Origin of the sequence: Paraburkholderia sediminicola (assembly GCF_046030555.1) — a bacterium.
GTDB classification, from domain to species: domain Bacteria; phylum Pseudomonadota; class Gammaproteobacteria; order Burkholderiales; family Burkholderiaceae; genus Paraburkholderia; species Paraburkholderia sediminicola_E.
Genome location: NZ_JAQQCH010000003.1, coordinates 57672 through 397795 on the forward strand (window position 1 = coordinate 57672; position 340124 = coordinate 397795).

General features: G+C 61.2%; 290 protein-coding genes, 1 tRNA gene and 4 pseudogenes. 106 read left to right on the forward strand and 189 right to left on the reverse strand.

Going from position 1 to position 340124, the window contains the following annotated elements:
* Positions 1-62: 62 nt before the first annotated feature.
* From PQQ52_RS06015 to PQQ52_RS06025, 3 genes are all read right to left on the reverse strand, one after another.
* A complete protein-coding gene (locus tag PQQ52_RS06015) occupies positions 63-524 on the reverse strand; it encodes a (2Fe-2S)-binding protein (protein WP_408207861.1) in 462 nt (153 codons plus the stop codon).
* 25 nt (positions 525-549) lie between these two features.
* Entirely contained in the window at positions 550-2820 is a 2271-nt protein-coding gene (locus PQQ52_RS06020) for a xanthine dehydrogenase family protein molybdopterin-binding subunit (RefSeq protein WP_408207864.1), read from the reverse strand.
* Positions 2821-3217: 397 nt separating this feature from the next.
* Positions 3218-4105: a LysR family transcriptional regulator gene (locus PQQ52_RS06025; RefSeq protein WP_408207867.1), complete on the reverse strand. Its 888-nt coding sequence runs from the start codon at positions 4103-4105 to the stop codon at positions 3218-3220.
* Between the two features lie 100 nt (positions 4106-4205).
* Between PQQ52_RS06025 and PQQ52_RS06030 the strand changes: the two genes are divergently transcribed.
* Positions 4206-5627, forward strand: a complete 1422-nt coding sequence (locus PQQ52_RS06030) for an aldehyde dehydrogenase family protein (RefSeq protein ID WP_408207870.1) — start codon at positions 4206-4208, stop codon at positions 5625-5627.
* Positions 5628-5700: 73 nt separating this feature from the next.
* Here PQQ52_RS06030 and PQQ52_RS06035 read toward each other — a convergent pair whose 3' ends face one another.
* The 4 genes from PQQ52_RS06035 to xylA form a co-directional block, all read right to left on the reverse strand.
* Complete coding sequence (locus PQQ52_RS06035) at positions 5701-6900, reverse strand: sugar ABC transporter permease (protein WP_408207873.1); 1200 nt, start codon at positions 6898-6900, stop codon at positions 5701-5703.
* The gene (gene xylG, locus PQQ52_RS06040; protein ID WP_408207876.1) at positions 6897-8465 is read right to left on the reverse strand and encodes a D-xylose ABC transporter ATP-binding protein; all 1569 of its coding nucleotides are present in this window, start codon (positions 8463-8465) and stop codon (positions 6897-6899) included. The genes PQQ52_RS06035 and xylG overlap by 4 nt, the downstream gene beginning before the upstream one ends.
* 88 nt (positions 8466-8553) lie before the next feature.
* On the reverse strand, positions 8554-9582 hold the full coding sequence (xylF, locus tag PQQ52_RS06045) for a D-xylose ABC transporter substrate-binding protein (RefSeq protein ID WP_408207879.1): 1029 nt from the start codon (positions 9580-9582) through the stop codon (positions 8554-8556).
* A 175-nt stretch (positions 9583-9757) separates the two neighbouring features.
* Positions 9758-11080: a xylose isomerase gene (gene xylA / locus PQQ52_RS06050; RefSeq protein WP_408207881.1), complete on the reverse strand. Its 1323-nt coding sequence runs from the start codon at positions 11078-11080 to the stop codon at positions 9758-9760.
* Positions 11081-11352: 272 nt separating this feature from the next.
* Here xylA and PQQ52_RS06055 point away from each other — a divergent pair, with 272 nt between their 5' ends.
* From PQQ52_RS06055 to PQQ52_RS06075, 5 genes are all read left to right on the forward strand, one after another.
* The gene (locus tag PQQ52_RS06055) at positions 11353-12570 is read left to right on the forward strand and encodes a XylR family transcriptional regulator (RefSeq protein ID WP_408207884.1); all 1218 of its coding nucleotides are present in this window, start codon (positions 11353-11355) and stop codon (positions 12568-12570) included.
* Positions 12571-12603: 33 nt separating this feature from the next.
* Positions 12604-13689, forward strand: a complete 1086-nt coding sequence (locus tag PQQ52_RS06060) for an aldose epimerase family protein (RefSeq protein ID WP_408207886.1) — start codon at positions 12604-12606, stop codon at positions 13687-13689.
* Between the two features lie 172 nt (positions 13690-13861).
* The gene (locus PQQ52_RS06065) at positions 13862-14170 is read left to right on the forward strand and encodes a DUF4148 domain-containing protein (RefSeq protein WP_408207889.1); all 309 of its coding nucleotides are present in this window, start codon (positions 13862-13864) and stop codon (positions 14168-14170) included.
* 793 nt (positions 14171-14963) lie between these two features.
* A complete protein-coding gene (locus PQQ52_RS06070) occupies positions 14964-16040 on the forward strand; it encodes a polyamine ABC transporter substrate-binding protein (RefSeq protein ID WP_408208611.1) in 1077 nt (358 codons plus the stop codon).
* 135 nt (positions 16041-16175) lie between these two features.
* On the forward strand, positions 16176-16538 hold the full coding sequence (locus PQQ52_RS06075; RefSeq protein WP_408207892.1) for a cupin domain-containing protein: 363 nt from the start codon (positions 16176-16178) through the stop codon (positions 16536-16538).
* A gap of 163 nt (positions 16539-16701) precedes the next feature.
* On the opposite strand, the gene PQQ52_RS06080 is transcribed toward PQQ52_RS06075, so the two are convergent.
* Entirely contained in the window at positions 16702-17205 is a 504-nt protein-coding gene (locus PQQ52_RS06080; protein WP_408207895.1) for a DinB family protein, read from the reverse strand.
* 148 nt (positions 17206-17353) lie between these two features.
* On the opposite strand from PQQ52_RS06080, the gene PQQ52_RS06085 reads away from it, so the two are divergent.
* A complete protein-coding gene (locus tag PQQ52_RS06085) occupies positions 17354-17947 on the forward strand; it encodes a TetR/AcrR family transcriptional regulator (RefSeq protein ID WP_408207897.1) in 594 nt (197 codons plus the stop codon).
* A 54-nt stretch (positions 17948-18001) separates the two neighbouring features.
* On the opposite strand, the gene PQQ52_RS06090 is transcribed toward PQQ52_RS06085, so the two are convergent.
* Genes PQQ52_RS06090 through PQQ52_RS06130 form a run of 9 tightly spaced genes read right to left on the reverse strand, consistent with a single transcriptional unit; the run spans position 18002 to position 26319 of the window.
* Positions 18002-18355 carry a RidA family protein gene (locus tag PQQ52_RS06090; RefSeq protein ID WP_408207899.1) on the reverse strand — a complete coding sequence of 118 codons (354 nt, stop codon included), beginning with the start codon at positions 18353-18355 and terminating at the stop codon, positions 18002-18004.
* A 37-nt stretch (positions 18356-18392) separates the two neighbouring features.
* Positions 18393-19538, reverse strand: coding sequence for an NAD(P)/FAD-dependent oxidoreductase (locus tag PQQ52_RS06095; protein WP_408207902.1), 1146 nt, complete (start codon positions 19536-19538; stop codon positions 18393-18395).
* Between the two features lie 5 nt (positions 19539-19543).
* Positions 19544-20992, reverse strand: a complete 1449-nt coding sequence (locus PQQ52_RS06100; RefSeq protein ID WP_408207905.1) for an FAD/NAD(P)-dependent oxidoreductase — start codon at positions 20990-20992, stop codon at positions 19544-19546.
* Positions 20982-21359, reverse strand: coding sequence for a (2Fe-2S)-binding protein (locus PQQ52_RS06105; protein ID WP_408207908.1), 378 nt, complete (start codon positions 21357-21359; stop codon positions 20982-20984). Before PQQ52_RS06105 ends, PQQ52_RS06100 begins: the two co-directional genes overlap by 11 nt.
* Positions 21349-22479, reverse strand: coding sequence for an NAD(P)/FAD-dependent oxidoreductase (locus PQQ52_RS06110; RefSeq protein ID WP_408207910.1), 1131 nt, complete (start codon positions 22477-22479; stop codon positions 21349-21351). The genes PQQ52_RS06105 and PQQ52_RS06110 overlap by 11 nt, the downstream gene beginning before the upstream one ends.
* A 5-nt stretch (positions 22480-22484) precedes the next feature.
* Positions 22485-23279: an ABC transporter permease gene (locus PQQ52_RS06115; RefSeq protein ID WP_408207913.1), complete on the reverse strand. Its 795-nt coding sequence runs from the start codon at positions 23277-23279 to the stop codon at positions 22485-22487.
* A 4-nt stretch (positions 23280-23283) separates the two neighbouring features.
* Positions 23284-24204: an ABC transporter permease gene (locus tag PQQ52_RS06120; RefSeq protein WP_408207916.1), complete on the reverse strand. Its 921-nt coding sequence runs from the start codon at positions 24202-24204 to the stop codon at positions 23284-23286.
* Positions 24197-25267 (reverse strand): ABC transporter ATP-binding protein, encoded by a 1071-nt coding sequence (locus PQQ52_RS06125; RefSeq protein WP_408207918.1) that lies wholly within the window; start codon positions 25265-25267, stop codon positions 24197-24199. The genes PQQ52_RS06120 and PQQ52_RS06125 overlap by 8 nt, the downstream gene beginning before the upstream one ends.
* An 11-nt stretch (positions 25268-25278) precedes the next feature.
* Positions 25279-26319 carry an ABC transporter substrate-binding protein gene (locus tag PQQ52_RS06130; protein WP_408207921.1) on the reverse strand — a complete coding sequence of 347 codons (1041 nt, stop codon included), beginning with the start codon at positions 26317-26319 and terminating at the stop codon, positions 25279-25281.
* A gap of 191 nt (positions 26320-26510) precedes the next feature.
* On the opposite strand from PQQ52_RS06130, the gene PQQ52_RS06135 reads away from it, so the two are divergent.
* Positions 26511-27416 carry a LysR substrate-binding domain-containing protein gene (locus tag PQQ52_RS06135; RefSeq protein ID WP_408207924.1) on the forward strand — a complete coding sequence of 302 codons (906 nt, stop codon included), beginning with the start codon at positions 26511-26513 and terminating at the stop codon, positions 27414-27416.
* An 86-nt stretch (positions 27417-27502) separates the two neighbouring features.
* Here PQQ52_RS06135 and PQQ52_RS06140 read toward each other — a convergent pair whose 3' ends face one another.
* The 7 genes from PQQ52_RS06140 to psrA form a co-directional block, all read right to left on the reverse strand.
* A complete protein-coding gene (locus PQQ52_RS06140) occupies positions 27503-27934 on the reverse strand; it encodes a DUF1801 domain-containing protein (RefSeq protein WP_408208614.1) in 432 nt (143 codons plus the stop codon).
* Between the two features lie 180 nt (positions 27935-28114).
* Entirely contained in the window at positions 28115-29854 is a 1740-nt protein-coding gene (locus PQQ52_RS06145; RefSeq protein ID WP_408207926.1) for an NPCBM/NEW2 domain-containing protein, read from the reverse strand.
* 224 nt (positions 29855-30078) lie between these two features.
* A complete protein-coding gene (locus PQQ52_RS06150) occupies positions 30079-30765 on the reverse strand; it encodes an MgtC/SapB family protein (protein ID WP_408207929.1) in 687 nt (228 codons plus the stop codon).
* A gap of 16 nt (positions 30766-30781) precedes the next feature.
* The gene (gene phnY, locus PQQ52_RS06155; protein WP_408207931.1) at positions 30782-32233 is read right to left on the reverse strand and encodes a phosphonoacetaldehyde dehydrogenase; all 1452 of its coding nucleotides are present in this window, start codon (positions 32231-32233) and stop codon (positions 30782-30784) included.
* A complete protein-coding gene (gene phnA, locus PQQ52_RS06160) occupies positions 32230-33525 on the reverse strand; it encodes a phosphonoacetate hydrolase (protein ID WP_408207934.1) in 1296 nt (431 codons plus the stop codon). Before phnA ends, phnY begins: the two co-directional genes overlap by 4 nt.
* Positions 33526-33551: 26 nt before the next feature.
* Positions 33552-34856 (reverse strand): MFS transporter, encoded by a 1305-nt coding sequence (locus PQQ52_RS06165; RefSeq protein ID WP_408207937.1) that lies wholly within the window; start codon positions 34854-34856, stop codon positions 33552-33554.
* 179 nt (positions 34857-35035) lie between these two features.
* Positions 35036-36127 carry an iron-containing alcohol dehydrogenase PsrA gene (gene psrA / locus PQQ52_RS06170; RefSeq protein ID WP_408207940.1) on the reverse strand — a complete coding sequence of 364 codons (1092 nt, stop codon included), beginning with the start codon at positions 36125-36127 and terminating at the stop codon, positions 35036-35038.
* Between the two features lie 116 nt (positions 36128-36243).
* Here psrA and PQQ52_RS06175 point away from each other — a divergent pair, with 116 nt between their 5' ends.
* Positions 36244-37122, forward strand: coding sequence for a LysR substrate-binding domain-containing protein (locus tag PQQ52_RS06175; protein ID WP_408207942.1), 879 nt, complete (start codon positions 36244-36246; stop codon positions 37120-37122).
* Between the two features lie 78 nt (positions 37123-37200).
* On the opposite strand, the gene PQQ52_RS06180 is transcribed toward PQQ52_RS06175, so the two are convergent.
* Positions 37201-37635 carry a hypothetical protein gene (locus PQQ52_RS06180; protein ID WP_408207944.1) on the reverse strand — a complete coding sequence of 145 codons (435 nt, stop codon included), beginning with the start codon at positions 37633-37635 and terminating at the stop codon, positions 37201-37203.
* A 121-nt stretch (positions 37636-37756) separates the two neighbouring features.
* Positions 37757-38794: an MDR family NADP-dependent oxidoreductase gene (locus tag PQQ52_RS06185; protein ID WP_408207947.1), complete on the reverse strand. Its 1038-nt coding sequence runs from the start codon at positions 38792-38794 to the stop codon at positions 37757-37759.
* A gap of 178 nt (positions 38795-38972) precedes the next feature.
* Between PQQ52_RS06185 and PQQ52_RS06190 the strand changes: the two genes are divergently transcribed.
* On the forward strand, positions 38973-39509 hold the full coding sequence (locus PQQ52_RS06190; RefSeq protein WP_408207950.1) for a TetR/AcrR family transcriptional regulator: 537 nt from the start codon (positions 38973-38975) through the stop codon (positions 39507-39509).
* Between the two features lie 122 nt (positions 39510-39631).
* A complete protein-coding gene (locus PQQ52_RS06195) occupies positions 39632-40078 on the forward strand; it encodes a VOC family protein (RefSeq protein WP_408207953.1) in 447 nt (148 codons plus the stop codon).
* Between the two features lie 187 nt (positions 40079-40265).
* Here the strand turns inward: PQQ52_RS06195 and PQQ52_RS06200 are convergent, their stop codons facing one another.
* A complete protein-coding gene (locus PQQ52_RS06200) occupies positions 40266-40931 on the reverse strand; it encodes a glutathione S-transferase family protein (RefSeq protein ID WP_408207955.1) in 666 nt (221 codons plus the stop codon).
* Positions 40932-41286: 355 nt separating this feature from the next.
* Here PQQ52_RS06200 and PQQ52_RS06205 point away from each other — a divergent pair, with 355 nt between their 5' ends.
* The 3 genes from PQQ52_RS06205 to PQQ52_RS06215 are packed head-to-tail and all read left to right on the forward strand — an operon-like array spanning position 41287 to position 42458.
* Positions 41287-41829: a LysR substrate-binding domain-containing protein gene (locus PQQ52_RS06205; protein WP_408208617.1), complete on the forward strand. Its 543-nt coding sequence runs from the start codon at positions 41287-41289 to the stop codon at positions 41827-41829.
* Complete coding sequence (locus tag PQQ52_RS06210; protein ID WP_408208620.1) at positions 41829-42080, forward strand: hypothetical protein; 252 nt, start codon at positions 41829-41831, stop codon at positions 42078-42080. Before PQQ52_RS06205 ends, PQQ52_RS06210 begins: the two co-directional genes overlap by 1 nt.
* A 21-nt stretch (positions 42081-42101) precedes the next feature.
* Positions 42102-42458 (forward strand): cupin domain-containing protein, encoded by a 357-nt coding sequence (locus PQQ52_RS06215; protein ID WP_408207958.1) that lies wholly within the window; start codon positions 42102-42104, stop codon positions 42456-42458.
* 96 nt (positions 42459-42554) lie between these two features.
* On the opposite strand, the gene PQQ52_RS06220 is transcribed toward PQQ52_RS06215, so the two are convergent.
* Entirely contained in the window at positions 42555-43469 is a 915-nt protein-coding gene (locus PQQ52_RS06220) for a LysR family transcriptional regulator (protein WP_408207961.1), read from the reverse strand.
* A 178-nt stretch (positions 43470-43647) separates the two neighbouring features.
* Here PQQ52_RS06220 and PQQ52_RS06225 point away from each other — a divergent pair, with 178 nt between their 5' ends.
* The 3 genes from PQQ52_RS06225 (at position 43648) to PQQ52_RS06235 (ending at position 46443) form a co-directional block, all read left to right on the forward strand.
* Positions 43648-45000 (forward strand): nucleobase:cation symporter-2 family protein, encoded by a 1353-nt coding sequence (locus PQQ52_RS06225; RefSeq protein ID WP_408207963.1) that lies wholly within the window; start codon positions 43648-43650, stop codon positions 44998-45000.
* Between the two features lie 43 nt (positions 45001-45043).
* The gene (locus PQQ52_RS06230; protein ID WP_408207966.1) at positions 45044-45553 is read left to right on the forward strand and encodes a nucleoside deaminase; all 510 of its coding nucleotides are present in this window, start codon (positions 45044-45046) and stop codon (positions 45551-45553) included.
* Positions 45554-45693: 140 nt separating this feature from the next.
* On the forward strand, positions 45694-46443 hold the full coding sequence (locus PQQ52_RS06235) for a nicotinamidase (RefSeq protein ID WP_408208623.1): 750 nt from the start codon (positions 45694-45696) through the stop codon (positions 46441-46443).
* Between the two features lie 282 nt (positions 46444-46725).
* Here PQQ52_RS06235 and PQQ52_RS06240 read toward each other — a convergent pair whose 3' ends face one another.
* Together PQQ52_RS06240 and PQQ52_RS06245 are read right to left on the reverse strand one after the other, a co-directional pair.
* On the reverse strand, positions 46726-47175 hold the full coding sequence (locus tag PQQ52_RS06240) for an ester cyclase (RefSeq protein WP_408207969.1): 450 nt from the start codon (positions 47173-47175) through the stop codon (positions 46726-46728).
* Positions 47176-48090: 915 nt separating this feature from the next.
* The gene (locus tag PQQ52_RS06245; protein ID WP_408207972.1) at positions 48091-49008 is read right to left on the reverse strand and encodes a LysR family transcriptional regulator; all 918 of its coding nucleotides are present in this window, start codon (positions 49006-49008) and stop codon (positions 48091-48093) included.
* A 158-nt stretch (positions 49009-49166) separates the two neighbouring features.
* Between PQQ52_RS06245 and PQQ52_RS06250 the strand changes: the two genes are divergently transcribed.
* The 4 genes and pseudogenes from PQQ52_RS06250 to PQQ52_RS06265 form a co-directional block, all read left to right on the forward strand.
* On the forward strand, positions 49167-50414 hold the full coding sequence (locus PQQ52_RS06250) for a metal-dependent hydrolase family protein (RefSeq protein WP_408207975.1): 1248 nt from the start codon (positions 49167-49169) through the stop codon (positions 50412-50414).
* A 65-nt stretch (positions 50415-50479) separates the two neighbouring features.
* Positions 50480-50749: pseudogene (locus tag PQQ52_RS06255) on the forward strand (MFS transporter); the annotation flags it as partial.
* Positions 50742-51338, forward strand: coding sequence for an MFS transporter (locus tag PQQ52_RS06260; RefSeq protein ID WP_408207978.1), 597 nt, complete (start codon positions 50742-50744; stop codon positions 51336-51338). The pseudogene PQQ52_RS06255 and the gene PQQ52_RS06260, both read left to right, overlap by 8 nt.
* A gap of 134 nt (positions 51339-51472) precedes the next feature.
* Positions 51473-51670, forward strand: a pseudogene (locus PQQ52_RS06265) (SH3 domain-containing protein); the annotation flags it as partial.
* A 248-nt stretch (positions 51671-51918) separates the two neighbouring features.
* Here the strand turns inward: PQQ52_RS06265 and PQQ52_RS06270 are convergent.
* The 3 genes from PQQ52_RS06270 to PQQ52_RS06280 form a co-directional block, all read right to left on the reverse strand.
* On the reverse strand, positions 51919-52452 hold the full coding sequence (locus PQQ52_RS06270; RefSeq protein ID WP_408208626.1) for a DNA-3-methyladenine glycosylase I: 534 nt from the start codon (positions 52450-52452) through the stop codon (positions 51919-51921).
* A 308-nt stretch (positions 52453-52760) separates the two neighbouring features.
* Positions 52761-53396, reverse strand: a complete 636-nt coding sequence (locus tag PQQ52_RS06275; protein WP_408207980.1) for a 2OG-Fe(II) oxygenase — start codon at positions 53394-53396, stop codon at positions 52761-52763.
* A gap of 246 nt (positions 53397-53642) precedes the next feature.
* Complete coding sequence (locus PQQ52_RS06280) at positions 53643-54389, reverse strand: 4Fe-4S domain-containing protein (RefSeq protein WP_408207982.1); 747 nt, start codon at positions 54387-54389, stop codon at positions 53643-53645.
* 336 nt (positions 54390-54725) lie between these two features.
* Here PQQ52_RS06280 and PQQ52_RS06285 point away from each other — a divergent pair, with 336 nt between their 5' ends.
* Positions 54726-55358 (forward strand): helix-turn-helix domain-containing protein, encoded by a 633-nt coding sequence (locus PQQ52_RS06285; RefSeq protein ID WP_408207985.1) that lies wholly within the window; start codon positions 54726-54728, stop codon positions 55356-55358.
* A gap of 96 nt (positions 55359-55454) precedes the next feature.
* On the opposite strand, the gene PQQ52_RS06290 is transcribed toward PQQ52_RS06285, so the two are convergent.
* The 4 genes from PQQ52_RS06290 to pcaQ form a co-directional block, all read right to left on the reverse strand.
* A complete protein-coding gene (locus PQQ52_RS06290) occupies positions 55455-58472 on the reverse strand; it encodes an FAD-binding and (Fe-S)-binding domain-containing protein (RefSeq protein WP_408207988.1) in 3018 nt (1005 codons plus the stop codon).
* Between the two features lie 52 nt (positions 58473-58524).
* Positions 58525-59562 carry a DUF1338 domain-containing protein gene (locus PQQ52_RS06295; protein WP_408207990.1) on the reverse strand — a complete coding sequence of 346 codons (1038 nt, stop codon included), beginning with the start codon at positions 59560-59562 and terminating at the stop codon, positions 58525-58527.
* Between the two features lie 347 nt (positions 59563-59909).
* Positions 59910-61031, reverse strand: coding sequence for a 4-hydroxyphenylpyruvate dioxygenase family protein (locus PQQ52_RS06300; RefSeq protein ID WP_408207993.1), 1122 nt, complete (start codon positions 61029-61031; stop codon positions 59910-59912).
* A 282-nt stretch (positions 61032-61313) separates the two neighbouring features.
* Entirely contained in the window at positions 61314-62309 is a 996-nt protein-coding gene (gene pcaQ, locus PQQ52_RS06305; protein WP_408207996.1) for a pca operon transcription factor PcaQ, read from the reverse strand.
* Positions 62310-62416: 107 nt separating this feature from the next.
* On the opposite strand from pcaQ, the gene pcaH reads away from it, so the two are divergent.
* Positions 62417-63121, forward strand: a complete 705-nt coding sequence (pcaH, locus tag PQQ52_RS06310) for a protocatechuate 3,4-dioxygenase subunit beta (protein ID WP_408207999.1) — start codon at positions 62417-62419, stop codon at positions 63119-63121.
* 3 nt (positions 63122-63124) lie between these two features.
* Positions 63125-63712 (forward strand): protocatechuate 3,4-dioxygenase subunit alpha, encoded by a 588-nt coding sequence (gene pcaG / locus PQQ52_RS06315; protein WP_408208002.1) that lies wholly within the window; start codon positions 63125-63127, stop codon positions 63710-63712.
* 139 nt (positions 63713-63851) lie between these two features.
* Here pcaG and PQQ52_RS06320 read toward each other — a convergent pair whose 3' ends face one another.
* Together PQQ52_RS06320 and PQQ52_RS06325 are read right to left on the reverse strand one after the other, a co-directional pair.
* On the reverse strand, positions 63852-65057 hold the full coding sequence (locus PQQ52_RS06320; RefSeq protein ID WP_408208005.1) for a serine hydrolase: 1206 nt from the start codon (positions 65055-65057) through the stop codon (positions 63852-63854).
* A gap of 2 nt (positions 65058-65059) precedes the next feature.
* Positions 65060-65323 (reverse strand): H-NS family nucleoid-associated regulatory protein, encoded by a 264-nt coding sequence (locus PQQ52_RS06325; protein WP_408208008.1) that lies wholly within the window; start codon positions 65321-65323, stop codon positions 65060-65062.
* A 472-nt stretch (positions 65324-65795) separates the two neighbouring features.
* Between PQQ52_RS06325 and PQQ52_RS06330 the strand changes: the two genes are divergently transcribed.
* The 3 genes from PQQ52_RS06330 (at position 65796) to PQQ52_RS06340 (ending at position 67443) form a co-directional block, all read left to right on the forward strand.
* On the forward strand, positions 65796-66431 hold the full coding sequence (locus PQQ52_RS06330; protein ID WP_408208011.1) for a LysE family translocator: 636 nt from the start codon (positions 65796-65798) through the stop codon (positions 66429-66431).
* Between the two features lie 295 nt (positions 66432-66726).
* Complete coding sequence (locus PQQ52_RS06335) at positions 66727-66930, forward strand: cold-shock protein (protein WP_175049792.1); 204 nt, start codon at positions 66727-66729, stop codon at positions 66928-66930.
* A gap of 288 nt (positions 66931-67218) precedes the next feature.
* Positions 67219-67443: a hypothetical protein gene (locus PQQ52_RS06340; RefSeq protein ID WP_179739291.1), complete on the forward strand. Its 225-nt coding sequence runs from the start codon at positions 67219-67221 to the stop codon at positions 67441-67443.
* 94 nt (positions 67444-67537) lie between these two features.
* On the opposite strand, the gene PQQ52_RS06345 is transcribed toward PQQ52_RS06340, so the two are convergent.
* Entirely contained in the window at positions 67538-69169 is a 1632-nt protein-coding gene (locus PQQ52_RS06345) for an acyl-CoA synthetase (RefSeq protein ID WP_408208015.1), read from the reverse strand.
* Positions 69170-69530: 361 nt separating this feature from the next.
* On the opposite strand from PQQ52_RS06345, the gene PQQ52_RS06350 reads away from it, so the two are divergent.
* Positions 69531-71090, forward strand: a complete 1560-nt coding sequence (locus PQQ52_RS06350) for a methyl-accepting chemotaxis protein (protein ID WP_408208018.1) — start codon at positions 69531-69533, stop codon at positions 71088-71090.
* A 162-nt stretch (positions 71091-71252) separates the two neighbouring features.
* On the opposite strand, the gene PQQ52_RS06355 is transcribed toward PQQ52_RS06350, so the two are convergent.
* Positions 71253-71606 (reverse strand): transposase, encoded by a 354-nt coding sequence (locus PQQ52_RS06355; RefSeq protein WP_408208021.1) that lies wholly within the window; start codon positions 71604-71606, stop codon positions 71253-71255.
* Between the two features lie 293 nt (positions 71607-71899).
* Positions 71900-73063 carry a porin gene (locus PQQ52_RS06360; RefSeq protein ID WP_408208024.1) on the reverse strand — a complete coding sequence of 388 codons (1164 nt, stop codon included), beginning with the start codon at positions 73061-73063 and terminating at the stop codon, positions 71900-71902.
* A 1101-nt stretch (positions 73064-74164) separates the two neighbouring features.
* Between PQQ52_RS06360 and PQQ52_RS06365 the strand changes: the two genes are divergently transcribed.
* Positions 74165-74317: a hypothetical protein gene (locus PQQ52_RS06365; RefSeq protein WP_408208027.1), complete on the forward strand. Its 153-nt coding sequence runs from the start codon at positions 74165-74167 to the stop codon at positions 74315-74317.
* 121 nt (positions 74318-74438) lie between these two features.
* On the opposite strand, the gene PQQ52_RS06370 is transcribed toward PQQ52_RS06365, so the two are convergent.
* The 6 genes and pseudogenes from PQQ52_RS06370 to PQQ52_RS06395 form a co-directional block, all read right to left on the reverse strand.
* Positions 74439-74526: transfer RNA gene (locus PQQ52_RS06370), tRNA-Ile, on the reverse strand.
* A 153-nt stretch (positions 74527-74679) separates the two neighbouring features.
* Complete coding sequence (gene rpoD / locus PQQ52_RS06375; RefSeq protein ID WP_408208030.1) at positions 74680-77070, reverse strand: RNA polymerase sigma factor RpoD; 2391 nt, start codon at positions 77068-77070, stop codon at positions 74680-74682.
* A 93-nt stretch (positions 77071-77163) separates the two neighbouring features.
* The gene (dnaG, locus tag PQQ52_RS06380; RefSeq protein WP_408208033.1) at positions 77164-79032 is read right to left on the reverse strand and encodes a DNA primase; all 1869 of its coding nucleotides are present in this window, start codon (positions 79030-79032) and stop codon (positions 77164-77166) included.
* A 76-nt stretch (positions 79033-79108) separates the two neighbouring features.
* A complete protein-coding gene (locus PQQ52_RS06385; protein WP_408208036.1) occupies positions 79109-79555 on the reverse strand; it encodes a GatB/YqeY domain-containing protein in 447 nt (148 codons plus the stop codon).
* 249 nt (positions 79556-79804) lie between these two features.
* Positions 79805-80017, reverse strand: a pseudogene (rpsU, locus tag PQQ52_RS06390) (30S ribosomal protein S21).
* A gap of 68 nt (positions 80018-80085) precedes the next feature.
* The gene (locus PQQ52_RS06395) at positions 80086-81303 is read right to left on the reverse strand and encodes a BaiN/RdsA family NAD(P)/FAD-dependent oxidoreductase (RefSeq protein WP_408208038.1); all 1218 of its coding nucleotides are present in this window, start codon (positions 81301-81303) and stop codon (positions 80086-80088) included.
* A 121-nt stretch (positions 81304-81424) separates the two neighbouring features.
* Here PQQ52_RS06395 and tsaD point away from each other — a divergent pair, with 121 nt between their 5' ends.
* Entirely contained in the window at positions 81425-82453 is a 1029-nt protein-coding gene (gene tsaD / locus PQQ52_RS06400; RefSeq protein WP_408208040.1) for a tRNA (adenosine(37)-N6)-threonylcarbamoyltransferase complex transferase subunit TsaD, read from the forward strand.
* A 118-nt stretch (positions 82454-82571) separates the two neighbouring features.
* Here tsaD and folE2 read toward each other — a convergent pair whose 3' ends face one another.
* The 4 genes from folE2 to PQQ52_RS06420 all read right to left on the reverse strand — a co-directional run bounded on the left by folE2 (position 82572) and on the right by PQQ52_RS06420 (position 86850).
* Positions 82572-83378, reverse strand: coding sequence for a GTP cyclohydrolase FolE2 (gene folE2 / locus PQQ52_RS06405; protein WP_408208043.1), 807 nt, complete (start codon positions 83376-83378; stop codon positions 82572-82574).
* Between the two features lie 292 nt (positions 83379-83670).
* A complete protein-coding gene (gene dxs, locus PQQ52_RS06410; RefSeq protein ID WP_408208045.1) occupies positions 83671-85578 on the reverse strand; it encodes a 1-deoxy-D-xylulose-5-phosphate synthase in 1908 nt (635 codons plus the stop codon).
* A gap of 85 nt (positions 85579-85663) precedes the next feature.
* A complete protein-coding gene (locus tag PQQ52_RS06415) occupies positions 85664-86545 on the reverse strand; it encodes a polyprenyl synthetase family protein (RefSeq protein ID WP_408208048.1) in 882 nt (293 codons plus the stop codon).
* Complete coding sequence (locus PQQ52_RS06420) at positions 86542-86850, reverse strand: exodeoxyribonuclease VII small subunit (protein ID WP_179739329.1); 309 nt, start codon at positions 86848-86850, stop codon at positions 86542-86544. Before PQQ52_RS06420 ends, PQQ52_RS06415 begins: the two co-directional genes overlap by 4 nt.
* 286 nt (positions 86851-87136) lie before the next feature.
* Here PQQ52_RS06420 and PQQ52_RS06425 point away from each other — a divergent pair, with 286 nt between their 5' ends.
* The gene (locus PQQ52_RS06425) at positions 87137-88243 is read left to right on the forward strand and encodes an aromatic ring-hydroxylating oxygenase subunit alpha (RefSeq protein ID WP_408208050.1); all 1107 of its coding nucleotides are present in this window, start codon (positions 87137-87139) and stop codon (positions 88241-88243) included.
* Positions 88244-88460: 217 nt separating this feature from the next.
* Positions 88461-89330, forward strand: a complete 870-nt coding sequence (locus tag PQQ52_RS06430) for a sulfurtransferase (RefSeq protein WP_408208053.1) — start codon at positions 88461-88463, stop codon at positions 89328-89330.
* A gap of 155 nt (positions 89331-89485) precedes the next feature.
* Here PQQ52_RS06430 and PQQ52_RS06435 read toward each other — a convergent pair whose 3' ends face one another.
* The 3 genes from PQQ52_RS06435 to polA form a co-directional block, all read right to left on the reverse strand.
* Positions 89486-90358, reverse strand: coding sequence for a dienelactone hydrolase family protein (locus PQQ52_RS06435; protein WP_408208056.1), 873 nt, complete (start codon positions 90356-90358; stop codon positions 89486-89488).
* Positions 90359-90447: 89 nt separating this feature from the next.
* Positions 90448-91797, reverse strand: a complete 1350-nt coding sequence (locus tag PQQ52_RS06440; RefSeq protein WP_408208059.1) for an NAD(P)/FAD-dependent oxidoreductase — start codon at positions 91795-91797, stop codon at positions 90448-90450.
* Positions 91798-91974: 177 nt separating this feature from the next.
* Positions 91975-94716 (reverse strand): DNA polymerase I, encoded by a 2742-nt coding sequence (gene polA, locus PQQ52_RS06445; RefSeq protein WP_408208061.1) that lies wholly within the window; start codon positions 94714-94716, stop codon positions 91975-91977.
* A gap of 1 nt (position 94717) precedes the next feature.
* Between polA and PQQ52_RS06450 the strand changes: the two genes are divergently transcribed.
* On the forward strand, positions 94718-95461 hold the full coding sequence (locus PQQ52_RS06450; RefSeq protein WP_028196168.1) for an LOG family protein: 744 nt from the start codon (positions 94718-94720) through the stop codon (positions 95459-95461).
* A 90-nt stretch (positions 95462-95551) separates the two neighbouring features.
* Here PQQ52_RS06450 and PQQ52_RS06455 read toward each other — a convergent pair whose 3' ends face one another.
* Positions 95552-96469 (reverse strand): transcriptional regulator GcvA, encoded by a 918-nt coding sequence (locus PQQ52_RS06455; RefSeq protein ID WP_408208064.1) that lies wholly within the window; start codon positions 96467-96469, stop codon positions 95552-95554.
* A gap of 97 nt (positions 96470-96566) precedes the next feature.
* Here PQQ52_RS06455 and PQQ52_RS06460 point away from each other — a divergent pair, with 97 nt between their 5' ends.
* The 3 genes from PQQ52_RS06460 (at position 96567) to PQQ52_RS06470 (ending at position 98474) form a co-directional block, all read left to right on the forward strand.
* Positions 96567-97136: a chromate transporter gene (locus tag PQQ52_RS06460; RefSeq protein WP_408208067.1), complete on the forward strand. Its 570-nt coding sequence runs from the start codon at positions 96567-96569 to the stop codon at positions 97134-97136.
* Positions 97133-97663: a chromate transporter gene (locus tag PQQ52_RS06465; RefSeq protein WP_408208070.1), complete on the forward strand. Its 531-nt coding sequence runs from the start codon at positions 97133-97135 to the stop codon at positions 97661-97663. The genes PQQ52_RS06460 and PQQ52_RS06465 overlap by 4 nt, the downstream gene beginning before the upstream one ends.
* 352 nt (positions 97664-98015) lie before the next feature.
* A complete protein-coding gene (locus tag PQQ52_RS06470) occupies positions 98016-98474 on the forward strand; it encodes a hypothetical protein (RefSeq protein ID WP_408208073.1) in 459 nt (152 codons plus the stop codon).
* Positions 98475-98583: 109 nt separating this feature from the next.
* On the opposite strand, the gene PQQ52_RS06475 is transcribed toward PQQ52_RS06470, so the two are convergent.
* Together PQQ52_RS06475 and PQQ52_RS06480 are read right to left on the reverse strand one after the other, a co-directional pair.
* Positions 98584-99012: a hypothetical protein gene (locus PQQ52_RS06475; protein WP_408208076.1), complete on the reverse strand. Its 429-nt coding sequence runs from the start codon at positions 99010-99012 to the stop codon at positions 98584-98586.
* A complete protein-coding gene (locus PQQ52_RS06480; protein ID WP_408208079.1) occupies positions 98988-99743 on the reverse strand; it encodes a hypothetical protein in 756 nt (251 codons plus the stop codon). Before PQQ52_RS06480 ends, PQQ52_RS06475 begins: the two co-directional genes overlap by 25 nt.
* A 1047-nt stretch (positions 99744-100790) precedes the next feature.
* Here PQQ52_RS06480 and PQQ52_RS06485 point away from each other — a divergent pair.
* Positions 100791-100919 carry a hypothetical protein gene (locus PQQ52_RS06485; protein ID WP_408208082.1) on the forward strand — a complete coding sequence of 43 codons (129 nt, stop codon included), beginning with the start codon at positions 100791-100793 and terminating at the stop codon, positions 100917-100919.
* A 132-nt stretch (positions 100920-101051) separates the two neighbouring features.
* On the opposite strand, the gene PQQ52_RS06490 is transcribed toward PQQ52_RS06485, so the two are convergent.
* Positions 101052-102578 (reverse strand): AMP nucleosidase, encoded by a 1527-nt coding sequence (locus PQQ52_RS06490; protein WP_408208629.1) that lies wholly within the window; start codon positions 102576-102578, stop codon positions 101052-101054.
* Between the two features lie 200 nt (positions 102579-102778).
* On the opposite strand from PQQ52_RS06490, the gene PQQ52_RS06495 reads away from it, so the two are divergent.
* The 6 genes from PQQ52_RS06495 to PQQ52_RS06520 all read left to right on the forward strand — a co-directional run bounded on the left by PQQ52_RS06495 (position 102779) and on the right by PQQ52_RS06520 (position 108172).
* Positions 102779-103174, forward strand: coding sequence for a hypothetical protein (locus PQQ52_RS06495; RefSeq protein WP_408208085.1), 396 nt, complete (start codon positions 102779-102781; stop codon positions 103172-103174).
* Between the two features lie 298 nt (positions 103175-103472).
* Positions 103473-104468, forward strand: a complete 996-nt coding sequence (locus tag PQQ52_RS06500; RefSeq protein ID WP_408208088.1) for a homoserine kinase — start codon at positions 103473-103475, stop codon at positions 104466-104468.
* Positions 104459-105265, forward strand: coding sequence for a BPSS1780 family membrane protein (locus tag PQQ52_RS06505; RefSeq protein ID WP_408208090.1), 807 nt, complete (start codon positions 104459-104461; stop codon positions 105263-105265). The genes PQQ52_RS06500 and PQQ52_RS06505 overlap by 10 nt, the downstream gene beginning before the upstream one ends.
* A 94-nt stretch (positions 105266-105359) precedes the next feature.
* Positions 105360-105812: a MarR family winged helix-turn-helix transcriptional regulator gene (locus PQQ52_RS06510; RefSeq protein WP_408208093.1), complete on the forward strand. Its 453-nt coding sequence runs from the start codon at positions 105360-105362 to the stop codon at positions 105810-105812.
* 173 nt (positions 105813-105985) lie between these two features.
* Positions 105986-106405: an organic hydroperoxide resistance protein gene (locus tag PQQ52_RS06515; RefSeq protein WP_201077894.1), complete on the forward strand. Its 420-nt coding sequence runs from the start codon at positions 105986-105988 to the stop codon at positions 106403-106405.
* A gap of 267 nt (positions 106406-106672) precedes the next feature.
* Positions 106673-108172 carry a cryptochrome/photolyase family protein gene (locus PQQ52_RS06520; protein ID WP_408208097.1) on the forward strand — a complete coding sequence of 500 codons (1500 nt, stop codon included), beginning with the start codon at positions 106673-106675 and terminating at the stop codon, positions 108170-108172.
* A gap of 304 nt (positions 108173-108476) precedes the next feature.
* On the opposite strand, the gene PQQ52_RS06525 is transcribed toward PQQ52_RS06520, so the two are convergent.
* Both PQQ52_RS06525 and PQQ52_RS06530 read right to left on the reverse strand, forming a co-directional pair.
* A complete protein-coding gene (locus PQQ52_RS06525) occupies positions 108477-108653 on the reverse strand; it encodes a DUF3563 family protein (protein WP_408208100.1) in 177 nt (58 codons plus the stop codon).
* 107 nt (positions 108654-108760) lie between these two features.
* A complete protein-coding gene (locus PQQ52_RS06530) occupies positions 108761-109954 on the reverse strand; it encodes an extracellular catalytic domain type 1 short-chain-length polyhydroxyalkanoate depolymerase (RefSeq protein WP_408208103.1) in 1194 nt (397 codons plus the stop codon).
* A gap of 357 nt (positions 109955-110311) precedes the next feature.
* On the opposite strand from PQQ52_RS06530, the gene PQQ52_RS06535 reads away from it, so the two are divergent.
* From PQQ52_RS06535 to PQQ52_RS06550, 4 genes are all read left to right on the forward strand, one after another.
* Positions 110312-111013: a phosphatase PAP2 family protein gene (locus PQQ52_RS06535; protein ID WP_408208106.1), complete on the forward strand. Its 702-nt coding sequence runs from the start codon at positions 110312-110314 to the stop codon at positions 111011-111013.
* 165 nt (positions 111014-111178) lie between these two features.
* The gene (gene modA, locus PQQ52_RS06540) at positions 111179-111952 is read left to right on the forward strand and encodes a molybdate ABC transporter substrate-binding protein (RefSeq protein ID WP_408208109.1); all 774 of its coding nucleotides are present in this window, start codon (positions 111179-111181) and stop codon (positions 111950-111952) included.
* Between the two features lie 18 nt (positions 111953-111970).
* A complete protein-coding gene (gene modB / locus PQQ52_RS06545) occupies positions 111971-112645 on the forward strand; it encodes a molybdate ABC transporter permease subunit (RefSeq protein WP_408208112.1) in 675 nt (224 codons plus the stop codon).
* Position 112646: 1 nt separating this feature from the next.
* Positions 112647-113348, forward strand: coding sequence for a sulfate/molybdate ABC transporter ATP-binding protein (locus tag PQQ52_RS06550; RefSeq protein ID WP_408208115.1), 702 nt, complete (start codon positions 112647-112649; stop codon positions 113346-113348).
* A gap of 149 nt (positions 113349-113497) precedes the next feature.
* Here PQQ52_RS06550 and PQQ52_RS06555 read toward each other — a convergent pair whose 3' ends face one another.
* Positions 113498-114343 carry a TOBE domain-containing protein gene (locus tag PQQ52_RS06555; RefSeq protein WP_408208118.1) on the reverse strand — a complete coding sequence of 282 codons (846 nt, stop codon included), beginning with the start codon at positions 114341-114343 and terminating at the stop codon, positions 113498-113500.
* A gap of 93 nt (positions 114344-114436) precedes the next feature.
* Positions 114437-114820 carry a tautomerase family protein gene (locus tag PQQ52_RS06560; RefSeq protein ID WP_408208121.1) on the reverse strand — a complete coding sequence of 128 codons (384 nt, stop codon included), beginning with the start codon at positions 114818-114820 and terminating at the stop codon, positions 114437-114439.
* A 100-nt stretch (positions 114821-114920) separates the two neighbouring features.
* Between PQQ52_RS06560 and PQQ52_RS06565 the strand changes: the two genes are divergently transcribed.
* A complete protein-coding gene (locus PQQ52_RS06565) occupies positions 114921-115772 on the forward strand; it encodes a LysR family transcriptional regulator (protein ID WP_408208124.1) in 852 nt (283 codons plus the stop codon).
* A gap of 100 nt (positions 115773-115872) precedes the next feature.
* Here the strand turns inward: PQQ52_RS06565 and PQQ52_RS06570 are convergent, their stop codons facing one another.
* The gene (locus PQQ52_RS06570; RefSeq protein WP_408208127.1) at positions 115873-116481 is read right to left on the reverse strand and encodes a hypothetical protein; all 609 of its coding nucleotides are present in this window, start codon (positions 116479-116481) and stop codon (positions 115873-115875) included.
* A 112-nt stretch (positions 116482-116593) separates the two neighbouring features.
* On the opposite strand from PQQ52_RS06570, the gene PQQ52_RS06575 reads away from it, so the two are divergent.
* Positions 116594-117031, forward strand: coding sequence for an MbcA/ParS/Xre antitoxin family protein (locus tag PQQ52_RS06575; protein WP_408208129.1), 438 nt, complete (start codon positions 116594-116596; stop codon positions 117029-117031).
* Positions 117028-117729: an RES family NAD+ phosphorylase gene (locus PQQ52_RS06580; protein WP_408208131.1), complete on the forward strand. Its 702-nt coding sequence runs from the start codon at positions 117028-117030 to the stop codon at positions 117727-117729. The genes PQQ52_RS06575 and PQQ52_RS06580 overlap by 4 nt, the downstream gene beginning before the upstream one ends.
* Before the next feature lie 7 nt (positions 117730-117736).
* On the opposite strand, the gene PQQ52_RS06585 is transcribed toward PQQ52_RS06580, so the two are convergent.
* The 4 genes from PQQ52_RS06585 to PQQ52_RS06600 all read right to left on the reverse strand — a co-directional run bounded on the left by PQQ52_RS06585 (position 117737) and on the right by PQQ52_RS06600 (position 122442).
* On the reverse strand, positions 117737-118474 hold the full coding sequence (locus tag PQQ52_RS06585; RefSeq protein WP_408208133.1) for a metallophosphoesterase: 738 nt from the start codon (positions 118472-118474) through the stop codon (positions 117737-117739).
* Positions 118475-118622: 148 nt separating this feature from the next.
* Positions 118623-120050, reverse strand: a complete 1428-nt coding sequence (locus PQQ52_RS06590; RefSeq protein ID WP_408208136.1) for a c-type cytochrome — start codon at positions 120048-120050, stop codon at positions 118623-118625.
* 20 nt (positions 120051-120070) lie between these two features.
* Complete coding sequence (locus tag PQQ52_RS06595; RefSeq protein ID WP_408208139.1) at positions 120071-121672, reverse strand: GMC family oxidoreductase; 1602 nt, start codon at positions 121670-121672, stop codon at positions 120071-120073.
* Between the two features lie 110 nt (positions 121673-121782).
* Positions 121783-122442: a sugar dehydrogenase complex small subunit gene (locus PQQ52_RS06600; RefSeq protein ID WP_408208142.1), complete on the reverse strand. Its 660-nt coding sequence runs from the start codon at positions 122440-122442 to the stop codon at positions 121783-121785.
* A 364-nt stretch (positions 122443-122806) separates the two neighbouring features.
* Here PQQ52_RS06600 and PQQ52_RS06605 point away from each other — a divergent pair, with 364 nt between their 5' ends.
* The 8 genes from PQQ52_RS06605 (at position 122807) to treY (ending at position 142369) form a co-directional block, all read left to right on the forward strand.
* The gene (locus PQQ52_RS06605; RefSeq protein WP_408208145.1) at positions 122807-123469 is read left to right on the forward strand and encodes a DUF1345 domain-containing protein; all 663 of its coding nucleotides are present in this window, start codon (positions 122807-122809) and stop codon (positions 123467-123469) included.
* Positions 123470-123935: 466 nt separating this feature from the next.
* Positions 123936-127379 carry a maltotransferase domain-containing protein gene (locus PQQ52_RS06610; protein WP_408208148.1) on the forward strand — a complete coding sequence of 1148 codons (3444 nt, stop codon included), beginning with the start codon at positions 123936-123938 and terminating at the stop codon, positions 127377-127379.
* Positions 127376-130840 carry a maltose alpha-D-glucosyltransferase gene (gene treS / locus PQQ52_RS06615; protein WP_408208150.1) on the forward strand — a complete coding sequence of 1155 codons (3465 nt, stop codon included), beginning with the start codon at positions 127376-127378 and terminating at the stop codon, positions 130838-130840. The genes PQQ52_RS06610 and treS overlap by 4 nt, the downstream gene beginning before the upstream one ends.
* Complete coding sequence (gene glgB / locus PQQ52_RS06620) at positions 130833-133043, forward strand: 1,4-alpha-glucan branching protein GlgB (protein ID WP_408208153.1); 2211 nt, start codon at positions 130833-130835, stop codon at positions 133041-133043. Before treS ends, glgB begins: the two co-directional genes overlap by 8 nt.
* Before the next feature lie 98 nt (positions 133044-133141).
* Positions 133142-135361 carry a glycogen debranching protein GlgX gene (gene glgX, locus PQQ52_RS06625; protein ID WP_408208156.1) on the forward strand — a complete coding sequence of 740 codons (2220 nt, stop codon included), beginning with the start codon at positions 133142-133144 and terminating at the stop codon, positions 135359-135361.
* Between the two features lie 29 nt (positions 135362-135390).
* Positions 135391-137310 (forward strand): malto-oligosyltrehalose trehalohydrolase, encoded by a 1920-nt coding sequence (gene treZ / locus PQQ52_RS06630; protein WP_408208158.1) that lies wholly within the window; start codon positions 135391-135393, stop codon positions 137308-137310.
* A complete protein-coding gene (gene malQ, locus PQQ52_RS06635) occupies positions 137307-139511 on the forward strand; it encodes a 4-alpha-glucanotransferase (RefSeq protein ID WP_408208161.1) in 2205 nt (734 codons plus the stop codon). The genes treZ and malQ overlap by 4 nt, the downstream gene beginning before the upstream one ends.
* Positions 139508-142369: a malto-oligosyltrehalose synthase gene (treY, locus tag PQQ52_RS06640; RefSeq protein ID WP_408208164.1), complete on the forward strand. Its 2862-nt coding sequence runs from the start codon at positions 139508-139510 to the stop codon at positions 142367-142369. The genes malQ and treY overlap by 4 nt, the downstream gene beginning before the upstream one ends.
* An 86-nt stretch (positions 142370-142455) precedes the next feature.
* On the opposite strand, the gene PQQ52_RS06645 is transcribed toward treY, so the two are convergent.
* Positions 142456-142905 (reverse strand): nuclear transport factor 2 family protein, encoded by a 450-nt coding sequence (locus tag PQQ52_RS06645; protein WP_408208166.1) that lies wholly within the window; start codon positions 142903-142905, stop codon positions 142456-142458.
* 57 nt (positions 142906-142962) lie between these two features.
* Between PQQ52_RS06645 and PQQ52_RS06650 the strand changes: the two genes are divergently transcribed.
* Together PQQ52_RS06650 and PQQ52_RS06655 are read left to right on the forward strand one after the other, a co-directional pair.
* Positions 142963-143697, forward strand: a complete 735-nt coding sequence (locus PQQ52_RS06650) for a TetR/AcrR family transcriptional regulator (RefSeq protein WP_408208169.1) — start codon at positions 142963-142965, stop codon at positions 143695-143697.
* Positions 143698-143718: 21 nt separating this feature from the next.
* Positions 143719-145188: a dipeptidase gene (locus PQQ52_RS06655; protein ID WP_408208172.1), complete on the forward strand. Its 1470-nt coding sequence runs from the start codon at positions 143719-143721 to the stop codon at positions 145186-145188.
* Between the two features lie 12 nt (positions 145189-145200).
* On the opposite strand, the gene PQQ52_RS06660 is transcribed toward PQQ52_RS06655, so the two are convergent.
* From PQQ52_RS06660 to PQQ52_RS06670, 3 genes are all read right to left on the reverse strand, one after another.
* Positions 145201-145923 carry a sulfite exporter TauE/SafE family protein gene (locus PQQ52_RS06660; protein ID WP_408208175.1) on the reverse strand — a complete coding sequence of 241 codons (723 nt, stop codon included), beginning with the start codon at positions 145921-145923 and terminating at the stop codon, positions 145201-145203.
* A gap of 80 nt (positions 145924-146003) precedes the next feature.
* Entirely contained in the window at positions 146004-147347 is a 1344-nt protein-coding gene (locus tag PQQ52_RS06665; protein WP_408208178.1) for a hemolysin family protein, read from the reverse strand.
* A 91-nt stretch (positions 147348-147438) separates the two neighbouring features.
* Entirely contained in the window at positions 147439-148245 is an 807-nt protein-coding gene (locus tag PQQ52_RS06670) for a sensor histidine kinase (protein ID WP_408208181.1), read from the reverse strand.
* A gap of 188 nt (positions 148246-148433) precedes the next feature.
* Here PQQ52_RS06670 and PQQ52_RS06675 point away from each other — a divergent pair, with 188 nt between their 5' ends.
* Complete coding sequence (locus tag PQQ52_RS06675) at positions 148434-148775, forward strand: FKBP-type peptidyl-prolyl cis-trans isomerase (RefSeq protein ID WP_408208184.1); 342 nt, start codon at positions 148434-148436, stop codon at positions 148773-148775.
* 31 nt (positions 148776-148806) lie between these two features.
* Positions 148807-149586: an AraC family transcriptional regulator gene (locus tag PQQ52_RS06680; RefSeq protein ID WP_408208187.1), complete on the forward strand. Its 780-nt coding sequence runs from the start codon at positions 148807-148809 to the stop codon at positions 149584-149586.
* 73 nt (positions 149587-149659) lie between these two features.
* Here PQQ52_RS06680 and PQQ52_RS06685 read toward each other — a convergent pair whose 3' ends face one another.
* From PQQ52_RS06685 to PQQ52_RS06770, 18 genes are all read right to left on the reverse strand, one after another.
* The gene (locus PQQ52_RS06685; RefSeq protein ID WP_408208190.1) at positions 149660-150850 is read right to left on the reverse strand and encodes an O-succinylhomoserine sulfhydrylase; all 1191 of its coding nucleotides are present in this window, start codon (positions 150848-150850) and stop codon (positions 149660-149662) included.
* A 305-nt stretch (positions 150851-151155) separates the two neighbouring features.
* Complete coding sequence (gene purF / locus PQQ52_RS06690) at positions 151156-152703, reverse strand: amidophosphoribosyltransferase (protein WP_408208193.1); 1548 nt, start codon at positions 152701-152703, stop codon at positions 151156-151158.
* A 146-nt stretch (positions 152704-152849) separates the two neighbouring features.
* Complete coding sequence (locus PQQ52_RS06695) at positions 152850-153344, reverse strand: CvpA family protein (RefSeq protein WP_408208196.1); 495 nt, start codon at positions 153342-153344, stop codon at positions 152850-152852.
* A 7-nt stretch (positions 153345-153351) separates the two neighbouring features.
* Positions 153352-154248 (reverse strand): SPOR domain-containing protein, encoded by an 897-nt coding sequence (locus tag PQQ52_RS06700; RefSeq protein ID WP_408208199.1) that lies wholly within the window; start codon positions 154246-154248, stop codon positions 153352-153354.
* 29 nt (positions 154249-154277) lie between these two features.
* Positions 154278-155588: a bifunctional tetrahydrofolate synthase/dihydrofolate synthase gene (gene folC / locus PQQ52_RS06705; protein WP_408208632.1), complete on the reverse strand. Its 1311-nt coding sequence runs from the start codon at positions 155586-155588 to the stop codon at positions 154278-154280.
* 163 nt (positions 155589-155751) lie between these two features.
* The gene (accD, locus tag PQQ52_RS06710; RefSeq protein WP_074289018.1) at positions 155752-156624 is read right to left on the reverse strand and encodes an acetyl-CoA carboxylase, carboxyltransferase subunit beta; all 873 of its coding nucleotides are present in this window, start codon (positions 156622-156624) and stop codon (positions 155752-155754) included.
* An 82-nt stretch (positions 156625-156706) separates the two neighbouring features.
* Positions 156707-157519, reverse strand: coding sequence for a tryptophan synthase subunit alpha (gene trpA / locus PQQ52_RS06715; protein WP_408208202.1), 813 nt, complete (start codon positions 157517-157519; stop codon positions 156707-156709).
* Positions 157520-157552: 33 nt separating this feature from the next.
* The gene (locus PQQ52_RS06720; RefSeq protein ID WP_408208205.1) at positions 157553-158470 is read right to left on the reverse strand and encodes a DNA-methyltransferase; all 918 of its coding nucleotides are present in this window, start codon (positions 158468-158470) and stop codon (positions 157553-157555) included.
* An 11-nt stretch (positions 158471-158481) separates the two neighbouring features.
* Positions 158482-159675: a tryptophan synthase subunit beta gene (trpB, locus tag PQQ52_RS06725; RefSeq protein ID WP_408208208.1), complete on the reverse strand. Its 1194-nt coding sequence runs from the start codon at positions 159673-159675 to the stop codon at positions 158482-158484.
* 60 nt (positions 159676-159735) lie between these two features.
* On the reverse strand, positions 159736-160449 hold the full coding sequence (locus tag PQQ52_RS06730; RefSeq protein WP_408208211.1) for a phosphoribosylanthranilate isomerase: 714 nt from the start codon (positions 160447-160449) through the stop codon (positions 159736-159738).
* Positions 160446-161258: a tRNA pseudouridine(38-40) synthase TruA gene (truA, locus tag PQQ52_RS06735; RefSeq protein ID WP_408208214.1), complete on the reverse strand. Its 813-nt coding sequence runs from the start codon at positions 161256-161258 to the stop codon at positions 160446-160448. Before truA ends, PQQ52_RS06730 begins: the two co-directional genes overlap by 4 nt.
* Positions 161255-163735, reverse strand: a complete 2481-nt coding sequence (locus tag PQQ52_RS06740; RefSeq protein ID WP_408208217.1) for a motility hub landmark protein FimV — start codon at positions 163733-163735, stop codon at positions 161255-161257. Before PQQ52_RS06740 ends, truA begins: the two co-directional genes overlap by 4 nt.
* A 139-nt stretch (positions 163736-163874) precedes the next feature.
* Positions 163875-164996, reverse strand: a complete 1122-nt coding sequence (gene asd, locus PQQ52_RS06745) for an aspartate-semialdehyde dehydrogenase (protein WP_408208220.1) — start codon at positions 164994-164996, stop codon at positions 163875-163877.
* Positions 164997-165345: 349 nt separating this feature from the next.
* Positions 165346-166413, reverse strand: coding sequence for a 3-isopropylmalate dehydrogenase (gene leuB / locus PQQ52_RS06750; RefSeq protein ID WP_408208223.1), 1068 nt, complete (start codon positions 166411-166413; stop codon positions 165346-165348).
* A gap of 25 nt (positions 166414-166438) precedes the next feature.
* Entirely contained in the window at positions 166439-167092 is a 654-nt protein-coding gene (leuD, locus tag PQQ52_RS06755) for a 3-isopropylmalate dehydratase small subunit (RefSeq protein WP_325045392.1), read from the reverse strand.
* Positions 167093-167178: 86 nt separating this feature from the next.
* On the reverse strand, positions 167179-167337 hold the full coding sequence (locus PQQ52_RS06760) for an entericidin A/B family lipoprotein (RefSeq protein ID WP_134963612.1): 159 nt from the start codon (positions 167335-167337) through the stop codon (positions 167179-167181).
* Positions 167338-167342: 5 nt separating this feature from the next.
* Entirely contained in the window at positions 167343-168752 is a 1410-nt protein-coding gene (gene leuC / locus PQQ52_RS06765; protein ID WP_408208227.1) for a 3-isopropylmalate dehydratase large subunit, read from the reverse strand.
* A gap of 255 nt (positions 168753-169007) precedes the next feature.
* Positions 169008-170258 (reverse strand): DUF1479 domain-containing protein, encoded by a 1251-nt coding sequence (locus tag PQQ52_RS06770; RefSeq protein ID WP_408208230.1) that lies wholly within the window; start codon positions 170256-170258, stop codon positions 169008-169010.
* Between the two features lie 186 nt (positions 170259-170444).
* Between PQQ52_RS06770 and PQQ52_RS06775 the strand changes: the two genes are divergently transcribed.
* A complete protein-coding gene (locus tag PQQ52_RS06775; RefSeq protein WP_408208233.1) occupies positions 170445-171518 on the forward strand; it encodes a helix-turn-helix domain-containing protein in 1074 nt (357 codons plus the stop codon).
* Positions 171519-171601: 83 nt separating this feature from the next.
* Here the strand turns inward: PQQ52_RS06775 and gltA are convergent, their stop codons facing one another.
* From gltA to PQQ52_RS06810, 7 genes are all read right to left on the reverse strand, one after another.
* On the reverse strand, positions 171602-172903 hold the full coding sequence (gene gltA, locus PQQ52_RS06780) for a citrate synthase (RefSeq protein WP_325045389.1): 1302 nt from the start codon (positions 172901-172903) through the stop codon (positions 171602-171604).
* 84 nt (positions 172904-172987) lie between these two features.
* A complete protein-coding gene (locus PQQ52_RS06785; protein ID WP_408208236.1) occupies positions 172988-173266 on the reverse strand; it encodes an FAD assembly factor SdhE in 279 nt (92 codons plus the stop codon).
* A gap of 83 nt (positions 173267-173349) precedes the next feature.
* Entirely contained in the window at positions 173350-174054 is a 705-nt protein-coding gene (locus PQQ52_RS06790) for a succinate dehydrogenase iron-sulfur subunit (RefSeq protein ID WP_007178777.1), read from the reverse strand.
* A 24-nt stretch (positions 174055-174078) separates the two neighbouring features.
* Positions 174079-175854: a succinate dehydrogenase flavoprotein subunit gene (sdhA, locus tag PQQ52_RS06795; protein WP_408208239.1), complete on the reverse strand. Its 1776-nt coding sequence runs from the start codon at positions 175852-175854 to the stop codon at positions 174079-174081.
* A gap of 4 nt (positions 175855-175858) precedes the next feature.
* Positions 175859-176227 carry a succinate dehydrogenase, hydrophobic membrane anchor protein gene (sdhD, locus tag PQQ52_RS06800; RefSeq protein WP_054034791.1) on the reverse strand — a complete coding sequence of 123 codons (369 nt, stop codon included), beginning with the start codon at positions 176225-176227 and terminating at the stop codon, positions 175859-175861.
* Between the two features lie 4 nt (positions 176228-176231).
* Positions 176232-176648: a succinate dehydrogenase, cytochrome b556 subunit gene (gene sdhC / locus PQQ52_RS06805; protein WP_408208241.1), complete on the reverse strand. Its 417-nt coding sequence runs from the start codon at positions 176646-176648 to the stop codon at positions 176232-176234.
* A gap of 157 nt (positions 176649-176805) precedes the next feature.
* Positions 176806-177606: a GntR family transcriptional regulator gene (locus PQQ52_RS06810; protein ID WP_408208244.1), complete on the reverse strand. Its 801-nt coding sequence runs from the start codon at positions 177604-177606 to the stop codon at positions 176806-176808.
* 505 nt (positions 177607-178111) lie between these two features.
* On the opposite strand from PQQ52_RS06810, the gene PQQ52_RS06815 reads away from it, so the two are divergent.
* From PQQ52_RS06815 to acnA, 6 genes are all read left to right on the forward strand, one after another.
* Positions 178112-179095, forward strand: coding sequence for a malate dehydrogenase (locus PQQ52_RS06815; protein WP_064271074.1), 984 nt, complete (start codon positions 178112-178114; stop codon positions 179093-179095).
* A 227-nt stretch (positions 179096-179322) separates the two neighbouring features.
* A complete protein-coding gene (locus PQQ52_RS06820; protein WP_408208247.1) occupies positions 179323-180339 on the forward strand; it encodes an HpcH/HpaI aldolase/citrate lyase family protein in 1017 nt (338 codons plus the stop codon).
* Positions 180340-180499: 160 nt separating this feature from the next.
* On the forward strand, positions 180500-181687 hold the full coding sequence (prpC, locus tag PQQ52_RS06825) for a bifunctional 2-methylcitrate synthase/citrate synthase (RefSeq protein WP_408208250.1): 1188 nt from the start codon (positions 180500-180502) through the stop codon (positions 181685-181687).
* Positions 181688-181792: 105 nt separating this feature from the next.
* Positions 181793-182299 (forward strand): hypothetical protein, encoded by a 507-nt coding sequence (locus PQQ52_RS06830; protein ID WP_408208253.1) that lies wholly within the window; start codon positions 181793-181795, stop codon positions 182297-182299.
* A 29-nt stretch (positions 182300-182328) separates the two neighbouring features.
* Complete coding sequence (locus tag PQQ52_RS06835; protein WP_408208256.1) at positions 182329-183780, forward strand: bifunctional 2-methylcitrate dehydratase/aconitate hydratase; 1452 nt, start codon at positions 182329-182331, stop codon at positions 183778-183780.
* Between the two features lie 45 nt (positions 183781-183825).
* A complete protein-coding gene (gene acnA / locus PQQ52_RS06840) occupies positions 183826-186543 on the forward strand; it encodes an aconitate hydratase AcnA (protein ID WP_408208259.1) in 2718 nt (905 codons plus the stop codon).
* Positions 186544-186645: 102 nt separating this feature from the next.
* Here acnA and PQQ52_RS06845 read toward each other — a convergent pair whose 3' ends face one another.
* The 9 genes from PQQ52_RS06845 to PQQ52_RS06885 all read right to left on the reverse strand — a co-directional run bounded on the left by PQQ52_RS06845 (position 186646) and on the right by PQQ52_RS06885 (position 196280).
* Entirely contained in the window at positions 186646-187662 is a 1017-nt protein-coding gene (locus PQQ52_RS06845) for a hypothetical protein (RefSeq protein WP_408208262.1), read from the reverse strand.
* A complete protein-coding gene (locus tag PQQ52_RS06850; protein ID WP_408208264.1) occupies positions 187659-188663 on the reverse strand; it encodes a sensor histidine kinase in 1005 nt (334 codons plus the stop codon). Before PQQ52_RS06850 ends, PQQ52_RS06845 begins: the two co-directional genes overlap by 4 nt.
* 376 nt (positions 188664-189039) lie before the next feature.
* Positions 189040-189378: a hypothetical protein gene (locus PQQ52_RS06855; RefSeq protein WP_408208267.1), complete on the reverse strand. Its 339-nt coding sequence runs from the start codon at positions 189376-189378 to the stop codon at positions 189040-189042.
* A 12-nt stretch (positions 189379-189390) separates the two neighbouring features.
* Positions 189391-190026, reverse strand: a complete 636-nt coding sequence (locus PQQ52_RS06860; protein ID WP_408208270.1) for a response regulator — start codon at positions 190024-190026, stop codon at positions 189391-189393.
* 305 nt (positions 190027-190331) lie between these two features.
* Positions 190332-191393, reverse strand: a complete 1062-nt coding sequence (locus PQQ52_RS06865; protein ID WP_408208273.1) for an OmpA family protein — start codon at positions 191391-191393, stop codon at positions 190332-190334.
* Between the two features lie 259 nt (positions 191394-191652).
* Positions 191653-192492, reverse strand: coding sequence for an ABC transporter permease (locus PQQ52_RS06870; RefSeq protein WP_408208276.1), 840 nt, complete (start codon positions 192490-192492; stop codon positions 191653-191655).
* A gap of 24 nt (positions 192493-192516) precedes the next feature.
* Positions 192517-193785, reverse strand: a complete 1269-nt coding sequence (locus PQQ52_RS06875; RefSeq protein ID WP_408208635.1) for an ABC transporter permease — start codon at positions 193783-193785, stop codon at positions 192517-192519.
* A 219-nt stretch (positions 193786-194004) separates the two neighbouring features.
* The gene (locus PQQ52_RS06880; RefSeq protein ID WP_408208279.1) at positions 194005-195054 is read right to left on the reverse strand and encodes an ABC transporter substrate-binding protein; all 1050 of its coding nucleotides are present in this window, start codon (positions 195052-195054) and stop codon (positions 194005-194007) included.
* A 128-nt stretch (positions 195055-195182) separates the two neighbouring features.
* Complete coding sequence (locus PQQ52_RS06885; protein WP_408208282.1) at positions 195183-196280, reverse strand: ABC transporter ATP-binding protein; 1098 nt, start codon at positions 196278-196280, stop codon at positions 195183-195185.
* 129 nt (positions 196281-196409) lie between these two features.
* Between PQQ52_RS06885 and pdxR the strand changes: the two genes are divergently transcribed.
* Complete coding sequence (pdxR, locus tag PQQ52_RS06890; RefSeq protein WP_408208285.1) at positions 196410-197963, forward strand: MocR-like pyridoxine biosynthesis transcription factor PdxR; 1554 nt, start codon at positions 196410-196412, stop codon at positions 197961-197963.
* Between the two features lie 15 nt (positions 197964-197978).
* Here pdxR and PQQ52_RS06895 read toward each other — a convergent pair whose 3' ends face one another.
* Both PQQ52_RS06895 and PQQ52_RS06900 read right to left on the reverse strand, forming a co-directional pair.
* The gene (locus tag PQQ52_RS06895) at positions 197979-201785 is read right to left on the reverse strand and encodes a DUF748 domain-containing protein (protein ID WP_408208288.1); all 3807 of its coding nucleotides are present in this window, start codon (positions 201783-201785) and stop codon (positions 197979-197981) included.
* A 252-nt stretch (positions 201786-202037) separates the two neighbouring features.
* Positions 202038-203459 (reverse strand): DUF1254 domain-containing protein, encoded by a 1422-nt coding sequence (locus PQQ52_RS06900; protein ID WP_408208291.1) that lies wholly within the window; start codon positions 203457-203459, stop codon positions 202038-202040.
* A 293-nt stretch (positions 203460-203752) separates the two neighbouring features.
* Between PQQ52_RS06900 and PQQ52_RS06905 the strand changes: the two genes are divergently transcribed.
* The 3 genes from PQQ52_RS06905 to PQQ52_RS06915 all read left to right on the forward strand — a co-directional run bounded on the left by PQQ52_RS06905 (position 203753) and on the right by PQQ52_RS06915 (position 209296).
* Complete coding sequence (locus PQQ52_RS06905; protein WP_408208294.1) at positions 203753-204448, forward strand: FMN-binding negative transcriptional regulator; 696 nt, start codon at positions 203753-203755, stop codon at positions 204446-204448.
* 285 nt (positions 204449-204733) lie between these two features.
* The gene (locus PQQ52_RS06910) at positions 204734-207157 is read left to right on the forward strand and encodes a heavy metal translocating P-type ATPase (RefSeq protein ID WP_408208297.1); all 2424 of its coding nucleotides are present in this window, start codon (positions 204734-204736) and stop codon (positions 207155-207157) included.
* A gap of 165 nt (positions 207158-207322) precedes the next feature.
* A complete protein-coding gene (locus PQQ52_RS06915; RefSeq protein WP_408208300.1) occupies positions 207323-209296 on the forward strand; it encodes a methyl-accepting chemotaxis protein in 1974 nt (657 codons plus the stop codon).
* Between the two features lie 82 nt (positions 209297-209378).
* On the opposite strand, the gene PQQ52_RS06920 is transcribed toward PQQ52_RS06915, so the two are convergent.
* A complete protein-coding gene (locus tag PQQ52_RS06920; RefSeq protein WP_408208303.1) occupies positions 209379-210032 on the reverse strand; it encodes a glutathione S-transferase family protein in 654 nt (217 codons plus the stop codon).
* A 219-nt stretch (positions 210033-210251) separates the two neighbouring features.
* On the opposite strand from PQQ52_RS06920, the gene PQQ52_RS06925 reads away from it, so the two are divergent.
* Positions 210252-211718 carry a polyhydroxyalkanoate depolymerase gene (locus tag PQQ52_RS06925; protein WP_408208306.1) on the forward strand — a complete coding sequence of 489 codons (1467 nt, stop codon included), beginning with the start codon at positions 210252-210254 and terminating at the stop codon, positions 211716-211718.
* Between the two features lie 53 nt (positions 211719-211771).
* Here PQQ52_RS06925 and PQQ52_RS06930 read toward each other — a convergent pair whose 3' ends face one another.
* The 8 genes from PQQ52_RS06930 to PQQ52_RS06965 form a co-directional block, all read right to left on the reverse strand.
* Positions 211772-212206, reverse strand: coding sequence for a cupin domain-containing protein (locus PQQ52_RS06930; protein WP_074289073.1), 435 nt, complete (start codon positions 212204-212206; stop codon positions 211772-211774).
* 171 nt (positions 212207-212377) lie between these two features.
* Positions 212378-212989, reverse strand: a complete 612-nt coding sequence (locus PQQ52_RS06935; protein WP_408208309.1) for a flavin reductase family protein — start codon at positions 212987-212989, stop codon at positions 212378-212380.
* Positions 212990-213138: 149 nt separating this feature from the next.
* A complete protein-coding gene (locus tag PQQ52_RS06940) occupies positions 213139-214092 on the reverse strand; it encodes a 3-hydroxyacyl-CoA dehydrogenase family protein (protein WP_408208311.1) in 954 nt (317 codons plus the stop codon).
* 109 nt (positions 214093-214201) lie between these two features.
* Positions 214202-214504, reverse strand: a complete 303-nt coding sequence (locus PQQ52_RS06945; protein WP_408208314.1) for a hypothetical protein — start codon at positions 214502-214504, stop codon at positions 214202-214204.
* A 433-nt stretch (positions 214505-214937) separates the two neighbouring features.
* A complete protein-coding gene (locus tag PQQ52_RS06950) occupies positions 214938-215096 on the reverse strand; it encodes a hypothetical protein (protein ID WP_408208317.1) in 159 nt (52 codons plus the stop codon).
* Between the two features lie 191 nt (positions 215097-215287).
* Positions 215288-215596: a hypothetical protein gene (locus PQQ52_RS06955; RefSeq protein WP_408208319.1), complete on the reverse strand. Its 309-nt coding sequence runs from the start codon at positions 215594-215596 to the stop codon at positions 215288-215290.
* 249 nt (positions 215597-215845) lie between these two features.
* The gene (locus PQQ52_RS06960; protein ID WP_408208322.1) at positions 215846-217237 is read right to left on the reverse strand and encodes a hypothetical protein; all 1392 of its coding nucleotides are present in this window, start codon (positions 217235-217237) and stop codon (positions 215846-215848) included.
* Positions 217238-217369: 132 nt separating this feature from the next.
* Positions 217370-218056, reverse strand: a complete 687-nt coding sequence (locus tag PQQ52_RS06965; RefSeq protein ID WP_408208324.1) for an MgtC/SapB family protein — start codon at positions 218054-218056, stop codon at positions 217370-217372.
* Between the two features lie 267 nt (positions 218057-218323).
* On the opposite strand from PQQ52_RS06965, the gene PQQ52_RS06970 reads away from it, so the two are divergent.
* A complete protein-coding gene (locus tag PQQ52_RS06970) occupies positions 218324-219433 on the forward strand; it encodes an AGE family epimerase/isomerase (protein ID WP_408208327.1) in 1110 nt (369 codons plus the stop codon).
* Positions 219434-219486: 53 nt separating this feature from the next.
* Here the strand turns inward: PQQ52_RS06970 and PQQ52_RS06975 are convergent, their stop codons facing one another.
* Entirely contained in the window at positions 219487-219762 is a 276-nt protein-coding gene (locus tag PQQ52_RS06975; protein ID WP_408208329.1) for a hypothetical protein, read from the reverse strand.
* A gap of 218 nt (positions 219763-219980) precedes the next feature.
* Here PQQ52_RS06975 and PQQ52_RS06980 point away from each other — a divergent pair, with 218 nt between their 5' ends.
* Positions 219981-220184: a cold-shock protein gene (locus PQQ52_RS06980; protein ID WP_007178724.1), complete on the forward strand. Its 204-nt coding sequence runs from the start codon at positions 219981-219983 to the stop codon at positions 220182-220184.
* Positions 220185-220296: 112 nt separating this feature from the next.
* Here the strand turns inward: PQQ52_RS06980 and PQQ52_RS06985 are convergent, their stop codons facing one another.
* On the reverse strand, positions 220297-221919 hold the full coding sequence (locus tag PQQ52_RS06985; protein WP_408208332.1) for a methyl-accepting chemotaxis protein: 1623 nt from the start codon (positions 221917-221919) through the stop codon (positions 220297-220299).
* Between the two features lie 268 nt (positions 221920-222187).
* Here PQQ52_RS06985 and PQQ52_RS06990 point away from each other — a divergent pair, with 268 nt between their 5' ends.
* A complete protein-coding gene (locus PQQ52_RS06990) occupies positions 222188-222622 on the forward strand; it encodes a PaaI family thioesterase (RefSeq protein ID WP_408208335.1) in 435 nt (144 codons plus the stop codon).
* A gap of 175 nt (positions 222623-222797) precedes the next feature.
* Here the strand turns inward: PQQ52_RS06990 and PQQ52_RS06995 are convergent, their stop codons facing one another.
* From PQQ52_RS06995 to PQQ52_RS07035, 9 genes are all read right to left on the reverse strand, one after another.
* Positions 222798-223646 (reverse strand): ureidoglycolate lyase, encoded by an 849-nt coding sequence (locus PQQ52_RS06995; protein WP_408208337.1) that lies wholly within the window; start codon positions 223644-223646, stop codon positions 222798-222800.
* A gap of 62 nt (positions 223647-223708) precedes the next feature.
* Positions 223709-224452, reverse strand: coding sequence for an SDR family oxidoreductase (locus tag PQQ52_RS07000; protein WP_408208340.1), 744 nt, complete (start codon positions 224450-224452; stop codon positions 223709-223711).
* A gap of 54 nt (positions 224453-224506) precedes the next feature.
* Positions 224507-225337, reverse strand: a complete 831-nt coding sequence (locus PQQ52_RS07005; RefSeq protein ID WP_408208343.1) for an amidohydrolase family protein — start codon at positions 225335-225337, stop codon at positions 224507-224509.
* A 7-nt stretch (positions 225338-225344) separates the two neighbouring features.
* Entirely contained in the window at positions 225345-226385 is a 1041-nt protein-coding gene (locus PQQ52_RS07010; RefSeq protein WP_408208345.1) for an aldo/keto reductase, read from the reverse strand.
* A gap of 394 nt (positions 226386-226779) precedes the next feature.
* Positions 226780-228090 (reverse strand): UxaA family hydrolase, encoded by a 1311-nt coding sequence (locus PQQ52_RS07015; protein WP_408208348.1) that lies wholly within the window; start codon positions 228088-228090, stop codon positions 226780-226782.
* Between the two features lie 42 nt (positions 228091-228132).
* Complete coding sequence (locus tag PQQ52_RS07020) at positions 228133-228468, reverse strand: UxaA family hydrolase (RefSeq protein WP_408208350.1); 336 nt, start codon at positions 228466-228468, stop codon at positions 228133-228135.
* 25 nt (positions 228469-228493) lie between these two features.
* Positions 228494-229552 carry an ABC transporter permease gene (locus PQQ52_RS07025; protein ID WP_408208353.1) on the reverse strand — a complete coding sequence of 353 codons (1059 nt, stop codon included), beginning with the start codon at positions 229550-229552 and terminating at the stop codon, positions 228494-228496.
* On the reverse strand, positions 229542-231062 hold the full coding sequence (locus tag PQQ52_RS07030; RefSeq protein WP_408208355.1) for a sugar ABC transporter ATP-binding protein: 1521 nt from the start codon (positions 231060-231062) through the stop codon (positions 229542-229544). Before PQQ52_RS07030 ends, PQQ52_RS07025 begins: the two co-directional genes overlap by 11 nt.
* Positions 231059-232108 carry a sugar ABC transporter substrate-binding protein gene (locus PQQ52_RS07035; RefSeq protein ID WP_408208358.1) on the reverse strand — a complete coding sequence of 350 codons (1050 nt, stop codon included), beginning with the start codon at positions 232106-232108 and terminating at the stop codon, positions 231059-231061. Before PQQ52_RS07035 ends, PQQ52_RS07030 begins: the two co-directional genes overlap by 4 nt.
* Positions 232109-232422: 314 nt before the next feature.
* On the opposite strand from PQQ52_RS07035, the gene PQQ52_RS07040 reads away from it, so the two are divergent.
* On the forward strand, positions 232423-233211 hold the full coding sequence (locus tag PQQ52_RS07040; RefSeq protein ID WP_408208360.1) for an IclR family transcriptional regulator: 789 nt from the start codon (positions 232423-232425) through the stop codon (positions 233209-233211).
* Between the two features lie 76 nt (positions 233212-233287).
* Positions 233288-233833 (forward strand): hypothetical protein, encoded by a 546-nt coding sequence (locus tag PQQ52_RS07045; protein WP_408208363.1) that lies wholly within the window; start codon positions 233288-233290, stop codon positions 233831-233833.
* A 111-nt stretch (positions 233834-233944) separates the two neighbouring features.
* On the opposite strand, the gene PQQ52_RS07050 is transcribed toward PQQ52_RS07045, so the two are convergent.
* A complete protein-coding gene (locus PQQ52_RS07050) occupies positions 233945-236332 on the reverse strand; it encodes a bifunctional acetate--CoA ligase family protein/GNAT family N-acetyltransferase (protein WP_408208366.1) in 2388 nt (795 codons plus the stop codon).
* Between the two features lie 363 nt (positions 236333-236695).
* On the opposite strand from PQQ52_RS07050, the gene PQQ52_RS07055 reads away from it, so the two are divergent.
* Together PQQ52_RS07055 and PQQ52_RS07060 are read left to right on the forward strand one after the other, a co-directional pair.
* Positions 236696-237565, forward strand: coding sequence for a LysR family transcriptional regulator (locus PQQ52_RS07055; protein ID WP_408208368.1), 870 nt, complete (start codon positions 236696-236698; stop codon positions 237563-237565).
* A gap of 412 nt (positions 237566-237977) precedes the next feature.
* Positions 237978-239048, forward strand: coding sequence for a fimbrial protein (locus PQQ52_RS07060; RefSeq protein WP_408208371.1), 1071 nt, complete (start codon positions 237978-237980; stop codon positions 239046-239048).
* 127 nt (positions 239049-239175) lie between these two features.
* Here PQQ52_RS07060 and PQQ52_RS07065 read toward each other — a convergent pair whose 3' ends face one another.
* From PQQ52_RS07065 to PQQ52_RS07130, 14 genes are all read right to left on the reverse strand, one after another.
* The gene (locus PQQ52_RS07065; protein ID WP_408208374.1) at positions 239176-240777 is read right to left on the reverse strand and encodes a peptide chain release factor 3; all 1602 of its coding nucleotides are present in this window, start codon (positions 240775-240777) and stop codon (positions 239176-239178) included.
* A 319-nt stretch (positions 240778-241096) separates the two neighbouring features.
* The gene (locus PQQ52_RS07070) at positions 241097-241879 is read right to left on the reverse strand and encodes a fimbrial protein (protein WP_408208377.1); all 783 of its coding nucleotides are present in this window, start codon (positions 241877-241879) and stop codon (positions 241097-241099) included.
* A 339-nt stretch (positions 241880-242218) separates the two neighbouring features.
* Positions 242219-244930 (reverse strand): fimbria/pilus outer membrane usher protein, encoded by a 2712-nt coding sequence (locus PQQ52_RS07075; protein WP_408208380.1) that lies wholly within the window; start codon positions 244928-244930, stop codon positions 242219-242221.
* Between the two features lie 131 nt (positions 244931-245061).
* A complete protein-coding gene (locus PQQ52_RS07080) occupies positions 245062-245781 on the reverse strand; it encodes a fimbria/pilus periplasmic chaperone (RefSeq protein ID WP_408208383.1) in 720 nt (239 codons plus the stop codon).
* Positions 245782-245882: 101 nt separating this feature from the next.
* Positions 245883-246449: a fimbrial protein gene (locus tag PQQ52_RS07085; protein ID WP_408208386.1), complete on the reverse strand. Its 567-nt coding sequence runs from the start codon at positions 246447-246449 to the stop codon at positions 245883-245885.
* 385 nt (positions 246450-246834) lie between these two features.
* Positions 246835-248223 (reverse strand): MFS transporter, encoded by a 1389-nt coding sequence (locus PQQ52_RS07090; RefSeq protein ID WP_408208389.1) that lies wholly within the window; start codon positions 248221-248223, stop codon positions 246835-246837.
* A 156-nt stretch (positions 248224-248379) separates the two neighbouring features.
* Complete coding sequence (locus PQQ52_RS07095) at positions 248380-249819, reverse strand: NAD-dependent succinate-semialdehyde dehydrogenase (protein ID WP_408208392.1); 1440 nt, start codon at positions 249817-249819, stop codon at positions 248380-248382.
* Entirely contained in the window at positions 249816-250853 is a 1038-nt protein-coding gene (locus tag PQQ52_RS07100; RefSeq protein WP_408208394.1) for an aldo/keto reductase, read from the reverse strand. The genes PQQ52_RS07095 and PQQ52_RS07100 overlap by 4 nt, the downstream gene beginning before the upstream one ends.
* Before the next feature lie 82 nt (positions 250854-250935).
* Positions 250936-251460 (reverse strand): formaldehyde-activating enzyme, encoded by a 525-nt coding sequence (fae, locus tag PQQ52_RS07105; RefSeq protein WP_408208397.1) that lies wholly within the window; start codon positions 251458-251460, stop codon positions 250936-250938.
* Between the two features lie 650 nt (positions 251461-252110).
* On the reverse strand, positions 252111-252401 hold the full coding sequence (locus tag PQQ52_RS07110; RefSeq protein ID WP_408208400.1) for an H-NS histone family protein: 291 nt from the start codon (positions 252399-252401) through the stop codon (positions 252111-252113).
* 298 nt (positions 252402-252699) lie between these two features.
* Entirely contained in the window at positions 252700-253899 is a 1200-nt protein-coding gene (locus PQQ52_RS07115) for a serine hydrolase domain-containing protein (protein ID WP_408208403.1), read from the reverse strand.
* A gap of 96 nt (positions 253900-253995) precedes the next feature.
* Positions 253996-254199, reverse strand: a complete 204-nt coding sequence (locus PQQ52_RS07120; protein ID WP_325042680.1) for a hypothetical protein — start codon at positions 254197-254199, stop codon at positions 253996-253998.
* A gap of 495 nt (positions 254200-254694) precedes the next feature.
* A complete protein-coding gene (locus PQQ52_RS07125) occupies positions 254695-254955 on the reverse strand; it encodes a hypothetical protein (protein WP_408208406.1) in 261 nt (86 codons plus the stop codon).
* A gap of 87 nt (positions 254956-255042) precedes the next feature.
* Positions 255043-256515 (reverse strand): sigma-54 interaction domain-containing protein, encoded by a 1473-nt coding sequence (locus tag PQQ52_RS07130; protein ID WP_408208409.1) that lies wholly within the window; start codon positions 256513-256515, stop codon positions 255043-255045.
* A 313-nt stretch (positions 256516-256828) separates the two neighbouring features.
* Here PQQ52_RS07130 and PQQ52_RS07135 point away from each other — a divergent pair, with 313 nt between their 5' ends.
* The 3 genes from PQQ52_RS07135 (at position 256829) to PQQ52_RS07145 (ending at position 259930) form a co-directional block, all read left to right on the forward strand.
* A complete protein-coding gene (locus PQQ52_RS07135) occupies positions 256829-258229 on the forward strand; it encodes a GntP family permease (protein ID WP_408208412.1) in 1401 nt (466 codons plus the stop codon).
* 228 nt (positions 258230-258457) lie between these two features.
* Positions 258458-259408, forward strand: a complete 951-nt coding sequence (locus PQQ52_RS07140; protein WP_408208415.1) for an alpha/beta hydrolase family protein — start codon at positions 258458-258460, stop codon at positions 259406-259408.
* Positions 259409-259528: 120 nt separating this feature from the next.
* Complete coding sequence (locus PQQ52_RS07145) at positions 259529-259930, forward strand: RidA family protein (RefSeq protein ID WP_408208418.1); 402 nt, start codon at positions 259529-259531, stop codon at positions 259928-259930.
* A 237-nt stretch (positions 259931-260167) separates the two neighbouring features.
* On the opposite strand, the gene PQQ52_RS07150 is transcribed toward PQQ52_RS07145, so the two are convergent.
* The gene (locus tag PQQ52_RS07150) at positions 260168-263509 is read right to left on the reverse strand and encodes an ATP-binding protein (protein WP_408208421.1); all 3342 of its coding nucleotides are present in this window, start codon (positions 263507-263509) and stop codon (positions 260168-260170) included.
* A gap of 295 nt (positions 263510-263804) precedes the next feature.
* On the opposite strand from PQQ52_RS07150, the gene PQQ52_RS07155 reads away from it, so the two are divergent.
* From PQQ52_RS07155 to PQQ52_RS07180, 6 genes are all read left to right on the forward strand, one after another.
* Positions 263805-265517 (forward strand): methyl-accepting chemotaxis protein, encoded by a 1713-nt coding sequence (locus tag PQQ52_RS07155; RefSeq protein WP_408208423.1) that lies wholly within the window; start codon positions 263805-263807, stop codon positions 265515-265517.
* 474 nt (positions 265518-265991) lie between these two features.
* Positions 265992-266243, forward strand: coding sequence for a hypothetical protein (locus PQQ52_RS07160; RefSeq protein ID WP_408208426.1), 252 nt, complete (start codon positions 265992-265994; stop codon positions 266241-266243).
* Positions 266244-266581: 338 nt separating this feature from the next.
* Positions 266582-267574, forward strand: a complete 993-nt coding sequence (locus tag PQQ52_RS07165) for a DedA family protein/thiosulfate sulfurtransferase GlpE (protein ID WP_408208429.1) — start codon at positions 266582-266584, stop codon at positions 267572-267574.
* A gap of 93 nt (positions 267575-267667) precedes the next feature.
* Positions 267668-269377: an FAD-dependent oxidoreductase gene (locus PQQ52_RS07170; RefSeq protein WP_408208432.1), complete on the forward strand. Its 1710-nt coding sequence runs from the start codon at positions 267668-267670 to the stop codon at positions 269375-269377.
* A 317-nt stretch (positions 269378-269694) separates the two neighbouring features.
* Entirely contained in the window at positions 269695-269976 is a 282-nt protein-coding gene (locus tag PQQ52_RS07175) for a hypothetical protein (RefSeq protein WP_408208435.1), read from the forward strand.
* 204 nt (positions 269977-270180) lie between these two features.
* On the forward strand, positions 270181-271404 hold the full coding sequence (locus tag PQQ52_RS07180) for a winged helix-turn-helix domain-containing protein (RefSeq protein WP_408208438.1): 1224 nt from the start codon (positions 270181-270183) through the stop codon (positions 271402-271404).
* A 22-nt stretch (positions 271405-271426) separates the two neighbouring features.
* Here the strand turns inward: PQQ52_RS07180 and PQQ52_RS07185 are convergent, their stop codons facing one another.
* The 3 genes from PQQ52_RS07185 to PQQ52_RS07195 form a co-directional block, all read right to left on the reverse strand.
* A complete protein-coding gene (locus tag PQQ52_RS07185) occupies positions 271427-272026 on the reverse strand; it encodes a LysE family translocator (protein ID WP_408208441.1) in 600 nt (199 codons plus the stop codon).
* Positions 272027-272142: 116 nt separating this feature from the next.
* Positions 272143-272400, reverse strand: coding sequence for a hypothetical protein (locus tag PQQ52_RS07190; RefSeq protein WP_325044137.1), 258 nt, complete (start codon positions 272398-272400; stop codon positions 272143-272145).
* Between the two features lie 331 nt (positions 272401-272731).
* Positions 272732-273397: a helix-turn-helix transcriptional regulator gene (locus PQQ52_RS07195; protein ID WP_408208444.1), complete on the reverse strand. Its 666-nt coding sequence runs from the start codon at positions 273395-273397 to the stop codon at positions 272732-272734.
* 86 nt (positions 273398-273483) lie between these two features.
* Between PQQ52_RS07195 and PQQ52_RS07200 the strand changes: the two genes are divergently transcribed.
* The gene (locus PQQ52_RS07200) at positions 273484-274911 is read left to right on the forward strand and encodes an MFS transporter (protein WP_408208447.1); all 1428 of its coding nucleotides are present in this window, start codon (positions 273484-273486) and stop codon (positions 274909-274911) included.
* Positions 274908-275900, forward strand: a complete 993-nt coding sequence (locus PQQ52_RS07205) for a LysR family transcriptional regulator (protein WP_408208450.1) — start codon at positions 274908-274910, stop codon at positions 275898-275900. The genes PQQ52_RS07200 and PQQ52_RS07205 overlap by 4 nt, the downstream gene beginning before the upstream one ends.
* 51 nt (positions 275901-275951) lie before the next feature.
* Here the strand turns inward: PQQ52_RS07205 and PQQ52_RS07210 are convergent, their stop codons facing one another.
* Positions 275952-276821 carry a LysR family transcriptional regulator gene (locus tag PQQ52_RS07210; protein WP_408208638.1) on the reverse strand — a complete coding sequence of 290 codons (870 nt, stop codon included), beginning with the start codon at positions 276819-276821 and terminating at the stop codon, positions 275952-275954.
* Between the two features lie 128 nt (positions 276822-276949).
* On the opposite strand from PQQ52_RS07210, the gene PQQ52_RS07215 reads away from it, so the two are divergent.
* A complete protein-coding gene (locus PQQ52_RS07215) occupies positions 276950-278380 on the forward strand; it encodes an MFS transporter (protein ID WP_408208453.1) in 1431 nt (476 codons plus the stop codon).
* A 105-nt stretch (positions 278381-278485) separates the two neighbouring features.
* Here PQQ52_RS07215 and PQQ52_RS07220 read toward each other — a convergent pair whose 3' ends face one another.
* The 8 genes from PQQ52_RS07220 to PQQ52_RS07255 all read right to left on the reverse strand — a co-directional run bounded on the left by PQQ52_RS07220 (position 278486) and on the right by PQQ52_RS07255 (position 286435).
* The gene (locus tag PQQ52_RS07220; protein WP_408208456.1) at positions 278486-279688 is read right to left on the reverse strand and encodes an osmoprotectant ABC transporter ATP-binding protein OsmV; all 1203 of its coding nucleotides are present in this window, start codon (positions 279686-279688) and stop codon (positions 278486-278488) included.
* Positions 279685-280338: an ABC transporter permease gene (locus PQQ52_RS07225; RefSeq protein ID WP_408208459.1), complete on the reverse strand. Its 654-nt coding sequence runs from the start codon at positions 280336-280338 to the stop codon at positions 279685-279687. The genes PQQ52_RS07220 and PQQ52_RS07225 overlap by 4 nt, the downstream gene beginning before the upstream one ends.
* A gap of 14 nt (positions 280339-280352) precedes the next feature.
* A complete protein-coding gene (locus PQQ52_RS07230; RefSeq protein ID WP_408208462.1) occupies positions 280353-281249 on the reverse strand; it encodes a glycine betaine ABC transporter substrate-binding protein in 897 nt (298 codons plus the stop codon).
* Entirely contained in the window at positions 281246-281962 is a 717-nt protein-coding gene (locus PQQ52_RS07235; protein WP_408208465.1) for an ABC transporter permease, read from the reverse strand. Before PQQ52_RS07235 ends, PQQ52_RS07230 begins: the two co-directional genes overlap by 4 nt.
* A gap of 710 nt (positions 281963-282672) precedes the next feature.
* Positions 282673-282828, reverse strand: coding sequence for a hypothetical protein (locus tag PQQ52_RS07240; RefSeq protein ID WP_408208468.1), 156 nt, complete (start codon positions 282826-282828; stop codon positions 282673-282675).
* 116 nt (positions 282829-282944) lie between these two features.
* Positions 282945-283745 carry a methylmalonyl-CoA decarboxylase gene (scpB, locus tag PQQ52_RS07245; RefSeq protein WP_408208471.1) on the reverse strand — a complete coding sequence of 267 codons (801 nt, stop codon included), beginning with the start codon at positions 283743-283745 and terminating at the stop codon, positions 282945-282947.
* Between the two features lie 40 nt (positions 283746-283785).
* A complete protein-coding gene (locus tag PQQ52_RS07250; protein WP_408208474.1) occupies positions 283786-285045 on the reverse strand; it encodes a CaiB/BaiF CoA transferase family protein in 1260 nt (419 codons plus the stop codon).
* A 61-nt stretch (positions 285046-285106) separates the two neighbouring features.
* Positions 285107-286435 carry an MFS transporter gene (locus PQQ52_RS07255; RefSeq protein ID WP_408208476.1) on the reverse strand — a complete coding sequence of 443 codons (1329 nt, stop codon included), beginning with the start codon at positions 286433-286435 and terminating at the stop codon, positions 285107-285109.
* A gap of 175 nt (positions 286436-286610) precedes the next feature.
* On the opposite strand from PQQ52_RS07255, the gene PQQ52_RS07260 reads away from it, so the two are divergent.
* On the forward strand, positions 286611-287528 hold the full coding sequence (locus PQQ52_RS07260; protein ID WP_408208479.1) for a LysR substrate-binding domain-containing protein: 918 nt from the start codon (positions 286611-286613) through the stop codon (positions 287526-287528).
* 100 nt (positions 287529-287628) lie between these two features.
* On the opposite strand, the gene PQQ52_RS07265 is transcribed toward PQQ52_RS07260, so the two are convergent.
* A complete protein-coding gene (locus PQQ52_RS07265; RefSeq protein ID WP_408208481.1) occupies positions 287629-288528 on the reverse strand; it encodes a DMT family transporter in 900 nt (299 codons plus the stop codon).
* A gap of 159 nt (positions 288529-288687) precedes the next feature.
* Here PQQ52_RS07265 and PQQ52_RS07270 point away from each other — a divergent pair, with 159 nt between their 5' ends.
* Entirely contained in the window at positions 288688-289608 is a 921-nt protein-coding gene (locus PQQ52_RS07270; protein WP_408208484.1) for an AraC family transcriptional regulator, read from the forward strand.
* 84 nt (positions 289609-289692) lie between these two features.
* Here PQQ52_RS07270 and PQQ52_RS07275 read toward each other — a convergent pair whose 3' ends face one another.
* From PQQ52_RS07275 to PQQ52_RS07290, 4 genes are all read right to left on the reverse strand, one after another.
* The gene (locus PQQ52_RS07275) at positions 289693-292713 is read right to left on the reverse strand and encodes an FAD-binding and (Fe-S)-binding domain-containing protein (RefSeq protein WP_408208487.1); all 3021 of its coding nucleotides are present in this window, start codon (positions 292711-292713) and stop codon (positions 289693-289695) included.
* Between the two features lie 24 nt (positions 292714-292737).
* Entirely contained in the window at positions 292738-293487 is a 750-nt protein-coding gene (locus PQQ52_RS07280) for a 2-keto-4-pentenoate hydratase (RefSeq protein WP_408208489.1), read from the reverse strand.
* 39 nt (positions 293488-293526) lie between these two features.
* Positions 293527-294813: an MFS transporter gene (locus PQQ52_RS07285; RefSeq protein ID WP_408208492.1), complete on the reverse strand. Its 1287-nt coding sequence runs from the start codon at positions 294811-294813 to the stop codon at positions 293527-293529.
* Between the two features lie 252 nt (positions 294814-295065).
* A complete protein-coding gene (locus tag PQQ52_RS07290; RefSeq protein ID WP_408208495.1) occupies positions 295066-296286 on the reverse strand; it encodes a pyridoxal-phosphate-dependent aminotransferase family protein in 1221 nt (406 codons plus the stop codon).
* 161 nt (positions 296287-296447) lie between these two features.
* Here PQQ52_RS07290 and PQQ52_RS07295 point away from each other — a divergent pair, with 161 nt between their 5' ends.
* Positions 296448-297173, forward strand: a complete 726-nt coding sequence (locus PQQ52_RS07295) for a GntR family transcriptional regulator (protein ID WP_408208498.1) — start codon at positions 296448-296450, stop codon at positions 297171-297173.
* Between the two features lie 540 nt (positions 297174-297713).
* Here PQQ52_RS07295 and PQQ52_RS07300 read toward each other — a convergent pair.
* The 4 genes from PQQ52_RS07300 to PQQ52_RS07315 form a co-directional block, all read right to left on the reverse strand.
* A complete protein-coding gene (locus tag PQQ52_RS07300; RefSeq protein WP_408208501.1) occupies positions 297714-298229 on the reverse strand; it encodes a hypothetical protein in 516 nt (171 codons plus the stop codon).
* A gap of 157 nt (positions 298230-298386) precedes the next feature.
* Positions 298387-298938 (reverse strand): hypothetical protein, encoded by a 552-nt coding sequence (locus PQQ52_RS07305; RefSeq protein ID WP_408208504.1) that lies wholly within the window; start codon positions 298936-298938, stop codon positions 298387-298389.
* 830 nt (positions 298939-299768) lie between these two features.
* Positions 299769-300221 (reverse strand): hypothetical protein, encoded by a 453-nt coding sequence (locus PQQ52_RS07310; protein WP_408208507.1) that lies wholly within the window; start codon positions 300219-300221, stop codon positions 299769-299771.
* 15 nt (positions 300222-300236) lie between these two features.
* Positions 300237-302672: a DUF6531 domain-containing protein gene (locus PQQ52_RS07315; protein ID WP_408208510.1), complete on the reverse strand. Its 2436-nt coding sequence runs from the start codon at positions 302670-302672 to the stop codon at positions 300237-300239.
* Between the two features lie 473 nt (positions 302673-303145).
* On the opposite strand from PQQ52_RS07315, the gene PQQ52_RS07320 reads away from it, so the two are divergent.
* Positions 303146-304732 (forward strand): Na+/H+ antiporter, encoded by a 1587-nt coding sequence (locus PQQ52_RS07320; RefSeq protein WP_408208513.1) that lies wholly within the window; start codon positions 303146-303148, stop codon positions 304730-304732.
* A gap of 54 nt (positions 304733-304786) precedes the next feature.
* On the opposite strand, the gene PQQ52_RS07325 is transcribed toward PQQ52_RS07320, so the two are convergent.
* Both PQQ52_RS07325 and PQQ52_RS07330 read right to left on the reverse strand, forming a co-directional pair.
* Positions 304787-305080: a hypothetical protein gene (locus tag PQQ52_RS07325; RefSeq protein WP_408208515.1), complete on the reverse strand. Its 294-nt coding sequence runs from the start codon at positions 305078-305080 to the stop codon at positions 304787-304789.
* Positions 305081-305346: 266 nt separating this feature from the next.
* Positions 305347-305985, reverse strand: coding sequence for an HD domain-containing protein (locus PQQ52_RS07330; protein WP_408208518.1), 639 nt, complete (start codon positions 305983-305985; stop codon positions 305347-305349).
* 252 nt (positions 305986-306237) lie between these two features.
* Between PQQ52_RS07330 and PQQ52_RS07335 the strand changes: the two genes are divergently transcribed.
* Both PQQ52_RS07335 and PQQ52_RS07340 read left to right on the forward strand, forming a co-directional pair.
* Entirely contained in the window at positions 306238-307200 is a 963-nt protein-coding gene (locus PQQ52_RS07335) for a GlxA family transcriptional regulator (RefSeq protein WP_408208521.1), read from the forward strand.
* Positions 307201-307344: 144 nt separating this feature from the next.
* On the forward strand, positions 307345-308103 hold the full coding sequence (locus PQQ52_RS07340; protein ID WP_408208524.1) for an SDR family oxidoreductase: 759 nt from the start codon (positions 307345-307347) through the stop codon (positions 308101-308103).
* 54 nt (positions 308104-308157) lie between these two features.
* Here the strand turns inward: PQQ52_RS07340 and PQQ52_RS07345 are convergent, their stop codons facing one another.
* The 6 genes from PQQ52_RS07345 to PQQ52_RS07370 form a co-directional block, all read right to left on the reverse strand.
* Entirely contained in the window at positions 308158-308904 is a 747-nt protein-coding gene (locus tag PQQ52_RS07345; RefSeq protein WP_408208526.1) for a winged helix-turn-helix domain-containing protein, read from the reverse strand.
* A gap of 539 nt (positions 308905-309443) precedes the next feature.
* Positions 309444-310757, reverse strand: a complete 1314-nt coding sequence (locus tag PQQ52_RS07350; RefSeq protein WP_408208529.1) for an MFS transporter — start codon at positions 310755-310757, stop codon at positions 309444-309446.
* 31 nt (positions 310758-310788) lie between these two features.
* On the reverse strand, positions 310789-311700 hold the full coding sequence (locus PQQ52_RS07355) for an NAD(P)-dependent oxidoreductase (RefSeq protein WP_408208532.1): 912 nt from the start codon (positions 311698-311700) through the stop codon (positions 310789-310791).
* Positions 311697-313424, reverse strand: coding sequence for a dihydroxy-acid dehydratase (gene ilvD / locus PQQ52_RS07360; protein ID WP_408208535.1), 1728 nt, complete (start codon positions 313422-313424; stop codon positions 311697-311699). The genes PQQ52_RS07355 and ilvD overlap by 4 nt, the downstream gene beginning before the upstream one ends.
* Before the next feature lie 34 nt (positions 313425-313458).
* The gene (locus tag PQQ52_RS07365) at positions 313459-314238 is read right to left on the reverse strand and encodes an SDR family NAD(P)-dependent oxidoreductase (protein ID WP_408208538.1); all 780 of its coding nucleotides are present in this window, start codon (positions 314236-314238) and stop codon (positions 313459-313461) included.
* Positions 314239-314248: 10 nt separating this feature from the next.
* The gene (locus tag PQQ52_RS07370) at positions 314249-315586 is read right to left on the reverse strand and encodes an MFS transporter (RefSeq protein WP_408208541.1); all 1338 of its coding nucleotides are present in this window, start codon (positions 315584-315586) and stop codon (positions 314249-314251) included.
* Positions 315587-315824: 238 nt separating this feature from the next.
* Between PQQ52_RS07370 and PQQ52_RS07375 the strand changes: the two genes are divergently transcribed.
* Positions 315825-316790 (forward strand): LysR family transcriptional regulator, encoded by a 966-nt coding sequence (locus tag PQQ52_RS07375; RefSeq protein ID WP_408208544.1) that lies wholly within the window; start codon positions 315825-315827, stop codon positions 316788-316790.
* A gap of 122 nt (positions 316791-316912) precedes the next feature.
* Here the strand turns inward: PQQ52_RS07375 and PQQ52_RS07380 are convergent, their stop codons facing one another.
* The 8 genes and pseudogenes from PQQ52_RS07380 to PQQ52_RS07415 all read right to left on the reverse strand — a co-directional run.
* On the reverse strand, positions 316913-318079 hold the full coding sequence (locus PQQ52_RS07380) for a porin (RefSeq protein WP_408208547.1): 1167 nt from the start codon (positions 318077-318079) through the stop codon (positions 316913-316915).
* Positions 318080-318262: 183 nt separating this feature from the next.
* A complete protein-coding gene (locus tag PQQ52_RS07385) occupies positions 318263-319129 on the reverse strand; it encodes a class II glutamine amidotransferase (RefSeq protein WP_408208641.1) in 867 nt (288 codons plus the stop codon).
* A gap of 241 nt (positions 319130-319370) precedes the next feature.
* A complete protein-coding gene (locus PQQ52_RS07390; protein ID WP_028196001.1) occupies positions 319371-319736 on the reverse strand; it encodes a response regulator in 366 nt (121 codons plus the stop codon).
* Positions 319737-319756: 20 nt separating this feature from the next.
* The gene (locus PQQ52_RS07395) at positions 319757-320296 is read right to left on the reverse strand and encodes a hypothetical protein (protein ID WP_408208550.1); all 540 of its coding nucleotides are present in this window, start codon (positions 320294-320296) and stop codon (positions 319757-319759) included.
* Entirely contained in the window at positions 320293-321027 is a 735-nt protein-coding gene (locus PQQ52_RS07400) for a methyl-accepting chemotaxis protein (RefSeq protein ID WP_408208553.1), read from the reverse strand. The genes PQQ52_RS07395 and PQQ52_RS07400 overlap by 4 nt, the downstream gene beginning before the upstream one ends.
* Before the next feature lie 55 nt (positions 321028-321082).
* Entirely contained in the window at positions 321083-323473 is a 2391-nt protein-coding gene (locus PQQ52_RS07405) for a HAMP domain-containing protein (RefSeq protein WP_408208556.1), read from the reverse strand.
* Between the two features lie 331 nt (positions 323474-323804).
* Complete coding sequence (locus PQQ52_RS07410) at positions 323805-324500, reverse strand: DNA alkylation repair protein (protein ID WP_408208559.1); 696 nt, start codon at positions 324498-324500, stop codon at positions 323805-323807.
* Positions 324501-324737: 237 nt separating this feature from the next.
* Positions 324738-324995 (reverse strand): annotated as a pseudogene (locus tag PQQ52_RS07415) (TolC family protein); the annotation flags it as partial.
* 276 nt (positions 324996-325271) lie between these two features.
* Between PQQ52_RS07415 and PQQ52_RS07420 the strand changes: the two are divergent.
* Positions 325272-325637 carry a hypothetical protein gene (locus PQQ52_RS07420; protein WP_408208562.1) on the forward strand — a complete coding sequence of 122 codons (366 nt, stop codon included), beginning with the start codon at positions 325272-325274 and terminating at the stop codon, positions 325635-325637.
* Here PQQ52_RS07420 and PQQ52_RS07425 read toward each other — a convergent pair.
* The 3 genes from PQQ52_RS07425 to PQQ52_RS07435 all read right to left on the reverse strand — a co-directional run bounded on the left by PQQ52_RS07425 (position 325603) and on the right by PQQ52_RS07435 (position 327539).
* Positions 325603-326121, reverse strand: coding sequence for a hypothetical protein (locus PQQ52_RS07425; RefSeq protein WP_408208565.1), 519 nt, complete (start codon positions 326119-326121; stop codon positions 325603-325605). The genes PQQ52_RS07420 and PQQ52_RS07425 overlap by 35 nt on opposite strands.
* Before the next feature lie 223 nt (positions 326122-326344).
* The gene (locus tag PQQ52_RS07430) at positions 326345-326824 is read right to left on the reverse strand and encodes a nuclear transport factor 2 family protein (RefSeq protein WP_408208568.1); all 480 of its coding nucleotides are present in this window, start codon (positions 326822-326824) and stop codon (positions 326345-326347) included.
* 13 nt (positions 326825-326837) lie between these two features.
* The gene (locus PQQ52_RS07435; RefSeq protein ID WP_408208571.1) at positions 326838-327539 is read right to left on the reverse strand and encodes a TetR/AcrR family transcriptional regulator; all 702 of its coding nucleotides are present in this window, start codon (positions 327537-327539) and stop codon (positions 326838-326840) included.
* 107 nt (positions 327540-327646) lie between these two features.
* On the opposite strand from PQQ52_RS07435, the gene PQQ52_RS07440 reads away from it, so the two are divergent.
* Complete coding sequence (locus tag PQQ52_RS07440; protein ID WP_408208574.1) at positions 327647-328297, forward strand: YceI family protein; 651 nt, start codon at positions 327647-327649, stop codon at positions 328295-328297.
* Between the two features lie 56 nt (positions 328298-328353).
* Here the strand turns inward: PQQ52_RS07440 and tdh are convergent, their stop codons facing one another.
* Positions 328354-329385 carry an L-threonine 3-dehydrogenase gene (gene tdh, locus PQQ52_RS07445; protein ID WP_028195988.1) on the reverse strand — a complete coding sequence of 344 codons (1032 nt, stop codon included), beginning with the start codon at positions 329383-329385 and terminating at the stop codon, positions 328354-328356.
* 13 nt (positions 329386-329398) lie between these two features.
* The gene (locus PQQ52_RS07450) at positions 329399-330598 is read right to left on the reverse strand and encodes a glycine C-acetyltransferase (protein ID WP_408208578.1); all 1200 of its coding nucleotides are present in this window, start codon (positions 330596-330598) and stop codon (positions 329399-329401) included.
* A gap of 178 nt (positions 330599-330776) precedes the next feature.
* Between PQQ52_RS07450 and PQQ52_RS07455 the strand changes: the two genes are divergently transcribed.
* The 3 genes from PQQ52_RS07455 to PQQ52_RS07465 all read left to right on the forward strand — a co-directional run bounded on the left by PQQ52_RS07455 (position 330777) and on the right by PQQ52_RS07465 (position 333058).
* Complete coding sequence (locus tag PQQ52_RS07455) at positions 330777-331403, forward strand: helix-turn-helix domain-containing protein (RefSeq protein ID WP_408208581.1); 627 nt, start codon at positions 330777-330779, stop codon at positions 331401-331403.
* Between the two features lie 125 nt (positions 331404-331528).
* A complete protein-coding gene (locus PQQ52_RS07460) occupies positions 331529-331927 on the forward strand; it encodes a DUF2471 family protein (protein ID WP_408208584.1) in 399 nt (132 codons plus the stop codon).
* A 63-nt stretch (positions 331928-331990) separates the two neighbouring features.
* Entirely contained in the window at positions 331991-333058 is a 1068-nt protein-coding gene (locus PQQ52_RS07465; protein WP_408208587.1) for a tyrosine-type recombinase/integrase, read from the forward strand.
* An 88-nt stretch (positions 333059-333146) separates the two neighbouring features.
* On the opposite strand, the gene PQQ52_RS07470 is transcribed toward PQQ52_RS07465, so the two are convergent.
* Entirely contained in the window at positions 333147-334352 is a 1206-nt protein-coding gene (locus PQQ52_RS07470) for a DNA-binding protein (protein ID WP_408208590.1), read from the reverse strand.
* 1977 nt (positions 334353-336329) lie between these two features.
* Between PQQ52_RS07470 and PQQ52_RS07475 the strand changes: the two genes are divergently transcribed.
* On the forward strand, positions 336330-337679 hold the full coding sequence (locus PQQ52_RS07475) for a replication initiation protein (RefSeq protein WP_408208593.1): 1350 nt from the start codon (positions 336330-336332) through the stop codon (positions 337677-337679).
* A gap of 82 nt (positions 337680-337761) precedes the next feature.
* On the opposite strand, the gene PQQ52_RS07480 is transcribed toward PQQ52_RS07475, so the two are convergent.
* Together PQQ52_RS07480 and parA are read right to left on the reverse strand one after the other, a co-directional pair.
* Positions 337762-338817 (reverse strand): ParB/RepB/Spo0J family partition protein, encoded by a 1056-nt coding sequence (locus tag PQQ52_RS07480; protein WP_408208596.1) that lies wholly within the window; start codon positions 338815-338817, stop codon positions 337762-337764.
* A gap of 24 nt (positions 338818-338841) precedes the next feature.
* A complete protein-coding gene (parA, locus tag PQQ52_RS07485; protein ID WP_408208599.1) occupies positions 338842-339504 on the reverse strand; it encodes a ParA family partition ATPase in 663 nt (220 codons plus the stop codon).
* Positions 339505-340124: the final 620 nt, after the last annotated feature.

Below are 340124 nucleotides of genomic sequence, written 5' to 3' on the forward strand. Positions count from 1 at the left end.
AGTTCGCGACTGGCTCGTGATTGGCGGAACTCAAGCGCCCTGCGCCTGCGGTCTGGTCGGCCTTAAGCGGGCCGCCGTTTCGCGGCCGCCTGGTGAATCGCGGCCCGCACCCTCGGATACGTGCCGCAACGGCACACGATGCCGGACATCGCCGCGTCGATGTCGGCATCGGTGGGATTGGGCTTCTGCTTGAGCAGCGCGCAAGCGGCCATCAACTGCGCGCTCTGGCAATAGCCGCACTGCACCACGTCGAGATCGATCCACGCCGCTTTTAGCGCTTGCGCTTCGGCACCCTGCACGCCTTCAATGGTCGTGATCTTCTGCGAGTGCAAGCTCGACATAGGCGTCTGGCAGGCAAGGCCCGCCTTACCGTCCAGATGGATCGTGCACGCGCCGCAAATGCCCACGCCGCAGCCGAACTTGGTGCCGGTCATGCCGAGGTCGCAGCGCAGCACCCAAAGAAGCGGCATGTCCGGTTCGGCTTCCACCGCCACCGCCCGGCCGTTGATGTTCAGCGATCCCATGCTTTTCTCCGTCAATCCATGCGTTTCACGCGAGCCTCAACGGCAACGCGCGTAAGCGCTGGCCAGTCAGCGCGAACACCGCGTTGGCCACCGCCGGCGCGACCGGTGGCACGCCCAGTTCACCGACGCCCTGCGGGTGCATCTGACTCGGCATGATGTCGGTTTCGATCACCGGACAATCGTTCATCCGCACGACGGGGAAATCGACGAAGTTCTTCTGCGTCACCTGCCCACCGTTGATGGTGATTTCGTCCTGCAAAGCTGTCGAAAGGCCAAAGACGATGCCGCTCTCCATCTGTTGACGAATCAGGTTTGGATTCACCGGCAGTCCACAGTCGATCACGCAGACCACGCGATGCACGCGAATCTGTTTATTCGCGCCGACGGATACCTCTGCCACCTGCGCGACGACACTGCCGAACGCTTCGTGCAGCGCAACGCCGCGTGCCCGCCTGGTGCCGTCGGCGGCATGCGTCAGTGGATGTCCCCAATCCGATAAGGCTGCAACGCGCCTCAACACCGCCAGATGGCGCGGATGCTGCGCAAGCAGTGACGCGCGAAACGCAATCGGATCCTGACCGGTGGCGACGGCGAGTTCGTCGGTAAAACCCTCGGTGAAAAACGCCTGATGCGAATGGCCAACCGATCGCCAGAATCCAACCGGCACCGGCAATTCAACGATCTTGTGCGCCACGCGTGCGGTGGGCCATTCGTAGGGCTGATCGAACGCGCCCTCGCACGTGGTCTTGTCGATGGGAATGCGCGGCGCGCCGTAATAACGCGCGAGGGCTTCCGGCACGATCGCCTGACTCGCGGACGTGGCATGCCACGCGACCAGCTTGCCGTCTTTGTCGAAACCGGCTTTCAGTCGCGACACGCACGCCGGACGATAGAAATCGTGAGTGAAATCCTGGGCGCGCGACCAGATTGTTTGCACCGGATGGCCGCCGCCCTCACGCGCAATCGCTGCGGCTTGCGCGATGAAATCAAGTTCGAGACGGCGCCCGAAAGCACCGCCGAGCAGTTGCGTTTGCACATCGACCTTGTCGGCGTCGATGTTCAGCACTTTCGCGACGTGCTGCCGCGCGAGGCCCGGCATTTGCGTCGAGACCCAAACGGTGGCCGCGCCGTCCGCGACCTGCACCGTGCAATTTACCGGTTCGACCGCGCCATGCGCGAGGTACGGCGCGCGGTACTCGGCGGTGACGGTTCGCGCCGCGCTGCTCAATGCGGCGTCGACGTCGCCGCGATGGTAGTAGGCGTGGCCGTCGCTGTCGTCCAATGCTTGCGCGAGGCGGGTGTCCACGTCCGTGCTCGACAACGTGGTGGCGGGACCGTCATTCCAGACCACGTTGATAGCGCTGACCGCATTCATCGCGCGAAATGCATTGTCCGCGATGACCGCGACACCGCCGCTACCACCAGCGTACGGCACCAACGCGAAGGCCTTGATGAAACCCGGCATCTTCGTCGCAGGCGAAGCGTCGAAATGCGCCACTGTGCCGCCCAGCGTGGGGCACATCACCACGCTCGCGTAGATGAGACCGTCGGGTAGCGCGTCAATGCCGAAGCGCGCCGTGCCGTTGATTTTCGATGCGGCTTCGATGCGTCGCACCGGCTTGCCGATCAGTTTGAAGTCCGCAGGATCTTTCAGCGCGACTTTGCGCGGCAGCGGTTGCTGCGCGGCCATCGTGGACAGTTCGCCGAAGCTCGCCTTGTGACCTGAAGCGTGCAGTACGTAGCCGCCTTCCGTACGGCATTCGCTGGGTCGCACCTTCCATTGCTCGGCTGCCGCGCCGATCAACATCGCGCGCGCCGAGGCGCCGGCTTCACGCATTGGCGTCCATAGATCGTTCATGCTCGATGAACCGCCCGTCATCATCGTGCCGGCCTCGCGCACCAGCTTGCGGGTCATCCAGACCGTGGCACGTTTGACCGTGCTGTCGTCGTCCGGACGAAACGGCAGATCGTCGACGATGTTCTGCACGCTGTTGTATATCTTGTCGATCGGCGAGTTTTCGACACGAACTTGCGACCAGTCGGCGTCGAGTTCTTCGGCCAGCAGCATCGCAAGGCCCGTGTGGATGCCCTGCCCCATTTCCGCTTTGCACATCATGATCGTGACGCTGTTGTCCGCGGCGATTTTGACCCAGCCGTTGAGTGCCACCTGATTGCCTTCAGCCGGCAGCGGCGTGGAGGGGGTCAAGCGCTGACCCGGCGGTAGCACCGACCAGCCGACCATTAGCGCACCGAGCGCGCCGGCGCCGCCTAGCAGGAAGGTTCTGCGCTTTAACATCGTATGGCTCGATCAGCTTGCACGGTGGCGGGGACGCTGTGAAAGCGCGGGCTGGCGCGGGAGTTTGTTTCGTCGGAACAGTAGTAAGACGGGAGAGTGGGTGGGGGACTGAAAGCTAAAGAGTTTCAGCCGAGCTACACAGTGCTGGCAGATGCCCTTCGAGGAAAGGGCGCATGCAAGCCGTGTGTCAGTTCATTAAATGTTATTCGTCGCGTGGTGGCACGCTGCAGCGCAACTGGCTTGAACGGCGGAAAAATGCGAGAGTTGGCGGATTTTTACTAACTGCGCGAGTCGCTGATTACTTCACGAGCATCGGGACTTTAGAGCTTGAACGCGGTCTTGTCCGTCAAGGCCGCACGGTTGCCACGATGTGCCTGGGTGCTGACCGCACCTGAACTCACCCGTTCTCCCGAATCATCTCAATCAACGCCCGCAGCCCCGCCGGCACATGACGTCGCCCCGGATAGTAAAGACATAACCCGTCGAACGCCGGCGTCCAGTCTTCCAGCACACGCTGCAGCGTGCCCGCTTCCAGATCTGCCGCCACGTTCCACTCAGTCATATACGCCAGTCCGAAGCCCTCGCGGGCCGCCTCCATGATGAGCAACGGCTCATCGAGCGTCAGCATGCCCTGCACATCCACGCTGGTTGCCTCGCCGCGTCGCGCGAACTCCCAGTGATAAATACGCCCGCTCGGCATGCGCATCCGGATACAACGGTGTGCACGCAGATCGTCCGGCGTGCGCGGTTTCGGATGTTCGGCGAAATAGGCCGGACTCCCAACGACTGCAAAACGCTGCGGCTGGTTGAACGGCACAGCGATCATGTCCTGCGGCACGGTCTCAGCCAAACGAATGCCTGCGTCGAAGCCCTCAACCACAATGTCGATCACGCGCCCCTCGGTGACGAGATCCAGCTTCATCTCCGGATACCGCCGCAGGTATTCCAGCAGCAAAGGCATCGCTTGCCGCGCCGCGCCCGCCGATGTGTTGATCCGCAGCGTGCCGGCAGGTGTGTCGCGATAGCTGCCGGCCTGCTCGATGGCCACACGAATGGTCGACAACGCTGGCGCCACGCTGTCGACGAATTGCGCCCCCGCTTCGGACAACGACACGCTACGTGTCGTTCGATTGAAAAGCCGCACGCCAATGCGCGCCTCCAACGCTGCAATCGCATGGCTGAGCGCCGACGTCGACACGCCAAGCTCCGTCGCCGCAGCGCGGAAGCTGCGATGGCGCGCCACCGCAAGCACGCCTTCCAGTTCGCTCAAACCGGGCGTCTTCATTATCCCATCCTGCTCAACGAATCATCCTTGATTATATGGCTAGTCGACTTAATCCATTGAGCCTATCTTTGAGGCAACAACTTCACAGGTAGGAGCTTTCATGCAGCACATCGACAAGGTTTATATCGACGGCGCGTTCGTCACGCCGCACGGCGAGGAGTGGTTCGATCTTCACAACCCGGCTAAGGAAACGGTGATCGGCAAGGTGCGTCTGGCCGACGCGGAAGACGCTCGCCACGCGATCGCGGCCGCCAAACGCGCCTTCCCGGCGTTTTCCCGCACCAGCAAGGAAGAGCGGATCGCGCTGCTCAATCGTATGCACGCCGCGGTTCAAGCAAGAGAAGACGACCTCTTCGAAGCGATCGTCGAGGAATACGGTGCGCCGACGTCACGCGCGCGCTGGATGGCGAAATACCCAGCGGATGTGCTGGCGGAAGTCGTCAAGGTTTTGCGGAGCTACGAGTTCACGCGACGCGCCGGCACCGCCGACGTCGTCATGCAGCCGCTCGGCGTCGCCGGACTGATTACACCGTGGAACAGCAATGGTGGCTTCATCTGCGGGAAGCTGGCGGCGGCAATCGCAGCGGGCTGCACGGCCGTCATCAAACCGAGCGAGATGAGTGCGATCCAGACACTCATCGTCACCGAGGCGTTGCACGAGGCTGGCCTGCCTGCAGGCGTGTTCAATATCGTCACAGGCCGGGGCGACACGGTGGGGGCGGAAATCAGCGCGCATCCGGACGTGGCGAAGATTTCCTTCACCGGATCGACGGCTGTCGGCAAGACGATTCTGCGCACCGGCGCGGAGACATTGAAACGCGTCACGTTAGAGTTGGGTGGCAAGTCGCCGGTAGTCATACTCGACGACGCCGATTTCGCGGAAGCGGTGCCCTTGGCGCTCCAGGCAGGGTTCATGAACAGCGGTCAGGCGTGTATCGCCGGTACGCGGATTCTTGTGCCGCAAAGCCGCCTGGCGGAGTTCGAGGAACGCGTGATTTCTGAAGTCGCTCGCACGCAAGCGGGTGATCCGCGTGATCCCGCTACGCAGATCGGCCCGATGGTCAGTCATAAGCAGTGGGAGCGCGTGCAGCGCTACATCGGCATCGGTATCGGCGAAGGCGCGCGATTGATCGCAGGCGGCGCAGGCCGACCGGAAGGACTGGAGCGCGGCTGGTTCGTTCGGCCCACCGTATTTAGCGGCGTCAGCAACGACATGACGATTGCCCGCGAGGAAATTTTTGGACCGGTGCTGTCGATCATTCCGTATCGCGATACTGAGGAAGCGATCGCGATCGCCAATGACACGAGCTACGGGCTGCAAGCCTACGTACTCTCAGCCGATGCGGTGCAGGCTCGCGCAGTCGCCGGTCGCATCGACGCAGGGCGTGTACTGATCAACACGTTGGCACACGAACCGGCCGCACCGTTCGGCGGCTTCAAGCAATCGGGTATCGGGCGGGAATATGGGACGTTCGGGCTGGAAGCGTTCATGGAGCCGAAGTCGATTCTCGGCGTGAACTGACAACGGGTCTTCGAGAGCGTTTGATTGCTCAGCAGGCGGGCGTCAGCATTTGCATGCCGCACCGCCTGCTGTTTCACCGCCGGTTCGACCCCGACACGACATCGATCCACACAGCCAGCACAAGAATGCTGCCCTTCACGATCATTTGCCAATACGCGTCGACGTCGAGCATCGACATGCCATTATCGAGACTCGCCATCACCAGTGCGCCGATTAGCGCACCATAGACGGTACCTGAACCACCGCGCATCGATGTCCCGCCGATAAAGCACGCAGCAATCGCGTCGAGTTCACCCATCGATCCCGCCGACGGCGAGCCGGCTGCGAGCCTCGCTGTATTGACGATCCCGGCGAACGCGCACATCAGTCCCATCAGCGCGAAGATAGCCAGTTTCACGCGGTTGGTATTCACACCGGAGAGCCGCGTCGCTTCCAGGTTAGAACCTACTGCATAGATGCGCCGCCCAAAAACGGTCTGTGTCGCGATCCACGTGAAAATGCCTAGCAGTGCGAGCAGCAGCAGAACCGGTACCGGAATCCCGCCATAGCGGTCGAGCGTGGCGACAAACGCGGCCAGAATCGCGCCCGCTCCGACCACCTTCACGACGTCCTGCCAGATCGGCACCACCCTCAGCTTATAACGCTCGCGGTTGCTTCGTTGTCGCACCGTCAGAAAGGCCAGTACGACAAACAGGACCACGGCAAGCGTATCGCCCGCGAAGCGCGGCAGATACCCCTGGCCCACGAACACGAAACCGTCCGAGACCGGCGCAATCGTCGAACCGCCGGTGACACCGAGCAGAATGCCGCGATACGCAAGCATGCCGCCCAGACCGACAATGAACGAAGGCACACGCCGGTACGTCGACCACCATCCGTTGAACATGCCAACGAGTACGCCGAGCAACATCACCACGGGCACGGTGACACCGATCGGCCAGTGCCGGTTCACGTCGAGAATCGCCGCCACGCCGCCGAGCAAACCCAGCAACGAGCCGACTGACAAATCGATTTCACCGGCGATGATGACAAACACCATGCCGCACGCGAGCATGCCGGTAATCGACATCTGCCGCAGCAGGTTCGACAGATTGCGCGGCGTCACAAACGCGCCGTGCGTCAGAAAGGAAAAGAAAATCCAGATCACGGCCACGGCGATCAGCAACGCGAGAATCTTGTAGCGCGCGAACAACTGCTGAATTCGCTGCGGGCCACCGAATGCGCCTCGTGGCACGGCGCCGTCGGCGGATCGGGAAGTGACGTCGGGAGTCATGCGGCACTCGCTGCGGTTGGTGCGGTCGGGTTGAGGGATCGCTGCACGGGACGGATTGCAGCGCTGAGAATGTCCTCTTGTGTGAGGCCGTCGTTGACGAAATCGCCGCGCAGTTCACCTTCGCCGATGACCAGCACGCGATCGCTGATGCCGAGTACCTCGGGCAATTCGGACGACACCATCACGATCGACATACCGCGCTGTGCCAGTTGAAAAATCAGTTTGTAGATTTCGAATTTCGCGCCGACGTCCACCCCTCGAGTCGGCTCGTCGAGGATCAGCACCTTGGGATCGGTCAGCAGCATGCGCGTCAGCACGGCCTTCTGCTGATTGCCACCCGAGAGGCTCGCAATCGAGAGCATCGGATGCGCAGCGCGCACTGAAAGCCGCTTCATCTCCGTATGAATGGCGTCGAGTTCTGCGGCAGAATCGATCCGGCCACCTTTCGCGAAGCGTTGCAACACGGCCAGCGTGATGTTGTGACCGACGCTCAGGCCCGGCACGATGCCGTGGCGCTTGCGGTCTTCCGGCACCATGCCAATGCCGGCGCGAATCGCATCGACAGGCGCGCGGATTTTCAGCGGCTTGCCTTCCATCAGCACGGTTGCCTCGCTCACCCCGGGATACGCCCCGAAAATCGCCTGCATCAGCTCGGTGCGCCCAGCGCCGACCAAACCGGCAACACCGAGAATCTCACCGCGTCGCAATGCGAACGACACATCGTTCACCCGCTTGCGGCGCGGATTGGTGACATCGAAACAGGTCACGTGACGCGCTTCGAAGATCACTTCGCCGATCGGATGTGGTTCACGCGGAAACAGGTTCTTGATCTCGCGGCCCACCATCAAGGAGATGATGCGGTCGGTCGTCAGCGCGCGCATGGGCTCGGTCGCCACATGACGACCGTCGCGAATCACGCTAATCGTGTCGCACACGGCGGCTACTTCGTCGAGCTTGTGCGAGATGTACACGCAGGCAACACCCCGCCGCTTCAGATCGCGCACGATGTCCAGCAGGATGTGTATCTCTGTTGCGGTCAGCGACGACGACGGTTCATCGAGGATCAACAGTTTCGCGCGCTTATTCAGCGCCTTCGCGATCTCGATCAGCTGCTGGTGACCGCCGCCGTAGTTCATCACCGGTTGCGCCGAGTTGATGCCGCTTATGCCGAGTTCGCGCAGCAGTTCATCGGCGCGTTGGTACATGGCGGCGTAGTTCATCCGGCCGCCGGGCAGTGTGATTTCGTTGCCGAGAAAGATATTCTCCGCGACCGAAAGCTCCGGCACCAGCATCAACTCCTGGTGGATGATGATGATGCCCGCGCGCTCCGTGTCCCTTATGCTCGCAGCCTTCATCGGTTCGCCTTCCCAGCTGATTTCGCCGTCCCATGTACCGTAGGGATAGACGCCGGACAGCACTTTCATCAGCGTCGATTTGCCCGCGCCGTTCTCGCCGCACAAGCCCACGCACTCGCCTGGCGCCACCGTCAGGTCGATGCCGTCGAGCGCCTTCACGCCGGAAAACGCTTTGACGATGCCGCGCATCGTCAGCAATGGTTGCGTCATTCGCTATGCCTCGCTGCAAGGTGCGAAGTGAAGCCGATGTGCCTGATGCATATCAGGCACATCGGCATTTACCGCGCACACGTTACGCTCATTGGCTCGCGAGCTGGGCCTGGGTATAGAAACCGTCCTTGACGACCACGTCGACATTGCTCTTGGTGAGCAGCGTGGGTTGCAGGAGCACCGTGTCGACCTTCTTCTTGCCGTTGTCGTACTGCGCATTAAAGGCCGGCTTCTCGCCCTTCGCTAGCGCAACAGAAAGTTTCGCCGCTTCGCCTGCGATCAGTTTCAGCGGTTTGTACACGGTCATGGTCTGCGTGCCGGCGATCACGCGTTTCACTGCGGCCAGATCGGCGTCCTGTCCCGACACCGGCACCTTGCCCGCCATGTGCTGTGCGGCAAGCGCCTGAATCGCGCCGCCCGCGGTGCCATCGTTCGAGGCGACGATCGCGTCGATCTTGTTGTTGTTCGCCGTGAGCGCATCTTCAACGATACGCAGCGCCGTCGATGCGCTCCACTCCGGTACCCACTGCTGACCGACGACCTTGATATCGCCCTTGTCCATTGCGGGCTTCAACACTTTTAGCTGGCCTTCACGCAGCATCTTCGCGTTGTTGTCGGTCGGCGCGCCACCGAGCAGGAAATAGTTACCCTTCGGCTGAGCGTTGTAGACACCTTGCGCTTGCAGTTCCCCGACCTTCTCGTTGTCGAACGAGATATAGGCATCGACATCGGCGTCGAGAATCAGCCGGTCATACGAGACGACCTTGATGCCCGCTTTCTTGGCTTCGGCGACCACATTGCCGAGTGTCTTCGAATTGAACGGTACGATCACGATCACGTCCACGCCGCGCGAGATCAGGTTTTCGATTTGTGCAATCTGTCGCTCTTCGCTCGCGTCGGCGGATTGCACCGATACTTTGGCGCCGAGCTTTTCTGCTGCTGCGACGAAATAGTCACGATCGCGCGACCAGCGTTCCACACGCAGATCGTCAATACAGAACCCGATTTCCGGGTGGTCCTTGCTTGCGTGCGCGAGCGGCGCCGCAAGCGACAGGCTGGCGAGTACCGCTCCACACACGAACGAACTCAGCACAGTACGACGCGTTGAAAATTTCATGTCTCACTCCTTGTTCTGATAGCCGGAATACCGGTTTGGACGGTCTGTGCTGCGAGCCACAGATCCGGACAAGCGACGACCCAAAGCTTTTTCTGATTCGCGCGGTCAGCGTGGCCGCGGGATTTTTTATGGTTTGCTGCCCGCCTTTCCGCAGGCTTTACTTCGCGGTGCTCCTTTAGCGCCCGCTATAAATCGCCTGATTCACGACGTTTTCCAGTTGCTCCTGCCGGCCGCTCGTGTGCTGCGGATTCAGGCTGCGCGCCATTGCGTCCGTGGCCAGCGTCGAAAGCGAATAGTCGCCTGCCAGAATCTTGCGGCCGAACTCCGACTCCCAGCCCGCGTAGCGCTGACGTTTGAACTGTTCGAGCCGGTCATTCTCGATCAGCGTGGCGGCACGTTCGACGGCGAGCGCCAGATTGTCGATTGCACCGATGTGGCCAAAGAACAGATCTTCCGCGTCGACGCTCTGCCGCCGTACTTTTGCGTCGAAGTTCATACCGCCGGTGGTGAAGCCGCCATGCTTGAGAATTTCGTAGAAGGCCAGCGTCAGTTCTTCGACGCTGTTCGGGAACTGATCCGTATCCCAGCCGTTTTGCTGATCGCCGCGATTCGCGTCGACGCTGCCGAAAATACCCAACGCGTAGGCCGTAGCGATCTCGTGATGAAACGAATGGCCGGCAAGCGTTGCGTGATTGGCCTCGATATTGACGCGAATCTCCTTCTCCAGCCCGTGCTGCAGCAGGAAACCGTGGACGGTCGCCACGTCGTAGTCGTACTGATGCTTGGTCGGCTCCTGTGGCTTCGGTTCGATCAGTAATGCGCCTTTGAAGCCGGACTTGTGCTTGTGTTCGACGACCATATGCAGGAAACGCGCGAGCTGGCCGCGTTCACGAACGAGATCGGTATTGAGCAACGTGTCATAGCCCTCGCGGCCGCCCCACAGCACGTAGTTGTCGCCGCCGAGCCGTTGTGTCGCATCGAGTGCATGACGAACCTGCGTGGCAGCAAAGGCGAAAATCTCCGGATCGGGACTGGTCGCCGCGCCGCCCGCATAACGCGGATGCGAGAATAGATTGGTGGTGCCCCACAGCAATTTGACACCCGTGTCGTCCTGCTTGCGCGCCAGATAGTCGACGATGCGCGTGAAGTTCTCGCTGTATTCCCTCAGGCTGTCGCCTTCCGGCGCGACGTCGGTATCATGGAACGTGTAGTACGGGGTGCCGAGCTTCGAGAAGAACTCGAACGCCGCATCCGCCTTTTGCTGCGCCCGCTCCATCGCATTGCCGGCTTGCTGCCATGGGCGCCTGAACGTACCTTGACCGAAAATATCCACGCCCGGCCACACGAACGTATGCCAGTAGCACACCGCGATGCGCAGATGTTCTTCGAGTGTCTTGCCGAGCACGCGTTTGCTCTTGTCGTAATGGCGATACGCAAGCGGGTTATCCGATTGCGGGCCTTCGTAACGTATCTCGGGAATGTGTTCGAAGTAGGACATCAGCGTCTCCTTTTTATGCTGCACTGCAACCCGTGCGACATCGCCGCGCCGGTCGACAAGGTGACGCCATGCTGCCGCTTGCCCGATACATCGGCAATTGCGAAATTGCGCAGCGTGCTTGATGTTTCTTACCGCCCATGCGTTTGTTTCACACGCGCGCGAGGTTCGCGGCCTAGAATAACCAGACGCTTAAAAACGGTGCTGCCTGCGAAGCGCACCCAACAGGAGACGATGGCGTTGCGCGTCCAACGATCCGTACAACGCCCATTGACATGACCCGTCCGCAAATACCCCAGACGACCCACCGGATCGCGCTGCTGTTCAACGCGAACAAGGTCTACGACCGCGAGATCATTACCGGCGTCGGCAATTACCTGCTGTCGACGCGCGTGGCCTGGGATCTCTTTCTCGAAGAGGATTTCCGCTGCCGGTTGACCGGTATCGAGCGATTCGACGGCGACGGCATCATCGCGGATTTCGACGATCCCGCTGTGGGCGAAGCGCTGCGCGATTGCCCATTGCCGGTCGTGGCGGTCGGTTCATCGTTCGAAGATCCGGCACACTACCCCCCGGACTTACCCTATATCGCAACCGATAACGCCAAACTCGTTTCGCTCGCCTACACGCATCTGATTGGCGCGGGGCTTGAGCACTTCGCGTTGTATAGCCTTCCGCAAGCGCAAGAAAATCGCTGGGCGCAGCAACGTGAGCTGGCGTTCGCTCATCTGCGCAGCGCGGACGGACACAGCGCCGAGCAGATCGACACCGAGATCTATCGCGGCCTGTCGACCAACGCACCTTCATGGAATCAGGCAACCGAGCAACTCACTGCGTGGCTGAGCCAATTGCCGAAGCCAGTCGGTATCATCGCCGTGACCGACGCCCGCGCGCGGCACCTGCTGCAAGCCTGTTTGATCGCGGGTATCCCGGTACCTGAAGAAGTAGCGATCATCGGCATCGACAACGACCCGCTCACGCGTACGTTGACCCGTATTCCGCTTTCCTCCGTGATTCAAGGTACGGAGGAAATGGGCCGCACCGCGGCTCACTTGCTACATCAGATGCTGCACGGCGCGCGTTTTCCGGGGCGGCGCATTCTCGTGCCACCGGTCGGCATCAATGTGCTCGAATCGACGAAGCATCAGCCGCTGGCGAGTCCGTATGTGATGCGTGCACGGCACTTCATCCGCCAGTATGCGTGTCAGGGCATTCGCACCGAACAGGTTGCCGATTACGTGGGCGTGTCGCGTTCTTCGCTCGAAGAGTACTTCCGACGCGAACGACAGTGCACAGTGCATCAGGAAATCCTGCGCCACAAACTCGATGTCGCGAAAGCGCTGCTTGCGAGGCGCGATGCGTCGAGCGCGGAGGTGGCGATCCGTTGTGGCTTCACGTCGCTGCAATACATGTACGCGGTGTTTCGCCGCGAACTCGGCTGTACACCGCGCGAATACCAGGACCGCGTGAATTCGGCGGCAGCGCCAGGCTGAACATGCCTTTCATCTTCCATTTCTACCAACGACATGATCAGCATCGCACCTCTTTCTTCTGAACCATGGGGCACACTGCCCGGCGGCGATCGTGTGCGGCTCTTCACGCTGCGCAATGCGCACGGCATGAAAGTCGCCATCAGCGACCTGGGCGCGACGCTGGTCTCGTGGTATGCACCCGATCGCGCGGGTCGTCTCGGCGACATTCTGCTCGGCCACGACACACCCGCCGAATATGCTGCGGCCACAACCTACATGGGCGGACTGATCGGCCGATGGGCAAACCGCATTGCCGATGCGCGCTTCACGCTCGACGGCATCGAGTACACACTCGATCGGAACGAAGGCGCGAATCTGCTGCATGGCGGCACGCAGGGTTTTCACCGCGCGCTGTGGGACGTGAGTGAAGACAACGGCGCGCTGGTCATGCGTCTGGAGTCGCCTGAAGGCGACGCCGGCTTTCCGGGCAACGTAACGGTGCAAGTGCGCTACACGCTCGACGACGACGGCACCTTGACGATCGCCTATGAAGCCATCACGGACGCCGCGACGCCGCTCAACCTGACGAGCCATCCTTATTTCAATCTGACCGGCCGGCGGGGTGCGGACATTCGCGGACATGTGTTGTCGATCGATGCTGATCAGTTCTTCGAAGTCGATGTGTCGATGATTCCTTGCGAGCTTGCCGAAGTAGCAGGCAATGCGTTCGACTTCCGGCAGAGCGCGCCGATCGGCGCGCGGCTCGATTGGCCACATGCACAGCTTGCGAGGGCCGGTGGTTTCGATCACTGCTATGTGCTGCGTGACACAGTTGACGCCGCGACGGCCGACCGTGCGCCGCAGGTACGTCCGGTTGCATGCGCATATGACCCCGGTAGCGGGCGCGAATTAACCGTGTCGACCGATCAGCACGGCTTACAGTTTTATACCGGCAATTCGCTGAATGGCGACACGGGACGCGGCGGTATCGCCTACCAGCCGCACGCCGGACTTTGTCTCGAAGCAGGCGGCTTTCCGAACGAAGTCAATATGGCCGCGCAGGAGCAGGTCATCGTACGGCCGGGCGATGCATACTGGCAGGTGACGGCGTATCGAGTGGGCGTACGTTCTGGAGTCTGAAACAATTTTTCATATCTTACGAAGATCATTACATAACGCCGACTTATCGTTTGCTGCAAGACTGAATTACCCGTTTAGGGGTTTGCCCTAGATCACCCGCTTCCTAGAATCCCTCTATAGGTCGCCGAACACCTGTTGCGGCGCCATAAAACAATTCTCGGAGGGAAACATCATGAAATCACTGATCAAAGCAGCCGCACTGGTGGTTGTTATCGCAGCCCCGGTGGCTTCGTTCGCGCAGTCGGAGCAACCGCTCACCCGCGCGGAGGTCAGGGCGCAACTGGTTCAGATTGAACAGGCTGGCTATAACCCCGCCGTTGCAACCGACTCGACCTACCCCGCGGACATTCAGGCAGCCGAAGCACGCATAGCGGCACAGCATGACACCGGCTATGGTTCTTCGGCAAACGGGTCGTCACAAACCGGCACTAACGCACCCGCTGCGACGCCGGTTCAACCCGCGCCGATGGACGGTCAGTAAAACGCTACCGTTGTCTGCCATCGCGTAGTTCGATGCGAGTCATGCTTGTTGAAGCATGCGCTCGCATGAACGCGTTTCACTGTGCACGACTATGACGGCGCAATGTCAGAAAATCCTTTGACGAAAATAATGGCTCATATATCCTAGGGCGGCAGTTCGGTGGTTCTCGCAGCGCAGTCGATCTGCCTCAGCGAGGACTTCTACTCAACGTCGCTTCGGGTTCCATCGTGAAAGTCCGTGGTCCATTGGTGAGATATCAGCCTGGTCGGGAAAGAACATTCCTGTCCGGCTGTTCGATCGCTCATCAGGGGAGCAACTGCGCTTCGCCATCCCGCCCCCTGTCCATCGATACCGTGTTGTCGCGTCGCTCCGTCCGCCGGCACAACGTCATTGCAGCGCCCGCAGCCATTGGCGTGCGAACTGACGAAATCGCGTCGCTTCTGCCTTAGTCCCCTTCTCTTTTCGCGAGCAAGTGTTGCACGCAATGGACCGTTCTTTTAGCGGTCGAATGCCTGCAATGCGTTTGCCTGTCCGCGCGTTGCAAGTTGTCTTGCCAGCGTTGGCCGGCTTATAGCGCTCGTCTATCTACGTCCCTTTTAACTCTGCTGTGCGCTTGCGCCGCGGCAGGCGGCGTCACGTCCCTTTCTCGTTCGCATTCGTGCGGCATATAAGGACGTGCGGGTCGTCACGCTCGTGCATCTGTGCCTGCGCTGCGGCGAAAACTGAAGATCGAAATCAAGGAGATAGTCGAATGAAGATTCGTCATGCCAAGCTTCTCTCGCTCACCGGTACGATGCTGTGCTCGCTGACCGCCTTGACCGCAGTGAACGCTGCACGTGCAGCGGACACGACGATCAACGTCTACAACTGGTCGGACTACATTGCCAAAGACACAATTGCCGGCTTCGAAAAGCAATCCGGCATCACGGTGAAATACGACAGCTACGATAGCGATGACACGTTGCAGGCCAAACTGCTTGCCGGCAGCTCGGGGTATGACATCGTGGTGCCCACATCGAGTTATATGGCACGCCAGATCGAAGCCGGGGTGTATCAGAAGATCGACAAATCGAAAATGCCGAACCTCGCGAATCTCGATCCTGGTTTGATGAAGCTGATTGCCGATGCGGACCCCGGCAATCAATACGGCGTGCCGTGGGCGTGGGGCACGGATGGTGTCGGCTATAACGTTCAGGCTGTGAAGAAAGCGCTGGGCCCCGATGCGCCACTTGATAGCTGGTCTCTCGTGTTCGACCCGGCGAATCTTTCGAAGCTGAAAAGTTGCGGCGTGTCTTTCCTCGACGCGGCGGCGGACGTTTTCCCGGCTGCGCTTCAGTACATGCACAAGGACCCGAACAGCACGAACCCTGGCGACTACCAGGCAGCGTATGAAATGCTGAAGAAAGTGCGACCATTTATCACGCAGTTCAATTCTTCCGGCTATATCAACGATCTGGCGAACAACGATATCTGCGTGGCGTTAGGCTATTCGGGTGACGTCGGGATCGCACGGCGACGCGCATCGGAAGCTAAGCGCTCGTACGAAGTGCGGTTCTCGAACATCAAGGATGCGGGCCTCATTTGGATGGATGTGATGGCAATTCCGAAAGATGCCCCGCATCCGGAAGCGGCGATGAAGTGGATGAACTACATCGAAGATCCGAAGGTGAGTGCGGCGATTACCAACGAAGTTTTCTATCCGACTGCGAATCGGGTCGCGCGACAGTTTGTGACCCCGGCTATTGAGCAGGATGCGAATGTGTATCCGCCCGAGGCTGTGCTGAACAAAATGACACTGATGCGGCCGCAACCTGCGCCGATCATGCGGCTTGAGAACCGGCTGTGGGCGCAGTTGAAGTCGGGGACCTGAATTCGGTTTAGCTGCTGTGGTCTTATGGTCTGCTGCTGGTAGGTGCCTCCTTTTGAGCGTGGCGCATGCAGTGGGTGTGTGCGCTACGCCCTTTTTGAAGCCTTGTTTTTTAACTCTGTTTGCATTTGAACCATTATGAGCATTTTGAACATCGTAGATTTTGCACAACCTGCCAAGGAAAGTGTTGAGTACATGCCGAAGGCAGAAGCGGTTCTTGCCGGCGATCCTTTGCAAGCGGTTCACACGCATTTTGCCAGTCCGTGCGGGCAGCTTGCGGCGGGGATTTGGGAGGGCGCTTGCGGTCAATGGACAGTGAACTTCACCGAGAATGAGTATTGCGAGATTCTTGAGGGCGTGTCCGTGATTCGCGATGCAGATGGGACGGGCAAGACTGTGCGAGCGGGTGACCGGTTTTTAATTCCGGCGGGATTTAAGGGAACGTGGGAAGTGGTTGAGCCGTGTAAGAAGGTGTTTGTTTCGGTTGAGTTTAAGGGGTAGGTTGTTGCGGCGGCGGAATGAGGCCAGGCATCCTCGATCCGCACGTGCAGGTCGTCGGGCAGCACGACAGAACGTCGACCTGAAGCTGCCACTGATCTTAGAGGGGGAGCAGCTCCTCCCGCTGCTTCAGTTCGGCCTGTACCGTGCGCCCGGGCTCATCTGATCAACGGCTGCGCGCGGGCTCCACTTCGTGAAGGAAGCCAGTAAAGGTGTCACGTGGTGACGACCCAGTGAGTTGGGTAAGAATTTGCCCGATTTCACCGCGATGGTATCCGCCGTGTGCAATCACGTGTCCGAGCATTTCCTCGCGCGACATCCGCCCCGCTGTCCCATCCGTGAAGGAAAATGCGATCGCTTCCGTGAGATCGGCATCGCGCAGGTGCGTAACATACTGGATATACCAGCGATCCATGTCTCTGATGGCATTGGACAGATCTTCCAGGTTCGGTACGTCGTCGGAATCGGTCCGACGATAGGCGTGCTTCTCGCACTGAAGATTGGCACCGAAAATGCGATCGACAATCTGGGCATGATTGAAGATGCCAACTGCCGTGCGGTACCCGGCCTCGGACGATAATTTGTCAAGTCGACTCAGCCCGGCAATGAGACCTTGATCCGCCCATGCCTTATATTCGAACAGGGAAACCAGAAGCGTTTGCGCACTCATGTGGATTCTCGTAGAGGGATGGATTGAGCTCTCTGTATTATGCGAGCTGATATTCGCATTCTGACCCGGAGACACAATTTTGAATACTCGCGTTTCCCGACAGCCCGGGATCATGCGGAAACCCCCGCGGCAGCAACGTTCCCGCGTAATGGTAGACACCATTATTGATGCGGCTATTCGCGTTCTGGAGACCCGAGGCTGGGCGGATTTCACGACGAACGAAGTGGCCGCGGTTGCCGGCATCAGCGTTGGATCGCTCTATCAATACTTCGCTGACAAGCTCGCGCTCGCCGAGATGATTCGTCAGCGCCATCTCGGCTTCGTACTTGATGCGCTATCCATATCGGGGGAAGGGAGCGAGCCGGGGACGCTCCATGAACGTGTCGTTTGCCTGATTGAGGGTGTCATTGCTGTGCACTCGGTCAATCATGTGTTGCACCGCATTCTGCTCGATGAAGTCCCACTGTCCGCACGCTCGAATTACGACGACTTTGAAAGGGAATATCAGCGTCGTTATCGCGCCGTCATCGAATCAAGCTCAAGGACGCGCGATAAGGCGCGCGACGACATGGCCGGGCGAGTGCTCGCTGCCGCTGTCGAAGGCGTGGTTCACGCCGCTGCCCGAAGCGGGGAGCTTGATTCGCCCATACTCAAGGTGGAGCTGACCAACTTGGTCTGCGCTTATTTACGCAATCGACCAGGCGAAGCGTTCGCTAGCAAAACGCCGTTGCAATCAGATTAGAAAGCGCGCGACCACTCCCCCTGGCGCGCGCGCATGGAATTCATGCCTATACGTTTACAGCGCCGCGGTCACGATCACTTCGACGCGGATATCCGGCGAAGCCAACGCAGCTTCGCACGTCGCACGCGCCGGCGTCGCATCGGCCGGCACCCAGGCTTCCCACGCGGCATTCATCGGGCCGAAGTCGCGAGCTATATCGGCCACCCAGATCTGCACGGACAACAGACGCGTTTTATCGGTACCCGCGGTTTTCAGATGCCCGTCCAGCTTGCTCAGAATCTCCTCGGTTTGTGCCTTCGCGTCACCGTCGCGCGAGGTCGCGGTCAGGCCGGCAACGTACACCGTGCCGTTGTGAATCACGATGCGCGAGAGGCGCGGATTGGTTTCGAAACGTTGAATATCGCTCATTGTCTGTTTCTTGCGTTGGTTGAAAAAATGAAGAGACCTAATGCGTCTCGAACTGGGCATGCGCCGCTGCCTTGAAGCGGCCAATCCGGAATGCGTCGATGTCGTGCGTGCTACGTCCATCGCACACCAGCTCGGCTACCACGCTGCCGACAATCGGTCCAAGCTCGAACCCATGCGCGGAGAAACCAAACGCGTGCACGAGACCGTCATGGGTGCTGCTGCGGGAAATCACCGGAATACCGTCGGGCATAAAACCTTCGATACCGGCCCATGCACGGTTGACCACGACATGCTCCAAATGCGGAAACAGATCGGCGACCGTACGTGCGCTTTTGCCCAACTGCGGAAAATCGAGTGCGCATTGCCGTGCGCTCATATCAGCGGTGCATTCGAGCGCACCGCCGATCACCACCGTGCCATTGGTGAACTGTTTGAACGACAGCGGGCGTCCCGTTGCGCCAAGCACCGGTTTGACGAAAGGCGGCACGGCCTGCGTCACCATCAGCATCAAGCCGCGCGGCTCGACCTGCACCGGTTCGCCCGCTTGCCGTGCGAATTCGCCGGCCCACGCGCCTGCTGCGTTGACGACGTGCGCCGCGCGCCACCGTCCGCTTGCGGCTTCGATATCCCATTGTCCATCGCGGCGCATGATGCTGCGGACCGCGCATTGCTCATGAATCGCGACGCCCGCTTGTTGCGCCGCGAGCCGGAATGCCGTGACCGCCCGAAACGGCAACGCGTGGCCGTCGTGCTCGACCCAGACACCGCCCACGACGTGACGCGCAAGACTCGGTACGAGGTCCCGAACGGTATCGGCATCGACCATGACTTCATGCGTAAAACCGAGTGTTTGCAAATGCGCGACGCGTGCACGGCACGCCGAAAGTTCCGTCTCGCTCTCGGCCACTTTTAGCTGGCCGGACGGCACGAAACCGGCATCGTCGCCGATCAGTTCGGCTAATCTGAACCACAGGTCACGCGAAGCCAGCGACAGCGCAATTTCGGCGTCGTGACGTCCGAGCGTACGCACACCACCGGCATTGACACCCGAAGCATGGCGGCCGCACACGTCGCTCTCCAGCACGACCACGCTGGCGCCGCGCCGTGCCAGATGCAGTGCGCTCGACAAACCTTGCAAGCCGCCGCCGATCACCACGACATCGGCGCCTGCGGCTCCGATCATGCTGGTCATCGTGCAGCGGTGTCGTGGGCTTCGGTGGACGTGGCAGCCGGTTGCGCAGCACCCTGCAGCGCCGCGTCATGCGCGGCCGCGAGTTCGGCGAGCGTGACGGGCTTGATCGGCGGACGCACGCGGTAGTAACCGACCTCGGCAGGCGACACGCCCCGTGCATCGGCGATCACCTCAGTGACGGTCAATCCGCAAAGGCGGCCCTGACACGGACCCATGCCGCAGCGGCCGAACGATTTCGCCTGATTCGGGCCAAGGCAGCCGAGCTTCACGACGCTGCGCAATTGTCCTGCCGTCACCTCCTCGCAGCGGCAAATGGTGACCTCATCCGCCGGGATACGATTGGCATCTTTCGGCCGGTAGAGCGCATCGAGAAACGGACGGATGTGCAGCGTCTCACGCAATGCCCGCTTCACCGGCGCGGCCAATGAGTCACGCATTGCGCGGTCGATGCGGCCGCTCCGATGCACGACCTCCAGCGCCGCGAGCCGGCCCTGCTCCGCCGCAGCCTGCGCGCCGCCAATGCCGCGGCTGTCGCCCGCGACGTAGATGCCGGGCACGTCGAGTTCGCCCCATGCGTCGGTAATGGGTATCCAGCACAGTTGCGCATCGTCCCACTTATGTTGCGCGCGCAACGACCAGCTGATCTGCGTATTCGGCACGACGCCCTGATGCAGCAACACGACCTCGGCGGGAATCCGCTGCGCCTTGCCGTCGACGGTGAAGCGGACCGCAGCGAGTGCATCCGTGCCTTCGAGCGCAAGGTTCGTCGCGCCCTGATAAAACGGCACGCCGGCGCGTTTCAACGCGCGCATCAGCTTCAACCCCTTCGCGAGTTGCCGCCAACCTTTTAACGCGCCGCCCAGATGGGCGAGCGCGCGGCGATAGTCAGCGCTCGTGGTCGTATCGACGATGGCGCGGATTGGCACGCCCGCGCGCAGATACTGCCAGCCGAGCAGATACAGCAGCGGTCCGCAGCCCGCCAGCACGACGGGTTGCGACGGCACGACTTCGGCGCTCTTCAGCAGAATCTGCGCGGCGCCGGCCGTCAGCACACCCGGCAGTGTCCAGCCCGGAATTGGAAACGGCCGCTCCATCGCACCACTGCAGAGAATGATCGAGCCGGCTTGCAGTGACTTCACCACGCCGTCCTGCACGTAATCGATGCTGCGTTCAGCCGTCACCTGCCATACCGAAGCGCCGCGTTCGTGCTTCGCACCGCTGGCGGCGAAGGCACGTGCCAGTTCACTGCCGACGGCATAGTCCGGACCAAGAATGTTTAGCCGCCGCGCATTGGTCTGCGTGATCGCGCGATAGATTTGGCCGCCGGGCGCGGCCTGCTCATCGAGCACGGTCACGCTCAAACCGCGTTGCGCGGCGACGGTTGCGGCCGCCATGCCCGCCGGCCCCGCGCCGACGATCACCAGATCGACGTCATTAGCGTTCATCGCGCGTGCCTCCTGCCAACGTAATGAAGTCGTTCAGTTCGCGCATGCCGAGTTGCGAACGAATCGTCATGCCTTCGGCCACCGGCACGAGACAGCTCTGCCGGTTCGCCACGCCGTCGATTTCGACGAGGCATTCGAAGCACACACCCATCATGCAATACGGCGCCCGAGCCGCGCCGCTCACCGGCGTCGTACGAAAACGCTCGACGCCTGCCGCGAGCAAGGCCGCGGCAACGCTCACGCCCTGCGGTACACGGAGCGCCTTTCCGTCGAACGAGATGGCGACCGTGCGGCTTGTGCCGGCCGTGCCGGTTGTGCCGCCGCTGGCCTCCGCGGGCAGCACCTTGAAAAGACTGTCAGTGACCATGTGTGAATACCTTGTCGGTCTGCGAGAAGCGCTCGCCGGAGAAATGTTCGATGCCGGCTGGCGCGAGGTCTTTCGCAATCCACGGCGCGACGCGCAGGACATGTGCGGCAGCCAACGTGACGCCGCTATGGCAGCTCACGACGTACGCGCCGGGACAAGTGGCCGATTGCTGATAGATCGGAAAGCCGTCGGGGCTCATCACGCGCAAAGCGCCCCAGGCGCGCACCAGCTTCACTTCGCCCAGCGCGGGGAAGCTGCGCACGCCGCGCCATGCGATGTGGCTCACGACGTCGGCGGTCACACCGTCGTTAAAGCCGACGTCTTCCATCGAATCGCCGATCTGCACAGTGCCTTCGTCGGTCTGCCGCACATAGGTCGTCGGGAAATCGAGGAAATGCGCAACGCGCTCGGCGATCAGTACCTGTCCGCGATTCGGCGCAACCGGCGCATGAATGCCGACCTGCTCCGCCAGCGTCCGATTGCCGAGCCCCGCGGCCAGCACCACACGTCCCGCATGAAAACGCCGCCCACCTGTATCGACGACAAAACCGCTGCCATCGCGTTCGATACGTTGCACGCGGACGCCAGGCGTCATCTTCACGCCCCGCTTGCTGCACGCGGTATGCAGCGCGCGCAGCAACTTGAGCGGATTCGTGTGGCCGTCCATCGGCGAATAACTCGCGCCGATCACCTGAGGGCCGATCGCGGGCAAGCGGCGTTTCAATTCGGCGTAGTCGATCATGTCGAACGGATAGTCGCCGTTCAGATCGTCGCGGATTGCTTGCAGACGCGCGGCGCGTTCCTGCCACTCCGTTTCGCTGAAGCAGAAATGGAAGCCGCCGGGTTGCTGCAATTGCACGTCGATATCGGTTTCGTTGAGCAGGAATTCGCGGAGCATCGGCCAGCGGGTCGCCGAACCGCGTGTCCATGTCGCGTACGGCGACATGCCATAGCCCTTGCCCTGCACCCACACGAGACCGAAGTTGCCGCGCGAAGCACGGAATGCGTCGTCGCCTTCGTCGAGCACGCCGACCTTCAGCCCCTCGCGGGCGAGTCCATAGGCAACGGCCGTACCCACCAGGCCACCACCGATCACCAGTACATCGGAAGAGTTCGTCATCTGTTTCAGTTTTTGCCGATCAGCACGCGATCGAGGCCAACAATGCGGTCCATCACCACCATCAGAATCGCGGTGCCGACGATCAGCACGGTCGACACCGAAGCGACGAGCGGATCGATGGTTTGCGCGATCTGGTTGTACATCGCCACCGGCAGCGTCGTGGTGCCGGGAGTCGCAACGAATACAGTCATCGTCAATTCGTCGAAGCTCTGGATAAAGGCGAGCATCCAGCCTGCCGCAACGCCGGGGAGGATCATCGGCAGAATCACGCGAAGAAAGGTGGTGAAGCGTTTCGCGCCGAGCGAGAGCGCCGCGCGTTCCGCGTCACGATCGAGGCCCGTGGCCGCAGCCAGGGTCAAACGCAGGGCGTACGGGAAGATCACCGTGACGTGCGTGAGCGTCAGCCAGAAGAACGAGCCGGACATGCCCGCCGTGGTGAAGAAGCGCAGGAACGCCACACCAAGCACCACGTTCGGAATCATCAGCGGCGACAGGAAGAATGCCGACAGCGCACCGCGTCCGCGGAAACGATAGCGCGTCAGGGCCAGCGCACTCGGCACTGCGAACAACACCGCGATGGTTGCCGAAGCGAGGCCGAGGCGCAGCGAGAGCCAGAACGCGTCGATGATGTCCGGCGCGTCGGCGATCGCGCGGAACCAGCGCAGCGACAGCCCCGTCGTGGGCATCGAAATGTAGCCCTTGTCGGTGAACGACACGGCGATCACCACCAGCAGCGGCGCAACGATGAAAAGTACGAAGAGCGTGTGATAACACAGCGCAAGCCAGTTGTTTTTGCGCATGACGTCAGCCCTCGAAAACCGCGCGGAAGCGGCGCTCGATCCAACGGTTGCAGCCCAGAATGATGACGATATTCGCAATCAGCAACAGCACCGCGATGGTCGCGCCGAGCGGCCAGTTCAGCGTGTTGAGGAATTCGTCGTAGGCCGCGGTGGCGGCGACCTTCAGACGGCGGCCGCCCAGCAGCGCCGGCGTGGCGAACGCGGACGCCGCCAGCGCGAACACGATGATCGAGCCGGACAGCACGCCCGGCAGCAACTGCGGCAACACCACCCGGCGAAACACCGCGAACGGTTGCGCACCCAGCGAACGCGCGGCATTTTCGATTTGCAGATCGAGCTTTTGCAGCGTGGCCCACACGGCGATCACCATGAACGGCACCAGCACGTGCGTGAGGCCGATGATCACGCCGGTCATGGTGAAGACCAGCTTGATCGGTTCGCTCGTAATGCCGAGCGTTTGCAACGCGTCGTTGAGCAGGCCGTTATTGCCCAGCAGAATCGCCCAGCCGAGCGTGCGCACTACCACTGAAATCAGCAGCGGACCCAGAATCACAATCAGGAAAATCGAGCGCCACGGGCTTTTCATCCGCGCGAGAATGATGGTCTCCGGCACGCCGAGCAACACGCATAGCAGTGTCACCGCGAGCGCCATGCCACCCGTGCGCAGAAAAATTTCATGGTAGTAGCCGTCGCTCAATACTTCCAAGTAGTTCGACAGTGTGAAGGCCGGCAACACGCCTCGGGTACCGTCGAACGCGTGGAAGGACAGCACGGCCGTCAGCAGCAGCGGCACGAGCAGGAGTCCGCAGAACAGCAGCAGCGCGGGACCGGCGAGCAGCCAGGGCGCGGCGTTGGCGCGCTCCGCGTTCAACCGCGGCGCAGCCTGAACCGCCGCCGGGAGTGGGGACTGCGAGGAATCAGCCATGCGTGGTCTCCGCGAGAATACGCACGGCGTCGTCGGACCAGGACACGCCCACCGTTTCGCCTTCGCGCGGCGGCGTGGTGCCGAGATTCGGCAAGCTCGCGCGCACCGTGCCGAGCGGCGTCTCGATCTGCAGCATCCAGTGGTTGCCGAGGAACAGACAGGTCGTCACGCGGCCTTGCAGCGCCGCATCGGCTGCCGACGAATCGGTCAGCGTCACGCGTTCGGGCCGCACATACAACTGCACGTCGCCTTCGAAGCGGCGACCGCCATGCGGCACCTTCATCACGCTGGCGCCGACCCGCACCACGGCGCAACGGTCGTTCATCTGCTCGACAGTGCCGCGCAATGCGTTCGTCTTGCCGAGGAAACCGGAAGCGAACACCGACTCCGGCTTTTCGTATGCATCGAACGGCGAGCCGGTTTGCACAATGCGGCCGCCATGCATCACCGCGATGCGGTCGCTCATCGTCATGGCTTCGACCTGATCGTGCGTGACGAGGATCGTCGTAATACCGAGCTTCTTCTGGATCGCACGCAGTTCCACGTGCATGTCTTCGCGCAGCTTCGCGTCGAGATTCGACATCGGTTCGTCCAGCAACAGCACTTGCGGACGGATCGCCAGCGCGCGGGCAATCGCGACGCGCTGCCGCTGTCCGCCCGACAGTTCACGCGGATAGCGCTTGTCGAGGCCGGTGAGCCGCACCATCTCGAGCACTTCGGCAACACGCGTGGCACGTTCGCCGCGCGTCACATTGCGCATGTCGAGACCGAAGCCGACGTTGTTGCCAACCGTCATGTGCGGAAACAGCGCGTAGCTCTGGAACACGATGCCCATGCCGCGCTTCTCCGGCCGCTCACGCGTAATATCGGCGCCGTTCAGGAGAATACGGCCACGGGTCGGGTCGACGAATCCCGCGACCATCTGCAGCGTCGTGGTCTTGCCGCAGCCCGATGGACCGAGCAGCGAGACGAATTCGCCGCGTTCGATCGACAGGCTGATACTGTCCACCGCGTTGAATTCGCCGTAGGCCTTGCCGAGGCCATCCAGAGTGAGGAAGCTCATGGTGTTATGCCTTACCGTTCGACGGTACGATTCCAGCGATTGGTCCAGTCAGAACGCTTCTCGTTGACGTAAGTCCAGTCGGTTTTCACCAGCCGGCCGATCTGCTCCGGCGTGTACGGCACGGTCGCGGCAACTTGCGGCGTGAGCTTCGTGTTCTTGTTGACGGGACCCCAGCCCTGCCCTTCGGCGAGCCATGCCTGCACCTGAGGCGTCAGCAGAAACTGGATGAACTGCTGCGAGAGGGCGGCGACATCGCTATGGATGACCGGACACACCGCGGTGAACATCGCGGGGGAGCCCTCTTTCGGATAGACGAATTCGACCGGGAAGCCGGTGGCCTTCAGCGACGCGACGCGGCCGCTACCCCATACGGCCAGGGTAATGTCGCCGTTCTGGAACATCTCCGTCATCTTGCCCGGCGACGGTTCCCATGCCAGGACGTTCGGGCCGACTTCCTTTGCCAGCGCTGTCATGCCCGGATCGATGTTGTGATCGCTGCCTTTGCGCAGGCGCGCGTAGGTGAGCAGGGTTTGCAGGCCGTAGGTGTTGTTGATCGGCGGAATCGCGATCTTCTGGCGCAGACGTTTGTCAGTTAGCGCTTCCCACGAATCCGGCTTCGGCAGACCGGCCTTCCTGAACGCTTCCGTGTTGTAGACGAGACCGGTAGCCACTACACCCACCGACGTCGCATTCGCGTTCATCTTGCCGATGTCGTACAGGTCCTTATAGACCGGTGCATCCTGTAGCTTGTCGCAGAAGCCGAACTGCGTGGCCTGATACATCGGGCCGTCGTCCAGCAGGACGACATCGAGTTCCTCTTTCGACTTTTGCGCCTGCAGCTTGGCGAGCGTGTCGGTCGAGTTGCCGGGCACGTAGACGATCTTGACGTCGTGATTGGCTTCGAACGCCGGGATGATTTTTTTCTGAAACAGATCCTGGGTGGAACCGCCGTATGAGCCGAGATACAGCGTCGGCGTCGCCAACGCGGGCAATGCGCAACCGGCGACCAGTCCACCGACTGCACCCAGCACCCACCTCAAACGTGTAGCCATCTTTTTCTCCTCAGCGGCGCCCGTAGCACGCCAACTCCATCAGGGATATCACCAGGTTATCGTCATGCCGTGTCGCGAATACGCGACGAATCCAGCAGTGGACTTAGCTTATTGAGAAAAAAAAGGCGCGTGAAATCGAATTTTTTCTGTGTCGTATAACATTCACTTATACATTTTGAGCGGTAGCCCTCATGAAGATCCGGCAGCTGGAAGCGTTCAATGCAGTCATGGTGTGCCGAACCGTCACGCGCGCAGCGGAGATGCTGCATGTGTCGCAACCCGCCGTGACACGGCTCGTCAGCGATCTGGAGGAAAGCACCGGCTTTGCGCTGTTCGATCGCACACACGGACGTTTGCAGCCGACGCCGGAGGCGTTTGCGTTGCATGAGGAGGTGCAGCGTTCGTTGGTCGGCGTGGAACGGATCGAGCGCGCCGCGCAGGAGATTCGCGCGTCGCAGCGCGGCATGCTGCAGATCGCGAGTGCGCCGGCGCTGGCGCTATCGTTTCTGCCACGCGCGATTGCCGGGTTCAGCGCGATACATACGGGTGTGGAAATATCACTCGCCTCGCATGCGTCGCGCACGGTGCTCGACATGGTGGTCGAACATCGCTGCGACGTCGGCTTTGTGATTCTGGCGTTGAGCATGCCGACTGCACACGGCGAACTATTAATGTCGACGCGTATGGTCTGCGCACTGCCAGCAGCCCACCCACTCGCCGCAAAAACCACCCTGGTGCCGGAAGATTTGCGCAACGAGCCATTCGTGTCTCACTGGCGCGGTTTGCAATCGCGCTACGAGATCGATGCGTTGTTCGCCTCGCATGGTGTCGAGCGCAAGCTGATGGTGGAGACGCAGACGTCCGCGGGCATCTGCGCCTTTGTCTCCGCGGGTATGGGAATCGCGATTGTCGATCCGGTCGCGGCGCTTGAGTATCGCGGCACGGATATCGTCTTCCGGCGCTTCGAGCCGGTGATCGGCACGGACTTCTCCGTGCTGTTGCCATCGCAACGGCCGCCTTCGTTGCTGGTGAAGAAGTTCGTGGCGCATGTGCGGGCGTTCGCGCACGCACAGTTGCCGAAGGATGCAATGCTGTAGCGGCTTGGCTCGCGGCGCATCAAGCGGCCAGTTACACCGCTTGATACGCGGTTATAGCTGCTCGCATGGTGGTTGGTGCGGGAACTTCATGCCTTTTGGCTTTTGGGTGCTTTCGCGGCGACTTTCGCTCGCGTACTCGCAGACGCATTCTTCTTTAAATTTTTCTGGTTGTAGTCAATCGCCGCACGGACGAGATTTTTCAGAGCACGCTCGTTAACCTTGTCACCCTCGAAAAAATCGATCGCTCGTCTCGCGTTGCCTTCGAGCCCGGCATTGAAGAGTTTGTCAGGATCCGCGAGGCCCGCGCCGTGGGCAAAGGTCAGCTTCACTTTCCCCTTGTGGGCATTGGCGACCGCGATCATTCCGTCGCGAGACCACACCGGGCTGCCCATCCACTTCCACTCCTCGATGATCTCCGGGTCGGCCTCAAGGATGCTCTTGCGGACGCTGGCGAACGTTTTGCCACGCCAGTCTGTGATTCCCGCGATCATCTGGTCGATACGCTCCGATGGATTCATTGGTTCTTTTTGCATTGAATTCCGGTCTCGTTTTATGCGATCACAATTGAATCATGTAGCGACTACATGATTGGATGAGATGCAAAGCAGGGGGTCTTCGACAGCATGACCATTGTAATCGCTAGTATTCCCTGAAATGAAGACACGGTTTCAGTCGCGTACCATGCGCAGCAAAAAGTCTCACGAACAGACAAGCGATGGATTCGCCCAATCCGCAATGTCATTCGTCACGCCATCCTGTCCATCGGTCACAACCAGCCGTAGCGTATTACGTCCAGCAATACTGACCTGCACCGTCTTGATTGGCGTCGTGCTGGTAACGATCCCGCTATCGTAGAGTTCGATGTTATCGGCCCACACCTGATAATCGACCGATCCGGCGCCTTGAGCGGCCGCATCGAGTCCTATGTCGCTCTGAAACGTCGAGCAGTGTCCGTTCAAACGGTAGACAAGTTGTGCCGGCGCGTTGACCGTCATGCCATCGATATAGTTCTTGCCATGCACAACAATCGCTCCGGCCGCGGAGGCGCCAGTCGGCAATGGCGAGCCGCCCGGAAAGACTTTGACCCCGACCGTGCCTGACTGGACCGCTGACCAGATCCAGCTCTGGACCGCGAGTGCGCCGTTGGCCGCAACCGGGTCAGTGCCTGTCAGCTTGACCAGGACAACACCTGTTGGCGGTACTGTCTGGGTCAGGCTTTGCGCCACCGTCCCCAGATTCGCACCGGTCACGAGGTTGGTTGCCTGCACTGAACCACCGAGCCCAAGATTCGAAAAGTTAACGGTGATCGGCGCCGCCGTCGTGCCTCGATTGAGCAGTGCGACCGCACGCGTGCCTATTGTCGACAACGGTTTGGTCCATACCTGCAGCGAGCCGGAACTGTCGGCCGTGTCCAGCACAGCCTGCAACGCAAGCGCGTCCTGATTGACCGAAATCACTGCTGTATTCGTGAGCAATGCTTGGGTCGCGGCGCTTTGGCTGCGTACGTCGTTGCCAGCATTCAATCCGCTCGACATCATCGCCCACATGACGAAGTGGGCTGTGTCCTGGTCCGCAGTCATGCCGTTGCCAACTTCCAGCATGTCCATGTCATTGAAATAGCCGGGCACGGCCCATGCTGCGTCCGCCGCACTGGTGTCGATAATCGACGTGACCGAAGTGAACTTGGCGGAGATGTCTTGCGAGATGCGGGACATGTCCGCATAGGCAGGGACGTAAAGCGTTCCGTCAGACGCGAAGTTGGTCGGTAGAGTCGGATTGGCGCTATACGGGTTGATACTCAGGAACATGGGACGCCCTGTCGCCGCGATTCCCGCGCGCATCGCGGGGAATGCGGTAAGGCTGCCGCCACAGTAGTCCAGCTTGACGTAATCGACGCCCCAATTAGCGAACGTCTGGGCATCGACGCTTTCATGACCGAGGCTGCCCGCGCCGACGCCAGGCGGATACGAAGGCGGCCGCGTGCCGTGCGCGATACCGGCGCAGGTGTTAGTGCCACCGGAGGTGTAAAGGCCGAATTTCAGGCCCTTGCTGTGCACGTAAGCCGCGAGTGCCTGCATGCCGTCGGGAAACGTCGTGGCGTTCGGGTATAGCTGGCCAGTAGTTGGGTTTCGCCCACCGACCCAGCAATCGTCAACCGTCACGTACTGATAGCCGGCCGCCGCCATGCCGTTCGAGGCGATCGCATCGGCCACCGATTTGATAATGGCTTCGGTGTCCTTGCAGGCGAAGGTATTCCACGAATTCCAGCCCATTGGCGGCGTTATGAAGCGGACCTGCGTCAGCGCGATACCGGGGTCAGGTTGGCCACCGGAAACCGCGCCCTGGCTGTTCGTGCTGCCTCCACAACTGGCGAGGCAGGAACATAAAGCAGCGAGGAGAAGAATCAGGGGGGCCCTGAACGCAGATAGCGGACGCATGATCGTGCCTCCTTCCGAAGCGCTCTGGCGCATTCGCACATCGTGGGGAGCGCGCGCCCCCAACTTATGCGGAAAGCGTAGACCTCGACGACCGGGCACGCAAACTCTGAGAAGGAGCGCCACATACCAGGACATGAGGTTCGCTACGTGGCCAACACCTGATCGCTGCGTAAGCATCGGGCCGCCCGCTGCGCGCTCCTGTCTCCGCAATGGGCCACTTCCCGTCAATGCACTTCAATCTCCTCGACCTCACGCACGCCGATCAACTCGCAGAGCATGTTGCGATAGGCAACAAACTCGTCGGTTGACATTCGCGACAGCGAAATCGTGATCTGTTCATGCTGCTCGTTGTCATCGTCGGCGCTTACGCTGATCTGTCTGATACGCGGCCCGTCGTCACCGAACACGCGGCACAGCACCGGCAGCGTGATCGCCCCTCGATCGACCAGGAGCCGTAGCTCCCGACGCAGTCGCCCCTTCGTACGCAATTGGCGTGCGACAGGTTTGACCCACGTGAGTGTCGTCAAAATGATCGCCGTTGCGGCCAGCGCCAGCACGTAAAGTCCACCACCTGCCGCGAGGCCGATGCCCGCGACGGCCCAGACACTCGCCGCTGTTGTCAGCCCTCGCACTACCTCACCGCGCAGCAGGATTGCGCCAGCGCCGAGAAACCCGATTCCCGACACGACTTGTGCCGCTACACGCGATGGATCGAGCGCGACATTCGGCATCGAGCGGGTGTCCTCGAAACCGAACGCCGAGACGATCATCACTAGCGAGGACGCCACGCACACCAACATATGCGTGCGCAGCCCGGCCGGAAATGCAAACCGCTCCCGTTCGAAACCGATGACACCGCCCAGCATCGCGGCAAACAGTAATCTCGAGATTAGTTCGATGTTGCCTGGCATCGCGCTCTCCCCGGCTTCAGCCCCATGGCAACGTAAAAGTCTTCACGTTCGTGAAGCTCTTCATCGCTTCCTGGACGCCCTCCTTATGGCCCAGCCCCGAATCTTTTATGCCGCCAAACGGCGTCAACTCGATGCGGTAGCCAGGCACCTCCCAAACGTTGACCGTGCCCACATTGAGCTCATTCGCGAACCGCGTGACATTCTCGAGACTGTCCGTGCAGACGCCCGAAGACAGACCATACGCTGTGCCGTTGGCGATCCGGATGGCGTCGTCGAGATCGTTGAATGCAATGATCGGCGAGACCGGACCGAACGTCTCCTGCGCAACGAGTTCCATCGCGGGCGTGACGCGATCCAGCACTGTCGGCGGAAAGAGCGCGCCTTGGCGCTCGTTGCCGACCAACAGGCGTGCACCCTGCGCGACGGCCTGATTCACCCGCGCTTCGAACAGTGCGGCGGCCGCTTCGTCGATAACCGTCCCCATGTCGTTATTGGCATCACTCGGGTCTCCGCACTTCCACGCCCGGGTCTTCTCGACCACCAGTTCGGTGAAGCGATCAGCCACCGTCCGTTGCACCAGAATCCGTTTGATCGCTGTGCAGCGTTGCCCGGAGTTTTTGTACGAACCGAGCACTGCAAGATCAGAAGCGCGGTCGAGATCGGCGTCGTCCATCACGATCAGCGGATCGTTGCCGCCAAGCTCGAGCACCACGCGCCGATAGCCGGCCCGCTCGGCGATGTATTTGCCGATGGCAACGCCGCCCGTGAACGTCACCAGCGCGACGTTCGAGTTCGTGATCAGCTCGTCGGCAATCTCTGCCGGATCGCCTGTCACGACCTGCAGCATCGGCGGCGGCAACCCGGCTTCATATAGCAGATCCGCCAGGTAGTACGCGGATAGCGGCACCTTTTCGGACGGCTTCAACACGGTGCGGTTGTTGGTGGCGATTGCCGGCGCGATCTTGTGCGCCACCTGGTTCATCGGGTGATTGAACGGTGTGATCGCCGTAATGACACCGAGAAGCGGTTCACGCTGCGTGATCACGCGGCGCTTCTTTCCGTGGGGCGTGAGGTCGCACGAGAACACCTGCCCGTCGTCACGCAACGCCTCGTTCGCGGAGAAATTGAACACATCGGCCACGCGCCCGATCTCATAGCGCGAGTCTTTCAGGCACAGACCCGATTCGAGCGTAATGAGCGCGGCCGCTTCTTCAGTCCGGCTACGCAGCAGTTCCGCAGCGCGGTTGAGGATCGATGCGCGCTCGAAGCGCGACAGCGTCGGCCGGTATCGGAGTGCGACCTCGTAGGCGAGGCGCACGTCGCCGACCGACGCCTTCGGCACGGTGCCCACCACGTCCCCGGTGTAGGGATTGGTTACTTCGATCACGCGGTCGCGCGTCAGCTTTTTACCGTCGATGCGCAGCGCCTCTTCGCGGAACTGCGGCGGTTTCAGATCGATAGGGTTCATGCGTGCTGCTCCGGACGCGATGCAACGGCAGGTTGTTCCTGAAGTTCGTTCAACGCGATATCGAATACGTCGAAATTCCTCAAAGTCCGGCCTTCGAGCGACCCGGCAAGCGCGCGGTTGAACAGCAAGGGCACGGTCTGCTCCGACAAGCCGCCGTGCGAGCGCAACGGCACGGTCAGCCCCGAAAGATCGTGCGCCGCGGCGCTGCTGCCGAGCACATAGGATTTGTCACTGATGACGACGAGATCGCCCACACGGTCGGGTGGTAATTCGAAGCGTGCGCACGCTTCTTCGCGGGTCAACACCGCCTCGATATGCGGCAATCCGGCCAGCCGCCTACGCAACTCAACGCCGTCGTCATTGGCCGGCAGATACACCGTCGCGTACGAGCCGAGCGCTCCGTGGTGGCGGACATACGGATCCGTGATCGGCAGGATCACGCGCACACCGCCCTCTTCGACGCCGCGCCCGAGCCAGTCATCGAGCAGGTCCTGCAGATAGATGATGTTCGGCTCGCCCGTCTTCGGGTCGTGTTTGGCGTTCATCCCGTGATCCGCGGTGATGCCAATTACGGCTCCCAGTTCGTGCAGGCGCAACAGATACCGGTCCATCATCGCGTAAAACGCGTTCGCGCCGTCGGTGCCCGGAGCAAACTTGTGCTGGACGTAGTCGGTCGTCGACAGATACATCAGATCCACGCGATCGTTTTCGAGCAGCCACACGCCGGTCGCGAAGACGAATTCGGAGAGGTCCGCGCTGTACACCTCGGGCAGCGGCTTGCCGACGCGCTCCAGCACCTGATCGATGCCATTCGCCTCGACGGTGGCCTCGTTCGCCTTTTCCGCGGACAAGCAGATCCCGCGTAGACCGTGACCAAGCAGCGCACGCAACTTGTCTTTCGCGGTGACCACAGCGACGCGGGAGCCCGCTTCTGCGGCGGCGGCCAGCAGGGTGCCGGCCCGCAAATAGCGCGGATCGTTCATCAGCACTTCGCGGCCACGGCCTTCGTCGGCATCACGATCGTAGAAATAGTTACCGCAGATGCCGTGCACGGCCGGCGGTGCGCCGCACACGATCGAGAGGTTATTCGGGTTGGTGAAAGATGGCATCACGCATTTCGCGTGCAGCGCCGTGCCGTTTTCGAGCAGCTCGCGCAGGAACGGCGTGGCGCCCGCTTCTGCCGCCCGGTTCAGATAGTCGTATTCGCAACCGTCGACACAGACGATCACCGTCGGCCGATGCGGCAAGCGATAGCTTCGGCCATTGACGGCTATGGTTGAAACTGGATTCATATCATGCTCCCCTGGAGGTCAGATGTTCAGAACGTGCGCCGGATGAAGTACGTACAAACCGAGCTGAGCAACCCAACACACGCGATATAGAGGGCAATCCACCACGGCTGCAAATTGCCGTAGTGCAGCAGCGCCGTTGCGACGAGCGGTGTGATCGAGCTGGAGACAATGCCCGATACCTGGTACACGATGGAGATGCCGCTATAGCGCACCCGCGTATCGAACAGTTCGCAAAACATCGCGGCTTCGGGCCCGTAGACGAACGCGTAGATCACACCGAGCACGATCACGATGGTGGCGGTCACGGCAGCGAGACTGGTCGAGTAATGAAAGACCGCAAAGGCCGGCCACGCGCTCAGGCCGCAGGCCAGCGCACCCCAGCCGAACACCTTGCGGCGGCCAATCCGGTCCGACAGGCGCGACGCGACCGGAATCATGAACATCAGCACCAGTGCGGCAAGCGTCACGGCCACGAGGATCGCCGACTTCGCATAGTGATGGATGCCGATCAGGTAGCTCAGCGCGAACACCGCATACACGTTGAAAATCACACCGTCGATATAGCGCGCACCCCAACCCAGGAACACGTTCTTGCGGTAATCGGTGAATACCTCGCGCGCCGGTACTTTCGCGACCGCATGCGTGTCGCGAATCTTCGTGAACGCGGGCGTCTCGACGATGCGCAACCGGATAAACATGCCCACGGCAACGAGCAGGATGCTGGCCATGAAGGCGGCCCGCCAGCCCCACTGCAGGAATGCCTCGGGCGTCAACCAGGTCGTCAGTGCAGCTACCGCGCCGCTGCTCAGGCACAGACCGATTGCGAGTCCGATCTGCGGATATGACGCGTACAGGCCGCGGTGTTTGCGAGGCGCATACTCGAACGCCATCAGCACCGCACCGCCCCACTCGCCGCCCAGCCCAATACCCTGCAGCAGCCGCAACAAGAGCAAACAGGCCGGCGCCCAGATGCCGATCGACGCATAAGTCGGCAGTATCCCGATCAGGAACGTGGACACGCCCATGATGGAAAGCGTGAGCACCAGCAATGGCTTGCGTCCGAACCGGTCGCCGAAATGGCCGAAGATCACACCACCGAGCGGCCGGGTGACAAAGCCGACCGCATACACCGTATAGGCCAGCATGGTGGAAACGAAAGCGTTCCCCGTCGGAAAGAAAAGCTTGTCGAATACGAGTCCGGTGATCGTGCCGTAGAGGAAAAAGTCATACCATTCGACCGTCGTGCCGATCAGACTGGCGAGGGCAACCGACTTCACAGACCTGGCGTCGACGTTGACTGCCGTGCCTCCTGCAATATCCACTGCTTCCATTGCTTGTCTCCTGATAGTTGCCGGGCCCGTGACGTCGTGTGACGTCCGCTGCCTCGGCACTTGCCGTTCATGCGGCTTTTGTTGTGCTGCAAGATACGCCGGTGCGAACCGGATGCTTCTTTTCCTCCTCTATCACCATCGCGTGGTGCTGATCCCCTTGGCGCGCTGCTGCGAAAACTTCAGGCCGCTGCGGCGATGAAATTGCGTCCGCGCGGCCCACTGAGTGCGTGCGCAATCATCCTGTCCGACTCCTCAACACTGACGCCGTAACTCGAGAACGATGTTTGCACACCCAACGCTTCGAGGAAATCGGTCAGATAGTCCCGCGCATCGGCCAGTGGGCACGGAAAGACTTTCGCGAGCACGGCGTCGCGCGCAGCGCTTTTTCCAAGCGCGAGATCCAGCACCATGGGCAGCGTGAACGAACATGCGATGCCATGCGGCAGACCGTGATGGATCGTCATTTCATACGAAATGGAATGGGCCAGTGCGGTCTTCGTATTGGAGAACGCAAGCCCGGCTTTGAGCGCTGCGAGCGAAGCCTGTTCGCGTAGCTTCCGGTCCTGCAGATTCCCGACGAGCGCCGGCAACGTGGCTAGCATGTCGCGCGCAGCAGACACGGCGAATTCATCGGAAATCGGGTTCGAATTGACGTTCCAAATGGCTTCGAGCGCGTGCGAAAGCGCATCGAGACCGCTCTGCACCGTGACCGAGTGCGGCAGCGACAGCGTGAGATCCGGATCGACGATCGCGGCCTCCGGCCACGTCTGCGGGAGCTGCAGCGAATACTTGCGCTGCTTGATCGTGCGGTCCCAGATCGTCGCCCACGGTGTCACTTCGCTGCCGGTGCCTGCGGTAGTCGGCACCGTGATCAGCGACTTCACACGCGGCGGTGTGAACGGCTTGCCCGTATCGAGCAAGGCCAGTAGTTCGTCAAACTCATTGCTTTGTGTTCCGACCATCAGCGCTTTCGCCGTGTCGAGCACACTGCCGCCGCCGATCGCGACCACGACCGGGCAATCCTCGTGCTTTCGCCAGAAATCGCGATACATCCCGGCGAGGTGGGTGACGTCCGGGTTCGGCTGTACGTCGTCGATTACCGCGACCACGCTGTCGCCGCACAACTCGCTCACACGCTGCACGAGACCGATCTGCGCCGCCTCCGCGAACGTGACGACAACGGCGCGGCGGCCATTGAGAATCTCAGGTAGCCGAGCGATACAGCCGGGACCGAAATTCACCTCTACAGGATTCCAAAAGACACCGTTCATCGTCTCCCCTCGTTTTGTGGACTGTCGTTACGGATGAATTATGGGAAATATCGATGTATAGTAAAAATACAAATATTTCTGTCGATGTATTCAACCAATCTATGCGACTGACTCAATTGCGCTCGTTTTACGCCGTCGGCAAGCACGGCAGTGTCACGGCCGCCGCGCGGGCGCTGCACGTCAGTCAGCCGACTGTCACAACGCAGGTGCGGGATCTGGAGGAAAGCTACGGGGTGGAGCTGTTTCACCGCCGCGGCCGTCGGATCATCCTGACCGCAGCCGGGGAAACCCTGTTCGCCATTGCCCAGCGGATGTTCGGCAACGAACAGGAGGCAATCGACTTTCTGAAGGAATCGGCGGGCCTCAGTACCGGAATCATCCACGTGGGCGCGGTCGGGCCACTACATGCAATGGAAATCGTCGCGGCGTTTCATCTTCGCTACCCGGGATTGCGCGTATCGATCCGGCTCGGCAACTCAGAGGAAACCGTACGCGGCCTGTTGTCGTATGAAACGGACGTCGCCGTGCTGGCGCAATACGGCGCCAACCCTTTGCTTCACTACGTGCCCTATCGTCAGCACCCACTGGTCATCATCGTGCCAGCGAAGCATCGGCTGGCGCGCCGGCGCAGCGTCCGTCTGGAAGAACTTCGTGACGAGCCCATGATCATGCGCGAGCCGGGCTCCACCACCCGCAAGGCGCTGGAAGACGCACTACGCCAGCACGACATCGAGCCAAACTTTGCGCTGGAGGTGGGTAGCCGGGAGGCCGTGCGCGAAGCGGTCATATTTGGGCTCGGAATAGCGGCGGTGTCGGAACGCGAGCATGTCGACGACTCCCGACTGCGCAAGCTGACGATCCAGGGCGAGCAGGTGTTGACTCACGCGCATGTCGCCTGCCTCGCCGAGCGCAAGGCCGCGCGGCTCGTGCAGGCTTTCCTGGATGTGGTCAATCAGGTGTTGATCGAAAAAGACGCTGAGGCTGCCGCGAGCTAGAAGCGTACTGGCAGCGTGGCGTTCGGGCCCGAATGTGCACGGCGCTTTGCAATGCGGTTGGGTCCCTTAAGGTCTCCGCTATCTGGAAAGGTTGTAGCTTGAGATAACACCTTTTCTGAAATGAATACTAAGCCCTGCATATTTTTGCGTTGGCGCGACTGCATCGATTGCGCGACTCTTCGTGTCCAAAGCATTTTCGTAAGTCGACACTGTTCCAAGGGAAATATGATTTGCCAGGAGACCCAGCGCCTGACGCATACCTTTGTTTTCAACGTCTGAGGGTCGATAGTTCCAGCTTTCGCCGCCGTCTGAATCGACACTTGGACTGGGTGGCTCGCCATAAATCTGACGAACCTCCGCTGTCGTAGTTTTACCGACGATGAGATGCTCTTTCACGAATTGAGGATCGAACTTCGACATATCGGGGCCCGCCGTGGCGCCTCGGGGAGCAAGGCTGCTGCACGCTGAGAGGATCGCAGCGACGCTGACAATGGTTATTATCTTTTTCATCATTCCCTCATCACCTTATTGATTGTTTTCTGTAGGGGACACGACTCTGGAGTCTGGCGCACTCAATACGGCGCACTACGTCCGCCAATTTCCGCGCTGCCGGGAGGGTGAAACGATCGCGCGCTCAAGCGTGAGGCTTCACGACCACCGCCCCAAAATATTCCCCCTTGATCACTCGCTCCAGGGCCTGAGGCGCACATTCGAGTCCTACGATGATTTCGTGCGGAAAACGAATGCTGCCGGCTCCTAGCCACTCGGCGAATCGATTGATCCACTCAGCATGCACGTGAGGATCATCGTCCGCGCTGTAACCGCGCAACGTAATCTTCTTCCGAAGAAGCTGGATCGAATCCAACTCGACCGGCGCGGTTCGGCCGGAGCCGTGAGTCGCCAATTGCCCCGACAACGCGCCGAGAATCACGACACGGGCGCCGACACGTGCGTTGGAAATGGCTGCCTGCAACTGTTCGCCTCCGACGTTATCGATGACGACATCGATGCCTTGGGGCGCGACTTCGGCAAGTTGCTCGACCATCCGTATGGCACCGCGGAACACCCCTGCGTCATACCCCAACTCGGACACAAGGCGGGCTGCCTTTTCTTCGGAGCTGGTACTGCCGATCACGCGGTGCGCACCGAGCAATCGCGCGATCTGTCCGGCCATTGAACCGATCGCGCCCGCAGCACTGGAAACGAATACCGTGTCGCCAGCCCGGATCTGCACACCGCGCGTGAGCGCTGCATAAGCCGTCCATCCATGCCCCAGGTACCCGATCGGGTCCGGCAATCCAGGCTCTACCGGCCGGCATTGTGCGATGGGCACGGTCGCGTATTCGCGCCAGCCCCGGAAATGCAGAACCAGATCACCAGGCGAGAACCCGCTGCCTGCGGGCGCTGAAACGACTTCGCCCAGCGCTTCTCCTGCGAGGGTCTCGCCCTCGCGCAGGGCCGAAAACGGTACGCCTTCCACATCCTCGGCTCCATTGCTGATCATCATGCGAAGTGAAGCCGATACGAGGAAGTAGCGATTGCGGACCAGCACCTCGCCGTCCACGGGTATCGGCAACGGAACCGAAACGATCTCGACGTTGCCGGCGCTGGGCAGGCCCTCGGGTCTGACCTTCAATCGAACTTCGCGACAGGTGTCAGGTATGGCGGTCATCTGGGCGTCCTCGCGAGATGGGCGTGCAATTCATTGTCAAGTGCGTCGAATAATGTGAGCATGGGGCTCATATTCACTTGAGGGCAGTGATTTGGCTACTCGCATTCCCACGCGCGCGTTAACGATGCGCAAAGCCCCACGGCAAGCGCGTTCGCGCGCTACGGTCGAGGCGATTCTTATGGCAGGCGCTCAGGTTTTGGGGCGCCGGGGCTGGGCTCGATTCACAACGAATGAGGTCGCTGAAGTCGCCGGCGTGAGCATTGGCTCTTTGTACCAATACTTTCCAAACAAGGACGTGTTGGTGGAGGCGATCATGGGCCGCCACTTCGACGAAATTCTCGCGGTATTACGCGGAATCGGCGACGAGACGATGACTCTCGCACGGCGAGTCGAGCAACTGGTCGACGGCATGATCGGCGTCCATAGCATCAATCCGGCGCTCCATCACGTGCTGCTCGAGGAGGCACCCTACGTCGAAGGTTTGAGCTCCGCTCACGACACGTTCGAGACGGAGTATCTCGGATGCTATACGGCGATGGTTGTGTCAACGGGGAAACGACGCGGGCGGGAATCCGTCGCAATGGCTGCGCAAGTTCTTGCGTCTGCCGTTGCGGGTGTGATTCATGATGCAGCGTACAGAGGGACGTTGAGAAAGCCGATCCTGAAGCGGGAGCTTGTGGGGATGGTTAGCGCGTATATGCTCGGGTCGCCCTAGACACGCTGTGCGTAGCCGTGTTGGTCCTGGCTTGCGAAGCCTTGACTCGCACATGCGTAGGCGGCGAACCAGCAACGCAGACGAAAGATGTATGCGCTTCAGCCAGGCGCCAAGGAGACATCATGACAGTGAAGCGTATGGACAACGTCGGCATCGTGGTTGAAGACATCGATGCCGCCATTGAGTTTTTTGTCGAACTTGGCCTTGAGCTCGAGGGACGCGCCCCAATCGAAGGCCACTGGGCAGATGGCGTCACTGGATTGCACGGCATGCGCGTCGAAATTGCCATGATGCGTACGCCGGACGGTCACAGCCGGCTTGAGCTGTCCCGATTCCTTGCGCCGCCTGTGGTCGCCGATCATCGTCGCACCCCGGTGAACGCACTTGGTTACCTACGCGTCATGTTTGCCGTGGAGGACATCGACGATACGCTCGCCCGTCTCGGTAACCGCGGCGCGGAACTCGTCGGACAAGTGGTCCAGTACGAAAACACGTATCGGCTCTGCTATATCCGTGGCCCCGAAGGAATCCTTATCGGGCTCGCTCAAGAGCTCGGGCATGGCGCCTAACCCGTCCATCGAGCGGCGGCCAGCACCAGACAGCAGAGGGTCAGAACGGCCTTCTTGATAGCCGGCGTTCAAGTTCGCAGGGATCGACGTGCGGTGGAAATGCGTGTCCACGGTGCAATAGACGCGAAGTATCCGCGCAGGCCGTGTCGAACCCCAATGACGGCGTTGAGCCCAGAGTTGACCTTCATCAGCCGGTCGTTGGCTTGCCCGTGAAAACCGCCAATTGAGCGTCGAATGCGCGCTTGTAGGCGGGCCGCGCTTCGCCGCGGGCGACATAGGCGGAGAGGTTCGGATATTCGTCCAGCAGACCCGATGCTTTCAACCTGAGTAGCACTGCCACCATCATCAGGTCGCCCGCGCTGAACGCGCCATCGAGCCAGTCGGCGTTGCCAAGGCGACCGGAAAGCTCGCCCAGCCGGTCACGGATGCGATCCTCGACGATAGGCAAGCGCTGCTCGTACCAGGTCTTGTCGCGCTCCAGGAACCTGGTGGTTTGGAGATCGAGGATCGGCGGCTCAACCGTGTTGAGCGCGGCAAACATCCATGTGATCGCGCGTGCCCGGGCATTCGCATCGTCAGGTAGCAGGCCTCCATGGCGCTCCGCGATATGGAACACGATCGCGCCCGACTCGAACAGGGCAAGACCGCCTTCTTCATAGGTCGGAATCTGCCCAAAAGGATGAAGCGCTCGATGCGCGGGTTCCTTCATTGCCCCGAACGAAACAAAACGAACCTCGTAAGCTTGGCCCGCCTCTTCAAGCGCCCAGCGAACCCGCATGTCACGCGCCAGTCCCTTGCCGCGATCGGGCGACCGTTCAAAGGCAGTGATAACGGGGGTCAGTGGAGGGGTCATGGTGATTTCTCCTTTGCTGGATGTCTCGTTGAGTGCCCGATACGCAGGCTGATCGCTTACCTACTCGACGTTCGAGGCAGGGCTGAATCGACATTCCTGCGCCGGCGAACGACAGCAGGTGTTCACAGGGTTTCCGGTTCGAGCAAAGCGGCTAGCGCTGTTTGAGTCTGCCAGACGTGCGATTTTCCAGTACAGACCACTCACGCACCGTGATGACCGCGTCGGCGAAAGCTTGGGGTGCTTGCTGTGCCTGACCGAACCGGGCGATGGGCTCCTTCGCTAACAGATCGGGCTCTGGGCAGTGACGGAAAATTGCCGATTACGCTGTTTTACGCAATACTAGACCGAACAACTGATCACGGACCAGAGTTCGCCACGAGGGCGCCTTCGGGTAAGCGGTTCGATCCTGCATGGAAAAACATTCCTCGTGCCGCTCCTCGGCGACTTCATTCAAAGGCATCCCGGCATACTCGTTGACATCAATCTGACCGACGCCGTCGTGGACATTGCCGCAGGCCAGGCCGACGTTGCTTTGCGGTTAGGGCCGCTTCCCGACAGTCCCTTGACGGCACGCAAACTGGCCGAGACACACAAGGTTATCGTCGCTTCGCCAGATTATCTGGCCCGCCGCGGGACACCGCTGATACCGGAGGACCTGCTCAACCATGACTGCGTCAACTTCAACTTTAAACGCGCTGCGTCTGGTTGGCCGTTTCGCAAAGATGGCAACGATTATTCGTTGATGGTCAAAGGCCGCGTAGAGACCAACAATGGAGACACCCAGGGTCAACTCGCCGCAGAAGGAGTCGCTTTCAGCCCATCACAGCGGTCGCCATCAATGGGATGGATATCCTCACGGCGACCGCTGCTCATATCTTTATTGGAAAAATCAAGTTGATGAAGAAGACGAGAATTTCGATCGTTGTGTTCGTACTGGCCGTTCTCAGCCCGCTGGCGCATGCGAGCCTGGCTACTGGTGCCCACGAGTTCAAGAGCGATGTCAAGACGGCAGGCAAGAAGACCGGGCATGCTGTGCGCGACGCCGCACACGCGGTCGGCCACGGTACGAAGAAGGCCGGTCATGCCGTTGCCGGGGCAACAAAACACGGCTATCACGCGACGAAAAAGTTCGTGACAGGGCACGGATAAGGGTCGCTTCGCGGCAACGACATGATGCAACCGATCGATGTTGGTGCGATCGCTGGTGGCACGCTTCGAGGCTACTCGAATCAGATTCTGACCAGTGTGAACGACCACGATGTTCATTTGAGCATCATGGACGGGCCATATTTCTGGCACCTGCATCCCGATTCGGACGAAACATTCCTGGTCATCGAAGGCGCGCTCACCGTAGATTTCGACGATGGATCGATCGATCTCATGTCCGGCCAGTTGCTCACTGTGCCTGCAGGCATGCGTCATCGCACGCGGCCGCACGGCGCACGGTCCGTTAATCTAACGGTTGAAAAGGCTAATGCGACCACCGTCAAGTGCGAAGCACCCCAGAATTGGCCAGGAGCGTTCTGAGTGAAACGACGAAGAACGTTGTCCATCGTGAGTGGCGAAATATGTCCGTCTCCGCATAAAAGAACGCCAACGCGCCCCCCTGGTGGGCGATGCCGGCTACAGCGTGGTTGAGTTACCGTTCCGGTCGAGTTCATGCACCTTGTGCGACTGCAGCCGTTGCTTCAGCCACGCACCCGCTTTACCGAGCACGCGCGTCTTCGACCAGATAAGGTCGACGCCGACCAGCCAGTCTGTGTGCGGATAGGCGGCGAGTTGCAGCTCGACTAATTCTCCCTCGTCCAATTCGCGGCGGATTAACTGCCGGGGCAGCGTCGTCCAACCCAACCCCGCCCGCGTCATTTCCAGCAGCGCAAGATAGTTCTCCGCCTGCCAGCAGCGCGCTGAATCCAGATATTCGGTACTCGGCAATGTGTTGTTGTGTGCGCTGAACACGAGGCGCCGATGCGAACGTAGTTCCGCGAAGCTCACACTTTTCTGCTGGGCGAGGGGATGATCGCGGCGCGCAACATGCGCAAGAATGAGCTTGCCCATTTGCGAGAAACCCAGGTCGCGCGGATAGGCGGGCTGCGCGAATGCAATGCCAAGGTCCACTTCGCCTTTCAGCAGTAATTCGCTCACGTCACCTTGGAAGGGGTGGCGGATGTCGAGATCGACGTCAGCGAACTGGGTGGCGAAATCCATGATGGCTGGCATCAGTATGTTGTACGGCACTTCGATCGCCAGCGTGAGCCCTGGCTCGACCAGTTCGCCCAGATTGTTCGCATGCGACTCCAGGTCAAGGCAGCGTTCGAGCACCAACTCCGCCTCGTTGAGCAACTTGCGCCCCGCTGGCGTGAGCACGGGCAGCTTGCTGCCGCGGTCAAATAGCGTAAGCCCCCAGTCGACCTCGAGATTGGCAATCGCGATGCTTATGGTCGATTGCGTTTTGCCGAGACTACGCGCGGCAGCAGAAAAGGAACCCGTCTTCACGACGCGGGCGAACATTTCGAGCTGGTCGAGGGAATAACGCATCTGAGCTTTCCGGGTTTTTGATCTATTGAGAAAATCGATGGATGTTCACTTGGTGGCACTCCTGACGTGATGGATTATGGCGTACCGCCTGGCACATAGCCACACGCCAGGCCGTAGGGCTTACACGAAGCGCTGCCAGTAGATGGCGCTGTGGCAAGACACGAATCCAGGAGACAACATGAGCAACCAGAGTCCGACTCATCCGGTCGACGAGATACTTCCGCTTCGGCAGCTTGCCAGTTATGGGCTACAGCATGTGCTGGTGATGTATGCCGGCGCGGTTGCCGTGCCACTCATCCTCGGCAGTGCGCTGGGCTTGACGCAGCAACAGATGGTCACACTCATCAATGCCAATTTGCTGACATCGGGAATCGCCACGCTAATTCAGACAATCGGGTTCTGGAAGTTCGGCGCGCGGTTGCCGCTGATCCAGGGCTGCTCGTTCATCGCAATCGCGCCGATGATCATGATTGGCAAGCAGTATGGACTCACCTACGTGTTCGGCTCGGTGATCGCCGCGGGCGCGCTTACCATTCTGATCGCGCCTGTGTTCAGCCGCCTGTTGCGCTTCTTCCCCCCGGTGGTAATCGGCAGCCTGATAACGATCATCGGCGTGTCGTTGATGCCCGCCGCCGCAATCTGGCTCGGCGGCGGCGATCCGGGCGCGAGCAGTTTCGGCTCCGTCGCGAACCTGCTGCTCGGCTTTGCGACCGTGTGCGTCACCCTGTTCGTCTATGCGCGCTTCACTGGCTTCATCGGCAATCTCTCCGTGCTCGTGGGGCTCGTAGTCGGCACGATCATCGCGGTCGCATGCGGGATGACAAGCTTCGCGCACGTCGGCGACGCAGCATGGTTCGAGGTAAGTGCCCCGTTCGCGTTCGGCATGCCGGGTTTCGCGCTAACGCCCATTCTCGTGATGTCGCTCGCGATGCTCGTCATCATGGCGGAGACGACCGGCAACGTACTCGCGATCGGCACGATCATCGGGCGCCCATCGTCGCAGAGCACACTCGGCAACGCGTTTCGTGCCGACGGACTTTCGACGATGGTCGGTGGTGTCTTCAACAGCTTCCCGTACAACGCGTTCACGCAGAACACCGGCCTGATCGCACTCTCAAACGTGAAGAGCCGTTATGTAGTCGCGTCCGCGGGCGTCATCATGATCCTGATGGGGTTGTTTCCGAAGCTCGGCGCGTTGATCGCTTCGGTGCCGCGTCCGGTATTAGGCGGGTGCGCAATCGTCATGTTCGGCATGACCACCGTCGCGGGTATTCAGGAACTCTCGCGCGTGAAGTTCGATGGCACGCGCAACGCGATCATCGTCGCGGTGTCGGTCAGCGTCGGCGTGCTGCCGATGTCGTTTCCAGCCATCTTCGGTCACGTTAGTGGTCCCGCGAAGCTCATTCTCGATAGCGGAATTTTCCTGGGCGCGATTACCGCCATCGCACTCAACATCGTCCTCAACCGCGAAAAGCACGCTGCTGACACGCGGGATATCTCGCCCGTTCTACCCGATGGCACAGGCTTGTAAGCACATTAACTACACAACACTCAACAGAAGAGGAACAGACGAAATGACCGTAGACATTGCAATCGAACCGTCAGAACTGGGCGAGCGCGACATGGCGCTGCTGCGTGCGGCGATAGAGCTGGCGGACGAGTCGAGGCGCAACGGACGCCATCCATTCGCTGCCATCGTGGCCGACGAACACGGCAACCTGGTGGCGTCGGCGGGCAACAACTCGATGCCTCCCGAGGGGGACCCGACGCAGCATGCCGAGCTCGTCGCCGCAGCGAAGGCGGCACGCCTGCTGACGCCGGCACAGCTCGCTAAATGCACGCTCTATACGAGCGCTGAACCGTGCTGTATGTGCGCCGGCGCGATCTATTGGTGCAACATCGGCCGAGTCGTGTATGCGCTCTCGGAGCATCGGCTACTTGGATTGACTGGGGATCACGCAGAGAATCCGACATTCTCGTTGCCATGCCGTGAAGTGTTCGTCCGAGGACAGCGGCACGTAGAGGTAGTCGGCCCGTTGCTCGAGGACGAAGCTGCAGGTTCGCATCTCGGCTTCTGGTCGTAGGCGTGCGGCATGGGGGAGGTGGCAGACGAATGGATCAGGTTGCGCAAGGTGGCTTTTGACGAGACAGGTGCATCAAGATGAAGTCTGGAATAAATTTGGCGCCTCTATGATTGTCGTTTCAACCGAAAAGGGGATTCGCCATGGGAGAAAACCATCGTAGGGCACTGATCAAGTCGGCCGCCGCACTCGGTCTGGCCCATCTTTGCGGCCTTGGAAGCCTGAGCGCTTTGGCAGCGTCGGCTGCGTCAGGCAAACACATCAAGCCCGGCAGCAAATCCGCATTGATCGTCGTGGACGTGCAAAATTGTTTCATCGATGGCGGAACGCTGCCGGTGAAAGGCGGCGCCGAGGTCGTGCCACTCATTAACGAGTTGGCTAGCAAGTTCGAGAACATTGTCATTACCCAGGACTGGCACACGGCGGGACACGCGTCGTTCGCCAGCGCCCATCCCGGTAAGAAGCCGTTCGAGACGGTGCAGTTGTCGTACGGCACACAGGTCTTGTGGCCGGACCATTGCGTGCAAGGCACCGACGACGCCGCGCTCGACAAGGACCTCAAGCTGCCGACTGCACAAGTAATCATACGCAAGGGTTTTCACAAGGACATGGATAGCTATTCCGCATTTGAGGAAGCTGATCACAAGACAGAAACCGGCCTCTCGGGATACCTGAAGCAGCGGCGTATCGACACTGTGTTTGTGACCGGACTGGCGACTGACTTCTGCGTTGCATGGACAGCAATGGACGCCCGCAAGGCGGGGTTCGAGGCTTACGTCATCGAAGACGCAACGCGTCCGATTGACCTCAACGGCTCACTTGCGACTGCGCGAAAAAACATGGATCGCGTGGGCGTAAAGCGGATTCAGTCAAAGGATATCTTGTCGACGTGAGTGGACGACTCAGATCACTGCCCAGGATATCGCACAACCTTGGAAGCTAAGGTTGTGCCTGGGGTGTCCGACGTGCCCAAGAATATTTCAATATTTCGCTGCCAGGCTGTGCGCGGCCGTGAAGCGACGGTCGACGCTGTCGCCTCGAATGACTGTTCCTGGTCCAGGGTTGACCGTCGTGGTTGGCATCTAGCGCTACAACGGGCCGGGGTGTACCCGGCCCGTTGTAGCGCTAGATGCGCGTGGCGTTGCCCAAACATATCGGACGCAGCGTGCCTTTGATCAGGCTGTTTTTATGAGGCCGAGTTGCTGCAGAGCGGTCACGCCGTCGTCCAGGCCGATTTCTTCAACGATCCTGCCATCTTTTAGCTGGAGGACAGTCGTGCCAGTGAAGCGCATTTTCTGTCCGGTCGCACCCGGCAACGATCCAATGAGGAAATCGCTGAATGCCGGACCGGTGTGTGTGCCGCCACCTTCCCAACGACCGACTACATAGTCCCCCTCGGCGATGAGATCAGCGGCGCCCCAGAAGTTGAGATCCGGGAAAGCTTCGCGGAAATCGGTCATGAATGCCTTGATGTCCTTGCGGCCACGGCGCGGCTCGTGCAGCGAGTAGCGCAGAAGCATGTCAGGAGCGGCAAGCTCGTCGACAATGTCGAGGTTGCAGGTCTTGCCCCAGAAATCGGTGAACCAGCGGCCCACGATGGCCTTGTTGTCATCTTCCTTCGACATGGTGAATTCCTCATTGACTGTGGGTTGAAAGAGAGATGCACGATCGCCCCTCTCTGCCTGAACAATATTGGCGCGAGCAGTCAGCGGCCCCCCGTTTCTTGCTGAATACTAGAAGAATCGCCGTGCGGCTTGTGGTAACTATGGTCACTATGTCGTGCCGTTCGTAGGCAACCGCTTCAGCGGTCAATGGCGACAAAGCCGCATAACTATGTGTGTTAAGCGTGGCTCTACGTTTATCGCAATTGAACAGCAAGAAACGGAGTGCCTGTCCCGATCTGCTGCGTTAGCTTGAGCGTTCGATCCCGCACTAGCCGGGGTCGGCGGACGACGCGCGGCGCGTCCGAACCACAATTACCTCGCAGGCGCCCGAGATGCCAATTCTTTCATCGTCATCGCGCTCGCCTGTCTTTCATCGACTGGAGTTCGACCATGTTGCCATTTCTCTCGCTTCACGCTCTTGCAGCACAACGCGGCGACGGACTGCGCCCTGAACTTCTCGCCTTGTTCGAACGCCATGCCAGATTGGAGACTGGCCTGGCTGCCATCATCGAGCCTGCCGAAACAGCACTCCCTTGCCAAGCGGTAGACGTAGTTCCCAAAGTCCCTGTGCCGCTGTGCGGGGCCGATGAGTCTTCGGCGGAGGTCCCATGCCGCTGCGAAAGCGGACAGCGGGAAACGAGTTCTGAGTGACTCAAACGGGTCCAGCTTGTGTGAAAACGCGACGCTGACGCATTGACGATTGCACACGATCACCGACACGCGCCGACGGCCTCTCTGAGTCCGTCCAACGGTTACTGGTTTTCTTGAGTGTTATGTGAGAGAACGACCGCATCGCGAAAACATCGGGGCGCCCGCATCCCAAACGATCCGCCGACGACTCGGTATATCGTCCTTTGCTTCAACGGTTTGTGGCCTCTATTCTGTCTCGGACGTCGCGCCGGAAACGCCAAACAGGTCAATGATTTGCTGCTTCAGCCAACGATGGGCTCGGTCCTGTTCGCTTCGTTTGTGCCACAGCAGCTTAACTTGCCGCTGCGGCGCCGGAAGCGGAACAGGCAGGACGCAAAGCTCGTCGCGGTACGGGGTCTCCTGCGCGATGTCGACTGGAAGGACCGCAATAAAGTCGGTGGTGGTCAAAATACGCGGCGCGAGCAGGTAATGGTTGATGCTGACCTTCAGATTCCGCGCCAGTCCCTGCGATGACAAAAAGTCGTCATAAGACGGCTGGGTTTTTCCCGCAAGGCTGACGTCAAGATGTGCGGCGCTCAGAAACTGCTCCAACGTCATAACTCCCTGCGTGAGTGGGTGCCCTCGCCGCAGGACGCATCCGTATTCAAGGGTCCACAGGACACGCGTCTCGAGTGGGGTTGGTTTTTGTGATTCGTCAACGTAGACGCTGATCGCAAAATCGACCTCTCCCCGCTCGAGGGCCGGCGGCAAGTTAACAATCGTGTTCGGCATGCAATTCAAGGTGATGCCGGGCGCTTGCTGTTCGTGCAGACGCAGAAGTACCGGCAGTACTTTGTCGGCGACGTAATCCGAGCACATCAACGTAAATGTGGCCGCGGAATCAAGCGGTTCGAAACCGGATGGTTCTAGCGCGCTCCTGATCGCATTGAGGGGATCACGCAACGATTCCCAAAGCTCCAGCGCTTTCGGAGTTGGACGAATGCCCGATGAAGTCTTTTCGAAAACCGGATCCTCGAGGGCGTCACGCAGCCGGGACAATGCGTTACTTACTGCGGGCTGCGTGATATTGAGTTTCGCCGCAGCCCGCGTGACGTTGCCTTCCGACATCAGCACATCGAATACCTTCAGCAGATTCAGATCCATTCGACGATAGTTCACAGCGCTTATATCGCTTATCACGCGAATCAATTGGAGGACATTTTTCGACTTGGCCAGAATCGCCTCTGGTGGTCGTAGACCGGCATGGGAGTTCATGTACGTCAATGGTCGGCCCGCTAATCATAGCTTCTGAAGGCGCGGAAATGGAACGAATACTGCTTGAAAACTGTGCATTGCTTGATCCTCGCTGCGACGAACTAAAGCAAGGATTCAACGTGTTCGTTGAGGCAGGGGTCATTCGGGAAGTTTCCGATCGACCCCTTAGGATAAACACCGACATTGCTATCGACGTCGCCGGCAAGACCTTGATGCCTGGTCTGATCGACCTTCACGTGCATGTCACCGCCAGTCACTTCAATGTACCGGCGCAGGTGAGCATGCCCAACGTATTCGTAACGTTGCGAACCGTCCCCATCTTGCGAGGAATGCTGCAGCGGGGCTTCACCTCCGTACGTGATGCAGCTGGAGCCGAATTCGCCCTTGCTGACGCGGTCGAAAGCGGCCTGGTCGAAGGGCCACGGCTGTTCGTCTCGGGTCATGCCCTGAGCCAGACGGGCGGCCACGGCGATATGCGTATGCGCTCCGACTTTCTTTCTTCTTCCGACCTCTGCGCGTACGGCTTCCGTGTTGGAAGCTTTACGCGGATAGTCGACGGCGTTGATGCAGTGCGTAAGGCGGTCCGGGAAGAGCTTCAGATGGGTGCCCATCAGATCAAGATCATGGCCTCAGGCGGAGTCGCATCGCCGACCGACCCCGTCGACGCCTTGGGATATTCACTCGATGAGATCCGCGCTGCGGTCGACGAGGCAACCGCGCGCCATACGTATGTAATGGCGCACGCTTACACGCCCAAAGCGATCAAGCGGGCAGTGGAATGTGGTGTTCGCACGATCGAACACGGAAACCTCGTCGATCGGGAAGCCGCGGTGGTCATGCGCGAGCACGGAGCATATGCCGTACCGACATTGGTGACGTACGAAGCCCTGATCGGCGAAGGAGCCAGTCTTGGTTTGTTGCCGCAAAGCGTCGAAAAGGCAAGGTACGTCCGGAACGCCGGGATCGAATCACTGCAGATCTGGAAGGACGCCGGCGTGAAGATCGGTTTTGGAACGGACCTTCTTGGTGAATCGCATCGTTTGCAATCTGATGAATTCAGAATTCGCGCCGAAGTTCTATCGCCCGGCGAAATCATCGCCAGTGCAACAACGACCGCAGCCGAAATTCTGAACATGGAGGGATGGCTGGGAGTCATTGCGGAAGGTGCGATCGCCGACATGCTTGTCGTCGACGGCAATCCGCTGCGCGATCTGAATTGCCTCCTCGGACAGGGGGAACAGCTTGAGCTCATCATGAAAGGCGGGAAGCTGTACAAGAACCGTCTTGATAAATGAACAGAGACACGGACAGGAAGACCGAAAATCACGAAAACGGAGATTGCATGCACATAACCCCACCGATGGCCGACGGCCACAATCAGGTAGCGACGAAACCTCATGCGCTGGCCCCCACTTCGGGCGTCATAACTGCAGTTGTTCTAGGTAACGGCCTTGAGTTTTTTGACTTCACCGTCTACAGCTTCTTTGCCAGCATCATCGGCAAGCTGTATTTCCCCTCTCATGTTCCATTGATCTCGCTTCTGGCCGCAGTGGGAACCTTCGGCATTGGTTTCCTGCTTCGCCCGCTCGGGGCCATCGTCCTCGGAGGTTATGCAGACCGGCATGGTCAAGGATCACCTGCGGACCATTCTTGCGGTATCAAGCGTGGCTGCCGTGGGTACGTCAGCTACCTACGTCCTGATGTACTACATGCCCACCTACGCAACACGCTCGTTGGGCTTTCCTATGTCCACGGCGCTTCTCTCAAGCTGCCTCGCAGGTCTAATGATGCTGGTTCCCTGTCCGATCGCAGGCGTAATCTGTGATCGGATCGGCCGCAAGAGAGCGATCGCTATCGGCGTGCTCGCGATGGCCGTGCTTATCTACCCATCGTTCATGCTGCTCAGAGCCTTTCCGCGCATTGAAGTCTTGCTCGGCGTCATGTCCGTGTTGGTTTGTATCTATGTCATCTTTGCTGTGCCGCAGATCACGTTGATGGCCGAGCAGTTCCCGAAATCCGTGCGGGCGAGTGGTATGTCGATCGTGTACGCGATCGCGGTGGCCATCTTCGGTGGCTTCTCCCAACTCTTCGTCACACTGCTGATTGCCTGGACAGAAAGCGCTCTGGCGCCGGCCGGTTATTTGCTCGTCCTTTCATTGATTAGCCTGCTAGCGCTCTTCTTCATTACGGAACAGCCGGTTCAATCAGACGTCGTGTGAAAGCTCGGAGAAATTTGGTCTGATCGCCAGACGGCAACGGTAGCCCTGGTTCACCGGTGCGGTCACATCAGCCCCAGGGAGGAATCGTGCAAAAGAAAATCGTCATTCGAGCCATCGCGGGAGGCGTTTGCCTGATGGCGCTGTCCGGCGCGGCGTTCGCTCAATCGCTGGCGTATACGAATCAGCCCGTGGACGTTTATGCGGGTCCGTCCGGGGATTATCCGGTGGCTGCGCAGGTGCCGCCGGGCGCGCAGCTTACGGTGTACGGCTGCGTCTCCGATTACAGCTGGTGCGACGTCGAAGCGTCCGGACTGCGCGGCTGGGTCTACGGCGGATATCTCGACTATCCGTACCAGGGTACCGAGGTGCCGATCATGACTTACGGCGTGCAGATCGGGCTGCCGATCGTGGCGTTCTCATTCGGAACTTACTGGGATCACTACTATCGCGGCCAGCCTTGGTATCACGACCGGGTTGTGGGTCGACATGAGTCCCACGCGCCGGCAGAGTTCGACGAACAGAAGGAGACATCTGCCCGCCGTCGACAATTTCCGTCTGCCCGGCAGCAAGCTTTTGCCGGTCACCTGGACTGCCAGACCCCGGAGCTCCCACGACGGTGGCTGTCCAGCAAATGCGTGTCGATAATCCCTACTGCTTCCATAAGCGCATGCATCGTCGTAGGACCGACGAACGAAAAACCCTTTTTACGAAGTGCCTTGCTCAGTGCGGCCGACTCCTCGGAGACTGTGGGAACTTCTTCAATCGTTCGGGGACAAGGCGTGCTCGCCGGCTGAAATGACCAGATCAACCTGGCGAGGCCTCCGTCCTGGCGCAGTTCGATCGTCGCGATTGCGTTTTTTATCGTCGCCAGAATCTTGGCGCGATTGCGTATGATGCCGGAATCGGCTAGAAGACGCTGCACGTGCTGCTCGTCGAACCGCGCGACTGTGTCGGGGTCGAAGTTGCAGAATGCGGCACGAAATGCGTCTCTCTTCCTGAGAATCGTCGCCCACGACAAGCCTGACTGGAACGCCTCCAGCGAAAGCCTTTCAAACAATCCTCTTTCGTCTCGTACCGGCATGCCCCATTCAGTGTCGTAGTAGGCACGCAGCATTACATCAACCGCTGCCCATGGAGGCCGGGCCAGACCGTCATCGCCGATAACAACACTTCGCGCAGGCGCTGGCGAATTGTTCACCTCGTTCCGTGCGTTCCTCTGAGCCGATTTCGCCGTTGCGCCCAATTCAATTCTCCATTCCCCAGGTTCCACCGCGTATCTTAGCTTTAGCCGCAAGATTCGAATCGAAACCCTTCACGCCGGCACCTTCGTGACCGTGCATCTGGATATCACGATCCGGCGGGACGGCAAACTCCGGGTTGCGTAGGGCTTGGCCGGGTGCGAACGCATGCAAGCCAGCGAGATCACGCGCGGCGTCTGAACCATCCGGTGAGCGACAGGCGGTCGCGCGTCGCGGGCAATACTTCGTGCAACATATCGGCGGATAGAAACACCGCGATCCGGCTGCCAACCGGAGCGATGTCCCGCATGTCCAGGCCCTCTGGATGCAGTCGCAATGCACCGCCATGCTCAGGCAGCCAGTCTGCATTCAGATAGACGACGATCGACACCGTGCGGCTGTCGTCGTGGCGAAACTGATCGCGGTGTTGGAGATACGAAGCACCTGGCGTGTAGAACGCGAAATGGCTTTCGTATTCTTCGAGCCCCAGAAAAAGCCTGTGATTCAATGCGATCCGCAGCGCTTCCATGATCGCGAGGTACCGGTCGCAGGCTTCGGATTGACCCGCTTCCAGCCACTGTATCTGGTCGCCGCGGATGTTGGGTTGGAGCGAACGCGCCGCGCCCTGGCTGACGCGGGCCAGTGTGAGCATCCCCGCTGCTGCAAGCGTCGTACATTCCAGCGCCAGCGCGAGCGTCAGATCCGGCGGAAAAAAATTATCCTGTTCCGACCAGCCATGGAGATGAAGGTCATCCCCGATTCGTCGATGCCCTTCATCGCCGGGCGCATCGGAGTGCGCCGGTGAGTATGATCGGTTCACTGCCTGTTCCTTCGAACGAAGGTGCTGGTTGGGAATTCGAACTGTTGGTTAGTCAACCGCAATCACGATCGATTCCTCGTGCGCCGACTTGCCGTGCGACTTCATTCGACCTACGGATGAATCTGACGTTGCGTCCACTGAAGCTTGAGTTCAAGCGCTGTGAGCCAGTCCAGTTCCGTGCGGCCGGCTGTGCTGTAAGTACTGCGATGCCAACGGGGCGCCGCCTCCGGTTAGAACGGCACGCCACTATACCGTATGGCGACGAGAGGACGAGGAGCGAAGTTGGGTGGACCAGTCATACCAGCAGGCGTCTCGAAAGGCATGCAGAGCGTGCCTGCGGAAATCCCAGCACAGTGAGTCTCCAGAAAAAAGGGCGTGGCCGATGAGGAACATGACGCTTCCTCGTGTATGTCCCGCCATCGGAATGACCCGAACGCCCGGCAACATTTCATGCGCCAGATCACCCGTGATTACATCAGTGACGAACGGAGCGCCATCGGCATCGTTTGCATGCATCCAGACGCGGGCGCCGAAGCGCTTCGCATAGATGGCCGCGTCCGCGACATCGTCGCGGTGGGTCAGCAGGATATGATCCAATCCCCCGGCTTCCGCGATCCAGCGCTCAAGGTGGCCGGACCAGCGCGGCGCGTCGATCATCAGACGCAGGCCGCCCGCAAGCGTGACGTAGCTGTGAGCGCCGTACGAAGAGCGGGCGTTATACCCGAGCCGCCACACACCGGGAGCCAAGGCTTGCGGGAAGAGGCCTGTCGGCATCTTCAAACCTTTTGGCGGGCGAACGGCGGCCGCCGGACAGATGAGGACACCTCGCCACGCATCTTCTGTTTCTTGCTCACTGGCGGGCTGGTGAGCAAACGCCGAAGCGCGGTTTCGCTCGATGAACAGATTGGGAGCGGCCGTTCGAACCGCGCCGCAGTTAAAGCAAGCTGCGCTTACATGCCAATGATCGTCGACATCACCGTTGTCCTCCGCCATAGCGCGCTCCCGGCTGATATTGGGTAGACGGTTCAAAGATAGCATCTTTGCGCGATTGAGCATTGAGGTGCGTTTAGCTTGCCCTCGCGACGACGCGAGCCGTCGCCGAATGTCCATCTTTTGGCGAGCAAAAGGCAAAAGTCGCCCCAAAGCCGACTAAGTCCGCAGCCGAACGAGATTAAGACAGAGCGCATCAATCTCGTAGCGCCATGTTTCCGATGAGAAAGGCCACCCGATGGTCGCGTGAACCGACCGCTACCTAGGCCCGTCCTCCTCAAATGTTATTATCGGAAACACGACCGCCTCCCAAGGCGCGCATTCAAGCCGTTGGACCCCATGGACACGCACCTCACCAAACCCGCCGACCAATCGACAACCGACCTCGGCCGCCGCGTCCGCGGCGCCCGCCAGGCGCAGGATTTGACGCTCGAAACCGCGAGCCGCCTCTGCGGCGTCTCCCGCTCGACGCTGTCAAAAGTCGAAAACGGCCTGATGTCCCCCACCTTCGACGTCCTGCAGAAAATCGTCCTCGGTCTGAAGATTGAGATCGGCGAGCTGTTCGGTTCGACACCTAAAGTCAGCGCTAGCGGTCGCCGCGCACTGACCCGCAAAGACGAAGGCCAGCGCCACGCCTATCGCGGCTATCAGATGGAGTTACTCGCCACGGATCTGGCGCACAAAGCGATGTTGCCGTTCCGCATTCGCATCTCGGCGCACACGCTGGACGCGTTCGATGACTGGGGCCGCCACGAAGGCGAAGAGTTCCTGTACGTAATCAGCGGCAGCGTGTGCCTGTATTCGGAGTTGTACGCGCCGACGCATCTGAATGCTGGCGACAGTCTGTACTTCGACAGCCGCACCGGCCACGCCGCGGTCTCCACCAGCGATGAAGACGCCGAAGTATTGTGGATGGCGACCAGCGTCGACGTCCCCCAAGCACCGGCCACCGCCGAACCGACAAAAAAATAGCCAAGGCGCGCGGACCGCGCCACAACACATTTCAACGGCAAAAGCGAAAACCGATGCCGATGGCAGCGCTAACGCGCCTGCCATCGATACCGCGTTTTAAGAACGCGCCGCCAACGCTCGCTGCGCCAGTTGCGCGATATGCATCGTGTGTTGCCCAGTCCCCTGCTCGATCTGCTCACGGCAACTGAAACCGTTGGTCAGCACTATCGTTTCCGCGTTCGCAGCGGTGGCAGCACGCACAGCAGGAAACAGCGTGTCCTCACCAATCTTCTGCGAGAGCGCGTGATGCTCTTCGTTAAAGCCGAACGATCCCGCCATTCCGCAGCATCCCGTATCGAGCAATGTCCACTTCACGCCGAGCTTGTTCAACAGAGCGGTATCGCCCTCCATGCCAAACAACGCCTTCTGATGACAATGTCCGTGCACGATCACATCCGCGGCAAGCGTCGGCCAATCGAACGGCTGACGCGCGACGAAATCGGAAAACAGAAAGGTCTGCGCCGACAGCTGTTTCGCTAAAGCATGACCGGGAAGCTGCTTCAGCAACTCGTCCTTGAACACCGATAAGCAACCGGGTTCGAGTCCAACCAGTGGCACACCAGCAGCAATGTCGTCCCCGAGGTCATCGAGAATCGTGGTCAGCAACTCACGTGCGCGGTCGAGCAAACCGAAGTCATACAGCGGACGTCCGCAACACAAACGGTTCTTCGGCAGCACAACGTGCCAGCCCATTTGCGTCAGCACATCGGCAGCGGCCCGCGCGATCTCGGGCGTGAAGTGATCGTTGAAAGTATCGACCCACAGGATGACTTTCCCGACCTCTTCGCCAGAACCAGCAGCACGCGCAGCTTGAGGTGAGCGTCGCGCACTCTGCCGATACGTCTGCGCGGCAAACTTTGGCAATTCACGCGCCTGCGCGACGCCGGCAACCCACTTCCCAACCGAAGCCAAGCCGGGAGCCGACGTCATAAAATTCGTCAGTCTCGGAAACCTTGCCGCCCACGGCGCCCATTCTCCGATCCCCCCCATGAACAACGCCTGACGTGGCCGACGATTCGTCTCGTAGTAATGCGAAAGAAATTCCGCCTTGTATGAAGCCATATCCGTATGCGTCGGGCAATCGGACTTGCAACCCTTGCACGCGAGGCAAGTATCGAGCGCTTCCTTCACTTCGCGGCTTTGCCAGCCGTCCGCGATCACGTCGCCTTGCAGCATTTCCCAGAACAGATGCGCGCGGCCACGCGTCGAATATTTCTCTTCACGTGTCGCGCGATAGCTCGGGCACATCGTGCCGCCTTCGAGCGAGCGGCACTTGCCCATGCCGATGCATCGTTCGATCTCGCGCTGAAAACCGTCGCCTTCCTGGCTCGCGAACGTGAGTTTGGTTTGCAGGGTCACCGGTTTGTATGCCAGGCCCATGCGCAGATTTTCATCGGCGCGATACGCATGCACAACCTTGCCGGGATTTAACCGATTGGCCGGATCCCAGATCGCCTTGAACCGCTCCATGGCCTGCATCAGTTCAGGGCCATACATGATCGGCAGAAATTCAGCTTTGGCCTGGCCGTCGCCGTGTTCGCCGGAAAGCGAGCCGCCGAATTCGACCACCAGTTCCGCCGCTTCGCGCAGAAACTTGCGCCACGTCGCGACGCCTTCCACGCTGCGCAGATCGAAGGTAATACGTGCGTGCACGCAGCCGTCGCCGAAATGGCCGTACAGGCTGGTCTCGTAGCCGTAACGATCCACCAGCGCCTGAAACGCGCGCAGATAATCGCCGAGGCGCATTGGATCAACCGCCGCGTCTTCCCAGCCGACCATCGGATCAGGCGTACCCGCCTCCACCGACAACGCCACCGCCGACGCCCCCGTCTCGCGGATCGACCACACCTTCGCCTGCAACGCGCGATCTTCGACGAGTATCGCCGACACGTTTGGCCCTGCTTCACCCGACAAAAAATACGCCGCAGCGGTTTCCGCCTGGCGCACGGCGTCGTCTTGCGTATCCGCGCCGAATTCGAGCACGACCCAGGCATCGCCTTCGGGCAGCAAAGCGATCTCGTCCTTCTTCAAACCGCGCGCCTGCAAGCCGCGGATGATCGCGCGATCGAGTCCCTCGATCGCGATCGGCCCGCAGCGCATGAAATGCGGCACGGCGTCCGCAGCGATATAGATGTCCGTGAAGCCGACCACGACGATCACGCGTTTCGCTGGACTCTTCACGAGGCGCACTTTCGCCTGTAGGGTTACCGCGCAAGTGCCCTCGGTGCCGACCAGCGCACGCGCGACATTGAAGCCGTTTTCCGGCAGCAGTTGATCGAGATTGAAGCCCGACACGCGCCGCTTGATCTGCGGGAATTTCGCGCGAATCTGATCGGCGTAGGTGTCGCGCAGTTGCTTGAGTGCGGCGTAAATTTCGCCCTGGCGGCCACCCGCTGCGATGATTCGTTCAAGTTCGTCGTCAGATGTCGGCCCAACCCAGAAGCGCGCGCCATCGAAGGTCGCGACTTCCAGCGCTTCGACGTTTTCAACCGTCTTGCCGGCCATCACCGAATGCGCGCCGCACGAGTTGTTGGCGATCATGCCGCCGAGCGTGCAGCGGCTGTGCGTCGCGGGATCAGGGGCGAAAGTGAGGCCGTGCTCTTCGGCCGCGTTGCGCAAGGTATCGCAGACCACGCCCGGCTCGACGATCGCAACGGCCGCCACAGGATCGACCGACACGACGCGGTTCACATACTTGCTCGCGTCGGCCACCACCGCTACGTTCACGCATTGGCCATTCTGCGAGGTGCCGCCGCCGCGCGGGAGAAACGGTACGTCATTGCGGCGGCACGCAGCGAGTGTTTCGACCAGATCGTCGACGTCCGACGGCACGACCACGGCGAGCGGGACTTGCCGATAGTTCGACGCATCCGCCGCATACAGCGCTTTCGAGCCCTGATCGAAACGTACTTCACCGCGCACATGGCGGCGCAAATCTGCTTCGAGCGCGTGCATAACGGCAGCGGTACTCGAAAATGGCGTGGCGATGCGAGGCTCTCTCGACGTGCTATCCGCCGCGTCGCTCAACGAGGCATTCACGTCCGCGCCCTGCTCTTCATCCAATGACGTTCCCACTGCGTCCCTCACGTCTCGTGTCCAACGCCCGCGTGACGGCCTGCTCTACACATCACGCAGCCTGGCTCGCGGTCATCTTGAAGATGCCCTGTGCGTTGCCTGCGTCGAAACGCAGGTCCGTTTCCCAACGGCGTGCATCCTGATCGAAAGTCCGCTTGCGCGTGATGAACTCGTAGAACGAGCCCGGCACGTCGCGCGTCACGGTGCTGCCATCGGCCGCACGGAATTCGCGCCGCACGACATCCGCGCGATACGCGGTCTGAAACACGCGGCCCGAACGCGAACGCTCCACTTCCGGCTTCATCGGACGACCCTTCGCCTTTTCGTCGTCGGCAAGTTTGAATACGTCTGCGACGCGATCGGTGGCGTGATTGAAGGCGTTGCCTTCGGTCGCGATCCACGCCATTTCCGCCGATTCCTTCAACAATACTTCGTAATCGGCTTCACGTGGCGTCTCGTGCTGACGTGCGAACGCGCCGACGATCACCGGCAACAATGCATGAGCCGCCTCGAGCGGCAACACGCCGTCACGTTCGAGCTCCCACAACCGGCCAACGGCTTGAGGCGTCAACGGATCGCGCGAGTCGCCGATCACGTTCGACACCGCCTGCTGGAATTCCGCCGAGAAACGCTCCGGATGTAATTCGCTGAGGAAGAACTGAGCGATCTCGTCGGGGGCGTCGTCGTGGGCCCACGCGCGGCCGGTCATGCCGAGACGGTCAAGCGGATAACGACCGTTGATGCTGAAGCCAAGCGGACGCAGGATGCGCGCGAAAGCCGCTTCGCCCGGTGGCAACACGCCGCTCTCTGCCCAGCGCACCGTGCGCAACGCGCCGTGGTCGAAGTAGACACTGCCGCCGGCGGCGATCGTCTCTTCCGTGTATTGGCGGCCATTCACCGAGCGCGCCAGAAGGCCTTCGAATAGCGCCATGTTCAGCGCCTGGGCCAGTTCGGCACGCGTGACGGTGCCGTCTTCCCATTCGTTGAGGATCTGCGGATGGTTCAGCGTGGCGAAGAGCCTCGCGGTTTTCTCGGCGCCAAGCAGTTTCAGCAGGAGTTGTTCGACATTCGCATTTTTGGTGTTTCGCATATTGATTCCCGGCGGAGTGCGGTGAGCGCGCGTTCGCGTGTTTGAAGGTGGCCTGCCGCCCTGGCTTCAAGACGCAAGCGCGATATCGTTGGATGCACGATTATTCAAACCCACGGCACTGCCGTAAAGCGAGATTAAATCTCTACTTGATGCGTTTTTGGAATTAACATGCGGAAGTTCAAGATCCCCGGGATGGGTGCGCTGCCCGCTTTCGAAGCCGCGGCGCACGGGCTTTCGCGAGTGACTGTCGGGAGAAGTGGCGGCATACAGTGTGGTGAATTCCTGATTTGGCCGGCGATCCCGATATCGCCTGGTTCAGAGGCAAGCGGTGAGCGCTAAGCGCCAGCTTACTCACGCGCCTGCGCCAATGCGCTCAAATTGCCTTCACCAAAGCCGTGATGCCCTTGCCGCTGCACGATCTCAAAGAATATCTCGCCAGCGCCACGTCGCACAAAGGTCTGAAAGAACAGCAGTGGCACACCGTCGGCGCCGATCTCGCCATCCGCCAGAACATGCGTGCGCTTGAGCCGTTCGACATCGAGCCCATGACCCGGCAAGCGCGCATCGAGTTGCGCGTAATAACGCGGCGGCGGCTCGACAAATTCCACGCCGTTCGCCAATAGCTGCTCGACGCACGCAAAGATGTCGTCAGTGGCGAGCGCGATGTGCTGCACGCCTTCGCCCGGATGATCCGGCAGATACTCGTGCATCAGATTCGTACGGCGCGTGCCTTCTTCATACAAAGGCACGCGGATCGCGCCGCACGGCGACACCATCACGCGCGATTCCGCTGACACATGCCAGTTCGCGTGCAGCTCGTGAATCTCACGGAAGTTGAGCAGGTCGCGATAGAAGTCGAGCCATTCCTGCATGCGGCCCTCGCCGACCGTTTGCGTCAGATGATCGATCGCGACGAGGCCGGTGCCCACATGATTCAGATCGGCTTGCGCGGTATCGATCTCGATCGGACGGAAGTCGATGTCGAAGATCGAAATGTCGCCAAGCCCACCGCGTTGACCACCACGGCCGCGCCAACGGTCGACGAAATAGATGTGCGAGTCGCCAATACCCTGGATCGCCGGGATCAGCAGTTCGCCCGCACCGAGGCGTTCGCCTTCGAACGCCCATGCGCCGAGTTCGATTGCGCGATCGAAGGCGCGCTGCGCGTTGGCCACGCGAATGCCGATTGCGCAAATGCCCGCGCCGTATTCCTCGGCGTAGCGCTCGGCGAACGAGTCCGGCTCGGCGTTGAGCAGGAAATGCATCTCGCCCTGGCGATACAGCGTGACGTCTTTGCTGATATGACGCGCAATCGCTTTGAAGCCGAGTTTCGTGAAGGTCTCACCGAGCGCCTTCGGCTCACGCGAGGCGAACTCCACGAATTCGAGCCCGGCGGTGCCGAGCGGATTGTGCTCAGGCGTCGACACGGCGCGCAGCGCGGCGTCTGGAGTGGGCAAGTCGCTGGGCATGGCAATCTCCTTGTGCAGTCTTTCGTGCGCTATCGCGAGTGTTCGTGACGTTTCTGCTGTTTGGTGCAAGCCGTCAATCGTCCGCAGTGTGACACCGCATGCGTGGTGTGCCGCAGCAATGCGGCCCGCGACGACCTTTGCACCGTGTTTGTACACCGGGTAGCAGGGCGTTCGCAACCTTCATTTTGTACTGGATGGTTCACGCGTAGTGAATCGGGTCACAGCGTGCGGCTCTCCCGTCTTTGCATCTCGTCCCGCTCCTGCGTCGCTGCGTAGCATGCGTCAGGTTTTGGGCGTGCTGCCGCGGCTGCGTTTCAACGCGCGTTTGGCCGCCGGCTTGCCAGTAGCCGCCGCCATGCGCTGCTGCGCGACCTCACGCACGGCATCGATAAACGCCCGGCCCACCGGCGATGGCTGCGTGTCCGAGCGCCGGATCAGCCCCACGGGCTCGCCGGTGCCCGCGAACGGCAAGGGCAAACGCACCAGCATGCCGTGCGCCAGTTCATATTCGACAGCACTCAGCGGCACGAACCACACTGCATCGTTCTCCAGCGTCAACGCTCGCCCCGTCGACACCGACAGCACTTCGACAAACCCTGACAACGGCGGCACGCCCCACGCACTCAACAGACTCTCAGCCGATTGTCGGATCAGCGTGCCGAACGGCGGCAGCACCACCGGGAAATCCTCCAGCGACGTGGCAGGCAGGCCCGCCCCCAGCGCCAGCGGATGCCCGGCGCGCACCACGGCAATCAACGGCTCGCTGAAAAGCTGCTCGAAACTCAGCCCGACCATCCGTTCCGGGTCCGCCAGACGCCCGATCGCGAATTCGATCGTGCCGGCCTTCAGACGTTCGAGCAATTCGGGGTTGGCACCGGTGGCAAGGCGCACGATCACGCGCGGCCAAAGCGGGGCGAACAGTTTCAGCACCGGCGGCACCAGCGCGGCCGCGACGGTCGGCAGAATACCGATTTCCAGCGTGGCCGCCGCGCCTTCCGCGTGCGCCAGCAAATCGACACCCTGTCGCAACGCACTGACGCAGGCGCTCGCGTGCGGCATGAAGAGTTGCCCCTCGCGAGTCGGCACAGCGCCGTGGCGGCCGCGCTCGAACAGCTTCACGCCGAGAATCGCCTCCAGTTCAGCAACCGTCTTGGAGACCGCGGGCTGCGTAATGGACAGGCTTTCGGCGGCCCGCTGCACGCCGCCGAACTGGGCGACAGCCAGAAAGCACTGGAGATGACGGAATTTGACGCGGCTGTCCGCGAGGCTGCGTTGCATAACGGCAGGTTATACGAAATGGGCGAAAACGTCATTTTGCATAACCTCACAGGTTAGATAAAGTCGCGTCATAAAGCCGTATCCCACAATTCTCGACGGAGACACTGATGGACGAGTCCTTTCTCACCGCGCGCGACTTCGCGTCCCACCCCGCCTACGTCTATCCCGGCTACGGTTCCTCGGTAAAACGCGGCCCGACGCGTCCGTTGATTCCGCTGAAGGAAAAGCTGCGCGATCAGCGCGTGCCGGTCTACGGCACCGAAGATCTCGGCGCGCTCGATCACGATCTGACGCGCAATGCGGTGCGCAATGGCGAGCCGCTCGGCGAGCGCATCATCGTGACGGGCCGTGTGCTCGATGAAGGCGGCCGCCCGGTGCGCAATACGCTGGTTGAAATCTGGCAAGCGAATGCTGCAGGCCGCTATGTGCACAAGGCCGATCAGCACGACGCGCCGCTCGACCCGAACTTCCTCGGCGCGGGCCGGTGTATTACTGACAACGAAGGCCGCTACCGCTTTCTGACCATCAAACCGGGCGCTTATCCCTGGGGCAATCACCCGAACGCATGGCGTCCGAACCATATCCATTTTTCGCTGTTCGGCGACCATTTCGGCTCGCGTCTCGTCACGCAGATGTACTTCCCCGGCGATCCGCTGCTAGCCTTCGACCCGATTTTCCAGGGAACGCCTGAGCACGCCCGCGACCGCCTGGTTGCGAACTTCTCGCTCGATACGACGCAAGAGGCCTACGCGCTTGGCTACGACTTCGACATCGTGCTGCGCGGTCGCAACGAAACCCCGATGGAGCGCTAAGCCATGACGACCCTCAAGCAAACGCCTTCGCAAACGGTTGGACCGTATTTCGCCTACGGTCTGTGCCCGCAGCAATACGACTTCGATTTCAAAAGCCTCTTCACGCCGATTCTGGCCGACCGCGAAGCAGCGGGCGAACACATCACGATCGTCGGCCAGTTGTTCGACGGCGACGGCAACGTGATCGGCGATGCCATGCTGGAAATGTCGCAAGTGGACGCGCAAGGCCACTATCCGGAATCACGCGAGGAAATCCTGAAGACGGGTTTCCGTGGCTTCGCCCGTGTCGGTACGGGGACGGATCCGCAGAAGCGCTTTGTGGTTGAAACGGTGAAACCCGGCCGCGCAAGCCCGGACGAAGCGCCGCATCTGAATGTGATCGTGACAATGCGCGGCATGCTGCTGCACACCTTCACACGCGTTTATTTCGAAGACGAAGCCGAGGCTAACGCTCGGGATGCCGTGCTGGCAGCGGTTCCGGCGGACCGGCGAGGCACGCTGATCGCGCGTCGGGAGCCGAATACAGCCAACGTGTACCGGTTCGATATCTTCATGCAGGGTGACAAGGAAACGGTGTTTTTCGACCTGTAACGCGGAGTTTCTATACTTTCACATAGCTTTCACCTACACTGAAGATGATCCGTCTAGCGACTGGATCGCGAAACTCCGAGTAGTTAAGCCCGCCCCGCGCGGGCTTTTTTTTGTTTTTGCGTCTACCCGGCAACGCCGTTCACTTCAGGGAACACCGCAGCCAGCGGCTAATTCTCACCACGTCGGCGATATGGTCCCGCGCCCCTGGCGCGCCTAATACGACGATATCGACCGGCCTGCCATGCACCAGCATGCGCACGACAACACAATGCCCGGCTTCGTTAATGAAGCCCGTCTTCTGGAGGACGATCGACCGATCGCCTCCTCTCACCAGCGCATTCGAATTGTGATAACTCAGCCGCGCCCGTCCGCCGCCCGGCGCGACAACCTGCGCAGCGTCGGTCGAATAAGCCTTGATCAACGGATATCGGCTGGCAGCCGCAACCAGCAACGACAAATCGCGCGCCGTCGAAACATTTCGCGGCGACAACCCCGTGCCGTTGACGAACGACGTATGCCGCATCCCGAGCGCGCGTGCTTTCGCATTCATCGCTGCAACAAAACCCGGCCGGCCGCCCGCGTAATCGCGGCTGAGTGCCGCCGCAGCGCGATTCTCAGATGACATCAACGCAATGTGCAACATGTCATGACGCGACAACCTCGACCCGACACTCAACCGGGAACCGGTGAACTTGTCGAAGTCCTGATCCTGAACAGCGACATTGAGCGGCGCATTCAGGGCATGTTTGGTATCGAGCGACACCACTGCGGTCATCAGTTTGGAGATCGAAGCAATCGGCATGACCCGGTCAGCCTGCTTTTCGGTGAGCACGGTGCGCGTTCGCTCGTCGACGACATAGACGCCTCTGGCGCGGAGCAATGCACGCGATTTAGGCGTATAGCCGCAGCGTGCCAATAGACGACGCGATGAATGCAATGATGAACGGGACGCCGCTGTGTGCCCACGACGCTCCGCGGCCAATTCCGCGGGACGCCTCGCGCCGCGCGGCTCACGCGCATTGCGCGCAGCCTGCCGGCGATGCTTTGTAGAGAGCTTGCTGACATGCATCGGCCGCTCTGCAGTCGTCGCCTGCTTCCGCTTGTGCGCGATACGGCGGCGTGCCTTGCCGACGGTTTGCTTTTTCGCTTTGCCCGGGGTTTTCGCTTTCGCTTTGGACGTATGCCTGGTGGACGGCGTAACGTGCCGGCTCACGCGAGCGGATGAGTGGCGCGCAGGCTCATGGGCTGCACCGAACGACCAGCCGATATTCAGCCACACCAAACCGAACAACACGATGTAGCGGAGCCACGCAGGAAAACGATTGGCAAAGGAAACTGAAGTCACACTTAACAACGGAAATGGTCGATGTTTTGTCCTGCGTAGATCGCGCGCGCGAGCCAATCCGGCTTATCGCCATGACCGTCCCACGTATTGCCGAAGGCATCGCGATACATCACAGCCCGGATCGCGGATTTGTCGGCTTCGATCGCTTCGGCGAGCGTTTCCATCGTAATGCCGTAGTCGTCCATACGTCGGCGGATCCACACGATCAGGCGCTCACGCGCATTCCCGTCGAGGTCGAACAACCGTTGTTCTTCTCGCTCTTTCATAACGTACCGGTTTCGCGGCTGCTAATGCTCGCGGTCGAAAACAAAGGCTTCGCTAAACAACGCGAAGCCTATGCGTGAATCAGATGGCTTGAGTGCAAATCGAACTCACGACGCCTCTCCCGATGCATGACAGCTGGCATCTGGAATTCATGTCCAATAAATCCTGAATTGAGGGGAATTCGACGGCAAACGGCTCGGATCGCGCCGTGATCGGCCTCGGTGTTCCAAGGCTGCTTCAGCGTATGGAAAGTAATTCTAGCATCCAATTTCCGCTGCTTGCATCAACTGATTGTCTACCTGCGACGACGAACTTTCCTGGTCATCCCGATTGCGTTCGGCACGGACCTAATCGATTCTTGCTGCTGCTTGCCGGTTCTTATTGGTTCTATTCGCGCTGATAGAAAAACAGAATCTCGCCATCCTCATGCTATGTTTCAGGGAGTCACATCGCCGCCTTAGGAGACACACAAAAATGCCCGCATCGACCGCCATCTTCACCATCCTGGCCGCACTGCTACTCGGTGCCATGAGCCCAGGACCCAGCTTCGTCATTGTCGCCCGCAATGCGATCGGGCTCTCCCGTCGCGACGGCCTCGCGACGGCCGCAGGCATGGGAATAGGCGGCGTGTTCTTCAGCGGCATCGCCCTGCTCGGTCTGTACACCTTGCTGGCAACGGTAGAGTGGCTGTACGTCGGCTTGAAAGTGGCCGGTGGCCTTTATCTGATCTACCTTGCGTCCAAGATCTGGCGCGGTGCGGCCAAACCGCTGGCATTCGATGCCACGCAAGCCGCCACCGCCAATGTGCGTAAATCCTTCTGGGTCGGGTTGAGCACACAACTCAGCAATCCGAAAACAGCGGTCTACTACGGCAGTATCTTCGCGGCGTTGCTACCGCAACATCCGCCGCTGTGGTGCTACTTTGCATTGCCCCCTGCGATTTTCGCCATTGAAGCCGGTTGGTACACCGTGGTCGCGCTGTGCTTTTCGAGCAAACGGCCGCGCGAAATCTATTTGCAGTGGAAGGCCTGGATCGATCGCGTCGCCGCAAGCGCCGTTGCCGCGCTCGGACTGCGCCTGATCCTGACGGCACATAAAGTGGGTATCTGAAGAAGCTGGAATCCCGCTCGAACGGCTTGTCGTGTTGCGCGACGCGACGAGCCGGCAACAAGGGCCACATCGTCACACGTCCAAGCTGAGCAACGCAGGCTTGACCAAACAGTTACAAGATAAGTGTTGACGCTTACATACCCCGGCGGTTACTGTTGCGTCCGAAGTTCAAGAAGTTCGATTGCTGTTCATCAATGTCTCGCTCCTCAGCGGTATTCGTTGTCCTCTCCCTCCTTGACCCTTCACGCGCTCCTCAACAGAGCAAATTTTTCTATTTTTTCCTCAAGGATTCTTCATGGATACCGGTACCGTTAAGTGGTTCAACGACAGCAAAGGCTTTGGCTTCATCACCCCGGACAAGGGCGGCGACGACCTGTTCGCGCACTTCTCTGAAATCACTGGCGACGGCTTCAAGACGCTGGCTGAAAATCAGAAGGTGAGCTTCGAAACGAAGCAAGGCCCGAAGGGTCTGCAAGCGGCTAACATCAAGCCGATGTAAGTTTGAAGGGCTCGGTGTCCGGCAACGGACATCGGGCTGCAGCGACATCCTCGCGGAGCTTTGTCTCCCACAGTTGGCGCGATCGCTTTTAGCTGCATGTGTTGTTCAGCAGCTAGCCCTAAGCGCCAAACGCCTCGTTGCACCTCATTCTCTCCTCCGGCTTTAACGCCCTTTTTAGCTTTCCGACTGCGTTTGGATTCGGCTCCAATGGCTTGAATCAGCTCGTCCGCGTGACCCGCACAACGGCTCGCACGGCAGGCGCGCACTCGAACATTATTAAAATATAAAATGCAAAACAAACATATTCATCATTACAACGGCTATGCCGTCAAACCCTCGGCGCATCGCTTGCCCGACGGTAGCTTTTCATCCAACCTGTTGCTCGAACGCGCTGACAGCGCGCGTACCGAAGGGCGCTACCAGTTCTATTCGCTCGACTACTTCACGAACGAAGAACAGGCACTGCAGCACTCGGCACGCTGGGCACGCCACTGGGTCGACACGCGCGGTTAAGCACTCGTCGAACCTGATGCGCGCGGGGACCCCGCGCTTGCATCGTTCAGCACCCCATAGCGCGCCATGAGGCGCGCTAGACACCGCGCGCGGTCTATTCGGTTCCTCCCGCCTTGATCCGCGCGCGCAGTTCGAACTTCTGAATTTTCCCCGTCGACGTCTTCGGCAATTCGCCGAAGCGCACCGCTTTTGGCAACTTGTATCCCGCAAGAAACAGCCGGCAGTGCGCGATGATCTCTTCTGCGCTCACCTGAGCACCCTCCTTGAGTTCGACGAAGGCGCACGGTACCTCACCCCACTTTGGGTCGTCCATCGCCACCACGGCGGCAACCGACACCGCAGGGTGACGGTACAACGTGTCTTCGACCTCGATGCTCGAAATGTTTTCGCCGCCCGAAATGATGATGTCCTTGCTCCGATCGCGGATGCGGATATAGCCGTCAGGCATCCGCACGCCGAGGTCTCCAGTGTGGAACCAGCCGCCGCGAAAGGTCGCTTCTGTGGCGCGCTCGTTCTTCAAATACCCTTTCATACAGACATTCCCGCGGAACATGATCTCGCCGAGCGTTTCGCCGTCGTCAGGGACTGGCGCGAGCGTGTCCGGGTCGAGCACGGCGATCGCTGCCTGCAGGTGGTAACGCACACCTTGTCGCGCGTTCATTTCTGCGCGTGCGGTGTCGTCGAGCGTTTCCCATTCCTCCTGTTTTGCACAGACGGCGGCCGGGCCGTAGGTCTCGGTCAGTCCGTATACGTGCGTCAGATCGAAGCCGATCTCCTTCATCTTGGCGATCACCGCCGGCGCGGGCGCCGCGCCCGCCACCATCGTCGACACGCGATGCGTGATGCCCTCGCGCCACTCGGCGGGCGCATTCGCGAGCGCACTTTGCACGATCGGCGCGCCGCAATAATGCGTGATGCCTTCGCGGCGAATCAGTTCGAACACCGTCTTCGCATCGAATTTGCGTAGACAGACGTTGACGCCGGCACGCGCGGCGACAGTCCACGGGAAACACCAGCCGTTGCAGTGAAAAAGCGGCAAGGTCCATAGGTAGACCGCATGCTTGGGCATGTCCCATTCGAGGATATTGCTGAGCGCATTCAGATAGGCACCGCGATGGTGGTAGACCACGCCCTTCGGGTCGCCGGTCGTGCCGGAGGTGTAGTTCAGCGCGATAGCGTCCCACTCGTCAGCAGGCAAGGTCCAGGCGAATTCGGGGTCGCCGGTTTGCAGGAACGCTTCGTAGTCGGTTGCGCGGACGAACTTGTCGGCGTCGGCGGGCATCGCATCGGCCACGCTGATCACGCGTAACTCCGGGAATTCCAGCGCCGCGCGGTGCGCCAACTCGCTGTACTCCGTGTCGACGATCAACACCTTCGCCTCGCCATGGCGCAACATGAAAAGCAGCGACGACACGTCGAGCCGCGTATTCAGCGTATTGAGCACGGCCCCGGCCATCGGCACGCCAAAATGCGCCTCTATCATCGGAGGAATATTCGGCAGTAGCGCGGCAACCGTGTCGCCCCGCTCGATACCGGCCTGCCGCAACGCGCTGGCCAGACGCCGCGCGCGCTCGTAGGTCTCGCGCCAGTTGCGGCGAGTCTCACCATGGACGACCGCCAGCCGCTCACCGTAGACTTCCGCTGCGCGTACGATGAAATCGATGGGCGTCAGCGGGACATAATTGGCCTCGCGCCGCTGAAGGCCTTCTTCGAACCTATGCTTCATCGCCTTGTCTCCTGAGGCGCTACTCGCGCCGTCGCTTTTTCTGATTAATGAGCTAGCCTGGCAATTGTGATGGTGAACTGTCTGTCATTCAAATGACAGCGTGGCGCGCCCTGACTCTTCCCAAACCTGTTGCCGCCTGTCCACGGCTCCCCGTGATTTTCTACGGGTTTGATTCCACTTTCCCCGATTTTCCTCGATGTTTCCTGCTTTTCGTCGGTCGCCTCAAGCCGGACATTCGAGTTCCAGGCAGGAATTCCGGACGCCCGAATAAAGAATCCGCGGCAACAGCCGTTATGCCGACTATGCAACGCAGATTGCAGATCCTCCCTATTCCGAGTTCAACGTATTGTCGAAACCGATAATGAACCGTCTGACACTGAAACAGAAATTGTGGGTGCCGATACTGCTCTGCTGGGCGGCGCTCCTGATCGTCACCGTCGTGAACGCGTTTGATGCGAGAAACGCCCAAATGGCCGCACGGCGCGCGGATCTGGCCGACGTCACCGACATGGCCGTATCGATCGTCGCGGACTACGCGAAGCAGGCCGACACAGGCAAGCTTTCGGTCGACGAGGCCAAACAGCAGGCTATCGCCCGCGTCACCGCGCAACGTTATGGCACATCGGGCTACGTGACGATCGTGCGCAGCGATTCGGTGATGGTTGCCCATCCAATCAGCCCCAAGCTGAACGGCAAGGACATGAGCAGCTTCCGCGACGCCAAAGGCAATGCGCTGTACCACGACATCGCGAAGGCGGGCGGCTCGGCGGGCGGCGCAGGCTATCTGCGCTACTGGTGGCCGAAACCCGGTGAAACAGCGCCGAGCGAAAAAATCGGCTATGTGAAACGCTTCGGCCCGTGGAACTGGGACTTTATCGCCGGCGCCTATATGGACGACATCCAGGCGCAGTTCTACGCAACCCTCGAACGCTCGGCCGGCATGCTGGTGCTATTGGTCGTGCTGGTGTCGTTCGTGGCCTCGCGCGTGGTGCGCAACGTATCGCGTTCGATCGGCGGAGAGCCCTCCACGGCGGCGGCGATTGCGATGCAGATCGCGCGCGGTGATCTCGCCACGCGCATCGACCTGCGTCGCGACGACAACTCGAGCCTGCTGTTCTCGCTGTGCGAGATGCGTAACCAACTCGCTGCGACCGTCGCGCGGATCAAGACGTCCGCCGAGACAATCACGGTCGCGTCAAAAGAGATTGCCGCGGGCAACCTGGATCTGTCGAGCCGCACCGAAGAACAGGCGGCTTCGTTGGAGCAAACCGCCGCCAGCATGGACGAGCTCACCAAGACCGTCACGCAGAACGCCGACAACGCGGCGACCGCGTCGGACCTCGCGGCGGATGCTTCGAATATCGCTGCGCGCGGCGGCCAGGTTGTCAACGACGTCGTCGAGAAAATGGCCGGCATCACCGATAGTTCGCACAAGATCGGCGAGATCATCAGCGTGATCGAAGGCATCGCGTTCCAGACCAATATCCTGGCGCTGAACGCAGCGGTGGAGGCGGCGCGCGCCGGTGAAGAAGGCCGTGGCTTCGCGGTCGTCGCGGGCGAAGTGCGCAATCTCGCGCAGCGCAGTGCAACGGCGGCCAAAGAGATCAAGGTGCTGATCAATCAGTCTGTCGCACAGGTCGGCGAAGGCTCCGTGCTGGCAGGCAAGGCCGGCAGCACGATCGGCGAGGTGGTCGACGCCGTGCGCCGCGTGACGGCGATCATGAATGAGATCTCGGCGGCCTCGAAAGAGCAGAGCTCGGGCATCGGCGAAGTCAATCTCGCGATCCGGCAGATGGACGACGTGACGCAGCGCAATGCCGCGCTAGTCGAGCAGGCCGCGGCTGCGGCCGGTTCACTCGATGAGCAGACCGAACGGCTGCGAAATGCGATTGCAGTGTTCAAGGTCGAACAACCTGCGTGATTGAGCAGCGCACCTGCGCTGCTGACAGCCCAACGGGTTAAAAAAGGCCGACTTTGAACGGCCCTCCAAAAGTTGGACACCGATCCAATCTTTGGAGGGCAGTTCACATCTGGTCACCGATGACAGCCCTTTTCTTGCCATGTCGAGACAGTCCTGAGCCTGCTATGCAGTGCGCGGGTCGCTCCTGCGAGTAACAGGCCGCGCCAGCATGGCGTCGGTATCGAACAGCGTGAAAGCGATGTTAGCCAGCACACCCGAATTCTTCCAGCGCAGATAGTAGCGATGCGCAGTCTGATAAGGCGCATAGCGGTCAGGCATCGCGTGCCACGGTTTGCCCGTGTGCAGCACCCAGAGCACGCTGTTCACCACGCAACGGATGTCGATGCTGGGACGGCCGCGCCGAGGTCCATGGTCTTTCATTTCAGGCAGGAGCGGCACGATGCGATGCCATTGCTCGTCGGTAAGATCCTGAATGGCTGGCGAGCGAGCCAGTGGGTTTGAAGCGGGAGTATTCATGCAGTAGGAACGCGCACCTGCAGCACACGTGCTAGCGTCGCCGCGAAAAATAGTGTCTATAACTCAACCGTTTCAGACTACCCCAAGCTCGCTTTCGCGAAAGTCAATTATTGTCAGGCTCGTGTGCGCAATTGTCAGAAATCGCAATACGTTTCTGCGCTGATGGGTTTTTGCACCAATGGATTAGTGCGCGATGAAGACGGCGGTCTACTATCCGCGCGCCCATAAAAAAAGGTGCCGCGAACGGCACCTTTTTTGCAACAACATCTACTACAACTAGCTGCTGCTGAAGCTTAGAAGCGGTGACGCAGACCGATCGTAGCAGCCGTCTGGTTCTTCGACGACGACGGCAGTTGCGAATTGTCGCCGCTGTAAATCGAAGCCACACCGCCGTCGCCCATTGCGTGCTGGTACACGGCTTGAGCGTAGACGTCCGTACGACGCGACAGCGAGTAGTCAGCTTGCAGGCCGATCTGATGGTAACGGGTCTTCATGTCGTTACCGTCAGCATTGACACCGTAGCCCTTTGCGTCGGTGAACGTGTAAGCAACGCCCAGACCCAGAGCCGGCGTCAGGTTGTACTTGGCATTGACTTCGTAGTTGTTCGAATGGCCTTGACGTTGGCCCACTGCGGCACCAACGAGGTTGTCCACACGCGACTGCGTAAATGCCGCACCGACAGTAGCCGGGCCGAACGAATACGAAGCAGCTGCGCCGAACTCACGTTGACGGAAGTTGCCGGTCATGACGCCGGACGTGTTCGCCAGGACGCCATCCGAAGAACCGCTAGCGTTTGCAGCCGGGTTGTTCTGCTGTGCGTAGGCAGCGCCCAAACGCAGACCTTGGAACTGGTATGCAGCACCAACGCTATATTCGCGGTTGTTTGCGAATGCACCAGCCTGGTTCGAGAAGCCGTACGTGCCGCCGAACGTGAAGCCAGCGTAGTTAGCGCTCGAGTACTTGACCGAGTTGTTGACCGACAAGCCGCCGTTCGTGCTCAGGTTGTCGTTGTTGAACGGGTGCGCGAAGTACGTACCGCCCCAGCTGCCCGTTGCGGTCAGCGGTGCCAGGTAGTCTTGTGCTGCGTCGTATTGACGACCCAAGGTGACCGTACCGTATTGCGCGCTCGACAGACCGACAAATGCTTGACGGTTGAACATGCCGTTGTTGTTAGCGAACTTGCCGTTGTTGATGTTGAAGCCGCTTTCCAACGTGAAGATTGCCTTCAGACCGCCGCCCAGATCTTCCGAACCGCGCAGACCGAACATGCTTTGGTTGATGCCGCCGCTACCAGCTGCCCACTTTGCGTTGCCGTGACCGACGCCGTTGGCGGGGGCGACATTGCTGGTGTACGTCAGGCCCGCGTCCAGCAGACCATACAGGGTCACGCTGCTTTGTGCGTGAGCGACGGAAGCGAACGATGCGGCAACCGCAACAACGATGAGACTCTTTTTCATGCGTGGGACTCCAGTTCGATAAATTTACGCGGGGAGCGGAACCTGCCTCAGCAGCGCAACCATCACTCGCTGCCACCCTGTTTGCCGAACCGTTTCCGGATCAGCTGGGCACCCTTTAAACGAAGCGTGAGTGTAGGGGGACACCCTAGTAGCGGCGTCGGCAATTTACGCAACAGGATTTTTCAGAATCCGCAACAATCAAATCGGGATCGGCATTAAGTCCTTGTTTTTCAGGCATTTATCGCGAAATCAGGACTACAGCACGCCAGCTCTAGACAGAAGTTATTTGCAACATCTCAATATTAAAGTTGTGCGTATGCAACAGCATTTAATATGCGTGACGTAATCGGGTCGGAACGTTTGAAAAGTGAGAGACGTCTGATTGCCCGAAAATCAGACGATTGCAATAGGGCTCAATTCGACGCGACGTAACTTTATTTAAGAAAAGCGGGAACTTAATTGAATTAATACGGTCGTCGATTTAGCGACAGCTAAATACGCTGTGCCCAGCGAATCTCTGCATTAGCTGTGAATTAAAGATGGCGACGAACTGCCGCATGGCTCTATCAAAAGAACACGGCATCCAGGGCTAGATGCGATGGCTTGGCCCGATGCCACCCCTCTCTTTTGAGATCGTGGCCGCAGCCCCGTGCTCCCGGTCGGCACACTTCACGTCGTGGCGAACAACACGGCCTGAATGAACGGCCAACAAAAAACCGCCGTCAGGCGGTTTATGAATTCTGGCTGCAGCCTTGCCGGCAGAGCGCTTGTTCTGCGGAAACCGCCCTGCGGAGGAAGTGAAGCCTTCAGCACGGGCGTTGCCCGGAGGTGAACTGCGGCGCCGACCGCCGCGTGACAAAGACCCGTGCTGAAAGCGGACGGCATACATCGAACAGCCTTCCGTATTCATTTAACGGCACAGCCGTGCGTTTTTTTACACGGAGTTTCCCTACTTCCTGGTCGCTGCCCCTATGGCTCGTCGCGGGAGCGGCGAAGAGCCGGGAGCCGGGAGCCGGCAACACTGTACGCCGCACTACCAGGAACGTGCGTCACTGGCCATAATCCAGATACGCTTGAACGGCAGAAGAAGACGACTAGATCGTGAGGGATTATGTCGCGATGCTGAAAGAAGCGAATCGCGATATTGCCGTGGCGGAAATGCGATTGCTTAATACACGCTTGAACCAGAGAGAAGGATTTGAAGCATCGCTTAAGCCGCTAAAGGTGGCGACCAAAGCCGTTCCAGCAAACTGAACCAGAATCAGCCCAATCAGATTAATGGCGCAATGGAAGTGACATATTGCCGCACCTGATATCGGATTCTCACCACAAAACAAAAAGGGTTCCGAAAACTCGGAACCCTTCTTCACAACTATGGTGGGCCGGGTCGGAGTCGAACCGACGGTGTCCTTTCGGAGGCGGATTATGAGTCCGCTGCCTGCAACCAGCACGGCGTCCGGCCCAAGAAAAAGACCCGGTCATGAAGGCCGGGCCAATTCGTTGATTGGCCGACATACTACACGAAAAAGGGGCCTTCGCAACCGCTTCGCCCAAGCGAAACAGCCGGGAGGCCCCTTCAAACCGCTACATCGTTTCGCACGACCCGCGAGCTTGGGTCAATTCCCTTCGAGGAACGACTTCAGCTTGTCCGAACGGCTCGGATGACGCAGCTTGCGCAGCGCCTTCGCCTCGATCTGACGGATCCGTTCACGCGTCACGTCGAACTGCTTACCGACTTCTTCGAGCGTGTGATCGGTGCTCATCTCGATACCGAAACGCATGCGCAGCACCTTCGCTTCGCGCGGCGTCAACGAGTCGAGCACGTCCTTCACGACATCGCGCATGCTGGCGTGCAAAGCAGCGTCGGCCGGCGCAACCGTGTTCGTATCTTCGATGAAATCGCCCAGATGTGAATCGTCGTCGTCACCGATCGGCGTTTCCATCGAGATCGGCTCCTTCGCGATCTTCATGATCTTGCGGATCTTGTCTTCCGGCATTTCCATCTTCTCGGCCAGCGTTGCCGGATCCGGCTCGAGACCGGTTTCCTGCAAGATCTGACGCGAGATGCGGTTCATCTTGTTGATCGTCTCGATCATGTGAACCGGAATCCGGATCGTACGCGCCTGGTCGGCAATCGAACGCGTGATGGCCTGACGGATCCACCACGTTGCATACGTGGAGAACTTGTAGCCACGACGATATTCGAACTTGTCCACCGCCTTCATCAGGCCGATGTTGCCTTCCTGAATCAGGTCGAGGAACTGCAGGCCACGGTTCGTGTACTTCTTCGCAATCGAAATCACGAGACGCAAGTTCGCCTCGGTCATTTCGCGCTTTGCCTGACGCGCCTTCAGTTCGCCGGCCGCCATCTGACGGTTGGTTTCCTTCAGGTCCTTCAGCGGCAGCACAACGCGCGCCTGCAAATCGAGCAGGCGCTGCTGCTGTTCCTGAATGGCCGGAATATTACGCGTGAGGATCGCGCTATACCCGTGACCTTCGGCGACGATCTTGTCGGCCCACTCGAGATCCGTTTCGCTACCCGGGAAACGCGCAATGAATTCCGCACGCGGCATGCCGCACTTGTCGACCACGGTATGCAGGATCTGGCGCTCGACCTGACGCACTTCGTCAACCTGGGCGCGCAGCGTGTCGCACAGACGCTCGACGGTACGCGCGGTAAAGCGGATCGTCATCAGTTCGTTCTGGATCGTTTCCTGCGCCTTCAGATACGACTTGGATTTGTAGCCTTCCTTCTCGAACGCGCGACGCATCTTGTCGAACCATTCGCTGATCATGGCGAACTTTTCGAGGGACGCACGCTTGAGCGCTTCCATCTGCGCCGCGTTGGCCGTGGCTTGCGCCGTGCCGTCGTCTTCTTCCTCGTCTTCCGTGTCCTCTTCCTCGGCTTCTTCGTCTTCGCTCTCGATCGCTTCCGCTTCCTGCGCCGAGAAGCCGTCCGCATCTTCCGCGTTGGCGTCGATCAGGCCGTCGACCAGTTCGTCGATACGGATTTCCTCGTTCGCGACGCGCTCAGCCATCGCCAGAATGTCGGCGATCGTGGTCGGGCACGCGGAGATAGCCATCACCATGTGCTTAAGGCCGTCTTCGATCCGCTTCGCGATTTCGATTTCGCCTTCGCGCGTGAGCAGTTCGACCGTACCCATTTCACGCATGTACATGCGGACCGGGTCGGTGGTGCGGCCGAATTCGGAGTCGACGGTGGAGAGCGCGACTTCCGCTTCCTCTTCCACTTCGTCGTCCGACGAAGCGGCGGGTGCGTTGTCGTTCAACAGCAGCGTTTCAGCGTCCGGCGCCTGCTCGTACACAGCCACGCCCATGTCATTGAACGTGCTGATGATGCCTTCGATTGCCTCGGTTTCGGTGAAGTTGTCCGGAAGGTGGTCGTTGATTTCCGCGTACGTGAGGAAGCCGCGCTCCTTGCCGAGCTTGATCAGCGCGCGCAGTTTGGAGCGGCGCTCTTCGAGTTCCTCGACGGTGCCCGGCTGCGACGACGCGAACGCGTCTTTCAGCAGCGCTTTTTCCTTTGCACGACGATCGCGAGCCTTGACCTTTTCCACCTTGGCGGGAACGGCCGCAGGGGTTTCTTCGCTTCGGGTTGCGTCGTCATCGACGGGTGTTTCGTTCAGCTTTTTCGTCATGGAGTTCGTCGTACCGGCTGTAGTCTCGACTCGCGGCTGTTGGACAACAGCCGGTTGAACCGTGGATACTGGAGTCTCACGCTCTGCCGCATCGTCCTGCGCGGCAGGCGCTTCCCTTGCGCTTCTGACACCCGGCCGTTTTGTGGCCGGTGGTGGTACAGCTTTCGCCGCCCTGACCAGCTCCGCTCGCGCAGCGGAAGTGGTCGAGGATTTCTTCCCGGCAGCAGGTGTGACGCTCACGGCAGACGTTTTTCTGGGGGAAGAAGCTAACTTGGCCTCGGTGACCTTTCTGGTCGGCTCGTTCGAACCTGTGCCTGTTGCTTTTTTTCCGCCTGGTGTCTTTGCCATCGCAATCGCCTTTTCGCCTTTGCTAGGAAAACCATTGAAGAAACAAACCGCTGGAAACCTTTTATTATAGCACTCAGGTTTCTGCCATCTCGCTTACAGCCCGAGCTGGCGCTTCATCTCAGCCCGCTTCTGATTCAGGCCTGTCAGCTCCGCAAATTCCTCCGGCGTGTGCCGGGTTTGCCGCGAAAGCTGCTCGAGACGATCGCAGTAAGCGTCGTATCGCATCTTCAGAATCGCCGCTTTCAGTTCCTCTCCGACGATCCGTTCCTGCTCGCGCCGCTCCTCGATGACGGTCGCATCCTCCGGGTCCTTCAGCAGCAAATCCCGGACGTTTTCATCATAGTCTAGAATTTTGCGAAAGATTTCCTCGAAAGTTGGGGCATTTGCGCCGTTTCGCAATAGGTCGGACAGCAACTGAAACTCCGCCGAATCGCCCAGCGCACGCGCATGCGTCGTCACTTCTTCGAACAGCTCGCCGTGCCGCGTGACGCTCAGAAGCGCCTGTTCGGCTTCCTCGTCGAGTACCGCCACCGTCCGCGGATACATCACCAGATTGCGCAGCGTTTTTTCTTCGATCCCGGTCACACTGCGCCGGTCTTTGCGGGCCGGTGCCGAACGGGCGGCCGCGGCAATCCGGGCGTCGACTTCGCATAAAGCGGCCACTTCGTCGAACGGCACATCGAGCCGGTCGGCGAACATATGCATGATCTGCGCGCGCAGCGCATTGGCCGGCAGCTGCTGCAGCAGCGGCTTCGCGTCGAACAGCGCGCGGGCACGGCCTTCCGGCTGGTCCAGCTCCTTGCCGGTCAGCACTTCATTCAGCATGAACTGCGACAGCGGCATGGCACGCTCGACCTGCTCGGCGAACGCCTCGGTGCCGAATTCGCGCACATAGCTGTCCGGATCGTGCTCGGACGGCAGAAACAGGAACCGGATGGTCCGGTTGTCCGCCGCGTGAGGCAGGCAGGCATCCAGCGCGCGGCGCGCGGCGCGGCGCCCAGCCGAATCGCCGTCGAAACTGAAGATGACCGTATCGGTCTGACGCATCAGTTTCTGCACATGAATCGGCGTGCAAGCCGTGCCGAGCGTGGCCACTGCGTTCTGGAACCCCAATTGGGCCAAGGCGACCACGTCCATGTAGCCTTCGACCACCAGCACGTAATGCTGTTCACGAATCGCCAGACGTGCCTCGAACAGCCCATACAGCTCGCTGCCTTTGTTAAATAGAGGCGTTTCCGGCGAATTCAAATATTTCGGCTCGCCGCTGTCCAGCACGCGGCCGCCGAAGCCAATCACCTGCCCTTTCACATTGCGGATCGGGAACATGATCCGCTCACGAAAGCGGTCGTATCGGCGGTTCTGACCTTGCGCATCCGCCTTTTCGCTGACAATCACAAGGCCCGATTCGACCAGTGCGTCGTCCCGATAGTTGGGGAATGCCGGTTCGAGGTTCTGCCAGCCGTCCGGTGCGTAGCCAAGCCCGAAGCGGGCAGCGATCTCGCCGGTCAGGCCACGTTTCTTCAGATACTGAATCGCGACCGGCGCGCCGCGCAGCTGTTTTCGGTAAAAATCGCACGCGGTCTGCATGACATCGGACAGCGCCGTGGTAACCGCCTTGGACGCAGCCGGCGAATACCCACCGGAACCACTGCCGCCATATCCCGACGAAGGCTCGTTCGGCACAGTCAGACCGACCGATTGCGCGAGTTCGTTGACCGCCTCTGGAAACGTGGAGCCGACGTGCTCCATCAGGAAGCCGATAGCCGTCCCATGCGCGCCACAGCCGAAGCAGTGATAGAACTGTTTAGTCGGACTAACCGTAAACGAAGGGCTCTTCTCGTTGTGAAACGGGCACAGCCCCATGAAGTTCGCGCCGCCCTTTTTCAACTGCACGTACCGGCCGACCACGTCGACGATATCGACGCGGTTGAGCAGATCCTGCAGGAATGACGGTGGAATCACAGAATGACGCTACCTAAAAAGCTCAAGGCTGCGCGCGCCGTCGAACAACGGCGCGCGCAGACCGGAAATACGGAAATTACTTCGCGAGCGCGGCTTTGACTTGCGCCGAGACAGCGGTCATGTCGGCGCGGCCGGCCAGTTTCGGCTTGAGCACGCCCATCACCTTGCCCATGTCCTGCGGGCCGGCAGCCCCCGTTTGCGCAACCGCGGCCTGAACTTCGGCAACGATCTCCGCCTCGGACATCTGCGCCGGCATATAGGCCAACAGGATAGCCAGTTCGGCCTTTTCCTTGTCGGCGAGATCCGTGCGGCCAGCGGCTTCGAACTGGCTGATCGAGTCTTTGCGCTGCTTGATCATCTTGTCGATGACGACGGTGATCGCCGTGTCGTCAAGGGTGACGCGCTCGTCGACTTCGCGTTGCTTGACCGCGGCGAGCAGCAAGCGGATCGTGCCGAGACGCTCGGTCTCACGCGCCCGCATGGCAGCTTTCATATCGTCGTTGATCTGGTCCTTGAGACTCATCACTCACCTGAACGTGTTGAAGATTTAAAAACCGGCCGGCTAACCGTGCCAATACGCTGCACCAAGGCGCCGAATCCAACACAAACGCCCGCTTGGGACTGCTTCCTCAAGCGGGTTGGCGCAATGTGCGTAGTGGATGCGACCCTGCCGGCTGGCCCGAAGGGCCGTATTTTCCGTGACAGCACCTGCTGTGCCCTCACCGGTTGGATGTCGCCGCTCCGTTCGACGGGAACCGCGGCAACGCCAGAATCAGTAGAACTTCTTTGGCAGCATCTGGCTACGCAGACGCTTGAAATGACGCTTAACCGCAGCCGCCCTCTTGCTTGCGCTCAGCCGTAGGCTTTTCGTAAAACTCACAGGCGCGCAGTTCCGTCAGCGACCCGTTTTTCTCCATCGTGCGCTTGAAGCGCCGCATGGCAACACTTCAAACGGCTCGTTGTCTTTTACGAGGATGGTCGTCATTTTTCAATAACGGAACTTTGTAAAGGTTCAGGAGTATAGCAGAGCTTTCTCACAAAGCTAATGCGCCGTCAAGCCCCTAGAACGTACTCCGCGGCGGCCTGGCCGGCCGCCACGCCGGACGCCCACGCCCATTGGAAGTTGTAGCCGCCGAGCCAGCCGGTCACGTCGACCGCTTCGCCGATAAAGTACAAACCCGGCATGCGGGCGCTCATCATCGTCGCCGACGACAGGTCGCGCGTGTCGATCCCGCCGCGCGTGACTTCAGCCTTGCGATAGCCTTCGGTGCCGTTTGGAGTGAGCGTCCAGCGCGACAAGGCCTCACCGACGCGGCGCAGCGTCTTGTCCGGCAGGTCGGCCACGCGCGCTTCGGCGGGAATCTGGTGGGTTTCCAGCCAGACATGGGCGAGCCGTTGTGGCACCCATTCCGAGAGCAGATTGGCGATCTGGCGCTTCGTGCCGGTTTTGGCTTCCAGCAAGGCGGTCGTGGCGTCCTGCTCGGGCAGCAGATTGATGTGAATCGGCTCGCCGGGTTGCCAGTAGCTCGAAATCTGCAAAACCCCCGGGCCGGACAGGCCGCGGTGCGTGAGCAGCAGGTCTTCGTTGAACTCGGTGCCGGTCTTTTTGTTGCCGGTCGCCAGTTGCACCTCGAGCGACACGCCGGAGAGCGCCGAAAACGGCTCCCAGTCGGCCGGGGCAAAGGTCAACGGCACCAGTGCGGGACGGGTGTCGATCAGCTTGTGGCCGAACTGCTTGGCCAGACGGTAGGCGAAATCGGTGGCACCGATCTTGGGAATCGACAGGCCACCGGTCGCCACCACGAGCGCGCGGGCCGTGATCGGGCCCGAATGAGTGTCCAGCGTGAACCGTCCTTCGGCATCGTTGCGGACCTGTTCGACCGCGAGCGGCGTGCGCCACGCAATCCCGCCAGCGTCGCATTCGTTCTTCAGCACATTGATGACCGCGTCGCTCGACTGATCGCAGAACAGCTGCCCCTTGTGCTTCTCGTGCCATGTCACGTGATGGCGCTTGAGCAGCGCCATGAAGTCACGCGGCGTATAGCGCGCGAGCGCCGAGCGGCAAAAGTTGGGGTTGGCCGACAGGTAATTAGCCGGACCGACGTACAGATTCGTGAAGTTGCACCGGCCGCCGCCGGAAATGCGGATTTTCTCCGCGAGGCGCTGCGAGTGGTCGATCAGCACCACCCGACGGCCGAGTTGCCCGGCCACTGCCGCGCACATCATGCCGGCCGCGCCTGCGCCGATCACTGCGATATCGAAGGATTCCATGGGGCCGCATTGTACCTGCGCGCCTGCGGCGCCCTGCCCACGCTGCTATACTTTCAGGCTTGCCTTTTCACTTTTGGGCGCCGGGGTGTCTTCGCTCACGCGCCTGCTCAAGCGACCCATCATGCTCGTTCTCGGCATCGAAAGCTCCTGCGACGAAACCGGTCTTGCGCTCTACGACACAGAGCGCGGCCTGCTCGCGCACGCGCTGCATTCGCAAATTGCGATGCACCGGGAGTACGGCGGCGTGGTGCCTGAGTTGGCGTCGCGCGACCATATCAGGCGCGCGCTGCCGCTGCTCGAAGAGGTGATGGAACGCGCCGGCACGGTGCGCGGCGACATCGACGCGATCGCCTATACGCAGGGCCCTGGCCTCGCGGGCGCGCTGCTGGTCGGCGCGAGCGTCGCCAATTCGCTGGCCATGGCGTGGGACAAACCGACCATCGGCATCCACCATCTCGAAGGACACTTGCTGTCGCCGCTGCTGGTGGACGAGCCGCCGCCATTTCCGTTCGTGGCGCTCCTGGTGTCGGGCGGTCATACGCAGTTGATGCGCGTGACGGACGTGGGGGTCTACGAGACACTGGGCGAAACACTGGATGACGCTGCCGGCGAAGCCTTCGACAAAACCGCCAAGCTGCTAGGCCTCGGCTATCCGGGCGGCCCGGAAGTGTCGCGGATGGCCGAGTTCGGCACGCCCGGCGCTGTGGTCCTGCCGCGCCCTATGCTGCATTCCGGCGACCTCGATTTCAGCTTCAGTGGGCTCAAGACCGCTGTCCTCACGCACGCCAAGAAGCTCGGCGGCGCGAATATCTGCGAGCAGGCGAAAGCCGACCTGGCGCGCGGCTTCGTCGACGCTGCCGTAGACGTCCTGGCGGCAAAATCGCTGGCCGCGCTCAAACGCACGAAACTGAATCGACTGGTGGTCGCCGGCGGCGTGGGCGCGAACCGGCAACTACGCGAGGCGCTTTCCGCTGCAGCGAAGAAACGCAATTTCTTTGTGCACTATCCGGATTTGTCGCTGTGTACGGACAACGGCGCGATGATCGCGTTGGCCGGCGCCCTGAGGCTGCAACGCTGGCCCGATCAATCGGGTAAAGACTACGCGTTCACAGTGAAGCCGCGCTGGGACCTGACTTCACTCGCACGCTGAACCCGCGACGAGCCCGCGATGCCCGTCGCATGCCGCGCGACACGATGGCAACCCCATAGAAAAAGCCGCTTGGAAAGCGGCTTTTTCTATCTGCGGCAAGCACGAAACTAACGCGTGATCACGCCGCCCGCTTATCCCGCTCGATCACGGCATAGGCGCTGTGATTGTGAATCGATTCGAAGTTCTCAGCTTCGAGCACGTAGGCGACGATCCGCTCGTCCGCGTTCAGACGCTGCGCGACATCGCGCACCAGGTCCTCGACGAACTTCGGATTTTCGTAGGCACGTTCGGTGACGAACTTCTCGTCCGGACGCTTGAGCAAGCCCCACAGTTCGCACGAGGCTTCTTCTTCCGCGATACGTACCAGCTCTTCCACCGCCACGTCGCCCGCCAGCTCCGCGTTGATCGTGACGTGTGAGCGCTGGTTGTGCGCGCCGTACTGCGAAATCTTCTTCGAACACGGGCACAGGCTCGTGACCGGCACCAGCACCTTAAGGAACAGACGCGTCGCGCCATTGCGGGTCTCGCCCGTCAACGTCACTTCGTAGTCGAGCAGACTTTGCACGCCCGACACCGGCGCGGTCTTATTCACGAAGTAAGGGAACGACACTTCGATGCGACCCGCCTTTGCCTCGAGCTTTTCAAGCATCGCGGCGAGCATGGTGCGGAACGTGGCGGCCTCGAGCGGCGCCTTGTTCTCTTCAAGCAGCGCGACGAAGCGCGACATGTGCGTGCCCTTCTGATCGGCGGGCAGATGCACGTCGAGATTCCACGTGCCGACCGTCGGCTGCACCTCACCGCCTTGCGTGCGCACCGTCAATGGATGACGCACTGCCTTGACGCCGACTCGTTGAATCGGAATCTGACGCGTATCCGGCGTGCTCTGCACGTCGGGCATCACAAAGGCGGGGTTCATCTGGTTCATATTCTTGTCCTTTCAAGAAAACGCCGGGCCGCCCCAGGTTTTCCACTGCGCGGGAAGTCCCCCTTCCCGAAGGAAGTCTCTTTGGGGGATGGGGGGATTGCCCCTCGGGGGATGTCGCGAAGCGACAGGTTTGGGGGTTCTCAGCGGCCGTGCGGATCAGGGCGCACAACAGCGAACGCCGGCCCTTGCCGGCGTTGGATGATGGACCCGAAGGTTCATCGATTCAAGTTGGAGATCGCTATGGCCGCCATAGCCGCGACATGGCGCACGGCAGGACGGCTCAGCGATACAACTAGGCGACGCGCTTCACTGAGGTTTGACCGGCAACCGCGCCGCTGGAAAGAAAGCGTTCGCGAATCGACTTGGCGATGCCTGCACCATCAAGACCGCAAGCAGCGAGCAGCTTGGCCGGATCTCCATGATCGATGAAGCGATCCGGGAGGCCCAATTGTAGTACGGGCCGCATAACCCCACTCTCAAGCAGGGCTTCGACGCAAGCCGAACCCGCGCCGCCCATCACGCAGCCTTCTTCGATCGTGACAATGGCGTCGTGCGTTTCGGCCAGCTGACGGACCAGCTCGGCGTCCAACGGCTTCACGAAGCGCATGTTCGCCACCGTGGCGTCCAGTTGCTCAGCAGCAGCCAGCGACGGTGCAACCATCGTGCCGAAGGCCAGAATCGCAATCCGCTTGCCGGCCGGTTGCGACGTTTCGCGACGGATCTCGCCCTTGCCGAGCGGCAGTGCCGTCATTTGCTTGACGGTCGCCACGCCCGTGCCGGCGCCGCGCGGATAGCGCACTGCCGTCGGGTTCGGCTGCTGCAATGCGGTGTACAGCATCTGACGGCATTCGTTTTCGTCCGATGCAGCCATCACCGTCATGTTCGGGATGCAGCGCAGGAACGCCAGATCGTAAGCGCCCGCGTGCGTTGCGCCGTCCGCACCGACCAGACCCGCGCGGTCGATGGCGAACACCACCGGCAGGTTTTGCAGTGCGACATCGTGGATCAGCTGATCATAAGCACGTTGCAGGAAGGTCGAGTAGATTGCGACCACCGGCTTCATACCGTCCGCAGCCAGGCCGCCGGCAAACGTCACCGCGTGCTGCTCGGCGATACCGACGTCGAAGTACCGATCCGGGAAGCGCTTCTCGAACTCGACCATGCCCGAGCCTTCACGCATGGCCGGCGTGATACCGATCACGCGCGCGTCCAGCTCGGCTGCGTCGCACAGCCATTCGCCGAACACCTGCGTGTAGGTTTTCTTCGACGGCGTGGTGGCGGGCTTGATGCCTTCAGCCGGATTGAACTTGCCCGGGCCGTGATACAGCACCGGATCGGCTTCAGCCAGCTTGTAGCCCTGGCCCTTCTTCGTGACGACGTGCAGGAATTGCGGACCGCGCAGTTCCTTGATGTTCTGCAGCGTCGGGATCAGTGAGTCGAGGTCGTGACCGTCGATCGGGCCGATGTAGTTGAAACCGAACTCTTCGAACAGCGTGGCCGGTACGATCATGCCCTTCGCGTGCTCTTCGAGCTTGCGCGCCAGATCAAGCATAGGCGGCGCGACGCGCAGCACACGTTCAACGCCCGCACGCGCGGCAGCGTAGAAACGGCCCGACATCAGGCGCGCCAGATGGCGATTCAGCGCGCCGACCGGCGGCGAAATCGACATGTCGTTGTCGTTGAGGATGACCAGCAGCGGCACGTCGTCTTCGACGCCGGCGTTGTTCATCGCCTCGAATGCCATGCCGGCCGTCATCGCGCCGTCGCCGATCACGGCGATGCCCGTGCGGTTCTCGCCCTGCAACTTGCTGGCGACGGCCATGCCGAGCGCGGCCGAGATCGAGGTACTGGAGTGCGCGGTGCCGAAGGTGTCGTATTCCGACTCGTCGCGCTTCGGAAAGCCCGAGATGCCGCCCAACTGACGCAGCGTGTGCATCTTGTCGCGGCGGCCCGTCAGGATCTTGTGCGGATAGGTTTGATGGCCGACGTCCCACACGATCCGGTCACGTGGCGTGTCGAACACATAGTGCAGAGCAATGGTCAACTCGACCGTGCCGAGATTGGACGAAAGATGGCCGCCCGTCTGCGATACGCTGTCGAGCACGAAGGCACGCAACTCGTCTGCAAGCGGTTGCAATTGGCGGCGATCGAGGCGGCGCAAGGCCGCCGGGTCGTCGATGGTTTTCAGCAAGTCGTACATCGTCGTTCCATTGTAGGAAAACTTACGCGCCCGCACTTCATACATGCACCCCGTAGCAAAGGTGCGCGGCGGCGGGCTTTCGCGTTCAGCTAACCCGGTTCACCACCAGGTCGGCCAATTCGGCCAGACGCTGCGCGCGCGCACCGAACGGCGCAATCGCAGCGTGGGCGTCGCTACGCAGTTGCGCTGCGAGCGCCCGCGACGCATCTAGCCCAATAATCGACACGTAGGTCGGCTTGCCGTCCTTCGCGTCTTTGCCTGCCGTCTTGCCAAGCGTCGCGGAATCGGTCGTGACGTCGAGAATGTCGTCGACAACCTGAAATGCGAGGCCGACAGCGGCCGCATACGCGTCGAGCGAACGCATCGCGTCCGCATTCGGCGTTTCGCCCGCCAGCGCGCCCATGCGTACAGCAGCACGCAACAAGGCGCCGGTTTTCATCCGGTGCATGGTTTCCAGTTGTGCGCGCGTCAGCGTATGTCCGACGCTCGCGAGATCAATGGCCTGGCCGCCGCACATACCGATCGAGCCGCTCGCCAATGCCAATTCACGCACGAGCGATGCCTGCTGCGCTGGCGCCAGCACGTCCGACGTCAGTGCGATGAACGCCTGCGCCTGCAGCGCGTCGCCGACCAGCAGCGCCGTGGCTTCGTCATATTTGACGTGTACCGTGGGTTTGCCGCGACGCAGTGCGTCGTCGTCCATGCAGGGCATGTCGTCGTGCACGAGCGAGTACACGTGGATCATTTCCAGCGCCGCCGCTGCCGCATCGAGGCATTCGGCGCGCGCGCCGGTCAACTCGCCGGCCGCGTGGCACAGCAGCGGGCGCACTCGCTTGCCGCCGCCCAGCACCGCATAGCGCATGGCTTCATGCAGTTGGGCCGGCTCGGTCGCTTCCGTAGGCAGATAGTGTTCTAGTGCCGATTCGACGCGCTCGAGCACCGAGCGTGTCCATTGTTCGAATGTCATAGGTCGTCCCCGCTTTCAGTAGCGGCTGTGCCTGCGCTATTCATAGGCAGCGGTTTCAGCGTCTCGCCATCGAGCACGCGCACCTGCTGCTCGACCTTCTCGAGTTGCTGCTGGCAAAACGCTACGAGAGCCGCACCGCGCCGGTAGGCACCGAGCGACTCCTCGAGGCTGAGATTGCCGCTTTCCATACGCGCAACCAGCCCTTCCAGTTCGGCCTGAGCAGCCTCGTAGTTCTCGGGCAACGGCGTGGTATCGACGCCTTCAGCAGGCGCGGCAGCAGTATCTTTCGACGCGGTCTTCGCCATGAATAGTCGCAAAATTAAAACAAGTCGGACATTCTACGGCAAAAGCGACATTTCCGATCTTATCGCCAGCCTGCGCCCCGCCTTTGCCCTCCGTACCTGCCTCCCAGTCTCGCAGAAAAAAATCGATTGGTCTGCGGCGAAAACCGTGAACTTCCTTGACATTTTTGACCCAAATCAGGTACTTAAGCGCCCCAAGAAAGGGGAAACGGGTATAATCGCGGGCTCCCTAAATCGAATCTTCGATGGTTGGGTTGTTCACTGCTTTCACGTCTTCACGGGAGTGGGAATGTCCAATCTGAGCAATGCATTGCAGTTGCGGTCTGTCCACAGCCAGCTGCCAGTCACGGCTTACTTTGACGAAGCGCTTCTAACGCGCGAAATCGACACCCTTTTCAAGAAAGGTCCTCGCTACATCGGCCACGATCTCATGGTGCCCGAAGCGGGGAATTATTTTGCTTTGCCCAGCGAGAGCGAAGGGCGTGTGCTCGTCCGTAACCAGCAGTCGCAAGTCGAACTGCTGTCGAACGTGTGCCGCCACCGGCAAGCCATCATGCTCAACGGCCGCGGCCAGACGGAGAACATCGTCTGCCCCCTGCATCGCTGGACGTACGATCTGAACGGCCAGCTCCTCGGTGCACCCCATTTTGCGGATAACCCCTGCCTGAATCTCGGGGCTACGCCGCTTCAGAACTGGCAAGGCCTGCTGTTCGAAACGCAGGGGCGCGATGTCGCGCGCGATCTGGCACGACTTGGCACCAAGCAACATTTCGATTTTTCGGGCTTCATGTTCGATCACGTCGAAGTGCACGAGTGCAATTACAACTGGAAGACCTTTATCGAGGTCTATCTCGAGGACTACCACGTCGCACCGTTCCATCCGGGCCTCGGCAGCTTCGTCAATTGCGACGATCTGACGTGGGAGTTCGGCGAGTGGTACAGCGTGCAGACGGTCGGGGTTCACAAGGATCTGGAGCAGCCGGGCAGCCCGACCTACCGTAAGTGGCACGACGAAGTTCTACGCTTTCGTGGCGGCAATCCGCCCGACTTCGGCGCGATCTGGATGGTGTACTACCCCGGCATCATGATCGAGTGGTATCCGCACGTGCTGGTCGTGTCGTGGTTGATTCCGCGCGGTCCGCAGAAAACCACCAATGTGGTGGAGTTCTATTACCCTGAGGAAATCGCGCTATTCGAACGCGAGTTTGTCGAAGCCGAGCGCGCCGCCTATATGGAAACGGCCCGCGAAGACGACGAAATCGCCGAGCGCATGGACGCAGGCCGTCGCGCGCTGATGGAACGTGGCGAATCGCAGGTGGGCCCGTATCAGAGCCCGATGGAAGACGGCATGCAGCATTTCCACGAATTCTTACGGCGCGAACTCGGCGCAATCTGATCCGCGCGCGATCCGTATTGACCGGTATTTGAGCCGGTCCTTGCGCAAGCCGCATCAAAGCATGGAAAGACGGGCTTCGGCCCGTCTTTTTTTGTTTAGACTATCAGTATCGTTCGGTCATTTGCTAATGCGCCAAGCCGCCGGGCAAACGCCGCAATCGCCCGCTTCGCAACCATCTTGCATGGGACCGGAGTAAGCGTTAGGGACAGGAGACGTCATGCCGCACACTCACTACACCACACTCATCTCTGCGACAAACCTCGCGGAACGGCTAGCCGCCGCGCCGGGCAGCGTGTTCGTCGTCGATTGCCGTTTCGATCTGGCCGACACCGAAGCAGGCGAAAAAGCCTATCTGGCCGGACATTTGCCGGGCGCGCACTATCTGAACCTCGACCGCGATCTGTCAGGGCCGAAGAACGGCAACAATGGCCGCCATCCGCTACCGGATCGCGCGCGGCTGGTCGAAACACTGGAGTCCCGCGGGCTCAAGCAAGGTCAGCAGGTGGTCGCTTATGACGCGCAAGGTGGCATGTACGCCGCGCGCGCATGGTGGCTGCTACGTTGGCTCGGCCACGACGCGGTTGCGCTGCTCGACGGTGGACTGCAGGCCTGGCAGGCCGCCGGTCACCCGTTGACGCAAGACGCGCCGGCACAGAACACCGGTGACTTCAAAGCGGGCGCGCCGCTCTCTGTGACCGTCGACGCGCAGACCGTCGAGCGCAATCTCGGCACGAAAGAACGCGTCGTGGTCGATGCGCGCGCGAACGATCGGTATCGCGGTGAGAACGAAACGCTGGATCGCGTCGGTGGCCATATTCCTGGCGCGCTCAATCGGTTCTTCAAGGACAACCTCACCGCCGACGGCCGCTACAAACCGGCACACACGCTACGTGAAGAATTCCATGCGTTGCTGGGCGACACGCCGCCGGAACATGTCGTGCTGCAATGCGGCTCGGGCGTAACGGCGTGTGTCAACGCGCTCGCAATGGAGATCGCCGGCATGCATGGCGCGGCGCTATATGCCGGATCCTGGAGTGAATGGAGTTCTGACCCGAAACGGCCAGTTGCAACGGGCCCGAATCCTTAATCGACGCATCAGGCGGACCGATTAACAAAAAGGCCGTGGCCGCTGCTTGGCGGTTACGGCCTTTTTCACTAGCTAAGCCAGGCACATCGGCGCACCCTTACGCTGCATTAGCACGCGGTATCGAATGCGCCCGGCCACGCGAAGAGCACGTGCCCTCAGGCGACGCCATGCTGCTTGAACCACACCAGCGCCCGGCGCCAGCCATCCTCAGCATCAGCCTTTTTATAGCTCGGCCGATAGTCCGCGAAAAACGCGTGGCCTGCATCGTCATATACGACGAATTGCGAGCCGCGTCCCACCTCCGGACCCTGCGCGATAGCCTGCTTCATCTGCTCGAGCGTGTCTTGCGGGATGCTTTGGTCCTGGCGGCCGTATAGACCCAGCACCGGCGCATGCAACTGCGCCACTTCATCGAGCGGATTGGCCGGGGTCATCGCGGTTTTCTGGCCCGTTACGCGCCCATACCAGGCCACGCCTGCCTTCAGCCGGGGATTGTGCTCGGCATACAACCACGCAATCCGCCCGCCCCAGCAGAAACCGTTTACACCCAGCCGGTTCAAATCGCCGCCATGGTCGCCGGCCCATGCAACGGTTGCGTCGAGATCGCCCATAACCTGGTCGTCCGGCACCTTGCTGACCAGTTGTTCATTGAGCTGCTGCATGCTGGTGTACACGGTCGGATCGCCCTGCCGTTCGTACAGATTCGGCGCGATCGCGAGATAACCCTGCTTGGCAAAGCGGCGGCACACGTCGGCGATATGCTCGTGCACACCGAAAATCTCGTGCACGACGATGATCACCGGCAGGTGCGTCTTACCCTTTGGCTGCGCGCGATACGCCGGCACGAGCGTGTCGCCCGAACGCACGGCAACCTCGCCGGCTTCGAGTCCGTCGCTATCGGTATGGATGGTTTGCGCCGACACTGGCAGAACGGCGGCAGCGAAACCGGTGCCGAGCGCGGCCTTGATGAAAGTACGCCGATTGAAGGGAACGTGCGGGACCAGGCTGTCGATGTCGGGGTTCAGCATGCGGCGCTCCTCGGGTGAAGGTTGGAGGCAACAGGATACGCTTCGTCCGCGTCCTGTTGCACGTGCACCTTCTCAAGCGCGGTCAGCCTTCAGTGCAGCTTGACCCGCGGCAGCGTGGTGCGCCGCAACCAGTGCGCGAAGGTGTCGAGCACCATCCGCGCGTAGCCGTGCAGCGCCGCGATATGCAGCCGGTACAGCGACATGTACATGAAGCGCGCGAACAGCCCTTCGATCAGCATATTGCCGCCGATCACACCGCCCATCAGATTGCCCACTGCGCTGAAGTGGCCGAGCGACACCAGCGAGCCGAAGTCGCGGTAGGTAAATTCCGGCAGCGGCTTGTTGTCGAGCCGCGCCGCGAGCGCCTTCATCAGGAAGCTCGCCTGCTGGTGAGCCGCTTGCGCGCGCGGCGGCACGTTGCGCTCGTTGCCCGGCCATGGGCAAGCCGCGCAATCGCCAAGCGCAAACACGTTGTCGTCGATTTCGGTTTGCAGCGTGCGGCGCACGATGAGTTGTCCCAGACGGTTGACCGGCAGGCCGTCCAACTGACTCAGGATGGCGGGCGCCTTGATGCCCGCCGCCCACACCGTCAGATCGGCGCGCACGGTTTTACCGCTGGCCGTGCGAATCATGCCGGGCGCGACCTCCGCCACGGTCTCGCCGGTCATCAGCTTCACGCCGAGCTTGGTAAGCAATTCGGCGGTGGCCGTCGACACGCGCTCCTGCAAGGCCGGCAAAATACGCGGCCCCGCCTCGATCAGCACGATACCGACGTCGTGCCGCGGGTCGAGCTTATGCAAGCCGTACGCCGACAACACCTGGGCCGTATTGCGCAATTCAGCCGAGAGTTCGACGCCGGTCGCCCCGCCGCCGACGATCGCCACCTGGATGCGCGGCTCAGAGGACGGCGACGTGCCCGATCCCGATTCGACAGGTTCATGCACCTGATGCTCCGCGCGCATGCAGGCCGCGATCAGGCGTTTGCGGAAGCGCTCGGCCTGGCTGACCGTATCGAGCGCGAGCGAAAACTCAGGCGCGCCCTTCACGCCGAAGAACGCCGTGGTGCTGCCGATCGCGATAATCAGCGTGTCATATTCGAGGTCGCGTACGGGCAGCAATTCGGCGCCATCGTCGTCGAGCACCGTGCCCAGTGTGAGACGCTTGTTCGCACGGTCCAGACCGGTCAACTCGCCTTGCTGAAACTCAAAGCCATGCCAGCGCGCTTGCGCCGCATATTCGAGCTCCTGGGTGAACGGGTCCATGCTGCCGGCCGCCACTTCATGCAGCAGCGGCTTCCAGATATGGGTTGGATTACGGTCGACGAGCGTCACTTGCGCGCGCAGACCGCCCTTGTTCTTGTGGGGTGAATAGCGGTCACCGAGGCGTGTCGCCAGTTCCAGTCCCCCCGCGCCCCCGCCAACCACGATAAATCGATGCATTGAGCTCTCCGTATTTGCCGATGGGTTGTGCGTCGCGACGGCACGCATGAAACATGAAGCGCGCGCCGTCTGTCCTGGCGATTGTCCGCGAGCGGCACGGGTTGTCACAAGTCATCAATACGCATATGTGACATGCGCACGACGTTATCGCCGATCAAGCGCCCCGTCACATGCACGTCAATGCGCTTCTTCCCAGTTCAGGCCAGCGCCCACTTCGGCGACCAGCGGCACTTTCAGCGCGGCGACACCGCACATCAGTTCCGGCAAGCGCTTACGTACGTCCGACAATTCCGCGTCCGGCACTTCGAGAATCAGTTCGTCGTGCACCTGCATGATCATGCGCGTACCGATCTTCGACTCTTCGATCCACTTCTGCACCGCGATCATCGACAGCTTGATCAGGTCGGCAGCCGTGCCTTGCATTGGCGCGTTAATGGCCGCGCGTTCTGCTGCCTGACGGCGCGGACCATTGCCGCCGTTGATCTCCGGCAGCCACAGGCGGCGGCCAAACGCCGTTTCCACGTAACCCTTGGCCTTCGCGCTCAAACGCGTTTCGTCCATATACCGTGCGACGCCCGGATAACGCGCGAAGTAGCGGTCGATATACAGCTTGGCCGCGTCGCGCGTAATGCCGAGGTTCGCGGCGAGCCCGAACGCGCTCATGCCGTAGATCAGGCCGAAGTTGATGACCTTCGCCACCCGCCGCTGATCGTTCGACACTTCGAGCGGCGTCACGCTGAAAATTTCCGCCGCGGTGGCACGGTGAATGTCTTCGCCTTGCGAGAACGCTCGCAACAGGGATTCGTCGCCGGAAATGTGCGCCATGATGCGCAATTCGATCTGCGAATAGTCGGCGGAGACGAGCTTGTGGCCCGGCGGTGCGATAAACGCCTCGCGAATGCGGCGGCCTTCACCCGTGCGCACAGGGATGTTCTGCAAGTTCGGATCGTTCGACGCCAGTCGCCCCGTAACCGCCACGGCCTGCGCATAGTTCGTATGCACACGACCGGTTTGGGCGTTGACCATGCGCGGCAGCTTGTCCGTGTAGGTCGATTTCAGCTTCGACAAACCGCGGTGTTCGAGCAGGATCTTCGGCAACGGATAGTCTTCGGCGAGCTTTTGCAGCACTTCTTCGTCGGTGGACGGCGCGCCGCTCGGCGTCTTCTTGACCACCGGCAATTCGAGCTTCTCGAAGAAAATCTGTCCGATCTGCTTTGGCGAACCCAGATTGAATTCACCGCCGGCCAGCACGTACGCTTCGCTTTCCAGTTGAATCAGACGCGTGGCGATTTCGCTGCTTTGCGCGCGCAGCTTCTCGGCGTCAATCAGCACGCCGGTGCGCTCCATCTTGCGCAAGACGCGCGAGGTCGGCACTTCGATGTCGCGATACACGTAATCGAGCGTCTTCTCGGCGGCCACTTGCGGATACAACGCCTGGTGCAGACGCAAGGTGATGTCGGCGTCTTCTGCCGCGTATTCGGCTGCCGTTTCCAGCGCGACTTCATCGAAACCGATCTGCGACGCACCCTTGCCTGCCACCTCTTCGTACTTGATCGTCTTGATGCCGAGATGGCGCAGCGCGAGGCTGTCCATGTCGTGCGTGCGATGCGATTCGAGCACGTACGATTCCAGCAGCGTGTCGTGTTCGACGCCGCGCATTTCGATGCCGTAGTTCGCCAGCACCTGCTCGTCGTATTTCATGTGCTGGCCGACCTTCTTGTGATCGGCACTTTCCAGCCACGGCTTGAGTTTCGCTAGCACTTCGTCGCGCGGCAGTTGCACGGGCGCGTCCGGGCCGCGATGCGCGACCGGCACATACGCGGCATAGCCCGGTTCAACCGAGAACGACAAGCCCACGATTTGCGCGGTCATCGGATCAAGCGAGGTGGTTTCCGAATCGAACGCAGTCAGCTCGGCGGCGTTGATCTTCTCGAGCCACGCATCGAACTGTTCCCACGTCTGCACGGTGTCGTAGTGCCGTTCGACATCCACAGTGAGCGCCGGCGGCACATCGGTCTCGGGACCTTCCACCGCGTCAGCGATTTCCACTTCGCGCAGCCAGGTCTTGAAGCCGTTGCGCGTGAACACATCGCGCAGTTCTTCGCGCGATTCCGGCCGGCTCTCCAGACTTTCTCCAATCGACACGATGTGGCCGGTCAGATCGCAATTGCGCTCGACCGTGACGAGTTTCTTCGCCATGGGCAGAAAATCGAGCGCACGGCGCAGATTGTCTCCTACCGCACCTTTGATTTCGTCCGCATGTGCGACGATGCCATCCAGCGTCTCGTACTGCGCGAGCCATTTGACCGCCGTTTTCGGGCCGCATTTCTCGACGCCCGGCACGTTGTCGACGGTATCGCCGATCAACGACAGGTAGTCGATGATGCGCTCCGGCGGCACGCCGAATTTGGCGATCACACCGGCGCGGTCGAGCGTTTCGTTGGTCATCGTATTGATGAGGGTGACATGATCCGACACGAGCTGCGCCAGATCCTTGTCCCCAGTCGACACGATCACCTTCATGCAGCGCTTTTCCGCCGCGGTGCTGAGCGTGCCGATCACGTCGTCGGCTTCGACGCCTTCGATCATCAGCAACGGCCAGCCGAGCGCGCGCACGGCGACGTGAATCGGCTCGATCTGGCGCGAGAGATCGTCCGGCATGGACGGGCGGTTCGCCTTATAGTCGGCATACCAGTCGTCGCGGAACGTTTTGCCCTTGGCGTCGAACACGCACGCGCTATACTCTGCTGTGACTTCCTTGCGCATGCGCCGCAGCATGTTGATCATTCCGTAGAGCGCACCCGTCGGGCCACCCTCGGGTCCGCGCAGATCCGGCATCGCATGGTAGGCCCGGTACAGATAACTCGAACCGTCTACCAATAGCAGGGTCTTACCTTCAAGGCTTCGTTCTTCAGGCATTATGACTAAGAGAAAAGTGATTCCGAGTCTGCGATCACTCGCAGATCAAGAGCGCGCAACGGCTAAGAAGGCCCGCGCATCGTGGCAGATGTTCACGATTATGGCAGAGTTTATCGAGGCGACCGAGTACCTCTCGGAGATTCGTCCGGCTGTCAGCATCTATGGTTCAGCGCGCCTGAAACCGAACTCGCCCTACTACAAACTTGCCACGCAAATCGCGCGCAAGCTGTCGGACGCCGGCTTCGCGGTGATCTCCGGCGGCGGCCCTGGCATCATGGAAGCGGCCAACAAAGGCGCCCATGCGGGCAAGGCCCCTTCGGTCGGCCTGAACATCGAACTGCCGCACGAGCAATCGGGCAACCAGTGGCAGGACATTTCACTGCGTTTCCGCCACTTCTTCACGCGCAAGGTGACGTTCGTCAAGAACTCGGATGCGGTGATCGTGATGCCGGGCGGCTTTGGCACGCTGGATGAACTCGCCGAAGTCCTCACGCTGATTCAAACCAAGAAGTCGCGCCACGTGCCGATCATTCTGGTGGGCGGCGAGTTCTGGGAAGGCCTGCTTGCGTGGTTCAAGAATTCGCTCACGCCGATGGGCCTCATCAATCCGGCGGATATGGACTTGATGCAGGTGATCGACGATCCGGATCAGGTGCTCGAAGCGGTGCTGAAGTTCTACGAAGACCGTGAAGAAGCCGAACCGCATCCGGCCAAGTCGGATGAAGACCGGATGTTCTATCTGTGATATTGGATCTTCGCGCCTATGCGCGAGGTGGATGTGCAACGGGTATTGAGTAAAGCACGGCGTAGTGCACGCTCTAGCGGCACGCAGGCTCTAGTGGGCGGCCCCCAGGTCGCTCGCTTCCACGACATCGGTCTGATCACCCTGCGCCTGCAGCCATTCGCAAAACTGCGCCACTAGCGGCGCCTGCGCGACCTCCCGCCTCGCCACCCACCAATAGCCCCGTGCATCGATACGTGGGCCGGCCAACGGCACGACGAGCCGTCCCGATGCTAGCTCATCCGCCAGCAAGGGCAAAGGACCGAGCGCCACGCCGAGGCCATCCACGGCAGCCTGCAAGGCCAGGTAGAAGTGATCGAACGACTGCTTCTTCCGGCATTTCGCCGTTACTCCTGCTGCCGATAACCAGTTGCTCCACGCGTCGGGCCGCGTGTCCGAATGCAGCAGCACATGCTTCGCGAGATCGTCGGCCATGTTGACCGGTGAGCGTTGCAGGAGCACGGGACTGCACACCGGAATCTCACTCTCACCAAGGAAATGGCCGCCCACGCAGTTTGGCCAATGCGCCGGCCCGCGCCGCACCGCGACGTCGAAGCTGTCCAGCGTTTCGACCGGTGCATTTGACGTCGATAAGCGCAGTTCCACATTTGGCACCTTGCGCTGGAACTGATGAAGCCGCGGAAGCAGCCATTTCATCGCGAAAGTCGGTAGCGCATTCACCCGCAGCACATGAACGACGCCGGTGTCGCGCAGTTGATCCGTGGCCAGCGCGATGCTGTCAAACGCAGCCTGGACGGTGCCCAGATAACGGCGGCCGTCGTCGGTCAGGCGTACGCGCTTACCGCGGCGATGGAATACCTGCACGCCGAGCCATATTTCAAAAGCCGCGACTTGCCGGCTAATTGCACCGTGCGTCACATGCAATTCGTTCGCTGCGGCGGTGAAGCTTTCATGCCGTGCGGCAGCCTCGAAGGCACGGAGCGCCGGAAAAGGAGGAAGATTGCGAGCCATGCTTGTGATTCTAGATCACAAAGGCACGCTCAAAAATCGTTTTGCTCACCGCCGGTTCAGCGCTAACCTCCTGAGCTTGAACTGGAAGCTTAACGATATGGATCACGATCTCACCTCGACCGAGCCCGCCGTGGCCCCCACGCCCACATTGCGGGAAATTTTTGGCGGTTTTCTCGGCCTCGGGCTGATCTCGTTCGGCGGTGCATTGCCCTTGGCGCGACGCGCACTGGTCGAGCGGCGGCGCTGGCTGACCGGCACGGAATTCACCGACCTGTTGGGTCTCTGCCAATTCTTGCCGGGCGGCAACGTGATTAATCTTTCGGTCGCGATCGGGATGCGCTTTCGCGGCGTGCCGGGTGCGTTGGCCGGTCTGCTCGGGTTGATCGCAGGGCCTTCGCTGGTCGTAATCGGCCTTGGGGTGCTTTACGAACACACGCAAAACGACCCGCATGTTCGTCATCTGTTTGCCGGTCTCGCCGCGGCTGCGTCCGGTCTGCTGATCTCGATGGCCGTGAAAATCCTGCTACCGCTGCGGGATAAACCAATGGCCGCGCTCATCGCGGCGCTCGGCTTCATCGCAATCGCAATCATGCGCCTGCCGCTGCTGCCTACGATGCTGGTGCTTACGCCGTTCAGCATCTACATCGCGTCGAAGGCCGCGCGATGAATGACACGCTCATTTCTCTTGCCATCATTTTCAGTCAGCTTTCGCTACTGGCGTTCGGTGGCGGCAACACGATTCTTCCAGAGATGCAGCGTCAGGTGGTGGATGTGCATCACTGGATGCCCGCCAGCGAATTCAGCGCGCTGTTCGCACTCGCGCAAGCGGCGCCGGGGCCGAACCTGATGATCGTCACGCTCGTCGGCTGGCACGTGGCGGGTTGGGCGGGGATGCTGGTGACCTCGGTGGCGAAGTTCGGACCGTCTTCGCTCGTGACGATACTCGCGCTGCACGCGTGGGACCGGTTCAAGGACCGTCCGTGGCGGCGTTACGCGCAAATGGGCCTGGTGCCGGTGACAGCCGGCATCGTCGCGGCGAGCGCGGCCCTGATTGCCGAAGCGTCGAACCCGACGGCGATTGCATGGGCAATCACCGCTTTTACTGCCGTGCTGGCGTTGAAAACGCGCGTTCATCCGCTGTGGCTGCTGGCGGCTGGGAGCCTGATCGGGCTGACGGGGTTTGGGCAGTTCTGAAACCCTCTTGGGGATCCGACAGCATTACTTTGATAAGCAAGACTCTTTCGGATTCCAGCGGGAACTGAAGAATGCTAATCACCTGCGGTCTAGCCGCTCACAGAAACAGGCAGCAGGTCAACGTGCCAAAAGACAGAATAGGAAGCTCGCTGAACTGCAGAATGCAACCTTCAACTCGACGCGTCACCGACTTGGCGTGATGAAGTACCTAGCGCACAGAATTCCTGCAAACATAGCAGATCAAGAAACGCATTGACCAAACGCAATGTGATGCCAAAAAACCGTACGGTCAGTGTCTCGGGAATACGGAGCACAGCTATGCTTATAGATTCAGCTACTGCGCCATCTGCTCATGACCTACCATGCCATTACCGTCACGCTTGAAAACATCGGCGGGATAGTCGCCGAGAAAGACAAATATGGCAGGAGAACAGTCAGAACAGCCTTTAACATCACAGTTGCAGGCAAGCGTCAGTACGCTGTACAAATGCGCGGCGTACCTCGACTTGAAAACGGCATGGTCGTGACGGCGGTGTTGCGTGATACGGATAACTGGCAAACACTGGTGGGATGGTTAAATCACACCACGGGCGAGATTTGCGGCGTCGATTCACCCGAGATTTCCTTCTGGTGGTTTGTGGCCGGCGCCCTGATGTCAGTCCTGCTTTACCTTAAATGCATAAACACAGCTCCCAGCGGCGACGCCAGTGCGCGTGTCGTAGTTTGGATTATCGTGATCGTAGCGATAAACGCCTGGTCGCTATTCTCCTGGCGGAGGTCGGCGAAGGTCTACAGGTTGCTGAAACCCTAAATAGATGGGTAACCTCAAGATCACGCGATGACTGGGGCGAAAATTTCTGCCATCACTTACGCACAATGCGGTAGGTGATGGCAGAAGAGAACGGTCGCTTATTCGGCATTCATCTACGCCGCCACAGACCGTCGCCAGTAGTAGTGGCTTCGATCCAATCTTTCGCCGCCTTGCGCCGCCATATGAAGAGCGCGCCGAGTCGGAGCCACACAGAAATGGTAATTAGCGCGATAGCCCACAATCCCAATTCTTGCAAATATGGGTGGCCGTATATAGTCCATACGAGACCAAACACTCCGACCCACTTAAGCAGGTCGTAAGCCCATCTCCTTCTCTTTATCCCATACACAAGCGCCAGAGGATTTGCCACAAGACTAGCGAACACGGCCAGATAGCCCTGCCAAGGCAGGAAGCCAGATCGAAGTAAGCCGATTTCCACCCAAGCCTCGCACAGGAAAGCTAAAAAAAATCCAATAAGTGAAACCCGAATAAAACGCGGCATTGCTGTCATAGCTATCTGAATTTTACGTTTTTGCAATAATCCATTCCACTAACAATATCGCTCCGACCCTGCTCGACACTCAGATATCGGCAGTAGTTTTCCTTGTATTGATCCTCGTTGACTGGCGTGAAGCTACCTGGAACGGGAGTCGCCATAGGAAACAAGCCACTACCTGAAACACCCTTGTCGCTCAGACAAACGAACAAACCCTTTTGCGTCAATATTTCGTTGTATGAGGCAAGCACGTACCCACTCTCAGTCCCGAGACTTGACCAATAAAGCGATGCACTAGCAACCGATGGGGGGTTCGAAACTTGCAGCACATTTGTCATATAATTGCCCAACCATATTTTTGTAGAGTTTATATATGGCTGAAAGGAAGATTGCAGGTCGGCAGCCAGGACCAGTCCACCGACTACTGCTGCGGCACCTGGGCCAATTTCCGCCCAAACAAGTAGCGTAATAGCGATCGTTCCGACCGCACTTACAACGGTCAGCACGTCTCCTGGTTGGACCTTTTTGTTCGGGTCTTTCCAATCTGTCACAATTCGTATTAATGCAGATGTCGCGGCCAATCCATTTGTCATGATACGTACTGGCTGCATCATCGGGGCGACATTTGATATCGTTGCAACGAGATTGGAGCCATTCTGAATAACTGACAGCGAGTCACTTGGGCTATTTGCCGCGGACATAAGCGCCTGATAAGTAGTCATCGAGTTCGAGCCGTTTTCGACGAATTGCAAGACCATTTCCACTTTTGCCATTTTATTCAGCCTTTGACTCTGCATTCCACGGAGCAATTGAATTCACTGAGGAACTGACGGACGGCGCGACAGACGGACTCGATCCGACAATATAGCGATAATAGAGCTGTGTATTACCTGCTTTTGGAACGTACACCGTCTGGGCAATAAATGATTTTGTCTTTGTGAGAATGATAGACCGAACATCAATAATCTGCGATAACCCTTTATCCGTCGCTACCTGGAGACTCGCTGCAATATCACTATTCGGGTCCTCAAAATTTATGATGCGTACCCAGAATACCCACGCCCCGTCGTCGCGCCTCAATGCAGTCGCGCCGTTTGTTAACGCATATCCGTGCAGCGAAGCGGTTGTAATTTGTGGGGTCGGGGGAGTTGCCTTCGCGAATTGAGACGTGATACTGACAAGAGATAATGCACTTGTTCGCAAGAATAATCGTCTAGTAGTCTTCGTGTTTTTATTTAGTTTGGTAGATATCGCCGTTTGTGAATGTAGCTTTCACTACATTTAAAAATGTATCGTTGCCGACGATGCCGTTGACATCAGATAATTCCGAAAAATGGCGGTTATTTCGGACCAACGTTGTCCAACGGAGGGGGAGCCTGAAGGCGCGTTTACTTTGGCTTTTATGGCCGGGGAAAAGCGAGGCAAGAAGGCGTATTTAGTATTGAAGAGGCGTTTGAAAATTTACGTGATCCGCGTAGCTGCGCGCCGGCTCATGATCTGACGGAGATGCTAATGGCGGCGCCGTGTGCAATTCTGTCGAGCGCCGATAGCTGGCAGTGATCCAAACATGCGCCGAACCGAAGCTAGAGTGCGCATCTGTTTCCGGCGTTGGCCGATCGGGCGGTAACACCTCGACGGCAAGACAGGGCACGGCGCCCATCGTGGTGAATGGCGTGCACTCCACCTGATGGTGGCCTATGGCAACAGCGGCTTGGACGTGTTCTGGGACAGGTGCGCACGGCAAACAAAGCACACGATTACAGCGGTCCCGGAGTTGGGCGATCCTCCGAGGAGATTTCCTTCAGGGCGTCGAAAATAGCATGCGCTGGGCACTCAACATGATCTTTTGCGAAAACCAGTGCCGCGTGAGAACCGGGGATACGGCGCAGAACTTCGCAATCCTGCGCCATATCGACTGGAATCTGCTCAAGCGCCATACACCCAACTGAAAATACGCCGCCTCAAGGCTGCACCAACGATGACTATCGCGCCAGCCTGATCGGTCTGTGAGCTTCATGCAATTGTCCAGATGACCCTCAGATGGCAGATCTACCTGCAGCTGTACTCCGCTAAGCCGCCCCTTACTGAAACGCCACTTCCGCGAAACTCCGCAACTTACGGCTATGCAGACGATGCAGCCCGTTCATCCGTAACAACTCCATCGCCTTCACACCGATCTGCAGATGCTGATCGACCTGCGCGCGATAGAACTGATCCGCCATGCCGGGCAGCTTCAATTCGCCATGGAGGGGTTTGTCCGACACACAGAGTAAGGTGCCGTAAGGCACGCGGAAACGGAAGCCGTTGGCGGCAATCGTCGCGCTTTCCATATCGAGTGCGACCGCGCGGCTTTGCGACAGCCGCTGCACCGGCTCACGATGATCGCGCAACTCCCAGTTACGGTTATCCACACTCGCCACCGTGCCCGTGCGCATCACGCGCTTCAACTCGACGCCATCCAGTTGCGTGACCTGCGCGACCGCGCGTTCCAACGCCACCTGCACTTCGGCAAGTGCAGGAATCGGCACCCACAGTGGCAAATCGTCGTCGAGTACGTGATCTTCGCGCACGTAACCGTGCGCCAGCACATAGTCGCCCAAACGCTGCGTGTTACGCAGACCCGCGCAGTGGCCGAGCATGATCCACGCATGCGGACGCAGCACGGCGATGTGATCGGTGATCGTCTTCGCGTTCGACGGCCCGACTCCGATGTTGACCATCGTGATACCGCTGCCGTCGGCACGCTTCAGGTGATACGCGGGCATCTGCGGTAAACGCGGTGGCGCCGTGCCTTCCTGCGCCTGCTCGCCAAGATTCTCGTTGTACGTGATCACGTCGCCCGGTTCGACGAACGACGTGTATTCGCTGCGATAGGCGCGCAGTTCTTCGTCGTCGGTATGGGCCATCATCGTGCGGCCGAGTTTGACGAACTCGTCGATATAGAACTGATAGTTCGTGTACAGCACGTAGTTCTGGCAATGCGTGGGCGAAGTCGCGGTGTAGTGCTTCAGCCGATGCAGCGAGAAATCCACCCGCGCCGCCGTGAACAGCGCGAGCGGATGCGGCTCGCCCGGCAGCGGCTCGTACGTGCCGTTGACGATGCGGTCGTCGAGCAATGCGAGGTCCGGTGTATCGAACACGTCGCGCATCAGAAAGAGGCGCTCGCGATCCAGATCGCCTTCGAGGTGGATGCCTTCAGCGAACGCGAAGTGAATCGGAATCGGCTGATCGGACACGCCAACTTCGATCTGCACGTGATGGTTTTTGGCCAGCAGACGCAACTGCTCGCGATAGTAATTGCCGAACAGATCCGGCCGCGTGACCGTGGTCTCGAACACGCCCGGACCCGCGACGAAACCGTACGAGCGGCGCGAGTCGATATGCGTGTTGACTTCGGTGCACACGCGGACGAACGGATAGCAGGCGCGTACCCGGCTTTCGAACAGTTCATTGCGGCGATAGCGCGCGAAGGCGTCGCGCAGGAACGAGGTGTTTGCTTCGTAGATCGCCGACAAACGCGTGACGGCCTCGGTGGCGTCGTCAAAAGATTCGGTTGGGAAGCTGTTGGCGGGAGTCTGCACCGCGCGTTGATTGGTATCGTTGTTCATCTTCATTCACCCCTATTCATGAGATGACATTACCACGGAACCCGTGATCACCAAATGACCTCGCGGCGCCTACCACAACTGCCGCAACAGCGGTCACAAGATTGCGCGCACGCCGCGCGAAAGCGGCGCAAAATAAGGCGATCGCGCCCGTAGGCAAGGCTGGATTTGCTAGAATCGGGGCACCATATTGGAGAATCACCATGAAGCCGCTCCTTCCCGTCGCCGTTGCACTGGCCTTCGCCTTTGGCAACGCCGCGATGGCTGCCCAGCCTGTCGATGACACTCCGCCCGCCGGCGCGCCCCAGTCCGCCAATGAACGGGCCGGCCTACCCGACCTGGAGAAGATCAATCGTCCGGCCGCCGAGGTCAGCTCGAAGGTCGAAATCAACGTCCCGCGCACGCCGAGCTTCCACGAACGCAGCGCTAACGGCACCGAAATTACCGAATATCGCGACAAAGGCAAGCCCGTTGAAATCAACGTGCATTCGAATCTCGGCACGCGCTATCAGATGAGCGCGCCGCTCGACACGTCGCCTGCCGTGCGCGACAACGGCCGTGCAAGCACGCGTTTGCCGTCCGTGAATCTGACTTATTGATGCATGCCGGGGCAGCGGCACGGCGTGAGTCGCTCCCCCGAATCCGCATGGCCCGCGGGCGTCACCTCGGGTTTTCAGCCAGCTTGCCAACTTTCAGCACCGCCTGCAGCACGGCGATACCGCGTTGAATTGCCGCAGCGCTTTGCGGCCCTGACCGAGGGCCGGGGCTGATGGCTAGAACCGGTGGCCAGGATCCGCTGCCCAGATTGACCTTGATCGCGCTGTCTGAAACGTATTTGCCACACCTCGCACTGGCCGCATCGCGCCAGCCCGACTAACCTGATCCGACGTTTCCCGCATGGCTGTCTTCACCGCTGTCACCGAACCCCAACTAGCAGAATGGATGCGTCATTACGATCTCGGCGACGTCGTCGAGTTTCGCGGCATCCCGTCCGGTATTGAGAACAGCAACTTCTTTCTGACGACGACGCGCGGCGAATACGTCCTCACGATTTTCGAAAAGCTGACGGCCGGGCAACTGCCGTTCTATCTCGATCTGATGCAACATCTGGCCGCGCACCGCGTGCCCGTGCCGGATCCCATGCCGCGCGAAGACGGCGCGCTGTTCGGCACGCTGCACGGCAAACCCGCCGCTATCGTGACCAAGCTTGAAGGCGCGCCGGAGTTGGCGCCACAGGTCGAACACTGCATCGAGGTCGGGCATATGCTCGCGCGCATGCATCTGGCGGGGCGCGATTACGCACGCCATCAACCGAATTTGCGCAGCCTGCCGTGGTGGCAGGAAACCGTACCGACCATCCTGCCGTTCCTGGAGGGCGTGCAGCGTGACTTGCTGTCGTCCGAACTGGCGCATCAGGAGGCTTTCTTCGCGTCGGCGGATTACGCCGCGTTACCCGAGGGTCCCTGCCACGCCGACCTGTTCCGCGACAACGCGCTGTTCGCGCACGCCGCGCCGGAAACCGGCCACGAGGTACGCCTGGGCGGCTTCTTCGACTTCTATTTCGCCGGCTGCGACAAGTGGCTGTTCGACGTCGCGGTAACAGTCAACGACTGGTGCGTCGACCTCGCCACCGGCAAGCTGGACGATGCGCGCACGGAGGCCATGCTGCGCGCCTACCAGACCGTGCGCCCGTTCACCGTCGAAGAAAACCGCCATTGGGGCGACATGTTGCGTGCGGGCGCTTACCGCTTCTGGGTCTCGCGCCTGTATGATTTTCATTTGCCGCGCGCGGCCGAGTTACTCAAACCGCACGATCCCGGCCATTTCGAACGTATTCTGCGCGAACGCCTGTCCGGCGTTGCACTTCCAGGCATTCATACCTCATGCAACTGATCGAAGTCCCCGCGAAGACCGGCTATGTCTGGTTCCGGCAGGGTATCTGGCTGTTCCGCAAGAACCCGCTCGCGTTTCTGACGCTGTTCTTCACCTATCTGCTGATCATGACGCTGATGTCGCAGATTCCGGTAATCGGCGGCGTGCTGCCGCTGGTCTTCATTCCAGGTGTCGCGGTCGGCTTCATGGCGGCGTGCCGTAACACCATTGCCGGCAAGCCAGTGTTCCCGACCATTCTGGTAGATGGCTTTCACTCGTACGGCCCGGTGGTTGCCAAACGTCTGCTGGTACTGGGCGTGCTGTATGTCGTTGCAATGGCACTGGTGCTGGCCGGCTCGGCGCTCGCCGACGGTGGCATGCTGCTGAAGGTCATGCTCGGCGCCGCCACGATGGATCAGGACGCGATCGCCAACAGTAATATCCCGCTCGCGGTGATCGTCGCATTCGCGTTCTATATTCCAGTCGCAATGATTTTCTGGTTCTCGCCGGTTCTGATCGCGTGGCACGACGTGCCGCCCGTCAAGGCGATGTTCTTCAGCGTCGTCAGTTGCTGGCGCAACCGCGGTGCGTTCATCGTGTTCGGCGCATTGTGGTTCGCGGTGGCGACCACAGTCTCGTTCGGTTTGTCCGCGCTGATGCAGGCGCTGGGCGCGGGCGACTTCGCGTTCGCGATCCTGATGCCCGCCACGATGATCGTCACGACCATGCTGTATTGCTCGTTCTACGCGACCTATCGCGGCTGCTTCGGCGTGCAAACGCCCGAAACGCCGGATCTGCCGACCACGCCGGCAGCCTGAAGAACCCCTATTCGCGCTCGTCAACTTCCCTCGATTTGCGGCACAATGGTTTGCGCGCAATCGATTTGCACGCTCTTTTTAGACGAGATGCATCATGACCCAGCGCCCCGCTTTGCCCTTCACACTCGACGAGCAACTCTGCTTCGCGCTCTATTCGACCTCGCTTGCGATGACGAAAGCGTACAAGCCGCTGCTCGACAAGCTCGAGCTCACCTATCCGCAATATCTGGCGATGCTGGTGCTCTGGGAAGCCGACGACATTACGGTCAAAGACCTCGCCGCGCGGCTGAATCTCGACTCGGCAACGGTCACGCCGCTGCTCAAACGTCTCGAAGCGCAGGGCTACCTGGAACGGGTACGTGGCGTCGAAGATGAACGGCTCGTCTATATCCGGCTCACCAAAGCGGGCACCGCACTGAAGCGTCAGGCACGCGAAGTGCCGGCGGAAATCTTCTGCGCGACCCAGCAAACGCCGGAATTCCTGCTTCGGCTGCGCGACGATTTGACACGCTTGCGCACCACGCTGAACGATTACATGGACCACTAACCGGCCGGCTTCAAACAGCATGCTATCGGTACGATGCAAAAAATAGTTTGCACACAAATGATTTGTGTACTATCTTTATTGCATGCCGCTTCGATAGCGCTCTGCCAGAACGGCAGGCAAGTAAGGTGCGGCAAGCATGCAGATCCTGATAATCCAGACGAAGGAGCAGCAAAATGAACATCCTCTACAAAGCAAGCGCAACCAGCACTGGTGGCCGTGACGGCCGTGCAGTATCGTCGGACAATGCGTTGGACGTGAAGCTGGCGGCCCCGCGCGAACTGGGCGGCAACGGCGCAGCGGGCACGAATCCGGAACAACTCTTTGCAGCGGGCTACTCGGCGTGTTTCCTGAGCGCGATGAAGTTCGTCGCCGGCCAGAAGAAGCAGACTTTGCCGGCTGATACGCAAGTCACGGCAGAAGTGGGAATCGGCCCCAACGACAACGGCGGCTTTGCGCTCGACATCGATCTGCGCGTTTCGTTGCCGGGTCTGGCCGCTGACGCAGCCAAGGAGCTGGTCGACGCAGCGCATCAGGTCTGCCCCTACTCGAACGCTACGCGCAACAACGTCGCGGTGCGTTTACAAGTCGCATAAGGCACGATCTCGACGGCTCACGGACAAATATTGACACCGCGCGGCAAAACCGCGCCGCCCTGAACAGCGCCCGCACCCTGCAAAACAGGGCGGGCGCCACGCCGTTTACGGTCGTGGCACGCAACGTGCGAGACCGAACCGTGCGACCGCTTACCATCACCAGCCCTATGAATAAGCCCCCGGTTGAGTAATATCGTCGCCTGGCAGTTCATCATTGCGACGGTCGATGCTTCGCCGCGCAACCGTTCACCCTGACCCGCGATTCCAATGACACGCGTCCGACGCCTGAACGACACCTTCGATACCGGTTTGGTCTGGTTTCGCCGGGACCTGCGCAGCACGGACAACGCCGCGCTCTACTACGCGCTCAAGCATTGCGAGCGCGTCTGGTGCGTGTTCGTATTCGACACGACGATCCTGCAACCACTGAGCGACGCATGGCAAATTCGCCATCCGGATATGCAAGCGCAAGATCGCCGCATCGAGTTCATTCTTGCTGCATTGGGCGAGCTGGATGAAGCATTGCGCGCCAAGGGCGGCGGCCTGGTCGTGCTGTACGGCGATCCGGCCGATCTCGTGCCCAGGCTCGCCGACGAACTCGGCGTCGATGCGATATTCACCAATCACGATTACGAACCGGTTGCGATCGAGCGTGACGAGACGGTGCGTGTGCGGCTGGCCGGAGCCGGACGCCAATGGCTGACGTTTAAAGACCAGGTGATCTTCGAGCGTGACGAGGTGCTGACAGGCCAGGACAAACCGTTCACGGTATTCACGCCATACAGGAAGGCGTGGCTCAAGCAGCTAACGGCCTTCGATCTGAAACCGTATCCGGTCGAGACCTACGCGAAGCATCTGACCGTACTGCCACCCGAACTGGATCGCCGGTTGCCGAGTCTCGATCAGCTCGGCTTCGCACCGAGCAATCTGGCGGAGCTCAACTTGCCCACCGGCATGAGCGGCGCGCAACGTCTGCTCGACGACTTCATGACCCGCATCGACAGTTACAAGGACCGGCGCGACTTTCCCGCCGTCAAAGGCCCGAGCTATCTGTCGATGCATTTGCGCTTCGGTACTGTCTCGATCCGCACGCTCGCGCGGCTCGCGCATGAGATCTCCCTGCAGCCCGATGGGCAAGGCTCGGCCACATGGCTTTCGGAGCTGATCTGGCGGGATTTCTACTTCATGATTCTCTCGCACCATCCAAGGCTGGCGGCCGGCGCGTCGTTCAAGAAAGAGTACGACGGGCTGCGCTGGGAGCAAGGCCCGGAAGCGGACGAGGCGTATGCCGCATGGTGCGACGGCCGCACCGGCTATCCGCTGGTCGACGCCGCGATGCGGCAACTGAATCGCACCGGCTATATGCACAACCGCCTGCGAATGGTGACGGCAAGTTTTCTGGTGAAGGATTTGGGTGTCGACTGGCGGCTCGGCGAGCGCTACTTCGCCGAACAATTGAACGACTTCGATTTCTCGGCGAACAACGGGGGCTGGCAATGGGCGGCATCGACGGGATGCGACGCCCAACCGTATTTCCGGATTTTCAACCCGATCACGCAATCTGAAAAATTCGACGCTGAAGGACGCTTTATCAAACGCTACCTTCCCGAGCTTGCAAAGCTACCGGCCAAATGGATTCACGCGCCATGGCTCGCGGGCACGGCACGGCTCGCGGAATTCGGCGTGATATTGGGCAAGAATTATCCGGTGCCGATCATCGACCATGCTGAAGCACGGCAGCGCACACTGGCGCGTTTCGGCAAGTAAGCGTGTGCTCACACCGATTCGGTCAAGAACGTCTGAAGGAGACTAACTGGTAGATATGCATGCAGGTCTGCGTCGCTGCATTGTCGCGCTGACATTTGCATACTGGCGACGGGACCGCTGGGCAAGCGGACTGCGGGGGTGCCCTGTCTCGTCGCCTGAGTGGGGTTCACCGCGGCGTTGGATCACGCGCTGTGGCAATTGAATCCGGCTGTCCAAGCGCTTCCAGCAACCTGTGAGAGCTTGGGCGCCTCGCCCCGAACACCGGCGTTCTTCACTACGCGCCGATGCTTCAAACTCGCGCAGCTTAGTGCTGGCTCATCCACGACGACTGGCGAGTGGTCGCTTCGCGATCCAGCTTGCGCATACGGAATTCCAGATCGTACAGATCCGTTGCTTCTGCGAGGAAAGCGTCAGCGCGTTCTTTCGCGAGTTGATCGGGCGATTTGGTCAGGAACAGAAACAGGCGGCTAAGCAGATACATGGTCAACCTCGACAATGAGTTTAGGCACTAACGCCTAAGGGATAACCCGTATTATAGGGAAAACCCTAGGCTTGCGCCAATACTCATTTCGAAGTGTTGCTCCAACGTCACCGTCCGCCCGTAGAGGCTTCTGTGACGGTGCTTTCAGCGGTACTGCCGGCCCCAACACGGCGCTGGTGCCGGAAGAATTCCCATACCAGGGCGCTCGCGTCCGGTCCTTTGGCGGAATGAAACGGCACGGCGTCGTCGCCACCGCTCCAGGCGTGTGCGAGCCCTTGCACACGACACAGCCGTACCACGCGTCGACCGCCGCGCAGATAGTCGCGCATTACCACGCCCCCTTTGCGCTCCTCCTTGACTTCACCGGATTTGCGCACGCCTTTCTCGTCGATGATCCGGTTCAGGCGGAGAAACTGTTCCGCCAACTGGTCTGCATTGACCGGCGCGACCACATGGTCGGCGTCGCCGTGGAGAATGATGGCCGGCATACCTGGGTATTCAGCCACATTAACAAGTTCGTCGACTAACTCGGCCGGCTCGCGGCGCGCGCCGCGGCGCATCACGTCCATCGCCGCGATGCCGGAGCGAGCTTCCCCGAAAGCGGGGCCGGAATGCAGCGCGACCGCGGCGAAATGCTCCGGATAATTGACAGCCAGAAGCGCCGTCAGGCCAGCGCCGGCGGAAATTCCCGCAACATACACACGCTCGCTGTCAAAGCCATGCTGGGCAACCAGCGAGTCCACTAGCGAGACGACCGCACGCGCCTCAGCGCCGCCAGCACTGTCGCTGGCGTCGTACCAATGCCAGCAGCGATGCGAGTGCACGTGCTTCGACTGTTCCGGATAAACCACGGCAAAGCCGAACCGGTCCGCGAGCACGTTCATCCGCGTGCCTTCGGCGAATTCGTCGATCGACTGGGTGCAACCGTGCAGCATCACTACCAGCGGCATCGACTCGCCCACATGACCGGACGGGATGTACAAACCGTACTGAAGGTGGTTGACGAGCCGCCCGGGCGAGGCAGGTGCGGAGTGGAACGAGCGCGTCCACGAACCGCTTGCCCATGCCGAAGCACGCGGACGAACCCGCGACTCCCGTGGGGCAGCGTGCGGCGCCTCGCGTTTCGCGGATGCGCGCAGCGCGGCCGCCGCTTTGATAGGACGGACCTTGGCCGAAGGCTTGCTGGTAGCAGTTCGTGCAGGCCGTGTGGTGGCGCGCCTGGTTGTGTGGGCTTGCTCGGTTTGAATGGCGAGCAGCCGCTTAAGACCGCGCAGCCAGATGTTCGATAGACTTTTTGCCATCGGCGGGTAACCTCGCAAAAAGGGACAGGTGCCGTTCGATAGAACGACGCTTTGTTGTGCAATGCACAATAACACCAATCCTCATGCGATGCTGGAGGCCGGAACCACTGCCGAGCACCGAATTTTCCGCAGTGCGAACCTTGCAGCAACACCAACGTCAAACCATTGCAAAGCTTGTTCGCCAGCCCACGCCTGTTCGCAAAAAGCCTGGCGCGTGGCGAATCCGGCCCGTAGCACCCGTCTATACTGGCGGGTAAATAATTTCAGTACACGCCCTGACCGCGTCGGCGTTTCATGCCGTTCGCGCGTTAAACCATTACCAATCCGATTCTACGCGGCCTTGGTCGCGCTTTTGCCATGCCCGATTTACCTGTCCATCTGTGGTACTCGATAACCAGCCTCGGCGGCGCCGGCATGACGCTGCCGCTCGCGATCGCCATCGCGCTTTGGCTGGCGATCGGCTACACGTGGCGCATGGCCGCCGGCTGGTTGCTGCTGCTTGGCGTGGCCATCGGCATTGTGACTGTGACCAAACTGGCCTTCCTCGGCTGGGGCGTCGGTGTGCGTGAACTGGATTTCACCGGCGTCAGCGGTCACGCCATGCTGTCTACTGCCGTCTATCCTGTCGCGCTGTTCCTGATGTTGCTGCCGGCGCGCCCCGCGCTTCGTCTGCTTGGTGTCTTACTGGGCCTGGCCGCAGGCATCGCGGTCGGCTTATCGCGCGTCGTGCTGAGCGCTCACTCGCCCTCTGAGGCCGTCACCGGCTGCCTGGTCGGCGCGCTGGCGGCACTGGTCTTCGTGCGCATGGCGTGGAATCTTGAGCCGGGCCGGTTGTCGGCGTTGCCCGTCACCGCAAGCCTGATGGTCCTCGCGATACTGATGCACGGCGTGCATGTGCCGACGCAACGCTGGGTCACGCATATCGCGTTGAAGGTATCTGGTCACGACCGGCCATTCATCCGCGCCAAGTGGAAGGCCGTGCGCGACGTACGTCCCGCCACAGCGCCCCTGTCGCAGACGCTCAACACGCTGACGCCACCGCCTTCGTCCGACGTCTGAAGCATACTCAACTGATTGCCGGTCCGGCTGAAACCCAGCCCGCCGACTCACGCGCCGCTTTATGCGCGCAATTGAATAATTGTCATGGGTACCGCTATAACCTTTCATATATTACGATAGCGTTTTAACCCACCGCTCCGGCCTACGCCGGACATCCAAGCCTTCATGACACTGTCTCGCCGCTTTGCGAAACATGCGCTGCTCATCGCCAGCGCCATCTCCGTTACCGTCAGCGCCAATGCACATGCCGGCGAACTGGTGGTCTCCGCCGCCGCCAGCCTGACCAACGCCTTCAAAGCGGTGAGCGAGGTCTTCGAACAGCAGCATCCCGGCACCAAAGTGCTGCTGAACTTCGGCGCGTCCGACGTGTTGATGCAGCAAATCGCCAAAGGCGCACCAGCCGACGTATTCGCCTCCGCGGATCAGAAAGCGATGGACAAGGCCGCCGCGCAAAAGGTGATCGTTCCCGCCACGCGCAAGGATTTCGCCGCTAATTCACTGGTGCTGATCGTGCCGACTGACAGCCATTTCGCACCGGCCTCGCTGAACGATCTGGCGTCGGCGAATGTGAAGCGTGTGGCTTACGGCGATCCAGCTTCGGTGCCGATCGGCCGCTATGCGCAAGGCGCGCTGCAAGCCGCGGGCGTGTGGGACGCGGTCAGCGCGAAGGCCGTGCTGGCGTCGAACGTACGTCAAAGCCTCGACTACGTGTCGCGCGGCGAAGTCGACGCCGGCTTCGTGTTCAGCACCGACGCCGCGGTCATGCCAGACAAGGTCAAGGTCGCGATGAACGTACCGACGCAAACGCCGATCACCTATCCGATCGCGCAAGTCGAAGGCAGCCGTCACGCGGCCGACGCGCAGGCCTTCATGAACTTCGTGCTCTCGCCGGCCGGCCAGGCCGTGCTCGCGAAGTACGGTTTCAAGCCCGCGCATTAACTTAGGTATCGCACGCTCATGCAACAGGCCTGGATTCCGCTCTTGTTGTCGCTGAAAGTGGCGGGCTGGGCCACCGCGCTCAATCTGGTGTTCGGCGTCGCGGCCGGTTTCGGTTTGTCGCGCTGGCGCTCAGGCGCGCGCGACGTGATCGATTCGCTGCTCATGTTGCCGCTCGTGATGCCGCCCACCGTGCTCGGCTATTACCTGCTCGTGTTGCTCGGCCGGCGCGGCGTGATCGGCGGCTGGCTCGACCGCTTCGATATCCAGCTCGTGTTCACCTGGCAGGGCGCGGTGATCGCGTCGACAGTGGTGGCGTTTCCGCTCGTGCTGAAGTCGGCGCGCGCCGCCTTCGAAGCCGTCGATCCGCAACTCGAGCGGGCCGCGCGCACGCTCGGCGTGAGCGAGATGGCAATCTTCTTTCGCGTGACGCTGCCGCTCGCCGCGCGCGGCATTCTCGCCGGTGGATTGCTGGCGTTTGCGCGGGCGCTCGGCGAATTCGGCGCGACGTTGATGATCGCAGGCAACTTGCCGGGACGCACGCAGACGCTTTCGGTTGCGGTCTATTCAGCCGTGCAAGCCGGCGACGACAGCACAGCCAATTTCCTCGTGCTCGTGACTTCGGTGACGTGCGTCGTGATCCTGTTGCTCGCTGGCCGTCTGGTGCCGCAGCACACGCTTTTGACGTCCCGCTGATATGCCGCTCGCCGTCGACATTCGCAAGACCTTCGAGAGCGCCGAGCGCCGTTTCATGCTCGACGTCTCATTCAAGGCAACCACGCAGCGCCTCGTGCTGTTCGGGCCGTCCGGCGCGGGAAAGAGTTTGACGCTACAGGCCATCGCCGGCCTGCTGCGCCCCGACGAAGGCGCGATCACGCTACACGGCAACGCGCTATTCGACAGCGCGCGCGGCATCGATCAGAAACCGCAGGCGCGCAAGATTGCGTATCTGTTTCAGGACTACGCGCTGTTTCCACATCTGAACGTGCGGCAGAACATCGGCTTTGGGTTGCGGCAGGGTTGGCTCAATCCGCGCGCGCGGATCTCGCACCCGCAAGTCGACTACTGGCTCGATGCGCTCGAGTTGAAAAGCGTGGCGGGGAATCATCCCGCGCAGCTTTCGGGTGGACAGAAGCAACGTGTGGCGCTGGCGCGAGCGCTGGTCGCACAACCCCAGTTACTGTTGCTCGACGAACCGTTTTCCGCGCTCGATAGCGCGCTGCGTCAGCGTATGCGGAGCGAGCTGTCGGATCTGCAAACGCGGCTCGATATTCCGATGGTGTTGATCACGCACGATCCCGACGATGTCGCCGCGTTCGGCGATCAGGTCGTGCAGGTCAGCGATGGTTGTGTGCGCGAGAATCAGGCATTCACGGGTTACATGCACAGCGAGCCTTAACTCAAGCGCGCGCCGTCAGCGCGTGAGAGTCCGTAAAGCCCCAAGTGCTCTGAGCCTTGGCGCGCTCAGTATCCCTGGAACCCTCGCTCTCATCGCCTTAGAGTCTCAACACCCTGACGGCCCCATAGCCGTCCGAGCCCCAGAGAACGTCAACGCATTGAGTCCTTCACGCCGAGAATCACGCTCGACGCCTTGAATACGGCGACTGCGGTCCCGCCTTCCACAAGACCGAGCGTATCGACGCTTTCATTCGTGACGACCGCGGTAATCACCGCGCCGCCGTCCAGCACCAACGACACCTCCGCGTTGACCGCCCCGCGCTTCACGCTCTGCACGGTGCCGCGCAACTGATTGCGCGCGGACAGTTTCAACGGCGCACCGTTTTCTTTCTCCACGACCAGCACCACCCACGACGCCTTGATCAACGCGAACGCCGCCTCGCCCTTCGCAAGCCCCAGCGTCTCGGTACTTTCATGCGTGAGCACCGCGACGATCGTATGGCCGCCTGGCAGGGCCAGCGACACTTCGTCGTTGACCGTTCCGCGCGTGATCGCCGACACCGTTCCATAAAGCTGATTGCGCGCGCTCGTTTTCATGCCGATGCGGCCGATCAGATCCCAATCCGTCGCAAAGCCTTCGATCGCAGCGCCCGCGCGTTCGAGAAACCGCCGATGCTCGCGCTCGACCGCCCGAAACGTATCGATCAGCTTCACCGCGCGCGGCGTGAGCGTCGTGCCGCCCCCGCCTTTACCGCCGGTCAGCCGCACGACGAGAGGCTCGCCGGCAAGGTTGTTCATCGTGTCGATAGCGTCCCACGCGCCTTTGTAGCTCATGCCGACGGCTTTCGCCGCACTGGTGATCGAGCCGGTCTCGCCGATCGCCGCAAGCAGCGCGATCCGCGACGCGCCGCCGAGCGTCTGCGCGCCCGCCTGAAACCAGACGGAGCCGCCAATTTCAAGGGCTTCGTGGGACGGATCGATGCGGTCGGATGTCATGGCGGCAGGAGGCTCGGTGGGTCAGGAAAGGACAGCGAACCATTATAGCGATGCAGCAGTCCTTGCCCGCCACCCAGCGCATTCCTCGGTCACTCAAACCGCGTACTGTGCGATCCCATTTCCAAACGACCAGTTCTCCTTCAGCACTTCGACGAGATTGATGAACACATCCTCTCGTCGCAGCCCCGGCGACTCCGCCAGTTCATCCACCATGCGCTTGTACAACGCCTTCTTTTGCTCGAGCGTACGCGTGTTGCTCACCGTGAGCTGAATCACCACAAAATCGTCGCTTCGCTCGATATTCAGATACTGCTTGTCGTAGATAAAGTTGCCGTCCTCATGCTCCGTGATGAGCACAAAGATATCGTCTTTCGGCACATTGAACGTGTCCACCAGCGAACGCTGAATGCTCTCAGTCAGCGCCTTCCGGTATTCCACCGGCTTGCCGGCGCGCAATGCAATTCGGGTGAGCGGCATGATGAAACTCCTTGGTTGCAGTGATTGGGTAAACACAGCTTAGGCGCGCTCGTTCATAATGAATAGACATCATTGATGATTTCATCTATATCCATCCGAAATGAAAGTCCTCGATCTCGATGCTGTTCGTGCCTTCGTGCTGGTCGCCGATCTGCATAGTTTCACGCGGGCCGCCGACGCGCTCGACACCACGCAGTCCGCCGTCAGTCTGAAGCTCAAGCGGCTGGAGGCGCATCTCGGCAAGCAGTTGGTGGAGCGTACGCCGCGCGTCGTGCGCCTTTCCGCGGACGGCAACGCTTTCCTTGGCGCGGCTCGCGATCTGCTGAGCGCGCACGAGCGGGCACTGGGCTCGCTGTCGGTGGAGCGTCGACGGCTCACGTTGGGGCTGAGCGAACATGTCGCGGGAGCGAACTTGCCGCAGTTGCTTGCGCGGCTCAACGCGCACGATCCGGGTCTGGTGGTCGAATTGCATTTGGGTATGTCCGCGGCACTGCTCGCGCATTTCGACGAACGGCGCCTCGACGCAGTGATCGTTCGCTATGGCGCCGATGAGCCGCCGCGTGACGACGCCCAGGTGCTATTCAGCGAGCCGCTTGGCTGGCTTGCCACGCCGGACTGGCTGCCGCGCGTCGGCGAGCCGTTGGCGCTCGCGCTGCTGAGTCCGCCGTGCAATGTGCGCGACGTCGCGCTGCAAACGCTGAATGCAGCTGGGGTGGCATGGCAGGAAGTGTTCGTCGGCGGAGGCGTGGCGGCGGTGGGCGCCGCGGTTGCAGCCGGCCTGGCGGTGTCGCCGCTGGGACGCAGAGTCGCGCCGCGAGGGTTGGTCGATGTCGGCGCGCGGCTGGGTTTGCCGCCGCTGCCGGAATCACGCGTGACCTTGCATTCACGGGTGAGGGATAAGCGATCAATGGAGACGTTGCGGTTGGTGACGAATGGGCTGGCAAGCGCTTGAGGCATTCGGACGCTTCATCGCATTGATGCGCGCTCGGGCGCACTGCCTTGGGCCCACCGGGCACCAAGGCCAAACGCGAACGCGCCGCCTGAACCAGCGCTCAGCGGAGGATCGGCGGCAACGAGCCGCCGCCGGCGGTAGCCGGATTAGCGATTGCGGCCGCGGGACTCGCCGTCACGTTTGCCGCTCTGGCAGGCGCGTTCGTGTGGGCCACCGCAGGCTTGGCCGCGCCGGTTTTCGCCGCCACCTTGACCACGTGGACATGCGCCGTATGGCCTTGAACGAGGTTGGCGCGCATGATCCTGCCTTGACCCGATTTCGCCTGAGCAACTTGTGCGTGCGGCTTTTTACCCTGCACCATCACCGCGGCTTTCGACTTAGGTTTGCCTGCCCCCGTGACCACGCCCCGATGGGCAACGGTCTTGACCGCGACCTTTTTCCCGCTGCCGTGCGCTAGCGGCTTGGCGCCACGCTTCGACGTCGACGCTACCCGCTGCACACCATGTTGACCGTTCGCCGCGTGCTTCGAACCCGCCTTTGCGCCAGCGGTAGACTTGATCTTGGCGGCGGCACCGGTCGTTTTCCTGGCGTGCTTCGCCGTATGCCCAGCCGACTCGGGCGGATTCCACACTTCCGTATAACCAGCAGCCATTGCCGCACCGGACACACACCACACTGCAACTGTCGCTGCTACTGCTCGAACCCACATCTCCTGCTTCTCCTGATCTTCGGTTTTATAACGAGCCGGGATTATATTCTCTTGCAAAAATCCATTTTTAGACTAATATCAACAACAAGTACACATAAGGACTTATTCATTCATGGCTCACGCTGCCCGCGCCACCCAGCCCGAACCGCCGATCCGTCAGCCGATTCCGGAACCCACGCTTACGGAGATGTCGGCGGCAGGCCTGCGCGCGTTCTTCAACATTGCGCGGGACTGGGACTTGAGCGCCGAAGAGCAGATCGTGTTGCTCGGCTCCCCGGGCCGCTCCACCTATTTCAAATGGAAATCCGCACCGGCAACAGCCCGTCTGGGACGCGACACGCTGGAACGCCTGTCGCTGCTGCTCGGCATCTATAAGGCACTGCAGATCCTGCTGCCTCAGCCCAACGCCGCCGACACCTGGATCAGGCGTCCCAACAGCGCGCCGCCGTTCGGCGGCCGCCGCGCACTGGACCGCATGCTGGCCGGCAATATCAGCGACCTCGTGGCCGTGCGCCAGTATCTCGACGCGATGCGAGGCGGCTGGGCGTGACAGAACCGCATTGGCAGCACCGCTGGCGCAGCGCGCCGCTCGACTGGTCGCCCGCGTATCGCGTGATTCCAACGCGTTTTCCGGCCGTCAATCTGTTCGACCGGGTTGCATCGCCGGAAGATTTCGACGCCCTGTACGCGCTCGAAGCAATGACCAATGACCGCCTGCGCACCGAGGTCGGCGAACTCGATCTTGTGCCACGCGAAGAGCGCCGCTTTGGTCCGGGCTATGGGCCGATCATGGCCGCGTTGACCCACCTGAATCCGCTCGGCAGCCGCTTCTCCGATGGCACGTACGGCGTGTTCTATTGCGCCCGCTCTCGTGCCACTGCGATCGCTGAGACGCGCTATCACACGGGGAAATTTCTGGAAGCAACCGCCGAGCCGCCCATGCGGCAGCAGATGCGGCTCTACACGGTTGTGGCGCAAGGCAACGTGGTCGATCTCCGCGCCGATGTGTCGCTCGATCTCGCGGTGTTGTCGCCCGACGATTATGTCGCCGGCCAAGGGCTCGGCCGTGCCGTGCACGAGGCCGGTGCGCCGGGCATCGTGTATCCATCGGTTCGGGATGACGAAGGCGAGTGCCTCGCCGCATTCAAAACCACGCTATTGCGCGACTGCCATCACGCGGCGTATCTCGAGTACAACTGGAATGGCACGAGCGTCGATATGGTGTTCGAGCTCAATCAGGTGGGTTGAGAGATCATCAAGGCAGCGCCAACGCGGCCGCCCCGCTCTCCCGCGCCGCCTCTACCGAGATCGACCAGCGCCGCAACGCCTGAGGCTCCACGATCGTCAGCTTGCCGCCGGGCCCGAACGCGCCGGTGTCGATGAAAATCTGCGAACCGATCTGCTGGATTTCGCGCATCGGTGTATGGCCACAATAAGTCAGCGAAAGGCCGTGCTGCCGCAGCGGATCGCAATTGCCCGAGGCCAGATCGCGTCCCCACAGCAATTGTTGACGCGTTTCTGCAGAAAAATTGCCAGCGTCGAGTTCAGCGTCCGTGCCGAAGAATTCGGCATGCAGAATATTGAAGCGCTCCTTGCCGCTGCCGACCACACGCACGAGCGGCAACGTCCGCAGACGTTCGGCGTAATCCTGCAAGCGCTCGTCGGACAAATTCGCCGCCCATATCCCGCCTATTCCATACCACCACTGGCGCCGCAAGCGCCCATCGGCGACGCCGCACAAGGTGTCCTCGTGATTGCCGAGCACCGCGTGAAACCACGGCTTGTCGAGCAGAGTCAACGCCTGCTCGGAGTGTTCGCCGCGGTCCACCAGATCGCCGACCGAAAAGAGCCGGTCGCGCGCGGGATCGAACGCGATATCGCGCAGCAGATAGCGCAATGCATCGACACAGCCATGCAAATCGCCGACGACAAAGTCGCGGCCGCTGCGATTGGCTGGATGATGCTGGACGGGGTTGACGAGTACGGAAGCCATTCGCTCATGATAGTGCGGCAGCCGCAACTGCGTATGAGCGTTGCCTATCTTTTCCCGTTGTCCTGGATCGCTCGAATGGCGTAGAAACGACGCAAAAACGGCGCGCCTACGGCATTATTTGCCGAAAAGCGCACCGTCAACGCAGTCGTTATTGCTGCGTGCGCAGCTTGGCGACCTGATCCACCGTGACCGTGGATTGCGGATTACCGAACTGTTTGGTCACATAGTTGGTGATGGCGGCCACCTGATCGTCGGTGAGTTGGGTGCCGAACGCGGGCATCAACACGTCAGCCTGTTTCGTCGTACGGCTAAGGCCGTGCAGGATCACCATCGCCAGATTGTTGGCGTCACTCGCGCCAACCGCCGAGTTGTGGATCAGCGACGGATACGCGCCCGGCGCGCTTGCACCCACGCCCTGACCGGTCCAGTTATGACACGTCGCGCAATTGGCGATGAACAGTTGCGCACCGTTCACCGCGTTGATCGTGGTGCCGCGCAATGCGGTGACGTCGTCGACGGCCGGATTGCCCCACTGGTCGCGCGGACGCGATTCGCCGCCGTTGATCGGCGGCACCGAGCGCAAATACGTGACGATCGAGCCGACGTCCTCGTGCGTCAGATACTGCGTACTGTCGGCTACCACCTCGGCCATTGGACCCGCCGCATTGGCGCGACCCGGCGCCGCGCCGGTCGACAGATACGCCACCAGTTCGTCATCGCTCCAGTTGCCCACGCCACTGTTCTTGTCCGATGTGATGTTGTACGCGTGCCAGCCGCCCTGTACCGCGCCGGAGAAGCGCGAACTCGTCTTCAAACCCTGCGTGAAATTGCGCGGCGTATGGCATTCCTCGCAATGCGCGAGACCCTGGACCAGATACGCGCCTCGATTCCATTCGGCACTTTGTTTCGGATCGGGGACGAAGCGGCCTTCGTCGAAATTGAACAGATTCCAGAACACCATCAGCCAGCGCTGGTTGAAGGGGAATTTCAGGTTATTGCTCGGCGGCGCGTAGTGGATCGGCGTCAGCGTGTTCAGATACGCGCGAATTGCCAGCACGTCCTGATCGGTCACCTTGGTGTATTCCGCGTACGGGAAGGCCGGATAAAGCCGCTCGCCACCCTTGCCGACACCTTCGTGCATCGCGCGCAGAAAATCGGCGTCGCTCCATTGACCGATGCCGGTGTCCGGGTCAGGCGTGATGTTCGGCGTCACGATCGTGCCGAACGGTGTATTGATCGGCAGGCCGCCCGCGAACGGGCGTGCTTTGTCAGCCGTGTGACAGGCGACACAGTCGCCGGCCCGCGCGAGGTATTCACCGCGTTTCACGAGATCGCTGCTGGCCACCGCCGTCGGCGCGGCCAGCGCGACAGCCGGTTGCGAAGCGTCGTCCGCGCGGGCTTGCGTGATCGGCAACTCGTCGTTGTGTCGCGCACCAGGCCCATTCGCTTCGTGCCAGGCAACATACAGCGCAAACAGCGAAAAGACGGCCGCCAGCGTCGCCACCCGGAAACGGCGTCGACGCGTGCCCTGGAGCAGCGCATCGGCCTGCTGCACGCGAGAGGTGTTCTTCGTCATTGTGGCTCTCCGTTCAGGGCTCAGATTTCACGCTTGAGCTTGTCGGCCAGCTTCAGCGACAAGGCCGCGATCGTCAGCGTGCAATTCACGGAGGCGGCGGTCGGCATCACACCGCTGCTGGCGATAAACAGATTCGAGTGATCGTGCGTGCGGCAGTCCGCGTCGACGACCGAATCTCCCGGATCGCTGCCCATGATGGTGGTACCCATGATGTGATTGTTCGGCGCGAAAGTATCGTCGAACGAGACCTCGGCACCGCCGAACAGCGACGCGATCTGCGCATACAGTTCGTGCGTGTTCACCGCGCTCTTCTTCACGTAGTCATTGATCGAGTAGTAGATCTCGGGCTGTGGAATGCCGAGTGCATCCTTGTGATCCGCCGAGGGCACCACGCGGTTCTGCGGCTCCGCGAGATGCTCGTGAAAGCTGTTGATGTTCAGCGTGCGCGCCGCGCGGTCGCGGATCTGCCGGTCGAGCTCGGCGCCCGTAAGGCCTTTTTTCAGCAGATCGGCGGCCACGCCCATGGTCGGCACACCATTCGACAGATGCAGCTTTTTCGCCGCGTAGTCGGAGCGGAACGCGCCGTCGCGGAAGTTGACGATCGAGGTCATCTCCATCGGCCCGCGTCCGGGCCACAGCGGTTCGTTCGCGAGGAAAGTGACGCCCGTGCCCGGATGATCCATCAGGTTACGACCCACCTGGTCGGAGCTGTTGCCGATGCCGTGCGGGAATTTGTCAGTGGTCGACATCAACATCAGCTTCGGCGTTTCGATGCCGTTCGCGGCGAGCACGAACAGCTTGCCGGTCACACGTGTGCTGTTGCCGTTCGGATCCTTGTAGTGGACTGCCGTGATGAGCCCTTTGTTGTCCGCTTCGACACGGTACACGACCGCCTCGGGAATCAGCTTTGCGCCGGCCTGCTCGGCCTTCTCCGCGTGCACCACGCCGTTGTACATCGCGGCGATCGGGCAGATCGGCATGCAGTTGTTGTTGCCGCAACAGGTGGGCCGCGCATCGTACGGACGGCTGTTGCGCGCCACCGGTTCGGGCACCACCTTGAAGCCTTGCGCGTTGAGCACGTCGCTAAAGCGCTGATCCATGTACGACAGTGGCAACGCGCTCATCGGATACGGCTTGGAGCGCGGCGAACCGAGATCGATCGTGTTGTCCGGACCGGAAACGCCCAATTGCATTTCAGCCGCTGAATACCAGGGTTCCAGCGTCTCATACGGATAAGGCCAATCACGTCCCACGCCATACAGCTTGTGCAACTGGAAGTCAGACGGCAACAGCCGCCACGCGGCGGCCGCCCAGTGCCACGTCGTGCCGCCGACCAGCCGAACATACTGTGAGTTGTACGGATAATCGCCCTTCTGGATCAGATAATTGTTAGCGGGCGCGTACTCGGGATGCGGCGCATACGGTGTGGACGGATAGGGCGTCGCGAAGTCAGACTTGGCTGGCGAGTTGCGAAAGTTCTCGACGATCTGCCAGCGCGGAATGCGCGGCCCGGCTTCGAGCAGAATCACCGACGCGCCGGCCAGCGCCATCTGATGCGCGACCAGTCCACCGGCCACGCCCGACCCGACCACGACGATGTCGGCGGAATTTGAATTTGCCATTGTTACCCTCTGGCTGGCTTATCGTTGCTTGCTGTTTTCGTGTGCCGGCGTTTCGTCGAACGACTCAATCAGACGATACGGCGACAGCGCACGCGCGAGAGGCACGTCGTTCAGGCGACCGCCGGCTTATGCGTCCAGTAAAACGGCACGTCGCGGCAATAAGATGGAATCGTCAGCACGTCCTTGACCGGCTCGAACATCAGCGCTTTTTCATAAGCGACCACCTCCACATGCGGCATGTCGCCCACGAGACCGAGATACCACGCTCGCATGATCGCGCTCACGGATTTCGCGAGCGCCGGCTGGTCGGCCTGCAATGCCTGCGTGACGGTATCGGAAGGCACGCCGCCATGGCCTTGCAGCCACGTGTTGAGCGCAGCGACGTTCTGGGAGAACTGGCTATCGGATTTGGCGAGAGCGCCGTAGACACGTTTGCCGAGCACGGCGTCGAAGCCCGAGCGCCCGGTGAGACGCTGCGAGAGCACAAGGAAAGCATCGAGTCCGCCGCCTGCGGGCGTATCAGCGAACGCCGGGGCGATCCACGAGAGCGGGCGGCCCGCGCCTGCAAACGCGAGCGCGACAGCGGTGGCGCATGCGCCCAGCACCCATGTTCTGCGCGAAGCCGAGAACGAAAACGAACGCGAGGCGTGAAGCGACGGTGATTGCGAAGACCTCGGCGAAGCAAGCTGCGAAGACGAAGCTGGTGACGAAAATCCGGTCGAATGCGTCACTTCGTGGTGCGCATTTTTCTTCTCAGGAACATCTGTCATGGGGGCTCCAGATGGTGAGTCGATCGTGAGTCATTCTCAACGAGCAACGCGGCGGCGTGATGCCGTTCGCGCGTTGCGTCGATTTCTCTACCCCAAAACCCGGTCTAGCGCCGCTTAAGCGATCTTGTGTGGCCGCGCGATGCCGACGCGAACCGCATTATGGTGTGCTGATGGCAGCCTTGTGAAACAGCTTCACTGCGCGGCGCGCACGGCGAAAAGCGTGCCGCCTGCCAATCGCCTTTCAACTGAAAGCGATGCGCAAGGCCGTTGCGAAAGACTATAGCCTGTGAATCGTCCATTCGACAAATGGTGCCCGAAGCGCGAGTAGAATCCGCGACACAGACAGCCCTCCACTCCTGATTCCATGCTCACAAAATATTATCCGCAGGTTCTTCGCAATCGACCCCGCATGCTGATCGGCCTCGTCATCGGCCTCGTGGCCGCGCTGGCCGTATCTGAGCACTCGCGTCCATTGGTACGCGTGCTGGCCGGTTGGGACGCTGCCGTATGGAGCTATCTCGTGCTGATCTGGGCGCATATGGCGACCGCCGACGAAGGCCGCGTCCGGGAATTCGCGCGGCGCGACGATGAAAATGCGGGTATCGTGCTGCTGGTAATCTGCGTCGCGACGATCGCCAGCATTGCCGCGATCGTGCTCGAACTGGCCTCGGCGAAGGGCACCGCCGGCAGTTCGACGGCCTGGCACTACCTGTTGACCGGCATGACGATGTTCGGCGCATGGTTCCTGATCCCGACCATTTTCACGATGCACTACGCGCGGCTTTACTACGACCCCGATGCAACGGAGACCGCGCTGCTATTTCCCGATCGCAAGCTCGAGCCGAACTACTGGGACTTCATGTACTTCTCGTTCACCATTGCCGTGGCCTCGCAGACTTCAGACGTGGTGCTGCGCTCCCGCACGATTCGCCGCGCGGCGCTCGCCCAATCGATTCTGTCGTTCTATTTCAACGTCGCCGTGCTCGGCTTGTGCGTGAACATCGCAGCGGGCCTGGTCGGCTCCTGATCCCCTGGTCTTTTCACTGAAAGTTTTTTCTCTCACCATGCTTGCCCCGCCGGCCGCCGCTTCGCCTTTTGCGGCCCCGGCGCGCGCCTCGCGACACGCCGTGTAAAACCCGGACGGCGACCGCACGTTTTACACGCGTACCGTCCACCACCGCGTCCCGCGCCACTTCTGGCCGTCCGTCGCGCCACCCTTGGGGCGCGCTTCCCCATCCCTTCGCTTCGATCCAGAACGCACTGGCACAACGTTTGCTGCATCTTGCGAATAGTTCTGGCCGACCCCGTGCAATCGATGCCTGGCGTCAAAGCACCCGCTACTGGCCAGCGGCGTGACGATCTTTGCACTACATTGACCAGTACGCGCCCTCGCTTCACGCATCGCGCGGTATCCGGCTCTGGAAGCCCAATGAGCGCTGTGATCGCATGTCAATTGCATCCACACCGCAGCAGGACGAATCTGGAAAGGACCGATGGAATCTCCAAACGGGTACGCGCCACGGATCTACTTTTTTCATTCACTTCTCGTCGGGCCGCTCAACGCATGGCCTGCACAGTTCGCTCACGCAGCCGGACTAGGCTTCGATCACGCGCTGATCGGCGGCATCTTCGAGCCGGGCCGGGCGGGTCATGGACAGGTAGTCGGCAACCACGGCCGGCTGCATCCGGTGTTCGACACCCCGCAACCGGCCATGGAGGCGATCCAGACGCTCGCGCGTACCGGCCGCCAGCATGGTTTGAACTTGCTGGTCGATCTGGTGATCGACCGGATGGCCGCCGATGGCGCGCTGTACGCCGAACATACCGGCTGGTTCCACTCATTCGAGTCTGACGAAGCCAGGCTCGATCCGCGCCATGTTCATCGCGAGGACAACGTCGCGTATGCGAACTTCAACGATGCCAACAGCAGCGCCGCGCTAGTCGACTGGTGGACGCAGCAGCTGCTGGCACTGGCCGACGCAGGGGTCAGCGGCTTCCGCTTCGATTCACCCCATCGCGTGCCGGCCGCGGTTTGGCGCCAACTCGGCGACGCGGTTCGCGTGAAGCATCCCCAGGTGCGGTTCCTCGCCGCGACGCCCGGTCTTGCTCGTAGCGATCTGCTTGGCCTCGACGGCGCGGGCTTCGACAGCGTGTTCTCGTCGGTACGCTGGTGGGACTTCCGCGCCAGCTGGATGGTAGAAGAGCATGCGGCGCTCGCCCGCATCGCCGCACCCATCGCCTTTCCCGAAGCGCCCTACGGCACCCGTCTCGCTGCCGATCTCGGCGATGCGCACGACGCCGCTGTGGTCGAGCGGGCCTATCGGCGCGCGCTGTTCGTGTCGGCCTCGACCGGCACTGGCTGGATGATGCCGATGGGCTTCGAATACGGCATCACCGAGCCGATGTCGCAAACCCGCGGCGACGCTGCGCAGTTCGCCCTCGCCTGCCAGGGGAAACGCTTCGATCTCTCGGAACGGATCAGCCATGCGAACGAGGTGGTGCGCAATACCAGGACACTGCATGCCAACGGCGAATTGCGCCCGCTAAGCGGGCCTGGCGCGCCCGCAGCGGTCTTGCTGCGCGCCGACGCACCCGATCTGCGCGCCGCCGGCGAAGCAGTCCTGATCGCCATCAATCCCGAACTCGGTGCACCGGTCCGCCTCGATCCAGCCCGCTTCCTCACGGGCGTCCCGGGCAACTTCACGCGCTTCGTCCCGCTCGACGCCCCCGGGAATGCCGCGCCCGCCGCATTGGCGCCGTTCACGCTCGCACCCGGTGCAGTGCGCCTGTTCCGCGCGCTCGCCGATAAACCGATCTGTCTCGCGCCACCGCTCGACAAGGCGAACAGCAAGCGCAGCGGCCGCAAGACCGTGCTCGAAGCGATCAGCGCGCCGCGCGTGGCGATCGAGAGCGTGACTCCCTCGGTCGATAACGGACGCTTTCCCGCCAAGCGCACGGTGGGCGAGCGTGCTGAAATTACCGCCGCGATTTTCGCCGAAGGTCACGACAAGATCGCCGCCGCCGTGATCTGGCGCGCCGCCGACGAAACCGCCTGGCACGAGGTACCGATGAGCCCGGCACAGCCGGCTGGCCTCGATATCTGGAAAGCGCGCATTCCGCTGGAGCGCCTCGGCCGTCACGAATTCACGGTCGTCGCATGGCGCGACGACTTTGCGTCACTGGTCGAGCATATCCAGAAGAAGCTCAAGGCAGGCCAAACCGTCGAACTCGAACTCGACGAAGCCGCGCATCTGTTCGCGCTGGTGCTCGCCGAAGTGGAAACCTCAGAAGGCGCGGTAACTGAACCGCTCGAACATATCGTCAAGGTCTTCACGAAGGCCGATCCCGAGACCAAGCTCGCGTTGCTGCTCGCCCCGACCACGGCGAAGGCGATGACCGCCGCGCGCCATCGCCCGTTCCTGAGCCGCGATCCAATCGTCTACAAGATCGACGCCGAACGGACCGCCGCGAGCTTCGCAAGCTGGTACGAGATTTTCCCGCGTTCGATGAGCGACGACGAATCGCGTCACGGCACCTTCGCGGATGTCATCACGAAACTGCCGCGCATCCGCGAGATGGGTTTCGACGTGCTGTACTTCCCGCCGATCCACCCGATCGGCATGGCGAACCGCAAAGGCCGCAACAACACGCTGAACGCGCAACCGGGCGATGTAGGCAGCCCGTATGCAATCGGCGGGGTCGAGGGCGGCCACACCGCCGTGCATCCCGAGCTCGGCACGCTCGACGACTTCAAGCAGATGCTGGCTGCGGCCCACGCACACGGCCTCGAAATCGCGCTCGACTTCGCGGTTCAGTGCTCGCCGGATCACCCGTGGCTGAAGGCGTATCCGACGTGGTTCGCCTGGCGTCCCGACGGCACGCTGCGTTACGCGGAAAATCCACCGAAGAAGTATCAGGACATCGTCAATCCCGACTTCTATGCGCACGATGCCAAACCCGACTTATGGCTCGCGCTGCGCGACGTATTCCTGTTCTGGATCGAAGCAGGCGTGCACATTTTCCGCATCGACAATCCGCACACCAAGCCGCTGCCGTTCTGGGAATGGGTGATCGGCGACGTGCGCGCGCGCTATCCCGACACGATCTTCCTCGCCGAAGCGTTCACGCGGCCGCGCATGATGAACCGGCTCGGCAAGATCGGCTTCTCGCAGTCGTACACGTATTTCACGTGGCGCGAGTCCAAGCGTGACTTCATCGAGTACATGACCGAACTCACGCAAACCAGCGCGCGTGATTTTTACCGGCCGAATTTCTTCGTCAATACGCCGGACATCAACCCGCGGCATTTGCAATCGTCGGGGCGTTCGGGCTTTCTGATTCGGGCCGCGTTGGCCTCCACGCTCGCCGGCTTGTGGGGCGTGTACAGCGGTTTCGAATTGTGCGAGGCCGCCGCGCTGCCGAACAGCGAGGAATATCTCGACTCCGAGAAGTATCAACTGCGCGCGTGGGACTGGAACCGGCCCGGCAACATCGTCGGCGAGATCAGTGCGTTGAACCGGATTCGCCGTGCGAACCCGGCGTTGCAAACGCATCTCGGCCTCACTTTCCTCACCGCGCACAACGACAATATTCTGTTCTTTGAAAAAGCAACCGAAGCACGTGACAACGTGATCCTGGTAGCGATCAATCTCGACCCGTTCAACGAACAGGGTGCGGATATTGAACTGTCGTGGGACACTTTCCAGCGATGGAATCTGCACGACCATGGCGCGCTGGAAGTGACCGATCAGATGACCGGTGCGCGTTTCGAATGGCACGGCCGCTGGCAGCACGTCCGGCTCGGTTCGGGCCAGCCGTTCTCGATCTGGCGCATCGCGCCGCTCGGCGGCCTGCCCGCTGAACGCCCGGATGATGCCGACAGCGACTATCACGCAGACGACGCTGGCAACCCAACCCCTACGGAAGGTGCGATATGAAGCGTGACGATCCAGCCCAAACTCCGACACAAGCCCATGCGAGCACCGCCGCCGGCAGCGCTGCCAAAGCGCGCTCGCATCGGCGCGGCAAGCCGGCGGCCTTGAGCGACGATCCGCTCTGGTACAAGGACGCGATCATTTATCAGGTGCACATCAAGTCGTTCTTCGACGCGAACAACGACGGCGTGGGTGATTTTCCCGGCTTGATCGCGAAGCTCGATTACATCGCCGAGCTCGGCGTGAATGCGATCTGGCTGCTGCCGTTCTATCCATCGCCGCGCCGCGACGACGGCTACGACATCGCCGATTACCGCAACGTGCACCCCGACTACGGCCAGCTTTCCGACGTGAAGCGCTTCATTCAGGAAGCGCACGCACGCGGCATCCGCGTGATTACCGAACTGGTGATCAACCACACATCGGATCAGCACCCATGGTTTCAGCGCGCGCGCCGCGCAAAGCCGGGGTCGAATCATCGCAACTACTATGTGTGGTCCGATACCGATCAGAAGTACACGGAAACGCGGATCATCTTTATCGATTCGGAGCCGTCGAACTGGACGCATGATCCGGTCGCAGGCGCTTACTTCTGGCACCGCTTCTATTCGCATCAGCCCGATCTGAACTTCGACAATCCGGCCGTGCTGAAGGAGGTGCTGCAGGTGATGCGCTTCTGGCTCGATATGGGGATCGACGGGCTGCGGCTCGACGCGGTGCCGTATCTGGTCGAACGCGAGGGCACCAACAACGAGAACCTGCCGGAAACGCACGCGATCCTGAAGAAGATCCGCGCAACGATCGACGCCGAGTATCCGAACCGCATGCTGCTCGCCGAAGCGAATCAGTGGCCGGAAGACGTGAAGGAATATTTCGGCGACGAAGACGAATGCCACATGGCGTTCCACTTCCCGCTGATGCCGCGCATCTACATGTCGATTGCGAGCGAAGACCGCTTCCCGATCACCGACATCATGCGTCAGACGCCTGACCTCGCCGAAACAAACCAGTGGGCGATTTTCCTGCGCAATCACGACGAACTGACGCTCGAAATGGTGACGGATTCCGAGCGCGATTACCTGTGGAACACCTACGCGAGCGATCGCCGCGCACGGCTGAATCTCGGCATTCGCCGCCGCCTCGCGCCGCTGATGGAACGCGACCGTCGTCGCATCGAGCTGATCAATTCGCTGCTGCTGTCGATGCCCGGCACGCCCGTGATCTACTACGGCGATGAGCTCGGCATGGGCGATAACATCCACCTCGGCGACCGCGACGGTGTTCGTACGCCAATGCAATGGTCGTCGGATCGCAACGGCGGGTTCTCGCGCGCCGATCCTGAACAACTGGTGCTGCCGCCCGTGATGGGTTCGTTGTACGGCTTCGACGCGGTCAACGTCGAAGCGCAAAGCCGCGATCCGCATTCGCTGCTGAACTGGACCCGGCGCATGCTCGCCACGCGCCGCGCGAAACAAACCTTCGGACGCGGCACCATCCGTTTCCTGAAGCCGGAAAACCGCAAGATTCTCGCGTATCTGCGCGAATTGCCGGGCGAGCCGCCGATCCTGTGCGTGGCGAATCTGTCACGTGCACCGCAAGCGGTGGAACTCGATCTATCCGAATTCAACGGCTCGGTGCCGATCGAAATGACTGCGGATTCCGTGTTCCCGGCGATCGGCCAGTTGACCTATCTGCTGACCTTCCCGCCGTACGGTTTCCTGTGGTTCATGCTGTGCGATAGCGGGCAGCGTCCGACGTGGGCACAAGCGCATTCCGAACCGCTGCCGGAGTTCGTTACGATCGTGATCCGCGAAGGACAGGCCGGTCCGACACCGGAGAACGTGCGCCTGCTCGAATCCGAAGTGCTGCCTTCATGGCTGAGCCGGCGCCGCTGGTTTGCCTCGAAGGATCAGAAGATGCATGCGGTGCGCCTCGCCGCGTTGACCACGATCCCCAATGGCGGCTTTGCGTTCACTGAAATTGAAGCAGACGTGGGCGATCACACGGAACGCTACGTTGTGCCGATCGCGATCACGTGGGGCGGCGAAACTACCACGCCGCTGTTCATGCAACTGGCTCTCGCGCGCGTGCGCCGCGGCCGCAACGTCGGTCATCTGACGGACGCGTTCGCGCTGCCCATCTTCGCTCATGGCGTGCTGCGCAAGCTACGCGAACGCGCCGTCGTGCCCACCGTGCAGAAGAGCGAGATCAAGTTCATTCCAACCGAGCGATTCGCCGAACTCGACGATCTCGGCGAACGGCCCGAGATCCGCTGGCTCGCAGCAGAGCAAAGCAACAGCTCGCTGATCATTGCCGATGCGGCCGTGCTGAAACTGGTGCGACGTCTGGTAAGCGGTATTCATCCGGAAGCGGAAATCAGCCGTTACCTGACCCAGCTCGGCTACGCGAACACCGCGCCGCTGTATGGTGAAGTGGTGCGCGTCGACCCCGAAGGTGTGCCGCATACACTCGCTATCCTGCAAGGCTATATCGACAATCAGGGCGACGCCTGGAACTGGTCGCTCGACTACCTCCGCCGCTCGGTAGATGAACTTGCCATCACGGTCGATACGGAAGCGCAACCGCAGGACCGCGACAACGAAGCGATTCTCATGGAAGGCTACAGTGCGCTGGCCGGCATCATCGGCAAGCGGCTGGGTGAACTGCATGTGGCCCTTGCTTCGCCCTCCGACGACCCGGCGTTCGCGCCGGAACCCGCCAGTGCCGAACAGGTGAAGGCGTGGGTCGACGGCACACAGTCCATGCTTGCCAGCGCGCTCGATCTGCTTGCGCCGCGTATCGAGCAGATGAGTGATCCGGACACCAAGGCATTGGCACAAAGCCTGATCGATCGCCGCGCCGCACTGGTCGACGCCGTCAGCAAGCTGGTGTCGGGAGAGGCGGCCGCACTGCGTACGCGCATTCACGGCGACTTCCATCTGGGCCAGGTGCTGGTCGCGCAGGGCGACGCGTATCTGATCGACTTCGAAGGTGAGCCCGCGCGCACGCTCGAAGAACGCCGTCAGAAGTCGAGTCCGTTGCGCGACGTGGCCGGTTTGATGCGCTCGTTGTCGTATGCGAGCGCGGCGGCGCAGTCCACGATGGAAAGCGCGCCGCAGCAAACCGCCGATCGCAAACGCGCGCTGTTCGACCGTTTCCGCGCGCATGCCACCGACATGTTCCTGAACGAGTACCGCGCTGCCGCTGCGGCCTCACCGACGCCACTGGTTGCACCCGAAGCAGAACAGGCCCTGCTCGATCTGTTCCTGATCGAGAAAGCCGCGTACGAAATCCGTTACGAAGCGGCCAACCGTCCGACGTGGCTCAGTTTGCCGGTGCGCGGCCTCGCCGCGCTCACCAGCCGTTTGCTGGGCGACACCGGCACACCGCCGAGCCACGATTCATCAACCCAGGCGCCAGGCGCCGCCGCACCGCCTAATCCGGCCGAGGGCGATTATGAGTGAGCATGATCCGGCCGCTGGCCTCCAACCGCTCGATATCGACGCGCTCGTTGAAGCGCGTCACCCTGATCCTTTTTCGCAGCTCGGGCTGCATCAAACGGACGCGGGTCCGGTGGTGCGCGCGCTGCTGCCAAACGCCTCGCATGTCACCGTCATTTCCCGCGCGGATGGCTCGACGCTCGGTGAACTTGAACAGCTAAGGCCGGGGCTGTTTGCCGGTCGTATCACGTCGGCGGCGCCCTATCGCTTACGCATCGACTGGCACGGCACCGTGCAGGAAATCGAGGACACATATTCGTTCGCCCCCGTTCTCGGCGACGAACCTTTGGGGCGTCTCGCCGGCGGTGACCCGTACGCGGTGCTCGAATGCCTCGGCTCACGCCCAATGGAAGTGGACGGTGTGCCGGGCGTGCGCTTTGCCGTCTGGGCGCCGAACGCGCGGCGCGTTTCGGTGGTCGGCGACTTCAACTCGTGGGATGGCCGCCGTCATCCGATGCGGCTGCGACATCAGGCGGGCGTGTGGGAATTGTTCGTGCCGCGCGTCGGCCCGGGCACGCGCTACAAGTACGAATTGCTCGCCCGTGACGGCCATCCGCTGCCGCTCAAAGCCGATCCGTGTGCCATGCAAACGGAAAAGCCGCCGGGCACCGCATCGGTGGTCGCGCACGTCGACGAGATCGAGCAGTTTGTGTGGACCGATCACGACTGGATTCAATCGCGCGCCGCCAGACAAACCGCGCGCTCACCGATCTCGATCTACGAAGTGCATGCGGAATCGTGGCTGCGCATCGCCGAGGAAGGTCAGCGCGGTCTCACCTGGGAAGAGCTCGCCGAGCGGCTGATTCCTTACGCGAAAAGCATGGGCTTTACACACGTTGAATTCATGCCGATTGCCGAGCATCCGTTCGGCGGTTCGTGGGGCTATCAGCCGCTCGGGCAATTCGCACCGTCCGCGCGCTTCGGCAAACCCGAGCAGTTCGCCCTATTCGTCGACAAGGCGCACGAGGCCGGCATCGGCGTGATTCTCGACTGGGTGCCTGCGCACTTCCCGAACGACGCGCATGGCTTGATCGACTTCGACGGCACGCCGCTCTACGAGCACGCCGACCCGCGCGAAGGCTATCACCAGGACTGGAACACGATGATCTACAACCTCGGCCGCAACGAGGTGAGCGCGTTCCTGGTGGCGTCGGGCCTCGCGTGGTTGAAGCGCTATCACGTCGACGGCCTGCGCGTGGATGCGGTCGCCTCGATGCTGTATCGCGACTATTCGCGCGCGGCCGGTGAGTGGGTGCCGAACATCTACGGCGGCCGCGAAAATCTCGAATCGATCGCGTTTCTGAAACGACTGAATCATGAAGTCGGCTATGTGCCGGGCGTGCCTGGCGCGATCACGATCGCCGAAGAATCGACCGCGTGGCCTGGCGTGACGGCACGCGTCGAAGACGGCGGCCTCGGCTTCCAGTTCAAGTGGAATATGGGCTGGATGCACGACACGCTGCACTACATGGAAGAGAATCCGGTCTATCGCCAATACCATCACCACATGATGACGTTCGGGATGGTGTACGCATACTCCGAGCGCTTCGTGCTGCCGCTTTCGCACGACGAAGTGGTGCACGGCAAAGGCTCGCTGCTCGGCAAGATGCCCGGCGACAGATGGCAAAAGTTTGCCAACTTGCGCGCGTATTTCGGCTTCATGTGGACGCATCCGGGTAAGAAGCTGCTATTCATGGGCGGTGAATTTGGCCAGATGGCGGAATTCGATCACGACACCTCGCCGCATTGGCATCTGCTCGACGATCCCAACCATCACGGCGTGCAGAAACTCGTGCGCGACCTGAACCATCTGTACAACGCGGAACCCGCGCTGTATCGGCTCGACAGCGAGCCGGGCGGCTTCCAATGGCTGGTCGGCGACGACAATGGCAACAGCGTCTACGCCTGGCGCCGCACCGATGGCGAGGGTCGCGAACTCGTCGTCGTGTGCAATATGACGCCGGTGCCGCGGGTCGGTTACCGGATGGGGATGCCGCGCAGCGGCCGCTGGTCAGAAGTGCTGAATACGGATGCCGGCGTGTACGGCGGCTCGAACATGGGCAACGGCGGCCTCATTCACACCGACGAAATCTCCAGCCACGGCTGGCCGCATTCCGCTGCGCTGACGCTGCCGCCATTGGCGACGATCGTTTTGCGCGCGGATTGATGGATGTGCTGTAAGGCGAGCGCGCGGCCAGAAAGCCGCGCGCTCGTCGCATGAAGTCCCACGATAGCGTTCATAAAACAGAACAAGGAAGGGGAATCATGTCGCATGCAATGCCCGACCGGCTTCTGCCCGGCTCGCCCTATCCGCTCGGCGCCAGTTGGGATGGCCTGGGCGTCAACTTTGCGGTGTTCTCGGCGAATGCGCAGAAAATCGAACTTTGCCTGTTCGATCCCACCGGTCGCAAGGAAATCAGGCGCTACACACTGCCCGAATGCACCGACGAAATCTGGCACGGCTATTTGCCCAACGCTCACCCTGGCACCGCGTACGGTTTTCGCGCGCACGGGCCGTATCAGCCGCAGCATGGGCATCGCTTTAATCCGCATAAGCTGTTGCTCGACCCGTATGCCCGCAAACTGGTTGGGCAGTTTCGCTGGTCCGATGCGCTGTTCAGCTATCGCGTGCATTCGAATCGCGCCGATCTCTCGATCGACCGGCGCGACTCGGCGCCGGCCATGCCGAAGTGCGTCGTGATCGACGAAGCCTTCGACTGGTCGCACGACAAGCGTCCGAATGTGCCGTGGGGCGAAACCATCATCTACGAGGCGCATGTGCGCGGCGTCTCGATGTTGCGCCCCGATTTGCGCCAGCACGAGCGCGGCACGTTCGCCGCGCTGGCTTCGCCGGAATTCATCGAGCATTTACTGAAGCTCGGCGTGACGGCCGTCGAATTGCTGCCCGTGCATGCGTTTCTGAACGACCGCTTTCTGGTGGAGCGCGGCCTGCGCAACTACTGGGGTTACAACACCGCGGCATTTTTTGCCCCGGAGCCGTCGTATCTGAGCACGCACCGGCTCGATGAAATGCGCATCGCCGTGCGTCAGTTGCATGCGGCCGGCATCGAAGTGATTCTCGACGTGGTCTACAACCACACCTGCGAAGGCAATGAGATGGGGCCGACCGTCTCATGGCGCGGCCTCGACAATGCGAGCTACTACCGCCTGATTCCCGGCGACGAACGCCACCATATCAACGACACCGGCTGCGGCAATACCGTGAATCTGGCGCATCCACGCGTACTGCAGATGGTGATGGATTCGCTACGCTACTGGTCGACGAAGTTCAATATCGACGGTTTCCGTTTCGACCTCGGCGTGACCCTCGGCCGCGAGCAGCATGGTTTTGATCCAGGCTCCGGTTTCTTCGACGCATTGCGCCAGGACCCGATCCTGTCGCAGCGCAAGCTGATTTCCGAGCCATGGGACATCGGCCCGGGCGGTTACCAACTCGGCAATCACCCACCGGGATTCGGCGAATGGAACGACCGCTTCCGCGATACCGTGCGCCGTTTCTGGCGCGGCGACGCCGGCTTGCGCCCCGATCTTGCTGCGCGACTGACCGGTTCCGCCGATCTGTTCAACCGGCGTTTCAGGAAACCGTGGGCGTCGGTCAACTTTGTCACGTCGCATGACGGTTTTACGCTCGCCGATGTCACCGCCTACGAGCACAAGCATAACGAGGCCAATCGCGAAGACAACAACGACGGCCACAATGAAAACTGCAGTCGCAATTGGAGCGTAGAGGGCCCGACCGACGATCCGGTCATTCTCGAAACCCGCAAACGCGTGGCCCGCTCGCTGATCGCCACGCTGCTGATGGCGCTCGGCACGCCCATGGTGCTGGCAGGCGACGAATCGCTGCGCACGCAGAACGGCAACAACAATGCGTACTGCCAGGATAACGAATTATCATGGCTCGACTGGGAGCGCGCAGAGTCGCTCGACGGCCGCCAGATGACCGCGTTCGTCGCACGCGTGATCGCACTGCGCAAACAGCATCCGCTGCTGCGTGAAACGCGCTTCCTTTTCGGCGACCGCGAAGTACTGCCGGGCCTGTTCGATGTCGGCTGGTTCGATGAACACGGCGATCCACTCACCATCGAAGCCTGGCAGGACCCCGAGGGCCGCGCGTTCACGCTGCGGCGCGCGGGTCCAGGCTTGAACGGCGAAACAGAAGTATTGTTGATGATGCTCAACGCAGCGGACGAAACGCTGCGTTTTGCGCCACCCCCACCGCACCTGGAATGGCATGTGCTGCTAGACACTGCTGAGCCGGAAACCGCGCCGCACCGGTTGGCAGTGCCGGAGGTCGAAGTGGCCGCACATAGCCTCGTGATGCTAGCGGCGCAACCCATCGGCGAAGCGGATTGGCAGGCGGGCTGGAAGGCCGGCGCGCAGCACGGGCCGCGGCTGTTGACCGCGCTGCCGCCCGATCCGGGTGCGCATCCGTCGAGCAGCGATACGTCGCCGACCACGTAGGCGAAAGTAACATCGAATGGTGATGAATCATGTCCGAAAATCCGATTGATCCTCACGCGCATCATCACGCGCATTGCCTGCCGTTCAGCGCGCAGTTGCTCGGCGCCACGGGCGCGAAGCCGCGTACCCGTTTCCGTTTCTGGGCGCCTTCGTGCAAGACGGTACAGGTAGCAATCGAAAACGGCCCGGCGCAAGGCGCGCACGACATGACGCCCGCTGGCAACGGCTGGTTCGAAACGACCGTCGACAGCGGCGCGGGCACCCTGTATCGCTTCCGGCTCGATGGCGAGCACGCGGTGCCCGATCCTGCATCGCGCTTCCAGCCGCAAGACGTGCACGGCCCGAGCGAAGTGATCGACCCGCGCGCGTACCGCTGGGAACATACGAACTGGCACGGCCGACCGTGGGAAGAAACGGTGTTGTACGAGTTGCATGTCGGCGCGATGGGCGGCTATTCGGGTGTGCAGAAACGTTTGCCCGCGCTGGCCGCGCTCGGCGTGACGGCCATCGAATTGATGCCGCTGAACGACTTTCCCGGCGAGCGCAATTGGGGCTACGACGGCGTGCTGCCGTATGCGCCCGATTCCACGTACGGCCGCCCCGAAGAACTGAAAGCACTGATCGACGCCGCACACGGTCTCGGGCTGATGGTGTTTCTCGACGTGGTCTACAATCATTTCGGCCCGGACGGCAACTACCTGCACGAATACGCCCGCTCGTTTTTTCGCGAAGGCACGCATACGCCCTGGGGGCCCGCGATCGATTTCAACCGCAGTGAAGTGAGCGATTTTTTCGTCGACAACGCCGTCTACTGGATCAACGAATATCGCATCGACGGCCTGCGTTTCGACGCGGTGCACGCCATCGACAATCATGCGTGGCTGCGCGAATTGTCCGACCATATCCGCGCGAAAGTGCAGCACGGCCGGCATGTGCATCTGGTGCTGGAGAACGAGCACAACAGTGCGAGCCTGCTGGACACGCATTTCGACGCGCAGTGGAACGACGACGCGCACAACACGCTGCACGTTCTGCTGACGAGCGAAACCGAAGGCTATTACCACGCGTACGAAGATCAGCCGATCCGCCGCCTTGCGCGCGTGTTGTCGGAAGGCTTTGCGTATCAGGGTGACCCGTCGCCGATTCATGACGGCGCGCCGCGTGGCGAATCGAGCCGGCATCTGCCGCCCACCTCGTTCGTGATGTTCTTGCAAAATCACGATCAGGTCGGCAATCGTGCATTCGGCGAGCGCCTGCGCAAGCTAACCTCAGACGAGGCCTTGCGCGCCGCCACCGGTGTGTTGCTGTTGTCGCCGCAAATCCCCATGCTGTTCATGGACGAGGAATATGGCTCGACCCAGCCGTTTCTGTTTTTCACCGCGTACACCGGCGATCTCGCCGACGCTGTGCGTGAAGGGCGGCGCCGCGAATTCGCACGCTTTTCGTCGTTCAGCGACGAAAAGCGGCGCGCGCAGATTCCCGATCCGAACGACGTGAAAACCTTCGCGGCCTCGTCGCCGCCTGACCCTGTTCAAGGCTCCGCTGCGGTCGACACCGCGAAAGACCGGCTCGACTGGATGCACTTTTACAAATCCGCGCTCGCCGTGCGGGCGAAGCTGATCACGCCACGCCTGAAACATGCCAAAGCGCTCGGCTCGACCGTGCTGACCGCCGAAAACGGCGGCGACGCCAATGCATTGATCGCCCGCTGGAAACTCGGCGACGGCGAAACCTTGTCGGTCGCATTGAATCTCTCAAAAGAGAGCGTCGCGTTCCCCGATTTGCCCGCCGGCAAATTGATCTTCGAAACGCCGCCACGCGTGCGCGAGCAGATCGACGCCAGAACATTGCCGTCGTACGCGTTTGCCGCCTGGGTGACCGGCGACGTCTGCGACTATGCCATCGGCCACGATGCTCGCATCGCGGGCCAACAGGAGCGCCACGCGTGAGTGCTACCCGCCGTTCAAACGATACGATCCTTACCCTTGCCACTCGCGCCGGCTTCGAGGTCGAGTGGCGGGATGCGCACCATACGACGCAGCATGTGCCGGAGAACACGCTCGCCGTGCTGCTCGAACGGATGGGCTTGCCCTGCGGTAACGCCACGCAAATTCGCCACAGCGCCGCTGCACTCGAAGCGGAACTGTCCGGCCGCAAACTTCCACCGCTGATGACAGCGGAGATCGAACGCGGCATCGCGCTGCCGGCCGCGGCGATCAAATCGGGCAGTCATTACCGGATCGAACTCGAAAGCGGCTCGATCATCGACGGCCGCTTCACGGCGCCCAAAGGCGAAGAAGCATTGCTCGCGCCGATCGACGAGCCCGGCTATCACACCCTGGTCATCAACGAGCAGCGCGTGACATTGGCCGTTGCCCCGTCACGCTGCTACACCGTCGCCGATGCATGGCGCACGCTGCACGACGGCGCCACGACGCAACCGCCGCCGCTGTGGGGTATCGCCGCGCAGTTATACGGCTTGCGCCGCACGGGCGATGGCGGCATCGGCGACTATACGGCTCTCGCGCAAATGGCGACCGAAAGCGCGAAGCGCGGCGCGCATGCGCTCGCCGTCAGTCCGACACATGCGATGTTCAGCGCCGAGCCGAATCGCTTCAGTCCGTATTCGCCGTCGTCGCGCTTGTGGTTGAACGTTACGCATATCGATCCCGCCGCCGTGTTTGGCGTGGACGCCGCACGCGCCGCGATCGAGGCCGCGCAGGCCACCGACGTGTGGTCGAAACTCGAGGACCTGTCGCTCATCGACTGGCCGAACGCGGTCGTGTTGAAGCTGAAGGTTCTACGCGCGCTCTACGAGAACTTCTGCACGCAGGAACGCGCGCGTGCCACGCCGCGCGCGCTCGAATTTCATGGCTTCTGCGAACGTGCCGGCCGTGCACTCGAAGATCACGCACGTTTCGAAGCGCTGCAGGTGGTGCAACTCGCGCAAGAAGGCGGCAACGGCCACTGGCGCAACTGGCCCGAAGCGCTGCGCGATCCGCGCAGCCCGGAAGTTGAAGCCTTTGCCGAAGCGCATCGGCATGAAGTCGATTTTCATCTGTTTCTGCAATGGCTCGCCGCCAAAGGTTTGTCGCACGCGCAGCATGCAGCGAGCGATGCCGGCATGGCCGTCGGCCTGATCGCGGACCTCGCAGTTGGATGCGATAGCGCCGGCAGTCATGCGTGGTCGTACCGTGACGACATGCTGCAAGGCGTTTCAGTGGGCGCGCCGCCCGATCTGTTCAACCAGGCCGGACAGGCTTGGGGCCTTACCACCTTCTCGCCACGCGCGATGCGCACGCAGGGCTTCTCCGCATTCATCGACATGCTGCGCGCGGCGTTCGCGCATGCGGGCGGCATCCGTATCGACCACATTCTCGGCTTGCGGCGCCTGTGGCTCGTGCCCGAAGGCGAGAGCGCGCGTCATGGCGCCTATCTGCGCTATCCGCTCGAAGATCTGCTGCGGCTGATCGCGCTCGAATCGTGGCGGCATCGCGCGATCGTGATCGGTGAAGATCTCGGCACCGTGCCGCCCGGTTTTCGCGAGCGGCTCGACGAGCACGGCATTGCGGGCATTCGCGTACTGTGGTTTGAAGGTGCGGAAGGCGGCAAGGGCTTCAAGCCGCCGCACGCGTGGGACCGCAATGCTGTCGGCACCACGACCACCCACGATCTGCCGACCGTGGCAGGCTGGTGGCGCGGCAGCGACATCACGTGGCGCAACAGGATCGGTCAGACGATGGCGCGCGCCGATGGCCGCGACGCGGAGCAAGTGGCACAGGAAGAACGCGCCGCCGATCGCGCGCTGTTATGGCACGCGTTCCAGCAAGCCGGCGTCGCCGCGCCGGACGTGGCTGCGCCGCCGCCCGACGAGGCGCCAGTGGATGAAGCGCTCGCCTTCGTCGCCGCGACGCCCGGGCCGCTCGTCACCTTCCCGCTCGAAGATCTGCTCGCATTAGTCGAGCAGCCGAATCTGCCCGGCTCGATCGACGAGCATCCGAACTGGCGCCGCCGTCTCACCTTGCCGATCGACGAACTGTTCAGAGACGACACCTTCAGCGACCGCCTGCTGGCCGTCGACCGCGCGCGCCGCGGCGCGACCGTTCCCGCTTCTCCTGCTAACGCTTCTTCGGAGCCTGATACGCCATGACCGTCCTGCGCTCCACGCTTCGCCTCCAATTCCATCGAGGCTTTACCTTCGACGATGCCGCGAAGCATGTCGACTACTTCGCCGCGCTCGGCATCAGCCACGTGTACGCGTCGCCCATCACCACCGCCGAGCCGGGATCGATGCACGGCTACGATACCGTCGACTACACTCAGGTCAACGCCGAATGTGGCGGCGAGGCGGGGCTGAAACGCCTCGTCGATAAACTGCGCGCGCACAACATGGGGTTGATCATCGACGTGGTGCCGAACCATATGGGCGTCGGTGGTTCGAGCAACGCGTGGTGGCTCGATATCCTCGAATGGGGCCGGCACAGCGCGTACGCACGCCATTTCGATGTCGACTGGCATTCGCCCGATCCGGCCTTGCGCGGCAAGGTGCTGGCGCCGACTCTCGGCGCGCCGTATGGCGATGAACTTGCGGCAGGCCGGATTGCGCTGCATTTTGCGGCCGACAGCGGGTGCTTTTACATCGGCTATGGCCCGCATATGTTTCCGGTATGCCCAACCGACTACGCATCGATTCTGCAAAGCGCTGACCGCGCCGACCTCAGCGCACTGGCCGAACGCTTCCAGGGCCTGACGACACAGCCGGCCGATCAACCGCGCGCCGCCGAAGGACGCGAGATCCTGCGCGAGTTCGTCGCGCAAAACGGCACCTCGGCGATCAAGTTGGTGCTGGAAGCCTATTCGCCCGACGATCCCGTGCCGCGTGACCGTTTGCATCGGCTGATCGAGCGGCAGCACTTCCGCCTCGCCTGGTGGCGCACCGCTTCGGACGAAGTGAACTGGCGGCGTTTCTTCGACATCTCGACGCTGGCCGGCATGCGGGTGGAGCGGCCTGAAGTGTTCGAGGCCGTGCATGCGCTGGTTTTCCGTCTATATCAGGAAGGCGTGGTGGACGGTTTGCGGATCGACCATGTGGACGGTCTGGCCGAGCCGCGTGAGTACTGTCAGCGTCTGCGGCAACGCCTTACCGAATTGCGCGATACCGCGCCGTATGTGGTCGTCGAAAAAATCCTCGCCCGCGACGAGGCACTGCGCGACGATTGGCCCGTGGACGGCACGACCGGCTACGATTTCATGAACGACGTGGGCGCGCTGCTGCACGATCCGACCGGCGCCGAGCCACTTGCGCAAACGTGGACTGAACTCACCGGCCGCAGCCCACGCTTCGCCGACGAAGCATTGGCCGCGCGGCGCAAGATTCTCGCTGAGAATCTCTCGGCGGAACTGGACCGCGCGGCGCGTGCATTACATCGGATCGCCCGCGATTCGCTGACAACGCGCGACTTCACCTTCACCGCGCTGCGGCGCGTGCTGACCGAACTGGTCGTACATTTTCCGGTGTATCGGATCTATCCGCAAAACGGGCTGCGCGGCGCCGCCGATAACGTGTATTTCGAGCAGGCGTTGGCAGGCGCGAAAGAGACGCTTTCGCGCGCCGACCACGTGGTGCTCGACCGCGTGAACGCATGGCTTGGCGGCAGCGCTGAAGAAGTGCCGACTACACGCGGCAATGCGCCCTCGCAACAACAGGGTTCAAATGGTGCGCCACCGAGCCATGCAGGTTCCTCGCGACGCACCGCGCAAACGCTGTTTTCGCAATTGACGGCGCCGGTCGCCGCAAAAGCGGTTGAAGATACCGCGTGCTATCGCTATGGACGTCTGCTGTCACGCAACGAAGTCGGCTCGGACCCGGGCGAGTTTGCTTTGTCGGTCGAGCAATTTCATGCCGCCAATCTGGAACGGTCGCAGCGCTTTCCTCACGCGATGCTGGCCACAGCGACGCACGACCACAAACGTGGCGAAGACGTGCGCGCGCGGCTTGCGGTGTTGAGCGAAATCGCGGATGAATGGGGCGCCAGGTTGCGCGCGTGGTCGACATTGAACGCACCGCACCGGCGTGCGCTCGATGGCACGCCGATCAGCAGCGTGAGCAAGGACACACGCTACGAATGGGCACCGGGTCCCGCTGCCGAGGCGATGCTGTATCAAACCCTGGTGGGTTGCTGGCCGCCGGATTTAAAACCAGACGACGAAGCGGGTGTCAAGGAACTGGCTGAGCGTGTCGCGCAATGGCAGTTGAAGGCACTGCGGGAAGCAAAGCTGCAGACCAACTGGCTTGCGCCCGACGAAGCGTATGAAGCCGCCTGCCGCGATTTCCTGTTCGATATCCTCGCGCCGCAGCGGCGCGATGGTTTCCTGCACGAGTTGTACGCATTCGTGGCGCGGATTGGCCGCGCTGGTGCGCTCAATAGTTTGCAGCAGACGGTGTTGCGGCTGGCGTCACCTGGGATTCCCGATCTTTACCAGGGCACAGAGTTGTGGGACTTCAGTCTGGTCGATCCGGACAATCGCCGGCCCGTCGATTTTGCCAAACGTGAATCGTTGCTGGCTCAAACACCGCCGTCGGAGTTCTTGCCGAGCTGGCGCGACGGTCGCGTGAAGCTCGCGGTGGTGCAACGCGTGCTGGCGTTGCGCGCGCATTTACCGGAGTTGCTGAGTCAAAGTGCGTATCTGCCGCTTGAAGTGCGGGGTGCGCATGCGTCGAATGTGATCGCGTTTGCTCGGCGGCACGGGAATGCGTGGGCGGTCGTGATAGCCAGCCGGCTCGCCGCCGGACTGCTCGGTGAGAACGGCGATTTGCCGATGATCGATCCGGCCAAATGGGGCGATACGGCAATCGCGGTGCCTGCCGATCTGACCGACCGCGCACTGTTCGACTGGCTGAGTCCGGCGGCGCCTAAGGTCGATGAAAGCGGCTTTTTATATCTCCGCGATGCGTTGGGCTCCATGCCGATCGCGGTGTTAGTGGAGGACGGTGTGCCACGCAGTTGATCTGCGATTTCTAGACTAGAAGGCCGTAGGCGGTTAAAGCACACGTGCTTTAACCGCCTTTTTATTGGCTCATCCAATGCGATGCGTCACCCCGCTGAGCCGCCTTGCTGCGCACGTTTGACCGCTTCGGCCATCTGTTCCGCCACCCGCCGGGTGTCCCAATACACCTGCCCTTTGTACATCCTGTCACCGCGCAGGTTGAAGCGGTCGACACCCTGCCAATTGAGCGCCTGCCCGGCCACGGTGGCTGATGCCTGCCATTCGATCATGACGGCGTCGCCGGTGGGGGCCCATTGAAGAACATCTACTTTCAAGTCCGGGAGCTGGGTTAGGACCTGGCGGAAGTGTTCGATCACGCCTTTGCGGTCGGCCGGTTCTGTCATGGGTGGAATGAGGTTTCGTGTGTCCTCATGCATAAGAGGCTCCAGGTTATCGGCGACGGGGTTTTGCCACTCCGCGGCGAAACGTTGTACCGCTGTCCGGGCATTGGCTAACTGTTCCGCGGTCGGCGGGAGGTATTTTTCTGCTGACGTCATGTGGGTTTGCTCCTGAATGGGTTGCTTACCTACGGTGTTGTTTGACCGCGCATCCGTATGGAAGCCCATGGCAATCTAAACATACAACACGATTTTCACATACACCGTGTATGTATACTACAATCAGAATGTGAAAAATCAAGGGCTAAAAAAACGAACCCGATGCCGACAGCAGGTCCAACCCCCAAATCCCGTCGCGAGGAATATGCGGACGCGACCCGTCAGGCGCTGATTACCGCCGCGGGTGAGCTATTCACCTCACAGGGCTACCAGCAGGTCGGGATAGAAGCCATCGCACGCAGCGCACGCGTGACGCGTGGCGCCTTCTATCACCACTTCGCCGACAAAGCTGAACTGTTCGATGCCTTGGTCGAGTCTCTCCAGGCGCGGGCCGCATCTAAAGTCCAATCCGCCGCCGTTGCCGCTCCGAAAGCCAGGCGGATGAGCGCGGGCATTCGCGAATTCCTGGAGGTCTGCACCGAACCCGCCTATCGGCAACTCGTCATTGAAACCGCGCCCGCCGTGCTCGGCCCGGCGCGATGCCGCGAGATCGAAGAAGCACACGTCTACGGTCTGCTTATCGGCGCGCTGACTGACCAGACCACCGGCAATGAAAAAACAAAGGCGTACCTTGCCGCGCGCATGATCGGCAGCATGGTGTGCGAAGCGGCGCAATTGCTCGATGGCGCAGACGATCCCGTCGCACTGAAAGCCGATGCGTTGAAGCTCGTTGAGCGCATGGTCGGCGCGCTGACGCCAGATAAAAGCCGGGTAACATCGATCCGCAAATAAACAGAGCTGACAGGAGCGCCGATGCAGATCGACTGGCCGAGTATTCAAACCGGGCGTGCCGACACATTGCACGGCACGACCGTCGACATATCGGGCTGGATGATTCCGCTGGACCCGCAAGCAGACACGGTCGACTACTTCTTGTTAAGCGCCGACGAGCCGTGCTGCGGGGGCTGCGTGCCGCGCAATCCGCTGACGTCGATCGAGGTGCAGATGGCCGCTCCGCTCGCGCCACACGCACAGGCACTCGCTTTGCGCGGCCGCCTGTTGCGTCTGCTCGACGATCCCGCGGGTTGGCGGTATCGCCTGGTCGACGCGCTACCGCTCGATCGTCCACAAGCGCCACAGCGTCGATTTAGCCGGCGTGCGTTTCTGGCATCAGGCGCGGCGTTGGGATTGACGGCTTGTGCGCCCGGGCACTTTGCCGGCTATACCGAGGCGCGCGCCGAAACAGCACAACCGGCACAACCTGTGCAATCCGCGCAATCCGAAGCTGCGCCAGGATGGCAAGCGCCCACCGGCATGCTCACTATCGACATGCACAGCCACGCCGGGCGCGTGATCGTGTCGCGCAAACCAGCGATCGGCGCAAACCGTCCGTTCGTTCCCCTGGCCGCGCCGATGCGCGCCGGCGGCATGAACGTCATCTGCCTTGCGATCGTCACCGATACGACCGTCACGCGTGTGGCGGATAACCGCAAGCGTTTCGAAGCATGGCGCGAGCCGGAGCCAGGCGAACTGTATGCGCTCGGTCAGACCGAATTCCAGCGCGCGCATCAATTAATCGCGCGTGAACAGATGCAGGTGGCAACGGACACAGCGTCGCTGACGAAACTCGGTCCGCTCGGACCGAGCGTGATCATCTCTGCCGAAGGCGGGGATTTTCTCGAAGGCCACGTAGATCGTGTCGATGAAGCGTACACGCAGCACCAGTTGCGGCATCTGCAACTGACGCATTACCGCGTGAATGAACTCGGCGATATCCAGACCGAGCCACCGGTGCATGGCGGCCTCACGGACATCGGCGTGCACGTGGTGCAGCGCTGTAATGCATTGGGCATCGTTGTGGATGTGGCGCACGGGACCTATGCGCTGGTGAAGCGCGCGGCGGATACGTCGACCAAACCACTGGTGCTATCGCATTCCGCGTTGGCTACGCATCCGGGTGCGCGCAGCCGGCTCATTACGCCGGACCATGCGCGGGTGATCGCCGGCACGGGTGGCGTGATTGGCGTCTGGCCAAGCTCAGGGACGTTTCGCGATTTACACGCGATGGCCGAAGGCGTCAAACGTATGGCTGATGTCGTGGGGGTGGAACATGTCGGTCTGGGGACGGACATGCTCGGGTTTATTTCACCGCCGGTGTTCAGGAGCTATGAGCAGTTGCCGGATCTGGCCAGTGCGCTGTTACTGGCGGGATTCTCGCAAGCGGAAGTCGGGGCGATTCTTGGCGGAAATTACCGGCGGGTATTTGAGGCGTCGGTGGGGTGACGTTTCAAGACCCTATCGCCCTGCTGCCCACAGCAACGAAACGCCTGAAGACAACATCAATCCATCAACCACCAGTTTGAAAACCGCGGGGCTCATCCGGACCACAATCAGCCGCGCGGAAAAGGACCCGATCATGAGTGCCGAACCGGTGATCAAACCGTCGATCATCACATGCAACGGTAATGCGCCGAAATGATTGAAAACCGCGACTTTGGTGCCGTAGACAGCCAGTGATCCAGCCGCTTCGGTCGCGAGAAAGGCGCCTTTAACAAGGCCATACGACATAAACACGGGCACTGTGATCGGCCCGGTAGAAACGACGATGCCGGTGAGAAAACCCACCACGCCGCCGATCAGCGAAAGCTGCCACAAAGTGAATTTGATAGCGCGCCGCGCCAGCCAGCGCCGGGTCGGCACCATCGCGACAAAAAACACCCCCAACGCGAGTTCGACCGCATGCGGCGGCAACGCAAGAAGCGTCCGCACGCCCAGCGCGGCGCCCGGAACCGCAGTGACGCAATAAGCCCCGCAAGCCCGCCAGTCGATCTCGCGCCACCACGCAATGATCTTTCCGAAGTTGCCCATGATTGCGGCGATCGCCATGATCGGCACCGCCTGCTGCGGCCCGAACAGCATTACGAGAACGGGCATCAGCATCATTGACGAGCCCGTGCCGATCACGCCGCTCAATGTGCCAGCAAGCAAACCGACGCACAGCACCAGCAAATATCCCATGTCGCCCCCGGTGGTATGGACGACGATTTTACTCGAGCAATGTTTCAGTAGTCCTGCGACGGGCTCGGCACAGAACCCGTTCAACCGCCTTCATCATCGAAGGTCTTCGGATAAACGCGCACAAGCACAATGCGCGGCCCCTTCATCTTCTTGACCACCACGTCGAAGCGATCGAACTCGACGCGCTGCCCTTCGCCAGGCAGATCGTTGAGCGCCTGGATCACGAGGCCGCCAACCGATTCGGCTTTGCCCTCGTCGATGTCGATTCCCAACGCGCGTTCCAGCGACACCACCGGCAAACTGCCCTTGCCCATCAACGTGCCGTCGTCCATACGCGTCCAGTCGGCATCGCCCTGGCGGAATTCGTCGTGGATCTGGCCAACCAGTGCGCCGAGCAGATTGTCCAGCGTCAGAAAGCCGATCGGCTTCGCGTTCTTGTGACCAACCAGCGCGAAGTGCGGTGCGCCCTTGCGGAAGCGGCGAAATAGTTCGAGCGCCGGCATATCCGGCTTCACATACTGTACGGGCCGCACATAGTTGGAGAGGTCCTCGAGCGTGCTGCCCGCGTGCCGCGCCAGCAGCAAATCCTTCAAGTGGATCATGCCGGCCACGCGCTCACCGGCCGCGTCTTCGAACAAGGGATAGCGGCTGAAGCGGTGACGCGCCACCACCTGCATGTTTTCGCGCAACGGCACGTCGCGCCGCAGGCCAACCATTTCATAGGACGGCCGCATCAGATCGGAGACGGTCATGCGCGAAAAGTCCAGCGAATGCGCAATCGTGTTCCATTCGTCCTGGCTGTATGCGCCGTCCGGCGAACCGAGCTCAGTCGCGACGTTGGCGCGGCGGCCACGCAAGATCAGCTTGAGTTCGTCGGTCGAATAATGCGAATCGTGACCGTGGTCCGCGTCGAGGCCTGCGAGCTTCAATACCGCGTTGGCGCTCGAGTTGAGCACCCAGATCGCCGGATACATCGCCCAGTAGAAACCGTACAGCGGCGTGGCGGCCCACAGCGAAACTTTCTCCGCCTCGCGAATCGCCAGCGACTTCGGCGCCAGTTCGCCCACCACGATGTGCAGGAACGAAATACACGAGAACGCGAAGAACAGCGAGATGCCGTGAATCAACTTTTCCGATTCCACGCCAAGCAGGCTGAAGACCGGCGTGAGCAGTTCTGCGAACGCCGGCTCACCGATCCAGCCAAGCCCGAGCGACGCCAGCGTAATGCCGAGCTGGCAGGCGGACAGATACGCGTCGAGTCGTCCGTGCACCTTCGCCAGTAGACGCCCACGCATGCCATGTCTGGCCGCGAGGCTCTGCACACGCGTCTGCCGCAGCTTCACCAGACCGAATTCAGCGGCGACAAAAAAACCGTTGAGGGCAACGAGAAACAATGCACCAATAAGGGCGACAACCTGGATCAAAGCGAAGGGCTCCGGCAACAAAAGTCGTCAGTATAGTGGGTGAAAGCCTGGTGAAAGTTAATCGCGAACAGGAACGCGCGACAGCCGCCGCTCACGTTGCTGTCGTAGCACTCAGCGGTACATGCAACGCGAGCGTGGCCGTTTCGTTTTCCGCCGCGTCGCTTTGCTCGAAACTGCCGCCATGCGTTTCCGCAACACGCTTGCACAGCGCGAATACCCACGCGATCCGTTTGGCTTCGCGCGGTTCACGCGCCTGTTTGCGGGCAAAGGCTTCGAGCAAGTGAGGCACCGAAGGATCCTCCAGTGCAGCGGCGCTCTGATTGAAGGTGACGGTGGCGTACCACCTGGTGGCGTCCGCGCGTGTTGCCAGCGTGACTGCGGCGCCTTCCACGCTCGCTTCGACGGCAAACGTGAGCATCACCCACAGCGCGGCGGCCAGACGCTCACGATCGCCGTTGAGCTGCTCGGTAGCAAGTTGCGACTCGAGCATGACCTCGACGCCACGCGCGCGAGCCAGTCCGGAGCGGACTTCATCCACGGTTTCATCGAGTAGCGGGTGCAGCGGAAACGGCGCATAGGCGAGCGCCAGCGATTTGGTTTCTGCACGCACGGCGTCGACGATCGTTTCCAGCAACTTCACCTGCTGGTCCACGCCGTTGCGAATTCCGGTGACGGCCCGCTGCGAGTTGGGGTCGTTCGCATCGAGCTTGCGCTCGAGCACGTACGCCCAGCTATGGATGGCGTTCAGCGGACCACGAAGGTCGTGCGACACCAGCGACAGCACGTGGTCGCGCATGAACAGCGCGGTTTCCGCGCGCAGGTGTGCGGTGCGTTCGGATACGGCGATGCCGGAAAGAACCGGCTTTGCGCCGGTGGTCCCGGTGGATGACGTTGTCACGATCGAGCCCTCTCAGGCGGTGCATGAAATGTTAAAAGAAGCCCCATTATAGGCATGCCGCCCGGCGCAACCAGCCTGGCCGGACAGCCAACATGGACGCAAACCGCATGCCAGGCGGCAATCCTGGGCGACGCGGCGCCAACACGCCTACAATGTCGGTTTTTACAATTTGACCTAAGGAGCGACACATGTCGACTGTGACTACCGAATCCGGCCTGAAATACGAAGACATCGTTGAAGGCAACGGCGCCGAAGCGGTTGCCGGCAAGACTGTCAGCGTGCACTACACGGGCTGGCTGACCGACGGCCAGAAGTTCGACTCGAGCAAGGACCGCAACGACCCGTTCGCGTTCGTGCTGGGCGGCGGCATGGTCATCAAGGGCTGGGACGAAGGCGTGCAAGGCATGAAGGTCGGCGGCACGCGCAAGCTGACGATTCCGCCACAACTCGGCTACGGCGTGCGCGGCGCAGGCGGCGTGATTCCGCCGAATGCAACGCTCGTGTTCGAAGTCGAACTGCTCGACGTCTAAATTTTCGCTGTTTTGTAATCGGGCTTCGCCAATGGGTCACGCCGCCGTCACCGCACCTGGCGTTTCGCTGCGCCGTTATAGCGCGGTCGAGGCGTCGGACGTGCACGACTTTCACCAGGTCGTGCTCGGACTCGACGGCGCGATGGTGATGGCGGTAGACGGCGTCGCGCATCAGATCGACGCCCGCTCCGCCTGGCTCATCCCGGCCGGGGCGCGGCACGACTACGCGGGCATTGGCGAGAACCGGCAATTGGTGCTGGATCTGCCGGCCGCCTCGCTGGCCGTGCCGGAACGTCTGTTCGACCGCGCGCGGGCAGTGACGGTGGATCCCTCGCTCACGCAACTCGTGCATCGAATTGCAGCGCACGCCACGGGCGGCGCTCAAGCGGGCGATCTGGACACCCGGCGTTTTCAATGGGATGCAGCCGCACGATTAGGCGCTGCGTTGGTGGCCGATACCGGCACAGTGGCCGGCGCGCAGGCGTATGGCGCCGGCCTCGACTTCGCGCGCATTGACCGCTGGCTGCGCGCGCATCTGTCGGAACCACTGCGTATTGCCGACCTTGCCACGCACTGCGACTTCGGCATGCGGCGCTTTCATCAGCTTTTTATCGACGCCTTCGGCGAAACGCCGCATCGCTATTTGCAGCGTCTGCGGCTCGATACGTCTCTTGGATTGCTATCCGATCCACGTCTATCGCTCAGCGATATCGCGTTGGAAATCGGCTTCGGCGATCAGAGCGCCTACACGCACGCATTCACGCGGCGCTTCGGGCTGGCGCCCGGTCAATGGCGCGCGTTGCGCCATTGAGTTTGTGCAATTCGCGAGCCACCTGAGAAGGCGGCCCGCGTTTCCTGCTCCCGGCTACACTTGCCAGGCGTTATTAACCCGCCAGACCGCGCTCCAGATCGCCGCGGATATCGCCGGCGTTTTCCAGACCCACTGCGAGACGGATCAAGCCTTCGCTGATACCTGCCGCCGCTCGCGCCTCAGGCGTCACGCGACCGTGCGTGGTCGTAGCCGGATGCGTGATAGTGGTGCGCGTATCGCCGAGATTGCCGGTGATCGAGCAGATCTTCGTGCTGTCGATCACGCGCCAGGCATTCGCGCGCATCTGCTCAGGCGTGTCGCCCTTCAACTCGAACGACAGGATCGCGCCGCCCGCCTTCTGCTGACGCATCGCCAGCGCATGCTGCGGATGCGATTCGAGCCCCGGGTAGAACACGCGATTCACGGCCGGATGTGTTTCGAGCCAGCGCGCGATTTCGAGCGCATTCGCCGACTGCTTTTCCACACGCAGCGACAGCGTTTCCATGCCCTTCAACAGCACCCAGGCGTTGAACGCGGACAAGGTCGGCCCAGCACTGCGCACGAACGGGAACACCTTTTCCATGATGAATTTCTTCGAGCCGACCAGCGCGCCGCCAAGCACACGCCCCTGGCCGTCGAGGAACTTGGTGGCCGAGTGCATGACGACATCGGCGCCGAGCTTCAACGGTTGTTGCAAAGCCGGGCTACAGAAACAGTTGTCGACCACGAAAATCGCATTCGCCGCCTTCGCGATCTTGCTGATTGCTTCGATATCGGCCACTTCGGTGAGCGGATTCGACGGCGTTTCAAGGAAGAACATCTTCGTCTCCGGGCGCACGGCGTTTTTCCACGCGTCCAGATCGGTCGGATCGACAAAAGTGGTCGTAATGCCGAACTTGCTGAAGATCTGCGAGAACATGCCGAGCGTCGAGCCGAACAGCGCTTGCGAGCTAACCAGATGGTCGCCCGCCTGCAGCACCGACATCACCACCGACATGATCGCGGCCATCCCTGAAGCCGTGGCCATGCACGCTTCGCCGCCTTCGAGCGCGGCCAGACGGTCTTGGAACATCGAGACGGTCGGGTTCGTGAAGCGCGAATAGGTGTAGTTGTCTTCGGAATTCCTGAATTTTTCGGCGGCGTCCGCGGCACTCGCGAAGACGAAGCTCGAGGTCAGGAAAATCGCTTCCGAATGTTCGTTGAAGTCGCTGCGCACTGTGCCCGAGCGGACTGCCAGCGTATCGAAGTTCAGGGAGTCGTCCATATTGGTTCTGGTTTCCAATGTTCCATGGCTGGGTTCAGCATCTACGGCTCACATAAAAGGAGCGCATAGCGCCAAACGGCAGCAACAAAAAAGCCCGCTTTTGCGTCGGCATAAGCGGGCTTCATGTGCGGGGGAAAGCTGGAGCGTAGGCGGATGACTGCGGCTTTTCCACCATTCGCTTTAGCTGTTTTGGGTTGCCCCGCGTCCGCAAGCTGAGATCAAATCGACGCAAGCCATCATGCTAACACGCTCGCGGCGTGGCGTGCAGCGAGCCACTGACATGGCACACCGCACGCGGGATTGCTTTAACCGACCGACAATTGCAGATGCAGTTGCGAACGCGACGGCCCGCCCTCGGCCGCTTCGCTCGCGGCGTCGCGATCCGATTGTGAGGACGGTGCGAGACGCGCGGTTTCGATGCGGTCAAGGTATTCCGTGGTGATATCACCGGTGACGTAGTTGCCGTCAAAGCACGAGGCTTCGAATTCCTTCAGCGCCGGGTTGATATCGCGCACCGCCTGCTTCAGGGCGTCAACGTCCTGATAAACGAGATAGTCCGCGCCAATCATGCGCGCGACTTCGTCGTCCGTGCGGCCATGTGCGACGAGTTCACCGCGCGTGGGCATATCGATACCGTAGACGTTCGGATACTTCACCGGCGGCGCCGCCGAAGCGAAGATCACCTTGTTCGCGCCGGCATCGCGTGCCATCTGCACGATTTCGTGCGAGGTGGTGCCGCGCACGATCGAATCGTCGACGATCAGCACGTTCTTGCCCTTGAACTCGATGCCCATGGCGTTCAGCTTCTGGCGCACCGACTTCTTGCGCATCGCCTGGCCCGGCATGATAAACGTGCGACCTACGTAACGGTTCTTGAAGAAGCCTTCGCGATACTCAACGCCCAGCTTCTTCGCGACCTGCATCGCTGCCGGACGGGACGAATCGGGAATCGGCATCACGACGTCGATTGGGACGTCGGGCAATTCGCGCCTGATCTTCTCGGCGAGGTAATCGCCCATGCGCAGACGCACGTTGTAGACCGGCACGCCGTCGAGCACCGAGTCCGGACGCGCGAGATACACGAGTTCGAAAATGCACGGGTTCAGGCTCGGATTCGTCGCGCATTGCTGCGAGTGCAAATTGCCTTCGAGGTCGATGAAAATCGCTTCGCCCGGCGCAATGTCACGCACAAATTCGAAACCGATACCTTCGATCGCGACGGATTCCGATGCCAGTATCCACTCGACGCCTTCCGGCGTTTCCTGCTTGCCGAGGCACAGCGGGCGAATGCCAAACGGGTCTCGAAAGCCGAGCAAACCGTAGCCGGCGATCAGCGACACGATCGCGTATGAACCCCGCACCCGGCGATGCACGCCCGACACCGCCTTGAACAGCGCAGCCGGATCGAGTTGCAGGCTCGAACTGGAGAGCTGCAACTCGTGCGCGAGCACGTTGAGCATCACTTCGGTGTCGGAATTGGTATTGATGTGGCGGCGATCGATGCGGAACATCTCATCTTTCAGCTGCTGCCAGTTGGTCAGATTGCCGTTGTGCGCGAGGATGATGCCGAACGGCGCGTTCACGTAGAACGGCTGGGCCTCTTCTTCGCTCGATGCAGAACCGGCAGTCGGGTAACGGACCTGACCGATACCGGTGGTGCCGGGCAGGCTGCGCATGTTGCGCGTGCGGAACACGTCGCGCACCATGCCGTTGGCCTTGTGCATGTGGAAGTTGCTGCCGTTCGCTGTCGCGATGCCGGCGGCGTCCTGACCGCGATGCTGCAGAAGCAGCAGGCTGTCATAGATCAGCTGATTGACCGGAGAATGGGAAACTACGCCTACGATGCCGCACATGGCATGTCCTTCAAAGGTACGAAATTCGTAACGGCGGCCGGTGCCAAAGATGCTGTGCGAGGGTACGTGAGGGTACGCGACGGTGCATAGAGGCAACCGGATTGGGCCGGAGTCCTGCTGCGCTCCCTTAACCGTTCACCTGATCGTCACACGCGGACGTAGGCAGCGAGCGTCTCGGGAAGCAGCGGTTTCATTACGTGCACGCCCTCGACCGCATAGGGTCGAAGCAAGGCGTTGCGCCAGAATTCCTGTTGGGGCAGTTCGGTCAAGCCTGCAAGGGCGACCAGAATCAGCACCAGAATGGCCCCGCGTACGAGGCCGAACATCAAACCGAGCGAGCGGTCCACGCCGCTCAAGCCGGTTGCCTGCACGATGCGGCTTAGCAGCGCGTTCAGCACGCTTGCCACCAGCACTACGCCTATCACCAGCAGCGCGAACGCCAGAAGCCATTGGGTCAGCGCGCCGCCCGGCCACGTGGCAGGGATAAATGGCACGACATAACCAACGAAGCGGCAAGCAATGAAAAACGCCGCGATCCAGCCGATCAGCCCAAATACCTCGGACAAAAAGCCGCGCCATGTGCCGCGCAAGGCCGACAAACCGATCACCGCCATTACAGCGTAGTCGAAGGCAGTGAACATCGCGCGCTTACTGTGCAGCGCCGCTGTTCGCACCCGACGTCAAGCCGGTCTCACGAACTTTCGCAATCGCGGCGGTAGCCGCTGCACGGTCGGCGAACGGGCCGGCGCGCAATAGCGTGAGCGTCGAGCCGTCGGCCTGTTTCCGATGTTCGGTATATGCGGGCACACCCGCCGCTTTCAACTTGGCGGCCCAGTTACGCGCATTGGCGTCGTTCGCAAATGCGCCGAGCTGGACGGCGAAACGGCTGCCCGGCGGCGATGCCGGCGTACCGGAATTGGCGTCCGCGCCTGCGGCGGCGGTATTCGCGCTGTCTTCGCTCTGAGTTGGAACGTTCGCCGCGCTTTGCATGGCGGACACGTTGGTCGGTTTGGCCGGTTTGGCGGGCGCTGCAGGCGCCGTATTGGCGGCAACGGCCGGCGCTTGCGGCTTCACCGCCGGCCTGGCTGCGGGCGCAGCGCCCGGCTGTTTGGCGGCGCCGGACTGGCCTTGCGTGGCTGCCGTTGTCGGCGCAAGGCCGGAAGCGGCAACTGCCGCGTCGGGCGCTGGGTTATCCGGTGCCACGCCGGCCTGCGTGTCTTCGTCGGTCTTGGCGACCTTCGGCGCGGGGCGGCTTGGAATGTCGATGGAGATGTCGTCCGTGACAGGCTTTGGATGCGAATCCAGCACCATGGGCAGGATCACCACCGCTGCGACGACCAGCGCGACCGCGCCGACAAGTCTGCGCCGCGCACGCTGCTTTTCAGGCAACGTAGGGTCGAGCAGCATCGCATCGGCATCCACGGTGCGTTCCGTGCGGCGGGTTCGCCGCTCCACGCGTTCGCCACGGGCGGCCCGAGTGGAACTGGTGTTTGCGCCGCGCCGGGTGGGCGCGTCGTCTTTCTTGCCGAACGAGAAAATTCCCATGAATCGCTTGGTTCGAGCCTGGCGCCCGTTCAGTGTTGCTGCGATTTACGGTAGGCGATTACGCCTGCTACCGTATAGAAACTGCCGAAAACCACGATTCTATCATTCTCTGACGCTCGTTTTAGCGCGTCTTGGAAAGCCTCTGCCGGTGTTGCGTAGCGCGTCACGCTGCTGTCGTTGCCTTCGCTCACACCCTGATCGCGCAGAGCCGCTTCGAGTTCTTCCGCTGAAGCCGCACGCGGGGTCGGCAGATCGGTCACGCACCAGTGGTCGATTTCGCCTTTCAGGTGGGACAAAACGCCAGCAATGTCCTTGTCGCGCATCGCGCCGAACACGGCGTAGGTGTACGGGAAAAAGCCCATATTGCCGAGGTTTTGCGTCAACACTGCCGCGGCGTGCGGATTATGGCCGACGTCGAGCACGATGGCCGGCTTGCCGGGCAGTACCTGAAAGCGCCCCGGCAGTTCGACGTTGGCGAGGCCGAGCCGGATGTCCTGTGCCGACACCGGTAAACGGTCGCGCAGCGCTTCAAGACCGGCAAGTGCCGCCGACGTGTTGATCAACTGATTCGCGCCGCGCAACGCCGGATAGGCGAGCGAGGAACGGCGCATCGTCGGGCCCACGTAGCTCCATTGCTGGCGCTCGCTGCCGGCCTGCCCTTCGTAGCGGAAATCGCGGCCGAATAGCCACAGTTCGGCGCCGATCTTTTCGGCGTGGTCGATCAGGGTTTGCGGCGGCACCGGATCGGCGCAGATCGCCGGCTTGCCCGGGCGGAAAATGCCAGCTTTTTCGAAGGCGATTTTCTCGCGCGTGTCGCCGAGATAATCGGTGTGATCGATATCGATGCTGGTGATGATCGCGCAGTCCGCGTCGAGAATGTTGACGGCGTCGAGGCGGCCGCCCAGGCCGACTTCGAAGATCACTGCGTCCAGTCCGCGCGAGGCGAACAGGCTCATGATCGCGAGCGTCGTGAATTCGAAGTAGGTCAGCGTGACCGGCTCGGCAAGGCTCAGGCGCGCGGCTTCCACAGCCTCGAAGTGCGGCAGGAGATCCGCGTCGCTGGCAATTTCACCGTTCACTCGGGCCCGCTCGTTGAACGACAGCAAATGCGGCGACGTGTGGCAGCCGACCGTGAAGCCCGCGCGCAGCAAAATCGATTCGAGAATCGCGCAGGTCGATCCCTTGCCGTTCGTGCCGCCGACCGTGATGATCGGGCACGCGAACGACAACTGCATCGCGTCACGTACCTGCGTGATGCGCCCCAATCCCATGTCGATGCCGACCGGATGCGCGGATTCAAGGTGCGTGAGCCACGCGTCGAGGGAGGGGAATGTGGTCATCGAGTGAATCTGAGCCATGCTGTGCTGCGTTGCGAGATCGTGATTATCCCGGAAATGACAGCGCGCCGCTTGATGACTCTCGCGGCGCGCTGTTTTTTTTACTGCTTTTCTTGACGGCGGCCGCGCCTGAACAGGCACGGCGCTGAATCGGACCGCGTGTTAATTAAGCGACGGCGTCCGCCGGTTGATGGCTTAGGAGCGCCATCAATTGCGCGATCTCTTCACGCAGTTTGCGACGGTCGACGATCATGTCGACCGCGCCCTTGGTCAGCAGGAACTCGGCGCGCTGGAAGCCTTCCGGCAGCTTTTCGCGCACGGTCTGTTCGATCACGCGCGGGCCGGCAAAGCCGATCAGCGCCTTCGGCTCGGCGATCACCACGTCGCCGAGGAACGCGAAACTCGCCGACACGCCGCCCATGGTCGGATCGGTCAGCACGGAAATGAACGGCAGCTTGGCTTCAGCGAGCTTGGTGAGCATGGCCGTGGTCTTCGCCATCTGCATCAGCGAGAGCAGGCTTTCCTGCATCCGCGCGCCGCCCGAAGCGGTGAAGCAGATAAACGGCACTTTCTGTTCGAGCGCGTTCTGCGCGCCGCGCGCGAAACGTTCGCCGACCACCGAACCCATCGAGCCGCCCATGAACGAGAACTCGAAGCATGCAACGACCACCGGCAGCGTGTGGATGGCACCGCCCATCACGACCATCGCGTCAGTTTCGTCGGTGTCGTCCATCGCCTCTTTCAGGCGATCCGGGTACTTGCGGCTGTCTTTGAACTTGAGCGCGTCGACCGGGACGATTTCCTGGCCGATTTCATAGCGGCCTTCCGGATCGAGCAGGCCGTCGAGCCGCTCACGCGCGCCGATGCGCATGTGATGGTCGCACTTCGGGCAAACGTGCAGATTGGCCTCGACGTCATTGCGGTACAGCACGGCTTCGCACGACGGGCACTTGATCCACAGGCCTTCCGGAATCCCCTTGCGGTTCTTCGGGTCGGTTTGTTTGATTTTCGGCGGCAGCAGCTTATCGAGCCAGCTCATATTGAATCCTTCTGGGGTCAACCGGTTGCGCAAACAGCGGGACGAACCCGCCGTTCACACTACAGGAGACAAAAAATAACTGTTATCGGGCAGTCGCGACGCTATCGAGCGCCTCGCGCACTTCGGCGATAAAACGCGTGAGCGTCTCAGCGGCGGCTTCGGGGGCCGCTTGTTCGAGCAATTGCACGATACGGCTGCCGATCACGACGGCATCGGAAACTTCCGCCACCGAACGCGCCGTTTGCGCGTCACGGATCCCGAAACCGACGCCCACCGGCAGGGGTACGCGCGACTTGATGGCCGGGATTTTACTCGCGATGCTGGAAACGTCCAGATTTGCTGCGCCGGTCACCCCTTTCAACGACACATAATAGACGTAGCCGCTGGCGATTTTGCCGACTTCTGCGATACGTTCATCCGTGGAGGTGGGCGCTAGCAAAAAGATCGGATCGATGCCAGCAGATCGCATCTGTTCGGCGAAATTAGCGCATTCTTCAGGTGGATAGTCGACAACCAGTACACCATCCACCCCTGCTTCTTTTGCCGCCTTGGCGAACGCTTCCGTGCCCATGCGCTCGATCGGATTGGCGTAGCCCATCAGCACCACCGGCGTCTTCTCGTCGGCTTCGCGAAAACGCTTCACATCGGCCAGTACATGACGCAGCGACACGCCATGCGCCAACGCGCGTTCGGATGATTGCTGAATCACCGGGCCGTCGGCCATCGGGTCGGAAAACGGGACGCCGAGTTCGATCACATCGGCGCCACCGGCGGCGAGCGCGTGCATGAATTCGACCGTGCGCGCAGGGTCTGGATCGCCGGCCGTCATGAACGGAATCAGGCCTTTCTTACCCTGGGCGGACAACGCGGCAAACGTGTTCTTGATACGGGACATGGAATATTCTCGGATTTTTAAGCTACTGCGCGCTTATTGCGCCTCGGTTTGCTGCTCAGCTTTGGCCGCAACCTTGCGGGATTTGCGAGCGGCTGTGGGCGCCGACGCGGCCGCGCTCACGCGTTCGCGCGCGATTGCGCAGTAACTTTCATTGATCTCATAGCCGACGAATTCGCGCTGCTGTCGAGCGCAAGCGACTGCGGTGGTGCCGCTGCCCATAAACGGGTCGAGCACGCGCCCACCCTTCGGACAACTTGCCAGCACCATCCGCTCGACGATTTCCAAAGGTTTCTGGGTAGGATGATCGACGCGCTCGGCGTGTTGCCGATGCAGCCGCGATACCGACCAGACGTCCTTCGGATTATAGCCAAGCTCCAGCCACTTGCTGCCTTCGAACAATTTACGCGAACGCGCCTTCTTCGTGACGGCATCGTACGGGATGCGGACGGGATCGAGATCGAAAAAATAGTCTTTCGACACTGCGAAAAAGCCGATATTGTCGTGCACCGAAGTAAAACGGCGCACCGTTCCACCCATGCTCGGCACGCGCCGGTCCCAGATGATTTCGTTGATCATCGTGAGTTTTGTCTTCAGGAAGCTGAAGATTTCCGGCGCGTACTGCCACGTGCAGAAGATATACAGCGAACCCGACGGCTTGAGCTTCGGAATAGCCAACTCGAGCCAACCACGCGTCCAGGCGAGGAAATCTTCGCCGGAACGCATGTCGGAGTCGTTGCCATAGTCCTTGCCGAGCCCGTAAGGCGGATCGCAAAGGATCAGGTCAATCGACCCGTCGGGAATGTTCGCCACATCGGTCAGAAAATCGCGGTTCAACAGCCGGATACCGGCGGGCACCTGCGGCAAAAGCAGTACAGGTGCCTCAACCGCCACGACCTCGGCGGCCGGGGTGGTTTCAAGCGCCGGTTGCGGCTCGTCGAACTCGTCGCGCATCGTCGCGGCGCTCAGAACTGAATGCCCGATCGCTCAGCGACCGTATGCATGTCCTTGTCGCCGCGGCCCGACAGATTGACCAGAAGGACCTTGTCCTTCGGTAATGTCGGCGCGAGCTTCGCGGCGTAGGCCAGCGCGTGGCTGGACTCGAGCGCCGGAATAATGCCTTCGATGCGACAGCAATCGTGGAACGCCTTGAGCGCTTCTTCGTCGGTGATGCCGACATATTGCGCACGGTTGATGTCCTTTAGCCACGCGTGCTCAGGACCGACGCCCGGGTAGTCCAGACCGGCCGAGATCGAATGCGTCTCGATGATCTGACCGTTGTCGTCTTGCAGGAGATACGTGCGGTTGCCGTGCAGCACGCCTGGGCTGCCCCCGATCAACGAAGCCGCATGACGGCCGGATTCGATCCCGTCGCCCGCTGCTTCGACGCCGATCAGCTGCACCGAAGCGTCGTCAATGTACGGATAAAAGATACCCATTGCGTTCGAACCCCCGCCAACGCACGCAATCACGGCGTCCGGCTGGCGACCCACCAACTCGGGCATCTGCACCTTGCACTCGTCGCCGATCACGCGCTGGAAGTCACGCACCATCATCGGATACGGATGCGGTCCTGCCACCGTGCCGATGATATAGAACGTGTTTTCGACGTTGGTGACCCAGTCGCGCATCGCTTCATTGAGGGCGTCTTTCAGCGTGCGCGAGCCGGACGACACGGGCACGACGGTCGCGCCGAGCAGCTTCATCCGGTACACGTTGGCGGCCTGGCGGCGCACGTCTTCCTCGCCCATGTAGACCACGCATTCCATGCCGAAGCGCGCCGCGATGGTCGCGGTCGCCACACCGTGCTGACCCGCGCCGGTTTCCGCGATCACGCGCGGCTTGCCCATGCGCTTCGCGAGCAGCGCCTGGCCGATCACGTTATTGATCTTGTGAGCACCGGTATGATTCAGGTCTTCACGCTTGAGGAAAACCTGCGCGCCGCCGAGCATTTCGCTCCAGCGTTGTGCGTGATAAATCGGGGACGGACGACCCACGAAATACTTCAGTTCGCGCTCGTATTCGGCGACGAATTCCGGGTCTTTCTGATATTTCTCGTACGCGGCACGCAGCTCGTCGAGTGCGTGAACCAGCGTTTCAGCGACGAACACGCCGCCATATTGGCCGAAATGGCCTCTTTCGTCAGGCAAGTTATACATGGTGATCACTCTTCTCAGTGTGGCGCACGGCTTTCATATGAGAAAACCGCGCCGCCTGAATCATTCAGCGTCCGCTGCGCGCACCGCGCGTACGAACGCCGCCATCCGGGCGTGATCTTTCACGCCCCGGGCGCCCGGCACTTCGATGCCGCTCGAGACATCGACCGCGTACGGGCGCACGCGATGGATCGCATCACTGACGTTTTGCGCGTTCAACCCACCACTCAAAACGGCCCGACGCGCGAGCTCTGCTGGAATAAGTGACCAATCGAAAACCTTCCCGCCGCCGCCATAGCCTTCGACATGGGTGTCGAACAGAAGGCTGCTGGCTGCTGAATAGTTAAGCGCTGATTTTACCAAATCTGCCGGTTGAGTATCCGCCGCGACTCGCAACGCGCGCAACCAAGGCAAACCCGCAACCCCGGCAAGGGTTTCGCACTGCTCCGGGGTTTCGTCGCCATGAAATTGCAGCAGTGTGAGCCCGACATTGCTGACGACTTCGCGAATCCAGTCCGGCGTAGCGTTGACGAACAAACCGACTACCGACACAAACGGCGGGACGTCATGCACCAGCTCGACGGCCTGCGCGACGCTCACCGAGCGCGAGCTCGGCGGATAGAACACGAGGCCGATCGCGTCGGCGCCAAGGTCGATCGCCTGGGTCACGTCTTCGGGCTTCGACAGGCCGCACAGCTTGATACGCGTGCGATGCGGCGCCGCTTGCTGCTGCGCGCCGGCGTTAGCTTCAGCCGCCAGGTTTTCGGTTGATTTCATGTTTGCGCTTGCTCGGTCCATACCGTACTCCACGGCACGCTGCCTATTTGCGGCGCGGGCACGGCGAATTGCTCAGGATAGCCCACCTGCGCCAGGTACAGGCCGTCAGGCATGAAAGTCGGCGCGGCACAGTCGCGATCACGGCTGGCGAGGACCTCGGCCATCCACTCGGCCGGATGGCGTCCCCGGCCGATATCGACGAGACATCCCATGAGGTTGCGCACCATATGGTGCAGGAAGGCGTTCGCCCGAAAGCGGAAATGAACGAAGTCACCCTGTCGCCGCAGGTCGATCTGATACAGATGCTTGATCGGTGTTTTCGCCTGGCATTGCGATGAACGGAACGCCGAAAAATCGTGCTCGCCGATCAGGTGGGCGGCGGCGGTCCGCATGGCGTCGACGTCCAATGGCGTGTGTATCCAGCCGGCCCGCGTAGCCTGCATCGGCGAGCGGAACGGGTGGACGTACAGGACGTAGTAATAGGTCCGCTCGAACGCCGAAAAACGCGCGTGGAACACGTCAGGCATCGGCTTCGCCCACTGGACGGCAATGGTCTTCGGCAGGAAGGCGTTGGTGCCGCGGATCCACGAAAAGTCCGTGCGGTCGAGTTCAGTGTCGAAGTGCACGACCTGGCCGAGGCCGTGCACGCCCGTATCCGTACGGCCAGCCACAACGGTTTGCACGGGCGTTTGCGCGAACTCGCGCAACGCCCGTTCGAGCTCGTCCTGCACGGTCTTGCCGTGCGTCTGCGACTGCCAGCCGCAGAATGCCGAACCGTCGTACTGGACGCCTAGTGCAATACGCTTCACGACAACGGCGCGAGCGTCGAGAGCAGCGCGCGGGCATCGGCACGCGTGGCCGGATCGTTCGCTTCGATCACTTCGTTGATGAGCGTGCGCGCGCCGGACAGATCGCCGAGGTCGATATATTCGGCGGCCAGGTCGAGCTTGTTGCGGGCGATGCGGGTGAGATCGGCCTGCGTGAAGGCGGGCAAGGGCTGAGCCGGGCTCGGCGGCAACTCGAGGTCGAAATCGAGCTTCAGCGCGCCGAAGCCGGCGGCGCCCAGGCCCGCAACGGCTGCATGGCCCGCGGTGCCGGCGGCGATTTCATCGGCGACGTGCGGGGTGTCGTCCGGATCGTGCGGCGTCACGGCTTGCCGCGCCGTGGTTTCCGGGGACGCAACCGGTTGTGCTGCCAGCGATTCGGGTGCGTTCACCGCTGCGTCGGTCGATTCGATACGCGGCGGCAATGCCATGTCGAGGCTGCTGAATGCATCGACGGCGTCGCGCGGGAAGCCGGTCGGGACGGACGGCTCAACCTGCTGTTGCGCGAAATCGATGAGCGGAGGCGGGGTGTCGAAATGATTCTGCGGCTCGGCAAATGGCTCGTTCATCGCCTCATTCATCGGCTCTGCCAACGGCGCGGCCGGCGCGCTGGAGACCGGTTCGTCGTCCCATTGCAAACGGTGCGGAGGCACCTCTTGCTGGAAGCTCTCGCCGACCGGTTCAAGCGGCGTCAGCGGCAAAGCTTCAGCACCGAGTTCTGCCGCAGCGGCAAGGCTCGCTGCCGTGGTCGCTCCGTCGAGATTTTCGTGATGGGCTGCGGGAAGCGGTTCGGGCGTGAAACCGCTTTGGGCGGTCGGCACGACGTCCGGGCTCGGTTGCTCAGGTTCGATGGATGCAGGCGCTGGGTGGCTTTCCTGCCACGCGTGCTGGGACGCGTTGGGGTCTTGAGCGGGCAAGCCTGTGAACGATTGGAGGGCTGCGGCTTCGTGTTCTGCTGCTTGTTCGGTTGCTGCACGTTCTGCGGCTGCACGTTCCGCAGCCGCAGCTTGGTCTGCCCTCGCGCGCTCGGTTGCTGCCGTCTCTGCACCTTTGTTCTCTGCTGCCTCGCGCGCCGTCGCTTCCCGCGCAGCCGCATCACGAATTTCCGCGTCACGCTCCGCTGCCACGCGCGCCGCCATTTCCCGCGCAGCCGCATCACGTTCCTCAGCTTCGCGATCAGCCGCCGCCAGCGCGGCCGCATGCCCCGCGGCCGCATCGTCACCCACGTTCGATGCTTCGCTCGCCGGAACCGGTTCGGGCGTCGAAACGCCATCCTGTTGCGTCCCAGCCGCTCGCGCGGAAGCCGCCGCTGCGTCCTCCGCCAACGAACCTCTCGCCGCGGCAGCACCGTCGCGCCTACGCCGCCGCAGACGCAAAGCCGCCAGCAGCACGACCAATGCCGCGCCGATCGCCGCCGCCACGCTCAAATTCGTCTGCGAGATGTCAATGTCGTTCGACGTGGAAATCGCTGCACCGCCGTGTCCGGAAACCGCCGCCGCAGACGAACCGCCAGCAGCTGGCTGCGCACCGCGCGTCGAAGGCGTAACCGTTGCGGCCGGCGCACCGCCGATCCCATGTTTCTGCAACTCCATCAGCACGCGGTTCTTCAGCGCGAGCAATTGCTGCAAGCTGGACACCTGCGCACGCGGTTGCGATGCCGGTTGTGCGGTGGCCGCCGCAGGAACCGATGTTGTGGCAGGCGCCGGCGCAGCTTCAGCAGGCTCGCTGGCCGAGGGCTGGATCGCGCCCGACCAGACATGTGCACCGCTGACCGGCAACGCGCCTGCAGCCTGTGAACCCGCTACGGGCGCCGTCGAGACAGCACCGGCCGTTGCCGGGCTTGCGTCAGCCGTCGAGCTGGCCGTCCCTGACACCGCAGGGGTGGCTGGCGCTGCAGCGCGAGCCGCGGCGCTTGCCGCGCTCGCTGCGGCGGCATTGACCTGCGCCACGCCGCTCGCGACGCCAACCGCAGCACCGACGGCCGCCGCGTTCGGGGCAGAAGCAGGCGTAGCCGTAGCCGTAGCCGTAGCCGTAGCCGCCGACGATGCGGCAGTCGCAGCCCCCGCAACCGGCGCAGACGCCACCAGAGCGCCGGACGCATCCAGCGCCGGCATCGTCAACAGCGCGCCTATGCGCATCCGGCTCGGATCATGACTCATGAAGGCATTCGGATTCGCATCGAACAGCGCGCGCGAAGCGCGTGCGAGCGTTCCCCTGTCGTGTGATTGCGTGACGGCAATCGCCACATCGTTCAACGACTGCCCGGGCCGCACCGTATATTGACTGCCGGCGGCGTAAGAAACGGAGGCGCCCTCCGGCGCGCTTGCGGCGTCACCGGGCGCAGCCACTGCGCTACCAACGCCGGCGCCAGCCAGCGCGAGCGCCAAAGTGGCCGCTGCCGTCAGCCGGCCCGTACCTTGATGCATAAACATAGCCCGAAGGGAAGAGAGTCGAAGGTTCATCGGGACTCCTGGCGCGTCAGCGCGCAGCCCTTTTTTGCGGTTGGAAAGAGACAAGATGATCGGAGCACACAATGAAAAAAGCGCCGCGCAAGCGCGACGCTTTTTGAATTTTCTACGCGTCGTAAGCGCGTAGTTTACTTTACTTGTCGAGCACAATGCGAAGCATGCGACGCAGCGGTTCTGCCGCGCCCCACAGCAGCTGATCGCCAACCGTGAAGGCCGACAGATATTCGCCGCCCATCGCCAGTTTGCGCACGCGGCCGACCGGCACGGTCAACGTGCCCGTCACCACCGCCGGGGACAGATCGCGCATGGACGCTTCACGCTCGTTCGGCACGACCTTGACCCAGTCGTTGCCCGACGCGAGGATGCTGTTCACCTCGTCGAGCGGCACGTCCTTGTTCAGCTTGATGGTCAGCGCTTGCGAGTGGCAGCGCATTGCGCCGATCCGCACGCACAAGCCGTCGACCGGAATCGAACCCGGCGTGCCCATGGCCGGCTTGCCGAGAATCTTGTTGGTTTCCGCGCCGCCCTTCCACTCTTCCTTCGACATGCCGTTGCCGATATCCTTGTCGATCCACGGAATCAGCGAGCCGGCGAGCGGCACGCCGAAGTTGTCGGTCGGCATGCGATCGCTGTTCATTGCGCTCAGCACGCGGCGGTCAATGTCGAGAATCGCCGACGACGGATCAGCCAGGTCTTCCTTGGCCGCACCGTACAGCGTGCCCATTTGCTGCAGCAATTCGCGCATGTTCTGCGCACCCGCGCCCGAAGCCGCCTGATACGTCATGGCCGTCATCCAGTCGACGAGGTTTTCGCGGAACAGGCCGCCCAACGCCATCAGCATCAGGCTGACCGTACAGTTACCGCCGATGAAATTCTTCTGGCCCTTGACCAGCGCGTTCTTGATCACGTCGAGGTTGACCGGATCGAGAATGATGACCGCGTCATCTTTCATGCGCAGCGAGGAAGCCGCGTCGATCCAGTAGCCGTTCCAGCCCGCTGCGCGCAGCTTCGGGAACACCTCATTCGTGTAATCGCCGCCCTGGCAGGAGATGATCGCTTCGCACTTCTTCAGGTCTTCGATGCTTGTTGCATCTTTGAGCTTGGTCTCGTTTTTGGCGAACGACGGCGCGTTGCCGCCCGCGTTGCTGGTGCTGAAAAACACCGGTTCGATCAAGTCGAAATCGCCTTCCTGCTGCATGCGTTGCATCAGGACGCTGCCGACCATACCGCGCCAACCTACGAGACCTACGTTCATGACTTCATACCCTTCGAGTGGAAACTTCCCCGCATCTTTGCCCGCAGTGACCGCGCGGGGAAGATGAGCGGGCACGACGGACGATCAGCGTTTCGTGATCGTTTTCGGGGTAATCGTTTTGGTGGTGGTAATGGCGAGCTCAACCACACGGGCTGTTTTGCCGTGGAGTGTCGAAATCGAGGAGATTTGAGCTGTGTGCGCCATCGCTACAATATACACGAAAACCGGAATCCGACGATGTCATCAATCGCCGCTATCGCCCGTATTACGCGCGAATCGGCCTGTTTCAAGGCCAATTCGCGTTTTAAAGGCCGTTTGGCGGCCTGATTGGTGCCTGGCTTTGCAGTGCTTACAGGGCCGCGATCACTGCGTCGCCCATGGCGACCGTGCCGACCTGCTTGCAGCCTGGCGTCAGGATGTCGCCAGTGCGATAGCCCTGTTCCAGCACCTTCTTTACCGCGCTTTCGATGCGATCCGCCTGTTCCGCCTTGTTCAGCGAATAGCGCAGCATCATCGCGGCCGAGAGAATCGTTGCCAGCGGATTCGCCACGCCCTTGCCGGCGATGTCCGGCGCCGAACCGTGCGACGGCTCGTACAAGCCCTTGTTGTTCTTGTCGAGCGAGGCCGACGGCAGCATGCCGATCGAACCCGTCAGCATGGCGGCTTCGTCGGAGAGGATGTCGCCGAACATGTTGCCGGTTACGACCACGTCGAATGCCTTCGGCGCCTTCACTAACTGCATCGCCGCATTGTCCACGTATATGTGCGACAACTCGACGTCCGCGTATTCCTTCGACACGTCGATCATCACGTCGCGCCAGAACTGCGACGTTTCGAGCACATTCGCCTTGTCCACGCTAGTCAGCTTCTTCTGGCGCTTTTGCGCTGCCTGAAAGGCGACGTGCGCGATGCGGCGCACTTCGGGTTCCGAATAGCGCATCGTGTCGAAGCCTTCCTTCGCGCCGGCGAACAGACCGTCCGGCGCTTCGCGCACGCCGCGCGGCGCGCCGAAGTAGATGTCGCCGTTCAGTTCGCGCACGATCAGGATGTCGAGGCCCGAAACAATCTCTTCCTTCAACGACGACGCGCCCGTCAGTTGCGGATAGCAGATCGCCGGACGGAAGTTCGCGAACAGTTGCAAGTGCCTGCGCAGGCCGAGAATCGCCTGCTCCGGGCGCAACGCGCGTTCGAGCGAGTCGTACTTCCAGTCGCCGACGGCGCCGAACAGGATCGCATCGGCTTCTTTCGCCAGCGCCAGCGTCGAATCGGGCAGCGGATGACCCTTCGCTTCGTAGCCCGCGCCGCCAACCGGCGCTTCTTCGAGTTCGAACTTTTCGCCGAGCACGTTCAGGACCTTCACGGCCTCCTTGACGATTTCGGGACCGATGCCGTCGCCCGGCAAGACTGCGATCTTCATGCGAATTCCTTGATGGTTTTTCTGTTTACCCAACGATTCGGTGATTCAGCCAAGGCTGCTTCGTGATCCGTTCCGCTTCGAACTGGCGAATCTTGTCCGCGTGACGCAGCGTGAGGCCAATGTCGTCGAAACCGTTCAGCAGGCAATACTTGCGGAAGCCCGCGACTTCAAACGGATACTCAGCGCCGCCATCAGATGTACGCACGACTTGCGCCTCCAGATCGACGGTCAGCTTGAAGCCGTTGAACGCGTAGGTTTCGTTGAACAGGTGATCGACTTGCTGTTCGGTCAGCACGATCGGCAGCACGCCGTTCTTGAAGCAGTTGTTGTAGAAAATATCGGCGAAGCTCGGCGCAATGATCGCGCGGAAGCCATATTGCTCCAGCGCCCACGGCGCGTGCTCACGCGAGCTGCCGCAGCCGAAGTTCTTGCGCGCCAACAGGACCGAGGCGCCCTGATAACGCGGTTGATTCAGCACGAAATCCGGATTCAGCGGACGCTTCGAGTTGTCCTGACCCGGCTCGCCGTGGTCGAGGTAACGCCATTCGTCGAACGCGTTCGGACCGAAGCCCGTGCGCTTGATCGACTTCAGGAATTGCTTCGGAATGATCGCGTCCGTGTCGACGTTTTCGCGATCGAGCGGCGCCACGACGCCGGTGTGTACGATGAATTTATCCATGACGCTTGCGCCTGTTTCAAGACCGGGCGATACGCGTGGCGGCCGAAAAGCCACTCGCCGCATTGCCGGCAAAAATCAAAAACCGCTTATTTGTCAGCGTGATTGCTGATCGAATTGCCGAGGTGCGACATGTCCTCGCCGAATCCGTGCACCGTGTTGCAACCGGTCAAACCTAGCAATAGTCCAGCCAGGGTACCGAGTGCGAAGCGGCGCAATAGAGTGGTGCGATTCATGTTCTTCATCATGCGTTTTATCCAAGCTTGCGAATATCGACGAAATGCCCTTCGATAGCCGCAGCGGCAGCCATCGCGGGGCTCACGAGGTGGGTACGGCCACCGGCGCCTTGACGACCTTCGAAATTACGATTCGACGTGGACGCGCAGCGCTCGCCCGGATCCAACCGGTCGGCGTTCATCGCGAGACACATCGAACAACCGGGCTCACGCCATTCGAAACCGGCATCAGTAAAGACCTTGTCGAGGCCTTCGCGTTCCGCTTGCGCCTTCACCAGACCCGAACCCGGCACCACCATGGCCAGACGGATGTTCGGCGCGACGCGGCGGCCGAGCTTCTTCACGACGTAGGCCGCAGCGCGAATGTCTTCAATGCGCGCATTGGTGCACGACCCGATGAAGATTTTATCCGGCTTGATGGATTCGATCGGCGCATTCGGTTCGAGCGCCATGTATTTCAACGCGCGTTCCATTGCGTCACGCTTGACCGGGTCTTTTTCGCGTTCCGGATCCGGCACGCGGCCGTCTACGGCGGTGACCATTTCCGGCGACGTGCCCCACGTGACTTGCGGCACGATTTCCGCAGCGTTCAGCTCGACCACGCGATCGAATTGCGCGCCTTCGTCCGTCTTGAACTGTTTCCAGTACTCGACTGCGTGATCCCACTCGGCGCCCGCCGGCGAGAACGGACGGCCCTTCAGGTATTCGACGGTGGTGTCGTCCACAGCGACCATGCCGGCGCGCGCGCCTGCTTCGATCGCCATGTTGCAGACCGTCATGCGGCCTTCCATGGACAGCGCCCGAATCGTCGAACCGCCGAATTCGATCGCGTAGCCGGTGCCGCCTGCCGTGCCGATCTTGCCGATGATCGCGAGCACAATGTCTTTCGCGGTACAGCCGCGCGGCAACGGGCCTTCAACCCTCACCAGCATGTTCTTGCTCTTCTTCTGCAAGAGCGTTTGCGTGGCCAGCACGTGCTCGACTTCCGACGTACCGATGCCGTGCGCCAGCGCGCCGAACGCGCCGTGCGTGGACGTGTGCGAGTCGCCGCAGACGATGGTCATGCCCGGCAGCGTAGCGCCTTGCTCCGGCCCGATGATGTGCACGATGCCCTGGCGCAGGTCGTTCATCTTGAACTGCGTAATGCCGTAGCTATCGCAGTTCGAATCGAGCGTATCCACCTGCAGCTTGGAGACCGGATCAGCGATGCCGTGACTGCGATCCGTGGTGGGGACGTTATGGTCCGACACCGCCAGATTCGCGCTGATACGCCACACCGGACGCTCAGCCAGTTTCAGGCCTTCAAACGCCTGAGGGCTGGTGACCTCGTGCAGCAGGTGACGGTCGATATAGAGAATCGTCGTGCCGTCTTCTTCCGTGTGGACCACGTGTGTGTTCCACAATTTGTCGTAGAGAGTCTGTGCCATGGTATGCGGGGTAGTAGTGACTGCGGGCTGACTGTGTCGGTCGATTATGCCACGCAGAACCTCGCTTTGGGCCCCTCAATCATGGAGAAAACCGATAAAAAACAGGGAGTTGGGTGGTAGTGGCGATACCTGTATGGGCGTTACCCGGCAACGGATTGCGTGACGCGCGACGCAACGCCACGCCACGCATGGTCATGGGTCAGCGCGGCGCGGCGCTTCATGCGCGAACACGTACGGCCCATGCACATTCAGAACTCAGCGTTTGAGATCGAACCCCAGTTGGGCACGCCCCTGCGGCGTCAGATCGCTTTCCTGCGCACGCCCGATGAAATCCGTTTCGAAGTGATCGGCGGGAAAATCCGGCGGACTCTCGCCGCGCAGGAAGCTCGGCAGTTGGCGCTTCAGATACGCCTCGTTTTTCGCGCACCACGGCGCCGATGAAATATACATCACGTTGCTGTAGCCGCTGCCTTTATGCGCGTCTTCCACGGAATGCACGACATCGCTGTGCCAGAACACAGCGTCGCCCGCTTGCATGTGAGGAATCGGCGTGACTGCTTCGAGCAGCAAGCCATGCCATTCAGGTTTGATCGACAGTGCACGCGCCGGCTGTGCGCCGCAGAGTTCGTCTTCAGGAACGTCGTCCTGCAAGGCGCGCAGGATTACGTAGGCCATGGCATTGGCAATTGGGATCAGTTGCAGCGTTCCATCGCCGGGTCCTTGCGGCGTCAGCGCGGTCCACCCCTGGAAGGTGCGGAACATCGAGCATACGGCGGGCGACGGGATCTCCTGCACATCGGGGCGGAAGGCGGCGTCGAATGGATCGTACGCACGCCAGTTGCCCGACAGCACGTGCCGGTACACCTGCTGGAAGTTCGGATCGAGCCAGCGCTCCACCGAGCCGCCGTCGACGTGCGGCGACAAACCCAACGATTCCGAGCCCGGCGGCCGGCGGCGGATACGGTCCGCGTAGACCGGCACGCGCGCTGGATCGAAGTGCTGCTTCCCTTCGCTCTCTGACGTCCACAAGCGGTTGAGGAATACGCGCGTGTTGGTCAACTGCTCGGACTGCCGGGCCGCCGTTTGCGGTTTCGACCAGTACACACCATAAATCTGCGGCTTGCTCGAGGAGAGATTGCCGAAGTATTTGTCCTCTGCGCGGTGTGCGAGCTTATCGTCGAGGTTATTGCGCTCGACGTATTGCGCGATTTCATCGTTCCAGTCACTGGCTTGCTGGCGGGTGAAAACCCCGCGCACTACGCATGCGCCGCACGTCTTGATCCGGGCGATCGCAGCAGGGTCGACGTCGCCGGAAACGATACTCGCGTAGTCGAACACGGGAATGGCTTCGCGGCTCTCTTCACGGTCGCGGCGGATGGCGTCGACCTGCTGCCGGATCGCGCCTTCGACTTCGCTGAACACCCGTGCATAGTTCGGCAACGCGGCACGCAGCGCGCGTTTCGTGGTGAGGATCGCTTCCGGAAGATTGTCGATCACGAGCGGCATGACTTGTCTCCTTGCATTGGTTTTGTGTTGGGCTGCGGTGCGGTGCGGTGCGGTGCGGTGCGGTGCGGTGCGGTGCGGTGCGTCCAGATTAGGGACCTTTGCCGCCCCGCATACATCTTTTTCGGCCAATTATCGATACAATTCTGACATTCGCCGTTTTTCCTTCCTGCGGCCAGGTTGCATAGCGTGAAACCCCAATACGAACGCGTCACCATCCCCGACGGCTGCTCGGTCCGCGTCTACCATCGGCAGCTCGCGCAGATTCCGTTCGAATGGCATCACCACCCTGAATATGAACTCACGCTGACGATGAATAGCCGTGGCCGGCGCTTCGTCGGCGACCATATCGCCGACTACTGCGGCGACGATCTCGTGCTGGTGCCGCCGGATATGCCGCACACGTGGGCGTCGACGGAGCCGATCGATGCACGCGAGCCGCAGGTGGCGATCGTGGTGTGGTTCAGTGGCGATTGGGCGCGGCGGATGGCTGATTGCTGCCCGGAGTTTGCTTTGTTGCGGACGTTGTTGAGGCGGGGTGCGCCGGGGCTGCGGTTTGCGCCGGAAGCCGTAGCGTTGATCCGCGGGCAGATGGATGCCCTACTGGATACGTCGCCACGGGTGCGGCTTGGCGCGGTGCTGGAGGTGCTCGCATGCCTCTCTGAGGCGGAATCCGAACCACTGGCATCGCCGGCTGCACACGGGTTGGGCGCGCGACAACAACGCGCTCGCGACTCGCAACCAATGCGAGCGACGCAACAGAGGCACGCCGCGCAGACGGCCGCCTTCGCGCCCGCTGTCTCGCCAGGCGGCAGTGCATCGGAAGCGGAGCGGCTAAACCGCGTCCTCGATATGCTCGATCGGCGTTTCCACGAACCGCTGCGCGTGGCTGAGCTATGCGAGGTGGCCAACCTCTCGGAGCGCTCGCTGCACCGTTACTTCGTACGACATGTGGGTGAAAGCGTCGGACGCTATCTGAACCGGCTACGCATCGGCTATGCGACACGGCAGTTGACCGATACAGGCTGGCCGATCGCGCTGATCGCGACGAAAGCCGGCTTTCCGAATCTCGCCAATTTCAATCGACAATTCCTGTCTGCGCGCGGCATGACGCCGAGTGCGTATCGGCATTTTTTCGAAACGCACGGGCAGGCGCAGAAGGACGCCACCACGCCAGCCAACCTCAAAGTTCGGCCACCGTCGCTTGAACGAGCCCGGCGACGTCAGGCACGCGCGCCCCAAAACAAAACGCCCCAACGGTGAACCCGTTGGGGCGTTTTTCATCAGCCAGATCCTGCGTTGATTCGCAGCAAACGACCACTACAAACTACACACGCTCAACCCGATCAACGTTGTGCAATCGGCTTCGCTTCACGCTGCGTATCGCCGATGAACAGCTGACGCGGACGGCCAATCTTCTGTTCCGGATCGGCGATCATTTCGTTCCACTGTGCAATCCAGCCGACCGTACGTGCCATCGCGAAGATACACGTGAACATCGACGTTGGGATGCCCAGCGCGCGTTGAACGATACCCGAGTAGAAGTCGACGTTCGGGTACAGCTTGCGCGACACGAAGTATTCGTCTTCCAGTGCGATTTTTTCCAGCGCCATGGCCAGCTTGAACAGCGGGTCGTCGTGCAGGCCCAGCTCTTCCAGCACTTCGTGGCAGGTTTCGCGCATCAGCTTCGCACGCGGATCGTAGTTCTTGTAGACGCGGTGACCGAAGCCCATCAGCTTCACGCCCGAGTTCTTGTCCTTCACCTGCTTGATGAACTCAGGAATGTTGTCGACCGAGCCGATTTCTTCCAGCATGTTCAGTGCGGCTTCGTTCGCACCACCGTGCGCCGGGCCCCACAGGCAGGCGATACCCGCTGCGATACACGCGAACGGATTAGCGCCCGACGAACCCGCCAGACGAACCGTCGATGTCGACGCATTCTGCTCGTGGTCAGCGTGCAGGATCAGGATACGGTCTAGCGCGCGCACCAGCACGTCGTTGACCTTGTACTCTTCGCACGGGTTCGAGAACATCATGTGCATGAAGTTCGCGCTGTACGACAGGTCGTTCTTCGGGTACGCAAACGGCTGGCCGATGCTGTACTTGTACGCCATCGCGACCAGCGTCGGCAGCTTCGCGATCATGCGAATGGCCGACACGTCACGGTGACGCGGATTGTTGATGTCGAGCGAGTCGTGATAGAACGCCGACAGTGCGCCCACTGCCGCGACCAGAATCGCCATCGGGTGCGCGTCACGGCGGAAGCCACGGAAGAAGAAGTGCATCTGCTCGTGCACCATCGTGTGCTTCGTGACGGTGTCGACGAATTCCTTCTCCTGCGCTGCGTTCGGCAGTTCGCCCTTCAGCAGCAGGTAGCAGGTTTCGAGGAAGTCGGCGTTTTCCGCGAGGTTGTCGATTGGGTAGCCGCGGTACAGCAGCTCGCCCTTGTCGCCGTCGATGTAGGTGATAGCCGAATTGCACGCCGCCGTCGACATGAAGCCCGGATCGTACGTGAACTTGCCGGTCTGGCCGTACAGTTTGCGGATGTCGATCACGTCCGGGCCGAGAGTGCCCTTGTAAATCGGCATTTCAACGCTCGGCGAATTGTCGCTGAACGATAGCGTGGCTTTAACATCTGACGGGGTCATAGCACATCCTCAATCGAAGTATGGAAACAGGGTTTCGATAATTTGCACGCCTGGAACAACGGACACGCGGCGAACAAGCGGCGCTCAAGCGTTGCGCAACAGCTCCAGCACCCGGATCACATCCGGGTCGTCGGCAAGTTCGCCTTCCGGTTCCTTGCGGACCAGCAGCAAGTCCATCAGGTCGTTATCGCTCAGCTCGAGCAGGCTCGTAAGAGCGCCTACATCGGCATCGCTGAGGTCATGCTCATATCGGCTGAAAAAACGTTCAAAGATCAGATCGTTTTCCAGCAGGCCCCGCCGCGCACGCCAGCGAAGGCGCGCGCGGCGGAGAGGGTCGGACTGATGCGATGTTTCGTTGTTCATGTCAGTACGCGCCGGGCCGCCCCCAAGCGTACTGACCGCCCCTCAGGGGCAGCGAACGATAGGGAGCGTGGGCGCTGTTCATATCAAACAGCGCGGCGAACCATCAATTCCTTGATCTTGCCAATCGCCTTGGTCGGGTTCAGGCCCTTCGGGCAGACGTCGACGCAATTCATGATCGTATGGCAACGGAACAGACGGTACGGATCTTCCAGGTTGTCGAGGCGTTCACCCGTCGCTTCATCACGACTGTCCGCAATGAAACGATAGGCTTGCAACAGGCCAGCCGGGCCGACGAACTTGTCCGGATTCCACCAGAAGCTCGGGCACGAGGTCGAGCAGCTGGCACACAGAATACATTCATACAGGCCGTCGAGCTCGTCGCGTTCTTCCGGCGACTGCAGACGTTCCTTTTCCGGCGGCGGCGTATCGTTGATCAGGTACGGCTTGATCGAATGATACTGGTTGAAGAACTGCGTGAAGTCGCAGATCAGGTCGCGCACGACGGGCAGGCCCGGCAGCGGACGCAGCACGATCTTTTGCGGCAGGTCGTTCATGTTCTGCAAGCAGGCCAGACCGTTCTTGCCATTGATGTTCATCGCGTCCGAACCGCACACGCCTTCGCGGCACGAACGGCGGAACGACAAGGTTTCGTCGACCGCTTTCAGCTTGAGCAGCGCGTCGAGCAGCATGCGTTCGTGCGAGTCGATTTCGATCTCGTACGTTTGCATACGCGGTGCTGCATCCTTATCCGGGTCGTAGCGGTAAATTTCAAATGTACGCTTAGCCATTTCTGAATTCCTTTGACTTGTGCCTTAGAAGGTTCGCGCTTTCGGCGGTACCGATTCGACGGTCAGCGGTTGCATATGAACCGGCTTGTAGTCGAGGCGATCGCCTTCGCTGAACCACAGCGTATGGCGCAGCCAGTTTTCGTCGTCGCGATGTTCGAAGTCGTTTTGCGCGTGCGCGCCGCGGCTTTCCTTACGCGCTTCAGCGGAAACCATCGTGGCGCGCGCCACTTCGATCAGGTTCTCCACTTCCAACGCTTCAACACGTGCCGTGTTGAACACCTTCGACTTGTCTTTCAGGTAGATGTTGTCGACACGGTCAGTCACTTCGCGAATGCGCTCCACGCCTTCGGCCAGCAGCTTCGATGTGCGGAACACGCCGGCATGCGCCTGCATCGTGGAACGGATCTCGGCCGCAACGGTTTGCGAGTATTCGCCCGACGTTGATTTGTCCAGCTTGTTCAGGCGCGACAGTGAGAAATCGGCAGCGTCGGCCGGCAGTGGCTTGTGCTCCTTGATGTCCTTCACATGCTTGACGATGTGGTTGCCGGCTGCACGGCCGAACACCACCAGGTCGAGCAGCGAGTTCGTGCCGAGACGGTTTGCGCCGTGCACCGACACGCACGAGCATTCGCCCACTGCGTAGAAACCGTTCACGACTTCCTTATGATCCCGCGACGTGCCAACGACCTGGCCGTTGATGTTCGTCGGGATACCACCCATTTGATAGTGGATGGTCGGCACAACCGGAATCGGCTCTTTAATACAATCGACGTTCGCAAACTTCATGGCGATTTCGCGGATCGACGGCAGACGCTTCATGATCGTCTCGGCGCCGATGTGCGACAGGTCGAGCAGCACGTGATCCTTATTCGGACCCACGCCGCGGCCTTCCTTGATTTCCTGGTCCATCGAACGCGAAACGAAGTCGCGCGGCGCCAGATCCTTCAGCGTCGGCGCGTAGCGTTCCATGAAACGCTCGCCGTTCGAGTTACGCAGAATGCCGCCTTCGCCACGCACGCCTTCGGTAATCAGCACGCCTGCGCCGGCCACGCCGGTCGGGTGGAATTGCCAGAATTCCATGTCTTGCAGGGCGATGCCCGAACGCGCAGCCATACCCAGGCCGTCACCGGTGTTGATGAACGCGTTCGTGGATGCAGCGAAGATCCGGCCCGCGCCGCCCGTAGCGAACAGCGTGGTCTTGCCTTCGAGGATATAAACGTCGCCGGTTTCCATTTCCAGCGCGGTCACGCCGAGCACGTCGCCGTCGGCGTCGCGGATCAGATCCAGCGCCATCCATTCGACGAAGAATTGCGTCTTGGCAGCAACGTTTTGCTGGTACAGCGTGTGCAGCAGCGCATGACCGGTACGGTCAGCGGCCGCGCAAGCGCGTTGCACCGGCTTTTCGCCGTAGTTCGCGGTATGGCCGCCGAACGGGCGTTGATAAATCGTACCGTCCGCATTGCGGTCGAACGGCATGCCCATGTGTTCCAGTTCGTAGACTGCGTTCGGTGCTTCACGGCACATGAACTCGATCGCGTCCTGGTCGCCGAGCCAGTCGGAACCCTTGATCGTGTCGTAGAAGTGATAGTGCCAGTTGTCTTCGCTCATGTTGCCGAGCGATGCGCCGATGCCGCCTTGGGCAGCGACCGTGTGCGAACGCGTCGGAAACACCTTGGACAGCACGCAAACCGACAGACCGGCGCGCGCGAGTTGCAGCGAAGCGCGCATTCCCGAGCCGCCTGCGCCGACGATAACCACGTCAAACTTGCGACGCGGCAGAGAATTCTTGATTGCAGCCATTCTTTTACACTCTCCAGAGAATCTGCGCAGCGTAGCCCGCACATGCGAGCAGCCAGACGATCGTCAGCGCTTGAAGAAACAGGCGCGTGCCAACGGGCTTCACATAGTCCATCCAGATGTCGCGGATACCAACCCACGCGTGATAGAACAGCGACAGCAGCGTGACAAACGTGGCGAGCTTCATCCATTGCGTTGCAAAGATCGACGCCCAACCGTCATACGAGAAATCGCGCGCGCCGAAGAACCAGGCGAGCAGGATCACCGTGTAGACAGCCATGATGCAGGCCGTAATGCGCTGGGCAAGCCAGTCGCGCAGACCGTAATGTGCGCCGACGACAAGACGCTTCGGACCGATTCGGTTATTAGCTGCCATTTTTTTAGAATGCTCCGAAGAGTTTGAGCGCGAAAGCAATCGTCAGAAGCGACGAAACGACCAGCACCACGATGGAGGTTTGCTTGCCCTTCTCTTTAGTCGTGAGGCCGTGGCTTGTGTCCATGAACAGGTGACGCACGCCTGCACAGAAGTGAAACAGGAAGGCCCACGCGAGAACGAGCGTGATGAGTTTGACGATGATGTTGGAGAGGAAGCCCTTGAAGACTTCGAAACTGAGTTCGGAGGTCAGGCTCTGATCGAAGAGGTACAGCAGGAACGGAAGAAAAACAAAAAGCAGCAACCCGCTTACGCGGTGCAAGATCGACACTCGCCCCGCTAGCGGGAGACGGTATGCCGTCAAAATCTGCCCGATACCGATGTTCCGGAATTCCGGCCTCGGTTTTTTTACGGCTTCAGCCATGCTAGACCCCTACTATGTAGTCACACTAATCCGCAATTTTAGCGCCTTTTTATATCGCGCTGCAGCGAAAACCACTACAGGTCCGTTACAGCATGCGCGATAAAGGCGCCTTCAAACAGGCGCGCGCGTGGGACGCGACGCCTTTTTTCGTCCCGATTCAGCTCAGATCGTTCTGATAGTAATACCCGGTTGTGACATACCAACCACGGCGCACCTCAACCGGCCGGTCGCCATAGGTATAGGACACGCGCTCGACCGAAAGCAGCGGAAAACCCGCCGGCACATGAAGCAGATCGGCAACCGAAGGATCAGCCGCGACCGCCCGGATCTTCTCCGTTGCGCGGATCATGCGTGTGCCGAATTCCGTCTCGAACATCGCGTAAAGGGGACCTTTATACTCCGACAGCCGCTCGAGCGTGAGCCCGCGAAACACCGCGCCGGGCAACCAGATTTCGTCGAGTACGGTAACTTCGCCGTCGAACTGCAGCAAGCGCTTGATCAACACCACCGGATCGGCGGGTTTCAGATCGAGTTGCCGAGCAATGTCCGCCGAAGCGCGCAAGCGCCGGCATTCAAGCAGGCGGCTGACGTGCGGATGTTCCGCGCCGTCATCGGCCAGTAATCTGAGGAAGCGAAACTGGGCGCGATCTTCATTGTGCGTTGCAACAAAAGTACCCTTGCCCTGGCGGCGCACCAGCAGGTTGTCGGCGGCAAGCTCGTCGATCGCTTTGCGCACTGTTCCCTGACTGACCTTGAATCTGGCCGCCAATTCGACTTCACTAGGAATGATCTCGCCAGGCTTCCATTCGCCGCTTTCGAGGCTCTGCGTAATCAAGCCCTTGATCTGCTGATACAAAGGGCTGAAAGTGGGCGATGTAGCGGGCGTGGCAGCAGATACACCCTCGCCCGTGGCCCCATGGCCGTTCGGATTCGTGGTGTTCGCCGGGTTCGAAGTCATCCGCGCATTTCATCATAAAGGGCCGGGCCGCGTCTAGGGTTTTCCCCGCAACAGATATGTCTTATATAAGACATAAGATAATGTTGACTTTGTGTCTGACGACTCCTACACTCCTTGTCGAGCAAGGGTTTGCGGGGTTTTCGGCGACTGTTTTGCACTATGCAATGCAGCGCCGCAGCGCACCGGCGGCCACTCTGCACCATGCTGTTCCCATGCAGTCCAGGTTTCGATTCGCCGCCATTCGTTGGTCAGACGCTTGCCGAAACGCGCTGTTTGCAGGAGCCCGCACCGTGCAGCGGCTACCCGGCGCCAACATGCCTCGCTTCCCGCTCTTCAGCAGCACAGGTTCCGGCATGGCGGTCTTGCCGCAGCGCCGCACAGCCTCGGCACATTACGAGGCCGTACGCGAACAGTGAATTCCGCCGTGTTTCACAACGCTTCGCTGAACGCGCATATAGAATGGCGTTTTCCCTAGCGTCTAACGCATCGTCCTGGAGATTTCTCAATGGCTAAGCCCGCAAAGCGCGTTGCCGTCACCGGCGCCGCAGGTCAAATTGCTTACTCCCTGCTGTTCCGCATCGCCAATGGCGACCTGCTCGGCAAGGATCAGCCGGTTATCCTGCAACTGCTCGACCTGCCGCAAGCGCAAGGCGCCGTCAAAGGCGTCGTGATGGAACTGGATGATTGCGCATTCCCGCTGCTGTCGGGCGTCGTGATCACCGACGACCCGAAGGTTGCGTTCAAGGATGCAGATGTGGCCCTGCTGGTCGGCGCACGTCCGCGTTCGAAAGGCATGGAGCGTAAGGACCTGCTGTCGGCAAACGCCGAAATCTTCACGGTTCAGGGCAAAGCGCTGAACGACGTCGCCAGCCGCGACGTGAAAGTGCTGGTGGTCGGCAACCCGGCCAACACGAATGCTTACATCGCGATGAAGTCGGCGCCGGATCTGCCGAAGAAGAACTTCACCGCCATGCTGCGCCTGGACCACAATCGCGCACTGTCGCAACTGGCCGCCAAGTCGGGCAAGCCGGTCGCTTCGATCGAAAAGCTGGCTGTGTGGGGTAATCACTCGCCGACCATGTATCCGGACTTCCGCGTCGCAACGGCTGAAGGTCAAGACCTGACCAAGCTGATCAACGACGAAGAATGGAACCGCAACACGTTCATCCCGACCGTCGGCAAGCGTGGCGCAGCGATTATCGAAGCGCGCGGCCTGTCGTCGGCAGCGTCGGCAGCTAACGCTGCAATCGACCACGTGCGTGACTGGGTGCTCGGCACGAACGGTAAGTGGGTCACGATGGGTATTCCGTCGGACGGTTCGTATGGCATTCCGGAAGACATCATCTACGGTGTGCCGGTTACCTGCGAAAACGGCGAGTACAAGCGCGTTGAAGGTCTGGCAATCGACGCGTTCTCGCGCGAAAAGATGGACGGCACGCTGAACGAGCTGCTCGAAGAGCGCGAAGGCGTTCAACACCTGCTGGGCTAATCGCCTGATGCAGACAAACCGGAACTCCGAAGCGTCACCGCGGCGGGTTCCGGTTTTTTACGTGCGAATGCAGGTACGGCGCTGCAATCTGCGGCTAGTTTCGCAGACCGCCATGCCGGTATCCGCATCTGATCCGAACGCGTTTTGAGCGGCTGTTTGATGCTCGCCGAGCAGAGCGCGTCCGAATCAGATTTCCCTAACGACCACCCACGCCCCTGACGCCGAAGATGCGCGCCCTCACACCCGCCGAAGTGCTGTTTGACGGCGAAGTGCCGCCCGCTGTGCTGCCTGCCTGCGATCACTACGCCGGCAGCGAGAAGCTGATGCTGAAATCACTGGCATTGCAGCAGCAACTCGGCCCCGTGTTCGACGTCACGCTCGATTGTGAAGACGGCGCGCAGGTCGGCCGCGAAGCCGAACACGCGGAGCTGGTCGCGTCGCTGCTGGGCAGCGAGCATGATCACTTCGGCCGCGTCGGCGTGCGGATCCACGATTTCGATCACCCGCACTGGCGTGACGACGTCCGTCTCATTCTGCGCGCCGCAAAGCGGGCGCCCGCTTACATCACCCTGCCGAAAATCCGCAACGTTCCTGATGCCGCCGAAATGGTCGCATTCATCGAGGCGACGCGGCGTGAACTCGGCATCGCGCAGCCGGTGCCAGCGCAACTGCTGGTCGAAACACATGGCGCGTTGACGCGCGTGTTCGATCTGGCCGCGCTGCCGGGCGTCGAGGCGCTGAGCTTCGGCCTGATGGACTTCGTCTCCGCGCACGACGGCGCAATCCCGGATACCGCCATGCGCTCGCCCGGTCAATTCGATCACCCGCTGGTGCGGCGCGCGAAGCTCGAGATCTCGGCGGCCTGTCACGCGCACGGCAAGGTGCCATCGCATAACGTCAGCACGGAAGTACGCGACATGAGCGTGGTCGCGAACGACGCGGCGCGCGCGCGCAACGAGTTCGGCTACACGCGGATGTGGAGCATCCATCCGGCGCAGATCGAGGCGATCGTCGCCGCGTTTGCACCACGCGACGAGGAAATCGTCACCGCAACCGAAATTCTGCTGGCTGCACAGTCCGCTCAATGGGGACCGACGCGCCATCACGACACGCTGCACGACCGCGCGAGCTATCGCTACTACTGGTCGGTGCTGCGTCGCGCGCAATCCACTGGCCGCACCGTCCCGCAAGACGCCGCGCCGCTCTTCACGAAAGTGGGCGCTAACGGGCAAGTCGCATCATGAGCACGATGGTCAACGCGGCAGCCCGCGTAGCAGTGCTGAACGGCGCTCTCATGTGGGCCCGTGCAAGCGAGTCCCTGCATCGCCTGGTGCAGCGGGGAGCAGGCGTCGAATGCGCAGTTCAACCAGAAGCAGTGAGCAGGCACAAAGGAGATTGCGGGAGATGAGCGAGACGACGCAAACCGCCGGTGCACAAGGCGAGAACGAACCTAAAAGCGGCTTCAAACCGAAGAAATCGGTGGCCCTGTCCGGCGTGACGGCGGGTAACACTGCACTTTGCACGGTCGGCAAGACTGGCAACGATCTGCATTACCGCGGCTACGACATTCTCGACATCGCCGGTGCGTGCGAATTCGAAGAAATCGCGTATCTGCTGGTCCACGAAAAGCTGCCGACGCAGGCCGAACTGATCGCCTACAAGACGAAGCTCAAGGCGCTGCGCGGCTTGCCCGCGAACGTCAAGGCCGCGCTGGAGTGGATTCCGGCCGCCGCGCACCCAATGGACGTGATGCGCACGGGCGTCTCGGTGCTCGGCACCGTACTGCCGGAGAAAGACGACCACAACCTGCCGGGCGCACGCGACATCGCCGACAAGCTGATGGCCTCGCTCGGTTCGATGCTGCTGTACTGGTATCACTACTCGCACAACGGCAAGCGCATCGAGGTCGAAACCGACGACGATTCGATCGGCGGCCACTTCCTGCATCTGCTCCACGGCGTGGAGCCGTCGAAGGCATGGGTCGACGCAATGCATGTGTCGCTGAACCTGTATGCCGAGCACGAATTCAACGCGTCGACGTTCACCGGCCGCGTGATTGCCGGTACGGGCTCGGATATCTACTCGGCCATCACCGGTGCAATCGGCGCGCTGCGCGGCCCGAAGCACGGCGGCGCGAACGAAGTCGCATTCGAGATCCAGTCGCGCTACCAGACGCCCGATGAGGCCGAAGCCGATATCCGCAAGCGCGTCGAAAACAAGGAAGTGGTGATCGGTTTCGGTCACCCGGTGTACACGATCTCCGACCCGCGTAACAAGGTCATCAAGGAAATCGCGAAGAAGTTGTCGAAGGAAGCGGGCAACAACAAGCTCTTCAATATCGCCGAGCGTCTGGAAACAGTGATGGCAGATGCGAAGAAGATGTTCCCGAATCTCGACTGGTTCAGCGCGGTTTCGTATCACATGATGGGCGTGCCGACAGCGATGTTCACGCCGCTGTTCGTGATCGCCCGCACGGCTGGCTGGAGCGCGCACATTATCGAGCAGCGGATCGACAACAAGATCATTCGTCCGAGCGCAAATTACACCGGTCCCGAGAATTTGAAGTACGTGCCGCTAAATAGGAGAAAATAGCGGTCGCTGTGCGCTTTCAAAGCGCGTGCAGTTCAACCCTCACGGTTGCCAGGACCGGTAGCCCGTGCACTGTTCAACTGAAATTAGATAGAAAGGTTCTCCACCATGAAAAAGCTGATGATCGCCGCCGTGATTGGCGCCCTGTCCACGACGATGCTGACCGTCGCGACTGACGCCGCCGCACAAACGGCGACCACCGCCACGAAGCCGGTTGCCAAGGCTGTGGCGAAACGCCCGCAACCGAAACGCCTGATCAAGCGCAAGGGCAACGCGGCCAAGGAAGCGAAGGTCGATCCGGTTCCGGACGGCTCGGTAAAGTGGTCGTGCAACGAAGGTCTGGCATTCGACCTGAAGGGCGACATGAAGCGTGACCAGATCGTCACGGTTCACTGGGCGAACAAAAACTACAACTTGCCGCGCGAAGCGACCACCACGGGCGCAGACCGCTTCCACGACGCAGCATCGGGTATGGATCTCGTCGTGATCCCGACGAAGGCCATGTTGTTCTCGGACAAGGACAGCTCACGTCTGGCCGACGAGTGCAAGACGGCAGAGATGGTGCAAGGCGCACCGGCTCCGACGCAATCGAACGCGATCAACAAGACTAACTAATCAATCAGTTACATCAGGAAAGCACCCCGATGTCCGCTCCGATTTCCAACGTGCGACCCGACCCGGACCCAGTCCTGGCCGATATTGTCGATTACGTGCTGGATTTCCCGATCGACAGCACGCTCGCGCTGGATACCGCGCGTAACTGCCTGATCGATACGCTCGGTTGCGGACTCGAGGCTCTGACCTACCCGGCGTGCACCAAGCTGATGGGACCGATCGTGCCAGGCACGATCGTCCCCAACGGCGCGAAAGTGCCGGGCACGTCGTTCCAGCTGGATCCGGTTCAGGCTGCCTTTAACATCGGCGCAATGATCCGCTGGCTGGACTTCAACGACACCTGGCTGGCTGCGGAATGGGGCCATCCGTCGGATAACCTCGGCGGAATTCTGGCGACAGCCGACTGGCTCTCGCGCAGTGCCATCGCAGCAGGCAAAAAGCCGCTGACGATGAAAGACGTATTGATCGGCATGATCAAGGCGCACGAAATTCAAGGCTGTATCGCGCTCGAAAACTCGTTCAACAAGGTTGGGCTCGATCATGTGCTGCTGGTGAAGCTGGCGTCGACCGCGGTGGTCGGCCAGATGATCGGTTTGACGCGCGATGAGTTGATCAACGCGGTATCGCAAGCATTTGTCGATGGGCATGCGCTGCGCACCTACCGCCATGCGCCGAATACCGGCTCGCGCAAGTCGTGGGCCGCAGGCGATGCGACGTCGCGCGCCGTGCGTCTCGCGTTGATCGCGAAGACCGGCGAGATGGGCTATCCGTCGGTGCTGACGGCTAAGACGTGGGGCTTCTACGATGTCCTGTTCAAGGGCAACGCGTTCAAGTTTCAGCGTCCGTACGGTTCGTACGTGATGGAAAATGTGCTCTTCAAAATTTCGTTTCCGGCAGAATTCCACGCGCAAACGGCAGTGGAAGCTGCGATGACTTTGCACGCACGACTCCTGGCTCAAGGCAAGCGCATCGAGGACATCAAAAAGATCACGATCCGCACCCACGAAGCTGCGATCCGCATCATCGACAAGAAAGGCCCCCTGAACAATCCGGCCGACCGCGACCACTGCATTCAGTACATGATCGCCGTGCCGCTGATCCACGGCCGCCTGACGGCCTCGGACTATGAAGATTCGATCGCGCAGGACGCGCGCATCGATGTGCTGCGCGCGAAGATGGAATGTGTCGAAGACGCGCAGTTCACGAAGGATTATCACGATCCGGAGAAGCGTTCGATCGCCAATGCACTGACGGTCGAATTCAACGACGGGTCGACATTCGACGAAGTTGTAGTCGAATACCCGATCGGTCACAAGCGTCGTCGCGAAGACGGGATTCCGTTGCTGGTCGAGAAGTTCAAGACCAACCTCGCGCGCCGCTTTCCGGTCAAGCAACAACTGGCGATTCTCGACGTGTCGCAGGATCAGGCAAGGCTCGAAGCCATGCCGGTCAATGAGTACGTCGATCTGTACGTCATCTAGTTAAGTTAAGTACTGTAGTTCCGCGATCAAACCAAGGAAAACACCATGGCCCACAACCTCCACAAAACGCTCAAGGAATTCGACAGCGGTTCCGGCAAAGGCAAGTTCTACTCCCTGCCGCAACTCGGCAAGGCACTGAACATCAAGATCGACCGCCTGCCGGTCTCGATCCGTATCGTGCTGGAATCGGTGCTGCGTAACTACGACGGCAAGAAGATCGCCGAAGAACACATCACGCAACTCGCGAACTGGAAGCCGACCGCAGCGCGCGTCGACGAAATCCCGTTCGTCGTGTCGCGCGTCGTGCTGCAAGACTTTACCGGCGTGCCGCTGCTTGCCGACATCGCTGCAATGCGCGGTGTCGCGAAACACATGGGCAAGGATCCGAAGTCGATCGAACCGCTGGTCCCGGTCGATCTGGTCGTCGATCACTCGGTGCAGATCGATCACTTCCGCGAAAAGAACGCGCTCGACTTGAACATGAAACTGGAATTCCAGCGCAATAACGAGCGCTACCAGTTCATGAAGTGGGGCATGCAGGCATTCGACACGTTCAAGGTCGTGCCGCCGGGCGTCGGCATCGTCCACCAGGTGAACCTGGAATACCTCGCACGCGGCGTGCACAAGAAGGCCGAAGGCGCGGACACCGTGTACTACCCGGATTCGCTGGTCGGCACGGACAGCCACACGACGATGATCAACGGCATCGGTGTGGTGGGCTGGGGCGTGGGCGGTATCGAAGCTGAAGCCGGCATGCTCGGCCAGCCGGTGTACTTCCTGACGCCGGACGTGGTGGGCGTCGAACTGAAGGGCAAGCTGCGCGAAGGCCTGACGGCGACCGACCTGGTTCTGACCGTCACCGAACTGCTGCGTAAGGAAAAGGTTGTCGGCAAGTTCGTCGAGTTCTTCGGCGAAGGCACGAAGTCGCTGTCGCTGCCGGACCGTGCGACGATCGGCAACATGGCGCCGGAATACGGCGCAACAATGGGCTTCTTCCCGGTCGACGAAAAAACCATCGACTACTTCAAGGGCACGGGCCGTACCGACGCAGAAATCTCCGCCTTCGAAAACTACTTCAAGGCGCAGGGTCTGTTCGGTATTCCGAAGGCTGGCCAGATCGACTACACCAAGGTCGTCACGCTGGATCTCGGCACGGTCACGCCGTCGCTGGCAGGTCCGAAGCGCCCGCAAGACCGTATCGAAATCGGTCACGTGAAGTCGACCTTCAGCGACCTGTTCTCGAAGCCGGTGGCAGAAAACGGCTTTGCGAAGAAGGCGGAAGATCTCGAAACGCAATACACGACGAGCAACGGCGTCGACGTGAAGAACGGCGACATCCTGATCGCTGCCATCACGTCGTGCACGAACACGTCGAACCCGAGCGTGTTGCTGGCTGCTGGTCTGCTGGCCAAGAAGGCGGTTGAAGCCGGTCTGACGGTCGCTCCGCACATCAAGACGTCGCTGGCGCCGGGATCGCGCATCGTCACGGAATACCTGACGAAGACCGACTTGATGAAGTACCTCGACAAGCTCGGTTTCACGCTGGCCGCCTACGGTTGCACGACCTGTATCGGTAACGCAGGCGATCTGACGCCGGAACTGAACGAAGCGATCACGAAGAACGACATCGTCGCGGCAGCTGTTCTGTCGGGCAACCGTAACTTCGAAGCGCGTATTCACCCGAACATCCGCGCGAACTTCCTGGCCTCGCCGCCGCTGGTCGTCGCTTACGCGATCGCCGGCAACATCACGCGTGACCTGATGACCGAACCGGTCGGCAAGGGCAAGGGCGGCAAGGACATCTACCTGGGCGACATTTGGCCGACTAGCGAAGAAGTCGACGCGCTGCTCAAGTTCGCGCTGGACGCAGACGCGTTCCGTAAGAACTACGCGCACCTGACCAAGAAGGGCGACCTGTGGAGCAAGATCGAAGGCGAAGAAGGTCAAGTCTACGACTGGCCGAAGTCGACCTACATCGCTGAGCCGCCGTTCTTCGGCAAGGACTTCTCGATGACGCCGGCCGACAGCATCGCTCCTGTCAAGGGTGCGCGCGCACTGGGCATCTTCGGTGACTCGGTTACGACCGACCACATCAGCCCGGCTGGTTCGATCAAGGAAGACTCGCCGGCGGGCAAGTGGCTGAAGGCAAACGGCGTGCAGAAGGCCGACTTCAACAGCTACGGCTCGCGCCGCGGCAACCATGACGTGATGATGCGCGGCACGTTCGCGAACGTCCGGATCAAGAACCTGATGATCCCGGTGAAGGCAGACGGCTCGCGCGTGGAAGGCGGCCTGACGATTCATCAGCCGAGCGGCGAACAAGAGTCGATCTATGACGCAGCGATGAAGTACATCGACGCGGGTACGCCGACTGTCGTGTTTGCGGGTGAAGAGTACGGCACGGGCTCGTCGCGTGACTGGGCGGCTAAGGGTACGCAATTGCTGGGCGTGAAGGCTGTGGTCGCACGCAGCTTCGAGCGGATCCACCGTTCGAACCTGGTCGGCATGGGCGTTCTGCCGCTGCAGTTCAAGGGCTCGGATAGCGTGCAATCGCTCGGCATCACCGGCGAAGAAACGTTCGACGTCGAAGGCCTGGGCAACGACTTCAAGCCGCAACAGGAAGTGACGCTGGTCATTCACGGCAAGGACGGTAAGGAGAAGCGCGTGCAGGTGCTGCTGCGTATCGATACGCCGATCGAAGTCGACTACTACAAGCACGGCGGGATTCTGCCGTTCGTGCTGCGTTCGCTGCTGGCTGCTTAAGGTATCCGCCTACGCATGCAATAGCTGCGAGCTGTTTTGCAGGGGCTGCGTCCTGTGGAGGACGCAGCCGACTTTAGAAGCCCGGCTTTGGCCGGGCTTTTTTTATTTCTGCTGCGTGCCTGAACCTGCACGGAAGGCCTCGGGATTGTCAGTGATCCGACGCTGCGTCATGCGGGCATTCCAGTCGCTGTCTCCCGGTATCGGCACGGCGGCACGCGTGGTGACGTGCGCGCGCTGTTGCGCGGCCCAGTTGAGCAATGCGGCCTTGTCGAAGGTGTCCTCTTCAGCGGACGCGCGTGCGGTCCATTCAGGTTGCTTCGATACAGAAGACCGCGTAACCGGGGCAACAGCGCGGCTCAAAGCGACACGTTCATTGACCTGAGCTTCGCTCAAGCGCGCCGCCTTGGCTCGTTTCGCGGCCTTTGCGGACGGATTGCCCCGATCGTCGGCATGGGAAGTGACTTGCACGGCCTGCCTTGGCACGACTTGAGTGATGTGCTCAGGCGAGGTCAGAGCAACCTTCGCTGGCGCCACGCTCGCGACTTCAGCAACGGGCTGCGGCCCCTTTTCGACAGTAACCGTCATCTGCGTTTCCGCAACCGCCGCAGTGGCCACGGGTTTCGGATGATCGCCGCGCGGACTCGCAACCGACAAAACCGTCGGTGCCACCGGCACTGCTTTCGCCTTCTCCGCGTCCTTCATCGAGCAAGTGACCAGCAACCACGTCAGCGCGATGGTGCAGCCGGCGAAAATCGACGCAGCCAGCACATGGTCCGAGCGCGACGAACGCCACCGCGTCTTGCCCATCTCGAGGTAGCGCTTCGCTTCAGCCAACTCCGCATCAAAACGATGAGGATCCGTGCGCTGCGGGGGCGTCTTGTAAAACAGGATGTGCTTCACGCCTAGGGGAACCGGACTCGTTCGCGCGGGTTGCGGCTTGCGTTGCACTGCGTCCTGAATCGCCTGTTGCGCTGCGGTTTGCGCTGCGAGCTGAGGTTGGCGCTGCGCTGCATCCCACGCCACACGTCGTCGCGAGCCGAAAGGCGGCGGCAAGCCATCGAATGGCCGCGGCTTCGGAAATGCCAGATCGCCTTCAATCAAGGCCAGCGGTCGGTTCATCGTAGTGTGCTCCGGTGTGGGGCGATCTCTATGTCTAGTTGCGCGACCAAGGTCCGGGCACGTTCGGCGAGCGTGTCGATTGCACCGTCTTCGTGTTCCTGTGACGCGGTGCTGGCGCGACGCAGCGCTTCCATCAGACTGTGTGCGCCAACGAGACCCACGGCTCCGCTCAACCTGTGCAGCAAGGCGCGCTGCCCGTCATGATTGCGGTTGCGATTCAGTTCACTCAGGCGCTTCAGGTCGTCGTCCATCGAATGGCGCCAACCGCTCAGAAACGTGTGAATATTGATACCTTCCTCGGACAGCGCATCGAGATAACGTTGTTCGAAGGGTTCAGATGGGCCACTCGCAACAGCTTCCTGCGACTGTGCGACATTGGCGAACAAATGCGCCTGTGCATGCCTAGCCGGTTCTGCGGCGGCCCACCATTGGTCAACAGTGAATGGCGCACTGAAGCTCGCACGAGTGCCGGAATCTGAGCCGCTCCCGATTGAGAGCTCACCTTGCATACGCTGCGCGAGTATCTGGCAGAGCGGTAAGCAAGTGTCAGCGTCGCCAAACCTCGCTTCCGCAAGCGGTTCACCAACACTCGGTCCGAAGAGTTGCAGTTGAGAGGCATACGCGGCTTCCGCACCAGAATTCGTCACACTGACAAAAATACGCTGCGAACCGGCATTCAACGGCTCCCCCCGCACGACGAGCGCAATCTCTCCGTGTGTGCTGGCCTGGACCGTACGGCTTAGCAGATGGAAGAACAACTGACCGACCCGGGCGCTATCCGCGAGAATCTGCTCAGCGACTGTTTGATCAATGCTCGAACTCAACAGCAAGCCCCGCTGAGTCGCGGCCGGGGACACCAGCGCAATAACGCCGTCGACGAGCTCACGCAAATTGGTCACGCTTTCGTCGAGAACGAAGGCGCGCGACGCGAGTGGTGAAACATCCAGCAAGTCGCGAACGGTTTGAGACCAAGTGCGCACTGCGGATTGGATCACCGGCATCTGCGCGCGTTGGGTGGGCGGCGCGACTGTCGATTCGAGCGATTCAAGCATGCCCGCCACGGCTGTCAACGGAGCTTCCGCATAGAGGCGCATTGCGCCGAGCAACCAGAGCCGCTCCTGCTTCGCGGCGGCGCTCACCTGGCCGGACGCCGCGACGCGTGCGGCATGCTCACGCGCTTCGGCTGCTTCACACCGGCGTTTCCATTCGTTTTCCGTGAATTGCTGTTTCTCTGTGGCACGGCCCAAGGCAGCGCGAGACAGGCATGCGCCAGCGAGCGCAACGACTGCCGGAGCCGCGAGCGCCAACAGCCATGTTTGCTGCTCGATCGTGGCATCATCCGGGCCCGTCGCGGGTTGATCCGCGAAGCGGGGGCCATCACTTGGGGTAAGCACAAAAGACAGACGGGCGATTAGTTTCGTCGCTCGAATGAAGGTCGCGGGACGGCTGCCCGAGTTGCCCCACTGCGTCGCGGGCAGCCAGCGCTGCGGCCGGACGCGAATCGTCGATATGCAGTGCGAGCGGAGCGCCGTCGACTAACGGTGCCGCGTTGGCACGTAACGACAGCATGCACAGCAGCGCAAACGCGCAAAGACCGCCCAACACCGTTGCGAAACGGATCGACGTGAGTCCCGCATTGCGAGGGAAACTGTGAGCGTAACGCCGCGCACGGTCACGCACGCCCGCGGAAGAACCAAGCAGGCTCATTTTATTCATAGCCCGCAAAACTCAGTCGATCAGCCGGTGCAGGGACGCAAACTCGATCAGCGCAGCCAACGACGACAGCCCAAGTTTTTCCTGAATGCGGCTCTTGTACGTGCTCACCGTCTTGTCGCTCATGAACAGCGCGTCGCCGATCGACTTGTTCGACATGCCTTTCGAGAGCATCTGCAGAATCACCAGCTCCTTATCGGACAACAGCGAGAGTCTGTCTTCTTCATTTGCAGGGTTAGCGTTCTGCGAGATGCCGGAACCGCTGGCTGTCACGGGAAACACCGTATAACCGGCCAGCACGGCCTCGACGCCGCGCATGATTTCTTTCATCTCCTGCGACTTACCGACAAAGCCGTGCACTCCCGAGCGCATCGCCCGCGGAGCGAACGTAGCCGGATCTTGCCCGGACAGAACCAGCACGCGCATCGCGGGATGGGCGAGCTTGAGACGCGGAATCACATCGAGCCCACTGATGCGAGGAATATCCAGATCGAGGATTGCAAGTTTCGGCGTGTGTTGCCGGGCCATTTCGACGGCGGTTTGTCCGTTGTCAGCCTCAATTACCTCTTCAACGCCAAGCAGTTGCATAAGTTGCATTTTGATGACGAGCCGAAATGCGGGATGGTCGTCGATAACCAGAATAGTAGACATATATTGCATTCCTTATGAAAACATCCCCTTGAGACAGGGACACTCACTATTGTGTAAATCTTGAAAGCCGCATCGGTCTAGTCGGAATCATGCGTATCCTGAGTTAAAAAAGGCAGGACACCCGTGACCATTTCCGCCTAACGCGCGTATGAATGCGTCCCCGCCTCACTGCGGGAGACTACAAGAAATAAAAATTACGGGACCCGTAGCAGGCGGGGATACAACGTGATCTGATCGAAATACCGGCCCGCCACACGACGTCGGTATCCGTCAATACCGGTGATCATTCTTGATACATAAGCGCGCTAGGGTGCAGTGAGTACGAACTCGACCTCGACGCGCCGGTTTGGCGCCAGGCATTGCACCAATTCGTCGCGCTTTGTTTGCTGGCAGTTGACCACCGGATTCGCACTGCCTTGGCCCTGCGCGGTGATCGGCAATGTCACGCCGTGCTTGCTCAGATACTGCCGGACTGTCTGCGCACGCTGCAAAGACAGGCTCTGATTGTATGCATCGCTGCCGAGGCGGTCTGCGTAGCCTGTGATGTTGAGCCCGCGTATGGCGGGAACCTGCTTCAAGCCGGTCACCACGGCATCGAGATGTTGTTTGCCAGCTGGCAAGATCGCGGCCTCACTTCTGCCGTTAAAACGGAATAAAGAGTCGGCCCGCAGTGTAATCTTTTGCGGCGCCTGCGCTGCAGGTGCAGGTGCTGGCGTCTGCAGTGCCTGTTTGCATTGCAAGGCCGTTTCCGCCGACTTCCGCAAGTTATCCTGAACCTCAGGCAGACGCTTTTCGGCGCTGGAGAAGCTGCGCGTCCATGCGTCGTGCCCTGCTTGCATCAGTTCGACTTCGGCACATGCGAGCGGTTGTTGCGCCTCAGGACATTGGGCGATGGCAGAATCGCCCTTGATGGTGTTGACGATCTTCCACAGATCGGGGCGCACGGTAGATACCGTGCGCAGGGCCGGATTAGCAGCAGACAACGGCGTACCATTTTCGAGGCCCATCGTGATCATTGCAGCCTGGCCAATTGCTTCCTCGACAAAGCCCCAGTGATCGTTACCCAGCCTTGCCTGCTCCCCGGCATTTAACCAGCACTGCGCCTTCGCGTGAAAATAGCTGCTCTTTTCGCCGGGTGATTGATCGAGCCGCTGTTGCAGCGACGCGATCGCTGTGCGGCTGCTGACGATCGTGGCGTAGGTTTCGACCCATTGCTTGTTTGCGGCACCTGCAGCTTCGTTCTGTGAAGCACCGATACCCATTTTCAGCACAGTGACGTCTTCGATACCGAGACTTTCACGCGCGGCATGGTCCGCGCAACCTGACAGGGCCAGCGCACATGCGAGGATAGTTAGCTGGAATTTCATGAATTTTCTGCGTCAAGCGCATCTTCTCTAAGAAGGTTCTCAGTATGAAGAGGCGCAAACGGGGGGGGAATGAGAAAATTCTTAGAATGACGTCAGAAAGTTGAGGCGGCCGCGACGATCGCATCAAATGGCGCAAGAGTTTTTGAAAATCAGCTTGAATGCGCGCTTGTGTTGGTTTTTTCCCTGGACGACGTGATGCGGACCCCGTTCCGTCTTTGGTGACTTGCGTGATCCGCACCGTAGCCTCACGCCCCGCCACTCACGCCTTCACTGCGCGAGCCGCATTCCGCCCCCGCAGCCACTCAAGCGCCAGCAGCAAACAAGTCGAAAACACAATCAGAATAGTCGCCAGCGCCGCAATTGTCGGACTGATGTTCTCGCGGATACCGGTGAACATCTGCCGCGGCAGGGTCGTCTGATCCGCCCCTGCCAGAAACAGCGTCACGACCACCTCATCGAACGAAGTCGCGAACGCGAACAGCGCGCCCGAAATCACGCCCGGCGCAATCACCGGCAACGTGATGCGGAAGAACGTCGTCACCGGATTAGCACCGAGCGACAAACTCGCGCGCACCAGGTTGTAATTGAAGCCCTGCAACGTCGCCGCCACCGTCGTCACGACGAACGGCACACCAAGCGACGCATGCGCGAGAATCAATCCGATATACGTATTGGCCAACCCGAGCGGCGCAAAGAACAGATACATACCCACGCCAACCACCACCACCGGAACGATCATCGGCGAAATCAGAATCGCCATCAGCAACGCCTTGCCGCGGAAGTTCGCTTTGGTCAGGCCGATCGCGGCCAACGTACCGAGCACGGTCGCGACCACCGTGGCAGACGGCGCCACGATAAAACTGTTCTTCGCCGCCATGCGCCATTCATCGGACCCGATCAGGTTCTCATACCAACGCAACGACCAACCCGGAATCGGATACACCAGAAACGTGCTCGACGAAAACGACAGCGGTACGATCGCCAGCACCGGCAGGATCAGATACAGCAGCGTCAGCACGGCAAGCGCGCGCAGCGCAAAATACCACGTGCGTTCAACCAAAGACGTATGCGGCGCAAACAAGGGCTTGGCAAGTTTCATCGCGGGTAAGCTCCGTTCAGGCAATCAGCCAAGGCTCAGTGACGAACGCGTGAAGCGCCCGTAGATGACATACAGCACGAGTGTCGCGGCGAGCAGCAACCCGCCTAACGCACACGCCATGCCCCAGTTGATCGTCACGTTCGTAAAGTATGCGACGTAGTAGCTGACCATCTGATCGTTCGGTCCGCCGAGCAATGCCGGCGTGATGTAATAGCCGATCGCCAAGATGAACACGAGCAAAGCGCCGGCGCCGATGCCCGGATAAGTCTGCGGCACATACACGCGCCAAAAGGCGGCGAACGGATGGCTGCCGAGCGAGATCGCGGCGCGCTGATAGGTCGGCGGGATCGACTTCATCACGCTGTACAACGGCAAGATCATGAACGGCAGCAGAATGTGCGTCATCGAGATGTACACACCGGTTCGGTTGAACAACAACGACAGCGGATCGTGCAGCAGCCCGCTGGCGATCAACGCCTTGTTCACCAGCCCCTCGCTTTGCAGAATCACGATCCACGCCGCGACGCGCACGAGGATCGAGGTCCAGAACGGAATCAGTACGAGAATCATCACCAGATTCGCGCGACGATCGGACAGCGTCGAAATCCAGTAAGCGAGCGGGTAGCCGAGCAGCAGCGCAAAAAACGTCACGGCCGCGCCGATCACGAACGTGCGGCTGAACACGTGGAGATAAATCTGTTGGTCGGGATCGGTCTCCTTGATGTGACCGAACGCGTCCTGCTTATGGTCTAAAGACGCCAGCAGATAGAACGGTGAATAGGCACCGGCGTTCTTGGCAATCGCTTGCCAGTAAGCGATATCGTTCCAGCGCTCGTCGAGTTCGACGAACTTGGCGTGCATTTGCGCAGGGGTAAGGGTCAGCGGCTTGCTGTTGTCGTCGACGAACGGCATGGCGTGCGCCGACTTCGCGACCAGCGAGCGATAGCCGGGAATCTCCACGTTCAGCCGACGCGCTAGCGCGCCCATGCCGTCGCTATCTGCGACCGCGGTCAGATCGACAGCCAACGCGGCATAGGCGGCATCAGGGGGCGGCGTCTTGCGATCCCAGCCGCTCAACGCGCTCAGTGTATGCGGCAATGCATTGACCACTTCCGGATTCTGCGCCGCGCGCGTCAGTAACGCGCCAATCGGCACGACAAAAATCAGCAGAAGAAAAATGGCGAGCGGCGCGATCAGCAACAGCGCCATTGCGCGCTTTTTTGCCTCCGCGGCCTTCAATTCACGCTTGAGTCGAACGCTCGACTCGGGCGTCGAATCAGCGGCAATCGTCATCGTAGTCACACCGTCTCCTTGTCGACAGCAGTTAGCGCTTTAGCACCTACTCCGATCCCATGCATCCGGCTGTCGATCCGGAGTTAGCACTTCGGCGCTTACTCCGGTCCACGCATCCTGCCGTCCGCGCACATCGCGAAGACATGCGCCTGGGTTTCATTGCATCGAAGCGGCGCGGCTTCACTACAAGAAAAGCCGCGCCTTCTCACACCCGGCTAATTACTTCGAAGCCCACGACGAGAAACGCTGCTCCAGTTCATCGCCATGATCAGTCCAGAACGTCAGATTCTGAAGCACTGCGTTCTTGCCATTAGCGGGCGAGTTCGGCAGATTCGCGAGCGTCTTCGGATCAAGTGCCTTGATGGCCGCCACATTCACCGGACCGTACGCGATGTTATGCGCATAGTCCTGCTGCGGTTTCGACGAAAGCGAATAGGCGATGTACTTCTCGGCCAGCGCCTTGTTCGGCGTGCCCTTCGGAATCGCCCAATAGTCGAGGTCGTAAATGCTGCCGTTCCACACCACCTTGAGGTTTTTGCCTTCCTTCTGCGCGGCGTCGATCCGGCCGTTGTACGCAGTCGACATCACCACGTCACCCGCGACGAGGAATTGCGGCGGCTGTGCGCCCGCTTCCCACCACTGGATATTCGGCTTCAGTTCCTCGAGCTTCTTGAACGCGCGGTCCTGGCCTTCCTTGGTGGCGAGCACCTTGTAGACGTCCTTCGGCGGCACGCCATCGGCCATCAGCGCGAACTCGAGGTTGTAGCGCGCGCCCTTGCGCATCGCCCGCTTGCCGGGGAATTTCTTCACGTCCCAGAAGTCGGCCCAGCCGGTCGGCGCGGTTTTCAGCTTGTCGGCGTTATACGCGAGCGCCGTCGACCACACGAAGAAACCCACGCCGCAGGTTTGCGGCGCTTCCGGAATCAGATCGGACTTCTTGCCGATCTTCGACCAGTCGAGCTTCTCGTACAGCCCTTCGTCACACCCACGGCCGATGTCGCCCGACTCGACTTCCACCACGTCCCAGTTCACATGCTTCGCTTCGACCATCGCCTTCACTTTGGCCTGCTCGCCGTTGTATTCGACGGCGGTTACCTTGTTGCTGGTTTGCGTTTCGAACGGCTGGTTGAATGCGACCTTTTGCGCGTCGCCATTCGCGCCGCCGAAATTGACGACCGTCAGTTCGGCTGCATTGACTTGCGCGGCGCCCAGCGCGAGCGCCACAGCACCGACAGCGATGGCGCAGCGCGATTTCCCGATCTTGCTCATGGTGTGTTGCTCTCCTTTGGTGGTGTGCTTTCAGCTTTAGCTAAGTACAGTGCGACTTGTTATGTGCTGCTTACGTGAACTGCTTCTTTTACCTGCATCGAACGAACTACGACCCACGCATCGCACGCTCACGCGCCTGCAAACACGCGCAGATGCTCAGGCGCGAACTCCAGCGCAACGGGCGCGCCAGGCGCGAAGGATTCGAGTGCATCGGTGCCAAGCGGCACCTTGACGAAGCACTCGTCCTGCTCCGGCAAGCCACAACGCATGCGCACGTGGTCGCCGAAATAGATCAGCCCGCGCGCTTCGCCGCTAAGCGCATTGGCGCCGGGCCGTGATACTCCATTGGCAAGCTTCATGCGCTCGGGCCGAATACAAGCGACCGCCGGCGTGCCCGCCCGCGCGCCGCCGATATTGCGCCCCGTGAGTCGCGTGCCGTCGATCAGATGAAACTCGCAGTACTCACCGTCGATATTCGCGATCGTCCCCCGCAGCTTGTTGCTGTCGCCGATGAAGTTCGCGACGAACTCGTTGCACGGCGATTCGTACAGACGGTCCACGGTATCGAGTTGCTGCACGATGCCTTTATCGAACACGGCAACGCGATCGGACATGGTCAGCGCTTCACCCTGATCGTGCGTGACGTACACAAATGTCACGCCGAGCTTCTCGTGCAATGATTTAAGTTCGTACTGCATGTGTTCGCGCAACTGCTTGTCGAGCGCACCGAGCGGCTCGTCCATCAGCACGAGTTTCGGCTCGAACACGAGTGCCCGCGCCAACGCGATACGTTGCTGCTGGCCACCGGAAAGCTGCGCCGGATAACGTTTCGCGAAGCTCTCCATGCGCACCATCTTCAGTGCGTTATGGGTACGGTGCGTGCGTTCCTCGGCAGAAAGTTTGCGCACGGTGAGCGGATACGCCACGTTCTGCTCGACCGTCAGATGCGGAAACAGCGCGTAGTTCTGAAACACCATGCCGATGTTGCGCTTGTGCGGCGGCACGGTGTTGAGCAACGTACCATCGAGCCAGATTTCGCCGCCAGTGGGAAATTCAAAGCCCGCCAGCATCATCAGACACGTGGTTTTCCCTGATCCCGAAGGTCCGAGCAGCGTCAGAAATTCGCCCTGGTAAATATCCAGATCGAGCTGTTTGACGACCAGCGTTTCGCCGTCGTATGTCTTGCGCACACCTCGAAAGCTGACGATCACGTCATCGGTTTTCATCGCACTAGTCTCCTCTACGGTCCGGCTGGCTCCCCCGCAGAACAGCGGGATTGCATTAATTGCGTGGCTCACTATAGTCCCTTACGGTTCTACAATATGGAACCATTTCATTATTCCGGATAGAACCACTTGGACACCGTGATCTTGTCGGATTGGCTTGCCGCACGGCTCGACCGCGCCGCGGCCGAACCGGTTTACAGACAGACGCTGCGGCTGATGCAGCAGGCCATCCTGACCGGCCAGCTGCCGCCCGGCACCAAGCTGCCGAGTTCGCGCACGCTCGCCGAAGACCTCGGCATCGCGCGCAATACGGTGCTGCACGTCTACGATCAGCTGACCGCCGAAGGCTATGTGATCTCGACCACCGGCAGTGGCACCTACGTCGCGGACACGCGGCCGGACACGGCTGCCGTGAATGCGCGTAAGAAGCCAGCGGTGGCGCGCGTCGATGCGGATGGTGTCAATCAAGCCACCGAGGCCGCGGCACCGCCAAAGCGCGATCTCGGCGACCTCTCCACGCGCGGACGAAGGCTGATCGATCAGGCCGGGGTGTCAGCGAAACAATGGGGTGCGTTTATGCCGGGCGTCCCCGACGTCGCCGAATTTCCCGCCCGCACATGGAGCCGCTTGCAAGCAAGATTGTGGAAGGAAGCCAATCCCGATCTGCTGACCTATGCGCCTGGCGGCGGCTATCGGCCGCTAAGGCGCGCGTTGTCCGATTACCTGCGCGTCGCGCGCTCGGTGAATTGCACGCCCGATCAGATCATCATCACGACGGGCATTCATCAGTCAATCGATCTGGCGGTACGTTTATTGACCGACGTTGGCGATCGCGCGTGGGTGGAAGAGCCGTGCTACTGGGGCGCGCGCAGCGTGCTGCAATCGTCGGGGATCACGTTGGTACCCGTGCCGGTTGATGCCGAAGGCCTCAATCCACGCGAACAGGATTTGCAACAGCCGCCGCGCCTCGCGCTCGTCACGCCGTCGCATCAATATCCGCTCGGCATGGTGATGAGTCTCGCGCGCCGCCGTACGCTGCTCGAATACGCACGCCAGCATAACGTCTGGATCATCGAGGACGACTACGACAGCGAGTTCCGCTACGGCAGCCGTCCCCTGGCGTCGTTGCAAGGCCTCGACGACGCCGGTCAGGTGATCTATGTGGGTAGCCTGGGGAAGATGCTGTTTCCAGGCTTGCGGATCGGCTACATGATCGCGCCGGAGCATCTGGTTGAAACGTTCCGCACGGGCGTGGCCGAGTTGTATCGCGAGGGACAGTTAATGCAGCAGGCCGTGATGACCGATTTCATCATGGACGGCCATCTCACGTCACATGTTCGCCGTATGCGAGCGCTCTACGGCGAGCGCCGGCAGATTCTGATTGACGCAATCACTGCACGTTTCGGCAACGAACTCCCGGTGATGGGCGACGAGGCCGGCCTGCATCTGGTGCTCGGCCTGCCCGACCATGCGAACGATCGCGCGGTCACGGCAGCCGCTTACGATGCCGGTGTGATCGTGCGGCCGCTCGCCGCCTACTACAGCAGCGAGACGCCCGCACGACGCGGACTGTTGCTGGGATACGCCTGCGTGGCGAACGAGAAAATCGGCCCGGCATTCGACACGCTCGCGCGTGTGATCGAGCAGACGGCGTTGAAGAAAAAGCCTACGCGCGCCGCTTAACCGCACACCGCCGCATTACTTCAAGCCGAAGTCCACCCGCGTCGTCGCACCTTTGTCCTTGATGCCATCCGCGTTCAGCTTCGGCGCGACGATAAACACCCGGCTGCTGTCGATCTTGCCTTCGAAATACTGCTGCACGGCTTGCGCCCGTTGCTGCGCGAGCTGACGCAAGCTGGCATCGTCTATCGGGGCGTTGGCGGCTAGCGCGCTCTTCATCTCGTCGTCCGGCAGGCTCTTCGTCAAGCCCACAAAATTGCGTGGTTTCTTGAAGTCAGCCGCCTTATAGGCCTTGGTCAAGTACTTGTCGTATTCCTTCGGATCCACAGTCACCGTCGACAGATCGACGCTCTCGCCGTTGCCCACCACGTCCTTGATCTTCTGCTGCTTGACCTGGCGATCGACGTATTGCTGGCGCAGACCCGGACCGTCGACCGCCGGATCGACGCGGCCAATCAGATCGATACGGATCGACGTCTTGTCGGCCAGCGCTTTCACGATCGTATCGAGTTTCTTCTCGGCGGCATCCGAAAGTTGCGCCGAACCCGGCTCGAATTCGACATAGCCCAATTCCTCACCATTGCCGCCAAATGCATTGGCGATTAGCGAGAACGGCGCGGTGACCGCCTTCTGCAGCAGATTGAGCACCGCATGCCAGATGAGCCCGCCGATGCTGAATTCAGGATTCGACAAAGATCCCGACACCGGCAGATTCACGTCGATTTCACCGCGCGAGTTTTTCAGCAGCGAGATCGCGAGACGCACCGGCAGCTTGGTCGCCGTATTGTTTTCGACATGATCACCGAACGTGAGCTGATCGATGAAAATATGATTGTTCGCGTTCAACTGATCGTTATCGAGCTTGTAGTGCAGATCGACGTTCAGCTTGCCCTTGGTGATCGGATAGCCGGCGTATTTCGCCGAATACGGCGTGAGGTTGGTGAGCTCGATATCGTGCGCGCTCGCAGTCAGATCGAGCGCCGGCTTCGCGATCAGCGGATTGACCGTGCCGCGAATCGAAAGCGGGCCATTGGCCGCCAGCTTTGCGGCGATATCCACCGGCGCCGCCGTGGTCGATTGCGTACCGAACGCGCCGACCGTGCCTTGAATGGCGACGAGATTCGCCGTGAAATTCGGCTTGATGAAGTTATCGGTGTACGTCACGCGGCCCTGTTGCAGCACTAGTTGACCGAAGTGCAGTTTGACGGGGCTTTGCGGCGGCGTAGCGGCTGTCACGGTCGCCGGTGTGGCCGACGCCGGCACCGGCGCGGATGCCGCCTCGGGCGCCGACGCGGCTTGCGGCGTCAACGGTACGGGTTCGGCGCCGCTTTTGTCACGTGTCAGCGATTGCGCGGCGCCGCTTTCATGCGCGACCACGTCGCTGAGATTCAGCTTGCCTTGTGCGTCGAGCAGCACGCGCCCATAGAACTTCGTGAACGTGACGCGGCCCGCGTCGACCACCGTGCCGTGTTCGTCGTAGTCCGCCTTCAGGTTGGTCAGTGCGAGCGAACCCCAACCCGCGAACGGGTCAGAGGTCGCCTTGTCGAGCATCCGTACATCGACTAGCGCCACGTCCCCGCGATATGTCGCTTTCGGTGCCTTCGCCTGACTCAGCGCGAGATCACCGTTCGCGTTGAGTAACGCGCTCGCGATCAGCGCATTCAGTTTGCCGCCGAAGTACGGCTCGAACGCCGCCGCATCCAGCCGGTTCGCGTTCACCTTGACGGCCACCTTCAGCGGGGTCGCCGTGACATTGCCCTTTATGCCGAGGGTGCCCTTCTGGTTAAGCGTCGCTTGCAAATCAATTGGCAGCGGACGGCTCAGGTCGTCGCTGATCTGCTGCACTTTGAGTTGCAGCGGCGTCACGCTCAACTTCACCGGATGCGGGGTGGTGTTGTCGGTGAAATTGGCGGTGGCGTCTTTCAGGTTGAGTTCGCCGATCTTGTAATGCCACGCAGGCCCTTCCGCCTCTGCCTTCTTCGCCGCGTGGATGGCCGTGCGCTGCTGTTCGGCCTGATGCGGACCGGCGAGCGCGGCCAAGTCGATGCTGCCGTCTTTCAGACGCTGTGCGTTGACCGCCAGGCCGGTCGTGTCGACACCGGTGATGTCGGCAGTGCGTCCCGCAACGTCCACCTGCTTGATTGTCACCTGGCCCTGCGCGAGCGAGACGACGGGCGCCTTGCTGCCGCGTGTCGCGAGTTTGAGCGATTGCAGATCGAGTTGTGTGTCGGAGACCATCACGGCGGCCGGTGATTTCGACCAGTTCGCACCGACGTTCGCGTTGGCGGACAGCGCGCCATCAATGACTTGCGCGGCGGTTGCCGAGTCAAGGTAGGGCTGTAGCAGCGGCAATGGCAGCGACTTCAGATCGAGCTTCGCGTTAGCGGTCTTCGCGACAAGGCCGAATGCACCGGCCACACCGAGCGAGCCGGCGGCGTCCTTGAAACCGGTATTAAGCGTGTAGTGCGCCGGCGCGGTAGCGAGCGTCGAGAAATCGGTCAGCGTGACGGCCAGTTTTTGCAGACCGAGGTCGACCGGCCGCGAGGCCGCTTCGTCGTGAACATTCACGGTGCCGTCGTTGAGCACGAAGCGCTTAATCGACAGATCCAGAGGCGGCGCGGTTTTGTCCGTAGCGGTTGCACCGGATGCCGCAACGGGTGCGCTCGCAGCATGATTAGCCAAGGTGGCCGCAGACGCGGATGCCGGTGTAGAAACGGATCCGGACGCGGGTGCTGGAGCAGAAGCCCCGGCAGCAGGTGCAGGCGCGAACATCCGCTCGACACTCAACACACCTTCTTTGTCGCGCGCAAGATTGGCGCTCGGCGCGTCGATACGGATATCGTCGAAGTGATACACGCTCTTCAATGGCTCGAGCGTCGCGGCAGCCACATGCACGGCGCGCGCAGCGAAGAACGGCGCCTTGCTCTGATCGCGGACGTCCACGTCGTTCAAATCGACGGTGCCGGCCACGCGCAACGAGGGCGCGTCGTTGGAGACGACGAAGTTGAGCTTGAGATCGGTGGACAGCTTGCCGCTCTGCACAATCACGGGCAGCTTGGTTGGCACATAAGACATGAGACGCGGCACGTCGAGCCCTTCGAAGCGCAGCGATACTTCCGACTCGCGCGACGCCGCAAATGGCTTGCTCTTGCCGTCGATAGCGAGCGGACTGCCGTCAATGCGCGCGCGCAGCAAAGGCTCGACGAAGATATCGGTTTTCGAAGGCAGCGTAGCGATGAACGGAATGCCGAGCTTCCATTGATCGATTACGTGCGTCACGCCAAGCAGCTTGTCGTCGAATGTGATCTGGCCGTTTTCGAGGCGAATGTTCGACACCGAAAAGAGCGTCGGCTTGCTATCGGGCTTGGCCGGCTGCTTCGAGAACTTCTCGATCAGGTCGGTGAAATTGAAGCGCTGCGCATCATAGCGAACGATATGAAAACGCGGCGAATCGAGTTGCACTTCGTCGATAATCGGCGCCGCACGGAACAGCGAACTCCATGACGGCTGCACGATGAGCCGCGAAATATCGACGAAGTCGCCCGCGCCGCCACGCTCGCCGATATGCACGCGATCGGCTTCGAGCCTGAGCGTGTATGGATTGAGCGCAATGCGGCCGATCGTGGCGGGTCGGTCGAGTTGTTTGCTGAGTTGCTGCTCGGCGATATGGCGAATCAGCGGCGGCGCCGCGAAAAAGCCCAGCAGACCGAACAATACGAGGAAGATCAGCAGACCCGTGATGACACGCCGGGTACGGCGTGACTGCGCGACGTCGCGCACGGTCTGCATGGAAGATTCGAGTGATGCTTTATTGAGGCTTGCCATGCTCGGTCTTGGGTAATGCGGCGGCAAGCCCGCCGCGAAAACGAAAATCCCGCAAGCGGCAGTATAAGTGGTGAATCTTACGCGGGATAGAAATGTAAGCCGTGGCTTACACATTGTTGCGCGTTACAACGCCCATGTCCGCCGACACGAAGCGGCGGACATGGGCTGATTTATGCGTCACTCATGCACTGCTGTCACAGCAGTGACGCATTTCACTAGCGCGACTTCACAGTCGCACTTCATTCGCGAACTTCATTGACGCACAACCGCCGGCGGCTGCCAGCTGCCGTCGGTCGCTTGCGGCTTCGGCGCGTACAGACGCAGCATCAATTGCAGATCGGCACGCGGTGTCGGCAGCCAGTTGCCGCTCTTGCCACGCGTCGACGAGACCGTCACGTCGAGCGAGCCGTCGCGATTGCGGCGCGCGCCGTTGCGATCGCCGACCGCCAGACGCGCCGGCGCGCTTTCCCCTAACGCGCCGTCTTTCGTGTAGGCGGTGATCGACCAGAAGCCGCGCACCGGCGGCAACTGGTTCGGTGCGAAATGAATCACGTAGCGGTTTGCGCCGTTGAGCGCATGACCGTCGCTGTCCTGGGTGACGACCGCGCGCACTTCATCGTCCTTCGTGCCGATGCCCGGCTCGGTCGCCGCAGCGTAAGCGCGCATCGCGTAGTCGGGACCGTAGTTGCCCACGCCGTCACCGAACCAGCTCCAGCCGTTAGCGCTCAGCAGGTTGGACGGCGGCGTGACGACGTGCTCGTGACCGTCGGCGAGGCCCGCGGCAACTGCCTCGGGCGGCCTCGGCAGCGTCACCGGATTGCCAGGCGTCACGCCGAAATCCGAAAGGATTTTCAGTGCATGCGGATCGGCCGGCGTTGGCGGGTTGTCCGGCAAGGCCTGCGCGAGCCGGCCGAAGAAGCCGCTCGCGTCAAGCGCGGCGACTTGCGCGGCCGGCGTACCGGAAGCGGCCGCAGCGGCAGAATCGGCAGCATTGCTATGCGGCGGCGTAATCGACACCGAGCGCGTGTCGCCGGCATTGACGCTCAGCGGCGCGACGCGGATGGCGCGCTGCAGCTTGCGCACCGCCGTCAGATCGCGGGTGCCGTTCGACTGGATGCGCACGCTCACCCATGCATTGCGGGTCGGCACGTCAATGCGCTTCACGCCCTTAGGCAGATCGCCCTGCCAGCCCGGGCCGACGAAGGCAATCGTTTGCGCCTTGATGCCAGCGGCACGGGTAGTGAACTGTGAACTGGTCGACCACACCACGTTGGTCCACATATCGAGCACGCGGGCGTCGACGTAGCGTCCGTGCGAGTCGGGCAGCGACACGATCACCGGCTCGCTGCCAACGTCCAGCCAGCCGGTCGAGTCGAGCGTGTCGAGACTCGGCTGCAGCGGATTGGCGGCACCGATAGGTGGCAAGGCTTGCGCGTGGCGCAGCGTATTGACCGGTGCCTGGCCCGGATCGGTGCCGACCGCCGCATCGCGCGCGACGCCCATCAGCACCAACGGATAGCCGAAAACGTACGAATCGGCGACTTCGTCTTTGATCCAGCCAGTGGTTTTTTGCGTCGTGGACGGCGTCGACGCACAACCAGCCAGAAAAGCGAGGCCTGCAAGCGATGCGCAGGTCCAGTGAAGCGAAAACAGTTCTTGGCGATTTTTTATCATTCGTTCAGGTGGCAGAACGTGCGGTCCTAAGGGAAACGTCGGTGAGCAGCGGAACCTGCTTGCGTGGCCTCCCAAAGCCGAAGGCAGCCGTGCGCGGCTCGCGATGCCGACAACATCGGGTTGTATCGTATCCTTGTTCGCCAGGCAAGCGCAAAGGCAGGAATGGCGCTTCGTAACGAGCGCGCGGAGACCATTTACAGTACGGTTGACGATTTTTGTCGCTTCCGCGCCAGTTCTTGCCCTGCTGGCCGCCGTTCCCGACCCCTTACCGCCCTTTTGTACCCGGAGCGCTTATGTATATGCCCGCCCATTTTGAAGAGAACCGTCCAGAGGTTCTCCATCGCCTGATCGCTGAGCAGTCGTTCGGCGCGCTGATTACCCATGGGCCGAATGGGCTCGACGCGAATCATTTGCCATTCGAGTTCGACGCGAAGCTAGTCCCCGGAGGAGGCGACGCGAAGCTCGCGTCCACGGGGAGCGACACGGTCACTCAAACCCACGGCATCCTCCGCGCCCACGTCGCCCGAGCCAATCCGGTCTGGCAGGAAGTCGCCGCGAACCCGGAAACCCTCGTCATTTTCCAGGGTCCGGCCGCCTACATCTCGCCGACCTGGTATCCGAGCAAACACGAGACGCATCGTCAGGTGCCGACTTACAACTATATGGTGGTGCACGCGCATGGCCGGATCGTCGTGCGCGACGACGAGACTTTCCTGCGCGGCCTGGTCGCGCGACTCACTCGCAAGATGGAGGCGGGCGAGCCGGTGCCGTGGAAAATGGGCGACGCGCCGGCCGACTATATCGCGCAGATGCTGGGGGCGATCGTCGGCCTCGAGATCGAGGTCACGCGACTGGTCGGCAAATGGAAGCTCGGCCAGAACAAGGAAGCCGCCGACCGGCGTGGCGCGGCCGAAGCCCTGCTGGCACGCACCAGCGACGAGCAGAAGGCCGTCGGCCAGGCGATGCTGGACGCGCCGCCGGCATTCTGAGTTTTATTGCTCGACGACCGTACCGTAGCGCAAGCTGCGCCGCCCGTTCCTCGGCGGCGCAGCTTGCGCCACGGCTCCGAGCGACGGGTCGGCATCCCGGGCGCTTTGGGCAGCACGTGTTGGCGAACGTTGGGTGGCTCGTTCCGGTGACCGCTCAGGTGAACGTTTGGTGGCCCGCCCGGTGACACTTCAGCGCGCCAAAAAAACGTTCTTGACCTTCCCATCATGGGAAGGTCAATACTCGGTTCATGATGCGGCCCAATGCTGCTACGAGCCTGACCTGCCATGACCGAACTTGCCACGCCGCTGCGTCCCGCGGACGCTACGCCCTCCAGAACCACCGAACTCGACATCGGCGGGATGACCTGCGCTTCGTGCGCGATGCGCGTCGAGAAAGCCCTGGCCAAAGTGCCGGGGGTCACGGGCGTATCGGTGAATCTGGCGACCGAAACGGCAACCGTCAATCTAGGCGACGCGGCCGCGAGCGCTGATACCAACACCGACGCGTTAATCGCAGCGGTCAAGAAAGCGGGCTACGAGGCGACGCTGATAGCGCCGCCGGATACATCGGCGTCCGCGGTCGACACTTCCGCCCTTACCGCCGCAGACAGCAAGCGCAACCAGACCCGCCGCGAACTGGCGGCCGTACTCGCCTCTGCCGTGCTGACACTGCCGCTCGTCCTGCCGATGGTCGGCGAATGGTTCGGCTTGCACGCGATGCTTTCCCCCTGGCTGCAATTCGCCCTCGCCTCAATCGTGCAGTTCGTGTTCGGCGCGCGCTTCTATCGGGCGGCCTACCGTGCCGTGCGGGCCGGCGCCGGGAACATGGACTTGCTGGTGGCGCTCGGCACGTCGGCGGCTTATGGAATCAGCGTCTACGAACTGGCCACTCATCCGGGCGACATGACGCATCTGTATTTCGAAGCGTCGGCGGTGGTGATTACGCTGGTGCGCTTCGGCAAATGGCTCGAAGCGCGCGCCAAACGCCAGACCACGGATGCGATCCGCGCGCTCAACGCGCTGCGCCCGGACCGCGCGCGAATCCGTGTCGGTGCGGACGAACGCGAAGTGCCGCTCGCGCAAGTTGTGGTGGGCACGGTGGTGATCGTGCGTCCGGGCGAGCGCGTGCCGGTCGACGGCGCGGTGCTCGAAGGCCGCACCCATATCGACGAATCGCTGATTACCGGCGAAAGCTTGCCGGTACCGAAGCAGGCAACCGATCGGGTCACCGCCGGCTCGATCAACGGCGAGGGCGCGATTGCTGTGACGACCACCGCGATCGGTGCGGAAACGACCCTCGCTCGCATCATCCGCCTCGTGGAAAGCGCGCAGGCCGAGAAGGCGCCGATCCAACGACTGGTCGACCGAGTCAGCGAGATCTTCGTGCCGGCGATTCTGGCGATTGCGGCGCTCACGCTGGTGGGTTGGCTGATTGCCGGCGCGGGTGGCGAAACCGCGATTCTGAATGCCGTTGCCGTGCTGGTGATCGCCTGCCCGTGCGCACTCGGACTGGCGACGCCCGCGGCCATCATGGCCGGCACTGGCGTCGCTGCGCGGCATGGCGTGCTGATCAAGGACGCCGAGGCGTTGGAAACCGCGCATCGGGTGAATATCGTCGCGTTCGATAAAACCGGCACGCTGACGCTCGGGCAACCGTCGGTGACGGCGTTCGAGGCGATCGGAGGCGGCAGTCGCGACGAGGCGCTGGCGCTCGCCGCGGCCGTGCAGCGGCACAGCGATCATCCGCTGGCGCGGGCAGTGGTGAAGGCGTATGAAGCAGCACAGGCCGGCAATCTGCACGACGGCACCGCGGTTGCGGACTCGCTGGCGAATGGCGGCGTTGGGGCTCTGGGCGACAGCGCGCTGGGCACGCCAGCGTCCGTTGCGGTAGCGAAAGGCGCGGCAGAGTTTCCGGTTGCACTATGTACGGCAAACACGGCAAGCGCCGCCCGCGCGGTGCCCGGCCGCGGTGTGGAAGCCGACATCGATGGCCGCACCCTGGCGCTCGGTAGCACGCGCTGGCTCAACGAACTCGGCATCCAGCTACCGCCGCAACTTGCCGGGCGCGCAAAACAGCTCGAAGCCGCCGGCAACACCGTTTCCTGGCTCATACAGCGCGCGCCGCTTGCGCCCACCGCGCTCGCATTGATCGCCTTCGGCGACACCGTCAAGCCGACCGCTCGCGCGGCGATCGAGCGGCTTGCCCGGATGGGCATCAAAAGCGTGCTCGTCACCGGCGACAATGCCGGTAGCGCGGCGAGTGTCGCCCAAGCACTCGGCATCGCCGAAGTCCACGCCGAAGTCCTGCCCGACGACAAGGCCCGCGTGATCCGCGACCTGAAGATCCGCAGCGCCGGTATCGTCGCGATGGTCGGCGACGGCATCAACGATGCCCCCGCGCTCGCTGCCGCCGACATCGGCATTGCCATGGCGACCGGTACCGACGTCGCCATGCAGGCGGCCGGCATCACGCTGATGCGCGGCGACCCGGCGCTGGTGGCCGACGCCATCGACATTTCGCGCAGGACCTGGCGCAAGATCCAGCAGAACCTTTTCTGGGCCTTCGTCTACAACCTGATCGGCATTCCACTTGCCGCCTTCGGCTTGTTGAACCCGATGCTGGCCGGCGCGGCGATGGCGTTTTCGAGCGTAAGCGTCGTCACCAATGCCCTTTTGCTACGCACCTGGCGCGGCGCATCGGCACGGTGATGCGTTCGCGCATCGATGCGGTGACGGGCTATATACGCCCATATATTACGAAAAGCTTTCGAATGCACTAAAGAAATGGGCAAATCGGCCGTAATCCTGACATAGGTGTAAACCATGCATTCGCATGGTTTACACGTCACATGTCTCCCTTTACTCCGAACGCCTATGGAATTCCTCTCTTTGCGCCGCGCCAGTGTTGGCGCCCGGCTTGCCGTACTGTCGTGCGTGCTGGTGGCGTTGATTTTCGCGGCCTTTACGTGGGCGCTCACGCGCACCGCCGGCAAGCAGGTCAGCGATCAGGTACTCGAACGTATCGCCGACAAGGATCGCTCGATCGCCGCAATGATCACACTGTTCGACAAGGCGCTGTCGTCCGAAGTCGATCGTTCGATGTCGCTGTTCGCGAGCTTCCTGCCCGCTGACTACACGCTCGACGACACCCAGAAAATCGACATCAACGGCGTCGCCACGCCGACCTTCAAGGCCGGCGACAAAGTCCTGAATATGGACTTCTCGATTCCCGACCAGTTTCTCGAGCGTAGCGGCGCGGTCGCCACTGTATTCGCACGCAGCGGCGACGACTTCGTCCGCGTGACGACTTCGCTGAAGAAGCAGGACGGCTCGCGCGCGATCGGCACGCTGCTCGACCGCAAGGGACCCGCGTATGCACTGATCATGGCGAACAAATCCTTTACGGGACTTGCCGCGCTCTTTGGCAAACGTTTGATTACCCAATATCGCCCGCTTACCGATGCAAGCGGTCGCGTGATCGGAGCGCTCTTCGTTGGCGTGAACGTGGACAAGGAGATTCAGTCGGTCGAAGACGGCATCAGCAAACTGAAGATCGGTGACAGCGGCTACTACTTCGTGGTCAACGCCTCGAAGGGCGCGGATCGCGGCAAGTTCATCGTGCATCCGGCCGCCGCCGGGCAAAGCGCGGACAACGCAAATGCGCCGTATCAGCAGATGCTCGATATGAAAGAAGGCCAGCTCGAATTCAGCTCGGCTGATGCGACGCTCGGCGAGCGCAACGCGCGCGACAAGTTCGTGTCGTTCATCACCGTGCCGGAATGGCAATGGCTAGTGGGCGGCGTTGCGCCGCGCGACGAGGTGATGGCGGACGTCATCTCCACGCGCGATCAATTTCTGCTGATCGGTTTCGCGCTAGTCGGCGCGTTCGCGATCGTGTTCCTGATCGCCGTGCGCCGTCTCGTGAGCCGTCCGCTCGATGAAGCCGCAAAGGCGTCCGAGCGCTTCGCCTCGGGCGATCTGAGCGTGCGCGTGGGCAACGGGGCGAATGCACGCGCCGACGAAATCGGCCGCCTGATGCAGTCGATCGACGGCATCGGCGAAGGCCTCGCGCGTATCGTCTCGCAAGTGCGCAACGCGTCGACGGACATGTCGGAAGGCACCGAAAGGATCGCCACCGGAAGCGGCAATATCGCCGCGCGTATTGCCACGCAGGCGAGCAGCCTGGAGGAAACGGCGGCCAGCATGGAACAGATCACGTCAACCGTACAGCAGAACGCCGACCACGCCTCGCAAGCCAACACGCTTGTCACCCGTGCCGCCGATGCCGCCCTCGAAGGCGGCCGTGCCGTCGAACGCGTGGTCTCGACAATGGGCGAGATCAGCCGCTCGTCGCAGAAAATCGCAGAGATCACCAGCGTGATCGAAGGCATCGCGTTCCAGACCAATATTCTTGCGTTGAACGCTGCCGTGGAAGCGGCGCGCGCCGGCGAGCACGGCAAGGGCTTTGCGGTGGTCGCGTCGGAAGTGCGCGCGCTCGCGCAACGCAGCGCGGCTTCGGTGAAGGAAATCGAAGGCCTGATCGCTGCCTCCTCGGCGACCGTTCAAAGCGGCTTCCGGATCGCCGAGGAAGCGAGCTCGACGATGCAGGGCATCGTTCATCAGGTCGGGCAAGTGCGCGCCATCATGGCGGAAATCAGCGTCGCGTCGCGCGAGCAATCGGGCGGCATCGAGCAGGTCAACCTGGCTGTCACGCAGATCGGTGAGGCGACCCAGCAGAATGCGACGCTCGTCGGCGAAGCGGAACTCGCGGCGGCTGAGTTGCGCGCTCAGGCCGCGCGGCTTGCGCAGGTGGTGAGTGTGTTCAAGCTGGAAGCCGGGCGAGATTGAGGTGTTGCCTTTGTAACGGCGCGGCGCATCTTGCCGCGCCGCCATTGGCAATGACGACGCTAACGGCGCCGCCACGCCCTCATCAAAACTCCACGTCCAGTTCGTCGATTTCCTCCACTTCCTGCTGCGCGTCCGCGATCCACTGCTGCATTTCGGGCAGCACCATGATGCGCTGCCCGTATTCGACGATCTCCGGATCGAGCTTCACGTCATAGGTAACGAAACGCGTCACCACCGGCGCGTACATCGCATCGGCCGCACTGCGCTCGCCGAACAGAAACGGGCCGCCGTATTGCTTCAGGCAATCGCTCCAGATCGTCACGATGCGGTCGATATCCGATTGCGCCCGCGCCCACACCTTGAAGCCCGGAAAATGCGCTTTCAGGTTCATCGGCAACGCCGAGCGAAGCGAACCAAAACCCGAATGCATCTCACCGCAAATCGAGCGGCAATGTGCTCGCGCGCGGACGTCCCTGGGCAATAACATCGCGTCCGGTTTCAACTCGTTCAGATATTCGGCGATCGCCAGGGTGTCCCAGATCTTGATGCCGTCGTGAAAGAGACAGGGCACCAGAATCGATGGCGAGAGCAGCAGCAATTCGGCGCGCGCGGCCGGATCGTCGATCGGCATCACGATCTCTTCGAAAGGCAGCCCACTGAACCTGGTGAGCAGCCAGCCTCGCAGCGACCACGACGAATAATTCTTGCTGCTGATGGTGAGCGTGGTATTCGCCATACGTTTCTCCTCCGGATGAGGCGTTCAGCCGACGCCTGACGATGCGCATGCACGTTGCCGTGCGCGGACGCACCAAAGCGCGGCAATTTCGGCCCGCTCCCATGACGCGCGCAAATGCTATGCCAACGTACCGGGACGGCTGCGCCAGTGCGACTGCATGATTGGCACATGACTTGCCTCTATTCGGGCTCCTTCCTTTCCTGCACTCGTGCGAAGGTTATGAACCTGTTCGCATATCCCACATACCAGGCTTTCGCCGACATGATGCTGCCGATGCGGCACGGCGCTGCGCTGGTGAATCATTCGCTCGACGCGTGGCCCGCGTTTGGTGACACGTCGCATGGTCGCTCAATACGCGCGGCCTGCGAGCTTTTGACGCTCGCCGGGCTCACGCCTGTCAGGCCGCCGTTCGGCATCGATAGCGTGATGACGGAAGGCAAAGCAGTGAAGATCGTCGAGGAAGTGGCAGCACACACGCCGTTCTGTTCACTGTTGCATTTCCGTAAGGACACCGCGCCTTCACATCCGCAGCCGCGCGTGCTCGTGATCGCGCCGATGTCCGGCCACTTCGCGACGCTGCTGCGCGGCACCGTTCGCACGATGCTGGCCGAGCATGACGTCTACATCACTGATTGGCACAATCCGCGCGACGTGCCGCTGAGCCAGGGCCGTTTCGGCTTCAACGAATACGTACGGCACGTGATCGACTTCACCGAGAAGATCGGACCAGGTACGCACCTGCTGGCGGTGTGTCAGCCGACAGTCGCCGCGTTAGCCGCGGTCGCGCTCATGGCCGCCGACGACAACCCTGCACAGCCCGCCAGCATGACGCTGATGGCGGGCCCGCTCGACACGCGGATCAATCCGACGCGTGTCAACGAACTGGCCAAAAGCAAACCGCTCGAATGGTTCGAGCAGAACCTGATCAGCGCGGTGCCGTTCGGTTTTGCGGGCGCGCACCGGCGTGTGTATCCGGGCTTTATGCAGCTCACCGCATTCATGTCGATGAATCTCGGCCGTCATCTCGACTCATTCGAGACCATGCATTACGAGCGCGCCAAGGGCGATCCGGCGAAGGCCGACACGATCCGTACCTTCTACGAAGAATACTTCGCGACGATGGACCTGACGGCCGATTTCTATCTGGAGACCGTCGATACGGTTTTTCAGCGGCATGCGCTACCGCTGCATGAGCTTGAGGTGGAAGGACGGCTTGTAGAGCCCTCGAAGATTCGGCGTACCGCGCTGCTCACTGTCGAAGGCGAAAAGGACGATATCTGCGCGGTTGGGCAGACGCTCGCCGCGCAGGACATGTGCGACAAATTGCGGCCGTATCTGAAGACACATCATGTGCAGACCGGCGTGGGGCACTATGGCGTGTTCAATGGGCATCGGTGGGAGCGGCAGATTTATCCACGTGTGCGGGCCGTGATTTACGACAACGAGCCGCGCGCGGTGGTGGTGAGTTCACGGGCGCGCACAATCCAACCGGTGTCGGTGGCTGCGGCTTCTGAGGTAACGGTGGCAGCACCGGCTGCGGTGGCGATGGTCGATGTAGACGTGGCGTCGGCGGCCGCAGCAACTGCCGCGCCAAACGGACTTGCCGCGAGCGCCAGCGCCAGCTCCGCCGTCAAACCACAGCAGGCTTCACGGTCAACGCGACGACGGCCACCCACGACGCGGTGAAGTGTTGCTCCGGGTAGGGCGTTGCCGCCGCCGCGGCTCTCCTCAGGTCGCAATCAAGCCGCGACGCTCTTCCACGGCTGTACCGCAGGCACCTCACACGGGCCCTCGACTTCAATCGACTTGAAGTCCGCCGGCGACACGATTTCGATGTACTCCATATCTTCGGAATAATCGAACAGATAGTGGACGATGCCCGGCGCCTGATGCACGCAATCGCCGGCGGCGACGAGCGTCTCCTTGTCGCCGTACATGAAGCGCGCCCAGCCCTTCAACATGATCACAATGTGGAAATCGGCCTCATGACGGTGCCAACCGGTGCCTTGCTCTGGTGCGTGATTCGCCTTGACGAGTTGCGCGAGCACCTTGCCGCCGGTCGCCTGCGCGATGCCTAAATCGCGATAGAGAAAAAAGTCGCGTAGGCCCTGATCCACGTAGGACGTGTCTTGCGGACGGACATGGCTGAACTGCGTGGCGAATTCGGTGGACATGATCGCGCTCCTCTTGAGTGAGCCGGCAGTTGAAAACGACGCGTTGGAGCGTCGGTTGCAAGCATCAAGCGGGCCAGTTTTGCGGAGCTATCGCTTTGCGTTTCGCTGAGCCGATCAGATGCGTGCCGCGCCGCATTGCGCGGCACAAGGCGCTTCAAACGCTTTGGATGCTTATGCGGTCGGACGGAACATCTGGAACATCTCGCCGATTTCCGCGTAGTCGGCACGATAGCCCGCGCGCATGATCGGTTGCGCGGCGTGCGTGTCGAACAGTCCGTCTTTCAGATAGGCCTCGTTGATGTGAACGCCGACCACTTGCCCGAGCGACAGGTAGTTATCCATCGGCTTGCCGTCGAGGGTATGCAAACGGATCACTTGCAGCAGCTTGCATTCGAGCGAGGCCGGCGATTCGGCGACGTGCGGCACGGCAACATTGCGGCCCGGTGCTGGGGTGAGGCCGGCGAGTTCGAATTCGTCGACGTGGGACGGGACTGGTGCGGAGGAGCGGTTCATCTGCTCGGCGAGCGGCTTGCTGGAGAGATTCCAGACGAACTCGCCGGTGGCTTCGATGTTGGCGATGCTGTCTTTACGGCCTTCGCTGCAGAAACCAATGATCGGCGGAAAACTGGCAAACGCGCCGAAGAAGCTGTAGGGCGCGAGGTTCAGCGTGCCCTCGGTATCGCGGGAGGAAATCCAGCCGATCAGGCGCGGGGCAACGATGGCTTTGAACGGGTCATGCGGGAGGCCATGACCGGCAGCGGGATCGTAGAAGTAGTGGGACATGGATTGTGTTCGGGTTCGTGGGCGAAGTGGGGAGTATTTATACCGCAGAGTGCCGGGAGCTGCTGAGAGCAGCACGAGCCTGTCTGATCGACGAGAGTCAGCGGCGGCGACACTCAAGGAAGATACCCCGCTGCCACACGACTGCTGGTTTAACCACGACTAATCACCCGCTTCCGGCCGGCTCTAACCTGCGCCAAATGGGCGTCGTCCCATTCATAGAATCCAGCGCCGCTGCGCACGCCGACGCGCCCCGCATTCACCTGCGCACGCAGCAGATCGAGCACGTCTTCGTCCTTGGCGAGTTCCGGCATCAAATGCGTGGAGATGTCGAGAAAGGTGTCCAGGCCGCCCATGTCTGCGCCCTCGAGCGGACCGACAATCCCCCATCGGCGCCCGAGCGAGGCCTTCATGACCCGATCGACCACGTCAGGCGTCGCCGCGCCCGAGCGCACGATGTTCAACGCCTCGCGCAGCACCGCGAACTGCAACCGGTTGCCGACAAAACCCGGAATCGCCTTCGCCAGCACGACCGGCTCCATGCCGATCGCGCTCATCAATGCAGCGGTCTGCTCAGTGACTTCCGGCGCGGTCGCGGTACCCGGCACAACTTCGACGAGCGGGATCATGTGCGGCGGATTCCAGAAATGCGCGATCAGGAAACGCTCCTTCGCGCGCAACGGCGCAACCAGTTGATCGGGCGGAAAACCGCTGGTGTTGCTCGCGAGAATTGCATCGTCTGCCATCAAACTGGCCAGCGACGCATACAGGCGATGCTTCAGTTCGAGCACCTCGGGAATCGCCTCGATCACGAATTGCGCCGACGCCATGACGTCGAGCTGTGCATGCGTCTCGATGCGCGCAAGCGCCGACTGTTTGGCGGCGTGGTCGATGCGTCCGGCGTCGATCAGTTCGTCGAGCACCGCCTCCGCCTTCGGCGCAACGCTCGCGAGGCGCGCTGGGTCGACGTCGTGAACGATCGTCCGGTGCCCGTGCAATGCACTTTGCGTCGCAATGCCGACGCCCATCAATCCCGTGCCCACTACGCCTATGACTGCCTTGTTCACGCTGCTCTCCTGCTGCCGTCGATGAAAGCTTTCAAGCATAACGCAGCGTGCATTTTTCCTGGACCGAACGTGACAAAGCCGGTCTTCCGTGAGGAAGGACCGGCTTTGTGGACTTCACGCCACGTCAGGCGGCGCCGTCATACGCGCATTAATAACGCGGGGGCGGCGGGCGACGATCGTCGTGGTGATGCGGATCGTAGTCGTGCGGATGATGATGCATCCACTCGTCATGAGCCCAATAGCGATGGCCGTCGTAGTAACGATCCCCATGCCAGCCGATGTTGATCGACACGCCGACCGGCATCATGTGCGGCTGACCGTAAACCGCCGGTCCCGGACCATTCTCGACGATCACCCGTTCCTGGGCGAAAGCGCTGCCGGCTGCGAGCAACGCGCCGCCCGCCAGCAAGGTTGCAATAATCGAACGCGATGTTTTGTTAAAGGTTTTCATAGTGACCTCCCATACAAAGTTTTTGTATCAAGCCAGCGCCCGTGTTCGGTCAACATCGAACCGTGTTTTTGGTTCGGACCAGACGCCGTACGCTTGAGACCAACTTTAGCGGGGCAAACCGCATGAAGAAGTGAGCACTTGTAAGCGCACATTTCATAGAAAGGGACGGATGAGGGATAGCCTTTTGGTGTTCGCCGCCCGTCTACAGCGCATGCGCGATAGATCAACTGAATGCCAGGGCGGCAACCTGTCAGCCGCCGTTACATTCATTTCGGCCAGGAAATATTTGGAAAGACGGGCAAGCGGGCGATAACGGCACAAAAAACAAAAGCCACGGCACGCGTTTCGCGGGCAGTGGCTTCAATGATGCTCGTGCACTCGAGGTGCGCGCCCATACGCGGTGATCCGCGCTCAGGCGATACGACTTTGCTTTTCAGTCGCTCAGCTTGACGCCGAACAACGTAGCTTGCGCTCTGCGCATGCGATCTGCTTCACGGCTACGCGCTTCGTACGAATAGTCCGAATCCAGCGGCAGATGGGGCGACGCAAAGAGGTCGCTGACCTTTTGGAACAATGCAAAAATGAAGCTCATGGCGACTCCCGGTTGGTTACTGCATTAGCTAGGGTTTTCCCTTAAGAATGATTATAGGGTTTTCCCTAGGCAAAAGCTAGTGCAACGCAGCAATTTTTCGGGTGTGGTGTATTGCCACAGGGTTTTTATTCATGGTGCGTCGCACCACGACAACGTCCCTCTTTTTCATATTTCAGGGTCAGAGCTTCCGCCTACTGAAGCGTGGTCGATTGCGGCTTCCTGCTGCGGGTGGGTTTCGCATTCGTCGTACTTTTCCCCGGATTGGCCACGGCGGCATCAACGGCGCCTGCCGCAGTGCCCTCCGCGCGTACCAGCGTCGCATTGTTGACGGACACGATCAGCCCCGGCAGCGTCCGGTTGGGATTGTCTTGCGGCTTGACGGAGGCGCCCGTCGCCGAAAACTCCACATTCAACGCCCAGTGTCCCTCGTGTATGCCCTGATCGCGCAGAAGCGCGGCTAGCAGTTCCTCGATCGAATATTTGTGCTCGCTAGTCGGCATGGTGGCCCCCGTCAGAAGATGCGCTGGCGTATCCGGTCCGGCTTCGCAACAGCTACGAGAGTGTAAAACGCAAGGTTTGGCTTGCGACGGATCCGCCGGCGGACGATGCCTTACGGCGCCTATCCTGGGAAGCGGGAACGGAAGCGAGGTGAGCGGGAAACGGGAGGAGCGAAGTACACACCCAGCATGCTGCGCCGGCGAAGCGAGCCACCGCGGGCCGGCTAACGCCGGCGCGGTGGTCGCCGAAGATCAATGCGAGTTGGCCGCTTTCGGCTTGTGCGCATGCTGTGCTCGCGTGCCGCGCTTGCTATGAGCGGGCGCGGCCGCGGCTGGTTGAGGCGCCACGGTTGCGGCTGCGGTAGAAGCTGCATTGGCCGCCGCCGCGTTGGCCATCGCCATGTGCGTGTCGAGCAAGCTGGCCATGGCGGCCTGCTGGTTCTGCATCAACTGTTCGATGCGGTGCTGCTGGGCGGTGGTTTCACGCGTCAGGCGCATCAGAAGCAGCGTCTGTGTGATGCCAATCGCGACCGTCACCAGCAACGCGCCCACCACAATCGACAACATCCATTTCATGCGGCGTGAATGATCGGTCGCGGCGAGGCGTTGATCGGCGATCACGCCATACAAGGCGTCGACGGTGTCGGCGAAGGCCGTCGCGCGTGCGCGGTCGAGTTCAGGCGCGGCACGCAGCGCTGCGGCGGCAGCTTCGGCGCGTTGGGTTTCCCGGAACGAGGGCGCAGCGAATGCGACGTTGGCGTGCCCGGATGCGAATCCGGGCGCAGATGCAGGCGCATTGCCCGACGCCTTGGCGGCCGGCTTCGGCGCAGCATCCGCCGCACCGGAGTCGGACTCAGGTGCGGACTCAGGCTCGGATTCAAACGAAGAGGATGACGAAGGCAAAGCGCGCCCCGCTCCCACATTCGCGGCTTCTGCGCCAGCCGCTTCTCGCGAAGCCGTCGCCGCCTTGGCAAAGGTCGCCGCAAAGCGCTGCGGCGGCCTAGGCGGCTTGGCATCGCCCGAGGTCGATGCAGCCGCTGTATCGGTCGTCGTTGCGCCCGGCTCAGCCGCCTGGCGCAACGCGGTCACGCTGCGCGCCACGGTAGCCGCCGCCATCGCAGGCGTAAGCGACGTGGCGGCGTCACGTGCCGCTGCCGCCGGCGTCTCTTCAGCCGGTGTCTCTACTGCCGGCTTCAGATCGCCGAAAGCCAGCTCGCCAACAAGCGATCCCGCAGCCTCCACAGCGTCCGGCTCCAACCCGCTCAATTGCGCGCTCATCGGCGCCGGTTCCTCGGATTTCCCAGCGCGAGGCACGCGGCGCGGCGCCCTCGCCTCGAGCGACGCGCCGTCTGCGTCGATCGCACCCACCGCTGCCAGCACGACATCGGGTAATTCAAAGCCATGCAGCGTGCGTTGCCGGACGTCGATATTCATCGCTTCCAGCGTGGCGCGGGTGGGATCGTCGGGGAACAGGTCGAGCGTACTGTCGTCGCGCGAGGCATCGCTCAGTTGCGCGAGACGTTGTGCCGAGCGCGCGGCGCGCGCCAGCTTGTTTTCAGTTTCGGTCGAGACGGTGGCCTGACGCCGCTTCTTCGAAGCGGCGCGCTGAGGCCGGGACTGCGTGGATGCTGCGGAATCTGCCATAGAGAAAAAAGCGGTCGTCGCCGGAAAGCGGGCGCCGAGCACCGCTCGTCAATGCCATTGGAATTTTTCGAGACCGCATTGTCGCATGGCCGCCCGCCCCTGCCGAAGCCATTCGCCGACGTTTTTCCGTTTTTAAGACGACGTCTCGTCCTGCCGGAACTGCTTGACGCCGTGCAACTGACGCAAGCGTGCGCAGATCGCCCCATATTCGGTATTCGACACGCGATGCAACGTGATCACCACTTCGTCGCACTCCGGCGCGTCGTCGCTTTGCTGCATCACGAATTGCTTGACGCGCGGGCTCGCAGCGCCGAGTTCGTCATGCAGCGAATGGAACGTCATACTGCCGCGCTCGACGATCATCGTCAGCTGACGCCGTTGCTTCACAGTGATGAAACGGCGCTCGAGCGGCTTGATCCCGGCGAGGATAATCAGAATGATGATCGTCGCGGCAATCGATGCCGTGTACAGCCCACCGCCAACCGCCAGCCCGATGGCCGCGACCGACCAGAGACTCGCCGCCGTCGTCAGCCCGCGCACGATTTCACCGCGTAGCAGGATCGAGCCCGCACCGAGAAAGCCGATGCCCGAGACCACCTGTGCCGCCATCCGCGACGGATCGAGCACAACGTGATCGCCTGTCAGCACTTCCGCAAAACCATAGGCCGATACGATCATGATGAGCGTCGAACCGACGCAGACCAGCATGTGCGTGCGTAACCCCGCGGCCCACGAAAGCCGTTCGCGCTCGAAGCCGATGACGCTGCCGAGCGCAGCGGCCAGCACCAGACGGGAAATGAGTTCGAGGTTCCCCAACATTGTTTTTCCTCCTTATCTGAAATTATTTGAAGCGTGTCCCGCACCTGTAGTGGAGTGCCAACGGCAGCTGTTTGCTTTATGCTTGGCCGCACGCCGTCGCGCGGATTGCTGGGACGGTCGTCATGCTGCTTCCAGGCCATCTCATTGCAGGCCAATCAGTAATCAGTATCCACGATCACCAGCACAGCACGAACGCCAACAACCGCGCCGCCGCGAGAGCCAAAAATTCCGCCGTCGCTTCGAATGACCCGTTTGACCAACCGAACTATGCAGAGCATGACCCCTTCCCCCGCTTCGACGATCGCGCTCGCCACCACACTACGCGATCATTTCACTCGCGTGGTGCTGCCGCTGTGGCGCGGGCCGGGTTTCAACACCGCGCTAAAGCTGCCGTACGAAGCGGTCAACGCCGAGGGTCCCGAGCCGTTGCCCGTGGAACGCTACCGGGCCATGGCCTGCGCGCGACAATTGTTCGTGTTCTCGCAAGCAGGCGATGCGGCGCATGCCCAGGTGCTGTTCGATTCGCTGATGCACACCTTTCAGGACACGCGCCACGGCGGATGGTTCTATAGCGTCGATGCACAGGGCGCGCCGCTCGACACCACCAAAGACCTGTACACGCATGCGTTCGTGGTATTCGCTTGTGCGGAATATGGCGGCCGTTCCGGCAACCGCGACGCGCTGGAAGTCGTGCATCGCACGTCGGCACTGATTCAGTCGCACTTCGCGGCCAGTGGCGACCTGTTCAACGCCGCGCTCACCGCGGACTTCGCCTGCGTGACCGGCACGCCGATCCAGAATCCCCTGATGCATCTGACGGAAGCCTGGCTGGCCGCCCGCGACGCCACGCGCGATAACGCCTTCGACGCCGCGCTGCGCCGCCTTGCCGGCGCCGTCGCGCATCACTTCGTGCATGCGCCGACCGGCTGCATCGCCGAATTGCCGATTGGCGCGGACGACAATCGTCTGGAACCGGGACACCAGTTCGAATGGTTCTGGCTGGTCAAGCAGGCAGGCGCGTTGTTCGAAGCCACAGGTCTCGACGAATCGCTGACGCGCGCGTTCAGCTTCGCGCAGCAATATGGCGTCGACCCGCAAACGGGCGGCGTGTGCGCCTCGCTCGACGAAACCGGGGGAATCAAGGACACCACCCAGCGGATCTGGGCTCAGACGGAATATCTGCGTGCCCTGGCGAGCCATGACGACCCGGCTGCACTTGCCGCGCTGCCGCGGCAAATCGAGCTTTTCCAGCAACGCTTTCTGCGTCCGCAAGGCTGGTTCGAATGCAAAACGGCGGCCGGCGACGTGGCGCGTGCCGACATGCCGTCGACCACACCCTATCATCTCGCAACCGCCTATAACGCGTTGCCAGGCTAAGCGCTGGCCGTCGTTCTGCCGGGCATCGGCCTTAAAGCCGACTGGCCGGTCAATCAATATTCTTCGCGTTGCCAAGGTCCCCAATCGGCGTCGGCAGTTTTAAATCGCGTGTAGGTCGCGCTTTGGCCGGTGGGGGTATCCGATGCGTCGCCGTGCGGCTTTTTATCGGTGGTGTGAAGGGCGAAAGCCTGGTGATTTTCGGTGTCGACCGTGATGCGGCCGACCGGATCCGGGGCGCCTTCTTGAGGTAGTTTCGACTCCAAGATCGCGAGATACGGGGTCAAACGACTCCAGAACGAGGTGAGTTCTTCTTGCAAATAATGTGTCAATGTTTTTCCTGGAAGAGTAATACAACCAGTTTACCCTACCGGCTCGGACACCCCTGCAAAATGCTTCCGAGCCCCAAAAGGGCCCAATCAGGGGAATACCCGAATACTTGTTGATTGGCGTCCATCATAAAGACGTGATACAACTCGTACTTCGCGCTCGATCTCGTGTTGAGAAATAGCGGTCGCGAATGCAACACACAACATTTACTGGATTAAAAATGGCAACAGGTACTGTGAAGTGGTTTAACGATGCAAAGGGCTTTGGCTTCATCACCCCGGACGACGGCGGCGAAGACCTGTTTGCACACTTTTCGGAAGTTCAAGGCAGCGGCTTCAAGTCCCTGCAGGAAAACCAAAAAGTGACGTTCGAAGTCAAGCAAGGCCCGAAGGGCAAGCAAGCTGCGAACATCCAGCCGGCCTAAGTACCTTCAGGTACTTTGAGGCACGCTTAGGCGCTTGCGTCTGATGCAAAATGGCCCGCTTCGGCGGGCCATTTTCTTTTGCAGATGCCCATTTTTTGGGCGCCTGTCCGGGTTAAATTGCCCGCATTCCCGCCGGCTCAAACGCCGCCGTTTGCCCGCGCATTTCGTCCATTTGTTGCATCCGCAACACAGTTTCAGAAATTTCGAACACGGAAACAGCTTCCTTCAATTGCTGCGTCTGCTGATGCAGTGAAGCTGCCGCTGCGGCTGCTTCCTCGACGAGCGCCGCGTTCTGCTGCGTCATCTCATCCATCTGTACCACCGCCTGGTTGACCTGCTCGATGCCCGTGCTCTGCTCGAGCGACGACGCGCTGATTTCCGCCATCATCTGCGTGACCCGCGAGATCGACGCGGAAACGTTTCTCATCGCTTCGCCAGCGTGCTCGACCAGCGTCGAGCCGCCCTGAATCTCGGCAACCGACTCGCTGATCAGCGTTTTGATTTCCTTGGCCGACTGCGCACTGCGCTGGGCCAGGCCCCGCACCTCGCCCGCCACCACGGCAAAGCCGCGACCCTGCTCGCCCGCGCGGGCCGCTTCGACGGCCGCATTCAGCGCGAGGATATTGGTCTGGAACGCGATGCCGTCGATCACCGAGATGATCTCGGCGATCTTGTCCGAGCTTTGCGCGATGCCGCGCATCTTGTCGACCACCTCGTTCACCACTTCGCTGCCAAGCGAGGTCGCCTCAAGGGCGGATTCCGCGAGTGCATTGGCTTCGCGGGCGTGATCGGCGTTCTGGCGCACGGTGGCGGTCAATTCCTCCATGCTCGAGGCGGTTTCTTCGAGCGATGCCGCCTGATTTTCGGTGCGAGCCGACAGATCGGCATTACCGGTGGCGATTTCGTTGGCGCCGAGATGAATCGAGTCGGCGGATTCGCGCACGGTTTGCACAGTGCGCGCCACGCTGGCCTGCATTTTCGCGAGACCGGAGAAGAGGTGGCCGATTTCATTCGTGCCACGCGCGGCGATCGGCTGGTCGAGGCGCCCTTGTGCGATACGGTCGAAGTGACGGCCGGCTTCTTCCAGGGGCGCTACCACGCCCCGGCGCAGCGCGGCGTACACCCCGAAGGTGCCCACCACCAGCACCAGCAGGATCGCAATGCTGACGCCGCGGAACATCGCCATGCGGGCATCGATCGAATCGAGCGACGCACGGCTCGCGGCGTCGCCGAATTGCACGAAGTTGTGCGACTCGGCGAGGTACGCATCCTGGAACGATTGGGTCGGCTGGTCGAGAAAGGCCTGAATATTGTTCGAGTCGAGAAACTGCGCCAACTCCGAGAGCGCGTCGTGCAGCTTTTTGTAGCGCTCGGCGAGGGCGGCAGCGCGCGCACTGTTTTCGTCGCTGGTCTTCGGCACGCTCATGAAGGCGCCGAACGATTGATCGGCGGCGGTCAGCTGTTCGCGAGCGTGCTGCACGATGTCGGTCGGCTCGGCGCCGCCGCGCACCATGCGCGTACCGGCGCGCGACAGGTTGATGCGGGCGTCCATCAGACGCTGGGTCGTTTCATTGACCGCGTCCACCTGCTTCAAGGCGATGCTCGACAAATCGCCCACGTCGTCATGCGTGCGCGTGAGGGACCAGAACCCCAAACCCACCGTGACCAGCTGGAAAACGCAGAATGCGGCCAGAACACACAACAGGCCGGATGCGACCTTGATCTTGCTGAACATCGTGAACACCTGAAAGCAGAGAATGACGGGAACTACGTCAGGGTTAACGGCAAGGCCGAACTTTGCTTGAGATCAATGTCGTTAAAAATCGCCTTACATCCCCTTTTCATCGGCCAACTCCGCAGCTCAAGACATTTCGCACAACAATGCCGAGCAGATATTTCCGATTCACCTTGACGCCGTGCGTCGGTGCTTCCTAGAGTGGGTAGGGACTGCACAACGCACGCCGGTGCAGATGCCACTGCGGGCCACGCCCGAAGGATTCACGATGACCGACCTCCTCGACCGGGCGCGCGGCGCACTGCACGCCCAGCCGTTCAGCATGCTGCTAGGCGCCGAGCTGATGCACACAGGCACTGACGAACTGACGCTATGCCTGCCAATCCGCGACGAGCTGCGGCAACAACATGGCTTCGTGCATGGCGGTGTCATCAGTTATCTCGCCGACAATGCGCTGACGTTCGCCGGCGCGCTGTCGCTAGGTCCGAAGGTCGTGACCGGCGAGTACAAGATCAACTATCTGCGACCGGTGGTGAACGGCACGCTGATCGCGCGGGCGAAGGTCGTCTACGCGGGCCGGCTTCAGGCAACCTGCCAGTGCAATGTGTATGTGATGGACGGTGGCCGGGAGAAGCTCGTCGCTGTTGCACAAGGCACGATCAACCGTATCAGCGAAAACGGCGAGCACGAACCGGCTGGCTGAACATCGATCAACCGGACGCGCTGTTTGCGAGGCCGTTTCAACTCAACACGCATGAAGGCGACGGGACGCTCGCGCGCGGGTACATAAAAAAGGGCCGTTCCTGCTCAATGCGGGAACGGCCCTTTCATCAACAACACATTTCAGCTCAGTCCATTTCAACCCGGCAGCAAGCGAATCACTCTGCCGCGTAAGTCGTCTGCTTCTGCTCGCCCAGACCTTCAATACCGAGACGTATCGTCTGGCCCGGCTTCAGGAACACCGGGTTCGGCTTCACACCCATGCCGACGCCCGGCGGCGTGCCGGTCGAAATCACATCGCCAGGTTGCAGGCTCATGCACTGCGACACATACGACACCAGCTTCGCAACGCCGAACACCATCGTCTTCGTGCTGCCGTTCTGATAGCGGTGGCCGTCTACTTCGAGCCACAGGCTCAGGTTCTGCGGATCGGCGACTTCATCGCGCGTCACGACCCACGGGCCGATCGGGCCGAACGTATCAAAGCCCTTGCCCTTGTCCCACGTGCCGCCGCGTTCGATCTGCCATTCGCGTTCCGACACGTCGTTGATCACGCAGTAACCGGCGACGTAGTCGAGCGCACTGGCTTCGTCGATATATTTTGCCGGCTTGCCGATCACCACGCCGAGTTCGACCTCCCAATCGGTCTTCTTCGAGCCGCGCGGGATTTCGACGTCGTCATTCGGGCCGCAGATCGCGCTTGTCCACTTGTTAAAAATCACCGGTTCCGACGGCACCGGCAGATTCGATTCAGCCGCGTGGTCCGCATAGTTGAGCCCGATGCAGATGAACTTGCCGATCTTGCCGACGCATGGGCCTATGCGCGGATTGCCTTCGACCAACGGCAGCGAAGCCGGATCGAGTGCGCGCAGTTTGGCGAGGCTTTCGTCGCTCAGCACGGCGCCGTCGATATCGCCCACCACTTTCGACAGATCGCGAATCTTGCCTTGCGCGTCGAGCAAGCCTGGCTTTTCCTGGCCTTTCGGCCCATAACGAAGCAGTTTCATCGTTGCACTTCCCTTGACGTTCAGTGATATTCGGTTCGTGTTTCAGCGTGGATCAGTACGCGTCAGTTCGACCAGCCGCCGTCGATCACATGCGCATGACCGGTAGTAAACGACGATTCGTCAGACGCGAGATACAGCGCCAACGCGGCGATCTCTTCCGGCTTGCCGATGCGGCCCATCGGCTGGCGCGCGACAAAAGCCGCCTGCACGGCCTCGAGCGTCGCGCCTTGCGCCTTGGCCTGCTCTACGATCCGCTGTTCGAGCGACGGCGAAGCCACCGTGCCCGGGCAAATCGCGTTACAGCGTACACCACGGGCGATGAAGTCTGCAGCAACGGACTTGGTCAGCCCGATCACCGCAGCTTTCGACGCGCTATATGCAAAGCGGTTCGGCACGCCCTTCACGCTAGATGCCGCCGACGACATGTTGATGATCGACCCACCGCCCTTCTCCAGCATGGCGGGCAAGAACGCGCGGATCATGCGGTACATGGCCTTCGCGTTCAGATCGAAGGCGAAGTCCCAATCTTCTTCGCTGCATTCGAGAATATTGCCGGCGTGCACGAAGCCGGCGCAGTTGAACAGCACGTCGATCGGGCCGAGTTCGGCCGCCAGCGCCTTGATCGCCGCGTTGTCGCGCACGTCGAGCTTGCGCGCTTCGACCGGCTTGCCGGCGAGTCCGTCGATGCGAATATCGGTGGCGATCACGCGCGCGCCTTCGCGCGCGAACAGTTCCGCCGTGGCAAGGCCGATGCCTTGTCCTGCCGCGGTGATCAGGGCCGTCTTGCCGGCCAGTCTTTGTGTCATCTACGACTCCGTTTGAATGGGCTTCTCTTGTCTTCGTAACGCGTGCTGGTCAAATCAAAGTCGATAAAACGCCGTGGCGTTGCCGCCGAAAACCGCTTCGCGCTCGGCGTCGCTCAAGGATGCGAGCAACGTGTTCGACACCGAATGCCAGAGCAGATAGTCGCCGTTCAGATCGAGTACCGGCCAGTCGCTGCCCCACATCAAACGTGCCGGACCGAATGACTTCAGCAGATGCTCGACGTACGGTTGCAGCGTTTCCTCGGTCCAGCCAGGTGAAGCTTCTGTGACGAGTCCGGACAGCTTGCAATGCACTTGCGGTAGCCTGGCGAGCCGCGTGATTGCGTCGGCCCATGATTGCCAACCGGCGCGACCGTAACGGATCGGCGGCTTCGCGCCGTGATCGACGACGATACGCAGCGCCGGAAAACGCACTGCGAACGTTTCGAAATGCTCGACGTGACGCGCATAAATCAACGCGTCGAACGCGAGGTCGTGTGCGATCAGCGCCTCGATCGCAGGTGCGAGATCCGGGTTCGCGATCCATGTGTCGTCGGGCAGGTCCTGCAACATCGGCCGTACGCCCTTGAACTTCGGCTCATGCGCGAAAGCGTCGATGACGGCCGGCGCATTTGGCAGCAGCAACGGCACCCAGCCCACCACGCCCGCAATCGACGGCTCTTTGCGCGCGATGTCCAGCAAGTAGCGTGTTTCGTCGATCGTCGGCGCCGCCTGCACCACTACGGTCCGCTCGATGCCCGCTCTTTCAAGCAAGGGTTTGAGATCGGCGGGACCGAACGGCCGGTACAGGATTTTCAGTTCCGGCGTAAGCCACTCGTAGTCGCCACGAGCGGGGTCCCAATAGTGCTGGTGGGCATCGATATGCATCGTCAAATCAATCCTCTGGCACGGGCGCGCGGCTGTCGAGCAAGCCCTTGTCACGCAAGGCGGACCACAAGGCCGCCGGGATTGGCTGCTCGAATGACGCCGCGTTCTCACGCAATTCGTCGGCACTGCGCGCGCCGGTCAGCACGGTCGCAACCGCCGGATGCGCATACGGAAACTGCAAAGCTGCGGCAGCAAGCGGCACGCCATGCACCCGGCACACCGCTTCCAGCCGCGCGACGCGCTCGATGACTTCCGCAGGCGCATCGCCATAATTGAATTTCAGATCGCCTTCGACGCCGCGCGCCAGAATGCCCGAGTTGAACGCGCCGCCTAACAGGATACTGACGCCGCGCGTTTCGCATGCCGGCAAAAGGTCGCCGAGCGTGGTCTGTTCGAGCAGCGTATAACGGCCGGCAAGCAACGCGCAATCGATATCGAACTCGGCCATTGCGTCGAGTATGACCGCGCCTTCATTAACGCCTAGCCCAACCGCCTTGACCGCGCCCGAGGACCGCAGGTCATCGAGCGCACGAAAGCCGCCGCCTTCGGTCAGTTGTCGCCAATAATGGGGGTTCTTGTCACCATGCGTGGAACGGCCGATATCGTGTACCAGAAGGATGTCGATATCCACGATGCCGAGCCGCTGCTGGCTGTCTTCGAACGAACGCAGAATGCCGTCATGCGTGTAGTCGTAGATTCCTTCGAAAGGAAGCGGGTCTTGCCAGCCATCTTTGGGATCATAAGGCGTGGTGCGCGGCACAAAACGGCGGCCGACTTTGGTGGACAAGACATACTCGCTGCGCGGATAGCGGCGCAGTGCATCGCCAAGACGATGTTCGGCCTTCGTGTTGCCATAATGCGGCGCAGTATCGAAGTAACGCACGCCTGCGTCCCACGCGGCGGCAATCGTCGCGTGGGCTTCTTCATCGGACAGATCGCGATAGAGGCCGCCCAGCGGCGCCGTACCGAGCCCCAAGCCTGTCACTTGCAATGCGCGGCGGCCGATGCCGCGCCGCTGTTCGATCTTCGAACCGATCGTTGCCGTCATTAACCGCGTCTCCTGTGTCGACCAGAGTTAGCGCTTTAGCGCTTACTCTGGTCCCATGCAAAGCTGTCGACCAGAGTTAGCGCTTTAGCGCTTACTCTGGTCCCATGCAAAGCTGTCGACCAGAGTTGGCGCTTTAGCGCTTACTCTGGTCCCATGCAAAGCTGTCGACCAGAGTTGGCGCTTTAGCGCTTACTCTGGTCCCATGCAAAGCTGTCGACCAGAGTTGGCGCTTTAGCGCTTACCCCGATCCCATCTATCTTTTTAGCACGTGCCGACGATGTTTGCCCGCCACGCGCCCACCGCGCTGATGGCGACGCGTTGGCGCCCTGATGGCCGCGCTGAGGGTCGCCGAATCGATCGCTGCCTGGATTCGGACTGATTGATGATAGACCGCTCAGTGCGACTCGATCGCCACCACCCGACGCGACGCTGCAGCGTTCAACGGCAAACAAGCCGGGCCCACCGGTTCGAAAGTCTTGTACGTCAGGATGAATTCCTGATGTCCGAGCATTTCAGATTTCGACGCCGCACCGAGTGACACCGCGACCGTTTGCTCGAACACTTCGCGGCCAACTTCGTCGAGCGTGCCGCGGCCTTCGAGAATGCGGCCTGCATCGACGTCCATATCGCCAGCGAGATTACGATAGGTCGCGGGATTCGCGCACACCTTGATGACCGGCGAAATCGCCGAGCCGACCACGGATCCGCGTCCGGTCGTGAACAGAATCACATGCGCACCGCATGCGATCAGTTCTCCAATTTCCGCGTTGTCGCTGATGTTCGGAAAGCCGAAGCGCGGTTCGCCGTCGGGTACGACGTCGAGCAGATAGAGGCCACCGGTCGGCGGAACGTCGCCGGGTTTGATGATGCCAACAATCGGCGACGCCCCGCTTTTAGCATAAGCACCCAGCGATTTTTCTTCCTGCGTGGTGAGGCCGCCGTCCGCGTTGCCGACGGCAAAACTGCCATGCCCAAGGATTGAGTAGTAGCGCGCCGCCTTCGCTACGCACGCGACAATTTCATCCCCGAGTTCCGGCCTTGCGGCGCGCGTTTTCATATGAAATTCGCAGCCCACCAGCTCGCCGGTTTCTTCGAAGATGCAGGTCGCACCCGCGTCGATCAGATGATCGAATGCACGGCCCACGGCCGGGTTCGCGGTGATGCCGCTGGTGCCGTCCGAGCCGCCGCAAATCGTGCCGATCACCAGTTCGCTCAGTGCCATCGGCACTTTCTGCTGCGCGGCAAGCTGCTTGCGTGCGTCGCGAATCCAGTCGACGCCGTACTGAATCGTGCTGCGTGTGCCACCTTTCTCCTGAATCGTCAGGACTTCGACGGGACGGCCGCTCGCACGCACGACGTCGACGAGGTAATGCTTGTTCATGCTCTCGCAGCCGAGCGACACGAACAGCACCGCACCCACGTTTGGATGCGTGGTAAGCCGCTCAAGCATCTTTTCGGCGTATCCATTCGGATAGCAACCCGGAAAGCCGATCAGATGCACCGGTGGCTCGCGCTCGGCTGAAGGATCGTCGAATGCGTCGAGTGGTTCGCGAAACTGCGTGACGATCTCGCGCGCGACGTGATGCGCGCATTCGACCAGATACGCCACCGCGACTATATTGCGGATGCCCTTGCGGCCATCGTTGCGCAGATAGCCTTGCAACATGGGCTGCTGCGCGGCGGGTGCTACGGAAGTGTCAGTCATGGTCATTCCAGCGCGGCGCAAAGCCACGTCATTGTGCTCAACTCAGTGATGGACGAACTCGTGGCCCGCGTCGTGCGTATAAGTAGGCAGGTAATCGCTTTCGAGGTTGTGCGTATGCAGATGCGCACCGCGCGCCACCGCCTCGGTCACGTGACCGATCACTGCGCCGTAACGCAGCACCTTGTCGTCTTTCGCGAGTTCATGGCGCGCCACCTTATGGCCGAGGTCGATGGTTTTGGTGAGCGTCACGCGCTCACCCTCGATCTCGAGTTGCGTGCCTGCGTCGAGACACGCCGCCGCGATCAGGCAGTTATCCGCGGGACTGAGCAGGATCAGGCGTGGGTCGGTTTGCAATGTTTGCAATGGACGGCTGGTCAAGTGAGTTCTCCGTGATGCGTACGCATTAGTTCTGGCCTTCGCCGCTGGCGAGCCGTGCCACCATCAGCGAGCCGAGGATGATCGCGCCATAGATCGCCTGAATCCAGAACGACGGCACCTGGGCAAGCGTCAGCAGGTTCTGCACGACACCGAGCAGCAGCACACCGGAGAGCGCGCCGAGCATCGTGCCCTTGCCGCCGTCGAGCGAAATGCCGCCGATCACCGCCGCCGCGAACACCGTAAAAATCATCCCGTTGCCCTGGTTCGCGTTGATCGCGCCAACGTACCCGGTCACGATCAAACCGCCCACCGAGGCCAGCATGCTGCCGAGCACGAATACGCCCCACGTAATGCGCTCGACGCGAATCCCCGCCGCGCGCGCTGCTTCCGGATTGCCGCCAATCGCGTATAACGCACGGCCCAGACGGTGATAGCGCAGCATGAACGCGGCGATCGCGAATGCCGCCGCCGCGAGCCACACGGACAAGGGCAAGCCGAACACGATGGTAGTAGCGAGCGCGAAGAACGACGGCGGCATATCGAACAGCGTGCCGCCTTTGGTCGCGCCGACCAGCATGCCGCGCAACACGATCAGCATCGCCAGCGTGACGATGAATGCGTTCAGCCGCAGACGCACCACCAGGAAACCATTCACGAAGCCGATCACCGCGCCGACCACGACGATCGCAAGCAAGCCTACCGCCGCCGGCCATTGCGTCCCGAAACCCGCGGACGCCGCCGGCATCACCAGCATCGCGCCAACGGCGGGCGCAATGCCTACTGTCGATTCGAGCGACAGATCGAACTTGCCGGTCAATACGATCAGCGATTCGGCGAGCACGACCAACGCCAATGCCGCGGAGGCACCCAACACACTGATCAGATTCGCCTTCGTCAGAAAGCTTGGACTGACAAACGCGCCGATCACGATCAGCAACGCGAGCGCGGGCAGCAGCGCCAGATCACGCAGCCGCGCGAGCTCAGTTCGCGCGCGTTTGCCGCGCGTCGCCTGGGCAGCGGGCTGCGGCGTCTGCGCCTGACCTTGCGCGGTGCTGAATGCAGGGCTGGGCACACTATTCTTCATGGAGACTGACTCCTTCAACGGATGCGATCAGGTCATGGTCTTGCCAACCTGCGGGAAATTCGGCCGCGACACGGCCACGGAACATGACCAGCACGCGGTCACAGGTGCGCAGATCGTCGAGTTCGCCGGATACGACCAGCACGGCTTTGCCGTCTTCACGCACACGATCCACAACCGACAGCAACGCTTCTTTCGATTTCACGTCGACGCCCGCCGTAGGATCGATCAGCACGAGCACGTTGGGGTCGGTGGCGAGCGCGCGCGCCATCACGACCTTCTGCTGATTGCCACCCGACAGTCCCGAAACAATGTGCTCGGGACCTTGCGCAACGATGCCGAGCGCGTCGATCATCTTCTGGCCGAAGGCATTTTTCTTCGCCGGTGGTGCAATGCCGAATTTGCCGAGCAGGCGCGTGATCGTCATCGAGGCGTTTTCGGCAACGGACTGCGTCAGCACCAGTCCTTCATGATGGCGATCCTTCGGCACGCAGCCAATGCCGTGCGCCAGCGCCGCCGGCACGTCACCTGGGGGCAGCTTCACGCCGTCCACGCTGACCGCGCCGCTCTTCGCCGCGCGCAAACCGGCAATCGCTTCGGCCACGCTCGTGCGGCCGCTACTCGTCGCGCCGGTCAGCCCGACCACTTCGCCGCGCTTCACCGTAAACGACACGCCTTCGTAATCGGAACCGGCCAGATCTTTGACTTCCAGTGCGATGGCAGTGTCCGCGGACAACGCATCGCGCGCCGCCGCATCGGCGACGGCAAGACCACCGCGCTCGCCGGTCATCGCTTCGATCAGTTGCTCGCGTGGTAACGCGGAAACCGGCGCGCTGATGATATGCCGCGCGTCGCGCAGCACCGTCACCGCCTGGCAGATTTCATAGACTTCCTGCAGGTGATGAGAAATAAAGAGGAACGTCACGCCTTCGCGCTGCAACTCGCTGATGCGGCGGAACAGGCGCTTGATCTCGTCGCCATCGAGCTGCGCGGTCGGTTCATCGAGGATGATGAAGCGTGCGCCGTACGACAGCGCCCGTGCAATCTCCACGAGTTGCCGTGCTTCCACGCTCAGATCGCCGGCGCGCGCGTCTTCGCGTACGTCGATCTTCCAATGATCGAGCAAGGCACGTGCGTCACGGCGCATGGCGCGCCAATCGATCACGCCGCCGCGTGACGGCTGCCGGTTGATGAACAGATTCTCCGCGACGGAGAGATCGCGGATGATCGTGGAATGCTGATAAACGCAGGCGACGCGCTCGCGCCACGCGTCGCGATCCGCGATCGACGGCGCGGCCGCGCCGCTGAAACGCACCTCGCCGGTATCGGCCTTGCGCAGGCCGGTGAGGATCGACACCAGCGTCGATTTTCCCGCACCGTTGCGCCCGACGAGCGCATGTGACTCGCCAGGCATCACGCGGATACTCACGTCTTTCAGCGCGGCCGTCGAGCCGAAGCGCTTGGTAACCTCAAGCGCTTCGACGACCGGTACGGAGGGCGTCGGCTCGCTCATTTAACCGTGTTTCCCCACAACGCTTTGTCGTCGACATTCGCCTTCGTCACGAGCGGTGCGGGCAGTTGGTCTTCAAGCAGGCCAGGTGCGAGCTGGATGATGTTGCTGCCGTGATCGGTCGGGCCCGGTTTGAAGGTTTGTCCGGCGAGCGCCGCCTTGATATAGAACAGGCCGTATTTCGCGTACGAATCAGCGGGTTGCGAGACGGTCGCATCGATATCGCCGCGACGGATCGCCTCGAATTCCTGCGGAATGCCATCGTTGCTGACGATCACGACATGCTTCGCATTGCCGGCCGGAAACAGCATCTGCTTGCGGCGCAGCGTTTGCAGCGTCGGCGACAGATAAACGCCGCCCGCCTGCATGTAGATGCCCTTCACGTCGGGATTGGCGGTGAGCAGACTATCAAGCGCGGTGGCCGCGACATCGCCCTTCCAGCCCGCCGGAATCTCCAGCACCGACAAACCCGGATAGCCCTTCATGCACGAGCGGAACGCTTCGGACCGGTCGCGCCCATTCACCGAGGCGAGGTCGCCCATGATCTGCACAACCTTGCCCGACTTCACGTGATCGCCAATGTACTTGCACGCCTTCTCGCCGTACGCGCGATTGTCGGCGCGCACCACCATCGCCACCTTGCCTTGCGTCGGTGCGACGTCGACGGCGACTACCGGCACGTTCTTCGCCGCGGCCGCATCCAGCGCGCGGCTGATCGCCGCCGAATCCAGCGGGCCGACCACGATGCCCTTGGAGCCGAGGTTCAGCAGGTTATTCATGTCGGTAATCTGCTGGACGGGGTCGCCGTTCGAATTGACCGGCGCGAGGATATCCAGTCCCATGTCCTTCGCGTACTTGGGCAGATAGTTGTTGTACGACTGCCAGAACGGCGACGTGAGCAGCGGCAAATCGAGACCGATCTTGCCGGCGTCGGCGGCTTGGGCGGTACCGCTGACAGCGAGGCCGGCTACACAAGTTGTCGCCGCGACGGCGAACAACGAACTCCGGAACATACGGCGAGCCGCGTGCGGCCCTTTTGCGAACGTCATGGGTTGTCTCCTATGTCGGTCCGGAGTTAGCGCTTTAGCGCTTAGTCCGGCCCCATACAAAGTATTGCGTTGTTGAACTGCGTGAACCGGCCATGAGTGGCGAGCACTTCGTCCTGCGCTTTCTTATGAAGTATTGGCGTGCGTTCATTCACCAATGAACGTATTATTCATATACGGACTTTTTGAAGTCAAGCAATGTGCACTGCACCATGCGTCAGTGTTTCCCCTGGACCCGCGTCGCCTCGCACGAGAATCGTCCTACACGTACACTCACTCGCCAGATAATGAGAAAAGCACACGGAACCTCGCTCACGATGGACGCAGAAGACAAAGACGACGCTGACCGTTACCGCGCCCCCGCGCTGGACAAGGGCCTCGACATCCTCGAACTGCTCGCCGAGCAGAAAGACGGGCTGACGCGCGCCGAAATCACCAAGCTGCTGGGACGCAACGCGAGCGAGATGTACCGGATGCTGGAACGACTGGTCGCGCGGCAATACGTGGTGCGCTCGGCGGCGGGCGACCGGTATTCGCTGAGCCTGAAGCTGTATGCGCTCGCGCACCGTCATCCGCCGATGAACCGTCTGATCTCCGAAGCGCTGCCGCTGATGCAGCGCTTTGCCGACGCGGCCGAGCAATCGTGTCACCTCGTGGTGTACGACCGCGGCAATCTGCTGGTGATCGCGCAGGTGGACGGCCCGGGCACGTGGGGGATGTCGGTACGGCTCGGGTCGCGGGTCGGCCTGATCGATACGGGTTCGGGCCGCGTGATGCTCGCGTTTCAGAGCGTCGAGCAGCGTGACCAGATGCTGGCCGAACACACCAAGGTGAAGGGCGAAGTCACGATCGATCGCGATGCGCTGGAACAGGCGTGCGAGCGGATTCGCGCGGCGGGTTTTTCACAGAAGGACAGTCAGCAGACGTTCGGCGTGACCGACGTCACGTTCCCAATTCAGGGGCCGTCAGGCCAGGCGATCGCGGTGCTTACTTGCCCTTACTTGAAACGTATCGATGAATACGTTGCGCCGACGTTGGGGGCGGCGACGGCGCTGCTGCGCGAGACGGTGCAGGCGCTATCGATGTTTCGGGAAGAGGCCGTTTAACGCGCATGGTTTAGAATGGCGACCCTTTCAAAAATCACGCCGCATGGGACCCCTCATGCGCGCCCATCGAAAAGCAATGGCGAAACTTCTGACCGATTCCGAATTCCTGCGTTTTTCCGAACTCCAGCAGAAGCAGTCGAGCTTCACGATTACGCCTGAAGAAGCCGACGAACTGCGCGACATCGTCGCTCATGCGCAAAAGCGCCGCGACGACCGCGCCGCGGCGATGCAAAGCATCGAGACCTTCATTCAGCAATTCGACATCAGCCCGGACGAGCTGTTTTCGGCCGAGCAGATCGGCGACGCCGCACGCACCTTCGGCCTGATTCCGGCGGCGAAGAAAGAGCGCGTGCTGCCGCCGCAGTTCACGTTCAACGGCAAGCCGTATCAATGGACGGCGCGTCCGCTGCCGGACGACATCCGCGTGCCGCTGTTCGACGCCTTCAAGGCGGGCGAGTCGGTGAAGCCGTTCATCGCGACGCTGAAGGACACAAACCGTTGCGCAGCCACGATTGCGCGTCTGGAACGCGAGACCGGCGCTGTCTACGCTGAAGCGTTGCTGGACGAACTGGCCGTCACCCGTACACAAGTCGACGAGGCTTTGGCCAAGCTGCCGGCTTAAGCGCGACAGCGCTTGCATAAAAAAGCCACCGCTTTTCCCTCGCGGTGGCCTTTGTATCAACGGCCACCGCTCAGACCAGCAGCGGCGGGCGTTGCGTCATTCCTGTTGTCCTCATTTCCTTCCTGTCACCGCCTCCGCGCTTTCTTGCGTCGAATCATCCAGCGCCATCCTGAAGCCGACCACGCCCGGATCTTCCGTCGGCGTAATGGTGAAGCCGCAAGATCTGGCCAGCCCGATCATCGGGGTGTTTTCGCGCAACGCCTCGCCGACCAGCCAATGGATGCCGCGCGCCCGCGCGTATTTGATGATCCGGTCCATCAGCAATTGTCCGAGGTGCCGGCCTTTCTGGTCCGAGCGAATCGCGACCGCAAATTCGGCCGTCTCGTTGTCCGGATCCGCCACCGCGCGCACCACACCGAGGGTGCGCGTAAAACCCTCTTCGCTCGTTACCGTCGCGATCAGCGCCATTTCGCGGTCGTAGTCGATCTGCGTCATCCGCGCGAGTTGCGAGTGGTCGAAGCTGCCGACCGCACCAAAAAACCGCAGGCGTAAATCTTCCGGCGTCATCGCTTCGACGAAATCGTGATGCGCGGCTTCGTCTTCCGGGCGGATCGGCCGGACCGTCACACGTAGGCCCTGCCAGTCGAGCGTCTCTTCGAAGCGGCGCGGATAGGGCACGATCGCGAGACGGCTGCGCGTCGATGCGACTTTGAGGGTCGGCTCGACCACCACCACGTGATCGCTGAACACCCGCAGCGTCAGCGTGAGACCGACGATTTCCTTGACGTCGCAGACGGCCTGCGACAACGCCGTCAGTGCGGCCAGCGCCGGCTCCGGCTCGATCAGCCGCGCATACCGCGAGCGCGTGACGATGTCGCGCGCGAGCATCGGATTGAGCGGCGGCAGACCGTAGACACGTAGTGGATCGGACACGCCATCCGCCGACGGCGCGATGAAGCGGAAGACAGGGCCGAAGTTGTCGTCGTCGTGAAGCTCGACGGCGATGTCGACGACGGGTTTTTGAGGCGCTTGCGGCTCGACACGCAGCCCAAAACGCTCAAGAAACCGCGCTGCCGCTTCGCCAGTTAGTTGGTGCTCACCTGCAGCCAGTGCGGCGCGCGCTTGCGCCTGGGCCGCGTCGATCGCTTCGGGGATCTGCGCCGGCAAACCTTCCGGCGTCTGCATCAGCAATTCACGTCCCATCCGGTAGTCGACCAGGCGGGCGAAGGCGCGCGCGAGCCGCTGCGGCGTCGGGTGAACCGGAATGCCCTGCGCGTGCAGTGCGTCGCGCGTCGCCGCATCCACGCCGCCGAAGAAACACGCGAGCAGACCGCGATACGCGAAGCGCTGATTCGCGATCAACGCCTGCGCCACCTCGCCGACCGGCGCGCCATGCGTCGACGCATGGACCACGAAGGCCGTGCCGGTGCTGCGATGCTCGGCGAGTATCTTGAGCGCGGTGCCGAAATGCTCGGGACGGGCGTCGTCGCCGAGTTGCAGCGGGTTGCCGCCGACCGCGTGCGGCAATGCTTCGGTTAGCGCTGCGTCGGCTTCGGCGGGCCACGGCGCAAGGGTGTCGCCGGCCGCGGCGAAGGCGTCGCAGGCGAGCGTGGCGAGGCCGCGGTCGCTGGTGATCAGCGTCGCCGTCGCGCCCGCCGCGACGCGACCTACGCCGAGCGTTTCGATTTCATCGAGCAGATCGTCGAGCGCATCCACGCGCACCATGCCCGCGCGACGGAACGCGGCGGTGTAAAGCCCGTCGGCAGGATCGGCGCGACCCGAGCGCAACGCCAGCACCGGTTTGTTACGTGCCGCTGCCCGCGCCGCCGACATGAACTTGCGCGCCGCGCGCACCGTATCCAGTTCGAGCAGGATCGCGCGCGTGCCGGGGTCACTTGCCAGATAGTCGAGCACGTCGCCAGCATCGACGTCAGCCTCGCCGCCCAGTGCTACCGCGTGCGAAAAGCCGAGACCGCGCGCATGCGCCCAACCGAGCACCGCGTTCGTCAGCGCATTCGACTGCGACACCCACGCCACGCCGCCAGCCTTCACCGTGCACGACGGCGCGCCGAAATGCGCGTGCAGCGCTGGCGACACGACACCCAGACTGCCCGGCCCGACAATGCGCAGCAGATGCGGCCGCGCCGCCGACAACGCATGCCGCAACGCAAGCCGGTCCTCATCGCTACGCACTTCGCCAACGATGATCGCCGCGCGCGTGCCCAAGCCACCCAGTTTATGAATAATGCCAGGCCAGGTATCCGGCGGCGTGCAGATCACCGCCACAGTAGGCGCCTCCGGCAGATCGCCGGCATCGCGAATCACCGCGTAGCCACCGAGCGTTTCGTATTTAGGATTGACCGGCCAGACAGGCCCGTTGAAGCCGCCTTCCAGCACGCGCGCCCACACCATCGCGCCGGTGCTGCCCGGCCGCTCAGAAGCGCCAATCACGGCGACGGATTTGGGTCGGAACAAGGCGTCGAGATTGCGAACGGTCACGGGCGCTCCGCAGATTGGAAAGGCGCACCGCGACAGCGAGGCGCGCGTCCTCGTCAGGATAGGCGAAGTCGAGGGCTTGCGCGGACCTTGCGGACGATTGGCCGATGTCACATGCGTGAGATTGCACTGGATCGGCACCAGCGCGCACCGGAATTTTTTTAGCGCACTCAAGCAAAAAACCACGCCGAAATGCGACAATCCTTGGGATGCCGAACGGCACCATCTGCACGGAAATTCACTGGCTAGTTGAAAGCCTGCAGAGCGCGTCGGAGACAACGCGCGGCACGAACATACACTCCGTTGCGACGCTGGCCCGACACCAGCCGACCTGTGCGGATGACCCAAAGAGAGAGAAGGTGATTTATGCGGCGCTTGCCATCGCTGATCGCGTTGCGCTTCTTCGAAGAGACGGCCCGTCACATGAGTTTCAATCGCGCCGCCATCGCGCTGTGCGTGACGCAAGGCGCGGTGAGCCGGCAGATCAAGTTGCTCGAGGAATCGCTCGGCGAGAAGCTGTTCGAGCGCGATCACAAGGGTATTCGTTTGACGCCTGCAGGTCTGCAATTCCTGCCTTGCCTCTCCGATGCATTCGACACCATCGAACGCGGCTTCCGTCAAATCACTGCTGCCAAAGGCCGGCGACGCCTCATGCTCGCCGTGCCGCCCACGTTCGCCTCGCAATGGTTCTCGCCGCGGCTCGGCTCGCTGGCTGATGAATTACCCGACGTCGAGCTTTCCGTTCGTACCTCAGTCACGGAAGACTGTCACTGCAACATCCGCTTCGGCCGTGGCGCACTGCCGGACGCGCATTCCGAATTACTGATGATCGAGCGCCATGTGCTGGTCGGTGCGCCGCGTCTGCTCGGCGAACCGCTCGACATGCTGCTTGAGCATATGCCCGCGCTGCACGTGCTACACGACGACGCCCGGCTCGACCTGTGGCCGAACTGGCTGGCGCGGGCAGGCCTGCCCGCGCGTTACGCGGAAAACGGCATTGAGTTCTCGACTTTGGAGCAAGCGATCCGCGCTGCACGTAAGGGCGCGGGGTTGGCGGTGGTCGATCGGAACATGATCGTCGAGGAACTCGCGGACGAGAGTCTTGCGCAGTTTTCCGATATCGAAGTAACCGGGCCCTTCGGTTACTGGCTCGACGTGGCGCAACGCCACGCGGCGCTTGAGCATGTGCAAGCGTTTGCTAGCTGGATGCGGGAAGAGGTTTTGAAGATGGAGTGACTCGACGCGATCCGCATCAAAGATACGGGCTTCGCACGCAACGCCTTGCCCGCATACCTGGGAACGCGCCGCTACCCGCGTTTGCGAAAAGTATTCTGTCTGCATGTTGCCCTTCCGAAACGCAATCCACAGTAACAACGCGGCGCCCTCGCATCCGGTTCTCACGCCGCGCGCGTAGGAATATTCCGACGCATTTAAGAATATTCCGATTTTTTATGAGATGCCGTTCAGCGAACATATGAACAGTGCCAATGCGGTCCGATAGTCGTCACCACCGTTAGCGGTGTTCTCTCTATCCGCGATAGCTTGAAGGGCTAATTCCGCACGGCAACCCACTCAACGGATCCATGACGACACGTCCAATCCCAAAAGCTCGCCATCCTTCGCGGGGCGGCGTCCAAGGTGATTCATCATGAACAGGTTATTCAATATATTTCGCTCAGAAACGTTTTTCGACATATTTAGAAGCTGGAAAAGTCCAGCGAGCGTACGACGCATTCTGACAATCGTCGCGTGTGTACTTGGTGCGTGTACGATAGGTTCAGCTAACGCGGCCTGTTCGTTCTCCGGTGGGAGCTTCGGGACAGCATCTATTAATTTGGGTGGCGTCACGGTGCCCGCAAATGTCGCGCCCGGAACCGTGATTGCCACAAGGCAAGGGACGTACGACAGCATCGTCGGGCACCAAGGCTTTATGTGCGGAAGCAATGTGGCCAGCACTATGTCTTTCGCGATGTCAGGTGTCGGAACGGCAAGCATTTACCCAACCAATATTTCCGGCATCGGCATTCGCGTATATATATGGTCCAGTGGCATCTATTACACCACGCCCACGACGCCGACCCTAACGCCGAATTCATGGACCTTTACCGTCCCGGGAGGCTCTGGAGCCAACTACGGAACGGGCTCTTTGCAAGTGAAGGTCGAACTCGTGGCAACTGGCCCGATCGGCGACAGCGGCTCATTGGTCTATAACGTGGGACCTTGGTTGACAGTTGCGACGGAGGATGGCACGAGTACGCTACCCGCAGCCAATCTCGCGGTGACGGCGACAATGGCTTCTCAGTCCTGCAGCGTAACGACGTCCTCCGTCGCCGTGAAACTACCGCCTGCATATGTGGGCAAACTGAACTCGGGCTCAACTGGCGCGACCCCGTTCAACCTTGGCGTTACGTGTCCGAAGGGTGCCAAAGTCAATGTGACGCTCACCGACGCATCGGATATTTCCAATAGATCGACCACGCTGAGTCTCGCGCCAGATTCGACTGCGACAGGCGTGGCTCTGCAGATCCTTAACGGCTCGACACCGATCGCCTATGGACCCGATTCTGCGGCCGCGGGTAACACGAACCAATGGTTGGCTGGCACGGCGGCCGGCGGTTCGATGAATATCCCGCTTACCGCCCAGTACGTACGGGCAGCAGGCCCATTGGCTGGCGGCACCGTGAAAGGATTGGCTACTTTCACGATGTCGTATCAATAGGACCGTCGCTCACATGGCACAACGGTACGCGGGCACGATAACCCCGCACATAAAAAAGCCCCGTCACTCATCGACGGGGCCTTCTTACGTGAACGGTCAGCCTTGGCGTGCTGGCGCGGATACCTGATTACATCGATTTCTTGAACGGCGCGCCCGAATGCTCACGCAGTTCGTTAAAGACGATCTTCGGCCACGCCTTCTGCGCAACTTCAATCTCTGACACGTGCGACGCCAGATATGTCGGCGCATCCGATGCATCGAGCGCGATCCGCGCGGCGTACGAATCGGTGAAACGGCGCAATTCGGCAGCATCATCACACGTCACCCAGCGTGACATCCGATAGCGCGCTGGCGCCATCCGCACGTCGACCTTATATTCCGTCGACAAGCGATGTGACACCACCTCGAACTGCAGCTGCCCCACTGCGCCAAGAATCATCAAGCCGCCGACTTCCGGACGGAACACCTGAATCGCACCTTCCTCGCCGAGCTGCTTCAGCGCTTCGCCGAGTTGCTTCGCGCGCATCGGATCGACCACTTCCACGGTCTGGAAAATTTCCGGCGCGAAGAACGGCAAGCCGACGAACTGCAGCTGCTCGCCTTCAGTCAGCGTATCGCCGAGACTCAAGGTGCCGTGATTCGGGATACCGATGATGTCGCCCGGATACGCTTCGCTAACCGTCTCGCGGCGCTGCGACAGGAACGTCACCACGTTATTCGCGCGGAACGTCTTGTTCGTGCGCGTCACCTTCACGGCCATGCCGCGTTCGAAATGCCCCGAACACACGCGAATGAATGCCACGCGGTCGCGGTGCGCCAGGTCCATGTTCGCCTGCACCTTGAACACGACGCCGGTGAACTTCGGCTCGTCCGGCAGCACGGGACGTTGAACGGTCATGCGCATAGACGGCGGCGGCGCCAGATCGACCAGCGCGTCGAGAATTTCCTTCACGCCGAAGTTGTTGATCGCCGAGCCGAACAATACCGGCGATTGCTGACCGGCAAGGAATTGCTCGCGATCGAAATCCGGCGACGCACCGGTGATCAGATCGATCTCTTCTTTCGCCTTGACCCAGGCATGCCCGAAGCGGCGCTCGCCTTCTTCGTCGCTGAGTGCATGTATGGTTTCGACCTCGCCGCCCGCCTTATCCTGCCCGGCGCGGAACAGGCGCACCTGGTCGCGCTGGATGTCATACACGCCCTGGAAATCCTTGCCCATACCGATAGGCCACGTGAATGGCACAGCGGCCACGCCAAGGTGCTGTTCGATCTCGTCGAGCAGTTCGAGCGGCTCGCGCACTTCGCGGTCGAGCTTGTTGATGAAGGTGACGATCGGTGTCTTGCGGCTACGGCAGACCTCGAGCAGCTTCAGCGTTTGCGCTTCGACGCCGTTCGCGCCGTCGATCACCATCACGGCGGCATCGACCGCGGTCAGTACACGATAGGTATCTTCGGAGAAGTCTTCGTGGCCCGGGGTGTCGAGCAGGTTGATCACGGCGTCGCCGTATTCGAACTGCATGACCGAGCTGGCGACGGAAATGCCACGCTGCTTTTCGATCTCCATCCAGTCGGACGTCGCGTAGCGGTTGCTCTTGCGGCCCTTCACGGTGCCGGCGATCTGGATCGCGCCCGAGAACAGCAGCAGCTTTTCAGTAAGCGTAGTCTTGCCCGCGTCCGGGTGGGAAATGACCGCGAACGTGCGGCGGCGTTTAAGTTCAGAGACTGACATCGGGTCTGGCGGTCACGGATAGGGGTTCGGGCGGTGTTCGGCTGCTTGTCGCTGCCGGTCTGCCACGCCTTGCGCGGCGGCGTCGAGCTGCGGGAGTCGGGTCAGGAACCCTCGTCACAATGGCAACTCGACCGCGTCGGAACCAGGTTACGAACGAGCGTTCGACAATACGGGAATCGCCAGCGCAGAACAGCGCAGGGAACGAATGATACACGTCATGGGGGTGGGCGAAGGAAAACCGCTTCCGGCTTGGGGCGCGGGACGGACCGGCGGAACCAGCGCAGGCACGGAGGGCGGCGGCTCGCCTCCCTTTCCGGCGTTACTGATAGGACATGGTGAATGTGGCAAGTGCCTTGACCGTTCCCGCCGTAACCGGCCCCGTGCTGATGTAACGTGCAATCAGCGGAACTTGCCGTTGACCGTTCGGCGAGTCAACGATCAGCCACTGATTGGCGTTGCCCGGTGTCGCGGAATCGGCGCCAAACGAAACTGGGCCGGCACCGTTGAGCACCTGAATCCCTACGCCCGTTGCCGACGAGTCGGCGGTGATCTGCAAGGTGTTCGAGCGATTAGCAGGGTTGACGTTGTCAGTCAGCGTGACGGGAACCTTGGCGCCTGCGCTACAGGCGAAGGTCAAGGAAAACGGCGTCGGCGCAAAGACGGTCCCGGCGCCGCCAGCAAATGCCCGGGTGTCGGCGGTGGCGAGCGGAACGCGAATGTCGGCCTGGCTGACCGAACAAGTCGCGTGGGTGAGCGTGCCTGTCGCGCTGCCGGAATAGATCGGGGATTTGCCCCAAGAACTGCTGCCGCCGTCCGACGTCCTGAATGTCAGTCCAATAGCAGGGATTGTCGACAGATTCGAAGCACCTGGAGAAATCGTCCCAGTGACGATCAGCGTGGAAGTCACCGTGAGATTGAGAGGCGTAGCCGGGCCCCCAAGTGGTCCGGTAAATGGGCAGTTCAAGCGTGTCGAACCGTTGGCGAGAACCTGATTGCTGATCCCGCAGTCCGTTGAATTGAACGTGAAGCGGATGCCAAGACCCGCAATATTGGTTTGGTAGACATCGGTGAAGCCTGGCGCCAGCGCTGCCGTGACTGTCAAATCGCCATACAACGTTGCGGACGCCGGGACGCCTCCGCTGCCAGGCATAAAGCAAAGGAACTGGAATGCATCGGGTGCCGCCGTTTTTATCGTTGAGCCCCCCGCGGCATTCACAGGCACGGAGATGGTTCCGGCACTCAACACCATATTGAGTGGTCCGGGATTACACGACAAGTTTGCATGCGCGGGCATCGAAATCAGACCAGCGAAAAACACAAATATCGAGCGTGCGCAGAACCGCATCAGAGAAAAATTCCTTCCCTCTTTAAAACCCGAGCTAACAGATTGCGCCGGCTTAACACGCCTGCGGCAAAGCGTCCAATTCCAGTTGAACGCTATTTAGTTAGAACCTTCTGAGCCACCCACGCAGTGCCCTTCAACTGACAGATACGCCGCTCCCGCCTTCCCTGTCGACTTCGGCAACACATAATCAATCCGGCACTCTTGCGAAGCTGCCTCGCCCCACTTCACAAACAACGAGCCCTTATCCTCCAGCCCGCGCGCAAAAATCCGGCTGTCCTGTGCGACGACACCAACGTTGTGGCCATTGCCATCAACCACATCCGCGCCGAACGGCAGCGCCTTGTCGCCCAGCTGCGGCGCACGAATCAGCGCCGCACGTCCGCTCACCGTCTTGTACTTGATCATCACCACCGAGCCGAGACGCGGCACCGCCTGCTCTGAAGTCGACTCGAATTCGACGTCGGTCGACGTGCCCTTCGGGTCGATGTCGACCGTGTTCATGCCGTAAGGCGTCAGGTAAGGCACCACCGCATAGCCGCGGCTATTGAGCTTGACGCCCGGCGCGCTGCTCACGCTTGCGCCCGCTGCACCCGGTGCTTCGACAATGCCGAACGTATCGCCAACCGTCTGCGAGAACGTCACGCCGCCCGGATGGGCCACGACCGTCCCACTGATACCCGCCGACACCTGGCTCGAACCCGAGCCCCCGCTTGCCGAGGCCGTCATCTGCGCATAAGGCGCGCGCCAGGCGCCGCTCACGCCCGTGTTGGCGGAGCTGCCGCTACTGGCGCTGCCATACGTGCCGTACGCGTTGTACGAATACTGGTTCGCGTCGCCAAGTGAGCCGCTGATGTTGGCTTGCAAGTTGGTGCTGCCACCCGAGCTCGTCAGATTGGTCGACATCAACGGCGCATGCTGGCTGTGGCCAAGCGGAAGCGTCGTGCTGAGCATGAACTGGTTGGACATCGAGTTGTCCGCATTGCGGGTTCGTCCAGCGGTAATGCTGTACGTGCCGTACTTGAAGCTATTCGTATAGCCGGCCTGATAGAACGTGTCGCTACCGTGGTTCCAGTACTGCTGCGACGACGCGCTCAGAAACACGGTTCCATGACCCTTCAGATTCTGGTTGACCGTGACCTGGAAGCGATTGCGCTGGCGATAAACGGAACTCGTATCGCCGCCATGCATAGCCAGATCGCGCACGGATGCCGCGTCCGAGAGGCTCAGAAAGCCGGCGGTCGAATAACGGTAGGCCGCAACCGCAATATTGGTGTCAGTCGAGTCGATGAACTTGCTATAGCCGATACGCAAACTCGTGCCGCGCATCGTGCTCTGGCTCGGCACCTGGGTTTGTGCCGCGGTCACATCTGCGGAGAACGCGCCGAATTTCGTGTTCAGCGCGGCGCCCACATCAGCGGCAACGTAGCCATTCGCCGTCACAGCGCCGCCATAAGCCGTCACCAGATTCGTGAGACCGCGTTGCAACGTGAACTGCGCAAAGTTCGGCTTCGTTTCAAGCGAGTCGTTACGCAATTGCCCGGCAGTCACCGAGAACCGCGTCGTACCGGGGCGCAGCGATTGTGCAACCGAAGCAAACGGCACCGTAAATGACTTGGTGCGGCCGTCCGCTTCGGTCACCGTCACGTCGAGGTTGCCACCGTAACCGGTCGCGTACAGATCGTTGATTTCGAACGGACCCGGCGACACGCTGGTTTCATAGATCACCTGGTTGTTCTGACGGACCGTGACACGCGCGTTCGATTCCGCTGTGCCGCGCACCACCGGCGCATAGCCGCGCAGCGATTCCGGCAACATGCGGTCGTCGGTGGCGATCTGTGCGCCGCGGAACTGCACGCTGTCGAGCACGTCGCCCGTGGTGGACCCGTCGCCCACGGTCACCTGGGATTTCAGCGCGGCAACGTCGTGCTGCACATAGGTCGCGATATTGTCGAAATGCGTGCCCTGCCCGGTCTGCTGCGACACCGACGATTGATGGCGGAAATGCCACGCGCCAATGTTCACGCCGGCATTCAGGCCCAAATAGCTTTGCGTCGACTGCGTGCCCGAGCCGGCCGTGTGATAGGTATTCGCGTTGTAGCTCACGAAGCCCGCGTTCACGCCGTTTTGCCACATGTCAGGCGGCACGTAACCGCGCGCGGCGTTGCGCATGTAGATCTGCGGCACGCTCAGCGTGAGCTTCTGTTCGGAGAAGTCGAAGTCGACGGTCGCGCCCGGCACCATCACGGCAAGGTCGACGCATTCGTCAGCGTTGCCCGCAGCGCCGGCGGCTTCGCCGGACTGCTTGCTGACGGTCGCGTCAGCGCTTAAAGCCGGGGCGGCATGCGCGTCTTTGACTGCAGCTCCATCCGCAGCCGCATGTTCCGGCAGCTTCGCGCCGATAGCCGCGCCAACCTTGGCGAAATCGACACCGAGTGTTTCCAACGTTTGGCGACTAAAGCAAGCACGCGCGCTTTGTCCGTCGCGAGTCGCCACGAAGCGCACATCCTGGCGCGCCACACGAACGTCGTTGACCCAGAGGTCGACGGAGTACACACCCGGCTGCACCATGTTGCCGCGAGCGAAGCGCGAGACGTCCACGGTTTGCTTCGGGTCCGTGCGCAGAAACGTTGTGTCGAACTGGACAGCTGCGCTGGTGTCGCCGGCTTCTGCTGCATTCACGCTCGCCGACTGGACGCCGCCGAGCACCGCGAAAGCCGACACGACGACTGCGGCCACGGGGCTCAGGCCGAACGAACCAGAGAATTCACTGGCGCGAGCATGCGACTGATGACGAGGTGAAAGTTTCATGATCTAACTGACTTCCAATGTCTGCGACAGGCGTGCGTTGTCCTTGTGCGTTGCCTGTGCAACGCACGCCGTGGTCGAGAAGGTTGAGCAATGGGCGGAAGGCGGCCGCCCGACCGGAAAGCTGCTGAGGTCTATTGACCGAGCGTCGCGTCGCCGTCAATGGCGCCGCCGTAATCGCTAATCGCGATGTAGTGGACTTTTGCACCTGCCGGTACACCATTCATTTTTGTGACCGGCAAAACCACCGACGCACGCGGCGCGACCATGCCGCCCTCTTCGTTCTTGAAGGTGTGACCACCGCTTTGAACATCGACTTCGCTAAACGACACGTAGTACGGCGTCGGATTCGATACGCTCACCGCCTGACCTTTACCATCCTTCGACGCTGCAACCTTCCAGGTCAACTGCGCCGGCGCGTCTTCAGGTTTGCCAGGTAATTTCGCCGGACGCACGAACACCTTGATACGGGTGCGGTAGGCCATTTGCAGCGAACTGACGTCAGCCGCTGCGTTGGCCTTCGGCGGGATATCCAGCACGTTGAGCCAGTAGATCGATTCGCGATCCTGCGGCAGCGCTTCGCCGCTATACATCACGCGCAGGGTCTGCGATTTCGAAGCGTCCATACGAAAGATCGGCGGTGTAATCACAAACGGCACCTTGACTTCGCCAGGTTTTGCATTCGCGTTGCCGTCGTCCATCCATACCTGTACCAGCGACGGCGTGTGGCTATCGTTATCGAGCTTGACCGTGACTTCGCGCTGCTCGAGCGGATACACCACTCGCGTACCGCCGATCGTCACGCTTGCATGTGCGCTGCCTGCAAGCAGCGCACATGCAAAACCGATTCCCATCGTCATTTTTCCGAGCAACTTCATCACATCACCTCTAAAAATAATCTTGAAATAAGGCCGTAAAAAAGGCGTTCGCCTGAGCGAACGCCTCAGCCAAACGCTTACTGATACTGCATCGTGTATTGAACCGACGTGCTGACGGGGCCAGCCGTAGCTTTACCCGTTGCGTAGTACTGCGCGAAATAGTTCAGGTTCGCGCTGCCGGTGGTGATCGTCGCGCCGTTGCCAGCGATATCGTTGTTCAAACCGGTCACGATATTGATAGGTTGCATCGACGCGTTAAGGAGGCGAACTTCGACTTTGGTGGCGGGGGACGAAAGAGCCTGGTTCGTCAGATAGCCGTTGGTCTGGTCGACCGTCGAGCCGTTTTCGAAGGTGGCAACTGCCTTGGTTGCGGCGCCCGTGCAGCCGGTCAGTGCCATCGTGATACCGGTCGGGCCCGACGTACCAGCAACTGCGCCTGCCGTCGAGAGCGCGCCAGCCGAAACCGTCGGCAACGTGACTGACATATCGGCAGCCGTGCCCGATGCCTTGCCGTTGATCGAGCAGGTGGTGTTCGACAACGTGCCGGTGATCGAGATCGTGCCGTCCGCAGCGTGGGCGCCGAACGATGCGAGACCCAACAGACCGCTGGTTGCGATCGCGATTGCGGGGAGGATTGATTTCATGTTTGCTGCTCCAGTTAATTAGGAAATTTGTTGAATCAACGGCGAATCGATATTGAGTGAGATCCGCCATTTGCCCCTGGGCGCTCCAAAGTTCTACGCCGGGAAAATGGCGGTCTTGCTTCGAACTATTGGCCTTTCGTTCAGGCGCAAACCAATGTTAGGTTTTCGAGATTCGGGAGTACCTCAGACAACTCCTATTTAGATAGGAGTCGTCCTGCATAAAATGAGCAAGAATCTGACAGCCGCGCGCCCATGCGAGCAAGTCATTAGGACTTTTCCTAAAGATTCGTGAGCGAAGGCGGTTCGACTGAGATTCCGCGCCACAATTGAAAAACCCGCCGCATCGTTACCGATGCGGCGGGTTTCTTTGCAGCGTTCGCGCGGTTTAGGCGCCGCTCGCTTCGTTCAAGGTCAGGTGTTTCGTTTCAGGCGCCCAGGCGATCGATACCACCATGCCGATCAGCAGGACGGCTGCGAGCACCATCATCGTCGCGTGGAAGCCTAGATGGACGATACCTAGCGGCAGCAGGAACGTGCCGACAGCCGAACCAAGACGGCTACACGCAATGGCAAGTCCTACACCGCATGCGCGCACCTCGGTCGGAAAGCACTCGGGTGGGAACACGCCGACAAGGTTCGAAAATGCCGACATCGTCAGCGTGAAGATCGCGAAAGCGACGATCATCGCGAGCGTTGCCGATTCTGGCAGCACACTCAGCGCAACCAGCGACATGCACGTCACCGCGAACGAACCGATCAGAAACACACGGCGCGATAATTTGATCGTGAGCCAGATGCCGATCAACGCACCGAGCACAAGGAAGCCGTTCAGCAGGAAGTCCGCACCCGAGCCGTCGTTCAGATGAATCGCCTTGAGAATCGTGGGCAGGAACGTGTAGATCGCGAAGTAGGGAATCACGAGGCACACAAAAAATGCGCAGTTGAAGATCGTCCTGCGAAGCAGGTCCTTTCTGAAAAGGCGTGCAAAGCCGGCATGCCCATGGGCAGCGTGTTCACCGTCACCGCCATCCAGTGTTACGTCGGGACCGAAATGCCTGAGCACGATCGCCTTGGCTTCGGCGATGCGTCCTTTGCCATGCAGCCAACGCGGCGATTCAGGCGTGCCCATGCGCAGCACCAGCACGATCAACGCCGGAACGCCCGCCGATGCAAGCAGCCACCGCCATGCATCTGGCGACGCATCGGCGTATTGCATGCCGAGCACGTTCGCCACCACATAGCCAATGGTCCACACCACGCTGAACGACCCGAGCAATGTCCCTCGATGTTTGCGCGGGGAAAATTCAGCGAGGATCGCATGTCCGACAGCGAAATCACCGCCCATACCGAAGCCGATCAACACCCGCAGCAGACACAACTCGAACGGTGAACTCACATAGAACTGCGCAAACGCGGCTGCGGTGATGATGAGGAAGCTCATCAGAAAGATCTTTTGCCGTCCCAAGCGGTCGGACAACCAGCCGAACACGAGGCTGCCGATAAAGATACCCATCAACGCAGAGCTACCGATCATGCCCATCCAGAACGCGTCGAGTGGCATCTGGCGATTGAGCGACGCAAGTGCATAGCCGATCGTGCCGAGCGCAAAACCTTCCGTAAAGTGCGCGCCGAATGTCAGCCCGGCGATCTTGACGTGAAAGGCGTTCAGCGGAACGTCGTCGAGAGAAATGGGGCCGCGCATAGCCGCCGCGGCGGTGGACGGCAAAGTGGGGGCGAGGCCGAGAGTGGCGGCCTGGATATCCTGATTGCTCACGCTGTCTCCTTCGTTGTGTGGGCAGCCACTGCGTGACCGACGTGCGGACTATTCGATGCGCGTCCGACTGGCGGCCGGCTTTAGATATGCAGGGCTGCTTCGTCCGCCTCTTGCCCGTGCAGCGCGAGGCGGATGCATAAACGTTCGATGTGAAGACTAGCGGCCGAGGCCGCCCATCATCATGTACTTGAGCTCGGTGTATTCATCGAGTCCGTACTTCGAGCCTTCGCGGCCGAGACCCGATTGTTTGACACCGCCGAACGGCGCGACTTCCGTCGACAAGATTCCTTCGTTGATGCCGACCATGCCGCTTTCGAGCGCTTCGGCGACGCGCCATGCGCGGGCGAGATCGCGGGTATAGAAATATGCGGACAGACCGAACGGTGTGTCGTTGGCGGCGGCAATCGCTTCGTCTTCAGTCTTGAAGCGGAAACACGCCGCCACCGGGCCGAAGGTTTCTTCCTCCGCTATCAGCATCGACTTCGAGGCATCAACCAGCACGGTCGGCTCATAGAACGTGCCGCCGAGCGCATGCGGTTTTCCTCCGGTCAGCACCTTCGCGCCTTTTTGCAACGCATCGGCCACGTGTGTCTCGACCTTCTTCAACGCCGCCTGGTTAATCAACGGACCTTGCTCGACCTCACCTTGCAATGCATTGCCAATCCGCATTTTTTGCACGGCTCGGGTCAGTGCCAGGGTGAACGCATCATAGACACCGTCCTGCACGTAGAAACGGTTCACGCACACGCAGGTCTGCCCGGTGTTGCGAAACTTCGACGCCATCGCGCCTTGCACGGCGGCGTCAATGTCGGCGTCATCGAAGACGATAAACGGCGCGTTACCGCCAAGCTCCAGCGACAGCTTCTTCAACGTATGCGCCGACTGCTTCGCGAGCAGCTTGCCGACGCGCGTCGATCCGGTGAACGAGAGTTTGCGCACCACATCCGATTCTGTCAGCGCGCCGCCGATCGCCACAGCATCGCCGGAGACGATGTTGAAGACGCCCGGTGGAATGCCGGCCTTCTCCGCCAGCACAGCCAAAGCAAAAGCGGACAGCGGTGTTTCTTCCGACGGCTTGAGCACCATCGTGCAGCCTGCCGCGAGCGCGGGACCGGCCTTGCGCGTGATCATCGCGAGCGGAAAATTCCACGGCGTGATGGCAGCGACCACGCCGACCGGTTCGCGTGTGACGATGATCTTCGCATTCGGATTCGGGCTGGGGATCACGTCGCCATAACTGCGTTTGGCCTCCTCGGCGAACCATTCGAAGAAGCTCGCCGCATAGCCGACTTCGCCACGTGCTTCCGCCAACGGCTTGCCTTGTTCGAGGGTCAGCAACTCGGCAAGCGCGTCGCGGTTCTCCAGCATCAACTCGCCCCAGCGCTTCACGCGTGCGCCGCGCTCCTTCGCGGTCAACCGGCGCCATGCCGGAAAAGCCCGCTCGGCGGCGGCAACGGCTTGCGTCGTTTCCCCCGCGCCGCCCTTCGCGACCCGGGCGATGACCTCGCCTGTCGCGGGATTCAGAACGGGATATGTACTCGCGCTTTCGTACCATTCGCCGGCGATATAGTGTCCAGTTCGGAGGAATGCATTCATGCCGCTTTCTCCAGGTGCTCGACGAACGTGCCTTGCGCGAGCCGCCCTTCGCGTGCGATACGTTTGCCCGCGGTGTAGTCGTTGATCAGATCGCACGGCGTGTAGTTGCGCTCGAGTTCGAAGAGCTCGTCGGCGCTGAGCTTCGTGCCGAGTGCGGCGAGCGCGCTATCGAATTGCGCGGGCGTGTCCGCGCCGACCAGCATGCTGGCGACACCACCGTGATTGAGCACCCAAGCTTGCGCGATCTGCGCAGCCGACACGCCGCGCCGCGCTGCCACGCGTGCTACCGACGCGGCAATCTCGTGCGATGCCATATCGCCGTACATTTGCGCGGTGAAGAAATCGGTCTGGTTGCGCGTCGAGTTCTGATCGCAGGTTAGTAACCCGCGAGCGAGCGGACTGAACACGGAAACGCCCACACCCCGATCCTGGCAGTACGGAATCATTTCGCGCTCCTCCTCGCGGTACGCAAGGTTGAGTTGCAACTGCATGTTGATCGGCTTATGCCAGCCGTTGCGTTCGCACACTTGCATGATCTTCGCGAACTGCCACGTGTACATCGTCGATACGCCGATATAGCGAGCCTTGCCGGCGCACACGATATCGTTCAGCACGCCCATGGTTTCCTCAACCGGCGTGTTCACGTCGAAGAAATGCAGCATGTAGATATCGACGTAATCCATCCCCAGCCGTGTGAGCGATGCGTCGATGCCATCCATGATGTGCTTGCGTGAATGGCCGCCGGCGTTCTGATATGCACCCATGTCGTAGCCGACCTTGGTCGTCACGACAATCTCCTCGCGGCGCGCGATGCGTTTCAGAATACGGCCCACCACTTCTTCACCCACGCCGGTCGAATAGAAATCAGCGAGGTCGATGAAATTGACGCCGGCTTCCAGCGCGTGACGCACAATCGGCTCGCTTTGCGCTTCGTCGAAAATCCACGGCTTCCATTGCGGCGTGCCCATATTCATCGTGCCGAGGCACAGACGTGAAACCTTCAGACCCGATTGGCCGAGGCGAATGTATTCCATAGTGCTTGGCTCCTTCCTGATCGTATCCAGTTGAGCAAGCGGCTGCGCCGGCCCGATGGCGCGCGAACCGCGTTGCGCGTGATTAACGTTGTTTCGGGGTGTAGAACGGATTCGATACGTCGCGCGCGGCGGCGAACACTTCATCGCGATGCGGCAGACCCTTCATCGCCGCGAGGATCGCGTTCTTGCACGCGCGGTAGTTGTTCTGGAAGACGGCGTCGAGATCGTCGGTGGCCGGATTGACCCAGTTCGCCGACACCACCACCCAATCGTTTTCCGCTTCAGGGGGCAGCGTGCCGTTCTCGAGCGACTCGGCCACTGCCTTGGCGATGCCGGCCTGCGATGCGCCCCATGTTGCGTTGCCGTGGAAGTCGCTACCGATCTGCGCCTTGTTCACGTACAGCGTGAGCGGCTTGGTCGGCACACCCGGCCGCGCGATCACGACGAACGGCGCATGTCCCGCGGAAGGCGTCGCCAATGCAGTGGCGAAGGCCTGACCCGCTGGCCCGTTGCGCGGGCCGACGAGGACGTTGATGTGCGCGAGGTTGACGCCGGGGCCTTCGAATCCTTCGCCGATAAAGAGTTGTTTGTCCGTCGATACGCTCATGGTCTTTCCGTCGGGGGTGAGTGGATGACCGATTGTGCTGTCCGGTCTTCGCGACCATGTATCGATGAGTTTTGATCCGGGGTATGAGGCGAACTCATCTCCGGGTTTGCCCCCGGGGCGCCTTACGCGGCGCTCAGGTGACGATTAGATGGCGATCAGGTAGCGCATCGCGTCACGCATTCAGGCGGGCGCAAAGGTGAGGCTTTTCGGGACCCGCGATTGCGTCGCTCGAATCGTGGTGAAAGGCGACCACCCCGACGGCCGATCACGCACCCGCGGCGCGCCGTTCAGCCGCCAGACAAAGTCTGTGAAGAAGACAGCGTGAGAACCGGCCGACGGATTCCGCGATTCTTCGGATAGCCTGGGAACGCCCGCCAGCAAAGGCGGGCGCGGGTTTCAAGAAAGGTCGTGCGGCCGCGAGAGACTGCAGAGGTGGCCACGCAGCAAGGTGCGTCATCCGACAAAACCAGGCTCACCGAAACAACGAATCCTGGCTTGAGGCAGTTCGAGAAATCCACAACGCGCGTTGCAGGCTCACGCGAAAGGTGAGCGTTTTCGGGACCCGCTCAGCGGTGCGAGAAAAACCCGGCGCAACTTCACTTCGGAAAACCCGGCGCGTTGCGAGTGCAAGCGCCATGCACGAAAGGGCTTCAGACTTCGATCAGAAAGCGCTCGCGATTCTTGCCAGCGAGCCAGCCAGGCGAGCGGCCGCGGCCGCTCCAGGTCTCGCCGGTTTTCGGGTTACGGTACTTGGCTACTGAAGCCGTTTTGCGTGCCGTTATACGTTTGCTCGTGAAACCCAGCTCTTCCGCCGTGAGGTCGTATTCGGCGACCTTCTGCTTGATCTCAGCGATCGCCTGTGCGATTTCTTTTTCGCGCGCCACCGCGACTTCCTTGTGGAGCTTTTCGAGCTGGGCAGTCAACTGTTTGTATGAGGCCATGGCGGGTACTCCGATCGATTTTGACGAACTGCAGTGCGGACGCTCCGGAGGAAGCCTCCGTGCGCGCACACTATCAGACGAATAAAGTGCCGGATAGAGCGGCCCGCGCAGGGTGGCCCGCACAGGGCGGCCCGCACGCGGCGACCGGCACGGGGTGCCCACCCAGGATGCGCCCGCGTAGGGCGACCCGACCTGCATGGAACGGCCTGCGACTAACCGCCGTCCACGGTCGACGGTCCACGGGTTACCCGCTCACCTGCCAACGCCAACGCCAACGCCAACGCCAACGCCAACGCACTCAATCGTCAATCGCATCGTACACGCGGCGTTCGAAATCGAGCGACATTGGGAATGGTTCGACAGCACGCCGCTGAATCAGCATAAGACCGATCAGGTCCTCCACCGGGTCGGCGAACCAGCTTGTGCCATACGCACCCGGCCAGCCGAACGACCCCAGCGAGCGATAACCCAGCGGCAACTGCTGCGCAGGATCGTCGACGACGGACAAGCCGAGGCCAAAGCCCTGGCCCGCCCACAGCACATGACCGAACGCCGGCACGCGGCGTTGGTCGCGGGTCAGAAAATTCGAACGCATCAAATCGACCGAGCGATGCGACAGCAAGCGTGTCGAACCGACGCGTCCACGCCCTAACAACAGTTGCGCGAACTGCAGATAGTCCTGTGCCGTCGAGACAAGGCCGCCACCGCCGCTCTGGAACCGCTCGGGATTCGCCCAGCGGCTCGCCGACGGATGATCTTCGACCACGCGCCGCCGACTGCCCGGCTCGACGCCATAAGCCGTCGCCAAACGCGTGAGCTGCGCCTCGGGCACCCAGAACGCCGTGTCGCGCATGCTGAGCGGTTCGAAGATCCGCGTCCGGAAGAAGTCGCCGAGCCGCATGCCGCTTACGCGCTCGATCAGCACGCCGAGGACGTCAGTCGCGATACCGTAGTGCCAGCGCGAACCGGGCTGAAACATCAACGGCAAGCCCGCGATCCGCCCCAGCCACGCGCTGGCGTCGCCACGCGCTTCAATGCCGTTGAAGGCCGCCGCGTATGCCTCCGCCAACGGACCGGCAGCGGTGAAATGATAAGCAAAACCGGCGCGATGGGTGAGCAGATCGAGTACGGTAAGCGGCGTTCTGACCGGGTCGGTTTCGTCGAGCGGGCCGGTGGGGTCGCGCAGCACGACCGGAGCAGCCAGCTCCGGCAGCCACGAGGAGATCGGTGTGTCGAGTGCGAGCCGATCCTCTTCAATCAACATCAGGATCGCCGCACTCGTAACCGGTTTGGTCATCGACGCGATACGAAACAGCGTCTCGCGCTCCATGGGCAATTGCGCGGCTTCATCGCGCAAGCCGAGCGACTCGAAATAGCCGATTTCACCGCGCCGCCAGACCAGCGAAACGACGCCCGCCACCTCGCCGCGGTCCACATAGCCTTGCATGGCGTTCGTGAGCGCCGTCAGACGGGTCGCCGATAGTCCTGCTGGGTGCATGATCCTCCTGAGTCTCTGGGCGTTACGTTCCCTTATTCTTGCAGAAAACGTTACCCGATCAGACGGTACACGTCATCATCCGCCCCCGCGGACAAATCACGCTTTCTGTCGGTTCTCCAAAGCCGAAAGGGCTGCATTGAGCCGTTTGACGCGGCTGGCCTGCGCCGGCACCAATCCCGCCCCGGACACCGAAGCGATGCGATTGCGCCAATAGGACAGAGGGATACGGTCTTCAGCGGAGATATGCGAGATTACATGTTCAAGATGCTCGATATCTTTTTCGAGTTGGCGGTGATTCATTGTTTTCCCCGGAATTACTCATTGAACCCGTTTAAAAAGCATAAAACGTGCCGCAATTACCGCATCCAGTCACTCAAGCGGAACATCTTTCTTAAGTCGTTAATCTGGCCCGTCGCGATCCGGCAAAATCTGCGTATATGTTTGTCTTTGAGCCGGCCAGTTAAGGATACTGCGAAGATTGTTCGCGTTCCGTTAGGTGCCGCACCGACTCAGCTTAATGGAGAAACCGGAGCGCTTTGTTGGTGGCGCAAACGGTATAAGCAATAGTCTGGGAATAGCTAGATAAATATCCAATGGGCATCATAACCTTTTCGGCAACGCGTATTAGAGGCAGATATTTATGACGGCCATATGCATATTGCGCGACGTCATGGCCAGGTTTGGCCCGTTCAAACGGGACCCGCGCTGAGGGAGAAACGCCGCCGTCATAGCCGGGCGGCGAAATAAAGGAAGAAAATAGTCAATCCGTTACGCCAGCCGTTGGCCGGCGCAACGTCATTTCGCCCGGCAGGCGTATATCAGACTGAACGTGCCGTTGTCGCTGAATTGGCGCACGACGTCGAACGCGCCGCCGCAAGCTGCGCTTGCCTGCTGCGAGCAGGAGTCGGAGCCTTCCCGGCATTGAACCAGCGTAGTCGGGCGGCCGTCCGACAGAAACAGCGGCGCGCTGCTGCTGCAACCGCTCAGCAGGGCAATTGCGGGAAGCGCCAGCGCGGCACAGGCCCGGCGCGCGAAAGAGGAGAGATTGCGTTTCATTTGAAACCCCGATCACAGCTTGTTTTTCGATCACGCGATTGTGCCACGCGGCAATTACACTGCGTCGCGCGATGGCGCCGGACTTTGTCACACCTCGATACCGTATGCCGCGATCTTCTTATAGAGCGTCGCACGGCCCATACCGATCTGCATTGCCGTCTCGATCACGCGACCGCCGTTGGCGCGCAAGGCGTCGCCCAGGTAGCGCTTTTCGAACGCAGCCATGGCGTCGCTCCACGACGTCGCTTCGGGCGCCTCTGCAGCCGCGTCTGACGCGGGCGCCGCAGGGACTGTACTGGACGCGTGTGGACGATGACCGCCCCCATGTGCCGAACCGATGAACGGCGCCAGCGCACGTGCATCGATCCGCTCGCTGTCCGAGAGCATCACCGCCCGTTCCAGCGTATTGTGCAACTCGCGCACATTGCCGGGCCATCCATACGAACACAGCAGCCGCAATGCGTCGTCCTGCAATTCGAAGTGACTGGCGCCGCGCGCCTGCGTCGACAGATCCTCGAGCATGGCGTAGGCCAGCGCTTCGATATCGGACGAACGCTCGCGAAGCGCCGGCGCCTGAATCGTCAACACGTTCAGCCGGTAAAACAGGTCCGCACGGAAACGTCCTGCCGCGACCAGTGCCGGCAAATCGGCCGAGGTCGCGGCGATGATCCGCACGTCCGCGCGCACAATCCGGTTCGAGCCAAGCGGCTCGAACTCCTTGTCCTGCAACACGCGCAACAGCTTGCCCTGCAAAGGCAGCGGCATGTCGCCGATTTCGTCGAGAAACAGCGTGCCGCCATTCGCGAGTTCGAACTTGCCGACACGTCCCTTCCGGTCCGCGCCGGTATAGGCGCCGGGCGCGGCGCCGAAGAATTCGACTTCGAGCAGGGTGTCCGGAATCGCCGCAACGTTGACTGTCACGAGCGGCTGATTCGCCCGCGCCGACCCGCCGTGAATGGCATGCGCCAGCAGTTCCTTGCCCGTGCCTGTTTCGCCGAGCAACAACACCGGTGACTCGAGTTGCGCGGCCCGGCGCGCCTGGCGCTTCACTTCGAGACTGGCCGCGCTCGTGCCGACAAAACTGCCGAACGTGTACTTCGCCCGTCTTGCCTGTGCGAGCGACTGACGCGTCGCGATCAGTTCCTCCTGCACGCGCGAGTAGTGGGAAAAAAGCGGCGTGAGCGCCTTCAGCTCATCGAACAACGCGAACCCCACCGCGCCCACCGTTTCGCCCGCATCGTCTTTCAGCGGTAGCCGCGTCACGACAAGCGGCTCGCGGTCCGTTTCGAGGATGTCGAGCAGAATCGGTTTGCCGGTGTTCACGACCTCGCGCATCAGGCTGTTGGGAATCACCGCCTCGCAGTCCCGGCCAATCGCCTGCTCCGGGTCCGAAAAGCCGAAGCGCGCCGCGTAGCGCTTGTTGATCCACACGACGCGCGCCTCGGCGTCGACGATGAACGTGCCTTCGCTGAAATTCTCGAACGTACGGAAGAGCGAATCCATCGCCCGGCGGAGCACGTCGCCGTAGGTGGCAGGCAGGCCTGCCCAGTCGTTCATCATGGTGTCGCTGTCTCCGGCTATCGTTGTATTTATGTTTGTCTCATTTCGTAGACAAGCTTATCTCATCGACGAGATCAGCAAGAAGCTTTACACATAATGGTTTAACCTCAATACAACCTATGTTCAGAGGATCTACGTCCCGTTTTAGAGACATTTGGGTACAATCGGCCGCATCACGTTTCGAACTTCTGCCTGTGAAATCAATGGCCAGCCCGCTGCGGCGCGCGTGGCACGGAATCTGCATTTGCGGGCGCCGGGCCGTTGCATTCATCGAGACGGCGTACACGTAGAACAACCAAGCTTCGGAGACTCAATGTCCTTTGTTATCGTCCTCGCCGCGCTGGCGTTTCTGATGTTTGCCGCATATCGCGGCTACAGCGTCATTCTGTTCGCGCCGATCGCCGCCCTCGGCGCGGTGCTGTTGACCGACCCTGGCGCGGTTGCGCCAGTATTCTCCGGCATCTTCATGGAGAAGATGGTCGGCTTCGTGAAGCTCTACTTCCCCGTGTTTCTGCTGGGCGCGGTGTTCGGTAAGGTCATCGAACTCTCTGGCTTTTCGGAGTCGATCGTGGCCGCGGCCATCCGCTACATTGGCCGCTCACGCGCCAATGCGGTGATCGTCGCGGTGTGCGCGCTGCTCACCTATGGCGGCGTGTCGCTGTTCGTGGTGGTGTTCGCGGTGTATCCGTTCGCCGCCGAGTTGTACCGCCAGAGCAATATTCCGAAACGCCTGATGCCTGGCGCGATCGCGCTCGGCGCGTTCTCGTTCACGATGGATTCGTTGCCGGGCACGCCGCAGATCCAGAACATCATCCCGACCACCTTCTTCAAGACGACGTCCTGGGCCGCGCCCACGCTTGGCGTAATCGGCTCGCTGTTCATCATCGTGGTTGGCCTCACGTATCTGGAATGGCGCCGCCGCGCGGCGATGGCGACCGGCGAAGGCTACGGCACCGATCTCGTCAACGAGCCGGAGCGCGTCGAATCGAAGCAACTGCCGCATCCGTTGCTCGCGGTCGCACCGCTGGTGCTAGTCGGCGTGGCGAACTTCCTGCTGACCCGCTGGATTCCGAACTGGTACGGCGCGTCTTACACCATTGCACCGGACATCCTGCCGGGCATCCATGCGCCAGTCACGACAACGATCAAAAGCGTCGTCGCGATCTGGGCCGTTGAAGGCGCGCTGCTGCTCGGTATCGTGATGGTCGTGGTGACGGCGTTCGGCCGTGTGCGCGAACGCTTCGCGGTCGGCACCAAGGCGGCGGTGGCGGGCGCGCTGCTGGCTTCGTTGAATACGGCGTCGGAGTATGGATTTGGCGGCGTGATCGCGGCGTTGCCGGGTTTCCTCGTGGTCAGCGACGCGCTGAAGAGCATTCCAAATCCACTCGTCAATGCCGCGGTTTCGGTGAGCTCGCTTGCGGGGATCACGGGTTCGGCATCGGGCGGTATGAGCATCGCGCTTGCGGCCATGTCCGACACGTTCATCAAGGGTGCGGAAGCCGCACATATTCCGATGGAAGTGTTGCATCGGGTCGTCGCGATGGCGAGCGGCGGGATGGATACGCTGCCGCATAACGGCGCGGTGATCACGCTGCTGGCCGTGACGGGGCTGACGCACCGCCAGTCGTACCGCGATATCTTTGCAGTAACGGTAATCAAGACCCTGGCGGTTTTCTTTGTGATCTCGGTTTATTACATGACCGGCTTGGTTTAACTTTATCGCTTTGACAGTCGGCTGATTCAAAACGGGCGCGCCGACACATCGGTGCGCCCCACACTTTCAAGCGCAACGCTTGCGCATCGCTTACCATTCAATTTCAATTTCACACTCGACTGCAGTGTGCTTGACCCCGGCGCATTCCGGTGTTTTGATTTGGGCGCTTGTCTATAGACGCGTGAAATAAAAACACGTGAAATAGCGACCCAAAACCGGGGCATATAAATGATCAATAAGGTCACCGCGCACGGGCTTTTCGCCCTCGTCGCGCTCGCCAGTTCTGCGGCGCCCGCAATCGCGGATGAACGCGATCCGATTGCCACCGATCTGCACGAGACCGTCGTTCAGGTTCCAATGACCGAGCGCGGCTTGCTCGGCGAGCACACGCGAGACATCGTCGCCACCACCTATATGCCCGACGGTGCGGGTCCGTTTCCGCTGATCGTCCTGAGCCATGGCAATCCGCCGAACGCTCGCGATCGCTTCAAGGTCGGCCGCTACCGCAAGCTCGCGCAGATTCGCGAGTTTGTTCAACTGGGCTTTGCGGTCATCGTTCCGATTCGGCGCGGCTATGGCGCAACCGGTGGCTCGTATGCGGAAAACACCGGTTCGTGTCAGAACCCGGATTTCGAAAGTGCCGGACGGGAAGCCGCTCAAGACCTGCTCGCCACCATTGCGTTTGCGGACACGCTGCCGCAAGTCGATCGCAACAACGTCATACTCGTTGGGCAATCCGCCGGCGGCTTCGCGTCATTAGCGGCCGCGAGCTATGCCCCCAAAGGGCTCGTCGCGGTGGTCAACTTCTCCGGTGGTCGAGGCGGGGACCCAGGCAGGCATCCGGGCCAGCCCTGCGCGCCGGAACAGATGACGAAGACCATGGCCCAGTTCGCTTCGACCACACAGGTCCCCGTGCTATGGCACTACGTCGAAAACGATCAGTACTTCGCACCGGATGTCGTCAAAACCTGGTTCAGCGCGTTCCAGGCGGCAGGAGGACATGGCGAACTCGTTGTCGAGCCACCGTTTGGCCGGGACGGCCACGGCATGTTCGCGGTGGACCGCGCGATTCCGATCTGGTTGCCGCATTTCGAGCAATTCGTCGCGCCGATTGTCCCACTGAAGCAAACCGCCCTCGTGCCTTCATCACACGCCGACGGTGCGGTCGGGTCGCCCTAGCCGACGCGGCTCATGCCCGGATTGCGCTACAGCGGCATTCCGTGGACGACACTTCACGTCCGAAATTTTGGTCAGTTAGTTTAGGGCTTTGACACTCGAAGTCCGCCAAGCGACTGCCCCATGAACTCAAGCCCTGCCTTCTGGATGATCCCGTCCGCCCCTACGCCGGTCGGCCCGTTCTCCCATGCCACCGAAGCCGACGGCTGGGTGTTCCTCACCGGCCAGATGCCGACCTCACCCACCGACGACAGCGCACCGCTGCCGGAAGGCGTCGTCGCGCAGACGCAACGCGTGATGGACAACCTCGTGCTCGTGTTGGAAGGCATCGGCTTGGGACTGCAACACGTGGTCGCCGTACGCATCTTTCTGACGGAGTTCAAGCGCGACTATGCGGCGATGAACGAGACCTACCGCGCCTACTTTCCCGCGGACAGGCTGCCGGCGAGGACCTGCATCGGCGTGACCGCGCTCGCACGCGATGCGCTGGTTGAAATCGACTTCATCGCGAAACGGCCCGATTGATCCCGTGCGGCTAACGCGACAGCGGCACCGGTAGCCACCGCCGGAGTCAATGCATCGACGCTTCATCCAGCCCGAAGCGATCGCAGACCGCCTCATGCAATGAGATCGCGCGTTCGTCCATCTCGGTCGTCCAGCTCTCGCTGTTCTCAGATAGCCGCTGCAGCTCACGGCATTGCTGCGCGAACTGCCGCTCCTGCACGACGAGAAACGCGCCGCCGGCGCTATGCGCCCAGCCGCCTATGCCTCCCGGTCTTCCCGCTCGACAATCGCCAGCAGCCTCGGCAGATCGTTTTGCAAGTGCTCCTTGAGCATGGCCGTATAACGTGTCTTGTCGTCCGCGCTGAGCGTGGCGTCCGGATTAGCGGTTGCGCTGGCGGCATCCGGGGTCGCCGGCGCCACCGGTGTCTGCGCACCTGGCGACGCCGGCTGCGAACCTGCCGACCCCGCCGCCGTCGCCGCGAGCAACGCCGCCTCCAACTCACCCAGCGACGCCGGCTTCGCGACATAGCCGGTAAAGCCGCGCTCGCGCCAGCCTTCCTGCTGCTGATTGTCAGTGACCGCGCTAAAGGCCAACACCGGCACGTCCGCATGCGCCTGGCGCAACGCCGCGAGCAATCCGTAACCGTCCATGACCGGCATGTGAATATCGGTCAGCACGACCTCGAAGTGTCCCTGTTCGAACGCCGCCAACGCTTGCCGCCCGTCGCCGGCGATCGTCGGCAAGCAGCCGAGTGCATCGAGTTGCTCGACGATCAAGGTCTGAATCAGCGGGTTGTCTTCGGCGACCAGAACCGTCAGACCGTGCAGCGCCGGATCGACCGTCGGCTGCGGCGCCACGGCGGCGTCGCCGGCGAGCGCCTCAGTATTGTCGGCAGCCACCCCGCCCTCGGCCGCGAGTTCGACTGCGGACAGGATCGCCGTCCGGCTGAATTCAGTGGCTTCGAGCACGCCGTCGCCACACGCTGCGGGACGATGCGGCCCGGTGCGCGTAATCCACGCGGCGCCGACCGGCTGGACCGCACGCAACCCGGCGATGACGTCGAGACTGTACTCACCGGTGATCAACATCGCCTGCGGCCGGTTCACGCGTAACCAGGCCTGCGCACTACGCGTCGAAGTCACCACGTGTGCCGACCAGCCCGCACGCTGCAACCAGCTGTCGAGCAATAGTCCTGACTCACGCTCCTGACACAGCACTAACACGCTTCCGCGGCGCGCCGGTTCGACGGCCGGCACACGCAATTCATCGGGCGGTAACGCAAGCGGTATCGAAGCGCTGAACGCACTACCCACCCCGAGCACGCTCTCGACAGAGATGTGCCCACCCATCAATTCGCACAGCCGCGCGCAGATCGACAGACCCAAACCCGTGCCGCCATAGCGGCTCGAGGTGCTGGCCTCGCCCTGCTCGAACGGATTGAAGATGCGCGCCACCAGCGCCTGGTCCATGCCGATGCCCGAATCGCAAACCCGGCAGGTCAGAATCGGGTGGCCTTGCAGGTCGTCCGTCACTTCGGCATTCAACGTGATCTTGCCGCACGACGTGAACTTGAACGCATTGCTCAACAGGTTGTTGACGATCTGCGCGATGCGCGTGCGATCGCCATGCAGGACCTGATCGAGCGTCGGCGACAGGTGCGAATAGAAGCGGATCGCGCGATCCGCCGTCATCGGCGCGTAGGAAAGCGCGATATTTTCGAAGTCGTCGATCGGCCGGAACGATTCAATCATGAGCCTCATCTCGCCGGCATCGATTTTCGAAAAGTCGAGAATGTCATTGACGATGCGGCGTAACGCGTCCGCCGCCACACCCAGTGTGGCAAGCCGCTGCTTATGGGCTTCAAGGCCGGGCGTGCGTGCGAATAGTTCGAGATTGCCGAGCAGCGCGTTCAACGGCGTGCGGATTTCGTGGCTCATCGACGCGAAGAAATTCGAACGCGCCCGCATCATGCTCTCGGAACTCTGCTGCGCGAGCCGCAGTTGCTGTTCGAGCGCATGCTGTGCGGTCACGTCGAGAATCGCGCAGAACAGCACGTCCTCGTCGGCATAACGCGCGGCGGCGTAGGTGAATTGCAGGAATTGCGCGGGCGCCGCTTCGCCTTCGTCTGACTGTGGTTGCGTTACCGGTTGCGATAGATGCAACTGCGACGGAAAGGGCCGCGCAGGCGCGACAAAAGCGGCGACCTTCGCAAACGCCGTCACCGAAGGCTTGTCCGGCGCCTGCGCCGAGAACTCGCCGACGATGTGCGGCGGCAAGCGGCTGGCGCCCGGTTCGATACACAGTAACTCGCCGGCTAGCGCGTTGGCCGTGAGGATCGAAAAATCGCTTTGCCGAACGATACATAAACCGATTGGCGTAGCGCTGACGAGAATGTGATTGATGGTTTCGCTTTCCAGCGCGCGTGAAGTTTCCGCAAAGGAGTTTTGCAACAGGCGCAGCCCCCAAAAACGCGCCATCAGTATGATCGCCGACAGAACCAGCAGCGTGAGGCACGCGAGCGCCGTCAACTCCCAACCGAGTGCAGCAATCAACCCACGCCACGACACATAGCCGACCAGCGAGCCGAAGCCGGGCGCGAGCGGCTCGCTGAGTATGACGCCGTCACGGGTGTAGCGATAAGCATCCGGCGACGAATGCGCAAGCACGTTCTGCAGCATCTTCGCCGTCGGTCCGTCCACTGGCGGCGACGACACGATCACCCGGCGGTCGACTGTCAGCAGCAACAACGAGCCCTCGCTCGTGGGTCTGGAGAGGCGGCCCGCAAGTGCGTCGACAGGAATACTCATCGTAATCAGCGTGACCGGTATATCGCCGATGTAATGGGCCGCGACCGCTGAAATCACCAGAACGCCCTGCAGCGGGTCCAGATATGGACCGAGCCAGAGGTGCTCCCCCTTGCCCGGTACGCGCCTGCCAGTTTGCGTTTCCAATTCGTGTTCGAGCGTTTCGCGCAGCGTGCTCACAGCCGCCGGTTGCAGCGACAGCGTTGCCGCGGCTCCAGCACCCGTCTCCGTTTGAGCGAGCGACGGCAGAATCGCGGCATAGTCCTCGTTCAGTCCGAGGAGCATTGAGTGTTGTTTTAGTTCGAAGGCCTGTTGGGTCACTAGCGTCGACTGCGCAGCCTCGTACAAGCGCCATAGTTTCGCGCCGAATTCTGGCCCCCAGGCCTTGCGCGTTGCTTCGCCAACCAGCAAGTCGAATTGCGCATTGACCCGCCCGACCGTGCCACGCGCGACGCCAGTCAGCAGGACCGATTGCTCGACGCTATCCGGCACGCGCTGGGGGTCAGTGGTGTCGCCATAAAAGTCGAGTGTGAATTCCGCACGCCGTAGAAATGACTCTTCCCGATGCAGGAGCAGCGAGATATCAGCAGCGTTTTGCGTGGCGAAGGCATGCCGGTAGTCGAGTTGCTTGTTCGCGGCTAGTACAGCCAGCGCCACCGCAAAGACCACCACGATCAGCATCAACGATCCGATCGTCGCGAGGTACAAGCGCTGTTGACGCTTCGCGCTTTGCGCGAGCGAAGCGAACGCCTGGGCCAGTGACTCCTGAGTGCGGTCGAGGATCTTCTGCATCATCTCGCTTGAGTAGCGGATTCGCGCAGGCAGACCGCTGCGGATGTCGAGGCGACAAGATACGTCTGCAGGCCTTATAACAGCGCAGTGTAACGCTTTTGAAGGCGCGGCGAAACGCATCCGGCACCGTTTTCCACGGCCATCCGGCGCGCATCAAACAACCCTGCAATAACGGCTTGGCGCGTCATAAACCTGAGTGGTTTACTGGGAAACCCTAAAGAGCGCGGGGTTAATGCCGTTATGCCTTGCATAGCTGTAAGGACCGCGCGACCGCGCGTCCGCACCTGCAAGGAAAGCCATGCGCAACAACCAGCCTGTCACCGGGCACGAGTACGAATTCTCTGCGTCACAGATGCTTGTCTCCGCGACCGACCTGACCGGCCGCATCCAGTATTGCAACCCCGCCTTCATCGCTGTCTCGGGCTACACGCGCGAAGAGCTGATCGGCCAGCCGCACAATCTGATCCGTCATCCGGATATGCCGCGCGAAGCCTTCGTCGACATGTGGGCGACAATCCGCGACGGTCGCCCGTGGACCGCACTCGTCAAGAACCGCCGCAAGAACGGTGACCATTACTGGGTGCACGCGAACGTCACGCCGGTGGTCGACAAAGGCGCGACGGTCGGCTATCTGAGCGTACGCGTGAAACCGGAACGCGACGCAGTGCGCGCCGCCGACGCGTTGTACGCGCGAATCAGCGCCGGCGAATCGCGTGCGTTCAAGCTGCATCGTGGCGTCGTGGTACGCACCGGCATGCTCGGGCGTTTGCAATCGCTGATGCGCCTGCCGGTCGCGACGCGTGCGGCAATCGGCTATGCGATCACGCCGTTGGCTTTGCTGCTGACCAGCCTCGCTGCATGGAACGGCGCACCGCCCGTGCCGTTCTGGATTGCGTTCGGCGTCACCGCCGCATTCAGCCTCGTCTCCTGGCGCGTGTTGACAAGGCAGCTCGCCGAACCGATTCGCGACATGTCCGGTTTCGCGACTCGCCTCGCCGCGGGCGATCTGACCGCCGATCTGGTGATCGCGCGTCACGACGATCTCGGCGACGTGCTGCAAGCATTGAATCAACTGAAAGCGAATCTCGCGGCGATCGTCTACGACGTGCGCGCGCAGATCACCGGCATACTCGACAACGCGCGCGACATCTCCAGCGGCAATGTCGACCTCGCGCGCCGCACTGAATTGCAGGCGGCGTCGCTCGAAGAAACCGCCGCCACGATGGAACAATTGACAACCACCGTGCAGGCCAACGCCGATGCCAGCGTGCGGGCGCTCGATCTGGCGAAAGACGCGCAAGCGGCGGCAGCCGTCGGCGGCAAGATCGCGGGTCAGGTCGAGCAGACCATGGCCGGCATCACAGCGGCCTCGAAGCGTATTGCGGACATCACGGGCGTCATCGACGGCATCGCCTTCCAGACCAACATCCTGGCGCTGAATGCTGCCGTCGAAGCGGCGCGCGCGGGCGAAGCGGGCCGCTCATTCGCGGTCGTCGCGGGCGAAGTGCGGATGCTGGCGCAACGTTGCGCGGCGTCGTCGAAGGAAATCAAATCGGTGGTCGAAGCGAGTGCAACCGAAGTGGCGCTCGGCACCGAACGGGTTGCACGCACGACCTCACAGATGCGCGTCATTGATGAAGCGGTGAGCCGCGTGTCGTCGATCATCGTCGAAGTGGCGAATGCCAGCAGCGAGCAGGCTGAAGGGATTCGCCAGGTCAATCAGGCGGTCTCGCATCTCGACGGCGCCACGCAGCAGAACGCCGCGCTGGTCGAGCAGGCGGCAGCCACGGCGCAACGTCTCGCGGAACAGGCCGACGTGCTGGACGAAGCGGTGCGTCTTTTCACCGTCGCCGATGCAACGCCCGCGCCGCGTGCAGCGCAGCCGCCGCGGCAGATACCCACGCATCAGGCAGCGTTACATGCGGCACACACGCCGACGCCCCAATTCAGGCGCGACGCCGCGCACGGAATCACGCACGAGGTCGAGCAGGAAGAATCCACATTGATCTGATAGATCGGCGTTACCCCCACCTCGACAGCGTGGAATTGGCGCATCAGGATGGAAGTGTCAGCGCCCAATTGGTTGCAAGGGCCGGCTGACCCAAGTAACAACGGCGTTTAGCAGCCCGTCCCTTCAAGGACGGGCTATTTTTTTCCCAGTTGTTTCTCGCGTTAAGCCCGGCCCTAACCGACGCGCGCGTCAGCACCATGACAGTCAGGGAGAAGGATTGCACCGCCAAGGGGCACGAAAAATGCAACCGTCGTTGCGGGGAGTCGCGTTAAACTGGTTGTCACAGTCGGGCGCCACGGCGCGCGCTGCCCGGTGGGCCGCGCCAGCTATTGGCCAATACCGCGCGGCGCCACGGCAAGCAGATAGGTGGACGGGCAGATTCCCCGGGTGTGAGCGCGGCACGACAGGTGGCGCGCGAACCTGGCAGTAGGCCCGTACAATGGTTCGATTAACAACGGAACAAGGACAAACTCGATGCGCACTACCGGGTCCTCCGGGTCAATGGCCCTCCTCACCGAATACGACGACGCAACGGCGCGCGAACTCCGCTCGCTGCGCCTCGAATCGACAGAAGACGGCAAAGGCATTCTTCTGATCGAGCTCGATGAGCGCAAGCCAGGCATTCACCGCGAAGTGCGCTACGAAATCACGCCTGCCGAGCTGATTGCGGCGATTCGTGCGCATGGCGCGGAGTTGCCGGGCGAACAACACAATCACCGTCAGTAAAGCCGCCGCGCACGGTATTGCGTTCAAGCGCGAATACCGTGCGCCGCTTCTGCCCCGCCAGCTCTGGTTTGCGACCCGTAGAAAGTCCTGCGGACGTCCGTAGGACGCGATTCGCCGCCCGCTTGCCGCGAGCACTTCAATCAATTTCACTTTGTTCCGCGCGTGTCTCTAATCCGCGCTGTTAATCCGCCAGGCATGCCGCGGCCGCGCTTTTAACATCCGAATAGCGGGCCTGTTTTCCGGGCGTTTGCACGTCCTGAAAATGCGTCCATAATCCTTGCATTCTCCTTTGCTTTGCCTACCTGCGACGCTCCCGAAAGGGCTGCGGATGTAAGCCGATGCTACATGATCTCGTCGAGCAGTATGGACCGGCGCTCGTTTTCGCGAACGTGCTGGCCGCCTCGCTCGGGCTGCCGGTGCCGGCGATGCCGTCGCTCGTGCTGTTCGGGGCGATGGCGGCCATGCATCCCGGTTCGGTGGGCACGCAATTGTTGCCGGTTCTCATCCTGTCGATCTTCGCCACGCTGATCGGCGACAGCGCCTGGTATCTCGCCGGTCGTCTATACGGCGGCAATACGCTGAAAACGATCTGCCGTCTTTCGCTGTCACGCGACACCTGTGTAAAAAAGACCGAACGCTTTTTCGGCCGCTGGGGCGTGCGCGTGCTGGCAGTGGCGAAGTTCGTGCCGGGTCTGTCGATCGTGTCGATTCCAATGGCCGGCGCAATGGGCACGCGCTATCGCACGTTCCTCACTTACGACGGCGTCGGCGCCGCCTTGTGGTCGGGTACCGGTTTGATCATCGGTGCGCTGTTCGCCCGGCAAATCGACATGCTGTTCGCCATGGCCGGACGCCTCGGGCGCACGGCCGCGCTGGTGGTCGTCGCGTTGCTGCTCCTGTATGCAACCTATCGCTGGATTCGGCGGCGTCAGCTGATTTCCAGGCTCGCGACCCAGCGGATCGAAGTCGAGGAGCTGGCGGCGTTGGTCGCGGCCGGCAAAACGCCGGTACTGTTCGATATCCGCTCGCAGGAAAAGCGCGCGCTCGACCCATTCGTGATTCCGGGCTCGCAATTCGCCGACGAACGGCAACTCGACCAGATCGTCGCAACCTACCCACACGATCAGAAGGTGGTGATCTACTGTTCATGCCCGAATGAAATATCCGCGGCATGGATGGCCAAGCAGATGAACGAAGCCGGTTTCGCCGACGTGCTGCCGTTGCGCGGGGGCATGGAAGCCTGGCGCGACTCGGGCAAGACGGTGGACGCACTCCCCGGTATGCCGCCGCCCGACGTGGCGGTCGACGATATCGCGCCGAAGGCCGTGTAGCGCAGCAGCGCATTCATATCGGCGCCCTCGCGCGCCCGCGCCGCTTCGCCCCCCGTGTCGATCAATCAGGACGAACACAGAAGGAGCGGTTCAATGCTGTCGACTCAAGAAGCTGAAGGGCAACAAACCGTCGTCGCCGACGCACCGTTTTCGTCGCTCGCGACGCGCATGCATCAGATGTTCCCCGAACTCACGTGTGCAGAGATCGATCGTCTGCGCCGGTTTGGCGAAGTGGGTCACTGGGAAGCCGGTGAGCTGCTGTTCGAGACCGGCCACACTGGCCCGGGTATGTTCGTGATGTTGAATGGGCGCGTGAAGGTTTATCAACGCGATGGCATCGGGCGCGAAGTCGTGATTGCGGAGCATGGCGCCGGGCATTTTCTCGCCGAAGTTGGCCAGTTGTCCGGACGGCCCGCGCTGGTCAACGGCATGGCCGTTAACGCGGTCGACGCATTGCTGATTCCGCCGGCCAAACTGCGCGCATTGATTGTCGCCGAGGCCGAACTGGGCGAGCGCATCATGCGCGCACTGATCCTGCGGCGCGTCTCGCTGATCGAAAAGGGTGCGGGCGGCCCGATCCTGATCGGCAACAGCAGTGACGCCAGGCTCGTGATGTTGCAAGGCTTCCTGTCGCGCAACGGCCATCCTCACTCAGTCATCGACGAGCGCGACGAAGACGCGCTGCGTCTGATCGAGCAATTCGCCGCGCAGAAAGAAGACATGCCGCTGGTGATCTGCCCGGACGGCTCGGTGCTGCGTCACCCGAGCATGCCGGAACTCGCCACCTGCCTCGGCTTGCTGCCCGATCTCGACAATTCGCATGTGTACGACGTCGCGATCGTCGGCGCGGGGCCGGCCGGCCTCGCCACGGCCGTGTACGCGGCGTCCGAGGGCCTCTCGGTCATCGTGCTCGACAGCCGCGCGCCGGGCGGCCAGGCGGGCGCCAGTGCGCGGATCGAAAACTATCTCGGCTTTCCGACCGGCATCTCCGGTCAGGCGCTGGCGGGCCGTGCGTTCGTGCAGGCGCAGAAATTCGGCGCGCACGTCGCGATTCCGGTCCATGTGAAGGCGCTGAATTGCGCGGAGTCGCCGTATCGGCTGGAGCTCAAGTGCGGCGGCCAGATCACCTCCCGCGCGATTGTGATCGCAAGCGGTGCGGTCTATCGGCGCCCGGCACTCGAAGGACTCGACCGCTTCGATGGGCGTGGTGTTTATTACTGGGCGTCGCCGGTCGAGGCCAAGCTGTGCAAGCGCCAGGAGATCGTGCTGGTGGGCGGCGGTAATTCGGCGGGCCAGGCGATCGTCTATCTGGCGACGCACGCGGCCAAGGTTCACGTGCTCATCCGCCGAAGCGGCTTTGAAGCCACCATGTCGCGCTACCTGATCGACCGCATCCGTTCGCTGCCGAATGTGTTCGTGCATCCGCATTCGGAGGTCGGCCGGCTCGAGGCGGACGAAATCGGGCTAGCGTCGGTCTCGTTAAAAAAGCCGCTGCCGGACGGCACCCAAAGCTTCGATACGCGGCATCTGTTCCTTTTCACCGGCGCGGATCCGAATACCGACTGGCTGCGCACCTGCGGCGTGGAACTGGACGACAAAGGCTTCGTGCTGACCGGCACCAGCGTGGACGGTGCGGTCTGCGATCTCGCTACGACTGTCGAGGGCGTGTATGCGATTGGTGACGCGCGCGCCGGGTCGACGAAACGCGTCGCGGCGGCGGTCGGGGAAGGCGCGGCGGTGGTCGCGCAGATTCACCAACTGCTGGCGGTGTCGGCTGGCGAAGCCGTGGCTTTGGGCGCCTGACGCGGCTGAATCGTCTGAAACGCCCCGCCGGCGCCGGAATGGCGCTGGCGGGTAATCTGCTGTTACACACGCCTTCAACTGGTTGCACCTGTCTTGCTTTCTGTCTCGTAATATTGCCGTCAGCCATTCGACAGCGAATGGCAAGCTCTTTCGACCGCAATTTTGCATGGGACCAGCGTCAGTGCGTTGCACTCACTCTGGTCGATAACCTTGCATGGGACCAGAGTAAGCGCTAAAGCGCTAACTCTGGTCGACAGCCTTGCATGGGACCAGAGTAAGCGCTAAAGCGCTAACTCTGGTCGACACAGGAGACAAGCATGATCCAACGCGCGATCGTTTTCGCCGCCTTCGGCCTTGCCGCCGCCTGCGTATCAACCGCCGCCTCGGCCCGCGTGGACGTCGGCGTGTTCGTCAACACTCCCGGCCCCATCTATGCCCCGCCGCCGGTGATGTACGCGCCGCCGCCGGTCGTTTATGCACCGCAACCGGCATATGGCTATGGGTATCGCGGCGATTACTACCGTGGGTATCACGGGCACGGGCACCGTGACCACGGCCGCCACCGCGGCTGGGATCGCCATCATGGGCACGGCCGGTAACGTCGGTTCATGACGTGCCGTGCACCAGGCTCCGCTTGGGTTGCGCCTTCTTATGCCATGCCTTTTTCGCCTGCGCTAGCGTCGTCCCGCACGCCGATTCGTCTGCCGTATTCACGCTACAGTAGCGACTGCTGATCCAGGCCGGACCTTGCGTCCGCTTCCATCGCAGTCACTTATTGATCAAAGCCCGTGACCGACGCCCGCGTGAAGACTCTTCCGCTATCCGCCGCGCGCACCCTGCATCTGGCCGCGCAAGGTTTGTTGACGCCGCCCCGCCGCAAGGCGGTCAAAGCCGACGTGCTCGACGCGATCCGCCGCATGGCGCAATTGCAGATCGACACGATCCACGTCGTTGCGCGCAGTCCCTATCTCGTGCTGTTCAGCAGGCTCGGCGCGTATCCGCAGCAATGGCTCGACGAGCATCTCGCCGAAGGCAAGCTGTTCGAATACTGGTCGCATGAAGCCTGTTTCGTGCCGACCGAAGACTACGGCCTGCTGCGCCACCGCATGCTCGACCCGAGCGACATGGGCTGGAAGTACGCGGCCGAGTGGCACAAGAAGTACCGCAAGGACATCGACAAACTGCTTGCGCATATCCGCGCGACGGGTCCCGTGCGTTCAGCCGACTTCGCCCGTGAGGCGGGCAAGGGTAATGGCTGGTGGGACTGGAAACCGGAGAAGCGTCATCTGGAAGTGCTGTTCGCAATCGGGCAATTGATGGTGGCCGAGCGGCGCAATTTTCATCGTGTCTACGATCTGACCGAACGCGTGTTACCGGACTGGGACGACGCGCGCGACCTGCCGCCGCGGGAAACCGTCACGGAAGAAGCGTTGCGCCGAACCTGCCGCGCGCTCGGCGTCGCGCGCGCCGATTGGGTCGCCGATTACTACCGGCTGCCGCGCCGTCCCTATCGCGACGAACTGCGTGCGCTCGCCGATCGGGGTGAGCTGATCCCGGTGCAAGTGGAAGGCTGGAAGCAAGACACGTTCGTTCATCATGAATTCGCGCCGATGATCGACGACGCGGCAACCGGCAAGCTCGCATCAACCGTCACCACGGTGCTGTCGCCGTTCGATCCGGTGGTGTGGGACCGCAAGCGCGCCGCCGCGCTCTTCGGCTTCGACTATGCGATCGAATGCTATACACCGGCTGCGAAGCGCAAATATGGCTACTTCGTGCTGCCGCTCTTGAGCCGGGGGCGCCTGGTCGGTCGCGTGGATGCGAAAGCGCATCGGACCCATGGCGTGTTCGAACTGAAATCGCTGCACATCGAACCCGGCGTGCGGCTCAGTGCGAGGCTTGCGGGCGATCTGCGCCGCGCATTGCAGCGCTGTGCGGACTGGCACGGCACACCGCAGCTGGAGATCACGTCCGCGCCGCCGGAATGGCTTGAGGCGATGAGCGTGGACACCAGTCTGGAAGCGTGACCATGCGGCACAAGACGCGTTCTTAATGCAACGCCGCCCACGCGAGCGACAAGGAAAACACGCCCAGCACAATCGACGCGCCGCGCTGCATCTTCACCGGATTCATCCAGGTGAGTTTGCCGCTGCCAAGCGCCGCGCCGAACGCGATCCACGCCAGCGCGATCGGCACCACCAGGCAGACGAATATCAGCATCGCCATCGCATAGGCGGGCACATGCGTGAACGCAATGGAAGGAAAGATCGTGCCCGCGAACAACAGGCCTTTCGGGTTCAGCAGCGTCGCGACGAATAGCGTACGCATGCCGCTCGCCCGCTGCGTCGAATCGGGCAGGGCCACCGCCGCGCGCCACATATCGACGGCGAGATACGCGATGTACACACCGGCCGCCACGCGCAACAGTGAAGGCAACCACGGCAACGCGTGCGCGGCTTGCGCGAGAAAATGCCCCCACACTGAAATCGACACGAGATAGCCGGCCAGTTCAGCGGCGATCAGCGGCAAAGAAAGTCGCACGCCCTGACGCAAACCAGCGGCCGCAAGCAGCGTATTGGTCGGACCCGGCGTAATCAGCACCACGATGATGCCGACAGCCAGCAACGCAATCGCAGACGAGGAAAGCATAAAAAAGGCGCAATGGTGGAAACAATGCGCCTTTTTATCACAGAGAGCCGCGCCGCCGAAATGCGGGGGCGATTACGATGCGAACCACGCCGTCCGCAGGCGGCGCACGACTGCCTTCAGTGGTCGAGTTTCGCGCGCAATTCGCGAGCCGCTTCCAGCAATCCCTCATAACCTGACCGTGCGTGCTCAGGCAGATCGGGATCGCCGACGAACGCGCCGAGGGTTTCGATCAGACTATACAGAATGCCCTTTGCGGCACCTGAAGCAATGCTGCCGGACGAGACCTGCTGATCCACGTGACTGAGCGCGGCATCGAGGTGTTCCAGGTCGGGCCGATCGCCCGTGGGCGGCTTAGGCGTTACGTCTTGCGTCATAATGAAACTTCTCTCCTATGTCGATCCGGAGTTAGCGCTTCAGCGCTTACTCCGGTCCCATGCAAAGCGGTCGATCCGGAGTTGGCGCTTCAGCGCTTACTCCGGTCCCATGCAAAGCGGTCGATCCGGAGTTGGCGCTTCAGCGCTTACTCCGGTCCCATGCATCGGTGAACAAATCCATCCTTTCACGTTGTTATATACCGATCGTGCGCTGGCGTCTATTCGTGATCGAACTCAGCGCGATCCACGTGATCCACGTTAAGGCGTCCGTCGATACACGAGGATTTCTGCGCACACGTCGAAGCGCATAACCTCACGCGACAATGCGCCGTTATTTGCCTTTAAGCCTCACGCGATAGGCACATCGTCGCGCGCCGGCAAGCACATGCTCCTCGCGCTCAATCGAACCTTCCTCGCCAACGATCTCCGCGAATAGTTGCAACTCCGTGCGGCAAAAGCCCTGGCAGGTGCGTGCCGCCGCGCAGATCGGACAGTGGTTCTCGAGCAGCAGCCAGTCGCGCCCGTCTTTCTGCAACTCGGCCATATAGCCTTCGGTGCTGCGCAGTTCCGCGAGTCGGGTGAGCCGTGCCTTGAGACCCTTGATCGGCTTGAGCACCGCGAGATAGTTCGAGCGCGTTTCTATCGCTCGCTGATCGATCAATTTGTCGAGCCCCTCTTCGCCGAATAAATGGCGGATCGAGCCGAGCAATTGCACCGTCAATTGCGGATGCATATCTGGAAAGCGTGCGTTGCCCGCTTCTGTCAAACCCCAGCTTTGACCCGGCCGCCCCGGCCCCGCCTGCGACGCCTGGCGCCCTTCGATCAAGCCGTTTGTTAGCAGCTTCTGGATCTGTTGCCGCGCGGCTTCGACCGTGATGCCGAGTTCGCCCGCAATCGACGCCGTCGACAAAGGCCCCTGTGTCTTCAACAGATTCAGGATGCGATCCACCGGCGCAGCAGTCGACGCGGCTCGCGGGATCACTGGCGAATTTTCCAAGCTTTCATTTGCATATCTCATCGGAGCACATTATTATCCAAGCCAATACTTGCATAATAAGCCAGCCTCGCACGGCTGTCCATGACATGAAAAATCTGCAATCGGATGGTCCGGCCTGGAGCGATCTGCTCAGCGGCAGTAACGGCTGGCGAGCCTTGGGCCTCGCGGGCGGCGTCGCGCTGCATGCCACCAATGTGTATGTGGCGACGACGATCCTGCCGTCGGTCGTGCATGACATTGGCGGCCTCGAACTGTACGCGTGGAACACGACGCTGTTCGTAGTCGCGTCGATTCTCGGCTCGGTGCTGTCGGTGCGCCTGCTCGCGGTGCTCGGCGCGCGCTCCGCGTACTTCAGCGCGCTGGCGGTGTTCGCACTGGGCACCGTGGTATGCGCAACTGCACCGTCGATGCTGTGGATGCTCGCCGGCCGCACGCTGCAAGGTCTCGGCGGCGGCATTCTGCTCGCCCTCAGTTACGCGCTGATTCGTGTGGTGTTCGAAGAGCGCCTGTGGCCGCGCGCGATGGGACTGGTGTCGGGTATGTGGGGCGTTGCGACGTTATGCGGACCCGCGGTCGGCGGCATCTTCGCGCAGCTCGGCGATTGGCGGCTGGCGTTCTGGGTGTTGCTGCCAGTCGTGCTGCTGCTCGCCGTGATCGTGCATCGCGAGGTCGACGACACGCGCGCCCACGGTGAAGCGGCTCAGCCAATCCCGTTACTCAAGGTCAGCTTGCTCGGCGCTTCAGTACTGGTGATCTCGCTCGCCGCATTAACCGATGACATGCGCTGGAACGCGCTCGGCGTCATCGCCGGTCTCGGCTTCGTCTGGCTGCTCGCAAGACTCGAACGCAGCGACACCCGCACGCGCTTGTTGCCGAGCGGGTCGTTCTCGATTCACACGCGGATCGGCAGCATCTACGCCTGCATGAGCCTGCTCGGTATCGGCGTGACCAGTGAAATCTTCGTGCCGTATTTCTTGCAGACGATCCACGGACGCTCGCCACTGGCCGCCGGTTATCTGACCGCATTGATGGCGGCCGGCTGGTCGGTCGGCTCGATGTTCAGCGCCGGCCGCTCCGCCACCGCCGCGCAGCGCTTGAGCCGCGCCGGCCCAGTGGTCGCGGCACTCGGACTCGCCGCACTTGCATGGCTGATGCCGAAAGCAGGATTGTTCGATGGCTTGCTGGGCACGGTCGCATTCTGCGCGGCGCTCGCGAGCGTTGGGCTGGGTGTCGGGATCGGCTGGCCGCATCTGCTCACGCGTGTCTTTACCGCCGCGCAACCGGGCGAAGAAAACCTCGCGTCACTCTCGATCACCACCATTCAACTGTTCGCGATGGCGTTCGGCTCGGCGCTCGCGGGCCTCATCGCAAACGGTGCCGGTCTGACGACCCTCGCCCCGCTGCCAGGCGCACAACACACCGCGCTCTGGCTGTTCGCGACGTTCGCGCTCGCGCCCCTGCTCGCTGCCGGGCTGACCCGCCGCACGCCGCGCCTCACTGGAGAAGCATTGTGATAGATCGAGTACAAGCCATGCGGGTCTTTGTGCGGATCGTCGATGCCAGCAGCTTCACGCGCGCCGCCGAGTCGCTCGACATTCCGCGCGCCACCGCGACGACCACCGTGCAGGCGCTCGAATCCCTGCTCGGCGTGCAGTTGCTGGTGCGCACCACGCGCAAGGTCACGTTGACCGCGGAAGGCGCCGCCTACTACGAACGCTGCGCACAAATTCTCGCCGCAATCGAAGAAGTCGAGTCGGGCCTGTTCAACAGCCCGGAGAATCTGCGCGGCCGCTTGCGCATCGCGATGCCGGGCATGATCGCCGCATCGATCGTAGTACCCGCCCTGGCCTCGTTTCGTGCGCTGCATCCGCAAGTCGAGCTGGTGCTCGGCGTGAGTCATCGCACGCTCGATCTGGTCGGTGAGAGCGTGGATTGCAGCATCGAGTTGGGCGAGTTGCCCGACTCCCGGTTGCTTGCACGCCGCCTCGGGCTGCTCGAACGCGTCACCTGCGCGAGCCCGGCTTATCTCGCGCGGTTCGGCGAGCCGCGTCACCTGGACGATCTCTCGGATCACGCCGCGGTGAACTGGCTGTCGACGCAAACCGGCCGGCGCATGGACTTCGACTTCAACGTGGCGGCGCGGGCGAGCAAGGTGAAAGTGGACGGTTTCATTCAGGTGAACGACGAACACACGTACCTCGCGTGCGGGCTCGAAGGACTGGGGATGATTCAGCCTGGACGTGCCGCCGCTGCGCCGTATCTTGCATCCGGGCAGTTGGTCGAGGTCTTGCCGAAGTGCAAGCCGACACCCATCGCCATCTCCGTGACGTATGTGAAAAGCCGGCAGATTTCACCGCGCGTGCGCGCCTTCGTCGACTGGCTCGCCGAAGTGTTCGAAAACACCCCGGGAATGGTTAAGGCAGTGCCACGGCTGGCCGATCCACCGCCGTGGCCGGTGCTCGATGCGCAGCGGTTACAGGAAGGCGGTACGACATCGCACTAAGCGCACCGACGCGCCAGGGCGCATCGAGGTGCCGAGGTGCACTGACGCGTCTCAACGCGCCTGAGCAAATTCCTCTGCCACCGCCGCAATCAGCACCTGCATCCGCGCGGTCTTGTACAGGTCGGTGTGCGCGACGACCCAGACATCGAACGGCTCCCCTCGATGCGGCATGACGCGCACCAGTTCCGGTTCGAAATCGGCGCGAAAACGCGGCAGCTCGGCAATACCGAAACCGGCAATGGCCGCTTCGAACAGCATCGCAGTAGATTGCGTCTGGAACACGAGACGCCCACGTGAAGTCGGCTCGCCGCACAGCGGCGCCCACATCGATGGCGAAACCGGCTGTTGATACATCACCAGATCGTGACCGTCGAACGCCTCGCCTTCGCGCGGCTCGCCGCGTGCGGCAACGTAGTCGCGCGACGCGTAAATACCGACCTCCAGCTGCGCGAGCTTACGCGCGATCAGGTCCGGCGCATCGGGCCGCAGCGTGCGGATCGCCACGTCGGCTTCGCGCCGCGTCAGATTGGTGATCTGCGCGGACGTCACACAGACGATCTCGATGCCCGGATGCGCGCGCCGTACTTTGGCAATGGCCGGCACCACGAAGCGTTTGCCGAGCGAATCGGTGGTGGCGACGCGAATCGTGCCGGCCAGTTGATCGTCGAGTCCGGCAATCCGCCGTTCGATCGACAAGGCGGCCTGCTCCATCGTCTCAGCCGCCCCGAGCAATGCTTCGCCGGCAGGCGTCAGGACGAACAAGGCGGGGGTGCGCAGAAACAGCGTTGTCGAAAGCGTTTCTTCGAGCGCGGCGATCCGCCGGCCGACCGTCGCCTGATCGACCTTGAGCTGCGCCGCCGCGCCGCGCAACGTCCCCGTGCGCGCCACGGCGAGAAAAAATCGTGCGTTGTCCCAGTTGATCATTGGCTAAGTTATCCGTGATGCATTTTTGCATCATACACATGCAAATTCACTGCTTTATTGCATTCGCGTAGGTGACTAGACTTCGTCGATCGACCCAATTGCAGATCTAGTCCAAGGAACGTGCGATGACCGAATGCACCGCTGAACAACCGCTGCCCGCCGCGCTCGCCGCCACGGCGCGGCAGGCCAAACGTCCGCGCCTGACATTGGCGTTGGTGGCGAGCGGCATGTTCATGGCCGTGCTCGACACCACCATCGTCAACGTCGCCCTGCCCGCGATGCACACCAGCCTGGGCGCGTCCGTGGGCGGTCTCGCCTGGATCGTCGACGCGTACACTCTGAGCTTCGCCGCGCTGATCCTCGCGGGCGGCGTCGCGTCCGACCGGTTCGGCGCGAAGGCGGTGTACCTGTGGGGACTTGCGTTGTTCGTCGCCGCTTCTGCGGCTTGCGGGCTGGCGCCGAACGTCGGCGCACTGGTGGTCGCGCGCTTCGTTCAAGGCAGCGGCGCGGCGCTATTCCTGCCGGCGTCGCTCGCCATCGTGCGCAGCACGTTCGACGATCCTGTCGAGCGCGGCCGCGCCATCGCGGCGTGGGCAGGGCTTGCCTCGGTCGCGGCGGCAATCGGGCCGGTGCTGGGTGGGCTCCTCGTGCAAGGCTTCGGCTGGCGCAGCGCGTTTCTGATCAACGTGCCGACCGGGCTGCTTGCGTTCATGGGTGCGTGGGTCGTCGTGCGCCATTCGACGCGCAGCGTCGGCCGCCGTTTCGACTGGAGTGGGCAATTAGCGAGCATCGTCGCGCTCGGGGCGCTCTGCTATGCGGCGATCGAATTGCCGTCGCGCGGGATCGCTGCCCGCGAGGTGTGGGGCGCGGCACTGCTCGCCGTGCTGGCGACGCTGACGCTCGTCGCCGTCGAGCGCTGCGCACACCATCCAATGGTGCCGGTCGAGTGGTTCAGCAACCGCATGTTCGTGACGATGAATGCGATGGGCACGCTCGTCTACGTCGGCTACTTCGGATTGTTGTTTGAGTTGAGCCTGTATCTGCACGGCGAGTTCGGTTTCAACGCGCGGCAGATCGGTCTTACGCTTTTGCCGCTCGCCGGCAGCCTGTCGCTCGGCAATGTACTGGCCGGCAAGTTGCATGGCCGCTTCACGGCGACGCAATTCATGACGACAGGACTTGTGCTGGCCGCCATCGCAGTACCGGCGATGGCAATGAGTCTGGAATGGCGCGCGCCGTGGGTCGTTACGTATGCAGCAATGGTGATGTTCGGCGGCGGTACGGCGTTGTCGGTGCCGCCGATGATTTCGACCGTGCTGGAACAGGTGCCCGGCGAGTTGGCAGGTGTGGCCTCGGGCGTGCTGAATGCGTTGCGGCAGGCGGGTGGCCTCGTCGGCGTCGCGATGGCGGGTGCGGCGACGATTCTGGCGTCGCATGTGTCGACGGCGTTGTGGTGCGTTGCCGGAATGGGCCTGGTGGCGTATGCGAGCGCAGCGGTCCTTGCTGCGTTCGCGGCCTTCGCGCCGGCATGGAGCGAAGGCCGGCGGCCAGCCTAAGTTTTTTGCTCGGCTGGCGCGGCCGGGTGCTGCCGCACCATTGCTTTCGGCCGGTCGTAAGCTTGGGTCACGCGCCGCCCGATCAACCAGCGGCCGTTCCAGGCCTCAAGTGTGTTCTGACGCCGCAGCTTGAGCAGCAGCCGCTTCCGCCGCGGCCACAGCGGGCGATATGATCGCCGCCTGACCAGTCTGCCGGCGCGAACGGCCCGAGCTCAGATAGTCGGCGATCGAATCCTGCGTGACTTCGCCGATGTAACGGCCGTCGCTATCCAGCACCGGCATCCATGACGAGTTGAACTGATACATCTTCGACAGCACGATGCGCAGATGCTCGTCGGCGCTCACCGTCGCCTTGAACTCGCTCAGATGCTCGCCGCACACGCCCTGTCCCGCGCGCGCCGCACGGCGCGTCACATAACCGAGCGCCTGCTGGTTGTCGTCGACGATGGTCAGGTAGCGGTTATCGCTATCGTCCATCATCTGGAACGCGCGTGCGACCGGCGTATCGGCGCGTGCGGTTTCCGGCTGCGTCGCGGCGTCACCGGCCTTGACCAGCAGCAGACGCTTCAACGTGCTGTCCTGGCCGACAAACGCGCCGACGAACTCATCGCGCGGATGCGCCAGCAGCGTATCCGGGTGATCGTATTGCACGAGTTGCCCGCGGCGGAACACGGCGACGCGATCACCGAGCTTGATCGCTTCGTCGATATCGTGACTCACCATGATCACCGTCTTGTTCAACTGACGCTGCATCTGGAAGAACTCGTTCTGGATCGACTCGCGGTTGATCGGGTCGACCGCGCCGAACGGCTCGTCCATCAGCAGCACCGGCGGATCTGCCGCCAACGCGCGAATCACGCCGATCCGCTGCTGCTGCCCACCCGATAGCTCGCGCGGATAGCGCTTCAGATACTGCTTCGGATCGAGCGCGACCATCGACATCAATTCCGTCGCGCGTTCGCGGCAGCGCTTCTTGTCCCAGCCGAGCAAACGCGGCACAACCGTGATGTTTTCTTCGATCGTCATGTTCGGAAACAGGCCGATCTGCTGGATCACGTAGCCGATGTGGCGGCGCAATTCGACTTCGTTCAGGCCCGAGGTGTCTTCGCCGTTGATCAGCACGCGGCCCGAGGTCGGCGCGATCAGACGGTTGATCATCTTCAGCGTGGTGGTCTTGCCGCAGCCCGACGGTCCGAGAAACACGCAGATTTCTCCTTCGCCGACAGTGAGGCTCACCGAGTCGACGGCACGTACCTGCTGGCCGTCTTTCTGCGTAAACGTCTTGGTCAGTTTATCGAGTTCGATCATGTCTTTTGTACTCCCTTCGGTGTCAGCAAGCGTTGCAGCGCTTGCAGCAGCAAGTCGGCGACGATCGCGAGCACGCTCACGAGCACCGCGCCCACCAGTAGTTTCATCATGTTGCTTTGCCCGATCGCGCGGATGATCAGCGTGCCGAGGCCGCCTGCGCCGATCACGGCAGCAATCGTCATCACGCCGATGTTCATCACCACTGCCGTGCGCACGCCGCCGAGAATCACCGGCACCGCGAGCGGCAGATCGACGAGGCGCAGTCGTTGCCAGTCCGTCATGCCGATGCCGATACCGGCTTCCTTGATGCCGGCGTCCACGTTGCGCAGTGCGAGGTAGGTGTTGCGCATGATCGGCAGCAGCGAGTAGAGGAACACGGCGGTGATCGCTGGTACTGCGCCGATGCCCTGGCCAAAGCGCGAAAATACGGGAATCATCAGGCCGAACAGTGCGATCGACGGCAAGGTCAGCACCACGGTTGCAACGCTCAGCAACGGCGCGGCAAGCCATTCATGTCGATTGATCAGGATACCCAGGGGCACGCCGACGAGAATCGCGCAGCCCACGGCGATGCCCACCAACCACACGTGCTGCGCGGTAAGTTGCAGCAGTTCCGGCCAGTTGGCTGATAAATAGTCGAATACATTCATATCAAGGTCTCCGCTCAGGGCAGCTTGTGCGTGCGCAGGAATTCCGCCGCGACTTCATGCACCGGCTTGCCGTCAATGTCGACCTGCTTGTTCATCTCCAGCATGGCGTCGTTGTTCAGCGCATCGGACAGCGCGTTCAACTGCGTGGCGAGTTGCGGGTTCTGGTCGAGGATCGGTTTGCGCACCACCGGCGTGGCGTTATATGCGGGGAAGTAATGGCGGTCGTCTTCGAGCGGCATGATGTTGAAGCCTTTCACGCGGCCGTCCGTCGTATAGATCAGACCGATCGACACCTGGTTGTTATGCAATGCGGTGTAGACGAGGCCCGGGTCCATCTGACGCGTTTCCGCGCGGCTGAAATTCATGCCGTACGCGGCTTCGAGCGGCTTCAAACCGTCCGGACGATTGGCGAACTCCGCGTCCATCGCGAACACGTGTTTCTTCTTTGGCTCCGCGTTCAGCTTCGCGGCGAGTTGCGAGATCGTGCGGATGCCGGTTTGCTGCGCCACCTTCTGCGGCAACCCGAGCGCATACGTGTTGTTCAGCGGCGAGCAGTCGAGCCAGACGAGGCCACGTTTTGCATCGAGCATTTTCACGCGTTCGTACATCGTCTTCGGATCGAGCTTCTCCGTGATCTTGTTGTAGACGATCGCGGCGGTGCCGGTGTATTCCCACGTGATATCGACCTGGCCGTTCTCCTGCGCACTGCGCAGCAGCGTGCTGCCGAGACCCGTGCGGGCGTCGATCGTGTAGCCCTTCGAGCGCAGGTACTGCGAGGTGATTTCGGTCAGAACATATTGTTCGGTGAAGTTCTTGCCGCCGAGCACCAAAGTCGCCGCGCTTGCGTGAAGGCTGGTGATGAGCAGGGCGCCGGCTGCGATCCAGCGGCCGCGTTTGAACAGATTCATCATGCCGTCACCCCGCGTCGTGCGAGCAGGTAGCGGCTGCCGGCCGAGACGATGCCGTCGAGCACCAGCGCGAGAATCGCGGTAGCCGCGGCGCCGAGCAAAAGCTGCTGCTGATTGTTCAGATAGATGCCTGGGAAGATCAGCGTGCCGAGGCTGTCCGCGCCGATGAGATACGCGAGCGGTGCGCTGCCCACGTTGATCGCAAGCGCCGTCCGCACGCCGCCGATGATGATCGGCATCGCGTTAGGCAATTCCACACGCACAAGTGATTGCCAGCCGGTCATGCCGAGACCGCGGGCCGCTTCACGCAAGGCGGGTGACACACTTTTCATGCCTTCGTAAGCGTTACGCGTGATCGGCAGCAACGATGCAAGAAACAGCGCGACCAGCGCAGGAATATCGCCGATGCCGAAGATGCCAAGCGCGATCGCCAGCACGGCCAATGATGGAATCGTGTTGCCGATGTTGAAGATTTGCATGAAGCGTTCGGCGTGACGCGCGAACGACGGGCGGCTGAGCAGCACGCCACAGGGGATGCCGACAATGAGTGCGAGGGCCATCGAATAGCCGACCAGCAGCAAGTGCCGTTTCGTGTAGTAGACGAGATCGGGCATGTACTGGCGCAGTGCGCTGGGGTCGATCGCACGGCACAGCAACGCGACGACAATGCCGACGGCGACAAGACTGCCGATCAGTCTGGCAGGACGTTGAATCATGAAGATGCGCCTCCTTGTTCGAGCGACGCGCGGAAATAGCCACGCCGCACAGGCGTCGTGACGACGCTGCGAATGGGAAGTTCGGGACGCGGCTAGTGCCGCGAATTGAACCGAGTGGTGCCGGGGAGTTTGTTTTTCCTCGGCGCGATGGCGGGGGTTTTGCTTCCGCCTTCGGTGGCTTGCCGGTTCGTTGTTAGCAACCGGCTGGTGCCAGATCCATCGATGATGTGGATAGCTGCGCTGGGCCGCTTGTCCGGTTTTACTGGGGTTTGGGGCCCCTTGGGTGCGGGTTCTTCACCTGCGGTGGGCTGGATGCGGTTTTCTGCTAATCTGCATTCAACCCCGTCTAACTTAGGCTATGTAGCTGGGATTTCACGGCTAGGGTGAGGGGATTATACGGCCGTTGGGTGGGTTCGTCTACCCATGCGGTTAATTCATAGGGTTTGGGGTTGTTGGGTTGGGTGCCTGCGGCGGTGGGCTTTTGCTGGTTTGTTTTGCCTGCGCGGCGTTTGTTTTTGCATGTCTGCGGTGGTGGCCTTTGCTTGATTGCGGTGGCCTTTCCTTGATTTCTTATTGGACCAAAGGTGTTGCAACGACCGGTTGAATCCGCCGCTCACACCGCTAATTCTTAAGCGGGTCCCCCGCGCAGTTGCGGTAGTGGTGCATCTGGAATCTGTGCCCTCGCACATTCAGCCTTGATGACAAGGGCGTCATTCTTCCGGCGGCGCGGCGCGCGCCGAAGCGCGTTTCATTGAACCGCCCGGCAGCCCTTTCAGTTCACACTGGCTGCCCTGTAAAGCACTTGCGATTGCCGCTTCGCGCTTTTCTTGCTCCCGGAAAAGCTCAACAGTGATGTCTTCCCCCATTTTTTTTGCTCCCGGAAAGACTCACCTTTAATGATGTCGGCGCACGCCGGTCGTTCAGGGCATCACCGGCCTTGAACCGCTCTCCTCACACATCGTCGTCGGCTCCGGCGTCTCGTTCACTTACCCTTAAACACCGGTGGCCGTCTCTCTGAAAACGCCGCCAATCCTTCGCTAAAGTCCGCGCTTTCGCATGTCTGTCGACGCAGTTCGGCAATCTGCTCCATCGCCTGAACAGGCATAGGCTGCAAATCTTCAAGAATCCGAAGTTGTTCCTTCACCGCCTGGATCGCCAGCGGCGCTTTGCTTGCTATTCCACGCGCCAGTTCAAGCGCCGTTGCTTCCAGTTTGTCGCTGTCGACCAAGCGGTTGATTACACCGAAACGCTCCGCGCGCGAAGCGTCGAGTGGCTGCGCGCTGAAGAACATCTCCTTCAATACGTGAATCGGCACGTTGTTGAAGAAACGCAGCAAGCCGCTCGTCGTATAAGGCAGGCCAATGTTCGCCGGCGTCATCGCAAAACGCGCGCTGGCGTCGGCGACAACGAGGTCGCAACTCATCGCAAGATCGACAGCGCCACCCCACGCAGAGCCCGACACCATTGCGATCACCACGCCCGGGTAAGCACGCACTCGGCGCAACACCTGCTCCAATGGCTTGCCGTAGGCAATCGGGTCGCGGTCGTGCACCAACTCTCCAAGGTCGTGGCCCGCGCTCCAGACGTCCTGCCCGACGCCGCTGCCAAGTATCACGACCGGTATGCGCTGTGCAGCGAGCTCGCAGAGGTGCGAATCGAGCGCTTGCAACAATTCCGCGCTGAGGGCGTTCCTGCGCGTAGGATGGCTGAACGTCAAGCGTGCGATCCGTTCATCTACGATATCGACCGTTACCGCATACGGTAATGTGTTCGGTGTGTTCATTGCGTGACCTCTGCGGTATGTCCAAAGGTTTTCAGCCCGCTCATTGCGTCATTCCCGCCGCGCGTTCCAAAGCCTTCTCCGGCCGCGAATATTCGCCCTGTTGATGCACTGCTTTGGCAGCAAGCAACGCCTCAATCGAAACCTCATCGAAACCCGCTTCGCGCAATACATCGACCGTATGTTCGCCAAGGCCCGGCGGCGCATGCCGGCTGATGTGACGCGAAGCATCGCCCGTTACCGCGGAACTCGATACCGGCGTCACGACCTGCCGCAGCGCCCCAAGCGTCGGATGCTCGACCGTTTCCACTAGCCGGCAATGCTGCACCTGCGGGTCGTCAAACACTTCGTCTAACGTATTGATCGGACCGGCGGGCAACCCCACACCGATGAAAAGTTCAGTCCACTCCCTTTTGCTGCGCGTCTTCAACCGCGCTTCCAATGCGGCCTTCAACTCATCGCGATGCGCAACGCGGGCTTCGTTGGTCGCGAAGCGCGGATCGTCCGGCAATGCCGGCAAATCGAGCAACTGGCACAAGCGCAGCCACATGTCCGACGTGATCGGCGCGATGTTGAGCGGGCCGTCGGCGGTTTCGAACACCCCATAAGGCGCGATCACCGCGTGCGCGTTGCCGGTGCGGCGCGGAATGTCGCCAAGGCTCAGGTAGCGCTGTCCGTGCACGCTCAGCAACCCAACCAGACTCGCGAGCAGCGACGTGCTCACATGCTGGCCACGCCCCGTTCGCTCACGCTCCAATAACGCGGACAATATCGCCATCGCGAGCCACATGCCCGAACTCAGATCGCCGATCGCGGTGCCGATGCGCGTGGGGTCGCCATCGGCGAAACCGGTCAGGCTCATCAGCCCGGAATAGCCTTGCGCGATCTGGTCGAAACCGGGCCAGCCGCTCATCGGACCATCGGCGCCGAACGCGTTGATGCTGCCCATCACGAGGCGCGGATTGCGCGCGCTCAGCACGTCATAGCCAAGCCCCATGCTGTCGATGGTGCCAGGCTTGAAGTTCTCGATCACGACGTCGGCATCGTCGATCAGCCGGTGAATCGCGGCCAGTCCGTCCGGGTTGCGAAAGTCGATACACACGCCACGCTTGTTGCGGTTGCAAGATAGATAGTAGGTGCTCACACCCCGGTCGAACGGCCCCCAGGTCCGGCTCATGTCGCCGCCCGGGCCTGGTTCGACCTTGATGACGTCCGCGCCGAGATCGGCCAGTACCATCGAGCAGAACGGCCCCGACAGCGCGCGGCTCAGTTCGACAACCTTGATTCCTTGTAACGCTTGCATTCAGTTCTCCAACGAATTGATGACGGGGGCGGATAGCTCGAGCGATGCGCCCGCCTACGCGCTATTCCGGCAACGTCTGATGACGGGTCTCCACAGCAAACGGCAAAATCAGCAGACCGATCGCAAAGGCCACCGCTGTCCACGCGACCGGCAATCCGAGCGAACCTTGCCAATGAATCGCGGCAGCCAGCAGGAAGTTCACGCCGGCGCCAAGCAGGCGGCCCACGGACGCATTGAAGGCAAATGCGGTAGCGCGTATCCGGGTCGGGTATTGCTCGGGCAGCCACAGCGAAAAGATCGCGAAATTGCCGCCGAAAAAGCCGAGAAACAGCAGTGACACCATGAATAGATTGAGTCCGTTCGGCAGATAGAAAACCCAGCCGAAGGCGAACACAATCGACACCGCCATGCCGGCGAAGTACACGCCAAGCGCACCCCGTCGCCCCAACCGTTCCGCCAGCCACGGCGCCACAAGACAACCGAGAATCGTCCCGACCGACAGCACCGCCGCCCCGATCGACGCCAGATGTACGGCACCGACGCGGTCGATGCCGGCACGCGTCGCCAGCGTCACAACCGCGCTCGCTTCATAGACCGAACCCGCCCACAGTCCGATGATCGCGACGCCCACGAGGCTCGCACTCGTCAACGTACGACGCCGATAAGCCGGCGCGAATATCTCCATCAGCGGCCGGCGCTTGGGCAGAGCCGCGACGTTCGTCCGGCCAACGCCATGCGCGGCCTTGCGCCATTGACCCGGCTCTTTCACCTTGAGCGCCGTGAAAATCGCGAGCAACGCCGGGGCGAGACCGCACAGGAACATCGCGCGCCAGCCGTACGTCGCGCCGACCGTATAGTTCAGCAAAGCAGCAAGGAAGAATCCAACGTAATAACCGGTTTGGAGATAGCCCGCGCCCATCTTGCGGCGATCCTCCGGCCAGCTCTCGGCGACATAAGTACCCGCCAACGCCCATTCGCCGCCCACGCCGATGCCGGCAATCAGCCGGAACGCGGCCAGCTCCCAGACGTTGTGCGCGAACGCCGCAGCGCCGGTGAACACCGAATAGATAAGAATGCTCGCGGCCAGCGTCTTGACCCGACCGAAACGATCGGCGAGGGGTCCCCAGATGAACGACAACCCCCAGCCGATCAGAAACAGCGCAAACAGGATCGAGCCGTACATGCCGAGATTGCCAGGTGTCGCGGCAATGCCCGAAACAGGCAGCAATTCGGTCAGCGCCGGAATCAGCACCAGCGCGTAGATCACCGAATCCACGCCATCCAGCACCCATCCCGAGTAAACCGCCCAGAAGCCGCCAATTTGCTCGCGGGTGAGGGGCGTGCGCCGCGGCTTGAGCCCGGGCGTCGATGCAGCGATCGCTTTGGACATTCTTGTCTCCTGACCGGCAGGCGCCGGCCGTTTTGAAGCAGCGCCAGACAGCTCAGGCTGGGCACGCTTCGGTTTTTTGTGGATTGAGTATAAGAACGCGCTCGATAATCGAAAAATATGATATTTCTCTAGCTCGATCGGATTTCGTTATGGAATGAGGGAGCGAGCGGCGCACATGGACCTTCGGCAACTGCGGTATTTCGTCAAAGTGGTGGAGTGCGGCAACGTCACCCGCGCGAGCGAAGCGCTGCATATCGCGCAGCCCGCGATCAGCCAACAGATGCGCAATCTGGAGCGCGATCTGGGGATGCAGTTGCTCGAGCGCAGCGTACAAGGCGTGGCGCCCACCGCAGCCGGGCAAACGCTTTACCGGCATGCAGTCGAATTGCTGCGCCAGGCCGACAGCACGCGCGAACTACTGCGGCAGGACGCCGAGCTTCCGCAGGGCAGAGTGTCGGTCGCCATGCCGTCGAGCACCGCGCGGATGATGGCGATCCCGCTCGCACGCACGATTCGCGACCGTTACCCCGGCATCGCGCTGGAATTGGTCGAAGCACCGAGCGCGGAGCTCGGCAGTCTGATCGGTAGTGGACGGGTGGAGCTGGCTGTCGTGGTGGACGCGGTCGAAACGCGCGGGGTCGCCGCGCAAAGATTGCTCACCGAGGCGCTCTATCTGATTGCGTGGCCGGAATTTCAGATGCCATGCGAGCCGGTGTCGATCGCCGAACTCGCGCGCATGCCGCTGATCCTGCCGAGCGCACCGAATACGATTCGCAGCCGCGTCGAGTGGGCCCTGCGCGAGGCCGGGCTGCCGTGCGAGATCCTGTTCGAGGCTAGTTCGACCGCATTGTTATTCGCGGCAGTGATGGCGAAGTTAGGCGTGACGATCCTGCCGTGGACGGCCGCGCACGTCGAACTCGATGAACACAAGCTCAAACTTGCCAAGGTCGATCACCGGCTGTTCTCGCGCGACCTGTCGCTCTGCTGGCACGACACGGCATTACTGAGCAATGCCGTGCAGAAGGTCAAGGCGACGATACTCGAACTATTCGACAGCCTGGGAAAGCGGCCGGAGTGGACAGCGGCGGATTAGGGACAGCGCCGCTTGAAAACGCCTCCGCCAATGCACCTCGCCAAAGCGCCGTTATTCAGGATGTCATCCCCTGGGATTGGCGTCGCACCCAAGGCGGCCTTCAGGAAGGCTTCACCGGCCGCACAAAGAGTCGCCGCATGAGATCGAACGCCACCAGATTCCCCGCCACCACCAGCAGGAGCCCGAGCACCGCCAACGCGGACCATCGGTAGCCTTCGAATACTGTCGATGCCGCGAGCGCCACAATCGGAAACAGCACGGTGCAGTAGGCGGCCCGTTCCGGCCCGATGCGCCCGACCAGCATCAGGTATGCGGTAAAGCCGATCACCGAGCCAAACACGGCCAGATAAACGAGCGCGCCGAGATAGCGCGCGTCAGGCTCGATGGAGAATGAAAAGCCGGCCAGTGCGCTGCCCACCGTCAAGACGCCGGCGCCGATCAGCATCGCCCAGCTATTGGTAGCGAACGGGTGCAGGCCCATCGATTGCATCCGGCTCGACAGCAGATTGCCGGCTGAAAAGCACAGGGTGCCAAGGAACGCGATAGCGAGTCCCAACCACACCGTGTGGTCGCCGATGTGTCCTGCCATCTGCTGGACGAACAGGCAGACGATGCCAACGAGCCCCAACGCGGCACCGGCAATCGCCGACGGTTGCAACGGACGCCCCATGAAGAGCCGGCCGTTGATCGAATTCAGCAGCGGCGCGGTGGAAAACACCACCGCGACGAGGCCACTCGGCACCACCTGTTCGGCGTAGTAGAAGCACAGAAAGTTAAGACAGAAGAGCGCCAGGCCTTGCGCGGCCAGGAAACGCCATGCGGCGCGCGGCGGCCAGATGGGCCGGCGCATGATGCGCAGCAGCGCGAACAGGATCAGCGCCGCGATCCAGAAGCGCCACGCAATCGACACGGGCGGCGGCACCGCGCCCAATTGCCATTTGATCGCGATCCACGTGGTGCCCCAGATCAGGACGGTGACGGCATAGAGCGAAAGATTCATGACGAAGCCTGTAGCAGCAAAAGCGGAAGCTCAACTATGCTGCCGCGCCCGCTGCCGCACTTGTCCAGGATTGCGCACTTTTTCGGACGGGCGCGCCGCCGGGGATCACCCGCCGTATACTGAGGCTTACCCTGTCATCGGAAGCATCCCGCTCGTTCCGTGAACGCCAGACCGCCCGCCCCCGTGATCGAATCCACCGAAACGCCGTTCGGCCTTCAGTCGGTCTGTCACACGTTGCGCAGCGCCAATGCGAATCTCGAACGCTTCGCGTGGCTCGGCGACCGGCTCGCCATTGCCGTCTGGACCCGCGATACCGAGGAGGCCGAGACCGTTTATGATCGGCCCGGCCATCACACGCTGTCGTGCTATCTGGATGGCGGCTATCGCACGGAGCGTCAGAAGATGCCCGGGCGCTACGGCGCGCCGTCGCGGCTCTGCGCGTTGCCCGGCGAGCATGAATCGCGCTGGTGGGTACGCGGCCACATGCATTTCATGCATCTTTATTTCCTGCCCGAACATTTCACCCAGCGCGCCGTGCAGGAACTTGATCGCGAGCCGCGCGAACTGACGCTGGCCGATCGCACCTATTTCGAAGACGCGCGCATCGCGAGCGTGTGCCAATCGCTTGCCAATGAGGATTGGCAGGGCCCTGATGGCCTGCTGCGAACCAATGAAACCGCGCATCAGGTGTTGAGTCTGCTGCTGCGCGCACAAGGCGTGCGCCGCACGGATACATCGCTCAAGGGTGGGCTGTCGGTCGCAACGCGGCGGCGCTTGCGCGACTACATCGAGAGCCATCTGGCACAAACGCTCACACTCGGTGAACTTGCCGGTGTAGCGGCGTTGTCGGAATTTCATCTGGCGCGCATGTTCCGCACCTCGTTCGGACTGCCACCCGCTGCGTGGATCGCGCAGCAACGGCTCGAACGTGCTCGCACGCTGTTGCGCACCACGAGACTGCCGCTCGCGCAAGTCGCCGAACAATGCGGCTATGCCAACGCCAGCCATTTCAGCCATCGTTTCCGTGAGAGCGTCGGCGTGGCGCCGACGGCGTATCGGCAGGTGGTCAGCGCGCAATAGCGGCTGGCGTGCTGAAAACCATCGCCAACACACGCGCCAGATGGATCGCGTCGACGCCCACGCCGACATGGACCTCACCCGACCTCACTGCAACGCCATCGCCAGCACACGCGCCACATGGATTGCGTCGATGCCCGCGCCGTCGTAGATCTGATGCCGGCAGCTCGTGCCGTCCGCGACCATTACCGTATTGCCATCGATCTTGCGCACCGCGGGCAGCAATGACAGCTCCGCCATCGCTTGCGATGTGGCGTAGTGCTCGGCTTCGTAGCCAAAGCTGCCCGCCATCCCGCAGCACGACGATTCCACCGTCGACACCTTCAGATCAGGAATCCAGTTCAGCACGGTTTGCACCGGTGTGAACGCGTCGAAGGCCTTTTGATGGCAGTGCCCGTGAACGAGCGCCTGCTCCTTGGCCAACGGCTTCAATGCAAGCTGCAAGCGCCCGGCCTTTTCCTCTCGCACCAGAAACTCTTCGAACAGAAACGCCTGCTTCGAAAGCCGCTGTGCTTCTTCGCCGAATCCATAGTGCAAAAACTCGTCGCGCAACGACAGCAAACACGACGGCTCCAAGCCGACGATCGGCACACCACGCTCCACAAACGGCTTGAACAGATCGAGCATGCGCCGCGCTTCCTGCTTCGCTTCATCGACCAATCCGGCCGCGAGGAAGGTGCGGCCACAACACACCGGGCGCTCGCCCTGACGCGTATTGAAGTGCACCGTGTAACCGGCAGCCTCCAGCACCTGCTGCGCGGCGCGCGCGTTTTCAGGTTCCATGTTGTTGTTGAACGTATCGACGAACAACAGCACTTCTTTCAGCGCGACACCGTGGGCCGGCCTGGCCGCCACGGCATTCGACAGAAACGATTTCTTGAAGCGCGGCAACGCGCGTTCGGGCGCAAAACCCATTGAACGCTTGAGCCACGCCGACAGCACCGGCACGTTGTCGGCCATCGCCATCAAGCCCGGCACGCGGCTTGCCGTTGCCGCATAGCGCGGCATGAAGGCCACCAACCTGTCACGCAGACGCAGCCCATGCCGTTTAACGCGCGCCGCCCGCGCCTCGATCTTGAACTTCGCCATATCGACGCCCGTCGGGCAATCGCGCTTGCAGCCCTTGCACGACACGCACAGGTCGAGCGTATCCTTGACGTCGTCGCTGGCGAGTCCTGCTTCGCCAAGTTGCCCGGAGATTGCCAAACGCAACGTGTTCGCGCGTCCCCGCGTCACATGTTGCTCATCCTTCGTTACGCGATAACTCGGACACATGGTGCCCGCGTCGAACTTGCGGCAATGGCCGTTGTTGTTGCACATCTCGACGGCCTTCGCGAGACCGCCCGACAGATCGTTGCCGCTGCCAGGCGGCGTCTCCTGCCCCGTCAGCGGATCGCGCTCGACGTTCCATGCTGACCAGTCGAGCGCGGTCTCGATACGATGCACTTCGTAGCCCGACGCGAAGCGGAAATTGCGCGCGTCGTCCATCTTCGGCGGACGCACAATCTTGTCGGGATTGAAGCGGTTGTCCGGATCGAACAGCGCCTTGATCTCGGTGAACGCCTGGTTCAGGCGCGGCCCGTATTGCCACGCAACCCATTCGCCCCGGCACAAACCGTCGCCGTGCTCGCCCGAATACGCGCCCTTGTATTCGCGCACCAACGCCGCCGCTTCTTCGGCGATGGCGCGCATTTTCACCGCGCCGTCACGCCGCATATCGAGAATCGGCCGCACATGCAGCGTACCGACACTCGCATGCGCGTACCAGGTGCCCTCGGTGCCATTGCGGTGGAAGACGTCGGTCAGACGGCTCGTGTATTCCGCCAGATGTTCGAGCGGCACCGCGCAATCTTCGATGAAGGAGACCGGCTTGCCGTCGCCCTTCATGCTCATCATAATGTTCAGCCCGGCTTTGCGGACTTCCCACAGCGCTTTCTGTTCGTTCGCGGCAGGCATCTCGACGACCGAATCGGGCAAACCCAGATCGGCCATCAACTCAGTGAGCTGTTTGAGCGACGCAAGTTGCCCGTCACGGTCATCGCCCGCGAATTCCACCAGCAGGATCGCTTGCGGCTCGCCGACCAGCGCCTTCTCGATCACCGGCCGGAACGCGGGATTGCTCATCGCCAGATCGATCATGGTGCGATCGACCAGTTCCACGGCCACCGGCTTCAGCTTGACGATGTGCTGCGTGAGATCCATCGACTGCCAGAAGGTCGGGAAGTTGACCACGCCAAGCGTCTTATGCGTGGGCAGCGGTGCGAGCTTCAGCGTCAGTTGCCGGCTGAACGCAAGCGTGCCTTCCGAACCGACCAGCAGATGCGCGAGATTAGCGATGCCGTCGTCGGTATAAGCGCGCGGGTTCTGGCAATCGAACACGTCTATGTTGTAGCCCGCTACGCGCCGCAGCACCTTGGGTATGCGTTCGACGATTTCATCATGCTCCCGCTCGGCGATCCGCTTGACGCCTTCCACTATCTGCTGCAAGCGCGCGCCTTGCGGCGTCTCGCGTAACGAGGCAAAACGTGCTTCGCTGCCATCGGCGAGAATCGCGTCGATCGCCTCGACGTTGTGCACCATATTGCCGTATTCGATCGAGCGCGAACCGCACGAGTTATTGCCCGCCATGCCGCCGATCGTGCATTGCGCCGCCGTCGAGACATCGACCGGAAACCAAAGGCCGTGCGGCTTCAACCATGCATTCAGATGGTCCAGCACGACGCCTGGTTCGACCGTCACCGTGAGCGCGTCGGCATCGAACGCGACGATGTTGTTCAGCCACTTGCTGGTGTCGATCACCAGCGCCTCGCCAACAGTCTGGCCGCATTGGCTCGTGCCCGCGCCGCGCGCGAGCAACGGTACCTTTTCGCTTCGTGAAATTTCCAGTGCAATGCGCAGATCGTCCTGATCGCGTGGCACCACCACGCCGATCGGCGTGATCTGATAGATCGACGCATCGGTTGAATAACGGCCGCGGCTCGCCGCATCGAACAGCACGTCGCCGCGCAACGACTTGCGCAGATGCTGCGCGAGCGGTGTCGTCAGGCGCGCGGCGGACGGAACAAGATGGATCGGCTTGACGAGTAAAGCGGAAGTGGGGTTCGACATATCGTCGGCCTATAAGAAAACGGGCTAGTACAGCGTCAGGCTAATCGGTGCGAGTCCTTCAATGCGCCCGCTCGCCGTGCCCGCGCTCTGGGGAAAAAACATTCCGGTGTAGGAGCCGGCGGTGACGACCATCTCCGGCGTGATCGCGATGCCGCGCGACGTGGCGTGATTGACGAGCCATGTCAGCAGGCGTCGCGGATCGCCCGCCGGATTGGCGGGCGTTGCCTTGACTACATCCTGCCCCTCGAAACTGAATTGCAACGACGGTGCCACGAACGGAAAGTCATCGCGATACGGCGTGAACTCGCCGACGATCAGCGCACCGTGATTCTGCAAATCCGCAAGTTGAGCGAGCTTGTCGACTGTGGGCCACGCTGCATAACGGCTCGACACGATTTCGATGGTCGCACCGATCGAGCCGATGCCCGCGTGCACGTCGGCTTCGCTATAAGGTGTTGCCGACGGTTCGAAGCGGCGGCCAAAGCGGAATGCGATCTCCAGTTCGAGTCCCAACGGCGTAAAGGCTTCGCGCGGCAAGCGTGCACCGTCGGCGTGCAAATCGCTCGCAGGCAACGGTGCGCCCTGGATCGGGCCGCTGTTGGACTTCGCGCCAATCTTCCAGCCGCCGATCGGCGCATCCAGGATGCGCAGGATCTCGTGCTGGATCGCGTAGGCGGCGGCGCTGTCGGCGGGCGTTTGCTCGGGTGGCAACGCATCGAGCGTCAGATGATCGTGGCGTGCGTCGGCGAGACGTTGACTCAGTGGTGTTGTCATTGCATTAAAGGCGAAGAGAGGAAACGGTGCGCAGTCGGCTTATGCACCCACGCTCGTGGTGGCGTGCGCTTTATCGGCCGCGCCGAGCTCGAACTTGCTTTCCGGCTGCATGCGGAACGCGAGCACCACGCCGATCGCCATCAACAGCATGCTGCCGACGAACGGCAACTCCCAGCTACCGAAGTAGTCGATCAGAAATCCGCCGACCACCGGCGAGATGATCGCGGCCAACGCCGAACCGGTGTTCATCATGCCGCTCGCGGTGCCCGAGTATTCCGGCGCGATATCCATCGGGATCGCCCACATCGGGCCGATCGTCATTTCGGCGAAGAAGAAGCCCGAGGCGAGACACGCCATCGACAGATACAAGTCGTGTGTGAACATCAGCGGAATGAGCGACAGCAGACAGAACAGCATGCACACCGACACCATCCAGCTTCGCGCACGCTTCAGGCTGCGGGTGCGCGTGAAGATCCAGTCGGTGACGATACCGCCGAGCGTGTCGCCGAGTACGCCGGCAAAGAACACGACCGAGGCGAAGATCGCCGACTTTTGCAGTTGCAGGTGATAGCTGTGCAGGAAGTACTGCGGAATCCAGCTCAGGAACAGCCACAACGTCCAGCCATAGCAGAAGTACACGATCGTGACCGGCCACATACGGCGAAACAGTTTTCCCCACGGCACACCGGCCACTTTCGCCTTCGGCGCGGGCAAGACTCCAAGTTCCTCGGTCGTGATACGCGGGTGATCTTTCGGATGTTCGGTGAACGTGAACGACCACACCGCGACCCACAGCAAACTGAACACGCCGCAGATATAGAACGATTCGCGCCAGCCCCAGGTCGCCATCACCAGCACGATCAAGCCGGGCGCAATCGCATTGCCGATACGCGATGCCGCGTGTGTGATGCCCTGCGCGAAGCCGCGCTTTTCTTTCGCGACCCAGCGCGCCATCGCGGATGTGGCGGCAGGAAACGTGGCGCCTTCGCCGAAACCGAGCAACACGCGCGCGGCCAGCAACGAAACCAGCCCACCGGCTAAACCGGTCAGCAATGTCGCCACGCCCCAGATAGCGCCGCAGAAAATCAGTGTGCGTTTCGCACCGAAGCGATCACTGACCCAGCCACCGATGATCTGAAAAATCAGATACGGATAGGCGAAGGCGGAGAACACCAGCCCGACTTCCGTATGCGAGAGTCCGAACTCCTTGCCGAATCCCGCGGCCGCGGTACTGACATTGACGCGGTCCAGGTAAGTGATGAAGTACATGACGCATAGCATCACTAGAACGATACTGGTCGCACTGCTGATACGAAACCGCTTCATCGTCTCTCTCCATTGCAGTCTATCGACGGCGCGCCTGGAATGGCGCGCTGCGTCGTCGCCCGGCGACATATGCCGCGGGAACATCGCATGTTGTTCATGAGCCGCGTTCTATGCGCGGCCTCTTGAGGGAAGTACTCCCGACTTCCCTTACTGCGAGATGCCTATTGTTTGCTGCCTGCTGCTTGCTGCCTGTCAGGCAGAGGCGCTGACGCACCGATGCGGTGAACACCGATGCGCGTGGCACCCCGTCGCTCAAGCCGCTGCTTTCAGCCCCGACGCGTTGGTCGGCTGGCTCAACCACTCCATAGCGGCAGGCAGGCCACTTTCCTTGAGCGGCACGCCCGCGAGCCGCAGGCCCATTTCGCAACCGGCCAGCGTCGCCAGCAGCATCAGGTCATTGCAGTCGCCGAGGTGGCCGATGCGGAACATGCGGCCTTTCATCTTGCCGAGGCCGGTGCCGAGCGACATGTCGAAGCGTTCGTAGATGACTTTGCGCACGGCATCGGCATCGATGCCTTCGGGCATCATCACGCCGGTCAGCACCGGGCTATACACAGCGGGATCCGCGCACTGAATCTCCAGACCCCACGCGCGGACCGCACGGCGGGTGGCTTCAGCAAGACGCTCGTGACGGGCAAACACGTTGTCGAGCCCTTCGCCGAGAATCATCTCCAGCGCCTCATTGAGCCCGTACAGCAGGTTCGTGTTCGGCGTGTACGGCCAGTAGCCGGTCTTGTTCATCTCGACGATGTCGGTCCAGTCCCAGAAGCTGCGCGGCAGCCTGGCCTGCTTGCTGGCGGCGAACGCCTTCGGCGAGATCGCGTTGAAGCTGATACCCGGCGGCAGCATCAAACCCTTTTGCGAGCCCGAGACGGTAACGTCGACGCCCCATTCGTCGTGACGATAGTCAGCACAGGCGAGGCCCGAGATCGTGTCGACCAGCAGCAGTGCCGGGTGGCCGGCGGCGTCGATCGCGCGGCGCACGGCAGCGATATCCGAGGTGACGCCCGTGGAAGTTTCGTTGTGAACGACGCACACCGCCTTGATCGCGTGCTGCGTGTCGGCGCGCAGACGCTCCTCGATCATTTGCGGCTGAACCCCACGCCGCCAGCCCTCGATGCCGGGCAGGCCAAGGAACTCAGGCTTCAGCCCGAGACTTTCCGCCATCTTTTTCCACAACGTCGCGAAGTGACCGGTTTCGAACATCAGCACGTTGTCGCCGGGGCTCAGCGTGTTCGACAGCGCCGCTTCCCACGCGCCGGTGCCGGAGGCCGGATAGATCACCACCGGTTGTTGCGTCTTGAAGATTTTCTTGATGCCTTCGAGCACCTTCAGACCGAGTTCGCCGAACTCGGGGCCGCGGTGGTCGATGGTTGGGTAACTCATCGCACGGAGAATGCGATCGGGCACCGGGCTCGGACCCGGGATCTGCAGGAAGTGACGGCCAGCGGGGTGAAAGTCTAACTTGAGCATTGGGCTCCTCCGATTGAATTTTGCATTCAAAAAACTATATCAGAGGAACTATGACGTCCCCAAGATGAAAATTGCTTGCTGACACCAGTGTTTACCCGCGCTCTTAACTAATCTTCGAGCTTCCGATAGAATCTCGCTAACATGAAGTTGAGGGCTTTTGTATGCAAAATTCGAATTTCGATGCGGGTGTGGCCGCTTCCCCACTGATGCCGAAGGTCGAGCGTCAGCGCTTGCACGACACGGTGGTGGAGCACATTCGCCGCTTTATCGTCGAAGGGGTGCTTGAACCGGGCAAGAAACTGAACGAGCGCGAGTTATGCGAGACGCTTGGGATTTCGCGCACGCCGTTGCGGGAGGCGCTGAAGGTGCTGGCCGCCGAAGGGCTGATCGAGATCTCGCCGAACCGGGGCGCGTCGGTGTCGAAGATGTCGGAAGCGGAGTTGCGCGAGACCTTTGAATTGATGAGTGGTCTGGAAGCTTTTTCCGGTGAGTTGGCGGCGGAGCGGATGACGGCTGCGGAGCTTGCCGAGATCAAGGCGCTGCACTACGCGATGCTGGCTTGCCGGACGCAGAATGATCTGGCCGGGTACTACAGTCGCAACCAGGCGATTCACGACAAGATCAATGAGGCGGCGAGGAATTCAGCACTGCGGCAAACTTATGTGGCTGTTAATCGACGCCTGCAGGCGTTGCGGTTCCGGTCGAATTTTCAGATCCCTAAGTGGGATAGCGCGATTCACGATCACGATGAGATGTTGAAGGCGCTCGAGGCGCGGGATGGGAAGAAGTTGAGCGCGATTCTTCGGCAGCATTTGCTGGATAAGCGGGATGCGGTTTTGCAGGTGCAGTCGCGGGAAGAGGTGGCGGCTTCGACGCTGAAAGCTTAGGCGGTCTTTTGCCTTCGGCGGCGGCATGGGTTGCGCGCTTGCGGCATTGGCTTCCTTTTGTTTTCCACCCTCGTAGGCGTAAAGAACAGTGGCGCTGCGGGCAAAAAACTTGTCCCCATAAAATGTTGGCAAGGCTGTGGACAACCTTCGCACATCCCAGCCAAGTCGTTGAAGCAATAGAAATATCCAGTCGCGGTTGATGAGTAAGCATCACTCATCACCGCGCCGCGGGCCACGCAAAAAACCAGAATAGCGAGCCCGCCGCCGCAGGCGCGCCCCCCAACCCCTAGTTGTCCACATAATTTGTGATCAAGGCTGTGGATAACGCCCCCACAACAGCGTCAAGCCATTGATGCAAATGCACTCTGCCAGGTCGATGCATCCGTCAGCCTGCTTGGCGGCCGGATGAAGCCACCTTCTATACACACCCGAATAGAGCGCTTGTTGGGTAGACGGAAAAGGCACGACCAGTTGCGCCTTTTCCGTATCAGGTGGAAGCCTCCTTCAGCCCTACCTAGTCAACCATTTCGGAGCCATCGACTACGGGTCAATCCGGAAGCCATTCGGAGGTACGATGAAGAACGGGTAAAAATTCCTCGCGCATTCCATGATGTCCGGCGCCCCGTACAGCACCCCCGTGCCCCATGACCTATCACCAAAGACGATCCACTCGCCGGGCACGGGCATCACAACATAGTGTTCGGAATTGGTTCCCAGGGAATCGGCAAGGCTACCGCCCGGGTCCTCCAACAGAAATTCAAAGAATTCCTCATCTGTATTTTCTACCCGATGCATGAAGCCCGGATATTTTCCAAAATGACAATTAAAGTAATCAAACGGGTCAGGCTTCAAGACCAGAGTGGCGAAGTCGGTCGTACCCTTGAGGGCGAGCAGCTCTTTAATAAGTTCAAAAAACTTTTGAGTCTGAAGATCGATACTGTCGAAATAAAGCATCTCCGTTGACGACCTGTCGCGAAGCATCCGGACGCCCGTGGTCGCACGCTCCCAAAGCGGCACAAACTTGGACCGTTCGTGTATGAAGTCAATTGTATTCATGGTTTGAAGCTTACCGCGCGGACGCGAGTCTGATTCCTCATGCAAGCGCCGGCTCCGATATCTAAATTAAGGTGCTACTTGGCCGGCTGGCCTTTAACCCCTTGCACCGGGTGATCGGGCGCAAGGAAAAAAGAGTCCGATTACACCGACATATCGACTACGGTTCTACTTTGAAACGCTTCGGTGGGGATCTGAAGAACGGATAGAAATCCCTCGCACATTGCATGATGTCCGGAGGGCCATAGAACACACCGACCTCCCACGACCTGTCACCAAACGCGATCCAGTCACCATCAACCGGTAAGAGTACATAGTGTTCATGATTTACTCCAAGCGCATCGGCTGGACTGTCGCCTGGGTCCTGCATCAGGAAATGGAAAAACTCTTCGTCGGTGTTTTCTCGGCCGTGAACGAAGCCCGGATACTTACCAAAGTGATAGTGAAAGTAGTTCAACGGATCTGGGTTCAGAACGATCACAGCAAATTCACCCGTTCCCTTGAAGTTCGCGACATCTCGAATAAGCCCTTGGAAAACCCCGGTGCAAATGTTCGAAGGATCAAAGTGAAGCAAGTCCGATGCTGGAGTCACTGCCACTTTTTGCGCACACGCACACGCACGCTGCCAAAGCGACGTGAACGTTTCGCGGTCGCGGTCGCGGTCGCGGTCGCGGTCGCGGTCGCGGTCGCGGATAGAATCTATGCTACTCATCGTCTATTTGAGAGGACGTTGAAGATTGCTGACGCGAACCAGCATCGAGGTAGTCCGCAGTGCGCTTGTCTTGATTCAACTGCGCTCATTGCAGCCCATGACACGGCCATAACGGTTCACACGCTGAAATAGAACGCTCGTTGCTTGAACGGAATCAGCGCCGTCGGTCCAAGAGAACCGGGGCGCTGTCCGACGGTTTAAAGCGAACTGCGCGACAGTCAGGTGTTAGCCTGACAGGCCACGTGATAGGGCAAGCTATGAACCCGATCCGCCATACAGATGGCGCGAGTCTGCCCCACCGACCCTCTTGTTCCGCTCGACAATCATTAGCCCGTCGCCTGCCTCAGGATAATCAACAAGCGGTTCTCCATCCAACCGGTCCACATTGAAGACATCAATGAGACAGTCTGAGGGGGTTTTCATTGCCACCGCATAGATAGAACCGGCACACCGTGGTCGGCACCCACGAGTTCGTAGCCGAGTGTGATTGCGTCGCATCCTACCTTTTCGATTCTTTCATCGTGAATCACTGCAAGGTGATAAGGAAAACCGATCTCGCGTACCAGACACGTTTCAACCTGTGCCTTCCACTGAATAGTTCGGTTACCGTACAGTGGCTCATTTGCCTCAATCAGAAACTTGAGCAGCGCATGCTCCTTCAGGGAAAGTGGCCTTGACATTCGCAGCCTCCTCATTTTGGGCGAATCGAGCCCACTCGTATTGAGGTTGCTTGACGGCTCGAACGCAATGCCATTGATTACACGGTCGTCATATTTAATGTAGTCGTGGATCAGGCCACTACTACACCGCGTGGCCCGACCAATAGCGGCTCAGGGAAGCTTAAAGCGCGGCGGCAGATCCGACTCCTTGTACACGTGTCGCAAATCTGCCCCACCTATGCGTTTACCCGCTTCCATGACCATGAGGCCATCGCCTGGCTCGGGATAGGCCGCAAGAGGCTCTCCATCGAGACGATCGATGTCGAACGAGTCGAGGACATAACCTGACTGCGTCTCCACCGCGCAAGCATAAATCAGCACTGGCACGCCCTCGTCAACGCAAACCAGCTCGCGCGCGAGCGTAATGAAGCCGCCACCTGAAAGTCTGATTTCATCGTGACTGATGGCCAGACAGTAGGGTACATTGACCTCACGGACCGTGCATCGTTCAATCTGATGTTTCCACCTTATTACGTGAGCACCATAAAAAGATTCGTTCGCTGTTAGAAGAAACTGCAGAAGCAGACGTTCGTGGCTTGCTAATGGCCGTTGCATAATATTCATAAAACGGTGCTCCGATTAATTGCGCGGTATCCGAATTGAGCCAACTCTAACCTCAGTGGGCGACAATCGGTGCGAAGAGTATTCAATTAACTTTCCATTGACAGCAACATAGAAGGACTCTCCGTCGCCGACCGCCAATTTGACGCCGCTGTTCTCCGCAATATCTTTGCGAATCGCGTCTATGACTGGCTGACGCGGGATACCTTCTTTATCCAGATAACGAAATGTATGGTAGATCTGGTTGTCATTCCTGCCAAAGTTAACTTCCGAAGTGTCCTTAACAACCGGCTTGCATTGCTCCTTGATGCGCTCGATTGCGTCACGTGCCTTTTGCACACCCTGCCCGATGCCATAGCGGACTGCCGGATTCTGCACCAGCCGCCACACAAACACGATGCCGCGCAGTATGCCGTCGGGCAGACCAGCCGAGAAATGGCAACCACTGCACACAGTCGAAGTGCCAAGGAAGTTATCGCCTAGCAATCGCCTTGCGCCCTGAAGATTGGCTGGCGGTCCTATCGGGGATTCACCGAAGTTATAGTTGTCAATCCACTGGTCAATCTCGCCGCTGGAGATCGCGATATCCGTCCCGTCATTCAGGTCAAGAACGCTGCCGTTCTTCGCGACCGTGCCTGTACGGGACACGACCCGCCCTTCCGGTGAATAACCAAATCTAACCTTCAGAACGCGCCGAATGTCACCGTTCGCCGGGCTCGCGTATTCATTGAATTTGAAGACATCAATGCGCCCGCGCCGGTCATAGCGAAGATAAAAATCACCGGTCGGGTTATAGCCGTACAGAATCCGATGAGCGGCGTCGCGCGAGATCATTTCCGTGGCTTCCGGAAACTCCTGCTGCGCGATGATCGCAAAGACATTCCCCGTTGCATCACGAGTAACTTTGTACTGCCCAACCAGCTTCCCTGCCCCAGACGTCTGCACGAACGAAAGCCGGTTGAAGACGTCGTACACCATGCCGTAGGCACGCGTTGTACCGTCCGATTTAGCCGCGTCGAATCCGCTTGCCCCCGTGTTATCCGCAGTAGGCATTTCGCTCATGCCGGTAGTATTGCCCTGCGCGTCGTAGACAAACGACTGGAGCACACCGGGCGACGCAATGGTCGCCGGATGCAGGCTCGTGGCATCGGCGTAGCGAATTGTAGTTATCGAAGTACCAGACGCATTGTCGGCGGTGACCCGAACTGGCCGTCCGGCGTCGTCGTAGCTGTACGCGGTAGAACCGCTCTCGTCGGTATCTTTCAGCAGATTGCCCGACCCGTCCCAGGCGAGGCTGTTGACGCCATCAGCAGAACCACTGGAAGTGGGTCGCAGCATGCCACCGACTGAAGAGAAATTCAGTGTCGTCGTGCGCTTGCTATCAGTGACGGAGGTTGCGCCTGTACCGTAAGCGAACTGCACGTTTCGAGACGAGTCGGGATGGTTGACCGCCGTGGCGCGCCCTTGGGGGTCGTAGCTCCACGTCGCAACGCGGTTGGCCGCCTCATCGATTTCGCCCGTCAGCGCATTCTTGAAACGACTGTCGTCGTAGACATATCGGTGGGCATAGCCATCAGGCCAGGTGACCGAGACAAGATTGCCATTCGCGTCATACCCGTACTGCGTCATGCGGCCCAAGGGGTCGTTCAGGCGTGATAGACGGTTCTTGTCGTCATAATCGAGGCGAAGCGTAATGTCGTTGTTCGCGTCCGTGCCTGCTGCATGCTGCGTGATCGTGGTCAGCAACCCTGAGCCGTCATAGGTCAGCGTTCGGACAAATCCTGTCTTCGTGCTCTCGGAAAGCAGCACGCCTTGGGCCGAATATGATTCGACGGTATCGGTCTTGAGATCGGTCAACGTCCATCCGGAGCCGTTCTGTGTGAGCGCAAGGCCGGTAAAGCCCCCTGTGCGCCAGGTGCCGGCTGACCAGTTGAATGTGATGGGCTCCCCGTTCTCGCGATACGCAAGCACTTTGGACGAGCTGCCGCTGTTGGCATTCGCGAGTCCCAGGTTGCGTTGCCAGCTATGAAACCAGACCGGTCCCATCGTCGTGGCGGAATTGCCAAGCGACCTGGATCGGTAGGTGCGTGTGAACTGCATCGGAATGTCGTCGCCGCTGACAAAGTCCGCTTCGGTCAAGGTGACAGCACCATTGCCCGGGTACACCGGGTCAGCGACGGGACAGCTCGCTTCTGGTTCTTCCGTAGTGGGTGTCGCGCACCACGCGTCGATCAGGCTCCACGTGTTGACACAGGCGTAATTGGCCATGCCGCCGGGAACACGGCCATAAACATCCCACCGGCAGGTTGGTGAACCTGGTACTGCACCGGTAGCCGCATAGAGCGCATTGCAGTCAGCCGCGTTGGCGCCAAACGCGACCATGAGCAGCATGAATGCAGTCAGCAGGCGAGCCCTCATGCCCGCTGCACTCCGAGTAACTCTGTTGTTTTTCATAGTCATCCTTATTGGTTGTACTTGTTTGAAGCCCAAGCACCCTATAAGGAGCTTTCCACCCCCGCTATCCGACAATTCCTAAAATTACGAATACCTTGGATTTGCACAACCAATGCTCTCGGTAATGTTCATAACGACCTGTAGGAGACCATGCAAGTCCCTGTCAGCCGTCAACACTTGCCGTCGGCGATAACAGGAAAAGCGGGCGAGCAGGGGAAATGCGCTCAGACAACCTCCAGCGGACTCTCGCGCACGGAAGAAAAGACGGACGACCCCGTACGGGCTAACCGTCCACGGGGGACGCCCAAAGAGTTATCCCCAGTTTTTGTTCGCAAGCCTGTGGACAACTCGCGCACATCCCTGCCAAGTCCTTGATGCCATAGGCGTATCTCCCACCGGCTCAGCCGCAGGCAGAAGCCTCGCCATGTGATAAAAAGAACCCCCAACCCTTTGCCACTCGTCGAGGCCCCCGCATGTCCTCCGTCATGGGCTTCAAACTCGTCCTGCTGTCGCTCGGCGCGATGATCGGTCTCCAACTGCTCGCGAAACGTCTGCGACTCCCACCGGCCGCGGCGCTCCTGGTCGGTGGCGCCGCGATGGCCTTCGTGCCTGGACTCCCTCGCATCAACCTCGATCCCGAGCTGGTCCTGGTCGTGTTCCTGCCGCCGCTCCTCATGGACGGCGCGTACTTCTCCGTATGGGACGAATTCAAACGCAATCTCGGCGGCATCCTGCTGCTAGCGATCGGCGCCGTCGCCTTCACGACCCTCGCGGTCGGTCTGGTCGTGCATTGGGTCGTGCCGTCCTTACCGTGGAGCGCGTGCTTCGCGCTGGGCGCAGTCGTCTCGCCGCCTGACGCCATCGCCGCGAAGGCCGTGCTAGAACGCGTCGCGCTGCCGCGTCGCTTGATGGTGCTCCTCGAAGGCGAAAGCCTGCTCAACGACGCCGCCGGCATCGTGCTGTTCCGCTTCGCCGTCGCGGCCGCGCTGACCGGCACGTGCAACGCTCAACACGCGGTCGAGCGGTTTGCAGTGCTCGGCCTGGGTGGCGTGGCAGTGGGCATCGCGATCGGCTTCGTGGTCGTCAGGCTGCTGCGCTACCTCGACGACGTCTACCTCATCATCACCGCATCCGCACTTTCCCCGTGGCTCAGCTACATCGCCGGCGACATGCTGGACGTCTCAGGCGTTATCGCGACCGTCAGTTGCGGGATGGTGCTCGGCTGGCATCAGCATGAAGTGTTCTCAGCCTCGGTGCGCATGCGCGGCACGGCTTTCTGGCAAGTCCTGATCTTCCTGATGGAAGCGCTCGTGTTCCTTCTCATCGGGCTGTCGCTGCGCGGCGTGATCGTGCGGCTGGGCGGTGTCGGCGACGCGTTGACCGCATTTGGACCCGCTGTCGGCGCAGTGATCGCAGCCGTCGTACTGTCGCGCTTCGTGTGGGTGTTTGCCGTCGAATGGTTGAAGGGACTCGTGTGCAAGCTGACGCGGCGCGCAAACATTGCGCTCGACTGGCGCTCGTCGACGGTGACGAGTTGGGCCGGCATGCGTGGCGTGGTGACGCTGGCGATCGCGCTCTCGTTGCCTGAGGCGATGCCGGGACGCGATCTGATTCTGGTCGCGTCGTTTGCGGTGATTCTCGTGACCGTGCTCGGGCAAGGGACCACAATCGGCGCGCTGATTCGCTGGGTCAAACTGGATAGCGTGAAGGAGCGCAACGAGCAGCATTTGACCGAGCCTCAGGCGTGGGCGAGGCTCGAAGCGGCACAACTCGCCGCCATCCAACCACTTGTGCACGACGCCGGGGGACAAGTGATTCATCCGCGCCTGCTGGAGCAATACAGCTATCGAGCGCAGATGACGGAAACCTACCAGGATGTGACGGAATATCCCGCCGACGTTCGCGTCGCGCATTACGACGTTGTGCTCGCCGCCGTGGCGGCCGGTCGCAGCGAGTTGTTGCGGATGCATCGGTCAGGGATGATTCATGATGAACTGCTAACCGAACTGGAGCGGGATCTCGATTTGCAGGAAATCGCCGCATTGCATGGCAGAGGATGACCGGGCCGCGTCTGACATGAGTTCACACGCGAACCGGTCGAACCGCGGTGAGCGTCAATGGCCTTTGAAAATATCCAGCAGTTGATTTTGCATCTGCATCATCTCGTGCGCGTGCTTCATCTCCATCTGCGCCATCGTGTCCTGATACTCCATGTCCATCTGCATCATTTTTTGCTGGATGCCGATGGCCTGAGCGCGCTGTTCAGGAGTCAACTTGTCCATCATCATGCTGTACTCGGGCGGCATCAGATAGGTGCCGGCGCGTCCTATTCCCTGTGCTTGCACAGAACCCGCTACAAGCGCGAGCGGCATTAATCCGCACATCAGTACGGCTCGGATCGATTTCATTTCATCTCCAGTCTTACGTGAGCAACCCGGCTTCAAGGAGGGCTGCATAAGCGACATTCAGGTGCTCAGACTGGCTCGCCGCGATGAATCCGTTGCACATGCCGGGTCTGAGGATGCAACACCCGGGGCTGACCGCTGCACACGATCGACCGGGTGTTTCATGGGCTTAGTCGCGAACGCTGACTGGAAATGACATGCTGGATGAAAATTGTGCCGACGATTTTTCTTCTGCGCGGCTGTCATTTTCGCCGCTGCACGCCGACTGATTACTCCTTCCAAGCCGACCCCAGAATCATCGTGCAGAAATTCTCGCGATGGTAATGCGGGTCTTTCAGCGCCAGCACGTCCGCCTTCACGTTACCGAAGGTCGTCTCCGGCTTGTGGATCGTGCCGTGCGCGAATGCATCGATGATGCCTTCCTTGAAATGCGCACCGCGCGGATGCGCGTGAATCACCTCATGACGTTGCTGCTCGGTGAACTCATCGTAAGCGAGGCCGAGCACGTCCATCTCAACACCCGCCGTGACCAGGGCGACTACCGGCTTCATATACTGCGGAATACCAGGCGTGGTGTGCAGCGCGATCGAATTCCACACCTGCTCGATATCGTCTTCACCGATACCGTGGCGCCGCAGAAAATCCCGCGCCGCGTTCGCGCCATCCACTTCGAAGCGATCATGCTCGCTGCTATGCGGTGCGACGAGCCCCATGTCGTGAAACATCGCGCCGATGTACAGCAGTTCTGCATCGTATTTGAGTTGCTTGCGCGCGCCGGCCAGAGAACCGAACAGGAACACCCGGCGCGAATGGTGATACAACAGTTCGGTTTCGGTATCGCGCACGAGTTGCGTCGCTTCGCGCGCCATCATGCTGTCGGGAATCTGGATGCCTGCGATCGTGGTCATGTGAAGTGCTCCATGAAAGACTTGAGTGAACCGGACGCGCGGTCTTTGTGAGTCGCTAGCGCGTTTGGTATGCTGGTCCGCGATGCGCTTTCTGACCGTGTTTCTGACTGACCAAGCAGCGCATCTCATGAAGCTCAGTATTGGTCAGCGCGCTGTCGTGGACAATCGCCGTGCACCGTCGAACACTGCCAAACGCACCACGTTGACTGCCGCGGCCCGCGGGCTCCGTCCATCGTCAAAGGAAATCATTCGATGCCTACCGTCGCGATCGCGATCTTTCCTGGCGTACAGGCGCTCGACGTCGCCGGTCCGGTCGACGTGTTCTCCGAAGCCAATCGGTTCGTCGCGCCACAGGATCGCTATGAGGTCACGCTACTCAGCGCGGAGCCGGGTTCGCTGCGTGCATCCAACGGCATGACGCTCACCGCCGATGCCACTTTCGAAAAAACGCGCCGCCCGTTCGACCTTGCGCTAGTGGCGGGCGGCCCCGCGCTTCCCGGCGACGCCGCGCCCGACACACGTTTGCTGGAGTGGTTGTCGCAAGTCGCCACACAATGCGAGCGTTATGGCTCGATCTGCACCGGCGCATTCGCACTCGGCCACGCGGGACTGCTCGACGCGCGCAATGTCACCACGCACTGGCAGCACGCGGCGCAACTCGCCGAGCAATTTCCGCAGGCACGTGTCGATTTCGACCGGATCTATCTGCGCGACGGCAACCTGGTCACGTCAGCGGGCGTGACGGCGGGCATCGATCTGTCGCTTGCGTTGGTCGCCGAGGATCACGGGCCGCACACGGCGCTCGCGGTTGCCAAGCGATTGGTGGTGTTTGCGCAGCGACAAGGCGGCCAATCGCAGTTCAGCCCCTACCTGACCGCGTCAGCCGACGAGAACTCTCCGGTCGCCAAAGTGCAGGCGCACGTGATGGAGCGAATTCGCGAAAGCTTCACGGTCAAACAACTGGCGGATGTCGCGGGAATGAGCGCACGGAATTTCGCCCGCGTGTTCGTGCAGGAGACCAAGGTGACGCCGCACGAATTCGTCGAACGTGCACGCGTGGATGCGGCGCGCACGTTGCTGGAAAGCAGCGGCGCGGCACTCAAGACGATTGCCTACGACTGCGGTTTCGGCACTGCCGACCGGATGCGCATTGTCTTCACGAAACGGATCGGCGTAACACCGATGCAATATCGCGAGCGCTTTCGCTCTGCGTGAAGGCGGCGATGGCGGCATCAGCGCGCGGCACGAAAGAGATTCGAATACCGCCGGCATACGGTGTGAAGCACGGCGCCGCTGCAAACATCAGATATAGCGTGAGAAAATGACGGTCCTCTCAAGCCAACGATCACAAGGAACGACATGTCCACTTCTTCTCCGATCCGCGCGATCGTTACCGGCCACACTCGTGGCCTCGGCGCATCCCTTGCTGAACAACTGCTGGCGCGCGGCGTCGCGGTACTCGGCTTGTCCCGCTCGCGTCATGCCACGCTTAAAGAGCGCTTCCCGGCGCTGCTCGAAGAAATCGAACTTGAGCTTGCCGATCCCTCGCGCGTCGCCCAATGGGTCGCAACCGATGCGCTGCGCAGCTTCGTCTGCGGCGCGCAAAGCGTACTGCTGATCAACAATGCGGGCATGGTTCAGCCCATCGGTCCGATCGAAGGCCAGGACGCCACGGACATCGCGACCGCCGTGAGTCTGAACGTGGCCACGCCCCTGATGCTGGCGAGCGCACTCGCCGCAGCCAGCGTCGACGCAACCGATCGGCGTATCGTGCATATTTCCAGCGGCGCAGCGCGCAATGCGTATCCCGGCTGGAGCATCTACTGCGCGACCAAGGCCGCGCTCGATCATCACGCACGCGCCGTTGCACTCGACGCGAATCGCGCACTGCGTATTTGCAGCCTGGCGCCAGGCGTCATCGATACGAATATGCAGGCCGAAATTCGCGGCAGCGGCACCGAGCAGTTCCCGATGCGCGAAAAATTCGAAGACCTCAAACGCAACGGCCAACTTTCGACACCTGAGCAGTGCGCGACCCAGTTGCTCGACTACGCGCTCAGCGATGCATTCGGACAAACGCCGGTGGCCGATATTCGCGAGGTGGCGAAACAGGTCTGACTCGCGAGCGCCACGCTCCCGTAAAACCTCACCTTTCGGCTGATACGCTGATACTCACACGCCGGGCGCGACCATCGCGCCGCGCTCGGCCGCTCCAATCTCGCCGTGCGGCACGAACACATAGCCGCGTCCCCACACCGTCTGAACATAACGCGGCTCGGACGGATCGATTTCGATCAACCGCCGCAGCCGCCAGATCGACACGTCGAGGCTGCGCCCTTGATGCAGCACGCTATTGCCGCGTAATTTCTCGTTGAGTTGCACACGCGTGAGTACGGTCATCGCGTGATTGACGAAGATTTTCAGCAACGCGAACTCGGAGCTGCGCAGCGCAAAATGCTCGCTATCGCGGCGCAATTCGCGTGCGGAGAAGTTCAGCTCGCAACGTCCGAAGCGATACGACGGCCGCGTTTCCGGCGCACCTGGTGCGAACGTGCCGCGCCGACGCAGCAACACGCGAATGCGGGCAAGCAGCTCGGCTGGGTCGGCGGGCTTACTCATAAAATCGTCGGCACCGAGCTCAAGACCGATCACTCGATCGATCGCCTTGCTGCTCGCCGACAGCAAAATTACCGGCACGTCGTTGCCGCTCATCCGCAAGTCGCGCAATACGGCAACGCCGTCACCATGTGGCGCTGAGATGTCGAGCACCAGCAACGCCGGCCGTTCCATCTCGACCACGTGCTTCAGTCCGGCGCAATGCGGACGTGCGGACACACCGCAGCCCTGCCCGCGTAAAGATTCGCCCACTAAGGCCGTTAAGCCGGCGTCGGCGCCCACAAAAAGAATGTGCTGACTCATCCAACTGATTCCAGGAGACGATCGGTTTTCAGAGACAGGCGATGGCTTGCGGGAATAGCTAATCCGCTGACCGCTTGTCGTCCGCGTCGCCATCTTCCCCGTATGCAGGTGTTCTCAAAACGGGGAACAGCCCCCAAGGTTGGCAATTTCTTCCCAACTCTTTCAACGCGGAACGTGATAAGGGACGGCTCGCAAAGTCGCGGTGCAATGCGCGGATCGGCTCCCGAAAAGTCTCACCTTTGACACGGAGCGATTGGGGCCCGGCGCAAAGTGCCCATCGGGCCACTCCCGAAAAAGCTCACCTCAAGAGTGTGGGGACAGGCCGCAAAGGCATGCTGGGCGGGGCACCGGTGTTCCCGAACAGGCTACTCCCGCAAACCCTCACCTTTGGAGCAGGTCGAGTAATCTGCATACCCAGGTAAGAGGCGGAGCGTGTCAGGCACTGTGCGCGGCGGTGAGCCGTGTACTTTAGGGCGGTTGTGCAAATTGGCGCAAAGGCGATGGTGCCGAACAACGGCACCATCCTCCGTTGCACGGCATCAGTCTGTCGAGTGCGAATCGATCTTGCCGCTCACCGCCTTCAATCCAAAGCTCGCGACCAACGAAAGCGCCGCGCACACCGCCATGAAATACGCAGGCGCGGCGACATTCCCCGTCGACGAAATCAGCCACGTGGCGATCAATGGCGCGGTGCCGCTAAACACCGTGAAGCTGACATTGAACGTCAACGCGACGCCGCTGAAACGCACGCGCGTCGGAAACATGTCGGCGATGATGCAGGCGAACGTGCCATTAGCGAGACACGCGGCCACACCGGCCAATGCGAGCAGCAGCACGACATCGATCGTATGGCGGCTTGCTGCCAGATAGAACGGATAGCTCAGCACCATCAGGAGCAGTGAGCCGAAACGCAGCACAAAGCGCCTCGGCAGTTTGTCGCCGAGCCAGCCGGATAGCAGAATGCCCGTCGACACCACCGCGAGACCGACGTTCTGCCCGATCGCCACACGGCGCGGGTCGTAGTGCAACACGCGATCCAGGTAAGCCGGCATGTGCGCGAACAGCAAGCCGTTGAATGCGGCAACCACCGCTGTCGTGCCGATGCCGAGCAGCACAGGCCGCCAGTGCTCGCGCAACAGCTCTGCCAGCGGATGCTTCGCGGCGAGATGCTTCATCTCTGCGAACGCAGGCGTTTCTTCGAGCTTGCGGCGCAGCCAGAAACTCAGCAAGCCGATTGCGCCACCGAACAGAAACGCAATGCGCCAGCCGTACGTCGCGACATCGTCGCCACTCAAAAAACTGTGCACCGAGAGATTGACGGCCGCCGCCAGCAACACACCGGAGTTGACGCAAAAGAACACGATGCCGCACACGAGTCCCGCGCGCCGCGGCACGGTTTCGACCACGTAGGTAATCGAACCGGGCAACTCTCCGCCGAGGCAGAAGCCTTGCAGAAGACGCAGCAGGATCATCAACAGCGTGGCGCTGATACCCCACGTCGCATAGGTCGGCACGATACCCATGCCGATAGTGCACATCGACACGACGATCACCGACACGATAAACACGCGCCGGCGTCCATACCTGTCGCCGAAATAGCTGAGCACGATGCCGCCCACCGGTCGCGAGAGATAGCCGATCGCAAACACGGCGAATGACAGCATCAAGCCGACAATCGGATCGTGCATTGGAAAGAACGCACGGCCGATAAACTGCGCGAAGATGCCGTAGACGACGAAATCGTAAAACTCGAGCGCGCCGCCAAGACTCGCGAGGATGATCATGCGCCACTGCGAGCGCGTAAGCCGCGCCGGGGCACCTTCCGAAAATCTGGCGGATTCAAGACTGGACATGGTTGTCTCCTGCGTAGTGCTCGTTGCTGACTCACGACTCATGCGTCATGCGCTGATCGAGCAGAACCTTAACGATCTGCGAGACGTCTTCATCACCGAGTCCCTGTTCGACAGCTTCCTGCAACAGCTTGCGCACTTCGCCGACGGCGCGCAGCGGCGCGTTAGCCTCGTGCGCCAACTCCGCCACTGCGTCGAGGTCCTTCAGCATCGTTCTGATCGTGCCCGACGGACTCGACGGCGGCGTCAGCATGCGTGGCATCAAGGTTTGCAGCAGCACCGAATCGGCCCAGCCGCCTTGCAAGGCGGCCGGTATCGCAGCGGCGTCGATGCCGGCGCGCTGAGCAAGAACGCAGGCTTCAGCAATACCCGCGATGGTCGTCACGACAATCGCCTGGTTCGCGAGCTTGGTCGCTTGCCCCGCACCGGTGGCGCCCATGCGCGTGACACGCGAAGCATAGGCGCGCAGCAGCGGCTCGACCCCGGCGATATCGTTCGCGCTGCCGCCGCACATGATCGCGAGCGTGCCTGCCGCCGCGCCTGCCGTACCGCCGGACACGGGCGCGTCGATCCACGCGCCACCGGTCAGTTCGTGCCAACGCCGGGCGAGGCGCCGGGTCTCGGTGGGGGCGATGGTCGAATGGTCGATCAGAAAGCGCGGTGCGGCGGCCGCATGCGCAAGCCCCTGTTCACCGAAGACGACTTCTTCAACGGCGTGGCCATCGCCGAGACACAGCATCACAACATCGCTTGCCTCCGCCAGTTGCCTAGGCGAGTCGCTGACGATACCGCCCTCTGCTGCCAGCGCCGCCAGTTTCACCGACGATCGATTCCACACCCGCAGTGCGTGTCCGGCCGCGAGCAACCGCCAGGCCATCGGCTCGCCCATCTTGCCGATGCCGCAAAAACCGACACGCGGCGCATCCGGCGCGACGCCGGCGCTCATGCCTCATCCTCACCGATCGACGCTTCATATGGCCACTCCACGGCGCCCGAGTGGGTCACCGCGCCGAGATTCGCCGGCCGCACCAGCGCTTCGTATTTCTCCAGTACGCCGCCCAGGCGACCCCGTGTGAACGGCACGGCCTCGCTGGCGCGCCGCGCGAGTTCCTCATCGCTCAGTTCGACATCGAGCGTGCCTTTGTGCGCGTCGATATGAATCCGGTCACCGTCTCTCAGCAAACGAATCGGACCGCCTGCCGCCGCTTCCGGTCCGACGTAGCCGATACACATGCCGCGCGTCGCGCCTGAGAAGCGTCCATCGGTCAGCAGCGCGACTTTTTCGCCCATCCCCTGACCGTAGATCGCCGCGGTCACGCTCAGCATCTCGCGCATGCCGGGGCCGCCCTTCGGCCCTTCGTTGCGGATCACGAGCACGTCCCCTTCCTGATAGGTGCGCTTCGACACGACCGACATGCACGCCTCTTCGGTTTCGAACACGCGCGCCGTACCACTGAAGACCAGGGACTTCAAGCCGGCGGTTTTCAGACACGCGCCATCCGGTGCGAGATTGCCGCGCAACACGACCAACCCCGCGTTCTCGCTTAGCGGCTCGTTATGCGCACGGACGACACGGCCATCCGGGCCCGCGAACGCCTTCAACGCGGTCTCGAGCGTTTCGCCGGTTTGCGTCAACGTATCGCCATGCAGGAAACCACCTGCGAGCAGCGCATTCAGGACCGCCGGCACGCCGCCCACGTGATACAGATCCAGCGCGAGATACTTGCCGCCCGGCTGCAGATCGCCGATCAACGGCGTGCGGGCCAGCACCTCGGACACATCGTCCAACGTAAAGCGGATGCCCGCTTCGTGCGCGATCGCTGGAATGTGGAGCGCCGCGTTGGTCGAACCGCCGGTGGCGGCCACGGCGGCGCACGCATTTTCCAGGCTCTTGCGCGTGACCAGATCGCGCGGCAGCGGGCCGCCGTTTTTCAGCGTATTCATGACCGTTTCGCCGGCACGGCGCGCAATTGCAATGCGCTCGCTGTAGACGGCAGGCACCATCGCCGAGCCGAGCGGCGCGAGACCGAGCGTTTCGGCGACCATCGCCATCGTGTTCGCCGTGAATTGTCCAGGGCAAGAACCCGCACCCGGTGTGCAACGCTTTTCGATCCCACGCAAGGTTTCAAGCGACATGTCGCCGCGTTGCGCCGCGCCGACCGCTTCGATCGCGGTCAGAATCGTCGCCTGCGTGCCGTCCGGCGCAATGCCCGGCAGCATCGCGCCGCCGAACAGAAATACGCCCGGCACGTTCACCCGCACCATGCCCATCAGAATGCCGGGCAGCGTTTTGTCGCAACCGGCCACGCCGACGAACGCGTCGTAGCAATGCGCGCGCACGAAAACCTCGACGCTGTCCGCGATGATCTCGCGCGACACGAGACTAAAACGCATGCCTGAATGATTCATCGAGGTGCCGTCCGACACCGAAATCGCCGAGCCACGAATCGGCACGCCGCCGCCCGCCGCGACGCCGAGGCGCACGTTGTCGGACACGGCCGCAAGCGACATCGAGCACGGCGTGTTTTCGCCAAACGTATCGACAATCGCAACGAAGGGCTTTTCGATCGCCGCGTCGTCCATGCCGGTCGCCCGCAGGAACGCGCGATGCGGCGTGCGTGTGATGCCTTCGGTGACGGTGCGCGAGCGGTGTTTGTGGAGATTGCTCATGGTTTTTTCCTATACGTATCCAGATGCCGTGCGTTCAGCCGTTCAGCAACATGCCGTTCTCAGCGGCGATCACCTGACCGGTCATCGAAGGCGCATGCGCGACGATGAACCAGGCAAGGTCGGCGATCTCGCCGGGCTGCGACACACGCTTGAGCGGCGCGACACTCGTCATGCTGTCGACGATCTTCGCGTACGCCTCTTCGCCCAGCACGCGACGCGGCAAGCCATCATCCACCATGCCGGGCGCCAGCGCATTCACGCGGATATGCGGCGCGAGATTGCGGGCAAGCGAGAGGGTCAGCGTATTGACCGCGCCCTTCGAAGCCGCATACGCAATGGAGGAGCCCGTGCCGTTCAGTGAGGCCAGCGACGAGATATTGATCACCGCCGTGCTGTGCGAAGCAGTCGATGAATCGCGCAGCACGGGCACCGCGGCGCGCGTCATCTGAAACATGCCGATCAGATTCACGCGATACACGCGCTCGAACTCCATGTCGTCGACGGCGGCCAGATCGCCGTGCGGGATGAAGCGCGTCGTGCCGGCGCAGTTGATCAGCGCGTCGATGCGCTGCCACTTCGAGGCCACCGCATCGACCGCTTTCACGCACGCGGCGTCGGAACCGACGTCGACGTCGAACACCAGCGTCTCGGCGCCGAGTTGTTTGCATTGCGCTTCGACTGTCAACGCCGCTTCGCGCGTGCTGTCGTCGAAGTTACCGATCGCCACCGCCCAACCGGCGCCCGCAAAGCGCAACGCGGTGGCCGCGCCGATGCCGGTGGCCGCGCCGGTAACCATACAGACCTGCTGCGTCATCCTGCTCTCCTTATGCTGTTTTGCGCGCGGCCGGCATCGCCAGCACGATCACGGCGGCCAGCACCAGCGCGCAGGCAAGCACGATCATGCCGGGCAGCAAGGTGCCGGTCGCGTCTTTCAGAAAACCGATCACGTAGGGGCTCACGAAACCCGCCAGATTGCCGGTGCAATTGATCACCGCGATGGCCGCCGCGGCGCCCACGCCACCCATCAGCGCGGTCGGGATGCCCCAGAACACCGGCGCAATCGAATTGATGCCGATCGCCGCGACCACCAGCGCCGCCATCGAGAGCCATACGTGTTGACCGAGCAGTACCGAAGCCAGCATGCCTATGGCACCCAGCACCGCACACACGGCCACGTGCTTGCGCCGCTCGTCGTGCTTGTCGGCGTGACGCGCGATCAGGATCATCGCGACCGCACTGATCAGCGACGGCACCGCCGACAGCAAGCCGATATTCGCCACGCTCACCACACCGCTCGCGCGGATCATGGTCGGCAGCCAGAAGACCAGGCCGTAGTTGCCCATCGCGATGCAGAAGTACAGCAGGCCGAGCAACCAGACTTTCGGATTGGTGAACGCGCCCCGCACCGTTTGATGAGCACGCGTTTGCGCGTCGGCTTCGAGGTCGCACGCGAGCAGTGCCTTTTCCTCTTTGTTCAGCCAGCTCACCGACTCGATGCGATCGTGCAAGACGAAAAACGCGGCGATGCCCACCACCAGCGAGGCGATCCCCTCGATCAGGAACAGCCACTTCCAGCCGGCTAGCCCATGCACGCCGGCCAGTTGCTGCATGATCCAGCCCGACACCGGGCCGCCGATCGCCCCCGACACCGGAATCGCCGCCATGAACAGCGCGATGATCTGCGAGCGCCGGTTCGACGGAAACCACGTCGACAGATACAGCACGATGCCGGGAAAGAAACCCGCCTCGGCAACGCCGAGCAGAAAGCGCAGCACGTAAAACGAGGTCGCGCCGCTCGCGAACATCGTCAGACACGAGACGATCGACCACGTGACCATGATCCGTGCGATCCAGACGCGTGCGCCGACGCGATGCAAGATGAGATTGCTCGGCACTTCAAAGATGAAATAGCCAAGAAAGAAGATACCCGCGCCCGCGCCGTACACGGTCTCGCTCAACGAAAGATCCGTGAGCATCTGCAACTTGGCGAAACTCACGTTCACACGATCGATATACGCGACGATGAACGCGAGAAACAGAAACGGCACGATGCGCCAGGCGAGCTTGCGATACAGCGCCATGCGTTCTGCGGATTCCGCGGGTTCCGCTGGTTTATTGGGCACAGCGGGCCGTTCGGCGCCGCCGTATAGAGGGGTGCTCATGCTTGTCTCCTTCCGCGCGCTTGAATGCGCGCTGTGGTCGCGGCGATGCGGCGCGTGGAGGGACTCCGGTTATACCCTGAGTCATGCGATCGAAGCCTGGCTGCTATGCTCGACCCACTTGCTTCACGCTCTACCGTCCAGCCGATATTGGAGATTAGCCGGATTGAGCGTCGCACCGCAAATCACTGTTTTGGCGAAAGTCATTACCATTCAGTTATGTCTGCCGGGTAAAACACACATGGCAACCACCGAAAACGACGCAATCGATCGCTTCTTCCGCAGCGGACTGAAGCTGCCGCATCTGCGTATCCTGGTGAGCCTCGCGGAGCTCGGCCAGGTGACGCGGGTTGCGACCGCCTTCCACGTCACACAGCCGGCCATTTCGAAGCAGATCGGTGAAATCGAGGAAGCGCTCGGCGTGCCGGTCGCCCGACGGGTCGGCAACGCGGTCGAGTTGACGAGCATCGGCAAGGTGATGGCCGCACGCGGCCGGGAAGTCCTGCGACACATCGAACTGGCGCGCCGCGATGTCAGCGCGCTGACCACCGGCACCGCCGGTCACGTGCGCTTCGGCGCCGTCGTAACGATTCCGCAGCCGCTGATCGCGCATGCGGTCGAACTGTTCATGCGGCGCGCGCCGTCGGCGACACTGTCGTTTGTAGAAGCGACGCTCGACAAGCTGATCAAGATGCTCGACGAAGGCGAGCTCGATCTCGCCTTGGGCCGTAACCGGCTCGCCGACAACCAGGGCTTGTTGCGTCAGCAGACGTTGCATCGCGAGCCCTTTGTGTTCGTAGTGGGCGCAAGCCATCCACTCGGCAAGGTGGATATGCCGGTGAGCTGGAACGATCTGCGCTCGGCGCGCTGGATTACGCCGCTGAGAGGTTCACCCGCTTTCGCTACCTTGGCCGAGACGCTCGCGGGACAAGGCATCCCGCTCGATCGCGGCGCGGTCGAATCGAGTTCATTGACATTGAATCTGTCGCTGCTGATTGGGGGGGACTTCGTGTCGATCCTGCCGCTATCGATCGCGCGGCATCACGTGAGTCGTGGACGCATGCGCGTGCTGCCGCTCGCACCGCTCGAACCGTTAGGTGAAGTGGTACTGGTGTGGCGCGCGGACACCTCCGCGCCGGCGGCGGATCTGTTCAGCGAGTGCTTGCGGGAATCGTCGTCGGAATTGCTGGATGGTGAGGCGGAATGATGCGTGTGGGCTCACGTGTCGCTGATTACCCGTCGGCTCCCGAATGTTCTCACCTTTGAACTTTTTGAAGGCATTCGGAAAGCCGGCCGCCATCACGGCAACCGGCTCGTTCAACCAGGCAATCAGAACTTGTGGCGAATGCCCACGATCGCCAATTCCTGGCTGTCCGTCCCTGAATTCACGCCGTAACTACCGATCGAGGCTTGCGCGCTCACCACCTTGCCGCTCGCGTTCAGTGTGTTGCCGCTCGCCTTCTGGTAGCCCGCCAGCGCGTACAGTTCGGTGCGCTTCGACAGCGCGTAATCCGCACCGAGGTTGACCTGGTTGTAGTGCGCCGAGCTCGGGCCGGTGAGCGACGTGTAGTTATAGCCCACGCCGGCGCGCAGGGCCGGGGTGATCTGATAGTTGAAGAACAACGAACCGTTGTTGAACTTGGCCGTGTCGCGGAACGCGGAGAACGCATCGTTTGCGTACTGCGTGTTCGAGTAAGCCGCGCCGATGGTTGCCGCGCCGACTACGTACTGTCCGCCGACGCGTACGATCTGAATCGACTTCGCACTCGCAAAGCCCGCATTGATCACCGTGTTGAACAGTGAATCGGAACTGCTGGTCCACGTGCGCACATTCGCCGTGGTCGTGTTGCCGCCATTCGCGTAGAAGTAGCCCGCGCCGAGCGACAGCGGACCATTCGCATAGCCCGCGCCGAAGCTGTACGTCTGACCGTTGCCGGTCGCGCCGGCCACACCGCCCACACCGTACAACGCTTCCGCCTGGAAGCCGGCGAACACCGGGCTCACATACTTGACCGAGTTGCTCACGCGCAGACTGTTGTCGTAATTGTCGAGGTCGCCGGGCGTGGCGAACACGCCGCCGAAGTAGTTGTCTTCCGTGAGGCCTTGAACCAGATCGACGATTGGGTCGTATTGACGCCCCAGCGTGACCGCACCCCACGTGCCGCTCGACAAGCCGACCACCGCCTTGCGGCCGAATTCGCGCCCACCTTGGCCGAGTGCACCCGTGCCGACGTTGAAGCCGTTCTCGAGCTGGAACACCGTGGCGAGACCGCCGCCCAGGTCTTCAGTACCCTTGAGGCCCCAGCGGCTGCCGGACAGGTTGCCGCTGCTGAACTTCACGAGCGACGACTGATTCTGGCCGTTCGCGCCTTGTGCGTTATGCACATAAGCGATACCGGCATCGACGATGCCATACAGCGTGACGCTGCTTTGCGCCTGAGCGCCGGCAGCAAACAGAAGACCAGCAGGCAATGCTAGGAGAGAAAGACGTTTCATTTCTTGAGTTCCCGTATCAATGTTCTATTTGTTTAAATCTGGCGAAACGATACGAGAGGAATTTGCGTCGGCAAACGAACTAATTCTTCGATGAATATGAAAGCGACAGTCGCGTGGCTGCTTCTAAGGCCACGTATTGGCGTGATCATCGGCGTGCTTATTGGCGTGCTTATTGGCGTGACGTCACGCCGGGACGGCGGACAATTCGGAGAGTGCGTATTTCGAGGTCGCGAGGACTTCTGCGGGAACAGGGACATGCGCGCGCTGCACCAGCGCGCCGCTGCGGAACATCAGCAGATCGCCCGGTTTGCAGGCGGTCCATACTTCATCGGTAAGCGGTGTGGTGGCGATCACCGCCGTGCGATCGGCCGGCGTGCCACGCTCGGCGAAATCCACTGTCAGATCGCCGTCGACGAGACGCGCGCTCGAAAACGGCCAGTGACGTATCACGTACGACAGACGCGTCGAGCAATATGCGAATTGTGCCGTGCCGTTCGAAAGCACGAAGTTGAAAATGCCATACGGGTTTAGTGTGCGTGTCGCCTGCTCTATCACCTGGAACACGGCGTCGATGTCATCCGTGTCCGGGTCCACATCCGTGTCTGCGTAAGTGGCGAAATGCGCGTAAAGGCGATTCATGATGAAGCAGAACGCCGCTTCGCTATCGGTCGTGCCGACCGGCGCATACGGACCTTGCTCTGACTCACCAAGCGGTTGCAGGTCGCCGTTATGCGCGAACACCCATTGCTGGCCGCGCAACGTGCGCATGAACGGGTGGCAGTTTTCCACGCTTGCGCCGCCTTGCGTCGCCTTGCGAATATGCGCGACGACATTGCGCGACTTGATCGGATAGCTCTTCAGAAACTCCGCTACCGGCGACTGATACGCGGGCTTTTCATCGACGAACACGCGGCACGCGCGATCTTCATAGAAGGCCACGCCCCAGCCGTCGACATGATGGTCGGTGAGGCCGCCGCGTGCGGCAAAGCCTGTCAGCGAGAAACTGACGTCAGTGGGTTCGGCGCAGCTGAGGGCGAGCAATTGGCACATATCCGCGGCCGCCCTATGCCCATTGCGCCGGAACGTGCGGGAACGTGACGACATCCGCGGTTGCGGCGCCAGCGCTTTTTGAAGTTTTCGCGGCCATCACGTGTCATCCCAGTCGTTCACATTCACTGGGAGACTAGCGTGTTTCAATCACCGCCGTTATAGCGAATCATGCTTTGCAAATCACCGGCGCGCGGGCTCCCGAAAACCCTCACCTTTGGCCGATCCGCCATGCATGCAGCGTCTAGCTCGCCAGCTTGCGGAACGTTTCCAGCACTGCGTCGCCCTTGAACGGTTTGACGATCCAGCCTTTCACCCCTGCCGCCTTGCCGCGCTCTTTCATCGCCGGACTGCTCTCGGTCGTCAGCATGATAACGTTGACGGTCGTGTTCGCGAGTTCGCCGCGAATCTTCTCGACCATCGTCAGGCCGTCCATGTTCGGCATGTTGACGTCGCTGATCACCAGCTTGATGCCGGGGCTGGCCTTCAGTTTCGCGAGGCCGTCCTTGCCGTCCACCGCTGTGTCGACGTCCAGACCGTTCTTCTTCAGAAAGCCGGCCACTTCGTCGCGCACCGTGCTCGAATCATCCACCACCAGAATTTTCGACATGTTTTTTCCTATGACAACTTTCAGAACAACTCAAGCTCACCGCTGGTTTCTTCGATTGCGTCCGTGTCCGCCACGAAGTCGATCGGCGCATGCGCGCACACGCATACCGTCGCGGCAAGCTGCGCGGAACCGTTAAGCGTGATCGAATATGACGACAGCAAACCCGGCTTCAATCCGGACAGATGCCCCAGACAACGCGCGCTCAATACATAAGGCGTCGACATGCCGAGGTCCGGGAAATAACGCAGCAGTTCCTGATTCATCGCGCCGCAGCACAGATTGCAGATTTCCAGAAAGACTTCCTGAAACGGCCGCTCATCGATTTCTTTCAGGTAGTAGTCGCGGGTGCTGCCGTTTTCGTCGAAGTGCAGGATCAGCAGCAGTCTGAACACGATCGACGAGATGGTCAGCACGACCACCTGTGTGTCCTTCGTCGCGCCCGTGCCGGCCTCGGCGAACGGCACAATCTCGCACGTATCGCCGGCATCCTGCGGCAAGCGCGTCTGCGCCGCCTTGCGAAAAATGCGCTCGAAGCTATCCTTCGCGTTGCCTGTGATCACATCGACACCTGATGCAGCTTCGCGTGGAACTGATTGGCGAGCGACTCGACGCTGGAGAGCGACGCCGCGATCATTTTGCCGCCCGCCTGGATGTCCTGGAACGTGGAGGTGGTGGTCAGGTCGTTGCGATGCAAACTGTCGCGATAGCTCTTCGACAACTCCTCGGAACGCGCCGCGAGCGCCCGCACTTCGCTGGCCACCACCGCGAAGCCGCGTCCCGCCGGACCCGCGCGCGCGGCTTCGATCGAGGCATTTAGCGAAACGATCACCACGTGCCGGACGATCGACGACAGCTCCTGATTCTTCGCGTGCATGTCATGGTTCTGCGTCATCAGCGAGATCATCTGCTCGTGCCACCGCTCGAAGGTTGCGCCGAGGCTCTTCAGACGCGCGGCCTCGCCGACAATCTGTCGCGCCTGCTGCGCCCACTGGTCTTGTTCGTCTGTCGCTGCTTTCAGCGTTGCACGCAGCGCTTCGACGCTGGCCGATTGCTGCATCAGCTCGTCGCGCAACTGTGCGGCCAGTGCTTCCATCTCTTGCGCGGCCTGCTCGTGTTTGCGGATCGCTTCACCATGTTCCGCGTATTCCGCCGACAACGCTTTGATCTGTGCGTTCGCTTCGGCGCGCAGCCGTGCCGTCAGCCTCGTGCTTTGCAACTTGTGCGCGACACATGCCAGCAGCGCGGTTACCGCGCTGCCTGCCACTGCCGCCAATACATACTGTTGAATCACAACCTATCCTTCCGAAGTCTGTCGCGAAGCGCGTCAATCAGCGTTCGACCACCGTTCAATCTGTCATCGCGTGAAGTTGCAGTTCGCCGGCATCGCCACGCGCTTCGATACCCAGCATATCGACGGCGACGCTATCCGGCAGGCAGACGATGGTCTGGAACTGGCGGAACGCGGCGCCCCTGTGATCGTCGGTAAAACGCAGTTCGATGTGGCCGTTCTCGCGCCTGAGGAAGTCGCGCACGGCGTCCATCCCCACGCCACGGCCCGACACTTCCGTGACCGTTGCAGCGGTTGAGAAACCCGGCCGGAAAATGAACTCGGCGATGGCTTCGTCGCTCAATTGTTCGTCGCTGCCGATCCAGCCGCGCTCGACGGCAATGCCGCGGATCCGTTCGAGCGCGAGGCCGTGACCGTCGTCGCTGAGCGTGATCCGCAGTGCCCGCTTGTCCACACCCACTTCGATATCGATCGTGCCGGCCGGCGTCTTACCGTGTGCGCTGCGCACCTCGGCGGTTTCGATACCGTGATCCATTGAGTTGCGTAACAGATGCATGAACACGTTGTTCAGCGTGCCGCCTGCCTGACCGCGCAGACGGTAGCCGTTGTCGTCGATGCGCACGATCGGCGCCGGTTTGCCCAGTTCTTTCGCGAGCGAAGGCAGCGAGTCCAGCACGCCGGACAGCGCCTCGCGCACGCTTTCGTTGCCGAGCGCGCGCAGAGTTTGGCGCATCGCATCGCGCATCGATTGCAATTCGTGGAGTTCGCTGGCGTTCGTCTTGTCCAGCATGCTCAGCGTCTGCTGAATCTGGTCTTTCTCGACCATCACGTAGCGGTAAGTGTTGCCAGCGCTGTTCGCTCCAGCGTTGCCCTTACGGCCAAGGCTATGTTCGTTGATTTTCGCGTAGCTCTCGATTGCCTCGCGCACGCGCGTCAGTTCCCGCATCAGATGTTCCTGATCCCACGAACGGTCCGCATCCGGTTGGCGCAGCTTGTGATAGCTCTGCTCGGTTTCATGGACGACGTTGGTCAGATGCGCCAGGTTATAGGTGCGCGCATTGCCCTTGATGGTGTGCATGTTGCGGAACAGCTCGGCGATCGCCGCATGGTCCGCTTCCGAATGCTTACGGATAATGCGCTCGTTCTCACTGACAAAGCCCGCGGAGCTTTCGATAAAGTGATGGAACTTCTCTTCGCTCACTGCAAGAATCTCGCCGATCATGTCGAGACGGCGGCGCTGTTCACTGGCTTCCGCAGCGAGCTTGCGCAATTCAGTGACGTCGCGCACGCACAGCATCAAACGCACGATGACGTCGTTTTCGTCCGTGATCGCCGACCAGCTGAGGTCGAGAATCTTCACGCGGCCATCGGCCATGCGCTTCGAAATTTCGCCGACCAGCAGATGCTGATTGAACGCGAAGTTGATGCAGTCTTCGCCGAGGCACGCATGCGCGGCCGCATCGACTTGCGAGAGCACGTCCGAGCCGAGATCGGTATCCGAGAAAGCCAGATCCATCAGGCCGCGCCCGGCGATGTCTTTCGTTTCGAAGATGTCTTCCAGATACGCCGAGTACTCTGAGTGGACCACTGCACCGTCGATCACCGTCAAAATACCCTGCTGCATGTTCTGCAACATCGCCTGAATGTCGGCGGTTTTCTGCTTGAGTTGCGCCGAGCTTTCCTGGATCTTTTCGATCATGCCGTTGAAGGCGACGATCGAATGGCCGATCTCATCTAACCGGCCCACCGGCACACGGCGCGTGAAATCCTGGCTCGACGCGATCTCGCTCATCATGGCTTGCATGCGGCTGAGCGGGCGGGTGATCTGACGGTAAAGCAGCGATCCGATCAAGGTCAGCAGAATAATCGCGATACCGGTGACGACAGCGATAGCCGTCGTGATGGTGGCGAGCGTGGCGTTCAGTGCGGTGATCGCCTCGTCCTTCTGGCGGTTCTTCTCGACGCGGAGCGTTTCGACAATACCTTCGAGCTCGTCGCGATATTGCGCGACGTTGGCGAACAGATACGCTTGCGCGAGTTCGTTCTTGCCGTCGGCCTTCATTTTCGCTGTCTCGGCGATAGCTGCGAAGTAGTTCTCGAGGCTGTCGTTGGCCTGGGAAACGAGACCTTGCTGGGCGTGGCTCGCGGCGTCTTTACCCTGCAGCGCGAGGGCCTGCTGCAAGGAGGCCTTTTTCTTCTTCAGTTCGTCTTGTGCCTGCGCGACCATATTGGCGTCTGGCGCGTAGACGAGCGTCATGGTGGCGAGTTGCACGTCTTTGACCTGCGAAACGAGGTCAGCCGAAGCAAGCGCGCTAGGCACAACACCCTCGGTCACTTTGCGCACTTCGGCTGCGCTGCCGCGCGTCTGATAGACGGCGTAACCGCCAATCGCCAATAAGGCGACAAACATCAAGACAACCAATAGCGTAATGCGATGACGGATAGTCATGTGAAACCCCCGCGGATGGCCTTTTGCGTCGGCCCTCGATCGGGGCAGCGCGTTTTTTGCAAAGTGTTGGGTGATACCTGCAGCCTGGTCGTGCTTGCAGCTTTGCTGAGTATTGCTGAGTCATGTTACTAAGCGATGACTACACTATTTTGAGTAGCGCAGAAGACGTTAAATATATTTCTAAAGTTTTTTAGTTTTAACGCCGTTAATCAAGGCCCATTAATTTTGTGTGCTGTCGCCATTCCAACACATTGCGCGCCAAGACTGGAATGCCGTCCGATCGTCGGCGCATGGCGTGGACTTGGTTCGAAGACGATGAGTGCTCGACGCGTCAGCCGATCGGCGGCAGATGTTTCGCCGCCTCACGCAAGGTGAGCGGCGACAAGATGTCCCGTGATCCGGATAGAAAGCGACTCACCGCTTGAGGCGCGTGCCATGCATAGTCGCGCAACGCCCAACCGATCGCTTTGCGAATGAAGAAGTCGCTTTCCCCGGCAAGCGAACACGCATAACCGAACAAGCGCGTTTCATCGGTTTGATCACGCCAGCCGAGCTGATGAATCATCGCAATGCGCCGAACCCACAGCGATTCATGCTGAAGCGCCGCATCCATCGAAGCCTGCGCCTGCGGCGTCTGCGCTCGCGCGGCTTTCAGCACATCGCCCACCACGCCCGCCAGCGGATCGATCGAATCCCACCAGGCGTTGCGCTGGGCGAGCGTGAGCAGATGCGCGATGTCTGCAATCGCCAGCGCCTTCCATTTGCGTGCTAACAGGTCAGCGGCCACGTAGTGATACTCGCGTTGCGGCATGGACCACAGGACGTTGGCACACGCGAGCAGGTGCTCGGCATTTTCCACCGGTAAGCGCTTGAACACTGGCAAGACCGCCTGCCGCCGCAACGGTGTCGGCACACCGATGAAGTCAAAGTTGTCTCGCATATACGCGCGCATGGCGACAGCGCGCTGTGCCTCGGCGTGCGGGGCGAGCGCGGCCTTGATTTCTTTGCGGAAAGCGTTGGGTGTCATGGCGTAATGTTCGCTCGATTGAGACCGCGTGCATCCGGTGGATGCCGGTCGGGTCTTCTATCACGTTACAATCGCCGATTTGATCACGCGAGGCAAGTGCTCCGAAAGGGTTCGTCATTCGATGCGCGCCCGGGCATGAACGCCTTGTCGCATGCTCCCGAATATCCTCACCTTTAGACATGAAGTGCGCGGACAGGTAGCACTATTCTCACCGCGCCGACTCCCGAATCTCCTCACCTATCGGTTTCTAGCGCCCCCCCAACCGCCACCTAACACCTTGTACAAGGTCACGAGATTGGCTTGCCGCGACAGACTATCCGTCGCGAGTTACTGCTGCGCGGTGTAGAGCGTGCGCTGCGCGTCGAGGAACGTGAGGAAGCTATCCGTGCCCGCCTTGTAACGCGCCTGGGCAAGCGTGTAATACCGCTGCGACGACGTCACATATTCGCGATCCGCCTCCACCTGATCGACGTAAGTCGCGCGCGTAGTCAGCGCACGGTATCGCGCACCCGCTTTGTTTGCATACGAAAGAGGATGTAAGAAGATTGGCGGTATCGGTCGTCCACCAGCGCGCATCAGGGTGAGGTTTGGAGCGCTCGCCACATCACCGGCGCGGCTATGAGGAGGACTCCCTGGAAATCCTCACCTTATTAAGGTGCGCACTCATCAAGGCGATTGCTCACCTCCTGGAATCACTCACCTTTGCAGACCATCTCCTGGAATTTCTCACCTTAGTGTGTCTTTGCATGTTTCCAAGGTGCTGTTCAGCGCATGGAACGACTCACCTTTGACGGAGATGATGCCGTCTCCTGGAATTCCTCACCATTGGTCGGGATAGCGCCGTCTCCTGGAATTCCTCACCATTCTTCACTGCTCGATGAACTCGAGCGGGAAAGCACCTGGTGTCGTCGAATCGCGTCTCGAGGTGAGCGTTTCCAGGATGGTGAGGACTTCCAGGAGCTGAAACCCGCATCGGCCGCGCCCTTCGAACCTTCGGCAATAGCTCTCCCGAAAAACCTCACCTTCGTCAACGCTGCCGCAAAACCTCAAGCGCTGGAATCAGTCGAAAGCCCAAACCCACAAATAGAAACCAAACCTTCTACTAAAACTTCACCTTCAACTGAAACCCGATCGTGAACGGAAGATCGTCCGAGGGGATTGGCGGAATCACGATGAAGTTAGCCCCGACGCGTTTGTACTCAACCATCACGATCGGCGCGATTACCGGCCCGATCGTATGGTTACGTCCCAGACCCCAGTTGCCATAGTTATAGCCCGAGATGATCCCGCCCATCGCCGCGATCCGCACGATGCCCCAGTGCGCGAATTCCGGCGCCCAGACGCCGCCGCCATAATAAGAAGGGCGCCGCAGCGAATTGCGAAAGCCGCCGGCAGTCAAGGCCCATTGATTGTTGAGCCAGCATTCGACACCAAGGCCCGGATTGAACTGTTCGAAATGCGTGTTCGGGTCCGGGTTGATGTGATACGAGCCGAGCATTGCGTCGACCCATACGCCGCTCTCGCACCAGTTGGCCGCATGCGCCGTGGACGCCGCGGCCAGACTCGCGACAAGCGCCACGGTCGTGTGCCGAATCTGCTTCTTTATCTGCCGAAAATGCATGATGTCTCCGTCACCGGTCGAGCGCCGGTGTCGTCTATGTTCGAGGTATTTCTGCTTGCCGTCCGTCGCGCACTGTACCTCAACCCGCACTGGCGATGTGGAGGACACGCTCGGGCGCGCGGGCACAGGACGTGCCCCACAGCGCAGATGAAACCATAACGGAGAACCGATGGCAAAGCGGTGAACACCTGGCAGGTGTCCACTTTCAACGTCATGGACAGGTCTAAAGGCCGAGGTCGGACAGGCCCGGATGATCATCGGGACGGCGGCCGATCGGCCAATGATAAAGGCGGTCGGCCTCGCGAATCGGCAGATCGTTGATGCTGGCATGACGGCGCGCCATCAGCCCGTGCTCGTCGAACTCCCAATTCTCGTTGCCATATGAACGGAACCAGTTGTTCGAGTCGTCGTGCCATTCGTAGGCAAAGCGCACGGCGATACGGTTACCCGTAAATGCCCACAGTTCCTTGATCAGGCGGTAGTCGAGTTCCTTTGCCCATTTGCGGCGCAACAGTCCGACGATCTCCGCGCGTCCATGCGTGAATTCGGCACGGTTGCGCCAGACGCTATCCGGCGTGTACGCAAGCGACACGCGCTCGGGGTCACGGGTATTCCAGCCGTCTTCCGCGGCGCGCACCTTCTGGATCGCGGTTTCGCGTGTGAACGGCGGTAGGGGCGGGCGGGTTTCGATCGGGTCGGCCATGGTGGCTCCTCAGTCAAGTCTCGGTACGCCGGGATGGCGGTCGTTTGCTTGGGGCTTTACTTGGGGACCTGCTCGCGGATTTACCTGCAGGTGGGTTCGATTCGCTTGCGGACTCGGCATTGAGCAAGGCTTCCGCGGCGGCTCGTGCATCGAGCGCGGCGTCGGCTTCGCCGCTCACCAGCGCCACGGCAATGGCGCCGTCGAGCAAGATCAGCCATTGGCGCGACAGGCGCGCGGCGCGGCGGACCTCCATGCCCGATTCGGCCGCATACTCATCGCACTGAGTTCGCACGAAGGCGAGCAGGCGTTCCTTGTGCTCACGCGCGACGATCCGGATCGGATCATCCGCGGAGGCGATTTCACCGGCCGCGTTCAGAAACGCGCAACCATGGAAGTCCTCTGACGCAAACCATTCGCGCAACACGTCAAACATGCCGAGCAGGTGTTTGCGCGCAGTCTTGCCATGTCGCAGCGTGCCCGCGATAAACCAGTTCATCCAGCGTTCGTCGCGCCGCTCCAGCGCGGCAGCGACCAACGTGTCTTTCGATTCGAAGTGCGTGTAAAAGCTTTTGCGCGCGGTGCCGGACTGCTTGACGATCGCGTCGACGCCGGTTGCATGAATACCGCCGGCGTAGATCAACGCTTCCGCGGCGTCGAGCAGCCTTTCACGCGCGCTGCCGGACGCGACCGATTCAGTTGGGGTTTGAGTAGCCATATGCGAAGAGTAGAACGATCATTCTCCTTCGTCAAGTTTTTGTACGCTTCGGCGGATTGCTGCGCTTGCTGTTATCGTGGTGCTGATCGACCAACCGGACGAATTCCATGAGCTTCCCTGTTGTCCGCGTCACCTTGGTACGCGCGTTGCTCAGCGCCGCGCTGCTAACTTTGATGGCCTGCACGCCTTTGCAAGTGCTCACCCATACGGTCAGCCAGAACGAAGCGCGCGTGCCGCCTGGCCGCTACGATCTCGATCGGGACCATTGCAGCATCACCTTCGACATCGATCACTTCAAGTACTCGCGCTTTACGATGCGCTTCGATCGCAGGCAGGGGCAACTCGACTGGAACGAAGGCGGGATGGACAAGAGTAGCGTGGCGATCACGATCGACGCCGCGAGCATCGATACAAATGTGCCGCTACTCGACAAGATGGTGAAAAGCGACAGCATGCTCGACGTCGCGCGCTATCCGGAGGCGCGCTTCACCAGTACGCACTTTGAGCGCACCGGGGAATCGCGCGGCACGTTGACCGGCGATCTGACAATTCACGGCGTCACGCAACCCGTGACGCTCGACGTGACATTCAACGGTTTCGCCCCCGATCCACTCACGAAAAAAGACACGCTCGGCTTTTCCGCGGACGGGCATTTCAGCCGCGCGAAGTTCGGTTTGTCGACGTGGTACCCGGCAGTCGGCGACGATATTCATGTGCGTATTCAGGCTGAGTTCGAGAAAACACCCGCAGGCGCGTGAGCGCGGTGCGGGCGTTTTGTTTCAGCAGTTGCGCTTGAATGCGCTGCTCGTTCAACTCACGCGGCAGTCCAGTCGAGAATCACCTTGCCGCTCTCGCCTGAGAGCATGGTGGCGAACGCCTCCTGATAATCGTCGACCTTGAAGTGGTGCGTGAGGATCGGCGACAGGTCCAAACCGCTTTGCAACATCGCCACCATCTTGTACCAGGTCTCGAACATCTCGCGACCGTAAATGCCCTTGATTTCAAGGCCTTTGAAGATCACCTGGGTCCAGTCGATCGCGGTCTGCGCGGGCGGAATGCCGAGCAGCGCAATCTTGCCACCGTGATTCATCGCTTCGAGCATGCTGGTGAAAGCGCTCGGCACACCTGACATTTCCAGACCGACGTCGAAACCCTCGGCCATGTGCAAATCAGCCATGACGTCACGCAACGATTCACGCGAGACATTCACCGCGCGCGTCGCGCCCATCTTGCGCGCGAGTTCGAGGCGATAGTCGTTGACGTCGGTAATCACCACATTGCGTGCGCCAACGTGTTTCGCAATCGCCACCGCCATGATGCCGATCGGGCCAGCGCCGGTAATCAACACGTCTTCGCCGACCAGGTTGAACGACAGCGCCGTATGTGTGGCGTTGCCGAACGGATCGAAGATCGCGGCGAGATCGTCGGAGATTTCGGGCGGAATCTTGAACGCGTTGAATGCGGGAATCACGAGGTATTCGGCGAATGCGCCTTCACGGTTCACGCCAACGCCCACCGTATTGCGGCATAAGTGTCGACGCCCCGCACGACAGTTGCGACAGAAACCGCACGTGATATGCCCTTCGCCCGACACGCGATCGCCGATCGCAAAGCCGCGCACTTCCTGACCCATTTCAACAATTTCACCGACGTATTCATGGCCGACATGCATCGGCACCGGAATCGTTTTTTGTGCCCAGTCGTCCCATTTCCAGATATGGATATCGGTGCCGCAAATCGCGGTACGCGTGATGCGGATCATCACGTCGTTGTGACCGACTTCGGGTTTCTTCACATCCGTCAGCGTGAGGCCCGGTGCGCGCTCGAGTTTTGCCAATGCTTTCATGTGCGCCTCCGCTTCAGATAATGCCGAGTTGACGGCCGACGCGCGCGAAGGCGTCGACGGCTCGATCGATTTGTTCTGGCGTGTGCGCCGCACTCATTTGCGTGCGGATTCGCGCACGACCTTTGGGCACCACAGGGAACGAGAAGCCGATCACGTACACGCCTTCCTTTAACAATGCGTCGGCCATGTTCGATGCGAGTTGCGCGTCGCCAAGCATGACTGGAATGATCGGATGTTCGCCGGGCACGAGCGCGAAGCCGAGCGCGCTCATCGCACGGCGGAAATGCACGCCGTTTTCACGCACGCGCGCGCGCAGTTGCGCACCTTCGTCGCTTGCCAGCAACTCGAGTACCTTCAGCGAGGCGGCCGCAATGCTAGGCGTCAGTGTGTTCGAGAACAGATACGGACGCGAACGTTGACGCAGTAGATCGACCACTTCCTGTCGCGCGGCGACGTAACCGCCCGAGGCGCCGCCCAGTGCTTTGCCGAGCGTGCCGGTGATGATGTCGACACGTGACAGCACGCCGCAATGTTCCGGCGTACCGCGCCCATGTTCGCCGACGAAACCGACCGCGTGCGAATCGTCGACCATCACCAGTGCGCCGTAGCGGTCGGCCAGATCGCAAATGCCCGCGAGATTGGCGATGGTGCCGTCCATCGAAAACACGCCGTCGGTGGCGATCAGCTTGAAGCGCGCGCCGGCGGCATCGGCTTCTTTCAGTCTGGCTTCGAGATCGGCGAGATCGTTGTTCTTGTAGCGAAAGCGCTTCGCCTTCGAAAGCCGCACGCCGTCGATGATGCTCGCGTGGTTCAGTTCGTCGCTGATGATGGCGTCGTTGTCGTCGAGCAGGGTTTCGAACAGACCGCCGTTCGCGTCGAAACAGCTGGAATAGAGGATGCAGTCGTCGGTTTGCAGGAAGGCGGCCAACGCTTTTTCGAGGTCTTTATGCACGGTTTGCGTGCCGCAAATGAAGCGTACCGACGCCATGCCAAAGCCGTCATTATCCAGACCAAGCTTGGCGGCCTCGATCAGCCGTTCGTCATTGGCAAGACCGAGGTAGTTGTTCGCGCAGAAATTCAGCACTTCAGTGCCGTTCGCGAGGCGCACATCGGCCGACTGCGGACTGGCGATCACGCGCTCGTTCTTGTAGAAACCGTCAGCGCGAATCTGCTCGAGGGTACCGCGCAGATGGGCGAGATAAAGGTCACGCATGAACCAGACTCCTGAAAAGGTGGTGCGCCTATGTGCGACATGTTCGGCACTTGCGGCATGGTCGGCATGTTCGACGTTGGGGCGGCCTGTTATAGTCGGCTGTCAGTTTTATCGGATATTTTCGTTTTTCCGAACTAAAATCCGGTATGTCGAACAACTCTAAACGATAGGTCAGTAAATGGCAAGTTCGGGAATCCGCCGCGCGGCAGCCAACGCGGCACCCACTCCTGGCGCGAACACGGTCCCGGCGATCGCTGCGCCGCCTCGTGTCGGCGAGCAGATTCAGCGCCTGCGCGCCGAGCGGCGCATGACGCTTGATGACCTGTCGCGCGCGGCGGGCGTGTCGAAATCGATGCTCTCGGAAATCGAACGCGACAAGGCCAATCCGACGATCGCGGTCGCCTGGCGTCTGACGAACGCGCTCGGCGTCAGTCTCGATTCGCTGTTCGCGCCGCAAAAGGCGCCGGAGGCGATTGCCGTCTCCGGTCCGCACGACATCCCGACTTTGAGCGGCCATGAGGCCAAGTATCAGCTGCGGGTCTGGGGGCCGATCGAATTGGCCGGCAAATTCGAGTGGTACGAGCTGACATTGCAAGCGGGCGGGGCGTTGGTGTCTAACGCGCACGAACCCGGCACGCGTGAGCATCTGACTGTGCTGCAAGGCTCGATCGAGATCGAGGCGGCAGGCGCGACGAAGCGGCTCAAGGCCGCAGACACCGCGCGCTACGTCGCCGACGAGCCGCACGCGATCCGCAATGCAGGAAAGGGCGAGGCGAAAGCGCTGCTGGTGGTGATTCACGGCTGAGGTGCGGGCGCACCGCTGCTGGTTATGGGTTGAGTCGGGGCTGACTCAGGCGGAATTGTCCGTTCGGTGAGGTTGCGCGAGACACTGTATATTTGTACAGTACAGGGTATCGACTGGAGCCGATCATGAACGACCTGACGACCGCACAAGCCGAGCATGCGCTGGCCGCGCTGCGCTATCAAACCGCGGCGCGCGATCTTGAACATATCGTGCGCAATATCGCCGCACGTTACATCGTCCAGCAGGTGCCGCTCTCGTGGCGCCTACTACATGCAATCGAAGCTGAAGCGCTGGCGGATCTCGGGTTTGCCAGCCGGCATGACGCGATCATGCTCGGCCTGTTCCAACGGCCGTCCGAGTTGCCTTATCCGGAAACGGACGAGGCGGTGGATTTCGGCACGTCCACCGCGTTGCCGGCGGTCTTTGCGTTTGCCGTATCGGCCTATGAAGAGGCGGCACGCCGCGCCACGCGACCTGCGTCTGAAGGCGCCCCGCAGAAGCACGCACGGGCGTGGGGCGACTGACTTGGGCGCTGTACTTTCAGCGGTTGCCACCTACAATGTGCGCAACTAACGGAAAGATAGCGTATGTCACCTCCTCATCTGTCCGACCCGGTCACACGTCCTGCACCGTCAACCGATCTCTTCGATCAGGAACGCGAAGACTGGCGCCGCGATCCGCAAATCGCTTTCGACGCATGGCTCGCCAAGCAGCATTTCAGGCGCTCGTCTGCTGAAGTCTATCAAGCGCAGTGGGGACTTTTCCTCGACTGGCTTGCCATTCGCCAAAAGAGTCTGGTCACGGTCGATACGCACGCCATCGCTGAATTCGTGGGCGGCCTGGCGATCCGAAAACCGCAACGCGTCAGGTATTTGCGGCTCATCGAGCGAGTACTGGACCATGTGCGCGAAATCGAATCAGCGTCGACCAATCCTGCACGCTTCATTGCTCAGGATGGCGAAGCAGCATGGCGAGATGCACGCGATAACGAGCCGACCGGCTTTCTCAACCATGCCGAACGAGCCGCGCTTATTGCGCATCTGTTTTCACCCTTGCCGATTGTGTCCATGGCGCAGCGCTGGAGAGAGCGGCGCGACCGTGCATTGATTGCTGTGTTTCTCGGCGGTGGACTCAAGACGGGCGAGGCCGCCGTGCTTACGGTTAGTTGCGTGAATGTCGGCTCGCCCTGGGTCACGATCGAGTCCGCGAATCCGATGCTGACACGGCGTACCCGGCTCGCACCCTTCGCGGCGGCCATTCTTGACGCATGGCTTGCCGAACGGCGTCTTTCCGAACTGGCCGGCAATCTGGTCTTTCCCGCTTCGCCTTCCGGACGCCCGATGCACAAGGCGACGATGCTGCGCGCCGTCGACGCGTTGATCGACGCGGCCGGCATTGCCGCGTTGCGAGCCTCACGCGCCAGTCCGCAAACCTTGCGCAACACCTTTGCGGCAGATCTGTTCGAGACCGGAGTTGAGGCAGAGCTGGTCGGGCAATGGCTGGGATTTGTACAGGCAGTCTCTGCCAACCGTCTGTATCGGGCGTGGCAAAGATGGATGGATCAGCAGGATTCGCCGGTTGTTGATGAGCCGGATCCAGCCGCTCCGCCATTGCCCACGCCCAGACAGGACGGGCGTTTAACGAGGAAAGGGTGATCGGGCGAGCCCTGAAAATACTCACCCTTAGGGTCCCGAATTTCCTCACCTTTGGCGATTTATCCGCTATCGCGATCGCATCGGCCGGTCAGGCCGACGCCGCCATCGAGCCACTTGATAAAAACCGGCTAACCGCCTCCAGCCTTGATTCACCGGGGCCTGACGAGTGATCGCATTCTGGACACTGCAACTCGAAGCGGTGATCCACTTGCGACAGTTCGGGCTCACCTTCCTCACATTTCGGGCAACGCAACGGCAACGCGACATGGCCGTCCGCCGCGGTGCCGATCGCTGTCAGCTCGTCGGTCGTGAGCCTGCCCGCTTCGACCAGCGAACACAGCAGACTCGCGATCGAGGGGTCGATGCCCTGCTGGCCGCGCAACGCGGCGACTTCTTTCGTCAAACCGTCCACTTCGTCCGATTGCTCGCGCAGTTGCGCGTCGAGCCGGTCGCCGCGCGCCTTGGCGGCGGCAATCTGCTGGATAAACTCGAATTCCTTGCGGCTTGCGTCACGCACCCCCGACTGATAGGTGGCCGCCATATTGCGTAGCGAATCGAGTTCGACCAGCATCGGCTTCACGCGCCGCTCGGCTTCGGCGATAGCGTCCTTAATCTGTTGCGCATAGTGTTCAGTGCTTTGGCGCAATTCGACATGGAGTGCATCGATCCGGTCACGGAGCGCCGCGTTGGTCGCCTGTTCCGTATCGAGGCGTTGACGCAGTGTTTCATTTTCGCTGTCGAGTCGACGGACCGTTGCCTGCAAGCCTTCCTGATGAGCGGTTCCATGTGTTGTGGTGCTGGAAAGCTCAGCCTCGAGTGCGCGAACGCGCTCCCATGCGGCTTCTGCTCTTAGTTCGCTGCGCTTGATCGCTTCTTCCGACGCGCCGAGGCGAATTTCCGCTTCTCGTACGCACTGGTTGGCGGCGGCGACTTGAGCTTGAATTTCCTCGCGTTCGCTGTCGAGGGTCGAGCGGGCATGGACGACGGCTTCTTCAAAAAGAGCGCCTAACAATTCTCCGGCGCGATCTTCCAGTGCTTTCGGGATAGCCCCGGCACCGACTTTCACGCGTGACACTGTTCTGATGCGTTCCCAGAAGTGGTCGATGTCCTTTGGGATGTCGCTTGCGCTGCCGGTTTGGGTCAGGTCGCGAACAGCTGCCATGGACGGGCGAATCCCCAAATCGAAAAAAAGCCGCTTGCAAGCATGCAGTGACAATTCTTGCCGCCGTGCCCCGCTAGCCCTCAACGATTCAAGCTCGTGACGGATGGTTTGTCGTTCCTGGTCCAGATTCATGTATACCTCGATGTCGCTCGAATTGGATGAATCATAACAATTTACGTACTATTTGCTACGTATTTATGTGAGGCGAGTGTTATTTGGCGGGTTGTCGTGTTTTAGCGCTACCGGTAGGTCATGAGATCGGAGCAGGCTGCGTTTTTCCGTGAAACAAAACGAAGATTAGCCAATAAGCCTTTGTAAATAAAGAGGTTTCATTGGTTTCTTTCTGATAGCTCACTGTTTCACGATCGTGTGATAAGTGCTGTGGTGGTGGAAAGATCTTGTCCGAAGGACGCGCGGGGAAAGTCTAGAGAGTAATAAAAGTAAACACCTTTGAATCCATGTTAAAAACGTTAACGCCATGGCAATCCCTTACCAGGCGGGGATTCTAGCCCGGGAAGGTGAAGCTTTACGGGAGAGGTGGTGAGGTCTTGCGGGAGTGTTGAGTGATGAGGTTCGGGGGCCTCGGTGAGTGGCTGCGGGACAGAACGTGAGCGGGTTCAGGAGCCACTCTAAAAACGGGGTTTAGCTAAAGGTGAGGTTTTGCGGGACCTGAGCGTCCCGGATCGCCCGGCAGCGCTCAAAAGTCGGTTCCGGGTGCGACTGGCCTGAAGGTGAGCGCTTTCGGGACCACTGAGGACCCCAATTTTTGACCTTATTTCGGCCTTGTAAACCCCATTGGTGAGTCAAGACAGGAGAAAACGCGAACCGAAGGTGAGACTTTCCGGGGCCGAGGCGTCATTTTTGCCTCAATTCTGGGCATCCGGGCGCTTAAGGTGAGTGTTTGCGGGAGCGGGGCTGGATTTCAACCGAAATTGCGACGGGGTCTTCGGTTGCCCTTGAGGAAAGGTGAGCGAATTCGGGAGACATGGATCGAGACGGTCGCCGGCTCGCCAAATTGCCTGTTTTGACCCAAAGGTGAGGTTTTTCGGGAGTCTTTTTGGGCACTTGTGATCGTTAAGGTGAGGAAATACAGGACCAAAATCGCCGTGATAGGCCGGAAAGGCCCTACGGACGCTGTCAGAGTCGTTCCGATTTTGCGGCCGCTGAATTCTTAAGGTGAGGTTTTTCGGGGGCCTTCGGGCGGCAGCCGGAAACGTCCAGATTCATGGGAAAGCTGCTTAAGGTGAGGATATACGGGGGCTTGTACTCGTAACCCGGCTCGCGAAGATTTTCTAACTCAATGAAACTATTGGATAATTTTTGTGCAGCGCGCAAAGGTGAGGTTTTTCGGGGGCGCTTTTTTGTGCCCTGTCCAAGCCCCTTCCGGACCCATCGGTGAGGCTTTTCGGGAGTATTTATCGGTGTTTTTTCATGTCTCCAGGTCTGGAGGCCGCGTCGTTCCGAGCGCTCAGCAGGCATTAAGGTGAGCTTTTTCGGGAGAGTTTGTCGCGACTCGGATCTCACGCTCGCGTGAACGAGGTGTCTGTCTGCCGGATTTGGCAACCTTGGCTCGAGTGAGCATGTGGCGATTGCTGCCTGTATCTGCGCGGCACAGGCCCTACGGTGATAATCGATGGGTGTGCCGGATGGGGCATTCAGGCGAGCTTCATCGTAGCGCCTGCCCGGTTGAGGATGCGCTTTCTACAGGGCTTATGAAGGCGATTGCGGTCGCCACAGTTTTTCTCGGGGTGCCCTACCCTATCCGCGGAGAGGGGGCGAAGCGCGTCGGCGTCGCCGATTCAGTGCGAGTGCGATCCGCTCGCAATATGCCTCCGGTAAAAATTCATGAGAATTTTTTGAGGTGAGAAGATTCGGGATCAAATCGCTCCCGTTCGCGGCAGGTCGGAAATCGGTCGGTATTTCGGGAGGCCGCAACCTGTAAGGATGCCCTGAACCTGGCGCGAAACGGGTGAGGTGAGGGTTTTCGGGAGTAGCTCGAGGTGAGTTGCGCCTCGTAAACTCACTTCACCGGGAATGGTGAGCCCCGTGCTATAGACGTGTATCACCACAGCCGGTATGCTCACGCCAAATCCCTCCTCGACCAGACGCATGGCCACTAAGCGCGCGAAGAAGACAGACGTAGTCAGCCCGAGTTCGGCCGAATTGCGCAAGGCCGTCGAGGCGATCGCCATCCAGCCCAAGAGCGGCAAGATCACGCTCCTCACCCGCAAGCTGTTCAACGTGCTCCTCGCCGTCGCTCAGCAAGCTGACGAGTCTGGCGACACTTATCGGGCCTTGCTGTCCGACATCGTCGCCAATTCGGCATTCGACTCGAATGACACCGCGCTCGTGAAAGAGCACCTGCGGCGCATGGTGTCGGTGCAGGTTGAATGGAGTACTGGCACGTCCAGCCAGAAGCCAGGCCGGAAATGGGGTATTTCCACGCTGATTGCCGACGCGGAAATTCTTGAAGACCCCACCACCCGCCGCGTTTGGGTGGAATTCTCGTTCGCACCGAAGATCAAGAAGAAGCTGCTCGATCCGGTCCAGTATGCGCGGCTGAGTCTGCAATTCCAGAGCCAGTTGCGCAGTAGCGCGGGTCTCGCACTTTACGAGATCTGCGTTCGCTACCTGACCAACCCGAGCCATCTGACGATGCGCGAATCATGGGAATGGTGGCGCCCTATCCTCTCCGGTACACCCGACACGGAGGCGGGCGACGAGGCGAAGCGCGAGTACAAGTACTTCAAGCGTGATTACCTGCGCCCGGCCATCGCCGAAGTGAATGCGGTCACCAACATCTTTGTCGAATTGATCGAGCACCGGGAAGGGCGGCGTGTCGCCGAGATCCAGTTCCGGGTGACCGAGCGCAAGCAGCCCATGCTCGCACTCGATGAACACCCGAATGTGTTCGATAGCACCCTGGTCGACCGGATGGTGAAGATCGGTATTCCGCTGAAAGAAGCGCAAACGCTGTACGCCGATAGCGAAGAAAACCGGATTCGTGCGGCTCTGCAGATGACCGAACAGCGCATGCGCAGCACGTCCTTACCCGCTGTGCGTAGCGCACCGGCTCTGTTCAAGGATGCGTTGAAGAAAGGCTATGCGCCGCCAGTCGAAGTGCTGCCGTCCGGTAGCGGCGGCAAAGCCGCGGTGGCCGTGCCGGCGGACGACCTGAAAGCGCGTCTGCTTGGCGAGTACTCAGCGGTTCGGCGCAAGGAAGCACGCGAGCTTTACGAGGAGCAAGGTGAGTCCGAGCGGGAGATCGCGCGGAAGTCGTTTGAGGACGACGAGTTGCCGGACCTCGGCACTCACATGCGGGATGACTGGCGCCGTCGTGGACTGGATTCGAAGATCGTCGAAACGGCATTCTTCGATTGGCTGGCTCGCAAAACGTGGGGTCAACCTACCGACGGCGACCTGCTCGCCTTCACGCTGAGCCAATCGCGCGCGGCATAGCCATCAAGATCGCATCAAGAAAAAACGGCGGCCACTCTCGTGTGCCGCCGTTTTTCTTTTCCTGCAAATACTTTCCCCGCTGTTACTTCAACATCTTTTCGATCTGACGAAGAATGTCGTCGCGCTTCTCACGCGTGAGACCCTTCAGGCGCAGTTCGATTCGATCGTCCCCATATGATTTCAGATCGCCGACCGCGACACCGCCGAGCTTGATTTCCAGACGCTGCGCATAGCGCTGCCGACCTGCTGGCTTGGTGCTTTCCTGTGCGCTCGCCCTGCCCTTCACGATGTCCGCGACTTGTCGCGTGCTCAGGTCGTCCGAGAGGATTTTGTTGATCAGGCGCAGCGTAGCGTCGGCGCCGCGGGCAGAGTGATAACGGCCTACCTGATAGGCCATGTTTGAGCCGAAGCGGTCAGGCCGAGCGACCATCTCATGCATTACCGCCTCGGGAAGCTTCGCAATCGACAAGGCGACCGCGACGGTCGACTCGTCCAGTCCGAGATGCTCGGCGAGCTCCTTCTGGCTCTGGAAATGTTGCTCGTCGAGAAAGCGTCTCCAGACGACGGCGTTGTCGAACACCGTTTGCGAATCGCGCTGGACGTTGAGGTCGTAGCCGAGCTTATAGCTCTGTATGCCGATGGGCAGATCGATGACGATCGCCTTAACCGATTCCTTGTTCGCTTCTTTAAGCGCCCGAACGCGCCGGCCACCGTCGCTGACGAAGTAGGTGCCGGGATTGTCATAATCGGGAATGACGTGGATTGCCTGCTGCTGGCCCTGCTTGGCCAGATTGACTGCAAGGTCGGCAATCGACGGCTTCAGATAGAAATGGCGCGGATTGAACGGACTCGGCTTGATCGTTTTGAGCGCGAGTTCGACGACCTGACCTGGCCGATAGGCGTGTTCGATCCGCCACGCGCGGTAGTTCGCCGACTCATTGGCGATCTCGGCGGCGTCCGCCTCCGAGATGTCCTGCGACATAACTGACTGGATGGTGCGGCTCGGGACATCGGCAGTCTTGGCGCCATTCTTGACCAAACCGTCGATCGCATTCAGGCGGTCGAGCGCGGTTCGCTTTTCGCTGCTGGTCGTATCAGGACGTGCTTGAAAGCCTTTGGCGAATTGGGAGGGTTTCATTCAGGGTCCTTTATGCGCATAAATTCAGGGGAGCAGAGCGGCGATCTCGTTGGCGCACGCCCGTACTTCGATGGCGGCGAGTTTGGCGCCGCGATCGTTCATCTGAAGCACTGTCTGTCCTAACGCCATTGCCTGCTTATAGGCTTCGCGCGTCGGGATCTGGGTCTTGAGCAGTGGGAAACCGAGTTCTTCCAACGCGCGCTTCAGTTCACGCGTCAGCATCCGTTTCTCTTCGGTCTTATTCAGCAGAAAGACTGCGCGCAGGTCCTCGTTCATCACTTGAGCTTGCTGCACGAGCTTGACCAGTCCGACGCTCGACCAATAGTCAGCGGGCGACGACGACGTTGGCATAATCGCGACGCTCGCCGCGAGCAACACGACGCCGGACACTTTCTCGGTGATGGAGGGCGGGCAGTCGACGACGATGATGTCGTAGTCAGCTACGAATTTCTTGATCTCGCGATGGATCTGGCTGCCGGCTTCAGAGAGGTTGACGACCGGAAAGGGGATGCCGTTATCGCCGTCTGATGCTGCACTGGCCCAGTGGATCAGTGTGTTTTGACCATCTGCGTCTACGACGAGGACGCGCTTGCCTTTCTCATGGAACGCAGCGCCGAGGTGCATCGCGATTGTGCTCTTCCCGACCCCACCCTTTTGCTGAGTTACCGCGATGATTTCTGCTGCCAATCTTCACCTCTTCGTTTTAGACGCAAATGGATTTTACCTGGATGAATTCGCATTTCAATCGTTTTTGTGTAAACGCGAGAAGAAATAGCCGTTGGGGATAGGTTTATGCGCATAAAGGAGGCGGGCTGGGTGGTCTGCTGCGTAATAGCGGTGAAACGCTCGCTATCAGCGGTAGCGCGGACAGCGTTCGAGAGACATGAGGCGCAATGAGTTGGCGACAGGTATGAAGCGGTCGGTGATGATGTATCGCGCGCGACGCGGGCGATGTCCTCGGATATAACCGGGGGCGCCAGTCCTGGCGGATTCAAGGCTACCTCGGTTAACCGGCTAGCTTCGGCATCGCGAGATTGTTGGCGGCAGAGGTATATGCCTGTCAGGCTCGTGCCGTGAGCCACTTCGAGTCGGTGACTTTATGCGCATAAACCCTTCGGCACTACTCCCTGATCGGGTCGTCGTCGGCGGTGCGTTTACCGAGCAGTTCGATGCATGATCTTGTCGGCACGGCACGGCACGGCACGGCACGGCACGGCACGGCACGGCACGGCACGGCACGCGGCATCTGGGACTGGGGCTGGGACTGGGACTGGGACTGGGACTGGGACTGGGACTGGGACTGGGAC

Bases quoted from the DNA above. Each gene is read 5' to 3' on its own strand.
- PQQ52_RS06015 (WP_408207861.1), bottom strand. From the start codon at position 524: ATGGGATCGCTGAACATCAACGGCCGGGCGGTGGCGGTGGAAGCCGAA.
- PQQ52_RS06020 (WP_408207864.1), bottom strand. From the start codon at position 2,820: ATGTTAAAGCGCAGAACCTTCCTGCTAGGCGGCGCCGGCGCGCTCGGT.
- PQQ52_RS06025 (WP_408207867.1), bottom strand. From the start codon at position 4,105: ATGAAGACGCCCGGTTTGAGCGAACTGGAAGGCGTGCTTGCGGTGGCG.
- PQQ52_RS06030 (WP_408207870.1), top strand. From the start codon at position 4,206: ATGCAGCACATCGACAAGGTTTATATCGACGGCGCGTTCGTCACGCCG.
- PQQ52_RS06035 (WP_408207873.1), bottom strand. From the start codon at position 6,900: ATGACTCCCGACGTCACTTCCCGATCCGCCGACGGCGCCGTGCCACGA.
- xylG (WP_408207876.1), bottom strand. From the start codon at position 8,465: ATGACGCAACCATTGCTGACGATGCGCGGCATCGTCAAAGCGTTTTCC.
- xylF (WP_408207879.1), bottom strand. From the start codon at position 9,582: ATGAAATTTTCAACGCGTCGTACTGTGCTGAGTTCGTTCGTGTGTGGA.
- xylA (WP_408207881.1), bottom strand. From the start codon at position 11,080: ATGTCCTACTTCGAACACATTCCCGAGATACGTTACGAAGGCCCGCAA.
- PQQ52_RS06055 (WP_408207884.1), top strand. From the start codon at position 11,353: ATGACCCGTCCGCAAATACCCCAGACGACCCACCGGATCGCGCTGCTG.
- PQQ52_RS06060 (WP_408207886.1), top strand. From the start codon at position 12,604: ATGATCAGCATCGCACCTCTTTCTTCTGAACCATGGGGCACACTGCCC.
- PQQ52_RS06065 (WP_408207889.1), top strand. From the start codon at position 13,862: ATGAAATCACTGATCAAAGCAGCCGCACTGGTGGTTGTTATCGCAGCC.
- PQQ52_RS06070 (WP_408208611.1), top strand. From the start codon at position 14,964: ATGCTGTGCTCGCTGACCGCCTTGACCGCAGTGAACGCTGCACGTGCA.
- PQQ52_RS06075 (WP_408207892.1), top strand. From the start codon at position 16,176: ATGAGCATTTTGAACATCGTAGATTTTGCACAACCTGCCAAGGAAAGT.
- PQQ52_RS06080 (WP_408207895.1), bottom strand. From the start codon at position 17,205: ATGAGTGCGCAAACGCTTCTGGTTTCCCTGTTCGAATATAAGGCATGG.
- PQQ52_RS06085 (WP_408207897.1), top strand. From the start codon at position 17,354: ATGGTAGACACCATTATTGATGCGGCTATTCGCGTTCTGGAGACCCGA.
- PQQ52_RS06090 (WP_408207899.1), bottom strand. From the start codon at position 18,355: ATGAGCGATATTCAACGTTTCGAAACCAATCCGCGCCTCTCGCGCATC.
- PQQ52_RS06095 (WP_408207902.1), bottom strand. From the start codon at position 19,538: ATGATCGGAGCCGCAGGCGCCGATGTCGTGGTGATCGGCGGCGGCTTG.
- PQQ52_RS06100 (WP_408207905.1), bottom strand. From the start codon at position 20,992: ATGAACGCTAATGACGTCGATCTGGTGATCGTCGGCGCGGGGCCGGCG.
- PQQ52_RS06105 (WP_408207908.1), bottom strand. From the start codon at position 21,359: ATGGTCACTGACAGTCTTTTCAAGGTGCTGCCCGCGGAGGCCAGCGGC.
- PQQ52_RS06110 (WP_408207910.1), bottom strand. From the start codon at position 22,479: ATGACGAACTCTTCCGATGTACTGGTGATCGGTGGTGGCCTGGTGGGT.
- PQQ52_RS06115 (WP_408207913.1), bottom strand. From the start codon at position 23,279: ATGCGCAAAAACAACTGGCTTGCGCTGTGTTATCACACGCTCTTCGTA.
- PQQ52_RS06120 (WP_408207916.1), bottom strand. From the start codon at position 24,204: ATGGCTGATTCCTCGCAGTCCCCACTCCCGGCGGCGGTTCAGGCTGCG.
- PQQ52_RS06125 (WP_408207918.1), bottom strand. From the start codon at position 25,267: ATGAGCTTCCTCACTCTGGATGGCCTCGGCAAGGCCTACGGCGAATTC.
- PQQ52_RS06130 (WP_408207921.1), bottom strand. From the start codon at position 26,319: ATGGCTACACGTTTGAGGTGGGTGCTGGGTGCAGTCGGTGGACTGGTC.
- PQQ52_RS06135 (WP_408207924.1), top strand. From the start codon at position 26,511: ATGAAGATCCGGCAGCTGGAAGCGTTCAATGCAGTCATGGTGTGCCGA.
- PQQ52_RS06140 (WP_408208614.1), bottom strand. From the start codon at position 27,934: ATGAATCCATCGGAGCGTATCGACCAGATGATCGCGGGAATCACAGAC.
- PQQ52_RS06145 (WP_408207926.1), bottom strand. From the start codon at position 29,854: ATGCGTCCGCTATCTGCGTTCAGGGCCCCCCTGATTCTTCTCCTCGCT.
- PQQ52_RS06150 (WP_408207929.1), bottom strand. From the start codon at position 30,765: ATGCCAGGCAACATCGAACTAATCTCGAGATTACTGTTTGCCGCGATG.
- phnY (WP_408207931.1), bottom strand. From the start codon at position 32,233: ATGAACCCTATCGATCTGAAACCGCCGCAGTTCCGCGAAGAGGCGCTG.
- phnA (WP_408207934.1), bottom strand. From the start codon at position 33,525: ATGAATCCAGTTTCAACCATAGCCGTCAATGGCCGAAGCTATCGCTTG.
- PQQ52_RS06165 (WP_408207937.1), bottom strand. From the start codon at position 34,856: ATGGAAGCAGTGGATATTGCAGGAGGCACGGCAGTCAACGTCGACGCC.
- psrA (WP_408207940.1), bottom strand. From the start codon at position 36,127: ATGAACGGTGTCTTTTGGAATCCTGTAGAGGTGAATTTCGGTCCCGGC.
- PQQ52_RS06180 (WP_408207944.1), bottom strand. From the start codon at position 37,635: ATGATGAAAAAGATAATAACCATTGTCAGCGTCGCTGCGATCCTCTCA.
- PQQ52_RS06185 (WP_408207947.1), bottom strand. From the start codon at position 38,794: ATGACCGCCATACCTGACACCTGTCGCGAAGTTCGATTGAAGGTCAGA.
- PQQ52_RS06190 (WP_408207950.1), top strand. From the start codon at position 38,973: ATGGCAGGCGCTCAGGTTTTGGGGCGCCGGGGCTGGGCTCGATTCACA.
- PQQ52_RS06195 (WP_408207953.1), top strand. From the start codon at position 39,632: ATGACAGTGAAGCGTATGGACAACGTCGGCATCGTGGTTGAAGACATC.
- PQQ52_RS06200 (WP_408207955.1), bottom strand. From the start codon at position 40,931: ATGACCCCTCCACTGACCCCCGTTATCACTGCCTTTGAACGGTCGCCC.
- PQQ52_RS06210 (WP_408208620.1), top strand. From the start codon at position 41,829: ATGAAGAAGACGAGAATTTCGATCGTTGTGTTCGTACTGGCCGTTCTC.
- PQQ52_RS06215 (WP_408207958.1), top strand. From the start codon at position 42,102: ATGATGCAACCGATCGATGTTGGTGCGATCGCTGGTGGCACGCTTCGA.
- PQQ52_RS06220 (WP_408207961.1), bottom strand. From the start codon at position 43,469: ATGCGTTATTCCCTCGACCAGCTCGAAATGTTCGCCCGCGTCGTGAAG.
- PQQ52_RS06225 (WP_408207963.1), top strand. From the start codon at position 43,648: ATGAGCAACCAGAGTCCGACTCATCCGGTCGACGAGATACTTCCGCTT.
- PQQ52_RS06230 (WP_408207966.1), top strand. From the start codon at position 45,044: ATGACCGTAGACATTGCAATCGAACCGTCAGAACTGGGCGAGCGCGAC.
- PQQ52_RS06235 (WP_408208623.1), top strand. From the start codon at position 45,694: ATGGGAGAAAACCATCGTAGGGCACTGATCAAGTCGGCCGCCGCACTC.
- PQQ52_RS06240 (WP_408207969.1), bottom strand. From the start codon at position 47,175: ATGTCGAAGGAAGATGACAACAAGGCCATCGTGGGCCGCTGGTTCACC.
- PQQ52_RS06245 (WP_408207972.1), bottom strand. From the start codon at position 49,008: ATGGATCTGAATCTGCTGAAGGTATTCGATGTGCTGATGTCGGAAGGC.
- PQQ52_RS06250 (WP_408207975.1), top strand. From the start codon at position 49,167: ATGGAACGAATACTGCTTGAAAACTGTGCATTGCTTGATCCTCGCTGC.
- PQQ52_RS06260 (WP_408207978.1), top strand. From the start codon at position 50,742: ATGGTCAAGGATCACCTGCGGACCATTCTTGCGGTATCAAGCGTGGCT.
- PQQ52_RS06270 (WP_408208626.1), bottom strand. From the start codon at position 52,452: ATGCTGCGTGCCTACTACGACACTGAATGGGGCATGCCGGTACGAGAC.
- PQQ52_RS06280 (WP_408207982.1), bottom strand. From the start codon at position 54,389: ATGGCGGAGGACAACGGTGATGTCGACGATCATTGGCATGTAAGCGCA.
- PQQ52_RS06285 (WP_408207985.1), top strand. From the start codon at position 54,726: ATGGACACGCACCTCACCAAACCCGCCGACCAATCGACAACCGACCTC.
- PQQ52_RS06295 (WP_408207990.1), bottom strand. From the start codon at position 59,562: ATGCGAAACACCAAAAATGCGAATGTCGAACAACTCCTGCTGAAACTG.
- PQQ52_RS06300 (WP_408207993.1), bottom strand. From the start codon at position 61,031: ATGCCCAGCGACTTGCCCACTCCAGACGCCGCGCTGCGCGCCGTGTCG.
- pcaQ (WP_408207996.1), bottom strand. From the start codon at position 62,309: ATGCAACGCAGCCTCGCGGACAGCCGCGTCAAATTCCGTCATCTCCAG.
- pcaH (WP_408207999.1), top strand. From the start codon at position 62,417: ATGGACGAGTCCTTTCTCACCGCGCGCGACTTCGCGTCCCACCCCGCC.
- pcaG (WP_408208002.1), top strand. From the start codon at position 63,125: ATGACGACCCTCAAGCAAACGCCTTCGCAAACGGTTGGACCGTATTTC.
- PQQ52_RS06325 (WP_408208008.1), bottom strand. From the start codon at position 65,323: ATGAAAGAGCGAGAAGAACAACGGTTGTTCGACCTCGACGGGAATGCG.
- PQQ52_RS06330 (WP_408208011.1), top strand. From the start codon at position 65,796: ATGCCCGCATCGACCGCCATCTTCACCATCCTGGCCGCACTGCTACTC.
- PQQ52_RS06335 (WP_175049792.1), top strand. From the start codon at position 66,727: ATGGATACCGGTACCGTTAAGTGGTTCAACGACAGCAAAGGCTTTGGC.
- PQQ52_RS06340 (WP_179739291.1), top strand. From the start codon at position 67,219: ATGCAAAACAAACATATTCATCATTACAACGGCTATGCCGTCAAACCC.
- PQQ52_RS06345 (WP_408208015.1), bottom strand. From the start codon at position 69,169: ATGAAGCATAGGTTCGAAGAAGGCCTTCAGCGGCGCGAGGCCAATTAT.
- PQQ52_RS06350 (WP_408208018.1), top strand. From the start codon at position 69,531: ATGAACCGTCTGACACTGAAACAGAAATTGTGGGTGCCGATACTGCTC.
- PQQ52_RS06355 (WP_408208021.1), bottom strand. From the start codon at position 71,606: ATGAATACTCCCGCTTCAAACCCACTGGCTCGCTCGCCAGCCATTCAG.
- PQQ52_RS06360 (WP_408208024.1), bottom strand. From the start codon at position 73,063: ATGAAAAAGAGTCTCATCGTTGTTGCGGTTGCCGCATCGTTCGCTTCC.
- rpoD (WP_408208030.1), bottom strand. From the start codon at position 77,070: ATGGCAAAGACACCAGGCGGAAAAAAAGCAACAGGCACAGGTTCGAAC.
- PQQ52_RS06385 (WP_408208036.1), bottom strand. From the start codon at position 79,555: ATGAGTCTCAAGGACCAGATCAACGACGATATGAAAGCTGCCATGCGG.
- PQQ52_RS06395 (WP_408208038.1), bottom strand. From the start codon at position 81,303: ATGGAATCCTTCGATATCGCAGTGATCGGCGCAGGCGCGGCCGGCATG.
- tsaD (WP_408208040.1), top strand. From the start codon at position 81,425: ATGCTCGTTCTCGGCATCGAAAGCTCCTGCGACGAAACCGGTCTTGCG.
- folE2 (WP_408208043.1), bottom strand. From the start codon at position 83,378: ATGAACCAGATGAACCCCGCCTTTGTGATGCCCGACGTGCAGAGCACG.
- dxs (WP_408208045.1), bottom strand. From the start codon at position 85,578: ATGTACGACTTGCTGAAAACCATCGACGACCCGGCGGCCTTGCGCCGC.
- PQQ52_RS06415 (WP_408208048.1), bottom strand. From the start codon at position 86,545: ATGACATTCGAACAATGGACACGCTCGGTGCTCGAGCGCGTCGAATCG.
- PQQ52_RS06420 (WP_179739329.1), bottom strand. From the start codon at position 86,850: ATGGCGAAGACCGCGTCGAAAGATACTGCTGCCGCGCCTGCTGAAGGC.
- PQQ52_RS06425 (WP_408208050.1), top strand. From the start codon at position 87,137: ATGTCCAATCTGAGCAATGCATTGCAGTTGCGGTCTGTCCACAGCCAG.
- PQQ52_RS06430 (WP_408208053.1), top strand. From the start codon at position 88,461: ATGCCGCACACTCACTACACCACACTCATCTCTGCGACAAACCTCGCG.
- PQQ52_RS06435 (WP_408208056.1), bottom strand. From the start codon at position 90,358: ATGCTGAACCCCGACATCGACAGCCTGGTCCCGCACGTTCCCTTCAAT.
- PQQ52_RS06440 (WP_408208059.1), bottom strand. From the start codon at position 91,797: ATGCATCGATTTATCGTGGTTGGCGGGGGCGCGGGGGGACTGGAACTG.
- polA (WP_408208061.1), bottom strand. From the start codon at position 94,716: ATGCCTGAAGAACGAAGCCTTGAAGGTAAGACCCTGCTATTGGTAGAC.
- PQQ52_RS06450 (WP_028196168.1), top strand. From the start codon at position 94,718: ATGACTAAGAGAAAAGTGATTCCGAGTCTGCGATCACTCGCAGATCAA.
- PQQ52_RS06455 (WP_408208064.1), bottom strand. From the start codon at position 96,469: ATGGCTCGCAATCTTCCTCCTTTTCCGGCGCTCCGTGCCTTCGAGGCT.
- PQQ52_RS06460 (WP_408208067.1), top strand. From the start codon at position 96,567: ATGGATCACGATCTCACCTCGACCGAGCCCGCCGTGGCCCCCACGCCC.
- PQQ52_RS06465 (WP_408208070.1), top strand. From the start codon at position 97,133: ATGAATGACACGCTCATTTCTCTTGCCATCATTTTCAGTCAGCTTTCG.
- PQQ52_RS06470 (WP_408208073.1), top strand. From the start codon at position 98,016: ATGACCTACCATGCCATTACCGTCACGCTTGAAAACATCGGCGGGATA.
- PQQ52_RS06480 (WP_408208079.1), bottom strand. From the start codon at position 99,743: ATGGCAAAAGTGGAAATGGTCTTGCAATTCGTCGAAAACGGCTCGAAC.
- PQQ52_RS06485 (WP_408208082.1), top strand. From the start codon at position 100,791: ATGCGCTGGGCACTCAACATGATCTTTTGCGAAAACCAGTGCCGCGTG.
- PQQ52_RS06490 (WP_408208629.1), bottom strand. From the start codon at position 102,578: ATGAACAACGATACCAATCAACGCGCGGTGCAGACTCCCGCCAACAGC.
- PQQ52_RS06495 (WP_408208085.1), top strand. From the start codon at position 102,779: ATGAAGCCGCTCCTTCCCGTCGCCGTTGCACTGGCCTTCGCCTTTGGC.
- PQQ52_RS06500 (WP_408208088.1), top strand. From the start codon at position 103,473: ATGGCTGTCTTCACCGCTGTCACCGAACCCCAACTAGCAGAATGGATG.
- PQQ52_RS06505 (WP_408208090.1), top strand. From the start codon at position 104,459: ATGCAACTGATCGAAGTCCCCGCGAAGACCGGCTATGTCTGGTTCCGG.
- PQQ52_RS06510 (WP_408208093.1), top strand. From the start codon at position 105,360: ATGACCCAGCGCCCCGCTTTGCCCTTCACACTCGACGAGCAACTCTGC.
- PQQ52_RS06515 (WP_201077894.1), top strand. From the start codon at position 105,986: ATGAACATCCTCTACAAAGCAAGCGCAACCAGCACTGGTGGCCGTGAC.
- PQQ52_RS06520 (WP_408208097.1), top strand. From the start codon at position 106,673: ATGACACGCGTCCGACGCCTGAACGACACCTTCGATACCGGTTTGGTC.
- PQQ52_RS06525 (WP_408208100.1), bottom strand. From the start codon at position 108,653: ATGTATCTGCTTAGCCGCCTGTTTCTGTTCCTGACCAAATCGCCCGAT.
- PQQ52_RS06530 (WP_408208103.1), bottom strand. From the start codon at position 109,954: ATGGCAAAAAGTCTATCGAACATCTGGCTGCGCGGTCTTAAGCGGCTG.
- PQQ52_RS06535 (WP_408208106.1), top strand. From the start codon at position 110,312: ATGCCCGATTTACCTGTCCATCTGTGGTACTCGATAACCAGCCTCGGC.
- modA (WP_408208109.1), top strand. From the start codon at position 111,179: ATGACACTGTCTCGCCGCTTTGCGAAACATGCGCTGCTCATCGCCAGC.
- modB (WP_408208112.1), top strand. From the start codon at position 111,971: ATGCAACAGGCCTGGATTCCGCTCTTGTTGTCGCTGAAAGTGGCGGGC.
- PQQ52_RS06550 (WP_408208115.1), top strand. From the start codon at position 112,647: ATGCCGCTCGCCGTCGACATTCGCAAGACCTTCGAGAGCGCCGAGCGC.
- PQQ52_RS06555 (WP_408208118.1), bottom strand. From the start codon at position 114,343: ATGACATCCGACCGCATCGATCCGTCCCACGAAGCCCTTGAAATTGGC.
- PQQ52_RS06560 (WP_408208121.1), bottom strand. From the start codon at position 114,820: ATGCCGCTCACCCGAATTGCATTGCGCGCCGGCAAGCCGGTGGAATAC.
- PQQ52_RS06565 (WP_408208124.1), top strand. From the start codon at position 114,921: ATGAAAGTCCTCGATCTCGATGCTGTTCGTGCCTTCGTGCTGGTCGCC.
- PQQ52_RS06570 (WP_408208127.1), bottom strand. From the start codon at position 116,481: ATGTGGGTTCGAGCAGTAGCAGCGACAGTTGCAGTGTGGTGTGTGTCC.
- PQQ52_RS06575 (WP_408208129.1), top strand. From the start codon at position 116,594: ATGGCTCACGCTGCCCGCGCCACCCAGCCCGAACCGCCGATCCGTCAG.
- PQQ52_RS06585 (WP_408208133.1), bottom strand. From the start codon at position 118,474: ATGGCTTCCGTACTCGTCAACCCCGTCCAGCATCATCCAGCCAATCGC.
- PQQ52_RS06590 (WP_408208136.1), bottom strand. From the start codon at position 120,050: ATGACGAAGAACACCTCTCGCGTGCAGCAGGCCGATGCGCTGCTCCAG.
- PQQ52_RS06595 (WP_408208139.1), bottom strand. From the start codon at position 121,672: ATGGCAAATTCAAATTCCGCCGACATCGTCGTGGTCGGGTCGGGCGTG.
- PQQ52_RS06600 (WP_408208142.1), bottom strand. From the start codon at position 122,442: ATGACAGATGTTCCTGAGAAGAAAAATGCGCACCACGAAGTGACGCAT.
- PQQ52_RS06605 (WP_408208145.1), top strand. From the start codon at position 122,807: ATGCTCACAAAATATTATCCGCAGGTTCTTCGCAATCGACCCCGCATG.
- PQQ52_RS06610 (WP_408208148.1), top strand. From the start codon at position 123,936: ATGGAATCTCCAAACGGGTACGCGCCACGGATCTACTTTTTTCATTCA.
- treS (WP_408208150.1), top strand. From the start codon at position 127,376: ATGAAGCGTGACGATCCAGCCCAAACTCCGACACAAGCCCATGCGAGC.
- glgB (WP_408208153.1), top strand. From the start codon at position 130,833: ATGAGTGAGCATGATCCGGCCGCTGGCCTCCAACCGCTCGATATCGAC.
- glgX (WP_408208156.1), top strand. From the start codon at position 133,142: ATGTCGCATGCAATGCCCGACCGGCTTCTGCCCGGCTCGCCCTATCCG.
- treZ (WP_408208158.1), top strand. From the start codon at position 135,391: ATGTCCGAAAATCCGATTGATCCTCACGCGCATCATCACGCGCATTGC.
- treY (WP_408208164.1), top strand. From the start codon at position 139,508: ATGACCGTCCTGCGCTCCACGCTTCGCCTCCAATTCCATCGAGGCTTT.
- PQQ52_RS06645 (WP_408208166.1), bottom strand. From the start codon at position 142,905: ATGACGTCAGCAGAAAAATACCTCCCGCCGACCGCGGAACAGTTAGCC.
- PQQ52_RS06650 (WP_408208169.1), top strand. From the start codon at position 142,963: ATGGAAGCCCATGGCAATCTAAACATACAACACGATTTTCACATACAC.
- PQQ52_RS06655 (WP_408208172.1), top strand. From the start codon at position 143,719: ATGCAGATCGACTGGCCGAGTATTCAAACCGGGCGTGCCGACACATTG.
- PQQ52_RS06660 (WP_408208175.1), bottom strand. From the start codon at position 145,923: ATGGGATATTTGCTGGTGCTGTGCGTCGGTTTGCTTGCTGGCACATTG.
- PQQ52_RS06675 (WP_408208184.1), top strand. From the start codon at position 148,434: ATGTCGACTGTGACTACCGAATCCGGCCTGAAATACGAAGACATCGTT.
- PQQ52_RS06680 (WP_408208187.1), top strand. From the start codon at position 148,807: ATGGGTCACGCCGCCGTCACCGCACCTGGCGTTTCGCTGCGCCGTTAT.
- PQQ52_RS06685 (WP_408208190.1), bottom strand. From the start codon at position 150,850: ATGGACGACTCCCTGAACTTCGATACGCTGGCAGTCCGCTCGGGCACA.
- purF (WP_408208193.1), bottom strand. From the start codon at position 152,703: ATGTGCGGCATCGTAGGCGTAGTTTCCCATTCTCCGGTCAATCAGCTG.
- PQQ52_RS06695 (WP_408208196.1), bottom strand. From the start codon at position 153,344: ATGTTCACTGCCTTCGACTACGCTGTAATGGCGGTGATCGGTTTGTCG.
- PQQ52_RS06700 (WP_408208199.1), bottom strand. From the start codon at position 154,248: ATGGGAATTTTCTCGTTCGGCAAGAAAGACGACGCGCCCACCCGGCGC.
- folC (WP_408208632.1), bottom strand. From the start codon at position 155,588: ATGACCACATTCCCCTCCCTCGACGCGTGGCTCACGCACCTTGAATCC.
- accD (WP_074289018.1), bottom strand. From the start codon at position 156,624: ATGAGCTGGCTCGATAAGCTGCTGCCGCCGAAAATCAAACAAACCGAC.
- trpA (WP_408208202.1), bottom strand. From the start codon at position 157,519: ATGTCCCGTATCAAGAACACGTTTGCCGCGTTGTCCGCCCAGGGTAAG.
- PQQ52_RS06720 (WP_408208205.1), bottom strand. From the start codon at position 158,470: ATGCGCGACGAGTTCGACGAGCCGCAACCGGCGCTTGAAACCACCCCG.
- trpB (WP_408208208.1), bottom strand. From the start codon at position 159,675: ATGTATAACTTGCCTGACGAAAGAGGCCATTTCGGCCAATATGGCGGC.
- PQQ52_RS06730 (WP_408208211.1), bottom strand. From the start codon at position 160,449: ATGAAATCAACCGAAAACCTGGCGGCTGAAGCTAACGCCGGCGCGCAG.
- PQQ52_RS06740 (WP_408208217.1), bottom strand. From the start codon at position 163,735: ATGAACCTTCGACTCTCTTCCCTTCGGGCTATGTTTATGCATCAAGGT.
- asd (WP_408208220.1), bottom strand. From the start codon at position 164,996: ATGAACGTAGGTCTCGTAGGTTGGCGCGGTATGGTCGGCAGCGTCCTG.
- leuB (WP_408208223.1), bottom strand. From the start codon at position 166,413: ATGAAGATCGCAGTCTTGCCGGGCGACGGCATCGGTCCCGAAATCGTC.
- leuD (WP_325045392.1), bottom strand. From the start codon at position 167,092: ATGGATAAATTCATCGTACACACCGGCGTCGTGGCGCCGCTCGATCGC.
- PQQ52_RS06760 (WP_134963612.1), bottom strand. From the start codon at position 167,337: ATGATGAAGAACATGAATCGCACCACTCTATTGCGCCGCTTCGCACTC.
- leuC (WP_408208227.1), bottom strand. From the start codon at position 168,752: ATGGCACAGACTCTCTACGACAAATTGTGGAACACACACGTGGTCCAC.
- PQQ52_RS06770 (WP_408208230.1), bottom strand. From the start codon at position 170,258: ATGCCGCTCGTGATCGACAATCTTCCGGAAGCGATCCTCACCACGAAA.
- gltA (WP_325045389.1), bottom strand. From the start codon at position 172,903: ATGACCCCGTCAGATGTTAAAGCCACGCTATCGTTCAGCGACAATTCG.
- PQQ52_RS06785 (WP_408208236.1), bottom strand. From the start codon at position 173,266: ATGAACAACGAAACATCGCATCAGTCCGACCCTCTCCGCCGCGCGCGC.
- PQQ52_RS06790 (WP_007178777.1), bottom strand. From the start codon at position 174,054: ATGGCTAAGCGTACATTTGAAATTTACCGCTACGACCCGGATAAGGAT.
- sdhA (WP_408208239.1), bottom strand. From the start codon at position 175,854: ATGGCTGCAATCAAGAATTCTCTGCCGCGTCGCAAGTTTGACGTGGTT.
- sdhD (WP_054034791.1), bottom strand. From the start codon at position 176,227: ATGGCAGCTAATAACCGAATCGGTCCGAAGCGTCTTGTCGTCGGCGCA.
- sdhC (WP_408208241.1), bottom strand. From the start codon at position 176,648: ATGGCTGAAGCCGTAAAAAAACCGAGGCCGGAATTCCGGAACATCGGT.
- PQQ52_RS06810 (WP_408208244.1), bottom strand. From the start codon at position 177,606: ATGACTTCGAACCCGGCGAACACCACGAATCCGAACGGCCATGGGGCC.
- PQQ52_RS06815 (WP_064271074.1), top strand. From the start codon at position 178,112: ATGGCTAAGCCCGCAAAGCGCGTTGCCGTCACCGGCGCCGCAGGTCAA.
- PQQ52_RS06820 (WP_408208247.1), top strand. From the start codon at position 179,323: ATGCGCGCCCTCACACCCGCCGAAGTGCTGTTTGACGGCGAAGTGCCG.
- prpC (WP_408208250.1), top strand. From the start codon at position 180,500: ATGAGCGAGACGACGCAAACCGCCGGTGCACAAGGCGAGAACGAACCT.
- PQQ52_RS06830 (WP_408208253.1), top strand. From the start codon at position 181,793: ATGAAAAAGCTGATGATCGCCGCCGTGATTGGCGCCCTGTCCACGACG.
- PQQ52_RS06835 (WP_408208256.1), top strand. From the start codon at position 182,329: ATGTCCGCTCCGATTTCCAACGTGCGACCCGACCCGGACCCAGTCCTG.
- acnA (WP_408208259.1), top strand. From the start codon at position 183,826: ATGGCCCACAACCTCCACAAAACGCTCAAGGAATTCGACAGCGGTTCC.
- PQQ52_RS06845 (WP_408208262.1), bottom strand. From the start codon at position 187,662: ATGAACCGACCGCTGGCCTTGATTGAAGGCGATCTGGCATTTCCGAAG.
- PQQ52_RS06850 (WP_408208264.1), bottom strand. From the start codon at position 188,663: ATGCCGGTGATCCAATCCGCAGTGCGCACTTGGTCTCAAACCGTTCGC.
- PQQ52_RS06855 (WP_408208267.1), bottom strand. From the start codon at position 189,378: ATGAATAAAATGAGCCTGCTTGGTTCTTCCGCGGGCGTGCGTGACCGT.
- PQQ52_RS06860 (WP_408208270.1), bottom strand. From the start codon at position 190,026: ATGTCTACTATTCTGGTTATCGACGACCATCCCGCATTTCGGCTCGTC.
- PQQ52_RS06865 (WP_408208273.1), bottom strand. From the start codon at position 191,393: ATGAAATTCCAGCTAACTATCCTCGCATGTGCGCTGGCCCTGTCAGGT.
- PQQ52_RS06870 (WP_408208276.1), bottom strand. From the start codon at position 192,492: ATGAAACTTGCCAAGCCCTTGTTTGCGCCGCATACGTCTTTGGTTGAA.
- PQQ52_RS06875 (WP_408208635.1), bottom strand. From the start codon at position 193,785: ATGACGATTGCCGCTGATTCGACGCCCGAGTCGAGCGTTCGACTCAAG.
- PQQ52_RS06880 (WP_408208279.1), bottom strand. From the start codon at position 195,054: ATGAGCAAGATCGGGAAATCGCGCTGCGCCATCGCTGTCGGTGCTGTG.
- PQQ52_RS06885 (WP_408208282.1), bottom strand. From the start codon at position 196,280: ATGAAAACCGATGACGTGATCGTCAGCTTTCGAGGTGTGCGCAAGACA.
- PQQ52_RS06895 (WP_408208288.1), bottom strand. From the start codon at position 201,785: ATGGCAAGCCTCAATAAAGCATCACTCGAATCTTCCATGCAGACCGTG.
- PQQ52_RS06900 (WP_408208291.1), bottom strand. From the start codon at position 203,459: ATGATAAAAAATCGCCAAGAACTGTTTTCGCTTCACTGGACCTGCGCA.
- PQQ52_RS06905 (WP_408208294.1), top strand. From the start codon at position 203,753: ATGTATATGCCCGCCCATTTTGAAGAGAACCGTCCAGAGGTTCTCCAT.
- PQQ52_RS06910 (WP_408208297.1), top strand. From the start codon at position 204,734: ATGACCGAACTTGCCACGCCGCTGCGTCCCGCGGACGCTACGCCCTCC.
- PQQ52_RS06915 (WP_408208300.1), top strand. From the start codon at position 207,323: ATGGAATTCCTCTCTTTGCGCCGCGCCAGTGTTGGCGCCCGGCTTGCC.
- PQQ52_RS06920 (WP_408208303.1), bottom strand. From the start codon at position 210,032: ATGGCGAATACCACGCTCACCATCAGCAGCAAGAATTATTCGTCGTGG.
- PQQ52_RS06925 (WP_408208306.1), top strand. From the start codon at position 210,252: ATGAACCTGTTCGCATATCCCACATACCAGGCTTTCGCCGACATGATG.
- PQQ52_RS06930 (WP_074289073.1), bottom strand. From the start codon at position 212,206: ATGTCCACCGAATTCGCCACGCAGTTCAGCCATGTCCGTCCGCAAGAC.
- PQQ52_RS06935 (WP_408208309.1), bottom strand. From the start codon at position 212,989: ATGTCCCACTACTTCTACGATCCCGCTGCCGGTCATGGCCTCCCGCAT.
- PQQ52_RS06940 (WP_408208311.1), bottom strand. From the start codon at position 214,092: ATGCTTGAAAGCTTTCATCGACGGCAGCAGGAGAGCAGCGTGAACAAG.
- PQQ52_RS06945 (WP_408208314.1), bottom strand. From the start codon at position 214,504: ATGAAAACCTTTAACAAAACATCGCGTTCGATTATTGCAACCTTGCTG.
- PQQ52_RS06950 (WP_408208317.1), bottom strand. From the start codon at position 215,096: ATGAGCTTCATTTTTGCATTGTTCCAAAAGGTCAGCGACCTCTTTGCG.
- PQQ52_RS06955 (WP_408208319.1), bottom strand. From the start codon at position 215,596: ATGCCGACTAGCGAGCACAAATATTCGATCGAGGAACTGCTAGCCGCG.
- PQQ52_RS06960 (WP_408208322.1), bottom strand. From the start codon at position 217,237: ATGGCAGATTCCGCAGCATCCACGCAGTCCCGGCCTCAGCGCGCCGCT.
- PQQ52_RS06965 (WP_408208324.1), bottom strand. From the start codon at position 218,056: ATGTTGGGGAACCTCGAACTCATTTCCCGTCTGGTGCTGGCCGCTGCG.
- PQQ52_RS06970 (WP_408208327.1), top strand. From the start codon at position 218,324: ATGCAGAGCATGACCCCTTCCCCCGCTTCGACGATCGCGCTCGCCACC.
- PQQ52_RS06980 (WP_007178724.1), top strand. From the start codon at position 219,981: ATGGCAACAGGTACTGTGAAGTGGTTTAACGATGCAAAGGGCTTTGGC.
- PQQ52_RS06985 (WP_408208332.1), bottom strand. From the start codon at position 221,919: ATGTTCAGCAAGATCAAGGTCGCATCCGGCCTGTTGTGTGTTCTGGCC.
- PQQ52_RS06990 (WP_408208335.1), top strand. From the start codon at position 222,188: ATGACCGACCTCCTCGACCGGGCGCGCGGCGCACTGCACGCCCAGCCG.
- PQQ52_RS06995 (WP_408208337.1), bottom strand. From the start codon at position 223,646: ATGAAACTGCTTCGTTATGGGCCGAAAGGCCAGGAAAAGCCAGGCTTG.
- PQQ52_RS07000 (WP_408208340.1), bottom strand. From the start codon at position 224,452: ATGACACAAAGACTGGCCGGCAAGACGGCCCTGATCACCGCGGCAGGA.
- PQQ52_RS07005 (WP_408208343.1), bottom strand. From the start codon at position 225,337: ATGCATATCGATGCCCACCAGCACTATTGGGACCCCGCTCGTGGCGAC.
- PQQ52_RS07010 (WP_408208345.1), bottom strand. From the start codon at position 226,385: ATGACGGCAACGATCGGTTCGAAGATCGAACAGCGGCGCGGCATCGGC.
- PQQ52_RS07015 (WP_408208348.1), bottom strand. From the start codon at position 228,090: ATGACTGACACTTCCGTAGCACCCGCCGCGCAGCAGCCCATGTTGCAA.
- PQQ52_RS07025 (WP_408208353.1), bottom strand. From the start codon at position 229,552: ATGAAGAATAGTGTGCCCAGCCCTGCATTCAGCACCGCGCAAGGTCAG.
- PQQ52_RS07030 (WP_408208355.1), bottom strand. From the start codon at position 231,062: ATGAGCGAGCCGACGCCCTCCGTACCGGTCGTCGAAGCGCTTGAGGTT.
- PQQ52_RS07035 (WP_408208358.1), bottom strand. From the start codon at position 232,108: ATGACGTTCGCAAAAGGGCCGCACGCGGCTCGCCGTATGTTCCGGAGT.
- PQQ52_RS07040 (WP_408208360.1), top strand. From the start codon at position 232,423: ATGGACGCAGAAGACAAAGACGACGCTGACCGTTACCGCGCCCCCGCG.
- PQQ52_RS07045 (WP_408208363.1), top strand. From the start codon at position 233,288: ATGGCGAAACTTCTGACCGATTCCGAATTCCTGCGTTTTTCCGAACTC.
- PQQ52_RS07055 (WP_408208368.1), top strand. From the start codon at position 236,696: ATGCGGCGCTTGCCATCGCTGATCGCGTTGCGCTTCTTCGAAGAGACG.
- PQQ52_RS07060 (WP_408208371.1), top strand. From the start codon at position 237,978: ATGAACAGGTTATTCAATATATTTCGCTCAGAAACGTTTTTCGACATA.
- PQQ52_RS07065 (WP_408208374.1), bottom strand. From the start codon at position 240,777: ATGTCAGTCTCTGAACTTAAACGCCGCCGCACGTTCGCGGTCATTTCC.
- PQQ52_RS07075 (WP_408208380.1), bottom strand. From the start codon at position 244,930: ATGAAACTTTCACCTCGTCATCAGTCGCATGCTCGCGCCAGTGAATTC.
- PQQ52_RS07080 (WP_408208383.1), bottom strand. From the start codon at position 245,781: ATGGGAATCGGTTTTGCATGTGCGCTGCTTGCAGGCAGCGCACATGCA.
- PQQ52_RS07085 (WP_408208386.1), bottom strand. From the start codon at position 246,449: ATGAAATCAATCCTCCCCGCAATCGCGATCGCAACCAGCGGTCTGTTG.
- PQQ52_RS07095 (WP_408208392.1), bottom strand. From the start codon at position 249,819: ATGAATGCATTCCTCCGAACTGGACACTATATCGCCGGCGAATGGTAC.
- PQQ52_RS07100 (WP_408208394.1), bottom strand. From the start codon at position 250,853: ATGGAATACATTCGCCTCGGCCAATCGGGTCTGAAGGTTTCACGTCTG.
- fae (WP_408208397.1), bottom strand. From the start codon at position 251,460: ATGAGCGTATCGACGGACAAACAACTCTTTATCGGCGAAGGATTCGAA.
- PQQ52_RS07110 (WP_408208400.1), bottom strand. From the start codon at position 252,401: ATGGCCTCATACAAACAGTTGACTGCCCAGCTCGAAAAGCTCCACAAG.
- PQQ52_RS07115 (WP_408208403.1), bottom strand. From the start codon at position 253,899: ATGCACCCAGCAGGACTATCGGCGACCCGTCTGACGGCGCTCACGAAC.
- PQQ52_RS07120 (WP_325042680.1), bottom strand. From the start codon at position 254,199: ATGAATCACCGCCAACTCGAAAAAGATATCGAGCATCTTGAACATGTA.
- PQQ52_RS07125 (WP_408208406.1), bottom strand. From the start codon at position 254,955: ATGAAACGCAATCTCTCCTCTTTCGCGCGCCGGGCCTGTGCCGCGCTG.
- PQQ52_RS07130 (WP_408208409.1), bottom strand. From the start codon at position 256,515: ATGATGAACGACTGGGCAGGCCTGCCTGCCACCTACGGCGACGTGCTC.
- PQQ52_RS07135 (WP_408208412.1), top strand. From the start codon at position 256,829: ATGTCCTTTGTTATCGTCCTCGCCGCGCTGGCGTTTCTGATGTTTGCC.
- PQQ52_RS07140 (WP_408208415.1), top strand. From the start codon at position 258,458: ATGATCAATAAGGTCACCGCGCACGGGCTTTTCGCCCTCGTCGCGCTC.
- PQQ52_RS07145 (WP_408208418.1), top strand. From the start codon at position 259,529: ATGAACTCAAGCCCTGCCTTCTGGATGATCCCGTCCGCCCCTACGCCG.
- PQQ52_RS07150 (WP_408208421.1), bottom strand. From the start codon at position 263,509: ATGATGCAGAAGATCCTCGACCGCACTCAGGAGTCACTGGCCCAGGCG.
- PQQ52_RS07155 (WP_408208423.1), top strand. From the start codon at position 263,805: ATGCGCAACAACCAGCCTGTCACCGGGCACGAGTACGAATTCTCTGCG.
- PQQ52_RS07160 (WP_408208426.1), top strand. From the start codon at position 265,992: ATGCGCACTACCGGGTCCTCCGGGTCAATGGCCCTCCTCACCGAATAC.
- PQQ52_RS07165 (WP_408208429.1), top strand. From the start codon at position 266,582: ATGCTACATGATCTCGTCGAGCAGTATGGACCGGCGCTCGTTTTCGCG.
- PQQ52_RS07170 (WP_408208432.1), top strand. From the start codon at position 267,668: ATGCTGTCGACTCAAGAAGCTGAAGGGCAACAAACCGTCGTCGCCGAC.
- PQQ52_RS07175 (WP_408208435.1), top strand. From the start codon at position 269,695: ATGATCCAACGCGCGATCGTTTTCGCCGCCTTCGGCCTTGCCGCCGCC.
- PQQ52_RS07185 (WP_408208441.1), bottom strand. From the start codon at position 272,026: ATGCTTTCCTCGTCTGCGATTGCGTTGCTGGCTGTCGGCATCATCGTG.
- PQQ52_RS07190 (WP_325044137.1), bottom strand. From the start codon at position 272,400: ATGACGCAAGACGTAACGCCTAAGCCGCCCACGGGCGATCGGCCCGAC.
- PQQ52_RS07200 (WP_408208447.1), top strand. From the start codon at position 273,484: ATGAAAAATCTGCAATCGGATGGTCCGGCCTGGAGCGATCTGCTCAGC.
- PQQ52_RS07215 (WP_408208453.1), top strand. From the start codon at position 276,950: ATGACCGAATGCACCGCTGAACAACCGCTGCCCGCCGCGCTCGCCGCC.
- PQQ52_RS07220 (WP_408208456.1), bottom strand. From the start codon at position 279,688: ATGATCGAACTCGATAAACTGACCAAGACGTTTACGCAGAAAGACGGC.
- PQQ52_RS07225 (WP_408208459.1), bottom strand. From the start codon at position 280,338: ATGAATGTATTCGACTATTTATCAGCCAACTGGCCGGAACTGCTGCAA.
- PQQ52_RS07230 (WP_408208462.1), bottom strand. From the start codon at position 281,249: ATGATGAATCTGTTCAAACGCGGCCGCTGGATCGCAGCCGGCGCCCTG.
- PQQ52_RS07235 (WP_408208465.1), bottom strand. From the start codon at position 281,962: ATGATTCAACGTCCTGCCAGACTGATCGGCAGTCTTGTCGCCGTCGGC.
- PQQ52_RS07240 (WP_408208468.1), bottom strand. From the start codon at position 282,828: ATGGGGGAAGACATCACTGTTGAGCTTTTCCGGGAGCAAGAAAAGCGC.
- scpB (WP_408208471.1), bottom strand. From the start codon at position 283,745: ATGAACACACCGAACACATTACCGTATGCGGTAACGGTCGATATCGTA.
- PQQ52_RS07250 (WP_408208474.1), bottom strand. From the start codon at position 285,045: ATGCAAGCGTTACAAGGAATCAAGGTTGTCGAACTGAGCCGCGCGCTG.
- PQQ52_RS07255 (WP_408208476.1), bottom strand. From the start codon at position 286,435: ATGTCCAAAGCGATCGCTGCATCGACGCCCGGGCTCAAGCCGCGGCGC.
- PQQ52_RS07260 (WP_408208479.1), top strand. From the start codon at position 286,611: ATGGACCTTCGGCAACTGCGGTATTTCGTCAAAGTGGTGGAGTGCGGC.
- PQQ52_RS07265 (WP_408208481.1), bottom strand. From the start codon at position 288,528: ATGAATCTTTCGCTCTATGCCGTCACCGTCCTGATCTGGGGCACCACG.
- PQQ52_RS07275 (WP_408208487.1), bottom strand. From the start codon at position 292,713: ATGTCGAACCCCACTTCCGCTTTACTCGTCAAGCCGATCCATCTTGTT.
- PQQ52_RS07280 (WP_408208489.1), bottom strand. From the start codon at position 293,487: ATGACAACACCACTGAGTCAACGTCTCGCCGACGCACGCCACGATCAT.
- PQQ52_RS07285 (WP_408208492.1), bottom strand. From the start codon at position 294,813: ATGAAGCGGTTTCGTATCAGCAGTGCGACCAGTATCGTTCTAGTGATG.
- PQQ52_RS07290 (WP_408208495.1), bottom strand. From the start codon at position 296,286: ATGCTCAAGTTAGACTTTCACCCCGCTGGCCGTCACTTCCTGCAGATC.
- PQQ52_RS07295 (WP_408208498.1), top strand. From the start codon at position 296,448: ATGCAAAATTCGAATTTCGATGCGGGTGTGGCCGCTTCCCCACTGATG.
- PQQ52_RS07300 (WP_408208501.1), bottom strand. From the start codon at position 298,229: ATGAATACAATTGACTTCATACACGAACGGTCCAAGTTTGTGCCGCTT.
- PQQ52_RS07305 (WP_408208504.1), bottom strand. From the start codon at position 298,938: ATGAGTAGCATAGATTCTATCCGCGACCGCGACCGCGACCGCGACCGC.
- PQQ52_RS07310 (WP_408208507.1), bottom strand. From the start codon at position 300,221: ATGAATATTATGCAACGGCCATTAGCAAGCCACGAACGTCTGCTTCTG.
- PQQ52_RS07315 (WP_408208510.1), bottom strand. From the start codon at position 302,672: ATGAAAAACAACAGAGTTACTCGGAGTGCAGCGGGCATGAGGGCTCGC.
- PQQ52_RS07320 (WP_408208513.1), top strand. From the start codon at position 303,146: ATGTCCTCCGTCATGGGCTTCAAACTCGTCCTGCTGTCGCTCGGCGCG.
- PQQ52_RS07325 (WP_408208515.1), bottom strand. From the start codon at position 305,080: ATGAAATCGATCCGAGCCGTACTGATGTGCGGATTAATGCCGCTCGCG.
- PQQ52_RS07330 (WP_408208518.1), bottom strand. From the start codon at position 305,985: ATGACCACGATCGCAGGCATCCAGATTCCCGACAGCATGATGGCGCGC.
- PQQ52_RS07335 (WP_408208521.1), top strand. From the start codon at position 306,238: ATGCCTACCGTCGCGATCGCGATCTTTCCTGGCGTACAGGCGCTCGAC.
- PQQ52_RS07340 (WP_408208524.1), top strand. From the start codon at position 307,345: ATGTCCACTTCTTCTCCGATCCGCGCGATCGTTACCGGCCACACTCGT.
- PQQ52_RS07345 (WP_408208526.1), bottom strand. From the start codon at position 308,904: ATGAGTCAGCACATTCTTTTTGTGGGCGCCGACGCCGGCTTAACGGCC.
- PQQ52_RS07350 (WP_408208529.1), bottom strand. From the start codon at position 310,757: ATGTCCAGTCTTGAATCCGCCAGATTTTCGGAAGGTGCCCCGGCGCGG.
- PQQ52_RS07355 (WP_408208532.1), bottom strand. From the start codon at position 311,700: ATGAGCGCCGGCGTCGCGCCGGATGCGCCGCGTGTCGGTTTTTGCGGC.
- ilvD (WP_408208535.1), bottom strand. From the start codon at position 313,424: ATGAGCAATCTCCACAAACACCGCTCGCGCACCGTCACCGAAGGCATC.
- PQQ52_RS07365 (WP_408208538.1), bottom strand. From the start codon at position 314,238: ATGACGCAGCAGGTCTGTATGGTTACCGGCGCGGCCACCGGCATCGGC.
- PQQ52_RS07370 (WP_408208541.1), bottom strand. From the start codon at position 315,586: ATGAGCACCCCTCTATACGGCGGCGCCGAACGGCCCGCTGTGCCCAAT.
- PQQ52_RS07375 (WP_408208544.1), top strand. From the start codon at position 315,825: ATGGCAACCACCGAAAACGACGCAATCGATCGCTTCTTCCGCAGCGGA.
- PQQ52_RS07380 (WP_408208547.1), bottom strand. From the start codon at position 318,079: ATGAAACGTCTTTCTCTCCTAGCATTGCCTGCTGGTCTTCTGTTTGCT.
- PQQ52_RS07385 (WP_408208641.1), bottom strand. From the start codon at position 319,129: ATGTGCCAATTGCTCGCCCTCAGCTGCGCCGAACCCACTGACGTCAGT.
- PQQ52_RS07390 (WP_028196001.1), bottom strand. From the start codon at position 319,736: ATGTCGAAAATTCTGGTGGTGGATGATTCGAGCACGGTGCGCGACGAA.
- PQQ52_RS07405 (WP_408208556.1), bottom strand. From the start codon at position 323,473: ATGACTATCCGTCATCGCATTACGCTATTGGTTGTCTTGATGTTTGTC.
- PQQ52_RS07410 (WP_408208559.1), bottom strand. From the start codon at position 324,500: ATGACACCCAACGCTTTCCGCAAAGAAATCAAGGCCGCGCTCGCCCCG.
- PQQ52_RS07420 (WP_408208562.1), top strand. From the start codon at position 325,272: ATGGAACGACTCACCTTTGACGGAGATGATGCCGTCTCCTGGAATTCC.
- PQQ52_RS07425 (WP_408208565.1), bottom strand. From the start codon at position 326,121: ATGCATTTTCGGCAGATAAAGAAGCAGATTCGGCACACGACCGTGGCG.
- PQQ52_RS07430 (WP_408208568.1), bottom strand. From the start codon at position 326,824: ATGGCCGACCCGATCGAAACCCGCCCGCCCCTACCGCCGTTCACACGC.
- PQQ52_RS07435 (WP_408208571.1), bottom strand. From the start codon at position 327,539: ATGGCTACTCAAACCCCAACTGAATCGGTCGCGTCCGGCAGCGCGCGT.
- PQQ52_RS07440 (WP_408208574.1), top strand. From the start codon at position 327,647: ATGAGCTTCCCTGTTGTCCGCGTCACCTTGGTACGCGCGTTGCTCAGC.
- tdh (WP_028195988.1), bottom strand. From the start codon at position 329,385: ATGAAAGCATTGGCAAAACTCGAGCGCGCACCGGGCCTCACGCTGACG.
- PQQ52_RS07450 (WP_408208578.1), bottom strand. From the start codon at position 330,598: ATGCGTGACCTTTATCTCGCCCATCTGCGCGGTACCCTCGAGCAGATT.
- PQQ52_RS07455 (WP_408208581.1), top strand. From the start codon at position 330,777: ATGGCAAGTTCGGGAATCCGCCGCGCGGCAGCCAACGCGGCACCCACT.
- PQQ52_RS07460 (WP_408208584.1), top strand. From the start codon at position 331,529: ATGAACGACCTGACGACCGCACAAGCCGAGCATGCGCTGGCCGCGCTG.
- PQQ52_RS07465 (WP_408208587.1), top strand. From the start codon at position 331,991: ATGTCACCTCCTCATCTGTCCGACCCGGTCACACGTCCTGCACCGTCA.
- PQQ52_RS07470 (WP_408208590.1), bottom strand. From the start codon at position 334,352: ATGAATCTGGACCAGGAACGACAAACCATCCGTCACGAGCTTGAATCG.
- PQQ52_RS07475 (WP_408208593.1), top strand. From the start codon at position 336,330: ATGGCCACTAAGCGCGCGAAGAAGACAGACGTAGTCAGCCCGAGTTCG.
- PQQ52_RS07480 (WP_408208596.1), bottom strand. From the start codon at position 338,817: ATGAAACCCTCCCAATTCGCCAAAGGCTTTCAAGCACGTCCTGATACG.